This window comes from Streptomyces flavusporus (assembly GCF_046267975.1).
In the GTDB taxonomy this organism is placed as follows: Bacteria; Actinomycetota; Actinomycetes; order Streptomycetales; family Streptomycetaceae; genus Streptomyces; species Streptomyces flavusporus.
In genome coordinates this window covers 7,826,859-8,185,000 of the sequence record NZ_CP176503.1, presented here as the reverse complement: position 1 = coordinate 8,185,000, position 358,142 = coordinate 7,826,859, and the positions used below count along the sequence as shown (strand labels likewise).

The following is a 358,142-nucleotide window of genomic DNA, read 5'->3' as shown; positions in this document are numbered from 1 at the left end:
GGCGGCGGAACCCGCCGCACTATCGGAGACGGGTGAGATGGAGACAACGCTGCGAGGCGTCGGTGTGAGCCACGGGGTGGCGATCGGCGAGGTTCGACACATGGGAACGGCGGTGCTCGAGCCGCCTGCCAAGCAGATCCCGGCGGAAGAGGCGGAGCGTGAACAGGGGCGCGCCCGCCAGGCCGTGGAAGCCGTGGCGGCCGACCTGATAGCGCGCGGAAATCTGGCGGGGGGCGAAGCCCAGGCGGTGCTCGAGGCGCAGGCCATGATGGCTCAGGACCCCGAGCTGATGGCGGACGTGGACCGGCGGATCGCCGTCGGCAGCACCGCCGAGCGCGCGGTGTACGACGCCTTCGCCGCGTACCGGGATCTCCTCGCTGGCGCCGGTGAGTACCTGGCCGGCCGGGTGGCCGACCTCGATGACGTGCGGAATCGCATCGTCGCACGGCTGCTCGGCGTACCCATGCCCGGTGTCCCGGACAGCGACGAGCCGTACGTCCTCGTCGCGCGCGATCTTGCGCCGGCTGACACTGCGCTGCTGGACCCCACACTGGTCCTCGGTTTTGTCACCGAGGAGGGCGGTCCGACGAGCCACAGCGCGATCCTGGCGCGGGCTCTGGGTGTGCCGGCCGTGGTGGCCCTGCCGGGTGCCGGTGAGCTCACCGAGGGCACGGTCATCGCGGTCGACGGCAGCACCGGCGAGATCTTCGTGGCTCCCAGCGCCGAGAAGAAGGCGCAGCTGGAGGCTTCGGCCGCTCAGCGAAAGGCGGCGCTGGCCGCGTCGACCGGGCCGGGGGCCACGTCCGACGGCCACAAGGTGCCGCTGCTCGCCAACGTCGGAGGTCCCGCGGACGTTCCGGCCGCGGTGGAGGCGGGTGCCGAAGGTGTCGGTCTGTTCCGGACCGAGTTCCTCTTCCTGGACGACAGCAAGAAGGCTCCTTCCGAGGAGAAGCAGGTCGAGGCCTACCGACAGGTTCTCGAGGCGTTTCCCGAGGGCCGAGTCGTGGTCCGTGTACTGGACGCGGGCGCGGACAAGCCGTTGGACTTCCTGACGCCGGCCGATGAGCCGAACCCGGCCCTGGGTGTGCGTGGGCTGCGCACGCTGCTGGACCACCCCCAGGTGCTGCGCACACAGCTGACCGCTCTCGCGAAGGCCGCCGAGGGTCTGCCGGTCTACCTCGAGGTGATGGCTCCGATGGTGGCGGACCGCATCGATGCCAAGGCGTTCGCGGACGCGTGCCGTGAGGCCGGTCTGCAGGCCAAGTTCGGCGCGATGGTGGAGATTCCGTCGGCAGCGCTGCGGGCGCGTTCGATCCTGCAGGAGGTCGAGTTCCTGTCGCTGGGGACCAACGACCTCGCGCAGTACACCTTCGCCGCCGACCGTCAGGTGGGTGCCGTGTCCCGTCTGCAGGACCCGTGGCAGCCCGCGCTGCTGGACCTGGTCGCGGTGTCCGCCGAGGCGGCGAGGGCCGAGGGCAAGAGCTGCGGTGTCTGTGGTGAGGCCGCGTCCGACCCGCTGCTCGCGTGTGTGCTGACGGGTCTGGGTGTCACCTCCCTTTCCATGGGTGCGGCGTCGATTCCTTATGTCCGGGCGACGCTGGCGAAGTACACGCTCGCGCAGTGCGAGCGCGCTGCGGCGGCGGCGCGGGCGGCGGACAGCGCCGAGGAGGCGCGCAGCGCGGCTCAGGCGGTCCTTTCCGGCGAGTAGGAGAGCCGGCCACCGGCAGATCTTTTTCTGGGGCGCTCCACCTGCGGGTGGGGCGCCCCTTCGTCGTCAGGTGTTCAGTGGTGGTGCTCCGTGGTGGGTCCTCCGTCCGGTCCCAGGTCGGGTGGTTCGCAGTAGTCGACGCCTGATTCGGGGGCGATGAGGTCTCCCGATTCGACGTCGGTGCAGTAGGCGTCGAAGACCTCGCCGGCGCTGAGGGGTTCGAGGCCGTCTCCGCGGAGGCGCCATCCGTAGATGCGGTCTGCGGTTCCGGGAGTGGTGGTCCGCATGACGAGTCCGCTGGGGGTCTGGGTGGCAATGCCCAGGGCCAGGACGGTGCTGAATTCGAGGGCTTCGGCCTCGTCGAGTCGCGTGGTGCCATCGGTGTCGTCTGCGTGGAGGACGGCGACGAGGGTCTCCGGCGTGGCTGAGACGCTGCACACGAGGTGCCGATTGCCCGGCGGGGCCGTGTCGAGGATGCGGACGAGGAGGTTTGTGGCGCGGGCGAACGCGGCACGGCCGAGGTCCTCGCCGCAGGTTGCGCAGGCGCCGAGGCGGGCCAGGAGCGTCGAGGCGTATTCCCAGGTCGCTTGCCGGACCGCTTCGTCGACGAGTACGGGAACCAGGTCGGTGAGGGTCTGGCCTTCGTAGGGAACGGTGGGGCCCGTGGCCGCCAGTTCCGCTGTGAAGCGGGTGCGGCTCGCCGGGATGTCGGGGTCGAGTCCCTGCTCCGCGCAGTACTCGGCGTACTCCCGTGGGTCGAAGAGGGCCACCGTGGTGTGGCTGCCCTGCGAGGCTCGTGTCCTGAGCAGGGATTCGACCTCCTGGAGGTAGGTCTTGTGGTCGTCGAAGGTGAAACTGCGGTAGCGCCGCATGGCTCGGAAGTCGTGTTCATCGGTCAGCAGGCCGATGGTGCCGGCGATTTCGCGGCGCAGGACGCGTCGCATGGTCTGGTGGTCGGTGTGCGCCATCTTTCCCCCTGTGCGCAGTCGATCAATGCTCACTCACAGTAACCGGCCACACTGACAACGGTGTCCGAGATGGTCGATCGCTGACGAACAGCGCAGGTCACAGCGGGCATGGCCGACTGGCGTACTTCGGCCTCGGACGTCGACGTCGTGGTCGGTGAACGGGAGGCAGCCGTGCTTGATCGCTTGCGGTACGGGGTGGTCAGGCTCGCTTGCGGGCCAGGTCCTCGTAGAAGTGGAGCAGCTCGAGGTTGTCGATGGAGCCGGGATTGACGGCCTTGTCGAGGGGGGTGCCCTGGAGCAGGCGTTTGACCGGGACCTCGATGCGCTTTCCGGTGAGGGTGTGCGGGATTCCGGGCACCTCGATGATTTCGTCGGGGATGTGGCGCGGTGAGAGCTGCTCGCGGATGGTCTGCTTGATGCGGTTCACGAGGGCCTCGTCGAGGGTGGCTCCGGGGGCAAGGTGCACGAACAGGGGCATCCAGTAGCCGCCGTCGGGCTGTTCGATGCCGATGACGAGGGATTCCTTGATCTCGGGGAGGCGTTCCACGGCTTCGTAGATGTCGGCCGAGCCCATACGCACGCCCTGCCGGTTGAGAGTGGAGTCGGAGCGGCCGTGGATGACCACGGAGCCTCGGGAGGTGACGGTGATCCAGTCGCCGTGGCGCCACACGCCGGGGTAGGTGTCGAAGTAGCTGTCGTGGTAGCGGCTGCCGTCTGGGTCGTTCCAGAAGTAGATCGGCATGGACGGCATGGGGTTGGTGACCACGAGCTCGCCGACCTCGTCGATCAGAGGTGCGCCGCTCGGGTCCCAGGACTGCAGGTCGGTGCCCAGCCCGGGCGCCTGGAGTTCGCCGATGTACACGGGCAGGGTCGGTACGGCTCCTGCGAAGCAGGAGCACACGTCCGTGCCGCCGCTGACGGAAGCGATCCACAGGTTGTCGCGGACCTCGTCGTGGAGCCAGCGGAATCCGTCGGGGGGCAGGGGCGATCCGGTGGTGGCGACACACTGCACTGTGGAGAGGTCGTAGTCCCGTGCGGGATGCAGATCTGCCTTGCGGCAGGCCATGACGTACGCGGCCGAGGTGCCGTAGAGGGTGGCTGCCGTGCGTTCGGCGACGCGCCACTGGGCACCTGTGTCGGGATAGCCGGGACTGCCGTCGTAGAGGACGATCGTGGTGCCGGTCAGGAGGCCGGAGACGAGGAAATTCCACATCATCCAGCCGGTCGACGTGTACCAGAAGAATCGGTCCTCGGGGCCGAGGTCGCAGTGCAGGCCGAGCTGCTTGAGGTGTTCGACGAGGATGCCGCCCTGGGACTGGACGATGGCCTTGGGGAGGCCGGTGGTGCCGGAGGAATACAGCACCCACAGGGGGTGGTCGAAGGGGACCTGCTCGAAGTGAGGGTCGGTGTCCGCGCTCGTCAGGGCGGACCATTCCAGCGCTCCGTCGGGTGCTTCCGTGCCCAGGAGGGGGATGTGCACGACGGCGCGCAGGGTGGGGAGCTCGCGGCGCAGCTCGGCGACGGTGTCCCGGCGGTCGTGCTGCTTGCCGCCGTAGCGGTAGCCGTCGACCGTGAACAGGACCACCGGTTCAACCTGCTGGAAGCGGTCGAGGACGCTGCGGGCGCCGAAGTCGGGGGCGCAGGAGGTCCAGACGCCGCCGACAGTGGCCGTGGCGAGGAGTGCCACGACGGCCTGCGGGATGTTCGGGAGGTAGCCGCTGACGCGGTCTCCTGGGCGGACGCCGAGGGCGCGCAGTTCAGCGGCGAGGGAGCCGACCTGGCGGCGCAGCTCGGACCAGGTGACCGAGCGCGGCTCGTGGGTCTCGTCGACGCACACGAGGGCCGGTTCGTCCGGGCGGGTCGCGGCCGCGCGCAGGGCGTGCTCGGCGTAGTTCAGGGTCGCGTCGGGGAACCACTGCGCGCCGGGCATCGCTCGATCACCGAGCACGCGCGCGTAAGGGGTCGAGAACCGGACGTCGAACCATTCGGTGACGGCTTCCCAGAACGTCTCGAGTTCGTCGACGGACCAGCGGTGCAGCGCGGCGTAGCCGCCCTCGGACGGGGCACCGTGGTGCTCAGCTGCCCAGGCCTGGAACTTGGTGATCTGTGCCTGAGCGATGCGTTCCGGGTCTGGCTGCCAGAGCGGCTGGGGGTTCACGATCGACATGAGGCGGCTCCCGGGCTGTGCGCGTTGTGTGCGTCGCTCGCGCACGGGCTGGGGTGTGCGCGTGACGCGGCTGTCACGGACGATGCCATGTGATCGACTGGTACACCAGGGTCCTACCCACATAGTCCGCGTCGTGAAGATGTGGTCCCGGCACGGGTGAACGGCAGTTGAACGGCACCCGCGCATGGGCCGGTCAATGGCAGGCTGAGCAGCATGGACGGTCGTGACCTGGTGCGTTCGATGAAGGCGGTGGGTTCCGTGCGGGCGGCCCAGGGGTTGCGTACCGTTCGGGCGGCGTGGCGCAGAAGGCGCGCCGACGCCACAGGGCTGCCGCCGCGGGGCGCTGAGCGGGCGAGAGTGCCCGGACAGGTGCGGGATGTGGAGCCCGGGCCGGGTGGTGGCACTCTGCGGTTCAGCAGATCCCAGCTGCGGATCATCGTCGCGGTGAACGGGGCCGTCTTCTGGGGCTGGGACGGTGCCGGGCCGGAGCCCTCGTACGCGCTCGCCGGCCGCTGCCCGGAGCCCGATCCCCGCGCGGTGCTGGAGCCGGACAAAGACGGCGGCTGGCGCGTCGTGGCCGAGCGGGTGACCGTCGTGGTGTCGCGGAACGGTGCTGTCGAGGTGCGCACTCCAGGGGGTGTGACCCTGCGTCGCGCTCTGCCGCCGCGGTGGTGGGAGCCGGTCGGAGGAGGCCGGGCGCGTTGGTTGCAGCGGTCGGAGGTGCCGGCGGACGCATGCTTCTTCGGGCTTGGCGGGCGTGTATCCGGGCCGCGGTTGCGGGACGGTACGTACCGGCTGTGGAACACCGATCCGGGCCGCGCATTCGCACCTGGGGACGATCCGCTGTACATCACGATGCCCGTGCAGTTCGTGGTGGCCGATGCGGGCTCGCATCTGGTGTTCCATGACAGCACGTGGGACGGCACCGTCACGCTGCGGGAGGGCGAGGAGGGGGCCGGTTCCGGACACGACCGGGCAGGGATGAGCGAACTGCGCATGGACGGCGGTCCGCTGCGGTGCTGGGTGATCGTGGGCACTCCCGCGCGCGTGCTGCTTGCCTGGGCCTCGCTCACCGGGGCGCCCGCACTGCCGCCGGCATGGGCGCTGGGCCACCATCACGCGCGGTGGGGCTTCGGCAGTGAGCAGGAGGTACGGCGGATCGTCGCGGGGTACCAGGAGCATGGTCTGCCGCTCGACGTGGTCCATCTGGACATCGACCACTACGACGCCCATCAGGTGTTCACCGTGGACCAAGAGCACTTTCCCAAGTTGCCGGAGCTTGCCGAGGAACTGCGGCGGGACGGGATCCGGCTGGTGTCCATCGTCGATCCGGCGGTGAAGGCCGAGCCGGGCAACGACGTGTACGACAGCGGGTCGGCGGAGGACGCGTTTGTGCGGGACGGCTCAGGGGAACTGGTGCGGGGCGTGGTGTGGCCGGGCGATGTGGTGTACCCGGACTTCACGCACGCGCGCGTGCGTGAGTGGTGGGGTGGCCTCTATGAGGAGCGGCTCGCTCAGGGGTTCTCCGGGTTCTGGCACGACATGAACGAGCCGACGTCGTTCGCGGCTTTCGGTGAACCGACCCTGCCGAGATCGTCCCGGCATGCCCTGGAGGGGCGGGGCGGCGACCATCGCGAGGCGCACAACGTGTACGCGCTGTGCATGGCGATGGCGGGATACGAGGGGCTGCGCGAACTGGCGCCACAGCAGCGACCGTTTGTGTTCTCGCGCTCTGGCTGGGTCGGCATGCAGCGCTACGGGGGCACCTGGTCCGGTGACGTGGCGACGGGCTGGCCGGGGCTGCGGGCGTCACTGTCGCTGGTCATGGGGCTGGGCCTGTGCGGTGTGCCGTATTCGGGGCCGGACGTGGGCGGCTTCGACGGGAGTCCGTCATCCGAGCTGTATCTGCGCTGGTTCCAGCTCGGAGCGTACCTGCCGCTGTTCCGCACGCATGCGAGTCTGCGAGCGGGGCGCAGGGAGCCGTGGGAGTTCGGTGCCGAGGTGCTGGAGCATGCGCGCGTGGCGCTCGTCGAACGCCGGCGGCTCCTGCCGTACTTCATGACGCTGGCGCACCTGGCCCGCCGTACAGGGGCGCCCTATGTGCGGCCGCTGTGGTGGGGCGCGCCCGAGGACCGGGCTCTGCGGGACTGCGAGGACGCCTTCCTGCTGGGCGACTGCCTACTGGTGGCGCCCGTGCTCGATCCCGGCGCGGACCGGCGTGCCGTGCAGCTGCCGCGGGGGCTCTGGTACGACACGGCCACGGAGCAGACGTACGAGGGGCCCGCACAGGTTCTCGTCGAAGCCCCTTTGTCGCGGATTCCGGTGCTCGCGCGCGCGGGTTCCGTCCTCCCGGTGCGCGGGGATGACGGCGCACTGGAACTGGAGGTGTGGGCTCCCGCTCCGGGACGCGGTGGAGGCGGGCTGGTCGTCCCCGATGTCGGCGACGGGTGGGAGGAATCGGAGATCGAGCGGTATGCCGTGCGTTGGGAAGGCTCGCGGGTGGTCGTCGAGCGGGAGGATGCCGACCGCATGGGCGAGCCGCCCCACTCGGTGCGTGTACGCGGGCTCGGAGACCGCTGACGTCAGACGTACCTGCCCTCGAACCAGGCTCGGACGGCGAGCGTGTGCAGGGGGAAGGCGAGTTCCTCAGGCCTGCGCAGGAGGTGCCAGCCCTCCGTCTCGTCAGTGGCAGCCGGCTCCGGGAGGCTGTCGGCGGGACGTTCCGGAAGGACACCGAACAGCAGCAGATGGCCGTCGGGCGAGCTCATCGCGTCGACGAGCCGTACGTCGCGGCTCGCCGCCTCAATGCCCGTCTCCTCCTTGAGCTCTCGGACGACGGCGTACCGCCAGTCCTCACGGTCGTCGATGTAACCGCCGGGCAATGCGATGCCCCCGCGCGCGGGGGCCACGGTTCGGGTGACGACGACCAGAGCGGTGCCCTTGGGGTCGTAGACCGGCTGGAGGGCGACCGCGACCGGGAGTGGATTGTGGTACGCGACGGTGCCGCAGGCCGGGCAGGTGCGGGGCCAGCCGGAGATGCCCTCTCCGTAGGGCGATCCGCAGCTCGAACAGTGGGAGTTCGGCGCGGGGTTGGGGGTGGGGTGTTGAGTCTCGGACACGCGGCGGACTGTAGCCGATCTTGGCGAGGGCGTCTTCCCCAGGCCGCTCAGTGGTCGTGGGCGAGCGACTTCGCCGACACGGGGAAGTCGAAGTAGGTGTCCGGGTAAGGCTCGGGCTTGTACGTGTAGTGCCACCATTCCTCGGCCAGGTTCACGAATCCGAGGTCTTCCAGGACGTTCTTGAGCAGGAGCCGGTTGGCCCGCTGCTCGCCCTGGATGCGTGGGTCGAGGGTGTGGGAGAGGGTGTCGAAGCAGTCGAATCCGGTGCCCATGTCGACGGTGTTGTCGGGGAAACGCTCGCTCTGGGGTGCGTAACAGGGCACGAGGGGTTCTCCGGGTACGTAGGGCCGGGTCGGCCTGGCCGGGAGCTGCACGATCGTGAGATCCACGGTGGAACCGCGGCTGTGGCCGGACTTCTCGGCGATGTAGCCGTCCGCAAACAGGCGGGTCTTGTCGACATTCGGATAGAACTCGTTCTTCATGGCCTGGTCGTCGAGGTCCTTGGCCCAGCGGACGAAGTGGTTCACGGCTCGCTGTGGCCGGTAGCAGTCGTAGACCTTCAGGGTGTAGCCCTGGCGCAACAAGGTCGCCTGGGCCTCGTGGAGCGCCTCGGCGGCGGGGCGGGTGAGGATGCAGAGGGGCTGCCGGTAGCCGTCGATGCGCTCGCCCACGAAATTGTGCGGGGTGAAGTAGCGCATCTCCTGAATGATCGTCCGGTCCATGGTGCGCAGTGCGACGAAGCCGTGTGGTGCCTTGGGCTCGGTCTTCGCCTGGGCGGTGGCGGAGGCGGTGGTCAGAGCCAGCGCGGCGGCGAATGAGGTGATCAGGCCGCGGACCACCAGGGAAAGTTGTGTCATGTCTCCTACATGTTGGCGGAGAGATCGGCGTCCGGGAAGCGATAGGGGGCAGTGCGCGTCCGATCGGGTGACGGGACGAGCTTGTCGTGGCAGACTCCTGACGGCCCGTCAGTTCTGCTTGCCGTGCGGGAGGACCATTGCGTACACGCACACCCGTGGTGGCCGGATGGTTCACCGGTGACGGGGACGGCTTCCGTCTCCTGGGCACGCGCTGCTCGGCCTGCGCCGCGGTCTTCTTTCCGCGTGAGGACGCCCATTGCCGCAACCCCGGGTGTTCCGGCGGGGCTCTGCAGGAAGTGCCCCTCTCGCGCCGGGGCCGCATCTGGTCGTACACGGACAGCCGGTACCGGCCCCCGTCACCGTATGTGACCGATCCGGAACTCCCGTGGGAGCCGTACACGTTGATCGCTGTGGAGCTGGAGCCCGAGCGGATCGTGGTCCTGGGGCAGGCAGTTCCCGGAGTGACCGTCGCCGACCTGGCGGTGGGCATGGAGGTGGAGGTCGTCCCCGGCGTGCTGCACGAGGACGCGGAGACGATCTGGACGACATGGAACTGGCGGCCTACGGGGGTGACGAAGTGACGGGAGACGTGGCGGTGCTCGGGGCCGGCATGCACCCGTGGGGCAAGTGGGGGCGCAGTTTCGTCGAGTACGGAGCGGCGGCGGCCCGCGCGGCGCTCGCCGACGCCGGGCTGGACTGGCGGCAGGTCGGCTCGATCGTCGGCGCGGACACCGTGCGCGGCGGCTATCCGGGATATGTGGCCGGGGCGACGTTCGCCAGGGCGCTGGGCTGGCAGGGGGCGCGGGTGACAAGCGTGTACGCGGCGTGCGCATCAGGGGCACAGGCCGTGTACAGCGCGCGGGCCCAGATCCTCGCGGGGCTCGCGGACGTGGTGCTCGTGGTGGGCGCCGATGCCGCGCCCAAGGGGTTCTTCCGGCCGGCCGGCGGTGACCGGCCCGACGACCCCGACTGGCTTCGGTTCAGAGTGCTCGGAGCGACCAATCCGACGTACTTCGGGCTCTACGCACGGCGAAGGATGGCCGTCCACGGGGACACCTTGGCCGACTTCGCGCAGGTCAAGATGAAGAACGCGGCGCTGGGTGCGCTGAATCCGAACGCGCGCTACCGCAAGAGGGTCACCGCGGAGGACGTCGCCGCCTCTCCGATGGTCGCCGATCCGCTGCGGCTGCTCGATATCTGCGCGACCTCGGACGGCGGGGCGGCGCTGGTGCTGTCCAGCATGGAGTTCGCGCGGCGGCACGGGGTGGACCGGCCGGTGCGGATACGGGCGGTGTCCACGGTGACTCCGCGCTACCCCAACACGGTGCTGGACCTGCCGAACATCGCGACGGACTCCGCTGCGGCAGCGGCGAGCGCCACCGAGCCGTTCCGGGCGTCCATCGCGCGTGCGGCCTACGAGGAGGCAGGCACAGGCCCGGAGGACCTGTCCGTAGCCGAGGTGTACGACCTGTCCACGGCCCTGGAGTTGCAGTGGTACGAGGATCTGGGGCTGTGCGGCGCGGGCGAGGGCGCGAAACTGTTGCGGGACGGCGCGACGGCACCGGGCGGGCGAATACCGGTGAACGTGAGCGGTGGGCTGGCCTCGTTCGGGGAGGCGGTTCCGGCCCAGGCGATCGCCCAGGTCTGCGAGGTCACCTGGCAGTTGAGGGGGCATGCCGGTGACCGGCAGGTCTCCGGGGCGCGCGTGGGGATCACGGCCAACCAGGGCCTGTTCGGGCACGGATCTGCGGTGATCGCGGTTCGGTGAGCAGCAGGCGTGCCCACGGTGCGACCGACCGCAGTACGCACACTGACGGCTTGGCGCACGGGGGTCACCGAGTCGAACGTATGCGTGCGGCTTCAGCGGCTCGGCAAGGCTGGTGGCAGGCTTTTCGTACGCTGCGTGATCGGCCCGGAATCCTGCGTGAACGTCTTATGAACTGGGCCTCTGTGCGCTCCGGCAGCGCCATCATGCTCCCGTGCACTCCTGGTCGGATACGCTCCGCTTCGCTTTCCAACCGGTGGTCAACCTGTCCACCGGCGGGATCGCGGCCCTGGAGATCCTCGCCCGTCCGGAGGCCGGCGATGTCCTGGCCGAGGCCCGTCGGGACCCCGAACTCGACGGCCAGTTGGCCGTGTTGGGGCTCCGCGCGGCGGTTCGCAAGGAGACGCTGCTGCCGCTGCATGTGAACGTGTTCGCCGGCACCCTGGCCGACCTGGGCGGTCTCGCCTCGCTGCACGATGCCGTGCGCGCGGTGGGCCGGATGCCGTGGGAGGTGACGATCGACGTCTGCCCGCCGTACACGCATGTGCCACAACAGGCCCTGCTGGAGGCGGTCACCGCGCTGCGCGAGCAGGGCTTCCGGATCAGCGCGGACGGTGTCGGAGACGGCGACGTACCGCTGCGGCTGCTCACGGACATCGCCCCCGACCTGGTGAAGCTCGACGCGTCCCTGCTGGCGCGGGCGGCAGCGGTGAGGGCGATGCGGACGCTGTGCGACGAGGTGGGGGCGCTGCTGTCCGTGGAAGGGGTGGAGACCGAATTCCAGTGCGCGGCGGCGCTGTCGGCCGGGGCGCAACTGGCCCAGGGTGAGCTGTTCGCACCGCCGGCCAGGCTGCCCACAGTGGATGTATACGTTCCGCTCCGCTCCGCCGGGGTCGAGGCACCGGCGCGTTCGGGCCCACTGGTGCGCGAGTTCGTCCGGCCTGCCGCGTTGCTGCCCGCGCACGCGTCCGCGGCCCAGGTGCGGGCACTGCTGACCGGCTCGCCGGAGGTGTCCGGCGTGTTGCTCGTGGACGGGGAGGGGGTGCCGGTGCGGTCCGTGCACCGTTCGCGCTTCCTGCTGTCGATGTCGGGCCGTTACGGACACGCCTTGTACGCCGACCGGCCCGCGGCGAAGCTGGGTGATCCGCCGCGGACGGTGGGGGTCGACGCCACCGCGTGGGAGGTGCTGGACGTGGTGGCGGACGGCGGCCGGGACCGCACCTCGGACGACGTGGCCGTCGTCGACGCGTACGGCCGGTGCGTGGGCGTCGTACGACTGGCGGACCTCGTGCGGGCGCTGGCCGAGACCCGCGTCGAGGAGGCAGCCGGACTCAATCCGCTGACCCGGCTGCCCGGTTCGGACGCGATCACCGGTGAGGTGGACCGGCGGATCGCGGACGGGCGGACGTTCGCGCTCAGCTGGCTGGATGTCGACCACTTCAAGCAGGTGAACGACGGAGCGGGGTTCGCGGCCGGCGACGAGCTGATCCGGGCGGTGGGGCGGGCGCTGCAGCTCGCGGCGTCCGGCAGCACCCGCGTGGGACACATCGGCGGGGACGACTTCCTGGTGCTGGCCGACCCGGAAGGGCTGGATCCGCTCGCCGCCTCGGTCCTGGACACGCCCTGGTCGGCGGGCGGGCGCCCGGTGACGTTGTCCCTCGCCACGGTACTGTGCGCGCCCGGAAGCGTGACGGATCATCGGCAGGCGGCCGCCTGGCTGGCGCCGCTCAAGAAGGCTGCGAAGTCGCTGAACGGCGCGAGCTGGGTGCTGGGCCGCGCGGGGGCATCCGGGCACGAGATCCGCCGTGGTTCGGAGTCGGCGGCAAGCCAGGCGGGGTGCGCGGTGAGGGATCCGGGGCGGGGGTGAGCGGTCGGCCCGGCGCGGGCCGGTTGCGGCACCGGTCCCGGGGTTCGCTCCGGTCGGTGCCGAGCCCTGCTGCACAGCGAGTCAGCGTGGACGGTGGGCCGACGCGCGTACGCGGGCTCCGAACCGTTGCTGTCGGCGACCTTGACGCCCCTTGGGCGCCGGTGAACACTTCCCGGTGTCAGTCGACATCGCCGTACATTCTCGGCGTATTACGGCAATGCGCCGCATGGGCCCTCTGAGCCAAGGCCTGCTCCCCCACGGGTGATTCGGCTGCCACGGCACGCTCGTCATGGACGCCGGGCGGGGCGCGGAACCCTCCCTGCCTTCGGCTGACGTCGGCACGTGAGCAACGGGACACGCACCCTGCACGGAGGACCGGGGTCGATCACTCCGGGCCAGCGCCTAGGAGCCGCCATGAGCAACGGAGACATCTTCGTCGGCGAGATCATCGGTACCGCGATCCTCATCCTGTTCGGGGCCGGTGTCTGCGCCGCCGTCACCCTCAGATACTCCAAGGCGCGGGCCTCGGGGTGGATCGTGATCGCCTTCGGCTGGGGTTTCGGCGTCCTGGCGGGCGCCTACACTGCCGCTCCCCTGTCGGGTGGGCATCTCAATCCGGCCGTCACCCTCGGCATCGCCGTCGACACCGGCGAGTGGGGCACGGTCTGGGTCTATCTGCTGGGCCAGATCATCGGTGCCATGCTCGGCGCCGTCCTCGCCTACCTGGTGTATCTCGCCCAGTTCCAGGCCAATGTCCGTACGTCCGGCACGACCGAGGGCACGGCTGACGAACCGACTCCGACCCTCGGCATCTTCTCCACCATCCCGGAGATCCGGAATCCGCTCGCGAACCTCATCACAGAGATCATCGCGACCATTGCGCTGGTCCTGCCGATCCTCGCCTTCGGACTGACCGAGGGGCTCGGTGAATCCGGAACCACCGTGCTGATCGTCTCGCTGCTGGTCGTCGGCATAGGTCTCTCCCTCGGCGGGCCCACCGGCTATGCGATCAACCCCGCGCGCGATCTCGGCCCGCGCATCGTGCACACCTTCCTGCCGATCCCGAACAAGGGCACCTCCGACTGGGGTTACGCCTGGATCCCGGTCGCCGGCCCGCTCGTCGGAGGAGCACTCGCGGGCCTCATCTACAACGCAGCCTTCTGAACCGAGTCCAAGGGGTAGCCATGGCGGACCACGCCGAGAAGTACGTCGCCGCGATCGACCAGGGCACCACGTCGAGCCGCTGCATCATCTTCGACCGGAATGGCGCGATCGTCGCCGTCGACCAGCGCGAGCACCGGCAGATCTTCCCCAAACCCGGGTGGGTGGAGCACGACGCCACCGAGATCTGGTCCAAGGTGCAGGCCGTGGTCGCCGGAGCGATCGCCAAGGCCGGGCTGCGCGCCGACCAGCTCAGCGCGCTCGGGATCACCAACCAGCGCGAGACGACGGTGCTGTGGGACCGTGCCACGGGCAAGCCCGTGCACAACGCGATCGTGTGGCAGGACACCCGCACCGCCGCACTCTGCAACCAACTCGGCGGCCCGGACGGCCAGGACCGGTTCCGCGAGCAGACCGGACTGCCGCTGGCCAGCTACTTCTCCGGCCCCAAGGCAGCCTGGCTGCTCGACAACGTGCCCGGCCTCAGGGCACGCGCCGAGCGGGGCGAGATCGCCTTCGGCACCATCGACTCCTGGCTCATCTGGAATCTCACCGGCGGCACCGACGGCGGCCGGCACGTCACCGACGTGACCAACGCCGGACGCACCATGCTCATGAACTTGGAGACACTCCAATGGGACCGGTCCGTCCTCTCCGCGATGGACGTGCCCGAGTCCGTCCTGCCCGAGATCAGGTCATCGGCCGAGGTGTACGGGACGGCCGTGGGCCAACTCGCGGGCGTCCCGGTCGCATCGGCGCTCGGGGACCAGCAGGCGGCCGTGTTCGGGCAGGCCTGCTACGACGTGGGATCGGCGAAGAACACATACGGCACGGGCAGTTTCCTCCTGCTCAACACCGGCAACCGGCCGGTGCCGTCGAAGAGCGGGCTGTTGACAACGATGGGCTACAAGATCGGCAGTGAGGCTCCTGTCTACTGCCTGGAGGGCTCGATAGCCATAACAGGCGCCCTGGTGCAGTGGTTCCGCGACCAGCTCGGCATCATCCGTACCGCCGACGAGATCGAGACGCTGGCGGCAAGCGTCGAGGACAACGGCGGCGCTTACATCGTGCCCGCGTTCTCCGGCCTGTTCGCCCCGTACTGGCGCTCCGACGCGCGTGGCGTCGTCACCGGACTCACCCGGTACGTCACGAAGGCGCACCTCGCGCGCGCGGTGCTCGAGGCGACGAGCTGGCAGACGCGCGAGGTCGTGGATGCCATGTTCCAGGATTCCGGCGTGCACATCACGACCTTGAAGGTCGACGGTGGCATGACGAAGAACAACCTGCTCATGCAGCACCAGGCGGACGTGCTGGGCGTGCCGGTGATCCGGCCGAAGGTCTCCGAGACGACGTGCCTGGGCGCCGCGTATGCGGCCGGACTCGCCACCGGCGTGTGGAACGACCTCGACGAGCTCAAGGCGCACTGGCAGCGGGACGTCGAGTGGACGCCGGCCATGGAGGCGTCGGTGCGGGAACGCGAGTACCACAACTGGCGCAAGGCCGTGGAGAAGAGCTTCGGCTGGGTGGAGGACGGCGAGGACTGAGCCACGCGCGCGTGGGTGCCGTTTTCGGACTGCGGCCCGTACCCCGGTCGGCGGGGGTACGGGCCGTACTCGTGCGTCAGGTGGCGACGGTCTGGCGGCGGTCCGCCGCCAGCGCCATCGCGTGCTGGACGACGCCGATGAGGACCTCCTTGACCGACTCGCGGTCGCGCGCGTCGCACATCAGGAGCGGTACGTCGGCGTCGAGGTCGAGGGCTCGGCGGACGTCCTCGGCCGGATAACGGGCCGCTCCCTCGAAGCAGTTGACGCCAACCAGGAGGGGTATGGAACGCTGCTCGAAGTAGTCGACGGCGGCGAAGCAGTCCTCGAGACGGCGGGTGTCGGCGAGTACGACGGCGCCGAGTGCGCCCTCGGAGAGCTCGTCCCACATGAACCAGAACCGCTCCTGGCCGGGCGTGCCGAAGAGGTACAGCACGAGGTCTTCGCGCAGCGTGATGCGGCCGAAGTCCATGGCCACGGTGGTGGTGTGCTTGCCCTCCACGCCGCTGGTGTCGTCGACCGGGCGCCCGGCTTCGGTGAGCAGTTCCTCGGTGCGCAGCGGCCTGATCTCGCTGATCGCGCCGACGAGGGTGGTCTTGCCGACACCGAAGCCGCCGACCACCAGGATCTTGAGCGTGACGGGCTCGACCGGGGGCTTGCCGCGCTCAGAACGCCCGAAGATCATCGATCTCTTCTCCTGCTTGATGGGGGTCGGGGGGCGGTGGTCCGTAGCCTCCGCCGCCGGGGGTTTCGACAACGAGTACGTCACCGGGGCCGACGTCCGTCGCATCGCTTCCGCCGAGTGTGGTGACCGTGCCGTCCGCGCGCTCGACGCGGTTGGCGCCGAGGGTGCCGGGCTCGCCGCCCGCCATGCCGTACGGGGGAACCCTGCGGTGCTGGGAGAGCGTCGAGACGGTCATCGGCTCGTGGAACCGGATGCGGCGTACCGCGCCGTCGCCGCCGTGCCACCGTCCCGCGCCTCCGCTGCCACGCCGGACCGAGAACTCCTCGAGCTGGACGGGCAGGCGCCACTCCAGGACCTCGGGGTCGGTCAGCCTCGAGTTGGTCATATGGGTCTGGACGACGCTCGCGCCGTGGAAGCCGTCACCCGCGCCGGATCCGGAGGCGACGGTCTCGTAGTACTGGTGGCGGGCGTTGCCGAAGGTGACGTTGTTCATGGTCCCCGAGCCCTCTGCCTGAACCCCGAGCGCGGCATACAGGGCTCCGGTAATGGCCTGGGAGGTCTCCACGTTGCCCGCGACGACGGCGGCGGGCGGCTCGGGCGCCAGCATGGACCCGTGCGGTACGACGATGTCGATCGGGCGCAGGCAGCCGTCATTGAGGGGGATGTCGTCGGCGACCAGGGTGCGGAAGACGTAGAGGACAGCCGCATTGACGACGGAGTAGGGCGCGTTGAAGTTGGTGGCCAGCTGGGGTGACGTACCGGTGAAGTCGACCGTGGCGGAGCGGTTTTCGCGGTCCACGCGCACACGTACCCGGATGACGGCGCCCGAGTCTGTCTCATAGGCGTACTCGCCGTCGTCCAAGGCGTCGATGACGCGGCGCACGGCTTCCTCGGCGTTGTCCTGGACGTGCCGCATGTACGCCTGGACGACGTCGAGGCCGAAGTCCCGGATCATGCGGGCGACTTCGTCGACACCCTTCTGGTTGGCGGCGATCTGGGCGCGCAGGTCGGCGAGGTTGGTCTTCGGGTTGCGGGACGGCTGGGGTGCCTCGGTGAGCAGGCGGTGGGTCTCCTCCTCGCGGAACCGGCCGTTCTCGGCGAGCAGCCAGTTGTCGAAGAGGACGCCTTCCTCCTCGATGGTGCGGCTGTTGGCGGGCATGGAGCCGGGAGCGATACCGCCGATCTCGGCGTGGTGGCCGCGCGAGGCGACGTAGAAGAGGATTCGGTCACTCTGCGTGTCCTCGGCGCTGTCGGTGTCGAAGACCGGGGTGATCACGGTGACGTCGGGGAGGTGGGTGCCGCCGTGGTACGGGTCGTTCACCGCGTAGGTGTCCCCGGGCCGCATGCTGCTGCCGCGGCGCCGGATGACCTCCTTCACGCTCGTGCCCATCGAGCCCAGGTGGACAGGGATGTGGGGGGCGTTGGCCACCAGGTTTCCGTCCGGGTCGAACAGGGCGCAGGAGAAGTCCAGACGCTCCTTGATGTTGACGGACTGCGCCGTGGACTCGAGTCGGGCACCCATCTGTTCGGCGATGGACATGAAGAGGTTGTTGAAGACCTCAAGGAGAACCGGGTCGGCTTTCGTGTCGAGTTCGGAACTCTGTGTAATCGTCGCGCGTTCCATGACCAGATGCCCGTCATCGGTCGCCGCGGCCTGCCAGCCGTCGTCGACGACGGTCGTCGCACTGGCCTCCGTGATGATCGCGGGGCCTGTGACGATGTCGCCCGGGGGCAGGTCCTCGCGGCGATGGAGGGGTACGTCGCGCCAGGCGCCGCCGGTGTGGAGGCGGACGGCCTGCGGGGCGGTGGGGCGGCCCTCGTAGGGGGCGAGAACGGAGAGATCGGGGGGTTCGGTGATGCCGGTGGCTTCCACGGAGAGGGCTTCGACGACGATCGGGCGGTCGAGGGTGAAGGAGTACGTGGCGCGATGACGTTCTTCGAAAGCATGCTGCATCGTGGCGGGATCGGTCAGCTCGACGGTGAGGGTGGTGTCTGTGCCGTCGTAGCGGAGCTGAGCGCGGCGGGTGACCTCGATACGGTCCTCGGGGACGTCCTCGGCGAGGAGCTCGGCGCGGGCGGCTGCCTCCAGGTCGTCCGCCGTCTTGAGGACGCCGGGCATGGCGGCGGGCTCCAGGGAGGCCTCGACGGACTGCTCGCGCATGGCGGTGGTATCGGCGAGGCCGATGCCGAGCGCGGAGAGGACTCCGGCCATGGGGGGTACGAGGACGGTGCGGATGCCGAGCGAGTCGGCGACCATGCAGGCGTGCTGGCCGCCCGCACCGCCGAATGTCGTGAGGGCGTAGCGGGTGACGTCGTGGCCCTTCTGGACGGAGATCCGCTTGACGGCGTTGGCGATGTTGGCGACAGCGATCTGCAGGTAGCCCTCGGCGACCTGTTCCGGGGTGCGGTCGTCGCCGGTCTTTTCGCGGATCTCACGCGCGAGGGCGGCGAAGCGGTCGCGGACGAGGGGCGCGTCGAGGGGCTGGTCGCCGTCGGGGCCGAACACGTGAGGGAAGTGGTCGGGTTGGATCCGGCCGAGCATCACGTTGGCGTCGGTGACGGCGAGCGGGCCGCCGCCCCGGTAACAGGCGGGCCCGGGATCCGCGCCCGCCGAGTCCGGCCCTACGCGGTAGCGGGAGCCGTCGAAGTGGAGGAGCGAGCCGCCGCCGGCCGCGACGGTGTGGATGTCCAGCATGGGGGCACGCAGTCGGACGCCGGCGATCTGTGTGGTGAAGACGCGTTCGTACTCACCGGCGAAGTGCGAGACGTCGGTGGAGGTGCCACCCATGTCGAAGCCGATGACGCGGTCGAAGCCGGCGAGCTGCGACATGCGGGCCATGCCGACGATGCCACCCGCGGGGCCGGACAGGATGGCGTCCTTGCCGCGGAACTGGCCGGCTTCGGCGAGCCCGCCGTTCGACTGCATGAACATCAGGCGTACGCCTTCGAGCTCGTCGGCGACGTGCTGGACGTAGCGGCGCAGCACGGGCGACAGGTAGGCGTCGACGACGGCGGTGTCGCCGCGCGGCACGAGCTTCATCAGCGGGCTGACCTCGCTGGACAGCGAGATCTGCGGGAAGCCGATGCGCCCGGCGAGCTCCCCGACGGCCTGCTCGTGGGCGGGGTGGAGGTGGCTGTGCATGCAGACCACGGCAACGGCTCGGATTCCGTCGTCGTACGCCTGCCGGAGGGGGCCTGCGAGAGCGTCCAGGTCGGGGGCGCGCAGGGCGGTGCCGTCGGCGGCGAGGCGCTCGTCGGCCTCGATCACGCGTTCGTGGAGCAGCTCGGGGAGGTCGATGCGGCGGGCGAAGATGTGGGGGCGGTTCTGGTAAGCGATGCGCAGGGCGTCACGGAAGCCACGCGTGGTGACCAGCAAGGTGCGCTCACCCTTGCGTTCCAGGAGGGCGTTGGTGGCGACCGTCGTCCCCATCCGCACTGCTTCGACGGGGTCCGGGGAGCCGGCCAGCAGTTCGCGGACGCCCGCCACGGCCGCGTCGGCGTATCGGGCCGGATTGTCGGACAGCAGCTTGTGTGTCAGCAGCCGACCGTCCGGGCGCCGCGCGACGATGTCGGTGAAGGTGCCGCCCCGGTCGACCCAGAACTGCCAGCCTGTCACGTCTCCACCTCGCTTCCGCGCTGCTCACAGCGCCCGGAGGCCGTTGATCACGTCGCGCAGAATATTCTCGTCCGGCAGCTCGGCCGGGGGTACAGGGCGTGTCACATGGATCAGTTCCGCGTCCACGAGGTCCCCGATGAGGACCCGTACCACTCCGATGGGCAGGTCGAGTTCGGCTGCGAGTTCGGCGACCGACTGAGGGGCCTCTCGGCAGAGCGCGATGATGTCCACGTGCTCCGGGGACAGCGCCGGGTCCGCTTCCGGATCGTCCGCGTGGGGCTCCGTGACGACCACCGCGATCAGATCGAGGCGGTGCTGGGCCGCATGGCTGGTGCGGCCGCGCGTCATGGCGTAGGGGCGGACGACCGGTCCTGCTTCGTCGTCGAACCAGTGGCTTCTTGCCTGACCGTCTGCGCTCATGTCATCCCACTACCCGCCTGCGGGCAGATCGGTGCGCGGAGCGGTGGTCAGATGCGCGCCGACGCGCTTCACGAGGAGCGTCATCTCGTAGGCGACCTGACCGACGTCCGAGTCGGCGTCGGAGAGGACGGCGAGGCAGCTGCCGTCGCCGGCGGCCGTGACGAACAGGAAGGCGTCGTCGAGCTCGACCATCGTCTGCCGCACGTTGCCCGCCTCGAAGTGCCGGCCGACGCCCTTGGCGAGGCTGTGGAATCCGGAGGCGACGGCGGCCAGGTGCTCGCCGTCCTCCCGGGTCAGGTCCTTGGAGACACCAGTCGCCAGGCCGTCGCCGGAGAGCACGACGGCCTTGCGGATGCTCGCGACGCGGTCCACCAGGTCGTCGAGGAGCCAGTTGAGCTCGCCGGACTTGCCGTTCGCGGTGTGGCCGGTCGCCTTCGGTGCGGTCATCGACCGTCCCCCTTAGTCGTTCCTTGTGGTGCTGTGCCGCGCTGGGCGCCGTCGCCCGCGGCGTTCTGCTCGCGGCCGCGCTGCCAGCCGCGCTGGAGCGAGGCCATCCGGCTGCGGACCTCGTCGGCGTCCCGTTCCGCGGGTTCCGTCCTGTCCTCGGTGCGGCGGCCGGGGTCCTGCCGGAGTTGCGGAGCCAGGCTGGCCTGGCGGACGCGCTGTGGGAGCGGACCGATGGCGGACCCGGGCTCTTCGGCCGTGGTGCGCTCGGCGGTGTCGTCGACTGCGCCGGACTCGATCGCAGAGGGCGCTGTGCGCCTTGGGAGGGCAGGAGGCGCCGCCGGTCCGGCGAGGCCACGCCCGGGCCTTGCGGTGCGCCCGCCGAGGTCGCGTACCGGGGACTCGGCGCGCTCGGCGCGGCTGCCCCCCGGGGAGTCGGAGCGCTCACCACGGTCCTCGCCCTGGGAAGCTGGGCGCTCGCCGGCACGGCCGTTGGGGCTGGAGGACCGGCCGAGTGGCGAGCCGCCACGGCGACGGGTCGGCAGAGGTGCTGTTCGCTCCGTCTCCGGTCGGCGTGCGGCGGGGCCGGTCGAGTTCTCCTCGTCGGATTCCTGGCGACGGGACCGCTGCTCGGCGACCGGGCGTCCGTGGGAGCTGACCAGCTTCGGGGTCCGTCGGCGGGGCAAGGGCACCGGGGTGCCGAGGTGATCGTCCGTGTCGGCTCGGCCGGATCCGTCGAGAGGGCCGACGCCCGGCTTGTCGTCGGCGCTGCTCGTCTTCTCGTCGTCCGCGCGGGTGAGGGAGCGGCGCGGACGGAACAGGCCGCCGCGCTCGGTCTCCTCGCCGTCGAGCCCGCCGGGGAAGTCCTCGATGGTGTCCAGGTCGACGGGGGCCTCCAGTTCGACCGGCCCGTCCAGGAGCGAGGTGGGCAGGCCGGGCAGCTGCACCGGCACCTGGGAGAGTGCGGTCCTGCGGCTCTCCTCGAGTTCGGCCTCCTTGGAGGGCCGGGGGCGGTCGAGGCGGAAGCCGATACCGTTCGTGTCCGGTACCTCGTCCGTCAGCAGCGAGTCGGGAATGAAGACGACGGCCGTGGTGCCGCCGTAGGGGGACGGCTGCAGCGAGACCCGGACGTTCTGCCGCTGGGCGAGCCGGCTGACCACGAACAGCCCGAGCCGGTCGGTGTCGGACAGCTCGAACTCCGGGGTCTCCGCGAGCCGGAGGTTGGCCTCCAGCAGGGCCTCGGCCGCCATGCCGAGGCCACGGTCGTGGATCTCCAGCGTGAAGCCGTTGGCGACCCGCTCGCCGAGTACATGGACGGCCGTGTGCGGGGGCGAGAAGACCGTGGCGTTCTCCAGGAGTTCGGCCACGAGATGGGTGAGGTCCGCGACTGCCGGGCCGGTGACAGCGGTGCGCGGCAGGCGGCGGACCTCGATCCGCTCGTAGTCCTCGACCTCGGCGACGGCGGCGCGTACGACGTCCATGAGCTGGATGGGTTTGCGCCACTGCCGGGAAGGGGCGGCGCCGGAGAGGATCACCAGGCCCTCGGCGTGTCGGCGCATACGGGTGGTGAGGTGGTCGAGGCGGAACAGGTCGGCCAGTTCCTCGGTGTCCTCGGTCCTGCGTTCCATGGCGTCGAGGAGCGTGAGCTGCTTGTGGAGGAGGACCTGACTGCGGCGGGCGAGGTTCACGAAGACCTCGGAGACACCGGAGCGGAGTTGGGCCTGTTTGACGGCGGCTTCGACGGCAGCGCGCTGCAGGGTGTTGAGGGCCTGACCGACCTCGCCGAGCTCGTTCCTGTCGTACTCCAGGCGCGGGACCTCGGTCTCCACGTCGACCTCTTCGCCCGCCGAGAGGCGGCGCATCACGCTGGGCAGTCGTACGCCGGACGCCTCGTGCGCCTCCAGGCGCAGTTGTCGCAGGTCGCGAATGTGGCCGCGGCCGATGCGGACGGACACGAAGAGCGAGGCCAGCAGTGCGATCAGGCCGAGCACTCCGGCGACGACGACCTTGACGATGACGCCGATCGCGATCGGGCGGACGCGGTCCTGATAGCGGTCCGCGGCCTCGTCGTCGAGGGTGCCGAGTTCGTCGAGGACGTTCCCGGCGGCGGTGTCCCAGCTCTGCGCGGTGACTCCGCCGGCATCGCCAGAGGGCTCGGAGACGGCGGATTCCTCGGCGGCGCGCAGGGGAGCGCTGGCGGCGTTCTTCCAGAATCTCTCGTAGCGGTCGCGCTCCGAGGTCGGCAGCAGCGGCAGGTTGGTGTCGTACATCAGTGTGCGCTGGGCCATGAGGTCGGTGATGTCGCGGATCTCGTCGCGGGAGAGCTTGCCGACGATCAGCGCGGAGCCGAGGAGAGCGTCCTCGCGGGAGAGCAGTTCGCGGGCTCGGGCGAGGTTGACGAGTGCCCGGTGCTGCGTATCCATCTCCACATTGTCGACGACATGGAGATCGGCGAGGAGGACGAAGCAGGGGTCGACCAGGTGGTTGTACAGGTCGAGGGCCTGGGTGCGGTTGACGGTGCCGTCCTCCACACTGCTGCGCAGGGATTCGATGCCTTCGAAGGCGTCCAGCACGGCGGTCAGGCGTTCGTTCGTGCCCTCGCCGAGGGCATCACGCACCTCGGTGTCGCGGGCGTTCTTGCGGACCTTGGCCAGGGCTTCGTCGGTGGCGGTCCGGCTGCGCCTGAGCGCGGCGAGTCCGTCGGAGGCACGGGGGTCGGCGAGATGGACCAGGGTCTGGCGGCGTTCCTGCTGGAGGACCCGGACGGTGTCCTCAATGGGGTAGCCGATATTCTCGACCACGGACGAGACGCTGACCAGCCGACCTGCTTCGCGTCCCGTAAGTACCGTGGCAAAGGCCCAGATCGCGGTCAGGGACACCAACGGCACGAGCAGCAGCGCCACGATCTTCCTGCGGATGGACTTCCCGCGAAAGCGCATGGCCTCCCCCAGCTCGACCCCCACTGGCAGGGGGTACATGTGCATCAACAAACGGCGCGAGCCTACTACCGTCGCACAGTTAACTCGAAGGGCCTTCCGGAGGTCGAGCTTCCGTACGGGTCGCCGAGCATGGGGAGTTGTCCGGTCATTGCGGGAGATTGCCTCCCGGATTCCGGCCGAGGCCCCGAGACCCGATCAGGTCGGCATGACTGGGCGTTTGGCCGGAATTTTTCGCTCGTTGGGAATCTTCGGGGCGCACCGTTCGTCCTTCTCTACAGGAAATGGGGGGCGGAATGGGCCACAGGAGCCGCATCCTGCACCCGGGCGGCGTAAAACAGCGCAAGCCGGGCAGCCACTGGGGAGTCGGGTCTTCGGACCGGGGCGAGCGGTCTGCTGGCGGTGGGGAGTGACACGGTGATGGGCACGGCGGAGCTTCGTGAGGCGCCCGCGGACGGCGCGGCCGCGCGGGTGAGGGAGCAGCGGGACACCAGGGCACCGGATCGCGACATTCCGGCAGGCGGACCCGAGCCGGCGGACCGGCGCGCGGCCAGGCAGGGACGGGAGGCGGCCGACGCGGGCTTGTCGGGGGAAGGGCGTGACGCTCCGGCGGGTATGGGCACCGAAGCGGCGGGATACGGGCGCGCCGCGGGGTCCGATGAGTCGGATGCAGCCCAAGGGCGGTCGTACTACCGACCGTTGTGGATAGAGGAGCCCGCGAAGCGCCGTCGGCTGCCCGACCCGGTGCGGACGGCAGCCGTGCGGGCGGTGCTCATCATCGCCGTGACGTTGATCCAGGCGATGGTCGCCTTCCTGTGCACGATGGCCGGATCCTGGCTGGCGTTCCCCATGGTGATCAGCAGTGTCGTCAGCACCGTGGTGGCGACCTGGAGTGTGCTCGACGTATGGGTGACGCGTCAGGTCTGGAATCAGCGCAACGGCGTGGTGTCGAGGCCGAGCAGCACCGCACGCGCTTTGCGCCGCGAACGGCGCAGGGCACGGCGCAGGGCACGGGCCACCGAGCGCACGCAGCAGCGAATACGCCGCCGGGGCGGCACCGGACAGCTGTCGCACCCCTGAGGTACCTGTCCTCGGCGGCGGGAGCCACGGCGTCGGGCTCCCGCCGGTGGCGGCGGTCAGTCTGTTCCGCCAAGAGGCTTCCACTCAGAGTGCGGACGACTCCACTCTCCCTTCCCCGCCCACGGACTCGCGTCCTTCCTGGCGCAGAGTTCGCGCCCCTAATTTGATCAAGGTGCCGGACCTCGATCGCGTCGAGCACGGATTGATCAAGGTGGCGCTGCGCGAGTGGCTCCGCTACGCCTGGGTTGTGCCTCGCCGACGAACCCCCCTCCTTCGAGGAGACGGTGACGGGCGCGGCCGTCGAGCGGCTTGGTGACGCGGCCGCCATCGAGCACTACGGCACGGAGAACCTCGTGCTCGGAAAACGCATCACCTATGACGTGAAGGCGAACTGGAAGCTGATCGTCAAGAACTTCATGGAGTGCTGCCACTGCGCGACGATCCATCCCGAACTCACCAATGCCCTCCCGGAGTTCGCCGACGGCTACGCAGCGGTCTTCATCAACCTCGTACCGGATCACGTCATCCTGCACCGGATGTTCCCGCCGGCCGAGGGCCGCACGGTCGTCGACTGCGACTGGCTGTACGCGCCGGAGGTGGTGGCGTCGGGGGCGGACGTGTCGAAGTCGGTGAGGCTGTTTCACCGGGTGAACGTGCAGGACTTCGAGGCGTGTGAAAGGACCCCGTCGGCGATGGGTTCCCGCGCGTACCGCAAAAGGGGTGTGCTGTCCCCAACGAGCACCACATCGGGGTCTCCCACGAATGGCTGGTCGAGAGGCTGGGAGGCAGCCATGCCGGACCTGTTCATTGACGGCGAGTGGCGCCGTCTCCTCGACGAGCGCACCCGTGAGATCCGCTGCCCCGCAGACGGCTCGCCGGTCGCAGCGCGGCTGTGCTTGGGCACGGTCTGGATCAACGACTACCAGCCGTACGTCCCGCAGGCGGAGTGGGGCGGCGTCAAGCACTCCGGATTCGGGCGCGAACTCGGGCCGGCGGTGCTCGCCGAGTACCGCGAGACGAAGCACATCTGGCGCAACACCGCGCCCTCCCCCAGGGCTGGTTCAGTCCCGCCCCACTGATCCCGGCACCGCACGAGCCGCGTACTCCCCACCGTCCCCCAGCCCCACCAGGAGCCCGCCCATGACGACAACCCGGCAATCACCCGCCGGACAACCCGGTCACGACGACGACGAACTCGCCGAGTTCGGCTACAAACCCGAACTCAGGCGCACCCTCGGCAACTTCCACACCTTCGCCGCCGGGATCAGCTACATCTCGATCCTGACCGGCACGTTCCAGCTGTTCTACTTCGGCTACGGCAGCGGCGGCCCCGCCTACTGGTGGTCGTGGCCGATGGTCTTCGCCGGCCAGTTCATGGTCGCCCTGTGTTTCGCGGAGCTGGCAGCTCGCTATCCGGTCGCGGGCTCGGTCTACAACTGGTCGAAGAAGATCGGCAATCCGCATCTGGGCTGGCTCGCGGGCTGGATGATGCTGGTCGCCTCCATCGTCTCGATCTCGGCCGTGGCGCTCGCGTACCAGCTGACGCTTCCGCAGATATCCGATGTGTTCCAGTTCGTCGGGGACGGCACCGGCACCTACGACGTGGCGACCAACGCGGTCATCCTGGCCGCGGTGTTGATCCTGTTCACCACCGTGGTGAACGCCTTCGGCGTCAAGCTGATGGCCCGGATCAACACGGCGGGCGTGTTCATCGAGCTGATCGCCACCGTCGTACTGATCGTGCTGCTCGCGGCGAACATCACGCGTGGCCCACAGGTGGTCACGGACACCGCCGGCACCGGCGCGGGCCACTCGGCCGGCTACCTGGGCGCGTTCCTGGTGGCCTCGCTGGCGTCGGCGTACGTCATGTACGGCTTCGACACCGCCGCCTCCCTCGGCGAGGAGTCCCTCGACCCGTCCCGGAACGCGCCCCGCGCCATCATCCGGGCGATCGTCGCCTCCTTCGCCCTGGGCGGACTGGTCCTGCTGCTCGCGCTGATGAGCGTCTCCACCCTCAACGGGGACAAGCTGTCGACGGAGGGTCTGCAGTACATCGTGCTCGACGTGCTCGGCCCCACCGCCGGCAAGGCGATGCTGTGGTGCGTGCTGATCGCGGTCACGGTGTGCGCCCTGTGCCGTCCACACGGCGGCGATCCGGCTGGCGTTCGCGATGGCCCGGGACAACAACCTGCCCGCGCCCTCCCTGATGGCCCGGGTCAGCCCGCGCTTCCAGACGCCGGTGCTGCCGGCCGTGATCATCGGGGTCCTCGCGCTCGCGATCCTCGTGGTCAACATCCGCCAGCCGCAGATCTTCACCGTCGTCACCAGCATCGGCATCATCATGATCTACCTCGCCTACCTCGGCGTCACCGCGCCCATGCTGGTGGCCCGGCTGCGGGGGAAGTGGCAACCAGCGGAGGGCAGGTTCTCGCTGGGTCGCTGGGGGCTGCCCGTCAACATCGGCGCGGTGGTGTGGGGCGCGGTCATGACGGTCAACCTGATCTGGCCGCGGGCCTCCGTCTACAACGCAACGGCCCCGTTCCACTGGTACCTGCAGTGGGGTGCCGTGCTGTTCGTCGCGATCATCGCGGGCGGCGGCTTCGCCTACTACTGGTTCGTCCAGCGCCACCGCACCGGCGTCCTCGCCGAGCACCGGCTGGAGACCGCCGCCCCGCTCACCGCCCCGCCGGCAGACTGAGATCCGGCCACAATGAGGTCAACAGCTCAGGTACATCGATGAGTTCGACTACGTGGCGGTCGGCGGCGGCACGGCGGGCAACGTGGTCGCGGCCCGGTTCTCCGAGAACCCCAAGCGAATCTGATCAAGGCGGATGACTAGGCCGGTCGCTTGAACATCCGCGTCGCCGTGATCTCGCTGTGCCCGGCTTCGCCGGCGGGAGCCTCACGCGGAAGTCCCGGCCGGAGGTGTTCCTCCACGCTGATGTACTTCAGGCCCGCGCGCAGGTCCGCGTCGTTGCGCAGCCGGATGACCAGCGGGAACTCGGCGAGTGCCGTGGTGTCGAACAGGCCGGTGGTGTAGAGGAGCTGGACGCCCAGAGCGTCCGACACGGCGCGCTGGAGCTCCAGCAGGTACGTGGCGTTGGCGCGGCCGATGGGGTTGTCGAGGAACAGCGTGCCGGCGTGCCGGTGCTTGTCGCGGCCCCGGTCGTTGGAGCGCAGCGCGGCCATCGTGCAGTACAGGGCGATGGCCGCGGTGAGCAGCTGGCCGCCGGAGAACACATCGCCCATCTGCCCGACGGGGACGCGCTCCGCGCGCAGGACGGCGTCCGGCTTGAGGATCTCGACGGCGACGCCCTTGGGCTGGAGTGCCGCGGCCACGCCCCGCAGCAGCAGGGACATGCCGTCCCGCCGCAGGTCGGAGTTCTTCTTGACGGCGGCCCGGGTCGCCTCGTCGATGACCTCGCCGAGCCGCTCGGTGAGGGTGGCCTGGTCGGGTTCCTCGAAACGGATGCGCAGGAACTCCTGCCCGGACCACTCGCCGAGCCCTTCGGGCAGCCGGGACAGCCGCTGCGCCGAGCGCAGGGTGGCCAGCGCCGAGTCGACCAGCCCACGCAGCCGGTCCACGATCGAGTCACGGTTGCGCTCCAGCTGCGCCAACTCGTCGGTGAGGACGCGCAGTCGGGGCGCGAAGGCATCGGCCCACTTCTGGGCGTGCTCGGGCAGTGCGGATGCGGGCAGCTCGCGGATCTGCTGCCGGGCGGGGGTGCGCACCTGCTCGTAGCGGGTGGAGTTGGCGTGCCGGACGAGGATGTCGCTCGCCTCCCGGACGGCGGCCTCGGCGGCCGACAGGTCGGCGGCGCAGCCGCGCAGGGACCGGCGGGCCTCGGCGGCGGACTGCCGGGCGTCCTCGAGACCGCCCGGGTACGGCTCCGGCGCCTCCTGCTCCTCGTCCCCGGCGTGCTCGCGCAGCAGGTCGCGCAGCAGCGCGGCGATCTCGTCGAAGCCGCCCGCCGCGTCCTCCGCGGCGCGATGCGCGTCGAGGAGCTCGGCGTGCGCCTCCCGGGCCTGCGTCAACGCCTCCGTGCGCGAGGCCAGCTCCGCGGTCGCCGTGCGCAGTAGCGCCTGCGCGTGCTCGGCGTCGCGGGGCTGGAGCTCCTCGGGCAGCTCGGTGTGGGCGTCGCCGTCCTCGGGTGCATGCCGCTCGGCCTCGCCGCGCAGTCGGCCGAGGTGCTCGCTGGCGCTGGACATCCGGGTCTCCAGGAGCTGTACGAGCTCCTCCGCGCGCGCGGCGGCGGCCTGCCGGGACGGCCCGTCGGAACCGTCGGGAGACTCGAGCAGCTGCTCCGCGCGCGTGCGGACCTTGTTGCTCAACCGGTCCAGCTCCGCGCGCGCCGCGCTCTCGTCGCTCTCCGCGCGCGCCTGCTCGGCCCGCAGGTCGGCGCCGACGCCGACCTTCTCGTACACCTGGGACGCGGCGCGATAGGCCTCGCGCAGAGCGGGCAGGGCCGCCTTCGGCGCGTCCGTGACGTCTTCCGGTACGTCATCGGGGGCGCCGGCGATCTCGGAGCGCTCGGCGCGCAGCGCACGCGCGGTGCGGCGGGCGTCGTCGGCGGCCCGCTGGGCGGCACGCCGGTCCTCGTCAGCGGCGCGGGCACGCTCCAGGCAGGCCTGGGCGCGGGCCTCCGACTCGGTGGCCTCGTCGGCGAGTTCACGCAGCTTCACCTGCCAGCCGGCCCGCTCGCGCAGCCGGAAGGCCAGCCCGGCGAGGGCGTCGGCGGCGCGCCGGGCCTTCTGTGCGGCCTCCTGCCGCTCCTCGCGCACCTGCGCGGCCTCCGCGGCGGCCTCCTCGGCCTCGGCCCGCACGGTTCGTGCCTCGGTCAGCTCGGCCTCGGTCTCTTCGGCGAACGCGCGCGCCTCCCGCGCGGCCTGCGCCAGTTCGACCAGCCGGCCGGCCGGACAGCCCGTACGCCACGAGGCAAGGCGTGCGGCCAGTTCACGATCCTTGCCGAGCCGCGCCGCGAGCGTGCGGATCCCCTGGTCCCGTTCGGTGGCCCGCGCGCGCAGCGCCTGCCGCTCCTCGTCGGCGGCGTGCTCGTCGTGCATGGCCGGGTTCGGCGGGACGAGGAACACGTCGCCGGGGGTCGAGTCGGCGGGCGGGGTGGGTGCGAGCAGGGCGGCGGCCGTGCCGACCGCCACGGCGGAGCGGGGCAGCAGCGCGGCCTCGCTCAGCGCCTCCCGGGCGCGTGCGTGCGATGCCGGGTCGGTGATGATCACGCCGTCGACCAGCTCCGGACGCGCGGCCAGCACGCGCGCGTGGTCGGCGGGATCGACGGCCTGGGCGAGATAGCGCCAGCCCGGCAGCGCGGGGATGCCGTGCTCGCCGAGGTACTCCACCGTGGCCAGCACGTCCGGGCCGGGCGGCAGCAGCCCGCCGTCACCGAGCGCACCGAGGATCCGGGCGTCGTCGGCTGCGGCCGTCCTCAGCTCGAACAGCTGCCGCTCGGCCGAGGAGACCGCGTCGTCGAGCAGCTCGCGCAACTCGTCGGCGAAGCGGTCCAGTTCCTCGGCGGTGAGGGCGCCCTCGGCGAGGGGACGCTGAGTCCTGCGGGCGTCCTGGCGCGGGCGGCGCGACGGGGTGTCGGCCGCGTCCGTGCCCGCACCCCGCCCGGCCGTGCCGTCGGCTGCATCGGCACCCGCCGCTGGAGCGCTGCCGGTGAGGCCGTCCGCGGCCTCCGACGGGGCACCGTCCCCGGAACCCTGTCGCCCGCCCCCGCTCGTCCCGTCGGCACCCGCTCGAGATGCGGGCACGGGACCGGACGCCGCGCCGCCGGAGCCGGGCAGGCTGAGCAGCTCCGCCAACCGCTCCTCCGCGGCCAGCCCCTCGGCGATACGGCGCTCCGCCTCGTACGACCGCTCGGCCGCCGAGGCCGCGTCCGCCGCGCGGGCCGCCGTCAGCTCGGCGCGGGACTCCGCCGAGGCGGCCTCACGCGCGTGCTCGCTCGCCCGGCGAGACGCCTCACGCGCCGTGTCCCAGGCGGCCACCGCCGACTTCTCGGCATCGCTGGCCGCGAGGGCCGCGCGGGCCGGATCGGCGTCGGGTGCGCTGTCGTCGAGCCAGCCCGCGCGCACCGCCTCGGCGGTCTCCTGCTCGACCTCGGTGAGGCGCTGACGCAGGTGCCCGGTCTCGCTGCGGGCCCGCTGCGCCTGCGTGGCGGCGGCGGTGGAGTCCCCGTACGCGGACTCGCTGACCTCCTGCAACCCCGCGGACCGCTCCTCCTCCTCGTCGGCGAGGACCTCGGCGCTCTCCGCGGCCGCGTGCAGGGCCCGTACGAGGTCGACGGCGGCCTTGGTCCGGGCGGCCAGCGCGGGGGCGGCGTCCCGCTCGGCCTCCTGGATGGCGGCGGCCACGCGTGCGACCCGGTCGGCGGCGGCGCGGTGCCGCAGCACGACTTCGGCGGCCTGCCAGGCCGCGTACAACGTGCGTGCGTCGGCGAGCTCGCGTTTCTGCGCGGCCGCCGACTTCTCGGCTGCGGCCAGCGCCAACGAGGCGTGCCGGTAGGCGAGTTCGGCGGTGATCAGCGCGCTGCGCTCGCGCCCCGACTCGGCGTGGGTGACCGCGTAGGCTGCGGCCGTGACCCGCTGGGCGAGGTCGGCGGCCCGCACCCGCTCCTGGGCGCCGCGCGCGGACAGCCGCCGGGCCAGCGTCCGCGTCCGCCGCTCGGCGCCGGCGTGGATGTCACGCGCGCGGGCACGCGCTTCGGCGGCCCCCACGATCCGCCCGAGCAGGTCGACCGACCCGGCAGTGAAATCACGCTCGGCGATCAGCTCGGCGCGCCGCCCCAGCTTGTTGCCGAAGCCGCTGACGAGGTCGGCGAGCCCGTCGGTGTCCCGGGTGTCGGTGACCGCGCGCAGCAGCAGGTCGGTGAAGTCGGAGTCCTTCTTGACCGCGAAGAGGCCGGCGGCCTCGCCCTCGTCGGCGTTCATCTCCCGCTGGTAGCGGAAGAGTTCGGGGTCGAGGCCGAGGTCGCCGAGGTGCTCGATCCACCGGTCGTGGATCTCCTCCCAGTGCACTTCCAGGTGCGGGTACGCCTTGCCCGCCTCGGTGAGCGCGTCCCGGAAGCCCTTCATGGTGCGCCGACGGCCCTGCGCGCCGGACTGGCCCTCGGCGGGCGGCCGTATGGCGGTGGCCTCGGCCACGGGCAGGTTGTCCAGCGTGAGCCCGGGCCCGGGACGGAAGGAGTACCAGGCCTCGGCGAACTTCCGCGGGTCGTTGGAGACCTGACGGCCCCGCCATTCGCTCACCTTGCCGACGACGACGCACTCGCCGGTCTGCACATGCTGCCACTCCAGCGCCACGTGCCCGCAGTCGTCGGCGAGCAGGAACTTCCGCAGCACTCCGGAGCTGGCGCCCCCCAGAGTGTTCCGGTGACCGGGCAACATCACCGAGAAGATCAGCTTCAGCAGGACGGATTTGCCGCCGCCGTTCTCCAGGAAGAGCACACCGGCGGGCGCGGGCCGGCGCGGCGGACCGACGGGCTCCTCCTCGAAGAACTCCGCCTGGGTGGGCGCGGGGTCGGGCACGGGCTCGCCCACACCGCGCAGGTCAAGCACGGTGTCGGCGTAGCGCGCACCGGCGGGCCCGATGGAGTAAAGGCGGACCCGGGACAGCTCGTACATGGCGGACTCTCGTAAGCCTTCGTCAGTCTTCGTCAGGAATTCGTCAGGAAAGGGAGTTCAGGCGGAGTGGAACGGCAGCCCGGCGTCGGCCACCAGCTCCAGGTCGTCGGTGTCCTCGGCGGGCAACAGTGTCGGCGTGCCGTCGGTGACCGGGACGACGCCCAGATCCAGCAGCTCGGCCATGGCGGCGCTGCCCGCCATGTCGCGCACCTGGAGCTGGTAGCGGGCGGTCGTCCGGTACGTCCCGCCGTTGTCGTCGCCGGTGCGCTGCAGGAACCCGGAGTCGGTGAGGAACGCCACGGCCTTGCCGACGATGCCGGTCGTGGAACCCGCGAGTCGGCGCGCGTCCTTCGTGGCACCCGTTGCACTGCGTCTGACCCAGATCCGCCACGCGGCTTCCAGCCCGGGCGCGTCCGTGGCGGGGTCGGTGTTCTCCCCCTGCTCGGCCGCCCGCTCCTCCAGCCGCCGGCAGGCCTGGCGCACGAAGGCGTCGACGCCGTTGACCGTCACGCGCCCGATGTAGCCGTCGTCGGCCAGATCCTCGGGCCGCGGAAACGCCATGGCTGCCACGGCGAGATGTGCGAGCCCGTGCAGGAACCGGTCCCCGGAGTCGGCAGCTGTGCGCCGCGCATAGTCGCCCATGCGAACGGCGAACACCGAATCCTCCGCAGCGGTCACCGCCATCCCCGCACGCGGCGAAACCTCCAGGACGACCAGCCCGAGCCCGGTGGCGACGGCATCCGCGAGCCGCGCGAACGCCGGATCCTCCCGGTACCGGCGCAGCCGATCCGCGTACTCCTGATCCCGTGCGGGCAGCAGCTTCGGCTGCAGTCCGAACGCCACGAGCCGCGCCGCGTCGGCGGCGTCGGCAGGGGTGACGGCGGCGGAGGCGGGCGGGGCACCGGCCTCCGGCTCACTCCGGTCGACGTTCTCGCTCACGGTCGGTGCTCCTCGCTGCGCTGGTGCTCGTATGTACTCATGCCGCCTCTGTCCTGTCGGCCGCCATCCCTGCCGCATCCAGCAGAGCCGTACCGACGATGAGATCGGCCCCGCCGAACTCGGGGTCGTCCAGCTCGGTCCCGTCGTCCACGGCGAACAGGAGCTTCTCCTCCCCCTGCCGGTAGGCCGTGCCGACCGCCGGGCTGGCCGCGTGGACAGCCAACAGGGCGACGAGATAGGGCAGGTCGGGATCGCGCCGCCGAGCCTGAGCCAACAACCCCGACAACCGCCGCGGCGCATCCGCCGGCAGATCCAGCAGCTCCGTGGCCGCCGCCAACTGCTCCTCGCTGAACCGGCTGTCGTCCGGCGTCGCGATCAGGTCCGGCTCCGGCATCTCGGCCCCCAGATGCTCCCGCTCCGCCGGCGGAGTCAGCAGGAGGTCCAGCAGGTCCCCCATCCGAACGGACACCGGCGTGCGCAGTCCGGTGCCCCGCGCGAAGAATGCGTCCGTGACGCGGATCGCCTGCTTCAGCGGCAACGGGAGCACCGGCGCGACGAGATGGCCGTACAGGTCTATGCCCGACGTCGCCATCGGCGCGGCGAAGGCCTGCCGGTCCTGCTCGGCCCGGAACAGCGGGCCGGCCTCCAACAGCCGCGACTGCAACTGGGTGTGCCGACGGATGCAGTCCTTGACGATGTCGACCAGTTCGGCGGCCCGCCGCTTGTGCTCGGGGTCCTCCGACTCGTCGCGCGCCCTGCGGATGTTGGTGAGGATCGCGTTCTCGTGCCGATAGCGGTCTGCCACGTGGTCGAGCGCCTCGGCGATCATGTCGGGCACGGTGTTCAGCCAGTCCACTGCACGGACGTTGCGCCGAGTCGCCTCGAGCGCCTTGCGGAGGGTCTCCGAGTACTGCACGGTCCGGTAGCGGGCCTGCTCGGCCGCCAGCTGGGCGTCCGCGAGCCGGCCGCGGTTGATCAGCACCTCCAGCTTGACCTCGGCGGCGATCTGCGCGCTGGTGACGTCGGTGTCGAGGGCGCCGACGAGGACGTTGACCGCCTCGTCCGTCGTACGGAGATAGACGCTGCCGCCGGGGCCCGGCACCTCCTCGATCAGCTTGAAGTCGTAGTCACGCCGGACATACGTCCCATCCGGTGCGAATGTGCCGTACACCGCCCGAAATCCGCGGTCCACGCTGCCGACGTTGATCAGGTTCTCCAGCACCCAGCGGGCCACACGCTCGTGCTCGGCGACGGGTCGCTGCGGGGCCTGCGCGGCGATGCGAGGCAGGAGCCGGGCGACGACCTGGTCGTGGTCGGCGCCGGTGTCGAAGTCCATGTTCAGCGTGACCAGGTCGATCGCCGCGAGGGCGACCTCCGCCATGCCGTACACCGCGTACTCGCCGGCGAGGTTGGCTTTGCGCGCATCGAGATCGTGCAGCGGCGCGGTGCAGGCGAGCGCGCGCAGCCGCCGCGCCAGTCCCTCGTCGGCGGCCGGACCCGGAGCGGGTCGCGGCCCCGCGCTGAACTGGGGCGGAACGCTGTCCGTCGATGCAGGCGAAGTCACGGTGCACAGATTAGGTCCTCGGTCTGACAACGACCCAAACGACGCAGATGCGCCCCTGCGTCAGGGTTGTCACACCGACGACGGTGAACGCTCTAGTCGTCCTCGCCCACCCGACGCCGGTACACCTCCACGACCCGCTTGAGCGAGTCGTCGAGGTAGGTCTCCAGCAGCCGCTCGGCCTCGACCCGGTCCCCCGCCTGCAGTGCCTGGAGGATCTGGCGGTTGCGCATGAGGTACGGCTCGTGCAGCCGGCGTGGGTCGTCCACGACATGGAAGGCGAGGCGCAGTTCGGCGAAGACGCTGCGCATCAGCTCGTCGGTACGCTCACTGCCGGCGAGCGCGACCAGCTCCCGGTGGAAGTGGATGTTGGCCGTCCCCAGACCTTTCCAGTCATTCTCGACGGCGGCCCGCTGCCCCTGCGTCACCGCCGACGCGAGGCCGTCGAGGCCGTACGGCGGCTCGCCCAGACCGCGGACGACCGCGCACTCGACGAGCCGTCGGGTGCGGTAGATGTCCTCGACGTCCTCCACCGCCAGCACCCGCACGAACACGCCGCGGTTCAGCTCGTGGACCAGCAGACGTTCATGTGTGAGCAGCCGGAACGCCTCGCGCAGGGTGTTGCGGGAGACCCCGAGCGCTCCGCCGATGCTGTCCTCCGACAGCCGGGTGCCGGGCGGGAAGTATCCCTCGGCGATGCGACTCCTGAGGATGTCCGAGACCCGTTCGGCAGTGCTGGTACGCCCCAGGAGAGCGCGGTCGTCGGCCAGTCCGGTCAGCTGCTCTGCCATGCCCGGAATTCAATCGCAGATACAAGAACGAAACAACATGAGTATTGAGGGATCGTTCAACGATCCTCTACCTTGCTACGAACGGCGCCGCCCATCCCCACCGCGGCACCGACCGCCTCCGCACGGCACGGCTCAATCCTCAAGCACCCTCCGTCCTCCCACTGCGAGGTGCCCATGAGCACGACCCCTCCACCGCAGGCCCTGACCACCGACACCCGCCCCGGGGCGGGTGAACACACCGCCGACGACGGCGCGTTCGCCTGGCTGCGCGCCCTCGGCCCGCGGGGCCGCCGCGCCTTCGCGGGCGCGTTCGGCGGCTATGCGCTGGACTCGTACGACTACTTCACGCTTCCGCTGAGCATGGTGGCGCTGGCCGCGTACTTCGGCCTGGACAGCGGCCAGACAGGCCTGTTCACCACCGTCACACTCGTCGTCTCCGCGGTCGGCGGCGCCCTGGCCGGGGTGCTGGCGGACCGGATCGGCCGGGTCAAGGCGCTGATGATCACAGTCATCACGTACGCCGTCTTCACCGTGGCCTGCGGCTTCGCGCCCAACTACGAGACTCTTCTGGTCTTCCGGGCCCTGCAGGGGCTCGGCTTCGGCGGCGAGTGGGCGGTCGGCGCGATCCTGGTCGCCGAGTACGCGAGCGCGAAGCACCGCGGCCGCACCCTCGGAGTGATCCAGAGCTCCTGGGCCGTCGGCTGGGCCCTGGCCGTGATCGTGTACACCCTGGTCTTCTCGTACCTCGGCGACGACCTGGCCTGGCGCGTGATGTTCTGGACCGGCGCGCTTCCGGCGGTGCTGGTCATCTGGATGCGACGCCAGGTGCACGACGCACCCGAGGCGGCCGCAGCTCGGGAGAAGAACCCGCAAAAGGGTTCCTTTGCGGCCGTTTTCCGGCCGGGCACGGCCGAGGCGCCCGGTCTGCTGCGCACCACGTTCTTCGCGGTGCTGCTCTCCACCGGCGTCCAGGGCGGTTACTACACGCTCGCGACCTGGGTGCCGACCTATCTGAAGACGGAGCGCGATCTGTCGGTCGTCGGCACCGGTGGCTATCTCACGTTCCTCATCTCCGGCGCCTTCATCGGCTATCTGACAGGCGGTTACCTCACCGACCGGCTGGGCCGCCGGCGCAACATCTGGCTGTTCGCGCTGCTGTCGGCCGTCTGCATCCTGGCGTACGCGAACATTCCCAGCGGCGCCAACACCCTTGTGCTGGTGCTCGGTTTCCCGCTCGGGTTCTGCATGTCGGCCATCTTCAGCGGCTTCGGTTCCTTCCTGAGCGAGCTGTACCCGACCGCGGTGCGGGGCACGGGGCAGGGATTCACGTACAACACCGGTCGCGCGGTGGGCGCCGTCTTTCCCACGACGGTCGGCTTCCTGGCGGACAGCTGGGGCGTGGGCGGCGCGCTGGTCTTCGGTGCCGTCGGCTACGGACTCGCGGCGCTGGCGCTGCTCGGGCTGCCCGAGACGCGCGGGAAGGAGCTGGCGTGAACCGCACGGAGGACCGTCCGCTGACCCTTGTCGACGAGCACGCGCGCGCGTGGAGCCCGAAAACGGCCCGAGCCCGCTTCCGCGCGGGACTGACCGGCCCGACGGCCGGGGTCGCGGCCGGCCACACCCAGGTCAACCTGATCTCGGTGCCCGCGGACTGGGCGTACGACATGCTGCTGTTCTGCCAGCGCAACCCCAAGCCCTGCCCGGTGCTCGACGTCACGGACGCCGGCTCGTGGACGACGGTGCTGGCGGCCGGCGCGGACCTGCGCACCGACCTGCCGCGCTACCGGGTGTGGCGGGACGGCGAGTTGGTGGACGAGCCGACGGATGTGCTCGGCCACTGGCGGGAGGACCTGGTGTCGTTCCTGATCGGCTGCAGCTTCACCTTCGAGTGGGCGCTCACCGGCGCAGGCGTGCCGATCCGCCATATCGAGCAGGGCCGGAACGTCCCGATGTACGTCACGAGCCGTCAGTGCCGGCCGGCGGGACGGCTGCACGGCCCGCTGGTGGTGTCCATGCGCCCCGTGCCGCCCGAGCACCTGGCGGCGGCGATCCGGGAGAGCAGCCTGCTCCCGGCGGTGCACGGCAGCCCCGTGCACTGCGGCGATCCGTCGGGGCTCGGCATCGACGACCTGGCCCGCCCGGACTTCGGCGACCCGGTGGACGCCGAAGCGGACGACATCCCCGTGTTCTGGGCCTGCGGGGTGACTCCGCAGGCCGCGGTGATGGCGTCCCGACCGCCGTTCGCCATCACCCACGCACCGGGCCAGATGTTCCTGACCGACGCCCGCGACGAGCAGTACCGCGTGGCCTGACCACCAGAGGGGACCATGACCGCGATCGATCTGAACGCCGACCTCGGCGAGGGCTTCGGCCGCTGGCGGCTCACCGACGACGAGCAGTTGCTGTCCGTTGTCACCAGCGCCAACGTGGCCTGCGGCTTCCACGCCGGGGACGCGGCCACCATGCGCCGGGTGTGCGAGCTGGCCGCCGCGCGCGGGGTGACGATCGGCGCCCAGGTCTCCTACCGAGACCTGGCCGGGTTCGGGCGGCGCGCGATGGACGTCCCACCCGCCGAGCTGGCAGCCGAAGTGGCGTACCAGATCGGCGCCCTGGAGGTCTTCGCACGGGCGGCGGGCGCCCGCGTGGCGTACGTCAAGCCGCACGGTGCGCTGTACAACCGCGTGGTGCACGACGAGGAGCAGGCCGGCGCGGTCGTCGACGGCGTGCTCCTCGCGGACGTCACGCTGCCCGTGCTGGGGCTGCCCGGCTCGCGGCTGCTGGAGCTGGCAGCCAAGTCGGGGCTCCCGGCCGTCACGGAGGCGTTTGCGGATCGCGCGTACACCGACGAGGGCAACCTCGTGCCGCGCGGCCAGGAGGGGGCCGTCGTCACCGATCCCGATGCGGTCGTGGAGCGGTCCCTGAGCCTCGCGCGATCCGGGACGGTGACCTCCCGGTCCGGCTCCTGCATCGAGGTACGCGCGCGTTCCCTGTGCCTGCACGGAGACACGCCCGGCGCCGTCGAGCTGGCCCGCCGGGCGCGGGCGCGGCTGGAGGAATCGGGCATCCGGGTGGAGGCCTTCGCATGAGGGCGCTGCCCGTCGGCGACGACGCCCTGCTCGTCGAGGTGTCCTCGGGCGAGGAGGCACAGGCGCTGCACGCGGAGCTGCTGCGCCGCCGCGCGGAGGGCGCGCTGTCGGTCCGTGAGATCGTCCCCGCGGCCCGCACCGTCCTCCTCGACGGCCTCGCCGATCCGGTGCACCTGGCTGCCGAACTGGCCGCCGCCGAGGTGCCGCCCGCTCCCCCACGCGCGCGTGAGGTCGTCGAACTCCCGGTGCGCTACGACGGCCCGGACCTGGCCGACGTCGCCGCACACTGGGGCGTCGACGAGCAGGAGGTGGCGCGCATCCACGCGGGCACCGAATTCACCGTCGCCTTCTGCGGTTTCGCCCCCGGCTTCGGCTACCTCACCGGCCTGCCGGCGCGCTACGACGTCCCGCGCCGGGCCACGCCGCGCACGGCCGTCCCGGCCGGTGCGGTGGCGCTGGCGGGCCCGTACACGGGCGTGTATCCGCGCTCGTCGCCGGGCGGCTGGCAGCTGATCGGCACCACGGACACCGTGCTGTGGGACCACGCGCGCGTGCCGGCCGCGCTGCTGTCACCGGGCACACGCGTGCACTTCGTGCAGGTGGGACCTGTGGGACGAGCCGGACCGGTGCGACAGACCGGAGCGGCTGGACCGGTTGGCGCGGCGGGACCGGCGGTGGCGGAATGACCGACCGCGCGCTCGCCGTCGTACGGGCCGGGGCGCTGACCACCGCCCAGGACCTGGGCCGCCCAGGCCACGCCCACCTCGGAGTGCCCCGCTCCGGGGCGCTCGACGCACCTGCGGCGGTGCTCGTCAACCGGCTGGTCGGCAATCCGCCCGAGGCGGCCGTCCTGGAGACCACCCTCAACGGCTGTGCGCTACGGCCGCGTTCTGCGGTCACCGTGGCGGTCGGCGGCGCCCCGTGCCCGGTCACGGTGGACGGACGCCCGGCCGCCTGGGGTGCGCCGGTGCGGGTGCCCGCCGGGGCGCTCCTGGACGTCGGCGCGGCCGTCTCCGGGGTGCGCAGTTATGTGGCCGTCTCCGGCGGTATCGCCGTCGAGCCGGTCCTCGGCAGCCGCTCCACCGACCTGCTGTCGGGGCTCGGCCCGCCACCGCTCACGGACGGGGCGGTGCTTCCCCTGGGGCGCCCGGTCGGCCCGCACGCGCGCGTGGACGTCGCCCCGCAGCCGGCGCCCCCGGCCGAGCTCGTCCTGCACGTGACCCTCGGTCCCCGCGACGACTGGTTCACACCGGCGGCCGTACGCGCGTTCACGTCCCGCACGTACCGGGTGTCCGCCGCGAGCAACCGCATCGGGCTGCGCACGGAGGGACCCGCCCTGGAGCGGGTCCTCCCCGGTGAACTCCCCAGCGAGGGCGTGGTCCTGGGAGCGGTCCAGGTCCCGCCCGACGGCCGGCCGGTCGTCTTCCTCGCCGACCACCCGACCACCGGCGGCTACCCGGTGATCGCGGTCGTCGGCGCGAGCGACCTCCCGGCAGCCGCGCAGGCGGTGCCGGGCACCCCGGTCCGCTTCGCGGCCGTACGCCGTCGCTGACTCAGGCACCCCCTGTGTGCGCTATGCCGCCTCCGGCTCAGGTTGCTGCTCCGGCACCGACAGCCCCTCCGACAGGGACCGCTGTCCCGAAACGGACCGCTGCTCGGGCACCGACCGGTGCCCCGGCAACGGCATCGGCTCCGGCACGGACAGCGCGGCCAGCGCCTTGGACACCGCCTGCGCCGCCCGCAGGTCGAGCCGGCCGCTGGTTCCCCTCGCGCGGTGGCGCATCTCGTCGGCCGCGAGGCGCAGCAGCTGGGGCAGCAGGTCGTTGCACCGGCGGACCACCCAGGCGGTACCCGCAGTGGCCAGCCACAGCAGGCTCGCGGACCTGGTGGTCGGCGGGAACTCGGGCTCGGGCCGGGGCGCGGTCCCCGTCGCGATCCCGGCGTCCGCCAGCAGCCCGTGGAACCGTATGGCCAGCTGCCGGTGTCCCCGCTCCCCGGGGTGCAGCCGGTCCGAGCTCCACATCGCCCGGTCGTCGACCCAGTCGCCCTCGGCCGCATGCAAGTGCAGGGCCCCGTACCGCTCGGAGAGCGCATGGACCACGGTGTTGACCGCCCGCTGCCGCCGGGCCAGCGGTCTGGCCAGCACCCCGGGCAGCCCGAGCATCGCGCCGGGGTCGGGCAGGCAGGCGGTGAGCACGGCGGTGCCCTGCCGGGTGAAGGCCGCGTAGACCTTGTCGAGGCGTTCGGCGACGTTGTGGATGTCGAACGTGCGACGCAGTGTGTCGTTGACGCCGACGAGGACGGACGCGACGTCCGGGCGCAGGGCCAGCGCGGCGGGCAGCTGGGTCTCCAGCACGTCCCGCGTCTGTGCCCCGCTGACCGCGAGGTTGCTGAATTCGACGGGCGGTTCGCAGAGCCCGCGGGCGAGCAGCGCGGCCCAGCCGCGCCACTCATTCCCCACGGGATCGCCCACCCCCTCGGTCAGCGAGTCCCCGAGGGCGACGTAGCGGACCGGCCTCATGCCGCGCCCTCCGCACGTACGAAGGGACGCGTCGGCACCGCCGCGTCGTGCGCGGTGAGGAAGGCGTCCACCGCCGTGCCCCAGCCGAAGCACTCCGCACGCGCGCGTGCCGCCTCCCGGCGCTCGCGCTCGGGACGGTCGAGCAGCATCTCCACGGCGTCCGCGAAGGCGTCCCCGGTGTCCGCCGCGGTGGCGCCGGCGGATCCGATCACCTCCGGCAGCGCGGAGGACGCGCTCGCCACGACGGGCGTGCCGCAGGCCATGGCCTCCAGCGCGGCGAGCCCGAACGTTTCGGCGGGCCCGGGAGCCAGGCAGATGTCGGCGGAGGCCTGGAGCGCGCCGAGCAGGCTGCGGTCGGCGACATGCCCGAGGAAGGTCACCGGCAGGTCGCGCTCCTGTGCCCGCTGTTCGAGGCGTGCGCGCAGCGGCCCGTTCCCGGCCACCACGAGCACCGCGCGCACGCCGCGCCCGCGCAGCGCCTCCAGGGCGTCCAGCGCGGTGCCGGGCCGCTTCTCCACGGACAACCGGGAGCACATCACGAGCAGCTTCTCGTCCGCACGCGCGTGGGTGTCGCGCAGCGCGGCGTCGCGCAGAGTGGGACGCCGGTTCATCAGGTCGACGCCCAGCGGAGCCCGTACGAGGTTGCGGGCGCCGATCCGCACGAACTCCCGCTCGGCGAACTCGGTGGTGCACACGACCTTGGCATACGTGTGGGCCGTACGGACGTTGAGGGCGTCGGCGGCGCGCCGGGACAGGTTCTCCGACAGGCCCCAGGTGCGCAGCACGCCGTCGGCGGTCTCGTGGGAGACCATCACGGCGGGGACCCGGGCGCGGCGGGCCCACTTGCCGGTCCACCGCAGCGTCGTACGGTCGGAGACCTCGAGGCGGTCGGGGGCGAGCTCCTCCAGGAGGGCCGCGACCCGGCGCTTGTCGATGAGCACACGGTAGCCGCCGGTGCCGGGCAGCACCGGGCCGGGCAGGGTGATCACCCGGCCCTGCTCGGTCTCGCAGTCGCTGTACTTCTCACCCGGCACGATGAGGACGGGATCGTGGCCCGCCACCTTGAAGCCCTTGCCCAGCTCACGGAGCGCGGTGCGCAGCCCTCCGGAGGCGGGGGCGACGAAGTTCGCCAGCCGGACGATGCGAAGTGCGGTGTTCATGCCGCCACCGCCGGCCTGCGGGCCTGGAGCACGGCCTCGTAGTGGGCGATGAGCTGGTCGCCGATGGCGGCCCAGGTGCGGCCCTCGACGGTGGCTCGTGCGGCGGCCCCGTAGGCGGTGCGCAGCACCTGGTCGGCGGCCAGGGTCCGTACCGCCTCCGTGACGGCGTCCGCGTCGTGCGGCGGGACGAGCAGCCCGGTGCGGCCGTGGTCGACCAGGTCCAGCGGGCCGCCGGCGGCGGGCGCGACGACCGGGACACCGCTCGCCATGGCCTCCTGCACGGTCTGGCAGAAGGTCTCGAAGGGTCCGGTGTGGGCGAAGATGTCCAGCGAGGCGAAGATCCGGGCGAGGTCGTCGCCGCCGCGGCGGCCCAGGAAGACCGCGCCGGGCAGCGCCTCGGCCAGGCCGGGCCCGCTCGGCCCGTCGCCGACGATCACCACCCGCACGCCCGGCAGGCCGCAGACCCCGGAGAGCAGCTCGATGTGCTTCTCGGGTGCGAGCCGCCCGACATAGCCGACGATCAGCTCGCCGTTCGGGGCGAGTTCACGGCGCAGTGCGTCGTCCCGGAGGTCGGGGCGGAAGCGCGCGGTGTCGACACCGCGCCGCCACAGGTGCACCCGGGGCACGCCGTGGGCCTCCAGGTCGGCCTGGGAGGCGCTGGAGGGGGCGAGGGTGCGGTCGGCGGCGGCGTGGACGGAGCGGATGCGCCGCCAGGCCGCGGCCTCGCCGGCGCCCACGTAGGTACGGGCGTAGCCGGCCAGGTCGGTCTGGTAGACGGCGACGGCCGGGAGGCCGAGCCGGGCGGCGGCGGCCATGCCGCGGACGCCGAGGATGAAGGGGCTGGCCAGATGCACGATGTCGGCCTGGTGCGCCAGGAGCGCGGCGGCGAGCCGCCGACTGGGAAGGGCGACGCGGACCTGGGGATAGCCCGGGAGCGGTAGGGAGGGGACGTGGACGACAGGGCACGGCGCGAGAGCGGCGGCTGCCTTGCTGCCCGGAGCGGGGGCCGGTGCGACGACGAGGGGAGCGTGACCGCGATCGACGAGGTGTCGGGCGGTCTGAAGCGCGCAGTGGGCCACGCCGTTCACATCGGGGGGAAAGGATTCGGTCACGATGACGACACGCATACGGGTGTTGTCGCCGCGCTGGACGTGGCCGCGTCAACGTCGATCTTTCCGAACGGGGAACGATCCATGAGCGTTGCGCTGCGCACTCGAGCAGGTCAGGCCGCGTCCATGCGCCTCTGACCGGTGAGTCATCCCACGTTCACTTTGCGGGCCCGACGCGTCCGAATTCAGCCGTCGGGCCCGGCAGGTCCGAGTTCACTCAGCAGGTACGCCAGGTCCGGTCCGGCTGCCATCGCGTCGTTCACACAGCGGGTGCGTCGGGCCCGATCCGGCTGCGTACCGCCGTCTGGACCTCCGCCTCCTCGGCCGGGTCCGCGGCGAGCCGACGCAGTTGCTCGACGACCCGGGCGTCGCCTGTCTCGGCGTGGCGGGCGGCGAGCTCGCGGGTGGTCTCCTCGCAATCCCAGAGGCACTCGACGGCGAAGCCCGCTGGGAAGGAGGGATCGGTGGCGGCGAGCGCGCGGGCGGCCCTGCCGCGGAGGTGGGACGAGGCGGTCTCGCGGTAGATATGGCGCAGAACCGGTGCGGCACAGCCGATGCCGAGCCGTCCGGCGCCGTCCACGAGGGTCCACAGCGTCGGTGCGTCCGGCCCTTCGCCCCGTACGGCTTCGCGCAGGGCTCCGAGGACCAAATCGCTGTCGTGGGCCCCGCCCCGGCAGGCGAGCATGCGTCCGGCGGCGGCGCCCAGCGGATCGGGCCGTCGCGCCCAGCCGCGGGCCCGGTCGACGGCGGCGACGCTGCGCATCCGCTCGAAGGCGTCGAGGGCGGCCTCCACGACCGGCGCCGAGCCGGTGGCGACGGCAGCCTCGATCAGGTCGAGGGCGTCGGGATCGTTACTGTCGGCGAGATAGCGCAGGGCGGTGCAGCGGGCACCCTCGGTGCCGTCCTTGGCGGCCTGGACGATCTCGGGCCGGTCCTCGGGGCCGGCGACGGCCGTGAGGCAGCGGGCGGCGGGCACATGGAGCGAGACGCCGCGTTCGAGGCCCTGCTGGGCCCATTCGAACACCGCCTGCACACTCCAGCCCGGACGGGGCCCCGTGGGCCGCATCTGCCGCTGCCATCGGTCGAAGCAGCCGGTTTCCTGTGCGGCACGCACGCGCGTGCCGATCGATTCGCGCGGATCCTCGGCCCACAGCCGCCATGGCCGGGGCTCGAAGGCGTCCCGCACGGCAGCGGCCAGCTCGGCCTCGCCCTCGGCGTCGGCCGGGAAGCGGGCCAGCACGGGCGCGGCCAGGGCGCGCAGACCGGCGTCGTCGTCGCGCAGGGCGAGTTCGTCCAGGGCCCAGGCCCAGCTGGAGCCGTGGGCGGCGTAGCGGCGCAGCAGTTCCAGCGCGTCGCGCCTGCCGTAGGAGGCGAGGTGGCCGAGGACGGCGAGGGCGAGCCCGGTGCGTGACTCGTCGGTGTCGACGATGTCCTCGGGGTCGAAAAGATGCGCCTCGATCGCGCCCAGGTCGCCGCCCAGGTCGAGGTAGAGGCGGGCGTAGTACAGGGAGCGGTTCTCCACCTGCCAGTCGTGGCGGGGGTCGCGCAGCACACAGTGGTTGAGGGCCGCGAGCGCCTCGGCCCGGGGGGCGGTGAGCGCGTGCAGTGTGCCGTCGCCGCGGCCCCGCTGGAGCAGGCCGAGCAGCGTACCGCTGGGCGCTATGACCGGATCAAACATGGGAAACAGCCTCACATCAAGCGTCGACGCAACCGGGAAACGTGCTCTACCTGGCCGCGTGACAACACGTCGGGGCGCCCGCCGTCTCTTGCTTGCTGTAGACCATCTTCCTCTGCCTCTCGTCTGTGGCCCATGCGGACCGATCACGGCCCGCGCGGTGCGGCAACACCTGCCCAGCCATCGCGTCCGTGAATCACGACGTCATGATGACCCGGCTGTTCTCGATGCCGCGACCGAAATTTCCGGCGGCCCGGTACCGCCTCCCCCGTTTTCCGTGTCCTGCCTGATCAGGACGGCTCTTTTCGCTGGTCAGGGCGATGGTCTCAGTGTGCGCCGAACAGTTCCAGCAGTTCCGTCCTGCCGAACATCCGGGCGGTGTCGACGGCCGACGGGGTGCCGGCGGCCGGGTCGGCGCCGCCCTCCAGCAGGGCCTTGATCACTTCTTCCTCGCCCTTGAAAACCGCCCCTGCGAGCGGGGTCTGGCCTCGGTCGTTGACCCGGTCGGCCTCGGCGCCACGGTCGAGCAGCGCCCGCACGGTCCCGGCGTGCCCGTGATACGCGGCGAGCATCACGAGGGAGTCACCCCGGTCGTTGGTGAGGTTGGCCGGAACGCCCGCGTCGACATAGGCCACGAGCGCCTCGGTCTGTCCCTGCCTGGCCAGATCGAAGATCTTGGTCGCGAGCTCCACGACCTCGGGGTCGGGGGCTTCAGTCATCGGCCGGACCACCTCTCACTACGCACGTCGAGGACCCTGGGAACAAGCGTACGGCCGTGAGCGGTACGACCGTACGGGTGAATCGCCAGCGTACTGGCTGCACAGGAACATGACCGGCTGCAACCGAGGCAAAGATCACCAATGCACCCGTCGGGCGCAAGCCCGCCACCGGGCCGCACCGAGTCGAATCCGCCACATGGGCGAAATCCGCAAAATTTCACCCAGTTGCACCTTTTATCGTATGGATACATCCTGTGATCCTGGAAGTACTCATGGTGACTGTCCCCCTCGACACCAGGAGACCTCATGATTCTGTCCATCTCAGGCGTCGTCCTGCTCGGCGTCGTCGTCTTCATCTTCTGCCGCAAGGACGGACTCAAGGCGTCCCATGCACTGATCGCGGTCCTGTTCGGCTTCTACCTGGCGAGCACGGCCGTCGCTCCGAGCATCAAGGCGGGCGGCGAGAGCCTGGCGAGTCTGCTGGGCGGCCTCAAGTTCTGACGTCGCCCGCACCGCCCGGACACACCATCCCGCACGTACGCACCTCCAGGAGACACCTGTGGCCCGGCGCCCCCTCCCCCGCATTCTGAGCAACGGCAGCGCACAGCTCGCCCGGAGCCGGGAGCTGGCCCGGACGGCGGCCGACAGCGCCACCGACGTCCTCCACCCCCTGATCACGATCGCCCGCGGTCTGCGCCGACTGGCATCGGCCGGGCGGCGCAAGTGGGCCGACACCCCCAAGGACCGGCGCGGCCCGCTGCTGTTCCTGATGGCCTCGGTGTTCCTGGCCGTGGCGCTCGTCCCGTACGGCCCGCTGCTCGCCGTCATCGCCCTGATGGCGGCGGCAGCCTGGCAGGGCCGCAACCGCGCCGCACAGACCCCCGAGGGACCCGACGAGTCCCAGATCCAGCGCCTGCAGTCGCTGTACGAGGCGATGGTCCCGTACTTCTCGACCGCCGAGGACCCGGCGCCCCTGTACGCGCACGGCGGCGAGTGGGAGAAGGCCTTCCCGGAGTACGAGTTCGACGCCACCGGCCGCATCACGCACCTCGCGATCCGCTACCCGGCGTACTTCCCGGACGGCGAGGCCGAGGCGCGCGCCCGGATCGAGCACCTGCTCTCGGCGAAGTCGGGCCGCGGCCGCGAGTACCGCTTCGCGTGGGACGAGGAGGGCAACCAGCTCACGGTCACGGTCCTCGCGCCCCTGCCCACCGACATCGCCGTCCAGCGCTTCGTGACGGCACCCGGCGAGACGGTCCTCGGTTTCACCGACCCCACCGAGGTCCAGCGCACGCTCCCGCTCGGCCACGGTGCGCAAGCGCGCGACGTTCCGCCCGTCGTGTGGCGCACGGGCATCCGCTCCACCGAACCGCACCTGCTGGCCGTCGGGCAGCCGGGCAGCGGCACGTCGACTCTGCTGCGCTGCATCGCCCTGCAGGCCCTGCAGTTCGGCGACATCGTCATCGTCGACGGCGGCGGCACCGGTGACTACGCCTGCCTGACCGGCCGGGACGGGGTCCTGGCGGTCGAGTGCGCCCTTGCCGGGGCGCTGGCGAGCCTGGAGTGGGCCACCACCGAGACCGAGCGACGGCTGATCGCCGTCAACCGCGCCCGGCAGGCGGGCCACCCGCCGCCCGAGGACACCAAGCGCCCCCTGTGGCTCCTCCTGGACCGCCCGACCGCGCTGGGCCAGGTGGCCGCCGCGGACGGCCACAAGGACCCCCAGTCCCTGCTCCAGGTGCCGCTCCGGCACGGCCGATCCGCCAATGTGACGGTGGTCGTGGCCGAGCAGTTCGACGGCCTGGACGCCCTCAGCGACCCCGTACGGCAGCACACGCGCGCGCGGGTCGTGCTCGGCGCCGCCACCGCCGAGCAGTTCGAAGCGGTCCTGGGAGCGCCCCCGCACACCACGCCGGTCCCCCAGGTTCCGCCAGGCCGCGGCTACGCCCGGCTGGGCGCGGGACCGGTCCTGCGCCTCCAGGTCCCGGCGACGCCCGACCCCTATGACGACGCGACGAGCGACGACCACCGCCAGGCGGTGCTGGACCTCCTGCCGCCGCGTACGACACCGGCGGACGCGGAGCTCGAGCGGGTGCCCGCGGAGCCGGAGCCGGTATCCGCGGAGGCCGTGGTGGCGGAGAGGTCCAAGGCACGGACGTAGCCGGGGCTCTGCAGCCCCGTGCCGCCGGGGCAGCTGCCCGAGATCCCTCAAGCCACGAACGACCCCGGCGCCACCGCCCCCACGGTCCCCCCGCTCTCCACCAGCCGAGCCGCCGCCGCCAGCCGCACCGCCGCCTCCTCCGCCACCGCACCCCCCACGGTGAACGGCAGCCGCACATACCCCTCGAAGGCCCCGTCCACTCCGAAGCGCGGCCCGGACGGCACCCGCAGACCGACCCGCTCGCCCGCCTCCGCGAGCCGCGAGCCCGACAGGCCACCCGCGCGCACCCACAGTGTGAGCCCGCCCCGCGGTACCTCGAACTCCCAGCCGGGCAGCTCCCGGCGCACCGCGGCGACCAGGGCGTCCCGGTTGTCCCTGGCCTGCTCCCGGCGCACCGCGACCGCCTGCTCCCAACCCCCGGTGCCGAACAGCCAGTTCACCGCGAGCTGCTCCAGCACCGGCGTGCCCAGGTCGGCGTAGGCGCGCGCGGCCACCAGGCTGCGGATCACGTCCGGTGCCGCCCGCACCCAGCCGATGCGCATCCCGGCCCAGAAGGCCTTGCTGGCGGATCCGACGGTGACGACGGTGGACCCGGCCGGGTCGAAGGCGCAGACGGGCCGTGGCATCTCGACGTCGGGGTCCAGCCACAGCTCGCTCATCGTCTCGTCGGCGACGAGCACGGTGCCGGCCGAGCGGGCCGCCTCCACCAGCCGCCGCCGCTGGTCCTCGTCGGCGAGCGCCCCGGTCGGATTGTGGAAGTCGGCGACGACGTAGGCGATCCGCGGCGCGGCTTCCCGCAGCACCTGCCGCCAGCGGTCCAGGTCCCACCCGGCGAGCCCCTCGGCCATCGCGACGGGCACGAGCCGGGCGCCTGCCTCCCGCATCAGCTGCAGGATGTTCGCGTACGACGGCGACTCGACGGCGATGCGCTCACCACGCCCGCCGAAGAGGTGGCAGATGGCGTCGATGGCGCCCATCGCGCCGGTCGTCACCATGATCTGCTCCGGCATGGTGGGTATCCCGCGCGCGGTGTAACGGTCGGCGATCATCGCGCGCAGTGCGGGCAGTCCGGCCGGGTAGTCGCCGTGCGTGCGCGCGTAGGGCGGCAGCTCCTCCAGGGCGCCTTGAACGGCGCGGGTGAGCCAGGGTTCCGGCGCGGGCAGTGCCGCGCAGCCAAGGTCGATCACCGAACCGAGTGCCTCGGGCGGCAGCGGTTCCAGGCCGCGCGCGGGGATCGGATTTCCGGCCGGTACGGCGGTCCAGCTGCCGGCTCCGCGCCGCGACTCCAGGAATCCCTCGGTGCGCAGCGCCTCGTAGGCGGCGGCGACCGTCGTACGACTGACGGACAGCGCGAGGGCGAGTTCCCGCTCGGCGGGCAGCCGGGCGGCCACCGGCACCCGCCCCTCGAGCACCAGCAGGCGGATGCCGTCGGCGAGCGCGCGATAGGCCGGCGGACGGCGCGACCCCGGGCCCGCCGGGCGGTCCTGCTGCGACTTGAGCAGCCGGGCGAGCTGCGCCGCCCCCACCGCCGAGGTCCACTGAGCCATGCGCACCAGTCCACCTTCCCCGAATTGGCCATGGATGGCGTTACTTCCCAAGCCACAGAGTGTCATGCATCAGGCCACTACCACCACCAGGGGGGCACGTCTTGTCCACGCAGGGGCATCTCATACGTCGGTTGACCCAGCTCTACGCCGGCCTCGCGCTGTACGGTGCGAGCTCCGCGCTCCTGGTGAAGTCCGGTCTCGGCCTGGAGCCCTGGAACGTGCTGCACCAGGGACTGGCCGAGCGCACGGGCCTGAGCATCGGGACGGTGCTGATCATCGTGGGGGCGGCCGTCCTCCTGTTGTGGATCCCGCTGCGCCAGCGTCCCGGCCTCGGCACGGTCTCCAACGTCTTCGTGATCGGCGTCGTCATGGACGGCACGCTGGCGGTGGTGCCCCATGCGCACACCCTGGCCGTGCAGGTTCCGTTGATGCTGGCGGGCGTCGCTCTCAACGGCGCCGCAACCGGCCTCTATATCGCCGCGCGGTTCGGTCCCGGTCCGCGCGACGGGCTCATGACAGGGCTGCACCAGCGCACCGGCCGCTCGATCCGGCTGATCCGGACCGCCGTCGAGGTCGCGGTCGTCGTGACCGGCTTCGCGCTGGGCGGCACCATCGGTGTCGGCACGCTGCTGTACGCGGTGTCGATCGGCCCGCTCGCCCAGCTGTTCCTGCGGGTGTTCGCCGTCCCCTCGGCATCCGGCGTCAGTACCGTCGTTGCCACCGGTCAACCCCGGCGCGCGATACTGCGTCCGTGAGCACGCGCATACGCCACCCCTTCCTGGACCACCCCGGCCCGATCGCCTTCGCCCACCGGGGCGGGGCGGCGGACGGCCTGGAGAACACCGTGCTGCAGTTCCGCCGTGCGGTCGAGGCGGGCTACCGGTACATCGAGACCGACGTCCACGCCACGCGGGACGGCCGGATCGTCGCCTTCCACGACGCGACGCTGGACCGGGTGACCGACGGGGCGGGCCGGATCGCCGACCTGCCCTGGGACGACGTACGGCACGCGCGCGTGGCGGGCCGGGAACCGGTGCCGCTGTTCGAAGAGCTCCTGGAGACCTTCCCCGACGTGCGCTGGAACATCGACCTCAAGGCGGAGTCGAGCCTCCACCCCTTCCTGGAGCTGATCGAGCGCACCGACGCCTGGGACCGGATCTGCGTGGGCTCCTTCTCCGAGGCCCGCGTGGTCCGCGCCCAGCGCCTGGCCGGACCGCGCCTGGCGACCTCGTACGGCACGCGGGGCGTGCTCAATCTGCGGCTGCGCTCCTGGGGCGTGCCGGCCGTGCTGCGCCGCTCGGCGGTCGCCGCCCAGGTGCCCGAGTCGCAGTCCGGCATCCAGGTCGTGGACCGCCGCTTCGTTCGGACCGCCCACGCGCACGGACTGCATGTGCACGTGTGGACGATCAACGAACCGGAACAGATGCACCGGCTTCTGGACCTCGGCGTCGATGGCATCATGACCGATCACATCGACACGTTGCGCAAGGTCATGGAGGACCGGGGCGTCTGGGCCTGACACCCCGGCCGGCCCCGCGCACGGCACCTTCTCGGGGAAGCGAGGGCACGGGTGGGCACCGAGACCGTGCGGACACCGGAGGCGGACGAGGCCGCCGGGCGGCGGCGCGAGCAGCGCGGCTGGTACTTCTACGACTGGGCGTGCTCCGTCTACTCGACGAGCGTGCTCACCGTGTTCCTGGGCCCCTATCTGACCACGGTCGCCGAGTCCGCCGCAGACGCCGACGGCTTCGTCCATCCGCTGGGGATCCCGGTGCGTGCCGGTTCCTTCTTCGCCTACTCGGTGTCCCTGTCGGTGATCGTGGCCGTCGTGGTGATGCCCCTGGTGGGCGCGGCGGCCGACCGCACCGGACGCAAGAAGCCCCTCCTCGGTGCCGCCGCGTATCTGGGGGCCGCGGCGACGGCGGGCATGTTCTTCCTGGACGGCGACCGCTATCTGCTCGGCGGCGCACTGCTGGTCGTCGCGAACGCGGCGCAGTCCGTGGCGATGATGCTCTACAACTCCTACCTGCCGCAGATCGCCCCGCCCGAGGAACGCGACGCGGTCTCCTCCCGGGGCTGGGCCTTCGGCTATGCGGCCGGAGCGCTGGTCCTGGTCGCGAACCTGGTCCTCTACCTCGCTCACGACACCTTCGGTGTCTCCGAAGCCATGGCCGTGCGTATCTGCCTGGCGTCGGCCGGCCTGTGGTGGGGCGCGTTCGCGCTCATTCCGCTCCGCCGTCTGCGCGACCGCCGCGGGGCGGGGCGGGAGGGGTCCGTGACCGGCTGGCGGCAGCTCGCCGCCACCGTCCGCGACATGCGCCGCCACCCGCTGACGCTGTCCTTCCTGCTGGCGTACCTCGTCTACAACGACGGCATCCAGACGGTGATCACCCAGGCATCGGTCTACGGCTCCGAGGAGCTGGACCTCGGACAGTCGACACTCATCGGCGCCATCCTGCTCGTGCAGGTGCTCGCGGTGTTCGGCGCGCTGGCGCTGGGCCGGCTGGCCCGTCGGTACGGCGCGAAGCGCACTGTCCTCGGTTCACTGATCGCCTGGACGCTGACCCTGGCCGCCGGCTACTTCCTCCCGGCCGGGGCGCCGGTCTGGTTCTTCGTGCTGGCGGCCGGGATCGGGCTCGTCCTCGGCGGCAGCCAGGCACTGTCCCGTTCGCTGTTCTCCCATCTGGTCCCGGCCGGCAAGGAGGCCGAGTACTTCTCGGCGTACGAGCTGAGCGACCGCGGAATGAGCTGGCTCGGCCCGTTGCTGTTCGGTCTGACCTACCAGCTGACCGGAAGCTACCGGGACGCGATCATCTCGCTGGTGGCCTTCTTCGTCCTCGGGTTCGTGCTGCTCGCGAGGGTTCCGGTACGGCGTGCGATCGGCGAGGCCGGGAACCCGGTTCCGGACAGGATTTAGCGCTCACGGCGAAAGGGCTGTAGTGTACGCGTTTGGCCTGCCAGGCGTACCGTTACTGCGCGTCAAAGAAGCCAAAACGCTGGGTGACATCTACTGCCAGATGTGACAAACCGGGCGCCGGTGGGTACAACATGGGCGGCTACGACGGCGACGCATGACCCGGAACGGGACTCCGAACGGGAATCTTTACCGCCGACCGGACGTTGACCGGATGACGACGACAGCGACACCTGTCCTGTGGGCGACAAGCCCGGGAGGCACGATTCATGAGTGAGCGAGCTCTTCGCGGCACGCGCCTCGTGGTGACCAGCTACGAGACGGACCGCGGCATCGACCTGGCCCCGCGCCAGGCCGTGGAGTACGCATGCGAGAAGGGGCACCGCTTCGAGATGCCCTTCTCGGTCGAGGCGGAGATCCCGCCGGAGTGGGAGTGCAAGGTCTGCGGTGCCCCGGCACTCCTTGTGGACGGCGACGGTCCGGAGGAGAAGAAGGCCAAGCCGGCGCGTACGCATTGGGACATGCTGATGGAGCGGCGCACGCGTGAGGAGCTCGAAGAGGTCCTCGAAGAGCGTCTCGCCGTTCTGCGTTCCGGCGCGATGAACATCGCGGTGCACCCCCGAGACAGCCGCAAGTCCGCGTAGTCCCTGCGGGGCTCGGACCGGGGGTTCAGCGCACGCCAATGACCGCGGGCGCCGTACGTGAGGTTGACGTACGGCGCCCGCGGTCTTGTGTGCGACGGTCGCGTCCCTGTACTCAGCGCGTCAGCGGAGGGCGAGGTTCCTGCGGGGTCTCTCCGGGCTCGTCCCTGACGACCTCACCCTGCACGACCTTGCCGTCCGGGCGGTGAATGCGGGCCTGCTGAAAGGCGTCGCCGAGGCTACCGGGTGCGGCGCGGCGGAGTCGGCGGTCCACTGTGCGCTCCGCGTACCGGCTGAGGGCCTTCTGGACCGGCGGAATCAGCAGGAGCAGGCCCACCCCGTCCGAGATCAGACCGGGAAGCACCAGAAGCAGGCCGCCCAGCATCATCAGGCCGTTGCCGCCGCCGCTCGACGGCGCACCGCCGCGCTGAAGTGCCTCGTTCAGGTTCTGGAAGGCGCGCCGGCCCGCCCGCTTGATGACCACCGTACCGAGCACCAACCCGGCGAGCAGCAGCAGGAAAACCGTGAACCCGCCCGCCCAGCCGGCGACCACGGTCAGCAGCCAGATCTCCAGCACCAGCCACGCGGCGATGCCCAGCGGCAGGAAGGTGCGCAGCCGTGAGCGCCGGGGCCGCGTGGAGTAGGGAGGGGTCGAAGCGCCAGTCGTCATGCGTCCAGTGTGCCTGGGCCCGGCTCAGCACGGGATAAACCCCTACGACTGCGGCGGCCGTCCCCGGCCCAGGATCTTGCCGACCCGCTCCCCCACGCCCCATGTGGTGACGCGCCACAGCGCCTCGACGAGGATGTCGCGGCTCATCTTGGAGTCGCCCAGTTCGCGCTCGACAAAGGTGATCGGCACCTCGACGACGTGGTAGCCGGCCTTCACGGCACGGCGGGCCAGGTCGACCTGGAAGCAGTAGCCCTGGGAGGCGACGTCGTCGAGGCCGAGGCCCTCCAGCGTCTCGCGGCGAAAGGCGCGGTAGCCGCCGGTGACGTCGCGGATCGGCACGTCCAGCAGCACGCGTGAGTAGAGGCTGCCGCCACGGGAGATGAACTCGCGGCTCCTGGGCCAGTTCACGACCCGGCCGCCGGGCACCCAGCGCGAGCCGAGCACCAGGTCGGCACCCTTGAGCGCGGTCAGCAGCCGGGGCAGTTCCTCGGGCTGGTGGGAGCCGTCGGCGTCCATTTCGATCAGTACGCCGTACCCGTTCTCCATACCCCAGCGGAAGCCCGCGAGGTAGGCGGCGCCGAGGCCCTCCTTGCCCTTGCGGTGCAGGACCCGGACGTGGTCGTCGCCGGCGGCCAGCTCGTCGGCGAGCTTTCCGGTGCCGTCGGGGCTGTTGTCGTCGGCCACGAGGACGTGCGCCTCGGGAACCGCGTTACGCACCCGGCCGACGATGCTCTTGATGTTCTCCGCCTCGTTGTAGGTCGGAATGATCACCAAGGCAGTGCCGAGCGGGCCGAAGCGCCTCCCCCGGGCCTCTGCCGCGCGGGTCCCCTCGCCGTCGTTCACTGCTGCCCCTTCATGTCCGTCGCAGACGTCCACCATAGTGGCCGCAGCCTGCGCGGACGTGAACAGGACGGTCGTAAGGCGGTGTCGATTCCGCGGGAGCGGGGTAAGGATGCATTTTCGGCCCTCTATGCGAGCCGCGCTGCGGATGGGGGCCCGGCGCCCTTCGGGCCGACCTGGGACCCGCCGGCTGCGGGTCGACCTGAAGCCGTTGTCTACTGAGCTCCCGAGCCCCACCCTGGTCACACTCTTCCCCCCTCCGAGCTGTCGACTTCGCTCAGGCAGGGACGGACCCCCGTCCGGCCGGACGTTCCCCAGCCGCGGCGCGGTCGCTGAGCCTGGCTCCCAGTGACGGTGCCCCGGTGCGGTACACCGTCCCTGACCCAGCGGTGCCGCGACACGTACGCGGACGTTCGCCGGTCGGGTGTCCCGTGGTGGACCCGGCCGAACCTACCGGCCCCGGGCCGCGGCCTGTCAACAGCCGCGTGAGCTACGGGGTTTCCCACCATGCCCAGGTCGACCCCCTGGACACGCAGGTCGCGCAACGGCGCGGCGGGCGGTGAGGTCCGCCGCGCCACCCCGGGAGATCACTCGCCCGGCCGTACGAACACCGTCCGTCCACCCACCACGGTGCGCAGGCAGACGGGCAGGTCGGAGCCCGGGGTCAGGTCGGGCAGGCCGGGGGTGCCGGAGCGGGGGTCGGTCGACCAGCGCGCGACCCGGTCGTCGGGCGCCTGGACGACCAGCTCACCGGTGCGCCACACGGCGTAGTCCGCGGGCGCGCCCGGCACCAGAACGCCCGCGTCGTCGCGTCCGGTCGCCCGCCAGCCGCCGCGCGTGTGCGCCGTGAACGCGGCGCGTACGGAGACCCGGTGCTCGGGCGTGCGATGGAAGGCGGCGGCCCGGACGGTGCCCCAGGGGTCGAGGGGCGTGACCGGGCTGTCGGAACCGAGGGCGAGCGGGACGCCGGCGCGCAGCAGCGCGGCGAAGGGGTTCAGCGTGCGGGCACGCTCCACTCCGAGGCGCTGGGCGTACATGCCCTCGTCGCCGCCCCACAGCGCGTCGAAGGCCGGCTGCACGGACGCCGTCAGACCGAGCTCGGCGAAGGCCGCGATGGTGTCGGGGGTGAGCATCTCGGCGTGTTCGACGCGGTGGCGGGCGGCACGGATCCGGGCGAGGCCGACCTTCTCGGCGGCGGCGCGGACGCCCTCGACGACGGTGGTCAGGGCGGCGTCGCCGATCGCGTGGAAGCCCGCCTGGAGGCCTGCCTCGGTGCAGGCGACGACATGGGCGGCGACGGCTGCCGCGTCGAGGTAGGCGGTGCCGGTGTGGCCGGCGTCGGCGTACGGCTCGTGCAGGCAGGCCGTGTGGGAGCCGAGGGCGCCGTCGACGAACAGATCCCCGGCGGCGCCGGCCGCCCCCAGCTCGCGCGCCTTCTCGACGTCCCGCTCGGCCCAGTAGCCGACGACCCGCGGCCCCGGCTCCTCGGCGGCGAGCCGCAGCAGCGCCGTGAAGTCGTCCTCGGAGGAGATCTCCGGCCCGGCGCACTCGTGGACCGAGCCGATGCCGAGGGACGCGGCATGGGCGAGGGCGGCGCGCTGGGCCTCGGTGCGCTGGGCCGGGGTGACGGCGGCGAACGCGGCGGCGCGTACGGCGTGATGGGCGTCGCGGGTGAGAGGGCCGTCCTCCCGGTCGAGGCCCGGAACGAGGTCGAGCAGGGCGGTGGTGACGACCGCCGAGTGCACGTCGATCCGGCTGAGGTAGAGGGGACGGCCGCCGGTGGCCTCGTCGAGCTCCGCGCGGGTCGGGGGACGGCCGCCCGGCCAGCGCGCGGCGTCCCAGCCGTGGCCGAGCAGGACGCGGTCCGTCGGGCGGGCGTCGGCGAAGTCCCGGACCAGTGCGAGGGCCGCCTCCAGCGAGGGCGCGCCGGACAGGTCGAGGCCGGTGAGCGCGAGGCCGGTGGACGTGGTGTGCACATGCGCGTCGGTGAACGCCGGGGTGACCAGGGCGCCGTCGAGGTCGATCACCTCGTCCACGCCGTCCGCGAAGGCGTCGGCCGCGCCCTCGGAGCCGACCCAGGCGACCTGGCCACGCTCGACGACCATTGCGGTCGCGAACGGGTCGGCGGGGCTGTGGACCTCTCCGCGGCGGAGCAGGACGGTCTTCGGCGGGGCGGTGCGTTCACTCATGACCGACAGTTTCCCGCCCTGCGCCGGTTGTGCTGCACCCGGGGCCCGGCGGTCGGGGTCGGCAGGCCCCGTCGGCCCGTTCAGATGCGCGGTGGCCGTGCCTCGTACGGCGTGGACAACACCACCGTCGTCCGCGTCGACACCCCCGCCAGCGACCGCAGCCGCGCCAGCAGCTCCTCCAGCTCGTGGGGGGTGGCGACCCGCACCTTGAGGATGTAGTTCTCGTCGCCGGCCACGCTGTGGCAGGCCTCGATCTCGGGGACGTCCGCCAGGCGGTCCGCGATGTCGTCGGGGGCGCTGGGATCGAACGGTTTCACCGAGATGAAGGCGGTCAGCGGCAGCCCGACGGCCTCCGGGTCGACGACCGCGGCGTACCCGCGGATGACGCCACGCTGTTCCAGCCGGCGCACCCGCTGGTGCACGGCCGACGTGGACAGGCCCGTGGCCTTGCCCAGGTCGGTGTAGCTCATCCGCCCGTCCTTGACGAGCAGCTGCACGATCTGTCGGTCCAGCTCCTCCATGGCGCTAGAACCTACAGTGCGCTCGATCTCCTCGGATACCTCAGCAGCGCAGGTCATACCCGGTTCGTGATGTGCCCGAGAGCCGGCTGGGGGACGAACGTGCCGCGCCGGGCACCTGCGAGCGGCATGTGACGAACGCCACAGGCTTCGAACGGTCTCCGTGATGAAGTCGTGATTACCCCGGAGAGCGGACGGGAAGTGCTTGCTGTGGTCGAGGCCGCAGCGCCTTCACGGCCCAGCACGAGGGGGAGAATCCCATGCAGAGTCTTAAGCGCCCTGGTCGCACCGCGCCCAAGCGTCAGCAGCCGGTCGTCGAGCCCGAGCCGGAGGGTGTCGAACCCGACGCCTTCGAAGCCGACGAGCTCGACGCGTACGACACCTTCGAGATGTACCGGGTGATCTGCCCGGACTGCGCACAGCCCATCGCCTTGCTGGCGGACGAGGATTTCCTGCCGGAGCACGCGCTGTGCGCCTCACCGTGGAACCCGTTCGGACTCACGGTCTGCGCCGGCACGGGCCGCAGGGCCGCCGACGCCCGGCCCGCGGACGAGTCCATCGAGCCCCAGGAGCAGGACACCGCCCTCCTGCTGACGCTCCCTCAGGGGCTCGACTGGCGGATGCAGCCCTTCTCGCACGTCGGAGGCCCGGGCTCGCGCCCGATGCGCGTCCCGGCGATGCGCCGCCACGCTGCCTGAGCGACCTCGCTCGACCCAGTAGCTGCCCTGCACCATGGCCCGCAGGCTGCCATGGTGCAGGATCAGTGTGCCCGGGACCGGCGGGAGGCGGACGCCGGCCACCCCAAACCACCCTGGACGCAATCTAGTTGACGGTACGTCAGAGGAATGTCGGCGGCCGGACGCAGTCCCGGACCGTTTCGTGAACGCACGCTCGATTCCGGAGATCGGTGACCTGCCCGCACTGGGTCGCGTTGCCCAGGTATGACCCCCACCTACTCCACGACCGGGCGTCAGCACCGAGCGTTCGTTCCCGCCTCGGCGGACTCGGTTCCGCGGACCCCTCCGCCGCCCGCGCCGCCACTCCAGGACCCGCCCATCTACAGCGATCTGATGCGCACCTGGGCCAACCGCGGCCGCACGCTGCCGGGGCGCCACGATCCGGAGTGGATCCGGCTGGCGGCGCCCCTGGTCAGGCGGGGTCAGTTCAGCGGGTCTCCGGGCCCGCGAGGTGACGGGCGATGACCATCCGCTGGATCTGGTTGGTGCCCTCGACGATCTGCAGGACCTTGGCCTCGCGCATGTACCGCTCGACCGGGAAGTCCGCGGTGTAGCCGTATCCGCCGAGGATCTGCACGGCGTCCATGGTGACCTTCATCGCGGTGTCGGTGCAGTGCAGCTTTGCCATGGCCGCCTGCTTGGCGAAGGGCCGGCCGGCGTCCCGCAGCCGCGCGGCGGCCAGGTACAGGGCACGGCCCGCCTCGATCTGCGTGGCCATGTCGGCGAGCATGAAGCGCAGCCCCTGGAAGTCGGCGATCGGCCGCCCGAACTGCCGCCGCCCGGTCGCGTACGCGACGGCCTCGTCGAGCGCCGCCTGGGCCAGGCCGATCGCGCAGGCCGCGATGCCGAGCCGTCCGGAGTCGAGGGCGGACAGGGCGATCGCGAAGCCCTGGCCCTCGTCGCCGATGCGTCGGACGTCGGGGACCCGTACACCGTCGAAGTGGATCTGGGCGGTGGGCGAGCCCTTCATGCCCATCTTCTTCTCCGGCGCCGCCGCGCTCAGCCCCTCGGCGTCGCCGGGCACCAGGAACGCGGTGATCCCGCGCGGGCCCTCCTCGCCGGTGCGGGCCATGACGGTGTAGAAGTCGGCGACCCCGCCGTGTGTGATCCAGGCCTTGGTGCCCGTGATCACCCAGTCGTCGCCGTCCCGGACGGCCTTCGTCCGCAGTGAGGCCGCGTCGGAGCCGGAGGAGGGCTCGGAAAGGCAGTACGCGCCGAGCAGGCCGCCGCCGAGGATCGCGGGCAGGTGCTCGACCTGCTGCTCCTTGGTGCCGTAGGCGGCGAGGGCGTAGGAGGCGAGGGTGTGGACGCTGACGCCGAGGCCGACGGTCAGGCGGGCCGCGGCGAGCTCCTCGAGCACCTGCAGGTAGGCCTCGTACGGCTGGTCGCCGCCGCCGTACTCGGAGTCGTACGGCAGGCCGAGCAGTCCCGACTCGGAGAGCAGGGTGAAGACCTCGCGCGGGAAGCGTCCGGCGTCCTCCTCCTCGGCCGCGTGCGGGGCGATCTCGCGCTGCGCGATGTCGCGGACGAGCGAGATCAGGTCCCGGGCCTCGTCCGTGGGCAGTTGACGGTCCACCGGCTGCGGGGCGCGGTCGGGCATGGCGACGCTCTCCTCCCTTTCGGGCACTGCGGCGGAGGTGCCGTGGGTGTGGGCGGCTCCGCCGGGTCTCACGGGTGCCCAGCCGACGCTCCGGCTCCCGGGTCACGGAAGGCGCTGACCAGCGGCTGTGCGCTGTGAGTATGCCCGATCGGAGGCATCGAGTCACCGGTTAACGGTCGCTTACTTCAGGAAACCCCCGACCGCCCAAATTGGTCCGCACCATTGACCAGCTGGTCTAGTCCTCCTACCGTGGCGGACCGAACGACGCTTTATCGCGTTCATGCCAATCGGCGCCCGTCACCCTCTCCCCCACGAGGAGACACCCGATGCGAACCTCCCACCGTCCCCGCGCCCGGTTCCGGGCGCTCGTCGCCGCCGCGTGTTCCGCCGTCCTCGGCGCCGGACTGCTCGCCGGCGTCGGCACCGCCACCGCCGCTCCCACAGCGGAGCGGGCAGCCGGCTCCAAGGTCGTCGGCTACTTCACGGAGTGGGGTACCTACGACCGCAAGTACCTGGTCAAGAACATCGAGACCTCCGGCTCCGGCGCCAAGCTCACCCACATCAACTACGCCTTCGGCAACGTCACCGGCGGCAAGTGCGCCATCGGTGACGCCTATGCGGCGACCGAGTTGGCATGACCCGTGGCCGACGGCAAGATCGATGCCGTCGGCCGCGCCGGGCGACTCAGTACGTCGACTGGTACAACCGTTCCTCACATTGCCGGACGCTTCACCCGACTCCGCTTCCGGTAGGCCCCGGACTGCCCCGCGAACGGTCTTCAGGGTCAGAGGGCGCGCTGGTCCACTTCGGCGATCCGCGTCTTACGGCCGACAGGCTGCGCGAAGTCCTCAGCGGGGCTTGGTCCGCCCTCCCGCGGTCCTCGGCCGCAAGCGCCCCGGCGGGTAGCTCTCTCGGCACGATCCTCTGGTCGTACGCGAGTCACACCTCGCCGATAACAGGCACTCCGCTGTAACCGACTCCAGCACCATATCACTCAGAGGGAGCAGCCGTTGACCAAACGTGACCGACGGCCATGCAGGCGTCCGCCTACCCGATGACGTACGACTTCTTCGGCGCCTGGGACACCACCGGCCCGGTGGCACCCCACTCGCCCCTGACCTCGTACTCGGGCATCCCGAAGGCCGACTTCCACACGTCGGCCACCATCGCCAAGCTCAAGGGCCTCGGCATCCCGGCCTCCAAGCTGCTGCTCGGCATCGGCTTCTACGGCCGCGGCTGGACCGGCGTGACCCAGTCGGCGCCCGGCGGCACCGCGACCGGCACGGTGGGCGGCACCGCGTACGCCAAGTGCGGAAACGACTGGTGGAGTTACGACACCCCCGCGACCGTCGCGACCAAGATGACGTACAAGAACCAGCAGGGCCTGGGCGGCACCTTCTTCTGGGAGCTGAGCGGCGACACCGCGGACGGTGAGCTGATCAAGGCGATCAACTAGCCGCAGGGAACGGTACACCCGGGGCGGAGGTTCCTTCTTGGGCCTCCGCCCCTCGCTCATGGGTCCCGACGGGCGGACGCGGGGGCCGGGTAGGCGGGGTCCAGTTCCTCGATGGCGCGCAGGGCACCGCCGAGGGTCTTCACCAGCAGCTCACGCATCGTGTCGCGGGAGAGCTCGGGCTGATCGATCCAGTCGAGGGTGGCGCCCTCGACGGCGCACACCCAGCCCAGCAGTCCCATCCGCGCGAGCGGGTCGATCTTCCGCCTGCCGTACGCCCCTTCGGCGATGGTCGCGACGATCGCCTCGCGCACCCCGTCCCGGATCGCCTGCACCTCGGTGTCGAAACCGACGCCGCCGCTGACGATCGTGCGGTACGCGGCGTGGTTGTGCTCGGCGTAGCGCAGATAGCCGTCGATCGTGCGGTGGACCCGCTCCACCGGCGGAAGTTCCAGGCCGCCGGCCGCGAAGGCGACCAGGTCGGCGACCGAGTCCTGGACGATGGCCAGGTAGTAGCCGCGCTTGGAGTGGAAGTAGTAGTAGATCAGCCCCTTGGCGACATGCGCCTGCCGGGCGATGTCGTCCATCGACAGCGCGTCGTACGACGTGTCGGCGAACAACCTGCGCCCGATGGCGATGAGTTCGGCGCGGCGCGCCAGCGAACGCTCGGTGCCACGCGCCCGGGGGCGGGCCGCGTCGCGCTGTTGACTGATCTTCACTGTCGACCCTGGTTCCAACGGGCGGCGGGACACCCGCAGTATGTCAGGTCGCCGTGTGGGTCAGTTCACAGCAGACCGAGCTGAGTCACGAGCATGGCGAGCACCACGACGAGCGTCCAGCCCATGACGTGCTCGACGATCTTCGGGCCGTCGTCCTTGGGTCCGCCGGTGCGAACGCGGGCGGCAGTGGCTGAGTGTGCGGTCATGGCGTCTCGCTGTGTGTCGTGCGTGCAGTGGACTCTCCCCCACGGCTCCCCCGCCGATCCGTCCACCTTGCCACTCCTGGCGGCTTTTGCGGCGGAGACGTTGGTCACAGCCGACGGCCCCCGGAGCGGATCCGGGGGCCGTCACGGGCCGGTTCAGCGCACGCCCACCACCGCGAGCGCCATGCGCTGGCGCGGGGTCGGACGGGCCGGGAAGTAGAGGTAGCAGACCCCGCCGGTGCCGGAGACGACCTTGCCGGAGGCGTTGTACCGCTTGGTCCTGAGCCAGATGTTCTCCCACTCGCGCCGCCGGTAGACGCGTCGCACCGCCTCGTTGCTCGGCGAGGCGGGATCGTTGGCGATCACATCGCCGTCGGCGGTGAAGCCGATCACGGTCATCAGATGGCCGGAGGTGCCGTATCCGGCTCCCGTCAGCTCCGACGCGAGGAACGACTGGGACGTTATGGCCGGGATCCCGGCGGCGATCAGTGTCTCCAGGTCGGTGAGCGAGCCGAGCCGGGTGACCACGCCCTGCAGGCCCTTGAAGGTCGCGGCGTAGGCGGCGTTGAAGGGCCAGTTGCCGCAGCCCGCGTACTGGTAGTCGTAGGTGTACCGGGCGGCGTGGCACACCTGCGGGTCGGCGTAGCTCGGATCGACCCAGGCCAGCTGCTCCTCGCTGAGCCGGCCGCCCCAGTACTCGATGATCATCTGTGAGGAGGTGGGGCTGCACCAGGCCTCGCCGCCGTTGTCGTACTCCGGGTACTGGCCCTTGTGGATCTCCTGCGAGTACCGCGGGACGATCAGTTCCTCGGCCAGGCCGGGTGTCGAGGCGGGGACGGTGAAGCGGTCGGGGACGTCGGAGCCCATGGCGCCGAGCCGCCACACGGTGGGGGTGAGCTTGGTGCCCGGCTTGCGGTACAGGGTCAGGCGCAGTCGGTACGAGGTGAGGCGCAGGCCGGTGGCCGGGTCGTCGACGGCGAAGGTGTCCGTCCAGACTGTGCTCCGGCCGTCGGTCTGGTCGTCCACCGAGGTCCGCCGGATGTCCTGGTCGCCGGCCGCCCAGCGGCCCATCACGTACCAGGGCGTGTCCGTGCCGTCGGAGTAGGTGCCGCGCAGTTCGACCTGGAGCCAGGTGCCGGCCGGGGTGTGCGCGTTCCAGGAAGCGATGGCCTCGGTGGAGGGGACGGCGAGCCGGTGGACCGGGGAGGTCCAGGTCGCGTACTCCCAGGTGGAGGTCTTGCCGGTGTGCGGGTCGCGATAGTCGACGGTGCCCGCCGGGGCGGCGATCACGACGCCGGGTCGGGCGCCGGCGACGGCACGGGTGCCCTGGGCGGTGCCGCCGCGCCAGTCGGTGTACGTCGTCCAGGCGCGGTTGTCGACGGAGCGGGCGGTGGTCCGGGCGGGGCCGGCCGCGGGGGTGTCCGGATGGGGTCCGGGGTTGTCCGGACGGGTTCCGGCGACGGCCACCGCCGGGCCCGCACTGCCCGCGACGGCGGCGGCGACCGCGGCGGCCAGGAGGGTTCTGCGGGAGGGCTGTTCGGCTCTGCTCATGGGCGGAAAACTCCCGGGATCCGAGTCGGGGGCTGGTCCAGTGCACAGTTGCGTGCGCCAACTATGGCCGTGGGCGGCCGGTACTGCCAGCACTTCGGGGCATGCCGCGCCCATCAATATTGGTCAGGACCACTGGCATGACCTGGATCGGAGCACACCTGAGCGCGGGGCATGATGGGGGCGTGTCGCCCTCCAGCCCCGCCCCGCACCCCGCGTTGCACGACCTCGCCCGCAGGCTGCGCGCCCTGCCCCCGTCCTGCGGTCCCGTCCGACTGATCGGCGTCGACGGTCACGCGGGCTCCGGAAAGACCACGTTCGCCGGGCAGTTGGCCGAGGCCCTGGGCGGCGCGCCGGTGCTGCACCTCGACGACATCGCCAGCCACGACGAACTGTTCGCCTGGACCGGCCGGCTGCTGCCCCAGGTGATCGAGCCGCTGCGCCGCGGCGAGACGGCGCACTACGCCCCCTACGACTGGCGGGCCCGGCACTTCGGACCGCCCCGCCCGCTGCCGCCCGCCCCGGTGGTCCTGGTCGAGGGCGTCGGCGCGGGCCGGCGCGCCCTGCGTCCCCATCTGGCGCAGCTGCTGTGGCTGGAGCTGCCCCACAAGAAGGCCTGGGCGCGCGGGCAGTCGCGCGACGGGGCGGAACAGCGCGAGTTCTGGGCCGGGTGGGTCGTGGCGGAGCGGCAGCATTTCGCCGAGGATCCCTCGCGACCGTTTGCCGACCTGCTGGTGCGGCAGGTGATGGAGGGGTACGAGGTGCTCCCGGGGCCCGCCGGACCTACTGATCCGGACCAGTAAGTCACGCACGGTGACGGGCCATCCGCAATGTGCTGAACTTGTGAAGACCCCTGCGGCGGAACTTGGCCGAGTGCCTCAACTCGGCTTGACCGGGGGCCCGTACAGGACTTACGTTCTCAATGAGCGGCCGAACGAGGTCGCCGACAGACGCGAAGCCCCCGGTTGTTCCCCCGTGATCGGGGGCTTCGTTCTGTCCTCTTCCACTTCTTCCGGGCGCTCCGAGGCGCGATCCCCTCACCCTCGGTCACCATGCGCAGTGTGCGCCCCCTCTGCTCCCACCTCGCCGAACGGCCGGTGCGGCACCCTTCGGCGGGCACCGACCCGCGGGTACGATGCCCTCGGTGCGACCTGCGGACGGCTGCTCCGCGCACCGTTGCAACTCCGGTCCGCGGCACAGCGGTTGGACCGAGTCGGTCGGCGGGCGACGGCCCGGCGGCGAACCAGCGGGGGCAGGTTTGTGGGGGGACGTGATGGACTTCGGCACGCAGGGCCCCGAGGCCCCTGCCGACCTCGCCTGGCTGCGAGGCGTGGACGCCTACACGATGGGCGCGTATCCGCAGGCGGAGGAGGAGTTCCGGACCGCGGTACGGCTGGATCCCGGGATGGCCGACGGCTGGCTGGGGCTGCACGCGCTGCGCGTGGACACGACGACCGCGCTGCTCAGGATGTTCCGCCACCGTGAGCGCTTCGGGGAACAGCGCAGCCGGCACCGCCGTACGCTCAACTCCTGGTACTGGCTGGGCTGGTGGGTGCAGCCCGTGCTGGAGAGCCCGCGCGATCTGCTGCTCGCGCACGCCTCGCACTGGCTGGACGGCCGCCACGTCCCGGAACTCGATCGCGCGCTCGCCGGTCTGCCGCCCGTCGACACCGATCCGCAGGTGCGCTTCCTGCATGCCTGCCGGGCCTATCTGGTGAAGGACTGGGAGCAGTTGGTGCGGCACACCGACCCGCTGCTGGGCGATCCCCTGCTCGGCATCGAGGCCGGTCTGTTCGGTGGCATGGCCCGGGTCCGCCTCGAGATGTACGGACAGGCCGAACCGCTGCTGTCGGCGGCCCTGATGCGTTGCCGCAGCGAGCAGCCGCAGCGCAAGGAGCTGCGCTACTGGCTGGCCCGCGCCCACGAGGGCACCGGCCGTTCGGCCGCCGCGCTCCCGCTGTACCGGGCGGTGCACCGCGTCGACCCCGCGTTCATGGACACCTCGGCCCGGCTGGCGGCGATCGCCGAGGGGGACGGGTACGACGACGCCACCGACCTCGCCGCGATCGCCCTCGCCGGGACCGGGCAGGACAGCCTGGACGGCCCGGACGGACTCGATCCGCTCTACGGCACCGAGGGCCGGGACCTCAAGCTCTCCGAGCCCGGTCTGCCGCCGACCGGGCCCCCGCCCTCGGTCAGCGACCCGGCGGTGCGGGAGAAGAACACCGGGGCCGCGCCGTCGCTGCCCGCCGGACCGACCGACCCCGCATTACTCGAGGAGGCGCTCGCCGAGCTCGAGCGCATGGTGGGCCTGGAGCCGGTGAAACGCCAGGTCAAAGCGCTGTCCGCGCAGTTGAACATGGCACGGCTGCGGGCCGGGCAGGGGCTGCCCGTCCAGCCGCCCAAGCGGCACTTCGTCTTCTCCGGCCCCTCCGGCACCGGCAAGACCACGGTCGCCCGCATCCTGGGCCGGGTCTTCTACGCCCTCGGCCTGCTCGGCGGTGACCATCTCGTGGAGGCCCAGCGGGCCGACCTGGTCGGCGAGTACCTGGGGCAGACCGCCGTGAAGGCCAACGAACTGATCGACTCCGCGCTCGGCGGTGTGCTGTTCGTCGACGAGGCGTACTCGCTCTCCAACTCCGGTTACGGCAAGGGCGACGCGTACGGCGACGAGGCGCTCCAGGTGCTGCTGAAGCGGGCCGAGGACAACCGTGACCACCTCGTGGTGATCCTGGCCGGCTATCCGGAGGGCATGGACCGCCTCCTCGCCGCCAACCCCGGCCTGTCCTCCCGCTTCACCACCCGCGTCGACTTCCCGTCGTACCGGCCCCTCGAGCTCACCGCGATCGGCGAGGTGCTGGCCGCGGAGAACGGGGACGTGTGGGACGAGGAGTCCCTGGACGAGCTGCGGTCGATCGCGGGTCACGTCGTCGACCAGGGGTGGATCGACGAGCTGGGCAACGGGCGGTTCCTGCGGACGCTGTACGAGAAGAGCTGCGCGTATCGGGATCTGCGGTTGTCGGCGTATCCGGGGGCGTTGTCGCGGGAGGACCTCTCCACGCTGCGGTTGCCGGATCTGATGCAGGCGTATGGAGAGGTGCTGTCGGGAAGGGGACCGCAGGATCCGTCGGCCATGTGACTGCTGACGTTGGTGCTGATGGGTGGGCGCTGACCCGCGCTCGCGCGGTGCCGCTGCGCCCACCCGTGCCGCCCCAGCGGCACGACTGCCCGCAGCTAGTGCCGCGGCAGGCAACGTTTGCCCGTCAAGGAGCGGCGTCCGGTGCGTGCTCTCGGCGTGCCGGCCGGAAGTCCTCGTACTGGACGTACTTGGGCTTTCGGCCGGTGCGGCGAGAGGGCGTGCCGGGCGTCGCGACGGGGCGAACGTTGCCTGCCGCGGCACTAGTAGGGCTTTGTTAGGTACCCCGATTGATCATCGTCAGGTAGATTGTGATGTTCTGTCAGGTGTGACACCTGAGGAGATGGAGACGGTCCGCCCGCGCCTGGAGGCGTTCGCGGCGGAGATGCTCGGTTCGCTGGCGCGTCGGGACCAGCGGGCCAAGGGCGAGCTGTATCTGCGCGGGCTGATGCTGGACGGCAAGCGCAAGTCCATGCAGCCGATGGCCGAGCGCCTGGGCGTGGACCACCAGCAGCTGCAGCAGTTCGTCTCATCGTCCACCTGGGACTACTCCAAGGTCCGTGAGCGGCTGGCCCGTTGGGCTGCCGCGCACATTTCTCCCGAGGCGTACGCGATCGATGATGTCGGCTTCCCCAAGGACGGCTACGACTCACCGGGGGTGGCGCGGATGTACTGCGGCGCCCTGGGTAAGCGCGGCAACTGCCAGGTCGGCGTCAGTGTGAACCTGGTCAGTGACCGTGCGTCATCGGCTGTCGACTGGCGCCTGTTCCTGCCCGAGAGCTGGGACGACACCAAGTACGGCGAGGACGCGCTGATGGCCGAGGCGATCCGGCGCCGCCGCGCCAAGGCGGGAATCCCGGACACCGAGCGGCACCGGGAGAAGTGGCGCCTGGCGCTGGACATGCTCGACGAGGTGCGCGACAACTGGGAGTTGCCCGACCTTCCGGTCGCCGCCGACGCCGGATACGGCGACGCCACCGGCTTTCGCGAGGGCCTGACCGAGCGCGGCCTGACCTACGCGGTCGCGGTCAAAGCCACCACGACCGCGCACCCCGGCAATGCCACACCCCAACGCCCGCCGTACTCCGGGCAGGGCCGCCCTCCCGTGTCCGCCTACCCCCAACCGCACACCACCCTGCGCGCCCTGGCCCTGGCCGTCGGCCGAGCGGCCACCCGCACCGTCACCTGGCGCCAGGGCAGCAAGGCCACCAGACGCAACCCGAACGCCGAGATGCGCTCGCAGTTCCTGGCCCTGCGGGTCCGACCGGCCAACCGCACCATCCGCCGCGCCGCCGACGGCTCCCTGCCCGACTGCTGGCTGCTCGTCGAGTGGCCACCCGACTCCGCCGAGCCAACCGACTACTGGCTCTCGACGCTTCCCGCCGACACCCCACTGCGCGAACTGGTACGAATCGCCAAGATCCGATGGCGAGTTGAGCACGACTACCGCGAGCTCAAGGACGGTCTGGGCCTGGACCACTTCGAGGGCCGCAACTACCTCGGCTGGCACCGCCACGTCACCCTCGCGTCCCTCGCCCAGGCCTTCTGCACCATGCTCAGGCTCGACCCAAAAGCCCCTGCGCCGGCCTGACCCTCTACGCGGTCCTCCGCGAACTCCAGGCCCTCCTGGCCACCTGGACCGGCGCCTGCTCGATATGCGGCCAACCCGCACCAGCACCCGAACCCCACCACAGGACCTAACAAAGCCCTACTAGTGCTGCGCCAGCACCTCCTCCGGCGCCCCACTGCCGCGAGGCTCCGGCATCGCCCGATGCGCCGGATCCCGCACCTCCCCCACCAGCAGCTCCAGTACGTCCTCCAGTGCCACCAGCCCCAGCACCTTGCCCGCCCCGTCCGCCACCTGCGCGAGATGCGTGGCAGCCCGGCGCATCACGGTCAGCGCGTCGTCCAGCGCAAGCTCGGACCGCAACGTCGTCATGGGCCGCCAGAGATGCTGCGGAACCGCCCGTTCGGAGTCCTCGAGGTCGAGTACGTCCTTCACGTGCAGGTACCCCATGAAGGCGCCGTTCTCCGCGGCCACCGGGAAGCGGGAGTAGCCCGTGCGGGCGGTCAGCTCGATGATCCGGCCCGGCGTGACCGAGGGGCTGACCGTGATCAGCGACTCACGTCGGAGGAGGACGTCGGTGACCGGGCGGGAGCCCAGCTCCAGGGCGTCCTCCAGGCGCTCGGCCTCCTCGGGGTCGAGCAGTCCGGCCTGGCCGGAGTCCTCCACGAGCCGGTTGAGCTGCTCGCTGGTGAAGACCGCCTCCACCTCGTCCTTGGGTTCGACACGGAACAGTCGCAGGACGGCCCGGGAGCAGGCGCCGAGGGCGACCGTGATCGGCCGGCACAGCCGGGCGAAGGCGACCAGGCCCGGGCTGAGCCACAGCGCCGCCTTCTCCGGAGCCGCCATCGCCAGGTTCTTCGGGACCATCTCGCCGATGACCAGGTGGAAGAAGACGACGGTGGCGAGGGCGATGACATACCCCAGCGGGTGCACCATCGCGTGCGGCAGATGGATCCACTCGAAGACCGGTTCCAGCAGATGGGCCACCGTCGGCTCGGCGACCGCGCCCAGGGTCAGCGAGCAGACGGTGATGCCGAACTGTGCGGCGGCCATCATCTGCGGCAGCCGCTCCAGGCCGTACAGCACCTGCCGGGCCCGGGCGGTGCCGAGCGGCTCGATCTGGCTGCGGCGCACCGAGACCAGTGCGAACTCGGCGCCCACGAAGAAGCCGTTGGCGAGTACGAGCAGCGCGGCGAACAGGAGTTGGAGCACGCTCATCGCACGGCCTCCATGACAGGGGCGGTGCGCACGATGCGCACCCGCTCGGCGCGGTAGTGCCCGACCTGGCGCACGGCCAGCCGCCAGCCGGGGAGTTCGGCCCGGTCGCCGACGGCCGGGATCCGGCCGAGCAGGTCGGCGACCAGTCCTGCGACCGTCTCGTACGGGCCCTCGGGCACGTCGAGGCCGATGCGCCGCAGGACGTCGACGCGACAGCTGCCGTCGGCGTCCCAGGCGGGGCGGCCGTCCTCCGGCGGGGCGGCGGCGAGTTCGGGCTGGTCGTCGAGCACGTCGTCGTGCTCGTCACGTACCTCGCCGACGATCTCCTCGACGATGTCCTCCAGGGTGACCACGCCGGCCGTGCCGCCGTACTCGTCGACGACGACCGCGATCGGCTGCTCGCTGCGCAGTCGGGCGAGCAGTGGCCGGACCGGCAGTGTCTCCGGAACGAGCAGCGGCGGCCGGGCGATCCGGCCCACGGGGGTGCGCAGCCGCTCGGAGGACGAGACGGCCAGAGCGTCCTTGAGGTGGACCATGCCGACGATTTCGTCGATCTTCTCCCGGTAGACGGGGAAGCGGGACAGGCCGGTGGCGCGGGTCAGGTTGACCACGTCCGCGGCGGTCGCCGAGGACTGGAGCGCGCTCACCTTCACGCGCGGGGTCATGACGTGCTGTGCGGTCAGCTCGCCGAGCGACAGCGTCCGTACGAAGAGGTCCGCCGTGTCCTGTTCCAGGGCACCTGCGCGCGCGGAGTGCCGGGCCAGGGAGACGAGTTCGCCGGGGGTGCGGGCGGAGGCCAGCTCCTCGGTGGGCTCGATGCCCAGGGCGCGGACCAGGCGGTTGGCGACGGCGTTCAGTGCGGCGATCACCGGCCGGAACACGCGCGCGAAGACATGCTGCGGGCCCGCGACGAAGCGTGCGACCTGCAGCGGCCGGGACACCGCCCAGTTCTTGGGTACAAGTTCGCCGACCACCATCTGCACGGCCGAGGCCAGCAGCATGCCGACGACGACGGACACGCCGGGCACGGCGCCCTCGGGTATGCCGACGGCCGTGAACGGACCGTCCAGCAGCCGGGCGAGCGCCGGTTCGGCGAGCATGCCGACGACGAGGGAGGTGATGGTGATGCCGAGCTGGGTGCCGGAGAGTTGGAAGGACAGTTCCTTCAGCGACTCGACGACCCGATGGGCGCGTCGGTCGCCCTCGGCGGCGGCCTTCTCGGCGTCCGGGCGGTCGACCGTCACCAGGCCGAACTCGGCGGCCACGAAGAAGCCGTTGGCGAGAATGAGCAGGAACGCGGCTGCCAGGAGCAGCAGAGGGATGGTCATGATGCCGCCGCCCGTGCGCTATGTCGGCAGGGGGCGGCGCAGGTACTGCAGGACGATCCGTCCATCGCCGGAGGGAGTCACTCCTCGGGTAGCAGGAACCCCTGCGCACCGGCCGGCACCACAGGGGCGGAGGCGCAACGGGCACGCCTCCGCCAACAGATTAATCAAGACACCGGCCGATACGGCAGGGTGAACGGCCCGGAGTCGGCCCGAGTCAGCTGTGATGTTGCTCGGCCCGGGCCTCGACCAGCGCTCGCAGGGCCCGGGCGTCGGCGATGGCGTGCTTCTTGGCGATGCCCGGCTGGATGCCGATCGCGGCCAGGCTGGTGCCGTCGCTGAGGTCGAGGAACACCCAGGGGTCGCCGACCCGCAGATGCACCTGGACGATTTCCGCCCAGGCCAGCCGACGCGTACTGGCGAAGTTGACGACCGTGACGCCGGATTCGTCGGCGACGACCTTCGGCCGGGCCAGCACCAGCACCACCGCCGACAGAAGCGCCGCGGTGAGAACGAAGCTGAGCCGCTCGGCCGTGCTGAGCCGGTCCAGCAGCAGCGCGACCAGCGACACGGTCACGAAGATCGCGACGGCCGCGGTGAGCAGCACGGCGCGGGTGCGGCCCGGCCGGAAGGTGACGGGCAGCTCGGGAAGAGGGGTCGAGTCCGACATGGGTGTGTGGCGCCCCTCAGAGACGGCAGGCGTGGATGGCGGTGGTCAGGATGGCCCGCGCGCCGATGGCGTACAGGTCGTCCATGATCCGCTGGGCGTCCTTGGACGGCACCATGGCGCGGACCGCGACCCAGCCCTCGTTGTGCAGCGGCGAGATGGTCGGGCCCTCCAGGCCGGGGGTGATGGCGACGGCCTGTTCCAGGTGCTCGGCGCGGCAGTCGTAGTCCATCATCACGTACGTCCGGGCCACCAGGACGCCCTGCAGCCGGCGCAGGAACTGCTGCACCTTGGGCTCCTCGGTGTCCGCCCCGACCCGCCGGATGACGATGGCCTCGGACTTCATGATCGGCTCGCCGATGACCTCCAGGCCCGCGTTGCGCAGCGAGGTGCCGGTCTCGACGACGTCCGCGATGACCTCGGCGACACCGAGTTCGATGGCGGTCTCGACGGCGCCGTCGAGGTGGACGACGGAGGCGTCGATGCCGTTGTCGGCGAGGTGCTTGGCGACGATGCCCTCGTACGAGGTGGCGACGGTGCTGCCGTTCAGGTCCTCCACGCCGTTCGCCGTGCCGGGCCTGGTGGCGTAGCGGAAGGTGGAGCGGGCGAAGCCGAGCGGGAGGATCTCCTCGGCGTTGGCTCCGGAGTCGATCAGCAGGTCGCGGCCGGTGATGCCGATGTCGAGACGGCCGGAGGAGACGTAGATCGCGATGTCGCGGGGGCGGAGGTAGAAGAACTCGACCTCGTTCTCCGGGTCGACGATCCGCAGTTCCTTGGTCTCCCGGCGCTGCTGGTAGCCGGCCTCATGCAGCATCTCCGCCGCAGGGCCGGACAGTGAACCCTTGTTGGGGACGGCGATGCGCAGCATGAGGTCGGCTTCCTTTGCGTGAGAGGTGCGAGTGGGGGTGTACGGCTCAGAGGTGGGCGTAGACGTCGTCCAGGGAGATCCCGCGGGCGACCATCATCACCTGGACGTGGTACAGCAGCTGCGAGATCTCCTCGGCGGCCGCCTCCTTGCCCTCGTACTCGGCGGCCATCCAGACCTCGGCGGCCTCCTCGACGACCTTCTTGCCGATGGCATGAACGCCCTTCCCGACCAGCTCTGCGGTGCGGGAGGTGGCGGGGTCGCCGTTGGCGGCCTTGTGCTGGAGCTCGGTGAAGAGCTCCTCGAACGTCTTCTTGGACATGGTGGCGCCCACTTTACGCGGTGTACCGGGCGGCCTAACGCCATGGTTCAGATACTGAGCGGAGGGTGGCCGCCGTGGCCACCGCCGCCGTCACCGCCTCGTGGCCCTTGTCCTCGTTGGAACCGGGCAGACCCGCGCGGTCCAGGGCCTGCTCCTCGGTGTCGCAGGTCAGCACGCCGAAGCCGACGGGGACGCCGGTGTCGACCGACACCTGGGTGAGGCCCTGGGTGACGCCCTGGCACACGTACTCGAAATGGGGGGTGCCGCCGCGGATGACGACGCCGAGGGCGACGATCGCGTCGTAGCCCCGGCCGGCGAGCACCTTGGCGACGACCGGCAGCTCCCAGCTGCCGGGGACCCGGAGCAGGGTCGGCTCGTCGATGCCGAGGTCGTGCAGGGCGCGCAGGGCGCCGTCGACCAGACCGTCCATCACCTTCTCGTGCCACTGCGCCGCGACGACGGCGACCCGCAGGTCACCCACATTGCGTACGGACAGTTCCGGTGCGCCCTTGCCGCTCACGTTCTCGTCTCCTCGCTGTTCGCTTACTGGTTGCTGCAGGTGGACACGGCAGGCGTGTCCAGCCACGGCAGGTCGTGCCCCATCCGGTCCCGCTTGGTGCGCAGGTAGCGGAGGTTGTGCTCGCCCGCCTGGACGGGCATCGGCTCGCGGTCGGTGACCTCGATGCCGTGCCGGACGAGCGCGTCGGTCTTCTCGGGGTTGTTGGTCATCAGGCGCACGCTGCGGACTCCGAGGTCCGTCAGGATCTGCGCGCCGGCGGCGTAGTCCCGGGCGTCGGCGGGCAGGCCGAGCTCCAAGTTGGCGTCGAGGGTGTCGCGGCCGCGCTCCTGCAGCTCGTACGCCCGGAGCTTCGACAGCAGCCCGATGCCGCGGCCCTCGTGCCCGCGCAGGTAGACGACGACTCCCCGGCCCTGGGCCTGGATGCGCTCGAGGGCCGTCTCCAGCTGGGGGCCGCAGTCGCAGCGCAGGGAGTGGAAGACGTCGCCGGTGAGGCATTCGGAGTGGACGCGGACGACAACGTCCTCGCCGTCGCCGATCTCACCGTGCACGAGGGCGATGTGCTCGACGCCGTCGACGGTGGAGCGGTAGCCGTACGCCGTGAAAGTGCCGTGGGCGGTGGGGAGCTGCGTCTGTGCCTCGCGGCGGACGGTGGGCTCGGAGGTGCGGCGGTAGGCGATCAGGTCCTCGATGGAGATGATCGTCAGGCCGTGCTTGCGGGCGAACGGGACGAGTTCGGGCAGGCGCAGCATCTGGCCGTCCTCGCCGGCGATCTCGACGATCGCGCCGGCCGGGCGCAGGCCCGCGAGGCGGGCGAGGTCGACGGCGGCCTCCGTGTGGCCGTTGCGGACCAGCACGCCGCCGGGCTTGGCGCGCAGCGGGAAGATGTGGCCGGGGCGGACCAGGTCGGCGGGCTCGGCCGTGCCGCTCGCGAGCAGCTGAAGGGTGGTCGCCCGGTCGGATGCGGAGATTCCGGTGCTCACACCGTGAACGGCCGAGGCGTCCACGGAGACCGTGAACGCGGTCTTCATCGACTCGGTGTTCTCCTCGACCATCTGCGGGAGACGCAGCCGGTCCAGTTCCGCACCCTCCATGGGGGCGCAGATCAGGCCGCGGCACTCGCTCATCATGAAGGCGACGATCTCGGGGGTCGCCTTCTCGGCGGCGATGACGAGGTCGCCCTCGTTCTCCCGGTCCTCGTCGTCGACGACCACGACTGGGCGGCCGGCCGCGATGTCGGCGATGGCCTGCTCGATCGGGTCGAGGGTGAAGTCGTCGATGTAGTCGGTGTCGTCGGTGCTGTAGAGGATCGGGGCCGCGCTCATGCCGGCGCTCCTTCCAGGACAGGCCGCGCGTCCTTGCGGGAGCGCAGCCACCAGTCGCGCATGCCCCACAGGACAAGTGCGCCGTAGATGACGTAGACGAAGCCGGAAAAGGCGTAGCCGTTGGCGAAGTTGAGGGGCACGCCGACCAGGTCGACGAGCAGCCAGGCGCACCAGAACTCGACCATCCCGCGCGCCTGGGCGTACATCGCGACGATGGTGCCGACGAAGATGTAGGCGTCCGGCCAGGGATCCCAGGACAGGGTCGGGTAGGCGGTGAAGAGCAGGGCCACGGCGACCGTACCGGCGGCGGCCGCGGCGATCATCGCGCCGCGCTCGCGCCAGGTGGCGAAGCGTACGGAGATACGGCCGTCCGCGGCCCGACCCTTGCCGCGGTTCCACTGCCACCAGCCGTACAGCGCGACGGCCATGACGACGACCTGCTTGCCGGCGCTGCCGGTGAGGTGGCCGTAGAACGCCGCGAAGAGGACGAGGCCGGACAGGAACTGCACCGGCCAGGTCCACAGGGAGCGCCGCCAGCCGAGGGCGAGGGCGATGAGGCCGAGGACGTTGCCGACCATGTCCGACCAGATGATGTGCTGGCCGAAGAGGACGAACGCCTCGGAGTTGAGCCAGTTCACTTGGCCGCCCCCTGGGCGCCCAGGAGCCGCTCGACGTACTTGGCGATGACGTCGACCTCGAGGTTGACGGGGTCGCCGGGCTGCTTCAGGCCGAGGGTGGTCAGGGCGAGGGTGGTGGGGATCAGACTGACGGTGAAGTGGTCGGAGCCCGCCTCGACGACGGTGAGGCTGATGCCGTCGACGGTGATGGAGCCCTTCTCGACGACATAGCGCGCGAGGTCCGCGGGGAGGGAGACCTTCACGATCTCCCAGTTCTCGGACGGCTTGCGTTCCAGGACGGTGCCGGTGCCGTCGACATGGCCCTGCACGATGTGCCCGCCGAGGCGGGCGCCCACGGCGGTGGGGCGTTCGAGGTTGACGCGGGAGCCGACGGTGAGGACGCCGAGGCCGGAGCGGTCGAGGGTCTCGGCCATGACGTCGGCGGTGAACTCGTCGCCTTCGTGGTCGACGACCGTGAGACAGACGCCGTTGACGGCGATGGAGTCGCCGTGCTTCGCACCCTCGGTGACGACGGGGCCACGCAGCCGGAAGCGGGAGGCGTCGCCGAGATTCTCGACGGCGGTGACCTCGCCCAGCTCTTCGACGATTCCGGTGAACACTTCCCGGGTCCTCCTGCCTCTTCGGGCACGGACTCCGGGGCTGTCGCTGGACGACAGAATGTACGGGCTGCGGCACCGAGGGCGACGCCGGACAGAACCCGCCCTCACTGGACGAGCCGATACGGCGGCGCGCACGAATGCCCGCCCGCCGCGCACTGCCTCCCATCCGGACTTTAACCGTCGGTCCAGGAATTTCACCTGGTCAACCGGCCGCTGGAAGCGACCGGGTCGCGGACTGTAACCGCCGGTTCGGACTTTCACCGACCCCGGAGTGCGCTGCTTCTGATACAGGGCAAGTGTGCCACGCCGGATCGACGTCCATACGGGCGATGGGTGTGGAGTGGCTCACAGGTCACGTCACTGGCCTTCTCGGCCGGCCGAAGGGGCGTCAACTCCCCGTACGGCCGCATCGGTTTGGAAATTGGTTTATACCTATTGACGGGTGGTCTAGTCCTCTCTAGGGTTTGCGCAAGCGTGCCCCGGCGGCGGTGACGACGGCCCTTGCCCGCCGCCGGGCCTCGCCACGGCGCACGCACGTGTCCCGGCAGGGTGGCCCCCTGGAGTCGGCCGAACAGCGCGTCGCGGCCGAGGAGAGCCGGTTCGGCGCGGTGCCCGAGCGGCAGGAGGAGCTCGTGGCGACGTTCGTCACGGCGGCCCGGGACGGTGCTCTGTCCGGCCTGGAGAAGCTGCTCGCGGCCGATGTGACCTGGTGGAGCGGACGGCGGCAAGGTCACCGCGGCCCTGCGGCCGATCGAGGGGCGCGAGAAGGTGCTGCGCTCCCTGGTGGGCGGGTGGTGCCGGTCGAGCTGCGCGACGGGCTGATCGCCGACCTGCGGGCCGTGGTGAATCCGGACAAGCTGGAATGTGTACGAGGCCAGCTCGCGCGTGCCTGATCGTCCCCGGTGCGGTTGTCACATTTCCCGAGGACTATCGGGGCACAGCTGACGAAGGGCGCTCCACCTGGGAGCGCACGGCGTCCGAAGGAGCTGAACAGCATGACCACGATCCTGGTGACCGGCGGTACCGGGACGCTCGGCCGGATCCTCACCGAGCGGTTGCGCGCGGACGGGCACGAGGTGCGGGTACTCAGCCGGCATGCGCAGCCGTACGCGGTCGATCTGCGTGAGGGGGGCAGCGGTCTGGACGCGGCCGTCGAGGGCGTGGACACGATCGTGCACTGCGCGACCTCGCCGCGCGGCGGCGACGAGGAGGCGGCCGCGCATCTGATCGCGGCGGCACGCCGGGCCGGCGTGGGCCACCTGGTCTACATCTCGATCGTCGGGATCGACCGGGTGCCGTTCGGCTACTACAAGACCAAGCTCGCTGTGGAGCGGCTGATCGAGGAGTCGGGACTGGGCTGGACCGTCCTGCGCACGACCCAGTTCCACGACCTGCTGGCCCAGGTGTTCGACATTCTGGCCAAGCCGCCGGTCATGCTGCTGCCGGCCGGCGTGAACGACCAGCCGATCGAGGTCGCGGAGGTCGCGGGCCGGCTCGCGGAGCTGGCGGCGGGGGCGCCCGCGGGGCGGGTCGAGGACATGGGCGGCCCCGAGGTAAGGACCTTCGACTCGCTGGCCCGCACCTATCTCAAGGCCACGGGCCGGCGTCGGGCGGTGGTGAGCGTGCCGCTGTGGGGCAAGGCGTACCGCGGCTTCCGCAACGGCGGCCATCTCACGCCGGAACGGGCCGTGGGGAAAGGCACGTTCGAGGAGTACCTGGCGACACGCTTCGGTGCAGGACGCGGGGCCTAAGGCCGCTCCGGGGGTGCGAACAGTTCGTCCTGGGCCCGGTCGCCTGCGATCAGCAGCGCGCCGCGCAGCACCGCGCCGCCGCCCAGGACACCGGCCCGCACCTCCGTGGCCAGCGGCGACATCCGCCGCAGCCGCTGCTCGACCCGCCCGGCGAGGACGGCACCCCCGGCCTGTCCCACCTCACCGCCGAGCACCACACAACCGGGGTCCAGGACGGCGACGACGGAGGCGACGCCGACGGTCAGGCGGTCCGCGAGGGCGTCGAGGAAGGGGGCGGCGTCGGAAACGCCGGAGGACACGGCCGCCACCGCGTCCCGCACCAACGCCGCTGCCACCGGCTCACCACCCTCCGCCGAGCCGACCGCCCCGTGCTCCCCCGCCAGCCGGGCGATCGCCGCCGCCCCGGCCAGGGAGTGAAAGCCGCCCTCGCAGTCGGTGGCAGAGGGCAGGCCGGCCGTCCCCGGCACCGGAAGGAACCCGATCTCTCCGGTGCCGCCGGAGGCCCCGCGGCGCAGCGTCCCGTCCAGGACCACCGCGGCACCGGTGCCGTGGCCGAGCCACAGCAGCACGAACGTGTCCCGGTCCCGGGCCGCACCGTCCCGCTGCTCGGCCAGAGCGGCGAGGTTGGTCTCGTTCTCGACGATGACGCGGGCGTCGGGGAGCCGTTCCTGCAGGGCGGCGACCAGACGGCGGTGCCACTCGGGCAGGCCGGAGGAATCGCGGAGTTCGCCGGTGGCCGGGTCGATCAGGCCGGGGGCGCCGATGCCGACGGTGTGCATCCGGTCGGCGCCCGCCTCCTTCGCCACACGTTCGACGAGGGCGACGGCCTGCTCCACCGCGGGTCCGGTTCCCGTGGCGCCGTCGATCGGCACGGACGCCTCGGCGAGCACCCGGCCGAGCAGGTCGGACACGACCACGGAGAGGCCCTCGGTGCGCACGTCGAGCGCGGCCAGGTAGGCCCGGTCGGCGACGATCCCGTACAGCTTGGCGTTGGGTCCGCGCCGCTGTTCCCCCGCCTCCCCGACCACGGCGATCAGACCGGAGGTGGTGAGGCGTTCGACGAGGTCGGCGACGGTCGGCCGGGACAGCCCGGTCAGCTGCTTCAACTGCCCCGCCGTCAACGGGCCCTCCTGCTGCAGCAGTCGCAGGGCGAGCCGGTCGTTGATGGCCCGGGCGGTGCTGGGGGTTGCGGGCATGCCGGGATCCTTCCAGACGGCGGGGCCGCACGACGTGCGGCCGCCGGAATCCCCTATCTATCAGGCAGGGTCCCTGATAGTTTACGCGGCGGACAAGGCGAGGCCGAGACGCGACAAGGGGCGGGAACATGAGTGACGTGGTCCACGAGCACCGCGAGGTGAAGCGCGCACGGTACGCCGTGGCCGCCGTGTTCGCCGTGCACGGCGCCGTCACCGGCTCCTTCGCGACCCGCGTGCCGTGGATCCAGGACCATGCCTCGGTGAGCGCGGGCCAGTTGGGCCTCGCGCTGGCCTTCCCGGCGCTCGGAGCGTCCGTCGCGATGCCGCTCGCGGGCCGGATCAGCCACCGCTTCGGCGCCCGCACCGCGCTGCGCGGACTGCTCTCCTTGTGGACGCTGGCGCTGATCCTGCCGTCCCTCTCGCCCAACCTGCTCACGCTCTGCCTGGCCCTGTTCGTCTACGGCGCCACGGCGGGCATGGCGGACGTCGCCATGAACGCGCTCGGCGTGGAGGTCGAGAACCGTCTCGGGAAGTCGATCATGTCCGGCCTGCACGGCATGTGGAGCGCGGGCGCGCTGGTCGGCTCGGCCGGCGGCACGCTCGCCGCGCATCTGGGCTCGGACGCCCGGCTGCATCACGCTCTGGCGGCCGCAGTCCTGACCCTGCTGGGCCTGGTGGCGTGCCACTGGGTGCTGGACCTGCAGCCGACCGAGGACGAGGAACCGCCGCCGCGGTTCGCGCTGCCGCCGAAGTCGGCGGTGCTGATCGGCGCGGTCGGGTTCTGCGCGGTGTTCGCGGAGGGGGCGAGCCTCGACTGGTCGGCCGTCTATCTGGAGGACGAGCTGGGGAGCTCGGCGGGGCTCGCGGCCGCCTGCACGACCGGCTTCACGCTCACCATGGCGCTCGCGCGGCTCGCGGGCGACCGTGTGGTGGACCGTTTCGGCTCCGTGCGCACGGTCCGCTGGAGCGGTGTCCTCGCGACCCTCGGCGGGCTGTTGATCGTCGTCGCCGACCATCCTGCGGTGGCGATGGCCGGGTTCGCGCTGATGGGTCTGGGCATCGCGGTGGTCGTCCCGCTGTGCTTCGCGGCGGCGGGCCGCAGCGGGCCGAACCCCAGCCAGGCCATCGCCGGTGTGGCCACCATCACGTACACCTCCGGCCTGATCGCCCCGAGCGCGATCGGCTCCCTCGCACAGGCGACGAGCCTGGTGGTGTCGTTCGGCCTGGTGACCGTCCTGTCGTGCGGACTCACGGCCTTCGCGGGCGTCCTGCGCTCGGGCGACCGGGACCGCCCGAAGGTCAGTCCGCCGAGCGCAGCAGTTCCCGACCCGCGGCCCTGAAGCGGTTGCTCCCACGCGAGCGCTCACGTGTGCGAAGCACTCCCGGCCTGCCCTGACAATGGTCCGGACGGACTGCACGCACAACGAAAGCGACACCTCACATGGATCTCGGCGTCCGCTGGAAACTGCACGGCGACGGACGCACCCCCGCACCCGGCGCGGTGGTCCGGCCCGATGAGCGGCTGTCCTGGCCGCGCACGGCCGGGCTCGGCGCCCAGCACGTGGTGGCGATGTTCGGGGCCTCCTTCGTGGCGCCGGTCCTCATGGGCCTGGACCCCAACCTGGCGATCATGATGTCGGGCGTCGCGACGATCGTGTTCCTGCTCGCGACCCGCGGCCGGGTACCCAGCTACCTCGGCTGCTCCCTGTCCTTCGTGGGCGTCGCCGCGGTGATCCGCGCGCAGGGCGGTACGAGCGCCACCGTGACCGGCGCGGTCTTCGTCGTCGGCGTCGCGCTGTTCCTCGTCGGTCTGGCGGTGCAGCGGTTCGGGGCGCGGATCATCCATGCGGCGATGCCGCCGATCGTCACCGGCGCGGTGGTGATGCTGATCGGCTTCAACCTCGCTCCGGTCACGGCGTCCACCTACTGGCCGCAGGACCAGTGGACGGCCCTGCTGGTGATGCTGTTCACCGGCCTGGCCGTCGTCTGTCTGCGTGGTTTCTGGTCACGCATCGCGATCTTCCTCGGTCTGGTCTTCGGCTACGGCATCTCCTGGGCCTTCGACCGGATCTTCGGCCGGATCCACTCGGTGGACGCGAGCGGCAAGCTCACCGACCACTGGCGCCTGGACCTCTCCGGCGTCGGCCAGGCCGACTGGATCGGCCTGCCCACCTTCCACGGGCCGTCCTTCGAGTGGTCGGCGATCCTGGTCGCGCTGCCGGTCGTCATCGCGCTGGTCGCCGAGAACGCGGGCCACGTCAAAGCGGTCGGCGAGATGACCGGCGAGCCCCTGGACGACAAGCTCGGTACGGCGATCTCCGCCGACGGCGTCGGCTCGATGCTCTCCACCGCGGTCGGCGGCCCGCCCAACACCACGTACTCCGAGAACATCGGTGTGATGGCCGCGACCCGCGTCTATTCGACGGCCGCCTACTGGGCCGCCGCGGGCTTCGCGCTGCTCTTCGGTCTCTGCCCGAAGTTCGGCGCGGTGGTGGCCGCGATCCCGGGCGGGGTGCTCGGCGGTATCACCGTCATCCTGTACGGCATGATCGGCCTGCTCGGCGCCCAGATCTGGATCAACGCCAAGGTGGACCTGCGCAATCCGCTCAACCTGGTGCCGGCCGCGGCGGGCATCATCATCGGCGTCGGCAATGTCTCCATGGAGTTCACCGACACCTTCTCGCTGAGCGGCATCGCGCTGGGCACGCTCGTCGTCATCACCGGCTACCACGCGCTGCGGGCCTTCGCCCCCGCCCACCTCAAGACGCAGGCGCCGCTGTTGGACGAGGGCACGTCCCGCTACGACGAGGCGGCTCAGCGCGCCAAGTCGTAGGCGTACGACGGTGTGAAGGTGCCGGGCCTGCCCTTGCACCCGTCCGACTCCCCCGGCAGCTTCACCCACAGGTAGGCGTCGATCCGCTCCTCGCCGGTGTTCATGGTGGGCGCCCGGCCGATCTTCCGTCCCGCCGGGTCGCACCATTCGCCGTCGGTCGGGGCGCCGTTGCCGTTGCGGCTGGTGTCGATCACGGCGCCGAGGCTCGCCGGGCCGCCCAGGGCGTCCAGCACCTGCCGGTCGTAGGCGATCTCGTCGGCCGTGCGGTGGAAGTTGGAGACGTTGCTGAAGATGCCGTCGGAGGAGGCGGGTGAGGCCGCGCCGGCCTGTTTCAGCAGCGCCGCCTGCTCGGCGGCCGGGTGCCAGCCGGAGTGGCCTGCGTCGTGGTAGACCCGCGCCCTGGAGTTGGCGGCCTTGAGGACGCGGCCCGCGCGGGCCAGGGAGGCGAAGCGGTCGGCGCGGTCGCCGGCGGAGAGACAGCCGGCCTGGGCGACGGAGTCGGGCTCCAGGACGACGATGACATCGTCCGAGCCCAGCCCGGCGGCGAATCGGTCGATCCACGCGTCGTACGCGGCAAGGTCCGGCGCCCCGCCCTGGGAGTGGCCGCCGCAGTCGCGGTCCGGGATGGCGTACACCACGACGACCGGCACCCGGCCCTGCGCAGCGGCGCCGGAGGTGACGGCCGCGACCCGGGAGGTGATGGTCGCGGGCGTGAAGTCGGCGAACCACACCGAGGCCGGCTGGTCGGCGATACGGGACTCGATGACCGAGCGGCGCGGGTCGTCCGGGTTGGCCCGGACCCAGTCGAGGACCTGGGACTCGGGGTGGCGGTAGAGCCGGGTGTGCACGGTGGCGGTCCGCTGCTCCCGTTCGGTCCGGCTGGGCGAGGGCGTGGGCGTCTCCTTCTCGGTCGCGGATGCGGATGCAGACGGAGGCGGCGAAGGAGAAGGTGTCACCGGCGACGACGGCACAACCGGCAGACGCTCCGGACGGGTCGAGGCGGACCCGGTCGGCGACGGCCGCGCCTGGTCCGAACCGTCCCCGTCGTCCCACGCGGTCAGCACGCCGGTGACCGTACCGACCGCGACCACGACGGAAGCCGCCGCCACCATGGCGCCCCGCCGGGCGGCGCGACGGCGCTCGGCCCTGCGAGCGGCCAGGCGCCGAGCACGTAAGCCTGACACGGTGCTGCTCCCCCCTCTTCGGCCCGTTCTCGGCCCCGCGCGACGGGCGCGTTCCCCCGTTCCGGGGAAGCGTCGGGCCCATCGGCACTCGGGCAAGCCTAGGACTGGGACCCTGCCCCCATGACGCAGTTGGAACAGTTCCCCACTCCCGTCGACACGGTGGTCGCCCGGATGCGCGCGCTGGACGCGGCCCTTCCGGCGCGGGACGGGGTCGCGGTCTTCAACCGCGTCTACCTCGCCGTCACCGAGGCCGTCGACCGGCGCATCGACGCCGGACGGTTCCCGGACCCACGGGCCGCGATCACGCTGGACGTGCGGTTCGCGGAACGCTATCTGGCGGCGGTCGACGCGGCCGCCGAGGAGCGCCGCCCGCCCGCCTGCTGGCGGCCGCTGTTCCAGTACCGTCGCCATCCCGGCGTACGACCGCTGCAGTTCGCGCTCGCGGGCATCAACGCGCACATCGGGCACGACCTCGCGCTCGCCGTCGTGGACGCCTGTCGTACGCTCGACTGCGAACCCGGCGACCTGGAGGACGAGTTCGACCGCGTGGGCGACCTCCTCGTGACGCTGGAGGAGCGCATCCGCGAAGATCTGATGCCGGGTCCGGACCTGCTGCAGATCGCCGACCCGCTCACCCATCTGCTGGGCGCCTGGAGCCTGGAGCGCGCCAGGGACGCCACCTGGTCGACGGCGCGGGCCCTGTGGGCGCTGCGCCGGCTCCCGGACGTCGCCCGGGAGTTCACCGACCGCCTCGACGCGGCGGTGGGCCTGGCGGGACGGATGATGCTCACCCCGCTGCCGGACTGATCCGGCCCTGGCCGTGCCGTGCGCCGGAACTCCTGTGTGAGAGCTGTACGTTCGACAGAAAAGGACCTCTTGCAAAGGAGCACAGGGCATGGCGACCCGCCTCGGACTCGGCCTCCCCCAGAACAGGCAGTACGACCTCGGACGGGACGTGCCCGACGTGGCGCGCGCCGCCGAGAGGACCGGCTACGACAGCCTGTGGGTGTACGAGCGGGCTCTGTTCCCGGAGCCCGCCACCCAGGGCCTGTACGGCATCGAGGGGCTCCCCTGGCCCGACTCCTACCGGGGCGTGGCCGACCCGCTGGTCACGCTCACCCTGGCGGCCGCGGCCACCGAGCGTGCCGAGCTGGGCACCAGCGTGCTGGTGGCGCCGCTGCACGTGCCGTTCCAGCTCGCCAAGGCGCTGGCCTCGCTGGACGCGGCGAGCGGCGGCCGGGTGGTCGCCGGCTTCGGCACGGGCTGGTCGCTCGACGAGTACGCGGCCGCGTCGGTGCGGCCGTTCGAGGAGCGCGGGCAGATGCTGGACGAGCTGATCGGGGTGTGCCGCGCGGTGTGGGGTCCGGACCCGGTGTCGTACGACGGGCGCGTCACGAAGATCGCCTCGGCCGTGGTGGGCCCCAAGCCGGCCCGGCCGATCCCGATCCTGCTGGCCGCGAACACCCCGAGGGCGCGCCGCCGCCTCGTCGACCACGCCGACGGCTGGATGCCGGTGGGCATGGGCGCCGAGGCCGTGGCCGCGCAGTGGCGCCAGCTGCAGGACCTGGCGGCCGAGCGCGGACGCAAGGAGCCGATCCGGACCGTGCTGCGGGTGAACCCGCAGTACACGGCCGCGGCGTACGACGGCCCCGACCGCCGCCCCTTCCAGGGCAGCGTCGACCAGATCGTCGAGGACCTGGTCGCGCACGCCGAGGTCGGCCTCGAGGAGATCCTCCTCGACCTCCAGGCCACCGTGCGGGACGCCCAGGAACTCAAGGACGTCGCCGGCCAGGTGTACGAGAGGGCCCGAGCGGCCGGAATCTAGCCGGCTAGTCCTCGGGGAGTTCCACCGGCGCGATCTCGTCGTAGCGGTCGCCGGGGCCGGGGTTGGCCGGGTCGGTCGTGCCGCCGAAGTGGTGCATGACGCCCCAGACCGCGTTCAGCGCGGTCTGGACGGCGCCCTCGGCCCAGCCGGCCGTCCAGGAGATGTCGTCGCCGGCGAGGAAGATGCCCCGCTTGTCCTCCGGCAGCCGGTCCTGCATGAAGTGCGTGAACAGACGCCGCTGGTAGCGGTAGTGGCCGGGCAGGTTGGCCTTGAACGCGCCCATGAAGTAGGGCTCGTTCTCCCAGGAGACCGTCACCGGGTTGCCGATGATGTGCTTGCGGATGTCGACCTTGGGATAGATCTCGCCGAGCGACTTCAGCATGACCTCCATCCGCTCGTTCGCGGACAGCGGCAGCCACTTCAGGCTGTCGTCGCACCAGGTGTACGACAGGCAGATCACGGCGGGCTTGTCGGGACCGTCGTCGAGGAGGTAGGTCCCGCGCGTCATCCGGTCGGTGAGGGTCATCGACATGACGTCCCGGCCGGTCTCCTCGTCCTTGTCCAGCCAGAACGGCCGGTCGACCGGGACGAAGAGCTTCGAGGACTCCATGTAGTGAGTCCGCTCGATCGCGGTCCAGTGGTCGATCGGGAAGAGCGAGTCGTCGCAGGCGATCTTCGACAGCAGCATCCAGGACTGGGCGGTGAAGATCGCCGCCTGGTAGGTGCGGATGTCGCCGTTCGCATCCGTCACGGTGATCCGGTTGCCGGCGGTGCGGTGCAGACGGGTCACGGCCGGGCGGGGCTCGCCGTTCGCGTGCAGCGTGGCCAGCGAGGTGCCGTACGGCCAGTGCACGATCTTCTCCGGCTCGCGCTCCCACAGGCGCAGCGGCAGCTGCTGGGAACCGCCGACGATGCCGCGATGGTGGTCGTCGGCCTCGGTGTAGACGACCCGCAGGATCTCCAGGATGGAGTTGGGGAAGTCGGTGTCCCAGCCGCCGGTACCGAAGCCGACCTGGCCGAAGATCTCGCGGTGCCGGAAGGACTTGAAGGCCTCGGAGTCGCAGAGGAAGCCGTAGAAGGTCTGGTTGTCCAGCTTCTCGACGAGCTTCGCCCAGATCTCGCGGATGCGCGGGACGTCGCGCTCGCGCATCGCCCGGTTCATGTCGGAGAAGTCGGCGCCCTCCTCCAGGCACTTGTTCCAGGCCTGAGCCACGTCCCGGTAGACCTGCGGCAGGTCGTCGATCGTCTCGGCGTAGTGCGACTCGCCCTTGAGGTCGACGACGGTGGACGGGGTCGCCTCGGCCAGCGGGTTGGGGAACGGGCGGGTCTCGAGTCCGACCAGGTCGATGTAGTGCTGGAGGGCCGTGGAGGACGGCGGGAAGCGCATCGCGCCCATCTCGGCGGTCAGCGACGGGTCGCAGCCGTCGAAGCCGACGGTCCGCAGCCGCCCGCCGATCCGGTCGGCCTCGTAGACGACCGGCTTGAGGCCCATCTTCATCAGCTCGTACGCGGCCACGATGCCGGACAGGCCGCCGCCGATGACCGCGACCTCGGTGCCGTGCTCGGTCGCGGGAATCTGGCCGAGGCCCGCCGGGTGGGCGAGGAAGTCGTCGTAGGCGTACGGGAAGTCCGGGCCGAACATGGTGATCGGCGGCTGCTGCTCGTCTGCGTGCTCGACGGCGTTGGGCACGGTGGACGTCATGGGGTACGGACTCCTTGCGCGGGAAGTGCTGGGGGGTAGCTGAGGGGGTTCAGACGAGGGACCCGTAGAGGCCGGGGCGGCGGTCCTTCAGATACGGGTTCGCCTCGCGGGAGGCGGCGAGGAAAGCGGGGTCGACATCGGCGAGGACGAGTTCCTCACCGCGCCCGGCGCGGGTGCGGGCGATCCCGTCGGGCCCGGCGAGGGTCGAGAGCCCGACGAACTCGAACTCCCCCTCCTGGCCGACCCGGTTGACGTACGCGACGTACATCTGGTTCTCGAAGGCCCGCACCGGGACGACGCACTCGGCGACGAACTGGAACGGGTGCATCTGCGCGGTCGGCACCAGCAGCAGGTCGGTGCCGGCGAGGGCGTGGGCCCGGACGTTCTCCGGGAACTCCACGTCGTAGCAGATCATCAGGCCGACCCGCAGACCGTTCAGCTCGGCCTGGACGACCGGCTGGTCGCCCGGGGTGAAGTGGTCGCGCTCGAAGCAGCCGAAGAGGTGGGTCTTGCGGTAGTTGGCGAGGCGGGTGCCGTCGGCGGAGATCAGCTGGGCCGAGTTGTGAACGGCGTCCGAGGAGCGCTCCGGGTACCCGTATGCGATGGCCAGGCCGTGCCGGGATGCGATGTCGGCGATCGCGTCGGCGGCATCGCCGTCGGCGGGCTCGGCGAGGCGGGCGATGTCGTCGCCGATCGCGTAGCCGGTCAGGAACATCTCCGGCGTGGCCAGCAGCGCGGCGCCCGCGGCGACGGCGCGCCCCGCGGCCTCGTCGAGGACCTTGAGGTTCTCGACGGTCGAGCCGGGGCGGCCGGAGCTCTGGAGCAGGGCGGTGCGCATGCGTGATCCTCACCGTACGGGGATGGATGTGGGGGCCACGTAGACGGTACGGGCGGCGGGTTCCACGGGACAAGGAGGAGCCGTTGCGCGCCGGTGAGCCGATCGTTGCGTCCGTTCGGGGCGGGGCGGCGATTCGTTGCGCGGCCCGGTTCGGGCGAGCCCGTCACAGTTCGCGCAGCCGCGCCACGATCTCCCGCAGCAGCTCCGGGTCCGTGGCCGGGTCGCCCGCCGCCGGCCACCGCGGCTCGTCGATGCGCACCAGACCGGCCTCGGCCAGATCGCCGAGCAGCACCCGTACGACGGTCAGGGGCAGGTCGGCGTCGGCGGCGAGCTCGACGACCGGCCGGGGGCCACGGCGCACCAGGCCGAGCAGCGAGGCGCGGGCGTGGTCGAGGCCCGGCCGTCCCTCGTCCGCCTCCACTACGGTGACCTGCGACATCAGGTCGACGGTGTGCCGGCCGGTAGGCGAACGCCCGTCCGCGTTCGGCGGAGTTCACGGCCGACTCGGTGCACAGCAGCATGTAGCGCTTGACGGCCCGGTCGGTGGTGGTGCGCCAGGAGTCGGCCGCGACGGCCTCGCCCGCGCCGTCCGCTCCGGCCCGCAGCAGGGCGTTCTCGCTCGCGGTCAACTGCCGGTGCAGGTCGCTGCGTCGGAACTCCTCGAACAGCGCCCGTGAGTCGGACGGCAGGTCGGGCACATAGGTCCGCTCGAAGACCCGGCGGTCCTCGATGGTCGCGGTCAGCGTGTCGTACTGCCGGTCGGTGAGGGTGCCCGCGGCACGCGCCCCGGCGACCAGGGCGTCCTCGCGCGAGACGAACTCCCGCACCCGGACCAGCTCGATGACGACCTGCGCCTCCCGCGCCAACTGCCCGGCCTGCAGGGCGGTGAGCGCGGACTGGACGTCGAAGCCGGGCTCCACGAGGGCGCTGTACTCGCTCACCGCACGGTCCCAGGAGACGTCCCGGGACAGCACCCGCTGGCGCAGCGCCTCCAGCTGGTCGGCGGAGTCCACGACGGCGTCGAGCACCTGCCGCTGCCGCGCGGAGAGCCGGTCGCGGTCGCCGTCCCGGATCGCGTCGCGCATGGCGCTCACCGCACGGTCGGTGCGGCGCTGCTGCTCCAGGAGGTCCACGGCGGTGTCGGTACGGTGCCCGGCGCCCAGGTACGCGGCCGAGAGCCGCCGCTCGATCTGGATCTGCCCGATGGCCGTGTCCACGGGTGTGCCGAAGTCCTCGTAGACCCCCTGGACCCGGATCAGCGCGCGCAGTTCGCCGGTGACGGACCACATGGCGAAGCTCCACAGCATCATCAGAGCGATCACCGGCGCGACCGCGAGCGCCACGATCCGGGCACGCACGGTGGTGGGACGGCCGATGGGCCGGCGCATGGTCTCCCCAGGGCGACAGGACGGTCGGACGGCTGGAACAGTCGGTTACCCACCGGTTCTACCCGCCGGTAGCAAAGCTGCGGCACAACCTACGGGACGGCACCGCGGACCGCAATGGGTCGCCGGCGCCACCCCTGACTCACGGCTTACGCCTCCCACACTCCGTTCCCCCGGCCGCCATCACCAGCGCGGTCACCAGATACGGCACCCCGAACACCGCGAACGCCGTGCTGTGCCCGGTCGACGAGGCGACCGCCGCGTAGCCGCCGAACACGGCGACCGTGGCCAGTTCGGTCCCCAGCCCCGCGACCGATGTCAGGGTCGCCCGCCCGGTGTCGTCGATCCGCCGCTGGAGCCGGGCGTCGGCCAGCACGTTCGCGAGCTGGAACCCGCCGAAGGCGACGGCGACCAGCACCAGCCCGGCCGGCGTCCGTGCCAGGGCGCCCGCCGCGAGGGCCAGTGCGGAGCCCCCGAGCAGCGCCGCGAACCCGGTCCGGCCCAGGCGTTCTCCCGCACCGGCGAGCAGGCTGCCGGCCGTGGCGCCCGCCCAGATCAGCAGCAGCAAGTAGGGAGCGGCCCAGCCGGGGACGCCGGTGTCGCCCACCAGCAGCGGCGTGTACTCGTCGAGTGCACCCCACACCGAGGCGACGAGGGCGACCAGCAGGAGCGCGGCCCGGACGGGCCGGTCGGTCCGGGCCGCGGCGAGCCCGGAACGCAGGGTGCCGGCCCAGCTCGCGCTCCCGGCCGCCGGCGACCGGTGCTCCGGGAACCGGCTCGCCGTGGCCGCCGTCAGCAGGCAGGTCAGCACGCTCGCCGCGCCCACGGCCGGGTAGCCGCCGAGCGCGAACACCGGCCCGGCCAGTCCCATCGCGGCCATCACCGCCACCAGGCCCGCCGCACGGGCGCGGCCCATCACACGCGCGTAGTCGTCGGCCGCACCGAGCCGGTCGAGCTCCTCGTACACCAGCGCCTCCAGGGCGCCGGATCCGAGCGCTCCGCCGACGCCCCACAGGACGAAGCCGAGCGCGAACGCCCAGTACGACGGCGTGAGCACCCACAGGGTGAAGCCGACGGCGGTCAGCAGCGGGCCGAGCCACAGCAGCAGCCGACGGGAGACGGCGTCGGCGAGGGCGCCGGAGGGGACCTCCAGCACGACGGCGGTGACGGACCACAGTGCGAAGAGGAAGGAGATCTGCCCGACCGTCAGACCGGCGTCGCTGAAGAGCAGCGCGTACAGCGGGTAGAGCAGGACGAACTCGTCGAGGAACGCGTAGCCGTACAGCGTGGCGGTCAACCGCCGGACGCCGGGCTCCCGTTCACGTGAAGCTCAATGTCGCCAGGTCATGGCTCCGATGCTACGCGGCGATCCTCCCCCGGCCCAGCGAATTACGTCGGCGACCCCGACGAGAAGCGCCGCAGCAGCGGCGACAGCACGAGCACCGACTTGGTGCGCTCCACGAACGGCTCCCCCGCGATGCGCTCCAGGACCCGTTCGAAGTGCCGCATGTCGGAGGCGAAGACCTGGGCGATCGCGTCCGCGTCCCCGGTGACGGTGGACGCGGCCACGACCTCCTGGTAGCGCTCCAGGCCCCGCTGGATGGTCTCCGGCGAGGTGTTGCTCCGGCAGTAGATCTCGACGAAACCCTCGGTCTCCCAGCCGAGCGCCGACGGGTCCACCCGTACGGTGAAGCCCGTGATGGCACCGGTGGCGCGCAGCCGGTCCACGCGCCGTTTCACGGCGGGCGCGGACAGGCCGACGAGCTGCCCGATGTCGGCGTAGGAGCGGCGGGCGTCCTCGGCGAGGGCGTGCACGATGCGTTCGTCGAGATCGTTCAGCACTGCGGGTGGTTCACTTCACTTCTGCTGCGGCAAGACGGGAACGGCGATAGCCGTACACGAAGTAGAACACGAGACCGGCGGCCATCCAGAACCCGAAGACGACCCAGGTCACGGTGTCGAGGCTGAACATGTTGTACGCGCAGAAGGCGAAGCCCAGGATCGGCAGAACCGGGCCGAACGGCACCTTGAACGTGCGCTCCAGCTCGGGTCGCTTGTAGCGCAGGACGATCACCGCGATGTTGACCAGGGCGAAGGCGAACAGCGTGCCGATGCTGGTGGCGTCGACGAGTTTGCCCAGCGGGATCAGGGCCGCGAGCACACCGCAGAACAGGGACACGATCACCGTGTTGAGGCGGGGCGCGCCGGTCTTCGGGTGGATCTTGCCGAGCGCCTTGGGCACCAGGCCGTCGCGGGACATCGCGAACAGGATGCGGGTCTGGCCGTAGAGCACGGTGAGGACGACGCTCGCGATGGAGATGACCGCGCCGAGCGCGAGCAGGGTGCCCCAGAAGGTCTGGCCGCTGACGTCGTTCATGATCGCGGCGAGGGAGGCGTCGGAGCCCTCGAACTTGGTCCAGTTCCACGCGCCGACGGCGACGGCCGCGACGAGCACGTACAGCACGGTCACGATGATCAGCGACAGCATGATCGCCCGCGGCAGGTCGCGCTTGGGGTTCTTGGCCTCCTCACCAGCGGTGGAGGCGGCGTCGAAGCCGATGTAGGAGAAGAAGAGCGTCGCACCCGCAGCACTCACGCCCGCCATGCCGAGCGGCATGAAGTCGGCGTAGTTCCCGGACTTGAAGCCCATGAAGCCGACCGCGCAGAACAGCACAAGCGCGGCAATCTTCACCGCGACCATGATCGTGTTGGCGCGGGCGGACTCACGGGCGCCGCCCAGCAGGAACACCATCGCCAGCAGGACGACGATCAGGGCGGGCAGGTTGACGATGCCGCCCTCACCGGGCGCCGAGGACAGGGCGGACGGGATGGTGACCCCGATGGTGCCGTCGAGCAGCTCGTTGAGGTACTCGCCCCAGCCGACGGCGACGGCGGCCACCGAGACGCCGTATTCCAGCACCAGGCACCAGCCGCAGATCCAGGCGACCAGTTCGCCCATCGTTGCGTACGCATACGAGTAGGAGGAACCGGCGACCGGGATGCTGCCCGCCAGCTCGGCGTACGAGAGGGCCGAGAACAGGGCGGTGAGTCCGGCGATGACGAACGCCAGGGTGACCGCGGGGCCGGCCTCGGGGACGGCGTCGCCGAGGACGACGAAAATGCCGGTGCCGAGGGTGGCACCGATGCTGATCATGGTGAGCTGCCACAGCCCCAGGGAGCGCCGAAGCGCGCCTCCCTCGCCCTGGCCACCCTCCGCGACCAGGTGTTCCACGGGCTTACGACGCATCAGGCGCGCGGCGACGCCCGGGGACGGCGGGGCGGTCTGGCGATTGTTCTGCGGGGGTGCGCCTTGGTCGAGCACGCGCTGGCTCCTTCATCGCTGCCGGTCAGGGAGACGGGGACCGGCGGCACCCCTTCGAGCAGGGACCCACCGAGCGGGGTCCCCGCCACGCCACGTACGAGGCGACAGCCTACGAGTAGCGGCGTTGCCGTTGTAATGCAGCAACCTTGCGTATGCCCGCAAGATCATTGCGTTCATCGGGGCGGCGTGAGCGTTCGTTGCACGGCGGCTGTCGACCGTTGCGTGAACGCCGTTTCGGCGCCCGTCCGGCTCCCCCGCGGCGCGGGAACGCGAACGGCCCCCGGTTTTCCCGGCGGGCGGGTCAACGGGGGCCGTGCGCAACGGAGTCGGCTCAGTTCCAGCTGGCGTGCAGCGGCTTGCCCTCGGCGTAGCCGGCGGCGCTCTGGATGCCGACGACGGCCTTCTCGGCGAACTCCTCCAGGGTGGCGGCGCCGGCGTAAGTGCAGGAGGAGCGGACGCCCGCGATGATCGAGTCGATCAGGTCCTCGACGCCGGGGCGGGCCGGGTCCAGGTACATGCGGGACGTGGAGATGCCCTCCTCGAACAGCCCCTTGCGGGCCCGGTCGTACGCCGACTCCTCCGACGTGCGGTTGGCCACCGCGCGCGCGGAGGCCATGCCGAACGACTCCTTGTAGAAGCGACCGTCGGGGTCCTGCTGGAGGTCGCCCGGCGACTCGTACGTGCCCGCGAACCACGAGCCGACCATCACGTTGGACGCACCCGCGGCCAGCGCCATCGCCACGTCACGCGGGTGCCGGACCCCACCGTCGGCCCACACGTGCTTGCCGTACTTCTTCGCCTCGGCGGCACACTCCAGTACGGCCGAGAACTGCGGCCGGCCCACGCCGGTCATCATCCGGGTCGTGCACATGGCGCCGGGGCCCACACCGACCTTGACGATGTCGGCGCCCGCCTCGATCAGATCGCGCACGCCCTCCGCGGAGACGACGTTGCCCGCGACGACGGGGACCTGCGGATCGAGGTCACGCACCAGCTTGACGGCGCTGATCATCGACTCCTGGTGGCCGTGCGCGGTGTCGATGACGAGCGTGTCCACTCCCGCGGCGAGCAGTTGCTCGGCCTTGCCGGCGACATCGCCGTTGATGCCGACGGCGGCGGCGATGCGCAGCCTGCCCTGCGCGTCGGTGGCCGGCGTGTACAGCGTGGCGCGCAGGGCGCCCTTGCGGGTGAGGATGCCGGCCAGCTTGCCGTCCGCGTCCACGGCGGGGGCGTAGCGCCGGTTGTGGTGGTCGAGGGTGTTGAAGGCCTCGCGCGGGTCCATGCCGGCGTCGAGCAGGAGCAGGTCGTCCTTGGACATGACCACTTCGAGCTGGGTGAAGCGGTCGACGCCGGTCAGGTCTCGGTCGGTGACGACACCGATCGGGCGGTGCTCCTCGTCGACGACGACACCGGCGTTGTGCGCCCGCTTGTGCAGCAGGGACAGCGCATCGGCGACGGTCTGGTGCGGCGCCAGCACGATCGGGGTGTCCAGGACCAGGTGGCGGCTCTTCACCCAGGAGACGACCTCGGTGACGACCTCGATCGGAATGTCCTGCGGAATGACCACGAGGCCGCCACGCCGGGCCACCGTCTCGGCCATGCGACGGCCGGCGATCGCCGTCATGTTGGCGACGACGAGCGGAATCGTGGTGCCCGTGCCGTCCGGGGAGCTGAGGTCCACGCCCTGACGTGAGCCGACCGCGCTGCGGCTCGGCACCATGAACACGTCGTCGTACGTCAGGTCGTACGAGGGCTGGATGTCGTTGAGGAAACGCACGTGCTGCACATCCCAGTCGATCAGAGGTGGCCCCCGGACAGGTCAGCCAGGGGGAAGAGCACGTACTTCATTGTCCCATGACGGCCGGAATGCGATGCCCGGTCACTTCATCCAGGCTGGTCAGAGCCCTCTTCAGAGGATCCTCCAAGAGCGAGCGCCACGGTCAGCGCCGACGCCACGTCCGCGGCCTGGGCGAACACCTCCTGGGCGGTCTCCCACTCCTGTGGGCGCGCCTTCGCGTACGGCTGCCAGTTCCGTACGACGATCAGCAGCCCCTTCTCGACGGCGTCCTGGGGCCAGACGTCATGGTCGGAGAGGCTGTCGGCCAGCGCGTCCCAGTTGCGGCCGAACCAGTCGGGCAGCTGAAGGACCCGGGCGCAGCGGTCCATCAGGCCGGCCTTGTCCGTGACCCCGTCGAGGTCGAGGGTGACCACGAGCTCCGTCATCTCAGTACCGCCCTGAACGAGTCGTAGTGATCGTCGGTGTAGTAGATCTCGCCGCCCCGCCCGGTGACAATGCGCCGGGCGCCGCGATCGCGCGAGCCGGGCGTCCTGACGGTGTATTCGCGGTAGTAGCCGCGCTCGTGCGTCGGCAGCAGCCGCTCGAAGTTCCCGAAGACGGCACCGTCCCCGGCGTACGGGAAGGGGCCGCCCTGGTCGATGAGCCGGAGCGTCTCGCGGGCCTCGGCGGGGAGCTCGGCCTCCCGGACGGTGGCCATGCCCCGGGCCCACGACGGTGGGGCGGAAGTGTCGCCGCATCCCGCGAGCAGGACGACGAAGAGGCAGGCCAGCACCCGGGGGACGAACCGCAGCACCATGCCGCCGATGCTGTCACGGCCGCCCCCGCACGGCCTTGAAGTCAGGCCCCGTCCGGGTCGGCCCGGTTCAGCGCGGGCCGCGGCGTCGGCCCTGCGGTCATCAGGTAGTCGGCCGCGGACGTGTCCGTCACCAGGCTGGTGACCAGCCCCGACCGCAGCACGGCATCGATCGCCGCCGCCTTGCGCTGCCCGCCGGCGATCGCGACGACCTCGGGGATACGGCGGAGCTGGTCGGCCTTGACCGTGATGCACCGCTCACCGAGGTCCCGTCCGACCCGGCGGCCGTCGGAGTCGAAGAGGTGCGCGGACATCTCGGCGGCGACGCCGAGGGACGCGTAGTGCGCACGCTCCTCGTCGCTGAGCATGTCGTGCACCGTCGAGATGCCCGGCTCCCAGGAGCCGATGGAGACGCAGGCGACCGTGACCTTGTCGAAGTACTCGAAGGCCCGGGCGATCCCGGTCTGGTTGCGCAGCGCGGCCGCCGTGGCGGCGTCCGGCAGCAGCATCGGCGCGTAGATGGGATGCGCGTCACCGCCGGACACCTGCGCGGCCCGCCGCACGGCCTCCACCGAGCCTCGCTCGGCGGTGCCGGCGTCGTACACACCCGTCAGCTGCACCACCGTGCAGGGCGGCAGCCGGTCGAGGGCGGCGGCCATGTGAATGGTGGACCGGCCCCAGGCCAGGCCCAGGACGTCCCCCTCGTTGACGAGCTCGCCGAGCAGGTCGGCGGCCACCTCACCCAGGTTCTCGGGATCCGGGGTCTCCTCGGCCTCGGCCGGGGATTCGACCACGACAGCGTGCCTGAGGCCGTAGCGGGCGCGCAGCGCGTCGGAGCGCTCGGCGTCCAGCTCGGCCGGGACGCGGATCTCGATGCGCACGAGATCCCGTTCGAGGGCGGTCTCCAGGACCCGGGCCACCTTGAAGCGGCTGACGCCGAACTCCTCAGCGATCTGGATCTTGGACTTTCCCTCGAGGTAGAAGCGGCGGGCCATAGCCGCCGCCTGCACCAGCTCAGCGGGTCCCATCCGCATGGCTGACCGGCCCGCCGACATACCCGACACGGCGATCTCCTCACTGCTGTTCACACTCTGGATTCGCCGTTCATCCTTGCAGATCCGGCGCGGTTGATCAGCCCTGATCGACGACCGACGGGCGCCGTTCACGTAACCGTGGCTCAGTGGTCGCACGCCCATGTTGCCTGCTTCGTCACCGCCTCCGCCTTGGCCCGCAGGCCACGCACCGCGGCGGCCGGGTCGGCGGCGCCGTACACCGCCGAACCCGCAACGAAGACGTCGGCGCCCGCCTCCGCACACCGCTCGATGGTTGCGTCCGAGACCCCGCCGTCGACCTGGAGCCACAGTTCGAGGCCGTGCTTGCCGATCAGCTCACGGGTGCGGCGGATCTTCGGAAGCATGATGTCGAGGAACGCCTGCCCACCGAAGCCCGGTTCGACCGTCATGATCAGCAGCATGTCGAGCTCGGGAAGCAGATCCTCGTACGGCTCGATGGGCGTCGCGGGCTTGAGCGCCATGGACGCGCGGGCGCCCTTGGCCCTGATCTCCCGGGCGAGACGCACCGGTGCGGCTGCCGCCTCCACATGGAAGGTGACCGAAGAGGCACCCGCTTCCACGTACTGGGGTGCCCACCGGTCGGGGGCCTCGATCATCAGATGGCAGTCCAGCGGAGTGTCCGTCGCCCGAGCCAGGGACTCCACGACCGGCACGCCGAGCGTGAGGTTCGGTACGAAGTGGTTGTCCATGACGTCGACGTGGAGCCAGTCGGCCCCCTCGACCGCCTTCGCCTCGTCGGCGAGGCGCGCGAAGTCGGCGGACAGGATGCTGGGGTTGATCTGCACGGCCATGCCCCAAGCCTGCCATGCCCTCCGGGGGGTGGCGGCATCCGGTCCCGTTGTGGGAACGGTTACACGGAAACCGCGGGCCGTCCTGTGGCTGGTCGCGCCCACGCGGCGGAGCCGCATGGTAAACACAGCCCCGCGCCCCTTACGGGGCGGTTCTCCGGATGAGCGCCAGGTACATCGCGTCCGTTCCGTGCAGATGAGGCCACAGTTGTACGTCGGGGCCGTCGCCGAGGTTCGGTACGTCCGGCAGCAGTGGGCGGGCGTCGATGAGTTCCGCCTCGGGGAACTGCTTGAGCACGTCGGCGACCACGGCCCGGGTTTCGGCGAGGTGCGGCGAGCAGGTCGCGTAGCCGACGACGCCGCCGACGCGCACGGACTCCAGGGCGGTGCGCAGCAGCCCGCGCTGAAGCGGCGCGAAGCCGTCGAGGTCCTCGGGCCGGCGCCGCCAGCGCGCCTCGGGCCGCCGCCGCAGGGCGCCCAGCCCGGTGCACGGCACATCCATCAGCACGCGATCGAAGGTGCCCGGCAGCCACGGCGGCCGGGTCCCGTCGGCGGCGATCACCTGGTAGGGCCCGGGATTGCCGTGCAGGGCCCTGGCGACCAGCCCGGCCCGATGGGGCTGCTTCTCGGCGGCCAGCAGCGAGGCACCCCGCTCGGCGGCGAGGGCGGCGAGCAGCGCGGCCTTGCCACCGGGTCCGGCACACCCGTCCAGCCACCGCTCGTCAGGCCCGTCGACCGACGCGTTGGCCAGGGCCAGCGCCACGAGCTGACTGCCCTCGTCCTGCACGCCCGCACGACCGTCCCGTACGGCCTCGATCGCACCGGGTTCACCGCCCTCGGTGAGCCGCACGGCGTACGGCGACCAGCGCCCCGGCACGGCGGCGTCCTCACACAGCAGCTCATCGGTCGTGGCCCGCCCCGGCCGGGCGACCAGCGTCACCTCCGGCCGCTCGTTGTCGGCCGCCAGCAGCTCCTCGATGCCGGCCCGCCCGCCGCCGAGCGCGTCCCACAGCGCGGAGACGATCCAGCGCGGATGCGAGTGCACGACGGCGAGATGGTCCTCGGGATCCTCGTCGTAGGGCGGCGCAATCCGCTCCAGCCATCCGTCGAGGTCGTGCTGGGCGACCTTGCGCAGCACCGCGTTGACGAACTTGGCCCGCCCGTCGCCGAGCACGACCCGGGCGAGCTCGACGGTGGCGGAGACGGCCGCATGGGACGGGATGCGCGTCCCCAGCAGCTGGTGCACACCGAGGCTCAGCACGTCGAGCACGGGCGGATCGACGTCCCTCAACGGCCGGTCGACGCACTCCGCGATGACGGCGTCGTACGTCCCCTGCCGACGCAGCGTCCCGTACACCAGCTCGGTGGCGAGGGCGGCGTCCCGCCCGTCGAATTCCCCGCTCTCGCGCGCCTTGCGCAGCAGCGGCGGCAACACCAGGTTGGCGTACGCATCCCGCTCGTCGACCGCCCTGAGCGCCTCGAAGGCGAGGATGCGCACAGGGTCCTTCCTGGGCCGACGGTAGGGCTTGCCGGGTTTGCGGGGCCGACGGGAGGTGTCGCTCACGAAAAGGTGCTCCGGATTTCTGTGTACGGTGTGCACCCAGCGTACGTCGAAGGGCTCCCGCCGGGCCCTCAGGCCCCGAGCGTCTCCCCGTCCGCGATACGCACCCCGCGCGCCCAGTCCGCCGCCCGCATCGGCTTCTTGCCCTGAGCCTGCACCCACAGCAGCTCGACGGCGTACGAGCCGGTGCCGACGTGGACGCTGTTCTTGCCGACCGCCGGCTGACCGGGGGCGAGATCCGTCCGGTCGGGCACGGGCGCGACCTGGACGAGCTTGAGCCGCTCGCCCCGGAAGGTGGTCCAGGCGCCGGGCGCGGGGGTGCAGCCCCGCACCACCCGGTCGATCCGCAGGGCGGGCGCGGACCAGTCGACCCGGGCGTCCTCGACGGTGATCTTCGGTGCGATGGTGACGCCGTCGGCGGGCTGCGGGACGGCCTTCAGCGTGCCGTCCTCGATGCCGTCCATGGTTGCGGCGAGCAGCCCGGCGCCGGCGAAGGCGAGCCGCGTCAGCAGGTCGCCGCTGGTGTCGGTGGGCCGGACCGTCTCGGTCACGGTCCCGTAGACGGGCCCGGAGTCGAGCCCTTCCTCGATGAGGAACGTGGACGCCCCCGTGATCTCGTCGCCCGCCATGATGGCGTGCTGCACAGGCGCGGCCCCCCGCCAGGCGGGCAGCAGCGAGAAGTGCAGGTTGACCCAGCCGTGGGCGGGGATGTCGAGGGCGACGCGGGGCAGCAGCGCCCCGTAGGCGACGACGGGACAGCAGTCCGGCCCGATCTCCCGCAGGCGGTCCAGGAACTCCGGGTCCCGCGGCTTCACCGGCTTCAGCACCTCGATCCCGGCCTCCTCGGCCCGCTCGGCGACGGGGCTCGCGACCAGCCTGCGCCCCCGCCCGGCCGGCGCATCCGGCCGCGTGACAACGGCGGCCACCTCATGCCGCCCGGAGGCAAGCAGGGCGTCCAGAGCGGGAACAGCGACCTCGGGGGTACCGGCGAAGACAAGCTTCATGGGCGGACACGGGCCTCTCGGCTGGGTTGGCAACGGGCAACACACAAGTCTATGAGCCCGGAAAACCGCCAACGACGACCAGCCCCCACGGGAGACGTCGGCTTCTCGCCCACCTGGAAAGGGGTGGTGCGCGGGTGGGAGAAAACCGGAGCCCGGCCGAAGGCCGAGCCGACCGCGCACACCCGGCACGGACAGGCGCGCGCATATGCCCATACGCCCCCACTGCGTGACCCGCGGAGCGAATCCGCGTTGGTCAAGAAAGAGTTGACCACAACGGGCCGCGCGACCATCGCGGCCCGATCCTTTCTCCTCAACGCCGGTTCGAGAGGCTTGTTCATGGCCGACCACGCAACCCACGACGCCCAGGCTCGGGCCAGCCTGCACTTGCTGGTGCGGGACATCGAGCGGGTCCGCCGGCAGGTGGACGCACTGCGCACGCTCACCGCCCAGCTGGGCAACGTCTACCGCCCGCGCCGCTCCGGCCCCTCCACGGGCTTCGTCGTCTACGGACGCGCCCCCGCCCCGACGGTCCGGCTCGCCCAGGAACTGCGGGACAGTGTAGAGACCCTGGTGACGGCCGCGGTCGACTTCGACCGCTCACTGGGCTTCTCGTGGGACGCGGTGGGCTCCGCACTCGGTGTCACCAAGCAGGCGGTCCACCGTCGTTACGGCTCTCGCCGCGCCACTGCACAGGCGGCCGCCGAGGCCGAGCGGAGCACGGATCCGTCGGGCACCCGCACGGTCAATGTCAACACCGGAATCCCCACCGTGCCGACGGTCCCCGCGGCCCGCTCCATGCCGACCCAGCCGACCGCGGGCAGCAAGGCGCTGCGCGACGAGGCCAGGCAGCCGACGGCCCTCCCGGGCCCGCGCAACGGCTGACGCCCACTGCCGCACCACGGCTGCCTCACCCGCCCTCCCGGCCGTGTCCGGGAGGGCAGCCGTATGCCCGACGTCACCGCAGCGGCCGTACCCGCGCTCGCCGAGGCAGGCACGGACCGCCGCCCACACCGCACGCGAACGCGCCTCATCCGATGTCGGGCGGATCGATCCGCACCCGCACCGCCTGCCCGGCTCCCCGAGCCATCCGCGCCGCCTGAGTCGCTTTCAGGGCGGCCGCCAGCGCGGCGCCCTTCCCCGGCGGCACCCGGATCAACGCCCGCTCCCACTGTTCTCCGGCAGGCGGCGTCCCCGGCCGCCGCGGCCGCCCCGCCGCCACGGTCGGGGTCACCGGCAGCGGTACGGGCCCCAACACCTCTGCCTCCGGCGGTAGTTCGACGGCCCCCAGGAACTCCGCGACCGCCTCCGCCGGCCCGGACACCGCCGCCATCCGCGACACCGGCGGAAACCCCAGCTCGGCCCGCTCGGCGAGCTCCCGTACCGCATGCCCGACCGGGTCCCACCGCACCAGGGCCTGCACCGGCCGAAGCGTCGGCTCGGCGACGACGGCCACGGTCCCCCCGTCACCGTGCGGCCGTACGAGCGCGGCGGCTGCGATCCACCGCCGCAACGCGTCCTCACCGGCGCGCAGATCGGGCCGCCCGAGCATGGCCCAGCCGTCGAGCAGCAGCGCGGCGGCGTACCCGCCCTCGGCGACCGGCTCGGCGCCGGGCGTACTCACCACCAGTGCGGGCGTCCCCGGCACCGTGTCCAGCACCTGCTCGCGCCCGGAGGTCCGCACCGGCACGGCCGGAAACGCCCGCCCCAGCTCCTCGGCGGTACGCCGCGCCCCCACGACCTGGGCCCGCAACCGGAACGACCCGCATTCCGGGCAGTGCCAGGAGCCTTCCGCACGCCCGCACCACCCGCACCGCAGCGCCCCGGCATCCCGCGCCTCCAACGGCCCGGCGCAGTGCCGGCACCGCGCGGGCGCCCGGCACTGCGCGCACGCCATCCGCGGCACGTACCCCCGCCGGGGCACCTGCACGAGCACCGGACCGCTCCGCAGCCCGTCCCGGACCACCTGCCAGGCGAGGGTCGGCAACCGGGCGGCCCGGGCGGCCTCGTCCCGTGCCAGGTCCTGGTCCCCCACGGTCCGTACGAGCGGAGCGGCCTCCCGCACCTGCTCCCGCAGCGCGGCGAGCGGCCGCGCCCACCCGCTCTCCACGAGCTGTGCGGCCTCCACCGTGCAGCTCCAACTCCCCAGCAGGAACGCGCACTTGTCCTGGGCCGCACGCAGCAGCAGCACTTCCCTGGCATGCGGCTGCGGTGCGTGCTGTTCGCTGTGGCTGTCGTCGCCGTCGTCCCAGATGGCGACCAGCCCGAGATCCCGGACCGGCGCGAACATCGCGGCCCGCGTCCCGACCACGGCCCGTACGGACCCCCGCCGCACGGCGAGCCACTCCCGGTACCGCTTCTCCGGCCCGGCGTCGGCGGTCAGCAGCGCATGCCGCCCCTCTCCCAACAGGGCGGTCAGCGCGGCGTCGACCCGCGCGGCGGAGCGCCCGTCCGGTACGACGACCAGCGCACCGCGCCCCGAGGCCAGCGTCGCGGCGACCGCGCGGGCCAGTTCCTCGCTCCACTCAGGGCCGGGCAGGGCGTTCCACACGGCACGTGGCGCGCCCCCGGAAGCCAGCGCCTCCAGGAAGGCCGCACCGCGCTCATAGCGCGCCCAGGACCCCGTCTCGGGCACCCCGGGCGGCGGCAGCGGCTCCGGTGAAGGCCGCTGCTCGGCCCGCGCGCTGCGTGGCGGCACGGCGAGCTGCAGGACGTCGGCGAGGCTCCCCGCATAGCGGTCGGCCACGGCCCGAGCCAGGCCCAGCAGCTCCTCGCTCAGTACCGGCTCCGGCGAGACGACCTGGGCGAGTGCGGCGAGCGGCCCGGCGTAGTCGGACTCGGCCCTCCGCTCGACGAGGAACCCGTCGATGAGCCCGCCGCCCTCACGACGCCCTTCCCGCACCCGATGCCGCCCGGCCCCGAACCGCACCCGCACCCGCACCCCGGGCTGCGCCTCGGCATCCAGCTCCTCGGGCACGGCGTAGTCGAAGTACCGGTCGAGGTGGAGCACGCCCTTGTCCACGAGCACGCGTGCGACGGGCAGCTCCTTGGCCAGCGCGGCCCCCCGCCACGTCCGCGGCTTGGCCCGGGGCGCCTTGGCCTTCCGCACGCTCTCCCGAATGAACGCGAGCTGCTCCGGCGGCGCTCCCTCGGCCCCGCCGCCGTCCCGCTGCCTGTGCTCGCTGCTCACGCTTGCATTCTTACCAAACGCCACTGACACCGGCGCCCGCCGAGATCACCTCGGCCACGGACTCACGCCCGGCAGCGCTTCCGCCTTCCTGTCAGCCGTTTTCGCGCATGCCGCACACGCCGAAGCCCGGCCCCCAGGGGGAACCGGGCCTCGTGGAGCGAAGCGGGACCTACAGCCCCGCAGCCGCCCGCAGCGCCTCCACGCGGTCTGTGCGCTCCCACGTGAAGTCGGGGAGCTCACGGCCGAAGTGGCCGTACGCCGCGGTCTGGGCGTAGATCGGGCGGAGCAGGTCGAGATCGCGGATGATCGCGGCCGGGCGGAGGTCGAAGACCTCGTCGATGGCCTTCTCGATCTTCTCGTGGTCGATCTTGGCGGTGCCGAAGGTCTCGACGAACAGACCGACCGGCTCGGCCTTGCCGATCGCGTACGCCACCTGGACCTCGCAACGGGAGGCCAGGCCCGCGGCGACCACGTTCTTGGCGACCCAGCGCATCGCGTACGCCGCCGAGCGGTCCACCTTGGACGGGTCCTTGCCGGAGAAGGCACCGCCGCCGTGGCGCGCCATGCCGCCGTAGGTGTCGATGATGATCTTGCGGCCGGTCAGGCCGGCGTCGCCCATCGGGCCGCCGATCTCGAAACGGCCGGTCGGGTTCACCAGCAGGCGGTAGCCCTCGGTGTCGAGCTTGATGCCGTCGTCCAGGAGCGCCTTCAGCTCCGGCTCGACGACGAACTCCCGGATGTCGGGCGCCAGGAGGGACTCCAGGTCGATGTCGCTGGCGTGCTGCGAGGAGACGACCACCGTGTCCAGGCGGACGGCCTTGTCGCCGTCGTACTCGATGGTGACCTGCGTCTTGCCGTCCGGGCGCAGGTAGGGGATCGTGCCGTTCTTGCGCACGTCGGACAGGCGCTTCGACAGACGGTGCGCCAGGAAGATCGGCAGCGGCATCAGCGTCGGCGTCTCGTCGGAGGCGTAACCGAACATCAGGCCCTGGTCACCGGCGCCCTGCTTGTCGAGCTCGTCGTCGTCGCCCTCGACCCGGGACTCGTACGCCGTGTCCACACCCTGCGCGATGTCCGGGGACTGCGCGCCGATCGACACCGAGACACCACAGGATGCGCCGTCGAAGCCCTTCTTCGAAGAGTCGTAGCCGATCTCGAGGATCTTGTCCCGGACCAGCTGCGGGATCGGCGCGTAGGCCTTGGTGGTGACCTCGCCGGCCACGTGCACCAGACCGGTCGTGATCAGGGTCTCGACCGCGACCCGGGATGACGGGTCCTCGCGCAGAAGCGCGTCGAGAATGGTGTCGCTGATCTGGTCAGCGATCTTGTCGGGATGACCCTCGGTCACGGACTCCGAGGTGAACAGGCGACGGGACACAACGCTCCCTGGGGTTGCAGCGGCTGCTGGCTGATCATTGGCGGACGGGACGGGGGCTGCGCCCGGCGTCGTCCGAGAACAGTTTATCGGTCGCGCTCCGCCGCATGGCCACCGTCTCGCCTCTCGGGAGCGCTGTGACCTGCGGCACGGGCATTCTGCCCAAAGTCCGGCTGCGTTGGCCAGGGTCGCCACGCCTCAAATGTGCACGTGTGCGGAGCGCGGTGGAGCGCATGAAGCATTCAGCGCAGTCGTTCGGACACCAGGTCCCACACCGTTTCGGCCAGTGCCTCCTTCGGGCCGTACGGTACGGGGATCTCGGTGCCGTCGGCGCCCAGCACCACGGCCTCGTTCTCCTCGGAGCCGAAGGTCTTGCGCTCCCCCACCTCGTTCACCACGAGGAGGTCGCAGCCCTTGCGCTCCAGCTTTCTGCGACCGTTGGCGAGGACGTCGTCGGTCTCGGCGGCGAAGCCGACGATCACCTGTCCCGGTCGGGCGCGGTCGGCCGAGATCTCGGCCAGGATGTCCGGATTCCGCACCAACACGATGGGGTCCGGGTCCTGCCCGTCCTTCTTCTTGATCTTCCCGGCGGCGTACGTCGCCGAGCGGAAGTCGGCGACCGCCGCGGCCATCACGACCGCGTCGGCGTCCGCAGCCGCCTTCAGCACCGCCTCGCGCAGCTGTACGGCCGTTCCGACCGGTACGACGTCCACGCCGGCCGGGTCGGGCAGGCCGGTGGTGTTCGCCGCGACCAGGGTGACCCGGGCTCCGCGGGCGGCGGCCGTACGGGCGAGGGCGTAGCCCTGCTTGCCGGAGGAGCGGTTGCCGAGGAAGCGGACCGGGTCGAGGGGCTCGCGGGTGCCGCCGGCGCTGACGACGACATGGCGGCCCCGGAGGTCCGGCTCGGTGACGCCCCGGGCCAGGACGCGGCGGCAGACCTCGAAGATCTCGCCCGGGTCGGGCAGCCGGCCCTTGCCGGTGTCGACGCCGGTGAGCCGCCCGACGGCGGGCTCGATGACGACCGCGCCGCGGCGGCGCAGCGTCGCCACGTTCTCCTGGGTGGCCGGGTGCTCCCACATCTCCGTGTGCATGGCGGGGGCGAAGACGACCGGGCAGCGGGCGGTGAGCAGGGTGTTCGTCAGGAGGTCGTCGGCGAGGCCGTGGGCGGCCTTGGCGAGCGTGTCGGCCGTGGCCGGGGCGACGACCACCAGGTCGGCCTGCTGGCCGATGCGCACATGCGGCACCTCGTGGACGTCGTCCCAGACCTCCGTCGAGACGGGGTTGCCGGACAGGGCGGACCAGGTCGCGGCGCCGACGAAGTGCAGGGCGGAGGCGGTGGGAACGACACGGACGTCATGACCGGACTCCGTGAGTCTGCGCAGCAGCTCACAGGCCTTGTACGCGGCGATGCCGCCGCTGACCCCCAGAACGACCTTGGGCTTGTCCACCGTCTCTCCCCGGACTCGGCAACGTACGACTCCACTGCATCATCGCGGGGGACGACCCCGCACCCCCGAGCAGACCACAGGCCCGGCAGTCGCGCTGCCGGGCCTGTGGATAAGACTGCTGCGAGCAGAAAATACTACTGCGCCGGGCCCTCGATGGCCTCGGAGGTCAGCAGCCCCGCGTTGATCTCGCGCAGGGCGATCGAGAGCGGCTTCTCGTGGACGTGGGTGTCGACGAGCGGACCGACGTACTCGAGGAGGCCCTCGCCGAGCTGCGAGTAGTACGCGTTGATCTGGCGGGCCCGCTTGGCCGCATAGATCACGAGGCTGTACTTCGAGTCGGTGGCCTCGAGGAGCTCGTCGATCGGCGGGTTGATGATGCCCTCGGGCGCGGAGATGGAAGAGGACACGCTCTACCTTCCGATGGATGGGAAAGAATCAGTCAGGGTGATCAGTCAGTCACGATCACACGACGTCCATCAAGGCTAGCAGCTCGCGCGCCACGTCCTTGACGGAGGTGTTGACCAGGGTCACGTCGAACTCCGGCTCGGCCGCCAGTTCGACCTTCGCGGCCCGAAGCCGGCGCTCGATCACCTCGGGCGGCTCGGTGCCCCGGCCGGTCAGTCTGCGCACCAGCTCCTCCCAGGAGGGCGGGGCCAGGAACACCAGCTGGGCCTCGGGCATGGACTCACGAACCTGCCGGGCGCCCTGGAGGTCGATCTCCAGCAGGACGGGCTCGCCCGCCTCCAACCGCTCCAGTACGGCCGCACGCGGCGTGCCGTAGCGGTTGCCGGCGAACTCGGCCCACTCCAGCAGCTCGCCGTTGGCGATCAGCTTGTCCATCTCCTCGTCGGTGGCGAAGAAGTAGTGGACTCCGTGCCGTTCGCCGGGGCGGGGCTTGCGGGTCGTCGCCGAGACCGAGAGCCAGGCCTCGGGGTATTCCTTGCGCAGATGGGCGACGACCGTGCTCTTGCCGACCCCGGAGGGTCCGGAGAGCACGGTCAGCCGCGGACGTTCGCTCATGCAGCGATTATTCCAGCAATCCGGGAGTGCCCGGGACCAGTCCCGGTGTCCCGGAGGAAGTCAGGAACCGGTGCTGCCGAACTCGCGCTCGAGGGAGGCGATCTGGTTGGAGCCGAGACCACGCACGCGGCGGCTCTCGGAGATGCCGAGTCGCTCCATGATCTGCTTGGCGCGGACCTTGCCCACGCCCGGCAGGGACTCGAGCAGGGCGGAGACCTTCATCTTGCCGATGACGTCGTTCTCCTGGCCCTGCTTGATGACCTCGTGAAGGGAGGCGCCGGAGTGCTTGAGTCGATTCTTGACCTCGGCCCGCTCCCGGCGAGCCGCGGCGGCCTTTTCGAGCGCGGCTGCGCGCTGTTCGGGGGTAAGGGGCGGAAGAGCCACGCCTACGTCACCTCGGATGTCGAACTGTCGGATACGGACCGGTGAGGAACCTAGTCGCCCCACACCTGGGGAGCCACGAGCAACACGCTTGCCCGTTCACTCTCGTCGGAGACTAGCGGTCAAGTCCGCCGGAGTCAGCGAGAACAGCGGAAAAGTCCTGGTCAGCCTCTGTCAGGACAGGATATTTCAGACATACTGCCCTGGATTTGAGGATGTATCCAGCCTCAGACCGCTCGGAGACACTGGTCGGAGGGCTCAGGCCGCCGTCACCGCGGCCCGGATCTCCTCCGCGAAGCGGTCCGCGGCCGCACGCAGCGCCCCGATGTCGGGTCCGTGCCGCAGCACACCCCGGCTGACGTTGGGCACGACGTTGCGCACCGCGGCCCCGAAGACCCGGGGAAGGTCGGCCGGAGTGGCGCCCTGAGCCCCGATGCCCGGGGCGAGCAGCGGACCGTTGATGTCGAGGTCGTACGACGAGAGGTCGCCCAGGGTAACACCGACAACCGCGCCGAAGGAGCCCAGGGGCTCGTCCCCTGCGTTCTCGGCAGCCAGGTGTGCCAGCATCGTCGCGCCGACCGTGCGGCCGTCGGCGCGGACGGCGTGCTGGACCTCGCCACCCTCGGGGTTGGAGGTCAGCGCCAGCACGAACAGCCCCGTACCGTTCTCGCGCGCCAGCTCGACGGCCGGCTCGAGCGACCCGTAGCCGAGGTACGGAGAGACGGTCAGCGCGTCCGAGAACAGCGGGGCGTCCTTGTGCAGGAAGGACTCGGCGTACGCGGCCATGGTGGAGCCGATGTCGCCGCGCTTGGCGTCCATGACGACCAGCGCACCGGCCGCCCGCGCCTCCTCGACCGCCTTCTCCAGGACGGCCACGCCGCGCGATCCGAAGCGCTCGAAGAACGCGCTCTGCGGCTTGAGGACGGCGACCCGGTCGGCCATGGCCTCGACGACCGTGCGGCTGAACCGCTCCAGCCCGGCGATGTCGTCATTGAGGCCCCACTCGGTGAGCAGGGACGCGTGCGGGTCGATGCCGACGCACAGCGGGCCCCGCTCGTCCATGGCGCGGCGCAGCCGGGCTCCGAAGGGTTCGAGAGGAGTCATCCAGTCTTCCTTACGTCGGCGCCGACCGCGTCGGCGAGGGTGGCGTACGGGCTCGTACGGAGGCGGGCGGCGAGGCCCTTGTGGATGGCGCGGGCCCAGAAGGGGCCCGCGTAGATGAAGGCGCTGTATCCCTGTACCAGCGTCGCGCCGGCCAGGATGCGCTGCCAGGCGTCCTCGGCGCTCTCGATGCCGCCCACGCCGACGAGCGTGATGCGGTCGCCCACGCGCGCGTACAGACGGCGCAGCACCTGAAGGGAGCGGGCCTTCAGGGGGGCGCCGGAGAGGCCGCCGATCTCCTTGACCAGGGAGGGTTCGGATTTCAAACCGAGTTCGTCGCGCGCGATGGTGGTGTTCGTGGCGATGATCCCGTCGAGGCCGAGCTCGACGGCGAGGTCGGCGACGGCGTCGATGTCCTCGTCCGCCAGGTCGGGCGCGATCTTCACCAGCAACGGAACGCGGCGGTCGGTCACGCGGCGGTCGGCGGCCTCGCGGACCGCGCTGAGCAGCGGGCGCAGGTGGTCCACGGCCTGGAGGTTGCGCAGCCCGGGCGTGTTCGGCGAGGAGACGTTCACGACCAGGTAGTCGGCGTACGGCGCGAGTCGTTCGGCGGACTTCACGTAGTCCCCGACGGCCTCGGCCTCCGGGACGACCTTGGTCTTGCCGATGTTGACGCCCACGACCGTCCTGAAGACCGGCGTGCGCGAGGCGAGGCGGGCGGCGACGGTCAGGGAGCCGTCGTTGTTGAAGCCCATGCGGTTGATCAGGGCGCGGTCCGGCACCAGCCGGAACAGCCGCTTCCTGGGATTGCCGGGCTGCGGCTCCCCCGTCACCGTGCCGATCTCGACATGGTCGAAGCCGAGCATCGCCATGCCGTCGATCGCGACGGCGTTCTTGTCGAAGCCGGCCGCGAGCCCGAAGGGGCCGTGCATGCGCAGGCCGAGGGCTTCCGTGCGCAGCTCCTTGTAGCGGGGCGCCAGCACGGCCGCGACGAAGGTCCGCAGCACGGGGATGCGGACGGCGAGGCGGATCCACCGGAAGGCAAGGTGGTGGGCCTGCTCGGGATCCATCCGTCGGAAGACCAGACGGAAGAACAGCTTGTACATCACTCAGTGTCCTCACGAAGAGGGGGACACCGTTTCCGGTGTCCCCCTCGGGCTGCTAGTCGCGGGCCGCGGTCAGGAGTTCCGCGTGTTCCTGGAGCGAACGGACGCCCACATCACCGTGGTTGAGGGCATCGATGCCCTGGACGGCGGCGGCGAGCGCCTGAACCGTCGTCAGGCACGGCACCGAACGTGCCACGGCCGCCGTACGGATGTCGTAGCCGTCGAGGCGGCCGCCGGTGCCGTACGGGGTGTTGACGATGAGGTCGACCTCGCCGTCGTGGATGAGCTGGACGATGGTCCGCTCGCCGTTCGGGCCGGTGCCCTCGGACTGCTTGCGCACGATGGTGGCGTGGATGCCGTTGCGCTTGAGGACCTCGGCCGTGCCGGACGTGGCGAGCAACTCGAAGCCGTGGGCGACCAGTTCACGCGCCGGGAAGATCATCGACCGCTTGTCGCGGTTGGCGACCGAGATGAAGGCGCGGCCCTTGGTGGGCAGCGGGCCGTAGGCGCCGGCCTGCGACTTGGCGTACGCCGTGCCGAAGACGGAGTCGATGCCCATGACCTCGCCGGTGGACCGCATCTCGGGGCCGAGGACGGTGTCGACGCCGCGTCCGGAGGTGTCCCGGAAGCGGGTCCAGGGCATCACGGCCTCCTTGACCGAGATCGGCGCGTCCAGCGGCAGCTCGCCGCCGTCACCCCGCGCGGGCAGCAGGCCTTCCGAGCGCAGCTCGGCGATGGTCGCGCCCAGCGAGATCCGGGCGGCGGCCTTGGCCAGCGGCACCGCGGTGGCCTTCGAGGTGAAGGGGACGGTGCGCGAGGCACGCGGGTTGGCCTCGAGGACGTAGAGGATGTCCCCGGCCATCGCGAACTGGATGTTGATCAGGCCGCGGACACCGACGCCCTTGGCGATCGCCTCGGTCGAGGCGCGCAGGCGCTTGATGTCGAAGCCGCCGAGGGTGATGGGGGGCAGGGCGCAGGCCGAGTCGCCGGAGTGGATGCCGGCCTCCTCGATGTGCTCCATGACACCGCCGAGGTACAGCTCCTCGCCGTCGTACAGCGCGTCGACGTCGATCTCGATCGCGTCGTCGAGGAACCGGTCGACCAGGACCGGCCGGGAGGGGCTGATCTCGGTGGACTCGGCGATGTACGCCGACAGCCGGGCCTCGTCGTACACGATCTCCATGCCGCGCCCGCCGAGGACGTACGAAGGCCGGACGAGGACGGGGTAGCCGATCTCGTCGGCGATGGCCTTGGCCTCGACGAAGGTGGTGGCGGTGCCGTGCTTGGGGGCCGGGAGGCCGGCTTCCTTGAGGACCTGCCCGAAGGCGCCGCGGTCCTCGGCAGCGTGGATGGCCTCCGGCGGGGTGCCGACGACCGGCACGCCGTTGTCCTTCAGCGCCTGCGCCAGGCCCAGCGGGGTCTGGCCGCCCAGCTGGACCACGACACCGGCGATCGGGCCCGCCTGCTGCTCGGCGTGGACGATCTCCAGCACGTCCTCGAGGGTGAGCGGCTCGAAGTAGAGACGGTCGGAGGTGTCGTAGTCGGTGGAGACCGTCTCCGGGTTGCAGTTGACCATCACGGTCTCGTACCCGGCGTCGGACAGCGCGAAGGAGGCGTGGACGCAGGAGTAGTCGAACTCGATGCCCTGGCCGATCCGGTTGGGACCCGAGCCCAGGATGATGACTGCGGGCTTCTCGCGCGGCGCGACCTCGGTCTCCTCGTCGTACGAGGAGTAGAAGTACGGCGTGCGGGCCGCGAACTCGGCGGCGCAGGTGTCGACCGTCTTGTAGACGGGACGGATGCCGAGTGCGTGCCGCACCTCGCGCACGACGTCCTCGCGCAGACCGCGGATCTCGCCGATCTGCTGGTCGGAGAAGCCGTGCCGCTTGGCCTCGGCCAGCAGGTCGGGGGTCAGCTCCGGCGCCTCGGCCAGCTCGTCCGCGATCTCCTTGACCAGGAACAGCTGGTCGACGAACCACGGGTCGATCTTCGTCGCCGCGAAGACCTCCTCCGGCGTGGCACCGGCGCGGATGGCCTGCATGACCGTGTTGATCCGGCCGTCGGTGGGCCGGACCGCCGCGCGCAGCAGTTCGTCCTTGTCCCCTGGGTCGCCCACGAACGTGAACTGGCTGCCCTTCTTCTCGAGCGAGCGCAGCGCCTTCTGGAACGCCTCGGTGAAGTTCCGGCCGATGGCCATCGCCTCGCCGACCGACTTCATGGTGGTCGTCAGCGTGGAGTCGGCGCTGGGGAACTTCTCGAAGGCGAACCGCGGTGCCTTGACGACCACGTAGTCGAGGGTCGGCTCGAAAGAGGCCGGGGTCTCCTGCGTGATGTCGTTCGGGATCTCGTCGAGGGTGTACCCCACGGCAAGCTTCGCGGCGATCTTGGCGATCGGGAAACCGGTCGCCTTGGAGGCGAGCGCCGACGACCGCGACACGCGCGGGTTCATCTCGATGACGATGACGCGGCCGTCGTCCGGGTTCACCGCGAACTGGATGTTGCAGCCGCCGGTGTCGACGCCGACCTCGCGGATGACGGCGATGCCGATGTCACGCAGCATCTGGTACTCGCGGTCGGTGAGCGTCATCGCCGGCGCGACGGTGATCGAGTCGCCGGTGTGCACACCCATCGGGTCGAAGTTCTCGATGGAGCAGACGACCACGACGTTGTCGTGCTTGTCGCGCATGAGCTCCAGCTCGTACTCCTTCCAGCCGAGGATGGACTCCTCCAGGAGCACCTCGGTGGTGGGCGAGAGCGTGAGGCCCTGACCGGCGATGCGGCGCAGTTCCTCCTCGTCGTGCGCGAAGCCGGAGCCGGCGCCGCCCATGGTGAAGGACGGGCGGACGACGACCGGGTAGCCGCCGAGCTGCTCGACGCCGGCGAGCACCTCGTCCATGGAGTGGCAGATGACCGAGCGGGCGGACTCGCCGTGCCCGATCTTCTTGCGGACCTCCTCCACGACCTCCTTGAACTGGTCGCGGTCCTCGCCCTTGTGGATCGCCTCCACGTTGGCGCCGATCAGCTCGACGCCGTACTTCTCCAGGACGCCGTTCTCGTGCAGCGAGATGGCGGTGTTGAGCGCCGTCTGGCCGCCCAGGGTGGGCAGCAGCGTGTCGGGCCGCTCCTTGGCGATGATCTTCTCGACGAACTCCGGGGTGATCGGCTCGACGTAGGTGGCGTCGGCGATCTCCGGGTCGGTCATGATCGTCGCCGGGTTGGAGTTGACGAGGATGACCCTGAGGCCCTCGGACTTCAGGACGCGGCACGCCTGGGTGCCGGAGTAGTCGAACTCGGCGGCCTGGCCGATGACGATCGGGCCGGAGCCGATGACCAGGACGGACTGGATATCGGTGCGCTTAGGCACGCTGGCCCTCCATCAGGGAAACGAAGCGGTCGAACAGATAGGCGGCGTCGTGCGGGCCGGCTGCCGCTTCGGGGTGGTACTGGACGCTGAAGGCCGGCCGGTCGAGCAGCTGGAGACCTTCCACCACGTTGTCGTTGAGGCAGACGTGGGAGACCTCGGCGCGGCCGTAGGGGGTGTCAGAGACCTTGTCGAGCGGGGCGTCGACGGCGAAACCGTGGTTGTGCGCGGTGACCTCGACCTTGCCGGTCGTCCGGTCCTGCACCGGCTGGTTGATGCCGCGGTGGCCGTACTTCAGCTTGTAGGTGCCGAAGCCGAGCGCGCGGCCCAGGATCTGGTTGCCGAAGCAGATGCCGAACAGCGGGGTGCCGCGCTCCAGGACCGCCTGCATCACGGAGACCGGGTGGTCGGCGGTGGCCGGGTCGCCCGGACCGTTGGAGAAGAACACGCCGTCGGGGTTGACGGCGTACACGTCGTCGGCGGTCGCCGTGGCGGGCAGCACGTGCACCTCGATGCCGCGCTCGGCCATCCGGTGCGGGGTCATGCCCTTGATGCCGAGGTCGACGGCGGCGACGGTGAATCGCTTCTCCCCGATGGCCGGGACGACGTACGGCTCGGTGGTGGCGACCTCGGCGGAGAGGTTCGCGCCCTTCATCTCGGGGGCCTGGCGCACTTCGGCGAGCATGGTGCCCTCGTCGGGCAGCGCGTTGCCGGAGAAGATGCCGACGCGCATGGCGCCGCGCTCACGCAGGTGCCGGGTCAGCGCGCGCGTGTCGATGCCGGAGATGCCGACGACACCCTGGTCGCGCAGTTCCTCGTCCAGGGACCGCCTGGAGCGCCAGTTGGACGGCACGCGCGCGGGGTCCCGTACGACATAACCGGAGACCCAGATCCGCTTCGACTCCGGGTCCTCGTCGTTGACGCCGGTGTTGCCGACGTGCGGGGCGGTCATCACGACGACCTGACGGTGGTACGACGGGTCGGTCAGCGTCTCCTGGTAGCCGGTCATGCCGGTGGAGAACACGGCCTCGCCGAAGGTCACCCCCACGGCCCCATAGGCACGGCCGCGGAAGATCCGGCCGTCCTCCAGGACGAGTACGGCAGGAACCTTCGCGGTTCCCCTGGTGGAGGTCGTCATCGTTCGGCGCCTTCCGTGGTGGTTGCTTTGATCATGGAGTTAATGACGTCGACCCACTCGTTGTGCTCGGCCGCGTGGTCGGAGCGGAAGCCGGAGTCGATCAGCCGGTCGCCGTGCGCCCAGGTCACCACCAGCAGACCGCCCTCGGTGAGGACCTTGCCTGCGATGCCCTTGTCGAGCCGTGCTTCGCGCAGGGCCTCCACGGGGACGAAGAAGTCGGTGGCCCCGGGGCGTACGACGTCCAGTCCCGCGTCGGTCAGCGTGAGCTCGACCCGGCTGCGGGTGCCCAGGCCGTGCGCCACGACGCGGTCCAGCCACTGACCGGCGGTGGTGGAGCCGTGGTAGCGGCCGCTGAGGCTCAGTTTGGCCGGGCCGGGGTCGTCCGGCGCGGTGGGGAGCTCCGGCAGGTCGCCCTGGAGGGTGCCGCGCCACTTCCAGCCCTCGCGCATCAGCCAGTAGACCAGCGCGACGAACAGGGCGAGGCCCACCACCCAGCCGACGCGGGCGGCCCAGTCGGTCACTTCCGCCGATTCCTTCTCGGCGGCCAGCAGGATTACAGGTGTCACGTGAGCTTCCCGTCGACGAGCGTGGCCTTGCCCCGGAGCCACGTGTGCGTGACACGGCCCGGCAGCTCACGCCCCTCGTAGGGGGTGTTGCGGCTGCGCGAGGCGAAGCCCGCGGGGTCCACCAACCCACGGTATGCCGTGTCGACGAGGGTGAGGTTGGCGGGCTCACCTGCCGAGACGGGACGTCCGTGGCCCGTGGCCTGCCCGATCCGTGCCGGCGTGAAGGACATACGGTCCGCGACGCCGGCCCAGGTGAGCAGCCCGGTGTCGACCATCGTCTCCTGGACCACTGACAATGCGGTCTCCAGGCCGACCATCCCCATGGCGGCGGCGGCCCACTCGCAGTCCTTGTCCTCGTGCGGGTGCGGGGCGTGGTCGGTGGCGACGATGTCGATCGTGCCGTCGGCGAGCGCCTCGCGCAGCGCCAGCACATCGCGCTCGGTGCGCAGCGGCGGGTTCACCTTGTAGATCGGGTTGTACGTCCGGACCAGCTCGTCGGTGAGGAGCAGGTGGTGCGGGGTCACCTCGGCGGTCACGTCGATGCCGCGGGACTTGGCCCAGCGGACGATCTCGACCGAGCCTGCCGTCGACAGGTGGCAGATGTGGACGCGCGAGCCGACGTGGTCCGCGAGCAGCACGTCGCGGGCGATGATCGACTCCTCGGCGACGGCCGGCCATCCGCCCAGCCCCAGCTCCGCGGAGACCACGCCCTCGTTCATCTCGGCGCCCTCGGTCAGCCGCGGCTCCTGCGCGTGCTGGGCGACGACGCCGCCGAAGGCCTTTACGTACTCCAGCGCCCGGCGCATGATCACGGCGTCGTGCACACACTTGCCGTCGTCGGAGAAGACGGTGACACCGGCCGCGGACTCGTGCATGGCGCCCAGTTCGGCGAGCTTGCTGCCCTCCAGACCGACGGTGACGGCCCCGATCGGCTGGACGTCGCAGTAGCCGTGCTGCTGTCCGAGCCGCCAGACCTGCTCGACGACACCGGCGGTGTCGGCCACCGGGAAGGTGTTGGCCATGGCGAACACAGCGGTGTAACCGCCACTCGCAGCCGCCCGCGTACCCGTCAGCACGGTCTCGGAGTCCTCGCGGCCGGGCTCGCGCAGATGGGTGTGCAGGTCGACGAGGCCGGGGAGCAGCACCTTGCCGTCGGCCTGTACGACTTCGGCGCCGTCGGCGCTCAGACCGGTGCCCACCCCGGCGATGGTGTCGCCGTCGATGAGGACGTCCTGCGGCTCGCCGCCGAGCACCTTCGCACCACGGATAAGGATCTTGCTCATGTCTCTTACTTCTCCTCGGTACGGGTGTTGGTGACGGCGGGTTCGTTGCCGCCGAGCAACAGGTACAGAACGGCCATCCGGATGGAGACTCCGTTGGCGACCTGCTCGACGGCGGTGCAGCGCCCGGAGTCGGCGACCTCGGCCGTGATCTCCATGCCGCGGACCATCGGTCCGGGGTGCATCACGATGGCGTGCTCGGGCATCCGCGCCATGCGGTCGCCGTCGAGGCCGTAGCGCCGCGAGTACTCTCGCTCGGTCGGGAAGTACGCGGCGTGCATGCGCTCGCGCTGCACGCGCAGCATCATCACCGCGTCGGACTTGGGCAGCGCGGCGTCGAGGTCGTAGGAGACCTCGCAGGGCCAGGAAGCGACGCCGACCGGCAACAGGGTCGGCGGGGCGACGAGGGTGACCTCGGCGCCGAGGGTGTGCAGCAGGTCGACGTTGGAGCGGGCGACCCGGCTGTGCAGGACGTCGCCGACGATGGTGACGCGTCGGCCGGCGAGGTCCTGACCGAGCCCGGCGTCCCGGCCGACGAGCCGGCGGCGCATGGTGAAGGCGTCGAGCAGGGCCTGGGTGGGGTGCTGGTGGGTGCCGTCGCCGGCGTTGATGACGGCGGCGTCGATCCAGCCGGAATTGGCCAGCCGGTACGGGGCTCCGGAGGCGCCGTGCCGAATGACGACGGCGTCGACGCCCATGGCCTCCAGGGTCTGGGCGGTGTCCTTGAGGGACTCGCCCTTGGACACGCTCGACCCCTTGGCGGAGAAGTTGATGACGTCCGCGGACAGCCGCTTCTCGGCGGCCTCGAAGGAGATCCGGGTGCGGGTGGAGTCCTCGAAGAAGAGGTTCACGACGGTGCGGCCGCGCAGGGTCGGCAGCTTCTTGATCGGCCGGTCGGCGACCCGGGACATCTCCTCGGCGGTGTCGAGGATCAGGACGGCGTCGTCGCGGGTGAGGTCGGCGGCCGAGATGAGATGGCGCTGCATCTTTCAGGCTCCGTAAGGCAGTTCATTCGGGAGATTTCGGGCGGGCAGGAGTGCGCGGAGGCGTACGACGGTGGCGTACGCCTCCGTTTGCTAGTGCTGCGCGCCCTGGGCGGTCTGCTTCACACCGAGCAGCACGGTGTCGCGACCGTCCTCCTCGGCGAGCTGGACCTTGACCGTCTCCCGCAGCGACGTGGGGAGGTTCTTGCCGACATAGTCGGCGCGGATGGGCAGTTCACGGTGACCGCGGTCGACCAGGACCGCGAGCTGCACGGCACGCGGCCGCCCGATGTCGTTCAGTGCGTCGAGGGCGGCGCGGATGGTGCGGCCGGAGAAGAGGACGTCGTCGACCAGGACGACGAGCCTGCCGTCGATGCCGTCACCGGGGATGTCGGTGCGGGCCAGCGCACGCGGCGGGTGCATGCGCAGGTCGTCGCGGTACATCGTGATGTCCAGCGAACCGCACGGGACCTTGCGCTCGGTGATCTGTTCGAGCTTGGCGGCGAGCCGCTGGGCGAGGAAGACGCCTCGGGTGGGAATGCCGAGGAGCACCACGTCGTCGGCGCCCTTGGCGCGCTCGACGATCTCGTGGGCGATGCGGGTCAGCACCCGCGCGATGTCGGGCCCTTCGAGCACGGGCCGCGCATCGGACGCTTGCGTGTCCATACGAAACGGACCTCCTTCTCCGCCTCACGGGACGGACCTTAAAGGACGTCGGGATTGCGCCATCCACGGTAGCAGGCCGGGACGACCGCCCTGATCACCCCCGTTACCTTTTTCGTGGCCCCGCAATGGGGCGCCTGGCCCCCGGGTCCGGTATGGCTGTGTGCCCCCTGTCGTACGGATGACCTGGGGGGTGTTGCCGCCGGGCTTCGGGGCACCGCTTGACCGCTGATGAGGGGCCTGACGACCGCCTGGTCCGGCGCAATGCCGGGCCGCTTCACGGGCGGCATGTCTGCGTAACGTGGTTGCCGGCGTGTGGTGCCGCAGGGACGGCCGGGAGCTGAGGAGACGAGTGGCGAGGGGCACGCGCACATGGTCGACACGACCGCGATAGATCTCTTCCTCGGCCTGGACCTGGGCAAGGAGTTCCACCACGCCCACGGCCGGACCGCGGACGGCAGAACCGTGCACGACAAGCGGCTGCCCAACACCGAGCCGAGACTGCTGGAGCTGTTCACCAAGCTGGTGGCGAAGTTCGGCACCGTTCTGGTGATCGTGGACCAGGTCGCCAACATCGGCGCGCTGCCGTTGACGGTGGCCCGCGCGGCCGGCTGCCGGGTGGCCTACCTGCCCGGGCTGTCGATGCGGCGGGCCGCCGATCTGCACCCGGGCGAGGCCAAGACCGACGCCCGCGACGCGTTCGTGATCGCCGAGACCGCCCGCACCATGCCGCACACACTGCGCGCGGTGGACCGCGACGACGAGGTGCTGGCCGAGCTGACCATGCTCACCGGCTACGACAACGACCTGGCCGGCGAGGTCAACCGCGCCACCAACCGGCTGCGCGGCCTGCTCTCCCAGATCCACCCCTCTCTCGAGCGTGTGCTCGGCCCGCGCCTGGCCTACCCCTATGTCCAGGCCCTCCTTCAGCGCCACGGCTCCCCGGCGAGACTGAGGAAACTGGGCCGGGCCCGCTGCGAGGCCCTGCTCAAGGTGCACGGTTCGCGCAAGGCCCACCACCTGACCGCAGAGATCTTCGACGCGCTCGCCGAGCAGACCCTGGTCGTTCCGGGCACCGAGGCCAGCGCGCTGATCGTGCCAGGACTTGCCGCCCAGCTCGCCGCCGCCCACACCCAGCGCCGCCAGGCCGAGCAGGAGATCGCCGCCCTGCTGGAGGCCCTCCCTCTTTTCCACCTCTTGACGTCCCTGCCCGGCCTGGGCGTCAGGACCACGGCGGCCGTGATCGTCGCGATCGGTGACGGCACCGGCTTCCCCACCGCCGGGCACCTCGCCTCCTATGCCGGACTCGCGCCCGCCACGAAGTCCTCGGGCACCTCCATCCGCGGCGAGCACGCACCCCACCGCGGCAACCGGCTCCTCAAACGCGCCCTGTTCCAGGCCGCGTTCGCCGCGATCGGCTGCAAAGCCGACCTGTCCTCCCGGATCTACTACGACCGGCAACGCGCACGCGGCAAGACCCACACCCAGGCGATCCTCCGCCTGGCCCGCCAGCGCGTGAACGTCATCCACGCGATGATCCGCACCGGGGCCCTCTACGAAGCACGCACCCCGGGCGACGTCGACCTCGCCGCCTGACGACTCCACCGCCCTACCCTCCAGGCCCCATCACGCCCGCGTACCGGCACGGCCAATCCGGCCCTGCCGGCCACCGGGCTGCCCATCAGCCACCCGATCCGCCGGGAACACCCCGATCCGCGGGACGTTCCCGAAAACCACGATCAACCCCTACAAGCCGACCCCACCGGGGTTGACGAAACAGATAGGGGCACCCCCCCTGACGGCCGTGGATCACCCGCTCGGCGCAGTCGACCGCCGATACCACGGAGGAGTCGCTGCGGACCATTCGGCTTGACGCAGGAGAGTAACGCTGCGTAACCTCACAGTGAGTTACCAGCCGCGCGGCATGGAAACAAGCCGGCCGCGTCGACACAGTGTCCGGGGAGCCATATGTCCAGCGAATACGCCAAACAGCTCGGGGCCAAGCTCCGGGCCATCCGCACCCAGCAGGGCCTTTCCCTCCACGGTGTCGAGGAGAAGTCCCAGGGACGCTGGAAGGCGGTCGTGGTCGGTTCGTACGAGCGCGGCGACCGCGCCGTCACCGTGCAGCGCCTTGCCGAGCTGGCGGACTTCTACGGCGTACCCGTGCAGGAACTCCTTCCGGGCACCACCCCCGGCGGCGCCGCCGAGCCGCCGCCGAAGCTGGTCCTGGACCTGGAGCGGCTGGCCACGGTGCCGGCCGAGAAGGCGGGCCCCCTGCAGCGGTACGCGGCGACGATCCAGTCGCAGCGCGGCGACTACAACGGCAAGGTGCTCTCGATCCGCCAGGACGACCTGCGCACACTCGCCGTGATCTACGACCAGTCGCCCTCGGTCCTCACCGAGCAGCTGATCAGCTGGGGCGTACTGGATGCGGACGCGCGTCGTGCGGTGTCCCACGAGGAGGGCTGAGCGCTCCGCGGGTTCAGCAGAAACGTGCCGCCGGGGTGGCCGGAACTTTATGGTTCCGGCCACCCCGGCGGCGTTCTGAGCGCTTCGGGGGCCTTCTGAGCACCCGAGGGCGCGAAAAACGCCTCAGGGCCGCAGCGTGCGAGCTGCGGCCCTGAGGCGTTCAGGTGACTCAGTCCTCGGCGTCCTCAGCGGTGCGACGCAGTGAGGGCTTGAGGTCCTTCAGCCGGCCGAGCAGACCGTTGACGAACGAGGGGGACTCGTCCGTCGAGAACTCCTTCGCCAACTGCACCATCTCGTCCAGCACGACGGCGTCCGGGGTCTCGTCGACCCAGATCAGCTCGTACGCGCCCAGGCGCAGGATGTTGCGGTCCACGACCGGCATCCGGTCGAGCGTCCAGCCGACCGAGTACTGGGCGATGAGCTCGTCGATCCGGGCCGCGTGCTCCGCGTAGCCCTCGACCAGCTGCATTGTGTACTCGCTCACCGGCGGCTGCCGGGTGTCGGTCCGGGAGAGCCGGATCCAGTCCGCGAGGACCGTCAGGACGTCGGCGCCGCGCTGGTCGCCCTCGAAGAGGATCTGGAAGGCGCGCTTGCGGGCCGTGTTGCGGGCAGCCACGGTTAGCTGTTCACCCGGCCGAGGTAGTCGCTCGTGCGGGTGTCGACCTTGATCTTCTCACCGGTGGTGATGAAGAGCGGGACCTGGATCTGGTGGCCGGTCTCCAGCGTCGCGGGCTTGGTGCCGCCGGTGGAACGGTCGCCCTGGACGCCGGGCTCGGTCTCGGCGATGGTCAGCTCGACGGCGGCCGGGAGCTCGACGAAGAGCACCTCGCCCTCGTGCTGGGCGACGGTGGCCATGAAGCCCTCGACGAGGAAGTTGGCTGCGTCGCCGACGGCCTTGCGGTCGACCATGAGCTGGTCGTAGGTCTCCATGTCCATGAAGACGAAGTAGTCGCCGTCCATGTAGGAGAACTGCATGTCACGCTTGTCGACGGTGGCCGTCTCGACCTTGACACCGGCGTTGAAGGTCTTGTCGACGACCTTGCCGGAGAGCACGTTCTTGAGCTTGGTGCGCACGAAGGCCGGGCCCTTACCGGGCTTGACGTGCTGGAACTCGACGACGGACCAGAGCTGGCCGCCTTCGAGCTTGAGCACCATGCCGTTCTTGAGGTCGTTCGTGGAAGCCACGGTTGCGGAATCTCCTGGACTGACGTGGACGACCCCGGGGCACGCGCCTACAACGCGAGCAGCTCCTTGGTCGTAATGGTGAGTAGCTCGGGTCCGCCGTCCGCCTCGGGGCGGACGACGAGCGTGTCATCGATCCGGACGCCGCCCCGGCCCGGGAGGTGGACTCCCGGCTCGACGGTGACCGGCACGCAAGCGTCCAGTTTACCCATGGCCGCGGGGGCAAGCTGAGGGTCCTCGTCGATTTCCAGTCCGACGCCGTGACCGGTGAGGGGCGGGAGGCCCTCCGCGTACCCCGCGGAATCCAGCACCTGGCGTGCGGCGCGGTCGACGTCGCGGTAGGCGGAGCCGGGCGCCAGCATCTCCCGGCCGGCCCGCTGGGCTGCGAAGACCAGGTCGTACAGCTCGATCTGCCAGTCGGCGGGCGAGGTGCCGATGACGAAGGTACGGCCGATCTCGCAGCGGTAGCCGCGGTACGTCGCGCCCAGACACACCGAGAGGAAATCGCCCTCCTCGACGCGGCGGTCGGTGGGGCGGTGGCCGCGACGGCCGGAGTTGGGGCCGGTGGCGACGGAGGTCGGGAAGGCGGGGCCGTCGGCGCCGTGGTCGACCAGGCGGCGCTCCAGTTCCAGGGCGAGGTGGCGTTCGGTGCGGCCCACGAGGATGGATTCCAGGAGCTCGCCGAGGGCCTGGTCGGCGATTTCGGCGCCGATGCGCAGGCAGGAGATCTCCTCCTCGTCCTTGACGACCCTGAGCTGCTCGACCGCGCCGCCGAGATCGGCGAGGCGCAGTCGGGGGGCGACCGAGCGGATGGCGCGGTGCCGGGCGACGGTGAGGTGGTGTTCCTCGACGGCGAGGGAGTCGGCGCCCTGGGATGCGGCGAGGTCGGCGGCCGCGACGGCGGGGTCGCCGGCGGGGCCGGGGCCGGGCAGGGTGTGCACGGGCAGGGCCTCGTCGGGGCGGCCTTCCGTCGGTTTCTCGTCCGGGGGACCGGTGCAGACCAGCAGGTCCTCGCGCTTGCCGATCAGCAGGGCGGCACGCTGGGGTGCCGCTCCTGCGAGGTAGCGGACGTTGGCGGGACGGGAGATCAGCGCCGCTGCGCTGCCGGCCGCGTTGCAGCGCTCCCGTAGCCGGGTTCGGCGGGCCGCGTACACCTCTGACATGAGCCGAGCGTACGAGGGGTGAGCGGTGATCGCCGGTTGGGAGGGCCGAGTGGGCGTCTTCTGCGTCTTCGGCGGGGCCGCATGCGGTTGCGTCGTGGGTCGGGGTCGCGGTGGTGCGGCGAGCCCGCCGCGGGTTGCGCCCCTCTACACACTGCCACAGTGGACCGGGGTGGGGGCCAGCTGAGCGGCAGGCTGCGCCGCACCACCACGCCCCACTCCTGTGCGTCGGCGGCTGCGGGTGGGTGGTGGCCTGGGCCCGGCAGCCGCGGGCGTTCCGGGCTCGTTACCACTTCGGGGGGCTGGCGATCGAGCGGGCCAGGACCTCGTCCAGGACGCGGGCCGTGCCGGGTACGTCGAGTTGGGAGTTGTCGATGATCGGGAGGCCCGAGCCGTACCAGCCCGCCATGCGGCCGTGGATGCGGGCGACTTCCTCGTCGGGGAGGCGGCGGTTGCCGGTGCGTTCGGCGTTGCGTTCCAGGACTATGTCGAGGCCGGGAAGGAGGACTACGGGGAGCAGGCCGGGGCCCACGTGCCGTTTCCAGCCGCCGAGACCCACGACCGGGCGGTCCGGGAAGACGGCGTCGTCGAGGATGCAGGAGATGCCGTTGGCCAGGAAGTTGCGCGCGGCGAACCCGCAGGTGCGGCGGGCGAGGCGGTACTGGGCCTCGGAGTGGTCGTTCCATCCGGACTGCGGGTCCGCGAAGCCCGAGCGAACCCATTCGCGTACGTCGTCCAGGCTGATGTGGGCCGTGGGGACCCGGCGGTGGTCCGCCCAGAACTTGGCCACGCTGGTCTTGCCGGCGCCGGCGGGGCCGATGAGCAGCACCGCGAGTGTCGTGGTGCCGGGGTCGGGAGCGGTCGCGGCGGGCGGCGTGCTGGGCATGGCGACGGGGCCGCCGGGCGGTAGCGGCACATGGCCGGTGGTGTCGGGCGCCGTCGGGGCGGCTTGCGCAGCCATGGGGTGCGAGGCGGGCGGGACCGGGGCCGGGGGGGCGCCGGTGAAGCCGGGGGCCGGGGGCGGCGGGGGCACGGGGACGGGTCCCTGCGGCCCAGGCGCGGAACCCTGGTGGTGCGGACCTGGGTGTTGTGCGGCCGGCGACCAGCCGGCGGCCGGTCCGTGCCCCGGCTGGTGGGGCGGCGGCAGCGGAGACCCCACTGCGTGCTGCATCCGGTGCCACTCCGTCTCGTACAGGCAATTGACGCTGGCAGCGAGGCGGGGCCCCGCGCCCTACCGAACGGTACCGTCCCCGGCCACCGATTGGTGAACGGCCGGGGACGGCCCGAAGTGCCCGGTGTGGAGAGGCCGAACGGGCGGAAGGGACCTCTGCGGACTTACTGGCCCACTTCGCCGTAGGCGGCGAGGAGCACGGCCGGGTCGGGTCCTTCCAGAACGGTGGGCTTGGCCAGGCCGTCCAGGACGATGAAGCGCAGCAGGTCCCCGCGGGACTTCTTGTCGACCTTCATGTTCTGCAGCAGCTTGGGCCACTGGTCGTAGCGGTAGTGCACCGGCAGGCCGACCGATTCGAGGATCGTGCGGTGCCGGTCGGCGGTGGCGTCGTCCAACCGGCCCGCGAGACGGCCGAGTTCGGCGGCGAAGTGCATGCCGACGGCGACCGCGGCGCCGTGCCGCCACTTGTAGCGCTCGTTCTTCTCGATGGCGTGACCGAGGGTGTGGCCGTAGTTGAGAATCTCCCGCAGGCCCGATTCCTTCAGGTCGGAGGAGACGACCTCGGCCTTGACCCGGATGGACCGCTCGATGAGCTCGGCGGTGTGCGGGCCGGCCGGGGTGCGGGCGGCCTGCGGGTCGGCCTCGATGAGCTCGAGGATCGTCGGGTCGGCGATGAAGCCGGCCTTGATGATCTCGGCGAGCCCGGAGACGTAGTCGTTGACCGGGAGGGAGTCCAGCGCCGCCAGGTCGCACAGCACGCCGACGGGCGGGTGGAAGGCGCCGACCAGGTTCTTGCCCTCGGCGGTGTTGATGCCGGTCTTGCCGCCCACCGCCGCGTCGACCATGGCCAGGACGGTGGTGGGGATCGCGATCCAGCGGACCCCGCGCAGCCAGGTCGCGGCGACGAAGCCGGCGAGGTCGGTGGTCGCACCGCCGCCGACGCCCACGACGACGTCCGTGCGGGTGAAGCCGGACTGGCCGAGCGCCTTCCAGCAGTAGGCGGCGACCTCGGCGGTCTTGGCCTCCTCGGCGTTGGGCACCTGGATGGCGACCGCCTCGTAGCCCTGCTCGGCCAGATCGGCGCGCAGCGCCTCGCCGGTCTCGGCCAGCGCCTCGGGGTGGATGACGGCGACCCGCTTGGCCTTGTCGCCGACCAACCCGCAGAGCTCACCGAGCAGCTGACGGCCGACCAGGACCTCGTACGGCTCGCTGCCCGCGGTGCCGCCGACCTGGATCCGCGTCACTGACTCGCTCATGCTTCCTTCAACTCCAGGGCGCTCAGGACCTCTTGGGTGACCTCTTCGGGCGTACGGCCATCAGTGGTGACCACGGCCGTGGCGACCTCCTCGTACAGGTGCCGGCGGGCCTCCATCAGCTCGCGCCACTGCTTGCGCGGGTTGACGGCGAGAAGGGGGCGGGCCGCGTTCAGGCCGGTCCGCTTGACCGCTTCCTCGACGTCCATGGAGAGGTAGGCGACCCGCTGCCCGGCGAGCAACGCGCGCGTGTCCGCGTCGAGGATCGCGCCGCCGCCCAGCGCCAGGACGCCGTCGTGCTCGGCCAGCGCCCGGTGCACCGCCTGCTTCTCGAGCGCCCGGAACGCGGGCTCGCCCTCGTCGACGAAGATCTCGGCGATGGACCGGCCCTGCTCGGCGACGATGTCATCGTCGGTGTCCCGGTAGCCGACGCCCAGCCGCTCGGCCAGCAACTGCCCGACCGTGGACTTGCCCACGCCCATCGGACCGACCAGCACCATCTGCGGAGCGCTCATCGGATCGCCAGGTTGTCGAGGTACGACTGCACGTTGCGGCGGGTCTCGGGCACGCTGTCGCCGCCGAACTTCTCCGCCACCGCGTCGGCCAGCACCAGCGCGACCATCGCCTCCGCGACGATGCCGGCGGCCGGCACCGCGCACACGTCGGAGCGCTGGTGGTGAGCGGCGGCCTCCTCGCCGGTGGCGACGTCGACGGTCCGCAGGGCCCTCGGCACCGTCGCGATCGGCTTCATCGCGGCCCGCACCCGCAGCAGCTCACCCGTCGACAGTCCGCCCTCGGTGCCGCCGGAGCGGCCGGTGGCCCGCTTGATGCCCTCGTCGGTGGTGAGGATCTCGTCGTGCGCCTTCGAACCGGGCACCCGTGCCAGCTCGAAGCCGTCGCCGACCTCGACGCCCTTGATCGCCTGAATGCCCATCAGAGCGGCGGCCAGCCGGGAGTCCAGCCGGCGGTCCCAGTGCACGTGCGAACCGAGGCCCACGGGCACGCCGTACGCCAGCACCTCCACGACACCGCCGAGCGTGTCGCCGTCCTTGTGGGCCTGGTCGATCTCCGCGACCATCGCCTTCGACGCGTCCGCGTCCAGGCAGCGCACGGGGTCCGCGTCGAGCTTCTCGACGTCCGCCGGGGTCGGGTACACGCCGTACGGGGCCTTGGCCGCCGCCAGCTCTACGACATGGCTGACGATCTCGATGCCGGCGGTCTCCTTCAGGTACGACCGCGCCACCGCGCCGAGCGCCACCCGGGCCGCCGTCTCCCGCGCGGAGGCCCGCTCCAGCACCGGACGTGCCTCGTCGAAGCCGTACTTCTGCATGCCCGCGAGGTCGGCGTGACCGGGCCGGGGCCGGGTAAGCGGCGCGTTGCGGGCGAGGCCGGCCAGCACCTCGGGGTCGACCGGGTCGGGCGCCATGACCTTTTCCCACTTCGGCCACTCGGTGTTGCCGACCATGATCGCGACCGGCGAGCCCAGGGTGAGACCGTGCCGGACACCGCCGAGGAAGGTGACCTCGTCCCGCTCGAACTTCATCCGCGCACCGCGCCCATAGCCGAGCCGCCGGCGCGCCAGGTGGTCCGCCACCATCTCCGTGGTGATCGGCACGCCGGCGGGAAGGCCCTCCAGCGTCGCGACGAGTGCGGGACCGTGGGACTCCCCCGCGGTCAGCCAGCGCAACCTGCTCAACGGTGCTCCTCAGTGCTCGCGCCCCGGTACTGCCCTGCGTACGCGCGTCCTCGCGTACGGCGATGGCGCGACCGGGGTGCGCGGCCCTGGCCCGCCACTGTCGATCCTCCCACGTCCCGGCAGTCGTCCCATCCGCCGGTCCATCAGGCGGACGCGATCGGCCGCGGCTCGGGAGCGAAGTGGATCAGGCCGAACCGTCCTGCGGACGCTGCTGTGGTGCGTAGGAACCGAGGTGGTCGGCACCGGAGCCCTGCGCCTGCTGGGGGGCGTACGCCCCGAGATGGTCGGCGCCACTGCCTTGCGCCGGCACCTGCTGCGGGGCGTAAGCCCCGAGGTGGTCGGCGCCGCGCCCCTGCCCGTACTGCGCCGCCGCATGCACCGGCTGCCCGCCCCGTGCCGCGCGCCGGTAGGCGATCCTGCGCTTGAGCTTGACCACCCAGGAGGCGACGACGGCGAGCACCACCAGGGACAGCACGGTGATCTGCACCCAGTCCGGCAGGAACCCCAGGACCGCCTCGAAGATCTGGCTCTGCACGGACGCCAGTGACACACCTGTGGACATGGGACTGCGCTCCCCCTCGCTGCTGCTCCGCCCCCTGCGGAATCTCAGCGGATCCTAACGTTCGGCGAGGGCGTGCTCACCGGCTTTTCGCATGGCGTCCAGGGGCGCCGGGCTGCGGCCGGTCATCTGCTCCACCTGCAGCACCGCCTGGTGCACCAGCAGGTCGAGCCCGCTGACGACGGCCCCGCCGTAGGCGGACCAGCGGGCCGCGAGGGTGGTCGGCCAGGGTTCGTAGAGCACGTCGAACAAGGTCGCAGGCCGCTCCGGCACGGCGGCGGCGAGCGTGTCGGTCGTACCGGCCGGGGTGGTCGCGATCACCAGCGGGCGGCGCAGCGCCTCGGTGGCGTCCGCCCAGTCCGCCGTCCGCACCTCGACGTCGAGCCGCTCACCCCACTGCCGCATCTCGGCGGCGCGGGCGGCGCTGCGGACGTAGACCACGACCTCGCCGGTGCAGATCCGGGCGAGCGCGGCCAGCGCGGAGGAGGCGGTGGCGCCCGCGCCGAGGATCGCCGCCGAGTCGACCTGCTCTATGCCGTGCTCGCGCAGCGCGGCGACCATGCCGGGGATGTCGGTGTTGTCGCCGACACGGCGGCCGTCCTCGGTGAACACGACCGTGTTGACCGCCTCGACCGAGGCCGCGGTCGGGCTGATCTCGTCGAGCAGCGGGATCACGGCCCGCTTCAGCGGCATGGTCAGCGACAGCCCGGCCCACTCGGGACCGAGCGTGCCCAAGAAGCCCGGCAGCGCCGCCTCGTCGATCTCGAAGCGGTCGTATGTCCATCCCTCCAGGCCCAGTTGCGCGTACGCGGCGCGGTGCAGCACCGGAGAGAGGGAGTGGGCGATCGGAGAGCCGAGCACGGCGGCCCTTCGAGGTGCGGGCATCAGTCGTCCCTCGACGCGTTGAACTTGTCGACCAACCTCTGGTGTTCCTCGATCGTCTTGGCGAACTCGGTCTTGTTCATGCCGTCCGTGGCGACGAAGTACATCCAGCCGTCCTCCGTCGGGTTCAGCGCGGCCTTCAGTGCCTCGTCGCCCGGGTTGCCGATCGGGCCGGGAGGCAGGCCCTTGTTGGTGTACGTGTTGTACGGGTCCGGGTTGCTGTTGATCTCCGACTCGGAGATGTCGATCTTGCTCTGGCCCTTGAGGTAGTTGAAGGTCGAGTCGAACTGGAGCAGTTGGTTCGTCTCGGTGTTGGTCGGCTTGAGGCGGTTGTAGACGACCTCGGCCATCTTGCGGAAGTCGTCCGCCGTCTTGCCCTCGGCCTGGACGAGGCTGGCGAGCGTGATGACCTGCAGCGGATTCTCCAGGTCGAGCGCCTTGGCCTTCGCGTCGAGGTCGTACTGGCTGTACTGCTCGTTGGCCCGCGTGACCATCTCCTTCAGCACCGCCTCGGGCTTCATGCCCTTGGCCGCGGGATAGGTGCCCGGGTAGAGGAAGCCCTCCAGCGGGTCCTTGATGTCGCCGTTGTTGTTCGCCCAGCTGGGCAGGCCGAGGCTCTTGTACCTCTTCTCGGCGACGTCCTTGGTGGTGCCGGACTCCAGACCGAGCTTCTCGTCGACCCTTTCGTAGACCCACACATTGCGCTGGCCCGGGGGGACCACCACGTTGTTCTGGCTCTTCGGGTCGAGCATCATCTCGACGGCGCTCGCCGCGGACATCTGCTTGTTCAGCAGATAGGCGCCCGCCTGGATCGGCTCCCCGTCGGGGTTCTGCGACTGCGCGGCGACGAAGGCGTCCACGCTCTTGATGACGCCCGCGTCCTTGAGCCGGCGGCCGATCTCGGCTCCGCTCGCGCCCTTGGGGATTTCGACGGTCACCTGCTCGTCGGTGCCGTCCCCCGCGTAGTCCGGGGCGGCGCCGAAACGATCCTGGTAGTACTGGTAGCCGAAGTAGGAGACACCGGCCAGGCCGCCGCCGAAGACCAGGACGACCACCAGGCAGGCACATCCGCTGCGGCTCTTCTTGCTCTTGCCGCCCCGTCCCCGCCGGTCTCCACGGCCACGCCGGTCACCCGGCTCGTCGCCGTCGTCGTCATCGTCCCCGCCCGCGAAGAAGGCGTGCTCACCCTGGTCGGGGCCGGGATCCCAGTCGATCCTCGGCTCCGGTTCGGCGCGCCGCCGGGCGGGCGGCTCCGGCGGCGGGTACGCGTCCGGGGTGCCGTAGAAGTCCGGCTGCTGCGCGCCGTAGGGGGCCGCCTGCTGGGCGTACGGGTCGGCCGGGTCCGGGGTGTACGGGACCTGCGGGTGCGTGCCGGTGGCCCAGCCGCCGGTGTCGTACTGCTGGTGCGGGTCGTACGACTGCTGCCCCTGACCGGAGTACTGCTGCTGCCCCTGACCGGGGTACTGCTGCTGCGCCTGACCGTATGCGGCCTGCCGGCCGTCGCCCCAGTCGCCGTACTGCGGGTGCTGCGGCTGCTCTGGATAGTGCTGCGACTGGCCGTCGTAGGGGGACTGCTGACCCTCGTGGGCCTGCTGTCCTCTCCATCCGCCGTCCCCGTACAACGGGTCCTCCGGATGCCACGGTTCGGAGCCTTGGCCCCGGCCATACTCAGTCATCGATCCCCTAGAGCCGCGAGGCGGTGGTCGCGTGGCTTCCGGCTCGGCTCCCGTCCCGCCTCTTGCTGTGCGGAGGCTGTTCGAACACCACCGCATCGCGCGGAACGTTACCGTATCGCGATCAGATGACCACTTCGACGCCCTCGCCCGGGGCTTTACCTGACACCCGTTCGGATTCCAGCGCCTGCTGCAGGATGATGACAGCGGCTGCCTGGTCGATGACCGAGCGGCCCTTCTTGGACTTCACGCCCGAGGCACGCAGTCCCTGGCTCGCCGTCACCGTCGTCATCCGCTCGTCGACCAGCCGGAGCGGGATGGGTGCGATGCCCTGCGCGAGTTCCTGGGCGAAGCCGCGGACCTTGGCCGCGGCCGGGCCCTCGCCCCCCTTGAGGGAGCGCGGCAGCCCGACGACGACCTCGATCGGCTCGTACTCCTCGACGAGTTGCTTCAACCGGCGGTGCGCTGCGGGGATGTCCCGTCCCGGGACCGTCTCCACCGGGGTGGCGAGGATCCCGTCGGGGTCGCACGAGGCGACCCCGATCCGGGCGTCCCCGACGTCGATCGCGAGGCGACGTCCTCTGCGCATCACTTGGCCGTTTCCGCCACGAGCCGCTCGACGGCGTCGACGGCCTCGCCGATGGCGGCCGGGTTCTGCCCGCCGCCCTGGGCGACGTCCGGCTTGCCGCCGCCGCCACCGCCGAGGGTCTTGGCGGCCGTACGGACCAGGTCGCCGGCCTTCAGGCCGCGCTCGCGGGCGGCCTCGTTGGTGGCGATCACCGTCAGCGGCTTGCCGTTGACCGTGGTGAACAGGGCGACCACGGCGGCCCGGCCGCCCTGGATGCGGCCGCGCACGTCGAGGACCAGCTTGCGCAGGTCGTCGGCGGTGGTGCCGTCCGGGACCTGGCCGGTGACCAGGGCGACCCCGCGCACGTCCTTGGCGGACTCGGCGAGGCCGGCGGCGGCCTGGAGCACCTTCTCGGCGCGGAACTTCTCGATCTCCTTCTCGGCGTCCTTCAGCTTGCCGAGCATGGCGGAGACCTTCTCCGGCAGGTCCTCCGGGCGGCCCTTGAGCAGCTCGGTGAGCTGGTTGACGACCGTGTGCTCGCGGGCGAGGAAGTTGTAGGCGTCCACGCCGACCAGGGCCTCGATCCGGCGGACACCAGAGCCGATGGACGACTCGCCGAGCAGCTTCACCAGGCCCAGCTGGGCGGTGTTGTGCACATGCGTGCCGCCGCACAGCTCCTTGGAGAAGTCGCCGATGGTCACGACGCGCACGCGCTCGCCGTACTTCTCGCCGAACTCGGCGATGGCGCCCTGCTTGCGGGCCTCGTCGATGCCCATGATGTCGGCGCGCACGTCGAGGTCGCGGGCGAGCACCTCGTTGATCTTCTGCTCGACATCGGTCATCACGGCCGTCGGTACGGCGGACGGCGAGCCGAAGTCGAAGCGGAAGCGGCCGGGCTGGTTCTCGGAGCCGGCCTGGGCGGCCGTCGGGCCGAGGGCGTCACGCAGGGCCTGGTGGGTGAGGTGGGTGGCCGAGTGGGCGCGGGCGATGGCCTTGCGGCGGCGGGAGTCGATCGTGGCGTGGCCCTTGGCGCCGACCGTCACCTCGCCGACCTGGACGACGCCCTTGTGGACGTAGACGCCCGGGACCGGCTTCTGGCAGTCGCGGACCTCGATCACGGCGCCGGTGTCGACCTTGATCCGGCCGGTGTCGCCGATCTGGCCGCCGCCCTCGGCGTAGAACGGGGTGCGGTCGAGGACGATCTCGACCTCGTCGCCCTCGGTGGCGGCCGGCGAGGAGACGCCGTCGACGAGGATGCCGACGATCGTGGACTCGCCCTCGGTGTCGGTGTAGCCGATGAACTCGGTCTCGCCGGCGCTGTCGGCGATCTCGCGGTAGGCGCCGAGGTCGGCGTGGCCGGTCTTCTTGGCCTGGGCGTCGGCCTTGGCCTTCTCCCGCTGCTCCTTCATCAGGCGGCGGAAGCCGTCCTCGTCCACGGAGAGGCCCTGCTCGGCGGCCATCTCCAGGGTGAGGTCGATCGGGAAGCCCCACGTGTCGTGGAGCAGGAAGGCCTTGTCGCCGGGCAGCACGGTGGAGCCGGCGGCCTTGGTGTCGGTGATGGCCGTGTCGAGGATGTTGGTGCCGGCCTTCAGCGTCTTCAGGAAGGCGTTCTCCTCGGCGAGGGCCACCTTCTCGATGCGCTCGCGGTCAGTGATGAGCTCGGGGTACTGCTGGCCCATCATGCCGATGACGACGTCGATCAGGTCCTTGACAACCGGGCCGGTGGCACCGAGCAGGCGCATGTTGCGGATGGCGCGGCGCATGATGCGGCGCAGGACGTAGCCGCGGCCCTCGTTGCCGGGGGTGACACCGTCGCCGATGAGCATCACGGACGTGCGCATGTGGTCGGTGACCACGCGCAGGGAGACGTCCGAGTCGTGGGCGTCGCCGTAGCGCACGCCGGTCAGCTCGGTGGCCTTGTTGATGACGGCCATGGAGGTGTCGATCTCGTACATGTTCTGCACGTCCTGCAGAATCATGGCGAGCCGCTCCAGGCCGAGGCCGGTGTCGATGTTCTTGCTCGGCAGCTCGCCGAGGATCTCGAAGTCCTCCTTGCCGGTGCCCTCGCCACGCTCGTACTGCATGAAGACGAGGTTCCAGATCTCCACGTACCGCTCGTCGTTGACGGCGGGGCCGCCCTCGACGCCGAACTCGGGGCCGCGGTCGTAGTTGATCTCGGAGCACGGGCCGCAGGGGCCGGGGACGCCCATGGACCAGTAGTTGTCCTTCTTGCCGAGGCGCTGGATGCGCTCGGCGGGCACGCCGACGACATCGCGCCAGATGCGCTCGGCCTCGTCGTCCTCGAGGTAGACGGTGATCCACAGACGCTCGGGGTCGAGGCCGTAACCGCCCTTGTCCTGGGGCGTGGTGAGCAGCTCCCAGGCGTACTTGATGGCGCCTTCCTTGAAGTAGTCGCCGAAGGAGAAGTTGCCGCACATCTGGAAGAACGTGCCGTGCCGCGTGGTCTTGCCGACCTCTTCGATGTCGGGCGTGCGCACGCACTTCTGCACGCTCGTGGCGCGGGCGTAGGGAGGCTTGACCTCGCCCAGGAAGTAGGGCTTGAAGGGCACCATGCCGGCCGGGACGAGGAGCAGAGTCGGGTCGTCCGCGATGAGCGACGCCGAAGGGACGACGGTGTGCCCGCGCTCCTCGAAGAAGCTCAGCCAGCGGCGGCGGATCTCAGCCGACTCCATCAGTGGTCCTCATTCCGGTTGTACGAGTACGTCGTGCTGTCGATGACGTACGTCTTCGGCTTGTTGCGGTTCTCGATGGCGGCATACCGCCGCAGCGTGGGGAGTTCGGGATCCTCGTGGATGCCGAGCGCCTCCCCCAGCTCGGCCTCCCGCTGGGCCATGTTGTCGCGGACGTCGAGGGCGAAGCCCACCGCGCGGTCCTTGAGCCGGTGGCCCGCGTCGATCGCCTTGTTCGCGGCCGTGGCGGCGAGGCTCTCGGGGGTCAGCTGCTTCAGCTTGCGGTTGACCTTGGTGGTGGCCCACACGCCGGCAGCGACACCCGTGGTGAACCAGAACGTACGGCGGAACATCGCTAGGTCTCAGTCCTTCTTCCGCTTCGCCCGCCGCGCGGCCGGGACGGTCCGGCCCACGATCACGGTACGCCTCGACGTCCTGGCGGGCACGTCCTCTTTGCGGCCGCCGAGGGCCCGGCGTACGCCGTAGCCGAAGGCGGCGACCTTGACCAGGGGCCCGCCGAACGTGGAGGCGACGGTCGTCGAGAGCGCGGACGCGTTCGACGTGACCTCCTGGACGTCCGAGGCGATCGCGTCGACCCGCTCGATCTGGGTCTGTGCGGAGCGCACCGCCGCGGAGGCGTCGGCCAGCAGCGGGACGGCCTGGTCGGTCACGTCCGCCACGAGCTTGGTGGTCGCCCTGAGCGTCTGGGCCAGCCTCGCGAGTGCCACCGCAAGGAAGGAGACCAGGATCGCCCAGAAGACGGCCACCAGGATCCCGGCCACCTCTCCACCGGACACTGCGCACCCGCTCCCTGAAACGTGCCTGAACATCGAAAAAGTCGTGCACCGAGCCTATCGCGCCGGGGCTGGGACTCCGTACCGGATTACCGCCCGGCGGCGCGCGGGCGCCGCGCATGCGGAAGCCCGCCGCCCCGCCCGCCCGGAAGGGCGGGGAGACGACGGGCTGAGGTACTGCCTGCCGGCTGGGATCAGCGGGCGTAGTACTCGACGACGAGCTGCTCGTCGCAGATCACCGGGATCTCCTTGCGGTTCGGCTCACGGTCCAGGCGGAACGCCAGGGCCTTGAGGTTCACCTGGAGGTAGCGCGGGGTCTCGCCGTCGGGGGCGAAGCCACCCTCACGGGCGATGGAGAAGAGGGTCTTCTCGCGGCTGCGCTCGCGGACCATCACGACGTCGTCGGGACGGACGCGGAACGACGGCTTGTCAACCTTCTGGCCGTTGACCTCGATGTGGCCGTGAACGACCATCTGACGGGCCTGGTAGATCGTGCGGGCGATGCCCGAACGCAGGACCAGGGCGTCGAGACGACGCTCCAGCTCGATGATCAGGGCCTCACCGGTCTTGCCCTGAACCTTGGAGGCACGCTCGTAGGCGCGGACGAGCTGGCGCTCGGACACGTCGTACTGCGCGCGCAGACGCTGCTTCTCCAGCAGACGGACCTTGTAGTCCGAGTTCTGCTTGCGGCCACGGCCGTGCTCACCCGGCGGGTAGGGACGGGCCTCGAAGTACTTGACGGCCTTCGGGGTCAGCGCGATACCGAGGGCACGCGACTTCTTGACCTTGGGGCGGGACTGGTTCGCCATGAACCAAACACCTCGTGTTTCTTATGCGAATACGGCTTCACCAGGGTTAGGGGAGGTCGCATCCGCAGCCGGGGAAACCCGCCGGGTCCGCTTACGGACCTGCCGGGCAGCCGCTCCCCTGGTCTGGGCACATACGTGCAGCACGCGAGTGGCCCACCGACCGCTCCCGGAACTTCGGGTGGTGGTGGGCTGCCCGCGACACCGTTCGCCGGTGCGCGACGCTCCTGGAGATCCCTGCCCGGGGGCCGGGTTCTCCGGCTGGATGTCCCGTTCTGGTGGTGCCGGCTCCCCTTTCGAGGTGCTGGGCACGGGACGCAGCGCTTCGAGCAAGTCTACAGGCTGCTCAGGGCCGCCTGCGACCGAGGTGCTTCCTGGTCCACTCCACGGCGTCCGCGTAGCGTGCCTCGGCGCCGTGCCGGGTCGGTGTGTAGTACTCCCGGTCCTTGAGGGCGTCCGGGGCGTACTGCTGGCCGGCGATGCCCTCGGGCAGGTCGTGCGGATACACGTACCCCTGGGCGTGGCCCAGCTTGGCGGCGCCCTTGTAGTGCCCGTCGCGCAGGTGCGGCGGGACGGGGCCGGCCAGTCCCTTGCGTACGTCGTCCAGGGCGGCGCCGATCGCGGTCGTCGCGGCGTTGGACTTGGGAGCCAGGGCGAGGGCGATGGTGGCGTGGCTGAGGGTGAGGGCGGCCTCGGGGAAGCCGATCATGGCGACGGCCTGGGCGGCGGCGACCGCGATGGGCAGGGCGTGGGGGTCGGCGAGGCCGATGTCCTCGCTGGCGGAGATCATCAGGCGGCGGGCGATGAAGCGGGGGTCCTCGCCGGCCTCGATCATGCGGGCCAGGTAGTGCAGGGCCGCGTCGACGTCGGAGCCGCGGATCGACTTGATCAGGGCGCTGGCCACGTCGTAGTGCTGGTCGCCGTCGCGGTCGTACTTCACGGCGGCGCGGTCGACGGTCTCCTCCAGCGTCCGGAGCCCGATCTCCGTCTCGCCCTTGTCGAGCGCCGCCCCGGCGGCGGCCTCCAGGGCGGTCAGGGCGCGGCGGGCGTCGCCGCCGGCGATCCGCAGCAGGTGGGCCTCGGTGTCCTCGGGAAGGGTGACGGCGCCGCCCAGGCCGCGGTCGTCGGTGAGGGCCCGGTGGATCAGACCGCGTATGTCGTCGTCCGTGAGGGGCTCGAGAGTCAGCAGCAGGGAGCGGGAGAGGAGGGGCGAGATCACCGAGAAGTACGGGTTCTCCGTGGTGGCGGCGATCAGCGTGACCCAGCGGTTCTCGACGGCCGGGAGGAGGGAGTCCTGCTGGGCCTTGCTGAAGCGGTGGATCTCGTCGAGGAAGAGGACGGTCTCCTTGCCGAAGCCGCCGGTGGCGCGGCGGGCGCCGTCGATGACCGCGCGGACCTCCTTGACGCCGGCGGTGATCGCGGACAGCTCCACGAAGCGCTTGTTGGTGGCCTTGGAGACGACATAGGCGAGGGTCGTCTTGCCGGTGCCGGGCGGGCCCCACAGGATCACCGAGGCCGGACCCGCCGGTCCCCCGGCGCCCTCGCCGACCAGTCGGCGCAGGGGCGAGCCGGGCTTCAGCAGGTGCTGCTGGCCCACGACCTCGTCGAGGGTGCGCGGGCGCATCCGCACCGCCAGGGGACTTGCGGTCGGGTCCTTCTCCTGGCGTTCTTCTGCGGCGGCGGTGAACAGGTCGGGTTCCACGCTGAAACCCTAAATCACCCCACTGACAACGCCCCCGGGGCCCGGGCTCAGGCCCAGAGCTGGCTGCCCCAGCGGGTGAGGATCAGCATGACGATGATGCCGACGTGCGTGACCGGCAGCACCCAGGTGAACTCGGCGAAGAATCGCTTGAGGCCGGCGGGGGCCGGCAGGAAGTTGTTCCGGATGTTGAACGAGGTCACGTACCAGAACATGACGATCGTGGCGACCCAGGCCAGCGAGCACCACAGGCACAGCGCGTTGATCCGGTACAGCGACTGGAACATCAGCCAGGCGCAGAAGACGACACCGAAGAGCGTGCCGGCGTTGAAGGTGAGCCAGTACCAGCGCGGAAAGCGGGCCCGGGCGAGCAGGCTCATGCCGACGCAGATCACGATGCCGTAGGTGACGAGGCCGAGCATCGGGTTGGGGAACCCGAAGGCGGAGGCCTGGTCGCTCTCCATGACGCTGCCGCAGGAGACGATGGGGTTGAGGCTGCAGCTCGGCGTGAACGTCTCGCCCCGGGCCTTGGCTTCGAGGATCTTGAACTTGTCGAGCGTGATGACCCACGCGGCCAGCAGCCCCGCAGCACCCGTGATCACCAGCAGCAGAGCGAAGGCCCGGCTGCCACCGACCGTCTGCGGCTCGGCGGCGGCGCTCTCCGGTTCGGGCTCGGTGGAGACGTCCCTGACTGTCGTCTTGCTCATCACGCCGATTCCGTCACTCGAGGGGGATCTGCTTCCGGCATGGGCCATTGTGCCGCACGCGCCTGTGTGTCATGCGTTTGCTGCGTATAAGGAGGTCGGCCTGCCGTTCGGTTCCGGACATGCGCGAGGGCGCCGGATGCCTGGGAAGACAGCCGACGCCCTCAGGAACGGCAATCAGCCGAGCCGTGCCTCCAGTTCCGCCACGATCTCGTTGACGCCGACCGCCGTCTGCTCGCCGGACTCCATGTCCTTGAGCTGGACGACGCCCTCGGCGAGGTCGCGTTCACCGGCGACGATCGTGTAGCGGGCGCCGCTGCGGTTGGCGTTCTTCATGGCGCCCTTGAGGCCCTTGGCGCCGTAGGAGAAGTCGGCGGCGATGCCGACCTTGCGCAGTTCGGTGACCTTGGCGAACAGCACCCGGCGGGCCTCCTCGCCGAGCGGCACCGCGAACACGCTGGTGCTGGCGGGGAGTTCGAGTTCGACGCCCTCCGCCTCCAGGGCGAGCACCGTGCGGTCGACGCCGAGCGCCCAGCCGACGGACGGCAATGCGGGGCCGCCGATCATCTCCGACAGGCCGTCGTAGCGTCCGCCGCCGCCCACCGCGGACTGGGAGCCGAGGCCGTCGTGGACGAACTCGAAGGTCGTCCGGGTGTAGTAGTCCAGGCCGCGCACCAGCTTCGGGTCGTCCTCGAAGGCGACGCCCGCGGCGCCGAGCAGCTCGCGCACCTCCTCGTGGTACGCCTTGCAGGCGTCGCAGAGGTAGTCGCGCAGGAGAGGGGCTCCTGTCAACTGCTTCTGGACCGATTCCCGCTTGTCGTCGAGGATGCGCAGCGGGTTGATCTCCGCGCGGCGCAGGGTGTCCTCGTCCAGGTCCAGGCCGCGCAGGAAGTCCTGCAGCGCGCTCCGGTACACCGGCCGGCATTCCTTGTCGCCCAGGCTGTTCAGCAGGATGCGGAAGTTGCTCAGTCCCAGCGAGCGGTACGCCTGGTCGGCCAGGATGATCAACTCGGCGTCCAGGGCCGGGTCCTCGGCGCCGATCGCCTCGGCGCCGACCTGGGAGAAGTGGCGGTAGCGGCCCTTCTGCGGGCGCTCGTAGCGGTAGTACGAGCCCGAGTACCAGAGCTTGACCGGGAGGTTACCCGCCTTGTGCAGGTTGGCCTCCAGGGCGGCGCGGAGCACGGACGCGGTGCCCTCGGGGCGCAGGGCGAGCCTGTCGCCGCCCTTGGTCTCGAAGGCGTACATCTCCTTGGTGACGATGTCGGTGGACTCACCGACACCGCGCGCGAACAGCTCGACGTTCTCGAAGCCGGGCGTCTCGATGTAGCCGTAGCCGGAGTTGCGCAGCGGGGCCGCGATCGCCTCGCGGACGGCCAGGTACTTCGCGGAGTCCGGCGGGATCAGGTCGTAGGTGCCCTTGGGGGCCTGAAAGGTGCTCACGGAAGGTCTCTCGTCACATTCCTCGTCGGGGAGTCCCGGGGACTCCCTGGCCGGCGGCCACCTGCCGCAGATACGGGTTGGTGGCGCGCTCCTGGCCGATGGTCGTCTGGGGGCCGTGGCCGGACAGCACCACGGTCGAGTCGTCGAGCGGCAGGCACACGCGGGCCAGCGAGTCGAGCATCTCGGCCATGTCACCGCCGGGCATGTCGGTGCGTCCGATGGAGCCGGCGAAGAGCAGATCCCCGGAGAAGAAGACCGACGGGATGTCGGCGGTCTCGGGCATCCGGAAGGTCACCGACCCCTTGGTATGGCCCGGCGCGTGCGCGACGGAGAGCTCCAGTCCCGCCAGCTCGAGCCGGACGCCGTCGGCGAGTTCCTTGACGTCGTCGGGCTCCCCCACGGTCAGCTCGCCCATCAGCGGCATCCCGATGGACCGGCCGATGGCCTTCTCGGGGTCGCTCATCATGTACCGGTCCTCGGGGTGGATCCAGGCCGGTACGTCGTGCGCGCCGCAGACCGGGACGACCGAGGCCACGTGATCGAGGTGGCCGTGGGTGAGGACGACGGCAACGGGCTTGAGCCGATGCTTCTTCAGCGCTTCCTCGACTCCGGGGGCCGCTTCGTGGCCCGGGTCGATGATCACGCACTCCTCACCGGCGGCAGGGGCGACGAGATAACAGTTCGTCCCCCAGGCCCCGGCGGGGAACCCGGCAATGAGCACGATCGTCCTTCGTTTGGGTCGGTACGGGCGGACTTGGCAGCAGCTGCGCCTGACGTCAGAGCCTACCGGCGCTGCCGAATCCTCAGCGAACCCATATACGGTACGGGGCACACGCAGGCGGTCGGCTCACAGCACGCGCGCGTACCGGTCGACGTTCGAGACGCATGAGGAGTAAACCCGGTGGTCAGCCAGGAACAGCGGCGGCGTCAGCTCGCCCGGGAGAAGTTCTTGCGGCAGCAGCAGCGGCGCACCGACGCCCGGCGCAAGGCGCGTATGCGCAACGCCGCGATCGCGTCGGCGCTCGGCGTGGTCCTGATCGGCAGCCTCGCGCTGTACACGACCGACGTCCTCAAGGAGGACGAGAAGACCAACGCGGGCGCGGAGGTCACCGAGAGCTCCTCGCCCGCCAGCCCGCTGCCGGACCCGTGCGAGAAGCCCGCCGCGGGCAAGGTCAAGTCGGAGACCTGGAAGAAGGAGCCGGCGATGACCATCGACAAGTCGGCCGCGTACACGATGAAGCTCGCGACGACGTGCGGTGACATAGACATCGATCTGAAGACGTCGGCGGCCCCGCACACCGTCAACTCGTTCAACTTCCTGGCCGGCAAGGGCTACTTCGACCACACCAAGTGCCACCGCCTGACCACCAACGGCATCTACGTGCTCCAGTGCGGCGACCCGACGGGCAGCGGCAGCGGCGGTCCCGGCTACACGATTCCGGACGAGAATCTGAAGGACAAGAGCCTCAAGGGCAACGTGTACCCGGCGGGCACGGTGGCGATGGCGAACACGGGGCAGGCGGACTCCGGCGGCAGCCAGTTCTTCCTCGTGTACCAGGACAGTCAGCTGCCCCCCAGCTACACACCGTTCGGTACCGTTTCCAAGTCGGGCATGACCGTGCTGAAGAAGATCGCCGCCGCAGGTGAGAGCACAGGGGCCGGTGACGGGGCCCCGAACGCAACGGTCGTGATCAACAAGGCAACCGTCACGAAATCCTGACCGCCAACTGCGGAATTTCGGTCGCGCGGGATGCGGACAGGCAACCCGCCGGTCGCCTATGTTGGCCGTGACGAAACTGTGGACGATGCCCGGGGGCTCGAGGCCCTGCGCAGGCATCATGTGGAGGAGGCGCTGTGAGCAGCGACCCGTGGGGCCGCGTCGACGAGACGGGGACCGTGTACGTGCGTACGGCCGACGGCGAGAAGGTCGTCGGTTCCTGGCAGGCAGGCTCCCCTGAGGAAGCGCTGGCCTACTTCGAGCGCAAGTACGAGGGCCTGGTTGTCGAGATCGGCCTCCTCGAGAAGCGAGTGCAGACGACCGACCTGTCGGCGAAGGACGCCAAGGCCGCGATCGACCATCTGCGCGAGCAGGTCGACGCGCACCACGCCGTCGGCGATCTGGATGCGCTCCGGGCCCGGCTGGACAAGCTGGTCCAGACCGTCGAGGCGCGGCGCGAGCAGCGCAAGGCGCAGCGGGCGCGGCAGGCGGACGAGGCGCGGCACGCCAAGGAGGCGCTGGTCGCCGAGGCCGAGGAACTGGCGCAGTCGGACCAGTGGCGGGCGGCCGGCGAGCGGCTGCGGGCCTTGGTGGACACCTGGAAGGGGCTGCCGCGGCTGGACCGCAAGTCGGACGACGAGCTGTGGCACCGCTTCTCGCACGCCCGGTCGGCGTTCTCCAAGCGCCGCAAGGCGCACTTCGCGCAGCTGGACGCGCAGCGCGAGGAGGCCCGCAGGGCCAAGGAGCGGCTGGTCGCCGAGGCCGAGGCCCTGTCGGGGTCGACCGACTGGGGTCCGACGGCCGCGCGCTACCGCGAGCTGATGTCCGAGTGGAAGGCGGCGGGCCGCGCCCAGCGCGAGCACGAGGACGACCTGTGGAACCGCTTCCGTGGCGCCCAGGACGTCTTCTTCGCCGCCCGCAGCTCGGTCTTCGCCGAGCGTGACGCGGAGCAGGCGGAGAACCTCAAGCTCAAGGAGGAGCTGGCCGGTGAGGCCGAGAAGATCCTCCCGGTCACGGACCTGAAGGCGGCGCGGGCCGCGTTCCGCTCGATCAACGAGCGCTGGGAGGCCATCGGCCATGTGCCGCGGGATGCCCGGCCGAAGGTCGAGGGCCGGATGCACGCCGTCGAGCGGGCCATCCAGGAGGCCGAGGAGGCCGAGTGGCGCCGCACCAACCCGGAGGCACGCGCGCGTGCCGAGGGTCTGACGGGCCAGCTCCAGGCCGCGGTGGACAAGCTGAAGACGCAGATCGAGCAGGCGCGCGCCCAGGGCAACAACGCCAGGGCCGACAAGCTCGAGCGGGAGCTGGAGGGCCGCCAGGCCCTGCTGGACCAGGCGCTGAAGGGCCTCCAGGAGTTCGGCGGCTGACCGACGCCCGGCAGGCATGACAGGGGCTCCCGTACCGACGTACGGGAGCCCCTGTGTCGTCTCTCGTGCGGCTCTACGACCTGCTGCGCGCCGACGTCACCCGGTACACGTCGTAGACGCCCTCCACTCCCCGGACCGCCTTCAGGACGTGGCCGAGATGTTTCGGGTCGCCCATCTCGAAGGTGAAGCGGGAGGTGGCGACGCGGTCGCGGGAGGTCTGGACGGCCGCGGAGAGGATGTTGACGTGCTGGTCGGACAGGACCCGGGTGACGTCGGACAGGAGCCGGGAGCGGTCCAGGGCCTCGACCTGGATGGCGACCAGGAAGACCGACGACTGGGTGGGCGCCCACTCGACGTCGAGGATGCGCTCGGGTTCGCGGGACAGTGACTCCACGTTCACACAGTCGCTGCGGTGAACCGATACACCACTACCGCGCGTGACGAAGCCGATGATGGGGTCGCCGGGAACGGGCGTACAACAGCGGGCCAGCTTGACCCACACGTCGTCGACGCCCTTGACGACGACGCCCGGATCGGCGCTGGTGCGGCGTTTGCGGCCGCGTCCGCGCGCGGGCGGCACACTCTCGTCGATCTCCTCGGTGGCGGCCTCCTCGCCACCGAACGCCTGGACGAGCTTCTGGACGACGTTCTGCGCGGAGACATGGCCCTCGCCGATCGCCGCGTACAGCGCGGAGATGTCGGGGTAGCGCATCTCGTGGGCGAGCGTGACGAGGGAGTCACCGGTGAGGATCCGCTGGATCGGCAGGTTCTGCTTGCGCATCGCGCGGACGATGGCGTCCTTGCCCTGCTCGATCGCCTCGTCGCGGCGCTCCTTGGAGAACCACGCCCGGATCTTGTTGCGGGCGCGCGGCGACTTCACGAAGCCGAGCCAGTCCCGGGAGGGGCCCGCGCCGGCCGCCTTGGAAGTGAAGACCTCCACCAGGTCGCCGTTGTCCAGGGTGGACTCCAGCGGGACGAGCCGCCCGTTGACCCGCGCCCCTATGGTGCGGTGGCCGACCTCCGTGTGGACCGCGTACGCGAAGTCGACCGGAGTCGCGCCGGCCGGGAGCGCTATGACGTCGCCCTTCGGGGTGAAGACGAAGACCTCGTTGCGGGAGAGGTCGAAGCGCAGCGACTCGAGGAACTCGCTGGGGTCCTCGGTCTCCTTCTGCCAGTCGAGGAGCTGCCGCAGCCACGCCATGTCGTTGATGGCGTCCTTGTCCTTGCCGGACGCCTTGGGCACGTCGGTGCGCACCTTGGAGGCGCCGGCCACGGCCTCCTGCTTGTACTTCCAGTGCGCGGCGATGCCGTACTCGGCGCGGCGGTGCATGTCGAACGTGCGGATCTGGAGTTCGACCGGCTTGCCGTTGGGGCCGATGACCGTCGTGTGCAGCGACTGGTACATGTTGAACTTGGGCATCGCGATGTAGTCCTTGAACCGGCCGGGGACCGGGTTCCATCGCGCGTGCACCGTGCCGAGGGCCGCGTAGCAGTCGCGGACGGTGTCCACGAGGACGCGGATGCCCACCAGGTCGTAGATCTCCGCGAAGTCGCGACCGCGGACGATCATCTTCTGGTAGACGCTGTAGTAGTGCTTCGGGCGGCCGGTGACGGTCGCCTTGATGCGGGCGGCGCGCAGGTCCTGCTGGACCTCGTCGGTCACTATCGCGAGGTACTCGTCGCGCTTGGGCGCCCGCTCGGCCACCAGACGCACGATCTCGTCGTACATCTTGGGGTAGAGGATCGCGAAGGCGAGGTCCTCCAGCTCCCACTTGATGGTGTTCATGCCCAGGCGGTGGGCGAGCGGCGCGTAGATCTCGAGCGTCTCGCGCGCCTTCTTCTCCTGCTTCTCGCGCTTGAGGTAGCGCATGGTGCGCATGTTGTGCAGGCGGTCGGCGAGCTTGATGACCAGGACGCGCGGGTCCTTGGCCATGGCGACGACCATCTTGCGCACGGTCTCGGCCTGCGCGGCCTCGCCGAACTTGACCTTGTCCAGCTTGGTGACGCCGTCGACGAGCAGGGCGACCACGTCGCCGAAGTCGCGGCGCAGATCCTCCAGGCCGTACTCGGTGTCCTCGACCGTGTCGTGCAGCAGGCCGGCCATCAGGGTGGCCGGATCCATGCCCAGCTCGGCGAGGATGGTGGTGACGGCGAGGGGGTGCGTGATGTACGGGTCGCCGCTCTTGCGCTTCTGGCCGCGGTGCCAGCGCTCGGCGACCTGGTAGGCCTTCTCGATCTGCCGGAGCGTCGACGTCTCGATCTTGGGGTCGTTGCTGCGCACTATCCGCAGCAGCGGCTCCAGCACCGGGTTGTACGGGTTGGCACGCTGGACGCCGAGGCGGGCGAGGCGGGCGCGGACGCGGTTGGAGGAGCCGGAGCGCGGGGTCTGCGGCGTCGCGGCGGGGCGGATCGGGGGCGTGGGCGCGGGGCGCTCGGCAGGGGCAGGCTTGGGGCGCGAGGACTCTGCCGCCTTGGCGACGGGCGCGGACTGGGCGTGCTCCACCGACCCGCGGGTATCGTTCTTCGTGTGCGGCGCGGGTTTGGCCGCGGGCTCCGAGGCGCGCTCGGGCTTGGCGGCGGTCAGGTGCTGGGCCTCGTCTGGCAAGAGGGCTCCTCGTGCGCGATCCGGGTCCCCCGGTCAGGCTCCGGAGACCCCATGGTAGCGATCCTGAGCTCCAGGATCGCCCTCAGACCGATCTGAGGACCATGTACCCCGATAACACCAGAGGCGGGCTCCGGATTCCTCCGGGCCCGCCTCAGCGGTGTCATACGGGTGGCGTGCGCCTTTCGCCTGCCTTGCGCGCAGGTGCCGGGCCGACGTCCTGAACGCCGGCTCAGACGGTGAGGAGCGCCTCCAGGGGTGCCCCGTCGAGGGCCGGTTCCAGGCGGGCGCGGCCGTTCAGGAACGCCAGTTCCATCAGGACGGCGACGCCCGCGACCTGGGCACCGGCCCGGCGGATGAGCTCGAGGGAGGCCTCGGCGGTGCCGCCGGTGGCGAGGACGTCGTCGACGACCAGGACACGGTCGCCTCCGGTCAGGTCCTCGGCGTGCACCTCGATCTCCGCGGAGCCGTACTCCAGGTCGTACGCCTGGCGGAGGGTGGCTCCGGGGAGCTTGCCCGCCTTGCGTACGGGAATGAAGCCGACGCCAGCCCGGACGGCGACCGGGGCGCCGAGGATGAAGCCACGGGCCTCCAGGCCGACGATCTTCGTGGCGCCGGTGCGCCCGGTGATCTCGGCCAGCGCGTCGGTGAGCGCGGTGAACGCCGCCGGGTCCGCCAGGAGCGGAGTGATGTCCTTGAACATCACGCCCGGCTCCGGGTAGTCGGACACGTCGCGGATGCGGCTGAGCAGCAGCTCCTTGATGTCGGTCATCGGCCCTTCCCCGAGGGTCGGCCGCGGCCCCGGTTGCGGGACGCGGGCTGGTTGCGCGGGCCGACGACGGCCGGGGCTGCGTCCTCGGGCTCGTCGGCGAACGACTCGCCGGCGGTCTCGGCCTCCAGCGGCTCACCCTTCTCCCGCTTGGCGAGGACGCGCTTCTTCAGGGCCTTCATCTGCGGCTCGCGCTCCTTGAGGTCGGCGACGAGCGGCGTGGCGATGAAGATCGAGGAGTACGCACCGGCCGCGAGACCGACGAACAGCGACAGCGAGATGTCGTTGAGCATGCCGGCGCCGAGGACACCGCCACCGATGAACAGCAGGCCCGCCACCGGCAGCAGCGCCACCACGGTGGTGTTGATCGAGCGGACCAGGGTGCTGTTGATGGAGCGGTTGGCGACGTCGCTGTATGTCCAGCGGGTCTGCTTGGTGATGTCCTTCGTCTGCTCCTTGAGGCTGTCGAAGACGACGACCGTGTCGTAGAGCGAGTAACCGAGGATCGTCAGCAGACCGATCACCGTGCCCGGTGTGACCTCGAAGCCGACGAGGGCGTAGATGCCGACCGTGATGGTGATGTCGTGGATCAGGGCGACGAACGCGGCGAGCGCCATGCGCCACTCGAAGGCGATCGCCAGATAGATCACCACCAGGATCAGGAAGATCCCGAGGCCCTGCCAGGCCTTGTTGGCGATCTGGTCACCCCAACTGGGGCCGACCAGTTCGGCGTTGATCCTCTCCGAGTCGACCTTCAGGTCCTCGGCGAGCGTTTCCTTGATCTGGTCCGACCTGTCGGTGTCGATACCGGCGATCTGGATCCGCAGGCTGCCGTTGCCGAGCCCCTGGACGATGGCGTCGTGACCGGACGCCTCCTCCGCGTACTCCTCGGCCTGGGAGACCGAGACGGACGTCTTCGGCGTGGTGAAGACGGCACCGCCCTGGAACTCGATGCCCATGTTCAGGCCGCGCACCGCCAGGCCGACGATGGCCGTGATGGTGATCAGGATCGAGATGCCGTACCAGATCTTGCGGTTGCCGACGAAGTCGTAACTGACCTCGCCTCGGTGCAGTCGGGCGCCGAGGTTGCCGAGCTTCGACATCTCACGCCTCCTTCGTTTCGACGGGGGCGGCGGGACGGCGGGTGCGGCGCAGCGGCGGCCGGGCACCGAGTCGCTTCGGGTCGAGACCGGACCACGGGTGGCCGCTGGCGAAGAACTTCCTGCGGGCCATGAGCGTCAGCAGCGGCTTGGTGAAGAGGAAGACCACCACGACGTCCAGCAGGGTGGTCAGGCCGAGCGTGAACGCGAAGCCCTGGACCTTGCCGACGGTGACGATGAAGAGCACCGCGGCGGCGAGGAACGACACGAAGTCGGAGACCAGGATGGTGCGCCGGGCGCGCGGCCAGGCCCGCTCGACCGCGGGGCGCAGCGAGCGGCCCTCACGGATCTCGTCCCGGACCCGTTCGAAGTACACGATGAACGAGTCCGCCGTGATGCCGATCGCGACGATCGCACCGCAGACGGCCGGCAGGTTCAGCGCGAAGCCGATGGCCGGGCCGAGCAGCGACATGATCACGTACGTGAGGGCGGCGGAGACCATCAGGGAGAGGATCGCGATGAACGACAGGCCGCGGTAGTAGACCAGCAGGTAGAGGACGACCAGGGCCAGACCGATGGCACCCGCGATGAGACCGGCCTGGAGCTGCTCGCCGCCGAGCGCCGCGGTCACCGTGGTGACGCTGTCCTCCTTGAAGGTCAGCGGCAGGGCGCCGTACGACAGGATGTTGCCGAGGCTCTCGGCCTCCTGCTGGGTGAAGCTGCCGGAGATCTCGGCGTTGCCGCCGGTGATGGACTGGCTGACGAACGGGCTGGAGACGACCTCGCCGTCCAGGACGATGCCGAACTGGTTCTGCGGGGACTGGTTCTGCGCGAGCTTGCCGGTGATGTCGGCGAACTTCTTGGCGCCCGCGTCGGTGAAGTCCATCTGGACCTTCCAGCCGGCGCCGCTCTGGGTGTCGTAGACGGCCTGGGCCTTGTCGACCTCGGTGCCGTCCACGCCGGCCGGGCCGAGCAGGTACTTGTACCAGACGCCCTGGATCTCACCGCAGCCGACGGTCGACTCCTCGGGCTTGGCGCCGTCGCCGGCCGTGGCCCGGGTCGCTTCCTTGCTGCAGTCGAGGGCCGCGTACTGGGCCTGGAGCTTGCTGTCGTCGGTGGTGCCGCCGCTCGCCGACGGGGAGGCGCTGGGCGATGCGGACCCCGAGGGGGTGGGAGTGGGGTCGGCCTTCAGTGCGTCGGTGACGGCGCGGCCCTGCGTGGTGACGGACGCCGAGGGGGTCTCGCTCGCCTTCTCGGAGCCGGAGGCCGACGGGCTCGCCGAACCGCTGGTGGAGGCGCTGGGCGAAGGCGACGTCGCGGGGCCGCCGGTTGCCTCGGTGGCGAGGACGGGACGGAAGTAGAGCTTGGCGGTGGTGCCGACCTGCTGCCGGGCTTCCTCCGAGTTGGTGCCCTTGGGGATGTTGACGATGATGTTGCGATCGCCCTGGGTCTGGACCTCGGCCTCCGAGACACCGAGACCATTGACACGGCGGTTCATGATGTCGACCGCGGTGTCCATGTTCTTCTTGTTGATCGCGGCCTCGTTGCCGTCCTCGGGGACAGCCCGGAGCGTGATGCTCGTACCACCGGCCAGGTCGATGCCGAGACGCGGAGTGGTGTGCCCGGAGGCGAACATTCCCCCGGTGAGCGCCACGATGGCGATCAGGATCAGGGCCAGCGAGCGCCCCGGCTTGCTCTGGGCACTCGCGCTCCGGCCCTTTTTAGGTGCTGCCACCTTCTCGTACTCCCTCTCGGGCCGCCGCACGCCGGGTCAGCGGGCGAGCGGCCATGACATGGTGTCGGGATCCCGTGCGAGATGCGCATGTCCCGGGGCGCGCGCGCCCGGCCCGCGCCTTCCGGAACATGACTACTTCGCGTCGGAGCCGCCGTCGGTCTTCTTCGGCTCGTCGTCCGTCTCGGCCGCGGTGCTGTCGGAGGGCTCCTCGTCCGCGTCCTTCTTGCCGAGGTCGACGGACTTGTCGGCGGAGGCGGCGGCGTCGGCGGACTCGTCGGTCTCGGTGAGGGAGGAGGCGTCGTCCGGGACGGAGTCCGCGTCGGACTTCAGGTCGTGCTCGATGCCGTGGACGATGCGGTTGTACTCGTCGTCGGAGAGCACGGCACCGATCGAGTTCTTCGCGAAGAGGAGCTCGACGCCCGGGCCGGCGTCGAGGAGGACCGTGTCCTCGTTGACCTCCTTGACCGTTGCGTACATGCCCCCGATGGTGCGGACGCCGGAACCGGGCTGCATCTGATTCCGCATGTCGACGGCCTGCTGCTGCTTCTTCTTGGCCGAGCGGGTCATCAGGATCATGGCCCCGATGAGCACGATGAACGGGAGGAGGGTCACGAGGCTATTCACGGGACGAATTTTCCTTCGCACGACCGCGCAGGTGAGCGGCCTGATGGATGGGGGTATGTCTGCCGCCGGGGAAGGCGGCATCGGCGGAGTCTAAGCGAGTCCGCGCGCATGGAACAACGCTCAGCATGGCACCGGGGTTCCTGGTCCGGCCAATGCCCTCGCCGTCACGCCCCGAACAGGTCCTGTTGTCCGTTTCCCCCGGCTCCCGTGCGGGGCGGGGTGAGGCCGAGATGCGCCCATGCCGCGGGGGTGGCGACGCGGCCGCGCGGGGTGCGGGCCAGCAGGCCCTCCCGTACGAGGAAGGGCTCGGCGACCTCCTCGACGGTCTCGCGCTCCTCCCCCACCGCGACGGCGAGCGTGGACAGGCCGACCGGTCCGCCGCCGAACAGCTTGAGCAGGGCTTCGAGCACGCCGCGGTCGAGGCGGTCGAGTCCGCGGGCGTCGACCTCGTACACCTTCAGCGCCGCGGCCGCGATCTCGCGCGTGATGATCCCGTCAGCCTTTACCTGCGCATAGTCCCGTACGCGGCGCAGCAGGCGGTTGGCGATACGGGGGGTCCCGCGGGAGCGGCCGGCGATCTCGGCGGCACCGTCGGCCTCGATCTCGACGTCCAGCAGGCTCGCGGAGCGGTGGATGACGCGCTCCAGTTCGGCCGGCTCGTAGAACTCCATGTGCGCGGTGAAGCCGAAGCGGTCGCGCAGCGGGGGCGGCAGCAGGCCTGCGCGTGTGGTGGCGCCAACCAGGGTGAACGGCGGCAGCTCGAGCGGGATGGCCGTGGCGCCGGGGCCTTTGCCGACGATGACGTCGACACGGAAGTCCTCCATCGCCATGTAGAGCATCTCCTCGGCGGGCCTCGACATGCGGTGGATCTCGTCGAGGAAGAGGACCTCGCCCTCCTGCAGGGAGGAGAGGATCGCCGCGAGGTCACCGGCGTGCTGGATGGCGGGGCCGGAGGTGATGCGGATCGGGGCACCCATCTCGGCCGCGATGATCATCGAGAGGGTGGTCTTGCCGAGGCCGGGAGCGCCGGAGAGCAGCACGTGGTCGGCGGTGGCGCCACGCGCGCGTGCGGCGCGCAGGACCAGGTCGAGCTGCTCGCGGACCTTCTCCTGGCCGATGAACTCGTCCAGGTCCTTGGGTCGCAGTGCGGCCTCGACGGCCTGGTCCTCACGGTCGGCGACAGAACCCACCAGCCGCTCCGCGGCGGCGGCGGGGGTGTCGGTCGTGTCGTCCCAGTTCACTGAAATTCTCCTGCGGTGGGCGGTTTCCGGCTTCTCGGGGGCGATTTCAGGACGCTTCTGTCCCGTGCCCTGCACGGTGCCCCTCGTCAGCGGGCTCTGTTGAGCGTCTGCAAGGCGGCCTTCAGCAACCGGCCGACCTGGGGGGTGCCGTCGGCGGCCTCGGCCTGCGGGGCGACCGCGGCGACCGCCTCGTCGGCCTCGCGGGTGGCGTAGCCCAGGCCGATCAGGGCGGCGTGCAGCTGGTCGCGCCAGCCGCTGGTGACCGGGGTGCCGGCCGCGGGGGCGCCGATCGGCTCGCCCAGACGGTCCTTGAGCTCCAGAAGCAGCTTCTGGGCGCCCTTCTTCCCGATGCCGGGGACGGCGATGAGGGCCTTCTCGTCGCCGGTCGCGACCGCGCGGCGCAGGGCGTCCGGAGTGTGCACGGCGAGCATCGACTGCGCCAGGCGGGGGCCGACGCCGCTCGCGGTCTGCAACAGCTCGAAGACCCGGCGCTCGTCGTCGTCCGCGAAGCCGTACAGCGTCAGGGAGTCCTCCCGTACGACCAGGGAGGTGGCGAGCTTGGCGGGTTGGCCGATGCGGAGCGTCGAGAGCGTGTTGGGCGTGCACTGGACGGCCATGCCGACGCCGCCGACCTCGACCACCGCGGCGTCGGGGGCGAGGGCGGCGACCGTGCCGCTGACGAAGGCGATCATGCCGTACGGCCTTTCGATGCTGTTGCTTGTGCGGTGTGCAGGGCGATGGCCTGTTGGAGCCGGTTCTGCGCGGGGGCGCGCCAGATGTGGCAGATGGCGAGCGCAAGGGCGTCGGCGGCGTCGGCAGGCCTGGGCGGCGCGTCCAGCCGCAGCAGGCGGGTGACCATGGCGCCCACCTGGGCCTTGTCGGCACGGCCGGTACCGGTGACGGCGGCCTTGACCTCGCTGGGGGTGTGCAGGGCGACGGGGATGCCGCGGCGGGCGGCGCAGAGCATGGCGACGGCGCTGGCCTGGGCCGTGCCCATCACCGTGCGCACATTGTGCTGGCTGAACACCCGCTCCACGGCGACGAACTCGGGCCGGTGCTCGTCGAGCCACTGCTCGATGCCCTGCTCGATGGCGACCAGGCGGTGACCGAGGTCGGCGTCGACGGGCGTACGGACGACGCCGACGCCGAGCATCGTGAGCGGCCGCCCGGGAACCCCCTCGACGACACCGACACCGCACCGGGTCAGCCCCGGGTCCACACCCAGTACCCGCATGCGCGCCCCTCCCTCTCGATCGCCTGTTTGTGCAGGCTATCGGGTGCCACCGACAACGGCGGCGGGCTGGTGGGGGGCATCCCACCGGCCCGCCGAAACTCGCGGCGTCCGCGGCAGCGCTACGCGCCGACCTTCTCCATGATGTCGTCGCTGACGTCGAAGTTGGCGAAGACGTTCTGCACGTCGTCGCTGTCCTCGAGCGCGTCGATCAGCTTGAAGATCTTCTTGGCGCCCTCCTCGTCCAGCTCGACCTGCATGGTCGGGACGAAGTTGGCCTCGGCGGAGTCGTAGTCGATCCCGGCGTCCTGCAGAGCGGTGCGGACCGCGACCAGGTCGGTGGCCTCGCTGATGACCTCGAAGTTCTCGCCGAGGTCGTTGACCTCCTCGGCGCCCGCGTCCAGGACGGCACCCAGGACGTCGTCCTCGGTCAGCTCACCCTTGGGGACGATGACGACGCCCTTGCGGTTGAACAGGTACGACACGGAGCCCGGGTCGGCCATGGAGCCGCCGTTGCGGGTCATGGCGACGCGGACCTCGGAGGCGGCGCGGTTGCGGTTGTCGGTGAGGCACTCGATGAGCACCGCGACGCCGTTCGGGCCGTAGCCCTCGTACATGATCGTCTCGTAGTCGGCGCCACCGGCCTCCAGGCCGGCGCCGCGCTTGACCGCGGAGTCGATGTTCTTGTTCGGAACCGACGACTTCTTCGCCTTCTGGATGGCGTCGTACAGCGTCGGGTTGCCCTCGGGGTCGGCGCCGCCCATACGGGCCGCGACCTCGATGTTCTTGATCAGCTTCGCGAAGAGCTTGCCGCGCTTGGCATCGATCACGGCCTTCTTGTGCTTCGTCGTGGCCCATTTAGAGTGGCCGGACATCTGCCTGTCTCCTTCGCGTAACCCATCTCTGCAACGACGCCAGAGATCCTACAAGGACTCCGCTGTCCGGTTCGCGCGCACCATGTCCACGAAGAGGCTGTGTACACGGTGGTCGCCGGTCAGTTCCGGGTGGAACGACGTGGCCAGCACGTTGCCCTGACGGACCGCGACGATGTGGCCGTCGTGCTCGGCGAGCACCTCGGCCTCGGCGCCGACGGACTCGACCCAGGGGGCGCGGATGAAGACGCCCTCCACAGGATCGCCCGCGATGCCCTTCACGTCGACCGCTGCCTCGAAGGACTCGTTCTGCCGCCCGAAGGCGTTACGGCGCACGATCATGTCGATGCCGCCGACGGTCTCCTGACCCGAGCGCGGGTCGAGGATCTTGTCGGCGAGCATGATCATGCCCGCGCAGGTGCCGTAGACGGGCATGGCGTCCCGCACGCGCGCGCGGAGGGGCTCCATCACGCCGAACAGGACGGCCAGCTTGGAAATGGTGGTGGACTCGCCGCCGGGGATGACGAGGCCGTCGACCTCGGCGAGCTCTTCGGGGCGCCGCACCGGCCTGGCCACGGCGTCGGCCGCGGCCAGGGCGATGAGGTGCTCCCGTACGTCGCCCTGGAGGGCCAGAACGCCGATGACGGGGGTGTGGCTCATGGGTGTGGTGCCTTACCAGCCGCGGTTGGCGTAGCGCTCGGTCTCGGGGAGGGTGTCGCAGTTGATGCCGACCATGGCCTCGCCGAGGTTGCGGGACGCATCGGCGATGATCTTCGGGTCGTCGTAGAAGGTGGTGGCCTTCACGATGGCGGCGGCCCGCTTGGCCGGGTCGCCGGACTTGAAGATACCGGAGCCGACGAAGACGCCCTCGGCGCCGAGCTGGCGCATCAGGGCGGCGTCGGCGGGGGTGGCGACACCACCGGCGGAGAACAGCACGACCGGGAGCTTGCCGAGCTCGGCGACCTCCTTGACCAGCTCGTACGGGGCACGCAGCTCCTTGGCGGCGGCGTACAGCTCGTGGTTGTCGTAGCCGCGCAGGCGGGCGATCTCGTTCTTGATCTGCCGCAGGTGGCGCACGGCCTCGACGACGTTGCCGGTGCCGGCCTCGCCCTTGGAGCGGATCATGGCCGCGCCCTCGGCGATGCGGCGCAGGGCCTCACCGAGGTTCGTGGCGCCGCAGACGAAGGGGGTGGTGAAGGCCCACTTGTCGGAGTGGTTGACCTCGTCGGCCGGGGTGAGGACCTCGGACTCGTCGATGTAGTCCACGCCGAGGGACTGCAGGACCTGGGCCTCGACGAAGTGACCGATACGGGACTTGGCCATGACGGGGATCGAGACGGCGTTGATGATGCCCTCGATCATGTCCGGGTCGGACATACGGGCCACGCCGCCGTCCTTGCGGATGTCGGCGGGCACGCGCTCCAGGGCCATGACGGCGACGGCGCCCGCGTCCTCGGCGATCTTCGCCTGCTCCGGCGTGACGACGTCCATGATGACGCCACCCTTGAGCTGCTCGGCCATGCCGCGCTTCACGCGGGCGGTGCCGGTCGCAGTGTTCTCGTCGGGCTGGGCGGAGTTGGGGAGCGTGGTGGACACGGGTTGACCTCACTCGATGGAAAGAGGGTTTCTTGCTGGACCGAGGAAACGTGACGGATGCAGGCCACAGCAAGGGCCAATGAGGAGGCGGTGGATCGTTTTCCGGTACGGCGGGCTAGGCGGCCCGGTCCGCCAGGGCCGTCGGCGGCTCGTCGTCCATCTCGAAGGCCATGGGGAACGGGGCGTGGCCCGCGAGGCGGAACAGGCGGACCTTGCGGTGGCGACGCAGGGCGCGGGCCGCGCGTACGGCGTCGTTGTGGAAGCGGCGGGCCATCGGCACCCGGCGGACCGCTTCCGTGAGCTCGCGGGCCGCTGCCTCGCCGCCGGGCGCCGCACGGACCGCCTCGACCTGCTGCGGGTCCGCGAACACGGCCCGCAGGGCCTGGCTCAACTCGCTCTCGGCGACCTCCCGCTGGTCCTCCTCGGCCTGCCGTGCGGCGTGCGCCGCCTCGTAGAGCACGATCGACGCCGCCGGGTCCAGCACGCCGGACGTGGCCAGTTCCTGTGCCACCGAGGCGCGGCGCAGCAGCTGCGCGTCGAACGCGGCACGGGCCGCGTCGATACGGGCGTGCAGCCGGTCGAGCCGGCCCGCCGTCCAGCTCAGGTAGAGGCCGATCGCGATGAGGGCGACAAGGATCCAGATGAGGGTTGCGGTCACGGGCGGCAAGGCTACCGGGGCGCTCCGCCGGGTGAGCCGACGCGCTTGCAGGCCTCAAACGCCGGCCGGGCCGGTTTTTCCGCAGTCAGTCCCGTGCCAACCCCAGCCGTGCCCGCAACCCCGTGGTGCGTTCGTCGGCCGCCACCGCCGCGGCGCCGTCCGTGACCGTCTCGTAGACCGACAGGATGTCCGCGCCGACCGTCGACCAGTCGAACCGGCGGACGTGGGCGCTGCCGTGCCTGCGCAGTTCGGCGCGGCGTGCCGGGTCACCGAGCAGCCGCACCGCCGCCGCGGCGAGCGCGTCCGCGTCCTCGTTGGCGAACAGCTCCCCCGCCGCGCCCTGGTCGAGGACCTGCGCGAAGGCGTCCAGGTCGGACGCCAGGACCGGCGCGCCCGCCGACATCGCCTCGACCAGGATGATCCCGAAGCTCTCGCCGCCGGTGTTGGGCGCCACGTACAGGTCGATGCTGCGCAGGAAGCGGGCCTTGTCCGCGTCGCTCACCATGCCGAGGAACTCGACGCGCGAGCGGAGCTCCGAAGGCAGCGACGCCACCGCCTCCTCCTCGTCCCCGCGGCCCGCGACCAGCAGCCGGGTCTGCGGGCGCTCGGCGAGGATCCTGGGCAGCGCCCGCATCAGGACCGGCAGGCCCTTGCGGGGCTCGTCGATGCGCCCTATGAAGCCGATCGTGCCGCCCTCCCCTTCCGACTGCCAGTCGGGGTTCGGCTCGGCCTCGGCGAAGAAGTCGACGTCGACGCCGTTGGGGATGACGACCGCGTCCCCGCCGAGGTGCTCCACCAGCGTGCGGCGGGCGTACTCGCTGACCGCGATCCGCGCGCTGATCTTCTCCAGCGCCGCCTGGAGGATCGAGTACGCGGCGATCATCGCGCGCGAGCGGGGGTTGGAGGTGTGGAACGTGGCGACGATCGGGCCCTGTGCCGCCCAGCAGGTCAGCAGGCCCAGGGACGGCGACGCCGGTTCATGGATGTGGATCACGTCGAACGCGCCGTCGTGCAGCCAGCGTCGCACCCGGGCCGCCGACAGGAAGCCGAAGTTCAGCCGGGCCACCGAGCCGTTGTACGGCACCGGGACCGCTCGGCCGGCCGAGACGACGTACGGCGGGAGCGGGGTGTCGTCGTCGGCGGGGGCGAGGACGGACACCTCGTGCCCGAGGCGGATGAAGTACTCGGCGAGATCGCGGATGTGGAACTGGACGCCGCCCGGCACGTCCCAGGAGTACGGGCAGACGATGCCGATCCTCACGACGGCCCCTTCGCGGGGTCGAGGTCTTCGAGCCACAAGCGCTGCAGCATGTGCCAGTCCTCCGGATGGTCGGCGATCCCCGAGGCGAAGGCGTCTGCCAGCGCCTGTGTCACCACAGACGTCTTCTCGGCCCGGGTACCTGTCTCGGGTACCTCGATCGGGGGATGCACGCGGCCCTGCATGACGGGCGAGTCGTCGTACCAGAGCGTCACCGGCAGCAGCAGCGCGCCCGTCTGCTGGGCCAGCAGGGCCGGTCCGGCCGGCATGCGGGCCGTGTCGCCGAAGAACTTCACCTCGACGCCGGAGGCGGACAGGTCGCGGTCGGCGACCAGGCAGATCAGGCCGCCGTCGCGCAGCCGCCGGGCCAGGGTGCCGAACGCGGTGCCGCCGCTGTGCGGCAGGACCTCCATGCCGAGGCCCTCGCGGTAGGCGACGAAACGGTCGTACAGGGTCTCCGGCTTGAGGCGTTCGGCGACCGTGGTGAAGGGGGTTTCCAGCTTCGTGGTGACCCAGGCGCCAGCGAGGTCCCAGTTGGCCAGGTGCGGCAGGGCGAGTATGACGCCGTTGCCGGCGGCGAGGCCGTCGGTCAGGTGGTGGACGTCCTTCGGGTCGAAGCCGCTCTTGACGCGCTCGGCGCTCCAGGCCGGGAGCCGGAAGGACTCCATCCAGTACCGCAGGTACGAGCGCATGCCCGCGCGGGAGAGCTCGGCAAGGCGCTCAGGGGTCGCGTCGGGCACCACGCGCGCGTAGTTGCTCTCCAGCCGCCGTACGCCCTTGCCGCGCCGCTTCCAGGCCAGGTCGGCCACGGTGTTGCCGAGCCGTACCGCGACCGGCTCGGGGAGCTTCTTGACCGTGCCCCAGCCGAGGCCGTACAGCGCGTCCGTCAGCCGCTCCTGAGCGCTCATTTCGCCGCCTCCCTCCCTTGAGAGGCATTCTCCGTGCTTTCCTGCCCGGCCGCCGCTGCCTCCGCCTCCGCGGACTCCCGGCGGACCGTGACGACCCGCTGGATCAGGGTGACCAGGCTGCCGACGGCAACGATCCACAGGGCGATGGGCAGCAGTACGTCGATGCCGGGCACGCCGAACTTGTGCATGCCCGCGAGTCCGGCGGCGACCAGGGAGATCACCAGCCGCTCGGCGCGCTCCACGAGACCGTTGACCGCGACCGGCAGGCCGATCGACTCGCCACGGGCCTTGGTGTACGACACCACCTGCCCGCTGGCCAGGCAGAAGATCGACACCGCGCACAGCGCGAGGTCGTCGCCGCCGCCCGCGTACCAGAGGGCGAAGCCGCCGAAGATCGCGCCGTCGGCGACCCGGTCCAGGGTGGAGTCCAGGAAGGCTCCCCAACGGCTGCTGCGGCCCAGCTGGCGGGCCATGTTGCCGTCGACGAGGTCCGAGAACACGAACAGCGCGATCACGACCGTGCCCCAGAAGAACTCGCCCTGGGGGTAGAAGACCAGCGCGCCTGCCATCACGCCGGCCGTGCCGATCAGCGTGACCGTGTCCGGGCTCACGCCCCGGCGGATGAGAAACGCGGCGAACGGTGTGAGGACACGCGTGAAGAATGCACGCGCGTACTTGTTCAGCATGGCCTTCCCGAGGGTCGGTGTCGCCGCGCGGCCCCTGCTGGCCACCGGCTGGCCCATCGTAGCCACGCGCGCGCGTGGGCGACGGCCGGGCACCCGCACCGCGTGAGGGCGGGCCACAACCGCCTGCGGGCGACGGGTTCCGGTCCTCCGTATGGACGCACCGTGACGAGAGTGGAAAGCTCGAAGAACGCGGGCGTCGCCGGAGCCGCCCCGCACGGGTCCCGCGTGTCCGCGCCCACAGTGACCTCACCGTGCACGGGAGGCAAGGCCATGGGCGACAAGGCGAATGCACACCCCGGAGCCGCCGGCAGGGCAGTGGCGGCCGACCATCCCGCGTCCGTACGGAATGTGGTGCTGGTCGGCCACTCCGGATCGGGCAAGACGACTCTGGTGGAGGCTCTCGCGCTGACCGCGGGAGCGGTGAACCGGGCGGGCCGCGTGGAGGACGGCGGCACCGTTTCCGACTACGACGAGATCGAGCACCGGCAGCAGCGCTCGGTGCAGCTCTCCCTGGTGCCGGTCGAATGGGACGGCATCAAGGTCAACCTTCTCGACACCCCCGGATACGCCGACTTCGTCGGAGAACTGCGGGCCGGTCTGCGAGCGGCGGACGCGGCCCTCTTCGTCGTCTCGGCGTCGGACGGCGTGGACGGCTCGACCCGCATGGTGTGGGAGGAGTGCGCGGCCGTCGGCATGCCGCGGGCCATCGTCGTCACGCATCTGGAGGCCGCGCGGGCGGACTTCGAGGAGATGACGCGGATCTGCGCGGAGGCCTTCGGCGGGGACGACCCCGACGCGGTACTGCCGCTGTATCTGCCGCTGCACGGCCTGCAGGGGCCGGACGGGCACGCGCCCGTGACCGGCCTGATCGGGCTGCTGTCGCAGAAGCTCTTCGACTACGCGTCCGGGGAGCGCAAGGAGTCCGATCCGGACGAGGACCAGCTGCCGCTGATCGAGGAGGCACGCAACCGGCTGATCGAGGGGATCATCTCCGAGAGCGAGGACGAGACCCTCATGGACCGTTACCTCGGCGGTGAGCAGATCGACTTCAGGACGCTCGTGGAGGACCTGGAACAGGCCGTCGCGCGCGGGACGTTCTTCCCCGTCCTGGCCGCCGCCCCCGCGGCCGAGGGCGCCCGGCAGGGGCTCGGCACGGTCGAGCTGCTGGAGCTGATCGCGCGGGGGTTCCCGACCCCGCTGGAGCACCCGACGCCCGGCGTCACCACGGTGGACGGCAAGCCACGTGAGCTGAAGCCCTGCGATCCGGACGGTCCGCTGGTCGCGGAGGTCGTGCGGACCTCGTCCGACCCCTACGTCGGCCGTGTCTCCCTCGTGCGGGTCTTCTCCGGAACGCTGCGGCCGGACGAGACCGTGCACGTCTCCGGGCACGGACTGACCGACCGGGGCCACGAGGACCACGACGTCGACGAACGCATCGGCGCCGTGTCCACGCCGTTCGGCAAACAGCAGCGCCCGGTGTCGCACTGCGTCGCGGGCGACCTCGCGTGCGTGGCGAAACTGAGCCGCGCCGAGACCGGCGACACCCTGTCCGCCAAGGACGACCCGCTCCTCATGGAGCCCTGGGACATGCCGGATCCGCTGCTGCCGCTCGCCATCCAGGCGCACAGCAAGCCGGACGAGGACAAGCTCTCGCAGGGGCTCGCCCGGCTGGTCGCCGAGGACCCGACGATGCGGCTCGAACAGAACCAGGACACCCATCAGGTGGTGCTGTGGTGCCTGGGCGAGGCGCACGCGGACGTCGCGCTGGAGCGGCTGCGCAGTCGGTACGGCGTCCAGGTCGACGTCGTACCGCACAAGGTCTCCCTACGGGAGACGTTCGCGACCAAGTCGGCCGGGCGCGGGCGGCATGTCAAGCAGTCCGGCGGGCACGGGCAGTACGCCATCTGCGAGATCGAGGTGGAGCCGCTGCCGGGCGGCTCGGGCATCGAGTTCGTGGACAAGGTCGTCGGGGGCGCGGTGCCGCGCCAGTTCATCCCGTCCGTCGAGAAGGGCGTACGCGCCCAGGCCGCCAAGGGGGTCGCCGCGGGCAATCCGCTCGTCGACGTCCGGGTCACGCTGCTCGACGGCAAGGCGCACTCCGTGGACTCCTCCGACGCCGCCTTCCAGACGGCGGGCGCGCTCGCACTGCGGGAGGCTGCGGCCGACGCGAAGATCCATCTCCTGGAGCCGGTGGCCGAGGTGAGCGTCCTGGTCGGCGACGAGTACGTGGGCGCCGTGATGAGCGACCTGTCCGGGCGGCGCGGCCGTGTGCTGGGCACGGAGCAGACGGCCGGCGGGCGCACCCTCGTCCGGGCCGAGGTGCCCGAGATCGAGATCGGGCGGTACGCGGTCGATCTGCGCTCGCTGTCGCACGGCACCGCGCGCTTCAACCGGCGATACGCCCGGCACGAACCCATGCCGGCTCAAGTCGCCGAGCGGGTACGGAAACAGGAGCAGGAGGCGTCATAGGAAGCGGGGAACAGGTGGGAGGCGGCGCGTAGTTGGTACGGGGGCGCGTGCAAGTGGCCTGCGCTGCGGCCTCCGAGCGGACTGCGCGGTGCGCTGCCCCGTGCGCCGGCGGGCGGTTTCGGCCGTCCGCCGCCGAATGTCCGTACCTGCGGATACGCTGATGACCTGATCAACAGGTGTGCAGAGCACGGAAGTCGGGAAGGCCGCAGGAGCGACAGTGGCGGCGATCGGGGGCGGGAATGACCGTTGACAGCGGTTACGCGGACATCTTCGGGCCGCAGGTACCGCGCACGGGCGACGAGGGGCAGACGGCGACGTTCGCGCTGGCCTCTGCGGCGTACCGGGACAACGAGGTCGAGGAGATACTCAAGGCCAACAACGAGTGGCACGAATCGACCGTGAAACCGGGCCAGAAGTGGGCGAAGATCTTCCGGCCCAATCTCGGTGAGGCGTTCTCCCGCGCGGTGGTCGACCGGATGCTCGGCTCCGGTCGCAAGCCGCTGATCCAGTCCTTCGGCACCGAGCCCCAGGTGGTCGTCGAGCACTGTCTCGCCGCAAACCGGATCCGCCGGGAGCGCGACAACCTGCTCACGGTCGTCATGGTCCTGTGCGGGCTGCTGTTCCTGCCCGGCCTCCTGGTGTGGCTGATGGTGTTCACGATCCGCTCCACCATCGCCAAGCGCGAGGACAAGCGGGCCTCGACGCTCGCGACCACGCTGCTCGTCGCGGTGGGCGCGCTGGCCGTGATCTTCCTGGTCCAGATGCCGTTCACGGGATTCTGGGCCTGGTACGCGCGCGCGTCGGTCGTGCTGCCGGTGATCGGCTGGTTCTGGGCCCGGCAGATCTGCGAGCGCACGGCGAAGGACCTGCGGGAGCGCTGGGCCAGCCTCCTCTCGGGCAGCAGCGTGGGCGCGAAGGTGCCCGAGGCGGTGCCGAGCAGCCCCGGGGAGACCGCTGCCGAGCAGTTGCGCCAGTCCCTGGCCCGGCTGAGCGCCGAGCAGCAGTCCAACTCCGTCTTCTATGCCGGGCCCAAGGGCATACTCGGCATGGGCACGCGCTGGGGCAGCTGGCAGCTCGCCGAGGATCTGGCGCCGGCCGATCCCGACCGGGAGATCCATCCCTTCCGCAGCTGGGACGTCATACGGTCCATCCACGACCAGCTGCGCATGCTGGAGCGCGGTCCGCTGAACACCGGCGGTTTCACGAAGCCGTCGATACGGCACTGGATCGTGACGCCGATCGGGGAGAACGCGAAAGAGGTGTCCCGGCCGGAGGGCACCGATGTGGACGCCTACCAGGTCAAGTCGCACGCCATACAGGACATCTGCAACAAGCAGCAGTTCGGCAGCGGTGACCGGCACTACCTGGGCGTGCAGTGGACGCTGTGGGACGGGCAGCTGGTGATCACCATGCTGATCACGGTGACCGTGCTGTACGAGACGCTGCGCATCGAGGTCACCGGGCATGCGCTGGGGCCGGTGCACGCCCTGTTCACCTCGAAGCCGGCGGCCAAGGAGAAGTCGGTGCAGAAGTCGCTGAAGCGGTGGGAGACGCGGACGGTGAAGCTTCCGCTGGTCGACACCGACGAGGTGGTACGGCTGGCGGCTCGGGCACCTCTGACCTGGTATCCCCCGCTGCTGAACTGGCTCGGCGGCACCCTCGCCCTGCCGGAGCCGTTCGGCCTGCGGCACGCCTGGGCCGACAAGCCCTGGCGCCACCGCTTCATGGCCGACGACGCGCTGCGGGCGGCCACACCGGTGCTGCGGGTGGTGCACTCGGCAGCGATCCGGGTCCTCGAGGAGAACGGCGTGGACACGGAGAAGTTCGGGACGCGGTCTGCCTTCCTCAGCACGGCGATCCAGGATCCGACACCGAAGAAGGCGGATCTTTACGACGCGTAGTCCCCTGGTCAGTCCGCGGGCATTCGTGCCGCCTGGGGCGGCACGGGTGGGCGCGGGCGGCACCCCGTCAGCGCCGGGCTGCGAGACCCACCCCCGCCCAGCGCCGCGCCGGGTGCGCGCTCACGCCGCCGGCCAGGCCTCCGCCAGCATCTTGCGGGTGTCAGCCAGCAGCTGCGGCAGCACCCGCGTGTGCCCCACCACCGGCATGAAGTTGGTGTCCCCACCCCAGCGCGGCACGATGTGCTGGTGGAGATGCGCGGCGATCCCGGCCCCGGCCACGGTCCCCTGATTCATCCCGATGTTGAACCCGTGCGCCCCGGACGCGGTCCGCAACGCCGTCATCGCCTGCTTCGTCAGCGCGGCCAGCTCAACGGTCTCGGGCCCGGTGAGGTCCGTGTAGTCGGCGACATGCCGGTAGGGCACGACCATGAGGTGGCCGCCGTTGTACGGGTACAGGTTCAGCACGGCGTACACCTGCTCACCGCGCCGGACGATCAGCCCGTCCTCGTCGGACTTGGCCGGGATGGAGCAGAAGGGGCAGCCGTCGTCGGCCCCCGGACCGGTGGGCTTGTTCTCGCCCTGGATGTACGCCATCCGGTGGGGCGTCCACAGGCGCTGGAACGCGTCCTGCGTCCCCACTCCGATCTGCTGCTCCGGCTCACTCGTCATGCTGTGCAGCATATGGCTTCGCCCGTTCGCGGCGTGTCGCCGGGGCTCGCGGAAGACGGCGGAAGGCCCTCGGGAGGCCGAGCAGCCTCCCGAGGGCCTTCCTCATGTGCACGTCGGGCGGGTCAGACCTGCACCCGCTCCTCGACGACCTTGGCGATCTTCGCGATGGCCTCGTCGAACGGGATGCCGTTCTCCTGCGAGCCGTCGCGGTAGCGGAAGGAGACGGCGTTGTTGGCCATGTCCTCGTCACCCGCGATGACCATGAACGGCACCTTCTGCTTCTGGGCGTTGCGGATCTTCTTCTGCATCCGGTCGGAGGAGGAGTCCACCTCGACCCGCAGGCCCTTCTTCCGTGCGGCCGTGGCGAACTTCTCCAGGTACTCGACGTGCGCGTCACCGATCGGGATGCCGATCGCCTGGACGGGGGCGAGCCAGGCCGGGAAGGCGCCCGCGTAGTGCTCCAGGAGCACCGCGAAGAACCGCTCGATCGAGCCGAACAGCGCGCGGTGGATCATGACCGGGCGCTGCTTGGAGCCGTCCGCGGCCGTGTACTCCAGGTCGAAGCGCTCGGGCAGGTTGAAGTCGAGCTGGATGGTCGACATCTGCCAGGTGCGGCCGATGGCGTCCTTGGTCTGGACGGAGATCTTCGGGCCGTAGAAGGCGGCACCGCCCGGGTCGGGGACCAGCGGCAGGCCCTGCTTCTCGGCAACCTGGCGGAGGGTCTCCGTCGCCTCCTCCCAGGCCTCGTCCGAGCCGACGGACTTCTCCGGGTCCTTGGTGGACAGCTCCAGGTAGAAGTCGGTCAGACCGTAGTCGCGCAGCAGGCCGAGGACGAAGGTGAGCGTCTTGTCCAGTTCCTCGGACATCTGCTCACGCGTGCAGTAGATGTGCGCGTCGTCCTGGGTGAAACCGCGGGCGCGGGTCAGGCCGTGCACGACGCCCGACTTCTCGTACCGGTACACGGTCCCGAACTCGAAGAGGCGCAACGGCAGCTCGCGGTAGGAGCGGCCGCGTGCGTCGAAGATCAGGTTGTGCATCGGGCAGTTCATGGGCTTGAGGTAGTAGTCCACGCCCTCGTCGAGCTGCATGGGCGGGTACATGCCCTCGGCGTACCAGTCCAGGTGGCCCGAGGTCTCGAAGAGCTTCCCCTTGGTGGCGTGCGGGGTGTAGACGAACTCGTAGCCCTCTTCCTCGTGGCGGCGCCGCGAGTAGTCCTCCATCACGCGGCGGATGATGCCGCCCTTGGGGTGGAAGACGGCGAGGCCGGAGCCGATCTGCTCCGGGATGGAGAACAGGTCGAGCTCGGAGCCGAGCTTGCGGTGGTCGCGCTTCTCGGCCTCGGCGAGGAACTCCAGGTACGCCTTCAGCTCGTCCTTCGACGGCCAGGCGGTGCCGTAGATGCGCTGGAGCATCGGGTTCTTCTCGCTGCCGCGCCAGTAGGCGGCCGCGTTGCGCATCAGCTTGAACGCCGGGATGAGGCGGGTGGAGGGCAGGTGGGGACCGCGGCAGAGGTCCTTCCAGCACAGCTCGCCGGTCTTGGCGTCCAGGTTGTCGTAGATCGTCAGCTCGCCGGCGCCGACCTCGACGTCCGCGCCGTCCTCGGCGGATGCGGACCCCTTGAGGCCGATCAGTTCCAGCTTGTACGGCTCGTTCGCCAGTTCCTCGCGCGCGGCCTCATCGGTGACGACCCGACGCGAGAAACGCTGGCCGCGCTTCTGGATCTCCTGCATCTTCTTCTCGATGGCCTTGAGATCCTCGGGCGTGAACGGCTTCTCGACGTCGAAGTCGTAGTAGAAACCGTCCTTGACCGGCGGGCCGATGCCCAGCTTGGCCTCGGGGAAGAGCTCCTGCACGGCCTGCGCCATGACGTGCGCGGTGGAGTGGCGCAGGATGTTCAGGCCATCCTCGGAGGAGATCTCCACCGGCTCGACCTCGTCACCCTCGGCCACCGAGTACGCGAGGTCCTTGAGCTCGCCGCCCACGCGCGCGGCGATGATCGAGCGCTCGCCGGCGAAGAGGTCGGCGGCCGTAGTGCCCGTCGTCACCGTGCGCTCTTCCCGCTCGGAATCGCGTTGGATGATCACACGGACGTCTGACACCGGTCTCTCCTGACTGAAGGTGGATGCGGCGCCATACCGAGAGCGCGCGCAATAAGGGATCGTACCGACCCCGGACCGCCCCAGGCGAAATCAGTCCTCGCTGCACGCCTCCTCGAAGAAGTCGAGATTCTCCTGCAGCGACTTCATCAGCCGGTCCCGCTCCGCCTCGTCCACCTGCCCGGGTACGACGCCACAGGCGCCGGTCAGCCGACGGAAGCCGCCCCTGCTCTCCAGCCGTCCGTGCACCTGCACCGGCAGCCCGACGAGGTGGGCCTGACCTGCGATCCGGTAATCCTCCTCGTCCAGCGTCAGCCGGACGTGCGGGATCTCGGCCCCGGCGAGCACCCGCAGCCGTACGGTGCCCTCGCCGCGCCGCTCCGACCTGCGCATCCGGATCACCTCGCCGGTGATCCGCACCGGCACGGACGGCTCCTCGCGCAGATAGCGGGCCCCGGCCTCGCGCAGCACGGGCAGGTCGCCCGGCGAGAACTCCACCGCCTCGTCGGGGGCGGCGGCGCCCTCGGGGACTCCGGCGCCCGGCGCCCACTCGACGGCGACCCGCGCGCCCTCCGTCCCGCGGACGAGGGCGATGAGGGCCTCGGTGAGCTCGCGGCTGACACCGGCCTCGACGGCGCCGTCGAAGGCGTCCATGCCACCGGTGGCCCGCTGGTAGTCAATGGCCTCGCGGACGGCGTAGAGCGCCTGGTGGAGGCGTACGGCGAGCGGGCGCCCCGGGGCGACGGGCACGAAGGCGGTGAGGCGGCGGCCGCCGGTCGCGGCGCCGACCAGGACGCTCTGCAGCATCGAGGCGGCGGCCCGCTTGTGCCGGGCACCGTAGTAGCCGGCACGCGCGCGTGTGGCGAGGGCGCCGGCGAGCAGCATCTGACGGGCGGCGGTGCGCAGCTGTTCCTCCACGGTCCAGGACGCGGCTCCGGCCGACCCGCTCGGTACATCCCGCCACCAGCGGATCTCGTCGCTGGGCACGGTGAGCCCGACCAGCACCTCGCGCGCCGACGGCGTCGCGCTGCGGGAGAGCGCGACGAGCGCCTCGGCGAGCAGGTCCTCGCTGTCGGGGAAGGCGCGGCTCTCCGGCACGAGCAGGCTGGTGCCGTTGCCACCGGGCCCCGGCGGCGTCCAGCGGCCGTAGCGTCCGACGGCGCCACCCCGGCGCTGCCATCCGTGCCGGTGCAGCAGCGCCCCGAGCACGGCGGGGTCGACCTGGCCGGGCTCCGGCGGCGGCTCGTTCCACGGGGCCTGGGGATGCGGTCGGACCGGCCTCACTGGCTCGTCGAGCGGGCGGTGCGTCACGGTCTGCCTCCCGTCCCGACCCGCGTCATGATCTCGCACAGCGCCCGGTCGTCGAAGATGCGTGAGGTCGGTATGCGGACGTTGGTCCGGTGCCGGCCGGTGATGGCGTGCCCGGCGAGGTTGACCCAGTAGCAGCAGTGTCTCAGGTCGAGCCGGTCGTGGCTGGCGCGCAGCCACTCGTCCTGCGACCGCGGGACGAGCATCACGACCAGGATCTTGTGCACCGAGACCGGAGTGCGGGCGAGTTTCACCAGGTGGTCGTTGTCGAGCGTGAAGGAGAAGAAACGCCCGGGAGGGTTCGGTGCGATCTGGTACGTGGCCTTGAGCTGCACCTTGATGGTGACCTCGTCGTCGACCGTGTGCCCGGGCGCGCTGTGGCTGACGTGCCAGTCGATGCCGTTGTCCGGGAAGGGCTGGGAGAGCGAGCAGCCGGCGGCGGCCGCGACGGCGTGCAGATAACCCACCTGCAGTGTCTCCATGCAGGCGGTGGTGGCGAGTGAACCGCGATGAGGGCCCGTGCGTTCGGGCAGCAGCCCGCCCCGCTCGGGCTGCGCTATCGCCATGACCAACAGCCTTCCAAGCAAAGTGATTTCCCCGCGAGGGCCCGCTGAACTGCACGGACCCGTACTTCTGTTGTCTCCTCCCGGCGTACGGCGCAAACAGCCCGGGTATCACCAAACGGGCAGAAGACGGGGCGTCAGCTGCCATGGCTGAACGAGGAGTTGTGTACGTATGACGTGCTGGTACGAGGGCCCTCTGGCGGCATTCGACACGGAGACAACGGGCGTGGACGTCGAGACCGACCGGATCGTGTCGGCCGCCCTCGTCGTCCAGGACGCCCCTGGCACGCGACCTCGGGTGAGCCACTGGCTGGTGAACCCGGGCGTACCCGTACCCGCCGAGGCGACGGCGGTGCACGGGCTGACGGAGGATCATCTGGCGCGCAACGGCCGCTGGCCGGCACCGGTGATGCAGGAGATAGCCACCGAGCTGGCCGAACAGGCGGCGGCCGGGCGACCGTTGGTGGTGATGAACGCACCGTTCGACCTGACGCTCCTCGACCGTGAGCTGCGTCGGCACCGGGCCTCGTCGCTGGGCCACTGGTTCGAGTCGGTGCCCCTGCTCGTCCTCGACCCCCGGGTTCTGGACAAGCACCTGGACCGCTACCGCAAGGGCCGTCGCACCCTGACCGATCTGTGTGCGCACTACGGCGTCGCCCTGGACGGCGCGCACGACGCGGCCGCGGACGCGCTGGCCGCGCTGGAGGTCGTACGGGCCATAGGCCGCCGTTTCCCGTCACGGCTGGAACGCCTCACCCCCGCCGAGCTGCATCCACTGCAGGCGGTGTGGCATGCGGCACAGGCACGCGGCCTGCAGGCGTGGTTCGCCCGCAGCGGCAGCGAGGAGGCGGTGGACCCGGCGTGGCCGCTGCGTCCGGACCTGCCGGCGGCGGCGTAGGAGACACAAAAGGCCGGTCCGCTGCTGCGGACCGGCCTTTCCGGGTGGGCGATACTGGGTTCGAACCAGTGACCTCTTCGGTGTGAACGAAGCGCTCTCCCGCTGAGCTAATCGCCCGGGAACGCACCGAACAATACAGGTGTCCGCCGGTCTGGTTCAAACCGCTTCGAGGTACGCCAGCAGGCCACGCCGTCCGGCCCGCATCATCAGCCGGTGGTTGCCCCGGAACACCGGCCGGCCCGGTACGGCGAACCGCCTGAGCAGTGGCTTGGTCACGTCGACCACCTGGTCGTAGCGGACGAGACACCCGCCGTCGGCCGGCGTGACCGTCCAGCGCACCCAGCCCTCGATGTCTCCGGACATCGCGACCTCCAGCACCCTCAGCCAGATTAGCGTTCCGTAGCACCCCCGTGGCACACTGTCACATGCACGCCCGGCGCCCAGGCGACGTCAGGCACCCTCCTCGGTGAGGTCGCGAGAACTCACCGACCAGCGTCCGGAGGGACGTGCCACGAGGGCTGACGGCTCCCGCCGTTCAGCACCAGGGCACGAAGACGATTGGCTCACATCCCTGAGCAACACAGGGGATCACTAAGCCGATCAGAGACGCTGCGGAAGCGGTAGTGACTCCAATCCATGAGCCGGGTCTGCCCGTGTCGGGACCACGCTCCCAACATACGAGCGCCGCCGCCCGTGCGGCGGCGCTCCTTCCACCCTCAGCCGGCCCGCTAGGACGGCATCTTGTCACCGACCAGTGCCAGGTTCTGGATCGCCGCCAGCCCGTACAGCGCGGTGGCGTTGGTGGACACCCAGGCCGCCTCGCTGCCCGGAACCAGGGCGGCCGGGCCCTCGATCTTCTTCGTGGACCAGTCGGTGGACTCCTTGTAGTCCCAGGTGTCCCGGCTGTTGTAGAACTGCTGCCACGCCCGGGCGGCCAGCGTGTCGTCGCCGGACTGGACGGCGGCGTAGGCGTCCTGGCGTGAGTGGCCCTGGAAGAGCAGCAGGGACCCGAAGTCGGAGCCGTAACGGGCCTTCTGCTCCGCCTTGGTGGCGTTGAAGTAGCGGCAGTAGTCGAGCCACGCCTCCTTGAACTTCGGCATGTCGATCTGGTCGATCAGCTCGGCGCACAGCTCGACCAGGCCGAACATCGCGGAGAGGTGCGACACCCCGACCACGGGCTTGTCGGCGATGGCGAACTTGCCGGTGTCCAGGTCGTACAGCGCAGTGCCCTGGACGAAGCCGTTGGGCTGGGCGGCGATGGTCTCCATGGTGGACAGGACCCGCGCCTTGGCCTTCTCCCACTTGGGGCCGCGCCGCTCCCACTCGGTGAGCCAGGCGGAGACGAGGCCGCTCCAGTCGGTGCCGAAGCCGATGGACAGGGCGTTGCGGTCGGGGGTGTACGGCTCGGTGCGGATCTTGCGGATGGGGTCGAGGACGAGGAAGGTCTCGTCGGAGTCGACGTTGGCGTGCATGAGGTCACCGACGCGCTCGTCGGCGGTGAGGAAGTAGTAGTAGCGCCGGTAGGTGGTGTTGGCGATGCGCTGCTGCTTGGCGCTGTCGGCGTAGTGCTGGACGCCGTGGCGGGTGCCGAGGCCCGCCCACTTGCCGATGTGGTAGACGTCGACCTCGCCGGTGTGCCGGGTCATCGCCTCGGCGAAGCGGAAAATGTCGGCGCGGCCCGAGCGCATGTACGCGAACCAGAGCCACAGGTCGGGCGAGAGCTCGGAGTTGTCCCAGGCGTAGCCGCCTACGTCGTAGCACCACTGGTGGCGGCTGGGGTCGTAGCTGTGCATGATGTCGCCGTAGTCCCAGAAGCCGTACCAACGGCGCATCTCCACCTGGTCCTTGTAGTAGGTGAAGAGGAAGTCCAGGTGGTCCTCGATCTTCGCCTTGGCGGCGGTGGAGCGGTCCGGCTCGGAGAACAGCTTGCCGAAGACGCCCGCCTTGATGAGCTGCTGGGGCGGGGCGGCGAGCTGCGGCGGGGTGCGGACGGCCTCCACCTGCTTGGCCATCTGCTCGGCGCCGGGCGTGGACTCGTGGGCCCAGAAGAGGAGTTCACTGGTGCGGGCGATGCCGTAGGGGGTGCCGAAGCCCGGTTCGTAGTCCTCGTAGGTGATGTTGAGGCCTTCGAGCTGTTCGGGGTACGTGTCCTGGCCCATGCCGTCGTGGTAGAAGCGCAGGTCCATGGGCTGCGCCTCGGGCGACCAGAGCCAGAGGGTGACCTCGGCCTCGTCGGTGTGGGCGTCGCGGATGTCGAGCTGGGCGGGGAACTTCTCCCAGAAGTCGCGCAGCCCGAAGGCGAACCCGCCGCTCGCGCCACCGACGTACCCGAATCCGCTGGCCCTCCGGTCGCCGCCCGCGGGGATCCAGCCGTACCCCTTCTTGGTGCGCTTGCGGACCGCGAAGCCGTCGGCGGACAGCTGCGAGAGGGTGTAGTCGCCCCACTCGGGGATGTACTGGAGGCGGGTGGTGACCCGCTGGTCCCACGTCGACGGGTCCGGCAGCTTCCTCCCCTCGAACTGGGCCGTCCGCACCGCCGCCCCCGGGTCGCGGCGCAGCCCGGTGATGCCCTTGACGGCCTCACGCAGCAGGCCGGTGCCCTCACCGCCGATGCGGATGTGCCGGTCGTACGCCGCGTCGCGCATCGGCACGGTGAAGCGGACACCGATGCCGCGGATGAAGTCGCCGCTTGCCTTGCCGGGCTCCTGGGTGCCGTCGTAGGTGATGGTGTGCACCATGCGGAAGGAGTCGGCGCCGGCGTAGAAGTAGAGGCGGATGGAGAACGGCAGCCAACTGCGGTCGCCCTTGCGGTGCTTGCCGTCGATGCGAACGACCGCGCGGACCGGGCCCTCCTGCTCGACGGCGACCTCGGAGATGGCGCTCTCGAAGCGTTCGTACTTCACCGTGCCCTGGTCGCCGTTCTCGAACTCCGGCTGGCGCAGCAGCACGAGCCGGCCGTTCCTGGCGATCTCGGTCGATCCACGGGTGACCGACTTGACGAGCGTGGAGCCCGACTTGCCGATCTTCGCGGTGATGAGACCGGTCGATATGTCGATGGTGCCGCCGCTCTTGTCGACGGTGATCTTCTTCTCGGGGGCGGCGGACTCCCCGGGCGTCAGCTTGAGCTTGCCGGAGCCCGAACTCACCGCGTGCGCGGTCCACTTGAGGGAGCCGTCGGGCCAGTAGGCGAGTGGCCACGACTGCACGGGGACCGCCTTGCCGTCCTCGTCCGTGAGCGCGAAGGTCTGGTCCTCCTGATGGGCGCCCTTCGGCCAGGGCACGCCGACCGTGGAGCCGGGAGCGGCGCCGAGGCCGCCGTCCTCCAGCCAGTTCAGTGTGACCGGGTCCGCGTCGGCGGGCGCGGATCTGGGCGCGGCCTGTGCGGTCGATCCGAGCGCCCAGCTGAACTGCGCGGCGGCGCCGGTGATGGCGGCCGTCTTGAGGAGGGACCTGCGGGGGATGGGGGACATGGCCTTTCCTTTCCGTGCGAGTGCAGGGGTAGTCAGGGGCATGACAGAGGTAGGTACGACGCCCTGGGGGCGCCGACCTGGTGCACCACCGGGGTCAGCGGTGCCGGTACCGCTCCTCCACGGCGACCGCCGCCGCCGCGACGGCCCCGAGGACGGGGACCGCCAGCGGCGCGACGAACAGGGCGGAACAGGCGACGACCGCCAGTCCGCCGACGAGCAGGAAGGACCCGGCCGGGTCCAGGACCGTCCGGCGCCCGGCGTCCGCCAGCAGCGCCCGCCACCTGGCGCTCGGCGTCCACACCGCCGCCGCACGCAGCCCGGCGACGGCGAGCCCGATCAGCGCGAACAGGCCGACCGCCCCGACGAACGGCCCGCCGGGAATTCCGGCGCGCGCGGCCTGGACGTCCACCCAGACCGCGGCGACCGCCGCCCACCCGACGAGCCCGACGATCCACCCGCCGCGCACGGCCGCCCGGAATTCCACGACGAACTCCCGCCAGCCGCCGCCCTCGTGGGCCGTACTACGCCGCAGATGCCGCGCGCCGGCGGCGAAGGCCGCGGGGTAGGTGACGACCCCGAGACAGGCCACGGCGATCCACACGCCGGTGAGCAGGCACTCGGCGAAGACCGCGAAGCGCTCGCCGAACACGGACTCCTTGCGCGGGGAGCGGGCCTTCACGCGTGCTTGCGCCATGGTGACCGCCTCAGCCCTTCAGTCCGGAGGTCGCCATACCGTCGATGAGGTAGCGCTGGAAGGCCATGAAGAAGGCGATGACCGGCACCAGCGCCACCAGCGACATCGCGATCATGCTGCCGTAGTTGGAGATGCCCTCCTGATCGCGGAACATCATCAGGCCGAGCGAAACGGTGTACTTCTCGGGGGTGTTGAGGTAGATCAACGGCCCCATGAAGTCGTTCCAGGCGTTGATGAAAGTGAAGATCGCGCTGGTGATGATCGCGGGCCGGCTCAGCGGCAGCACGATCGACCAGTAGGTGCGCAGATGCCCACAGCCGTCGAGCTTGGCAGCCTCGTCGAGTTCCTTGGGGAGCCCGCGCATGAACTGCACCATCAGGAACACGAAGAAGGCTTCCGTGGCCAGGAACTTGCCCGCCACGAGCGGCACCAGGGTGTCGGTGAGCTCGAGGTTGCGGAAGAGCACGTACTGCGGGATGAGCAGCACGTGGTAAGGCAGCAGCAGCGTGCCGATCATCAGCGTGAAAAGCAGGTTCCGCCCGGCGAACCGGATCTTGGCGAAGGCGTACGCGGTCAGCGAGCTGGACAGCACCACACCGACCACGGCCAGGACCGCGTACATCAGCGAGTTGGTGAAGAAGCTGGTGATGGGGATGCCGGAGATGCCGTCGGCTAGCCCGGAGAAGTTCGCCCAGACCGGTTTGGTGGGCAGCAGGTCGAGGCTGGCGATGATGTCCTTGCTCGGCTTGAACGAGGCACCGACCACCCAGATCACGGGATACAGGACGACCGCGAGCACGACGAGCGCGCCCACGTGCCAGGCGATCGATCCGAAGCGCCGCCGCTCGTTCGCGGTGCGCAGGGCAGGGCTGGTGGCACTGGTCACTTGGCGGCCTCCTCGTAGTGCACCCACTTCTTCTGCGACCAGAACAGGACCGCCGTGACGAGCGCCACCGCGATCACCAGCGTCCAGGCCATCGCGGAGGCGAAGCCCATCTGGGCCTCCTTGAAGCCCTTCTGGTAGAGGTAACAGGTGTAGACGAGCGTGGCGTCGGCGGGCCCGCACCGGGTGTCGGAGACGACGTACGCGGAGCCGAACACCTGGAACGCGTGGATGGACTCCAGCAGCACGTTGAAGAACAGCACCGGGGAGATCATCGGCAGGGTGATGTTCCAGAACCGCCGGAGGGGACCGGCCCCGTCCACCTCGGCGGCCTCGTACAGCTCCTGCGGGACCTGCTTGAGGCCGGCCAGGAAGATGACCATCGGCGCGCCGAACTGCCAGATGCTCAGCGCCACCAGGGCGTAGATGACGTAGTCCGGGTTGCCGATCCAGCCGCCCACGTCGAGCCCGAAGATCTTCTGCGTACGGTCCACGATCGCGTCGTCCGAGAACAGCGCCCGCCACACGAAGCCGACGGAGACACTGGCGCCGATGAGCGAGGGCATGTAGAACGCGGCCCGGTACAGACCCTGTCCGCGCCGCTTCTGCGCGAGCAGCAGCGCGACACCGAGCGCGAGCAGCAGCTTCAGCGGTGTGGCCACGACGACGTACTTCAGCGTGACCTCGACCGACTTCTGCCAGCGCGGGTCCTGGAACATCGTCGTGAAGTTGTCCAGCCCCACCCACTGGGGCGGCGTGAACAGGTTGTAGCTGGTGAACGCGTAGTACAGCGACGCGATCATCGGCCCCGCCGTGAGCAGCAGGAACCCCGCGATCCACGGCGACATGAAGAGATAGCCGGCGAGGTTCTCGCGGCGCCGCCCGCGCCGCCCGGCGGCAGGAGCGGCGGGCCGCTTCTTCGCCGGGCGCGCGGGCGCTTCCTTGACGAGCGTCATGGTGGTACGTCCCCTCAGCCCGCGAACGCGGCCTTGGCCTCGCTGAACAGCGCCTTGGCGGCGTCGGACGGCTTGGTCTTGCCCTGGGCGACCTCGCCGCCGAGGCGCAGGAACGCCGCCTCGATGACGTCGGCGCCGGACGGGTGCGGGGTGATCTTCCCGAGCACGCCGGCCTTGGCGACCTCGTCCTCGTAGGCCGCGACACCCTTGTTGTTGTCGTCGGTGGGCGTGAACGCCTCGTACTGCTCGGTCGTGGCGAGGATGCCGCGGTCGTAGCCCATGATCTTGCCGACCTCGGGGTCATGGATCATGAAGTCGATGAACTGGGCGACTTCCTTGGGGTGCTTGGTCCCGGAGAAGGCGCTGAGCATCAGCGAACCGAGGTACTGGCCGGTGTCCTTGCCGTTCGTGGTGGGGATCGGCGCGAGCCCGTAGTCCGACTCGCCCTCGCCCTCGTAGCGGATGGAGAAGTTGTCCCAGGTGAACTCGGACGCGGCGAGCCCCGCCGAGAGAGCGGACTTGGGCTTGACCTGCTCGACCTTCTTCGGGTCGGCCACGAGCCCGGACCGCACGCGCTTGTAGCCGTCCTCCCACCACTGCGTCAGATCGTCCTCGGTGAAGCCGAGATCGGAGTCGGTGAAGAAGGCCTTGCCGTTCTGACGCAGGTACAGGTCGTAGAGGTACATGATGCTGAAGTAGCCGGTGTCACCGGCGATCTTCAGCTTGTCCTGGATCGTCTGCAGCGCGTCGAAGTACTCGTCCCAGGTCCAGCCGAACTTCGCCTCCACGCCCGCCTTCTTGAAGGCCTTGAGGTCGATGACGAGCGCCATGGTGTTGGCGCCGACGGGTATGCCGATCTGCTTGCCGTCGACCTGACCGTTCGCCAGGACGCCGTTGCGGAAGTTCTCCAGGCTCAGATTCCCCGCGTCCGCCTGCGTCTTGAGGTCCATCAGAACGCCGCGCTTGTCGTACTTGCGCAGAAAGCCGACCGCATTCTGGAAAACGTCCGGCGGATTCCCGCCGGAGGCCTGGGTCTGGAACTTCTCCCAGAAGGCCTCGTAGTCGGTGAATTCCGGCTTGATCTTGATCTTCGGGTACTTCTTCTCGAAGAGCGCGATCGTCTTCTTGATGGCGATGGTGCGCGGCTCGCCACCCCACCATGCGTAACGGAGCGTCACCGTTCCGTCTCCGGAACCGCTGTCGCCACCGCACGCGGTCGCGGCACCCAGCCCGAGCGTGGCTGCCGAGGCCCCGGCCACCTTCAGGATCGTACGCCTCTCAACATTCCTGCTGGTTCCCATGGTTGGGCCCCCTCCCCGCAGCGTCATCGCCGACTGCATGAATCGTTTCAAGTAAGCGCTTGCTGGCACAAGCTACGAGGGGCCTCGGAGTGCGTCAATGATTCGGACAGGATTTTCTTGCGGAGCGGCTCCGTGATCCGGCGCGATTCGGGGGCCGGCTGGCGGGAGGTGTGAGGTGACGCCGCAGGTGAGACGGGCATGGTCGGCCAGTCGGACGGCGGGCGGGGTGCCGTACGGGTGTGGCGTTCGACTGAAAGACGTCGGAGGGGTGGGCGTCGGCAGGACGGCCGACGGGGCGGGCGCGGATGGTGAACCGATCCGTGACGAAGCAGGTCGTCGACCCGCGCAGGCTCGGTGAGGTGCGACCCGCAGGCACTGATCGACGTGGGGCTCGGAGCGGGTGCGTCGACCGCGCGGCGAGGTGCGGCTCGCAGACGATGATCACTGCCGGCCCGGAGCGGGCACCACCGCGGGCGCGAACAACGGCGGCCCACCTGCACTCTCGCAGGTGGGCCGCCGTCTTCGGATGGTGGGCGATACTGGGTTCGAACCAGTGACCTCTTCGGTGTGAACGAAGCGCTCTCCCACTGAGCTAATCGCCCGGGCGCAGGAAGAACATTACCCCATGTCAGGCGGTGCCTGTGACCGGCGTCGGCCGGTACCTGCGCCCTAGCGCCTGCCCGGCGGATCATGCCGCAGACGCGGGGCTTGGCACGCCCATCTGCGCCGACGAGTCACCGCCGGTTTCCTGCGACCTGATCCGCCGGACAGGCCCTACCCGCGGATCAGCGGATCACTGGTTCTCGATCTTCCACGGCATCGCGAGGCCGAACTTCCAGAGGTAGACACCGGCGAGGACACCGATGATCACGCAGCCGATCGTCGTCAGGATGATGTTGCGCCGCCGCACCTTGGGATCGAGGGCGCGCTGGGCCGCCTCGGTGACCTTGTGCTTGGTCCAGCGCAGGACCAGCTGGGCCCAGACGAACTCGGTCGCCCAGATCGCCATGCCGCCGAAGATGATCACCCAGCCCGGTCCGGGCAGCGGCAGCAGGATGATGCCGCCGACCACGACCGCCAGGCCCACGAGGAAGACGCAGACCTGCCAGCTCACGTGGAGCAGTCGGCGCCCCTTGATGAATTCCGGTGCTCTCGAGCCGAGCCCCTGCTCGCGCTGCACCTCGTCCCGCTTCGTCTCGTCCGCCACCACGGCCGCCTCGCCAGGCTCGCTACTCCCCGTGTTCATACGGCCAAACCCTACCGGACCGAATCCGATCACCGGAACGGACGCATCCGACGAACGGGTTCTCGGCCGGAAGAGTTACGTAAAGACACGCAAAACACTCAGAGGGGTTTACAACGGCACCGTAGGTGGCATGTCGATTTCGCCGACGTGCGAATCCCCGAGCGCACACTGAGCGAAAGGCCCTGGCGCTTATGAACACCACGGTCAGCTGCGAGCTGCACCTGCGCCTCGTTGTGTCGAGCGAGTCCTCCCTGCCTGTCCCCGCAGGCCTGCGGTACGACACGGCCGACCCCTACGCCGTGCACGCCACCTTCCACACCGGAGCCGAGGAAACCGTCGAGTGGGTGTTCGCCCGCGACCTCCTCGCCGAAGGGCTTCACCGGCCCACCGGCACCGGCGACGTCCGCGTCTGGCCGTCGCGCAGTCACGGTCAGGGCGTCGTGTGCATCGCCCTGAGCTCCCCGGAGGGGGAGGCGTTGCTCGAGGCCCCGGCGCGGGCCCTGGAGTCGTTCCTGAAGCGGACCGACGCCGCCGTGCCACCCGGCACCGAGCACCGGCACTTCGATCTCGATCAGGAGCTCTCGCACATTCTGGCGGAAAGCTAGGCGAGGCCTCACAGAGCTGCCCGGCGCCGTCCAACTCGGGGAGACGGCTCGGGCCAGGACAACCGCATACGGCACACACCGACGTCGCCACCGTGAACCTCCGCGGGGCGGCGCCGGTGCGCGTGTTTTGCCCCCCGCCCCGCCTTCCGGGAACCGCGCTGCCGTCGGCCGGCGTTCTACCGGCAGGCGCAGGCTGGTGCGGGGCGCAGGCAGTGGGGCGCCGTTCCGCGAACCACTACCATCGGCCAGCATCGGCGGGCGCCCGCCCGACCCCCAGGCCAGGGAGCGAAACGTGCTGATCACCCACGACACCCGGTGCGCGCTCGACACCGTGGTCGATCTGGTGAACACCGCACCGGAGGACGACACGACGCCGGACGGGCTGCCGGATGTCGCGGCTCTCGCGGATTTTGTACGAAAGCACGAGATCAGCGACGTCGGGGTGCTCTCGGAGTTCGACCTCTCGGCAGTCCGCAAGATCCGGAGCCGGTTCGCCGGGATCTTCGCGGCGGCGGACGCCCGGACCGCGGCCGGAATGATCAACGATCTGGTCGCCGCCGCCGGCACCACGCCCCGGCTCACGGACCACGACGGCTACGACTGGCACGTGCACTACTTCGCGCCCGGCGCCTCCGTGGCCGATCACCTCGCGGCCGACTGCGGCATGGCGCTCGCCTTCTTCGTGGTCGCCGGGGAACAGGAGCGGCTGCGGCGCTGCGAGGCCCCCGACTGCCGGCGCGCCTTCGTCGATCTCTCCCGCAACCGTTCGCGCCGCTACTGCGACAGCCGCACCTGTGGAAACCGCCTGCATGTGGCCGCGTACCGGGCTCGGCGCAAGGAGGCGACGGGCTGACCGCCCGGCGGGACGGGCGGCGGTCGGCGGAAGTGGGACACCGGTGCCGACGCGGTGCCCGGCGGGTGGCGCCGGGGACCGCGCGTACGGCTCAGAGCAGCAGCAGATCGTGCAGCGCAGCCATGAGCAGCAGACACCCGATCACCGCAAGGAAGATCATCAGCGGTGGCTGGGAAAGGGCGAAAAGGCACCCGCGCGGCTCGTCCTGAGGCGGCGCGGCGTCGCTCTGTGTCGTGTCCAGCATCTCGCGGGCGATGATGGCGCAGCAGACACCCCCGACGCGATCAACACGCTCGGAAGCTACGGGAGTTCGCCGAATTCCATGATCTTGTGCACGATCGGTGTCTCAGGCCGGACGACTTACGACCGCACGCGATCTCTGGTTCGTTTCAGTCATCGGGCCGGCGTCATATGCCGTGCTTCTTCAGGATGGCCTCGATGTCGCTGAAGTCGTCCGCGGAATCGGCCCGGGGCCCCGGCTGGGGCCTGGCCGTCGCGCGGGAGGCCGGACCCAGCGAAGGCGCGGAGGCCTGCGGGGCCAGGGCGTCGGGCTGAGCCTCCGTGGCCGCCTTGCGCTCCTTGCGGGTGCCGCCCCGGCGCCGCTCCACCGCGCGTGTGCCGGCGAACAGCAGCCAGGCGCCGCCGAGCACGCCGAAGCCTGCCCAGGCCGTGGGGCTGAAGGCGGTGTCGGCGGCCCACTGAACGACCCCGGTCATCACCAGACCGAGGGGGACGAGTGAGTAGGCGGCGATACGGGCGGCCATGAGGAAACGCTTGCGGTACGCCGTCACCGCCGCGATGCCCAGGCCGGCCGCGGCAACGGCGGAACAGACGGTCTCGGCAATCATCCGGTCCTCCATGCGGGCTCGGTCGGGCGGGGGCGTTTCGCCCCTTCCATCCTGCACCCCCGGCGCCCTCGCAGGCCATGCTCCGACCGGACATCAGGGACATCTCCGGGTCAGCTCCTCCGCAGGTGCCGGTTCGGACGGACAACGGCACGCACTCCGGCAACCGGGGCCCGTTCAGTCCGAGGTCCCGGTTGGGTCGGTCGAGCCGCGGCTGGGAGACTGGGATTCATGAACGACTCCTCTCCGACCCGCCCCGCGCCCGTCCTCGACATCTGGTGCGAACTCCAGTGCCCGGACTGCCGTAGCGCTCTGGACGACATCCGCGCCCTGCGCGCCCGCTACGGCGACCGGCTCGAGCTGCGGCTGCGGCACTTCCCGCTGGAGAAGCACAAGCACGCCTTCGCCGCCGCGCAGGCCGCCGAGGAGGCCGCGGAGCAGGGGCAGGGGTGGCCGTATGTCGAGGCCGTGCTGGCTCGGGTGGAGGAGCTGGACCGTAGGGGGGAACCCTTCCTGGTCGAGGTGGCCGGTGAACTCGGCCTGGACGCCGAGGAGTTCGACACCGCCCTCGTCGACGGTCGGCACATCCTGATCGTGGACGCGGACCAGGCCGAGGGCAAGGCGATCGGCGTGACCGGCACCCCGACGTATGTCATCGGCGGGGAGCGTCTCGACGGCGGCAAGAGCCAGGAGGGGTTGCGCGAGCGCATCGAGGAGATCGCGGACCGGCTGCTGGCCGAGCGGGGTTGAACCCGGAGCGGGGCTCAGAGCAGGTTCTTGTACAGGAAGTACCTCACCGGCACATAGCCCAGTGACTCGTAGAGCCGCTCGGCCGGAGTGTTGCCCGCGAAGACGTTGAGGCGCAGGACTTCCTTCCCGGCGTCCAACGCCTGCCTCTCGGCCAGCAGCATCAGTGAGCGGCCGTGACCCCGGCCCCGGAAGCGCTCGTCGGCCTCGACGTCGTAGACGTACGCCATGTCCTCGGTCAGCGCGAGCCACAGCGTGCCGACCCTGGTGCCCTCGTGCTCCAGGACACTGAGCAGCATGTTCTCGGTCGCGACGCCGTGCGGGAGCAGATGGGCGTGGTCCCGTTCCGCCTTGGTCCACGCCTCGTCCTCGGCCACCCCGCGGTCGATCCAGCTCTGCGCGTAGTGGGCCTTGTTGTAGGCGAGCCACGGCCCGTACTCCGCGGGCGTCATGGGCCTGCCCCGGCTGCCCGCGGGCAGTTCGGGCGCCACGTCGCCGAGAGGTTTCTCCATGCCACGGTTGCGTTCGACGTAGCCGAGCGCTGTGCCGAACCGCAGCGCGGCGGCGTCGGCGGGCACCGTGATCTCGATCCGGCGGCAGCCCCAGCCGCGCGCCACCTCCTCGGCGGCCAGCGCGGCCACGGTGCCCCGGCCGCGTCTGCGGTCCGCCTCCTCGATGCGCAGGTCGCGGATCTGGGCGACCTTGGGCCCGAAGAGGGCGTGTGTCGCGAGGTGTATCGCGCCGACGGGGCGGCCGTTCACGCACACGTGGTAGTGGCGGGACAGCGCCCCGTCGGCCGCGCGCTGAAGCGGCTCGATCGGCCGCAGGGTAGTGGTCATCAGGGGTGTTCTACCCGCCGCGGCGATCCGGGTCAGCCGAATTTCCGCGGCATCTGCTGTCAGGGATCGAGGTCGTCCCCGGACCGCTCGTCGAAGACCCGCATGGCCTTGGCGGTCACCGGGCCCGGGGCGCCCGGCAGTTCCCGCTCGTCGACGCGATGGACGGCCTGGATGTCGCGCAGCGTGGAGGTCAGGAAGACCTCCTCCGCCCGCTCCAGGACGTCCAACGGGAGGTCCGTCTCCTTGGCGCCGGTCCACTCGACGGTCAACGCGCGCGTGATGCCGGCGAGGCAGCCGGAGGCGAGGGGCGGGGTGTGGATCTCGCCGTCGAGGACGACGAAGACGTTGGAGCCGGTGCCTTCGCAGAGCTGTCCGACCGTGTTGGCGAACAGCGCCTCCGACGCGCCCTGCTGGTGGGCGCGGGCCAGGGCGACGACGTTCTCGGCGTACGAGGTCGTCTTCAGGCCGGTGAGCGCGCCGCGCTCGTTGCGGGTCCAGGGGACCGTGATCACGGCTGTGGAATCGGGGCGGCGCTGGGTCTCGCCGAGGGCGACGACCAGGGTCGGGCCGTGCTCGCCGCGGTCGGAGCCGAGCGGGCCGTGGCCGCCGGTGTACGTGATGCGCAGCCGGCCGAGCGACATGGGATTGGCCTCGAGGACGGCGGCGCAGCCGCGGCGGACCTCGTCGAGGTCCGGGTCGGGCAGGCCGAGGCCGCGGGCCGAGCGGGTCAGCCGGTCGAGGTGCCGGGTGAGCGCGAACGGCCTGCCGTCCACCGCCTTCACGGTCTCGAAGATGCCGTCGCCCACGGTCAGCCCGTGGTCGAAGACGGAGACGCGGGCGGATTTGATGTCCTGCAGTCCGCCGTCGAGCCAAAGCTTCACTGGTCGCTTCCTCGCAAGTCGGTACCGGGGGCGTCGGACCGGCCGGGGGTCCAGGGGGTGTCCCCCGGGCCGGCACAGCACGTCGTCAGTCCCTCTCCACTCACCTCGTATGCCCCCGACGCTACCGCGAGCAGCCTGGCCGCCTTCAGTTCGGTCTCCCGCCACTCCCCCTCGGGGTCCGACCCCCAGGTGATACCCGCGCCCGTACCGAAGCGCAGCACGCCCTCCGCCCGGTCGATCCAGAAGGTGCGGATGCCGACGGCCAGCTCGCCCACTCCCCGGTCGGCGTCCACCCAGCCGATGCCGCCGCAGTACGGCCCCCGGGGTGCCGTCTCCAGCGCGTCGATGATCCGCAGGGCGCTCGACTTGGGGGCACCGGTGACCGAGCCGGGCGGGAAGGCGGCGTCGAACAGTTCCGGCCAGCCCGCGTCGGCACGCAGCTCGCCGCGGACGGTGGAGACGAGGTGCACCAGTCCCGGGTGCTTCTCCACGGCGCACAGGTCGGGGACGGTCACGGTGCCGGTGGCGCAGACGCGCCCGATGTCGTTGCGGACCAGGTCCACGATCATCACGTTCTCGGCGTAGTCCTTCGCCAGGAGGTCCGCCTCGGTGCGTCCGGTGCCCTTGATCGGCCCGGACTCGACGGTGCGGCCGGCGCGGCGCAGGAAGAGCTCCGGGGACGCGGTGGCCGTCTCGACGCCGTGCTCGGGCAGCCGGATCGTTCCTGCGTACGGTGCGGGGTTGCCGCGGGCCAGCAGTGCGGTGAGGGCGTCCACGTCGGCGTCCGGTGCGACCGGCGCGGAGAGCACCCGGCAGAGGTTCGCCTGGTAGACCTCGCCGGCCGCGATGTGCTCACGGATGCGGCGCACGCCCGCCATGTACGCACCGCGATCGAGTGCCGACGTCCAGTCACCGACGGCCGGCCCTCGCCACCGCCCCGGCACCGGAGCTGGTACCGGCTCCTCTCGTACGTCCGCGAAACGCGCGCAGGTCAGACGACCCTCGAAGTCCGCGACAACGGCCCAGAAACCGGCGGAGTCCAGGGCCGAGGGGTCACTGGTGACATCGAGGAGGCCGGTGGCGACGCGGTCGCCGAAGCGGGCGAGAGGAGGGAGGTCGAGCACGTTGCCGAGTCTAGGGCGGGTGTCCCGCAGGTGGCCCGGGCGTGTCCTTCCCGGTGGTCCGACCACGTCCGTGACCAGGCGCAGGGCAGCACGCTGCACAAACGCGTTTTTGTACTGGCCCCGGAATCCGCTAGAGTTCAACACGTCGCCGGGACGCGCAAGCCGACCGAAACGACAGGCGGACGTAGCTCAGTTGGTAGAGCGCAACCTTGCCAAGGTTGAGGTCGCGAGTTCGAGCCTCGTCGTCCGCTCGAAGGAAGTGGGGATCCTCCCGGTCCCCTACACTCCTGGTGGAGTGGCCGAGAGGCGAGGCAACGGCCTGCAAAGCCGTCTACACGGGTTCAAATCCCGTCTCCACCTCCAAGGACGATTAGCTCAGCGGGAGAGCGCTTCCCTGACACGGAAGAGGTCACTGGTTCAATCCCAGTATCGTCCACTGGTCCGCAAGGATCTCGATCCGCAAGGATCTCGATCCGCAAGGATCCCCGCGCGATTAGCTCAGCGGGAGAGCGCTTCCCTGACACGGAAGAGGTCACTGGTTCAATCCCAGTATCGCGCACGCAGTGCTTGTGATCGGCTCCTCGGAGTGACGTGGAATGATCATGGCCCCGAGGACGATTAGCTCAGCGGGAGAGCGCTTCCCTGACACGGAAGAGGTCACTGGTTCAATCCCAGTATCGTCCACACGCCCCGGAACCCCCGGCCGTCTCGTACGGCCGGGGGTTCCGTCGTGAGCACGTACTGTCGGGCTCAGCTGGAGAACAGCATGCGACCGAAGCTCTTGTGGCGGCGGCTGTCGTGGTGGCCCCCGTGATGGCCGCCGTGCGGGGCACCCCAGGCGGGGGCGGGCGGGGCAGGGTAGGACTGCGCGGCGGGCGGTGGCGGCGGGCCCGGCTGGGACCACTGGGACTCGAGGCGGGTCAGGGCCTCCAGCTCGCCGTAGTCCAGGAAGATCCCGCGGCAGTTGGCGCACTGCTCTATCTGGACGCCGTTGCGGTTGTACGTGTGCATCGGCGCGTGGCACTTCGGACACTGCATGCTCGGCTCAACTCCTCGCCGTTCGGTCCTGCTTCGCGTATCGCCAGAACAGACTCTGTCCGGCTGCGGTCGGTTGCACCCTACTTCGCGAAGTTCCGGGGCAACTGGGCGGGGAGGGAAGCCATTCGGGCACAGGCGTCGACGAGGGACTGTTCCACCTCGTCCAAGGGGCGGTCCGCCGCGACGGCCTTGGCGATGGCGAGGGCGGCGGTCTGCACGGTGAGCGCGCGGGCGGGGACGTCCAGGGCGGGCCAGGGGTCGCCGGCCGTCGGGACGGCGGGGCCGTCGGCCGCACGGTAGGCGGTCAGGAAGCGGGTCCACTCGTCGGGCGTGAGCAGCCCGCAGGCGTACCAGGCGGCCGGGCGGGCCAGGTCCCAGGCCGCGGGGCCCACACCGAGGTCGTCGATGTCGATCAGCAGCCAGGGCCCGGCGGGTGCGGGGTGGCGGACGAGCTGGCCGAGGTGGAGGTCGCCGTGGCAGAGGGTGCTGGTGTCCGGCAGGGGGGCCTCGGCGCGGGCCCAGGCGGGGAGGGCTGCCCAGGCGCGCAGGACCGGGGGTGCCGCGGGGTGCGGGCGGCCGGCAGAGCGGAGTCGGGCGATGGCGCGGGCCGCCTTTGCGGGGCCGCGCATGGATGGGAGGGGTACGGGGGGTGGGGTGCGGTGGAGGCGGGCGAGGAGGGTGGCGGCGGCCTCCCAGGGGGCCTCGTCCGGGGCGTCGGGGTCGACGGGGGTGCCGTACGGCCAGAAGGTGACGAGGCGTCCGTGCAGGGTGACTGACGTCGGGCTGAGCGGGGGCAGGACGATGCCGGGGAGGTGCGCGGCGACGGTGAGGCGAGGGGCCAGGTCGGCCCTGGTCATGTCCGGGGCGTGGGCCTTCGCGACGGTGTCGGCGTGCCGGACGACTGTGGCGTCGGAGCGGTCGGCGAGGGTGACGGTGGCTCCGCAGGGGCAGGCGGATGCTGCCGAGTGGGCCCTGGCCTTGACTCGGGCGGTGAGGTCGGAGAGCAGGGTGCTTGTGGTCACGGGGCTCCTGGAGCGGACGGGGCTGTCGCCGAGGGTACGCAGGCTGCGCGGACGAGAGTTGCCAGGTGCCCGGCATCAATGCCTGCCTCGCCGGGGGCTCCGCCCCCAGACCCCGGCCTATGCCCACCCCACCACCCGACTCGGTCGGCCAAGAGGGACCCTCGAAGCCCTCGCAGCTGGACGACACCGGCTGCACAGAGTCCACCGGTTCAGGCGCAAAAAGGTGCCGGCGCAGCTCCCCAGCTGCGCCGGCATTTTGCCGTCCGCCGCACCCCCGTCCCCACGGGGTTATGGGTGGATGTCCCCGCCCGGACCGCTCTTCCGGGCCTGGGGTCGCCGCTCAGCGCCCCAGCATCACGCCCACGGACGACGCCTGTGTGGCCACTGTCTCCCAGCCGTCGAAGACGACGAGGAGCAGGACCGCCAGGGGAAGGGCCATTGCCGTCGCCACCAGGGGGTGGCGGCGGCCCGTACGGCGGGGGCGGAACGCGGCGTATGCCTTGCGTCCCTGCGTGCGGATCGCCGTCCGCGGTGCCGTGTAGGCCATGGTCCCTCTCCTGACCGTTCTCAGTTGTCGTTGGCAGCGGCGGGTGTCTGACCTCGGGGGACGAGTGCTGCACCCGCCGCTTGACCTCAAATCTAGGGGCGCGGCGGGTGCGGGGCGTCATGCCCTCGTACCGATTGGCGGGCCTCCCGGAGGATGAGCGGTCACCTGGGAAGTACTCCCCTGGGTGGAGACGCGGTCCTAGGTCTCCGGGTCTTCCCGGAAGGGGCGTCCGATGTGTCCGGGCTTTTCCGAGCTGTCCTCGCGGGGTACCGGCTGCTCGACCAGGGCCAGGACCCGGTTCGCCATGAAACGGGCCGTACGGACGACAGTCCCGCTTCGGGTGACTTCACTCACTTCCACGACGCCTCGGCGTACCGCCGTCTCCACCCGGCGGCCCGCCCTGCTCGCCACCACCTCGTACGTACGTGTCGTGTCCCCGGCGTCCACGACTATCTCGACTCGGTCACCCTTCACGGGTCCAATCCCCCTTCTACGACGGGCGGTTGGATGCGGGAGGAGGACGAAGGCGCCCTACCCGCACGCTCCTTGACCACCCCTCAAGTCTCCCACCCGGCACTGACAATCCATCGGGCCGAGAGGGCGCGGCCTCTGCGCGCACACGGCCACGGAAACGTAAGCTGTGCCACGTCACACGGACCGGGCAGCGGGGATGAAAATGGCGATGATGCGCCTGAGGCGCGAGGACCCGCGCGTCGTCGGCTCGTTCAGGCTGCACAGACGGCTCGGCGCGGGCGGGATGGGCGTTGTCTACCTGGGCTCCGACAAGAAGGGGCAGCGGGTCGCACTCAAGGTGATCCGGCCGGACCTGGCAGAGGATCAGGAGTTCCGGTCACGGTTCGCGCGCGAGGTCTCCGCCGCCCGGCGGATCCGGGGCGGGTGCACGGCGCGGCTGGTGGCGGCGGATCTGGAGGCGGACCGGCCGTGGTTCGCCACGCAGTACGTACCGGGGCCCTCCCTGCACGACAAGGTCGCCGACGAGGGGCCGCTGCGCGCGGCGGACGTCGCCGCGGTCGGGTCCGCTCTTTCGGAGGGGCTCGTCGCCGTGCACGAGGCCGGTGTGGTGCATCGCGATCTGAAGCCCTCCAACATCCTGCTCTCCCCCAAGGGCCCGCGGATCATCGACTTCGGTATCGCCTGGGCGACGGGGGCCTCCACGCTCACGCACGTCGGCACGGCCGTGGGCTCGCCCGGTTTCCTCGCCCCCGAGCAGGTCCGCGGCGCGACGGTCACTCCGGCCACGGACGTGTTCTCGCTGGGCGCCACGCTCGCCTACGCGTCGACCGGCGACTCGCCCTTCGGGCACGGCAGTTCCGAGGTGATGCTGTACCGCGTGGTCCACGAGGAGCCCCAACTGCACGGCGTTCCCGACGCGCTGGCCCCGCTCGTACGGGCCTGTCTGGCGAAGGACCCCGAGGAGCGGCCCAGCACGCTCGAACTGTCGCTGCGGCTGAAGGAGATCGCGGCTCGTGAGGCGCAGGGCCTTCTGGACGGACGGCCGCCCGCGCCGCGCTCCGGTGAGGCGGACCGGCCCACCGGTCGGCTTGCCGACACCTACCCCGACCGCCCGCTGCGCCGTCCACCGGGGCAGGCGGGCGCGCCCGGGATTTCCACGACCCGGGGTCCGGGCGCGCCCCGGGGTTCGGCGCCGGTGCGGGGCGGAGCTCCCTCGCGCGGCACGCCGCCGCGGGCCGGCAACGCGGCCTCGCGGGGCGGGGGTGCGTCGTCGACGCGGTCCGGGGCGGGGCCCACGCCGACGTCGAGGAACACGCCCGCTTCCCGCAGTACGACCCGTTCCGGCGGCGGGAACCGGCCCGTGCCACGCGGTACCGCAGGGCGTCCGGGGCCCCGGAACACCGGCGCCGGGCGGCGGCCGGCCAATCCACGGCTGCTGCGTCAGCGGCTGTTCGTGTTCGTCGTCGTGACGCTGCTCGTTGCGCTCGGCATCGGCGTGGTGCAGGGCTGCCAGGGGCCGGCCCGGGGGCTCGGCGGCGAGCCGGGCAGCGAACGCGAGCGGCAGGAGCGCGTCCAGCCGGACCACCGGCCGCTGGACGAGGACGCGTTGATGTCCGAGCGGTTCGAGTCGACGATCGAGCAGTCCGCGCCCGAGTAGGGCCTAGGTCTGGGGGCGTCGGCCCGAGTAGGGCCTACCCCTGGGGGCGGCCGGTCGCCACCGCGTAGAAGGCGACCGCGGCCGCCGCGCCCACGTTGAGGGAGTCGACGCCGTGGGACATCGGGATGCGGACCCATTCGTCGGCGGCGACCAGGGCCTGGGTCGACAGGCCGTCGCCCTCGGCGCCGAGCATCAGCGCGACCCGGTCCATCCGGTGCGGGGCCGCCTCGTCGAGGCTTCTCGCCTTCTCGTCGGGGGTGAGGGCGAGGAGCGTGAAACCGGCCTCGCGGACCGACTCCAGGCCCTTGGGCCAAGTGTCCAGGCGGGCGTACGGCACGGAGAAGACCGCGCCCATCGAGACCTTGACGCTGCGACGGTAGAGGGGGTCCGCGCAGTCCGGGGAGAGCAGGACCGCGTCCATGCCGAGGGCGGCGGCCGAGCGGAAGATCGCGCCGATGTTGGTGTGGTCGTTGACCGACTCCATGATCACGACCCGGCGGGCGGTCTGGAGGAGTTCGGCGGCGGTGGGCAGCGGCTTGCGCTGCATGGAGGCGAGCGCGCCGCGGTGCACGTGGTAGCCGGTGACCTGTTCGGCGAGCTCCGGGCTGACCGCGTAGACGGGGGCGGGGAGCTCGTCGATGACGTCGCGCATGACGTCGACCCACTTGGCGGAGAGCAGCATCGACCGCATCTCGTAGCCGGAGTCCTTCGCCCGGCGGATGACCTTCTCGCCCTCGGCGATGAACAGGCCCTCGGCGGGTTCGCGCTTGCGGCGCAGTTCCACGTCGGTCAGGCCTGTGTAGTCGTGCAGGCGCGGGTCGTCGGGGTCCTCGACGGTGATGAGATCGGCCACAGGGTGATACTGCCTTGTCCTGGATGTGGTGCCAACGGCTCGGGACGAGTTGTGTTACCCGCGGTTACGCGGAGGGGTGCGGGCCTACGTTCACGACCGCGCCGACGACGATGACGGCCGGGGGCTTCACCTCCTGCGTACGCACCGCCTCGGCGACCGTCGCGAGGGTCGCGTCGACGCGGCGCTGGGCGGCCGTCGTGCCCTCCTGGACGAGGGCGACCGGGGTGTCGGCCGGCTTGCCGTGGGCGACCAGGGTCTCGGCGATCTTCCCGATCTTGTCGACGCCCATGAGGATCACCAGCGTGCCGGTCAGTTTGGCGAGGGACGGCCAGTCGACGAGGGAGCGCTCGTCGTCGGGGGCCACATGGCCACTGACCACGGTGAACTCATGGGCCACGCCGCGGTGGGTGACCGGGATTCCGGCCGCGCCCGGGACCGAGATCGAGCTGGAGATGCCGGGGACCACCGTGCACGGGATGCCCGCCTCTGCCAGTGCCTGGGCCTCCTCCATGCCGCGACCGAAGACGAACGGATCGCCGCCCTTGAGTCGTACGACCGACTTGCCCTGCTTGGCGTGCTCGATCAGCGCGTTGTTGATGGCCTCCTGGGCCATGAAACGGCCGTACGGGATCTTCGCCGCGTCGATCACCTCGACGTGCGGCGGGAGTTCGGCGAGCAGGTCGCGGGGGCCGAGGCGGTCGGCGATGACCACATCGGCCTCGGCGAGCAGGCGCCGGCCGCGGACCGTGATCAGGTCCGGATCGCCGGGGCCGCCACCGACGAGGGCGACGCCCGGGGTGCGGGTGCGGTGGTGGGGGGCGACGAGGGTGCCGTCGCGCAGGCCCTCGACGACCGCGTCGCGGATGGCGGCGGTGTGGCGCGGGTCGCGGGACTTGGTGTCGGTGGTGAGGACCGCGATGGTGACGCCCTCGCTGTGGCCCGTCGCCGGGGTCCAGGCCGTGGCCGCGTCGGCGTCGTCGGAGCGGACGCACCAGACGCGGTGGCGCTCCGCTTCGGCGGAGGCCTGGGTGTTCGCCGCGTGGTCGCTGGTCGCGATGAGGGCGTACCAGGCGTCGGCGAGGTCGCCGTCCTGATATCGGCGCTTCGCCCAGGTGATCTCGCCCGACTCCGCCATCGCTTCGACCGAGGGGGTCACTTCCGGGGATACGAGGAGGATGTCCGCGCCCGCCGCGATGAGGGCCGGGAGGCGGCGCTGGGCGACCTGGCCACCGCCGAGGACGACCACTCGGCGGCCGGTGAGGCGGAGGCCTACGGGGTAGGCGGGGTGTTCGGCCATGAGGGTGCGGCTCCTCTTTACGGCGGTGCGGGGCCCTGACGTGCGGATTTTACGGTGCGGGTGTTGGTGGCGGCAGAGGTGTCCGGGGGCTGAGCATCGTTGCCGGGTGCGGGTGCGTGGGTCCGTGCCCACCCGTTCCGCCCTGCGGAACGACTGCCCACGGACCCACGGCGTTCCCCATGGACCCACGGCGTGCCCAGGACCCACGCCGTTGCCCACGCCCCCTGTACGGAGCGGCGCTGGACACGGACCCCATACGGACCGCGTCGGCCACACGCCGGCCAGGACCGCTACTTCTCGGTGACCCCCGCTGAATCGAACGTCGCCACCTCGTGCATTGCTCTCGCCGTGCTCTGGACCATCGGGAGGGCCAATAGGGCGCCCGTGCCCTCGCCCAAGCGGAGGTCGAGGTCGACCAGGGGGCGCAGGCCGAGCTTGTTGAGGGCGGCCACGTGGCCGGGCTCGGCGCTGCGGTGGCCTGCGATGCAGGCGGCGAGGACCTCGGGGGCGATCGCGCGGGCGACCAGGGCCGCGGCGCCGGCGCTGACGCCGTCCAGGATCACCGGCGTACGAAGGGACGCTCCGCCGAGGAGGAGGCCGACCATGGCGGCGTGTTCGAGGCCGCCGATCGCGGCGAGGACGCCGATCGGGTCGGCCGGGTCGGGCTGGTGGAGCTCGATGGCGCGGCGCACGACCTCCGTCTTGCGCGCGAGGGTCTCGTCGTTGATGCCGGTGCCACGGCCGGTCACTTCCGCCGGGTCGGTGTCCGTGAACACCGAGATCAGGGCCGCCGAGGCCGTTGTGTTGGCGATACCCATCTCGCCGGTGAGCAGGGCCTTGTTGCCGGCCGACACCAGGTCGCGGGCGGTCTCGATACCCACCTCGATGGCCTGCCTGGCCTCCTCGCGGGTCATCGCCGGGCCGGTGGTCATGTCGGCCGTGCCCGGGCGGACCTTGCGGGGCAGCAGGCCCGGGGTGGCGGGGAGCTCCGCGGCGACGCCCACGTCGACGATGCAGACCTCTGCGCCCACCTGGTTGGCGAAGGCGTTGCAGACCGCTCCCCCGCCGAGGAAGTTGGCCACCATCTGGGCGGTGACCTCCTGCGGCCAGGGGGTGACGCCCTGGGCGTGCACACCGTGGTCGCCGGCGAAGATCGCGACGGCCGCGGGCTCCGGGATCGGCGGCGGGCACTGGCGGGACAGCCCGGACAGCTGCGCGGAGATGATCTCCAGCATGCCGAGCGCACCGGCCGGCTTGGTCATGCGCTTCTGCCGCTCCCACGCCTCGCCGAGCGCCTTGGCGTCCAGCGGGCGGATCTGCGCGACGGTCTCGCCGAGCAGGTCGTGCGGTTCCTCGCCGGGCAGGGCGCGGCGGCCGTACGTCTCCTCGTGCACGACCCACGACAGCGGGCGGCGCTTGGACCAGCCCGCCTGCATCAGCTCCGGCTCGTCCGGGAACTCGTCGACGTACCCCACGCACAGGTAGGCGACGACCTCCAGGTGCTCGGGCAGACCGAGGGCGCGTACCATCTCGCGCTCGTCGAAGAAGCTGACCCAGCCGACGCCGAGGCCCTCGGCGCGGGCAGCGAGCCAGAGGTTCTCGACCGCGAGCGCGGAGGAGTACGGGGCCATCTGCGGCTGGGTGTGCCGGCCCAGGGTGTGGCGGCCGCCGCGGGTCGGGTCCGCGGTGACGACGATGTTCACCGGAGTGTCGAGGATCGCCTCGATCTTCAGTTCCTTGAACTGCTTCGCCCGCCCCTTCGGCAGCGACTTGGCGTACGCGTCGCGCTGACGCATGGCCAGGTCGAGCATCGCGCGCCGGGTCTCGGCGGAGCGGATGACCACGAAGTCCCAGGGCTGCGAATGGCCCACGGAGGGTGCGGTGTGGGCGGCCTCCAGGACGCGGAGGAGCACCTCGTGCGGGATGGGGTCGCTGCGGAAGCCGTTGCGGATGTCGCGGCGTTCGCGCATGACCTTCAGTACGGCCTCGCGCTCGGCGTCGTCGTAGGGGGGCGCGGCCGGGCCGGTGGACTGCCGTGCTTCTGCCACTTCGGCCGTGCCCTCTTCCTGGTCGGCGGCCCGGGTGTCCAGGTCCTCCGCGTGCTGTACGAGTTCCGCGAGTTCGGGGGCCGGCTCCGTGTCGGCCTCGCGGGGGGCCGGGACGATGGCCACGGGGTCGGGGCTCACCGGGATCTCGGACCCCTGCTCCTGCGTGGGGAGGACGACGGGGTGCGGCGGGGTGGGAGCCAGGTGCGGGGTGGTCGGCACCGAGCCCTCCACTGGAACGAACTGGCCCACGGGCCGGTCCGGCTGAGACTCCGACGGGAGACCGGCCGCGGCCACGTCCTGCGGCTGCGCCTCCGCGAGCTGCTGGGCCGGGGCGGGGGTCGCCTCCGGGGCAGGCGTGACTGCGGCCGCGTCCGCCGTGGGCTCGGGCTGCGGAACGGGGCGCTCCGCTGCGAGCTGGTCGGCGGCGTGATCCGTGATGTGGGCGGAGGGGTCTGTGGCGGAGGGACCGGTCACGTCGTGAGCGTCCCCTGCCCCGGCCGGGGCACCCGGCTGCGCGTCCTGCACGGGTGGCGTGGCCTCGGCCGTCTGCAGGGCCTGTTGCTGATCGGCGTTGGGGGGCTGGGGGGACGACGGTTCGGTGGAGGTGGCCGCAGCGGGAGCGGGGGCGTCCGTGGGCTGGGGCTGCGCGGCGTCCGTGACGGCGGGGGCGCCGGGGGCCGTGTCCGGGAGCGGCTGGGCGGGCGCGGGGGCCTCGGGTGCGCTGTCGGATACGGCGGGGGCGGGGGCCTGCGGCGCATCGGGGGTGGCCTGTTCGGGCCCGGGGGCCTGCAGCACGTCGGGGGCGGCCTGTTCGGGCTCGGCGGCCTGCGGCGCGGTCGATGCAGCCTGCTCGGGCCCGGAGACCTGCGGCGCGGTCGATGCAGCCTGCTCGGGCCCGGAGACCTGCGGCACGTCGGGGGCGGCGGTCGCAGGGGCCTGCGCCAAATCGGGGGCAGCCGTGGCGGGAGCCTGCACCGAATCATGGGCAGCCGCCGCAGCAGCCTGCGCCGCTTCGGGCGTGCCGGTTTCCGACGCGGGCTCGGGCGCCACGGTCTCCGGCATCTGCGCGACCTCGGATGCGGCCATCACCTGCTCAGGAGTCCCGTCGGGTGCGGGGGCGGCTTCTACGACCTGGGGGGTTTCAAGGGCGCTGGTTCCGGCATCCGGGAACTGTCCGGAGCCGGCGCCCGCAATCTCGGCAGCCGCGGCGGCCTGTCCGGCATCCGGCGACTGCGCGGCCCCAGCACCTTGTCCGGCACCCGTGGCCAGCAGGGAGCCGTCCCCATGCCCAGCACCCGCGCCGTGCACAGAACCATCCCCATGCCGAGCACCCGAGGCCTCCCCGGCCCCCGGCACCTGGCCGGCGGGCCCGTCTGCCTGACCCACGGCCGCCTGGTCGGAGCCCGCGGTAAACGCGGTCCCGGAAGGCTCTCCGCCCCCCGACTCCGACACGCCGCCCAGCGCCTCCCCCGCGCCCGCGGACGACGTCCCCCCAGCCGCCGGCCACGTCTGCGCGGCGTACGCCTCGCTGGGGCCGGAGGCCCCCACGGCCTCCGTCGCGAGTCGGGTCACCGCGGCCTGTGCGGCGCCCACCGGCTCGGTCTGGTGATGTGTGGTGGGGACAACCGTTTCCGCAGGCGTCGCCTCCGCGCCGACCGGCGTCGGGGCAGGGGCCTGGCCGCCCCACGGCACCGCGCCCTGCGGGGGCGTCTCGCGCACGCGAGGGACGTCGAGGTACTCGGGGCCGGAGGTCGGCGGGCTCGGCTGGCGCGTCGGCGCGCCCGCGGGGCCGCGGTCGGCGAGGGAGCGGACCGGGCTCGCGGAGGTGTCGGGGATCGGCGGGCCGAGGTGCAGCGGGCGCCGGTGGGTCGACGGCGCGGCCGGGGTCGACGGTGGGGTCGGGTCGGGCAGCCGGACCCCGCCGAGGTCGACCGCACCGCTGTCGCGGCCGGACATCTCGTGCGCGTCGGGTTCGTGGACGGCCTCGACGACCGGCTCGGGCGGGGGCGGGGCCACTTCGTTGCCCCAGGCGCCCTGGGCGCCGGGGAGGAGCAGGTCTTCGTCTTCCGCGGGCGTCTCGGAGAGGTAGGTGTACGCCCCGGGCGCGGGGACGCCCGGCTGCTCCACCATGCCTGCGTTCTCCGGCAGCCCCTCGCCCGGGACCTGGCCGGTGTCAGTCATGCGTACCCCTCGCCCATCGGTTGATGCTCCTACGACCAGCTCACCCGGAACGGCGCACCGACCGCCCCGTAGTGAAGAACGAGCGTGCGTGCCCAGCGGCACGAACGACCCGCCGGAAAAGGCGACAAAGCCATTCAGTGGCATTGTCGCGGTCGTCCCTCCGCCACGTCAGCCTGATCCGCGACGGCCCGCTGTGGACTGCGCCACGTTGCGCGTCCTCCGGTTCTGCCGTACCACACCCCACCCAAAACGGGCGTGTTTTCCGGACATTGACCGACGAAGCGTCGGGCGTCCGAGTGCGGTACAACGATCGGCCAGCCTACCGCGCGCGGTACGACAACCGGATCACGGGGAGCGGTCCGGCAGGCCCACTCGTCACCCGACCACCGCCCCTCAGCGAGGAGCGTCCCGCCGCCCCAGATCTCCGGCGAGCAGGAACGCAACGCTCCGCTTCTTCTCCGTCCAGGCCCGGGTGTCGAGTTCCATGGACTGCAGGAGGGCGCACTCGACTGCGTAGCCGTGTTCGGTGAGGTCCCGGCCGACGAGTTCGGCCGCGTCGCGGGTGGCGGCGTGGGTGACGATGCGCTGCGGGCGGCGGTCGGCGACCGCGGAGACCACGGCCGCTCCCCCGCCGCCGACCCGGACGACGTCCGGTTCGGGCAGGTTCTCCAGGACGTGCGGGGCGGTGCCGTGGACGATCTGGAGCTGGACGCCGAAGCGGCGTGCGGCGGCCTCGGTGCGGGCGCAGGCGCCGGGGTCCCGGTCGACGGCGATGACGGCGGCGCCGGCCCGGGCGGCCTCGGTGGCGAAAGCGCCGCTGCCGCAGCCGATGTCCCAGACCAGGTCGCCGACGCGGGGTCCGAGGCGGGCGAGTTGGGCCGCGCGCAGCGTTTCGGTCTCGCCCTCGCCGAGCCGTCCCTCGTACGCCTCGGCGGGCAGGGTCCAGCCACGGGGGCCCACGCCCGGGTCGCGGCCGGCGATCCAGCCGCCGCCGTCGCCCGCGCCGACCGGGCCGGCCGGGCCGCCGATGACGATGACGACGTTGGGGTCGCGCCAGGTGTGGTCGGCGGCCTTGTCGGACGTGACGACGGTGACCTGCTCGCGCCCGGTACCGAGTTCCTCGCAGATGACGAAGGTGCGGTGGATTCCGTCCAGGAGCAGGCCGAGTTCGGCGGGGCCCGCGCCGGGTGAGGTGAGAACCGCGACCTTGGGGTGGGCCCGGCATACATTCACCGCACGTCGCAGGGTGCGGCGGTGTGCGACCACCACCTGGGCGTCGTCCCAGGGCATTCCGGCGCGGGCGAAAGCGGCGGCGACCGAGGAGACAGCCGGGACGACTTCGACCTCCAGGCCGAACTCGGGCGCCCTCAGGGTGCGTACGACACCGAAGAAGCCGGGGTCGCCGTCGGCGAGCACGACCGCGGTGCCGCGGTGTGCGGCGATACGGCGGGCGGCGAGGGCGACGCTGCCGAGGCGGATGCGCTCGGCGGTGCGGGGCACCTCGGTGAGCGCAAGGTGGTGGGCGGCACCGGCCACCAGGGTGGCGGCGCCCAGGGCGGCGCGTGCCGCGGCGGTCAGCGGAGAGCCGTCCCAGCCGATCACCGTGACCCGATCGGCCATCGTCTCAGTCTCCAGGGTGTTTGCGCAGGTCGTCGGGTGCAGCCCGCGGGCAGGCGGGCTCCGTGAGAGTACCTGGTGGTCGCGGGGCGCGCCGGGGCGCGGTCGCCCGTGACATCAGTTCCAGTCCGAGTACGACGTGAAACCGCCGGTGTCGGCCAGTTGCTCGGCCGCGCCCTCGAGGTCCTCGGGCAGCAGGCTCCACACGATGTAGTCGGTGCGCACCTCGGTCCAGGTGTCGTCGGCGGTGCGGGTGCGCGCTATGCAGGCGCCGCGCAGGACGCCCTCGCTGATGCAGCCGATCTTCTGGGCCACCTGCTGCGAGGCGGTGTTGTCGGCGGCGGTGCGCAGTTCGATGCGTTCGAACTTCTGGTCCCCGAGGAGCCATTGCGCGGTGGCGAGCGCGGCCTCGGAGGCGTAGCCCTCGCCGCGCGCCCAGGGGGCGACGATGTAGGACATCTCGGTGGAGCGCACATGCCAGTCGGTGCGGGCGAGCTGGATGACGCCGACCAGGCGCTGGGTGAGGAACTCGGTGACGGCGAGGGCGAGGCCGCGGCCGGTGCTGCGCTCGGTGGGCGCGTGCTCGGTGATCCAGGTGTGTGCGTCGTCCTCGGTGAAGGGCTGGCCCACGTCGGTCCAGGCGATGACCTGCTCGTCGTTCATCATCTCGGCCAGGGCGGGGACGTCGTCCTCGTCGAAGGGACGCAGCACCAACCGCTCCGTGCTGATGGAGATGTTGGGGAAGGTGCTCGTCATGACGCCGCTCCGTAGCCTTCGAACCGTCAGGGCCTGCTGAACTGCCCAGCATGCAGCATGAAAGCACCGAACCGCACCACGGGGTCCTCTCCCGGTGAGGGAGGGGACCCCGTGCGGCGCGGGACCGTCAGAAGGAGGCGATCACGGAGCCGTCGTACTCGTTCTCGATGAACTTCTTGACCTCGGCGGAGGTGAGGAGTTCGGCGAGCTTCTTCACGCGCGGGTCGTCCTCGTTGCCCTCCTTGACGGCGAGGAAGTTGCCGTAGGGGTTGTCCTCGGCGGACTCCAGGACGAGGGCGTCGTCGGCGGGCTTGAGGTCGGCCTCGATGGCGTAGTTGCCGTTGACGACCGCGGCGTCCACGTCGTCGAGGGAGCGCGGGGTCTGGGCCGCCTCCAGCTCCTTGAACTCGAGGTTCTTCGGGTTCTTGGTGATGTCCGCGGGGGTCGCTTCGTTACCCACGCCGTCCTTGAGGGTGATCAGGCCGTTGTCGGCGAGCAGCTTCAGCGCCCGCGCCTCGTTGACCGTGTCGTTCGGGACGGCGATGGTGGCACCGCTCTTCAGGTCGTCGGCGCTCTTGATCTTGTGGGAGTAGAGGCCGAGCGGCTCCAAGTGGACCGTGACGACGGGCACGATGTGGGTGCCGTTCTTCTTGTTGAAGTCGTCGAGGTACGGCTGGTTCTGGAAGTAGTTGGCGCCGACCGAGCCGTCCTCCGTCGCCGTGTTCGGCGTGACGTAGTCGGTGAACTCCTTGACCTCCAGGTCGAGGCCCGCGTCCTTCGCCAGGTTGTCCTTGACGTAGGTGAGGATCTCGGCGTGCGGGGTGGGGCTCGCGGCGACGACCAGAGGGCCGTCGGCGTCGGCGGAGCCGGAGCCGCTGTCGGAGGAGCCGCATGCGGTGAGCCCGAAGGTGAGGGCTCCGACAGCGAGGGCGGCGGTGGTGATCTTGGCGGTGTTACGCACGAAAAGTGCCTTTCCTTATGGGTGGAGCGACCCCGCGTTGGGTGAGCGGGGAGTCTGAGTGGGGTTACGCGACCTTGCCGACGTCGGCTGCGGCCGGCTCCTTCGCCTTCAGCAGGCGGAGCTTGGGGCCGGGGCCGGAGCGGGCGCCGCGGCGGTGCAGGGAGCGGGCCGCGTAGTCGCCGGCGAACTGGATGAGCGCGATGACGACGGCGAGGAGCGCCACGGTGATCCACATCAGCCCGGTCTCGAAGCGCTGGTAGCCATAGCGGACGGCGAGGTCGCCGAGGCCGCCGCCACCGACGGTGCCGGCCATGGCCGAGTAGCCGATGAGGGCGATGACCGTGGTCGTCGTGCTGGCGATCAGCGAGGGAAGTGCCTCCGGGACCAGGACCTTGCGGACGATCGTCCAGGTGTTGCCGCCCATCGACTGAACGGCCTCGACGAGCCCGTGGTCCACCTCGCGGACGGCCGTCTCGACCAGGCGGGCGAAGAACGGGATGCCGCCGATGGCGAGCGGCACGATGGCGGCCTCGCTGCCGATGGTGGTGCCGGTGACCCAGCGGGTGAAGTTCATCAGCGCGACCATGAGGATGATGAACGGCAACGAGCGGCCGATGTTCACGATCTGCCCGATGACCTTGTTCGCCACGGTGTTCTGCAGCAGGCCGCCCTTGTCGGTGAGGACGAGCAGGACGCCGATGGGCAGTCCGAGGACGACCGCGATCAAGGTGGACCAGCCGACCATGATCAGGGTCTCGGTACACGCCTGCTCCAGCAGGGGCTGCATCTCGGACCAGGTCACTTGGCACCTTCCTTCACCAGCACGGGCTCGTCGCCCAGGACGTCGATCTGCAGGCCCTGTTCGCGAAGGAAGCCGATCGGGACGACGTTGTCCTCGTAGCGGCCGGGCAGTTCGATGCGCATCCGGCCGACCTGGAGGCCGCCGACGGTGTCGATGGCGGCGCCGAGGATCGATATGTCGATGTTGTAGGTGCGCGACAGCTGGGAGATGACGGGCTGGGTGGCGGCCTCGCCGTGGAAGGTGACGTCGAGGACGGTGCGGTCGTCGGCGGAGGCCTCGCCGCCCACCGGGAAGAGGGCCGCAGCCAGCTCCGAACCGGGGGTGGCGAGCAGCTCGCTGACGGTGCCGGACTCGACGATGCGGCCCTTGTCCATCAGGGCGGCCGAGTCGCAGATGCTCTTGACGACGTCCATCTCGTGCGTGATGAGCAGGACGGTCAGGCCGAGCTGCTGGTTGAGGTCGCGCAGCAGCTTCAGGATCGAGCGGGTCGTCTCCGGGTCGAGGGCGCTGGTGGCCTCGTCGGACAGCAGCACCTTGGGGTCGCCGGCCAGGGCGCGGGCGATGCCGACACGCTGCTTCTGGCCACCGGAGAGCTGGGCCGGGTAGGCCTTGGCCTTGTCCGCCAGGCCCACCAGGTCGAGCAGCTCAAGTGCCTTGCGGGAGCGCTCCTTGCCCGACGTGCCGAGGATTTCGAGCGGCAGCTCGACGTTGTCCTGCACGGTCCGGGTGGACAGCAGATTGAAGTGCTGGAAGACCATGCCGATCCGGCTGCGCGCCCGCCGGAGCTCCTTGCCGGCGCGGGGTCCGCGGCCGGCGAGCGCGGTGAGGTCCTGGCCGGCGACGGTGACCGTGCCGGAGGTGGGGCGCTCCAGGAGGTTGACGCAGCGGATGAGCGAGGACTTGCCGGCGCCGGACTGGCCGATGACGCCGTACACCTCGCCTTCGCGGACGTGCAGGTCGACGCCGTCGAGGGCGGTGACCTCGCGGCCGCGTGAGCGGTAGACCTTGGTCAGGCCCGAGGTGGTGATCACGTGGTTTCCGTCACTGTCGAGTACGCGGGCGTGGGTGTGCCCTGGTACGGAGGTAAGAGGTGCGCGGGGCAGCTGGGTCACGTACGGGCAGAGGGCGTACGGACATGCCACGGCGGCTCGCTTCGGGGCGCGAGGCTCAGGGGGTGCAGGGGCCCTCTAGAAGGCGCACATTCGACACATACAGCGAGCACCGGGCGTCATGGTCGCCTCGGTCGCAGGGATGCGGCTGCTCGTCGTGGTCATGCGATCAGTAAAGCAGACGTATGAACGCATCCGAGAACCGCTGTCCGCATGCCGGACAGCGGTGGACAGTCGTCAGTCCCGGACGGAGATCTCCACGCCCACGGCGGTGACCAGCGCGGACAGGGCCGACAGGTCCTTCACCACCAGGTCGGCGGTCAGTTCATGGGCCTGATGGGTTGTGGCCAAGGCCACGGTGGTCATCCCGGCGGCGCGGCCGGCCTGGAGTCCGGCGGGGGCGTCCTCGAAGACGACGCAGCGGGCCGGATCGACGCCGAGTTCGCGGGCGGCGAGCAGGTAGGGCTCGGGGTCGGGCTTGCCGCGGGTGACGTCGTCGGCGGCGATCAGGGTCTTGGGGAGGATGCCGACGGCGTCGAGACGGGCCTCGGCCAGCCGGCGGGTGGCCGAGGTGACGACGGCCCAGCGGTCGGCGGGGAGATAGTCGAGGAAGGCCTTGGTACCCGGCAGCAGGCGCACGCCTCCGTTGGGTACGTCCTCCACCTCCAGCTTCTCGATACGCGCGACGGCCTCCGGCACGACATCGGCGGGCAGCAGGTCAGCGGCTATCTCGGCGGCGGTACGCCCGTGCAGTTCGATCTGCGCGAAGTGCTCGGCCGTGATGCCGTACTCCCCGGCCCACCGGGTCCAGCAGCGGTTCACGGAGTCGAGGGAGGAGACGAGGGTTCCGTCATTGTCGAACAGGAGTGCTTCAGCGCGGATCTTCATGTCCCCGACCCTACGGGGCACCGCGGGGGCGGCCGCATCAGGCCTTTTGGCCCGTAATAGGGTCGATGCATGCTTGATGCCCTGACGCTGGCGACCGGTGTCGCCGCGCTGCTGCTCGCCGCGTGGTGCGGTTGGGCCGCGTACCGTGATCAGCCGACGAAGGACTGGCACTTCATCGGGATGGCCGTGGTGTCGGTGCTGGCGCTGGTCCAGCTGGTCGTCGGAGTCGTGCAGTTGGCGCGGGGCGAGAAGCCGGAGCAGGGGACGACGATCTTCGTGGCGTACCTGCTGGGGGCGTTCGCGTGCATCCCGGCCGCGGGGTTCATGTCGCTGGCGGAGCGGACGCGGTGGGGGTCGGTGACGGTGGCCGCCGGCGGTGTGGTGCTGGCCGTCCTGGAGGTGCGGCTCTATGACATCTGGGGAGGCTGAGGTGGCCACGACGACCAGGACACGGTTGATCAGTGGGCCCGGTGTGCTGCTCGTGTGGTTGTACGGCGTGATGGTCGTGGGGGCGGTGTCGCGATCCGGGTACCAGATCGCGACCGAGTTCGACCGGGCGCCGCTCGCCTATTCGCTGTCGGCGGTTGCGGGAGTCGTGTACGGGTTCATCACGTACTCGCTGGTGCGGGGTGGGGAGACGGCTCGTCAGGCGGCGGTGGTGTGTTGTGCCGCCGAGCTGGTGGGTGTGCTCGTCGTCGGTACGTGGACGCTTGTCGAGCCGTCTGCCTTCCCTGACGCGACCGTGTGGTCCGACTTCGGCATGGGGTATCTGTTCATTCCGGTTTTGTTGCCGGTTTCAGCTCTGTACTGGTTGCGGAAGTCGCGGACCGAGCAGCCGGGTTGACGTCAGGCAGTGGCCGCGTACGAGCCCGCCTTCTTCTCCAGGACGATCATGGGGACGCCGTCCGTGCCCTCCGACGTGCCCACCGTCTCGTAGCCGACCCGGCGGTACAGGCGCAGGTTGCTCTCGCTGCGGTGGCCGGTGTGGAGGCGGAACTTCTTGGCGCCGCGTTCCTCCGCGAGTGCCGCCTCGGCCGCGCGCAGCAGCCTCGCGCCGATGCCGTGGCCCTGCATGCGGGGGTGGACGCACAGGCGGCTGATGGAGGCGGCGCCGTCCTCGGTCACCGCGCCGCGTACGGAGCCGATCACCTCGTCGCCGAGGCGAGCCACGAACACGCAGTCGGTGGCGACCTCCTGGCGGACGGAGTCGAGGGTCTGGACGAGCGGGTCGATGCGGTAGTTGCCGTACAGCGCGGCCTCGCTCTGGAAGCACAGGTACTGCAGCTTGAAGATCTGCTCGGCGTCCTGGTCGGTCGCCTCGGAGATGATCACGCTCATGCCCATGTGTGCACGCCTCCCGCTCACCTGTTGCCTGTCGTCCCTCACTCCTATCCCCGCACTTCGCGAGCCGCAACCTCCGCTGCAAGCAATCGCCGTAGACATCCCAGACATCTGGAACGTTCCGGCCCCAGGCTGCCCTGTGAGATACCCAACTCCCCCGCGATTTCCCGGTATGTGAGGTCCTTCGGCGACAGAAGGGCTTCGAGGAGCCTCGGACAGCGGCCGGGCAGCCGGCGCACCGCGTCGCGCAGGGCGCGGCGGCGGGCGGCGGCGAGGGCGAGCTGTTCGGGGCCGCGGTCGCCGTCGTCGGCGGGTTCGCTGTCGTACGGTCGCTCGAGTCTGGTGGTACGGCGGGTGCGGCGGGCCTCCGAGCGGACGGCCCTGCGCAGCCAGCGCTCGGGGTCGTGGGGCGGACCGTCGGTGTCGAGGCGCTCCAGCAGGCGCAGCCAGACCGCCTGTTCCAGGTCGCCGGGTTCGGTGCCGGCGGCGGGCGCCTCGGCGGAGGCTTCCGCGGCGAGCAGCGGGCGCAGTGTGGTGAGCAGGTCGTGCGTCATATGCGGCACGACGCGGCCGCCCGGCGGCGGGTTGCCCCGGGCGGCCGACTGTCACTCCGAACGGTGGCCGGGGACTCAGCCGTTGACGAAGTCCTCGCGGGCCAGCAGGCCGGTGTCGGGGTGGTCGGTGAAGATGCCGTCGATGCCGGTCGCGAAGTACGCCCGGTAGGCGCCGAAGACATCGCCGTAGGCGTCCGCGTCGGTGCCCTTGCGGAAGTCGGCCGGCAGGAAGGGGTTCTCGTTGCGCAGGGTCCAGGGGTGCAGGATCAGGCCGACCTTGTGCGCGTCGGTGACGAGGGGGGTCGGCTCGGTGAGCTTGCCGGCGGCGTCCTTCGGAATGATGAGGTCGAGGGTGGGGCCGATGCCCTGCGCGTAGGAGGCGATCTCCCTGAGGCCGGCCGGCTTGATCAGGTCGGCGACCGTGCGGGGGTCACCGGTCTCGACGAAGTCCCAGGGGCGGGTACTCGCGCCGGACAGCAGGACGACGAGCGGGTTGTCGACCAGCTTGTTGAGGCGCTGGATGCTGGTGGGCTCGAAGGACTGGAGGATGACCGGCGAGTTCCACTTGTTGCGCCCGTACTTGCGCAACACCTTGGCGACCCGCTCCTCCAGGCCGAGGCCCAGCTTGCGGAAGTACGTGGGGTGCTTGAGCTCGGGGTAGATCCAGACCTGCCTGCCGCGCCGGCGGGTCTGCTCCTCCTGCCACTGGAGCACCTCCTCGAAGGTGGGGATCTCCCAGCGGCCGTTGTACAGGGTGTTGTGCGGCCGGTTGGCCGGGATGCGCTCGGTCGCGCGCAGCGTCTTCAGCTCGGCGAGCGTGAAGTCCTCGGTGAACCAGCCGGTGGTGGAGACGCCGTCCAGCACCTTGGTGGTCTTGCGGTCGGCGAACTCGGGGTGGTCGGCGACGTCCGTGGTGCCGCCGATCTCCGGCTCGTGCCGGCAGACGAGGTGACCGTCCTTGGTGGGCACCAGGTCGCCGGCCTCGACGATGTCGGCGCCCATGTCGAGGGCCAGCTGGTACGCGCCGAGGGTGTGCTCGGGACGGTAGCCGCTGGCGCCGCGGTGGGCGACGATCGTCGGCACGGGCAGGGACTTCATTCCGCGGCCTCCATGTCGCGCATCGGCTCTCGCCGTGCCGGACAGACCGAGGACGGCTCCGCTCGCGCCGAGCACGGCCGCGCCGAGGAGCGCCCGCCGTCCGGTGCCGGTGGCGTTCTCCTGTGCCTGCTCGTTCGACTCCTGCGGTCTCATCAGCGGCCTCCCTGCCGTCGACTCGTCGGTGCGCGCCGATCGTAGGGGGGCGGACGTGTCCGTCGGGAGGCCTCGGTTCGAACGCGTGGATGACGTTGGATGTCGTATGGGGTGCGTATTCCAGCCACCCTATGACGGCCCGTCGGCGTTGGCCTCGGCCTCCGGGGCACCCGGGCGTTAGGCCTCCCGCGCGATGTCCGTCACATCGTCGCGTACGGGTTACGCGCCGTCCACGACGCGCCACCGCAGGTAAACGTACGTCAACAGTGCGTAAGGCCTCGGTGAACCCGATGTCCCCGATGTGCGCGACCCGTGCCGCCGCGAGTATCGTCCTCACCTGCACAGACATAGACCGAATCCCTTGACATCCCCAGCCACCCCTAGACACCCGTTGACATCCCCTTGACACCGGAGGGTCCGTTGTCCCGCTTCGCGCTCATCAAGGCAGTGCTCGGTCCGATCATGCGCCTGATGTTCCGCCCCCGGGTGGAGGGCGTGGAGCACATCCCTGGCGACGGTCCGGTCATCCTGGCCGGCAACCACCTCACGTTCATCGACTCGATGATCCTGCCGCTGGTCTGCGACCGTCAGGTGTTCTTCATCGGCAAGGACGAGTACGTCACCGGCAAGGGCTTCAAGGGCCGGCTGATGGCGTGGTTCTTCACCGGCGTCGGCATGATCCCGGTCGACCGGGACGGTGGCAAGGGCGGTGTCGCGGCGCTGATGACCGGCCGCCGGGTGCTGGAGGAGGGCAAGGTCTTCGGCATCTACCCGGAGGGCACGAGGTCTCCCGACGGGCGGCTGTACCGAGGGCGCACCGGCATCGCGCGGCTCACCCTGATGACCGGGGCGCCCGTCGTCCCGTTCGCCATGATCGGCACCGACAAGATCCAGCCGGGTGGCGCGGGCATGCCCCGGCCGAGCCGGGTGACGGTGCGGTTCGGTGAGGCGATGGAGTTCTCGCGGTACGAGGGGATGGACCGGGACCGGTACGTCCTGCGGGCCGTCACCGACTCGGTGATGGCCGAGGTGATGCGGCTGTCCGGGCAGGAATATGTGGACATGTACGCCACCAAGGCCAAAGAGGCGGCGTAGCTCCGCTGGTTGGGCGCGTCCAAACAGGGGCGTTCTCCGGAGGGCCGCCGTTCGTGCTCTCGCCCGGGGTCGGGGACCACAGGACGAATGTCGAGCCCTCGCCCACCCTTGAGAACAGCCGCACCTGACCGCCGTGCGACTCCACGATCTGGCGGACGTTCCCGAGGCCGAGGCCCGCGTGCCGGTCGCGTCCGCCGCCGTTGCCCTTCGCCCGCCAGAACCGGTCGAAGACCCGCGCCTGGTCGTCGTCGAGGATGCCGGGGCCCTCGTCCCGGACGGCCGTCCACAGCCAGCCGTCCGAGCGGCCGGCCGCGACCGTGATGCGGGTGCCGGGCGGGGCCAGTCGTACGGCGTTGGAGAGCAGGTTGCCGACGGCTCGGCGCAGGGCGTTGTGGTCGCCGACGACCGTCAGACACCGCCTCGAACTCTTGGAGCTTCACCGGGTTGCTCCGAGGATGCCCCGGCCTTCGGACCGGAGAGGAATCGGACTCCTGCGGAGCAGGGCAGAGAAAGCCGAATCTCCGTCAGGGCGATTCGGTGTCTGCCGACGGATCGGCGAGCGCGATCTCCAAGAGGTGCACGATCTCGCCGTTGACCGACCGGTGTTCTCGCTTCGCCCGCGCGGCGAGGCGTTCGTGAAGTTCGAGGGGGAGCCGGACGGTGATGCGCTTTTCTTCATCCATGCCATCACTGTAGTTGCGTGAACACACAGAATTGACACATGTTTGACGTCATAACGACAGCAAAACAGCAGAAAGAGGAGGCCGGGCACGCCCGGTACACCTACCGTCTGCGCGTGTCGTCGACCGCCCGCACCGCCCTCATGGCGGAGTGGGACCGCTGCCGATGGATCTGGAACGAGTGCGTGGCCCGATCGCGGTGATCGGTGTGGACTGGGCGTGATGGAAACCGCGACCACCACCAGCGACGCCCACGACCTCCCGCACGCCGAGCACGGCAGAAAAGCACAGGCGAAACTGTCGCGGTACGACCGCATGCTGGCCCGCCGCAAACCCGCCAGGGGACAGGCCGCCTCCAAGGGCTACCGCCAGGCGAAGAAGCTGCGCGCGAAGGCACACAAGAAGGTCGCCCGGCAGCGGCAGGACACCGGCCGCAAGTGGGCCAAGCGGGTGGTGCGCGACCACGACGCCATCGCGGTGGAGGACTTCCGCCCGAAATTCCTCGCCAGGACATCGATGGCGCGCAAGGCGGCCGACGCCGCCATCGGCGCCACCAAGAAGGCCCTGATGGAGATGGGCCGCAAGCACGGGCGGGTCGTGCGTCTCGTGCACCCCGCGCACACCACCATGGACTGCGCATCGTGCGGAGCGAGAACCAAGCACGCACTGCCGCTGTCGGAACGCACCTACACCCGCACCGCGTGCGGAGCCGCCTCCCCCAGGGACGAGAACTCCGCCCGCGTGATGCTCGTCCGGGCAGGTCTGAACCCGGCTGGTGCCGAGGGCGTAAGACCACCCGGAGCGCCGCTCCAGGAGGCAGCCTGAGCCAGGAATCCCCAGCCCTTCAGGGAGGGGAGCATTCAAGACGTCGATCTCACCGATGGAGACGTTGTTCAAGTACTTCTTCGCCGAGAACTGGTTGCTGACCAGGTGGGCCTCGCCGCTGCGCTCAACCGCGAGGTAGGTGGCGCCACCATGCGGTCCTGGCCGACGATCACCCGCTTGACCTCGAAGAGGGCCTCTTCGAGGAGCTTGTCCTCACCGGACGGGGCGGTCACAGCGCCGAGGCGGGGTCGTCGGACGGGGCCTTGGTGCCGCCGCCGTCCTTCCAGGGGCAGTCCGCGCGGTCGGCCGCGCCGCTGCCGTCCTCCTCGACGACGAACCTGATCTGCTCGCGCGGCGTCTCGCCCCCGTCGGCGGCGAGCGCGACACCGCCTCCGGCCAGACCGGCGACGGCCAGGACGGACGCGGTGACGAGTGCTTTCTTCGTACGACGTGTCATGGTCGGTGGCTCCTTCAGCCGTGGCATACGACATCGGGTACAGCGCCAGACCATCAGGCGAAGCCGAAAACGGACTTAAAGCCGGTACGACTACGGGTGCTCGACCGTGCCCGCCAGCTTCTGTCCGCGCAGCAGGAACCAGGCCGCCACAGCCGCCGCGAGCAGGACTGCCGCGCCGACTCCCGACGCGAGCGTGAGCCCGTCGACGAAGGACTGCCGAGCCGCGTCGAGCAGCGCCTCGGACGTCTGCGCCGGCAGACCCGCCGCCGCCTCCACCGCACCGCCCAGCGACTCGTGCACCCCGTCGGGGGTGTCGGCCGGAGCAGTGAAGCCCTGGTAGACGCCGGTCACGATCGACCCGAGCACGGCGATACCGAGGGCGGCGCCCAGTTCGTACGCCGTCTCGGACACGGCGGACGCCGAGCCCGCCTGCTCCTTGGGTACGGAGGCCAGGATCACGTCGGCGGTCACGGTGAACGAGAACCCGGCACCGACGCCGACGACCAGCAGTGCGGTCCCGAGCAGCGGGTAGCCGGTGGACTGGCTCAGCAGGGTCAGCGTGGCCAGCGCCAGGCCGACGGCGGCGAGTCCGCCGGAGACCACGGCCCGTACCGAGAAGCGCCGGGCCGCCCGCCCGGCGACCAGACCGGCCGCCACCGCGCCGATGGCGGCGGGCAGTTCGGCCAGACCCGCTTCGAACGGCCGCCTGCCCTGCACGAGTTGCAGGTACTGGGAGAGGAAGAACACCAGGCCGGACAAGCCGAGGACGGTCAGCAGATCGGCCAGCACCGCACCGCTGAAGCCGCGGTTGCTGAACAGCCGCATATCCAGCAGCGGGGTGGGCAGGGTCAGTTGGCGCCGGACGAACCAGTAGAGGGCGGCCGCGCCCACGAGGCCCACGGCGAGCGCCGCCCACTCGAAGCCGTGCGCGGCGGCCTCCTTGACGGCGTACACGATGCCGACCATGCCGACCAGCGACAGCACGACGCTGTGCAGGTCCCACGGGCCAGGGTCGGGGTTGCGCGACTCCGGCAGCAGCTTGACGCCCACCACGACCAGCACCGCCATCACGGGCAGGTTGATCAGGAAGACCGATCCCCACCAGAAGTGCTCCAGCAGGAAACCGCCGGCAATGGGGCCGACCGCCGTACCGGCGGAGGCGGTGGCGCCCCAGATGCCGATGGCGAGGCTGCGTTCGCGCGGGTCGTGGAAGAGGTTGCGGATCAGGGCGAGCGTGGACGGCATCAGGGTGGCACCGGCGACGCCGAGCAGCGCCCGGGCCAGGATCATCATCTCCGGCGTCGTCGCATAGGCGTTGAGCACGGACACCGCGCCGAACGCCGTGGCGCCGACGAGCAGGATCCGCTTGCGGCCGATGCGGTCGCCGAGGCTGCCCATGGAGACGAGCAGACCGGCGATGACGAACGAGTAGACGTCGCCGATCCACAGCAGCTGGGTGCCGGAGGGCCGCAGGTCCTCACTGATGTACGGGGTCGCGAGGCCGAGGACGGTGGCGTCGACGGCCACCAGCAGCACGGCGAGCACGAGGACGGACAGCGCGAGCCAGCGGCCCGGGCGCTTCACCGCCTCGGTCGCGGTCGCCGGCTGCAGGGTGCTGGTCATGATTCCTCTCTCCGTAGTGCGCCGCCGAGCAGCAGCTCGACGATCATGGTCTGGAAGTCCTTTGCTGCGACCTTGCCGTCATGTACGGACCAGGCCCCGGCGGCGATCAGGCCGTAGAGAGCCTCGGTGAGCCAGGCGGGGGTCAGGTCGATACGGAACTCGCCTCTGTCCTGGCCACGCCGGAACAGGACCGAGACCCGGGCGTCGAGCCGGGCCCAGCCCTCGTTCTGCTGTTCGCCCTCGAACAGCTGGTTCTCGCTGTAGAGGAAGGACAGGAGCCCGGCCGCGGGCTCGATCTCGCGCACCAGTCGCCGTACGGCGTCGCTCGCGCTGCCCTCGTCCAGGCGGGCCGCGTCCAGCGCGGCCTCACACTCCGCGAGGCAGAGCGACTCCAGCGCCCGGACCAGCGCGTCGCGCCCGGCGAAGTGGCGGTGCAGCGTGGCCCGGCTGATCCCGGCGGCCTTGGCGACCTCGTCCATGGTCGCGGTGGATTTGCGGGTCAGCAGGGCTGCGGCGCTGCGGAGTACGTGGTCTGGATCGACGGCCATGAGACAAACATAGCGCATATGAGACATCCGTGTCTCATACTGGGCATGCGTGACTCATAGCCCCAGGCCGGGAAACCCTCAGTGCCAGGGCAACTGCCCGCGCCGCTCCCAGTACGCCTGCGGCTCCTCGACGAGCGCGGCAAGGCGGCTCAGCTGGTCGTCGTCCAGGTCGACGACGGCGGCGTGCAGGTTGGAGGCGAGCTGGGTGACGGTCGCCGCGCCGGAGAGAACGACGCCGGCCCAGGGCTGGCGCAGGATCAGCGCAAGGGCCACGGCGTCGCAGCCGAGAGCGGTCTCTTCCGCTACGGCCTTCAGCGCGTCCGGCGCATACGGCTCAGCGAGCCGGCCGTTGGCCATGGCCTCCTTGACGATCACCGTGAGGCCGGCGTCGTGGGCCTCGGCGAGGGCGGGGGCGGCGGCGGTCTCGAGGGCGTTGTACGTCGATTGGACGGTACGGAAGAGAGGTTCGCCGTCGACCGTCACCTCCAGCGCCGCCCGGACGGCGTCGGCCTGCGCGGGCCCACTGGTGGAGAAGCCGATGGTGAGGCCCTGCGCGGCCGCCTCCGCGAGCCTGGCGTGCAGGTACTTGTCGGTGAGGGCCGGGCTGTCCGGGGTCAGCGAATGGATCTGGTAGAGGTCGAGCCGGTCGCCGAGCAGCTCGGCGCTCTCGGCGCGCTGCCGCTCGAAGGTGGCGACGCTGTGGTCCTTGACCTCGTGCTGTTCCGCGTCGGTGGTCCACTCGGCGGTGTAGGTGTAGCCCCACTTGCTGCCGACCACGATGTCGTCGATCTCGGGGTGGGCGTTCAGCCAGTCGGCGAGGAACTCCTCGGAGCGGCCGTAGGAGCGGGCGACGTCGAAGTAGCGGACGCCCTGGGCGTAGGCGGCGTCCAGGAGCTCGTGCGTCCGCTCGCGCAGGGCCTCGACGCTGCGGTCGGCGGGGAGGTCCTGCTCACGGCCGAGGTTGATGTAACCGGGGCGGCCGACGGCGGCGAGGCCCAGGCCGATGTGGCAGGTGGGAGTCGTTGCCGAGGTCAGTCGGGCGAAGGGCATCGCGGGCTCCGTTCGGTCGCTCCATACGGCGTGCGACCAACGTAACCCGCGATGCCCGGGTGTCACTTACGGGCGTTCGCCCACGCGTGCTGCGCGGTCACGTCCGCCTTGACCTCGGCCAGCTGGACGGCGACGGCACTGGGCGCCGTACCGCCGCGGCCACTGCGGGAGGCGAGGGCGCCCGGCACGTTGAGGACGGAGCGGACCTCGGGGGTCAGGTGGGCGGAGATCTTCGCGAACTGTTCGTCGGTCAGTTCGTCCAGCTCCTTGCCCTCGGCCTCGGCGGCCTTCACGCACTCGCCGGCGACCTCGTGCGCGACCCGGAAGGGCACGCCCTGCTTGACCAGCCACTCGGCGATGTCCGTGGCGAGCGAGAACCCGGCCGGGGCCAGCTCCTCCATGCGCTCGCGGTGGACGGTGAGGGTGGCCATCATGCCGGTGAAGGCGGGGAGCAGGACCTCCAGCTGGTCGATGGAGTCGAAGACCGGCTCCTTGTCCTCCTGGAGGTCGCGGTTGTACGCGAGCGGGAGCGCCTTCAGGGTCGCCATCAGGCCGGTCAGGTTGCCGATCAGGCGGCCGGACTTGCCGCGGGCCAGCTCGGCGATGTCCGGGTTCTTCTTCTGCGGCATGATCGACGAGCCGGTGGAGAAGGCGTCGTGCAGGGTCACGAAGGAGAACTCCTTCGTGTTCCAGATGATGACCTCCTCGGCGATCCGGGAGAGGTTCACTCCGATCATCGCGGTGATGAAGGCGAACTCGGCGACGAAGTCACGGGAGGCCGTGCCGTCGATGGAGTTGCCGGCGCTGCCGTGCTCGAAGCCGAGGTCGCGGGCGACGGCCTCGGGGTCGAGGCCGAGAGAGGAACCGGCCAGCGCGCCCGAGCCGTACGGGGAGACCGCCGTCCGTTCGTCCCACTGGCGCAGGCGTTCCGCGTCCCGGGACAGGGACTGCACATGCGCGAGGACGTGGTGGGCGAAGAGCACCGGCTGGGCGTGCTGGAGGTGCGTGCGGCCGGGCATCGCGACGTCGGGGTGCGCCTCGGCGAGGCCGATCAGGGCGTCCTGGAGGTCGGCGATCAGCCCGCCGATCACGCGGGCGTGATCACGCAGGTACATCCGGAAGAGGGTCGCCACCTGGTCGTTCCTCGACCGTCCCGCGCGCAACTTGCCGCCGAGGTCGGGGCCGAGGCGCTCCAGCAGGCCTCGCTCGAGGGCGGTGTGGACGTCCTCGTCGGCGATGGTGCCGACGAAGTCGCCCGAGGCCACGTCCGCTTCGAGCTGGTCCAGCCCGGCCAGCATGCGCTGCAGCTCGTCGTCCGTGAGCAGCCCGGCCTTGTGCAGCACGCGCGCGTGGGCACGCGAACCGGCGATGTCGTAGGGCGCGAGCCGCCAGTCGAAGTGGACGGACGCGGACAGCTTCGCCAGGGCCTCGGCGGGACCGTCGGCGAAACGGCCGCCCCAGAGCCGTACGTCACCGCTGTTGCTGCTCACTTGCTGTGCTCCTCAAGAGGTCCGGATGTGCCGCCGCCTCCCCACGACGTGAGTGAGGAGGCGGCTGTCAGGCTAGTGCGTGTGAGGTGAGCCTCGGTGCTTACGCGAGGTCGCGCTTCGCCGCGATCTTCGACGACAGGCTGTAGATGTCGATGAAGCCCTTGGCCGCGGACTGGTCGAAGGTGTCGCCCGTGTCGTAGGTCGCGAGGTTGAAGTCGTACAGCGACTCCTGCGAGCGCCGGCCGGTGACGACGGCGCGGCCGCCGTGCAGGGTCATCCGGACGTCGCCGGATACGTGCTGGTTGGCCTCGTTGATGAAGCCGTCCAGGGCGCGCTTGAGCGGGGAGAACCACAGGCCGTCGTAGACCAGTTCGCCCCAGCGCTGCTCGACCTGCCGCTTGTAGCGGGCGAGTTCGCGCTCGACGGTGACGTTCTCCAGCTCCTGGTGGGCGGTGATCAGCGCGATCGCGCCCGGGGCCTCGTACACCTCGCGGGACTTGATGCCGACCAGGCGGTCCTCGACCATGTCGATCCGGCCGATGCCCTGGGCGCCGGCGCGCTCGTTGAGCTGCTGGATGGCCTGCAGGACGGTGACGGGCTTGCCGTCGATGGCGACCGGGACGCCCTCCTTGAAGGTGATGATCACCTCGTCCTCGTCGCGCGGTGTCGCCGGGTTCTGGGTGTACTCGTAGATGTCCTCGATCGGCGCGTTCCAGATGTCCTCGAGGAAGCCGGTCTCGACGGCGCGGCCGAAGACGTTCTGGTCGATGGAGTACGGGGACTTCTTGGTGGTCGCGATCGGGAGGTTCTTCTCCTCGCAGAAGGCGATGGCCTTGTCGCGGGTCATCGCGTAGTCGCGGACCGGGGCGATGCACTTCAGGTCGGGGGCGAGGGCGACGATGCCGGCCTCGAAGCGGACCTGGTCGTTGCCCTTGCCGGTGCAGCCGTGGGCGACCGTGGTGGCGCCGTGCTTCTTGGCGGCGGCGACGAGGTGCTTGACGATCGTCGGCCGGGAGAGGGCGGAGACCAGCGGGTAGCGGTCCATGTAGAGGGCGTTGGCCTTGATCGCCGGGAGGCAGTACTCCTCGGCGAACTCGTCCTTGGCGTCGGCGACCTCGGCCTCGACGGCGCCGCAGGCGAGCGCGCGCTTGCGGATGACGTCCAGGTCCTCGCCGCCCTGGCCGACGTCCACGGCAACGGCGATGACCTCGGCGCCCGTCTCCTCGGCGATCCAGCCGATGGCGACAGAGGTGTCCAGGCCGCCCGAGTAGGCGAGTACGACGCGCTCGGTCACGGGTTTCTCCTCACACTGCATTCGCTGACATGCATGAGTATGCAGGAGACTGCATGATTCGTCAATGCGGTGCCTGCGGAGTCGGAAATCTCGTCGGCGGGTGAACATCCGAAACCGCTTTCCCGTACTTCCCACCGAACACCGGCGCCGGTTCTGTCAACGCACACACCCCCGACCCAAGTGAGGCTTCCGCATGTCCAGGGCTCTTCCGAAGTACAACAAGCGCCGCGTCGCGATGATCGGCGGCGTGTCAGCGGTGGTGTTGTCCGGGGCGCTGATCGCCGGCTCCGCCTTGGCCGGGGAGACGCCCGAGAACGGCGCGCAGGCGACGACAAAGGCGGCGGCCGGCACCATCAGCTGCCCCGAAGTGGCGTCCCAGCTGCCGGCGATCCCGGCGTCCGCGCAGGCCGAGGTCGACCGCAACCTGGCGTTGCTCACCACGCAGATCGACGAGGCCGACAAGCGCCTGAACGAAACCGTCGGGCAGGGCGGACCCAACTTCGTGCAGAACGCCATCCTCGGTCCGCTCGAGGACAAGCGCATCGCGACGCTGAACCGCATCGAGACCGCCATCGGCCGCGCCGCCGAGAAGCCCGAGGGCCTTGAGGCGTTCGCGACCTGCACACTCGACGCCGGCGCAGGTGCCGGGGCCGGCGAGGGCGACACCGCCACGGCGGAGCCGGAGGCCCCGGCCACGGAGGAGGCGGGCGGCGCCGAGGACGCGGGCGACGCGGCGGGCGGCAACACGGCCGCCGGCGCCATCTCCTGCCCCGACGTCGCCTCTCAGCTGCCGGCGATCCCGGCGTCCGCACAGGCCGAGGTCGACCGCAACCTCGCGCTGCTCGACACCCAGATCGACGAGGCCGACAAGCGCCTGAACGAAACCGTCGGGCAGGGCGGACCCAACTTCGTGCAGAACGCCATCCTCGGCCCCCTCGCCTCCAAGCGCACCGCCGCCATCGACCGCATCGCCATCTCCATCGGCCGCACCGCCGAAAAGCCCCAGGGCCTCGACGCCCTGGCCGCCTGCACGCTCACCGAGTGACGTGACAGGTACTGTGGCCGCCCCGTTGGAGCGCCGGCCGGGGCGGCCGCGGTGACTCTCCTGGAAATCCTCGGGCAGGGAAACGACTTTCCTCGACAATCAGTGGTATGGGAAAGACGTATGAGCGCATAGACGGCCGACTCCGTACGTTCATCGAGAAGCAGCCCCTCTTCTTCACCGCGACCGCCCCGCTGTCCGGGGACGGCACGGTCAACCTCTCCCCCAAGGGCGTGCAGGGCTCCTTCGCGGTGCTGGACGAACACACCGTGGCCTACCTCGACTTCGCCGGCTCCAACGCCGAGACCATCGCCCATCTGCGGGAGAACGGCCGGATCACCCTCATGTGGTGTGCCTTCCAGGGGTCGCCGAACATCGTCCGGGTGCACGGCCGCGGGGAGCCGGTGTTCCGCGACGACCCGCGGTTCGGAGAGCTGCTCGCCCGCTTTCCGGACGTCGACCCGAGCCCGCACGGGCTGCGGGCGATCGTCGTCGTGACGGCCGAACTCGTCCGGGACTCCTGTGGTTTCGCGGTGCCTCACATGTCGTACGACGGGGACCGCGACCTGCACGCCCAGCGCTTCGCGCGCGAGGACGACGCCTCGCTCAGCGAGTACTTCGCCAAGAAGGACCACATCGCCACGAGCCTGGACGGGCTGCCCGGCCTGCCGCTGCCCCTGCCGCCCGCCCGCCCGAAGTAACCACTTCGGACGTCTGCCCGCCCGAATGGCTCTTCCGAACTGCCGCTGCCCCTGCCGCCCGTTAGCTTCACAGGCATGCGCTCTGGTGTCACAGCCGTCCTGTCCGTCCTCACCTCCGCCGCCCTGCTCGCCGTCGCTCCGGCAGGAGCCGCCCCGCTGCCCGACCGGATGGCCGACACCGGCGGCGGCAGCCAGCTGATCACCGCCGTGGCGCCGCGGGCCGGCTCGACGACGGGCACGGTCACCTGGTGGGACCGGCGGGACGGCCGCTGGGTGGAGGCCGGTTCCACGCCGGCCCGCTTCGGGGCGAACGGGCTTGTCGAGGGCGCCTCACGGAAGCAGGGCACGAACACGACGCCGACCGGGCTGTACGACCTGCCGTACGCCTTCGGCATCAAGGCGGCGCCGCGCGGGACGACGTACAAGTACCGCCCGGCCCGGCAGAACTCCTGGTGGTGCCAGGACGTCCGCTCCCGGTCCTACAACCGGTGGACCGAGCCCCGCCCCGCCGACTGCCGTGCCACCGAGGCCGAGCACCTGGTGTCGTACGGGAACCGGTACGCGCATGCCCTCGTCATCGGCTTCAACTACCGCAAACCGGTGCACGGGCGCGGCGCCGGCATCTTCCTGCATGTCAACGGGCGTGGGGCGACGGCCGGTTGTGTGTCCGTGCCGGCGGACGCCATGCGGCTGATCCTTCAGTGGGCCGAGCCGGCGCAGCGGCCGCACATCGCCGTGGGGACGGTGAGCGGCGGTACGGCGATCACTCGGTACTGACCGACCTGAACACACGGCCACCCCTGCACGTATCTCTGGGCCAAGGGACTACGACACACCCGTTGCCCCCGTCCCCGGAGGAACCGTGACCACCACGCTCGCAGGCGGCCGTGCCGCCCGGCGTCAGACGATGCGCCGTATCCGCCCGCGCCGCTCCCCCGCCGTCCCGCTGCTGCTCGCCCTGTGGGCGGGCGCGGCCGGGGTGCTGTGGCTGTGGTGGGACAACACGCCGTCCATCGCCGACCGCACCGGTCAGATCCTGGCCGCGGGCCGGATCACCGGTCTGCTCGCCGGATATCTCATGGCGCTCGTGGTCCTGCAGATGGCCCGGGTGCCCGCCCTGGAACGGCGGGTGGGCTCCGACCGGGTCGCCCGCTGGCATGCGATGACCGGCCGCTACACCCTCTGCCTGGTCCTCGCCCATATCTTCCTGATCATGTGGGGCTACGCCCTGCAGGCCGGCAAGGGGCTGGGCGACATCGTCCAGCAGACGATCGACTCCGTCACCCAGCTGCCGGACATGGGCAAGGCCGCCATCGGCACCGGACTGCTGCTGCTCATCGGCCTGGTTTCGATCGGCGGGATCCGCCGCAGGATGCCGTACGACACCTGGTACCACGTGCACCTGATGACGTACGCGGCGGTGTTCCTGACGTTCTGGCACCAGATCAGCACCGGCAACGAGTTCGCTGTCGAACCCCTCGCCAAGACCTTCTGGTACGGGCTCTACGGGTCGGTCACCGCGCTCGTGATCTGGTTCCGGATCCTCACCCCGATCCGACTGAACCTGAAGCACCGGATGCGGGTCGAGGCGGTGATCGAGGAGACGCCGGGGATCGTGTCGGTGCTGATCGGTGGGCGGAAACTGCACCGGATGGGGGCGGAGGCCGGGCAGTTCTTCCGCTGGCGGTTCATGGCGCCGGGCATGCGGTTCAGCTCCCACCCGTACTCGCTGTCGGCGGCGCCCCGTCCCGACATGCTGCGGATCACCGTGAAGGCGATCGGCGACCACAGCACCCGGCTGCGCGAGCTGCGGCCCGGCACCCGGGTGTGGGCCGAGGGACCGTACGGCGCGCTGACCGCGTCCCGGCGCAGCCGCGGCAAGGTGCTGCTGGTGGCCGGCGGTGTCGGCATCACCCCGATGCGGGCACTGTTCGAGACGCTGCCCGGCGCGGCCGGCGACCTCACCCTGCTGTACCGGGCCAACAGCACCCAGGACCTGGCCCTGTGGAACGAGCTGGCCGCCATCGCCGACGAGCGGGGCGCCCGGCTGATGTACGCGGTCAACAGCCCGGACGGGGCGCGCCCGGACATCTCCGCGGAGTCCCTGCAGCGGAAGATCCCGGACATCGACCGTCATGACGTTTTTCTGTGCGGGCCGCCCGGCTTCGCGCAGTCCGTGTACGAGGCACTGCGCGGCGCGGGGGTTCCCGCCCGCCGTATCCATCACGAGTCGTTCGAGATGTGAGCGACGGGTCATCAGGAGACCGGCAACCATGAAGAAGAGCCATCCCGTTCGGCGTGCCGTGCTCGCCACCGCCGCCACCGTGTCCGGCATCGTGCTGCTGCTGTCGCTGAAGCCGGCGTCCGACCCCGGCTCCGCGGCGGCGGGACAGTCGCCCCAGGGCGGCGCCCAGGCCGCCGGCAGCGGCACGGTCACCGGCGAGGTCGCCCAGACCCAGTACGGACCGGTGCAGGTACGGCTGACCGTGAGCAACGGGAAGATCACCCAGGCCGAGGCGGTGCAGGCACCCAGCGGCGGCCGCAGCACCCAGATCACCGCAGACGCCGTACCCCAGCTCAACCAGGCCACCGTCACCGCCGGCAGCGCCGACATCGACGCCGTGTCCGGAGCCACTTACACCAGCACCGGCTACCAGCAGTCCCTGCAGTCCGCCCTGGACCAGATCCAGGCCGGGGGCGGCGGCGCCGCGGACCAGGGCTCGGGCAGTGCCCAGGCCCGGACCGTCACCGGCGAGGTCGCCCAGACCCAGTACGGGCCGGTCCAGGTCCGTGTCACCGTCAGCGGCGGGAAGGTCACCCAGGCAGAGGCGGTGCAGGCACCCAGCGGTGGCCGCAGCAGCCAGATCACCGCCGATGCCGTGCCTCAGCTCAACCAGGCGGCCGTGGCAGCAGGCAGCGCCGACATCGACGCCGTGTCCGGGGCCACCTACACCAGCACCGGCTACCAGCAGTCTCTGCAGTCGGCCCTGGACCAGGCCGGTGGCTGAGCCGGTGACCGAACCCGCACAGGCTCCCGCCGCGGTACGCCGGGCGGAGGAGGCGATGGGGACCGTCTTCTCCTTCGACGTCCGCGGCGGGGATCCCGGCACGGTCCAGGCGGCCCTCGACGAGGCGATCGCCGGACTCCACCGGGTCGACGAGGTGTTCAGCACCTACCGCGAGGACAGTCAGGTCTCACGGCTGGCCCGGAACGAGGTGACCGTCGAGGAGTGCGATCCCGACGTCGCCCTGGTGCTGGAGCTCGGCGCCGAGGCGGAGCGGAGCAGCGAGGGCTGGTTCAGCATGTCGTACGAGGGACGGCTCGATCCGACCGGGATCGTCAAGGGCTGGGCCGTCGAGCGGGCGGCCCGGCGGCTGGCGGCGGCCGGGGTGAGCGGGGTGAGCGTCAACGGCGGCGGTGACGTGCAGCTGCTCGGCACCCCTGGCCCGCAGCGGCCCTGGCGGGTCGGCGTGTCGGATCCGCTGCGGCCGGGCGGGCTGGCGGCGGTGATCTCCGCCGCCGGACTGGACGAGCTCGCCGTGGCCACGTCCGGCACCGCCGAGCGCGGGGCCCATATCGTCGACCCGCGCACCGGGAAGTCCGCGGTGACGGACCTCGTCGCCGTGACCGTGGTGGCACCCCGGCTGACCTGGGCGGACTGCTGGGCCACGGCGGCCTTCGCGATGGGCTCGCGGGAGGGACTGGCGTGGCTGGAGTCGCTGCCGGACGTGGAAGCGCTGCTGATCACGGCGGGCGACGAGGTGAGGTGTACAGGAGGCCTGGCTTCTCGACTGGGGTGAGCGGAGTGACCTAGGGGCGCGGGGAACTGCGCGATCGACCACAGACAACCCGCGCCCGACCGACGAGAACAGCCCCACGGCGCTTAGTGCCCGTTCTGGGCCAGCCGCAGCAGATGCTCTGCGAGTGCCTGCCCGCCGTCCGGCTGCCGGCTGATCAGCAGCAGGGTGTCGTCACCGGCGATCGTGCCCAGGATGTCGTGCAGTTCGGCCTGGTCGATGGCCGAGGCCAGGAACTGCGCGGCTCCAGGCGGGGTACGCAGGACCACGAGGTTGGCTGAGGCCTCCGCGGAGATCAGCAGCTCCTGCGACAGCCGCCGCATCCGCTCCTCCTTCGCCGACTCCCCCAGCGGCGCCCGCGGGGTGCGGAAACCGCCCTCGCTGGGCACCGCGTAGATGAGGTCGCCGTCGGTGTTGCGGATCTTCACCGCGTTCAGCTCGTCCAGGTCCCGGGAGAGCGTCGCCTGGGTGACGGTCAGCCCGTCGTCGGCGAGAAGCTTCGCCAACTGGCTCTGGGAGCGCACCGGTTGCCGGTTGAGGATGTCCACGATCCGGCGGTGGCGTGCGGTGCGGGTCTGCGGCACGGCAGGCCCTGCGTGCCCGTGGTCCTGCGCGTGGCTCATCGTCGTCTCATTCTCCGGCTCGTCCGTCCCCGTGGCTTGCGTCGAGGATGCCGGGCAACGCCTGGAGAAGCGCCGCCACTTCGTCGTCGCCGAGGTTCAGCGGCGGCATGAGCCGTACGACATCGGGGGCGGGCGCGTTGACCAGGAATCCGGCGTCCTGAGCCGCCTGCTGCACCTGCGGCGCGAGCGGCTTGGTGAGCACCATACCCAGGAGCAGGCCCGCACCCCGGACATGGCCGACCAGCGGATGGCCCAGGGACTCGATTCCGTCCCGCAGTTTCTCGCTCTGCCGCTTGACGTTCTCCAGCAGGCCCTCGTTCGCGATGGCGTCGAGGACGGCGAGTCCGGCGGCGCAGGCGACCGGGTTGCCGCCGAAGGTCGTGCCGTGGTGACCGGGCCGAAGCAGCTCGGCGGCCCGGCCGAAGGCGACGGTGGCGCCGAGCGGCAGTCCGCCGCCGAGCCCCTTGGCGAGCGTGACGACATCGGGCAGGACGCCCTCGTGGGCCTGGTACTCGAACCAGTGGCCGGTGCGGCCGACGCCGGTCTGCACCTCGTCCAGGACCAGCAGCGATCCGGTGGCGGCCGTGATCGCGCGGGCCGCCTTCAGATAGCCGGCGGGCGGGACCACGACCCCGTTCTCGCCCTGGATCGGCTCGATGATGACCAGCGCCGTCTCCTCGGTGACCGCGGCGGCCAGCGCCTGCGCGTCGCCGTAGGGGACGTGGGTGACGTCACCGGGCAGCGGCAGGAACGGGTCCTGCTTGGCGGGCTGGCCGGTGAGCGCGAGGGCGCCCATGGTGCGCCCGTGGAAGCCGCCCTGGGTGGCGACCATGTGGGTGCGCCCGGTCAGCCGGCCGATCTTGAAGGCGCCCTCGTTGGCCTCGGCCCCGGAGTTGCAGAAGTAGACCTTGCCGTCCCGGCCGAAGAGCTCCAGCAGCCGCTCGGCGAGCGCGACAGGCGGTTCGGCGACGAACAGGTTGGAGACGTGGCCGAGCGAGGCGATCTGGCGGCTCACCGCCTCGACGACCCCGGGGTGGGCGTGGCCGAGGGCGTTGACCGCGATGCCGCCGACGTAGTCGACGTACTCCTTGCCGTCGGCGTCCCACAGCTTCGCGCCCTCGCCGCGGACCAGGGGCAGCCGCGGGGTGCCGTAGTTGTTCATGAGCGCGCCCTGCCACCGCGCGGTCAGTTCCTGGTTGGCGGTCATACGGCATCCCCCTCTTGCTGGTCGGGCACGACCATCGTGCCGATGCCCTCGTCGGTGAAGATCTCCAGCAGGATCGAGTGCTGGACCCGGCCGTCGATGACGCGGGCGGTGTTCACGCCGCCCCGCACGGCGTGCAGACAGCCCTCCATCTTCGGCACCATGCCGGAGGACAACTCCGGCAGCAGCTTCTCCAGTTGGGAAGCGGTGAGGCGGCTGATCACCTCGTCGGAGTTGGGCCAGTCCTCGTAGAGGCCCTCGACGTCCGTGAGGACCATGAGGGTCTCGGCGCCCAGCGCAGCAGCGAGTGCCGCAGCCGCCGTATCAGCATTGACGTTGTAGACATGTCCGTCGTCCTGGGAGCGGGCGATCGAGGAGACGACCGGGATGCGGCCGTCGGCGAGCAGTGCCTCGATCGCGCCCGTGTCGATGTCGGTGATCTCGCCCACCCGCCCGATGTCGACCAACTCGCCGTCGATCTCGGGCTGGTGCTTGGTGGCGGTGATGGTGTGCGCGTCCTCGCCGGTGAGGCCGACGGCGAGCGGGCCGTGCTGGTTGAGCAGCCCGACCAGCTCCCGCTGCACCTGTCCGGCCAGCACCATGCGTACGACGTCCATGGCGTCCTCGGTGGTGACGCGCAGGCCCGCCTTGAACTCGCTGACGATGCCGTGCTTGTCGAGGGCGGCGCTGATCTGCGGGCCGCCGCCGTGCACGACGACCGGCTTGAGGCCGGCGTGCTGGAGGAACACCACGTCCTGCGCGAACGCGGCCTTCAGGTCCTCGTCGATCATGGCGTTGCCGCCGAACTTGATGACGACGATCTTGCCGTTGTGCCGGACCAGCCAGGGCAGCGCCTCGATGAGGATCTGGGCCTTGGGCAGTGCGGTGTGCTTACGCGTAGTGCTCATGACGAGTAGGCGCTGTTCTCGTGGACGTAGTCGGCGGTCAGGTCGTTGGTCCAGATGGTGGCGGTCTGCTCGCCGGCGGCGAGGTCGGCGACGATGTGCACCTCGCGGTAGCGCATGTCGACCTTCTCGCGGTCCTCGCCGACGCCGCCGTTCTTGCAGACCCAGACGCCGTTGATGGAGACATTGAGCCGGTCCGGCTCGAAGGCCGCCTGCGTGGTACCGATCGCGGACAGGACGCGGCCCCAGTTGGGGTCCTCGCCGTGGATCGCGCACTTGAGGAGGTTGTTGCGGGCGATGGAGCGGCCCACCTCGACGGCGTCGTCCTCGGTCGCGGCGTTGATCACCTCGACCCTGATGTCCTTGCTGGCGCCCTCGGCGTCCCGGATCAGCTGCTGGCCGAGGTCGTCGCAGACGGTCCGTACGGCCTCGGCGAACTCCTCGTACTGCGGGGTGATCCCGGAGGTGCCGGAGGCCATCAGCAGCACGGTGTCGTTGGTGGACATGCAGCCGTCGGAGTCGACCCGGTCGAAGGTCACCTTCGTGGCCGCGCGCAGCGCCCGGTCCAGTACGTCGCTGTCGAGGTCGGCGTCCGTGGTGAGGACGACCAGCATGGTGGCGAGGCCCGGGGCGAGCATGCCGGCGCCCTTGGCCATGCCGCCGACGGTCCAGCCGTCCTTCGTCACGACCGACGTCTTGTGGACGGTGTCGGTGGTCTTGATGGCGATGGCGGCCTTCTCACCGCCGTGCTCGGACAGCTGCGCGGCGGCCGTCTCGACGCCCGGGAGCAGCTTGTCCATGGGCAGGAGTACGCCGATGAGGCCGGTGGAGCAGACGGCGACCTCGATGGCGCCCCGGCCGAGCACCTCGGCGACCTTCTCGGCGGTCGCGTGGGTGTCCTGGAAGCCCTTGGGTCCCGTACAGGCGTTGGCGCCGCCGGAGTTGAGGACGACGGCGGAGACCTGGCCGCTCTTGAGGACCTGCTCGGACCACAGCACCGGCGCGGCCTTCACACGGTTGGAGGTGAAGACGCCCGCGGCGGCGCGACGGGGCCCGGTGTTGACCACGAGGGCCAGATCCGGGTTGCCGTTCTCCTTGATCCCGGCGGCGACGCCGGCCGCGGTGAATCCCTGTGCTGCCGTGACACTCACGGTGCGACTCCGATCGTGGAAAGGCCCAGCTCCTCGGGGAGCCCGAGGGCGAGGTTCATGCTCTGGACGGCACCGCCCGCGGTGCCCTTGGTCAGGTTGTCGATGGCGCTGATCGCGATGATGCGGTGCGCGGCGGCGTCGAAGGCGACCTGCACCTGAACGGCGTTGGAACCGTGGACGGACGCGGTGGCGGGCCACTGACCCTCGGGCAGGAGGTGGACGAAGGGCTCGTCGGCGAAGGCCTTGTCGTAGGCGGCGCGGACGGACTCGCCGGTGACGCCCTCGTGCGCCTTGGCGCTGCACGTGGCGAGGATGCCGCGCGGCATCGGTGCGAGGGTCGGGGTGAAGGACACCGAGACCCGCTCACCGGCGGCGGCGCTGAGGTTCTGGATCATCTCGGGCGTGTGGCGGTGGCCGCCGCCGACGCCGTACGGCGACATGGAGCCCATGACCTCGGAGCCCAGCAGGTGCGGCTTGGGCGTCTTGCCCGCGCCGGACGTGCCGGACGCGGCGACGATCACGGCCTCGGTCTCGGCCAGCCCCGCGGCGTACGCCGGGAACAGCGCGAGGGAGGCGGCCGTGGGGTAGCAACCGGGCACCGCGATGCGCTTGGACCCCTCCAGCGCGGCGCGGGCGCCCGGCAGTTCGGGGAGGCCGTAGGGCCAGGTCCCGGCGTGCGGGGAACCGTAGAACTGCTCCCAGTCGGCGGCGTCCTTCAGCCGGAAGTCGGCGCCCATGTCGACGACGAGGACGTCGGGGCCGAGCTGTTCGGCGACGGCGGCGGACTGGCCGTGCGGGAGGGCGAGGAACACGACGTCGTGCCCGGCGAGGACGTCGGCGGTGGTCTCCTGCAGCACGCGGTCGGCCAGTGGCAGCAGGTGCGGCTGGAGCGCGCCGAGCCGCTGACCGGCGTTGGAGTTGCCGGTCAGGGCGCCGATCTCGACCTCGGGGTGCGTCAGGAGCAGACGCAGCAGCTCTCCACCCGCGTACCCGCTCGCTCCGGCCACTGCGGCACGTACCGTCATGGGACCCTCCTCCTCGATGGCATGACTATACGTGCTGCTGCACGTTTATGCAATCATGCGCCGCACCCGCCCGATGCACCGCCCCCCGGCCCCCGGCCCCCGGCCCCCGGCCCCCGGCCCCCGGCATGATGATCGCCATGACACCCATCACCGGCCTCGACCTGACCGGCTTCACCGAGCGCGAGCCCGGTGTGGACCGACGAGCGCTTCAAGGTACTGCCGCCCTTCGGGACACCCGCGCGGGGCGTGTGACTCAGCTCGACGCCGGCGCCGGGCACGTCGCGCCACGAGTCACCCGACGCCGCCCCTCCCCCGCTTCGCCGCATACGCCCGCGCCGCCCGCACCCGGTTGCCGCACTTCGTCGTGCACCAGCGGCGGGCGCCGTGCGAGCGCAGGAACCAGCGGGCGCAGCCCTGGGCGGCGCACTCGGTGAGCTGCCCGGCCTCCGTGCCGGTGAGCAGCTCCGTGGCGTCCTCGGCGAGGAGGGACAGTGCGGCGGCGCCCGGGTTGCCGGCGTCGGGTTCGTCGGCGCGGCACGGACCGTCGGCCGTCCAGGCCAGCCGGGGTGTCGAGGGGGCGGCCGCGAGGGCCGAGTTGAGCGTGGTGAGGTCCTCGGAGGCGGGCCGGTCATGGGCCGCGTACGCCTCGAACAGCGCGCGCAGCGCCTCCCGCAGCCCCAGGAGGCGCCCGAGCTGCCGACCGTTCAGCGCCACCGGGTCCGGCAGCAGCTCGTGCCGTACGAGCCACAGATGGGCGGCCTCGACGTCGTCGAGCAGGTCGACCTGGCCGTGGCTGAGCGTAAAACGCGTGTTGACCAGGGCCAGCGACGCGTAGCGCTCCTCGCCGGGGACCGGGAGCTGATGCAGGTAGACGGGAGCCTCGTGATCCACGGGCCTCATGCTAATGCTTGCGATTCACCGTGAGAAAACCTAGCGTGCCTCACGGTGAACCAAGGAAGAAAACGTGAGAGGTGAGACGCCGTGGGCTTCGACGTGGACGCGCTGCGCAAGGACTTCCCGATCCTCGAACGGACGATGGACAGCGGCGCCCGCCTCGTCTACCTGGACTCCGGCGCCACCACCCAGAAACCCCTCCAGGTCCTGGACGCCGAGCGGGACTTCTACCTCACCCGCAACGCGGCCGTGCACCGCGGCGCGCACCAGCTGGCCGGGGAGGCGACGGAGGCGTACGAGAACGCGCGCCGCACGGTCGCCGGGTTCATCGGGGCGGTCGAGGACGAGGTCGTGTTCACCAAGAACACCACCGAGGGCATCAATCTCGTGGCGTACGCGCTGGGCAACGCCCGCCGGATCGGCCCCGGCGACCGGATCGTGGTCACGGAGATGGAGCACCACGCCAATCTCGTGCCCTGGCAGCAGCTCGCCGAGCGCACCGGCGCCACGCTGGACTGGTTCGGCCTGACCGACGAGGGCCGCCTGGACCTCACCCGGCTCGACGAGCTGATCGACGAGCGCACGAAGGTGGTCGCCCTCACTCACCAGTCCAACGTGCTGGGCACGGTGAATCCGGTGCGGCAACTGGCCGACCGGGCGCATGCGTTCGGCGCGCTGGTGGTGGTCGACGGGGCGCAGTCGGTGCCGCACCGGCCGGTGGACGTGACCGGACTGGGCGCCGACTTCCTCGCCTTCTCCGGGCACAAGATGCTCGGACCGAACGGTGTCGGTGTGCTGTGGGGCCGGCGCGAACTGCTCGCGGATCTGCCGCCGTTCCTGACCGGCGGTTCGATGATCGAGGTGGTGGAGATGGACCGAACCACGTTCCTGCCGCCGCCGCAGCGCTTCGAGGCGGGTGTGCCGATGACGGCCCAGGCGGTGGGTCTGGCGGCCGCGGTGGACTACCTCGAGGCGCTCGGAATGGCCGAGGTGGCGGCGTACGAGGACCGGCTCACCGGCCGCGCCCTGGAGTTGCTCGGCGAGATCCCCGGGGTGCACATCGTCGGCCCGCGTGATCTCACCGACCGGGGCGGCGCCGTCTCCTTCACGGTGGACGGCATCCATCCGCACGACGTCGGCCAGGTCCTGGACGAGCGGGGCATCGCCGTCCGTGTCGGCCACCACTGCGCCCGCCCGATCGTCAGGCGCTACGGCATTCCGGCAACGACCCGCGCGTCCTTCTACGTGTACAACACCCCGGCCGAGGTCGACGCCCTGGCCGAGGGCGTGCGGGCGGCCCAGGCGTACTTCGGGGTCGCCTGAGCCGCCCGCAGGGTCACCTCTGCTGGATCCTGAGGAACGTGACGGAGTTCGCCGGGAAGGTGTAGGTGAACCTGTCCGCGACACCCGAGAAGGTGGACGTGACCGGGGTGACGGGCGTGTCCGTCTCGGTGTTCACGTCCTCCGGCGCGGCGGCCAGCGTGGTCACCCGGGCCCGGGAGGCCACCTTGGCGCCACCCAGGTCGATCGCCGTACGGGCGGCGGAGGACTGGGCGTTGACGACCTTGACGATCAGGTCGCCGGTGCGCTCGTCCTCGGTGACGACCTGACGGAACGGCTCGGCCGGCTTGTCGTCGGTGAAGCTGCCCCACAGCTCGCCGTCGAGGTAGAGGCTCACCTGGCGGCCCCTCACCTTGACGTCGATGTCGTACGTGCGGCCCGTCTCGATCGCTCCGGCCTTGGAGAGGAGCGTCGACTTGCCGCCGTCGACGGCCTGTTCGACCGCGGAGCTGGTGTTGTTCCAGCCGCCGAGGTTCCACCAGTAGTAGTTGCCGGTGTCCTTGACGCCGAAGGCGACGAGGAAGCCCTCCTTGCCGGACTTCTTGGTGGCCTTCACCTGCAGGTCGTAGTCCTGCCAGGCCGGGTCGCCGGCCGTGACCAGGGTGTTCTCGGCGGCGGCGTCGGTCTGGACGTACGCGCCGTCCTGGATGCTCCAGCTGCCGGTGCCGTGGTGCGTCCACTTCGAGGCGTCACCGGAGAAGTCGTCGCTGAGCAGCGCCGTCCCGTCCGCGGCCGTGACCTTCACGTCGTCGTACGCCGCGCTGGTCGCCCATGTCGACAGGCCGACGGCGCCGGTGATGGGGGCGTTGACGGTCGGGGTGCCGGTCGCCGAGGAGGGGACGACCCGGTCGCCGACGTTGGTCATGAACAGCTTCTGGACCTCGTAGTTGGCGGAGCCCCAGGAGGCGTGGTTGTTGAACCAGATCATGTCGGGGCGCCATTGCACATAGTCCTCGTTGGCGAGCAGCGGGGCGTACGAGGCGAGCTTGACGACGTCGGCGTTGCGCTCCAGGCCGGTCATGTAGGCGGCCTCCGCGAGGGCGTTCTCCCAGGCGTTGCCCTGGGAGGCGTACTCGCCGAGGAAGACCTTGGGGCCGTTCCTGTCATAGCTGTCGTAGCGGTCGTTGTTCTGCAGGAACCACTGCGGGCTGTTGTAGTAGTGCTCGTCGACCATGTCGACGTTCGCCTCGCGGTTGAGCTTCCAGGCGGTGTCGAAGGTCGCCCCCGTGTCGTCCGGGCCCGAGTTGGAGATGACGGTGATGTCCGGGTACTTCGCCTCGATCGCCGCGCGGAACTTCTGGAAGCGGGCGAAGAACTCGTTCGGCAGGTTCTCCTCGTTGCCGACCGCGAGATGGGTGAGGCGGAAGGGCTTGGGGTGGCCCATCTCGGCGCGCTTCTTGCCCCAGGTGCTGGTCACGGGGCCGTTGGCGAACTCGATCAGGTCGAGGGTGTCCTGGATGTGGCGCTTCAGCAGCGCCTCGTCGTCGGTGGCGCGGTTCTGGCCGCATCCGGTGACCAGGGCCGGGACGACGGGCAGCGGCATGGCGCCGATGTCCTCTGAGAAGCGGAAGTACTCGTAGTAGCCGAGGCCGTAACTCTGGTTGTAGCCCCAGAAGTTGGCGTTGGTGGCGCGCTCCTCGACCGGGCCGATGGTGTCCTTCCACTGGTAGGACCGCTTGCGCTGCCAGCCGGAGGCCTCGCTGTAGTCCTGCATGGAGCCGGTGTTGACCAGACAGCCGCCCGGGAAGCGGACGAACGCGGGGTCGAGGGCCTCGATCTTCTCGGCGAGGTCCTTGCGCAGGCCGTTCGGCTGGTTCTTGTAGGTGTCGCGCGGGAACAGCGACACCATGTCGAGGGCTGCGGCCTCGGTGGCGGCGACGGTGAGGCGGCCGCGGCTGCTGGTGCGGGTCGCCGTGAAGGTGGCGGTGTACTTCTTCCAGCCACCCTTGGCGGCCACCTGGCGGGCGCTCGCCAGTTCACCGGCGGCGTCCTTCAGGGACACGGTGAGGGTGGTGCCGGCCGCGGCGCGCGCCCAGACGGAGAAGTCGTACCTCTTGCCCTTCTCCAGCCGGACCCCGGTGTTGTAGCCGGCGTTCGTCACGGACGAACCGGCGTCCAGGGAGAGGTAGTTGCGGTTGCGCTCGTTGAGCCGGCCGTCGTCGTCGAGGACCTGCGCCGTGCCGCCGACCGTCCAGGAGGTCAGGGGGGTGTAGGAGGAGTGGTCGGCGGTGGAGTACTCGAAGGACCGGTTCTGCACGAGCTCGGCGTACAGGCCGCCGTCCGCGGCCCGGTTGATGTCCTCGAAGAAGACGCCGTACATCGTGTCGTCGATCTCGGCGCCGGTCCCGGCCGGGTCGACGGTGATCTCGTAGTCGGTGACGGCCTCGGCGTGCGCGGGGGCGGGCACGAGGGCGAAGGCCGTCAGGAGGGCGGTCGCGGTGAGACCGAGTCTCCAGCGGGTGCGGGCGGTGCGTGACATGGATACTCCGCGGCTCGACGATGGGAGCTGTTCGATATATCAGACACTGGTCAGCACTTCGAACGGCAAGATAGGGAGGGGGCGCAGTGGCGTCAATGGGTCGCGCAGCGACGGGCGGGACGGAGAGCGGGACGGGATGGGCGAGTTCTGGCCAGTACCGGATGTGCTGGCGCATCTGGCCGGGCACTGGCGGGTGGAGCGCTCGGTGCGGGATCTCGCGAGCGGTGAGCGAGGCGAGTTCACCGGGACGACCCTTTTCAGCCCGCTGGCGAGCGGCGGGCTGCTGCACGAGGAGGCCGGCACTTTCGTCTGGCAGGGAGTGGCCCGGCCCGCCGAGCGGACGCTGCGCTTTCTGCCCGGGAGTTCGCCCGGCACGGCGGACGTCCGCTTCGCCGACGGCCGGCCCTTCCACGACCTGGACCTGACCGCGGGCCGTCACCTCGCCGACCACCCCTGCGCGGCCGACCTGTACCGGGGCGAGTTCACCGTCCTCGACGAGGACCGCTGGCGGTCGGTGTGGCGGGTGCGCGGGCCCGCGAAGGACCTCGTGCTCACCACCGACTACGCGCGTGAACCCACTGTCAGTGCCCGCCTCTAAGGTGCTCGGCATGACCCAATGGACCCAGGACTCCTACGGCCACCACGAGGTGAACGTCGTCTTCGCACGGGGCACTTCACTCGACGCCCTCACCGGCGGCCTGCGCGGACTGGCGCGCGATCCCCTCGACCACGGTGAGGGGAACGGCTGGATATGGGCGGTGCACGACATGATCAACGAGGAGATCGAGGACTACGACCCCGTCGACTACCGGCGCGTGTGCCCCGACGGCACCGAGCTGGTCGTGATCGTGACCGAGCCGTGCAGCGCCAAGGCCTTCCCTCCCGACTTCCAGTACTACCGAGACGGCCGTCTGGTCCTCCGGTTCAGCTTCGAGGACGTGGAGCAGCGCGTGGGCGACAACCCGGACCACCTCTCCCCCGAGCTACTGGCCGCGAACCTCATCGGCCCCGACGCGTACTGCCCGCACGCGGACGACGACGACCACGCCTGCTGGGAGCACGCGAGCGAGGACCGGGAGCGGCTCATGAAGGTGATCGCCGACTTCTACAACCTGCCGTCGCCACCGCTGGCCGCGGAGGTGACGGCGCGTTGACGTGGCTCGCCCCGAACACGTTCGTCACCTTCTGCAAGGGCATGGACCTGCCCACCCTGTCCGGTGTCTTCGCCCAGGCCGGGCTGCCCGCCTCCGCCACCGGCGAGTCGTCGGGCTGGGCCTGGGTGTCCCATGACGCCCTCGCCGTGCCGCACGGCGGGAGCGTGTGGAAGCTGGCGCGCGACATCACAGGCTTCCGCTACGAGGGCAACGCGGAGACCGTGTTCCTGGCCTCCACGCCCCCGTGCGCCTGCCCGCACGGGCAGAGCTACCTGGTCGCGCACTGCCCCGAGCACCCGTTCCAGTTCACGTACAACCGGGGCGGCTTCGAGGAGCTGTATCTCAATGTCGGGGGGCGTCGCGAGTCGCGGCGCGGCGGCGGCATGGCCGATCTGCTGGTGCGCGGGCTGCTGGACGCGGGGATCGTCGGCCGGGACACCTCGCGCTACGACGCCGACCCCGAGTTCAACGCGGACGGCGCCCACACGATGCGGATCCTCGTCGAGCACTTCGGGCTCCCGTCACCTCTACGTCCGTGAGGGCTGGGTCGGCACCCCGTCGAACCGCAGGTTCCAGCGGCCCGCCCGGCCGGTGACGGTCGTTGTCGACAGCGGACGGACGTCGAGGTTCCAGTACGTCGCGGGCGGCGCCTTCAGGGCGTACACCAGGGCGGCGCGGATCACCGAGGGCTCGGCCACGGCGACGACCCGGCCGCCGTCCTCCACGGGCCGGGTGTCGAGCCAGCCGCCGACCCGGGCGATGAACGCCAGCAGCGACTCGCCGCCGTGCGGTGTGCCGCGCGGGTCCGCGAGCCAGGCGTCCACCGCCTCCGGCTCGCGGGCCATCGCCTCGCCGAGCGTCAGCCCGCGCCAGCGGCCCATGTCGCAGTCGCGCAGCGCGAGTTGCACCAGCGGCGCGTCCCCGAGGGCGTCGCCGGTGGCGCGGCTGCGCGGGGTGGGCGAGCAGTAGCGCAGCTCGGCCGCCGACAGCGGCACCAGACCGTGGGCGATGCGCTGCACCTCGTCCCAGCCGGCCTGGTCCAGTGGACGGTCGTCCTCAAAGCGCTCCGCGAGCAGCGGGGAGCTGCGCGCCGCGGCGACGAACGTGACCCGAAGTGCCATGCCGCGATCGTGATTCGCGAAAGTACGCAGGTCAAGAGGTGTCACCTCGGAGTTACCCAGGGTACGCGAAACCTTACTTCCAGGTCAGGATCAGCCGGACAACCCGCTAGAAATGGAGCGCCATCCATTGATCCGGCCGCTCCAGCGAAGCGAACCCGAGCTTCTCGTAGACGCCGTGCGCGTCGTGGGTGGCGAGCAGGATCCGGCGCAGCCCGAACGGCCGCAACTCCTCCCGCACGGCACCGACCAGCGCCGTCCCGAGCCCCTTGCCGCGGACCGACGGATCGACATACACATCGCACAGCCAGGCGAAGGTGGCGCGATCGGTGACGACCCGGGCATACGCCACCTGCTCCCCCGACACCACCTCGTACACCCCGAAGTTGAGCGACCCACCGAGCGCACGGTCCTGCTTCTCACGGGGCCGTTCGAGCGCCCAGTACGCGTCCGTGGACAGCCAACGGTGCACCCGCTCGGCGTCGATGCGGGCGGGGTCGGTGGAGATCGCGTAGCCCTCGGCGAGGCTCGGCACGTCAGTCATGCGGGGAGATTCGCAGGCAGCGGGAGCCGGCGTCGAGTGGATTTCGGTGCCGTTCGGCTAGCCGACCTCGGCGCAGGCCGCCCGCAGCCGCCGTACCCCTTCGGCGATCTCCCCCGTCCCGGCCACCGCCGCGAAGCTCAGGCGCAGGTGTGCGGCCGGGGGTTCGGCGCTGAAGTACGGGCGGCCAGGGGTGATCGCGACGCCCGCGCGGAGGGCGGCGGCGGTGAAGGCGGACTCGTCGGTGCCCTCGGGCAGGCGGAGCCACAGGTGGTAGCCGCCCGACGGGATGTGCGGCAGGGCGAGTTCGGGCAGGTGCAGCCGCAGCGCGGACGTCATCGCGTCGCGGCGGGCCTTCAGCTCCGTCGAGACCGTCCTCAGGTGGCGCGGCCAGGCGGGCGAGCCGACGAGTTCCAGCGCGGCCTCCTGCAGGGGCCGGGGCACGAAGAAGGTGTCGACGACCTGGATGGCACGCAGCCGCTCCAGCACCGGGCCGCGCGCGGCCAGGGCGCTCACCCGGAAGCTGGGTGAGGTCGCCTTGGTCAGCGAGCTGACGTGCACGACGACTCCGTCGGGATCGTCGGCGGCCAGCGGACGCGGCAGCGGCGGCGCGTCGGCGTGCACGAGCCGTCGTACGAAGTCGTCCTCGACGACGAAGGCCCCGGCCTCGCGGGCGATGCGCAGCACCTCGGCGCGGCGGTCGGGGGCGAGCACGGCGCCGGTCGGGTTCTGGAAGAGCGGCTGGCAGACGAACACCCGGGCGCCGGTGGCCCGGAACGCGTCGGCGAGAAGGGCGGGACGCACCCCGTCCGGGTCCACCGGGACCGGCACGGGACGCAGGCCCGCCGCCCGCGCGATGGCCAGCATGCCGGGGTAGGTGGGCGACTCCACGAGCACCGGCGCGCCGGGCGGCGCCAGTGCGCGCAGGGCGGTGGTCAGCGCCGACTGTCCGCCGGAGGTGACCAGTACCTCGGCCGCCGTGACCGCGCCGCCGATGCTGCGCGCGAACCACTCGCGCAGCTCCGGCAGCCCCTCCATGGGCGGCCTGCCCCAGGCACCGGGCCGACGCCCGGCCCGGGACAGCGCCGCCGCCATCGCCCGCTCCGGCTGGAGGGAGGGGTGCAGATAGCCGCCGTTGAACTCGATCACGCCGGGCGGTGGGGCGGCGAGCGAGACCAGGACGCCGGAGGCGTCCACCGAGCGCGGTACGAGCTCGGCGGCGCCGTCCGCGCTGAGGGAGACCTCCTGCCAGGAGGTGTCCCCAGCGGGTGCGGCCTCGGCGCGCGGCCGGGCGCGGAACGCTCCGGCGCCGGGCCGGGTCACGACCAGACCTTCGGCCGCCAGTTGCCCGAGGGCACGCGAGACGGTCACCGGGCTCACCCGGAACCGCTCGACCAGGGCCCGGCTGGACGGGAGCTTTCCACCGTACGAGTAGCGGTCGAGTTCCCGCCGCAGCTGATCCGCCAGCTCACCGACACTGCTACGCTCATGCATGAGAACACAGAGTAGCGCTACCGCCCCGACCACGATAGCGGTCAGCGGCCCCACCAAGGCCTCCGCGGGCACCCTTCAGGCCGCCCTCGGCGTCATCGCCTTCTCGCTCACCTTCCCCGCCACCGCCTGGGGCCTGGAGGGCTTCGGGCCCTGGTCGCTGGTCGCCGTGCGCAGTGTGCTCGCCGCGCTCATCGCGGGCGGCTGTTTGCTCGCGGTGGGGGTGCCCCCGCGCGAGCGAAGCCGAGCGTGGGGGAGAGTGCCGTTGCCCACCCGGTCGCACTGGCCGGGTCTCGCGGTCGTCGCCGCCGGGGTCGTCGTCGGCTTCCCGCTGCTCACCACGCTCGCCCTGCAGACCTCGACCACCGCGCACGCCGCGGTCGTGGTCGGTCTGCTGCCGCTGACGACCGCGCTGCTGTCCGCCCTGCGCGTCGGCACCCGTCCCTCCCGCACCTTCTGGACGGCGGCGCTGGCCGGCGCGGCGGCGGTGGTCGCCTTCACCGTGCAGCAGAGCGGCGGCGCCCTCACCTCCGCCGACCTGTATCTGTTCGCGGCGCTGCTGGTGTGCGCGGCCGGTTACACCGAGGGCGGGCGGCTGGCCCGGGTCATGCCGGGCTGGCAGGTGATCGGCTGGGCGCTGGTGCTGTGCCTGCCGCTCACCGTGCCCGCCGCGGCGCTCGCCCTGGCCTACGAGCCCGTCCAGCTCACCGCGCACAGCGTGACCGGGTTGCTCTGGGTCGCGGCCGGCTCGCAGTTCCTCGGCCTGGTCGTCTGGTACCGGGGCATGGCCGCCATCGGCATCCCCAAGGCCAGCCAGTTGCAGTTGGCCCAGCCGCTGCTCACACTGGTGTGGTCGGTGCTGCTGCTGGGCGAGCACTTGACCGTGGCCGCGCCGCTGACGGCTGCGGCCGTGCTCGTCTGCATCGCCGTCACGCAACGGGCGCGAGGCTGAGCGGCGCACACACCGGTACGGACCGGCGTCGCCCGCCCTAGACTCGAAAGTACGGACCGCTGCTCCGCACATGGTGAGGAGGCCCCAGATGCGCGCAAGCGTGGGCGACCAGCTTGTCCAGCACGGCAGGGTGGTCGGCCAACACGACAAGGTCGGCGAGATCGTCGAAGTGATGGGTCAGGAGGGCAACCCCCCGTACCGCGTCAAGTTCCAGGACGGGCACGAAGGCGTGTGCTCACCGGGCCCCGACACCGAGATCCGGCACAAGGAAACCACCGGGCAGTGATTCAGCGCGGGGGCATCGCCGGCTGCTGATAGTGGTCGGCGACCACCCGCGCCATCGCCCCGAGGGCGTCGGCCGCCGCGTCGCGGGCGGAGAAGAAAACGTGCCCGCGCACCTCGGAGTGTTCCCGGGCGAAGGCCAGGTGCCGGGACAGCTCGACCGGGTCCTGCCAGGCTTCGTGCTGCACCGGATCACCGGCCTTGTACAGCGCCTCCCCCACGTACAGCTGTGTGCCGGTACCCCGTGCCGTCTCCACCCACCACGGCACGAGAGTGGCGTAGTCGGCGGCGGCGTTGCCGATGTGCCAGTACAGCTGTGGGCAGATGTAGTCGATCCAGTTCTCACGCACCCACTTGCGGGTGTCCGCGTACAGGTCGTCGTACGTCTGCACGGCCCGGGTGTCCGAGCCGAGCGGGTCGGTGTCGGCGTTGCGCCACACTCCGAACGGGCTGATCCCGAACCGCGTGCCGGGGCGGGCCTCCTTGATCCCGGCCGCGGTGTCGCGTACCAGCCGGTCGATGTTGTCCCGCCTCCAGTCGGCCCGGTTCGTGAAGGCCGCGCCATGGGTCTCGTAGGCCTCGTCGTCGTCGAAGCTCTGACCGGCGACCGGGTACGGGTAGAAGTAGTCGTCGAAGTGGACGGCGTCGACCGGGTATCCGGCCACGGCGTCGAGCATCGCCTCCTGCACGAAGGCGCGTACTTCGGGAATCCCGGGGTTGTAGTAGAGCCTGCCGCCGTAGGCCACCACCCAGTCCGGGTTCTTGCGGGCCGGGTGCGAGGCGACGAGCCTCGTCGGGTCGGTGTGGATCGCCACCCGCAGCGGGTTGAACCAGGCGTGCAGCTCAAGGCCCCGGGCGTGCGCCTCGTCGACCGCCGTGCCGAGCGGATCCCACCCGGGGTGCTGCCCCTGGGTGCCGGTGAGGTACTCCGACCAGGGCTCGTACGGCGAGGGCCACAGCGCGTCGGCCGTCGGCCGCACCTGGAAGATCACCGTGTTCAGCCGGCACCGGACCGCCCGGTCCAGGTGGGCGATCAACTCGGCGCGCTGCTCCTTTACGGTCAGACCCCTGGCGGAGGGCCAGTCACGGTTGTTCACGGTCGCCAGCCACATGCCGCGCATCTCGGTGGTGGTGCGCGGCCGACGGGGGCCCGCACCCGCGTCTCGCGCCATCACCAGGGTCGACAGTGCGGCCAGTGCAAACGCCCGACGAGACAGCTGCCCCACGACACGCACCCCACATACGCTGCGGATCCGCGCCGTCACGGATCGTCTCCGCGCCCAAGGATGCCCCCACCCCGGCGATCGATCATCGATACTTACGGGTAACGTGCACGAATGGAGCAGGCACCGGAACCCGGCGACCTGCCTCGGGACTGGATCAGCGAAGGGGACGATGTGACCGACATCGAGCGCGTCGGAGTGGTGGGCTGCGGCCAGATGGGGGCCGGCATCGCCGAGGTGTGCGCCCGCGCCGGCCTGGACGTGAAGGTCGCCGAAACCACCGGCGAGGCCCTGGAGATCGGCCGCACCCGGCTGTTCAACTCCCTGACCAAGGCGGCCGAACGCGGCAAGATCACCGAGGAGGAGCGGGACGCCACGCAGGCGCGGCTGAGCTTCACCACCGACCTCGGTGAGTTCGCCGACCGGGATCTGGTCATCGAGGCCGTCGTCGAGAACGAGCAGGTCAAGACCGAGATCTTCCAGGTGCTCGACCAGGTCGTGACCCGCCCGGACGCGATCCTGGCCTCCAACACCTCCTCGATCCCGCTGGTGAAGCTGGCCGTCGCCACCTCGCGCCCCGACCAGGTCATCGGCATCCACTTCTTCAACCCGGCCCCGGTGCAGCAGCTCGTCGAGCTGATCCCCGCGCTGACCACCTCCGAGGGCACGCTCGGCCGGGCGCAGCTGTTCACCGAGAAGGTGCTCGGCAAGCACGCCATCCGCGCCCAGGACCGCTCCGGCTTCGTCGTCAACGCGCTGCTGATCCCCTATCTGCTCTCCGCGATCCGGATGTTCGAGTCCGGTATCGCCAGCCGCGAGGACATCGACAACGGCATGGAGATGGGCTGCGCCCACCCGATGGGCCCGCTGAAGCTGTCCGACCTGATCGGCCTGGACACGGTGGCGTCGGTGGCGCATTCGATGTACGAGGAGTACAAGGAGCCGCTCTACGCCGCTCCCCCGCTGCTGCAGCGCATGGTCGACGCGGGCCGGCTGGGCCGCAAGAGCGGCTCGGGCTTCTACACCTACGGCTGATTACCGAGCGCGACGCTCCGCGGGCCCGGCACCTGAGAGGTGCCGGGCCCGCGTCATTCACACACCGTGTGCGCGGCGGGCCCGCATATGCCGCTCGCACACTCTCCCCAGGAACCCACCAGGCGAGTTGACTCACCATGCGCATGCAAGGGACGTAAGACGACTACGGAAAGGAGCGGTTCGTGACCGCCGATCCCGAGCATTCCGTCGCCCAGGAGGAACTCGCAGAGTTACGTCGCCGTCTCGACGTGGCATACGCCCGTGTCGAGGGCGGGCTGGCACTGCTCTCCCATCGCACCGAGGAAACCGCCAAGGAACTGGACGAGTTGAGCACCCGGCTCATCACCCTGGAACACGCCCGATGGCCGTTGCCCTCGGTCACGGCCGTCACGGCCGTGGCCGCCCTCGTCGTGGCCGTCTGGCAGGCACTCGCACGCTAGATGACGGCGTCCTGGCCGAGCCTGAGGTGGTGCAGTAAAAGCAGCGCGGCCGCCATGTTGGCGGCCGGGACCTCGCCGCGGGCGACCAGATCGGGGACGAGCTTGAGGGGGACCCATTCCCGGCGGTCCGACTCGAAGTCGTCCACGGGGTGCCCGACGTATTCGCCCTCGTCGGCCCAGTAGATGTGGTGCCGGGCGTCGGTGAGCCCGTTGGACGGCTCCACGCTCATCAGGTGGCGCAGGGGTCCCGGCCGCCAGCCCGTCTCCTCCTCGAGCTCTCGGGCAGCCGCGACCACGATGTCCTCGCCGTCCTCGACGACGCCCGCCGCGAGTTCCCACCCCCAACTGTCGGTGATGAAGCGGTGGCGCCACAGGAGGAGGACCTCGTTGGCCTCGTTCACCACTGTGGCCACGGCCACCGGCCGCAGCCGTATCAGGAAGTGGTCGAGGTGCCGGCCGTCCGGCAGTTCGACATCTGCGAGATTGACGCTGAACCAGCGGTTTTCATACACAGTTTGTTCGTTCTGTTTCGTCCACTGCACGGTTCTGCCACCTTCCGCCGAGTAAGTGGCAATATCGCAGCAGGAGCGTGCCCACAGCAGAGGGAAAGCGTGGCGTTGCCGTTCAGGCGGCGTCGCTACAGCGGTACGCGCAGTGCCCCGTCGATGAGTTCGGCGGCCTCGGCCGTGCCCGCGCCGCCGCTGCGCACCAGGTGCTCGCGCACCGCCCGGAGTCTGTCACGCAGCCGCTGGGACTCCATGCCGCGGGCCTGCTCGGCCATCTGTACCGCGGTCGCCACCGCCTTCTCGGCGTTGCCCTGGCGCAGTTCGATGGTGCTGAGCATGGCGAGCCGGTGCACCCGGCCCCGGTCGTGCGCGGGGTTGTCCACGGCGGCCGCGGCATGCTCACCGGCGGCGGCCAGTTCGCCGAGGCTGAGCAGTGCCTCCGCCACCTGGACGTTGACCAGGCCCGGCTGGACATAGCCGGTCTCGTCGGGTTCGTGTCCGCGCCGGATGCGTTCGGCGGCCTGCTCGGCCCGCCGTATGCAGGACAGAGCACTCGTGCCGTCGCCGAGGTGGGCGTACGCCTTCGCCTGCATCGCGTACAGATCGGAGGCGAGGGCCGGGGTGATGTGCTTGCCTGCGGCCCGCAGCGCAGCCTCCGCGAAGGCGACGGCCTGGCGGTACTCCCGCATGAACAGCGACTGGTTGACGAGCAACGCGATCACATACGCACCGAGTCCCCGGTCGCCGCTGGCCTTGGCGAGCCGCAGCGCCTGGTGGAAGTAGCGCTGGGCGAGGCCGTGTGCGTCGGAGTCGTAGGCGCAGATGCCGGCGATCGCGACCAACCCGCCGGTGGCGCGGTGGAGTTGGCGGCCGGTGGCGTCGGTGTAGCTGCCGCGCAACAGGGGCGCCGCCTCGGAGTTGAGGAACCCGACGATCCGGGTGCGGGTCGCGACGCCACCGGCCTTGCGGTACATCTGCTCATAGTGGGTGCGGGCGGCGCGCAGCATCTCGATGTCGGCCGGGGTGACCCGGTGCCGACCGCCGCGGGAGACGTCCACGTCCTCGGGCGGGTTCTCCCACTCCCACACGGGCATGACGGCCGGCGTGCCGGTGACGGCGGGGGCGCCGAGGACGTGCGGGCGCTGCTGTTCGTCGGAGCGCCACAGGGCGGTGGCGCGTTCGACGAAGCCGGACAGCGAGGTGCCGTGCGCGCCGGTCGGCTCCCCCGGTACGCCGAGTCCGATGTCGTCGAGTGTGACCGGCCGGTGCAGCCGGGCCGCGAGCACCTCGCAGATCAGGTCGGGCACCTGGCCACGCGGCCGCTGGCCCTTCAACCAGCGCGCCACGGCGGTGTGTTCGTAGCGGAGCGCGAGCCCACGCGCCCGCCCGGCCTGGTTCACATGTGCCGCGAGGCCGGCGTGCGAGATTCCCGCCTCGTCCAGGATCGCGTCGAGCAGAGTGTTGGGCTGCATCGGAAAGGCCCCCAGATGGCTCGGTGTCGACAGCGTAGTGAATTCGCCTTCACACGGGGTGTGAACGGAGTGCGCGAATCCGGGCTGTGCGCGCACTGTTGCGGAGAGTTTCCGGCCGGTTGACTGAAATGCCTCGCAAGAGGCCGGCCGGGCCGTCGGCTCCCCCTCGTACAGCGGCGGCCCGGCGGCGGCGCTGCACTCGCTATGCCGGGGACCGTAGGGCTAGCGGTGGGTTGTCGGCTGCGGGTGGGGGGTGGTTGCTCGCGCCCGCGCGGCGGAGCCGCATGTGTCACTGTCCCACGCCCCTGAGGGGCGTCTGTGGTGCCGTTCGTTGCGTAGTGCCAGTAGGGCTATGTCGTCGGTGGGGCAGCCGCTGGTGTGGCGTAACACGCGGGTGAAGACGGCACTCAGCATGGACTGCGGGGTGTGCGCGCCCTCGTGCAGAGCCTCCGCGAGTACGTCCGGCAGCGGAAAGAACCGGCCATGCGCGTCTCGGGCGTCCTCGGCGCCGTCCGTGAAGAGGAACAGTGCCTCGTCGGGCCGGAGTTGACCGAAGGGTACGGCGGGCAGGTCGGGCGGTAGCGGGAACGGGCCCAGGGGTGGGAGGGGATCGGCTCGGGCGAGCGGCTCGACGTGGGTGCCGAGGAGCCGGTACGGCCAGGGGTGGCCGCAGTTGAGGGCCCGCACCTCGCCGCCCCGCCAGATCTCCAGCAGCAGGACGGTCACGAACTCCTCGGCCACGAGGCCGTCGGCTCGCTCCCTCAGGTACCGGGCCAGGGCGCGGTCCAGCCGGCGCAGAACTCCGGCGAGTTCCGGCTCGTCGTGCACGGTCTCCCGGAAGCTGCCGAGGACGGCGGCGACGGTCCCTATCGCGGCCAGCCCGTGCCCGCGTACGTCCCCCATCACGACGCGGACACCGTGCTCGGTGGCGACGACCTCGTACAGATCGCCGCCGACGGAGGAGCCGCGGTCGGCGGAGAGCTGGGCGGCGGCGACGTTCAGCCCGTCGATGCGCGGGGGCATGGGCCGCAGCAGCGCGTCCTGCGCGGCGGCCGCGACCCTGCGGGCCTGCCGCAACTCACGCAACAGCGTGTGCCGGACATGGAGTACGAGCCCGGTGACGACGGCGAAGAAGACGACCACCAACACGCCCCACATGGTGGGAAGCCCCAGCGCAACCACCCTGCCGGGCACCCGTAGGTTACGGATCATACGGAGGCCCCCCATTGCAGGCCGTAACAGCGCAGACCGGCCTCGAAAGGCCGGTCCGATTCTGTCGCCGTGTGCCCCGTAAGAGCCAGATCGCCCGAACTTGCCACCCGAACGAGTGAGGTGACCGATGGGGGGGGTGTGGGGGGCATGCCCCCCCACAAGGGACGCGGGGAACTGCGCGATCAGCCGCAAACAACCCGCAGCCGCCAAACAACCCGCAGTCCCCGGCGCCCAGCGAAGCTAGCTCCGCAACACCGCCCCCGTACGCTCAGCGGCCAGCGCCACCGCCGCGTCCCGAGCCGCCGACGCCTCGTCGACCGTCAGCGTCCGGTCAGCCGCACGGAACCGCAGCGCGTACGCCAGCGACTTCCGCCCGTCGCCGAGCTGCTCCGCGTTCTCGTACACGTCGAACAGCCGGATGGACTCCAGCAGTTCACCGGCGCCCTCGCGCAGCGCGGCCTCGACCTCGGCGTGCGGGACCGGCTGGTCGACGACGAGCGCGACGTCCTGCGTGGCGACCGGGAACGTGGAGATGCGCGGCGCCTGCGGGGTGCCGTCGCCCACCTGCTCCAGGGCGTCCAGGTCGAGCTCCATCGCGCAGGTGCGGGAGGGCAGGCCCAGCGCCTTCAGGACGCGCGGGTGCAGCTCACCGGCGTGCCCCGCGACCCGCTCGGTGCCGTCGGCGACGACCACGAGCTCGGCGCAGCGACCCGGGTGCCACGGCCCGTACTGGCCCTTGCGCACGACGAGTTCGGCGCCCGCCTCACGGGCCACCGTGCGTGCGGCCTCGATCGCGTCGGCCCAGTCGGCCGGGCGGTCCTTGCCCCACCAGCCGGCCTGTTCACGCGCGCCCGCGAGGACGACGGCCACGTGCCGCGGCTGCTCGGGCAGCGCGGCGTTCAGCGTGGCGATCTCCTCGTCGGTGGGGCGACGGTCGACCGGCAGATGGGTGGCGACGCCCTGGTCCTCACGCGGGTGGAACACCAACCCCGTCTCGAACAGCGCCAGGTCGTGCGAGCCCCGGCCGTCATTGCGCCGCAGGGCACCGAGCAGGCCCGGCAGCAGCGACGTACGGAGCGCGGGCTCCTCGTCATTGAGCGGGTTGACCAGCCGGACGACGCGGCGGGCCGGGTCGTCGGCGTCGAGGCCGAGCTGGTCGAAGACCTGCTCGCTGACGAACGGGTAGTTCGGCGCCTCGACGTAGCCCGCACCGGCCAGGGCCCGGCCGACCCGGCGGTGCAGCCGCTGCCGGTGGGTCAGGCCGCGGCCCGACGGGGGCTTGGGCAGCGTGGAGGGCAGGTTCTCGTAGCCCTCGAGCCGGATGACCTCTTCGGCGAGGTCGTTCTGCTCGAGCAGGTCGGGCCGCCAGGACGGCACGGTGACGATCAGCTCGTCCTGCCCGTACACGTCGCAGCCGATCTGCTGGAGCCGGCGTACGACGGTCTCGCGGCCGTACTCGACGCCCGCGACCTTGTCCGGGTGGTCGGCCGGGACGGTGATGGTGTGCGGCGCGGACGGCGTGATGACCTCGGTGACACCGGCCTCGGCGGTGCCGCCCGCGAGCAGCACCAGCAGGTCCACCGTGCGCTGGGCGGCGGCGGACGCGGCCTCGGGGTCGACGCCCCGCTCGAAGCGCCGGGACGCCTCGGAGGACAGCTTGTGCCGCCGGGCCGTCCGCGCGATCGACACCGCGTCGAAGTGCGCGGCCTCGATCACGATGTCGGTCGTGACGCCCTCGGTGTTCTCGTGGTCGGCGATCTCGGTGTTGGCGCCGCCCATGACGCCCGCGAGCCCGATGGGTCCGCGCTCGTCGGTGATGACCAGGTCCTCGGCGTGCAGCGTGCGGGTGACGCCGTCGAGGGTGACGATCTTCTCGCCCTCCTCGGCCCGGCGCACCCCGATCGTGCCCTGGACCAGGGAGCGGTCGTAGGCGTGCAGCGGCTGGCCGAGCTCCATCATCACGTAGTTGGTGACGTCGACTGCGAGCGAGATCGGGCGCATGCCGACCTTCTGGAGCCGGCGCTGGAGCCAGATCGGGGAGCGGGCCTCGGGCCGCAGGCCGCTGATCGTGCGGGCGGTGAAGCGGTCGCAGCCGAGCGGCTCGGAGACCTTCACCGGATAGCCGTAGGCGTTCGGCCCCGGTACGTCGAGCAGGGCCGGGTCGCGCAGCGGCAGACCGTAGGCGATGGCGGCCTCGCGGGCGACGCCACGGATGGACAGACAGTCACCGCGGTTGGCGGTGACGGCGATGTCCAGTACCTCGTCGACCAGCTCGAGCAGCTCGATGGCGTCCTTGCCGACCTCGGTCTCGGGCGGCAGCACGATGATGCCGTGCGTGCCGTCGTCGCCCATGCCCAGCTCGCTGCTGGAGCAGATCATGCCGTGCGAGTTCCTGCCGTACGTCTTGCGCGCGGAGATCGCGAAGCCGCCGGGCAGCACGGCGCCCGGGAGGACCACGACGACCTTGTCCCCCTCGGCGAAGTTGCGGGCGCCGCAGACGATCTCCTGGGGCTCACCGGTGCCGTTGGCGGTGCCGACGTCGACGGTGCAGAAGCGGATCGGCTTCTTGAAGCCCTCCAGCTCCTCGATGGTCAGCACCTGGCCGACGACCAGGGGGCCCTTGAGTCCGTCGCCGAGCTGCTCGACGGTCTCGACCTCCAGACCGGCCGAAATGAGCTTGGCCTGCACGTCACGACCCGTCTCCGTTTCCGGCAGGTCGACGTACTCCCGCAGCCAAGAAAGCGGGACCCGCATCAGATCTCCATCCCGAACGGCCGGGTGAACCGGACGTCACCCTCGACCATGTCTCGCATGTCCTCGACGTTGTGGCGGAACATCAGCATCCGCTCGATGCCGAACCCGAAGGCGAAGCCGCTGTACTTCTCCGGGTCGACGCCGCAGGCGGTGAGCACCCGCGGGTTGACCATGCCGCAGCCGCCGAGCTCGATCCAGCCCTCGCTGGAGCAGGTGCGGCAGGGCCGGTCGGGGTTGCCGACGGACTCGCCGCGGCAGACGTAGCACACCATGTCCATCTCGGCGGACGGCTCGGTGAACGGGAAGAAGTTCGGCCTGAGCCGGGTCTTCATGCCCTCGCCGAACAGCGACTGGACCATGTGATCCAGGGTGCCCTTGAGGTCCGCCATGGTGAGGCCCTCGTCGACGGCGAGCAGTTCGACCTGGTGGAACACGGGCGTGTGCGTGGCGTCCAGCTCGTCGGTGCGGTACACGCGGCCGGGGCAGATCACGTAGACCGGCAGCTCACGGTCGAGCAGGGAGCGGATCTGCACGGGCGAGGTGTGGGTGCGCAGCACGACGCCGGAGTCGCCGGAGCCGTCCGGGCCCTCGACGAAGAACGTGTCCGCCTCACCGCGCGCCGGGTGGTCCGGGCCGATGTTCAGGGCGTCGAAGTTGAACCACTCGGCCTCGGCCTGCGGCCCTTCGGCGACCTCGTAGCCCATGGCCACGAAGACGTCCTCGATGCGCTCCGAGAGCGTGGTCAGCGGGTGGCGGGCGCCGGCCGGTACGCGGTCGTACGGCAGCGTGACGTCCACGTCCTCCTCGACCAGCACGCGCGCGTCGCGCTCGGCCTCCAGCTCGGCCTGGCGGGCGGCGAAGGCCTTGTTCACGGCGCCGCGGGCCTGGCCGACGCGCTTGCCGACGTCGGCCTTCGCGTGCGGGGGCAGGGCGCCGATCTCGCGGTTGGCGAGGGCCAGCGGGGAGGTGCCGCCGGTGTGGGCGACCTTGGCCTCCTGGAGCGCGTCGAGGGAGTCCGCGGCGGCAAAGGCGGCGAGCGCCTCGTCCCGCATGCGCTCGATCTCTTCCGGTTTCAACGCCTCGACCTCGACAGGGTCGTACGACTTATTCGGTGCCGACATCTCTTCCCGTGCTTCCGATTGGCTGGCTGAAGGTCCCCGTCACCGGCTCGCGGACGAATTCGTCTCCGTCTGTGAGATCCGTCGGGATCCCTGGAGATCCGTCTTGGGACACAAAGGTGCCAATGGCCGAGTCTAACGGGGTTGAGGTATGCGAATGCGCCCGTGGGGCCTCAGGCGAGATACGCCGGCGCCGCCACGGGCAACGTAAATCGAAACTCGGCGCCGCCACCGGAGGCGCGACCGACCGTGATGATGCCGCCGTGCGCTTCGACGATGCCCTTGACGATGTACAGCCCGAGGCCCGTGCCGCCGCGCTTGCTGCCCCGCCAGAAGCGGGTGAAGACGCGGTTCATGGACTCCTCCGGAATGCCGGTGCCCTCGTCGCTCACGGTGACCGACGTGCCGGCGTCCTCCCCTTCGCGGGGAGACGTGGCGGGCGTTACGTCAATCGTGACGGTTCCCTCGCCGTGCCGCACGGCATTTTCGATGAGGTTGCTGAGCACCTGGTCGATCTTGTCGGGGTCGGCCCACAGGGCGGGCAGCGGCTGCTCGATGCGCAGCAGGAACCGGTCGGCGGGCAGTCCGGCCGCGACGTACGCCTGGATGTGCCGGCCGACAGCGGCACCGATGTCGACGGGCTGGCGGCGCACCTCCAGCCGACCGGAGTCGATCCGGGAGATGTCCAGCAGCTCCGCGATGAGCCGGGTGACGCGGTCGGCGTCGGCGTCGACCGTCTCGAGCACCAGCCGCTTCTGGTCGTCGGTGAACCTCTCCCACTTGGCGAGGAGGGTGGCGGTGAAGCCCTTGACGGAGGTGAGCGGCGAGCGCAGTTCGTGGGCGACGGTGGCGATCAGTTCGGCGTGGCTGCGCTCGGTGCGGCGGCGGGCCTCGGTGTCGCGCAGGGAGACGACGACGCGGCGGACGGGGCCGGTGGGTTCCGTACGGACGTACCGCGCCGAGACGAGCACCTCCCGCCCACCCGGCAGCAGCAGGTTCCGCTCGGGCTGCCGGACCCGGATGGCGAGCCCGCCGTAGGGATCGGTCAGCTGCCACCACCGCCTGCCCTCCAGGTCCTCTAAGGGCAGGGCCTTGTCGAGGCGCTGTCCGAGGACGTCCGGGGCGGCAACCGCGGTGATGCGTTCGGCGGCGGAGTTGAAGCAGATCACCCGCCCGTGCTCGTCCGCGACGACGAGCCCGTCGGGCAGTTCGTCGGGGTCGATGCCGAGCTCGGCAGGATCGCCGTACCGGGGCTCGGGCGGGCGCTGTACGTCCCGTCCCCCCGGTGCGCTGCTCGTGCCGACACTCATCCCCGTACCCCACCTCTCAGACGGCGCAGGTGGCCCCGAGCTGGTCACCCTACTAGCTCTCGGTGACGGAGCGGCAGCCTCCGGGGGCGCGCTGTGCACGGGCCGACGCATAGAGACATACGGCCGCGGCGGTGGCGAGGTTCAGGCTCTCGGCCTTTCCGTGGATCGGGACGCGGACGACGGCGTCCGCGAGCGCGCGCGTCTCCTCCGGGAGCCCCCACGCCTCGTTGCCGAAGACCCATGCGGTCGGCCCGCCCATGGTCCCCTTGTCGAGCTCCTCGTCGAGGTCGTGCTCCCCTGCCCCGTCGGCGGCCAGGATCCGCACACCGGCTTCCTTCAACCCCGCCACGGCCCGCTCGACGGGCACGCCCACGGCGACCGGCAGATGGAACAGCGAGCCCACGGAGGCTCGGACGGCCTTGGGGTTGTACAGGTCGACGGAGGCGTCGGTCAGCACGACGGCCTCGGCCCCGGCGGCGTCCGCGCACCGCAGCACGGTGCCGGCGTTGCCGGGGTCGCGCACATGCGCGAGCACGGCCACGAGCTTGGGCCGCGCACGGAGGATGTCCTCGAAGGGCGTGTCGAGGAACCGGCAGATCCCGACGAGCCCCTGCGGGGTCACGGTCGTGGAGATGTCCGCGATGACCTGCTCGGAGGCGAGGTGGACACGGGCGCCGGTGTCACGGGCCAGGCCGATGATGTCCGCGTACCGCTCGGCGGCCTCCACGGTGGCGAACAGCTCGACCAGGGTGTCCGGCTGCGCACCCGCCTCCCGCACGGCCTGCGGCCCCTCCGCCAGAAACAGCTGCTCTTTCCCCCGAAAGTTCCGCTTGGCCAGCCGCCGCGCGGCGGAGACGCGGGGGGAGCGAGGGGAGATGAGCTCGGGGGAGGCGGGGGGCATTCTGTATCACCTTCATCAAGAAATGTCCGCCGCAACGGCGATCAACCACGACGGCGGGGTCCGGCAGCGCCGAAAGAACCCGGTGCTCACACAGCAACGGACCCGCAGGCACAACCCACGGGTCCGTTCAGTCACGTCGGCTCAAAGCCAGCGCAAGCGTCACGCAGCCTTCGGCGCGTTGACGTCGGCCGGCAGCGCCTTCTGCGCGACCTCGACGAGCGCGGCGAACGCGGTGGCGTCGTTCACGGCCAGCTCGGCCAGGATCTTGCGGTCGACCTCGACGTTCGCGGCCTTCAGACCCTGGATGAAGCGGTTGTACGTGATGCCGTTGGCGCGGGCAGCAGCGTTGATGCGCTGGATCCACAGCTGGCGGAAGTCACCCTTGCGCTTCTTGCGGTCGTTGTAGTTGTAGACCAGCGAATGGGTGACCTGCTCCTTGGCCTTGCGGTACAGGCGCGAGCGCTGACCGCGGTAGCCGGAGGCCTGCTCGAGGATCGCCCGGCGCTTCTTGTGGGCGTTGACTGCCCGCTTGACGCGTGCCACTTGTTAACTCCTTGTAGCGGGGCCGTGGTTGGACTCACACGGCCCGGAAACGATTGGGTCCCGGTCCAGACGCAGGGCGCTCGGCGCGCCACTGTGTCACTTGCCGAGAAGCTTCTTGATCTTCTTGGCGTCGCCCGGGGCCATCTCGGCGTTGCCGGTGAGGCGACGCGTCAGACGGGACGACTTGTGCTCGAGCAGGTGGCGCTTGCCGGCGCGCTCACGGAGCACCTTGCCGGAGCCGGTGACCTTGAAGCGCTTGCTGGCACCGCTGTGCGACTTGTTCTTCGGCATAGCGCCGTTCTCTCCTCGTCGGTGGCGCTCCGGTGCCCGGTCGCGAAACCGGGCACGGTGGAGCGTCGCTCTTGTATCGGATATGTCCTGGGACTGACGTCCCCGGGGTCACGCCTCGGCGGGCTCCTCGGTGGGGGCCTCGGCATCGGCGGGGTTCTGCGAGCGACCGGGGTTGGCCTTCGCGGACGCCTTGCGGGCCTCCTGCGCCTGGCGGGCCTCGGCCATCGCCTCGGTCTTCTTCTTGTGCGGACCGAGAACCATGATCATGTTTCGGCCGTCCTGCTTCGGGTTCGACTCGACGAACCCGAGGTCCTGGACGTCCTCCGCGAGACGCTGCAGCAGTCGGTAGCCCAGTTCGGGACGGGACTGCTCGCGACCACGGAACATGATCGTGATCTTGACCTTGTCGCCCTGCTTGAGGAACCGGACGACGTGACCCTTCTTGGTGTCATAGTCGTGCGGGTCGATCTTCGGCCGGAGCTTCATCTCCTTGATGACCGTGTGCGCCTGGTTCTTGCGCGCCTCACGGGCCTTCATGGCCGACTCGTACTTGAACTTCCCGTAGTCCATGAGCTTGCACACGGGCGGACGGGCGTTCGCCGCGACCTCGACCAGGTCCAGGTCGTACTCCTGCGCAAGCTCCAGTGCCTTGGCCAGCGGGACAATGCCCACCTGCTCGCCACTGGGACCGACAAGTCGCACCTCGGGAACGCGAATCCGGTCGTTGATGCGGGGCTCGGCGCTGATGGATCCTCCTCGGTAGCACCACGCGACGGTCTGGCGGACAGCCGCGTAACGTCTCTGTTCGTTAGACCTAACCGCGCCGAAGCACAAAAAATGCCCCGGACGATCACAGGCGGGGCTCCTCGAACTACCGGAGCGACCGCCGCGGTGACCGCGGGGCGCACTTTCGGGCGGTGGCCGCCGCTGGGGACGGGACCGCCTGACCGGTGACCCGCCGCCCTGAGGGCGGCCAGGTGGGAGTTCGAAAGCCTCCACTTGTAGGTCGGTCACACTTGCACACATGCGTGTCCGACCGGTCGTTACACAAGGCTAGCAGCCTCGGCCGGAAAGGGCTAACTGAGGCCGACTGGGGCTGGTTGTCCCTCTGCCCCTATGGTGAACGGCATGAGTGAAGAGACGCCCGACTTCAACGCCATGACCCGCGACATCGCCGAGGTCCCCGCGGTCGAGGTGATCGTGACGGTCGCCGTCAACCTGATGAGCGCCGCCGCGGTGAAGCTCGGTCTGACCGAGGAGGGCGAGAAGCACAAGGACCTGGACGAGGCCCGCAAGCTGATCCACGCCCTGGCCGGTCTGCTGGACGGGAGCGCGACCGAGATCAGCTCGTTCCACGCGGCCCCGCTGCGCGACGGCCTGAAGTCGCTCCAGCTGGCGTTCCGCGAGGCGTCCCTGGTCCCGGACGAGCCGGGTCAGGGTCCGGGCGAGAAGTACACGGGCCCGGTCTACCGCTGACCTAACCCTTTACGTACAGGGGCTTGCCCGGTGGCGTCGTCCCGGCCGGCAGCAGTGCCAGGTCGAGGCCGCGCACCAGGCGGGCCCTCAGCGTTTCGTCGGCGGCCATGCGCCGGGCCACCGCGCGGGCGGCCTCGGCCGGGGCGGCGGCCGGATCGAGGACGAGGGCCAGGGTGCCGTCGGCCTGTCCCGGGCCGAGGTGGGCACGCAGTACGGCCGGCTCGGCGGCGACCGCGGCCCGTACCGCCGCGACGACGGCGGGGTCGGCGAGCGGATCGGTGGTCGTACGCCCCTCGGCCAGCGCCAGCAGTGCGGGACCGGTCAGCTCGAACGGCACCGGACCGGCCAGGTCCAGCACCACGGTGTCGGCCTTCTCGTGCGCGGCCGCCTGGAGGGCCTGGTGCAGGGGTACGGCCACCGGGCGGGCCTGCGGGTCCCAGCGGGCCAGCGAGTCGGTGGACGTGAACGCGGGCAGGGCGGTGCGGTCGCCGGCCTTCAGCGTCGGTACGGCCATGTCGCTGGTCTTCTCGCGGCGCAGCCCGTTCTCGTCCTCCTCGACCTCGCCGAGCACGGCCACCACTGGAACGAGCAGCCGGGCGCCCTTGAGCGCGGCCAGCACCGGTCCCACGGCGCTACGGTCCTCGGCCCAGGCGGCGAGCGCCGCGCTCAGCCGGGGATCGGCCGAGCCGTCGTCGTCGGAGAAGCCGGGGTCGGGAATGTTCTTGTTCGCCACGGTCACGACCCTATAGGGGGGATGCTGCTGTGCTTGTGCGGGCCCGGTAACGCGGCCGTGACACCGCTCATGGGCGCCCCGGCATTTCTGACACACATCTAACGTCCGTCTAACGGCCCGTACAGCTGCCGCCGTCAGCATCGCGGCATGGAGTCCCGCAGAGCCCGCCGCACCCGTACCTTGATCTGCGCTGCCGCCGCCTCCGCTGTCGTGATGGGCGGTACGGCGTATGTGACGGCGCAGGCGCACTCCGGAGTGCCGGCCGTATCGTCGGCCGCGACGCCGTCGGCCTCGGCGTCGGACAACGGGGAGGCATCGGTGGAACCTGTGGCGCAGCCGACGGTGGATCGTGACGCGCTGCTGGCCGAGGCCGTGCGGGGCCTGCCGGTCGAGGACGGCGCGGACGTGTCGGTGGCGGTGCTGGACGTGGATTCCGGGGAGAGTGCCTCGTACGGGGAAGGCACCTTCGACACCGCGAGCATCGTCAAGGTGGACATCCTGGCGACGCTGCTGTTGCAGGCGCAGGATGCGGGGCGGCAGCTGACGGCGGCGGAGCAGGCGTACGCCACGGCGATGATCGAGCACAGCGACAACGACTCCGCGTCGGCCCTGTGGCGGACGATCGGCGGGGCGGAGGGGCTGGACGCCGCGAACGAGCGGTTCGGGCTGACCGGCACCGAGGGCGGCGACGGCATGCTGTGGGGCCTGACCCAGACCACGGCCGTCGACCAACTCGCCCTGCTCCAGCAGGTGTTCGGGGAGGAATCAGAGCTGAACGCGGCCTCGCGGTCGTATCTCCGGGAGCTGATGGGGCAGATCGCCGCCGGTCAGCAGTGGGGTGTGTCGGCCGCCGGGGACGATGCGGCGTGGGCCCTGAAGAACGGCTGGCTGCCGCGGACCGCGACGGGCCTGTGGGACGTCAACAGCATCGGGCGGGTGACGGTCGACGGCCGTGACTACCTGGTGGCGGTGCTGTCGGACGGCAACTCGGCCAAGGAGAAGGGGATCGCACTGGTCGAGGCGGCAGCGCGAGCGGCGGTGTCGGTGTTCGCCGGGACCTCCCTGCAGACGTCGTCCGCTGCCGCCGCTGGTTAGCGCGTCAGGCCGTACCTGCGGCGGCCGCGCCACAGGACGACCGCCGTGATCAGCAGCACGCCGCCGGCACCGCCGGCCAGCGGGGCGGCCCAGCTCGTGGCGTCGTCGTCGGAATCCGCCGTGTCCGGGCCGGAGCCGAAGTACTTGTCGCCGTACGCCGCGGACTGCAGTCCCTCCGGCTTCAGCCGGCCGGCCTCCTCGATGGCGGCGGCCGGGTCGACGAAGCCGAAGCCGCGGGAGTCGTCGCGGCCGTCGGCCGGGGCGTTGCGGGCCGTGTCCTGGAGGAGCCGCTTGACCTGGGCCGGGGTCAGGCCCGGGTGGGCCGACTTGACGAGGGCGACGGCGCCCGAGACGAAGGCGGCGGCCGCGCTGGTGCCCCAGCCCTCGTAGTACTTGCGGTCGGGGGCGGCGATGACGACGTCGACACCGGGGGCGCTGACGGTGGCGTACCAGCGGCGGGTGGAGAAGGAGGCGCGGGTGCCGAACTTGTCGACGGCGGTCGCGGCGATGACGCCCGGGTAGGCGGCCGGGTAGGAGATGTGGTCGCCCTTCTCGCCGCCGTTGCCGGCCGAGGCGACGACGACGGAGCCCTTCTTCAGGGCGTACTGGACGGCCTCGTCCTCGGCGGGTTCGGGGTGGGCGGAGGCGGAGTCGTCGCCGAGGGAGAGGTTGATGACGTCGGCGCCGTGGTCGGCGGCCCAGCGGATGCCGTCGGCGAGGGCGTTGCCGCGGGTCTTCCGGGCCTTGGCGCGGGAGGGGTCGTCGTCCTCGAGGATCACGCGGACGGGGAGGATCTTCGCCTCGGGTGCGATGCCCAGGACCCCATCGGTGTTGCCGGCGCCGTGGCCGTGACCGGCGATGATCCCGGCCATCGCGGTGCCGTGCAGGGCCCAGGCAGGGTCGCCGGGCTCGGCTCCGAAGCGGATCATGTCCTTGCCGTCGAGGACGTTGCCGACGAGGTCGGGATGGTCGGCGTCGACGCCCGTGTCGAGGACGGCGACGGTGATGCCCTCGCCCTTGGTGGTCTGCCAGGCCTCCGCGGTGTGCATGGCGTCCAGCGCCCACTGCTCGGCGCGGATGCCGTCGGCGTGCGCGGCGGTGGGCGGAACGAGGGCGACCGAGGCGGCGACGAGGACGCTCACGAGGCCGGCTCTGCGGGCGGCTGCGACGGGCTTCATGAGGGCTGTTCCGTGGACGAGGTGACGGACTTGCGCAGGCTGCGTTCGACGCGGTCGGCGAGGCCCTTGGCCTCGTGGCCGAGGCCCGCCTGGGCGGGGGCGTTGGTGGCGCCGGAGCGCATCGCCTCCGCGGCGGGCTGCGGTTCGTCGACCGTGCGGGCGTCGGCCCAGCCGGAGACGGCGTAGACGACGACGGGGGCGTCGGTGAGGACGGAGACGGTCCACGAGGCACGCTGCTCGTCACCGAAGCCGGCGGCGACCGTGCCCTTCGCGGCGTACGGACGGGGCATCAGGTCGCTGCGGCGGTCCAGGCGCTCGTCCGTGAAACGGGCGTCCAGGGAGCGCATGGCGGCGGCGTCGGCCTTGGTGAAGAGCAGGCCGACGGTGGTGACGTAGCTCTGGGTGGCGTCGGTGTAGGTGGCGCGCAGCAGGCGCTGGCAGCCGACCGGGGCGAGTGCCCTGCGCAGCAGGGGGTCGAAGGCGTCCGCGCAGCCGCTGTCCGGGGCGACGGCGATACGGGTCCAGATGCGGTCGGCGCCACCGGGGCCGGCGCCGCGCCCCTGCACGGTGGGCGGGAACATCTGATCCACCGGAACGCTGTGCCACAGGCTCCCGGACGCCGCGAAGGCCCCACGCTCCCCGGCCTCCCCCGAGTCCCCGATCAGCCAACTCCCCGTCACGGCGCCCCCGATGAGCCCCAGCCCGAGCACGACACAGGCGGCGACCGCCACGGTACGCCCCCGTACCCGCAGGCCGAACGACCGCGGCCGCGCCGACTCGTCGTACCTCTCGGGCTCCCCGAACGTGACGACCGGCCGCTGGGGCACCGACTGGGTACTCCAGGAGAACGCGGGGTTCGGGGAGACGGGGGTGGCGTTTTCCGGTGCGGATGACGTGGACGAACCGTGCCGCCGCTCCCGTGCCGGGGCCGGGGCCGGGTCCGCAGGGATCGGGCGCAGACGCCGCGTCGTCTCCGAGGGCGCCTCGGCGGGCACACCGACCGGCCGCGGCGGCACGGGCCGACGGGTCGGCCGGGGCGGCACGCTGCTCGGGGCGGCCGAGTCGGGGGCGGCTCCGGGGTGTGCGGGCACGGTGGGGCGGTTGCTCGGATCCGCCGCCCTCTCAGGACGCGCGGGCGCACTCGGCCGATCACCTGGACGCGGCGGCACGGCTCCCTGCGTGGTCGTTCCGCCGCCCTCACCCCGGGTCGGCGGTGGTGCGTCCGGGAAGCGGGCGGATGCGGGAGGCGGGGGCGGGGTGAAGGGGCCGGCGTCTCCGGCCACCGTGGTCCGGCGTCCGCCGTCCCGGTCGCCGGCGTCCGTCCGGGACGGAGCGCGCAGGCTCGGGAAGGTGGTGGTGCTGCCGTTGCGGGGTGGCGGGGGGTCGCCGGCCGCTGTGGTAGGCGTCGGCGGCTCGGTGCGGCGTTCGGAGGGCGCCGTAGGGTCGGGCTCGTCCCCAGGGGTCGGCGGGTGGGGCGGACGGGGAGGTGTGGCCGGGCGGGGAGGTATGGGCGCGTGCCGCGCTTCCGTGCTCATGCACCCCCCGTTTCCTCGTGCCCGGTCCCGTGTCCTCGTACGCGGGCCGTCGTCGTCAATTCGCACGCATACCCGCACCGGCGGACCGGCATCCGGCGCGAGTGGCGCGCAGAGTCGTTCCTCCGTGCGTGCGCGTCACTCTACGGGTTGCCCCCGGTCGAACGGGAACCAGTCCACGAGCCCGGGGGATCTGCCCGGAACATCCCCCTACCCTGCGGTAATCCTGTCTGGCAGGCTTCGTTCATGACTGCGCGCGCCGCCGACCGGGCCCGTTACGACCGGGCCACCGCCCATCTCGACGCCCCTCTCGCGATCGTGGACCTGGACGCCTTCGACGCCAACGCGGACGACATGCTCCGCCGGGCGGGCGGGAAGCCGATCCGTGTCGCCAGCAAGTCCGTCCGCTGCCGTGCCCTGCTCGAACGCGTCCTCGCGAAGGACGGTTTCGCGGGCATCATGTCGTTCACCCTGGCCGAGTCCCTGTGGCTGGCGCGGTCGGGGTTCGACGACATTCTGCTCGCCTACCCGTCGGCCGACCGCGCCGGATTCGCCGAACTGGCCGCCGATCCCAAGCTGGCCGCCGCGGTCACGGTGATGATCGACGACCCCGCCCAGCTGACCCTGATCGACGGGGCGCGCGACGGCGGCCGTGAAGTGGTGCGCGTCTGCCTGGAGTTGGACACCTCGCTGAAGCTGCTCGGCGGGCGGGTGCGCGTCGGGGCCCGCCGCTCGCCGCTGCACTCCCCCGCCCAGGTCGCCGACATGGCACGGGCGGTGGCCCGGCGGCCGGGGTTCGAGGTCGTGGGGATCATGGCGTACGAGGGGCACATCGCCGGTGTCGGGGATGCGGTCGCCGGACGGCCGCTGCGCTCGCGTGCCGTGCGGTTGATGCAGGCCACCGCCCGCCGGGAACTCGCCGAACGGCGCGCCGCGGTGGTGCGCGCGGTGCGGGCCGTGGTGCCGGGGCTGGAGTTCGTCAACGGCGGCGGCACGGGCAGTGTGCAGCACACGGCGGCGGAGGACGCGGTCACCGAGATCGGGGCGGGGTCGGGGCTGTACGTACCGCGGCTGTTCGACAACTACACGTCCTTCACCGGGCGTCCGGCGGCGCTGTTCGCGCAGCCGGTGGTGCGCCGGCCCGGCGTGGGGGTCGTGACCGTGCTCGGCGGCGGCTATCCGGCCTCCGGCGCCGCCGGGGCGGACCGGCTGCCGGTGCCGTATCTGCCGGAAGGACTGCGTTACGACCCCCAGGAGGGCGCCGGCGAGGTGCAGACCCCGCTGCTCGGTTCTCCCGCCGACGATCTGCTGATCGGCGACAAGGTGTGGTTCCGGCACGCCAAGGCCGGTGAGCTGTGCGAGCGGTTCGACGCGCTGCATCTCGTCGAGGGCGACCGGGTGACGGCGACGGTTCCGACGTACCGGGGTGAGGGCCGCACGTTCCTGTGAGGGGTCAGCTCGACGGGCCGACGCTGCTGCCCACGCCGCCACCGCCGGCCTCGTCTCCGATCGCCCGGATCCCCTTGGTGATCCGGTCCATGTCGGCCAGCGGCGGGCCGTCCTCGCCCGCGTCGAAGACGTAGCGCACGATGACCGGCGACTCGGTGCCGACACTGGACTGGAAGGCGAGGGACTGGACATAACCGCCTGGCCCCTCGGCCGTTCTGACGCGCCAGCGCACGAAGTACCCGGCGCGGCCCGCCACCGCGACCGGCCCCGACGCGACGAGTCGGTGGGACTCGATGCCGCCGTAGGGGCGGCGGCCGACGACGTCGCGGTCGTAGGCCTCGTCGGCGGCGTCCGGGATGTCCGCCTTGGCCAGAGCCTCGGAGGACTTCTCGTCGTTCTCGGTCACCGTGCGCGAGATGACCAGTCCGTGCCGGCAGAAGCCGCCGTCGCCGGGGCAGTCGTAGGTGCCGTCCGTCGTCATCATGACGTTGTCGATGGTGACGTTCTCCGGCCGGACCCAGCCGTCGGGCAACGGCAGGGTGATGCCGTTGAGTTCGTCGACGACGACGGCCGGGTCGTCGGCGGAGGGCTCGGAGGTGGAATCGGAGGGTGAGGGGCCGTCAGTCGTCGGCGCCGAGGTGGCGGGCTCGGAAGTCGCTAGCGGCGGCGCGGTGTTCACCTCCGCGCCGCCGTCTTCCTGGCCGAGCACGACCGCCCCTGTGACGATCGCGGTACCGGATGCTCATCCCGGCACTTTGAAGTTCTCTCCCGGATGAATCCGGGAGACTCTCCCCTGGATCGCTCCGGGGAGTTTGACAGGTCATGCCTGTCCAGCAACGACCCTTCCGGCCGCCGGAGCAAGTACGGGACTCGCTCAGGTTGTCGGGGGCTTGGCTGCCGCCCCACGATGCACTGAGCGTATCAGATGCATTACGGAGTGATGTCCAGAGGTAAGGACGCGGCCTACAGCGGTGTGACGTACGCCCCCGAGATCCCGCCGTCCACCAGGAAGTCGGTGGCGTTGACGAAGGAGGAGTCGTCGCTGGCCAGGAAGGCGACCGCGGCGGCGATCTCCTCGGCTTCGGCGAACCGGCCGAGCGGGATGTGAACGAGCCGGCGTGCGGCCCGCTCCGGGTCCTTGGCGAACAGCTCCTGGAGGAGCGGGGTGTTGACCGGCCCGGGGCAGAGGGCGTTCACGCGGATGCCCTCGCGGGCGAACTGCACGCCGAGTTCGCGGGACATGGCGAGCACGCCGCCCTTGGAGGCGGTGTACGAGATCTGCGAGGTCGCGGCCCCCATCCGCGCCACGAACGACGCCGTGTTGATGATCGACCCCTTGCCCTGGCGGCGCATGTAGGGGATGGCCGCCTTGCAGCACAGGTAGACGGAGGTGAGGTTGACCTCCTGGACGCGCTTCCAGGCCTCCAGGCCGGTCTCCAGGATGGAGTCGTCGTCGGGTGGGGAGATGCCGGCGTTGTTGAAGGCGATGTCGACGCTGCCGTAGGTGTCGTACGCCGTCCTGAACAGGGCCTCGACCTGCTCGGGGTCGGTGACGTCGACCTTCGCGAAGAGGCCGCCGACCTCCTCGGCGGCCGCTTTGCCGCGCTGCTCGTCGACGTCGCCGCAGACGACGTGCGCGCCCTCGGAGGCGAGCCGGCGGGCGGTGGCGAGGCCGATGCCGCTGCCGGCTCCGGTGACGACGGCGGTGCGGCCGACGAGTCGGCGGCAGATGATGTCTTCGCTCACTGTGCGGGGCCCTCCGTGCTGATGAAGACGTTCTTGGTTTCGGTGAAGGCGGCCAGTGCGTCCGGTCCGAGTTCGCGGCCGATGCCGGACTGTTTGAAGCCGCCGAACGGGGTCCAGTAGCGGACGCTGGAGTGGGAGTTGACGGACAGGTTGCCGGCCCGGACCGCCTGCGAGACGCGCAGGGCGCGGCCGATGTCGCGGGTCCAGATGGAGCCGGAGAGGCCGTAGTCGGTGGCGTTGGCCAGGCGGACGGCGTCGGCCTCGTCGTCGAAGGGCAGGACGACGGCGACGGGGCCGAAGACCTCCTCGACGGCAACGCGCGCGTGCGGGTCGACTCCGGTCAGCACGGTCGGCGGGAACCAGAAGCCGGGGCCCTCGGGGGCCTTGCCGCGGATGCCTTGGGCGTCGGTCGGGACGTAGGAACGGACGCGGTCCAGCTGGGCCTTGGAGATGAGGGGGCCCATGTCGGTCTTCTCGTCGGCGGGGTCGCCGACGGTCACGGCCTCGATCGCCGGGGCGAGCAGCTCCAGGAACCGGTCATGGGCGGAGCGCTGGACGAGGATGCGGGTGCGGGCGCAGCAGTCCTGGCCGGAGTTGTCGAGGAAGGACATGGGTGCGGCGGCCGCTGCGGCTTCGAGGTCGGCGTCGGCGAAGACGATGTTGGGGCTCTTGCCGCCAAGTTCTAGGGTGACGCGCTTGAGGAGGGCCGAGCCCTTGGCCAGCACCTGTTTGCCCACGGACGTCGACCCGGTGAAGACGATCTTCGCCACGCCCGGATGCTCGACGAGTGCGTTCCCCGTGACGGGGCCGTGTCCGGGCAGCACCTGGAACAGGCCCTCGGGCAGGCCCGCCTCCAGGGCGAGTTCGACCAGGCGGAGTGCGGTGAGCGGGGTTGTCTCGGCGGGCTTGAGGACGACCGCGTTGCCCGCGGCGAGCGCCGGTGCCGTGCCCCAGGCCGCGATCGGCATGGGGAAGTTCCAGGGCGCGATCACGCCGACCACGCCGAGCGGTTCGAGGATGGTGACGTCGAGGCCGCCCGCAACCGGGATCTGACGTCCGGTCAGCCGTTCCACTCCCCCGGCCACGTAGTCGAGCAGATCACGGACGTTCCCCGCCTCCCAGCGGGCGTTGCCGAGGGTGTGTCCGGCCTCGCGGACCTCCAACCGGGCTAGTTCTTCGAGGTGTTCGTCGACCGTGACGGCGAACCGGCGCAGCAGGCGCGCGCGGTCGCCGGGTGCGCGGCCCGCCCAGTCCGCCTGCGCCCGGGCGGCGCGCACGACGGCCGCGTCGACGTCGGCCGCGGTGGCGCCGGGGACGGTGGCGACGACCTCCTCGGTCGCCGGGTTCAGCACCTGGAGTTCGTACGACAAGAAGGTCCTCACATGCGTTCGAAGGAGCGGCGCAGCTCCCAGTCGGTGACCGCGGCGTCGAAGGCCTCGAGCTCGACCCGGGCCATGTTGCGGTAGTGCGCGACGACCTCGTCGCCGAAGGCGCCCTTGGCGATCGGGCTGTTCTCCCAGAGATCGGCGGCCTCGCGGAGCGTGCCGGGGACGTGCGCGAAGTCGGCCGTGTAGGCGTTGCCGGGGCAGGGCTCGGGCAGCTGAAGCTTCTGCTCGATGCCGTAGAGGCCCGCGGCCACCATGCCCGCCACCGCGAGGTGCGGGTTGACGTCCCCGCCGGGCAGCCGGTTCTCGAACCGCAGGGAGCGGCCGTGGCCGACGACGCGCAGCGCGCAGGTGCGGTTGTCGTACCCCCAGGCGACGGCGGTCGGGGCGAAGGAGCCGGGCTGGAAGCGTTTGTACGAGTTGATGTGGGGCGCGTAGAGCAGGGAGAAGTCCCGCAGCGCGGCGAGCTGTCCGGCGAGGAAGTACCGCATGACGTCGGACATGCCGTCGGACGCGCTGCCCGGCATGACGTTCCTGCCGTGCTCGTCCGCCAACGACAGGTGGATGTGGCAGGAGTTGCCCTCGCGCTCGTTGTACTTCGCCATGAAGGTGATCGACATGCCCTCCTGGGCGGCGATCTCCTTGGTGCCGGTCTTGTAGATGGCGTGCTGGTCACAGGTGACCAGGGCCTCGGCGTAGCGGAACGCGATCTCGTGCTGGCCGGGGTTGCACTCGCCCTTGGCGGACTCGACGGTCATCCCGGCGCCGGCCATCTCGTTGCGGATCCGGCGCAGCAGGGGCTCGATGCGGCCGGTTCCGAGGACCGAGTAGTCGATGTTGTACTGGTTGGCCGGGGTGAGTCCGCGGTATCCGGCGTCCCAGGCCTGCTCGTAGGTGTCCTTGAAGACGATGAACTCCAGCTCGGTGCCGACCTGGGCGGTGAGGCCGAGGTCCGTGAGGCGCTCCAGCTGGCGGCGCAGGATCTGCCGCGGCGCGGCCACGACCGGGGAGCCGTCGCTCCAGGCGAGGTCGGCGATCACCATGGCAGTGCCTTCGTTCCACGGCACCCGGCGCAGGGTGCTCAGGTCGGGGTGCATGGCGAAGTCGCCGTAGCCCCGGTCCCAGGAGGACATCTCGTAGCCGTCGACGGTGTTCATCTCGGTGTCGACGGCGAGGAGGTAGTTGCAACCCTCCGTGCCGTGTTCGAGCACCTCGTCGAGGAAGAAGCGCGCGGCGAACCGCTTGCCCTGCAGCCGTCCCTGCATGTCGGGGAAGGCCAGGACGACGGTGTCGATCTCGCCGCCCGCGACGAGGGCGTGCAGTTCCTCGACGCTGAGCGGGGGTGTGCGGTCTGCCACGGGAGGGCCTCCTTGGGGCATCTTCCGTCGTCTTTCCGGCTTCTGCTCGCTTCTTCGGACGGCGCCGAGAGCCATAAGGTATTGCTGAGAACCATTGCTTGGGAAGGGGGCACGGCCATATGCCGGTGGATCCGGTCGGCGGCCCGGACGACCCGCTGACGCCGGTGCTGCGGCCGGTGCGCGCCGGGAACGGCTTCGAGGAGGCGCTGGAGCAGATCCTCCAGGTCGTACGGCTCGGTCTGGTGCCCGGCGGGGAGCGGCTGCCCGCGGAGCGGGAGCTGGCGGAGCGGCTCGGGATCAGCCGGGTGACGCTGCGCGAGGTGCTGAAGGTGCTCCAGGACCAGGGGCTGGTCGAGTCGCGGCGCGGACGGTACGGCGGAACGTTCGTGCTGCCCCGTACGGACGCCGTCGGCGAGAGTGAGCTGCGGCGGCGGGTGGCCGCGGTCGACATCGAGGACGTGCTGCGGTTCCGGGAAGTGCTGGAGGTGGGCGCGGCGGGGCTGTGCGCGGCGCACGGGCTTGACGACGAGCAGGCGGACCGGCTGCGGGACGCGCTCGCCCGCACGCACGACGCCCCGCTCGCCGACTACCGGCGCCTGGACACGCTGCTCCACCTCACCCTCGCCGAGCTGTCCGGATCGCCGACGCTGACCGCGCAGTACGCGGCGGTACGGGCGACGGTGAACGACCTGCTCGACTGCATCCCGCTCCTGGTCCGCAACCTGGAGCACTCGCAGCGCCAGCACACCGCGCTGGTGGAGGCGGTGCTCGACGGGGACGCGGACGGGGCGCGGGAGATCATGCGGGAGCACTGCGCGGGGACCGCGGCACTGCTGCGGGGGTTCCTGGCCTGAGGCCTTGCGCCGTACCACCGCCGGCGACAAAGGTATGAGGGCGATCCATTGAGGGCAGCGGGAGGACGTATGACCGGCAGGCCGCTGATCGGCGTCAGTACGTATCTGGAGGCAGGGGCGCGCTGGGGCGTGTGGGAACTGGACGCCGCACTGCTGCCGGCCGGGTACCCGCGGCTGGTGCAGCGCGCGGGCGGACTGGCCGCCATGCTGCCGCCGGACGCGGCGCAGCACGCGGCGGCGACGGTGGCCCGCCTCGACGCTCTGGTGATCGCGGGTGGCCCGGACGTCGAACCGGTCCGCTACGGTGCGTCCCCCGACCCCCGCACCGGGCCGCCCGCGCGGGAACGGGACGCCTGGGAACTGGCGCTGATCGAGGCGGCGTTGGCCGCGCGCGTACCGCTGCTCGGGATCTGCCGGGGCATGCAGCTGCTGAACGTCGCCCTCGGCGGCACGCTCGTCCAGCACCTCGACGGGCACGCGGAGGTGGTGGGGGTCTTCGGCCGCCATCCGGTCAAGCCGGTGCCGGGCACGCTGTACGCGGGTGTCGTCCCGGAGGAGACGTCCGTGCCGACGTACCACCACCAGTCCGTGGACCGGCTCGGCACCGGCCTCGTTCCCTCGGCGCACGCGGCGGACGGCACTGTGGAGGCGATCGAGCTTCCGTCCGCTGAGGGGTGGGTGCTGGGGGTGCAGTGGCATCCGGAGATGGGTGAGGATCTTCGGGTGATGCGGGCGTTGGTTCAAGCGGCGGCTTGACTGCCCGCGCGGCGCCCAAGAACTCGGTTCCGGCTGCCGGACGGCGGCTGCGGGTCCCGGGGGGCTGGTCGCGCAGTTCCCCGCGCCCCTGGGGGACGCCCTACCCGCCGCGTCCAGGAAGGTGCCGTCAGCCCCGCCAGCCACCCCCCTTGGCCGGCGACACCCGAGTCAGCCCCAGTAGCTCTCTCGCCGGTCCCGTCGGTCGGTGGCCCGTGCGCCAGACCGCCCGTAGGTCGCGGCGGAGCCGTGCGCCGTCCACCGGGACGCTGACCAGGCGCCGGGTGGACAGTTCCTCCCCGACCGCCAGTTCGCTCAGCACCGCCGGTCCGGCGCCGCCGACGGCGGATGCCTTCACGGCCGTCGTGGAGGACAGCTCGATCAGCGGCCGGGCGAGGCCGCCCAGCGCGGCGTCCAGGACCTGGCGGGTGCCCGAGCCCTTCTCCCGGAGGACCAGCGGCGTAGCCGCCAGTTCCTCGGCCGAAAGGGGGCGGCGTCGGCGGGCCCAGGGATGGCCGGGTGCTGTGACGACGATCAGGTGGTCGTGGGCGATGACGACCGAGTCCAGCCCGGTCGGCACCGTCAGTCCCTCCACGAAGCCCAGGTCGGCCTCGTCGGCCAGCAGCCGCTCCGCCACGGCCGCCGAGTTGCCCGCGAGCAGTGACACCGCCGTGTCCGGTCGCTGTGCGCGCAGCGCCAGCAGCCAGCCCGGCAGCAGGTACTCGGCGATCGTCATGCTGGCCGCGACCCGCAGCCGCGAGTCCCGCCGGTCCCGCAGCGCCTGTGCCCCGGCGTCGAAGGCCTCCGCCGCCTCGACGACCCGGCGTGCCCAGTCCGTCACCAGCGCACCGGCGTCCGTGAGCTGCGATCCGCGCGGTGAACGGTCCACCAGGGCCACGCCCAGCTGCCGCTCCATGGAGCGGATCCGGCTGCTGGCCGCCGGCTGGGTGATGCCGACCTCACGGGCCGCGGCGCCGAGGCTGCCCAGCCGGGCCACCGCCAGCAGCAGCTCCAGCGCGCCCAGATCCGGCACCCGGTGCGCCAGTGAGCCACCGCCCGTGGACGGCCGCCCGTTCTCCTGCCCCTTCGACCAGCTCATAACTCCACCTTATGCCCCGACAGAGGCATCCTCCCTGGCTCCCCGGTGGAGGCCTGCTCAGCGGAGAGCTGCTCGCAGGGCCTCGCCCAGCACCCGTGGTGCCTCGACGAGCGACGGCCCGTACCACGTCAGATGCCGGCCGCTGACGAGTGCGCACGGCAGCCCAGCGAAGGCCTCCGGTCCGTCGTCTGCGGTGAAGCGGTAGGGCTCGTCCGGCAGCACGACCACGTCCGGTGCCGCCGCGCGCAGGTCCTCGAGGGGGATCCGTGGATAGCGGTCCGCGTGGCCCGCGTACAGGTGGTCGACGCCGAGCCGGGCCAGTACGTCGCCCGCGAAGGTGTCCCGGCCGAGCACCATCCACGGCCGCCGCCAGATCGGCACCACGGCGGTCGTACGTGGGTCCAGGACGGGTGGCCGCGACCAGGCCGCCTCGGCCTCGTCCAGCCACCGCGGCCGGGACCCGGCACCGCAGGCGTCCAGCACCCGGGCCAGCTCACGGAAGGCCTGCGGCACGTCCCGCACCTCGGTCACCAGTACCTCGACGCCGACGGCGCGCAGGGCGTCGAGGTCGGGGGCGCGGTTCTCCTCCTCGTTGGCGATCACCAGGTCGGGGGCGAGGGCGAGGATACGCTCGGCCTTCGGGTTCTTGGTGCCGCCGACGCGGATGACGTCGAGATCCGCCGGACGGGTGCACCAGTCGGTGGCGCCGACCAGAGCGCCGGGCACGGACACCGCCACAGCCTCCGTCAGCGACGGCACCAGCGAGACGACCCGCACTACCGGGGCTTGTCGTGGACGGCCTCGATGTGCTCGGCCACGGCGACGACGAGGACCCGCGTGTCCGGCTCGGCGGCCCGCCAGCGGTGCCGGACGCCGCCCGTGAGGTACAGCGTGTCGCCGCGGCCCAGGCGATAGGCGCGGCCCTCCGCCTCTATCTCCACCGCGCCGTCCGCGACGTACAGCAACTGGTCGTTGCGGTACTGGAATTCACGCCCGGCGTCATGGTCGCCCGTGAACTCCGAGGCGTGCATCTGATGGTGACCGCGCACCAGGGAGCGCACCTGCGGTTCGGGCGTCGGCTCGGTGCTCTCGCAGCGCACCACGTCGACGCTGCACGCCGGGTCGGCGGCCGCGAGGAGTTCGACGGCGGTGGTGCGCAGGGCGTCGGCGACCTTCTCCAGGGAGCTGCGGCTGGGTCGCGCCCGGTCGTTCTCCACCTGGCTCAGGAAAGGGACCGACAGGCCGCTGCGCTCGGCCACGACGGCGAGGGTGAGCTCCAGGGCGCGGCGCCGCCGCCGTACGGCCGCGCCTACTCGAAGGGACTGCTCTTTGTGGTCGCCCATCGCTCCGGCTCCCTCCTTCGCTCGTCGCTCGCTCCTCGTGCGCCGCTGTCCGGGCGCACTCCGTTCTGATGAGTTCTCTGCACCCTATGCATGTTCGGCAAACCGTTTCATGCGCCTGTCACATCGCCGTCACACCGGGTGCCTCCCGACCTCACAGTTCGCGCCAGTGGATCGGCCCTCACAGTGGTCTTACGCGGGCGTCCTTCTCACTGCAACGCGTGAGGCTCGCCAGGTGTTCTCACCACAGCGGCGGCGGCCACGCGGTCGGGCGGACGAGGCTCGGGCAGGGCGTAGCTCTTCGTGGTTGGCCGGATCCTTTTCGTCCCTTCCATTGTCCGGTACGGGGCAATGCCACGAGGGGTGGGCTTCGCCGCACGCGTCGGTCGTGCGGTGAAGCCCACCCCTCGGGCAGGGCGTGCCGGGCCGGTCAGGTCACCCGGGCACGCGTCGGGGGACGACGGTCACTGCGGTGTCATCCGGCTCACCATGTCGGGGTGCTCCTCGAGCCAGGCGGCGACGGCCTCCTCCTCGTGGCCCTGGCCGCGGTCCTTGATCTCCGCCTCCAGGGTGCCCAGCTCGTCCTCGCTCATCTTGAAGTTCTTGATCCACTTCGTGAGCTGCGGGTACTGCTCCGGGAACTTCTCGCTGGAGATCGTGCGGATCGTGTTGCCCTCGCCGAAGTACTTCTCGGGGTCCTTCAGCTTGGTCAGCTCGTACTCGCTGTACGCCCAGTGGGGTGACCACAGCACGACGGCGATCGGCTCCTGCTCGGCGTACGCCCGCTTGAGCTCGGCCAGCATCGCCGGGGTGGAGCCGTCGACGACCTCGTACTCCTTGTCCAGGCCGTACCCGGGCAGGACCTTGGTCTTCAGCAGGTTCATCTCACCGGTGCCCGGCTCGATGCCGACGATCCGGCCGTCGAACAGGTCGGCCTTGCCCTTGAGGTCCTCCAGGGAGTCGACGCCCTTCACGTAGGAGGGGACGGCGAGCTCCAGTGAGGTCGGCTCGTACCAGGTGCCGAGGTCGTTGAGTTTGTCCTTGTGTTTGTCCCAGTAGTTCTTCTGGGCGTACGGCAGCCAGGCGTCGAAGTTGAGGTCCAGGTCGCCGGAGGCCAGGCCGGTGTAGACCGGGCCGACGTCCATCTGCTTGAGGTTCAGCTTGTAGCCGCGCCGTTCCAGGACGTTCTTCCACAGGTAGGTGACGGCGATGTCCTCGTCCCAGGGAAACCAGGCCACGTCCACGGGGCGCTTGGTCTCGGCGGGGGCCGCGCCGGCCGCGTTCTGGACCGGGGCCAGCTTGTCGACGACACCCTGGTTGTCCTTGAGCCAGGCCCGCACGGCGTCCTGCTGCTTGCCCTTGCCGGCCCTGTTGATCTCCGACTCCAGGCTGGTGAGCTGTTCCTCGCTCAGCTTGAAGTTCTTCAGCCACTCGCCGACGACCGGGTTCTCCTGGGCGAAGCCCTTGCGCGCGACGGTGTGCACACCGTCACCCTCGCCCCAGGCGCCCTTCGGGTCCTTGAGCTTCTTCAGCTTGTAGTCGTTGTACGCCCAGTGCGGCGACCAGAGCGTGACGACGATCGGCTCCTGCTTGGCGTACGCGCGCTTGAGCTCGGCCAGCATCGCGGGCGTGGAGCTGTCGACGACCTTGTACTCCTTGTCGAGGCCGTACTCCTTGAGGACCTTGCTCTTGAGCAGGCTCATCATGCCGGCGCTGGACTCGATACCGGTGATCTTGCCGCCGAACTTCGACGCCTGTCCCTTGAGGTCCTCCAGGGAGTCGACGCCCTTCATGTAGGCGGGCACGCTCAGCTCCAGGGAGGTGGGGCCGTACCAGGAGCCCAGGTCCTCGAGCTGTGCGCCGTACTTCTTCCAGTACTGCTCGTGGGTGATCGGCAGCCAGGCGTCGGTCTGGAAGTCGACGTCGCCCTGGGAGAGCGAGGTGTAGAGCGGTCCGGCCTCGAACTGCTTGGTCTCCACCTCGTAGCCGCGCTGCTCCAGGATCTCCTTCCAGAGATAGGTGGAGGCGACGCCCTCGTCCCAGGGGATGTAGCCGATGCTGATCTTCTTGCCCTGGCCGACGTTCGTGTCGGCGGCGACCGGGGCGGTCTTGTCGCTGCTGCCGAAGACGCCCATGCCGCCCGCCACGAGGGCGAGGACGACGACGCCGACGACGGCGACGGCCGGGCGGGGCCGGTACGACCAGATCTTCAGGCCCTGGGCGGCGCGCAGCCGGGCGGCGGCCCGCCGGCCGAGCGGCGAGACCTCGGTGCCCAGCGCGCTGGTCATACGGTCGAGGTAGATCGCGAGGATCACGATGGCGATGCCCGCCTCGGCGCCCAGGCCGACGTTGAGCTGGCCGATCGCCTCGTTCACGTCGCCGCCCAGGCCGTCGGCGCCGACCATGCCGGCGATCGCGGCCATCGACAGGCCGAGCATGATGACCTGGTTCACGCCGGCCATGACCGTGGGCAGCGCCAGCGGGAGCTGAACGCGCAGCAGGGTGTCGCGCGGGGTGGTGCCGAACGCCTCGGCCGCCTCGACCAGTTCCTTGTCGACCTGGCGGATGCCCAGCTCGGTCATGCGCACGCCCGGAGCGAGCGCGAAGATCAGGGTGGCGACGATGCCCGCGGCGGCGCCGCTGCCGAAGAAGAGGATCGCCGGGATGAGGTAGACCATCGCCGGCAGCGTCTGCATCAGGTCCAGCGCGGGCCGTACGACCGAGCTGACGCGGTTCGAGCGCGCCGCCCAGATGCCCACCGGGACCGAGATGACGAGCGCGATGACGGTGGCGACGACGACGAGCGACAGCGTCATCATCGCGTTCTCCCACAGTTCCAGGGAGATGACGAAGGCGAATCCCGCGAACGTGAGGACACCGGCGAGCGCGCCGCGCAGCCAGAAGGCGATCACGGCGAAGATACCCGCGAGGAGCAGCGGTTCCGGCGCCTGAAGCACGGAGTCGACGCCCTCGTAGGCGCCGCGGAAGACCTGCTCGAAGAAGTCGAAGAGCCATCCCATGTGGGTGGTGAGCCATTCGACCGTGTCATTGACCCAAGAGCCGAACTCGATCCTAGGCATTGGCGATCACCTTCTCTCCGCCCTTGTCGCGCGGGGAGTCGCACGGCTGCGGTGCGCCTGCCTCTTCTCCGAGGAAGCCGACAAGCCGCTGCCGCGGGACGACCCCGACCAGTTCCCGGCGTTTGTCGAGCACCGCGACGGGGTGCGGGACACGGGCGCTGATCGCGCACAGCTCACCGAACGGGGTGTCGGGCGTCGCGGTCTCGCAGCCGCAGTCGGCCTCGTCGCCGCGCACCTCGGTGTCCATGACGGCGCCCGCGGTCAGCACGCGGGAGCGGTCGACGTCCTGGGTGAAGGAGGCGACGTAGTCGTTCGCGGGGCGCAGCAGGATGTCCTCGGCGCTGCCGGTCTGCACGATCCGTCCGTCACGCATGACGGCGATGCGGTCACCCAGACGCATGGCCTCGTTGAGGTCGTGGGTGATGAAGACGATCGTCTTCTTCAGGCTCCGCTGGAGTTCGAGCAGCTGGTCCTGCATGTCGCGGCGGATCAGCGGGTCGAGGGCGCTGAAGGACTCGTCCATCAGCAGCAGGTCGGCGTCGGTGGCGAGGGCACGGGCCAGGCCGACGCGCTGCTGCATACCGCCGGAGAGCTCGTCAGGCCAGGACTTCTCCCAGCCGGCCAGACCGCACAGGGCGAGCGCCTCGCCGGCGCGCTGTTCGCGCTCGGCGCGGGGCACGCCCTGCACGCATAGGCCGTAGGCGGCGTTGTCCAGGACGCTGCGGTGCGGGAAGAGCGCGAAGTGCTGGAAGACCATGCTGATCTTCTTCGCCCGGACCTCGCGCAGGTCGCGGTCGCTGAGCGCGGTGAGGTCCTGGCCGTCGAAACGGACCGAGCCGGCGGTCGGCTCCAGCAGCCCGTTGAGCATGCGCAGCAGCGTGGACTTGCCGGATCCGGACAGGCCCATGACGACGAAGATCTGGCCTGGTTCCACGGTGAAGGAGGCGTCGATCACGGCGGCGGTGATGCCGTCGGCGCGCAACTCCTCCCGGTCTGCCCCTTTTCGGAGCCTGTCGACTGCCTCATCCGGTCGTCTGCCGAACACCTTGTACAGATGCTCGGCCTCTAGCCTGGCTGACACGCGTACCTCTTGTCTCGACGGCAGGGAAAAGGGGCGATGAGCGGACAAACTGTTTGAAAGTGCAACCGGCACCGCTCCGAGGCGGCGCCTGCCCCCGCCCCGCCTGCACAAACGCACTAGTGGCCCAGTTCACAGGGCGTTCGGCTGGTGGTTCACCCCCGGTCGCCTCCGGATGACTGTCGGAGCCGTACGGCATGATGCGAGGCGTGACCGGACGACTGATGCTCCTCGACACCGCCTCGCTCTACTTCCGCGCCTACTTCGGCGTCCCGGACTCGGTGAAGGCCCCGGACGGCACACCGGTGAACGCCGTGCGCGGACTGCTGGAATTCATCGACCGCCTCGTCCGGGACCACCAGCCGGACCACCTGGTCGCCTGCATGGACGCCGACTGGCGGCCGAAGTGGCGGGTCGACCTGATCCCCTCGTACAAGGCGCACCGCGTCGCCGAGGAGCACGAGGCGGGACCCGACGAGGAGGAGGTGCCGGACACACTGTCGCCGCAGGTGCCGGTCATCGAGGCCGTCCTCGACGCGCTCGGCATCGCACGCGTGGGCGTCGAGGGGTACGAGGCGGACGACGTCATCGGCACGTTCACCACACGGGCGGCCGGCCCGGTGGACATCGTCACCGGCGACCGGGACCTGTACCAGCTGGTGGACGACGCGCGCGGGGTGCGGGTGCTGTACCCGCTGAAGGGCGTGGGCACGCTGCAGCTCACGGACGAGGCGTGGCTGCGCGAGAAGTACGGCGTCGACGGCAGCGGGTACGCGGATCTGGCCCTGCTGCGCGGCGACCCGAGCGACGGCCTGCCGGGCGTACCGGGCATCGGAGAGAAGACGGCCGCGAAGCTGCTGGCCGAGTTCGGCGATCTGGCGGGGATCCTGGCCGCCGTCGACGACCGCACGGCCCGGCTCACGCCGACACAGCGCACGCGGCTGAGCGAGGCGCGGCCGTATCTCGCGGTGGCACCGACGGTGGTCCGGGTCGCGACGGACGTACCGCTGCCGGATGTCGACACGACACTGCCGCGCACTCCCCGCGACCCGGCGGCGCTGGACGGGTTGGCCGCGCGGTGGGGACTGGGCGGGTCGTTGCAGCGGCTACTGACGACCCTCAGATCGTGATCATTCCGGCAATCAAGACAACCCGGACTCATAAACTCGCCGGGAGAGAGGTGTTTACTGGGGGAAGATGGTAAGTTAGGCAAACCTAAGTTTTTGGGGAACGGGGAGACCGTCATGGCAGAACGTCCGGCCCGGCAGCCGCGGAGGGCTCATTCCGCGCAGGTCGTCCGCACCGAACGGCTCACTCCGCACATGCAGCGTGTGGTCTTGGGCGGCCCGGGTCTCGCCGAGTTCGCGGCGGGCACGTGCACCGACCACTATGTGAAGCTCCTGTTCCCCGCCGACGGCGTCACCTACCCCGAGCCCTTCGACATGCAGCGGATCCGCGAGGAATTCCCGCGCGAGCACTGGCCGGTCACGCGGACGTACACCGTGCGCGCCTGGGACCCCGAACTGCGCGAGCTGACACTGGACTTCGTGCTCCACGGCGACGAGGGACTGGCCGGCCCCTGGGCGATGCGTGTCCAGCCCGGCGAGACCATCCACTTCATGGGCCCCGGCGGCGCCTACGCCCCCGACGCGGGCGCCGACTGGCATCTGCTCGCCGGTGACGAGAGCGCGCTGCCCGCGATCGGGGCCGCCCTGGAATCGCTCCCGGACGACGCCGAGGTCCGGGCCTTCGTGGAGGTCTCCGGCCCCGAGGAGCGGCAGAAGTTCGACTCCGACGTGGAGGTCGTCTGGCTGTACCGCGGCGACCGTCCCGTCGGCGAGGCGCTCGTCGAGGCCGTACGGGCACTGGAGTTCCCGGCGGGCCGGGTGCACGCGTTCGTGCACGGCGAGGCGGGCTGCGTGAAGGAGCTGCGCCGACTGCTGCGGGTCGAGTACCAGATCCCGCGCGAGGACCTGTCGATCTCCGGCTACTGGCGGCTCGGCCACAACGAGGACGGCTGGCAGGCCGCGAAGCGGGACTGGAACGCCCGCATCGAGGCGGAGCAGGAGAGCGGCGTGGCCGCCGCTTAGTGGTCGGCTCCCGAAGTCCTTCGGGGGTTGACAGCGGAGCAGTTGTGGTGCGTGGTGTCCCGGCTCACCGAGCCGTCACCGTGTCTCCCCGAAGCCACCGAGCGGTGTTGAAGTTCCCCCCGCTGCCCGGACAGCCTGATACTGGGACGGACGGTCCCGGAGGAAGCAGTTCCAGGTAGTGAGCAAGAAGAGCAATACGAGCAAGCGGTACACGGCCGAGTTCAAGCGCGACGCGGTGGCCCTGGTGTACTCGTCGGGCAAGACGGTCACCGAGGTCGCCCGGGACATCGGCGTCAGCGCCGAGGGACTGCGGAACTGGGTCAACCAGGACAAGACCGACCGTGGGCAGGGGCCGGCGGGAGCGTTGACCACGGCGGAGCGCGAGGAACTGGTGCGACTGCGCCGCAAGGTCCGCGAGATGGAACAGACCATCGAGGTGCTGGGAAAAGCGACCGCCTTCTTCGCGAACCACAAGACGAAGTAGACGTAGCCGCGCGCTACGCGTTCGTCGACGTGGAGAAGGCCGGCCCCGACCGTCCGGACGGCTACAGCGTCTCGTTGCTGTGCCGGGCTCTGAAGATCTCACGCTCCGGCTACTACGCCTACCTCGCCGCCCGTCCGGCCGCTGCCGCCACAGCGCGCGAGGAGGACGAACTGGTGGCCGAGATCCGGCAGATCCACGAGGAGTCCCGCCGCGCCTACGGCTCCCCGAGGATCACCGCGGCCCTGCGCCGCCGGGGACGCCGGATCAACCGGAAGAGGGTCGAGCGGCTGATGCGCGAGCACGACATCCGCGGGATCACCCGCCGCAAGCGGCGCAGCCTCACCAAGGCAGACCGTAAGGCGGCACCCTCCCCGGACCTGGTCGGACGCGACTTCACCGCTGTCGAGCCGGGCACGAAGCTGGTCTCCGACATCACCTATCTGCCGACGTTGGCCGGCTGGTGGTATCTGGCGACGGTCATCGACCTGGCTACTCGCGAGGTGGTCGGGTACGCGATGGCCGACCACCACCGCGCCGAGCTGGTCGTCGACGCCCTGAAGATGGCCGCCGGCCGTGGCGCCCTCAAGCCGGGCTGCATCGCACACTCGGACCGGGGCTCGGAGTACACGTCGCGCGAATACCGCATGCTGATACGGGAGTTGAACCTGAGGCAGAGTATGGGAAGAACGGGCTCGTGTTACGATAACGCCGCGGCCGAAAGCTTTTTCGGACTGCTGAAAGCGGAGATCGGAACCACCGTCTGGGAGTCCCACGAAGCGGCCCGCGCTGACGTCTTCCGCTTCATAGAGGTCGAGTACAACCGCACCCGGCTGCGCAAGCACCCCGTGTACGGCTACGTCACGCCGCTCGAGACTAGAACCCTGACGGCCCACGACCTCACCCCCGCAGCGTAACCATCCGCTGTCCAGGTCCAGGGGGGAACTTCACACCCCAGCTGATCCACAACTCTTGACAATGACTCTCGGCGTGACCGTATAGGTGGCTGTCCGCCGTGTCGACGAGTTCCACTCCGGACTCCACCGCGCAACGCAGGCCTTCGAGCAGTTGCGCGTCGTCCGGTCGGCTGGCGCCCGCGGACCACCGGGAGGTGCCTGTGCCGACACCCAGGGGACTCAGGACCAAGCCCCGGGCCACGGAACGGCGGGGGAGATCGCTCGGCAGCATCAGTGCGTGCCACCTGCTCGGTAGAGGAAGATCGCGACGACTCGTTTCCCCGCCTCGTCGGGCTGCACACGCCAGGCACTCGCCAATTCGTTCACCAGAAAGAGGCCTCTCCCGTTCACATCCTCATCGCCGGCCCGTGTCGGACTCTGCGGCACCGCTGCCGTGTCCCCACCGCTGTCGCGGACCTGGACCACCGTCCCCCACGGGTAAAGATCGAGGGAGACAGCGACGGCCTCTCCGGCGTGCTCAACCGCGTTGCCCACCAGCTCGTCGGCTACTAGCACCACGTCGTCTTTGTAGTCCTCGGGGGCCTCCGTGAGCGTCCGGCGGACTATGCCGCGAGCAGCGCTCTGGGGCGCTTCGAGGCCACGGAGGTCGAGCGCGGCATGCCTCATGGGCTGGCCGATGCAGCATTCCTGGCTGATCTGCAAGGCGGTACTGGTGGGACCAAGCACGGGGTCACTCCTCGCTGCATTCACGGTGCCCGGGGGACGGACTGGCAAGTCCTGGTGAATACGGTCGCTCATGACGCATCGCCAGCGACAGTGCCAGGAAGCGAGGGTGGGACGGGTCGGCTGCGGCCCGCCCCACCCGGCGCGGATCAAAAGGGCTTGGTCGGCAGGTACTTGCCGTCCAGGGTGATGACGGCGCGCTCGCCGCCCTCGGGGTCGGCGACCTTCTTCACGTCGAGCTTGAAGTTGATCGCGGAGATGATCCCGTCGCCGAACTGCTCGTGGATCAGGGCCTTCAGGGTGGTGCCGTAGACCTGGAGCATCTCGTAGAAGCGGTAGACGGTCGGGTCGGTGGGGATGCCGCCGGGGATCGAGCCGCGGGTGGGGACGGTCTGCAGCAGCAGCGCCGCATCATCGTCCAGGCCCAGCAGCTCGGCGACCGCCTTCGCGGAGTCCTCCGGCAGGGGATGCTGGCCGAGGACGGCCGCGGTGGTGAAGGCGACCGACAGGCCGGCGGCGTCGGCGATCCGCTGCCAGGAGAGGTCCTTGCGGGTCTTGGCCTCCACGGCCTGAGCGGCCAGGGCCTGGCGGGCGGCGGGGTCGAGCTGAGCGTGCACCATGGGTGGATTCCTTTTCGGTGAGTGCCGCTTCGCGCATCGTTCGCAAAGCGCGCGGGTTCAGAAGAGTGGTCCCGGATGGCGCTGACAGGGCCGGTCCGGGAAGCCGGTTTTCAGGCAGCGAGTGGGGCGGTGGAGCCGGTGGCGTTGAGTTCCTCGACGTGGCCGGTGGCGATGTCGAAGACCCAGCCGTGCAGAGTGACCTTCTGCTGGGCCAGGGCGCGGGCGACCGAAGGGTGGGTGGCCAGGCTCGCCAGCTGGGCCAGCACGTTCTGCCGCACCAGGGCCGGCACGTCCCCCGCGGTGGCGGTACGGGCCACCGAGGCGTCGGCGAGCCGCAGCCAGTCGGCGACCGCCGGGGCGTTGCTCAGGTCGTGGCCGTGAGCGAGGGCGGTCATCGCGCCGCACGCGGAGTGCCCGCAGACGACGATGTCCGTCACACCGAGCTGGGCGACGGCGTACTCGATGCTCGCCGCGACCCCGTCGGCGCCGGGGGCGTAGGCGGGGACGAGGTTGCCGGCGGTGCGGATGACGAACAGCTCGCCGGGCTCGCACCCGGTGATCAGCTCGGGGACGACGCGGGCGTCGGAGCAGCCGATGAACAGCGTGTGCGGGGTGTGGTGGGCGGCCAGGTGGGCGAAGAGCTCCTTCTTGGCCGGGAAGACGTCCTGCTGGAAACGCGCGATGCCCTTGGCGAGGTCATGCATGGGTCACTCCCTTCCTTGGTGGCCCGGGCCCGTGGGGCCGGTGAAATCCACTGTGCATGACCTCGATCTATAGTGTCCAAGAGCCGCTTGCCATGACTGCTATTGGTGACATCTATAGTTGTGGGTATGGCCTTGGAACTGCGTCATCTGCGCTATCTGCTCGCCGTGGCCGATCACGGCAACTTCACCCGTGCCGCCGAGGAGCTGCACCTTTCCCAGCCCACCCTGTCCCAGCAGATCAAGCAGCTCGAACGGGCCCTGGGCGTGCAGTTGCTGGACCGTACCGGCCGCACCGTGCGCCTCACCGACGCCGGCGAGGTGTACGCCCACCACGCCCGCAGCGCGCTGCGAGACCTGGCCGCCGCCGAGCGTGCCGTCCACGACGTGCAAGACCTCTCCCGCGGACATCTACGGCTGGCGGTCACCCCCACCTTCACGGCCTACCTGGTCGGCCCGCTCACCGCCGAACTCCACACCCGCCACCCCGGCATTACCCTGACCCTGCGGGAGACCAGCCAGGACCGCATCGAAACCGGCCTACTGGCCGACGAGTTCGACCTCGGAATCGCCTTCCACGGCCCCCACCTGCCCGGTATCACCGCCACCGCCCTGTTCACCGAGACACTCACCCTCGTCACCAGCACCCATCACCCCACCGCCGACCGACCCCGCCCGCTACCGGCACCAGAGCTCGCCGAGCGACAACTAGCCCTGCTCAGCGGCGACTTCGCCACTCGCAGCCACATCGACGCCTATCTCCGACAGCACCGCGTCAGCCCGCGCATCACCGTCGAGGCCAACTCCATCCAGGCTCTCACCGAAGTCGTCCAACGCACCCCACTGGCGACCGTCCTCCCCGACGCCATCACCCACGACCACCCCCGCCTCACCCCCATCCCGCTCGATCCCGCCTTCCCCACCCGCACTGTCACCCTCCTGCACCGCACTGACGCCTACCAGAGCGCCGCCACCCGCGCCTTCACCCACCTCACCCACGACCTCGTCCGCACCCGCGGATACACACCGGCCTCCTGAACGCACCATCGCCCAGCCCGGCGCCGAGCCAGAACGCCGCCTGTGAGCCGGCGTCGGCGAGGGTCACGGGCGGCGCCTCTTCGAGGTGGCCGGCGTCAAGTTCGGCGCACTGGGCGATGAGGCGCTCGCGCCGTTCGATCACGGGGCAGTCGTCGGCCGGGGGCGTCGGGCACGGTCTGCTCGGCTTCGGCGAGCGCCGCGCGATGTTCGGCGTGCTCTTGGTCCGCCTCGGACTCGGACGCGGCCTGATCGTGGCCGACCCCACGATGACCCAGCCGCTCGCGCCCGCGGCCGGGTCGGGGGGCCGGCCCAGGTTCCCCCCGGTCCAGGCCGTACTGGTCCAACGCCTTTACGGCGAGAGGGAGAAGACGGCCCAGCAGCTCGCCGACATGTCGGGTGCACCTCGCTCCACGGTGTACGGGCACTCGACCACGAGAAGACCGTGCCCCGGCAGCCGAAGCACCCTCCTCGCCTACGGCGTGACCGGCGGGTTCGGCCTACCGCCGAAATCGGTTCCGACGCCAGATGCCTACTGCGGGGCGGTGCGGTTCAGCAGCGAACGCAGGACGGTCTCCGTGTGCGTCCACAACAGTGCGCTGCCTGCGTTCGGTACGAGGAAGCGGCGTGCCGTGGGCATGCGCTGGGCGAGGAACTCCCCGAGGTCCGGCGAATGCATGGGGTTGGTGTCCTGGTCTCCGTACCAGAGGTCGATCGGGACCGGGATCGATGAAGGGACGAACGGCCAGCGGCTCAGGGCGAGTACCGTCTCGCGCGCATGCCCGGCGCCACCCTGCGCAAAGCCGTCCGCGAGTGCCCGCCGGTAGTTCCGGTCGAACACTGGGTCGGCGTAAACGCACTGGTCGGCGCCGTGGCTCATGCCGGCGACGACTCCCCGGAGAGTGTCGGCGTCCGCCGTGTTCGCGAGCAGGAGTTCCGCGGCGGACGCGCTGGCGGCTACCTGTTTCACCAGCATGGCGGCCTCCGGCTCCAGCGCAGGCGCTGCGGCCATGTGGGGATCTGCCCTTCCTGCCCGGTCATGGCGTTGTGCGGGCGGCCCGCCGGGCGCCCCGGGCGGAGGCGCGCCGGGTGAGGTCTTAGGTCTGGCGCACGCGCTGGTGTGCCGGCGGTGGGATCATGCACTGCACTGGGAACAGGTCTGGTCGCGCCGGCCGCCCCGCACCGTCACCCTCCTGCACCGAGACGGCGCCCACGACTCCCCGCTACGAGGGGAAGCCAGAGCTGACGCGGCGTGTGTCGAGCGTCAGCAGGAGCTGCGCTGCCTGCTTGGCTTGGCGGGCCGCGGCGGGTGTGCCTGAGATAGCGGCGGTGGTCATGGCCCCCTCGGCCAGCAGGGCGATCTGGGTGCCGGTGTCTGCCGCCGCTCCCGCAGCTGCCGCCAGCTCCCGCAGGTAGGCGTGGAAGGCGTCCTTGTGGTGCCGGGCCAAGGCGCCGACCTGGGGTGATGTGCCGCCCAGCTCGCCGAAGGAGTTGATGAAGGCGCACCCGTGGAAGTCGGGCTGGGTGAACCAGTCCTCCAGCCAGTCGAAGACGGCAAGCAGCCGCTCCTGCGGAGTTTCCGCGGCCGTGTCGACATGGGCGGCAAGGCTTTGGAGCCAGCGCGTGTCCCTGCGGGCCAAGTACGTCTCGACGAGGTCGCCCTTGGAAGGGAACAGCTGATAGAGGCGCCGCAGTGTGACGCCCGAGGCATCGCGGATCACGTCCATGCCCACGGCTTGGATGCCTCGGGCATAGAAGAGGTCTTCGGCGGCGTCCAGGATGCGCTCGCGTGCCAGATCGGTGTCCACGTTTCCTTCCCCTTGCGTGAGAACCATCGTTCCCCTAGTGTAGGAGACATCGCGTAGTGTAGGAGACATCGCGAGAACGATCGTTCTCGCAGCCGTAATGCTTCCCAGACGAAGGAGTGCGTCATGTCCGAGCAGCGTCCCCCGTTCCCGCCGTTCACCCGGGAAACGGCGATCAGCAAGGTCCGCCAGGCCGAAGACGGCTGGAACACCCGCGACGCCGAGAAGGTCGCCCTCGCCTACACGCCCGACTCGCGCTGGCGCAACCGCGCGGAGTTCGTCACCGGCCGCGAAGAGATCGTGAAGTTCCTGACCCGCAAGTGGAACCGGGAACTGGACTACCGCCTCATCAAGGAGCTGTGGGCGTTCGACGGGAACCGCATCGCGGTGCGGTTCGCCTACGAGTACCGCGACGACGCCGGCCAGTGGTTCCGCGCCTACGGCAACGAGAACTGGGAGTTCGACGACAACGGCCTCATGCGCGTGCGCCACGCGAGCATCAACGACCTGCCCATCGCCGAGGAGGAGCGCAAGTACCACTGGCCGCTGGGCCGCCGACCCGACGACCACCCCAGTCTCTCCGACCTCGGGCTGTAAACCGCACCCGGCGGCCGGCCAGGAGCGCGACCGCGTCCGAGCATCCAGGCCCCGTGCCCGGCGCCCTCACACCCAGCACGAGCGGACAACCGCACTGCAGTGGCCGGCGCCCCGCTCCGACCGCGAGCCACCGCCGGCCACCATCCGGACACCCAACCGGGCCGTCCAGCTCATCAAACGCGCGCGCCCACCACGCCATCACACTCTGCGCCAGGAAGCCGAAGCCGTGGCGTGCTCCCGCAGGCAGCCAGGCGTGAACACGCCGGGCCGGGACCGTCATCGCCCCGGCCCGGCGCAACCGGTTGACACACAAATCCCCTCAGGAGTCAGCCACCTCCGCATCCCTCACGCAGCCCGTTCTGGAGCCCCCCGCCGCAGCGTTCGCGGAGGCGACCGCCAACCCGCCCTACCTCTGACCTGCCTCCGGCGGAGGTCGGCGCAAGGCGGTTGACGAGGTGCAGTCCGGCGAAATCGACAAGCCGGCGATCGACGAGGAGTGGATCACCGTTTCCGGCGGTCCGACAGGGAGCGTCCGGGCGCGTATCGTCAAGCCCGCCGGCGCGACCGGCACCCTCCCGGTGATCATCTACATCCACGGCGCGGGCTTCGTCTTCGGCAACGCCCACACCCACGAGCGTCTGGTGCGCGAACTCGCCGTCGGCGCGAACGCCGCGGTCGTCTTCCCCGAGTACGACCTGTCGCCCGAGGCGAAACGGGACGAGGTGGCCGGCCCCGTGGCCGCGCTCCGGGCGGGGACGGCTGTGGTGAAGGCGGCCGGGCGGTGACCGGCCCGTGCACTGCCAGGCACCAGACCGTGCGCTGACGGTCGAACCTTCTCCCGGGCTCCTCCATAGCCTGATCGCGGCGGCTTCGCGTTCCGGACCGGGCAGCTCTCGCCGGCGTCCTGTACGTCCTGCGGACCGGTGTCGCCTGGCGGGACGTCCCCGCGGAGACGGTGGGCTGTTCCGGAGTGACGGCCTGGCGCCGACTGCGGGACTGGACCGAGGCCGGCGTCTGGCCACGCCTGCATGCCGCCCTGCTGGCCGAACTGCGCCGCGCCGACTCGTTGGACCTGGACGACTGCGCCGTGGACGGATCGCACGTCCGGGCCCTCAAAGGGGGGATCACGTCGGCCCCTCGCCCGTCGACCGGGCCCGCCCCGGCTCCAAGCACCACCTGATCGTCGACCGCCACGGAACCCCGCTCGCCGTTACCCTCACCGGCGGCAACCGGCACGACGTGACCCAGCTCCTGCCCCTGCTGGACGCCGTCCCGCCCATCCGGGGCCTGCGCGGACGTCCCCGCCGCAAGCCCCGGCGGCTGTACGCCGACCGGGGCTACGACTTCGACAAGTACCGCCGCCTGCTGTGGAAACGCGGCATCAAACCCGTGATCGCCCGACGCGGCGTCGCCCACGGCTCCGGACTGGGCAAGGTCCGCTGGGTGGTCGAGCGCGCCTTCGCCTGGCTGCACCAGTTCAAACGGCTCCGCACCCGCTACGAACGACGAGCCGATCTCCACCAGGGCCTGCTCGAACTGGCCTGCAGCCTCATATGCCTCCGCCGCCTGCGAACCTCGTTTTGAAACGATCAGTTAGGCCGAACGACAAACCCCCTCGTGCCCACTCCGGCCGCGAGTCCAGGATGAATCTCTTCTCGTCATCAAGGTTCGAGGGGTTCGCGGGTAGGTGACCATCAGCCCAGCTCCAGGCGACCGCAGCTTGCACAGTGCCTGCAGCTGTCACCTCGACAGCATCGTCGAACCTGTCCGTCCACGGGAGCAGAAGCGTGATCGGCGAGACTCGCAGGGCCACGGCAAGCGCCGCCAGGTCGTCAACGTCCACGCGGCGCGTGCCGGCCTCGATGCGCGAGACGCCGAGCGGCGGAATGGGGCGGCCCAGCTCTTCCGTCCGGTCGGCGAGCTGCTTCTTTGTCATGCCGCGCGCCTCGCGGATGCGCGCGACGTTGGCCCGCACCTGGCCGCTCGCGTATGGGGCGCCGGATGCGACGCGATGGACCGCATGAGCGTGGCCGACGCTGCCCGCGCCTGCTACCAGCCCGGGGGCCCGTCCCTCGCCGAGCTGGAGCAGCGCATCCGCACCGACCGCGCCGACCGCACCTCGGGTGCGCCGATGAGTAGCCCCGCAGAACCGGCCCTCGACCTCATCCAGACCGACGGCTCAGTCATTATTCCCCCCACCATCGCGGGTGACGTGCTGCGTGCACTCGTTCGCGACCTCACAGCCCGCGTGCGCGCCGACGGGGGCGAGGTGGCCCCCGGCGTCCGCCGACTTCTGTACGCGCTACATACGGCGGCACAGCACGCCGAGCACCGGACTGAAATCGAACACATTTCCGATAACGGCACCGCGCCGAACATGACTGACACCGTGGCCACGTCTACGGAGGTGTCGGTCCAAGAGGCCGCCGCACTGCTCGGCTGCGCCGCCGAGTACGTGCGGCGCCTCGCCCGACACGGCGCCTTCACGGCACGACGCATCGGCGCCCGCACATGGGCGATCGACCGCGCCGCCCTCGACCACTACCGCCACGGGAGAACCGCAGCATGACCACGCTACTCGCAGCCATCACCCGCCGATACGAGCGGGCGAAGCCGCCCGCCCAGAACGACGAGCTACGGGCCGCAGTCGCCCACGACCTCGCCATTCAGCGGCCCGCGCAGACCGCCCAGCCTAGGAGCCCCAGCAGTGAACTCGCCCACCCCCGAGCAGGCACGCGCCGCCCTCGCCGTCGCCGAGGCCGAGAAGACGGAAGCCGAGGAACTCGCCGCCGCCCTCGCCGACAAGGTGCGCGCCGGCGACGACTCCGTGACCCCCAAGGACCTCACCGCCGCCCGCGAACTCGCCGAATTCGCCGACCTGCGGATCACGGCAGCCCGCCGCAAGCTGGCAGCCGCCGAGGACGCCGACCGGCACGCCCGCGCCGAGGCCGTCGCCACCGAGGTCCGCGCTCTGGTCGAGCAGGAGGACTCCGCAGAGTTCGCCGCGAAGATGCGGGCCGCGGTCGACGCACTCGCCGCCCTGTACCACACCACCGCCGCCCGCCGTCAGCGCATCCAGGGCATGGCCGAGCGTGTGAACCGGATCGGGGCCGAGCTCGAGATTGCCGGGGTCGCACCCGCCCACGAGGTCGGCAAGCGGTACGGAGTGGCCGCCGACCTCGACAGCGTGTCGTGCTACCGGCCGCGGGCCATCCCGTGCGTCGGCATCACGCCCGCCCTTGCCATCGCCGCCGCCGTTGGCCTCGCCGTGGGACCGGACAACGGCGACCAGGCCGCCGTGTCCAACCAGGTCGAGTACCTGTCGGTCAAGGTCGACGACGTGCTGAGGCAGGTTCCCGCGGTGCGGGCCGAGTTCGCCGGGCATCCGGGAGTCGCCGCATGACCGGCCGCGTACACGAGACATGGGCCGCAGGCGACCCTGCACCGCGCCGCCGCAGCACCGAGCAGGCGGAGTTCCACGATCCTCGCGTGCGGCTCGCCGCCGAAGCGGTCGCGGGGATGACCCGCCCGCCGGCCGACCGATTCACCATGCCGACCACGGCCGCCGAGCTGGGGGCGATGAGCTACGACCACCGGGCCCGCGTGTTCGCCGAGGACCGCGAGCTGTACGACCGGCTGACGGGCCACGCTCAGCCGGTCGCACACGCAGGCGGGGAGTGATGCCCTTATGGCACTCACCGTTGGCGAACTCGCCGCCACCATCACCGTTGACGACACCGAGGCCGAGCAAGGCCTGAACGGCTTCCAGACCCGTCTACGGGCCGTCCTGTCCCGCATCACGCAGCAGTCCCCGCGGACAAGGCAGGCGACAGTCTGCGCGACAACGCCGCTACGAAGGTCGAGCAATTCAAACGCAGTCTGAGCACGGCGTTTATCGACATGCTCGGCAACCAGGTTCTTCCCCGGCTCGAAGGATTCTTCAACTTCGCCCGGGACAATCAGGGGCTGTTGATCGGCCTCGGTGTCGCGATAACCGCTTTGGGTGGCGCGTTCTCCATCGCGGCCATCGGGGTGTGGGCTATGAATTCAGCGATGTTGGCCAACCCCATTTTCTGGATTGTGGCGGGTGCCGTCGCCGCGATCGCCGGAGCGGTCACCTTGATTGTCCTGTACTGGGACGACATCAAAGCCGTCACTTTGACCGCCTGGGATTGGGTGGTCGCAAAACTGGTGTGGGCGAAGGACGGAATCCTTGCCGCGATCAGTTGGCTTGGCCAAATCCCGGAGTGGGTTGAGGGCTGGTTCGGTGACGCCAAGGACTGGGCCGTTCAGAAGTTCACCGAACTCACGACATGGTTGAGCGGTCTGCCGGGGCGAGCGAAGAGCGCGCTCTCCGCGCTGGGGACCAACCTCGCCGCCGCCGCACGGAGCAGCTTCACGTCGTTTCGTACGGCTGCGTCGAGCAAGGTCAGTGACTTCCTTGAGTACATCCGCGGACTGCCCGGCCGGATCGTCCGCAACATTGGCAGCCTGTCCAATCTGTTGGTCGGCGCGGGTCGGGACGTCGTCCGCGGCCTCTATAACGGCGTGGTCAGCATGGGTAGTTGGCTGCGCTCGCAGCTGATCGGTTTCGCCAAGTCCATGATTCCTGGTCCGATCGCGAAAGCGCTGGGTATTGCGTCGCCGTCGCGTGTGATGCGTGACCAGATCGGCCGATGGATCCCGGCGGGCATCGTCGAGGGCATCGAGTCGGGTGCCGGCGCGGTCGATCGGTCCATGTCGAACCTCGTGTCGGTACCGACTGCTGGACAGGCGACCGCGGCGAACGTCGCAGCCTCGACCGCCGGCGGCGCGGTGGCGGGCGGAGGATCCGGACCGTTGAGGATCGAGCTCAGCTCCCGCGACAACGGCGGCGCCGCTGACTTGGTCGTCGCCCTGCTGCGCAACGCGGTTGGCGTGCGTGGTGGGAACGTGCAGTTCGCCGTTACGGGGAGGACGGCATAGCCATGCTCGACGAGCCAACGACAACGTTTGCCGGCATCGGGTGGAGCGCCGCCAAAGGCGGGGAATGGGTGCTGCACCTGGCCCGCCCCGACCTATCCGGCCTGTCGCCGCTGTCCGTGACCTGGCCGGGCCAGGCCGGCCCACCGTCCCTCATGCAGCGATACGACGCCTCGCCTCTCTGGGATACGTGGTGGTCCATGGCGGGCCGGAGGCGTGGACATGGACCGAGGGCGTCGACGACGAGGGCAATGCGATGTTGGCCGCGTACGCGGAGGTCCGTCCGTTGCGCGCCGACGAGCTGCCCGCGATCGACGCAGAGCCCGCATGCGGCTGACCTGGCGCCCGGCACCCTCACTCAGGGGCCGGGCGCCAGGTTAGCGCAACGCCTCGATGGCCTTGACGATCAGAGCGCGCGCCTCCGCCCCGTACACGGCCATGCCGCGCAACTGGTCGAACGCCCGCAGGTACAGGGCGACCTCGGACGGCTGCGTGACCCGGACCCGCGCCGACATCAGCTCCACAGACACCATCTGGTCGTCGTAGACGTGGAACAACTCCTGCGGCCACAGCGTCCGCTGCACAGTCTTGGGGATGATGCCGAGGGACACCGACGGCAGGGCGCCGGCGGTCAGGAGGTAGCCGAGCTGGGCGGCCATGGCGTCCGCGTCGCCCAGCCGGTAGTAGAGGACACTCTCCTCGACCACCATGACGAACCGGTGGCCCGGCTCGTGCACGATCTTCGAGCGCTCCATACGCGCGGCCGCGGCCTGGTCGGCGTCGTTGGGGACGTCGTACAACTTGGCAACGCCGGACAGAACCGCGCGGGCATAGCCCTCCGTCTGGAGCAAGCCGGGCACGAGGGTGGGCGAGTAGATCCGGAACAGCTCAGTGGCCCGGTACAGGTCGACGTAGCTGTCCTGGAGGCGCTTCAGCCCGGCGCGCACCTGCCTCCGCCACTCCATATACGCCGACTCGGCGTCCCGGGACTGGGCGATGATGTCCTCGGCCTGGTCGTCGGCGCCGCATGCGTGGCACCAGCGGCGGATGTCGTCGGGTGTCGGCGGCGTGCGAGCGTTCTCAAGGCGGGACGTCTTGGGGTGGGTCCAGCCGCAGCGCGCGGCCAGCTCGCTGCCTGTCAGGCCCGCGTCGGCCCGCAGGTCGCGCAGCCGCCGGGCGACGCGTTCGCGGGCGGCTTGGGCCGAGGAGGACGGGGATGTGGCCATGTGCTGCGGCTGGACCCTTCGTGTCGTGCTAGTGTATTGAGTCTTTATTTCGCTATAGAAGTAGGCTGGGCTCATGGCGCGTATGGGTCGGCCGACGGTCGAGGTGGTCCTGACGGATGAGGAGCGAGAGACGCTGCTGCGCTGGTCGCGGCGGGCAACGTCCTCGCAGGCTCTGGCGTTGCGGTGCCGGATCGTGCTCGCGTGCGCGGAGGGCGGCTCGAACACCGCGGTGGGGGCGGAGCTTGGGGTCCACCCGGTCACCGTGGCCAAGTGGCGTAAGCGGTTCGCGGCCGACCGGCTCCAAGGCCTGTCCGACGAGCCGCGACCCGGCCCGCCGCGCACGGTGAGCGACGAGAAGGTGGAGGAGGTGGTCGTGCGGACCTTGGAGACCACTCCGAAGAACGCCACGCACTGGTCGACACGGGAGATGGCCAAGGTCAGCGGCCTGAGCCAGTCCACCATCTCGCGGATCTGGCGGACCTTCGGCCTCAAACCGCACCTGGTGGACACCTTCAAGCTCTCGAAGGACCCGCAGTTCATCGAGAAGGTCCGCGACATCGTCGGCCTGTACCTGGACCCGCCCGAGCGGGCCATCGTCCTCTGCGTGGACGAGAAGTCGCAGATTCAGGCACTGGACCGGTCGGCGCCGGTGCTGCCGATGATGCCGGGCATGCCCGAGCGTCGCACCCACGACTACCTGCGCGGCGGCGTGACGACCCTGTTCGCCGCCCTGAACGCGGCCACCGGCGAGGTGATCAGCTCGCTCCACCGCCGGCATCGCGCAGTGGAGTTCAAGAAGTTCCTGGCCAAGCTGGACAAGGAGGTCCCTGACCATCTCGACGTCCACCTGATCTGCGACAACTACGCCACCCACAAGACGCCCGCGATCCAGAAGTGGCTGCTGGCCCATCCCCGGTTCCACATGCACTTCACCCCGACCAGCTCGTCCTGGCTCAATCAAGTGGAGCGCTGGTTCGCGCTGCTGACGGACAAGCAGATACGGCGTGGCGTCCACAGGAACGTCCAAGCCCTGGAGAAGGACATCCGGGCCTGGATCGCCGACTGGAACGACAACCCGAGGCCCTTCGTCTGGACGAAGACCGCTGACGAGATCTTCGAACGCCTCACCGGATATCTGAATCGAATTAAAGACTCAAGACACTAGCTGATCTTGTACTCGTCGTGCGGGATCGCTCGCGCCCAGACCGCCTCGAAGGCGTCAGCGCACAGGCGGGCTGCGGCCGGGGCATGGCTGATCTCGCCGCCTGCCGAGGCGCCGTCACCGGTGAAGTGATTCCAGCGAATGAGACGCCGGTCGATCAGCCAGAAGTCGTTGCCGGGCAAGGCGATGTCGCTGGCCTGCCGCCGGGGAAGCCAGCGGACCTGTTCACCAGCAGCAACGTTCACAACCGTGCCCGCGTGCTCGTACCGGATGTAGTCGCTCACCGGCTCGGACACGATCCGGGCCCGCCGCACGGCCACGCCGCGCGCGACGGTACGGCGGATCAGCTGCGTCCAAGGCGCCCAGTACGGGGACTCGGGATCGTCGTCGACGGCCCCGGTCTCCTTCCAGCGGGCAAAGGCGTCGGCCTCGCTGGCAACGCCGTAGGCGTCCCGCATCTCCAGGTGGACAGCCGACTCGCGGGCGCCGTCCAGCAGCTCAGTGAAGCTGGGCACGCTCTGCGACATCGCACGCCTCCCTCAGGATCGACACCATGCGGGCCGGTACCCGCACCACCTGCTCGTGATCGGGGATGCCGACCGCGTGGCCCGGTACCTGGAAGGCAGCGCACTCTGCCTCCGTCGCCGCGTCCGGCTTCCATCCCTGGATGACGAGTTCGCCTCTGCTCTCGTCAACCCACACGGTCGGGCTCTCGCCCTGCCCCGTGTTGGGGTCGATCCCGATGAACCGTAGTGACACTGCCGCCTCCAACGCTCTGCGTGTACACGGATGTTCACAAGCTCGTCCCAATGGTGGTTTTGGTCAAGGGCGCAAACTCGCCACTGACTAGGGTCGGTAGATCGCTGCGAACATTCGTGAACATCGCTGGCTGTGCAGCACATCGCACTCCTAGCGTCGGGCGGTACGACGAAACCCCGGCGAGGTGGTGGCCTCCCGGGGCGTGGCCGACGCTACGAGGGAGCATCGACATGGCAGAGGGTACGCGCCACCACCGCGCATCGAACACCGTGCAACACATCCCCTGGTCCCCCGCTGAAGAGGCGGCGTACCGCGTCCTCGTCGAGCACACGGGCGGCACTGACACGACCGGCCCCTGTCCCCGGTGCAACAGTCCCGAACGTGACTGCGAGACCGGCGCGGAGATGCGTACGGCACTCCGCGACGCCACCCGTGCCCGCCGCGACCCGCAGGGAACGGACCGATGACCGACCGAACCCAGCGCCAGCCGCTCACCCTCGCTGACGCTCAAGCAGAGGCCCTCACCCGCGCATTGCGGACGGCCGGCGGGTACTGCGCTATGCCTCACCCCAGCGGCCCGCCCGGATCGTGCACCCGCCAGCCTGGCCACCCGGGGCACCATCGGGACTGGTACCAGCGGCAAACGCCACTTGGCCCGTACTTGGACTGGACGGACAGCGAGTACGCACCGCAGGCGACCTTTCGGCGCGTCGTCGACTGCAACGTCGAGATGGGTGGCCACTCGCGCGGAGGCGTCGAGTGAGTGACGAGCAGCCGCTCATGACGCTACGGGTCTCCCGCAACAGTGGCCGTACCTGGGAGCCGCAGACGACCATTCGCAGCACGGACGACCTACCCCCGCTCATGACGTCCGCATGGCCGCCGTGCAGGTGCCCACGGTGCCGTGACGGGAAGGAACCCGGCGCCGCGCGGTAGCGCAGCCGCCCCATCATCGGCCCCGCACGCTGGAATAAGGCGCCTCCCCCGTGGCGTCGACGGCGCCAGCGTGCGGGGCTTCCTCACGTCCTAGACGAGTCATTCCGAATGGTTAGTGGTCGTAGGCGACCAGTGATCGGGTGATCGGCTGGCGGGTCTTGTGGTTGTGCCAGCTTGCTGCGGCCATCGCGAGGATGCGCTGGGCGACGCGGACTGCGACGCCTTCGAAGGTCCGGCCGCCGTGCTGTTCCAGGTCGAGCTGGCCCTTGAGAGTGTCGTTGACCGACTCGATCAGCTGTCGCACTGATTTCAGGAGGCTCTCGCCCTTGCGTTTCTTCTCACGCTTGAACGAAGGCCGCAGCAACTCGGCGCCCCTCAAGGCCAGATCGGCCTCGAACTCCTTGGAGGCGAAGCCCTTGTCCGAGATCACCAGCAGCCCAGGCCGGTCCGTGACCGTCTCCGGTTCACGGTCGAGCATCGCGGTCAGTACCTCGCGCTCGTCCATCTTCGGGGTCGCCAGAGCCCACAGGATCGGCATCCCGGCCGGGGTGCACACCAGGAACAGGCGCAGGCCCCAGAAGAACCGGCTGTGGCTGGCGCAGTACCCGTATCCGGCCCAGCCGGCCATGTCCGACCGCTTCACCGTGGGACGCGAGCGACCGCATTCCACGGGCGTGGAGTCGACGATCCAGTGGTTGTCGAACCAGAAGTCCGTGTCGGCGGCCAGCAGCCGTATCGCCTTCTTGACCAGCGGCAACGCGGCCCTCAGCCGCTTGTTCCAGCCCGGCTGCTTGGGCACGTACGGGAACATCGCGCCCAGCCGGGAGTCCACGAACCGCAGCCACCGCGACTCCGAAGTGAAACCCAGCAGCGCCTGCGCGACGGCGAGGCAGACGAGCTCGGAGTCCGTCAGCCGCGGCGGTCGGCCCAGCCACCGGGTGCCTCCGATCCCGTCGTCGATCTTCACGTACAGTGCGGTCAGCAGGGCGTCTAGGCTGTTCGTCACACAACGATCTTGGACGCCCTGTCTGCGTTCCCGGACGCACCGTCAGCATTCGGAATAACTCGTCTAGTGTCCTGCGCCGGGAATTCGATCAAGATATGCAGCGAGGCGTTGGAGGATCTCGTCGGCGTCCTTGGTCCAGATGAACGGCTTCGGGTTGTCGTTCCACTGGGCGACCCAGGCGCGGATGTCGCGTTCCAACGCCTGGAGGTTCTTGTGGACGCCTCGCCGTATCCGTTTGTCCGTCAGCAGTCCGAACCACCGCTCGTCGGGTAGGACCGCTGCATTGCTGCAGCGGTCCCCCCTCAGAACCGGCCGTGCCCGCTTTCCAGGCAACCGGCTCAAGCAAGCCCCTTGGGCTCGCGGGCGAACAGAAGTGCTGGTCACCGGCCGGGGCCAGTGGCCAGCCGACGCCGGCAGTGGGTGTGTATCAGGCGTGAGGCGGCGGGTTTGTCCGGCTTGCCGTTGCCCGCTTCGGCGGTGACCGCGTGTTTGCGGATCGCGATGCGGGTGACCTTGAGCCACTGCTCCCACTGGTCGGGAGTTTGCGGCTCGTGGTCGGCGTGCAGCAGCAGCCCTCCGCAGAGCGGACATCGGCCGTCTTGCATCTGCAACAGATGCAAGGTGCCCTTGCCCAGCGGGAGTTTGCCGCGGCGGCACCGCTTGGCCCAGAAGTCGGCCAGGGCGGGATCGTCGGTTGACGCCCTCCCTGGCACCATCCGGTGCCGGACGATCGGCGTCCAGGCGAACTTGTAGAGGTAGAAACCGCTGGTGCGGTCCCCGAATACCCATGTGTCCTGCCTGAACGGGTTGAACATGGCGAAGTACCGGGCAGTCACCCAGCGCATCGGCTTGTTCGGGTGGGAGAACTTGGCCCACTTGTAGACCAGTCTCCACACGTAGGCGTCCAGCGAGTTGAACGCCCGCTTGGACACCCCGATCCGGTAGTAGGCAGCCCAGCCCTTGATGATCGGGTTGAGCTTGGCGATCACCGCGTCGGCGTTGGCCCCTCGCAGGGCCAGCACCTCGGCGGCAAGCCGTTCCCGGATCCGCCGCAAGGCCGCGTTGCTCGGTTTGGTCAGCAGCTTGCTGCGGTAGCGTCGGATGTTGAACCCCAGGAAGTCGCAGCCCTCATCGAGGTGGACAATGCGCGTCTTGTCCTCGTTGAAGGCCAGGCCCCGGGGCGCGAGCCACACAGTCAGCCGCGCCTTGACCTGCTCGGCCTGTTCCCGAGAATGACACAGGGCGAGAAGGTCGTCGGCGTAGACGACCAGAACCGGAGAATCGCGCGCCAGAATCGTGGCATCACTGCCGAGATTCTGGTAGCGGACTCCAGCAGCCTTTCCCATGCCGTGCAAGGCGATGTTCAACAACGCGGGACTGATCACCCCGCCCTGGGGAGTTCCCTCCACCGTGGGGGTGAACCAACCTTTCTCGACCACACCCGCCTTCAGCCATCCGGCGATCATTCCCCTCCCGGGAAAGGAGCCCAATGACGCGAGCAGGTGATCGTGGTCGATTCGGTCGAATGCCGCTTTCAAGTCCGCGTCGAGCACCCACAAGCGTTTGGCGTTCTTGCCGCTCGCCGTCGTGTGGATGGCAACGATCGCGTCATGACAGCCACGGCCTGGACGGAAACCGTAGACCTTCGGTTCCAGCCGTGCCTCCCACTCGGGCTCCAGTGCATTCAGCGTCAGAGCTTGAAGGCATCTGTCGGCGATCACAGGAATTCCAAGTGGGCGCTGCTTCCCATTCGCCTTGGCTATATACACCCGCTTGACGGGCTTGGGCTTCCACGGGGCCGCGCCATGCTGGACCCAGTCGGCCAACTCGGCCTTTCCCTGGGGCAGCAGGACGACTTTCCCGTCGATGCCCGCCGTCTTGCGGCCAGCGTTGACTTCCGTGACCCGCCGCACACTCGCGAGTGTGTTGGCGCGGGAGCGGAGCATCAACTTCTGCAGATTCCTGACCTTGGCCAGGTCTCCTGCCTGCGATGCCGTGAAGATGCGTTGCCGCAGACGCCGTACGTCGTCCTCGACGGTCCGCCAGTCGATCGACGGCCAGTCGGTGATCTCGTCCTCCGGTCCGTTCGCCATGCCGGCTGCGGTCGCAGCGGCTTGCGCCGCCCCAGCCACGTGTGTCGTCACGGCGTCCAACTTGCCCTTCGGTTCAGGTGTCTTTGGTCATCGTTTCTTCACGGGCTCACCAGACCCACGTCAGCGCCCTTTCAGGCCGGGACATCGGCCCCTATCCGGCCAGTTATGCGGGGACCACCGACGGAGGTGTCAGCGCATGGTTCCCGGTTTCCTGTTGCCTTTCGGCGACCGGCATTCGCTTGCTGGGTCTTCCTGCGCCCGCTGGAGAGTTGGGCCTTCCTTGCGGTTGGCTTACCAGGTCAGAATTGCATTGCCTGGACTCCATCGGGGTTGTCACGTTCCGCATGAGAGAGATGCTGCCGGTGAGGGGGCCCTCTGCACCCCGGGGACGGCGGTGCACTCCCGACTGGCCAGATTTCCCCAGTCGGCGCCTGCCGATTTCCAGCGGCCAGTCCCTATCTCTCGCTGAAACGACCCATCGGCGAGAGTGCTCATGACGAGGCATCATCAAGGGTTCATTCGCATTCACCCGTCCGGCATTTCCCAGCCTGTAACCCCCGGATGGAACGAGGATCCTTGGGCATTTCCCCAGGCTTCGCACCCCGCGATTACTCACGACGCACGCTGAGGCGGGAACGAGCCCTGTGCACTGGCTCGGGAGCTACACCTTCGACATCAGTCGATCCTCCTTCGGTGAGTCCGCTCTTCTCAAGCGGCTTTCGTGTCGCACGACCTGGTTGAGCCAGGACGAGTAGGTGGGCGTGAAGTGCATGTGGAAGCGGGGGTGGGCCTCGAGCCACTTGCGAATGGTCGGGGCCTTGTGGGTGCTGTAGTTGTCGCAGATCAGGTGGACGTCGAGGTGAGCGGGCACCTCCTTGTCGAGTTTGGCGAGGAACTTCTTGAACTCGGCGGCTCGATGGCGGCGGTGAATGGAGCTGATCACCTCACCGGTGGCCACGTCGAGAGCGGCGAAGAGGGTGGTGATGCCGTGACGGACGTAGTCGTGAGTCCGGCGCTCGGGCATGCCCGGCATCATCGGCAGCACCGGTGCCGAGCGGTCCAGCGCCTGGGTGAGTCGGCGGCGGGAGTTTCACCCGCCGCCGCTCTCAGAACCGTGCGTAAGCCTCTCGGCTTACACGGCTCCCATCGTCCAGTCGTTCGCGGTCACGGCTTGACGAACTTCCAGTGGGCGAAGAGTCCGGGGAACCGCCTGGCGTGACGGCTCAGGGCTTCACGCGCTCTGGCTCGTTTCCGTTTGAACCGCTTGTACTTGCGGACGAGCCACCGCACCAGGTAGTCGTTGATGCGGTTGAGGCTGGGGTACAACGCGGACGGATGGAAGCGCCCGAAGTAGTTGATCCAGCCCCGCACGACCGGGTTGATCTCCCGGGCGAGCTGCTCCAGGGTCGTCTCACTTCGCAAGTGCAGCCGCCAGCGGCGGATCTGCACCCGGATCTGCTTGGCGGCCTCGTCGCTGACGGCCGGGTTGAAGCCGAAGAAGAAGTCTCCGCGCTTCGTCCGGAGTTTCCGTACGCGAAACCCGTACCCCAGGAACACGAACGAGGTGTGCTCGGCCAAGCCACGCCTGTTCCTGTCCCTGCAATACACGATGCGGGTCTTCTGGGGATGCAGTTGCAGCCCCCCGCAGTCGGCCAGCCGCCCGGCGATGGCCTCACGCATCTGATGCGCCTGGACCTCGTTGCGACAGTGGACCACCACGTCATCGCAATAGCGCTCGAACTGGACGCCAGGGTGCTCCCGGGCCATCCAGGCGTCGAACGCGTAGTGCATGAACAGGTTGGACAACACGGGTGAGACCGCCGAGCCCTGCGGGCTGCCGCGGTCCCGGGCTTGCAGGCTGCCGTCCGGCCGCTGGAGCGGGGCCTTGAGCCACCGCTCCACATACAGCAGGACCCACCGCTGGTCGGTGTGGTGCGCGACCGCCTTGAGGACGAGATCATGATCGAGGTTGTCGAAGAAGCCCCGGATGTCCAGATCGATCACCCAGTCCGTCTTCCAGCACCGCTCCCGGCACACCGCGACCGCATCCAGCGCACTGCGGCGGGGCCGGTAGCCGTAGGAGTCCGGGTGGAACACAGGTTCCACCAGCGGCTCCAGCACCATGGCCACCACCGTCTGCGCGATTCTGTCCGCAACCGTGGGCACACCGAGGATCCTGACCCCGCGTCCTCCCGGCTTGTCGATCTCCACCATCCGCACCGGCGGCGGGAAGTAGCAGCCCGACGACATGCGATTCCACAGCTTGTAGAGGTTGCCCCGCAGGTCAGCCTCGAACTGCTCGATCGACTCGCCGTCGACGCCCGCCGCTCCCTTGTTGGCCTTGACCCTCAAGTACGCCTCGAACACCAGGTGTTTCGAGATCCCGAACGACTTTGGTCCGCTCGTCCGGCTCATCCCGGGCACTCCGGTTGACCGCCAAACAGACCCGGACGACCCGTCCCCTTCGCTCCACCCGCATTACCGGGCTTCACCACTACTACGAGACGGTCCGCCCCCGTGCCCCGCTTCGGTACTCGGCCCCTCGCGGTCTTGTCCGCTTGGAGCACTCCCTCTCGCCGCCGGCCCACCGGGCCGACCGCAGTATCGGGGCGACAGGTTCCCACGTTCCGTGCAAGAGCCCGGGCCAGGCTCGCGCCGCCTCCATGCCGGACGCCATCCGGGCAGTCGGCAGGCTCCCCCCGGACTTGTCCCGGAGCCCAAATCATGCCCCGGTTTCGACGCCATTGAAGAAAGTTACGACACGTCGTCAGCGGTTCGCTCACGCTCGCCTTCCTGACCCACACCTGACGCGATCACTGCCGCGCCTTTTGCCGCAGCGCTCACCACGATCGGCACTTAACCGACGCAGCCTGCGGTGGTTTGGAGCCTCCCCCTGCAGGGCGACCCCGGAGGACCTATCTCCATCTCCTGCACAGCACCGCTTCCAGAAGCTGCTACATCAATGCCTCCTTCAGCGTTCGTGGCACACTATCTGGGACTTCTCGTCGACGCACAGGACCAGGGCCTTCTCCGGTGGATCGAGGTAGAGGCCGACGATGTCGCGGACTTTGTCGACGAACTGCGGGTCGTTGGACAGCTTGAAGGTGTCCACCTGGTGCGGCTTGAGGCCGAAGGTCCGCCAGATCCGCCCCACGGTGGACTTCGACAAGCCGCTCTCGGCCGCCATGGAGGCTCGCGACCAGTGCGTGGCGTCCTTCGGGGTGCGCTCCAAGGTAGCCACGACGAGTGCCTCGACCTCCTCGTCGGAGATCTTGCGCGGGGCGCCGGGACGCGGCTCGTCCGCCAGACCGTCCAGGCGCGACTCCAGGAAACGGCGGCGCCACTTGCCCACCGTCTGCGGCCAGATGCCCAGTTCGGCGGCCACCTGCTGGTTCGACTTTCCCTCCGCGCAGCCCAGCACGATCCGGCACCGCTGAGCCAGAGCCTGAGCCGAGGTCGCCCGCCGAGACCAACGCACCAGCGTCTCGCGCTCGTCGTCGGTCAACGTCACCTCGGCCACCGGCCGTCCCATGCGCGCCATGCGAGCAAGGCTACACATATTCAACGAACTTCAGGCGCAGGACACTAGTAGGGCTTTGTTAGGTCCTGTGGTGGGGTTCGGGTGCTGGTGCGGGTTGGCCGCATATCGAGCAGGCGCCGGTCCAGGTGGCCAGGAGGGCCTGGAGTTCGCGGAGGACCGCGTAGAGGGTCAGGCCGGCGCAGGGGCTTTTGGGTCGAGCCTGAGCATGGTGCAGAAGGCCTGGGCGAGGGACGCGAGGGTGACGTGGCGGTGCCAGCCGAGGTAGTTGCGGCCCTCGAAGTGGTCCAGGCCCAGACCGTCCTTGAGCTCGCGGTAGTCGTGCTCAACTCGCCATCGGATCTTGGCGATTCGTACCAGTTCGCGCAGTGGGGTGTCGGCGGGAAGCGTCGAGAGCCAGTAGTCGGTTGGCTCGGCGGAGTCGGGTGGCCACTCGACGAGCAGCCAGCAGTCGGGCAGGGAGCCGTCGGCGGCGCGGCGGATGGTGCGGTTGGCCGGTCGGACCCGCAGGGCCAGGAACTGCGAGCGCATCTCGGCGTTCGGGTTGCGTCTGGTGGCCTTGCTGCCCTGGCGCCAGGTGACGGTGCGGGTGGCCGCTCGGCCGACGGCCAGGGCCAGGGCGCGCAGGGTGGTGTGCGGTTGGGGGTAGGCGGACACGGGAGGGCGGCCCTGCCCGGAGTACGGCGGGCGTTGGGGTGTTGCATTGCCGGGGTGCGCGGTCGTGGTGGCTTTGACCGCGACCGCGTAGGTCAGGCCGCGCTCGGTCAGGCCCTCGCGAAAGCCGGTGGCGTCGCCGTATCCGGCGTCGGCGGCGACCGGAAGGTCGGGCAACTCCCAGTTGTCGCGCACCTCGTCGAGCATGTCCAGCGCCAGGCGCCACTTCTCCCGGTGCCGCTCGGTGTCCGGGATTCCCGCCTTGGCGCGGCGGCGCCGGATCGCCTCGGCCATCAGCGCGTCCTCGCCGTACTTGGTGTCGTCCCAGCTCTCGGGCAGGAACAGGCGCCAGTCGACAGCCGATGACGCACGGTCACTGACCAGGTTCACACTGACGCCGACCTGGCAGTTGCCGCGCTTACCCAGGGCGCCGCAGTACATCCGCGCCACCCCCGGTGAGTCGTAGCCGTCCTTGGGGAAGCCGACATCATCGATCGCGTACGCCTCGGGAGAAATGTGCGCGGCAGCCCAACGGGCCAGCCGCTCACGGACCTTGGAGTAGTCCCAGGTGGACGATGAGACGAACTGCTGCAGCTGCTGGTGGTCCACGCCCAGGCGCTCGGCCATCGGCTGCATGGACTTGCGCTTGCCGTCCAGCATCAGCCCGCGCAGATACAGCTCGCCCTTGGCCCGCTGGTCCCGACGCGCCAGCGAACCGAGCATCTCCGCCGCGAACGCCTCCAGGCGCGGGCGGACCGTCTCCATCTCCTCAGGTGTCACACCTGACAGAACATCACAATCTACCTGACGATGATCAATCGGGGTACCTAACAAAGCCCTACTAGTGCCGCATCAAGCAACGTTCGCCCTGTCGATGAGGGTGCGGAGGCTCTTGTCGTCGGCATGGCGGTTCCGCCAGATGATGTAGCGGCGGATCATGCTGCCCTGCTCCTTGTGGTCGACGTGATCGGTGCCGTCCAGCGCGAAGTAGCGCAGGGCGGTGAACTGGGCCTCGATGCGGTTGAGCCAGGAGCTGTTGGTCGGGGTGTAGGCGATCTCGACGTTGTTGGCGGCGGCCCAGTCGCCGACCCGGCTGTCGCGCCTGGTGGTGAGGTGTGGGGAGAAGTTGTCGACCACGATGGCGATGCGGACCTCGGGCGGGTAGAGGCTGCGCAGGTAGCGGCAGAACTCCAGGAACTTCGTCCGTTCGGCTCTGGCCCCGCCCGGCGAGCCGCACGAAGCCGTCCAACCCTCGTGGTCTGCAATGCCCGGCATCGGGATCGGTGTTCCGGGCTCCGCACCCATGTCGATCTCGCGGGTCAGCCTTCAGAGGGACGCGGGGAGCGCAGGTGCGCCCGTTCCTTCAGCTCCTCCTCGTCGACCAACGTGAGCATCGGCTGACCCGGCGCGCACACCATGGTCACCAGGAACTTGGTCGGTGCGTCCGACAGAGCGTTGCCGTCCTGGTAGTGGATCACGTCACCGCCCGGCTCCCAGAACGTCCCACCGGCCTCGACCACACGCTCCGGCTCGCCCTCGAGCTCGAACCGGAGCGCGCCCTCCATCACGTAGCCGAACGACGGGCCCGAGTGGCGATGCGGAGGGAGCCCAGGGTGACCGGGAGGCCAATCGACGAGGATCGTCATTCCCGAACCACCTTCGGGAAAGAAGGGCGGAGTGACTTCCTGCAGCAACTGGACTTCGGACGGCAAGAAGCCCTCGTGGGAGGTCCCGTGATCTGGGTTCTTCTCTGACATGTACCACACCTCCGTAAGCCTGCCCGGAATGGACTATCTTGCGTCGGCCACCGCATTCCGGACCGGTGTACCGACCCACTCGTTCGGCGGTGACCAAGTTCGCCGATTCCCGGCTCACACAACTCGCTTCACGATGAGGACAAGCCACAGCCGGCATCCGTGACAGGCCGTGTGCCTTCTGCCTCGCCCAAACGGTCTCGAGACCACCCTGCCTCCCCTCGGCGGCCGCCACAATCCGGGAGCCAGCGGCATCGAGACCGCATCGCACCATGTCATCGGCGGGCATCTACAAAGCAAGCGCCTTTGATCAACCAACGTTGATCACCTTGCGCCCAGCCGCCGCGTAAACAGGGCGAACGTTGCCTGATGCGGCACTAGTCGTCGTCCTGCCCCTCTGCGATCGGCCGTGCGCGCGCGCGTAGCCGCGTATCCACGCCCTCCGCAGGATCGACGTGCGCGGGTACGGGCACACCAGGGGTGATTCCTGTCGGCGCCCTGCTTCCTGACCCGCCAAGATCGTTCGCACGATCTGCTCGCGCGTTCCCACAATTCCCCCTTCCTGACCAGCACGTATGACAGGGCCCACCCGTGTCCGACGGGTGAACCCTGCCGCGTCACACGCCCTGCTCGCCCCTGTCGGACACCGGCGCCACCGGGAACAGATCACGGGTCCGAATAGACAGCATCGAGGGCCGCTGGCCGCCGTGATTCTGCGCGCACTGTTGGACGTACCGGTGCGCTTGCGCAAGGAGCCGCACCGCGTGTCGGACGGCATCCGACGCCGTCATACCCGACCCCTGCAACAAGGCCAGGTCGTCGTCAAAGTCCGGCGCCCGGCGCACGGACAACCGCTGCTGCTTGCTCACCGGCGCTCACCACCGGGAAGGGCGACGGCCTCGGACCACGTCTTGCCCGCGGCGAGCGCAGCGTGGGCCTGGGCACTGGTGACGTAGCCGGTGGGCGGGGTCTCCGTGAGGCGCTCGCGCAGATACTCGGTGGTCCACTCGATGCCGAGCGGAGCGCCGTCGAGGACGTCACGGAGCGCGATCTTCGCGTGCATGGCGCGGTCGTTCAGCGCGCGGTCGTGCGCTTCGGTGCCGCCGGCCGTGGCGGGGGCGGGGATGGGGATGTCGAGCGCTTCGAGGACGGCCGCGAGCAAGTCGCGCACGGCGTCCGGGGTACGGTCCTGCATTGGGTCTGGACTCCCTTGATCGGTTGGGGTTCGGATCAAGGCCCCGGCTGGTGCTTGCATCACCGGTTCGGGGCCGCCGTGTCTCCGCGATGGAGACGGGCGTGAGCTGGGCGGACCGCGCGCACCGGAGGGCACAGACAGGGCACATGAGGCCCAGATGACGGAGGAAAGCGCGGGATAACGCAGGATGTGTTTCCGCAGGTCAGACGGGAAGGAATCACATTCCCGCACGTCACGACGAGGGTGCCTCCACTGGTACTTCCAGTGGTTCACGGTGCTGTTCCTGATGGTGACCGTCGCGGTGGGCACGGCCTACCGGGTGTACCGGAGGCGGACGACCGTGCAGGAGATGGCCGCCGTCTAGGTCAGTCGCCCCGCACGCGCGCGTGCAGGTGCATGTCGTGCCAGCCGTCGGTGTGGAGGCCGGCGCTGCGCTTGGTGCCCTCGAGGGCGAAGCCCGTCTTCGTGGCGACGCGGCAGGACGCCGTGTTGGCGACGGCGTGGGTGAGTTCGAGGCGGTGGAAGCTGATCTCGTCGAGCGCCCAGCGGCCGAGGGCGGTCGTGGCACGGGACGCGACGCCCTGGCCGCGGGCCTCCGGCACGGTCCAGTACGCGACCTCCGCCACGCCGTCCTCGAGCACGATGTCGCGCAGGGCCACGCGTCCCATGAGCCGGCCGGTGGCCACGTCGGTGACGGCCCACTGTGCGTTCTTCTCCTGATTCCAGGCCTGGCGCCACTCGTCGATCCAGCCGCGCACCTCGGCCTCGGATCCGGCGGAGCGCAGATGCCAGGCGTGCATGACCGGGTCCTGGAAGGCCTGGTGAACGGCGGGGGCGTCCTCGGCGCTCCAAGGGCGCAGAAGGAGTCCGTCGCCGGTGGGGAGGGTCGGCTGCGGGGTACGGGCGAGGGTGCCGGCGGGCAGGACCGGGCTGGTCAGGAAGGGCATGACCCGCATCCTGCCGGGCGGCGGCGGAAGGGCCCAGTGGTTTTCCGGCGTCGTGCGGCGCCTCGTACGCTTGCACGCTATGAGACGCAAGAGCCGGATTCCGCCCTCCCCGCTGCCGCAGCGTGCCGGGGTGGATCCGGTGCGGGTGCGGTTGCCTGCCGAAGGACCGTGGGCCACCGTCCGTGAGCATCTGGTGGAGCGGCTGTCGGGGGCGGGGGCCGGGATCGTCGACGGGATGTTCGCGGCCGGGCTGATCGTCGGGGCGGACGGGACGGCGGTGGCGCCGGAGGCGGCGTATGTGCCGGGGATGTTCGTGTGGTTCCACCGGGAGCTGCCGGACGAGGTGCGGGTGCCGTTCCCGCTGGAGGTCGTGCACCGCGACGAGCACATCGTCGTCGTCGACAAGCCGCACTTCCTGGCCACGACCCCGCGTGGCAGCCATGTCGCCGAGACCGCGCTGGCCCGGCTGCGGCGGGAGCTGGGCCTCTCGACGCTGAGCGCCGCGCACCGGCTGGACCGGCTCACCGCGGGGCTGGTGCTGTTCACGGTGCGGCCCGAGGAGCGCGGCGCGTACCAGACGCTGTTCCGGGACCGGCTGGTGCGCAAGGAGTACGAGGCGGTCGCCCCGTACGATCCCGCGCTCGACCTGCCCCGCACGGTGCGCAGCCGGATCGTGAAGGAGCGCGGCTCGCTGACCGCCCGCGAGGCCGCGGGCGAGCCGAACGCGGTGAGCTGCATCGAGCTGATCGAGCACCGTACGGACCTGGGCCGCTACCGGCTGGTGCCCGGCACCGGGCAGACCCATCAGCTGCGGGTGCACATGAACGCGCTGGGCGTGCCGATCCTCGGCGATCCGCTCTATCCGGTGGTGACCGACCCCGTGCCGGCCGGTGACTTCCGGCGCCCGCTGCAACTGCTGGCGCGGGAGCTGGAGTTCACCGATCCGGTCACGGGAGTGGCGCACCTGTTCCGCAGTGAGCGGACGCTGACGGCCTGGTCCTGTTTCCCGCAGTGGGCGGGTCAGTAGCCCCGCCACCAGCGCAGGAACCGCTGCCAGGCGCCTGGCCTGCGGGGTGCCGGCTCCGGCGTCGGTGCGACGGGCTCGGCCGGCCGGGGTTCGGGGACGGTGGGCGCCGGCTCGGGTTCGGTCATGCCGACCTGCCAGCTCGTGCGCTGCTGCGGCACCTGCCGCGGGCTCGGCGGTTCCATGACGTCCTGCGGCGGCTTCGGCACGAAGTGCACCGGGAGCTCCACCAGATGGCGTGAGGCGATCGACTCCCGCCATTCCAACTCGTCCTCGTCGCAGTCGAGTTCGACGTCCGGCAGTCGCATCAGCAGCGCGTCGACGCCGACGTCGGCGATGGCCCGGCCGATGTCCTGACCGGGGCACTCGTGCGGGCCGCCGCCGAAGGCGAGGTGGGAGCGGTTGCCCTGCATGTTGGCCGCGAGGTCGGGCCGCACCTTGGGGTCGATGTTGCCCGGGGCCGGCGCGAAGAGCAGTCCGTCGCCCTTGCGGATGCGGTGACCGCCGAGCTCGGTCTCCTGCTTGGCGAAGTAGCCGAGGACGGTGCTGAACGGCGGTTCGTCCCACAGGGACTGCTCGACCGCCTCGGGCACCGTCATCTGGCCGCCGTTGAGCTGGGCGCGGAAGCGCGGGTCGGTGAGCACCATGCGCAGCGCGTTGGACAGGAGGTTGACCGTGGCCTCGTAGGCGGCGAAGAGGACGAGGCGCAGGTGTTCCCTGACCTCGTCGTCGGTGAGCCGGGCCGGGTGGGTGATGAGGTGGCTGGTGAAGTCCTCCTCGGGGTGGGCGCGGCGGCGTGCGGTGAGCCGGCCGAGGGCGTCCATGACGTAGGCGTGGCTGGCGAGCGCGGTCCCGGTGCCCTTGAGCGCGTCACGGGCGCAATGCACCAGCCGCTCGTTGTACTCGTCGGGCATGCCGAGGATCTCGCACATCACCGCCATCGGCAGATGCTCGGCGAACTGGCTGACGAGCTCGGCGTGGCCCTGCTCGCAGAACTCGTTGACGAGCCGCTGGGTGTAGCGGTTGATGTGCCGGCGGATGCTGCGGTGGTCGATGGTCGACATGGCGCCGGTGACGGCGCCGCGCAGCCGCAGATGATCCTCGCCCTCGGCGTGGGAGCAGATGGGCTGCCAGGCGATGTGCGGCATGAGCGGATGGTCGGGCTTGACCATGCCCTCCAGGAGCGGGGTCCAGATGCGGCTGTCCCGGGTGAACAGCGAGGGCGTACGCACCATCTGGAGGTTCTCGGCGTGTCCGAGGACCACCCACACGGGGACGTCGTCGTGCAGCAGCACGGGCGCCACCTGGCCGTGCTCCTCGCGGAGTTGCTCGTAGAGGTCGCCCAGGTCGTCCGCCTGGTGCAGCCGGTGCAGTCCGCCGGGGCCGCGGCCGTGGGCGGGGCAGCCGGGCGGCGGGCCGCCGAACGTGAGGTCGTCGTCCGTACCGGTACGGGAAGGGATGTCAGGCGTCACAGCGGGTCGCTTTCGGGAACGGTGCTGGATCGGGGGGCGATCGGGGATCAGGCGAGCTTGCCCATCAGGGCGAGGGAGTGCAGGAACCGCATCAGGGTCATCAGGACGTCCCGGCTGGAGGCCCGGCGGCGTACGTCGCACTCGATGATGGGGATGGCCTCGGGCAGGTCGAGTGCGGTCCGCAGGTCCTCGACGGGGTAACGGGGGGCGTCCGGGAAGGAGTTGACGGCCACCACGAACGGCACCCCGCGCTCCTCCAGCCGCCCCATGACGTCGAAGCTGACCTCCAGGCGCCGGGTGTCGACCAGGACGACGGCGCCGAGGGCGCCTTCGAACAGGCCGTTCCACAGGAACCAGAAGCGTTCCTGGCCGGGTGTGCCGAAGAGGTAGAGCACGAGTTGGTCCGTGATGCTGATGCGGCCGAAGTCCATCGCCACGGTGGTGGCGGTCTTGGACTCGGAGCCGTAGTTGTCGTCGACTCCGATGCCGGCCTGTGTCATGGTCTCCTCGGTGGTCAGCGGACGGATCTCGCTGACCGAGCCGACCATGGTCGTCTTGCCGACACCGAAGCCGCCCACGATCACGATCTTCACCGCGGCCTGGGCCGTGTGCGGCAGATGATCCTCGGTGCGTGGGCCCGGGATGGTGTCAGAGCTTTTGAAGTCCATGCATCACCGCTTCGAGGATGGAACGGTCGGGGAGCGCCTGGCGGACGATCGGGGCGCGGGCCCGCACCAGTTCGGCCGTCAGCAGCTCGGTGAGCAGGACGGTCACCACGCTGAACGGCAGATTGAGGTAGGCCGACAGCTCGGCCACGGACAGGGGGGCCGAACAGAGCCGGAGCAGCGCCGCCTGCTCGGGCGTGGCGGAAGGCGGGGGATCGGCGTTCGCCACGATTAACGTGACCAGGTCGAGCGGCACCCGGGACCCGTCCTCGCCGGTGATGGTGTACAGCCGCTCGGGGTTCTGGCCGTCACCCTGCTTGGCGGGCTGCGGCGCCGGATCCGGCAGGGGATGACGCCTCTGGCGTTGGGGAGGAGTCATACGGTGCGCCCGCTGCGTCGGGGCGGACTGGTCAGATGGGCGCCGATCCGCACGACGAGGTCGCGCATGTGCGCGCTCATGTAGGTGGGTTCGCACCGCACGTCGGCGAGCACCGCGAGGTAGGCGTTGGCGCCGGCGGCCATCAGGTAGAAGTAGCCGCCGTCGATCTCGACGACGACCAGCTTCATCTCGCCCTCGCTGCCCGGGATCTCCTGGGCGACGGCGCTCGTCAGGCTCTGCAGCCCGGCGCAGGCCGCGGCGACACGGTCGGCGGCGTCCGGGTCGCCGCCGTGCCGGGCGATGCGCAGACCGTCGGCGGAGAGCACCACGATCATCTCGATGCCCGGAACGCCGTCGTCCAGCTCCTTGAGCATCCAGTCGAAGTTCCCTCGCTGCTGGATCACTTGGGGTCCCCCTCGTCATCGGCCTCGGTACGGGCCGGGTCCTTGATCAGATGGGTGAATGCGGCAGGGTCGCGGGTGAACGCGGTGGGGTGGACGCCCGGGGGCAGGTCCTTCTTCAGGCCCTCCCAGAAGGCCTCGAACGCCAGCCCGGGTTCGCGCTCCTTGTGCTTCTTCCGCTCCGGATCAGGCGCCGGTTCGGGCCGGGGCTGCATCCAGCGCAGGGCTTCCTCGTCGCCCTCGCGTGCGGCCTTCTCGAGGGCCGCCTGCTCGGCGAGCCGCTGGTCCAGCGGGATCTTCATCCGGCTGCGCCGCTGCGGCAGGCCCTGGGCGGTCCACTCGGTGACCTCGGGGACCTCGTCCTCCATGGAGACCGTGGCGGGGATGCGCGGGCTGGTGGGGCGGCGCTTCTTGGGCGTGCGCTTGGGGCCTTCCACCGTGCCGGGCGTGGTCTGGGGCAACGCGGTGGCGCCGATGCCGTGGGCGAGGCCGACTCCGGGCTCGTCGGTCATCATCTCGCTGGGTACGACGAGGATGGCGCGGACCCCGCCGTACGCGGAGGCGCGCAGGGAGACCTGCATGTTGTGCGCCGAGCAGAGCCGGCCGACGACGGCGAGGCCCAGCCGCGGGGTGTCGCTGTCGCCGAGCTCCTGCAGGTCACCGCCGGCCTTGGCGCGCTCCAGCATGCCCTCGGCCCGCTTGCGGGCCTCCTCGCTGAGGCTGACGCCGGCGTCCTCGATCTCGATGCAGACGCCGGTCTGCACCTCGGTGGCGGTGACGTGCACCTTGGTGTTGGGCGGCGAGTAGCGGGTGGCGTTGTCCAGGAGTTCGGCGGCGGCGTGGATGACCGGCTCGACGGCGATGCCCTTGATGTTGACCTTGGCGATCGAGGCCAGGTTGATCCGGCGGTACTCCAGGATCCGGGACATGGCGCCGCGCAGCACGCTGTAGAGGGCGACGGGCCGGGGCCACTGGCGTCCGGGGCGGCCGCCGCCGAGGACCGAGACGGAGTCGGCGAGGCGGCCGATCAGCGCGTTGCCGTGGTCGATACGCAGCAGGTCGTCGAAGACCTCGGGGTTGCGGCCGTGGTCCTCCTCCATCTCCCTCAGTTCCTTGGCCTGCTGGTGGACGATGGCCTGGACGCGTCGGGCGACGGTGACGAAGGCGCGCTGGGCGGAGTCGCGCAGGGCTTCCTCGTGGTCCACGATCCGCAGCACGGTCGTGATCACCTGGAGCTCGGCCTCGGAGAGGGCCCGGAAGTCGGGGTTCTCCTGGCCGAGCTGGCGCAGCACCTCGTGGGGCGAGTTGCCGGAGCGCAGCCGGCGCAGCGCGGCCGGCAGATGCTCGTCGGCGAGCCGGGCGATGTGCTCGTCGTGGGCGGCGATGCGCCGCTCCAGATACGCCGTGTGCCGGGCGTGTTCGGCGCGCAGGTCCCGCAGCGCGCGGCTGCGGCGCACCGCCTCGGCCGCGGTCACGATCACCAGGAGCGTGGCGATGCCGCCGCACCAGCCGACCGCGATCCGGGCGGACTGCGTCACCAGGGCGACGGACGCCCCGGTCGCCGCGGCCATCAGTATGGCCGGCAGCAACAGCACGCGCGCGTAGGGAAGTTCACGGCGTACGGGTGGGGATTGAACACTCACCATGTGGGCCCTCTGAAACGAATCGGCTGGGTGTGGGGCGAGCTTGCAGGGGGGTATGTCATGAGAGATGTCGGGATCATCAGGATGTTTGGGAACAAGCGCACGAATACACCGCAACTCGGTGCGCCGCGGGCGAGCTTAGTCCGACCGGATCATCGCCGTGTCATATTCAGCAAGCACCTGAAACGGGGCGCACGACAGGAGTACCCTCGGCCGTTTACACGCTCGGATTGCGTTCGCACACGCTGCGTGACGACGTACAGGCATACGAAAACACCTCACCGTCACGGGTGAACGATCGGCCGGTCAGACCCCGGCGATACGCAGCGCGGCGTCGGCCGCGGCCTCGGCGAACACCGACACCGGCCGCTCCGGATCGGATCGGTGAACGAGGATGACGCCCTCGATCAGCCCGAACACGAGGTCCGTCCGCAGCTCCAGCTCACCCTTGGCGAGCGCCGCGCCGACACCGGTCGCGGCGAGCAACTGACGGTAGGTGTCCTTGAGTTCGGCGCGCACTGCATGGAAGCCGGCGAACCGCTCGGTGCGCACCTCGGGCATCAGGTAGAGCACGCCGAGGTTGTGCGGTCCGGCGCACAGCAGCTCGACGTCGGCGCGGCACAGCTCCCACAGCCGCCGCTCGGCGGCCACCGTGTCGTCCGCGAGCAGTTCCCGGGCGTACGCCAGGGAGGGCGTGACCGTGGACTCGAGCAGCTCGGCGAGCAGCTCCTCCTTGCCGGAGACGTAGTGGTACATGGACGCCTGCCGCATGCCCGCGCGCTCGGCGACGGCCCGGGTGGAGGTGGCGGCGTAGCCACGGGTGGTGAACAACTCCGCGGCGGCGGACAGGAGTTCCTCGCGCGGCGCCAGCCCGCTGTCCGGCCGCTGCGCGGCCCGCGGCCGGCCGACCCGGCGGCCCGGCTGTGCACCCGTCGTCCCCATGCGTTCGATCCTCGCACACGCCGCCGCAGGGCGATCTCCGTGAGGGCTCGGTAACCGAGCGGCAACGCCCGGGCAATCCCGGCGACCCGCCCCGTCCCTAATTTCTGTCGAGCGACAGAAACACAGGAACGATCCGTCGACAGACGAGCCGGAGGACCGCGATGGCGACAGCGACCACATACGGGGCCCGCGCCCACGCGCGCGCCCAGGAAGGCACTCGCACCGAGGCCATGCCCGTCGTCCCGGCCGCCAACTGGCCCGTGCCGCCCTGCGCGGCGGGCCATCTGGTGTGGGCCGAGACGGTGGCGGGCGGCAACTACACGCATCGGGTGCTGGCCCGCGGCACCGAGCTGCGCCTGACCGACCTGCGCGGCGACGCCTGCGCGCACGTCCTGCTGTTCGTCGCCGACCGCCCCTGGGAGCGGCTGAACGTCGCCGACACGGTCAAGGTCCAGTGGAACGCCTACCTCGGGGAAGGCCGGCTGCTGCTTTCCGACCAGGGCCGCGTCCTCGCCTCGGTGATCGCCGACACCTCCGGTCGGCACGACGCGCTGTGCGGCACCTCCACGCTCGTTCGCAACACCGAGAGGTACGGCGACGGCGCTCCGCAGTCGTCCTCCCCCGCCGGCCGTGAGCTGTTCAAGCTGGCCGCCGCCAAGAACGGCCTCGGGCCCCGCGATCTGCCGCCGTCCCTGTCGTTCTTCCAGGGCGTGGAGGTCCGCGACGACGGCACCCTCGACTTCACGGGCTCGGCCGGCCCCGCCGGCAGCGTCACGCTCCGCGCCGAGCAGGACGTCACCGTCCTGATCGCCAACGTCCCGCACCCGGCGGATCCCCGCCCGGAGTACGTCAGCACCCCGCTGGAGGTGCTCGCCTGGCGCGCCGCGCCGACCGGGCCCGGCGACGCCCTGTGGGACGCCACCCCGGAGGGCCGCCGCGCCTTCCTGAACACCGCCGAATTCCTCGCCGCCAGGGGGCTCGTATGAAGAGCGTGCAGACCGAGATCGTTCCGGCCCGCGCCGCCTGGTCCTCCGTGGTCCGCGCCGGGGAGACGCTCACCGTCACCGACCTGCACGGCAACCAGGCCGTCGACTTCCTCGTCTACGACGCCCACGACACGTCCGTGCGCTACAGCGCGCCCGACACGATCCACGCACAGGGCTCGATCTTCCTCACCACGGGCAGCGTGCTCCTGTCCAACGAGCACACGCCCCTGATGACCGTCGTCGCCGACGACGTCGGCCGGCACGACACGGTCGGCGGCGCCTGCTCCAAGGAGTCGAACACCCTCCGGTACGGCCACCACACCTGGGCGCAGCACGCCTGCGTGGACAACTTCCTCGCCGAGGGCGCCCGGCACGGCCTCGGCAAGCGCGACCTCGTGTCGAACATCAACTGGTACATGAACGTGCCGGTGGAGAAGGACGGCACGCTCGGCATCGTCGACGGCCTGTCGGCGCCGGGCCTGTCGCTCACCCTGCGCGCCGAGCGGGACGTGCTGGTCCTCGTCTCCAACTGCCCTCAGATCAACAACCCCTGCAACGGCTTCGACCCGACCCCGGTGGAGATGACGATCGGGGCCCCGGCATGACCTTCGACACCCTCCTGGTCGCCAACCGGGGCGAGATCGCCGTCCGCGTCATCCGCACCGCACGCGAACTCGGCCTGCGCACGGTCGCGGTGTACTCCGACCCCGACCGCCGCGCCCCGCACGTCCGGCTCGCCGACGAGGCGGTGCGCCTGGGCCCGGCGCCCGCGAAGGAGTCGTACCTGGACACCGACCTGGTGCTGAAGGCGGCCAAGGACACCGGCGCGGGCGCGATCCACCCCGGCTACGGCTTCCTGTCCGAGGACGCGGCCTTCGCGCGCCGCTGCGAGGACGCCGGGACAGTGTTCGTCGGCCCGACGCCGCGGCAGCTGGAGCTGTTCGGCGCCAAGCACACGGCGCGGGCGGCCGCCGAGGCGGCGGGCGTGCCGCTGACGCCGGGGACGGGACTGCTGACCTCGCTCGACGAGGCGCTGTACGAGGCATCGCGCATCGGATATCCCGTCATGCTCAAGGCCACCGGCGGAGGCGGCGGTATCGGTATGTCGGCCTGTCGATCAGCCGACGAGCTGACCGAGGCCTGGGAGCGCGTGCAGCGCGTCGCCGCCGCCTCCTTCTCCTCGGCCGGCGTGTTCCTGGAACGGCTCGTCGAACGCGCCCGCCATGTCGAGGTGCAGGTCTTCGGCGACGGCGAGGGCCGGGTCGTCACCTTCGGCGACCGCGACTGCTCCCTCCAGCGCCGCAACCAGAAGGTGGTCGAGGAGGCCCCGGCGCCCGGCCTTCCGGAGCATGTACGTACGCAACTCGCCTACTCCGCCCGGGACTTGTGCGTATCCGTCGGCTACCGCTCCGCCGGCACGGTCGAGTTCGTGTACGACACGGACCGCGAAGAGGCGTACTTCCTGGAGGTCAACACCCGCCTCCAGGTGGAGCACCCGGTCACCGAGGAGATCTACGGCGTCGACCTGGTCGCCTGGATGCTGCGCCTGGCACGCGGCGAGCGCGATGTCGTCCGCGACCCGGGCCCACCGCGCGGTCACGCCGTCGAGGCCCGCCTGTACGCCGAGGATCCCTCCCGTGACCACCGTCCGAGCGCGGGACTGCTGACGCGGGTCGTGCTCCCGCGGGGCGTGCGCGTGGACGGCTGGGTGGAGACGGGCACCGAGGTGACGACGGCGTACGACCCGATGCTGGCGAAGGTGATCGCGTACGGCCCGGACCGCGCGCACGCCCTGCGGCGCCTCGACGAGGCGCTGGCCGGCACCCGGGTGGACGGCATCGAGACCAACCTCGGCCTGGTCCGCGCGGCTCTCACCGACCCGGACTTCCGACGCGCCGCACACTCCACGGCGACCCTCGCGTCCGTCACCGATCCGACCCCCCGCATCGAGATCGTCTCCGGCGGTACCCTCACCGCCGTCCAGGACTGGCCGGGCCGCACCGGCTACTGGCAGGTCGGCGTGCCGCCGAGCGGCCCGATGGACGACCGCTCCTTCCGGCTCGGCAACCGGGCGCTGGGCAACCCGGAGGGCGCCCCCGGCCTCGAATGCACCCTCCAGGGCCCGTCCCTGCGCTTCACGCATCCCACGACCGTCTGCGTCACCGGCGCCCCGGCCCCGGTCACCGTCGACGGCACCCCGATCCCGCAGTGGGAGCCGGTGACGGTGCCCGCCGGGGCCGTACTGGAGATCGGGGCGCCGGTCGAGCACGGCCTGCGGACATACGTCCTCGTCGCCGGCGGCCTGGACGTCCCGCCGTTCCTGGACAGCGCGAGCACCTTCACCCTGGGCCGGTTCGGCGGGCACGGCGGCCGGGCGCTGCGCACCGGAGACGTACTGCACGGCGGAAGGACGGTGCAGGGCACACCCGTACCGCCCCCGGACCGCCCGGCGTTCGGTGCCGAGTGGCACATCGGTGCCGTCGAGGGCCCGCATGCCGCACCGGAGTTCTTCACCGAGGACGACATCCGCGACTTCTACGCCGCCGACTGGAAGGTCCACTTCAACTCGGCCCGCACCGGCGTACGCCTCGTCGGACCCAAGCCGCGCTGGGCGCGCACCGACGGCGGCGAGGCGGGCCTGCATCCCTCCAACATCCACGACACCCCGTACTCCGTCGGCGCCGTGGACTACACCGGCGACATGCCGGTGCTGCTCGGCCCCGACGGCCCGTCCCTCGGCGGGTTCGTGTGCCCGGCGACAGTCCACAGCACCGAGCGCTGGAAGCTGGGCCAGCTGCGCCCCGGCGACACGGTCCGCTTCACGCCCGTGACCGTCGGCGGATCGCCCCGCCCCGAGATCGTGGACGGCGGCATCCTGGCCCGGGACGGCGACGTGACGTACCTCCGCAGCGGCGACGACAACCTGCTGGTCGAGTTCGGCCCCATGCAGCTGGACCTGGCCCTGCGGATGCGCGTCCACGCGCTGATGGACGCGGTGGCCGAGGCGGACCCGGCCGGGATCACAGACCTCACCCCGGGCATCCGCTCCCTCCAGATCCAGGCCGACCCGAGCCGCCTGCCGCAGCCCGAACTCCTCGCCGCCGTACGGCAGCTGGTGGCGGCCCTTCCGCCCACCGACGAGCTCGTCGTCCCCTCCCGCACCGTCCATCTCCCCCTGTCGTGGGACGACCCGGCCACCCGCGAGGCGATCGCCCGCTACATGGCCGGCGTCCGCGACGACGCGCCCTGGTGCCCGTGGAACATCGAGTTCATCCGCCGCGTCAACGGCCTGGAGTCGGTGGACGACGTGTACCGCACGGTGTTCGACGCGGAGTACCTGGTGCTGGGCCTCGGCGACGTGTACCTGGGCGCCCCCGTGGCGACGCCCCTGGATCCACGCCACCGCCTGGTGACGACGAAGTACAACCCGGCCCGCACCTGGACCGCCGAGAACTCGGTCGGCATCGGCGGCGCCTACCTCTGTGTCTACGGCATGGAGGGCCCCGGCGGCTACCAGTTCGTGGGCCGTACGACCCAGGTGTGGTCGCCCTGGCAGCAGCGCGGGGCGTTCGAGCCGGGCTCGCCGTGGCTGCTGCGCTTCTTCGACCGCATCAGGTGGTACCCGGTGGACGCGGACGAACTCCTCGAGCTGCGCGCGGACATCACGTCCGGCCGCTTCGTGCCCCGCATCGAGGAGGGCACGTTCTCGCTCGCCGAGTACCAGGCCTTCCTGACCGAGAACGCCGAGTCCATCGCCGCGTTCCGGTCCCGGCAGCAGGCCGCCTTCGCGGCGGAGCGGGAGGCGTGGGAGGCGGCGGGCGAGTTCACCCGCGCTCAGGCCGCGTCCACCCCGGCGGCTGCGCCGGCCGAAGTGACCGTCCCGCCGGGCGGCCGCCTGATCGAGGCCGAATTCGCCGCGTCCGTCTGGCAGTTGCATGTGCGGCCGGGCGAGGAGGTGACGGCCGGCCAGCCGCTGCTCGCCCTGGAGGCCATGAAGATGGAGTCCCGTGTGCAGGCCCCGATGGACGGCGTGGTCACGGAGATCCTGGCCCGACCCGGCGACCAGGTGGAGGCGGGCACGGCACTGGTCGTCCTGGCTCCCCCGGCCGCGAGCTGAACACCCCGAGGAGCAAGATGTCCACCACCGTGTCCCGCGTCCGCTCCGCCTACGCACGCATCGAGGCCGTCGACCGCCCCGAGATCTGGATCGACCTGCGCCCGCAGGCGGAGGCCGAAGCGGAGGCGGAGGCCCTGGACACACGCATCTGCGCCGGCGAACGGCTCCCCCTCGCCGGACGCCTCCTCGCCGTCAAGGGCAACATCGACGTCGCCGGCCTGCCCACCACGGCGGGCTGCCCCGCGTACGCCTACCAGCCCGCGCAGGACGCGCCGGTCGTCGCCCGGCTGCGCGCGGCCGGCGCCATCGTCCTCGGCACCACGAACCTGGACCAGTTCGCGACGGGCCTGGTCGGCACGCGCTCCCCCTACGGCGCGGTACGAGGCGCCCACGACCCGGCCAGGATCAGCGGCGGCTCCAGCTCCGGCTCGGCCGTCGCGGTGGCCCTCGGCCTCGTCGACCTGGCCCTCGGCACCGACACGGCGGGCTCCGGCCGGGTCCCGGCCGCCTTCAACGGCATCGTCGGCCTGAAACCGACCCGCGGCCTGGTCCCGACGGCCGGCGTCGTCCCGGCCTGCGCCTCACTGGACTGCGTCACGGTCTTCGCCCGCACCCTCCCGGAGGCCGAGCAGGCGCTGACCTTCATGACGTCCCCACCGGCCCGCGAGCTCCCGCCCCTCCCCCAGCGCACCTCCGGCCCCTGGCGGGTCGCTGTCCCTTCCGACCTGGGCGACCTGGGCGACCTGGACGAAGGCTGGGCGCAGGCCTACGAGGCGGCGGTCGAGCAGCTCGCCACGGCGGGAGCGCAGCTCCGCACGATCGACCTCACGCCTTTCACCGAGGCCGCGGCCATGCTCTACGAGGGCGCGTTCGTGGCCGAGCGGTACACCGCCATGGGCGCCTTTGTCGACAAGTTGATGCCAGAAGGCGGCGAGGGCCTGGACCCCACCGTCACCGGCATCATCACCCGGGCCCGCGACATCCCGGCCCACCGGCTCTTCGCCGACCAGGCCCTCCTGGCGACCCTCCACGCCCGAGCCCTGGCCGAACTGGCCGACGCGGACGCCCTGCTCCTGCCCACCACGCCGGGCCACCCCACCCTCGCCGAGGTGGCCGCGAACCCCCTGGCCGCCAACGCCCGCCTGGGCCGCTTCACCAATTCCACCAACCTCTTCGACCTGGCCGCGGTGGCCGCCCCGGCGGGCGAGGTGAACGGCCTGCCCTTCGGCGTGATGCTGATCGGCCGGGCGTTCACGGACGAACGGCTGGCGAGGATCGCGGGACTGCTCCAGCCGGAGACCCGGCTGGCGGTGGTGGGAGCACACCTGACGGGCCAGCCGTTGAATCCCCAGCTGTTGTCTCTTGGCGCTCGCCTGGACCACACGACGACCACGGCCCCGGCGTACCGCCTCCACGCCCTGTCGACGACCCCACCCAAGCCGGGCCTGGTGTACGCGGGGAAGGGTGGAGCGGCGATCGAGACGGAGATCTGGCGCCTCCCCGCAGAGGGCCTCGGCCGCCTCCTGGCCACACTCCCCCGCCCGATGACCCTGGGCAGCGTCGAACTGGCAGACGGCACCCGAGGCCCCGGCTTCCTGTGCGAACCGGCCGCCCTCACGAACGCTGAGGACATCACGTCATACGGCAGCTGGCGCTCGTACCTAAATCGCCGAGCAGGACAACGCCCTTAGGGGCGCGGGGAACTGCGCGACCAGCCACAAACAACCCGCACCCGCCAACCAACCCTCACCCCACCGACGAGTAGGCCACAACCCCCCGCAGCAACCCATCCACCGCCTTACGCGCAGCCCTCCGCACGGAGGACCCCTCAGGCGCCGCCACCTGAATCTGCCCCAGCACATCAATCACCTGCTTACACCACCGCACGAAGTCCCCCGCCGGCATCTCCGCCTCCCGCAGCACCTCGTCGAGGCTCTTCCCGGACGCCCACATGTACGCGGCCCAGGCGAACCCGAGGTCCGGCTCGCGCTGCCCGACTCCCTCGGTCTGGTTGATCCGGAACTCCTCCTCGAGCGCATCCAGCCGCCCCCAGATCCGCACCGTCTCACCCAGCGCGGCCTTGGCCTTGCCCGACGGCAGCTTGGGTGCCATCGCGTCGTCACCGACGCGCGCCTCGTACACCAACGCCGAGACGCACGCGGCCAGTTCGGCGGGCTCGAGTCCCTCCCAGACGCCGGCCCGCAGGCACTCGCTCGCCAGCAGATCCAGCTCGCCGTAGAGCCGGGCCAGCCGCTTGCCGTGCTCGGTGACCTCGTCGTGGCGCAGATAGTCGAGCTCGGTCAGCAGCGCCACGATCCGGTCGAAGGTCCGCGCGATCGTGTTCGTACGTCCCTCGATCCGCCGCTCCAGCTGCGAGGTGTCCCGCAGCAGCCGGTGGTACCGCTCGGCCCACCGGGCATGGTCCTCGCGGTCGTTGCACCCATGGCAGGGGTGCGCCCGGATCGCCGTCCGCAGCCGGGCGATCTCCCGGTCGTCCGCGGCCTGGGACCGCTTCTTGCGGTGCCGCTCCGGCGGGATGTGCCCGGCCTTGGTGCGCAGCGCGGACGCGAGGTCCCGACGGGACTGCGGGGAACGCGGGTTGAACGACTTCGGGATCCGCATCCGCTCGAGCGCTTCCACCGGCACCGGGAAGTCGATCGACGCGAGCCGCTTGACCTGCCGCTCGGCGGTCAGCACGAGCGGGCGGGGCCCGTCGTGGTACTCCAGGCCGCGATGCCCGTTGGACCGCCCGGCCGACAGCCCCGGATCCAGCACCAGCGCCAGCCCCGCGTACTTGCCGGTCGGCACATGGATGACGTCACCCGGCTTCAGCTTCTCCAGCGCGACGGCGGCCTCGGCCCGCCGCTGTACCGCGCCTTGCCGGGCCAACTCGGTCTCGCGGTCCTTCAGTTCCCGCCGCAGTCGCGCGTACTCCTCGAAGTCGCCGAGGTGGCAGGTCATGGACTGCTTGTAGCCTTCGAGCCCTTCCTCGTTGCGCTGCACCTGCCGCGAGATCCCGACGACCGACTTGTCGGCCTGGAACTGCGCGAAGGAGGTCTCCAGCAGCTCACGCGAGCGATGCCGCCCGAACTGCTCGACGAGGTTGACCGCCATGTTGTACGACGGCTTGAAGCTGGACCGCAGCGGATATGTACGCGTCCCGGCCAGTCCTGCCAGGTGTTCGGGGCTCATCCCGCGCTGCCACAGCACCACGGCATGGCCCTCGACGTCGATGCCGCGCCGCCCCGCACGCCCCGTCAGCTGCGTGTACTCACCGGGGGTGATGTCGGCATGCTGCTCGCCGTTCCACTTGACGAGCTTCTCCAGCACCACCGAACGCGCGGGCATGTTGATGCCGAGCGCGAGGGTCTCGGTCGCGAAGACCGCCTTCACCAGGCCCCGTACGAACAGCTCCTCGACGACCTCCTTGAAGGTCGGCAGCATGCCCGCGTGGTGGGCGGCTATGCCGCGCTCCAGGCCCTCGAGCCACTCGTAGTACCCGAGCACGTGCAGGTCCTCGGCGGGGATGGACGCCGTGCGCTCCTCCACCAGCGCCCGCACCTGTTCCCGCGCCTCTTCGTCGTTCAGCCGCAGTCCCGCGTACAGGCACTGCTGGACGGCGGCCTCGCAGGCGGCCCGGCTGAAGATGAACGTGATCGCGGGCAGCAGCCCCTCGGCGTCCAGCCGCTCGATCACCTCGGGCCGGCTCGGCGTCCATACCCGCGACCGCTGCCGCCGCTCCCGCTCACGGTCGGCGTCGCGCATCGCGCGGCCCCGTCTGCGGTCCTGGTACGACGGCCGGCTCGCCTCCATACGGGCCATCCGCGTCAGGTCGGGGTTGACGGCCTTCTTCTGGCCCTCGCCCTCCTCGAACAGGTCGTACATCCGCCGCCCGGCGAGCACATGCTGGAACAGCGGCACGGGACGGTGCTCGGCGACGATCACCTCGGTGTCGCCGCGGACGGTGTCGAGCCAGTCGCCGAACTCTTCGGCGTTCGACACGGTCGCGGACAGTGACACCAACGTCACCGACTCGGGAAGGTGAATGATCACTTCTTCCCATACGGCGCCCCGGAACCGGTCGGAGAGGTAGTGCACCTCGTCCATGACCACGTAGCCGAGGCCGAGGAGGGTCTGCGAGCCGGCGTACAGCATGTTCCGCAGCACCTCGGTGGTCATCACGACCACCGGGGCGTCGGGGTTGATGCTGTTGTCGCCGGTGAGGAGGCCGACCATGCCGTCCCCGTAGCGGCGGCACAGGTCGGAGTACTTCTGGTTCGACAGCGCCTTGATGGGTGTCGTGTAGAAGCACTTCCGGCCCTGCATCAGGGCGAGGTGGACGGCGAACTCGCCGACGATCGTCTTCCCCGAGCCGGTGGGCGCGGCCACGAGCACGCCCTTCCCCGCCTCGAGTGCCTGGCAGGCCTCGATCTGGAAGGGGTCGAGGCCGAAGTCGTACATCTCGCGGAAGGACGCGAGCGCGGTGGCCTGCTCGGCGGCACGCTGACGCGCCGCCACGTACCGCTCGGCCGGTGAGAGGTCCTCTGTCATCGTGCTTTCGAGCGTACCGGGCGCCACTGACAACGGGACGATCATTATCCGGATCCGGTCCTGTGACTCCGGCGATACCCGCAGCTCAGGGGCCCACGACCCGGACGGCCCCGGGTTTGCACTCCACGGTCAGCGGCAGCGGTCCGAGCGGCTCGCCGTCCGCGTATCCCGTGATCCCCTCGGCGGCGAGCTCGACCCGCGCCGCCCGGTGCACGGTGACCTTGGGGTGGCCGACGTGCCCGCCCCGGTACACCGACGGGAACACCCGCAGCAGGGTCGTACGGCTGCAGTCCCCGACGACCGTGACGTCGAACAGCCCGTCGGTGACGTCGGCGCCGGGGCAGATCCGCAGGCCGCCGCCGTACGACGATCCGTTGCCGACCGCCACGAGGGTCGCCTCGATCTCCCGGACCGCTCCGTCGTCGAGGGTGATCCGGTACGGCAACGGCCGGAAGGCGGCCAGTTCGGCGAGGATCGCCAGGTCGTACTTGAAACGGCCGACGGGCCACCGCATCCGGTTGCCGCGGTCGTTGACGCGGGAGTCGAAGCCGGAGGCGAGGACCGTGCCGAACCAGTGGTCGCCGGCCCGGCCGAGGTCGATGTCCCGCACGCGGGCGCCCTTGAGCCCCTCGGCGATCACGCGGGCCGCGGCGGCCGGGTCGCGCACGGGCAGGCCGAGGGTGCGGGCGAAGTCGTTGCCGGTGCCGACGGCGACCAGGCCGAGCGGGGTGCGGGTGCCGGCGACGGCCTGCAGGGCGAGGTTCGCCATGCCGTCGCCGCCGACGGCGACGAGGGCGCCGGCGCCGTCCGCGACGGCGGCACGCGCGCGTGCGAGGGCGTCGACGGCGTTCTGCCCGATGACCGTACGCACGGAGAATCCGGCCGCCCGGAAAGCGGAAGCGGCCGGCTGCGCCGCGCGGGCGCCCCGGCCGCGGCCCGCGGTGGGGTTGACGAAGAGGGTGATCTCGCTGGTCACGCCAGTGACCCTACGAGGTGCTCGCCGATCTTCAGATCACGTCGTCATAACCGTTGCTTCAGGTGACGTCGTCGTATCCGTTGACCCGGTCCTTGCTCGCCTGCTCGGGCAGGGCGCGGCTCGCGCTGACGGTCTCGACCTCGCCGATGTCCTCGGGCGTGAGGTCCAGATCGGACGCCTCGTCGTCGGCGGGACCCATGGCCTCGCGGCGGCGCCTGCGCCGGTCGTTGACGAGAGAGACGAACACGGCGGCGAAGTACAGGATCCAGATGGGTCCGGCGAGCGCCATCATGGTCAGCGGGTCGGTGCTGGGCGTGGCGATCGCCGCGAACACCGTGATGCCCATGATCATCGCGCGCCACCAGCCGAGCATGCGCTTGCCGGTGATCGCGCCGGTGAAGTTGAGCATGACCAGCAGCAGCGGCAGCTCGAAGGAGAGGCCGAAGACGATGACCATGCGCGTGACGAGGTCGAGCAGGTCGTCGAGCGGCAGCAGGTTGTCCACTCCGAACGGGGTGAACTCGATCAGCACGTTCGCGGTGGTGGGCAGCACCTTGTACGCGAAGAAGGCGCCGCCGAGGAAGAGCGGGAAGCCGGTGCCGACGAACGCGTAGGCGTACTTCTTCTCGTGCTTGTGCAGACCGGGTGCGACGAAGGCCCACAGCTGGTACAGCCAGACCGGCGAGGCGAACACGATGCCGGCCATCAGGGACACCTTCAGCGCCAGCGTGAACGGCGCGAGCAGACCGTTGATCGTGATCTGCGCGCACGGCGGCTGGTTCTCGGCATTCTCGGCGGACGCCCGCGCCAGCTCCTCGAACGACTGCGAGCAACCGACCGAGTCGAGGATCGGCTCGGTGAAGAAGTTGATGATGTCGTTGTAGAAGAAGGCAGCGACGACCGTGACGAGGACGATCGCCAGCAAGGCCTTCGCGAGCCGGTTGCGGAGCTCACGAAGGTGCTCCGCGAGGGGCATCCGCCCCTCGGGATCCTTCTCCTGCTTGCGGGCAGACTTCAGCAACCCACGTTCCCATCTCGTGCGGCGGGCCGGAGGTCACCGGCCCTGCGTCAGCGCTTGGTCGTGTCCGTCGGCTCGGTGACCGGGCGGGAGCTGGACACGTCACCGGGTGCGGCCTGGATGATGCGCTGCGCCGGGGGCTGCTGCTCGTCGGTGTGGGGCGGGTCGGCCGGGGCGGAGGACTTGCCGTCGTCCTTCATCGCCTTCGCCTCGCTCTTGAGGATGCGCGCCGACTTGCCGAGCGAGCGGGCCATGTCCGGAAGCTTCTTCGCGCCGAACAGCAGGATGATGACGACGAGGATCAGAATGATCTCGGTGGGTCCGAGCCGTCCCATAAGTCTTTACCTTCTCACCGAGGCGGGCGGGTGGGTGGCTGTCCGACCGGTCGGACAGCTGTCCGAACGATCGTGCTGACAGCGATCGTAACGCTCAGGGGTGAACGCGAGGCAATCCCTGTGCGTACTCCCGGTCCACGGCCCGGGCCTCGTTTTCCGAACCGTGACCAGCAGGGTACCTGCCGGGTGGGGGAAGTTGACAGGGCGAAGCCGCCCAAAGCGCATCAGGCGCAGGACTCACAGGGCCGCACAACCCGCCTCACAGCGCGTCCGCGGACCGGGCCGTACTGACGGCGGCGCGCTCCAGATCCTCCGCGGCCCGGTTGATGCGCCGCGCGGAGTCCGACACCTGCCTGCCGAGGCGCTCCGCCTCCACGAACACCCGGACAGCGAGCACACCGAGAACGGCAATACCCAGGAAACCCACACCCACCGCGAACATCGGCCAGAACATGACGCGCAGCCTAGAGGGTGCTAGGCGGTGGAGTGCAGCCGCAGGGTGCTGACGCCGCCTCCGGTGAGCAGTTCGATGATGCGCTCGCCGGCCGGCTTGCGCACGGACGCGCCGCACTCGGGGCAGGTGAAGGAGTAGAAGGTGGTGCGGCTCGTGGCGCCGATGGCCAGGCGCAGGGCGCTCGCGGTGAGCTCGAAGCGGCCCCGGCAGTCCGAGCAGCCGGCTCTGAACACCACGGGAGTCACGCTTCTCATCCCCGCGAACGCGGACGCCACCGACATACCCCGCACCCCAGACGCCGCCGACTCACTCAAAGTCCCTGCTCCTGCCCGTCGTGTGCCCGTTCCCCTGCCTGCCCCGGATCCACGGCCCGCGCCTCGAGCCCGTCGTACGCCGCCAGGGCCTCGCGGGCCGCCTGCCGGGCGCTGTCGGCCAGCTCCCGCGGGGCGACGATCCGCCCGTCGCGCCCCAGGCGCAGCGCGAGGCGGCGCAGCGACGCCGGGTCGGGGGTGCGCAGGGTGATACGCAGCCCGCCGTCCGCAAGCTCATCCGCACTGTCGTGGGGGTAGTACTCGGCGACCCAGCGGCCGCCCGGGCCGACCTCGACCACGACCTCCGGGTCCTCGGCCGCGGGCTGCACCAACCCCTCGGACAGGTCCCGCAGCTCGATCTCGGGCGGCGCGGACGGCTCGTCCAGGACCCTGATCTCGGCGACGCGGTCGAGCCGGAAGGTGCGGCGCGCCTCGGACCGGTAGCACCAGCCCTCCACATAGGTGTGGCCGACGCTGACCAGGCGGATCGGGTCGACCTCGCGCTCGGTGACCTCGTCGCGGGCCGGCGAGTAGTAGCGGATCCACAGCCGGCGGCGCTCCGAGATCGCCCGGTCGACGTCCGCGAACACACCGCCCTCCGACTCGAAGGTCACCGACAGCCGGGAGCTGGCACCGGCCGCCTCACCGGCCGCCGCCTCCACCTTGGCGGTGGCGCGCAGCAGCGCCTGCCGGTCGCTCTCCCGCAGGCCGGGCAGGGTGGAGACCGCACGGGCGGCCACCAGCAGCGCGGTCGCCTCGTCGGCAGCCAGCCGCAGCGGCTCGGCCGCCTCCGCCCCGAGTGCGGCGGAGTTGTGCCACCAGATCCGCTCGCCGTCGGTGTCGATGTCGAGCAGGTCACCGCCGCGGAAGCTGGTGCCGCACATGGGCAGTACGTCGAGGTCGGAGACCAGCTCCTCCTCGGTGATGCCGAAGGCGCGGGCGACGTCCTCGACCCGGGCGCCGGGGCGCTCCTTCAGATACGTCACCAGGGAGAGCATCCGCCGGGTCTGGTCGATGGCGTTCGCGGGCCTGACCGGTTTGCCAGCCACTGTCTTCTTCCGCTCCCCCTCAGCCCTTGGCCACGGCACGCAGCCGGTCCACGACATCGGCCCGCAGCTCGGCGGGCTCCACGACCACCACGTCCGGCCCGAACTCCACCAGCCAGGCGTCCAGCCCGTGCCCGTACGGAATTTCCAACTCGTCCCAGCCGTCGCCGAGTTCCCGCACGGAGGTGGCCCTCGCCCGCAGCGGGTACCCCGCACCCGAGCGCAACCGGATCAGCGCGCTGCGGTCGGCGGTCTCCCCCGCCCAGCTCGCGACGGTCTCCCGGACGGTGACGACATCGGGCACCTCGGCGGTGAACCGGCCACTGCGGGTGCGCACCTTGCCGGTGATCCGGGACAGCCGGAAGACCCGCTCCGCACCGCGATCGCGGTCCCAGCCCGCCAGGTACCAGTGCCCGCGCCAGCACTCCAGCGCCCACGGCTCGACATGCCGGGCCTCGGGGCGGGCGGCGGTGGCCTTGCGGTACTCGAAGGCGACCGGGCGGCGGTCGCGGCAGGCCAGCATCAGCGGTTCGAACGCGGCCTCGTGCACGGGGATACGCGGCTCCAGCGCGCCATGAGCCTCATACGGGTCGACGTCCTCGGGGAGCCCGGCGGCACGCAGCTTCTGCAGGGCGCCGCTCGCCGCCCCCGCGAGCCTGGCCTGCTGCCAGACCTTGGCGGCGAGCCCGAGGGCCGCGGCCTCCTCGGCGTCGAGGGTGATGGGCGGCAGACGGTTGCTGTCCCGACGGGCCAGGTAGCCGACCTCGCCATCGAGGTTCTCCACCGTCTCGATGACCAGTCCGAGCTCGCGCAGATCGTCCTTGTCCCGCTCGAACATCCGGTTGAAGGAGTCGTCGCTGCCCGCTTCGAGATAGGCCTCGATGGACTCCCGAAGCTCGCGCTTGCTGAGCGGCCGCCGCGTCCCGAGCAGACACAGCGCCAGATTCATCAGCCGCTCGGCCTTGGCAATGGCCATCGACGCCCTTCCCTATGGTGCTTCTGCCGGATGACCGTACCGCTCCGGAGTGTCACGGCAAAAGCCGAGGGCCCATGCCCGAACAGGCATGGACCCCAGCTGATCACGTCCGATCAGACGGCGACCAGGTCGCAGACGAAGATCAGGGTCTCACCGGGGGCGATACGGCCGCCACCGGCACCGCGGTCACCGTACGCGAGGTGCGCCGGGATGGTCAGCTGGCGGCGGCCACCGACCTTCATGCCCTGCACGCCCTGGTCCCAGCCGGCGATGACCTGACCGACGCCGAGCTGGAACTGCAGCGGCGTGCCACGGTTCCAGGACGCGTCGAACTCCTCGCCGGTGGAGAAGGCCACGCCCACGTAGTGGACGGAGACGGTGTCGCCCGCCTTGGCCTGGGGCCCGTCGCCCTCCCAGATGTCCTTGATCTCGAGGTCCGCCGGGGGCTCGCCGCCCGGGAAGTCGATCTCGGGCTTCTCGATGCTCACGTCTCTAGCTCCTGCTGGTGTACGACAAGGCAACTCGGACAGTCTTGCATCCCACCGGCGAACACGCCTCGTCGGCCGCCGGTCGAGACCGGTCAAGGCCGGTCACGGCGGCCCGCCCGTCTCACATCTTGGCCAGGATGTCCACCGAGAAGACCAGCGTGGAGTCCTTCTTGATGCCGCTGCCCCTCGGCGGGTTGTCCCCGTACCCCAGGTCCGGCGGGATGACGATGAGGACGCGGCTGCCGACCTTCTTGCCGGTCAGGCCCTGCGCCCAGCCCTTGACGACCTGCTGGAGCGAGAACGAGGTCAGCGCCTTCCGGCCGTACGTCGAGTCGAACTCCTTGCCGCCGTCCCAGAACACGCCCCGGTACTGCACGAGCACACTGTCCTCGGCGCCCACCTCGGCACCGTCACCCTCGAGAACGTAGTTCGCCACGAGCTTCGTCGGCGGGTCGGCCTTGGCGATCTCGATGGAGGGCGCCTTGCCGTCCGTGTTCGTGCCGACCTTCGGCACGTCCACGTTGTCCTGCGCGACCGGGGCGCCCTTGGCGGAGCTCTTCGCACTGAACGTGGCCTGGATGTCGACGACGAAGACCAGCGTGTCGGTGCCCTTGATGCCCGCCTGCGAGTTGCCCTGCTCGCCGTAGCCCCAGGTGGGCGGCACGGACATCAGGACACGACTGCCGACCTTCTTGCCGGTCAGCCCATAGCGCCAGCCATCGATGATGCCGCCCTGCGCGAGCTGGATGACCAGCGGCGTCTTGCGGTCGTAGGAACTGTCGAACACCTTTGCGGTGTCCCAGATCTGGCCGAGGTAGTTGGCCTGGATGTAGTCGTTCTCCGCAACGGTCCGGCCACCCCCCGCGATGACCGTCTTCACCGCAAGGTTCTTGGACGGCTCACCGCTGCCCTTGGCCACCGTCGGCTTCTCGTCGAACTTCGTCCCCGCGGTGATGGCCGGCAACGGGCCGTCCACGATCTTCGGCGGCGGCGCAGCGGACGTCGCCGGGGCCGACGGCGACGCGGTGTCGGTGGCCTCGGCCGAGTCGGCCCCGCCGTCGTCGTCGCCACATCCGGCGAGCGTGACCAGTCCAGCGGGGACCGCGATGAGAAGTGAGCGTCGGCGCACGGTGGGGGCCTCGTAATCGGTCGATCTTGTTGATGGCGTGCGCGCAACTCTACGGTGTGAGAAGGGCGCCGTACTGGAAACGTACGGCGCCCGTGTTGCGTTCCGGCGTTCGGGCCGAAACGCGATGCTCACATACCGGCGATGAGCTTCTCCACCCGGTCGTCCACCGATCGGAACGGATCCTTGCACAACACCGTGCGCTGAGCCTGGTCGTTGAGCTTGAGATGGACCCAGTCGACGGTGAAGTCCCGGCGCTGCTCCTGCGCCCGCCGGATGAAGTCGCCGCGCAGCCGGGCCCGAGTGGTCTGCGGCGGAACCGACTTACCCTCGAAGATCTTCAAGTCGTTGCAGATCCGGGCCGCTTGGCCTTTCTTCTCCAGCAGGTAGTACAGACCACGACGCCGGTGGATGTCGTGGTAGGCGAGGTCTATCTGCGCGACCCGCGGGTGCGACATGGTCATGTTGTGCTTGGCCCGGTACCGCTCCAGAAGCTTGTACTTCATGACCCAGTCGATCTCGGTGTCGATCCGGTCCAGGTCCTCGGCCTCGATCGCGTCCAGCGTGCGACCCCACAGCTCCAGCACCTGCTCCACGGTGCCGGTGCGGATGCCGCGCCGCTCGCAGAAGTCCACGGCCTTCTCGTAGTACTCGCGCTGCACCTCCAGCGCCGAGGCCTCCCGACCGCTGGCCAGACGCACCTTGCGCCGGCCGGTGATGTCATGACTGACCTCGCGGATCGCCCGGATCGGGTTCTCCAGGGTCAGGTCCCGCATCACCGTGCCCGCCTCGATCATGCGCAGCACCAGATCGGTGGCGCCGACCTTGAGCAGCATGGTCGTCTCGGACATGTTCGAGTCACCGACGATGACATGCAGCCGCCGGTAGCGCTCCGCGTCCGCGTGCGGCTCGTCACGCGTGTTGATGATGGGCCGGGAACGGGTCGTCGCCGACGAGACGCCCTCCCAGATGTGCTCGGCACGCTGACTGACGCAGTACACGGCACCGCGCGGAGTCTGCAGCACCTTGCCCGCGCCGCACAGCAACTGCCTCGTGACCAGGAACGGAATCAGGATGTCCGCGAGCCGGGAGAACTCCCCGTGCCGGGCCACCAGATAGTTCTCATGGCATCCGTAGGAGTTGCCGGCCGAGTCCGTGTTGTTCTTGAAAAGGTAGACGTCGCCCGCGATTCCCTCCTCGTGCAGGCGTCGTTCGGCGTCCACCAGGAGTCCTTCGAGAATGCGCTCGCCGGCCTTGTCGTGGGTGACCAGTTCGATCACGTTGTCACATTCGGGTGTCGCGTATTCCGGATGCGAGCCCACGTCGAGATAGAGGCGGGCACCGTTCCGCAGAAAGACATTGCTGCTGCGGCCCCATGACACGACACGGCGGAAGAGGTACCGCGCCACCTCGTCAGGAGACAGACGGCGCTGTCCCCTGAACGTGCACGTGACGCCGTACTCGTTCTCCAGCCCGAAAATGCGGCGGTCCATGACTGAACATTACGCCCGATCCCCTGAACTGAAACGGGGTTCGGCAGCACGATTTGGATCATTTTCCGACGCGGCCGCAACGACCGCCGCCCTGGCGGGAGCTGCGAGTACCCGCCCCGTGGCCAGCAGAACCAGCAGAGACACGGCCCCGGCTGCACCCGGCACGGCAAAGCCCCACAGCGCCCCGCCCCACTCGACCACCGGCCCCGCCAGCCCGGTTCCGACCGACGCGCCCACCGTGAAAGTCGTCACAAGCCAGGAGAACGCCTCGGTGACAGTGCCGCTCGGCGCATGCCGGTCGACGATGACGAACGCGCAGGCGATGGCAGGCGCGAGAAACACACCGGCGAGCGCCGTCAGCGCCGTCATGGCGACAGGACCCGGCATCAGCATCAGCGGCAGATAACACACCGCCAGAAGGCCGACCAGCAGCCTCAGTCGCCGCTCCGGAGCACCCGCCCACCCGCGCGCCCCGTACACGGCACCGCCGACCAGCGCACCGAGCCCCAGGGCCGCCATCAGCCAGCCGTACACCGCATCGCCTCCATGGTCGTCCGCATACGACACGGCGGCAACCGTGATGGAACCGAGCGCCACGCCCACGAAAAGGAACGCAGCCAGCAGTACCAGCAACCCCGGTGAACGCAGCGCACCGAGCCAGTGCGCCTCACGCGGCGCCGAGCGCCACGCGCGCGAGGGCGGCGACACGACCACGGAGAGCGCACCGAGCACCCCGACGACGTTCAGCACAAGCAGCGCGGCCTGCGCCGACCACAGCGCTGTGCACAGAGTCACCAGCAGCGGGCCGATCGTGAACATCACTTCCTGCGCCACCGCGTCCATGGCGTACGCGGTGTGCACCTGGTCCTCCCTGCGCAGCACAGAGGACCACAGCGCGCGCAGACCGCCCTCCAGGGGCGGGGTGAACAGCCCGGCGCCCGCAACGGCGACGTAGGAGAGCGGCAGTGCCTCGGTGCCGCTGAAGGCGAACACGGCCATCGCGAGGGCGGACGCGAGCGCCGCGGGCAGCTGGACGCGCGGCTGCCCGTGCAGGTCCACCAGCCGGCCGAGCAGAGGCTGACCCACCGCGTTGGCGACGCCGTAAACCGCTGCCAGCGCCCCGGCAAGGCTGTACGAGCCGCCCTCCGCGCGAATGAACAGCACGATCGCGATCGCGGCGGTGGCATTGGGCAGCCGCCCCACCAGCGTGCCGACCAGCAGCCGGGCGGCGTGCCTCGCCCTGAGGATCTCCAGGTATCCCGTGGCCATGTCCCCGCCCTTCCGGCCCAAGTTTTACGTATAACGTCCTCCGTCATACGTACCATGAGCGCTGTCCACACGTCCAGGACGAGCCCGGACCAAGCCCCGACGAAGGAGCAGGCACAGGTGGCACGAGCCGGCACCCGCCCCACCAGCCGGGACGTCGCCCAGGCCGCCGGCGTCTCCCAGGCCGCCGTCTCCCTGGTCCTGGGCGACAAATGGCGCGGCCGCGTCTCGGAAGCAACCGCACAGCGCGTACGCGAAGCCGCCCGCGAACTCGGCTACCGGCCCAACCTCGCCGCCCGCAACCTACGCCTCGGCCACACCCGCACCGTCCTCCTCGTGGTCCCCGCCCTCACCACCGAGTTCTTCGCCGGCGTCTACACCGGCGCCGCCCGCGTCGCCGCCGAACACGGCTTCGGCGTCGTCCTCTACCCCTCCCCCGAAGGCATCGGCCCCGCCAGAGACCCCTTCGCATCCGCACAGGCCGCCCTCGACGGCGTCATCGCCTCCTCCATGGCCGCAGACGCCCTCACCGCCATCCGCGGCGACCAGCTCCCCCTCGTCATGCTCGACAGCGACCCCGAAGGCAGCCTGGGCGCGGCAACCGTCAACCTCGACATCACCGACGGCGTACGCCAGGTCACCGACCACCTGCTCGGCCTCGGCCACCGCACCTTCCTCCACCTGGCAGCCGACGTGCCCTCCTGGACCTTCGAGGTGCGCGCCCGCGAACTCGCCGCCCGCACCGCCGCCGTTCCGGGCACGACCGTGCACACGGCCCGCGCCCCCATCTCCATCCAGGGCGCCCTGACCGCCGCCGAGACCGCCCTCAGGCGCCACCCCGCGACCGCGGTCGTCTGCGACGACGACAAACTGGCGGCCGGCGCCTACAAAGCGATCCGACGCCTCGGCCTGCGCATCCCCGACGACATCTCCGTCACCGGCCTCGACGACCTGGCCCTGGCCACCGCCATCGACCCCGAGCTGACCACCGTCCGCCTGGACGCCGAGCTGTTCGGCGAACGGGGCATGCAGGCCCTGCTGGCGGTCCTGGAGGGCCGCGAGCCCACCGAGGGAGACATTCCCGTCCAGCTGGTCGTACGGGGCTCCACGGCGCCACCACCGGCCGCCTGACACGCGTGTGGGCCCCGGCCGACAACGGCCAGGGCCCACACGAAGCCGGGTGCGGCGTTACTCGTCCTCGGACTCCTCGGCATCCGCCGCCGACGCCGCGCCGTCCGCCTCCAGCAGCCGGGCGAGCTGCCGACCGGTGATCCGCCGGAACTTCCGCTTCTGCGGACGCGTACGGTCCAGCACCGCCACCTCCAGCCGCTCGGCCGGAATCTCCCGCTGAGTGCCGTTGGTGTCACGGGACAGAGCCTGCACGGCCAGCTTGAGCGCCTCGGCCAGCGTCATACCGTCCTGGTGACGCTGGTCCAGATAGCTGCTGATCTGCTCGGCGTTGCCGCCGACCGCGACCGAGCCATGCTCGTCCACGATCGAGCCGTCGTGCGGCAGCCGGTAGATCTGGTCACCCTCCGGCGTCTCACCGACCTCGGCGACAACCAGCTCCACCTCATACGGCTTCTCGGCCGCACTGGAGAAGATCGTGCCCAGCGTCTGCGCATACACGTTGGCCAGACCCCGAGCAGTCACATCGTCACGGTCATAGGTGTAACCCCGCAGGTCGGCGTAGCGCACACCGCCGATCCGCAGATTCTCGTACTCGTTGTACTTGCCGGCCGCGGCAAAGCCGATCCGGTCATAGATCTCGCTGAACTTGTGCAACGCACGGGACGGATTCTCGCCGACGAACACAATGCCGTCGGAGTACTGCAGCACGACCAGGCTGCGGCCCCGGGCGATGCCCTTACGGGCGTACTCCGCCCGGTCGGCCATGGCCTGCTGAGGTGACACATAGAACGGCGTCGACACCGGTTATCCGTCCCTTTCTGTGGAAGTCACTCGATCACCCTGAACAAGATCGGCCGACGACTACAGCAGCGCGGCCCGCGGACCGTCCGGCTGCTCCAGCCGCCGCTCCAGCACCGAACGGGCGATCTGAGAAGCCTCGTCCTCGGTGAGCCGGCGGAAACCGTCCTCAGTGATCACGGTGACAATCGGGTAGATCCGGCGGGCGACATCGGGACCACCGGTCGCCGAGTCGTCGTCTGCCGCGTCGTACAGGGCCTGCACCACCAGGGTCGTGGCCTCGCCCTCGGTCAGGTCGTCACGGAAGAGCTTCTTCATGGCGCCGCGCGCAAAGATCGAACCGGAGCCGGTTGCCGCGAAGCCCGTCTCCTCGGAGCGGCCGCCCGTCACGTCGTAGGAGAAGATCCGCCCCTTCTCCCGGTCGAGGTCATAACCGGCGAAGAGCGGCACCACTGCCAGCCCCTGCATCGCCATGCCCAGGTTGGACCGAATCATGGTCGACAGCCGGTTCGCCTTGCCCTCCAGCGACAGCTGGGCGCCCTCGACCTTCTCGAAGTGCTCCAGCTCCAACTGGAACAGCTTGACCATCTCGACGGCGAGACCGGCGGTGCCGGCAATGCCGACCGCCGAGTACTCGTCGGCGGGGAACACCTTCTCGATGTCCCGCTGCGCGATGACGTTGCCCATGGTGGCCCGACGGTCACCGGCGAGCACGACACCGCCCGGGAACGTGACGGCGACGATGGTCGTGCCGTGCGGCGCCTCGATCACGCCCTTGGTGGGCGGCAGTTGCCGGTTGCCGGGCAGCAGCTCCGGCTGGTGCTCGGACAGGAAGTCCATGAACGAGGAGGACCCAGGCGTCAGGAAGGCAGCTGGTAGACGCCCGGTGCTACGAGTGTTGGCTTCCACGCGATTCCTTCCACGTATGCAGCAGCCCGCCTTATGGCATCGGGCCGATCCTTGAACTGCCCCAGTGCAGCGTTGCAGCTGAAGCACAGTACGCCACGGACCCTACCCGTCTTGTGGCAGTGATCCACATGCTCGGGCACAGCCGCCAAACATATGCAACAGACGCCCCCTTGGGAGGCGACCAACTCGTCGCGCTCGGCCTCAGTGATTCCGTACTGCCGCTTCAGATGGTCCTGCCGCCCCCGGATGGCCCGGCACGCTTTGCACCGTGTCGACAGACCATCGGATGCGGTGGCGTTGCGATGCCACTCGCTGTGCGGCTTGACCTCACCGCACATCCGGCAGAGCTTGTGTCCGGCCGGAACGTCCACCTTCACCCATACCGGCTTACCCATGGCTTCCCGGCGGCGCCGGTAGCGCGCGGCGCTGTACTCCGCCACGCACTCCCGGCACCGCACCTGAAGGCCATCGCGCCGGTTCTTGTCCCGTGCGAATGCCTCAGGAGGCAAGTCCCGCTTGCAGCCCGTGCATTGTTTCGCCTTCGGATCCCCAGCCACCCTCATCCCCCGCGACCTTCGATTCGAAGGCAAAAGCGGCCCGAATCCCTTTACTGGCCACCTTTTTGCACGAATGAGCGCACGAAATCCTCGGCGTTTTCCTCGAGTACGTCATCGATTTCGTCCAGGACGGAGTCCACGTCGTCGCTCAGCTTCTCCTGCCGCTCCTTGAGGTCCTCCGCAGCCTGCGCCTCCGCAGCCTGCTCCTCGACCTCCTCAGTAGAGCGCGTGGCCTTCTGCTGTCCGCCGCCGGTGTCCTTGGTCGCCATATCCCTCACCCCGCTCGGTTCGCCCGACATGGTCGGCAGGTCGGCTTTCCTGCCGATCGGTCATGATCAGACCCTACAAGCCGGGTCTGACAATGTCCCCGCAGTTCCTACAACGTACGGGGACCATCTCGATGATTCCCTGGGGCCGGGATTTCCACCCTGTGTGCCCGGCCCCGTCCGAGGACCCGCTCACCCGCCGGACAGGACCCTGACCAGGTCTTCTGCGGTGCGGCAGCGGTCCAGGAGCTCCTTGACGTGATTACGCGTTCCGCGAAGCGGTTCCAGGGTTGGAACGCGCTGGAGCGAGTCCCGTCCCGGCAGGTCGAAGATCACCGAGTCCCAGGAGGCCGCGGCGACGTCGTCGGCGTACTGCTCCAGGCAGCGGCCGCGGAAGTACGCGCGGGTGTCCTCCGGCGGCTTCACCATCGCCCGCTCGACGCCCGCGTCGTCCAGGAGGCGCTTCATGCGGCCGCGGGCGACGAGACGGTTGTAGAGGCCCTTCTCGGGGCGTACGTCGGCGTACTGGAGGTCGACGAGGTGCAGCCGGGCGGCGTCCCAGTCGAGGTTGTCGCGGCGCCGGTAGCCCTCCATGAGTTCTCGCTTGGCGACCCAGTCGAGTTCGCCGGCGAGGCTCATGGGATCGCGTTCCAGGCGGTTGAGGGTGTCTTCCCAGCGGGTCAGGATGTCTTTGGTCTGGTCGTCGGCGTCGGCTCCGAAGCGCTCTTCCACGTACTTGCGGGACAGCTCGTAGTACTCCATCTGCAGTTGGACCGCGGTGAGTGTGCGGCCGCTGCGGAGGGTGATCAGGCGCTGGAGTGTCGGGTCGTGGGAGACCTGGTGGAGGGTGCGTACGGGCTGGTCGACGGCGAGGTCGACGGCGATGAAGCCGTCCTCGATCATGGACAGCACCAGCGACGTCGTGCCGAGCTTGAGGTAGGTCGAGATCTCGGAGAGGTTCGCGTCGCCGATGATCACGTGGAGGCGGCGGTATTTCTCCGCATCGGCGTGCGGCTCGTCGCGTGTGTTGATGATGGGGCGCTTGAGGGTGGTCTCCAGGCCCACCTCGACCTCGAAGTAGTCCGCGCGCTGGCTCAGCTGGAAGCCGTGTTCGTGGCCGTCCTGGCCGATGCCGACGCGGCCTGCTCCGGCGAAGACCTGGCGGGAGACGAAGAAGGGCGTGAGGTGGCGCACGATGTCCGAGAAGGGGGTTTCCCGCTTCATCAGGTAGTTCTCGTGTGTGCCGTAGGAGGCGCCCTTGTTGTCGGTGTTGTTCTTGTAGAGGTGGATGGGCTGGGCGCCGGGCAGCTGTGCTGCGCGTTCGGCGGCTTCGGCCATGATCCGTTCGCCGGCCTTGTCCCAGAGAACGGCGTCGCGGGGGTTGGTGACCTCGGGGGCGCTGTATTCGGGGTGGGCATGGTCGACGTAGAGCCGGGCGCCGTTGGTGAGGATGACGTTGGCCAGGCCGATGTCCTCGTCGGTGAGCTGGCTGGCGTCGGCGGCCTCGCGGGCGAGGTCGAAGCCTCGGGCGTCCCGCAGGGGGTTCTCCTCCTCGAAGTCCCAGCGGGCCCGGCGGGCCCGGTGCATCGCCGCCGCGTAGGCGTTGACGATCTGGGATGAGGTGAGCATGGCATTGGCGTTGGGGTGGCCGGGGACGGAGATCCCGTACTCCGTCTCGATGCCCATTACTCGCCGTACGGTCATGCGGCCCTCCTTGCCCGGCGGCTCCCTCGGTCGTGGGCGCCGCTCAGATACCGCTGGCGCTGGGTTGCGTGTGCGGTGCCCGTCCCCGCACTGCGCGACTCGGCGGTACCGACGAGCCTAGAACGCCTCCGCGCCGGTGGGGAGATCATTTGCGTCATTAGCCTTGCTCCAGCCGTGGCCCGGAAAGCAGTCGGCTGCGGGTACCCGGAGAGGGGACCCGCAGCCGCCCTGTCTTTTACAGGTACTGTCCGGTGTTGGCCACCGTGTCGATGGAGCGTCCGGTGTCCGCGCCCTGCTTTCCGGTGATGAGGGTGCGGATGTAGACGATCCGTTCGCCCTTCTTTCCGGAGATGCGGGCCCAGTCGTCCGGGTTGGTGGTGTTGGGCAGGTCCTCGTTCTCCTTGAACTCGTCCACGCAGGCCTGGAGGAGATGGGAGACGCGCAGGCCCTTCTGGTTGTGTTCGAGGAAGTCCTTGATCGCCATTTTCTTGGCGCGGCCCACGATGTTTTCGATCATGGCGCCGGAGTTGAAGTCCTTGAAGTAGAGGACTTCCTTGTCGCCGTTGGCGTAGGTGACTTCCAGGAAGCGGTTTTCCTCGGTTTCGGCGTACATGTGTTCCACGGCCGTCTGGATCATGGCCTGGACGCATGCGTCCTTGTCGCCACCGTGTTCCCCGAGATCCTCGGAGTGAAGCGGGAGGCGCTCGGTGAGGTACTTGCCGAAGATGTCCTTGGCCGCCTCGGCGTCCGGGCGCTCGATCTTGATCTTCACGTCGAGTCGGCCGGGGCGCAGGATGGCCGGGTCGATCATGTCCTCGCGGTTGGAGGCGCCGATCACGACCACGTTCTGCAGGCCTTCCACGCCGTCGATCTCGGCGAGCAGCTGCGGGACGATGGTGTTCTCCACGTCGGAGCTGACGCCGGAGCCGCGGGTGCGGAAGAGGGATTCCATCTCGTCGAAGAAGACGATCACGGGGGTGCCCTCGCTGGCCTTTTCACGGGCGCGCTGGAAGACGAGGCGGATCTGGCGCTCGGTCTCGCCGACGTACTTGTTCAGGAGCTCGGGGCCCTTGATGTTGAGGAAGAAGCTCTTGCCGGCGGCCTGGCCGGTGACCTCGGCGACCTTCTTGGCCAGCGAGTTGGCGACGGCCTTGGCGATGAGTGTCTTGCCGCATCCGGGGGGTCCGTAGAGCAGGACGCCCTTGGGTGGGCGCAGTTCGTGCTCCTTGAACAGGTCCGGGTAGAGGTACGGGAGCTCGACCGCGTCGCGGATGGCTTCGATCTGGTTGCCGAGGCCGCCGATCTGGTCGTAGCCGATGTCGGGGACTTCTTCGAGGACGAGTTCTTCGACCTCGCTCTTGGGGACGACCTCGTAGACGTAGCCGGAGCGGGGTTCGAGCAGCAGGGCGTCGCCGGCGCGGATGGTGACGTCCAGCAGCGGCTCGGCGAGCCGTACCACCCGTTCCTCGTCGGTGTGCCCGAGCACCAGGGCGCGTTCGCCGTCCTCGAGGATCTCCTTGAGGGTGACGATGTCCCCGACGCGCTCGAACTCCATGGCGTCGACCACATTGAGCGCTTCGTTGAGCATTACTTCCTGGCCACGCCGCAGGTCGTCGAGTTCGACGCTGGGGCTGACGTTCACGCGGAGTTTGCGGCCGCCGGTGAAGATGTCGGCGGTGCCGTCCTCGTTCGCCTGCAGGAAGACTCCGAAGCCGGCCGGTGGCTGTGCGAGCCGGTCGACTTCTTCCTTGAGGGCCACGATCTGGTCGCGGGCCTCACGGAGCGTGTTGGCGAGTCGCTCGTTCTGTGCGGACACGCCGGCCAGGTTGGTCTGCAGCTCGACGATCCGCTCTTCGAGAATTCTCGTGTGTCGCGGAGAGTCGGCGAGCTTGCGTCGCAGGACGGCGATCTCCTGCTCAAGGTAGGCAATCTGCCCGGCCGGGTCTTCGGACCCGCGTCCCGGGCGGATGCCGCGGTTCATGTCGTCGTCGTGGGCTGCCACGGTCCTCACCTCCTCCAAGGGGAGCTGGACGCTTCCAGACCCTACCTGGGTGGGTGTCGATTGAAACCCCTAGATCACAAAGACGGTCGGGGTGTGTCCGATCTTCACCCTTGCGCTCTCCCTCACGCCAGGGGAATACCCAGGGAACGCGAGGAGAAAGCGGGCGCAGGTAGTGTCGAACCGTTCAACACCCGTCAGAGCTGGCCGGATTCCCGTACGGCTCGACACATAAACGGCAGGAGAAGTGACCGTGCAGCAGGAGGCCGGAGTCGACGGCGAGGCACTGGAGGTCTGGATCGACCAGGATCTCTGTACCGGTGACGGCATCTGCGCCCAGTACGCGCCCGAGGTGTTCGAGCTGGACATCGACGGTCTGGCCTATGTGAAGGGCGCGGATGACCAGTTGTTGCAGGCGGAGGGGGCCACAACGCCCATACCACTGCCGCTTCTCACGGATGTGATCGACTCGGTGAAGGAGTGTCCGGGTGAGTGCATCCATGTACGTCGAGTTTCGGACAGCGTGGAGGTGTACGGTCCGGACGCAGAGTGACCAAATCCGTACGGTGGGTTACGACTGTAGGATTTCTCACACGCGTGGGTTGCGGGCGTCAGACGCTTCGGGCGTCTGCGGGTGACGAGCGGACGAACGCACCGTTCTTCCACTGCCACTTAGCGTTCTCCTTCGTGTCCGGGCAGCATGTCGGTACGTCGTCGGAGGAGTAGCCGAGCAGGGTCGCCAGCACCGCTCCGTCGCGAACGGCGAAGTCACTGACGGTGAACCGGTCCTTGGGGTCGACGAGGGTCGCCACGATGCGGACCTGTGACGCATCCTCGCCCTGGGTGAGCACGTACACGCCGTCGGGCGGCGTGCTGATGCCTGCGTCGCAGTGCACCACGGCGACCGTCTCGGGCCGGCCGTCGCCGTCGAGGTCACCGGAGGCCTTCTGTTCCACCACGGCCTGTACCGGGCCGCATTCGAGGGGGAAGTCGACGTCCTCGGGGGCGGGCGGTGCGGCGACGGGTGCGGACCGGGTTCCCTGGGACGGCGTCTGGGCGGCGGTCGCGGAGTCCGGCTGCAGGAGCGAGGAGAGGGCCACGACACCGGCGACAGCGGTGGCGGTGGCAAGCCAGTGGATCGGGCGGGTGTGGGTGTGTGCCAGTTCCGGGATGGCGGATTGCTGCACTAGGAGTGTCTCCCGTGAGGGCTGTGCCGGTGGGGGTGGCCAGCATGGTGCCACACGTCACAGTGCGGGGGAACGGCGGGGTCGACCCTTGTGCCGGTGGTGTCTTGGCGAGGCAGCCCCTTCGGTGCGGCCTCAACGGGAAAGCGCCATGGCCGAGTTCCCGGCGGGTTGCGGGAACTCGGCCACGGCGCGGTGACGTTGTGTGCGGCAGGGGGCCGCCTCAGCGGCCGATGCCTCCGTCGGCGTTGGGGCCGGAGTAGTCCTCGCCGTAGGCGCCCTTGGCGGGCCGGCGGCGACGCATGGGCGGTTCGACGCCGTCGGCGAGGCGGCGGGCGGTGAGCAGGAAGCCGGTGTGGCCGATCATCCGGTGGTCGGGGCGGACGGCCAGGCCCTCGATGTGCCAGTTGCGGATCATCGTCTCCCAGGAGGTCGGCTCGTTGAAGCAGCCGATTTCGCGGATGGACTCGACGGTCCGGGCGAGCTGGGTGGTGGTGGCGACGTAGCAGCACAGGATGCCGCCCGGGACGAGCGCCTTGGAGACGGCTTCGAGGCACTCCCAGGGAGCGAGCATGTCGAGGATGACGCGGTCGACGTCGGTGTCGCTGAGGTTGTCCTGGAGGTCGCCGACGGTGAGCTGCCAGGCGGGGTGCGGGCCGCCGAAGTAGCGTTCCACGTTCGCCTGCGCGATCTCGGCGAAGTCGGCGCGGCGCTCGTAGCTGTGCAGCATGCCCTGGTCGCCGATGGCGCGCAGCAGGAAGCTGCTGAGCGAGCCGGAGCCGACGCCGGCCTCGACGACGCGTGCGCCGGGGAAGATGTCGGCGAAGGCGAGGATCTGACCTGCGTCCTTGGGGTAGACGACGGCTGCCCCGCGGGGCATGGACAGGACGTAGTCGGGGAGCAGGGGGCGCAGCGCGAGGTAGGCGACGTTCCCGGTGGTGCGGACAACGCTGCCCTCGGGGGCGCCGATCAGTTCGTCGTGCGGGAAGGAACCCTTGTGGGTGTGGAAGTTCTTCCCGGCCTCGAGCGTGAACGTGTAGTGGCGGCCCTTGGGGTCGGTCAGCTGTACCTGGTCCCCGACCTTGAAGGGCCCGCGCCTGCGGGCGGCACCGGTCGGTTCGGACATGTGACCAGCCTACCGGCGTTTCAGGTGGGCGCCGACCACGGGCCGCCGGGTGCTACGAGGGCCTGGCCATGGCCTTGACGAAGGCGCGCTCGACGTCGGCGGCGGACAGGACGCCGTAGATTTCGCCGGTCTCCTCGACGACCAGGTACTCGGTGGCAGGGGTGGCGCGCAGCACCTCCAGGAGGTCTTCGCCGGCCAACTCGGCGGAGACGCGCATGCCGTCGCTGAGCTCCTGGGCGAGGCCGCTGACGGCGACCCAGGGGCGGCGGTGTTCGGGTACGCCGACGATGGCGGCTTCGCGGACGAGTGAGATGGGGTTGCCGTCGGCGTCGACGACGACGAGTGCGCGGGCGCCGGCGGCGTTGGCGCGGCGCAGGGCCTCCGAGAGGGGTGTGTCGGACTCGACGGGCACCGCGCGGCGGGTGAGGGTGCGGGCGCGCAGTTCCGGGAGGTGTTCGCGCAGGCGGGCGACGCGCAGGCTGTTGCCGGCGCCGGTCCAGATGATGGCGGCGAGGATCGCGGCGAGCAGGGCGTCCATGACGGTGTCCATGCCGACGTTGTCGACGGCTTCGGTGCCGAGGGCGCCGGACTGGGTGAGCAGCGGGAGGCCGATCAGGACGGCGACGGCGAGGGCGCGGCCGACCCAGGCGGCGGCGATGGTGCCGCTCATCGGCTTGCCGGTGATCTTCCAGACGACGGCACGGAGCATGCGGCCGCCGTCGAGGGGCAGGCCGGGCAGGAGGTTGAAGGCGGCGACGATCAGGTTGGAGATCATCAGGCCGGCCAGCAGGACGCCGGGGACCGTGCCGGGCTCGACCGGCTGCAGGACGAGGTAGAAGAGGCCGGCGAGGACGAGGGAGAGCAGGGGGCCGACGAAGGCGAGCACGAATTCCCGGCCGGGGGTCTCGGCTTCCTTCTCGATCTCGGAGACGCCGCCGAAGAACTGGAGCTGGATGCGGCGGACCGGGAGCTTGAAGCGGAGGGCGGCGACGGTGTGGGCGAGTTCGTGTACGAGCACGGAGGCGTAGAAGGCGACCGCGAAGAAGAGGGAGACCAGATAGCGGGCCGCGCCGAGCTCGGGCAGTACACGCTCCAGTTGCCCGCCGAACACCCAGGTGATCAGGGCGGCGACCAGGAACCAGCTCGGGGCGACGTACACGGGCACACCGAACGGCCGCCCCATCAGCAGCCCGCCTCTGGGCTCCGGACGCTGCGGGGCGGGGCCCTTCTCGGGGCCGGTGCCGGTGTGGGCGAGGTGGCGGTGGGCGGGGGGAGAGGCGGGTGCCGGGTCGTCGTCGGCGGGGCGGGCCGAGTCGGGGTCGGCGTCGGCCGGGTCGGTTTCCGCGCGCTCCGCCGGGGGCGCCTCGGCTGCGGGCGGTTCGGTGGGCGCAGCGGGTGTCCGCCAGGGCGCGTCGGGGCGTGTGGGGTCGGTGGTCGGGGCCGTACGGTCCGTTTGCTGCTCGGCCGTTTCGTCGGTGCCCGACCGCGGCTGCCCGCTCCCGCCGCTCTCGTCCACGGTGTCCCCTCGTTTTGAAGCGTCTCCCGCGCCTGCCGGGCGGAAGGGTCTCGGGTCGATGGTATGCGGCCGTCGGGATGCGTTCCGCCCCGGCACCCCCCTCTGTTTCCCTTGCCGTGGCAGGGGTTGCGGCCGCGGGGTGCGTCACTGTCAGTGGTGGGCCGTATGGTCTGTGGGTATGGACACCAGCACCGAGGGCGCGGCGCAGGCCCACAGCGGCGGCACGGCCGGGACCCGGACGGATCCGTCGGTCATGGCCGAGCCTACGACGGCGACGGCAGCGACGGCTGTCGCCACCGAGCCCGTCGTCATACCGCCGACCTCGCTCTCGCCCTCGCGTGCCGGCGACTTCATGCAGTGTCCCCTGCTGTACCGGTTCCGGGTGATCGACCGGCTGCCGGAGAAGCCCAGCGAGGCGGCGACCAGAGGCACCTTGGTGCATGCGGTCCTGGAGCGGCTCTTCGACGCCCCCGCGCAGGAGCGCACCGCGCCCCGGGCCAAGTCGCTGATCTCCGGCCAGTGGCAGCGGTTGCGACAGAGCAGGCCGGAGGTCGAGGAGCTGTTCGCCGACGACCCGGACGGGGAGCGGCTGGCGCGCTGGCTGGGCGAGGCGGAGCAGCTGGTGGAGCGCTGGTTCACGCTGGAGGATCCGAGCAGGCTGGAGCCGGCCGAGCGTGAGCTGTTCGTGGAGGCGGAGCTGGAGTCGGGGCTGCGACTGCGCGGGATCATCGACCGGGTGGATGTGGCGCCGACCGGTGAGGTGCGGATCGTCGACTACAAGACGGGCAAGGCGCCACGGCCCGAGTACGCCGAGGATGCGCTGTTCCAGATGAAGTTCTACGCCCTGGTGGTCTGGCGGCTGAAGAAGGTCGTCCCGCGGCGGCTGCAGCTCGTCTATCTCGGCAGCGGTGACGTTCTGACGTACGATCCGGTCCTCGCCGACCTGGAGCGGGTGGAGCGCAAGCTGCTGGCGCTGTGGGAGGCGATCCGGCGGGCCACCGAGACGGGCGACTGGCGGCCGCGGCCGACGAAGCTGTGCGGCTGGTGCGATCACCAGGCGGTGTGCCCGGAGTTCGGCGGCACTCCCCCGCCGTATCCGCTGCCCGTGAGGGGGGTCGGGTCGGGGGATTCGGAGCAGGGCAGAATGGGGCCGGACTAGCGAAGGAGACTTACGTGGCCATCCGTGTCCTACTGGTCGACGACCAGCCGCTGCTGCGTACGGGCTTCCGGATGATCCTGGAGGCCGAGCAGGACATCGCGGTCGTCGGCGAGGCCGGAGACGGCCTCCAGGCACTTGACCAGGTGCGGGCTCTGCAGCCCGATGTGGTGCTGATGGACATCCGCATGCCGCGGATGGACGGCGTGGAGGCGACCCGGCAGATCACCGGCCCGGGGCGGGACGGCCCGGCGAAGGTGCTGGTGCTGACCACGTTCGACCTCGACGAGTATGTGGTGGAGGCCCTCAAGGCGGGCGCCAGCGGTTTCCTCCTGAAGGACGCCCCCGCCAACGAACTGGTGCAGGCGATCCGGGTCGTGGCGGCCGGCGAGGCGATGCTCGCACCGAGCATCACACGGCGCCTCCTCGACAAGTACGCCACGCATCTGCCGTCCGGCGACGAACCCGTCCCCGACACGTTGAACACCCTCACCGAGCGCGAGGTGGAGGTTCTGAAGCTGGTGGCGCGTGGACTGTCGAACGCGGAGATCGCCGCCGACCTGTTCGTCAGCGAGACCACGGTCAAGACGCATGTGGGCCATGTGCTGACCAAGCTGGGGCTGCGGGACCGGGTGCAGGCCGCGGTGTACGCGTACGAGAGCGGTCTGGTGCGCCCCGGCGCGCAGTGACCCCACCTGCGGCCGTACGACGCCGAGGGCGCCCCCTTCCGAGGAAGCGGGCGCCCTGACGCATGTCGGCTGCTCAGCCCTTGCTGATCTCCCAGAACCGGAACACGGTCGAGGCGTCGAGGCAGTACTCCAGGCCGTAGACGGCCTCGCGGATCACCGCGTACTGCTTGGCCTGCCAGACCGGCAGGACGGGGAGTTCCTCGGCGACGATGTCCTGCAACTCCCCGAACTCCTCGTCGGTTCCCGCGCGGTCGCTCTCGGCGGCGGTGCTGGGGATGAGGGTGCCGGTGATCTCGCTGTTGGTGTAGTTGTTGCCCAGGACGTTGCCCTCGCCGAAGAACGGGGCGGTGAAGTTGTCGGCGTCCGGGTAGTCGGGCACCCAGCCCTTGACATACACGCCGTACTTGCCGTCGGCGATGTCCTTCTCGTACTGGTCGAAGGCGACGGACTGCACGTCGGCGGTGAACAGGCCGCTGGCGTTGAGCTGTGCCGCGATCGCCGCCAACTCCTGGTCAGTGGCGGGTCCGTAGCGGGAGGGGGTCGACCAGAGGGTGAGCTTGACCTTGCCGGTGATGCCTTCGGCGCGCAGCGCGGCCGCGGCCTTCGCCTTGGAGGGGCGGGCACCGTAGGTGTCGAAGAAGGCCGTGTTGTGGCCCGCGATACCGGCCGGAATGATCGAGTACAGCGGGGTCGCGGTGCCCTGGTAGACGTCCTCGATGAGGGCCTCGCGGTCGATCAGGTGGGCGATGGCCTTGCGGACGCCGGGCTGTCCGGCTACGGGGTCGTCCATGTTGAAGACCAGATGCTGCACCTCGGCGCTGCTGCCCTCGATGACCTTGACCCCGGCGTCGTCGTCGGCGTTCTCGATGTCGGCGATGTCGCCGGCGCTCAGGCCTCGGTAGGCGATGTCGATCTCGTTGCCGAGGAGCGCCTCCTTCAGGGCGCTCTGGTCGCCGTGGAAGAACTTCAGGGTGACGCCGCTGTTCTGGACCTCGGCGGTGCCCTTGTAGTTCTCGTTGACCGAGAACACGGCCTCGTCGTCGCTGAACGAGTCGAGCTTGTACGGGCCGGAGCCGACCGCCTCGCCGTCCTTGCGCAGCCCGTTCGCGTCGTACTGCCGGTGGTTGACGATGGAGCCGGCACCGGAGGCGATCTTGCTGGGGAAGGTGGCGTCGGCGACCTTCAGGTTGAACACGACGGTCTTCTCGTCCGGCGTCTGGACCGAGTCGAGCATGGGGAACATGACGGCCGGACCGGCCTCGTCGTTGATCTTCAGCATGCGGTCGAAGGAGAACTTGACGTCCTTCGAGGTGAGCGGGTCATCGTTGCTGAACTTCAGACCGTCCTTCAGCGTGCACTTGTAGACCTTGGTCGACGTGTCCGTGAAGGTGCACCCCCGGGCCGCCTCCGGCTGCGGTTCAGTGCCGCCCTCGGGGAAGCTGAGCAGGGACTGGAAGACGTTGTTGAACAACAGCCACGAGCCGGGGTCGTAGCCGGACGCGGGGTCCGTGGAGAGGACGTCGTCGGACATCCCCATGACCACGTTGGAGCCGTTCTCCCCGGAGTCGCCGGTCTCGGATCCGCATCCGGTCAGCAGACCGGAGGCCAGCCCAGCCAAGATCGGCAGAACCGGCCATTGGTTGCGCATGTTCACTGCGTGTGCCTTACGTCGTTCTCGAAGGCCCCGGGCCGCCGTCCAGGAGCCGGGCACGGAAAGGGGGATGGGTCAGCCGCTCACGCCGCGGCTGAGCTCCCACAGCTGGAGGGTCGCGGAGGAGTTGAGAGCGTACGCGACGCCCGTGACGTCGTCGCGCGCGGCCACGTACTGCTTGCCCTGCCACAGCGGCAGCATGGGTACGTCCTCGGCCACGATGTCCTGGATCCGGTTGAGGCTGTCGGCGGCACCCAGCCGGTCGGCCTCACGACGGGACTCCGGGATCAGGGAGTTGCGGATCTCGCTGTTGGCGTACGGCGACTTGAGGAAGTTGTCCTTGTCGAGGAACGGGGCGACGAAGCTGTCGGGGTCGGGGAAGTCGGGGAACCAGCCCATGCCGAACACGTCGTACTCGCCGTTGCGTTCGGCGGGTACGAAGGTGTCCCAGGGCGTGCCCTCGATGCTGACGTCGAACAGGCCGCTGTCGTTGAGCTGCTGCTGCAGCTGCTCGAACTCCTTCTTCGTGGCGGCGCCGTAGTGGTCGGTCGTGTAGTGCAGCGTCAGCTTGACCGGGGTGGTGATGTCGGCGGCGGTCAGCAGGGCCTTGGCCTTGGTGACGCTCGGGTCGCCGTACTTGTTGAAGAACGCGTTGGAATGGCCGGTGACGGAGGCCGGGACCAGCGAGTACAGCGGTTCGGCCTGGGAGCCGTAGACCTTGGAGATCAGTTCGCTGCGGTTCACGATCTGGGCCATGGCCTGCCGTACGGCCTTGTCCTTCACCGTCGGGGCGTCGGTGTTGAAGGCCAGGTAGCGGATCTCCAGGCCGGGCACCTCCACGAGTTCGACGTCGCTGTCGGAGGCGGCGGAGAGCTTGTCGATCTGCTCGGGCGTCATGGAGCGCGTCATCATGTCGATGTCGCCCTTGTCGAGGGCGACGCCCATGGCGTCGGCGTCCTTGTAGGAGACCATGTCGACCTCCTGGTTGTTCACCGACAACGCCCCCTTGTAGTGGGGGTTCTTGGTGAACTCGGCCCGGACGAGTTCGTCGTTCTTCTCCTCGGCCTCAAGGGTGTACGGGCCGGAGCCGTCGATCTGGAAGCCCTCGCGCAGCTTGTTCTTCTCGTAGTTGTCGGGGTTCACGATGCCCGCGACCGGAGTCGACAGCTTGTACGGGAAGGTGGCGTCCGCGGTCTTGAGGTGGAAGATGACTTCGTTGTCGCCCTGCGTCTCGACGGTGTCGACGGTGGACAGCAGCGCGAAGACGCCACTGTCGGCCTTGATAGCGCGGGCCCGGTCGATGGAGAACTTCACGTCGGCCGCGGTGACGGGGTCGCCGTTGGAGAACTTCAGGTCGGCGCGCAGCTTGCAGGCGTAGCGCTCGTTGCCGGTGTCGGTGAAGCCGCAGCTCTGGGCGGCCTCGGGGACGGGTTCGCCGTCGCCGCGCGGCTGGACCATCAGGGTCTGCACGGTCTGCCGCAGCACGTTCCAGGTGCCGACGTCGTAGGCGTACGCCGGGTCGAGGGGCGCGGGTGCGTCCTCGGTGGCGATGAACCGGTCCGTGGTGCCGACGACGATCGCATCGCCGCCGTCGCTCCCGCTGTCCGACCCGCCACAGGCGGCGAGCGCGGGCGCGAGCAGGCCGACCACAGCCGGCAGCACCAAAGTCTTGCGGTTCATGCTCGAGTTTCTCCAGAGCTGTCAAGTCCGTGTATCCGGCATGCAGGGGTGGCGCAGCGGAGCACGGGAGCGGGGCAAGGTTCTCGCGACGAGATTAATGCGCACCCGCTCCGGGGTTCGCAGCGGCGGGAGTTGAGCGCCCATCACGCTGCGAAACCGGGCGCGGACACACTGAAAACCCGACAGCGGAAGGATTAGTACAGCGTTCCATGAATCGGGACACAAAGGCAGGGTGACCGCCCCGTATCGGGGCCGCGAGACACGCAGGCAGCCCCCTGTCGACCCCTCAAGAAGTGGCGAACATCACACTTTCGCACAGGGTTCAACAGGACCGGAATTCAGCCATCCGGGAGTTCGAAATTCTTTCGCAAGTGCACCCGGTGAATTACTGTTCTGGCGAAGCAGTACGGTGGGTGAACACCTAGCACATTTCCGTCATCAGGCCGCGCAGAAATGCCAGGTCCACCTGTTCGAGAGAGTCCACCACGGTACGCCGGGCAGCCGGGGCGATCGGGGCCACCGACGGTACGGCCACCACCGGGCAGCCCGCGGCCTCGGCGGCCGCCACACCGGTCGCGGTGTCCTCGACGACCGCGCATCTGGCCGGTTCCGCGCCGAGTCCCGCGGCGGCGAGCAGATACGGGTCGGGGTGCGGCTTGGTGCGCGCCACCTCGTCCCCGGCCACGGTAAGGGCGAAGTACTGGGGGCCGATCGAGCCCAGCACCCGGTCGATGATGCGCCGGTGCGAGGCCGAGACCAGCGCCGTCGGGACCTCGTGCGCGGCCAGCTCGGCCAGCAGCCGGGCGGCACCCGGCATCAGCGGCAGTGCGCGGTCGATACGGTCCTCGAACCCCTGGTTGAGCAGGACGGTGAGCTCGGCGAGGGTGATGTCGGCGCCGGTGGCCTCGATCAGGAACCCCGCGCTGCGGGTCATGGGACCGCCGACCACGACATGGCGCCAGGAATCGTCGAGGGTGTGACCGAGGCCTGCGAAGACCTCGACCTCGACGTCCCACCAGAAGCCCTCGGTGTCCACCAGGGTGCCGTCCATGTCGAGGAGTACGGCCTGCAGGGCGGAGCCCTCCGCCGTACGGGTGCCGAGTGCGGGGACCGTCGTCGTCATCCGGTGGTACCTCCTGAGGGACTAGCAGGCCGGTTCCCTGACGGGAACCGGCCTGCTGTGGACCGACCAGTGTACGACGTATCCGATCAGCGTGCGTTGAAGTACTTCGCCTCGGGGTGGTGGATCACGATGGCGTCCGTGGACTGCTCGGGGTGCAGCTGGAACTCCTCGGACAGCCGGACCCCGATCCGCTCCGGCTCGAGCAGGTCGGCGATCTTCGCCCGGTCCTCCAGGTCCGGGCAGGCGCCGTAGCCGAGCGAGAAACGCGCTCCTCGGTACTTCAGCGCGAACATGTCCTCGATGTCGGCCGGGTCCTCCCCGGCGAAGCCCAGCTCGGCCCGCACGCGCGCGTGCCAGTACTCGGCGAGGGCCTCGGCCAACTGCACGGACAGACCGTGGAGTTCGAGGTAGTCGCGGTAGGAGTCGGACTCGAACAGCCGGGCCGTCTCCTCCCCGATCCGCGAACCCACCGTGACGACCTGGAGCCCGACCACATCCGTCTCGCCGGCCTCTTCCGGGCGGAAGAAGTCGGCCAGGCACAGCCGGCGGCCGCGGCGCTGGCGCGGGAAGGTGAACCGGGTGCGCTCGTTGCCCGCGTCGTCCAGGATGATCAGGTCGTCGTCCTTGGACACGCACGGGAAGTAGCCGTACACCACGGCCGCCTCGAGCAGGTTCTCGGTCTGGAGGCGGTCCAGCAGGCCGCGCAGCCGGGGCCGGCCCTCGCTCTCGACGAGTTCCTCGTAGGAGGGGCCCTCGCCGGTGCGGGCCTGCTTCAGCCCCCACTGGCCCTTGAACAGGGCGCCCTCGTCCAGCCAGGACGCGTACTCCTTGAGCTGGATGCCCTTGACGACGCGGGTGCCCCAGAACGGCGGCGTCGGGACGGGGTTGTCGGTGGCGACGTCGGAGCGGACGTGCCCCTCCTCCGGACGCTCCTCGACGACAGCGGTGGCGGTGGCCCGCACCCGGCGCTGCCTGAGCTCCGGCAGCTTCGCGCCGGGCACGCCCCGCTTGACGCCGATCAGGGCGTCCATCAGGCGCAGGCCCTCGAAGGCGTCCCGGGCGTAGCGGACCTCGCCCTCGTAGATCTCGTGCAGGTCCTGCTCGACGTAGGCACGGGTGAGGGCGGCGCCGCCGAGGATGACCGGGTAGTCGGCGGCCAGGCCCCGGGCGTTGAGCTCCTCCAGGTTCTCCTTCATGATCACCGTGGACTTCACCAGCAGCCCGGACATGCCGATGACGTCGGCCCTGTGCTCCTGGGCGGCGTCCAGGATCGCCGAGACCGGCTGCTTGATGCCCAGGTTGACCACGTTGTAGCCGTTGTTGGACAGGATGATGTCGACCAGGTTCTTACCGATGTCGTGCACGTCGCCGCGCACGGTGGCCAGCACGATGGTGCCCTTGCCGTCCGCGTCGGTCTTCTCCATGTGCGGCTCGAGATGGGCGACGGCGGCCTTCATCACCTCGGCGGACTGCAGCACGAACGGCAACTGCATCTGCCCGGACCCGAACAGTTCCCCGACCACCTTCATGCCGTCCAGCAGGGTGTCGTTGACGATGTCCAGGGCGGGCCGGTCCTGCAGGGCCTCGGCGAGGTCGGCCTCCAGGCCGTTGCGCTCGCCGTCGATGATGCGCCGCTTGAGGCGCTCCTCCAGCGGCAGCGCGGCCAGTTCCTCCGCCTTGCCCGCCTTCAGCGACTTGGCGGTGGCGCCCTCGAACAGCGCCATCAGCTTCTGCAGCGGGTCATAGCCGTCACGGCGGCGGTCGTAGATCAGGTCGAGGGCGGTGGTGACCTGCTCGTCGTCGAAGCGGGCGATCGGCAGGATCTTCGAGGCGTGCACGATCGCCGAGTCCAGGCCCGCCTTGACGCACTCGTCGAGGAAGACGGAGTTGAGCAGGATCCGGGCGGCCGGGTTCAGGCCGAAGGAGATGTTCGACAGGCCGAGCGTGGTCTGCACCTCGGGGTGACGGCGCTTCAGCTCGCGGATCGCCTCGATGGTGGCGATGCCGTCGCCCCGGGACTCCTCCTGCCCGGTGCAGATCGTGAAGGTCAGACAGTCGATGAGGATGTCCGACTCGCGGATGCCCCAGTTGCCGGTCAGGTCGGCGATCAGACGCTCGGCGATCTCGACCTTCTTCTCAGCCGTACGGGCCTGGCCCTCCTCGTCGATGGTCAGGGCGATCAGCGCGGCACCGTGCTCCCGGGCCAGCTCCGTGACCTTCGCGAACCGCGACTCGGGCCCGTCACCGTCCTCGTAGTTCACCGAGTTGATGACCGCCCGGCCACCCAGCTTCTCCAGACCCGCCCGGATCACGTCGACCTCGGTGGAGTCCAGCACGATGGGCAGCGTCGAGGCGGTCGCGAACCGGCCGGCCAGTTCCTCCATGTCGGCGACGCCGTCCCGGCCGACGTAGTCCACGCACAGGTCGAGCATGTGCGCGCCCTCACGGATCTGCTCCCGGGCCATCTCCACACAGTCGTCCCAGCGGCCCTCCAGCATCGCCTCACGGAACTTCTTGGACCCGTTGGCGTTCGTCCGCTCACCGATCGCCAGATACGAGGTGTCCTGACGGAACGGCACCGACTGGTACAGGGACGCGGCGCCCGGCTCCGGACGCGGACTGCGCTCGCTCGGCGTGGTGTCCCGGACCCGCTCCACGACCTGCCGCAGATGCTCCGGCGTCGTACCGCAGCAGCCGCCCACCAACGACAGCCCGTAGTCCCGGACGAAGTTCTCCTGCGCGTCGGCAAGTTCCGGCTCGGTGAGCGGGTAGTGGGCGCCCTCGGCCGTCAGCACGGGCAGGCCGGCGTTCGGCATGCAGGACAGCGGGATGCGGGAGTGGCGGGCCAGGAAGCGCAAGTGCTCGCTCATCTCGGCCGGGCCGGTCGCGCAGTTCAGGCCGATCATGTCGATGCCGAGCGGCTCCAGGGCGGTGAGCGCCGCGCCGATCTCGGAGCCGAGCAGCATGGTGCCGGTGGTCTCGACGGTGACCGAGACGATCAGCGGCACGTCGTAGCCGGCCGTCCGCATCGCCCGGCGGGCGGCGACGACCGAGGCCTTGGTCTGGAGCAGGTCCTGCGTGGTCTCCACGAGCAGCGCGTCCGCGCCGCCCGCGAGGAGGCCCTCGGCGTTCTGCTGGTAGGCGTCGCGGATCGCGGCGAAGGTGGTGTGGCCGAGGGTGGGCAGCTTGGTGCCGGGGCCCATCGAGCCGAGCACCCAGCGCTGCTGCCCGGTGCGCCGCGCGAACTCGTCGGCGGTCTCCCGGGCGATCCGGGCACCTGCCTCGGACAGCTCGTGGATGCGGTCGGCGATGTCGTACTCGCCGAGAGCGCTGAGGTTCGCGCCGAAGGTGTTGGTCTCCACACAGTCCACGCCCGCGGCGAAGTACTCGGCATGCACCGAGCGCACGATGTCCGGGCGGGTGACGTTCAGGACCTCGTTGCAGCCCTCGAGGTGCTGGAAGTCCTCGAGAGTGGGTTCCTGGGCCTGGAGCATGGTGCCCATCGCCCCGTCGGCCACCACCACTCGGGTGGCGAGCGCCTCGCGCAGGGCGGACACGCGGGTCCGGCTGTCGGTGGAACTGTCGATGGAAGGGGTCTGCGGCAACGAGGCCATGTATGGGCTCCCTGGAGTGCGACGGCTGTCGGCTTTGCGCTTCCTGTCCAAAGCCCGCGCGGGCTTCCCGACGAGGGCGCACGCCGCCAGGGTAGCCGGGACCCGGGGCCTATGGTCAGGGCGTCCACGAGACGGACCACGATAGCGGTCTGGTCACCGCCGGTGGACGTGTGACGCAACAACTGCCGACCGACCATTGGCGGCAGATCGGCATCGACAGGTAGTGTTCGGCATTGCCGAACACTGGACATAGTCGAACATCGGCGAACAGCGAGGCGGACGTCGTGGCTCGACGGTCGCACAGGGGACGGAGGCAGAACGGCGATGGCACGGAACATCCAGTCGCTCGAACGGGCGGCCGCGATGCTGCGCCTGCTCGCGGGCGGCGAGCGGCGGCTGGGTCTGTCCGACATCGCCTCGGCCCTCGGCCTCGCCAAGGGCACGGCCCACGGCATCCTGCGCACCCTCCAGCAGGAGGGCTTCGTCGAGCAGGACGACGCCTCCGGGCGCTACCAGCTGGGCGCCGAGCTGCTGCGCCTGGGCACCACGTACCTGGACGTGCACGAGCTGCGCGCGCGGGCCCTGGTCTGGACGGACGACCTGGCCCGCTCCAGCGGGGAGAGCGTCTACCTGGGGGTGCTGCACCAGCAGGGCGTGCTGATCGTGCACCACGTCTTCCGGCCCGACGACAGCCGGCAGGTGCTGGAGATCGGGGCCATGCAGCCGCTGCACTCCACTGCCCTGGGCAAGGTCCTGTCGGCGTACGACCCGGTCGCGCACAGCGAGGCACTGGAGAGCGACCGCAAGGCGTTCACCGACCGCACCGTGTGCGAACCGGACGGTTTCGAGCACATCCTCGACATCACGCGCGCGCGTGGCTACGCGGCGGACGTCGAGGAGACCTGGGAGGGCGTCGCCTCCGTCGCCGCACCCATCCACGACCGGCGGCGCATGCCGGTCGGCGCGGTCGGCATCACGGGCGCCGTGGAGCGGCTGCGCCCGGACGGCGAGCTGCGCCCCGAGCTGATCGCGGCGGTACGGGACTGTGCCCGCGCGGTGTCGCGGGACCTGGGCGCCGGGCGGTTCTGACAGATACATCCGAGCAAACCGGGACGTCAGTACGGCGTTCCGGCTTTCGCCCTACCCTAAAAACGGACATATAGGGCAGATTTCAACACATCCGCCCCGAGAAATCGACAGCTCGTAGCGATCAATAACGATCGCATTTTCGGCAACAGAACTCTTGACGTGCACGTAACGCCGAAGCAAGACTCCCGTCCATCGGTCGGCATTGTCGAACACCTACCGGCAATACGCGCTAGAGTGTGACAACGTCAAGGGCCGGTATCGCCCTCACCTGCGAGGGCTCGCGGACCCCGGAAGGGACTCGGGGTTCGGCTTCCCCTGGACGAAGGACAAAGGAGTCGCGGGTGTCCAGCTCCGACATCTTCATCGGCGAGACCATCGGTACCGCCATACTCATCCTGCTCGGCGGTGGCGTCGTTGCCGCCGTCGTTCTCAAGGCCTCCAAGGCCCGCAACGCCGGCTGGCTCGCGATCACCTTCGGGTGGGGTTTCGCCGTCCTGACGGCCGTCTACGTCTCGGCGCCGCTGTCCGGCGCCCACCTCAACCCGGCGGTCACACTCGGTATCGCGATCAAGGACAGCGACTGGGGCAACCTCCCGGTCTACTGGGGCGGACAGCTGCTCGGCGCCATGATCGGCGCGACCCTGGTCTGGCTCGCCTACTACGGCCAGTTCCACGCCCACCTCACCGACAAGGAGATCGTCGGCGGCCCGGGCGCGCAGGCCACCCAGGCCAAGGCCGTCGAGGCCCAGGAGACGGGCGCCGGCCCGGTCCTGGGCGTCTTCTCCACCGGACCCGAGATCCGCAACGCGGTGCAGAACCTGGCCACGGAGATCATCGGCACCTTCGTGCTGGTGCTCGCCGTGCTCACGCAGGGCCTGAACGACAACGGCAACGGCCTCGGCACGCTTGGCGCCCTGGTCACCGCGCTCGTCGTGGTCGGCATCGGCCTCTCCCTCGGCGGCCCGACCGGCTACGCCATCAACCCGGCCCGTGACCTCGGTCCGCGTATCGTGCACGCCCTTCTGCCCCTGCCCAACAAGGGCGGTTCGGACTGGTCCTACGCATGGGTTCCGGTGGTCGGTCCGCTGATCGGCGCCGCCATCGCGGCAGGCATCTACAACGTCGCTTTTGCTTAGAACCGGGTCCGTCCGCTCTCGCAGCCGCAAGCATGACGCCGTAACCCGAGCCCCAGCCCCAAGGACTTCCAGGAGCACACAGTGACCGACGCACACACCGCCGGCCCGTTCATCGCCGCCATCGACCAGGGGACCACCTCGTCCCGCTGCATCATCTTCGACCGTGACGGCCGTATCGTCTCCGTCGACCAGAAGGAGCACGAGCAGATCTTCCCGAAGCCGGGCTGGGTCGAGCACAACGCAACCGAGATCTGGACCAACGTCCAGGAGGTCGTCGCCGGCGCCGTCGAGAAGGCCGGCATCACCCGCGACGACATCAAGGCCATCGGCATCACCAACCAGCGCGAGACCACCGTGCTGTGGGACAAGAACACCGGTGAGCCCGTCCACAACGCCATCGTCTGGCAGGACACCCGCACCGACGCCCTGTGCCGGGAACTCGGCCGCAACGTCGGCCAGGACCGCTTCCGCCGGGAGACCGGCCTTCCCCTCGCGTCCTACTTCGCCGGCCCCAAGGCCCGCTGGCTGCTCGACAACGTCGAGGGCCTGCGTGAACGTGCCGAAGCCGGTGACATCCTCTTCGGCACCATGGACACCTGGGTCATCTGGAACCTGACCGGCGGTGTCAACGGCGGCCACCACGTCACCGACGTCACCAACGCCTCCCGCACCCTTCTCATGAACCTGCACACCATGCAGTGGGACGAGAAGATCTGCGAGTCGATCGGCGTACCGCTGCAGATCCTCCCCGAGATCCGCTCCTCCGCCGAGGTCTACGGCGAGATCACCGGCGGCAAGCTGGGCGACCTGCTCGGCGGCATCCCGGTCGCCTCCGCGCTCGGCGACCAGCAGGCGGCCCTGTTCGGCCAGACCTGCTTCGCCGAGGGCGAGACCAAGTCGACGTACGGCACCGGCACCTTCATGGTGATGAACACCGGCGACAAGATCATCAACTCCTACAGCGGGCTGCTGACCACCGTCGGCTACCAGATCGGCGGCGAGCAGCCGGTCTACGCCCTGGAGGGCTCGATCGCCGTCACCGGTGCGCTGGTGCAGTGGATGCGCGACCAGATGGGCCTGATCTCCACCGCCGCCGAGATCGAGACGCTCGCGCTGTCGGTCGAGGACAACGGCGGCGCCTACTTCGTGCCGGCCTTCTCCGGTCTGTTCGCCCCGTACTGGCGCTCCGACGCCCGCGGTGTGATCGCCGGTCTGACCCGGTACGTCACCAAGGCGCACCTCGCGCGCGCCGTCCTGGAGGCCACCGCCTGGCAGACGCGGGAGATCGCCGACGCCATGACCAAGGACTCCGGCGTCGAGCTGACCGCCCTCAAGGTCGACGGCGGCATGACCTCCAACAACCTGCTGATGCAGACGCTCGCCGACTTCGTGGACGCCCCCGTGGTGCGCCCGATGGTCGCCGAGACCACCTGCCTCGGCGCCGCCTATGCCGCCGGTCTCGCCGTCGGCTTCTGGAACAGCACCGACGACCTGCGTGCCAACTGGCGCCGGGCCGCCGAGTGGACCCCCCGCATGGACGCGGAGATCCGCGACCGTGAGTACAAGAGCTGGCTCAAGGCCGTCGAACGGACCATGGGCTGGCTCGACGAGGACGAGAGCTGACGAGAGCTCGGAAGAGCTCCACCTAGCTGACGAGGAGCAACAACCCACCATGACCAGTCAGTCCACCCTGCAGTCCGTGCCTGCCCTGGGGACACGCCCGGCCTCCGGCTCCAACCCGAGCCGCGCCGAGACCCGGGAGCAGCTCTCCAAGGCGTCGTACGACCTTCTCGTGATCGGCGGCGGCATCCTGGGCATCTCCACCGCCTGGCATGCCGCGCAGTCCGGGCTCAGGGTGGCCCTGGTCGACGCCGGCGACTTCGCCGGTGCCACCTCTTCCGCCTCCTCCAAGCTGCTCCACGGCGGTCTGCGCTACCTGCAGACCGGCGCGGTGAAGCTGGTGGCGGAGAACCACTTCGAGCGCCGTGCGGTCTCCCGCCAGGTGGCCCCCCACCTGGCGAACCCGCTCACCTTCTACCTCCCCGTGTACAAGGGCGGCCCGCACGGCGCCGCGAAGCTGGGGGCCGGTGTCTTCGCCTACTCGATGCTGTCGGCCTTCGGCGACGGCGTCGGGCACCTGCTCTCCCCCGCCAAGGCCCAGGCGGACGTGCCCGAGCTGCGCACCGAGAACCTCAAGGCCGTGGCCGTGTACGGCGACGACCAGATGAACGACGCGCGGATGGCCCTGATGACGGTCCGCGCGGCCGTCGAGTCGGGCGCGGTCGTCCTCAACCACGCCGAGGTGACCGGACTGCGCTTCACCAACGGCCGGGTGACCGGCGCCGAGCTCAAGGACCGCCTGTCCGGTGACGAGTTCGGGGTGAGCGCCCGCCTTGTACTGAACGCGACCGGCCCGTGGGTCGACCACCTGCGCCGTATGGAGGACCCGAATGCCGCCCCGTCGATCCGCCTCTCGAAGGGCGCACATCTGGTCCTGAAGCGCACCTCCCCCTGGAAGGCCGCACTCGCCACCCCGATCGACAAGTACCGCATCACCTTCGCCCTCCCCTGGGAGGACATGCTGCTGCTCGGCACGACCGACGAGGTGTACGAGGGCGACCCGGCCGATGTCTCGGTCAACGACAAGGACATAGCCCAGATCCTGGACGAGGCCGCGTTCTCCATCCGCGACCAGCAACTCGACCGTGACCTGATCACCTACGCCTTCGCGGGTCTGCGGGTGCTGCCGGGCGGCCCCGGCGACACCGCGAAGGCCAAGCGCGAGACGGTGGTCACCGAGGGCCGCGGCGGGATGCTGTCCGTGGCGGGCGGCAAGTGGACGACCTTCCGCCACATCGGTCGGACGATCATGAAGAAGCTGGAGGCGCTGCCGGGCCGCCCGCTGGGCGAGGACTTCGAGCCGATCTCCACGCTGCCGAAGAAGCTGCCGCTGCCGGGTGTCGCCAACCCCCGCGCGGTCGCTCACCGGCTGTTGGTCGACCGTCCGGCGCCCGGCCCGCGCATGGCGGCCGACACCGCCAGGCATCTGGCCACGCACTACGGTTCGCTGGCCTTCGACATCGCCCGGCTCGCCAACGAGAACCCGGAGCTGGCCGAGCGGGTCCACCCCGACGCCCCGGAGATCTGGGCGCAGGTCGTCTGGGCCCGCGACCACGAGTGGGCCGAGACGCAGGACGACGTGCTGCGCCGCCGTACGACGCTGACGATCCGCGGCCTGGCCACGGACGAAGTCCGTACGAAGGTCCAGGACCTGCTCGACAAGAAGTAACGCCCGCACAGCGAAGGGGGCGGCTCCACGCCGACGGAGCCGCCCCTTTCCCCGTCGGTCGGCGGACGGCACCCCCATAATGTGTTGAGACATCGGAGGTCTGAGCTACAGGGAGGCCGGCCATGGCAGTGACTGACGAGGCGATCGAGAAGATCAAGGACATGATCGTCTCCGGTGCGCTGCGTCCCGGTGACCGGCTGCCCAAGGAGAGCGAACTCGCCGCCGGCCTGGGGCTGTCCCGCAACTCCCTGCGCGAGGCGGTACGCGCACTGTCGCTGATCCGGATCCTGGACGTGCGGCAGGGCGACGGGACGTACGTGACGAGCCTGGATCCGCAACTGCTCCTGGAAGCCATGAGCTTCGTCGTCGACTTCCACCGTGACGACACGGTGCTGGAGTTCCTGGCCGTGCGCCGCATCCTGGAGCCGGCCGCCACGGCGATGGCGGCCGACCGCATCGGCGAGCAGGAAGTCGACGCCCTGACAGCCCAGTTGGACGCCCTGGGCGGCGATCCCTCGGTGGAGGAACTCGTCTCCTGCGACCTGGAGTTCCACCGGAGCATCGTGCAGGCCTCCGGCAACTCGGTGCTGTGTTCCCTGCTCGAGGGCCTGTCCGGGCCGACCACCCGGGCGCGGATCTGGCGCGGCCTGACCCAGGAGGACGCGGTCAGCCGCACCCTGTACGAGCACCGTGCCATCCTCGCCGCCCTGCGCGGCGGCGACGCGGAGGCGGCCCGCTCCTGGGCCACGGTGCACATCGCGAGCGTGGAGCAGTGGCTGCGCAGCACCCTGTGAGCCAGGCCCGTCTACCAGGCGACAGCTCGGATGAATCATGGGGTGTTCCGGGGTGGCGAACGGGGCAGTGATCCGTTCACTCCCCCGTGCAGGGGGCTGCGGGCGCCCCCGCCGCACGCCGTAAGGTTGGGTTGTTAGGCGAGGGCACGTCGGAAGGAGGCACTGGGTGATCGAGCTCGAGGGGGTTCCCGAGCTGATCGACCCGGTCATGGTGGCCGCGTTCGAGGGCTGGAACGATGCCGGCGACGCCGCCTCCACCGCGGTCGCGCATCTCGAGAGGGAGTGGAAGGGCGAGGTCTTCGCGGCGCTGGACGCGGAGGACTACTACGACTTCCAGGTGAACCGGCCCACGGTGTGGATGGACGCCGGTGTCCGCAAGATCACCTGGCCGACGACAAGGTTGTCGGTGGTCCGGGTCGGCGGCGACAAGCCGCGTGATCTGGTGCTGGTGCGCGGTATCGAACCGTCCATGCGCTGGCGCTCGTTCTGCAACGAGCTGCTCGGCTTCGCGCACGAGCTGGGCGTGGAGCTGGTGGTGATCCTGGGCGCCCTGCTCGGCGACACCCCGCACACCCGTCCGGTCCCGATCAGCGGGACCACGTCCGACGCGGACCTGGCCCGCCGGATGGACCTGGAGGAGACCAAGTACGAGGGCCCCACGGGCATCGTCGGCGTCCTCCAGGAGGCCTGCACGCATGCAGGTGTACCGGCGGTGTCGCTGTGGGCGGCGGTGCCGCACTACGTGTCGCAGCCGCCCAACCCGAAGGCGACGCTGGCCCTCCTCAACCGTCTGGAGGACCTGATCGGCGTACACATCCCGCTGGGCGAGCTGCCCGAGGACGCTCGCGCCTGGCAGGTGGGGGTGGACCAGCTGGCCGCCGAGGACAGCGAGGTCGCGGAGTACGTCCAGACGCTGGAGGAGGCGCGGGACACCGCGGAGCTGCCGGAGGCGTCGGGCGAGGCGATCGCCCGGGAGTTCGAGCGGTACCTGCGGCGCCGGGACGGCGGCACCCCGCCCGGCGGGCACGCCACGGCGGACGGCGGGGACAGCCCGCCGTATCTGCGGGACAACCCGGGCGGCCGGACCCGGCCGCCGAAGCCGGGCAACGACGACGAGGATTCGCCCGAGGAATGAGCGTACGCAGCGCGAATGGGCCGCTTCCCCCGTGCGGAGGAAGCGGCCCACTGCGTTGACCGATGTTGTCGACCGGCGTCTTACAGGGCCACGCCCAGCAACGCATCCACCGCACGCGTCACCACACCGGGGGCGCCGGTGTCCGTGCCGCCCTGCTCGTGCTGCGCGGCGGCCCAGCGGTCGACCGCGGCGAGCGCGGACGGCGCGTCCAGGTCGTGGGCGAGGGCCTCGCGGATCTCCTCGACCAGCGCGTCGGCGCTCGGCCCGTCGGGGCGGGAGACAGCCGAGCGCCAGTGGTCGAGCCGCGCCTGGGCGTCCCGCAGCACCTGGTCGGTCCACTCCCAGTCGGCCCGGTAGTGGTGGGCGAGCAGCGCGAGCCGGATGGCGGCCGGGTCGACGCCGTCCCGGCGCAGCCGGGAGACGAAGACGAGGTTGCCCTTGGACTTGGACATCTTCTCGCCGTCGAGGGCGACCATGCCGGCGTGCACATACGCCTTGGCCATGGGGAACTCGCCGGTCAGCACCTGGGCGTGCGAGGCGCCCATCTCGTGGTGCGGGAAGGCGAGATCGGAGCCGCCGCCCTGCACGTCGAAGCCCATCCCGAGGTGGTCGAGGGCGATCGCGACGCACTCGATGTGCCATCCGGGCCGGCCGCGGCCGAGCAAGCCGCCGTCCCAGCTGGGCTCGCCCTCACGGGCCGCCATCCACAGCATCGGGTCGACGGGGTTCTTCTTGCCCGGACGGTCCGGGTCGCCGCCCCGCTCGGCGGAGAGCAGCCGCATGGCGGCAGCGTCCAGGTTCGAGACGTTGCCGAAGTCGGGGTCGGACTCGACGGAGAAGTAGGTGTCCCCCTCGAGTTCGTAGGCGGCGCCCATGTCCCGCAGTCGCTCCACCAGCGGCACGATGCCGGGTATCGCCTCGACCGCGCCTATGTAGTGCTGCGGCGGCAGCATCCGCAGGGCGGTCATGTCCTCGCGGAACAGCGCGGTCTCCCGCTCGGCGAGGGCGACCCAGTCGATACCCTCGCGATCCGCCCGCTGCAGGAGCGGATCGTCGACGTCGGTGACGTTCTGGACGTAGTGCACCTGCCGCTTGGTGTCGAGCCACACGCGCTGCACGAGGTCGAACGCGTTGTAGGTCGCCGCGTGACCCATGTGGGTCGCGTCGTACGGCGTGATGCCGCAGACGTAGATACGGGCGACGGGACCGGGGGCGAGGGTGACGAGGCCACCGGTCGCTGTGTCGTGGATCCGGAGGTCGCGGCCCTTGCCGGGCAGGGCGGGGACCTCAGAAGCGGGCCAGGCATGCATGTCCTGAGCCTAACCGGACTGGAGTTCCGTATACGAACCGGACCAGGCGGGATGGCCGGGAAGGCACTCTTGCGCGGTCCCGGCCCCGTGTGCAGACAGGTCCTACACGGGCGGCCACGGGATGGCCGGCCACTCCCCGTTCGGCTCGGGGTGCACTCCCGAAGCGAGGAGTACGTCCACCCGCGCGCGCGTGGCATCGATTTCGGGGCCGGTGATCAGCGCGGCCAGCCGCTCGGCGAGCGCCCCGCCCGCCTTCAGCTCCTTGCGGAGCCGCTGGAGCACCTCGACGGCCTCCGCGGTGAGCGGCTCCCCCGCCCACCCCCACAACAGCGTGCGCAGCTTGTTCTCGGCGTTGAAGGTGACCCCGTGGTCGATGCCGTACAGCCGCCCGTCGCCGGACGGCAGCAGGTGCCCGCCCTTGCGGTCCGCGTTGTTGATCACGGCGTCGAGCACGGCGAGCCGCCGCAGCCGCTCGTCGTCCGCGTGCACCAGCAGCGCGGTCTTCCCGTCCCCGACCTCGGCGAAGCCGATCGCCTTCCAGCCGGGCCCGGGCTCCTCGGCGTCGATGAGCGCGAGCAGCTCGCCGTCCGGCTGCGCCTCGATCCACAACTGGCACATGCCCTCGCCGTACGGCCCGTCGCGCAGCACGGTGGGCGGTACCAGCCTCCACCCGGTCGCCTCGGAGACCTCGTACGCGGCCACCTCGCGCTGGGCGAGGGTGCCGTCGGGGAAGTCCCACAGGGGCCGCTCCCCGGCGACGGGCTTGTAGACACAGGCCGCCTCCCGCCCGTCGTGGGTCACCGTGCAGTACAGCGCCGCGTTGGAGGCGTCCCGGATACGTCCGCGCACGGTCAGCTCGCCGGCTGCGAGCAGCGCGGCGTCCGCTGCGCTGCTCGCAGTGGCTGCCGTCATGCTCCGCGGCGGTATCCGTTCTGGCGCGGACATACGTGTCCTTCCGGGTCGAGCGGCAGGCTGCACAGGGGGCACGGCGGCCGGCCGGCGTTGACGACGTCGAGGGCGCGCTTGGCGAAGGCGCGGGCCTGCGCGCCGGTGAGCCGGACCCGCAGCATCGGGGGACCGTTCTCCTCGTCCTGGAGCAGCCTCTCCTCCGCCTCGGCGAGGTCCTCCTCGGAGTCGGCGTCGAGCTCCACGAGGGCCTGCGCCTCGACGATCATGCGCTGCTCCTCGCCGTCCCAGGCGAGGGCCATGGTGCCGACCCGGAACTCCTCCTCGATGGGGGTGTCCAGGGGGCCGGTGTCGGTGACCTCGGTGGGCGCCACGGCCGGCACGGCCGCGCTGCCGCCGCTGCGGCGCACCACCTCGTCCAGCAGTTCGTCCATGCGCTCGGCGAGCGCGGCGACCTGGGTCTTCTCCAGGGCCACGCTGGTCACCCGGGATCCGGCCGTGGCCTGGAGGAAGAACGTACGGCGCCCGGGCAGTCCGACCGTACCGGCCACGAAGCGGTCCGGGGGGTCGTAGAGGAACACCTGACGGGACACGTCCTGTCTCCATTGATTCGTGGGTCGACATCGACATCGGAACCGACCGGCCGCCGTGCGGACGCTCGGCTGCGGACAAGTACGGCGCTACTGCGACCGCTTCACCCTACTGCGGCGGACGATCACGGTGCGCCCGCACCGCCCCCGACCGGTGCGTCCCCGCCCGGAGCTTCCTCGCGCGGCACCAGGGACGCGAAGTCACCGGTGTCCCCGAGGCGCACGAGAAACGGCCTGAGACGGGTGTAGCGGATCGCGGTGACGGAACACGGTTCCACGGAAATCCGCTGGAACAGGTCGAGATGAAGTCCGAGTGCGTCCGCGACGAGGGACTTGATGATGTCGCCGTGCGAGCACATCAGGTACACGGCGTCGGCGCCGTGATCACGCTCCACGCGCGCGTTCCACTCGCGTACCGCCTCGGCGGCCCGGGTCGCCATCGACCGCATCGACTCGCCCGCGGGGAACGCGGCCGCCGACGGATGCGCCTGCACGACCTCCATCAGCGGCTCGTCCTTGAGCTCGGCGAGCTTGCGTCCGGACCAGTCGCCGTACCGGCACTCCCCGATCCGCTCGTCGGTGTGGACGGGCAGCCCGGGACGGGCGTCGAGCAGCGGCCGGATCGTCTCCTGGCAGCGTTGCAGCGGGCTGGTGACCACCTCGGCGATCGGCAGCTCGGCGAGCCGCCCGGGCAGTGCGGCGGCCTGCGCGGCCCCGCGCTCGTCGAGAGCGACACCGGGCGTCCAGCCGGCGAGCACTCCCTCGGTGTTGGCGGTGGAACGTCCGTGCCGGACCAGGATCAACGTGGGCATGCGGCCCAGGGTAGGCGCACGCCGCCCGCCGGAGGGGCCCGGAGTCCCCGCGGGGGCGGCCATGGCCGAGATCCCCACGGTGATCGTGGGGATCTACGGCAGCGTATCGGCGGTCATCGGACTCGTGGCCGCCCTGGAGGTGAGGCCCGGCCTGCTCCGGCGTCAGGCGAATTCGGGTGCCGCGGCCGCGGGGCCGCCGAGGGCGTTGCGGCGCTCCGGCATCTTCAGGGACACCATGCGCCGCCAGCCGCCGAGCCGCTCGTAGCAGTACACGGCGTGGATGCCGAACGCCAGCACCGCCGCCTTCGGCTTCGACCAGCCGAGGATGCGGCCCATGTGGGCCATGACCGCGAGACTGACGTCGCGGTAGATCCGGATCTCCGCGAGCGCGCACTCACGCAGGGTCCGCTGGATGGCCCGGCCGTGCCCGGCGTACGCGAAGCGCAGCAGTTCCTCGTGGCAGTAGGCGAGGTGGTTGTCCTCGTCGTTGGAGATCATCTTGACCGCGCGGCCGAGGTCGGGGTGGTCGCCGAAGTACTTGCGCAGCATCTCCATCTCCTCGGAGGCGCGCTGTTCGGTGACCCGGCTGTGCGAGAGGTACGTGACGATGTCCTGGACGGTGAGCGGCTCGTCGCGCTTGAGCTTGTCGTGGGCGAGGCCGATGCCGTCCTGCTCCAGAAGCATGGTGTAGTCGGTCTCGGGCGGTACGGGGGCGGGTTCGAGACCGCGCTTCTTCATCAGGGCGTTGAAGATCCGCCCGTGCTTGTCCTCGTCCGCACCGTGGCGGGTGATCTTGGGGGCGAGTTCGCGCTCACTGGCGGGGACGAGCGCGGCGATGCGGGCGTTCTCCCAGCCGCCCTGCGCCTCACCGCTGGCCGCGATGGAGCAGAACAGCCGGAAGGACTCGTCGTTGTCGAGGATCTCCTGGAACAGACTCTTGGCCGAAAGCATCTGTGGGCACCTCTCTGCAGGATTCCGCAAAGAACGAGTCAAAGGGGCGCGCCAGGGTGGTGCAACAGTTCTGTCGGACAACTCAGTCAAAAGAAGGACCGACGGGGTCGCGTCGGGTGCGTAACCGCGCGCGTGTCGGCGCGTTGTTCCTGCTGACGGCCGTGGCGGGGAAGACCCCCGAGCCCCCACCACGGCCGCTGAGACTTGTCCACGCCTGCGACGAGGTGCGGTTACGCGAGCCCGGCCCGCTCCAGGGCCTCGGAACCGGCCCGCAGCGAGGCGAGCCGCTCGTCCAGGGTGAAGCCCGCGGGGGCCAGGCTGAGCGTGGTGACTCCCGCCTCGGAGTAGGCCTTCATACGGTCGGCGATCCGGTCCACGGAGCCGAGCAGTGTGGTCTGGTCGATCAGCTCGTGCGGTACGGCGGCCGCGGCGCCCTGCTTGTCGCCGGACAGGTACTTCTCCTGGATCTCGGCGGCCTCCTTCTCGTAGCCCATGCGCTGGGCGAGCTGGTTGTAGAAGTTCTGCTTGGGGCTGCCCATGCCGCCGACGTACAGCGCGGTGTACGGGCGGAAGGTGTCGGCGAGGGCCGTCACGTCCTTGTCGTCGCCGACGGCGAGGGGCAGGGTGGGGCAGACGTCGAAGCCGTCCATGGTCTTGCCGGCCTTCTCGCGGCCCGCCCGCAGGTGCTTGATCGCGGTGTCCTCGAGGTGGGCCGCGGAGGGGAAGATCAGGAGGGCGCCGTCGGCGATCTCGCCGGTCTGTTCGAGGTTCTTGGGGCCGATCGCGGCGATGTAGAGCGGGATGTGCTCGCGCTGCGGGTGGACCGTGAGCTTGATCGGCTTGCCGGGGCCGCCGGGGAGGGGGAGGGTCCAGTGCGTGCCCTCGTAGGTGAGGCGTTCGCGGGTCATGGCCTTGCGGACGATCTCGACATACTCGCGGGTGCGGGCCAGGGGCTTGTCGAACTTGACGCCGTACCAGCCCTCGGAGACCTGCGGGCCGGAGACGCCCAGGCCGAGGCGGAAGCGGCCGCCGGACAGGGAGTCGAGGGTGGCGGCGGTCATGGCGGTCATCGCGGGCTGGCGGGCCGGGATCTGGAAGATGGCCGAACCGACGTCGATGCGCTCCGTCTGGGCGGCGACCCAGGTGAGCACGGTGGCGGCGTCGGAGCCGTAGGCCTCGGCGGCCCAGCAGACGGCGTAGCCGAGGCGGTCGGCCTCCTGGGCGACGGCGAGATTGTCCGCGTCCATTCCGGCGCCCCAGTAGCCGAGGTTGATCCCGAGCTGCATGGCCTTCCCCTTACTGATCAGTAACGTCCCTTGTGACGTCGACATTAGCGTGAGGTTGGTGGATGGCCCAGGTTGTGGGTGGGGTGCGGGCGTGCGGGGCCGGGAAATCGGTTGTCCACAGGCCCCCCACGGCACCAGTTCTGGCCAGTAATCTCGGCGCTCATGGAGCAGAGGCATCTCGGCCGTACCGGCCTGCGTGTGTCCCGTATCGGACTCGGCACCCTGACCTGGGGGCGGGACACCGATGAGCATGATGCCGCGGACCTGTTGAAGACGTTCTGGGAAGCCGGCGGGACACTCGTGGACACCGCGGACGTCTACGGGGACGGGGAGGCCGAGTATCTGCTCGGGCGTCTCATGGAAGGGCTCGTGCCGCGGCGGGACCTGGTCATCTCGACCAAGGCCGGGAGCGTACCGGATCCGGACCGGCGGTTCGACGGGTCGCGTGGGCATCTGCTGGACGCGCTGGACGCTTCGCTCGCGCGACTCGGTACCGACTATGTCGATCTGTGGCACGTCCATGCCTTCGACCCCGACACGCCCCTGGAGGAGACGCTCCAGGCGCTGGACATCGCGGTGAGCAGCGGCCGGGCGCGGTATGCGGGCGTGTCCAACTTCTGCGGCTGGCAACTGGCGAAGGCCGCGACCTGGCAGCTCGCAGCACCCGGTCTGCGGACCCGGCTGGCGAGTACGCAGATGGAGTACTCGCTGCTGCAGCGCGGCGTCGAGCGGGAGGTGCTGCCGGCCGCGGTGGATCTGGGCATCGGGCTGTTGCCGTCGTCGCCGTTGGGGCGTGGTGTGCTGACGGGCAAGTACCGCGGCGACGCCATGCCGCCGGACTCCCGGGGAGCTTCGGAGCACCTGGCACCCTTCGTCGAGCCGTACCTCGACGACACGGCAGGCCGCATCGTGGACGCCGTGGCGACCGCGGCGGACGGGCTGGCCGTCACCCCGCTCCAGGTGGCCCTGGCCTGGGTCCGGGACCGGCCCGGCGTGGTCTCCCCGATCGTCGGCGCGCGCAACGCGCAGCAGCTCACGGGGGCATTGTCAGTGGAGGCGCTTAGTCTTCCTGACGAGATCTGCCGGGCGCTCGACGACGTGTCGGCGCCCGTGCACCGCTATCCCGATCACGACTGGAGCACGCTGTGAGCACGGAGCCGGAGACCACCGAGGACGCCGCGCCGGAGACCCCGGGCGCCCCGGCGGAGGGCGGCGCCCCGGGGGCCGAGGCCGCACAGGACGCCGAGGGCACGAGCGCCGCCGCCGGTGAGGTGTCGGAGGCGGAGGCCGAGCTGGCTGCCCAGCGGGTCGAGCGGGAGCGGATCGAGCGGCGCAAGGCGGAGAAGAAGGCACCCATCGAGGCCGGGGCCAAGCTCAGCGGGACCGCCGCCGATCTGCTGGCGGCCGTCCGCGCCGTGGAGAGCGGCGAGAAGCCCCCCGCCACCGTCTTCGAGGAACCCCCGCCCCGGCGGCCGGCTCCGGAGCCGGTGCGGCGGCCGCAGCCGGTGGCCCCCACCGCCGCCCCGGCTCCCGCGGCGGAGCTCGTGGAGTCCGTACGGCGGGTGCTGAGCGACGGCGGCGCTCCCGAGGCACTCGGTCCGCAGGTCGCCGCGGTGCTGGGCGAGGGTGCGGACGATCTGCTGCGCGCCGATCCATGGCAGTTGCTGCGGGTCGGCGGAGTGCGCCCCGAGCAGGCCGACGGGTTCGCGCGGGCCCTGCTGGGTGCGGAGTGCGGGCCCGACGACGAGCGGCGGGGCCGGGCCGTCACCGTCTGGCTGCTGGAGCAGGCGGCGCTCGCCGGGCACACCGCCCTGGAGATGCCGGCGCTCATCGCCGCCCTGGCCCAGCGGGGTGTGCCCGATCCGGACGCGGCCGTGCAGAGCGCCCTGGCGGAGGGCGAGGCGCTGGCGTTCCAGGACGGCCTGGAGGAGTCGGGTGAGGGCGAGGAGGCGGAGACGGAGGCGGGCGAGGAGCGCCCCGTGCGGGTGCTCGTCGGGCTGGAGCGGTACGCGCTCGCGGAGGAGAGCCTCGCCGACGGTCTGGCCCGGTTGATCAACTCGGTGCCCAAGGAGGACGGTTCGGCCGAGGAGTGGGAGCGGGCCGCGTCGGCCGCCGAGGGGTCGGCCGCCGAGCTGATCCGCGCGGTCGCCCGGCACGGGCTGGTGCTGCACACGGGTGGTGAGGCGTCCCGGGCCGAGGCCGCGGCGCTGGTGGATGCGGCACGTGGTGTGGGCCTGCGCGTCTGGGTCGCCGCCCACAGTCCCGTCGGCCGGGGGCGGTTCGCGGAGCTGGTGCGGGACGAGTCCGGGGTCGCCACCGCCGCCGGGTTGCTGTCCGGTGCCGAGGGGCCGGGGCGCGACCCGGAGGGTGCGCTGGACCTCGATCTCCTTGTCGTGCTCGACGCGCCCCAGCTCGATGTGGAGGCCGCGGCCCTGCTCACCGAGTCGCTGCCGGACGGTGCCCGGCTGGTGCTGTCCGGGGATCCGGCGGTGCTGTGGTCCGTGGGGCCCGGGCGGGTGTTCGCGGATCTGCTGGCGGTGCGCAGGTGCCCCCAGGTCGCCTCGCGGCGGCCGGACCCCGGTCCGCTGGGCGAGTTGGTCTCCGGCATCGGCGTGGGCGAGCTGCTCCAGGTCGACGCGCCGGGCAAAGAGGTCGTGATCGTACCGGTGCGGGACGCGGGTGAGGCCGTGCACCGGACCGTGCAGCTCGTTGCGGACTCGGTGCCGCGGGCGATCGGCGTGCCCGCCGAGCAGACGGTGGTCATCACGCCGGGGCATGGCGGCGCGGCCGGGACGCGTGCGCTGAACGCCGTGCTGAAGGAACGGCTCAATCCCGGTCCCGGCCGGTTCGGCGGCTTCGACCCCGGGGACCGGATCGCCTACTCCCCCACACCGGGACGTACGGTGCCGGGCCAGGTCGTCGGGGCCGACGCCGCGGGGCTGCATCTGTCGTGCTCCGGCGAGAGCGTCGTCGTACCGAAGGAGCGGGTGGAGCAGTCCGTCCGGCACGGGTGGGCGCTGACGGCGCACCAGGCGGTGGGCGGCCGGTGGCCCGCCGTGGTGGTGGTGCTACCCGGGGATGCCGCGCAGGCCCTCAGCCGCCCGTGGGTGTACACGGCGTTCGGGCGGGCGGAGCGCCATCTGTCGGTGGTGCACGGTGTGGAGCAGGCCCTGCCGCGCGCCGTCGCAGAAACCCCGGCAAAGCCCCGCACAACCCGCCTGCCACTGCTCCTGACCGCACAGGTGCCGGCGGGCGACTGAAGCGGCCGTGGGTGCGGCTTCAGGGGCGCGCCCACCGGCGTTGCGGCTGGGCGGGGCTGGGTCGCGCAGCCCGGCACTGACGGGGTGCCGCCCGCGCCCACCCTCCCCCACTCTCGGCTTCGCTCGAGCGGGGGACCCCCATCGCCCTGGGGGCACCTCCCAGGCCCTTAAGGCACTGGGGGAGGTACGACTGCCCGCGGCTCGACGGGGCTACCGACCAGAAACCCCGGAGGCCGCCGCACCCGCTGCCGCGGACCAGCTCAGCGGTCCGCGTCCAGCGGCTCCAGGTCCTCGTCCCCGTCCAGCTCCGGCTCGTCCTCGAGATCGTCGTCGGTCTCTTCCTCGTCCTCGATGTCCTCGATGTCCTCGATGTCGTCGATCTCGTCGTCGAAGACCGCGCTGACGTCGAAGCGGCAGACGACGTGCTGCGGGTCGATGCTCTCGAAGGGGGCCTCCAGCCACTCGCCGGGGTCGGCCGGTTCCTCAGCGGCCGTGACCCACAGCGTGGAGTCGCCTTCCTCCAGCCCGAACTCCTTGTGGCGGGAGGCGATCTCGTCCGGTTCGAACTCCCCGAAGAGGATGCCCAACGCCCCGTGGACCGTGCCGGCGGCCTCCGCGCCCGTACCCTCGTCGTCCGCCGCCTCGATCCGCTGGGCCTGCGCCAGCAGTCGCTGTGGTTCCGCCACCGCGTAGTCGCGGCGGATCAGCACACTGAGCGCGTTCGGTTCCTCGGGACCCGTGTACGGCGGCAACGTTTCCTCCGCGCCGGGGATCTCGAAGGGTGTGACTTCGTCGTAGCGGTCGTAGAGCAGCTCGTCGTACGCCTCTGCGGCCGCGGCCAGCTGGTTGAACGCCTCGTAGACGGCCGGGTCGTCCTCGCCCGACCTGCGTTCGACCGCGGCCAGATGACGGTCGAGCGCGGTCTTGATCGCCTCGGCGGCGGCGCGTACCTCAGCAGCGGTGGGCTGCGCAGCATCAGACATAGTGCAGACGCTATCCGTACCCGGCCTGTGCCCGCACAATAGATTCGATGCCGGAATACGAATTTGTCGACGTGTACGTGCCGCGCGGGGTCTCCCGCAAGGACGCCACACGCTTGCTGACGGACCATGCCGAGTACGGACACTGGGAGTTGCATCGTCTGAGCCTGCTGCGCGACGGCAGTCGCAGGGTGCGGTTGCGGCGGCGGATCATCCGCCAGGTGCGCGCCACCTGGTGAGCTGAGGCGCCGAAGTGGAGCGGACCCCCCCGTGGCGGGGCCCGCTCCACTTCGGGTTGCGCCCTTACGCCGACGCCCGCGCCCGGCGGTACAGGACCGCTCCGCCCAGCAGCGCGCCCGCGCCCAGTGAGACGGCGGCGCCGATCGGCAGCTCGCTGCCCGTTTCGGCGAGCGCGCCGGTGCCGCGGGGCTGCGCGACGGACTGGCCGCCGGGCCGGTTGACGTCGGTGGAGCCGTCGTCACCCGGCGTCTCGCCGCCCGGGGTGGGCGGAGTGCTCGGGGTGCCGGGCTCCTCCGGGTCACCGGGGTTGCCCGGGTTGCCCGGGTTTTCCGGCGTCCCGGGTGGCGTCGTACCGTCGCCGCCTCCCGGCGGGGTGGTGTGACCGTCGCCGGAGCCGTCGTTCGCGCAGTCGTTGCCCACGGCGGTGTTGCCGACGCCGATGACGTCGACGCTGTTGCCGCAGACGTTGACCGGCACGTGGATCGGCGCCTCGACGTGGTTGCCCGAACCGACGCCCGGGGAGCCGTCGGCGTGCCCGCCCGCATGGGCGCCGGAGCCGTCCGTGTCGCCGGACGAGTCGTTGCCGCCGTCGTGGTTGGCGCAGGAGTTGCCGGCCGACGGGTTGAGCACCCCGACGACGTTGACGGTGTTGCCGCAGACGTTGACCGGCACGTGCACCGGCGCCTGCACGGTGTTGCCGGAGAGCACTCCGGGCGAGTTCGAACTGGAGCCGCTCGCACCCGAGTCGGCGTGGGCGTGGCCACCCGCGGCGGCGAACACGCCGGTCGCGGCCGCCACGGTCATCAGGCCCTTGCGGGTAATCTGTCGCATTGCTGAATCTCTGCCTTCCCCCTCATGACCAACGTGAAAAGACCGGTCGGTCCCGGAGCGCATTGGGCGCGCTCCGGGACCGACGGCATGGACGGACCTCAGAAAGGCAGCGTCACTTGTTGATGCAGGTGTTGCCGAAGGCGGGGTTCAGCAGCCCGATCACCGAGATCGTGTTGCCGCAGACGTTCACGGGGACGTGTACGGGAGCCTGAACAACATTGCCGGACGCGATGCCCGGAGAGTGCACGGCAGCACCCTGAGCACCGGAGTCGGCAACGGCCATGCCCGCGCCCGCGAGAACCAGCCCACCGGTGGCAGCCGCAGCAGCGACGACCTTCTTGATCATTATTCCTCCTTGTTGGCAATGCGATCCCAAGTAGCTGATCGCATCACCTGTAACGAGGAGGAACTAATAGGGCTACGACCTGATGAGCGCATTCACTCCTGCCGGTAAGGACCGGCACACGCGGGCGATTTCCGAAGTGTCGTTTCAGCGGGCCAAATCAGGACGCATCGATGAACCGGTCGAGCACCCGCACGCCGAACTGCAGCCCTTCGACCGGCACTCGCTCGTCGACCCCGTGGAACATGCCGGCGAAGTCCAGCTCCGGCGGCAGCTTGAGGGGCGCGAAGCCGAAGCAGCGGATGCCGAGATCGTCGAAGGACTTGGCGTCGGTGCCGCCGGAGAGCATGTACGGCACGGCCCGCGCGATGGGGTCCTCGGCGCCGAGCGCGCTCTGCATGGCGTCGACGAGCTTGCCGTCGAAGTCGGTCTCCAGGGCCTTGTCGGCGTGCACGTCCTCCCGCTTCACGCGCGGGCCGAGCAGCCGGTCCAGGTCGGCGAGGAACTCCTCCTCGTAGCCGGGCA

At 70.7% G+C, this 358,142-nt stretch carries 324 protein-coding genes, 7 tRNA genes, 13 pseudogenes and 1 riboswitch (1 of these 345 only partly in view); of the genes and pseudogenes, 107 read left to right on the top strand and 237 right to left on the bottom strand.

Annotation, left to right across the window (positions count from 1 at the left end; all coding sequences use genetic code 11):
• Nucleotides 1-37: 37 nt before the first annotated feature.
• Nucleotides 38-1,708, top strand: a complete 1,671-nt coding sequence (ptsP, locus tag ACKTSN_RS38575; protein WP_409473310.1) for a phosphoenolpyruvate--protein phosphotransferase — start codon at nt 38-40, stop codon at nt 1,706-1,708.
• 74 nt (nt 1,709-1,782) lie between these two features.
• Here ptsP and ACKTSN_RS38570 read toward each other — a convergent pair whose 3' ends face one another.
• Together ACKTSN_RS38570 and ACKTSN_RS38565 are read right to left on the bottom strand one after the other, a co-directional pair.
• On the bottom strand, nt 1,783-2,676 hold the full coding sequence (locus tag ACKTSN_RS38570; RefSeq protein ID WP_409473309.1) for a hypothetical protein: 894 nt from the start codon (nt 2,674-2,676) through the stop codon (nt 1,783-1,785).
• A gap of 199 nt (nt 2,677-2,875) precedes the next feature.
• Entirely contained in the window at nt 2,876-4,843 is a 1,968-nt protein-coding gene (locus ACKTSN_RS38565; protein WP_409473308.1) for an acetoacetate--CoA ligase, read from the bottom strand.
• A 213-nt stretch (nt 4,844-5,056) separates the two neighbouring features.
• On the opposite strand from ACKTSN_RS38565, the gene ACKTSN_RS38560 reads away from it, so the two are divergent.
• Entirely contained in the window at nt 5,057-7,423 is a 2,367-nt protein-coding gene (locus tag ACKTSN_RS38560) for a glycoside hydrolase family 31 protein (RefSeq protein ID WP_409473307.1), read from the top strand.
• 2 nt (nt 7,424-7,425) lie between these two features.
• On the opposite strand, the gene ACKTSN_RS38555 is transcribed toward ACKTSN_RS38560, so the two are convergent.
• Both ACKTSN_RS38555 and ACKTSN_RS38550 read right to left on the bottom strand, forming a co-directional pair.
• Nucleotides 7,426-7,962 (bottom strand): NUDIX domain-containing protein, encoded by a 537-nt coding sequence (locus ACKTSN_RS38555; protein WP_409473306.1) that lies wholly within the window; start codon nt 7,960-7,962, stop codon nt 7,426-7,428.
• 47 nt (nt 7,963-8,009) lie between these two features.
• Nucleotides 8,010-8,819: a M15 family metallopeptidase gene (locus tag ACKTSN_RS38550; protein ID WP_409473305.1), complete on the bottom strand. Its 810-nt coding sequence runs from the start codon at nt 8,817-8,819 to the stop codon at nt 8,010-8,012.
• 155 nt (nt 8,820-8,974) lie between these two features.
• Here ACKTSN_RS38550 and ACKTSN_RS38545 point away from each other — a divergent pair, with 155 nt between their 5' ends.
• The 5 genes from ACKTSN_RS38545 (at nt 8,975) to glpK (ACKTSN_RS38525) (ending at nt 15,156) form a co-directional block, all read left to right on the top strand.
• Nucleotides 8,975-9,400: a Zn-ribbon domain-containing OB-fold protein gene (locus ACKTSN_RS38545; RefSeq protein WP_409475021.1), complete on the top strand. Its 426-nt coding sequence runs from the start codon at nt 8,975-8,977 to the stop codon at nt 9,398-9,400.
• Nucleotides 9,397-10,587: a lipid-transfer protein gene (locus tag ACKTSN_RS38540; protein ID WP_409475020.1), complete on the top strand. Its 1,191-nt coding sequence runs from the start codon at nt 9,397-9,399 to the stop codon at nt 10,585-10,587. The genes ACKTSN_RS38545 and ACKTSN_RS38540 overlap by 4 nt, the downstream gene beginning before the upstream one ends.
• A gap of 211 nt (nt 10,588-10,798) precedes the next feature.
• Nucleotides 10,799-12,451 (top strand): EAL domain-containing protein, encoded by a 1,653-nt coding sequence (locus ACKTSN_RS38535; protein ID WP_409473304.1) that lies wholly within the window; start codon nt 10,799-10,801, stop codon nt 12,449-12,451.
• A 414-nt stretch (nt 12,452-12,865) separates the two neighbouring features.
• The gene (locus tag ACKTSN_RS38530; protein ID WP_129796741.1) at nt 12,866-13,615 is read left to right on the top strand and encodes an MIP/aquaporin family protein; all 750 of its coding nucleotides are present in this window, start codon (nt 12,866-12,868) and stop codon (nt 13,613-13,615) included.
• A 20-nt stretch (nt 13,616-13,635) separates the two neighbouring features.
• On the top strand, nt 13,636-15,156 hold the full coding sequence (gene glpK, locus ACKTSN_RS38525; protein WP_409473303.1) for a glycerol kinase GlpK: 1,521 nt from the start codon (nt 13,636-13,638) through the stop codon (nt 15,154-15,156).
• 76 nt (nt 15,157-15,232) lie between these two features.
• Here the strand turns inward: glpK (ACKTSN_RS38525) and ACKTSN_RS38520 are convergent, their stop codons facing one another.
• The 5 genes from ACKTSN_RS38520 to ACKTSN_RS38500 are packed head-to-tail and all read right to left on the bottom strand — an operon-like array spanning nt 15,233 to nt 23,257.
• Nucleotides 15,233-15,838: a GTP-binding protein gene (locus ACKTSN_RS38520; RefSeq protein ID WP_409473302.1), complete on the bottom strand. Its 606-nt coding sequence runs from the start codon at nt 15,836-15,838 to the stop codon at nt 15,233-15,235.
• Nucleotides 15,819-19,454: a hydantoinase B/oxoprolinase family protein gene (locus tag ACKTSN_RS38515; RefSeq protein WP_409473301.1), complete on the bottom strand. Its 3,636-nt coding sequence runs from the start codon at nt 19,452-19,454 to the stop codon at nt 15,819-15,821. Before ACKTSN_RS38515 ends, ACKTSN_RS38520 begins: the two co-directional genes overlap by 20 nt.
• 24 nt (nt 19,455-19,478) lie before the next feature.
• Nucleotides 19,479-19,874, bottom strand: coding sequence for a DUF742 domain-containing protein (locus tag ACKTSN_RS38510; RefSeq protein ID WP_409473300.1), 396 nt, complete (start codon nt 19,872-19,874; stop codon nt 19,479-19,481).
• 9 nt (nt 19,875-19,883) lie between these two features.
• Nucleotides 19,884-20,321, bottom strand: coding sequence for a roadblock/LC7 domain-containing protein (locus tag ACKTSN_RS38505; protein ID WP_409473299.1), 438 nt, complete (start codon nt 20,319-20,321; stop codon nt 19,884-19,886).
• Nucleotides 20,318-23,257 carry a sensor histidine kinase gene (locus tag ACKTSN_RS38500; protein ID WP_409475019.1) on the bottom strand — a complete coding sequence of 980 codons (2,940 nt, stop codon included), beginning with the start codon at nt 23,255-23,257 and terminating at the stop codon, nt 20,318-20,320. Before ACKTSN_RS38500 ends, ACKTSN_RS38505 begins: the two co-directional genes overlap by 4 nt.
• A gap of 417 nt (nt 23,258-23,674) precedes the next feature.
• Between ACKTSN_RS38500 and ACKTSN_RS38495 the strand changes: the two genes are divergently transcribed.
• The 4 genes and pseudogenes from ACKTSN_RS38495 (at nt 23,675) to ACKTSN_RS38480 (ending at nt 27,032) form a co-directional block, all read left to right on the top strand.
• A complete protein-coding gene (locus tag ACKTSN_RS38495; RefSeq protein ID WP_409473298.1) occupies nt 23,675-24,334 on the top strand; it encodes a hypothetical protein in 660 nt (219 codons plus the stop codon).
• Between the two features lie 142 nt (nt 24,335-24,476).
• Nucleotides 24,477-25,145, top strand: a pseudogene (locus ACKTSN_RS38490) (SRPBCC family protein); the annotation flags it as partial.
• Nucleotides 25,146-25,212: 67 nt separating this feature from the next.
• Nucleotides 25,213-25,400 (top strand): annotated as a pseudogene (locus ACKTSN_RS38485) (aldehyde dehydrogenase family protein); the annotation flags it as partial.
• 74 nt (nt 25,401-25,474) lie between these two features.
• Nucleotides 25,475-27,032: pseudogene (locus tag ACKTSN_RS38480) on the top strand (APC family permease).
• Between the two features lie 137 nt (nt 27,033-27,169).
• On the opposite strand, the gene ACKTSN_RS38475 reads toward ACKTSN_RS38480, so the two are convergent.
• From ACKTSN_RS38475 to ACKTSN_RS38460, 4 genes are all read right to left on the bottom strand, one after another.
• Nucleotides 27,170-31,972, bottom strand: coding sequence for a hypothetical protein (locus tag ACKTSN_RS38475; protein ID WP_409473297.1), 4,803 nt, complete (start codon nt 31,970-31,972; stop codon nt 27,170-27,172).
• A gap of 57 nt (nt 31,973-32,029) precedes the next feature.
• On the bottom strand, nt 32,030-32,911 hold the full coding sequence (locus ACKTSN_RS38470; protein WP_409473296.1) for a hypothetical protein: 882 nt from the start codon (nt 32,909-32,911) through the stop codon (nt 32,030-32,032).
• 37 nt (nt 32,912-32,948) lie between these two features.
• Complete coding sequence (locus tag ACKTSN_RS38465; RefSeq protein ID WP_409473295.1) at nt 32,949-34,475, bottom strand: hypothetical protein; 1,527 nt, start codon at nt 34,473-34,475, stop codon at nt 32,949-32,951.
• Nucleotides 34,476-34,567: 92 nt separating this feature from the next.
• On the bottom strand, nt 34,568-35,263 hold the full coding sequence (locus ACKTSN_RS38460) for a GntR family transcriptional regulator (RefSeq protein ID WP_409473294.1): 696 nt from the start codon (nt 35,261-35,263) through the stop codon (nt 34,568-34,570).
• Between the two features lie 174 nt (nt 35,264-35,437).
• On the opposite strand from ACKTSN_RS38460, the gene ACKTSN_RS38455 reads away from it, so the two are divergent.
• From ACKTSN_RS38455 to ACKTSN_RS38435, 5 genes are read left to right on the top strand one after another with little or no spacing between them, the layout of a single operon-like run.
• Nucleotides 35,438-36,757, top strand: a complete 1,320-nt coding sequence (locus ACKTSN_RS38455) for an MFS transporter (protein WP_409473293.1) — start codon at nt 35,438-35,440, stop codon at nt 36,755-36,757.
• Nucleotides 36,754-37,575 (top strand): putative hydro-lyase, encoded by an 822-nt coding sequence (locus ACKTSN_RS38450; protein ID WP_409473292.1) that lies wholly within the window; start codon nt 36,754-36,756, stop codon nt 37,573-37,575. The genes ACKTSN_RS38455 and ACKTSN_RS38450 overlap by 4 nt, the downstream gene beginning before the upstream one ends.
• Nucleotides 37,576-37,590: 15 nt before the next feature.
• A complete protein-coding gene (locus ACKTSN_RS38445; protein ID WP_409473291.1) occupies nt 37,591-38,349 on the top strand; it encodes a LamB/YcsF family protein in 759 nt (252 codons plus the stop codon).
• Entirely contained in the window at nt 38,346-39,035 is a 690-nt protein-coding gene (locus ACKTSN_RS38440) for a 5-oxoprolinase subunit B family protein (RefSeq protein WP_409473290.1), read from the top strand. The genes ACKTSN_RS38445 and ACKTSN_RS38440 overlap by 4 nt, the downstream gene beginning before the upstream one ends.
• Nucleotides 39,032-39,901, top strand: a complete 870-nt coding sequence (locus ACKTSN_RS38435) for a biotin-dependent carboxyltransferase family protein (RefSeq protein ID WP_409473289.1) — start codon at nt 39,032-39,034, stop codon at nt 39,899-39,901. Before ACKTSN_RS38440 ends, ACKTSN_RS38435 begins: the two co-directional genes overlap by 4 nt.
• Before the next feature lie 21 nt (nt 39,902-39,922).
• Here ACKTSN_RS38435 and ACKTSN_RS38430 read toward each other — a convergent pair whose 3' ends face one another.
• From ACKTSN_RS38430 to ACKTSN_RS38410, 5 genes are all read right to left on the bottom strand, one after another.
• On the bottom strand, nt 39,923-40,870 hold the full coding sequence (locus tag ACKTSN_RS38430) for an SGNH/GDSL hydrolase family protein (protein ID WP_409473288.1): 948 nt from the start codon (nt 40,868-40,870) through the stop codon (nt 39,923-39,925).
• Complete coding sequence (locus tag ACKTSN_RS38425) at nt 40,867-42,030, bottom strand: glycosyltransferase (protein WP_409473287.1); 1,164 nt, start codon at nt 42,028-42,030, stop codon at nt 40,867-40,869. The genes ACKTSN_RS38430 and ACKTSN_RS38425 overlap by 4 nt, the downstream gene beginning before the upstream one ends.
• The gene (locus ACKTSN_RS38420; RefSeq protein ID WP_409473286.1) at nt 42,027-43,157 is read right to left on the bottom strand and encodes a glycosyltransferase family 4 protein; all 1,131 of its coding nucleotides are present in this window, start codon (nt 43,155-43,157) and stop codon (nt 42,027-42,029) included. Before ACKTSN_RS38420 ends, ACKTSN_RS38425 begins: the two co-directional genes overlap by 4 nt.
• Before the next feature lie 241 nt (nt 43,158-43,398).
• Nucleotides 43,399-44,817, bottom strand: coding sequence for a HEAT repeat domain-containing protein (locus tag ACKTSN_RS38415; RefSeq protein WP_409473285.1), 1,419 nt, complete (start codon nt 44,815-44,817; stop codon nt 43,399-43,401).
• A 323-nt stretch (nt 44,818-45,140) separates the two neighbouring features.
• Nucleotides 45,141-45,533 carry an ankyrin repeat domain-containing protein gene (locus ACKTSN_RS38410; RefSeq protein WP_409473284.1) on the bottom strand — a complete coding sequence of 131 codons (393 nt, stop codon included), beginning with the start codon at nt 45,531-45,533 and terminating at the stop codon, nt 45,141-45,143.
• 306 nt (nt 45,534-45,839) lie between these two features.
• Here ACKTSN_RS38410 and ACKTSN_RS38405 point away from each other — a divergent pair, with 306 nt between their 5' ends.
• On the top strand, nt 45,840-46,034 hold the full coding sequence (locus tag ACKTSN_RS38405; protein ID WP_409473283.1) for a hypothetical protein: 195 nt from the start codon (nt 45,840-45,842) through the stop codon (nt 46,032-46,034).
• 58 nt (nt 46,035-46,092) lie between these two features.
• On the top strand, nt 46,093-47,694 hold the full coding sequence (locus tag ACKTSN_RS38400; protein WP_409473282.1) for a hypothetical protein: 1,602 nt from the start codon (nt 46,093-46,095) through the stop codon (nt 47,692-47,694).
• A gap of 47 nt (nt 47,695-47,741) precedes the next feature.
• On the opposite strand, the gene ACKTSN_RS38395 is transcribed toward ACKTSN_RS38400, so the two are convergent.
• Nucleotides 47,742-49,241, bottom strand: a complete 1,500-nt coding sequence (locus ACKTSN_RS38395) for a PLP-dependent aminotransferase family protein (protein ID WP_409473281.1) — start codon at nt 49,239-49,241, stop codon at nt 47,742-47,744.
• A gap of 101 nt (nt 49,242-49,342) precedes the next feature.
• Here ACKTSN_RS38395 and ACKTSN_RS38390 point away from each other — a divergent pair, with 101 nt between their 5' ends.
• From ACKTSN_RS38390 to ACKTSN_RS38375, 4 genes are all read left to right on the top strand, one after another.
• The gene (locus ACKTSN_RS38390) at nt 49,343-49,996 is read left to right on the top strand and encodes a YczE/YyaS/YitT family protein (protein WP_409473280.1); all 654 of its coding nucleotides are present in this window, start codon (nt 49,343-49,345) and stop codon (nt 49,994-49,996) included.
• Nucleotides 49,993-50,760: a glycerophosphodiester phosphodiesterase gene (locus tag ACKTSN_RS38385; protein ID WP_409473279.1), complete on the top strand. Its 768-nt coding sequence runs from the start codon at nt 49,993-49,995 to the stop codon at nt 50,758-50,760. Before ACKTSN_RS38390 ends, ACKTSN_RS38385 begins: the two co-directional genes overlap by 4 nt.
• A 51-nt stretch (nt 50,761-50,811) precedes the next feature.
• Nucleotides 50,812-52,158 carry an MFS transporter gene (locus ACKTSN_RS38380; RefSeq protein WP_409473278.1) on the top strand — a complete coding sequence of 449 codons (1,347 nt, stop codon included), beginning with the start codon at nt 50,812-50,814 and terminating at the stop codon, nt 52,156-52,158.
• A gap of 266 nt (nt 52,159-52,424) precedes the next feature.
• A complete protein-coding gene (locus ACKTSN_RS38375) occupies nt 52,425-52,799 on the top strand; it encodes an RNA polymerase-binding protein RbpA (RefSeq protein ID WP_009187548.1) in 375 nt (124 codons plus the stop codon).
• 112 nt (nt 52,800-52,911) lie between these two features.
• On the opposite strand, the gene fxsA is transcribed toward ACKTSN_RS38375, so the two are convergent.
• The 4 genes from fxsA to ACKTSN_RS38355 all read right to left on the bottom strand — a co-directional run bounded on the left by fxsA (nt 52,912) and on the right by ACKTSN_RS38355 (nt 57,016).
• The gene (fxsA, locus tag ACKTSN_RS38370) at nt 52,912-53,466 is read right to left on the bottom strand and encodes an FxsA family membrane protein (protein WP_409473277.1); all 555 of its coding nucleotides are present in this window, start codon (nt 53,464-53,466) and stop codon (nt 52,912-52,914) included.
• 42 nt (nt 53,467-53,508) lie between these two features.
• A complete protein-coding gene (locus tag ACKTSN_RS38365; RefSeq protein ID WP_409473276.1) occupies nt 53,509-54,309 on the bottom strand; it encodes a polyprenol monophosphomannose synthase in 801 nt (266 codons plus the stop codon).
• Between the two features lie 584 nt (nt 54,310-54,893).
• Nucleotides 54,894-56,495, bottom strand: coding sequence for an amidohydrolase (locus ACKTSN_RS38360; RefSeq protein WP_409473275.1), 1,602 nt, complete (start codon nt 56,493-56,495; stop codon nt 54,894-54,896).
• A gap of 80 nt (nt 56,496-56,575) precedes the next feature.
• Nucleotides 56,576-57,016: an Lrp/AsnC family transcriptional regulator gene (locus ACKTSN_RS38355; RefSeq protein ID WP_076092236.1), complete on the bottom strand. Its 441-nt coding sequence runs from the start codon at nt 57,014-57,016 to the stop codon at nt 56,576-56,578.
• Nucleotides 57,017-57,273: 257 nt separating this feature from the next.
• On the opposite strand from ACKTSN_RS38355, the gene ACKTSN_RS38350 reads away from it, so the two are divergent.
• Entirely contained in the window at nt 57,274-57,711 is a 438-nt protein-coding gene (locus ACKTSN_RS38350) for a hypothetical protein (RefSeq protein WP_409473274.1), read from the top strand.
• A gap of 466 nt (nt 57,712-58,177) precedes the next feature.
• Here ACKTSN_RS38350 and ACKTSN_RS38345 read toward each other — a convergent pair whose 3' ends face one another.
• Nucleotides 58,178-59,350, bottom strand: a complete 1,173-nt coding sequence (locus ACKTSN_RS38345) for an acyl-CoA dehydrogenase family protein (RefSeq protein WP_409473273.1) — start codon at nt 59,348-59,350, stop codon at nt 58,178-58,180.
• A 326-nt stretch (nt 59,351-59,676) separates the two neighbouring features.
• Here ACKTSN_RS38345 and ACKTSN_RS38340 point away from each other — a divergent pair.
• Nucleotides 59,677-60,806 (top strand): annotated as a pseudogene (locus ACKTSN_RS38340) (glycosyl hydrolase family 18 protein).
• 56 nt (nt 60,807-60,862) lie between these two features.
• Here the strand turns inward: ACKTSN_RS38340 and ACKTSN_RS38335 are convergent.
• The 3 genes from ACKTSN_RS38335 to ACKTSN_RS38325 form a co-directional block, all read right to left on the bottom strand.
• Nucleotides 60,863-61,522, bottom strand: coding sequence for a TetR/AcrR family transcriptional regulator (locus tag ACKTSN_RS38335; protein ID WP_409473272.1), 660 nt, complete (start codon nt 61,520-61,522; stop codon nt 60,863-60,865).
• A 65-nt stretch (nt 61,523-61,587) separates the two neighbouring features.
• Entirely contained in the window at nt 61,588-61,728 is a 141-nt protein-coding gene (locus ACKTSN_RS38330; protein WP_129796774.1) for an SCO1431 family membrane protein, read from the bottom strand.
• 153 nt (nt 61,729-61,881) lie between these two features.
• The gene (locus ACKTSN_RS38325; protein ID WP_409473271.1) at nt 61,882-63,276 is read right to left on the bottom strand and encodes a peptidase C39 family protein; all 1,395 of its coding nucleotides are present in this window, start codon (nt 63,274-63,276) and stop codon (nt 61,882-61,884) included.
• Between the two features lie 215 nt (nt 63,277-63,491).
• Here ACKTSN_RS38325 and ACKTSN_RS38320 point away from each other — a divergent pair, with 215 nt between their 5' ends.
• From ACKTSN_RS38320 to ACKTSN_RS38310, 3 genes are all read left to right on the top strand, one after another.
• Nucleotides 63,492-64,076: a uridine kinase family protein gene (locus ACKTSN_RS38320; RefSeq protein WP_409475018.1), complete on the top strand. Its 585-nt coding sequence runs from the start codon at nt 63,492-63,494 to the stop codon at nt 64,074-64,076.
• Nucleotides 64,077-64,546: 470 nt separating this feature from the next.
• Entirely contained in the window at nt 64,547-66,412 is a 1,866-nt protein-coding gene (locus ACKTSN_RS38315; protein ID WP_409473270.1) for an AAA family ATPase, read from the top strand.
• Nucleotides 66,413-66,737: 325 nt separating this feature from the next.
• The gene (locus tag ACKTSN_RS38310; protein ID WP_409467247.1) at nt 66,738-68,000 is read left to right on the top strand and encodes an IS701 family transposase; all 1,263 of its coding nucleotides are present in this window, start codon (nt 66,738-66,740) and stop codon (nt 67,998-68,000) included.
• 120 nt (nt 68,001-68,120) lie between these two features.
• Here the strand turns inward: ACKTSN_RS38310 and ACKTSN_RS38305 are convergent, their stop codons facing one another.
• From ACKTSN_RS38305 to ACKTSN_RS38265, 9 genes are all read right to left on the bottom strand, one after another.
• Nucleotides 68,121-69,194, bottom strand: a complete 1,074-nt coding sequence (locus tag ACKTSN_RS38305) for a hemolysin family protein (RefSeq protein WP_409473269.1) — start codon at nt 69,192-69,194, stop codon at nt 68,121-68,123.
• Nucleotides 69,191-70,522, bottom strand: a complete 1,332-nt coding sequence (locus ACKTSN_RS38300) for a hemolysin family protein (RefSeq protein ID WP_409473268.1) — start codon at nt 70,520-70,522, stop codon at nt 69,191-69,193. Before ACKTSN_RS38300 ends, ACKTSN_RS38305 begins: the two co-directional genes overlap by 4 nt.
• A gap of 214 nt (nt 70,523-70,736) precedes the next feature.
• Complete coding sequence (locus tag ACKTSN_RS38295; RefSeq protein ID WP_409473267.1) at nt 70,737-71,189, bottom strand: PH domain-containing protein; 453 nt, start codon at nt 71,187-71,189, stop codon at nt 70,737-70,739.
• 16 nt (nt 71,190-71,205) lie between these two features.
• The gene (gene hisG / locus ACKTSN_RS38290) at nt 71,206-72,054 is read right to left on the bottom strand and encodes an ATP phosphoribosyltransferase (RefSeq protein WP_409473266.1); all 849 of its coding nucleotides are present in this window, start codon (nt 72,052-72,054) and stop codon (nt 71,206-71,208) included.
• A gap of 46 nt (nt 72,055-72,100) precedes the next feature.
• The gene (locus ACKTSN_RS38285) at nt 72,101-72,373 is read right to left on the bottom strand and encodes a phosphoribosyl-ATP diphosphatase (protein ID WP_031486114.1); all 273 of its coding nucleotides are present in this window, start codon (nt 72,371-72,373) and stop codon (nt 72,101-72,103) included.
• 34 nt (nt 72,374-72,407) lie between these two features.
• Nucleotides 72,408-72,893 (bottom strand): 6,7-dimethyl-8-ribityllumazine synthase, encoded by a 486-nt coding sequence (gene ribH, locus ACKTSN_RS38280; RefSeq protein ID WP_385270315.1) that lies wholly within the window; start codon nt 72,891-72,893, stop codon nt 72,408-72,410.
• Between the two features lie 23 nt (nt 72,894-72,916).
• Nucleotides 72,917-74,215: a bifunctional 3,4-dihydroxy-2-butanone-4-phosphate synthase/GTP cyclohydrolase II gene (locus ACKTSN_RS38275; RefSeq protein WP_409473265.1), complete on the bottom strand. Its 1,299-nt coding sequence runs from the start codon at nt 74,213-74,215 to the stop codon at nt 72,917-72,919.
• Nucleotides 74,212-74,853, bottom strand: a complete 642-nt coding sequence (locus ACKTSN_RS38270) for a nicotinamide mononucleotide transporter family protein (RefSeq protein WP_409473264.1) — start codon at nt 74,851-74,853, stop codon at nt 74,212-74,214. The genes ACKTSN_RS38275 and ACKTSN_RS38270 overlap by 4 nt, the downstream gene beginning before the upstream one ends.
• Nucleotides 74,850-75,452 carry a riboflavin synthase gene (locus ACKTSN_RS38265; RefSeq protein WP_409473263.1) on the bottom strand — a complete coding sequence of 201 codons (603 nt, stop codon included), beginning with the start codon at nt 75,450-75,452 and terminating at the stop codon, nt 74,850-74,852. The genes ACKTSN_RS38270 and ACKTSN_RS38265 overlap by 4 nt, the downstream gene beginning before the upstream one ends.
• 148 nt (nt 75,453-75,600) lie before the next feature.
• Nucleotides 75,601-75,731: riboswitch (FMN riboswitch) on the bottom strand.
• Nucleotides 75,732-75,916: 185 nt separating this feature from the next.
• Here ACKTSN_RS38265 and ACKTSN_RS38260 point away from each other — a divergent pair.
• Nucleotides 75,917-76,345: a hypothetical protein gene (locus ACKTSN_RS38260; protein WP_409473262.1), complete on the top strand. Its 429-nt coding sequence runs from the start codon at nt 75,917-75,919 to the stop codon at nt 76,343-76,345.
• A gap of 102 nt (nt 76,346-76,447) precedes the next feature.
• Nucleotides 76,448-77,203, top strand: a complete 756-nt coding sequence (locus ACKTSN_RS38255; RefSeq protein WP_409473261.1) for an SDR family oxidoreductase — start codon at nt 76,448-76,450, stop codon at nt 77,201-77,203.
• On the opposite strand, the gene ACKTSN_RS38250 is transcribed toward ACKTSN_RS38255, so the two are convergent.
• The gene (locus tag ACKTSN_RS38250) at nt 77,200-78,399 is read right to left on the bottom strand and encodes an ROK family transcriptional regulator (RefSeq protein ID WP_409473260.1); all 1,200 of its coding nucleotides are present in this window, start codon (nt 78,397-78,399) and stop codon (nt 77,200-77,202) included. The genes ACKTSN_RS38255 and ACKTSN_RS38250 overlap by 4 nt on opposite strands.
• A gap of 128 nt (nt 78,400-78,527) precedes the next feature.
• Here ACKTSN_RS38250 and ACKTSN_RS38245 point away from each other — a divergent pair, with 128 nt between their 5' ends.
• Together ACKTSN_RS38245 and ACKTSN_RS38240 are read left to right on the top strand one after the other, a co-directional pair.
• Nucleotides 78,528-79,739 carry an MFS transporter gene (locus ACKTSN_RS38245; RefSeq protein WP_409473259.1) on the top strand — a complete coding sequence of 404 codons (1,212 nt, stop codon included), beginning with the start codon at nt 78,528-78,530 and terminating at the stop codon, nt 79,737-79,739.
• A 101-nt stretch (nt 79,740-79,840) separates the two neighbouring features.
• The gene (locus ACKTSN_RS38240) at nt 79,841-81,232 is read left to right on the top strand and encodes a uracil-xanthine permease family protein (protein ID WP_409473258.1); all 1,392 of its coding nucleotides are present in this window, start codon (nt 79,841-79,843) and stop codon (nt 81,230-81,232) included.
• On the opposite strand, the gene ACKTSN_RS38235 is transcribed toward ACKTSN_RS38240, so the two are convergent.
• Nucleotides 81,214-82,344 (bottom strand): glycoside hydrolase family 6 protein, encoded by a 1,131-nt coding sequence (locus tag ACKTSN_RS38235; RefSeq protein WP_409475017.1) that lies wholly within the window; start codon nt 82,342-82,344, stop codon nt 81,214-81,216. The two genes, ACKTSN_RS38240 and ACKTSN_RS38235, sit on opposite strands and share 19 nt — an antisense overlap.
• Before the next feature lie 192 nt (nt 82,345-82,536).
• On the opposite strand from ACKTSN_RS38235, the gene ACKTSN_RS38230 reads away from it, so the two are divergent.
• Nucleotides 82,537-83,223 (top strand): DUF5995 family protein, encoded by a 687-nt coding sequence (locus tag ACKTSN_RS38230; RefSeq protein ID WP_224733842.1) that lies wholly within the window; start codon nt 82,537-82,539, stop codon nt 83,221-83,223.
• A gap of 88 nt (nt 83,224-83,311) precedes the next feature.
• Nucleotides 83,312-84,241 carry an LLM class F420-dependent oxidoreductase gene (locus ACKTSN_RS38225; protein WP_409473257.1) on the top strand — a complete coding sequence of 310 codons (930 nt, stop codon included), beginning with the start codon at nt 83,312-83,314 and terminating at the stop codon, nt 84,239-84,241.
• 4 nt (nt 84,242-84,245) lie between these two features.
• Here ACKTSN_RS38225 and ACKTSN_RS38220 read toward each other — a convergent pair whose 3' ends face one another.
• The 13 genes and pseudogenes from ACKTSN_RS38220 to fmt form a co-directional block, all read right to left on the bottom strand.
• Nucleotides 84,246-85,943, bottom strand: coding sequence for a flavin monoamine oxidase family protein (locus ACKTSN_RS38220; RefSeq protein ID WP_409473256.1), 1,698 nt, complete (start codon nt 85,941-85,943; stop codon nt 84,246-84,248).
• Between the two features lie 49 nt (nt 85,944-85,992).
• Nucleotides 85,993-86,781: a carbon-nitrogen hydrolase family protein gene (locus ACKTSN_RS38215; RefSeq protein ID WP_409473255.1), complete on the bottom strand. Its 789-nt coding sequence runs from the start codon at nt 86,779-86,781 to the stop codon at nt 85,993-85,995.
• A 542-nt stretch (nt 86,782-87,323) separates the two neighbouring features.
• A pseudogene (locus tag ACKTSN_RS38205) lies at nt 87,324-88,070 on the bottom strand (nitrate- and nitrite sensing domain-containing protein); the annotation flags it as partial.
• A gap of 238 nt (nt 88,071-88,308) precedes the next feature.
• Nucleotides 88,309-89,463, bottom strand: a complete 1,155-nt coding sequence (locus tag ACKTSN_RS38200; RefSeq protein WP_409473254.1) for an MFS transporter — start codon at nt 89,461-89,463, stop codon at nt 88,309-88,311.
• 92 nt (nt 89,464-89,555) lie between these two features.
• Nucleotides 89,556-90,008: an Lrp/AsnC family transcriptional regulator gene (locus ACKTSN_RS38195; RefSeq protein ID WP_224733849.1), complete on the bottom strand. Its 453-nt coding sequence runs from the start codon at nt 90,006-90,008 to the stop codon at nt 89,556-89,558.
• A gap of 10 nt (nt 90,009-90,018) precedes the next feature.
• The gene (locus tag ACKTSN_RS38190; RefSeq protein WP_409473253.1) at nt 90,019-91,488 is read right to left on the bottom strand and encodes an amino acid permease; all 1,470 of its coding nucleotides are present in this window, start codon (nt 91,486-91,488) and stop codon (nt 90,019-90,021) included.
• A gap of 331 nt (nt 91,489-91,819) precedes the next feature.
• The gene (locus ACKTSN_RS38185; protein WP_409475015.1) at nt 91,820-93,265 is read right to left on the bottom strand and encodes a GuaB1 family IMP dehydrogenase-related protein; all 1,446 of its coding nucleotides are present in this window, start codon (nt 93,263-93,265) and stop codon (nt 91,820-91,822) included.
• Nucleotides 93,266-93,372: 107 nt separating this feature from the next.
• A complete protein-coding gene (locus tag ACKTSN_RS38180; RefSeq protein WP_409473252.1) occupies nt 93,373-93,711 on the bottom strand; it encodes a barstar family protein in 339 nt (112 codons plus the stop codon).
• Nucleotides 93,708-94,082, bottom strand: coding sequence for a ribonuclease domain-containing protein (locus ACKTSN_RS38175; RefSeq protein WP_409473251.1), 375 nt, complete (start codon nt 94,080-94,082; stop codon nt 93,708-93,710). Before ACKTSN_RS38175 ends, ACKTSN_RS38180 begins: the two co-directional genes overlap by 4 nt.
• Nucleotides 94,083-94,123: 41 nt before the next feature.
• Nucleotides 94,124-95,167, bottom strand: a complete 1,044-nt coding sequence (locus tag ACKTSN_RS38170; RefSeq protein WP_409473250.1) for a sugar-binding transcriptional regulator — start codon at nt 95,165-95,167, stop codon at nt 94,124-94,126.
• Between the two features lie 89 nt (nt 95,168-95,256).
• Nucleotides 95,257-95,943, bottom strand: a complete 687-nt coding sequence (rpe, locus tag ACKTSN_RS38165) for a ribulose-phosphate 3-epimerase (protein ID WP_129796799.1) — start codon at nt 95,941-95,943, stop codon at nt 95,257-95,259.
• A 139-nt stretch (nt 95,944-96,082) separates the two neighbouring features.
• Entirely contained in the window at nt 96,083-97,504 is a 1,422-nt protein-coding gene (locus ACKTSN_RS38160) for an RsmB/NOP family class I SAM-dependent RNA methyltransferase (RefSeq protein ID WP_409473249.1), read from the bottom strand.
• A 68-nt stretch (nt 97,505-97,572) separates the two neighbouring features.
• Nucleotides 97,573-98,505 carry a methionyl-tRNA formyltransferase gene (fmt, locus tag ACKTSN_RS38155; RefSeq protein WP_409473248.1) on the bottom strand — a complete coding sequence of 311 codons (933 nt, stop codon included), beginning with the start codon at nt 98,503-98,505 and terminating at the stop codon, nt 97,573-97,575.
• A 336-nt stretch (nt 98,506-98,841) separates the two neighbouring features.
• Between fmt and ACKTSN_RS38150 the strand changes: the two genes are divergently transcribed.
• A complete protein-coding gene (locus ACKTSN_RS38150; RefSeq protein WP_409473247.1) occupies nt 98,842-99,387 on the top strand; it encodes a hypothetical protein in 546 nt (181 codons plus the stop codon).
• A gap of 145 nt (nt 99,388-99,532) precedes the next feature.
• Here the strand turns inward: ACKTSN_RS38150 and ACKTSN_RS38145 are convergent, their stop codons facing one another.
• From ACKTSN_RS38145 to pyrR, 14 genes are all read right to left on the bottom strand, one after another.
• Complete coding sequence (locus ACKTSN_RS38145) at nt 99,533-101,692, bottom strand: primosomal protein N' (RefSeq protein WP_409473246.1); 2,160 nt, start codon at nt 101,690-101,692, stop codon at nt 99,533-99,535.
• Between the two features lie 169 nt (nt 101,693-101,861).
• Nucleotides 101,862-103,070 (bottom strand): methionine adenosyltransferase, encoded by a 1,209-nt coding sequence (gene metK, locus ACKTSN_RS38140; RefSeq protein ID WP_129796807.1) that lies wholly within the window; start codon nt 103,068-103,070, stop codon nt 101,862-101,864.
• Nucleotides 103,071-103,309: 239 nt separating this feature from the next.
• Nucleotides 103,310-104,515 (bottom strand): bifunctional phosphopantothenoylcysteine decarboxylase/phosphopantothenate--cysteine ligase CoaBC, encoded by a 1,206-nt coding sequence (gene coaBC, locus ACKTSN_RS38135; RefSeq protein WP_409473245.1) that lies wholly within the window; start codon nt 104,513-104,515, stop codon nt 103,310-103,312.
• Nucleotides 104,516-104,649: 134 nt separating this feature from the next.
• Entirely contained in the window at nt 104,650-104,922 is a 273-nt protein-coding gene (rpoZ, locus tag ACKTSN_RS38130; protein ID WP_003977348.1) for a DNA-directed RNA polymerase subunit omega, read from the bottom strand.
• Between the two features lie 55 nt (nt 104,923-104,977).
• On the bottom strand, nt 104,978-105,535 hold the full coding sequence (gmk, locus tag ACKTSN_RS38125) for a guanylate kinase (RefSeq protein WP_409473244.1): 558 nt from the start codon (nt 105,533-105,535) through the stop codon (nt 104,978-104,980).
• A gap of 60 nt (nt 105,536-105,595) precedes the next feature.
• Nucleotides 105,596-105,919, bottom strand: a complete 324-nt coding sequence (locus ACKTSN_RS38120; RefSeq protein ID WP_003977346.1) for an integration host factor — start codon at nt 105,917-105,919, stop codon at nt 105,596-105,598.
• Between the two features lie 255 nt (nt 105,920-106,174).
• Complete coding sequence (gene pyrF / locus ACKTSN_RS38115; RefSeq protein WP_409473243.1) at nt 106,175-107,020, bottom strand: orotidine-5'-phosphate decarboxylase; 846 nt, start codon at nt 107,018-107,020, stop codon at nt 106,175-106,177.
• Entirely contained in the window at nt 107,017-108,123 is a 1,107-nt protein-coding gene (locus ACKTSN_RS38110) for a quinone-dependent dihydroorotate dehydrogenase (RefSeq protein WP_409473242.1), read from the bottom strand. Before ACKTSN_RS38110 ends, pyrF begins: the two co-directional genes overlap by 4 nt.
• Before the next feature lie 55 nt (nt 108,124-108,178).
• Nucleotides 108,179-111,487: a carbamoyl-phosphate synthase large subunit gene (carB, locus tag ACKTSN_RS38105; RefSeq protein ID WP_409473241.1), complete on the bottom strand. Its 3,309-nt coding sequence runs from the start codon at nt 111,485-111,487 to the stop codon at nt 108,179-108,181.
• Nucleotides 111,480-112,622 (bottom strand): glutamine-hydrolyzing carbamoyl-phosphate synthase small subunit, encoded by a 1,143-nt coding sequence (gene carA, locus ACKTSN_RS38100; protein WP_224733861.1) that lies wholly within the window; start codon nt 112,620-112,622, stop codon nt 111,480-111,482. The genes carB and carA overlap by 8 nt, the downstream gene beginning before the upstream one ends.
• Nucleotides 112,619-113,188: a hypothetical protein gene (locus ACKTSN_RS38095; protein WP_409473240.1), complete on the bottom strand. Its 570-nt coding sequence runs from the start codon at nt 113,186-113,188 to the stop codon at nt 112,619-112,621. The genes carA and ACKTSN_RS38095 overlap by 4 nt, the downstream gene beginning before the upstream one ends.
• Nucleotides 113,185-114,471, bottom strand: coding sequence for a dihydroorotase (locus tag ACKTSN_RS38090; protein WP_409473239.1), 1,287 nt, complete (start codon nt 114,469-114,471; stop codon nt 113,185-113,187). The genes ACKTSN_RS38095 and ACKTSN_RS38090 overlap by 4 nt, the downstream gene beginning before the upstream one ends.
• Nucleotides 114,472-114,476: 5 nt before the next feature.
• Entirely contained in the window at nt 114,477-115,454 is a 978-nt protein-coding gene (locus tag ACKTSN_RS38085; RefSeq protein ID WP_224733864.1) for an aspartate carbamoyltransferase catalytic subunit, read from the bottom strand.
• 90 nt (nt 115,455-115,544) lie between these two features.
• Nucleotides 115,545-116,117, bottom strand: a complete 573-nt coding sequence (gene pyrR, locus ACKTSN_RS38080; protein ID WP_385511381.1) for a bifunctional pyr operon transcriptional regulator/uracil phosphoribosyltransferase PyrR — start codon at nt 116,115-116,117, stop codon at nt 115,545-115,547.
• A gap of 369 nt (nt 116,118-116,486) precedes the next feature.
• Between pyrR and ACKTSN_RS38075 the strand changes: the two genes are divergently transcribed.
• Both ACKTSN_RS38075 and bldD read left to right on the top strand, forming a co-directional pair.
• Nucleotides 116,487-117,710 (top strand): IS110 family transposase, encoded by a 1,224-nt coding sequence (locus ACKTSN_RS38075; RefSeq protein WP_409467819.1) that lies wholly within the window; start codon nt 116,487-116,489, stop codon nt 117,708-117,710.
• 372 nt (nt 117,711-118,082) lie between these two features.
• A complete protein-coding gene (gene bldD / locus ACKTSN_RS38070) occupies nt 118,083-118,583 on the top strand; it encodes a transcriptional regulator BldD (RefSeq protein ID WP_129796818.1) in 501 nt (166 codons plus the stop codon).
• 169 nt (nt 118,584-118,752) lie between these two features.
• Here bldD and nusB read toward each other — a convergent pair whose 3' ends face one another.
• The 19 genes from nusB to ACKTSN_RS37975 form a co-directional block, all read right to left on the bottom strand.
• Nucleotides 118,753-119,199: a transcription antitermination factor NusB gene (gene nusB, locus ACKTSN_RS38065; RefSeq protein ID WP_409473238.1), complete on the bottom strand. Its 447-nt coding sequence runs from the start codon at nt 119,197-119,199 to the stop codon at nt 118,753-118,755.
• A 2-nt stretch (nt 119,200-119,201) separates the two neighbouring features.
• Complete coding sequence (gene efp / locus ACKTSN_RS38060) at nt 119,202-119,768, bottom strand: elongation factor P (protein WP_409473237.1); 567 nt, start codon at nt 119,766-119,768, stop codon at nt 119,202-119,204.
• A 47-nt stretch (nt 119,769-119,815) separates the two neighbouring features.
• On the bottom strand, nt 119,816-120,928 hold the full coding sequence (locus tag ACKTSN_RS38055; RefSeq protein ID WP_409473236.1) for an aminopeptidase P family protein: 1,113 nt from the start codon (nt 120,926-120,928) through the stop codon (nt 119,816-119,818).
• 283 nt (nt 120,929-121,211) lie between these two features.
• Nucleotides 121,212-122,096 (bottom strand): Pro-rich N-terminal domain-containing protein, encoded by an 885-nt coding sequence (locus ACKTSN_RS38050; protein WP_409473235.1) that lies wholly within the window; start codon nt 122,094-122,096, stop codon nt 121,212-121,214.
• Nucleotides 122,097-122,260: 164 nt separating this feature from the next.
• Nucleotides 122,261-123,352, bottom strand: coding sequence for a 3-dehydroquinate synthase (aroB, locus tag ACKTSN_RS38045; RefSeq protein WP_409473234.1), 1,092 nt, complete (start codon nt 123,350-123,352; stop codon nt 122,261-122,263).
• Nucleotides 123,349-123,864, bottom strand: a complete 516-nt coding sequence (locus ACKTSN_RS38040; protein WP_409473233.1) for a shikimate kinase — start codon at nt 123,862-123,864, stop codon at nt 123,349-123,351. The genes aroB and ACKTSN_RS38040 overlap by 4 nt, the downstream gene beginning before the upstream one ends.
• Nucleotides 123,861-125,045 (bottom strand): chorismate synthase, encoded by a 1,185-nt coding sequence (aroC, locus tag ACKTSN_RS38035; RefSeq protein WP_409473232.1) that lies wholly within the window; start codon nt 125,043-125,045, stop codon nt 123,861-123,863. The genes ACKTSN_RS38040 and aroC overlap by 4 nt, the downstream gene beginning before the upstream one ends.
• A 184-nt stretch (nt 125,046-125,229) precedes the next feature.
• Entirely contained in the window at nt 125,230-125,607 is a 378-nt protein-coding gene (locus ACKTSN_RS38030) for a hypothetical protein (RefSeq protein WP_409473231.1), read from the bottom strand.
• A gap of 54 nt (nt 125,608-125,661) precedes the next feature.
• Nucleotides 125,662-126,489, bottom strand: a complete 828-nt coding sequence (locus tag ACKTSN_RS38025) for a shikimate dehydrogenase (RefSeq protein WP_409473230.1) — start codon at nt 126,487-126,489, stop codon at nt 125,662-125,664.
• Complete coding sequence (mltG, locus tag ACKTSN_RS38020; RefSeq protein ID WP_409473229.1) at nt 126,489-128,162, bottom strand: endolytic transglycosylase MltG; 1,674 nt, start codon at nt 128,160-128,162, stop codon at nt 126,489-126,491. The genes ACKTSN_RS38025 and mltG overlap by 1 nt, the downstream gene beginning before the upstream one ends.
• Nucleotides 128,163-128,283: 121 nt before the next feature.
• On the bottom strand, nt 128,284-128,748 hold the full coding sequence (ruvX, locus tag ACKTSN_RS38015; protein WP_409473228.1) for a Holliday junction resolvase RuvX: 465 nt from the start codon (nt 128,746-128,748) through the stop codon (nt 128,284-128,286).
• The gene (alaS, locus tag ACKTSN_RS38010; RefSeq protein ID WP_409473227.1) at nt 128,748-131,420 is read right to left on the bottom strand and encodes an alanine--tRNA ligase; all 2,673 of its coding nucleotides are present in this window, start codon (nt 131,418-131,420) and stop codon (nt 128,748-128,750) included. The genes ruvX and alaS overlap by 1 nt, the downstream gene beginning before the upstream one ends.
• Nucleotides 131,420-131,770: a hypothetical protein gene (locus ACKTSN_RS38005; protein ID WP_385261445.1), complete on the bottom strand. Its 351-nt coding sequence runs from the start codon at nt 131,768-131,770 to the stop codon at nt 131,420-131,422. The genes alaS and ACKTSN_RS38005 overlap by 1 nt, the downstream gene beginning before the upstream one ends.
• Before the next feature lie 9 nt (nt 131,771-131,779).
• Nucleotides 131,780-132,214, bottom strand: a complete 435-nt coding sequence (locus ACKTSN_RS38000; RefSeq protein WP_165396151.1) for a DUF948 domain-containing protein — start codon at nt 132,212-132,214, stop codon at nt 131,780-131,782.
• Between the two features lie 191 nt (nt 132,215-132,405).
• Nucleotides 132,406-133,020: a 30S ribosomal protein S4 gene (gene rpsD / locus ACKTSN_RS37995; RefSeq protein ID WP_129796831.1), complete on the bottom strand. Its 615-nt coding sequence runs from the start codon at nt 133,018-133,020 to the stop codon at nt 132,406-132,408.
• Between the two features lie 343 nt (nt 133,021-133,363).
• Nucleotides 133,364-134,719, bottom strand: a complete 1,356-nt coding sequence (locus ACKTSN_RS37990; RefSeq protein ID WP_409473226.1) for a replication-associated recombination protein A — start codon at nt 134,717-134,719, stop codon at nt 133,364-133,366.
• Nucleotides 134,720-134,766: 47 nt separating this feature from the next.
• Complete coding sequence (locus ACKTSN_RS37985) at nt 134,767-135,423, bottom strand: vitamin K epoxide reductase family protein (protein WP_409473225.1); 657 nt, start codon at nt 135,421-135,423, stop codon at nt 134,767-134,769.
• A gap of 174 nt (nt 135,424-135,597) precedes the next feature.
• Nucleotides 135,598-136,860 carry a histidine--tRNA ligase gene (hisS, locus tag ACKTSN_RS37980; protein WP_409473224.1) on the bottom strand — a complete coding sequence of 421 codons (1,263 nt, stop codon included), beginning with the start codon at nt 136,858-136,860 and terminating at the stop codon, nt 135,598-135,600.
• 13 nt (nt 136,861-136,873) lie between these two features.
• On the bottom strand, nt 136,874-137,581 hold the full coding sequence (locus tag ACKTSN_RS37975; protein WP_409473223.1) for an MBL fold metallo-hydrolase: 708 nt from the start codon (nt 137,579-137,581) through the stop codon (nt 136,874-136,876).
• A 180-nt stretch (nt 137,582-137,761) separates the two neighbouring features.
• Here ACKTSN_RS37975 and ACKTSN_RS37970 point away from each other — a divergent pair, with 180 nt between their 5' ends.
• Complete coding sequence (locus ACKTSN_RS37970) at nt 137,762-138,580, top strand: peptidylprolyl isomerase (protein ID WP_409473222.1); 819 nt, start codon at nt 137,762-137,764, stop codon at nt 138,578-138,580.
• 134 nt (nt 138,581-138,714) lie between these two features.
• A complete protein-coding gene (locus tag ACKTSN_RS37965) occupies nt 138,715-139,944 on the top strand; it encodes a DUF349 domain-containing protein (protein WP_409473221.1) in 1,230 nt (409 codons plus the stop codon).
• Between the two features lie 73 nt (nt 139,945-140,017).
• Here ACKTSN_RS37965 and ACKTSN_RS37960 read toward each other — a convergent pair whose 3' ends face one another.
• The 15 genes from ACKTSN_RS37960 to pgsA form a co-directional block, all read right to left on the bottom strand.
• Complete coding sequence (locus ACKTSN_RS37960; protein WP_409473220.1) at nt 140,018-142,549, bottom strand: RelA/SpoT family protein; 2,532 nt, start codon at nt 142,547-142,549, stop codon at nt 140,018-140,020.
• Between the two features lie 229 nt (nt 142,550-142,778).
• Entirely contained in the window at nt 142,779-143,318 is a 540-nt protein-coding gene (locus tag ACKTSN_RS37955) for an adenine phosphoribosyltransferase (RefSeq protein WP_409473219.1), read from the bottom strand.
• Complete coding sequence (gene secF / locus ACKTSN_RS37950) at nt 143,315-144,418, bottom strand: protein translocase subunit SecF (RefSeq protein WP_409473218.1); 1,104 nt, start codon at nt 144,416-144,418, stop codon at nt 143,315-143,317. Before secF ends, ACKTSN_RS37955 begins: the two co-directional genes overlap by 4 nt.
• A 1-nt stretch (nt 144,419) precedes the next feature.
• Nucleotides 144,420-146,150 carry a protein translocase subunit SecD gene (secD, locus tag ACKTSN_RS37945; protein ID WP_409473217.1) on the bottom strand — a complete coding sequence of 577 codons (1,731 nt, stop codon included), beginning with the start codon at nt 146,148-146,150 and terminating at the stop codon, nt 144,420-144,422.
• Between the two features lie 132 nt (nt 146,151-146,282).
• The gene (yajC, locus tag ACKTSN_RS37940; protein WP_409473216.1) at nt 146,283-146,774 is read right to left on the bottom strand and encodes a preprotein translocase subunit YajC; all 492 of its coding nucleotides are present in this window, start codon (nt 146,772-146,774) and stop codon (nt 146,283-146,285) included.
• A gap of 164 nt (nt 146,775-146,938) precedes the next feature.
• The gene (gene ruvB, locus ACKTSN_RS37935; protein ID WP_409473215.1) at nt 146,939-148,015 is read right to left on the bottom strand and encodes a Holliday junction branch migration DNA helicase RuvB; all 1,077 of its coding nucleotides are present in this window, start codon (nt 148,013-148,015) and stop codon (nt 146,939-146,941) included.
• An 86-nt stretch (nt 148,016-148,101) separates the two neighbouring features.
• Nucleotides 148,102-148,707 carry a Holliday junction branch migration protein RuvA gene (gene ruvA, locus ACKTSN_RS37930; RefSeq protein ID WP_409473214.1) on the bottom strand — a complete coding sequence of 202 codons (606 nt, stop codon included), beginning with the start codon at nt 148,705-148,707 and terminating at the stop codon, nt 148,102-148,104.
• Nucleotides 148,704-149,249, bottom strand: a complete 546-nt coding sequence (gene ruvC / locus ACKTSN_RS37925) for a crossover junction endodeoxyribonuclease RuvC (protein WP_409473213.1) — start codon at nt 149,247-149,249, stop codon at nt 148,704-148,706. The genes ruvA and ruvC overlap by 4 nt, the downstream gene beginning before the upstream one ends.
• A 119-nt stretch (nt 149,250-149,368) precedes the next feature.
• Nucleotides 149,369-150,121 (bottom strand): YebC/PmpR family DNA-binding transcriptional regulator, encoded by a 753-nt coding sequence (locus tag ACKTSN_RS37920; protein ID WP_224737020.1) that lies wholly within the window; start codon nt 150,119-150,121, stop codon nt 149,369-149,371.
• A gap of 48 nt (nt 150,122-150,169) precedes the next feature.
• Nucleotides 150,170-150,778 carry a pyridoxal 5'-phosphate synthase glutaminase subunit PdxT gene (gene pdxT, locus ACKTSN_RS37915; protein ID WP_409473212.1) on the bottom strand — a complete coding sequence of 203 codons (609 nt, stop codon included), beginning with the start codon at nt 150,776-150,778 and terminating at the stop codon, nt 150,170-150,172.
• A 12-nt stretch (nt 150,779-150,790) separates the two neighbouring features.
• Nucleotides 150,791-151,639 (bottom strand): pyridoxal 5'-phosphate synthase lyase subunit PdxS, encoded by an 849-nt coding sequence (gene pdxS / locus ACKTSN_RS37910; RefSeq protein ID WP_256361949.1) that lies wholly within the window; start codon nt 151,637-151,639, stop codon nt 150,791-150,793.
• A 190-nt stretch (nt 151,640-151,829) separates the two neighbouring features.
• Nucleotides 151,830-152,372: a hypothetical protein gene (locus ACKTSN_RS37905; RefSeq protein ID WP_409473211.1), complete on the bottom strand. Its 543-nt coding sequence runs from the start codon at nt 152,370-152,372 to the stop codon at nt 151,830-151,832.
• 85 nt (nt 152,373-152,457) lie between these two features.
• On the bottom strand, nt 152,458-153,633 hold the full coding sequence (locus tag ACKTSN_RS37900; RefSeq protein ID WP_409473210.1) for a glycosyltransferase family 4 protein: 1,176 nt from the start codon (nt 153,631-153,633) through the stop codon (nt 152,458-152,460).
• A complete protein-coding gene (locus tag ACKTSN_RS37895) occupies nt 153,630-154,538 on the bottom strand; it encodes a phosphatidylinositol mannoside acyltransferase (RefSeq protein WP_409473209.1) in 909 nt (302 codons plus the stop codon). The genes ACKTSN_RS37900 and ACKTSN_RS37895 overlap by 4 nt, the downstream gene beginning before the upstream one ends.
• Nucleotides 154,535-155,281 (bottom strand): phosphatidylinositol phosphate synthase, encoded by a 747-nt coding sequence (gene pgsA / locus ACKTSN_RS37890; RefSeq protein WP_409473208.1) that lies wholly within the window; start codon nt 155,279-155,281, stop codon nt 154,535-154,537. The genes ACKTSN_RS37895 and pgsA overlap by 4 nt, the downstream gene beginning before the upstream one ends.
• A 213-nt stretch (nt 155,282-155,494) precedes the next feature.
• Between pgsA and ACKTSN_RS37885 the strand changes: the two genes are divergently transcribed.
• Both ACKTSN_RS37885 and ACKTSN_RS37880 read left to right on the top strand, forming a co-directional pair.
• Entirely contained in the window at nt 155,495-157,693 is a 2,199-nt protein-coding gene (locus ACKTSN_RS37885) for an elongation factor G-like protein EF-G2 (RefSeq protein ID WP_409475014.1), read from the top strand.
• Between the two features lie 239 nt (nt 157,694-157,932).
• Complete coding sequence (locus ACKTSN_RS37880) at nt 157,933-159,594, top strand: hypothetical protein (protein ID WP_409473207.1); 1,662 nt, start codon at nt 157,933-157,935, stop codon at nt 159,592-159,594.
• A gap of 120 nt (nt 159,595-159,714) precedes the next feature.
• Here ACKTSN_RS37880 and ACKTSN_RS37875 read toward each other — a convergent pair whose 3' ends face one another.
• The 4 genes from ACKTSN_RS37875 to ACKTSN_RS37860 form a co-directional block, all read right to left on the bottom strand.
• Complete coding sequence (locus ACKTSN_RS37875) at nt 159,715-160,275, bottom strand: HIT family protein (protein ID WP_385261490.1); 561 nt, start codon at nt 160,273-160,275, stop codon at nt 159,715-159,717.
• Between the two features lie 110 nt (nt 160,276-160,385).
• Complete coding sequence (gene thrS, locus ACKTSN_RS37870; RefSeq protein ID WP_409473206.1) at nt 160,386-162,362, bottom strand: threonine--tRNA ligase; 1,977 nt, start codon at nt 162,360-162,362, stop codon at nt 160,386-160,388.
• A gap of 90 nt (nt 162,363-162,452) precedes the next feature.
• Entirely contained in the window at nt 162,453-163,670 is a 1,218-nt protein-coding gene (locus tag ACKTSN_RS37865; protein ID WP_409473205.1) for a hypothetical protein, read from the bottom strand.
• Nucleotides 163,667-164,233 (bottom strand): DUF4365 domain-containing protein, encoded by a 567-nt coding sequence (locus ACKTSN_RS37860; RefSeq protein WP_224737008.1) that lies wholly within the window; start codon nt 164,231-164,233, stop codon nt 163,667-163,669. The genes ACKTSN_RS37865 and ACKTSN_RS37860 overlap by 4 nt, the downstream gene beginning before the upstream one ends.
• Before the next feature lie 169 nt (nt 164,234-164,402).
• On the opposite strand from ACKTSN_RS37860, the gene ACKTSN_RS37855 reads away from it, so the two are divergent.
• Complete coding sequence (locus ACKTSN_RS37855; RefSeq protein WP_409473204.1) at nt 164,403-165,128, top strand: 3'-5' exonuclease; 726 nt, start codon at nt 164,403-164,405, stop codon at nt 165,126-165,128.
• Nucleotides 165,129-165,173: 45 nt separating this feature from the next.
• On the opposite strand, the gene ACKTSN_RS37850 is transcribed toward ACKTSN_RS37855, so the two are convergent.
• From ACKTSN_RS37850 to ACKTSN_RS37810, 9 genes and pseudogenes are all read right to left on the bottom strand, one after another.
• Nucleotides 165,174-165,245 (bottom strand) — tRNA-Val (locus ACKTSN_RS37850).
• Nucleotides 165,246-165,284: 39 nt separating this feature from the next.
• Nucleotides 165,285-165,506, bottom strand: a pseudogene (locus tag ACKTSN_RS37845) (SRPBCC family protein); the annotation flags it as partial.
• A gap of 350 nt (nt 165,507-165,856) precedes the next feature.
• Nucleotides 165,857-168,598 carry a Tat pathway signal sequence domain protein gene (locus ACKTSN_RS37840; protein ID WP_409473203.1) on the bottom strand — a complete coding sequence of 914 codons (2,742 nt, stop codon included), beginning with the start codon at nt 168,596-168,598 and terminating at the stop codon, nt 165,857-165,859.
• 94 nt (nt 168,599-168,692) lie between these two features.
• A complete protein-coding gene (locus ACKTSN_RS37835; protein ID WP_409473202.1) occupies nt 168,693-169,292 on the bottom strand; it encodes a hypothetical protein in 600 nt (199 codons plus the stop codon).
• Between the two features lie 10 nt (nt 169,293-169,302).
• Entirely contained in the window at nt 169,303-170,178 is an 876-nt protein-coding gene (locus ACKTSN_RS37830) for a carbohydrate ABC transporter permease (protein WP_409473201.1), read from the bottom strand.
• Nucleotides 170,175-171,131: a carbohydrate ABC transporter permease gene (locus ACKTSN_RS37825; RefSeq protein WP_385511442.1), complete on the bottom strand. Its 957-nt coding sequence runs from the start codon at nt 171,129-171,131 to the stop codon at nt 170,175-170,177. Before ACKTSN_RS37825 ends, ACKTSN_RS37830 begins: the two co-directional genes overlap by 4 nt.
• A gap of 14 nt (nt 171,132-171,145) precedes the next feature.
• Nucleotides 171,146-172,432 (bottom strand): ABC transporter substrate-binding protein, encoded by a 1,287-nt coding sequence (locus ACKTSN_RS37820; RefSeq protein ID WP_409473200.1) that lies wholly within the window; start codon nt 172,430-172,432, stop codon nt 171,146-171,148.
• A 527-nt stretch (nt 172,433-172,959) separates the two neighbouring features.
• Nucleotides 172,960-173,034, bottom strand: a tRNA-Val gene (locus ACKTSN_RS37815).
• 191 nt (nt 173,035-173,225) lie between these two features.
• Entirely contained in the window at nt 173,226-173,678 is a 453-nt protein-coding gene (locus ACKTSN_RS37810) for a TIGR02611 family protein (RefSeq protein ID WP_409473199.1), read from the bottom strand.
• Nucleotides 173,679-173,869: 191 nt separating this feature from the next.
• Between ACKTSN_RS37810 and ACKTSN_RS37805 the strand changes: the two genes are divergently transcribed.
• Together ACKTSN_RS37805 and ACKTSN_RS37800 are read left to right on the top strand one after the other, a co-directional pair.
• Entirely contained in the window at nt 173,870-174,283 is a 414-nt protein-coding gene (locus ACKTSN_RS37805; RefSeq protein WP_004002642.1) for an SsgA family sporulation/cell division regulator, read from the top strand.
• Between the two features lie 292 nt (nt 174,284-174,575).
• Complete coding sequence (locus ACKTSN_RS37800) at nt 174,576-175,136, top strand: CGNR zinc finger domain-containing protein (RefSeq protein ID WP_129796866.1); 561 nt, start codon at nt 174,576-174,578, stop codon at nt 175,134-175,136.
• Nucleotides 175,137-175,227: 91 nt separating this feature from the next.
• On the opposite strand, the gene ACKTSN_RS37795 is transcribed toward ACKTSN_RS37800, so the two are convergent.
• A complete protein-coding gene (locus ACKTSN_RS37795; protein WP_020138043.1) occupies nt 175,228-175,380 on the bottom strand; it encodes a hypothetical protein in 153 nt (50 codons plus the stop codon).
• A 163-nt stretch (nt 175,381-175,543) separates the two neighbouring features.
• Nucleotides 175,544-175,984: a hypothetical protein gene (locus ACKTSN_RS37790; protein WP_409473198.1), complete on the bottom strand. Its 441-nt coding sequence runs from the start codon at nt 175,982-175,984 to the stop codon at nt 175,544-175,546.
• A 228-nt stretch (nt 175,985-176,212) separates the two neighbouring features.
• Between ACKTSN_RS37790 and ACKTSN_RS37785 the strand changes: the two genes are divergently transcribed.
• Nucleotides 176,213-176,731: a DsbA family protein gene (locus ACKTSN_RS37785; protein WP_409473197.1), complete on the top strand. Its 519-nt coding sequence runs from the start codon at nt 176,213-176,215 to the stop codon at nt 176,729-176,731.
• A 14-nt stretch (nt 176,732-176,745) separates the two neighbouring features.
• Here ACKTSN_RS37785 and ACKTSN_RS37780 read toward each other — a convergent pair whose 3' ends face one another.
• The 3 genes from ACKTSN_RS37780 to ACKTSN_RS37770 are packed head-to-tail and all read right to left on the bottom strand — an operon-like array spanning nt 176,746 to nt 179,572.
• The gene (locus tag ACKTSN_RS37780) at nt 176,746-177,567 is read right to left on the bottom strand and encodes a GNAT family N-acetyltransferase (protein WP_409473196.1); all 822 of its coding nucleotides are present in this window, start codon (nt 177,565-177,567) and stop codon (nt 176,746-176,748) included.
• A 59-nt stretch (nt 177,568-177,626) separates the two neighbouring features.
• The gene (locus ACKTSN_RS37775; RefSeq protein WP_409473195.1) at nt 177,627-178,448 is read right to left on the bottom strand and encodes an aminotransferase class IV; all 822 of its coding nucleotides are present in this window, start codon (nt 178,446-178,448) and stop codon (nt 177,627-177,629) included.
• Nucleotides 178,445-179,572, bottom strand: coding sequence for a chorismate-binding protein (locus ACKTSN_RS37770; protein WP_409473194.1), 1,128 nt, complete (start codon nt 179,570-179,572; stop codon nt 178,445-178,447). Before ACKTSN_RS37770 ends, ACKTSN_RS37775 begins: the two co-directional genes overlap by 4 nt.
• 178 nt (nt 179,573-179,750) lie before the next feature.
• Between ACKTSN_RS37770 and ACKTSN_RS37765 the strand changes: the two genes are divergently transcribed.
• The 5 genes from ACKTSN_RS37765 (at nt 179,751) to ACKTSN_RS37745 (ending at nt 180,256) form a co-directional block, all read left to right on the top strand.
• A tRNA-Gly gene (locus ACKTSN_RS37765) sits at nt 179,751-179,823 on the top strand.
• A 38-nt stretch (nt 179,824-179,861) separates the two neighbouring features.
• A tRNA-Cys gene (locus tag ACKTSN_RS37760) sits at nt 179,862-179,935 on the top strand.
• 1 nt (nt 179,936) lies between these two features.
• A tRNA-Val gene (locus ACKTSN_RS37755) sits at nt 179,937-180,008 on the top strand.
• A gap of 51 nt (nt 180,009-180,059) precedes the next feature.
• Nucleotides 180,060-180,131 (top strand) — tRNA-Val (locus ACKTSN_RS37750).
• A 53-nt stretch (nt 180,132-180,184) separates the two neighbouring features.
• A tRNA-Val gene (locus tag ACKTSN_RS37745) sits at nt 180,185-180,256 on the top strand.
• Nucleotides 180,257-180,322: 66 nt separating this feature from the next.
• Here ACKTSN_RS37745 and ACKTSN_RS37740 read toward each other — a convergent pair.
• The 4 genes from ACKTSN_RS37740 to ACKTSN_RS37725 form a co-directional block, all read right to left on the bottom strand.
• A complete protein-coding gene (locus ACKTSN_RS37740) occupies nt 180,323-180,610 on the bottom strand; it encodes a zf-TFIIB domain-containing protein (protein WP_385261528.1) in 288 nt (95 codons plus the stop codon).
• An 80-nt stretch (nt 180,611-180,690) separates the two neighbouring features.
• Nucleotides 180,691-181,632, bottom strand: coding sequence for a phosphotransferase family protein (locus ACKTSN_RS37735; protein WP_409473193.1), 942 nt, complete (start codon nt 181,630-181,632; stop codon nt 180,691-180,693).
• A gap of 340 nt (nt 181,633-181,972) precedes the next feature.
• Nucleotides 181,973-182,179: a hypothetical protein gene (locus tag ACKTSN_RS37730; protein WP_409473192.1), complete on the bottom strand. Its 207-nt coding sequence runs from the start codon at nt 182,177-182,179 to the stop codon at nt 181,973-181,975.
• A gap of 198 nt (nt 182,180-182,377) precedes the next feature.
• Nucleotides 182,378-182,653 (bottom strand): hypothetical protein, encoded by a 276-nt coding sequence (locus ACKTSN_RS37725; protein ID WP_409473191.1) that lies wholly within the window; start codon nt 182,651-182,653, stop codon nt 182,378-182,380.
• A 196-nt stretch (nt 182,654-182,849) separates the two neighbouring features.
• On the opposite strand from ACKTSN_RS37725, the gene ACKTSN_RS37720 reads away from it, so the two are divergent.
• On the top strand, nt 182,850-184,310 hold the full coding sequence (locus ACKTSN_RS37720; RefSeq protein WP_409475013.1) for a serine/threonine-protein kinase: 1,461 nt from the start codon (nt 182,850-182,852) through the stop codon (nt 184,308-184,310).
• 34 nt (nt 184,311-184,344) lie between these two features.
• Here ACKTSN_RS37720 and ACKTSN_RS37715 read toward each other — a convergent pair whose 3' ends face one another.
• From ACKTSN_RS37715 to ACKTSN_RS37675, 9 genes are all read right to left on the bottom strand, one after another.
• The gene (locus tag ACKTSN_RS37715; protein ID WP_409473190.1) at nt 184,345-185,163 is read right to left on the bottom strand and encodes a TrmH family RNA methyltransferase; all 819 of its coding nucleotides are present in this window, start codon (nt 185,161-185,163) and stop codon (nt 184,345-184,347) included.
• Between the two features lie 64 nt (nt 185,164-185,227).
• Nucleotides 185,228-186,460 carry a uroporphyrinogen-III C-methyltransferase gene (gene cobA / locus ACKTSN_RS37710; RefSeq protein WP_409473189.1) on the bottom strand — a complete coding sequence of 411 codons (1,233 nt, stop codon included), beginning with the start codon at nt 186,458-186,460 and terminating at the stop codon, nt 185,228-185,230.
• 290 nt (nt 186,461-186,750) lie between these two features.
• Nucleotides 186,751-190,689 (bottom strand): nicotinate-nucleotide--dimethylbenzimidazole phosphoribosyltransferase, encoded by a 3,939-nt coding sequence (gene cobT, locus ACKTSN_RS37705; RefSeq protein ID WP_409473188.1) that lies wholly within the window; start codon nt 190,687-190,689, stop codon nt 186,751-186,753.
• A gap of 393 nt (nt 190,690-191,082) precedes the next feature.
• Nucleotides 191,083-192,309: a precorrin-6y C5,15-methyltransferase (decarboxylating) subunit CbiE gene (gene cbiE / locus ACKTSN_RS37700; protein WP_409473187.1), complete on the bottom strand. Its 1,227-nt coding sequence runs from the start codon at nt 192,307-192,309 to the stop codon at nt 191,083-191,085.
• A gap of 114 nt (nt 192,310-192,423) precedes the next feature.
• The gene (locus ACKTSN_RS37695) at nt 192,424-193,062 is read right to left on the bottom strand and encodes a GNAT family N-acetyltransferase (protein WP_409473186.1); all 639 of its coding nucleotides are present in this window, start codon (nt 193,060-193,062) and stop codon (nt 192,424-192,426) included.
• A gap of 127 nt (nt 193,063-193,189) precedes the next feature.
• Nucleotides 193,190-194,023, bottom strand: a complete 834-nt coding sequence (locus tag ACKTSN_RS37690) for a MetQ/NlpA family ABC transporter substrate-binding protein (protein WP_409473185.1) — start codon at nt 194,021-194,023, stop codon at nt 193,190-193,192.
• Nucleotides 194,024-194,087: 64 nt separating this feature from the next.
• Entirely contained in the window at nt 194,088-194,825 is a 738-nt protein-coding gene (locus ACKTSN_RS37685) for a methionine ABC transporter permease (protein ID WP_409473184.1), read from the bottom strand.
• On the bottom strand, nt 194,822-195,856 hold the full coding sequence (locus ACKTSN_RS37680) for a methionine ABC transporter ATP-binding protein (RefSeq protein WP_409473183.1): 1,035 nt from the start codon (nt 195,854-195,856) through the stop codon (nt 194,822-194,824). Before ACKTSN_RS37680 ends, ACKTSN_RS37685 begins: the two co-directional genes overlap by 4 nt.
• A 315-nt stretch (nt 195,857-196,171) precedes the next feature.
• Complete coding sequence (locus ACKTSN_RS37675) at nt 196,172-196,822, bottom strand: HAD family hydrolase (RefSeq protein WP_409473182.1); 651 nt, start codon at nt 196,820-196,822, stop codon at nt 196,172-196,174.
• Nucleotides 196,823-196,891: 69 nt separating this feature from the next.
• On the opposite strand from ACKTSN_RS37675, the gene ACKTSN_RS37670 reads away from it, so the two are divergent.
• Nucleotides 196,892-197,251 (top strand): hypothetical protein, encoded by a 360-nt coding sequence (locus ACKTSN_RS37670; protein ID WP_129796883.1) that lies wholly within the window; start codon nt 196,892-196,894, stop codon nt 197,249-197,251.
• The gene (locus ACKTSN_RS37665) at nt 197,232-197,666 is read left to right on the top strand and encodes a hypothetical protein (RefSeq protein ID WP_224738051.1); all 435 of its coding nucleotides are present in this window, start codon (nt 197,232-197,234) and stop codon (nt 197,664-197,666) included. Before ACKTSN_RS37670 ends, ACKTSN_RS37665 begins: the two co-directional genes overlap by 20 nt.
• A gap of 2 nt (nt 197,667-197,668) precedes the next feature.
• Here ACKTSN_RS37665 and ACKTSN_RS37660 read toward each other — a convergent pair whose 3' ends face one another.
• From ACKTSN_RS37660 to ACKTSN_RS37650, 3 genes are all read right to left on the bottom strand, one after another.
• On the bottom strand, nt 197,669-198,166 hold the full coding sequence (locus ACKTSN_RS37660; RefSeq protein ID WP_409473181.1) for a GNAT family N-acetyltransferase: 498 nt from the start codon (nt 198,164-198,166) through the stop codon (nt 197,669-197,671).
• 44 nt (nt 198,167-198,210) lie between these two features.
• Complete coding sequence (locus ACKTSN_RS37655) at nt 198,211-198,717, bottom strand: RNA polymerase sigma factor (RefSeq protein ID WP_409473180.1); 507 nt, start codon at nt 198,715-198,717, stop codon at nt 198,211-198,213.
• Nucleotides 198,718-198,792: 75 nt separating this feature from the next.
• Nucleotides 198,793-199,968 carry a glycerophosphodiester phosphodiesterase gene (locus ACKTSN_RS37650; protein ID WP_409473179.1) on the bottom strand — a complete coding sequence of 392 codons (1,176 nt, stop codon included), beginning with the start codon at nt 199,966-199,968 and terminating at the stop codon, nt 198,793-198,795.
• 420 nt (nt 199,969-200,388) lie between these two features.
• Here ACKTSN_RS37650 and ACKTSN_RS37645 point away from each other — a divergent pair, with 420 nt between their 5' ends.
• Nucleotides 200,389-201,063: a lysophospholipid acyltransferase family protein gene (locus tag ACKTSN_RS37645; RefSeq protein ID WP_409473178.1), complete on the top strand. Its 675-nt coding sequence runs from the start codon at nt 200,389-200,391 to the stop codon at nt 201,061-201,063.
• On the opposite strand, the gene ACKTSN_RS37640 is transcribed toward ACKTSN_RS37645, so the two are convergent.
• Together ACKTSN_RS37640 and ACKTSN_RS37635 are read right to left on the bottom strand one after the other, a co-directional pair.
• On the bottom strand, nt 200,975-201,475 hold the full coding sequence (locus ACKTSN_RS37640; RefSeq protein WP_409475012.1) for a sensor histidine kinase: 501 nt from the start codon (nt 201,473-201,475) through the stop codon (nt 200,975-200,977). The genes ACKTSN_RS37645 and ACKTSN_RS37640 overlap by 89 nt on opposite strands.
• A gap of 112 nt (nt 201,476-201,587) precedes the next feature.
• Nucleotides 201,588-201,746, bottom strand: coding sequence for an Arc family DNA-binding protein (locus tag ACKTSN_RS37635; RefSeq protein WP_409473177.1), 159 nt, complete (start codon nt 201,744-201,746; stop codon nt 201,588-201,590).
• Between the two features lie 38 nt (nt 201,747-201,784).
• On the opposite strand from ACKTSN_RS37635, the gene ACKTSN_RS37630 reads away from it, so the two are divergent.
• Together ACKTSN_RS37630 and ACKTSN_RS37625 are read left to right on the top strand one after the other, a co-directional pair.
• On the top strand, nt 201,785-201,946 hold the full coding sequence (locus ACKTSN_RS37630; RefSeq protein WP_409473176.1) for a hypothetical protein: 162 nt from the start codon (nt 201,785-201,787) through the stop codon (nt 201,944-201,946).
• A 19-nt stretch (nt 201,947-201,965) separates the two neighbouring features.
• Nucleotides 201,966-202,568, top strand: coding sequence for an RNA-guided endonuclease InsQ/TnpB family protein (locus ACKTSN_RS37625; RefSeq protein ID WP_409473175.1), 603 nt, complete (start codon nt 201,966-201,968; stop codon nt 202,566-202,568).
• 229 nt (nt 202,569-202,797) lie between these two features.
• Here the strand turns inward: ACKTSN_RS37625 and ACKTSN_RS37620 are convergent, their stop codons facing one another.
• The 6 genes from ACKTSN_RS37620 to ACKTSN_RS37595 all read right to left on the bottom strand — a co-directional run bounded on the left by ACKTSN_RS37620 (nt 202,798) and on the right by ACKTSN_RS37595 (nt 209,030).
• The gene (locus ACKTSN_RS37620; RefSeq protein WP_409473174.1) at nt 202,798-203,025 is read right to left on the bottom strand and encodes a hypothetical protein; all 228 of its coding nucleotides are present in this window, start codon (nt 203,023-203,025) and stop codon (nt 202,798-202,800) included.
• Nucleotides 203,026-203,115: 90 nt separating this feature from the next.
• On the bottom strand, nt 203,116-204,648 hold the full coding sequence (locus ACKTSN_RS37615; protein ID WP_409473173.1) for an MFS transporter: 1,533 nt from the start codon (nt 204,646-204,648) through the stop codon (nt 203,116-203,118).
• Nucleotides 204,645-205,196 carry a TetR/AcrR family transcriptional regulator gene (locus ACKTSN_RS37610; RefSeq protein ID WP_409473172.1) on the bottom strand — a complete coding sequence of 184 codons (552 nt, stop codon included), beginning with the start codon at nt 205,194-205,196 and terminating at the stop codon, nt 204,645-204,647. The genes ACKTSN_RS37615 and ACKTSN_RS37610 overlap by 4 nt, the downstream gene beginning before the upstream one ends.
• Nucleotides 205,197-205,274: 78 nt before the next feature.
• Nucleotides 205,275-206,246 (bottom strand): aldo/keto reductase, encoded by a 972-nt coding sequence (locus ACKTSN_RS37605; protein WP_409473171.1) that lies wholly within the window; start codon nt 206,244-206,246, stop codon nt 205,275-205,277.
• A gap of 62 nt (nt 206,247-206,308) precedes the next feature.
• On the bottom strand, nt 206,309-207,736 hold the full coding sequence (gene argH / locus ACKTSN_RS37600) for an argininosuccinate lyase (protein ID WP_409473170.1): 1,428 nt from the start codon (nt 207,734-207,736) through the stop codon (nt 206,309-206,311).
• Nucleotides 207,737-207,836: 100 nt separating this feature from the next.
• A complete protein-coding gene (locus tag ACKTSN_RS37595; RefSeq protein ID WP_129796895.1) occupies nt 207,837-209,030 on the bottom strand; it encodes an argininosuccinate synthase in 1,194 nt (397 codons plus the stop codon).
• Nucleotides 209,031-209,223: 193 nt separating this feature from the next.
• Here ACKTSN_RS37595 and ACKTSN_RS37590 point away from each other — a divergent pair, with 193 nt between their 5' ends.
• The 6 genes from ACKTSN_RS37590 (at nt 209,224) to ACKTSN_RS37565 (ending at nt 214,574) form a co-directional block, all read left to right on the top strand.
• A complete protein-coding gene (locus ACKTSN_RS37590) occupies nt 209,224-210,075 on the top strand; it encodes a hypothetical protein (protein ID WP_409473169.1) in 852 nt (283 codons plus the stop codon).
• 107 nt (nt 210,076-210,182) lie between these two features.
• Complete coding sequence (locus ACKTSN_RS37585) at nt 210,183-210,773, top strand: pyridoxamine 5'-phosphate oxidase family protein (protein ID WP_409473168.1); 591 nt, start codon at nt 210,183-210,185, stop codon at nt 210,771-210,773.
• 75 nt (nt 210,774-210,848) lie between these two features.
• Nucleotides 210,849-211,550, top strand: a complete 702-nt coding sequence (locus tag ACKTSN_RS37580; RefSeq protein ID WP_409473167.1) for a L,D-transpeptidase family protein — start codon at nt 210,849-210,851, stop codon at nt 211,548-211,550.
• 85 nt (nt 211,551-211,635) lie between these two features.
• Nucleotides 211,636-213,018 carry a ferredoxin reductase family protein gene (locus tag ACKTSN_RS37575; protein WP_409473166.1) on the top strand — a complete coding sequence of 461 codons (1,383 nt, stop codon included), beginning with the start codon at nt 211,636-211,638 and terminating at the stop codon, nt 213,016-213,018.
• A 28-nt stretch (nt 213,019-213,046) separates the two neighbouring features.
• On the top strand, nt 213,047-213,781 hold the full coding sequence (locus tag ACKTSN_RS37570) for an FMN-binding protein (RefSeq protein WP_409473165.1): 735 nt from the start codon (nt 213,047-213,049) through the stop codon (nt 213,779-213,781).
• Nucleotides 213,774-214,574, top strand: a complete 801-nt coding sequence (locus ACKTSN_RS37565; RefSeq protein ID WP_409473164.1) for an FAD:protein FMN transferase — start codon at nt 213,774-213,776, stop codon at nt 214,572-214,574. Before ACKTSN_RS37570 ends, ACKTSN_RS37565 begins: the two co-directional genes overlap by 8 nt.
• 83 nt (nt 214,575-214,657) lie before the next feature.
• Here the strand turns inward: ACKTSN_RS37565 and ACKTSN_RS37560 are convergent, their stop codons facing one another.
• The 6 genes from ACKTSN_RS37560 to ACKTSN_RS37535 form a co-directional block, all read right to left on the bottom strand.
• Nucleotides 214,658-215,194, bottom strand: coding sequence for an arginine repressor (locus ACKTSN_RS37560; RefSeq protein ID WP_129796900.1), 537 nt, complete (start codon nt 215,192-215,194; stop codon nt 214,658-214,660).
• 7 nt (nt 215,195-215,201) lie between these two features.
• Nucleotides 215,202-216,401 (bottom strand): acetylornithine transaminase, encoded by a 1,200-nt coding sequence (locus ACKTSN_RS37555; RefSeq protein ID WP_409473163.1) that lies wholly within the window; start codon nt 216,399-216,401, stop codon nt 215,202-215,204.
• Nucleotides 216,398-217,306 (bottom strand): acetylglutamate kinase, encoded by a 909-nt coding sequence (argB, locus tag ACKTSN_RS37550; RefSeq protein ID WP_409473162.1) that lies wholly within the window; start codon nt 217,304-217,306, stop codon nt 216,398-216,400. Before argB ends, ACKTSN_RS37555 begins: the two co-directional genes overlap by 4 nt.
• On the bottom strand, nt 217,303-218,454 hold the full coding sequence (gene argJ / locus ACKTSN_RS37545) for a bifunctional glutamate N-acetyltransferase/amino-acid acetyltransferase ArgJ (protein ID WP_409473161.1): 1,152 nt from the start codon (nt 218,452-218,454) through the stop codon (nt 217,303-217,305). Before argJ ends, argB begins: the two co-directional genes overlap by 4 nt.
• Nucleotides 218,451-219,479: an N-acetyl-gamma-glutamyl-phosphate reductase gene (gene argC, locus ACKTSN_RS37540; protein ID WP_409473160.1), complete on the bottom strand. Its 1,029-nt coding sequence runs from the start codon at nt 219,477-219,479 to the stop codon at nt 218,451-218,453. Before argC ends, argJ begins: the two co-directional genes overlap by 4 nt.
• Before the next feature lie 291 nt (nt 219,480-219,770).
• Nucleotides 219,771-220,379 (bottom strand): ABATE domain-containing protein, encoded by a 609-nt coding sequence (locus tag ACKTSN_RS37535; protein WP_409473159.1) that lies wholly within the window; start codon nt 220,377-220,379, stop codon nt 219,771-219,773.
• A gap of 81 nt (nt 220,380-220,460) precedes the next feature.
• On the opposite strand from ACKTSN_RS37535, the gene ACKTSN_RS37530 reads away from it, so the two are divergent.
• Entirely contained in the window at nt 220,461-221,696 is a 1,236-nt protein-coding gene (locus ACKTSN_RS37530; protein ID WP_409473158.1) for a cysteine desulfurase, read from the top strand.
• Nucleotides 221,697-221,709: 13 nt separating this feature from the next.
• Here the strand turns inward: ACKTSN_RS37530 and ACKTSN_RS37525 are convergent, their stop codons facing one another.
• Complete coding sequence (locus tag ACKTSN_RS37525; protein WP_409473157.1) at nt 221,710-224,193, bottom strand: alpha-L-arabinofuranosidase C-terminal domain-containing protein; 2,484 nt, start codon at nt 224,191-224,193, stop codon at nt 221,710-221,712.
• Between the two features lie 136 nt (nt 224,194-224,329).
• Between ACKTSN_RS37525 and ACKTSN_RS37520 the strand changes: the two genes are divergently transcribed.
• The 3 genes from ACKTSN_RS37520 to ACKTSN_RS37510 are packed head-to-tail and all read left to right on the top strand — an operon-like array spanning nt 224,330 to nt 225,886.
• Nucleotides 224,330-224,791, top strand: coding sequence for a DUF6314 family protein (locus tag ACKTSN_RS37520; protein ID WP_409473156.1), 462 nt, complete (start codon nt 224,330-224,332; stop codon nt 224,789-224,791).
• A gap of 10 nt (nt 224,792-224,801) precedes the next feature.
• Complete coding sequence (locus ACKTSN_RS37515) at nt 224,802-225,347, top strand: hypothetical protein (RefSeq protein ID WP_409473155.1); 546 nt, start codon at nt 224,802-224,804, stop codon at nt 225,345-225,347.
• Nucleotides 225,344-225,886 carry a hypothetical protein gene (locus ACKTSN_RS37510; RefSeq protein ID WP_409473154.1) on the top strand — a complete coding sequence of 181 codons (543 nt, stop codon included), beginning with the start codon at nt 225,344-225,346 and terminating at the stop codon, nt 225,884-225,886. Before ACKTSN_RS37515 ends, ACKTSN_RS37510 begins: the two co-directional genes overlap by 4 nt.
• Here ACKTSN_RS37510 and ACKTSN_RS37505 read toward each other — a convergent pair.
• The 3 genes from ACKTSN_RS37505 to ACKTSN_RS37495 all read right to left on the bottom strand — a co-directional run bounded on the left by ACKTSN_RS37505 (nt 225,875) and on the right by ACKTSN_RS37495 (nt 228,500).
• Nucleotides 225,875-226,468 (bottom strand): histidine phosphatase family protein, encoded by a 594-nt coding sequence (locus tag ACKTSN_RS37505; RefSeq protein WP_409473153.1) that lies wholly within the window; start codon nt 226,466-226,468, stop codon nt 225,875-225,877. The two genes, ACKTSN_RS37510 and ACKTSN_RS37505, sit on opposite strands and share 12 nt — an antisense overlap.
• A 106-nt stretch (nt 226,469-226,574) precedes the next feature.
• Nucleotides 226,575-227,009 carry a GNAT family N-acetyltransferase gene (locus ACKTSN_RS37500; protein WP_409473152.1) on the bottom strand — a complete coding sequence of 145 codons (435 nt, stop codon included), beginning with the start codon at nt 227,007-227,009 and terminating at the stop codon, nt 226,575-226,577.
• 57 nt (nt 227,010-227,066) lie between these two features.
• A complete protein-coding gene (locus ACKTSN_RS37495) occupies nt 227,067-228,500 on the bottom strand; it encodes a PLP-dependent aminotransferase family protein (RefSeq protein ID WP_409473151.1) in 1,434 nt (477 codons plus the stop codon).
• Between ACKTSN_RS37495 and ACKTSN_RS37490 the strand changes: the two genes are divergently transcribed.
• Nucleotides 228,499-229,449, top strand: a complete 951-nt coding sequence (locus ACKTSN_RS37490; RefSeq protein WP_409473150.1) for a DMT family transporter — start codon at nt 228,499-228,501, stop codon at nt 229,447-229,449. The two genes, ACKTSN_RS37495 and ACKTSN_RS37490, sit on opposite strands and share 2 nt — an antisense overlap.
• Before the next feature lie 88 nt (nt 229,450-229,537).
• On the top strand, nt 229,538-229,735 hold the full coding sequence (locus ACKTSN_RS37485) for a DUF1918 domain-containing protein (protein ID WP_129796912.1): 198 nt from the start codon (nt 229,538-229,540) through the stop codon (nt 229,733-229,735).
• Nucleotide 229,736: 1 nt separating this feature from the next.
• On the opposite strand, the gene ACKTSN_RS37480 is transcribed toward ACKTSN_RS37485, so the two are convergent.
• On the bottom strand, nt 229,737-230,903 hold the full coding sequence (locus ACKTSN_RS37480; RefSeq protein ID WP_409475011.1) for a glycoside hydrolase family 10 protein: 1,167 nt from the start codon (nt 230,901-230,903) through the stop codon (nt 229,737-229,739).
• A gap of 225 nt (nt 230,904-231,128) precedes the next feature.
• On the opposite strand from ACKTSN_RS37480, the gene ACKTSN_RS37475 reads away from it, so the two are divergent.
• Nucleotides 231,129-231,989 (top strand): 3-hydroxybutyryl-CoA dehydrogenase, encoded by an 861-nt coding sequence (locus tag ACKTSN_RS37475; RefSeq protein WP_409475010.1) that lies wholly within the window; start codon nt 231,129-231,131, stop codon nt 231,987-231,989.
• Between the two features lie 182 nt (nt 231,990-232,171).
• Complete coding sequence (locus tag ACKTSN_RS37470) at nt 232,172-232,429, top strand: hypothetical protein (protein WP_224734403.1); 258 nt, start codon at nt 232,172-232,174, stop codon at nt 232,427-232,429.
• On the opposite strand, the gene ACKTSN_RS37465 is transcribed toward ACKTSN_RS37470, so the two are convergent.
• From ACKTSN_RS37465 to infC, 10 genes are all read right to left on the bottom strand, one after another.
• Nucleotides 232,426-232,971, bottom strand: coding sequence for an NUDIX hydrolase (locus tag ACKTSN_RS37465; protein ID WP_409473149.1), 546 nt, complete (start codon nt 232,969-232,971; stop codon nt 232,426-232,428). The two genes, ACKTSN_RS37470 and ACKTSN_RS37465, sit on opposite strands and share 4 nt — an antisense overlap.
• Nucleotides 232,972-233,066: 95 nt before the next feature.
• Nucleotides 233,067-234,407 (bottom strand): transcriptional regulator, encoded by a 1,341-nt coding sequence (locus ACKTSN_RS37460; protein WP_409473148.1) that lies wholly within the window; start codon nt 234,405-234,407, stop codon nt 233,067-233,069.
• Between the two features lie 222 nt (nt 234,408-234,629).
• Nucleotides 234,630-235,619, bottom strand: coding sequence for a PP2C family protein-serine/threonine phosphatase (locus ACKTSN_RS37455; protein ID WP_409473147.1), 990 nt, complete (start codon nt 235,617-235,619; stop codon nt 234,630-234,632).
• Nucleotides 235,620-235,859: 240 nt separating this feature from the next.
• Nucleotides 235,860-238,373, bottom strand: coding sequence for a phenylalanine--tRNA ligase subunit beta (gene pheT / locus ACKTSN_RS37450; RefSeq protein WP_409473146.1), 2,514 nt, complete (start codon nt 238,371-238,373; stop codon nt 235,860-235,862).
• Complete coding sequence (gene pheS / locus ACKTSN_RS37445; protein WP_409473145.1) at nt 238,373-239,494, bottom strand: phenylalanine--tRNA ligase subunit alpha; 1,122 nt, start codon at nt 239,492-239,494, stop codon at nt 238,373-238,375. The genes pheT and pheS overlap by 1 nt, the downstream gene beginning before the upstream one ends.
• 170 nt (nt 239,495-239,664) lie before the next feature.
• The gene (locus ACKTSN_RS37440) at nt 239,665-240,801 is read right to left on the bottom strand and encodes a sensor histidine kinase (protein ID WP_409473144.1); all 1,137 of its coding nucleotides are present in this window, start codon (nt 240,799-240,801) and stop codon (nt 239,665-239,667) included.
• A gap of 52 nt (nt 240,802-240,853) precedes the next feature.
• Nucleotides 240,854-241,702, bottom strand: coding sequence for a TrmH family RNA methyltransferase (locus ACKTSN_RS37435; RefSeq protein ID WP_409473143.1), 849 nt, complete (start codon nt 241,700-241,702; stop codon nt 240,854-240,856).
• A gap of 159 nt (nt 241,703-241,861) precedes the next feature.
• Complete coding sequence (gene rplT / locus ACKTSN_RS37430) at nt 241,862-242,245, bottom strand: 50S ribosomal protein L20 (protein ID WP_004933571.1); 384 nt, start codon at nt 242,243-242,245, stop codon at nt 241,862-241,864.
• Nucleotides 242,246-242,341: 96 nt separating this feature from the next.
• A complete protein-coding gene (rpmI, locus tag ACKTSN_RS37425) occupies nt 242,342-242,536 on the bottom strand; it encodes a 50S ribosomal protein L35 (protein WP_007829094.1) in 195 nt (64 codons plus the stop codon).
• Nucleotides 242,537-242,644: 108 nt separating this feature from the next.
• Complete coding sequence (gene infC, locus ACKTSN_RS37420) at nt 242,645-243,283, bottom strand: translation initiation factor IF-3 (protein WP_385262136.1); 639 nt, start codon at nt 243,281-243,283, stop codon at nt 242,645-242,647.
• Nucleotides 243,284-243,664: 381 nt separating this feature from the next.
• Here infC and ACKTSN_RS37415 point away from each other — a divergent pair, with 381 nt between their 5' ends.
• Nucleotides 243,665-244,012: a DUF1844 domain-containing protein gene (locus ACKTSN_RS37415; protein WP_224738340.1), complete on the top strand. Its 348-nt coding sequence runs from the start codon at nt 243,665-243,667 to the stop codon at nt 244,010-244,012.
• A 1-nt stretch (nt 244,013) separates the two neighbouring features.
• Here ACKTSN_RS37415 and ACKTSN_RS37410 read toward each other — a convergent pair whose 3' ends face one another.
• Nucleotides 244,014-244,745 carry an SseB family protein gene (locus tag ACKTSN_RS37410; protein WP_409473142.1) on the bottom strand — a complete coding sequence of 244 codons (732 nt, stop codon included), beginning with the start codon at nt 244,743-244,745 and terminating at the stop codon, nt 244,014-244,016.
• A 147-nt stretch (nt 244,746-244,892) separates the two neighbouring features.
• Between ACKTSN_RS37410 and ACKTSN_RS37405 the strand changes: the two genes are divergently transcribed.
• The gene (locus ACKTSN_RS37405) at nt 244,893-245,840 is read left to right on the top strand and encodes a serine hydrolase (protein WP_409473141.1); all 948 of its coding nucleotides are present in this window, start codon (nt 244,893-244,895) and stop codon (nt 245,838-245,840) included.
• On the opposite strand, the gene mycP is transcribed toward ACKTSN_RS37405, so the two are convergent.
• Both mycP and ACKTSN_RS37395 read right to left on the bottom strand, forming a co-directional pair.
• Nucleotides 245,837-247,018 carry a type VII secretion-associated serine protease mycosin gene (gene mycP / locus ACKTSN_RS37400; protein WP_409473140.1) on the bottom strand — a complete coding sequence of 394 codons (1,182 nt, stop codon included), beginning with the start codon at nt 247,016-247,018 and terminating at the stop codon, nt 245,837-245,839. The two genes, ACKTSN_RS37405 and mycP, sit on opposite strands and share 4 nt — an antisense overlap.
• Entirely contained in the window at nt 247,015-248,109 is a 1,095-nt protein-coding gene (locus ACKTSN_RS37395; RefSeq protein WP_409473139.1) for a hypothetical protein, read from the bottom strand. Before ACKTSN_RS37395 ends, mycP begins: the two co-directional genes overlap by 4 nt.
• Before the next feature lie 687 nt (nt 248,110-248,796).
• Here ACKTSN_RS37395 and ACKTSN_RS37390 point away from each other — a divergent pair.
• Nucleotides 248,797-249,999, top strand: a complete 1,203-nt coding sequence (locus ACKTSN_RS37390) for an amino acid deaminase/aldolase (protein ID WP_409473138.1) — start codon at nt 248,797-248,799, stop codon at nt 249,997-249,999.
• A 4-nt stretch (nt 250,000-250,003) separates the two neighbouring features.
• Here the strand turns inward: ACKTSN_RS37390 and ACKTSN_RS37385 are convergent.
• The 4 genes and pseudogenes from ACKTSN_RS37385 to ACKTSN_RS37370 form a co-directional block, all read right to left on the bottom strand.
• A pseudogene (locus tag ACKTSN_RS37385) lies at nt 250,004-250,729 on the bottom strand (hypothetical protein); the annotation flags it as partial.
• A 233-nt stretch (nt 250,730-250,962) separates the two neighbouring features.
• Nucleotides 250,963-251,745 (bottom strand): 3-oxoacyl-ACP reductase, encoded by a 783-nt coding sequence (locus ACKTSN_RS37380; protein ID WP_224738237.1) that lies wholly within the window; start codon nt 251,743-251,745, stop codon nt 250,963-250,965.
• Nucleotides 251,742-253,115 (bottom strand): aldehyde dehydrogenase family protein, encoded by a 1,374-nt coding sequence (locus ACKTSN_RS37375; protein ID WP_409473137.1) that lies wholly within the window; start codon nt 253,113-253,115, stop codon nt 251,742-251,744. Before ACKTSN_RS37375 ends, ACKTSN_RS37380 begins: the two co-directional genes overlap by 4 nt.
• Before the next feature lie 8 nt (nt 253,116-253,123).
• Nucleotides 253,124-254,488, bottom strand: a complete 1,365-nt coding sequence (locus ACKTSN_RS37370) for a glutamine synthetase family protein (protein WP_409473136.1) — start codon at nt 254,486-254,488, stop codon at nt 253,124-253,126.
• Nucleotides 254,489-254,607: 119 nt separating this feature from the next.
• On the opposite strand from ACKTSN_RS37370, the gene ACKTSN_RS37365 reads away from it, so the two are divergent.
• A complete protein-coding gene (locus ACKTSN_RS37365; protein ID WP_409473135.1) occupies nt 254,608-255,342 on the top strand; it encodes a FadR/GntR family transcriptional regulator in 735 nt (244 codons plus the stop codon).
• A gap of 69 nt (nt 255,343-255,411) precedes the next feature.
• On the top strand, nt 255,412-256,098 hold the full coding sequence (locus ACKTSN_RS37360) for a gamma-glutamyl-gamma-aminobutyrate hydrolase family protein (protein WP_409473134.1): 687 nt from the start codon (nt 255,412-255,414) through the stop codon (nt 256,096-256,098).
• 127 nt (nt 256,099-256,225) lie between these two features.
• Here the strand turns inward: ACKTSN_RS37360 and ACKTSN_RS37355 are convergent, their stop codons facing one another.
• The 5 genes from ACKTSN_RS37355 to ACKTSN_RS37335 form a co-directional block, all read right to left on the bottom strand.
• Entirely contained in the window at nt 256,226-257,194 is a 969-nt protein-coding gene (locus ACKTSN_RS37355) for a LysR family transcriptional regulator (protein ID WP_409473133.1), read from the bottom strand.
• Between the two features lie 57 nt (nt 257,195-257,251).
• Nucleotides 257,252-257,971: a helical backbone metal receptor gene (locus ACKTSN_RS37350; protein ID WP_409473132.1), complete on the bottom strand. Its 720-nt coding sequence runs from the start codon at nt 257,969-257,971 to the stop codon at nt 257,252-257,254.
• A complete protein-coding gene (locus ACKTSN_RS37345; RefSeq protein ID WP_129796937.1) occupies nt 257,971-258,537 on the bottom strand; it encodes a helix-turn-helix domain-containing protein in 567 nt (188 codons plus the stop codon). Before ACKTSN_RS37345 ends, ACKTSN_RS37350 begins: the two co-directional genes overlap by 1 nt.
• Nucleotides 258,538-258,998: 461 nt before the next feature.
• Nucleotides 258,999-261,614, bottom strand: a complete 2,616-nt coding sequence (locus ACKTSN_RS37340) for an ABC transporter permease/substrate binding protein (RefSeq protein WP_409473131.1) — start codon at nt 261,612-261,614, stop codon at nt 258,999-259,001.
• Complete coding sequence (locus ACKTSN_RS37335) at nt 261,607-262,695, bottom strand: quaternary amine ABC transporter ATP-binding protein (protein ID WP_409473130.1); 1,089 nt, start codon at nt 262,693-262,695, stop codon at nt 261,607-261,609. Before ACKTSN_RS37335 ends, ACKTSN_RS37340 begins: the two co-directional genes overlap by 8 nt.
• Nucleotides 262,696-262,892: 197 nt before the next feature.
• On the opposite strand from ACKTSN_RS37335, the gene ACKTSN_RS37330 reads away from it, so the two are divergent.
• The 4 genes from ACKTSN_RS37330 (at nt 262,893) to ACKTSN_RS37315 (ending at nt 266,180) form a co-directional block, all read left to right on the top strand.
• Nucleotides 262,893-263,822, top strand: coding sequence for a 5'-3' exonuclease (locus tag ACKTSN_RS37330; protein ID WP_409475009.1), 930 nt, complete (start codon nt 262,893-262,895; stop codon nt 263,820-263,822).
• A gap of 114 nt (nt 263,823-263,936) precedes the next feature.
• Complete coding sequence (locus ACKTSN_RS37325; RefSeq protein ID WP_409473129.1) at nt 263,937-264,782, top strand: siderophore-interacting protein; 846 nt, start codon at nt 263,937-263,939, stop codon at nt 264,780-264,782.
• A gap of 178 nt (nt 264,783-264,960) precedes the next feature.
• Nucleotides 264,961-265,266: a transposase gene (locus tag ACKTSN_RS37320; RefSeq protein WP_409467273.1), complete on the top strand. Its 306-nt coding sequence runs from the start codon at nt 264,961-264,963 to the stop codon at nt 265,264-265,266.
• 29 nt (nt 265,267-265,295) lie between these two features.
• Nucleotides 265,296-266,180, top strand: coding sequence for an IS3 family transposase (locus tag ACKTSN_RS37315; RefSeq protein WP_409467272.1), 885 nt, complete (start codon nt 265,296-265,298; stop codon nt 266,178-266,180).
• A gap of 270 nt (nt 266,181-266,450) precedes the next feature.
• Here the strand turns inward: ACKTSN_RS37315 and ACKTSN_RS37310 are convergent, their stop codons facing one another.
• From ACKTSN_RS37310 to ACKTSN_RS37300, 3 genes are all read right to left on the bottom strand, one after another.
• Complete coding sequence (locus ACKTSN_RS37310) at nt 266,451-266,906, bottom strand: ATP-binding protein (RefSeq protein ID WP_409473128.1); 456 nt, start codon at nt 266,904-266,906, stop codon at nt 266,451-266,453.
• Between the two features lie 146 nt (nt 266,907-267,052).
• The gene (cynS, locus tag ACKTSN_RS37305; protein WP_409473127.1) at nt 267,053-267,523 is read right to left on the bottom strand and encodes a cyanase; all 471 of its coding nucleotides are present in this window, start codon (nt 267,521-267,523) and stop codon (nt 267,053-267,055) included.
• Between the two features lie 110 nt (nt 267,524-267,633).
• Nucleotides 267,634-268,227: a carbonic anhydrase gene (locus tag ACKTSN_RS37300; RefSeq protein WP_409473126.1), complete on the bottom strand. Its 594-nt coding sequence runs from the start codon at nt 268,225-268,227 to the stop codon at nt 267,634-267,636.
• A gap of 126 nt (nt 268,228-268,353) precedes the next feature.
• On the opposite strand from ACKTSN_RS37300, the gene cynR reads away from it, so the two are divergent.
• Nucleotides 268,354-269,262, top strand: a complete 909-nt coding sequence (gene cynR / locus ACKTSN_RS37295; protein WP_409473125.1) for a transcriptional regulator CynR — start codon at nt 268,354-268,356, stop codon at nt 269,260-269,262.
• 529 nt (nt 269,263-269,791) lie between these two features.
• On the opposite strand, the gene ACKTSN_RS37290 is transcribed toward cynR, so the two are convergent.
• On the bottom strand, nt 269,792-270,271 hold the full coding sequence (locus ACKTSN_RS37290) for an alpha/beta fold hydrolase (protein ID WP_409473124.1): 480 nt from the start codon (nt 270,269-270,271) through the stop codon (nt 269,792-269,794).
• 211 nt (nt 270,272-270,482) lie between these two features.
• Nucleotides 270,483-271,067, bottom strand: a complete 585-nt coding sequence (locus ACKTSN_RS37285; protein WP_409473123.1) for a TetR/AcrR family transcriptional regulator — start codon at nt 271,065-271,067, stop codon at nt 270,483-270,485.
• Between the two features lie 123 nt (nt 271,068-271,190).
• Between ACKTSN_RS37285 and ACKTSN_RS37280 the strand changes: the two genes are divergently transcribed.
• From ACKTSN_RS37280 to ACKTSN_RS37270, 3 genes and pseudogenes are all read left to right on the top strand, one after another.
• On the top strand, nt 271,191-271,661 hold the full coding sequence (locus ACKTSN_RS37280; protein WP_409473122.1) for a DUF1348 family protein: 471 nt from the start codon (nt 271,191-271,193) through the stop codon (nt 271,659-271,661).
• Between the two features lie 302 nt (nt 271,662-271,963).
• Nucleotides 271,964-272,374: pseudogene (locus tag ACKTSN_RS37275) on the top strand (alpha/beta hydrolase); the annotation flags it as partial.
• A 152-nt stretch (nt 272,375-272,526) separates the two neighbouring features.
• Nucleotides 272,527-273,245: pseudogene (locus ACKTSN_RS37270) on the top strand (IS5 family transposase); the annotation flags it as partial.
• Here the strand turns inward: ACKTSN_RS37270 and ACKTSN_RS37265 are convergent.
• Nucleotides 273,211-273,636: a helix-turn-helix domain-containing protein gene (locus tag ACKTSN_RS37265; RefSeq protein WP_409473121.1), complete on the bottom strand. Its 426-nt coding sequence runs from the start codon at nt 273,634-273,636 to the stop codon at nt 273,211-273,213. The pseudogene ACKTSN_RS37270 and the gene ACKTSN_RS37265 sit on opposite strands and share 35 nt — an antisense overlap.
• A 45-nt stretch (nt 273,637-273,681) precedes the next feature.
• On the opposite strand from ACKTSN_RS37265, the gene ACKTSN_RS37260 reads away from it, so the two are divergent.
• From ACKTSN_RS37260 to ACKTSN_RS37240, 5 genes are all read left to right on the top strand, one after another.
• Nucleotides 273,682-274,230, top strand: coding sequence for a helix-turn-helix domain-containing protein (locus ACKTSN_RS37260; protein WP_409473120.1), 549 nt, complete (start codon nt 273,682-273,684; stop codon nt 274,228-274,230).
• A gap of 138 nt (nt 274,231-274,368) precedes the next feature.
• Nucleotides 274,369-275,064 carry a hypothetical protein gene (locus ACKTSN_RS37255; RefSeq protein ID WP_409473119.1) on the top strand — a complete coding sequence of 232 codons (696 nt, stop codon included), beginning with the start codon at nt 274,369-274,371 and terminating at the stop codon, nt 275,062-275,064.
• The gene (locus ACKTSN_RS37250) at nt 275,061-275,342 is read left to right on the top strand and encodes a hypothetical protein (protein WP_409473118.1); all 282 of its coding nucleotides are present in this window, start codon (nt 275,061-275,063) and stop codon (nt 275,340-275,342) included. Before ACKTSN_RS37255 ends, ACKTSN_RS37250 begins: the two co-directional genes overlap by 4 nt.
• 219 nt (nt 275,343-275,561) lie before the next feature.
• Nucleotides 275,562-276,626 carry a phage tail protein gene (locus ACKTSN_RS37245; RefSeq protein ID WP_409473117.1) on the top strand — a complete coding sequence of 355 codons (1,065 nt, stop codon included), beginning with the start codon at nt 275,562-275,564 and terminating at the stop codon, nt 276,624-276,626.
• A gap of 187 nt (nt 276,627-276,813) precedes the next feature.
• Nucleotides 276,814-276,960, top strand: coding sequence for a hypothetical protein (locus ACKTSN_RS37240; protein WP_409473116.1), 147 nt, complete (start codon nt 276,814-276,816; stop codon nt 276,958-276,960).
• Nucleotides 276,961-277,000: 40 nt separating this feature from the next.
• Here the strand turns inward: ACKTSN_RS37240 and ACKTSN_RS37235 are convergent, their stop codons facing one another.
• Nucleotides 277,001-277,849, bottom strand: a complete 849-nt coding sequence (locus tag ACKTSN_RS37235; protein ID WP_409473115.1) for a helix-turn-helix domain-containing protein — start codon at nt 277,847-277,849, stop codon at nt 277,001-277,003.
• A 73-nt stretch (nt 277,850-277,922) separates the two neighbouring features.
• Between ACKTSN_RS37235 and ACKTSN_RS37230 the strand changes: the two genes are divergently transcribed.
• On the top strand, nt 277,923-279,014 hold the full coding sequence (locus ACKTSN_RS37230; RefSeq protein ID WP_409473114.1) for an IS630 family transposase: 1,092 nt from the start codon (nt 277,923-277,925) through the stop codon (nt 279,012-279,014).
• Here ACKTSN_RS37230 and ACKTSN_RS37225 read toward each other — a convergent pair.
• Together ACKTSN_RS37225 and ACKTSN_RS37220 are read right to left on the bottom strand one after the other, a co-directional pair.
• Nucleotides 279,011-279,538: a DUF6879 family protein gene (locus tag ACKTSN_RS37225; RefSeq protein ID WP_409473113.1), complete on the bottom strand. Its 528-nt coding sequence runs from the start codon at nt 279,536-279,538 to the stop codon at nt 279,011-279,013. The two genes, ACKTSN_RS37230 and ACKTSN_RS37225, sit on opposite strands and share 4 nt — an antisense overlap.
• A complete protein-coding gene (locus ACKTSN_RS37220) occupies nt 279,510-279,770 on the bottom strand; it encodes a hypothetical protein (protein ID WP_409473112.1) in 261 nt (86 codons plus the stop codon). Before ACKTSN_RS37220 ends, ACKTSN_RS37225 begins: the two co-directional genes overlap by 29 nt.
• 230 nt (nt 279,771-280,000) lie before the next feature.
• Here ACKTSN_RS37220 and ACKTSN_RS37215 point away from each other — a divergent pair, with 230 nt between their 5' ends.
• On the top strand, nt 280,001-280,237 hold the full coding sequence (locus ACKTSN_RS37215) for a hypothetical protein (RefSeq protein WP_409473111.1): 237 nt from the start codon (nt 280,001-280,003) through the stop codon (nt 280,235-280,237).
• A 581-nt stretch (nt 280,238-280,818) separates the two neighbouring features.
• On the opposite strand, the gene ACKTSN_RS37210 is transcribed toward ACKTSN_RS37215, so the two are convergent.
• The 13 genes and pseudogenes from ACKTSN_RS37210 to ACKTSN_RS37150 all read right to left on the bottom strand — a co-directional run bounded on the left by ACKTSN_RS37210 (nt 280,819) and on the right by ACKTSN_RS37150 (nt 291,893).
• Nucleotides 280,819-281,712, bottom strand: a complete 894-nt coding sequence (locus ACKTSN_RS37210) for an IS982 family transposase (protein ID WP_409473110.1) — start codon at nt 281,710-281,712, stop codon at nt 280,819-280,821.
• 63 nt (nt 281,713-281,775) lie between these two features.
• A pseudogene (locus tag ACKTSN_RS37205) lies at nt 281,776-281,976 on the bottom strand (IS630 family transposase); the annotation flags it as partial.
• Between the two features lie 116 nt (nt 281,977-282,092).
• Complete coding sequence (gene ltrA, locus ACKTSN_RS37200) at nt 282,093-283,805, bottom strand: group II intron reverse transcriptase/maturase (RefSeq protein WP_409467920.1); 1,713 nt, start codon at nt 283,803-283,805, stop codon at nt 282,093-282,095.
• 724 nt (nt 283,806-284,529) lie between these two features.
• Nucleotides 284,530-284,874, bottom strand: a pseudogene (locus ACKTSN_RS37195) (IS630 family transposase); the annotation flags it as partial.
• 95 nt (nt 284,875-284,969) lie between these two features.
• Nucleotides 284,970-286,220 (bottom strand): group II intron reverse transcriptase/maturase, encoded by a 1,251-nt coding sequence (gene ltrA, locus ACKTSN_RS37190; protein ID WP_409468519.1) that lies wholly within the window; start codon nt 286,218-286,220, stop codon nt 284,970-284,972.
• A gap of 574 nt (nt 286,221-286,794) precedes the next feature.
• Nucleotides 286,795-287,346: pseudogene (locus ACKTSN_RS37185) on the bottom strand (IS630 family transposase); the annotation flags it as partial.
• A gap of 168 nt (nt 287,347-287,514) precedes the next feature.
• Complete coding sequence (locus tag ACKTSN_RS37180) at nt 287,515-288,777, bottom strand: IS701 family transposase (protein ID WP_409467247.1); 1,263 nt, start codon at nt 288,775-288,777, stop codon at nt 287,515-287,517.
• Between the two features lie 72 nt (nt 288,778-288,849).
• Nucleotides 288,850-289,206 (bottom strand): annotated as a pseudogene (locus ACKTSN_RS37175) (transposase); the annotation flags it as partial.
• A 110-nt stretch (nt 289,207-289,316) separates the two neighbouring features.
• Nucleotides 289,317-289,754, bottom strand: a complete 438-nt coding sequence (locus tag ACKTSN_RS37170) for a cupin domain-containing protein (protein ID WP_409473109.1) — start codon at nt 289,752-289,754, stop codon at nt 289,317-289,319.
• Between the two features lie 307 nt (nt 289,755-290,061).
• On the bottom strand, nt 290,062-290,301 hold the full coding sequence (locus ACKTSN_RS37165) for an Rmf/CrpP fold protein (protein ID WP_431197155.1): 240 nt from the start codon (nt 290,299-290,301) through the stop codon (nt 290,062-290,064).
• A 67-nt stretch (nt 290,302-290,368) separates the two neighbouring features.
• On the bottom strand, nt 290,369-290,620 hold the full coding sequence (locus ACKTSN_RS37160) for a hypothetical protein (RefSeq protein ID WP_409473108.1): 252 nt from the start codon (nt 290,618-290,620) through the stop codon (nt 290,369-290,371).
• Nucleotides 290,617-290,946 (bottom strand): hypothetical protein, encoded by a 330-nt coding sequence (locus ACKTSN_RS37155; protein ID WP_409473107.1) that lies wholly within the window; start codon nt 290,944-290,946, stop codon nt 290,617-290,619. Before ACKTSN_RS37155 ends, ACKTSN_RS37160 begins: the two co-directional genes overlap by 4 nt.
• Nucleotides 290,947-291,311: 365 nt before the next feature.
• The gene (locus tag ACKTSN_RS37150) at nt 291,312-291,893 is read right to left on the bottom strand and encodes a GNAT family N-acetyltransferase (protein WP_409473106.1); all 582 of its coding nucleotides are present in this window, start codon (nt 291,891-291,893) and stop codon (nt 291,312-291,314) included.
• A gap of 79 nt (nt 291,894-291,972) precedes the next feature.
• On the opposite strand from ACKTSN_RS37150, the gene ACKTSN_RS37145 reads away from it, so the two are divergent.
• Nucleotides 291,973-292,920, top strand: a complete 948-nt coding sequence (locus ACKTSN_RS37145) for an RluA family pseudouridine synthase (RefSeq protein WP_409473105.1) — start codon at nt 291,973-291,975, stop codon at nt 292,918-292,920.
• On the opposite strand, the gene ACKTSN_RS37140 is transcribed toward ACKTSN_RS37145, so the two are convergent.
• From ACKTSN_RS37140 to ACKTSN_RS37115, 6 genes are all read right to left on the bottom strand, one after another.
• On the bottom strand, nt 292,914-294,389 hold the full coding sequence (locus ACKTSN_RS37140) for a cytochrome P450 (RefSeq protein ID WP_409473104.1): 1,476 nt from the start codon (nt 294,387-294,389) through the stop codon (nt 292,914-292,916). The genes ACKTSN_RS37145 and ACKTSN_RS37140 overlap by 7 nt on opposite strands.
• Before the next feature lie 47 nt (nt 294,390-294,436).
• Complete coding sequence (locus tag ACKTSN_RS37135; RefSeq protein WP_409473103.1) at nt 294,437-295,057, bottom strand: GTP-binding protein; 621 nt, start codon at nt 295,055-295,057, stop codon at nt 294,437-294,439.
• Entirely contained in the window at nt 295,038-295,433 is a 396-nt protein-coding gene (locus tag ACKTSN_RS37130; RefSeq protein ID WP_224734438.1) for a DUF742 domain-containing protein, read from the bottom strand. Before ACKTSN_RS37130 ends, ACKTSN_RS37135 begins: the two co-directional genes overlap by 20 nt.
• Nucleotides 295,430-295,837: a roadblock/LC7 domain-containing protein gene (locus ACKTSN_RS37125; protein WP_409473102.1), complete on the bottom strand. Its 408-nt coding sequence runs from the start codon at nt 295,835-295,837 to the stop codon at nt 295,430-295,432. Before ACKTSN_RS37125 ends, ACKTSN_RS37130 begins: the two co-directional genes overlap by 4 nt.
• A complete protein-coding gene (locus ACKTSN_RS37120) occupies nt 295,834-297,480 on the bottom strand; it encodes a sensor histidine kinase (protein WP_409473101.1) in 1,647 nt (548 codons plus the stop codon). Before ACKTSN_RS37120 ends, ACKTSN_RS37125 begins: the two co-directional genes overlap by 4 nt.
• A 303-nt stretch (nt 297,481-297,783) precedes the next feature.
• Complete coding sequence (locus ACKTSN_RS37115) at nt 297,784-298,419, bottom strand: TetR/AcrR family transcriptional regulator (RefSeq protein ID WP_409473100.1); 636 nt, start codon at nt 298,417-298,419, stop codon at nt 297,784-297,786.
• 161 nt (nt 298,420-298,580) lie between these two features.
• Between ACKTSN_RS37115 and ACKTSN_RS37110 the strand changes: the two genes are divergently transcribed.
• Genes ACKTSN_RS37110 through atzF form a run of 4 tightly spaced genes read left to right on the top strand, consistent with a single transcriptional unit; the run spans nt 298,581 to nt 305,213 of the window.
• A complete protein-coding gene (locus tag ACKTSN_RS37110) occupies nt 298,581-299,405 on the top strand; it encodes an urea amidolyase associated protein UAAP1 (protein ID WP_409473099.1) in 825 nt (274 codons plus the stop codon).
• Nucleotides 299,402-300,010, top strand: coding sequence for an urea amidolyase associated protein UAAP2 (locus ACKTSN_RS37105; RefSeq protein WP_224734442.1), 609 nt, complete (start codon nt 299,402-299,404; stop codon nt 300,008-300,010). The genes ACKTSN_RS37110 and ACKTSN_RS37105 overlap by 4 nt, the downstream gene beginning before the upstream one ends.
• Nucleotides 300,007-303,522 (top strand): 5-oxoprolinase/urea amidolyase family protein, encoded by a 3,516-nt coding sequence (locus ACKTSN_RS37100; protein WP_409473098.1) that lies wholly within the window; start codon nt 300,007-300,009, stop codon nt 303,520-303,522. The genes ACKTSN_RS37105 and ACKTSN_RS37100 overlap by 4 nt, the downstream gene beginning before the upstream one ends.
• Before the next feature lie 17 nt (nt 303,523-303,539).
• On the top strand, nt 303,540-305,213 hold the full coding sequence (atzF, locus tag ACKTSN_RS37095) for an allophanate hydrolase (RefSeq protein ID WP_409473097.1): 1,674 nt from the start codon (nt 303,540-303,542) through the stop codon (nt 305,211-305,213).
• A gap of 55 nt (nt 305,214-305,268) precedes the next feature.
• Here the strand turns inward: atzF and ACKTSN_RS37090 are convergent, their stop codons facing one another.
• From ACKTSN_RS37090 to ACKTSN_RS37035, 12 genes are all read right to left on the bottom strand, one after another.
• The gene (locus ACKTSN_RS37090; protein WP_409473096.1) at nt 305,269-308,118 is read right to left on the bottom strand and encodes a DEAD/DEAH box helicase; all 2,850 of its coding nucleotides are present in this window, start codon (nt 308,116-308,118) and stop codon (nt 305,269-305,271) included.
• Between the two features lie 40 nt (nt 308,119-308,158).
• Nucleotides 308,159-309,049: a diacylglycerol kinase gene (locus tag ACKTSN_RS37085; protein WP_409473095.1), complete on the bottom strand. Its 891-nt coding sequence runs from the start codon at nt 309,047-309,049 to the stop codon at nt 308,159-308,161.
• A gap of 58 nt (nt 309,050-309,107) precedes the next feature.
• On the bottom strand, nt 309,108-310,070 hold the full coding sequence (gene tatC / locus ACKTSN_RS37080) for a twin-arginine translocase subunit TatC (protein WP_409473094.1): 963 nt from the start codon (nt 310,068-310,070) through the stop codon (nt 309,108-309,110).
• A 47-nt stretch (nt 310,071-310,117) separates the two neighbouring features.
• On the bottom strand, nt 310,118-310,402 hold the full coding sequence (gene tatA / locus ACKTSN_RS37075; protein WP_409473093.1) for a Sec-independent protein translocase subunit TatA: 285 nt from the start codon (nt 310,400-310,402) through the stop codon (nt 310,118-310,120).
• A gap of 259 nt (nt 310,403-310,661) precedes the next feature.
• Entirely contained in the window at nt 310,662-310,856 is a 195-nt protein-coding gene (locus ACKTSN_RS37070; RefSeq protein WP_224736491.1) for a hypothetical protein, read from the bottom strand.
• A 20-nt stretch (nt 310,857-310,876) separates the two neighbouring features.
• On the bottom strand, nt 310,877-311,170 hold the full coding sequence (locus tag ACKTSN_RS37065; RefSeq protein WP_409473092.1) for a hypothetical protein: 294 nt from the start codon (nt 311,168-311,170) through the stop codon (nt 310,877-310,879).
• Nucleotides 311,167-312,216: a helix-turn-helix transcriptional regulator gene (locus ACKTSN_RS37060; RefSeq protein WP_409473091.1), complete on the bottom strand. Its 1,050-nt coding sequence runs from the start codon at nt 312,214-312,216 to the stop codon at nt 311,167-311,169. The genes ACKTSN_RS37065 and ACKTSN_RS37060 overlap by 4 nt, the downstream gene beginning before the upstream one ends.
• A gap of 19 nt (nt 312,217-312,235) precedes the next feature.
• On the bottom strand, nt 312,236-313,189 hold the full coding sequence (locus tag ACKTSN_RS37055) for a helix-turn-helix transcriptional regulator (RefSeq protein ID WP_224736494.1): 954 nt from the start codon (nt 313,187-313,189) through the stop codon (nt 312,236-312,238).
• A 113-nt stretch (nt 313,190-313,302) separates the two neighbouring features.
• Complete coding sequence (locus ACKTSN_RS37050; RefSeq protein ID WP_129796958.1) at nt 313,303-313,677, bottom strand: FKBP-type peptidyl-prolyl cis-trans isomerase; 375 nt, start codon at nt 313,675-313,677, stop codon at nt 313,303-313,305.
• A 121-nt stretch (nt 313,678-313,798) separates the two neighbouring features.
• Nucleotides 313,799-314,806 carry an FKBP-type peptidyl-prolyl cis-trans isomerase gene (locus ACKTSN_RS37045; protein ID WP_409473090.1) on the bottom strand — a complete coding sequence of 336 codons (1,008 nt, stop codon included), beginning with the start codon at nt 314,804-314,806 and terminating at the stop codon, nt 313,799-313,801.
• A 128-nt stretch (nt 314,807-314,934) separates the two neighbouring features.
• On the bottom strand, nt 314,935-316,296 hold the full coding sequence (gene pafA / locus ACKTSN_RS37040) for a Pup--protein ligase (protein WP_129796960.1): 1,362 nt from the start codon (nt 316,294-316,296) through the stop codon (nt 314,935-314,937).
• A 9-nt stretch (nt 316,297-316,305) separates the two neighbouring features.
• On the bottom strand, nt 316,306-317,565 hold the full coding sequence (locus ACKTSN_RS37035) for an MFS transporter (protein WP_409473089.1): 1,260 nt from the start codon (nt 317,563-317,565) through the stop codon (nt 316,306-316,308).
• 117 nt (nt 317,566-317,682) lie between these two features.
• On the opposite strand from ACKTSN_RS37035, the gene ACKTSN_RS37030 reads away from it, so the two are divergent.
• Nucleotides 317,683-318,693, top strand: coding sequence for a LacI family DNA-binding transcriptional regulator (locus ACKTSN_RS37030; RefSeq protein ID WP_409473088.1), 1,011 nt, complete (start codon nt 317,683-317,685; stop codon nt 318,691-318,693).
• A 57-nt stretch (nt 318,694-318,750) separates the two neighbouring features.
• On the opposite strand, the gene prcA is transcribed toward ACKTSN_RS37030, so the two are convergent.
• The 6 genes from prcA to arc all read right to left on the bottom strand — a co-directional run bounded on the left by prcA (nt 318,751) and on the right by arc (nt 324,929).
• Nucleotides 318,751-319,494, bottom strand: coding sequence for a proteasome subunit alpha (gene prcA, locus ACKTSN_RS37025; RefSeq protein ID WP_129796963.1), 744 nt, complete (start codon nt 319,492-319,494; stop codon nt 318,751-318,753).
• Nucleotides 319,495-319,554: 60 nt separating this feature from the next.
• On the bottom strand, nt 319,555-320,400 hold the full coding sequence (gene prcB / locus ACKTSN_RS37020; protein WP_409473087.1) for a proteasome subunit beta: 846 nt from the start codon (nt 320,398-320,400) through the stop codon (nt 319,555-319,557).
• Nucleotides 320,352-320,963: an endonuclease VII domain-containing protein gene (locus tag ACKTSN_RS37015; protein ID WP_409473086.1), complete on the bottom strand. Its 612-nt coding sequence runs from the start codon at nt 320,961-320,963 to the stop codon at nt 320,352-320,354. Before ACKTSN_RS37015 ends, prcB begins: the two co-directional genes overlap by 49 nt.
• 44 nt (nt 320,964-321,007) lie before the next feature.
• A complete protein-coding gene (locus tag ACKTSN_RS37010; RefSeq protein WP_385261741.1) occupies nt 321,008-321,226 on the bottom strand; it encodes a ubiquitin-like protein Pup in 219 nt (72 codons plus the stop codon).
• A gap of 189 nt (nt 321,227-321,415) precedes the next feature.
• Nucleotides 321,416-322,927, bottom strand: coding sequence for a depupylase/deamidase Dop (gene dop, locus ACKTSN_RS37005; RefSeq protein ID WP_374328962.1), 1,512 nt, complete (start codon nt 322,925-322,927; stop codon nt 321,416-321,418).
• Between the two features lie 235 nt (nt 322,928-323,162).
• On the bottom strand, nt 323,163-324,929 hold the full coding sequence (gene arc / locus ACKTSN_RS37000) for a proteasome ATPase (RefSeq protein ID WP_385514515.1): 1,767 nt from the start codon (nt 324,927-324,929) through the stop codon (nt 323,163-323,165).
• Between the two features lie 244 nt (nt 324,930-325,173).
• Here arc and ACKTSN_RS36995 point away from each other — a divergent pair, with 244 nt between their 5' ends.
• A complete protein-coding gene (locus ACKTSN_RS36995) occupies nt 325,174-325,479 on the top strand; it encodes a ferredoxin (RefSeq protein WP_409473085.1) in 306 nt (101 codons plus the stop codon).
• A gap of 58 nt (nt 325,480-325,537) precedes the next feature.
• Here ACKTSN_RS36995 and ACKTSN_RS36990 read toward each other — a convergent pair whose 3' ends face one another.
• The 3 genes from ACKTSN_RS36990 to ACKTSN_RS36980 all read right to left on the bottom strand — a co-directional run bounded on the left by ACKTSN_RS36990 (nt 325,538) and on the right by ACKTSN_RS36980 (nt 328,752).
• On the bottom strand, nt 325,538-326,113 hold the full coding sequence (locus ACKTSN_RS36990) for a hypothetical protein (protein ID WP_409473084.1): 576 nt from the start codon (nt 326,111-326,113) through the stop codon (nt 325,538-325,540).
• A 220-nt stretch (nt 326,114-326,333) separates the two neighbouring features.
• The gene (locus ACKTSN_RS36985; protein WP_129796971.1) at nt 326,334-327,236 is read right to left on the bottom strand and encodes a tRNA (adenine-N1)-methyltransferase; all 903 of its coding nucleotides are present in this window, start codon (nt 327,234-327,236) and stop codon (nt 326,334-326,336) included.
• Between the two features lie 52 nt (nt 327,237-327,288).
• Entirely contained in the window at nt 327,289-328,752 is a 1,464-nt protein-coding gene (locus ACKTSN_RS36980; RefSeq protein WP_409473083.1) for a site-2 protease family protein, read from the bottom strand.
• A 178-nt stretch (nt 328,753-328,930) separates the two neighbouring features.
• Between ACKTSN_RS36980 and ACKTSN_RS36975 the strand changes: the two genes are divergently transcribed.
• Together ACKTSN_RS36975 and ACKTSN_RS36970 are read left to right on the top strand one after the other, a co-directional pair.
• Nucleotides 328,931-329,911, top strand: a complete 981-nt coding sequence (locus tag ACKTSN_RS36975; protein ID WP_409473082.1) for a RecB family exonuclease — start codon at nt 328,931-328,933, stop codon at nt 329,909-329,911.
• 14 nt (nt 329,912-329,925) lie between these two features.
• Complete coding sequence (locus ACKTSN_RS36970) at nt 329,926-330,597, top strand: response regulator (protein WP_129796974.1); 672 nt, start codon at nt 329,926-329,928, stop codon at nt 330,595-330,597.
• A gap of 73 nt (nt 330,598-330,670) precedes the next feature.
• Here the strand turns inward: ACKTSN_RS36970 and ACKTSN_RS36965 are convergent, their stop codons facing one another.
• The 4 genes from ACKTSN_RS36965 to metH all read right to left on the bottom strand — a co-directional run bounded on the left by ACKTSN_RS36965 (nt 330,671) and on the right by metH (nt 338,665).
• Nucleotides 330,671-332,251, bottom strand: a complete 1,581-nt coding sequence (locus ACKTSN_RS36965; protein WP_409473081.1) for an ABC transporter substrate-binding protein — start codon at nt 332,249-332,251, stop codon at nt 330,671-330,673.
• Nucleotides 332,252-332,323: 72 nt separating this feature from the next.
• A complete protein-coding gene (locus ACKTSN_RS36960) occupies nt 332,324-333,928 on the bottom strand; it encodes an ABC transporter substrate-binding protein (RefSeq protein ID WP_409473080.1) in 1,605 nt (534 codons plus the stop codon).
• A gap of 421 nt (nt 333,929-334,349) precedes the next feature.
• Complete coding sequence (locus tag ACKTSN_RS36955; protein WP_409473079.1) at nt 334,350-335,051, bottom strand: HAD family hydrolase; 702 nt, start codon at nt 335,049-335,051, stop codon at nt 334,350-334,352.
• Between the two features lie 86 nt (nt 335,052-335,137).
• Nucleotides 335,138-338,665 carry a methionine synthase gene (gene metH / locus ACKTSN_RS36950; RefSeq protein WP_409473078.1) on the bottom strand — a complete coding sequence of 1,176 codons (3,528 nt, stop codon included), beginning with the start codon at nt 338,663-338,665 and terminating at the stop codon, nt 335,138-335,140.
• 324 nt (nt 338,666-338,989) lie between these two features.
• Here metH and ACKTSN_RS36945 point away from each other — a divergent pair, with 324 nt between their 5' ends.
• The 6 genes from ACKTSN_RS36945 to ACKTSN_RS36920 all read left to right on the top strand — a co-directional run bounded on the left by ACKTSN_RS36945 (nt 338,990) and on the right by ACKTSN_RS36920 (nt 346,108).
• Nucleotides 338,990-339,754: an IclR family transcriptional regulator gene (locus ACKTSN_RS36945; RefSeq protein ID WP_409473077.1), complete on the top strand. Its 765-nt coding sequence runs from the start codon at nt 338,990-338,992 to the stop codon at nt 339,752-339,754.
• A gap of 341 nt (nt 339,755-340,095) precedes the next feature.
• On the top strand, nt 340,096-340,890 hold the full coding sequence (locus tag ACKTSN_RS36940; protein WP_409473076.1) for an MIP/aquaporin family protein: 795 nt from the start codon (nt 340,096-340,098) through the stop codon (nt 340,888-340,890).
• A gap of 81 nt (nt 340,891-340,971) precedes the next feature.
• The gene (glpK, locus tag ACKTSN_RS36935) at nt 340,972-342,513 is read left to right on the top strand and encodes a glycerol kinase GlpK (protein WP_409473075.1); all 1,542 of its coding nucleotides are present in this window, start codon (nt 340,972-340,974) and stop codon (nt 342,511-342,513) included.
• Nucleotides 342,514-342,562: 49 nt separating this feature from the next.
• Nucleotides 342,563-344,179 (top strand): glycerol-3-phosphate dehydrogenase/oxidase, encoded by a 1,617-nt coding sequence (locus tag ACKTSN_RS36930; RefSeq protein WP_224734417.1) that lies wholly within the window; start codon nt 342,563-342,565, stop codon nt 344,177-344,179.
• A gap of 122 nt (nt 344,180-344,301) precedes the next feature.
• Complete coding sequence (locus ACKTSN_RS36925) at nt 344,302-344,973, top strand: FadR/GntR family transcriptional regulator (protein WP_409473074.1); 672 nt, start codon at nt 344,302-344,304, stop codon at nt 344,971-344,973.
• A 166-nt stretch (nt 344,974-345,139) separates the two neighbouring features.
• A complete protein-coding gene (locus ACKTSN_RS36920) occupies nt 345,140-346,108 on the top strand; it encodes a PAC2 family protein (protein ID WP_224734419.1) in 969 nt (322 codons plus the stop codon).
• Between the two features lie 80 nt (nt 346,109-346,188).
• On the opposite strand, the gene mshC is transcribed toward ACKTSN_RS36920, so the two are convergent.
• From mshC to ACKTSN_RS36890, 6 genes are all read right to left on the bottom strand, one after another.
• A complete protein-coding gene (gene mshC / locus ACKTSN_RS36915) occupies nt 346,189-347,418 on the bottom strand; it encodes a cysteine--1-D-myo-inosityl 2-amino-2-deoxy-alpha-D-glucopyranoside ligase (protein WP_409473073.1) in 1,230 nt (409 codons plus the stop codon).
• 102 nt (nt 347,419-347,520) lie between these two features.
• Complete coding sequence (locus tag ACKTSN_RS36910; protein WP_409473072.1) at nt 347,521-348,363, bottom strand: SCO1664 family protein; 843 nt, start codon at nt 348,361-348,363, stop codon at nt 347,521-347,523.
• Nucleotides 348,327-348,917, bottom strand: coding sequence for a DUF3090 domain-containing protein (locus tag ACKTSN_RS36905; RefSeq protein ID WP_409473071.1), 591 nt, complete (start codon nt 348,915-348,917; stop codon nt 348,327-348,329). Before ACKTSN_RS36905 ends, ACKTSN_RS36910 begins: the two co-directional genes overlap by 37 nt.
• Before the next feature lie 122 nt (nt 348,918-349,039).
• The gene (locus tag ACKTSN_RS36900) at nt 349,040-349,726 is read right to left on the bottom strand and encodes a histidine phosphatase family protein (RefSeq protein ID WP_224734423.1); all 687 of its coding nucleotides are present in this window, start codon (nt 349,724-349,726) and stop codon (nt 349,040-349,042) included.
• A gap of 162 nt (nt 349,727-349,888) precedes the next feature.
• On the bottom strand, nt 349,889-350,677 hold the full coding sequence (locus ACKTSN_RS36895) for a ferritin-like domain-containing protein (protein WP_409473070.1): 789 nt from the start codon (nt 350,675-350,677) through the stop codon (nt 349,889-349,891).
• Nucleotides 350,678-350,907: 230 nt separating this feature from the next.
• Nucleotides 350,908-351,963, bottom strand: a complete 1,056-nt coding sequence (locus tag ACKTSN_RS36890; protein ID WP_409473069.1) for an LLM class F420-dependent oxidoreductase — start codon at nt 351,961-351,963, stop codon at nt 350,908-350,910.
• A 162-nt stretch (nt 351,964-352,125) separates the two neighbouring features.
• Here ACKTSN_RS36890 and ACKTSN_RS36885 point away from each other — a divergent pair, with 162 nt between their 5' ends.
• Both ACKTSN_RS36885 and ACKTSN_RS36880 read left to right on the top strand, forming a co-directional pair.
• Nucleotides 352,126-353,112 (top strand): aldo/keto reductase, encoded by a 987-nt coding sequence (locus ACKTSN_RS36885; protein ID WP_409473068.1) that lies wholly within the window; start codon nt 352,126-352,128, stop codon nt 353,110-353,112.
• The gene (locus ACKTSN_RS36880) at nt 353,109-355,223 is read left to right on the top strand and encodes a helix-hairpin-helix domain-containing protein (protein ID WP_409473067.1); all 2,115 of its coding nucleotides are present in this window, start codon (nt 353,109-353,111) and stop codon (nt 355,221-355,223) included. Before ACKTSN_RS36885 ends, ACKTSN_RS36880 begins: the two co-directional genes overlap by 4 nt.
• A gap of 260 nt (nt 355,224-355,483) precedes the next feature.
• On the opposite strand, the gene ACKTSN_RS36875 is transcribed toward ACKTSN_RS36880, so the two are convergent.
• Nucleotides 355,484-356,206: a hypothetical protein gene (locus ACKTSN_RS36875; RefSeq protein WP_409473066.1), complete on the bottom strand. Its 723-nt coding sequence runs from the start codon at nt 356,204-356,206 to the stop codon at nt 355,484-355,486.
• Nucleotides 356,207-356,253: 47 nt separating this feature from the next.
• Here ACKTSN_RS36875 and ACKTSN_RS36870 point away from each other — a divergent pair, with 47 nt between their 5' ends.
• Nucleotides 356,254-356,442 (top strand): DUF5703 family protein, encoded by a 189-nt coding sequence (locus ACKTSN_RS36870; protein ID WP_043499282.1) that lies wholly within the window; start codon nt 356,254-356,256, stop codon nt 356,440-356,442.
• 64 nt (nt 356,443-356,506) lie between these two features.
• Here ACKTSN_RS36870 and ACKTSN_RS36865 read toward each other — a convergent pair whose 3' ends face one another.
• The 3 genes from ACKTSN_RS36865 to ACKTSN_RS36855 form a co-directional block, all read right to left on the bottom strand.
• The gene (locus ACKTSN_RS36865) at nt 356,507-357,274 is read right to left on the bottom strand and encodes a chaplin (RefSeq protein WP_409473065.1); all 768 of its coding nucleotides are present in this window, start codon (nt 357,272-357,274) and stop codon (nt 356,507-356,509) included.
• A 112-nt stretch (nt 357,275-357,386) separates the two neighbouring features.
• Nucleotides 357,387-357,620: a chaplin ChpH gene (gene chpH / locus ACKTSN_RS36860; protein WP_409473064.1), complete on the bottom strand. Its 234-nt coding sequence runs from the start codon at nt 357,618-357,620 to the stop codon at nt 357,387-357,389.
• Nucleotides 357,621-357,777: 157 nt separating this feature from the next.
• On the bottom strand, nt 357,778-358,142 hold the 3' portion of the coding sequence (locus ACKTSN_RS36855; protein ID WP_409473063.1) for a M20/M25/M40 family metallo-hydrolase. 961 nt of this gene lie beyond the right edge of the window; 365 of the gene's 1,326 nt are visible here — the last part of the coding sequence; its start codon lies off the right edge, out of view — the gene reads right to left on this strand; the stop codon is at nt 357,778-357,780.

Coding starts and splice junctions, on each gene's coding strand:
- ACKTSN_RS38215 (WP_409473255.1), bottom strand. CDS start 86,781: ATGCGCACCGCCCTGCTCCAGAGCTCCGGCCGCCCCGGCTCGACCGTC.
- ACKTSN_RS38520 (WP_409473302.1), bottom strand. CDS start 15,838: ATGATCTTCGGGCGTTCTGAGCGCGGCAAGCCCCCGGTCGAGCCCGTC.
- pdxS (WP_256361949.1), bottom strand. CDS start 151,639: ATGGCCGAGCAGCTCAAGGGTGGCGTCATCATGGACGTCGTCACGCCG.
- cobA (WP_409473189.1), bottom strand. CDS start 186,460: ATGGCCGAACACCCCGCCTACCCCGTAGGCCTCCGCCTCACCGGCCGC.
- ACKTSN_RS37365 (WP_409473135.1), top strand. CDS start 254,608: ATGCCGGTGGATCCGGTCGGCGGCCCGGACGACCCGCTGACGCCGGTG.
- ACKTSN_RS38475 (WP_409473297.1), bottom strand. CDS start 31,972: ATGTACGAGCTGTCCCGGGTCCGCCTTTACTCCATCGGGCCCGCCGGT.
- ACKTSN_RS38405 (WP_409473283.1), top strand. CDS start 45,840: ATGATTCTGTCCATCTCAGGCGTCGTCCTGCTCGGCGTCGTCGTCTTC.
- ACKTSN_RS37090 (WP_409473096.1), bottom strand. CDS start 308,118: ATGATCGTCCCGTTGTCAGTGGCGCCCGGTACGCTCGAAAGCACGATG.
- ACKTSN_RS37585 (WP_409473168.1), top strand. CDS start 210,183: ATGGGAAAGACGTATGAGCGCATAGACGGCCGACTCCGTACGTTCATC.
- rpe (WP_129796799.1), bottom strand. CDS start 95,943: ATGGCCGTGCAGATCAACCCCAGCATCCTGTCCGCCGACTTCGCGCGC.
- alaS (WP_409473227.1), bottom strand. CDS start 131,420: ATGGAGTCGGCTGAGATCCGCCGCCGCTGGCTGAGCTTCTTCGAGGAG.
- ACKTSN_RS37650 (WP_409473179.1), bottom strand. CDS start 199,968: ATGAGACCGCAGGAGTCGAACGAGCAGGCACAGGAGAACGCCACCGGC.
- atzF (WP_409473097.1), top strand. CDS start 303,540: ATGTCCACCACCGTGTCCCGCGTCCGCTCCGCCTACGCACGCATCGAG.
- dop (WP_374328962.1), bottom strand. CDS start 322,927: ATGACCGTACGGCGAGTAATGGGCATCGAGACGGAGTACGGGATCTCC.
- ACKTSN_RS37490 (WP_409473150.1), top strand. CDS start 228,499: ATGAGAACACAGAGTAGCGCTACCGCCCCGACCACGATAGCGGTCAGC.
- carA (WP_224733861.1), bottom strand. CDS start 112,622: ATGACGACCTCCACCAGGGGAACCGCGAAGGTTCCTGCCGTACTCGTC.
- ACKTSN_RS38430 (WP_409473288.1), bottom strand. CDS start 40,870: ATGAGGCCGGTCCGCTACGTCGCCCTCGGGGACTCGCTGACCGAGGGG.
- fxsA (WP_409473277.1), bottom strand. CDS start 53,466: ATGACGACTGGCGCTTCGACCCCTCCCTACTCCACGCGGCCCCGGCGC.
- ACKTSN_RS37635 (WP_409473177.1), bottom strand. CDS start 201,746: ATGGATGAAGAAAAGCGCATCACCGTCCGGCTCCCCCTCGAACTTCAC.
- ACKTSN_RS37525 (WP_409473157.1), bottom strand. CDS start 224,193: ATGTCACGCACCGCCCGCACCCGCTGGAGACTCGGTCTCACCGCGACC.
- ACKTSN_RS37485 (WP_129796912.1), top strand. CDS start 229,538: ATGCGCGCAAGCGTGGGCGACCAGCTTGTCCAGCACGGCAGGGTGGTC.
- ACKTSN_RS37250 (WP_409473118.1), top strand. CDS start 275,061: ATGACCGGCCGCGTACACGAGACATGGGCCGCAGGCGACCCTGCACCG.
- bldD (WP_129796818.1), top strand. CDS start 118,083: ATGTCCAGCGAATACGCCAAACAGCTCGGGGCCAAGCTCCGGGCCATC.
- ACKTSN_RS37985 (WP_409473225.1), bottom strand. CDS start 135,423: ATGAGCAAGACGACAGTCAGGGACGTCTCCACCGAGCCCGAACCGGAG.
- ACKTSN_RS37590 (WP_409473169.1), top strand. CDS start 209,224: ATGTCCAGGGCTCTTCCGAAGTACAACAAGCGCCGCGTCGCGATGATC.
- ACKTSN_RS38440 (WP_409473290.1), top strand. CDS start 38,346: ATGAGGGCGCTGCCCGTCGGCGACGACGCCCTGCTCGTCGAGGTGTCC.
- ACKTSN_RS38025 (WP_409473230.1), bottom strand. CDS start 126,489: ATGCCCGCACCTCGAAGGGCCGCCGTGCTCGGCTCTCCGATCGCCCAC.
- ACKTSN_RS38225 (WP_409473257.1), top strand. CDS start 83,312: ATGGCGACCCGCCTCGGACTCGGCCTCCCCCAGAACAGGCAGTACGAC.
- ACKTSN_RS37895 (WP_409473209.1), bottom strand. CDS start 154,538: ATGAGCGCTCAGGAGCGGCTGACGGACGCGCTGTACGGCCTCGGCTGG.
- ACKTSN_RS37015 (WP_409473086.1), bottom strand. CDS start 320,963: ATGAGGGTGGCTGGGGATCCGAAGGCGAAACAATGCACGGGCTGCAAG.
- ACKTSN_RS37455 (WP_409473147.1), bottom strand. CDS start 235,619: ATGATCCGTAACCTACGGGTGCCCGGCAGGGTGGTTGCGCTGGGGCTT.
- ACKTSN_RS38085 (WP_224733864.1), bottom strand. CDS start 115,454: ATGCAGCGCCATCTCATCTCGGCCGCCGACCTCACCCGCGACGACGCC.
- ACKTSN_RS38300 (WP_409473268.1), bottom strand. CDS start 70,522: ATGACCATCCCTCTGCTGCTCCTGGCAGCCGCGTTCCTGCTCATTCTC.
- mltG (WP_409473229.1), bottom strand. CDS start 128,162: ATGACTGAGTATGGCCGGGGCCAAGGCTCCGAACCGTGGCATCCGGAG.
- ACKTSN_RS37675 (WP_409473182.1), bottom strand. CDS start 196,822: ATGAAGATCCGCGCTGAAGCACTCCTGTTCGACAATGACGGAACCCTC.
- pgsA (WP_409473208.1), bottom strand. CDS start 155,281: ATGGGCCAGCCGGTGGCCAGCAGGGGCCGCGCGGCGACACCGACCCTC.
- ACKTSN_RS37785 (WP_409473197.1), top strand. CDS start 176,213: ATGAACGACTCCTCTCCGACCCGCCCCGCGCCCGTCCTCGACATCTGG.
- hisG (WP_409473266.1), bottom strand. CDS start 72,054: ATGCTGCGCATCGCCGTCCCCAACAAGGGTTCACTGTCCGGCCCTGCG.
- pheT (WP_409473146.1), bottom strand. CDS start 238,373: ATGCGGGTCCCGCTTTCTTGGCTGCGGGAGTACGTCGACCTGCCGGAA.
- argC (WP_409473160.1), bottom strand. CDS start 219,479: ATGACGGTACGTGCCGCAGTGGCCGGAGCGAGCGGGTACGCGGGTGGA.
- ACKTSN_RS38350 (WP_409473274.1), top strand. CDS start 57,274: ATGCAGAGTCTTAAGCGCCCTGGTCGCACCGCGCCCAAGCGTCAGCAG.
- ACKTSN_RS37580 (WP_409473167.1), top strand. CDS start 210,849: ATGCGCTCTGGTGTCACAGCCGTCCTGTCCGTCCTCACCTCCGCCGCC.
- mycP (WP_409473140.1), bottom strand. CDS start 247,018: ATGAAGCCCGTCGCAGCCGCCCGCAGAGCCGGCCTCGTGAGCGTCCTC.
- ACKTSN_RS38530 (WP_129796741.1), top strand. CDS start 12,866: ATGAGCAACGGAGACATCTTCGTCGGCGAGATCATCGGTACCGCGATC.
- ruvX (WP_409473228.1), bottom strand. CDS start 128,748: ATGCGCAGAGGACGTCGCCTCGCGATCGACGTCGGGGACGCCCGGATC.
- ACKTSN_RS37920 (WP_224737020.1), bottom strand. CDS start 150,121: ATGTCCGGCCACTCTAAATGGGCCACGACGAAGCACAAGAAGGCCGTG.
- ACKTSN_RS37105 (WP_224734442.1), top strand. CDS start 299,402: ATGAAGAGCGTGCAGACCGAGATCGTTCCGGCCCGCGCCGCCTGGTCC.
- pheS (WP_409473145.1), bottom strand. CDS start 239,494: ATGTCGGCACCGAATAAGTCGTACGACCCTGTCGAGGTCGAGGCGTTG.
- ACKTSN_RS37780 (WP_409473196.1), bottom strand. CDS start 177,567: ATGACCACTACCCTGCGGCCGATCGAGCCGCTTCAGCGCGCGGCCGAC.
- ACKTSN_RS38325 (WP_409473271.1), bottom strand. CDS start 63,276: ATGAGCAGAGCCGAACAGCCCTCCCGCAGAACCCTCCTGGCCGCCGCG.
- ACKTSN_RS38505 (WP_409473299.1), bottom strand. CDS start 20,321: ATGACCGCACCGAAGGCGACCGGCCACACCGCGAACGGCAAGTCCGGC.
- ACKTSN_RS38245 (WP_409473259.1), top strand. CDS start 78,528: ATGAGTGACGTGGTCCACGAGCACCGCGAGGTGAAGCGCGCACGGTAC.
- ACKTSN_RS37440 (WP_409473144.1), bottom strand. CDS start 240,801: ATGAGTGTCGGCACGAGCAGCGCACCGGGGGGACGGGACGTACAGCGC.
- ACKTSN_RS37130 (WP_224734438.1), bottom strand. CDS start 295,433: ATGACTCCTCCCCAACGCCAGAGGCGTCATCCCCTGCCGGATCCGGCG.
- ACKTSN_RS37280 (WP_409473122.1), top strand. CDS start 271,191: ATGTCCGAGCAGCGTCCCCCGTTCCCGCCGTTCACCCGGGAAACGGCG.
- cobT (WP_409473188.1), bottom strand. CDS start 190,689: ATGACTGACACCGGCCAGGTCCCGGGCGAGGGGCTGCCGGAGAACGCA.
- ACKTSN_RS38315 (WP_409473270.1), top strand. CDS start 64,547: ATGGACTTCGGCACGCAGGGCCCCGAGGCCCCTGCCGACCTCGCCTGG.
- ACKTSN_RS37655 (WP_409473180.1), bottom strand. CDS start 198,717: ATGACGCACGACCTGCTCACCACACTGCGCCCGCTGCTCGCCGCGGAA.
- ACKTSN_RS37670 (WP_129796883.1), top strand. CDS start 196,892: ATGCTTGATGCCCTGACGCTGGCGACCGGTGTCGCCGCGCTGCTGCTC.
- ACKTSN_RS38055 (WP_409473236.1), bottom strand. CDS start 120,928: ATGTCAGAGGTGTACGCGGCCCGCCGAACCCGGCTACGGGAGCGCTGC.
- ACKTSN_RS38410 (WP_409473284.1), bottom strand. CDS start 45,533: ATGACTGAAGCCCCCGACCCCGAGGTCGTGGAGCTCGCGACCAAGATC.
- ACKTSN_RS36960 (WP_409473080.1), bottom strand. CDS start 333,928: ATGAACCGCAAGACTTTGGTGCTGCCGGCTGTGGTCGGCCTGCTCGCG.
- ACKTSN_RS37245 (WP_409473117.1), top strand. CDS start 275,562: ATGCTCGGCAACCAGGTTCTTCCCCGGCTCGAAGGATTCTTCAACTTC.
- ACKTSN_RS37665 (WP_224738051.1), top strand. CDS start 197,232: ATGACATCTGGGGAGGCTGAGGTGGCCACGACGACCAGGACACGGTTG.
- ACKTSN_RS38285 (WP_031486114.1), bottom strand. CDS start 72,373: ATGTCCAAGAAGACGTTCGAGGAGCTCTTCACCGAGCTCCAGCACAAG.
- ACKTSN_RS38560 (WP_409473307.1), top strand. CDS start 5,057: ATGGACGGTCGTGACCTGGTGCGTTCGATGAAGGCGGTGGGTTCCGTG.
- metH (WP_409473078.1), bottom strand. CDS start 338,665: ATGGCCTCGTTGCCGCAGACCCCTTCCATCGACAGTTCCACCGACAGC.
- ACKTSN_RS37235 (WP_409473115.1), bottom strand. CDS start 277,849: ATGGCCACATCCCCGTCCTCCTCGGCCCAAGCCGCCCGCGAACGCGTC.
- ACKTSN_RS38330 (WP_129796774.1), bottom strand. CDS start 61,728: ATGACCGCACACTCAGCCACTGCCGCCCGCGTTCGCACCGGCGGACCC.
- pyrF (WP_409473243.1), bottom strand. CDS start 107,020: ATGACTCCTCTCGAACCCTTCGGAGCCCGGCTGCGCCGCGCCATGGAC.
- ACKTSN_RS37500 (WP_409473152.1), bottom strand. CDS start 227,009: ATGACTGACGTGCCGAGCCTCGCCGAGGGCTACGCGATCTCCACCGAC.
- pafA (WP_129796960.1), bottom strand. CDS start 316,296: ATGGACCGCCGCATTTTCGGGCTGGAGAACGAGTACGGCGTCACGTGC.
- ACKTSN_RS37435 (WP_409473143.1), bottom strand. CDS start 241,702: ATGCCCCCCGCCTCCCCCGAGCTCATCTCCCCTCGCTCCCCCCGCGTC.
- ACKTSN_RS38395 (WP_409473281.1), bottom strand. CDS start 49,241: ATGGCTCAGTGGACCTCGGCGGTGGGGGCGGCGCAGCTCGCCCGGCTG.
- secF (WP_409473218.1), bottom strand. CDS start 144,418: ATGTCGAAGCTCGGCAACCTCGGCGCCCGACTGCACCGAGGCGAGGTC.
- ACKTSN_RS37340 (WP_409473131.1), bottom strand. CDS start 261,614: ATGCCTAGGATCGAGTTCGGCTCTTGGGTCAATGACACGGTCGAATGG.
- ACKTSN_RS36925 (WP_409473074.1), top strand. CDS start 344,302: ATGGCAGTGACTGACGAGGCGATCGAGAAGATCAAGGACATGATCGTC.
- ACKTSN_RS37345 (WP_129796937.1), bottom strand. CDS start 258,537: ATGGGCGACCACAAAGAGCAGTCCCTTCGAGTAGGCGCGGCCGTACGG.
- ACKTSN_RS37840 (WP_409473203.1), bottom strand. CDS start 168,598: ATGTCCCCCATCCCCCGCAGGTCCCTCCTCAAGACGGCCGCCATCACC.
- ACKTSN_RS37325 (WP_409473129.1), top strand. CDS start 263,937: ATGGCAGAACGTCCGGCCCGGCAGCCGCGGAGGGCTCATTCCGCGCAG.
- ptsP (WP_409473310.1), top strand. CDS start 38: ATGGAGACAACGCTGCGAGGCGTCGGTGTGAGCCACGGGGTGGCGATC.
- ACKTSN_RS37810 (WP_409473199.1), bottom strand. CDS start 173,678: ATGAACACGGGGAGTAGCGAGCCTGGCGAGGCGGCCGTGGTGGCGGAC.
- ACKTSN_RS38005 (WP_385261445.1), bottom strand. CDS start 131,770: ATGTTCCGCCGTACGTTCTGGTTCACCACGGGTGTCGCTGCCGGCGTG.
- ACKTSN_RS37730 (WP_409473192.1), bottom strand. CDS start 182,179: ATGGCCTACACGGCACCGCGGACGGCGATCCGCACGCAGGGACGCAAG.
- ACKTSN_RS37880 (WP_409473207.1), top strand. CDS start 157,933: ATGACCGTTGACAGCGGTTACGCGGACATCTTCGGGCCGCAGGTACCG.
- ACKTSN_RS38360 (WP_409473275.1), bottom strand. CDS start 56,495: ATGAGTGAACGCACCGCCCCGCCGAAGACCGTCCTGCTCCGCCGCGGA.
- ACKTSN_RS37110 (WP_409473099.1), top strand. CDS start 298,581: ATGGCGACAGCGACCACATACGGGGCCCGCGCCCACGCGCGCGCCCAG.
- pdxT (WP_409473212.1), bottom strand. CDS start 150,778: ATGAGCCACACCCCCGTCATCGGCGTTCTGGCCCTCCAGGGCGACGTA.
- ACKTSN_RS38510 (WP_409473300.1), bottom strand. CDS start 19,874: ATGAGCGCAGACGGTCAGGCAAGAAGCCACTGGTTCGACGACGAAGCA.
- ACKTSN_RS37100 (WP_409473098.1), top strand. CDS start 300,007: ATGACCTTCGACACCCTCCTGGTCGCCAACCGGGGCGAGATCGCCGTC.
- ACKTSN_RS38345 (WP_409473273.1), bottom strand. CDS start 59,350: ATGCCCGACCGCGCCCCGCAGCCGGTGGACCGTCAACTGCCCACGGAC.
- ACKTSN_RS36985 (WP_129796971.1), bottom strand. CDS start 327,236: ATGTCCGAACCGACCGGTGCCGCCCGCAGGCGCGGGCCCTTCAAGGTC.
- ACKTSN_RS37055 (WP_224736494.1), bottom strand. CDS start 313,189: ATGGCCATTGCCAAGGCCGAGCGGCTGATGAATCTGGCGCTGTGTCTG.
- ACKTSN_RS38495 (WP_409473298.1), top strand. CDS start 23,675: ATGGGCACGGCGGAGCTTCGTGAGGCGCCCGCGGACGGCGCGGCCGCG.
- ACKTSN_RS36865 (WP_409473065.1), bottom strand. CDS start 357,274: ATGCGACAGATTACCCGCAAGGGCCTGATGACCGTGGCGGCCGCGACC.
- ACKTSN_RS38460 (WP_409473294.1), bottom strand. CDS start 35,263: ATGGCAGAGCAGCTGACCGGACTGGCCGACGACCGCGCTCTCCTGGGG.
- ACKTSN_RS36885 (WP_409473068.1), top strand. CDS start 352,126: ATGGAGCAGAGGCATCTCGGCCGTACCGGCCTGCGTGTGTCCCGTATC.
- ACKTSN_RS37695 (WP_409473186.1), bottom strand. CDS start 193,062: ATGACGAGCACCTTCCCCAACATCTCCATCAGCACGGAGCGGTTGGTG.
- ACKTSN_RS37225 (WP_409473113.1), bottom strand. CDS start 279,538: ATGTCGCAGAGCGTGCCCAGCTTCACTGAGCTGCTGGACGGCGCCCGC.
- ACKTSN_RS37230 (WP_409473114.1), top strand. CDS start 277,923: ATGGCGCGTATGGGTCGGCCGACGGTCGAGGTGGTCCTGACGGATGAG.
- ACKTSN_RS38305 (WP_409473269.1), bottom strand. CDS start 69,194: ATGAGCGTGCTCCAACTCCTGTTCGCCGCGCTGCTCGTACTCGCCAAC.
- ACKTSN_RS36890 (WP_409473069.1), bottom strand. CDS start 351,963: ATGCAGCTCGGGATCAACCTCGGCTACTGGGGCGCCGGAATGGACGCG.
- ACKTSN_RS37955 (WP_409473219.1), bottom strand. CDS start 143,318: ATGACCGACATCAAGGAGCTGCTGCTCAGCCGCATCCGCGACGTGTCC.
- ACKTSN_RS37170 (WP_409473109.1), bottom strand. CDS start 289,754: ATGTCAGAGAAGAACCCAGATCACGGGACCTCCCACGAGGGCTTCTTG.
- ACKTSN_RS38180 (WP_409473252.1), bottom strand. CDS start 93,711: ATGACGGAGCTCGTGGTCACCCTCGACCTCGACGGGGTCACGGACAAG.
- gmk (WP_409473244.1), bottom strand. CDS start 105,535: ATGAGCGAACGTCCGCGGCTGACCGTGCTCTCCGGACCCTCCGGGGTC.
- ACKTSN_RS37570 (WP_409473165.1), top strand. CDS start 213,047: ATGAAGAAGAGCCATCCCGTTCGGCGTGCCGTGCTCGCCACCGCCGCC.
- ACKTSN_RS37835 (WP_409473202.1), bottom strand. CDS start 169,292: ATGGCGCAAGCACGCGTGAAGGCCCGCTCCCCGCGCAAGGAGTCCGTG.
- ACKTSN_RS38220 (WP_409473256.1), bottom strand. CDS start 85,943: ATGACGTCCACCGTGCCCAACGCCGTCGAGCACGCAGACGAGCAGCAG.
- ACKTSN_RS37150 (WP_409473106.1), bottom strand. CDS start 291,893: ATGCCCTTCCTGACCAGCCCGGTCCTGCCCGCCGGCACCCTCGCCCGT.
- cynR (WP_409473125.1), top strand. CDS start 268,354: ATGGCCTTGGAACTGCGTCATCTGCGCTATCTGCTCGCCGTGGCCGAT.
- ACKTSN_RS37620 (WP_409473174.1), bottom strand. CDS start 203,025: ATGACACGTCGTACGAAGAAAGCACTCGTCACCGCGTCCGTCCTGGCC.
- ACKTSN_RS37260 (WP_409473120.1), top strand. CDS start 273,682: ATGAGCGTGGCCGACGCTGCCCGCGCCTGCTACCAGCCCGGGGGCCCG.
- ACKTSN_RS37300 (WP_409473126.1), bottom strand. CDS start 268,227: ATGCATGACCTCGCCAAGGGCATCGCGCGTTTCCAGCAGGACGTCTTC.
- ACKTSN_RS38255 (WP_409473261.1), top strand. CDS start 76,448: ATGACCACGATCCTGGTGACCGGCGGTACCGGGACGCTCGGCCGGATC.
- ACKTSN_RS38090 (WP_409473239.1), bottom strand. CDS start 114,471: ATGAGCAAGATCCTTATCCGTGGTGCGAAGGTGCTCGGCGGCGAGCCG.
- ACKTSN_RS38050 (WP_409473235.1), bottom strand. CDS start 122,096: ATGCAGCACGCAGTGGGGTCTCCGCTGCCGCCGCCCCACCAGCCGGGG.
- mshC (WP_409473073.1), bottom strand. CDS start 347,418: ATGCATGCCTGGCCCGCTTCTGAGGTCCCCGCCCTGCCCGGCAAGGGC.
- ACKTSN_RS37820 (WP_409473200.1), bottom strand. CDS start 172,432: ATGGGAACCAGCAGGAATGTTGAGAGGCGTACGATCCTGAAGGTGGCC.
- ACKTSN_RS38375 (WP_009187548.1), top strand. CDS start 52,425: ATGAGTGAGCGAGCTCTTCGCGGCACGCGCCTCGTGGTGACCAGCTAC.
- ACKTSN_RS36930 (WP_224734417.1), top strand. CDS start 342,563: ATGACCAGTCAGTCCACCCTGCAGTCCGTGCCTGCCCTGGGGACACGC.
- ACKTSN_RS36910 (WP_409473072.1), bottom strand. CDS start 348,363: ATGTCCGCGCCAGAACGGATACCGCCGCGGAGCATGACGGCAGCCACT.
- ACKTSN_RS36895 (WP_409473070.1), bottom strand. CDS start 350,677: ATGCTTTCGGCCAAGAGTCTGTTCCAGGAGATCCTCGACAACGACGAG.
- cbiE (WP_409473187.1), bottom strand. CDS start 192,309: ATGGCCGATCGGGTCACGGTGATCGGCTGGGACGGCTCTCCGCTGACC.
- ACKTSN_RS37660 (WP_409473181.1), bottom strand. CDS start 198,166: ATGGGCATGAGCGTGATCATCTCCGAGGCGACCGACCAGGACGCCGAG.
- tatA (WP_409473093.1), bottom strand. CDS start 310,402: ATGGGACGGCTCGGACCCACCGAGATCATTCTGATCCTCGTCGTCATC.
- chpH (WP_409473064.1), bottom strand. CDS start 357,620: ATGATCAAGAAGGTCGTCGCTGCTGCGGCTGCCACCGGTGGGCTGGTT.
- rpmI (WP_007829094.1), bottom strand. CDS start 242,536: ATGCCGAAGAACAAGTCGCACAGCGGTGCCAGCAAGCGCTTCAAGGTC.
- ACKTSN_RS37010 (WP_385261741.1), bottom strand. CDS start 321,226: ATGGCGACCAAGGACACCGGCGGCGGACAGCAGAAGGCCACGCGCTCT.
- ACKTSN_RS37460 (WP_409473148.1), bottom strand. CDS start 234,407: ATGCAGCCCAACACTCTGCTCGACGCGATCCTGGACGAGGCGGGAATC.
- ACKTSN_RS37720 (WP_409475013.1), top strand. CDS start 182,850: ATGAAAATGGCGATGATGCGCCTGAGGCGCGAGGACCCGCGCGTCGTC.
- ltrA (WP_409467920.1), bottom strand. CDS start 283,805: ATGGCGAACGGACCGGAGGACGAGATCACCGACTGGCCGTCGATCGAC.
- ACKTSN_RS37875 (WP_385261490.1), bottom strand. CDS start 160,275: ATGCTGCACAGCATGACGAGTGAGCCGGAGCAGCAGATCGGAGTGGGG.
- ACKTSN_RS37330 (WP_409475009.1), top strand. CDS start 262,893: ATGCGAGGCGTGACCGGACGACTGATGCTCCTCGACACCGCCTCGCTC.
- ACKTSN_RS37605 (WP_409473171.1), bottom strand. CDS start 206,246: ATGCCCTTCGCCCGACTGACCTCGGCAACGACTCCCACCTGCCACATC.
- rpsD (WP_129796831.1), bottom strand. CDS start 133,020: ATGGCGAACCAGTCCCGCCCCAAGGTCAAGAAGTCGCGTGCCCTCGGT.
- ACKTSN_RS37515 (WP_409473155.1), top strand. CDS start 224,802: ATGACCCAATGGACCCAGGACTCCTACGGCCACCACGAGGTGAACGTC.
- ACKTSN_RS38075 (WP_409467819.1), top strand. CDS start 116,487: ATGGTCGACACGACCGCGATAGATCTCTTCCTCGGCCTGGACCTGGGC.
- ACKTSN_RS37790 (WP_409473198.1), bottom strand. CDS start 175,984: ATGATTGCCGAGACCGTCTGTTCCGCCGTTGCCGCGGCCGGCCTGGGC.
- ACKTSN_RS37630 (WP_409473176.1), top strand. CDS start 201,785: ATGTTTGACGTCATAACGACAGCAAAACAGCAGAAAGAGGAGGCCGGG.
- argB (WP_409473162.1), bottom strand. CDS start 217,306: ATGAGCACTACGCGTAAGCACACCGCACTGCCCAAGGCCCAGATCCTC.
- ACKTSN_RS38250 (WP_409473260.1), bottom strand. CDS start 78,399: ATGCCCGCAACCCCCAGCACCGCCCGGGCCATCAACGACCGGCTCGCC.
- ACKTSN_RS37035 (WP_409473089.1), bottom strand. CDS start 317,565: ATGGCCACGGGATACCTGGAGATCCTCAGGGCGAGGCACGCCGCCCGG.
- ACKTSN_RS38435 (WP_409473289.1), top strand. CDS start 39,032: ATGACCGACCGCGCGCTCGCCGTCGTACGGGCCGGGGCGCTGACCACC.
- ACKTSN_RS38455 (WP_409473293.1), top strand. CDS start 35,438: ATGAGCACGACCCCTCCACCGCAGGCCCTGACCACCGACACCCGCCCC.
- ACKTSN_RS37135 (WP_409473103.1), bottom strand. CDS start 295,057: ATGGACTTCAAAAGCTCTGACACCATCCCGGGCCCACGCACCGAGGAT.
- ACKTSN_RS38175 (WP_409473251.1), bottom strand. CDS start 94,082: ATGGTGCTGCGGTTCGTCCCCCGGGTGCTGGCCTGCCTCTTCGTCGTC.
- ACKTSN_RS36870 (WP_043499282.1), top strand. CDS start 356,254: ATGCCGGAATACGAATTTGTCGACGTGTACGTGCCGCGCGGGGTCTCC.
- ACKTSN_RS37290 (WP_409473124.1), bottom strand. CDS start 270,271: ATGGCCGCAGCGCCTGCGCTGGAGCCGGAGGCCGCCATGCTGGTGAAA.
- ACKTSN_RS37860 (WP_224737008.1), bottom strand. CDS start 164,233: ATGGCGATAGCGCAGCCCGAGCGGGGCGGGCTGCTGCCCGAACGCACG.
- ACKTSN_RS36975 (WP_409473082.1), top strand. CDS start 328,931: ATGGACACCAGCACCGAGGGCGCGGCGCAGGCCCACAGCGGCGGCACG.
- ACKTSN_RS38355 (WP_076092236.1), bottom strand. CDS start 57,016: ATGGAGGAGCTGGACCGACAGATCGTGCAGCTGCTCGTCAAGGACGGG.
- ACKTSN_RS36945 (WP_409473077.1), top strand. CDS start 338,990: ATGGCACGGAACATCCAGTCGCTCGAACGGGCGGCCGCGATGCTGCGC.
- ACKTSN_RS38295 (WP_409473267.1), bottom strand. CDS start 71,189: ATGTCGGACTCGACCCCTCTTCCCGAGCTGCCCGTCACCTTCCGGCCG.
- aroB (WP_409473234.1), bottom strand. CDS start 123,352: ATGAGCGAGTCAGTGACGCGGATCCAGGTCGGCGGCACCGCGGGCAGC.
- ACKTSN_RS38230 (WP_224733842.1), top strand. CDS start 82,537: ATGACGCAGTTGGAACAGTTCCCCACTCCCGTCGACACGGTGGTCGCC.
- ACKTSN_RS37505 (WP_409473153.1), bottom strand. CDS start 226,468: ATGGCACTTCGGGTCACGTTCGTCGCCGCGGCGCGCAGCTCCCCGCTG.
- ACKTSN_RS38275 (WP_409473265.1), bottom strand. CDS start 74,215: ATGAGCGCGGCCCCGATCCTCTACAGCACCGACGACACCGACTACATC.
- ACKTSN_RS38415 (WP_409473285.1), bottom strand. CDS start 44,817: ATGTTTGATCCGGTCATAGCGCCCAGCGGTACGCTGCTCGGCCTGCTC.
- ACKTSN_RS37360 (WP_409473134.1), top strand. CDS start 255,412: ATGACCGGCAGGCCGCTGATCGGCGTCAGTACGTATCTGGAGGCAGGG.
- ACKTSN_RS37120 (WP_409473101.1), bottom strand. CDS start 297,480: ATGGTGAGTGTTCAATCCCCACCCGTACGCCGTGAACTTCCCTACGCG.
- ACKTSN_RS37390 (WP_409473138.1), top strand. CDS start 248,797: ATGACTGCGCGCGCCGCCGACCGGGCCCGTTACGACCGGGCCACCGCC.
- ACKTSN_RS36875 (WP_409473066.1), bottom strand. CDS start 356,206: ATGTCTGATGCTGCGCAGCCCACCGCTGCTGAGGTACGCGCCGCCGCC.
- ACKTSN_RS38110 (WP_409473242.1), bottom strand. CDS start 108,123: ATGTACAAGCTGTTCTTCCGTCTGGTCTTCCGACGGATGGATCCCGAG.
- ACKTSN_RS38235 (WP_409475017.1), bottom strand. CDS start 82,344: ATGGTGGCGGCGGCTTCCGTCGTGGTCGCGGTCGGTACGGTCACCGGC.
- pyrR (WP_385511381.1), bottom strand. CDS start 116,117: ATGGACACGCAAGCGTCCGATGCGCGGCCCGTGCTCGAAGGGCCCGAC.
- ACKTSN_RS36955 (WP_409473079.1), bottom strand. CDS start 335,051: ATGACGACGACGGTCCCCGCACTCGGCACCCGTACGGCGGAGGGCTCC.
- ACKTSN_RS37740 (WP_385261528.1), bottom strand. CDS start 180,610: ATGCAGTGTCCGAAGTGCCACGCGCCGATGCACACGTACAACCGCAAC.
- ruvC (WP_409473213.1), bottom strand. CDS start 149,249: ATGCGGGTACTGGGTGTGGACCCGGGGCTGACCCGGTGCGGTGTCGGT.
- ACKTSN_RS37825 (WP_385511442.1), bottom strand. CDS start 171,131: ATGACGCTCGTCAAGGAAGCGCCCGCGCGCCCGGCGAAGAAGCGGCCC.
- cynS (WP_409473127.1), bottom strand. CDS start 267,523: ATGGTGCACGCTCAGCTCGACCCCGCCGCCCGCCAGGCCCTGGCCGCT.
- ACKTSN_RS37610 (WP_409473172.1), bottom strand. CDS start 205,196: ATGGCCGTCGATCCAGACCACGTACTCCGCAGCGCCGCAGCCCTGCTG.
- ACKTSN_RS38570 (WP_409473309.1), bottom strand. CDS start 2,676: ATGGCGCACACCGACCACCAGACCATGCGACGCGTCCTGCGCCGCGAA.
- ltrA (WP_409468519.1), bottom strand. CDS start 286,220: ATGAGCCGGACGAGCGGACCAAAGTCGTTCGGGATCTCGAAACACCTG.
- ACKTSN_RS37615 (WP_409473173.1), bottom strand. CDS start 204,648: ATGACCAGCACCCTGCAGCCGGCGACCGCGACCGAGGCGGTGAAGCGC.
- ACKTSN_RS37355 (WP_409473133.1), bottom strand. CDS start 257,194: ATGAGCTGGTCGAAGGGGCAGGAGAACGGGCGGCCGTCCACGGGCGGT.
- ACKTSN_RS37805 (WP_004002642.1), top strand. CDS start 173,870: ATGAACACCACGGTCAGCTGCGAGCTGCACCTGCGCCTCGTTGTGTCG.
- ACKTSN_RS37560 (WP_129796900.1), bottom strand. CDS start 215,194: ATGAGCCACGCGCAGGACCACGGGCACGCAGGGCCTGCCGTGCCGCAG.
- ACKTSN_RS36900 (WP_224734423.1), bottom strand. CDS start 349,726: ATGCCCACGTTGATCCTGGTCCGGCACGGACGTTCCACCGCCAACACC.
- ACKTSN_RS37145 (WP_409473105.1), top strand. CDS start 291,973: ATGAGACGCAAGAGCCGGATTCCGCCCTCCCCGCTGCCGCAGCGTGCC.
- ACKTSN_RS37535 (WP_409473159.1), bottom strand. CDS start 220,379: ATGAGGCCCGTGGATCACGAGGCTCCCGTCTACCTGCATCAGCTCCCG.
- ACKTSN_RS38425 (WP_409473287.1), bottom strand. CDS start 42,030: ATGAACACCGCACTTCGCATCGTCCGGCTGGCGAACTTCGTCGCCCCC.
- glpK (WP_409473303.1), top strand. CDS start 13,636: ATGGCGGACCACGCCGAGAAGTACGTCGCCGCGATCGACCAGGGCACC.
- ACKTSN_RS37625 (WP_409473175.1), top strand. CDS start 201,966: ATGGAAACCGCGACCACCACCAGCGACGCCCACGACCTCCCGCACGCC.
- ACKTSN_RS38240 (WP_409473258.1), top strand. CDS start 79,841: ATGGATCTCGGCGTCCGCTGGAAACTGCACGGCGACGGACGCACCCCC.
- ACKTSN_RS37495 (WP_409473151.1), bottom strand. CDS start 228,500: ATGCATGAGCGTAGCAGTGTCGGTGAGCTGGCGGATCAGCTGCGGCGG.
- ACKTSN_RS37480 (WP_409475011.1), bottom strand. CDS start 230,903: ATGGCGCGAGACGCGGGTGCGGGCCCCCGTCGGCCGCGCACCACCACC.
- ACKTSN_RS38550 (WP_409473305.1), bottom strand. CDS start 8,819: ATGACACAACTTTCCCTGGTGGTCCGCGGCCTGATCACCTCATTCGCC.
- ACKTSN_RS38030 (WP_409473231.1), bottom strand. CDS start 125,607: ATGTCCACAGGTGTGTCACTGGCGTCCGTGCAGAGCCAGATCTTCGAG.
- ACKTSN_RS37415 (WP_224738340.1), top strand. CDS start 243,665: ATGAGTGAAGAGACGCCCGACTTCAACGCCATGACCCGCGACATCGCC.
- ACKTSN_RS37885 (WP_409475014.1), top strand. CDS start 155,495: ATGGGCGACAAGGCGAATGCACACCCCGGAGCCGCCGGCAGGGCAGTG.
- ACKTSN_RS37070 (WP_224736491.1), bottom strand. CDS start 310,856: ATGTTCTGGCCGATGTTCGCGGTGGGTGTGGGTTTCCTGGGTATTGCC.
- ACKTSN_RS38420 (WP_409473286.1), bottom strand. CDS start 43,157: ATGCGTGTCGTCATCGTGACCGAATCCTTTCCCCCCGATGTGAACGGC.
- ACKTSN_RS37215 (WP_409473111.1), top strand. CDS start 280,001: ATGGCAGAGGGTACGCGCCACCACCGCGCATCGAACACCGTGCAACAC.
- ACKTSN_RS37115 (WP_409473100.1), bottom strand. CDS start 298,419: ATGGGGACGACGGGTGCACAGCCGGGCCGCCGGGTCGGCCGGCCGCGG.
- ACKTSN_RS37555 (WP_409473163.1), bottom strand. CDS start 216,401: ATGACCGCCAACCAGGAACTGACCGCGCGGTGGCAGGGCGCGCTCATG.
- ACKTSN_RS37155 (WP_409473107.1), bottom strand. CDS start 290,946: ATGCAGGACCGTACCCCGGACGCCGTGCGCGACTTGCTCGCGGCCGTC.
- ACKTSN_RS38500 (WP_409475019.1), bottom strand. CDS start 23,257: ATGCGCTTTCGCGGGAAGTCCATCCGCAGGAAGATCGTGGCGCTGCTG.
- ACKTSN_RS37855 (WP_409473204.1), top strand. CDS start 164,403: ATGACGTGCTGGTACGAGGGCCCTCTGGCGGCATTCGACACGGAGACA.
- ACKTSN_RS37520 (WP_409473156.1), top strand. CDS start 224,330: ATGGGCGAGTTCTGGCCAGTACCGGATGTGCTGGCGCATCTGGCCGGG.
- ACKTSN_RS38040 (WP_409473233.1), bottom strand. CDS start 123,864: ATGAGCGCTCCGCAGATGGTGCTGGTCGGTCCGATGGGCGTGGGCAAG.
- ACKTSN_RS37405 (WP_409473141.1), top strand. CDS start 244,893: ATGGAGTCCCGCAGAGCCCGCCGCACCCGTACCTTGATCTGCGCTGCC.
- ACKTSN_RS37795 (WP_020138043.1), bottom strand. CDS start 175,380: ATGCTGGACACGACACAGAGCGACGCCGCGCCGCCTCAGGACGAGCCG.
- ACKTSN_RS38150 (WP_409473247.1), top strand. CDS start 98,842: ATGGCCGACCACGCAACCCACGACGCCCAGGCTCGGGCCAGCCTGCAC.
- ACKTSN_RS38565 (WP_409473308.1), bottom strand. CDS start 4,843: ATGTCGATCGTGAACCCCCAGCCGCTCTGGCAGCCAGACCCGGAACGC.
- ACKTSN_RS38445 (WP_409473291.1), top strand. CDS start 37,591: ATGACCGCGATCGATCTGAACGCCGACCTCGGCGAGGGCTTCGGCCGC.
- ruvA (WP_409473214.1), bottom strand. CDS start 148,707: ATGATCGCCTTCGTCAGCGGCACGGTCGCCGCCCTCGCCCCCGACGCC.
- fmt (WP_409473248.1), bottom strand. CDS start 98,505: ATGAAGCTTGTCTTCGCCGGTACCCCCGAGGTCGCTGTTCCCGCTCTG.